General features: G+C 45.1%; 407 protein-coding genes, 9 tRNA genes, 2 other RNA genes, 2 pseudogenes and 1 riboswitch (2 of these 421 only partly in view). Of the genes and pseudogenes, 228 read left to right on the plus strand and 192 right to left on the minus strand.

Annotated features, from left to right (window positions below; genetic code table 11):
* The 4 genes from SPIGRAPES_RS00780 to SPIGRAPES_RS00795 form a co-directional block, all read left to right on the plus strand.
* A protein-coding gene (locus SPIGRAPES_RS00780; RefSeq protein ID WP_014268872.1) for a transporter substrate-binding domain-containing protein crosses the window boundary here: on the plus strand, positions 1–453 show its 3' portion. 372 nt of this gene lie to the left of the window's left edge; 453 of the gene's 825 nt are visible here — the last part of the coding sequence; its start codon lies off the left edge, out of view; its stop codon occupies positions 451–453.
* The gene (locus SPIGRAPES_RS00785) at positions 450–1,244 is read left to right on the plus strand and encodes an amino acid ABC transporter permease (protein WP_014268873.1); all 795 of its coding nucleotides are present in this window, start codon (positions 450–452) and stop codon (positions 1,242–1,244) included. Before SPIGRAPES_RS00780 ends, SPIGRAPES_RS00785 begins: the two co-directional genes overlap by 4 nt.
* On the plus strand, positions 1,207–1,941 hold the full coding sequence (locus SPIGRAPES_RS00790) for an amino acid ABC transporter ATP-binding protein (protein ID WP_014268874.1): 735 nt from the start codon (positions 1,207–1,209) through the stop codon (positions 1,939–1,941). Before SPIGRAPES_RS00785 ends, SPIGRAPES_RS00790 begins: the two co-directional genes overlap by 38 nt.
* Before the next feature lie 86 nt (positions 1,942–2,027).
* The gene (locus SPIGRAPES_RS00795) at positions 2,028–3,416 is read left to right on the plus strand and encodes an MFS transporter (protein WP_014268875.1); all 1,389 of its coding nucleotides are present in this window, start codon (positions 2,028–2,030) and stop codon (positions 3,414–3,416) included.
* On the opposite strand, the gene SPIGRAPES_RS00800 is transcribed toward SPIGRAPES_RS00795, so the two are convergent.
* Positions 3,417–4,574, minus strand: coding sequence for a glycosyltransferase family 4 protein (locus SPIGRAPES_RS00800; RefSeq protein WP_014268876.1), 1,158 nt, complete (start codon positions 4,572–4,574; stop codon positions 3,417–3,419). It lies immediately after the preceding gene.
* 424 nt (positions 4,575–4,998) lie between these two features.
* On the opposite strand from SPIGRAPES_RS00800, the gene SPIGRAPES_RS00805 reads away from it, so the two are divergent.
* The 8 genes from SPIGRAPES_RS00805 to SPIGRAPES_RS00840 all read left to right on the plus strand — a co-directional run bounded on the left by SPIGRAPES_RS00805 (position 4,999) and on the right by SPIGRAPES_RS00840 (position 13,433).
* Complete coding sequence (locus SPIGRAPES_RS00805; protein WP_014268877.1) at positions 4,999–6,027, plus strand: zinc-dependent alcohol dehydrogenase; 1,029 nt, start codon at positions 4,999–5,001, stop codon at positions 6,025–6,027.
* On the plus strand, positions 6,024–7,445 hold the full coding sequence (locus SPIGRAPES_RS00810) for a xylulokinase (RefSeq protein WP_014268878.1): 1,422 nt from the start codon (positions 6,024–6,026) through the stop codon (positions 7,443–7,445). The genes SPIGRAPES_RS00805 and SPIGRAPES_RS00810 overlap by 4 nt, the downstream gene beginning before the upstream one ends.
* Before the next feature lie 15 nt (positions 7,446–7,460).
* Positions 7,461–8,273, plus strand: coding sequence for a class I fructose-bisphosphate aldolase (locus SPIGRAPES_RS00815; protein WP_014268879.1), 813 nt, complete (start codon positions 7,461–7,463; stop codon positions 8,271–8,273).
* Positions 8,274–8,403: 130 nt separating this feature from the next.
* Positions 8,404–9,456 (plus strand): BMP family ABC transporter substrate-binding protein, encoded by a 1,053-nt coding sequence (locus tag SPIGRAPES_RS00820; protein ID WP_014268880.1) that lies wholly within the window; start codon positions 8,404–8,406, stop codon positions 9,454–9,456.
* A gap of 39 nt (positions 9,457–9,495) precedes the next feature.
* Entirely contained in the window at positions 9,496–11,037 is a 1,542-nt protein-coding gene (locus SPIGRAPES_RS00825; RefSeq protein WP_014268881.1) for an ABC transporter ATP-binding protein, read from the plus strand.
* Positions 11,027–12,076 carry an ABC transporter permease gene (locus SPIGRAPES_RS00830; RefSeq protein ID WP_014268882.1) on the plus strand — a complete coding sequence of 350 codons (1,050 nt, stop codon included), beginning with the start codon at positions 11,027–11,029 and terminating at the stop codon, positions 12,074–12,076. The genes SPIGRAPES_RS00825 and SPIGRAPES_RS00830 overlap by 11 nt, the downstream gene beginning before the upstream one ends.
* On the plus strand, positions 12,076–12,972 hold the full coding sequence (locus SPIGRAPES_RS00835; RefSeq protein ID WP_014268883.1) for an ABC transporter permease: 897 nt from the start codon (positions 12,076–12,078) through the stop codon (positions 12,970–12,972). Before SPIGRAPES_RS00830 ends, SPIGRAPES_RS00835 begins: the two co-directional genes overlap by 1 nt.
* Positions 12,973–13,031: 59 nt before the next feature.
* On the plus strand, positions 13,032–13,433 hold the full coding sequence (locus SPIGRAPES_RS00840) for a VOC family protein (protein ID WP_014268884.1): 402 nt from the start codon (positions 13,032–13,034) through the stop codon (positions 13,431–13,433).
* On the opposite strand, the gene SPIGRAPES_RS00845 is transcribed toward SPIGRAPES_RS00840, so the two are convergent.
* Genes SPIGRAPES_RS00845 through SPIGRAPES_RS00855 form a run of 3 tightly spaced genes read right to left on the minus strand, consistent with a single transcriptional unit; the run spans position 13,412 to position 16,890 of the window.
* Positions 13,412–15,397: a TRAP transporter permease gene (locus tag SPIGRAPES_RS00845; protein ID WP_014268885.1), complete on the minus strand. Its 1,986-nt coding sequence runs from the start codon at positions 15,395–15,397 to the stop codon at positions 13,412–13,414. The genes SPIGRAPES_RS00840 and SPIGRAPES_RS00845 overlap by 22 nt on opposite strands.
* A complete protein-coding gene (locus tag SPIGRAPES_RS00850) occupies positions 15,370–15,885 on the minus strand; it encodes a DUF1850 domain-containing protein (protein ID WP_014268886.1) in 516 nt (171 codons plus the stop codon). Before SPIGRAPES_RS00850 ends, SPIGRAPES_RS00845 begins: the two co-directional genes overlap by 28 nt.
* Before the next feature lie 3 nt (positions 15,886–15,888).
* On the minus strand, positions 15,889–16,890 hold the full coding sequence (locus SPIGRAPES_RS00855) for a TAXI family TRAP transporter solute-binding subunit (RefSeq protein WP_014268887.1): 1,002 nt from the start codon (positions 16,888–16,890) through the stop codon (positions 15,889–15,891).
* A 209-nt stretch (positions 16,891–17,099) separates the two neighbouring features.
* Between SPIGRAPES_RS00855 and SPIGRAPES_RS00860 the strand changes: the two genes are divergently transcribed.
* Positions 17,100–18,002, plus strand: coding sequence for a prenyltransferase (locus SPIGRAPES_RS00860; protein ID WP_172635056.1), 903 nt, complete (start codon positions 17,100–17,102; stop codon positions 18,000–18,002).
* 66 nt (positions 18,003–18,068) lie between these two features.
* On the opposite strand, the gene SPIGRAPES_RS16755 is transcribed toward SPIGRAPES_RS00860, so the two are convergent.
* The gene (locus SPIGRAPES_RS16755) at positions 18,069–20,336 is read right to left on the minus strand and encodes an HD domain-containing phosphohydrolase (RefSeq protein WP_014268889.1); all 2,268 of its coding nucleotides are present in this window, start codon (positions 20,334–20,336) and stop codon (positions 18,069–18,071) included.
* A 618-nt stretch (positions 20,337–20,954) separates the two neighbouring features.
* Between SPIGRAPES_RS16755 and SPIGRAPES_RS00875 the strand changes: the two genes are divergently transcribed.
* The gene (locus SPIGRAPES_RS00875; RefSeq protein ID WP_014268891.1) at positions 20,955–21,533 is read left to right on the plus strand and encodes a P13 family porin; all 579 of its coding nucleotides are present in this window, start codon (positions 20,955–20,957) and stop codon (positions 21,531–21,533) included.
* A gap of 100 nt (positions 21,534–21,633) precedes the next feature.
* Here the strand turns inward: SPIGRAPES_RS00875 and SPIGRAPES_RS00880 are convergent, their stop codons facing one another.
* From SPIGRAPES_RS00880 to SPIGRAPES_RS00910, 7 genes are all read right to left on the minus strand, one after another.
* Positions 21,634–22,257, minus strand: coding sequence for a dihydroxyacetone kinase family protein (locus tag SPIGRAPES_RS00880; RefSeq protein ID WP_014268892.1), 624 nt, complete (start codon positions 22,255–22,257; stop codon positions 21,634–21,636).
* A 15-nt stretch (positions 22,258–22,272) separates the two neighbouring features.
* Positions 22,273–23,283, minus strand: coding sequence for a dihydroxyacetone kinase subunit DhaK (locus SPIGRAPES_RS00885; RefSeq protein WP_014268893.1), 1,011 nt, complete (start codon positions 23,281–23,283; stop codon positions 22,273–22,275).
* 23 nt (positions 23,284–23,306) lie between these two features.
* Entirely contained in the window at positions 23,307–23,789 is a 483-nt protein-coding gene (locus SPIGRAPES_RS00890; protein ID WP_014268894.1) for an ureidoglycolate lyase, read from the minus strand.
* 13 nt (positions 23,790–23,802) lie between these two features.
* A complete protein-coding gene (locus SPIGRAPES_RS00895) occupies positions 23,803–24,783 on the minus strand; it encodes an ABC transporter permease (RefSeq protein WP_014268895.1) in 981 nt (326 codons plus the stop codon).
* 11 nt (positions 24,784–24,794) lie between these two features.
* Positions 24,795–25,793: an ABC transporter permease gene (locus SPIGRAPES_RS00900; RefSeq protein WP_014268896.1), complete on the minus strand. Its 999-nt coding sequence runs from the start codon at positions 25,791–25,793 to the stop codon at positions 24,795–24,797.
* Positions 25,786–27,291: a sugar ABC transporter ATP-binding protein gene (locus tag SPIGRAPES_RS00905; RefSeq protein ID WP_014268897.1), complete on the minus strand. Its 1,506-nt coding sequence runs from the start codon at positions 27,289–27,291 to the stop codon at positions 25,786–25,788. The genes SPIGRAPES_RS00900 and SPIGRAPES_RS00905 overlap by 8 nt, the downstream gene beginning before the upstream one ends.
* A 137-nt stretch (positions 27,292–27,428) precedes the next feature.
* Positions 27,429–28,436, minus strand: a complete 1,008-nt coding sequence (locus SPIGRAPES_RS00910; RefSeq protein WP_014268898.1) for an autoinducer 2 ABC transporter substrate-binding protein — start codon at positions 28,434–28,436, stop codon at positions 27,429–27,431.
* A 272-nt stretch (positions 28,437–28,708) separates the two neighbouring features.
* On the opposite strand from SPIGRAPES_RS00910, the gene SPIGRAPES_RS00915 reads away from it, so the two are divergent.
* On the plus strand, positions 28,709–29,713 hold the full coding sequence (locus SPIGRAPES_RS00915; RefSeq protein WP_014268899.1) for a LacI family DNA-binding transcriptional regulator: 1,005 nt from the start codon (positions 28,709–28,711) through the stop codon (positions 29,711–29,713).
* Between the two features lie 191 nt (positions 29,714–29,904).
* On the plus strand, positions 29,905–30,288 hold the full coding sequence (locus SPIGRAPES_RS00920; protein ID WP_014268900.1) for a hypothetical protein: 384 nt from the start codon (positions 29,905–29,907) through the stop codon (positions 30,286–30,288).
* A 95-nt stretch (positions 30,289–30,383) separates the two neighbouring features.
* On the opposite strand, the gene SPIGRAPES_RS16370 is transcribed toward SPIGRAPES_RS00920, so the two are convergent.
* Positions 30,384–31,445 carry a 4Fe-4S binding protein gene (locus SPIGRAPES_RS16370; protein ID WP_014268901.1) on the minus strand — a complete coding sequence of 354 codons (1,062 nt, stop codon included), beginning with the start codon at positions 31,443–31,445 and terminating at the stop codon, positions 30,384–30,386.
* Positions 31,417–31,857: a hypothetical protein gene (locus SPIGRAPES_RS00930; protein ID WP_014268902.1), complete on the minus strand. Its 441-nt coding sequence runs from the start codon at positions 31,855–31,857 to the stop codon at positions 31,417–31,419. Before SPIGRAPES_RS00930 ends, SPIGRAPES_RS16370 begins: the two co-directional genes overlap by 29 nt.
* 154 nt (positions 31,858–32,011) lie before the next feature.
* Between SPIGRAPES_RS00930 and SPIGRAPES_RS00935 the strand changes: the two genes are divergently transcribed.
* From SPIGRAPES_RS00935 to SPIGRAPES_RS01030, 20 genes are all read left to right on the plus strand, one after another.
* A complete protein-coding gene (locus SPIGRAPES_RS00935; protein WP_014268903.1) occupies positions 32,012–32,734 on the plus strand; it encodes a response regulator transcription factor in 723 nt (240 codons plus the stop codon).
* Positions 32,731–34,119 (plus strand): sensor histidine kinase, encoded by a 1,389-nt coding sequence (locus tag SPIGRAPES_RS00940; protein ID WP_014268904.1) that lies wholly within the window; start codon positions 32,731–32,733, stop codon positions 34,117–34,119. Before SPIGRAPES_RS00935 ends, SPIGRAPES_RS00940 begins: the two co-directional genes overlap by 4 nt.
* Positions 34,120–34,192: 73 nt before the next feature.
* Complete coding sequence (locus SPIGRAPES_RS00945) at positions 34,193–34,696, plus strand: hypothetical protein (RefSeq protein WP_014268905.1); 504 nt, start codon at positions 34,193–34,195, stop codon at positions 34,694–34,696.
* 280 nt (positions 34,697–34,976) lie between these two features.
* A complete protein-coding gene (locus SPIGRAPES_RS00950) occupies positions 34,977–35,660 on the plus strand; it encodes a DUF969 domain-containing protein (RefSeq protein ID WP_014268906.1) in 684 nt (227 codons plus the stop codon).
* Between the two features lies 1 nt (position 35,661).
* The gene (locus SPIGRAPES_RS00955; protein WP_014268907.1) at positions 35,662–36,582 is read left to right on the plus strand and encodes a DUF979 domain-containing protein; all 921 of its coding nucleotides are present in this window, start codon (positions 35,662–35,664) and stop codon (positions 36,580–36,582) included.
* Between the two features lie 19 nt (positions 36,583–36,601).
* A complete protein-coding gene (gene pcp, locus SPIGRAPES_RS00960) occupies positions 36,602–37,243 on the plus strand; it encodes a pyroglutamyl-peptidase I (protein WP_014268908.1) in 642 nt (213 codons plus the stop codon).
* 20 nt (positions 37,244–37,263) lie between these two features.
* Positions 37,264–37,665, plus strand: coding sequence for a gamma-glutamylcyclotransferase family protein (locus SPIGRAPES_RS00965; protein ID WP_245535453.1), 402 nt, complete (start codon positions 37,264–37,266; stop codon positions 37,663–37,665).
* Between the two features lie 784 nt (positions 37,666–38,449).
* Positions 38,450–38,971: an NADH-quinone oxidoreductase subunit NuoE family protein gene (locus SPIGRAPES_RS00970; RefSeq protein WP_014268910.1), complete on the plus strand. Its 522-nt coding sequence runs from the start codon at positions 38,450–38,452 to the stop codon at positions 38,969–38,971.
* On the plus strand, positions 38,968–42,120 hold the full coding sequence (locus SPIGRAPES_RS00975; RefSeq protein WP_014268911.1) for an FAD-dependent oxidoreductase: 3,153 nt from the start codon (positions 38,968–38,970) through the stop codon (positions 42,118–42,120). Before SPIGRAPES_RS00970 ends, SPIGRAPES_RS00975 begins: the two co-directional genes overlap by 4 nt.
* Positions 42,117–43,892 carry an NADH-dependent [FeFe] hydrogenase, group A6 gene (locus SPIGRAPES_RS00980; protein ID WP_014268912.1) on the plus strand — a complete coding sequence of 592 codons (1,776 nt, stop codon included), beginning with the start codon at positions 42,117–42,119 and terminating at the stop codon, positions 43,890–43,892. The genes SPIGRAPES_RS00975 and SPIGRAPES_RS00980 overlap by 4 nt, the downstream gene beginning before the upstream one ends.
* A 265-nt stretch (positions 43,893–44,157) precedes the next feature.
* Positions 44,158–47,244: a bifunctional FdrA/YlbE family protein gene (locus SPIGRAPES_RS16760; protein ID WP_014268913.1), complete on the plus strand. Its 3,087-nt coding sequence runs from the start codon at positions 44,158–44,160 to the stop codon at positions 47,242–47,244.
* A gap of 56 nt (positions 47,245–47,300) precedes the next feature.
* Positions 47,301–48,221, plus strand: coding sequence for a cyclase family protein (locus SPIGRAPES_RS00990; protein WP_014268914.1), 921 nt, complete (start codon positions 47,301–47,303; stop codon positions 48,219–48,221).
* Entirely contained in the window at positions 48,211–48,897 is a 687-nt protein-coding gene (locus SPIGRAPES_RS00995; RefSeq protein WP_014268915.1) for a hypothetical protein, read from the plus strand. The genes SPIGRAPES_RS00990 and SPIGRAPES_RS00995 overlap by 11 nt, the downstream gene beginning before the upstream one ends.
* A 3-nt stretch (positions 48,898–48,900) precedes the next feature.
* The gene (locus tag SPIGRAPES_RS01000; RefSeq protein WP_014268916.1) at positions 48,901–50,097 is read left to right on the plus strand and encodes a thiolase C-terminal domain-containing protein; all 1,197 of its coding nucleotides are present in this window, start codon (positions 48,901–48,903) and stop codon (positions 50,095–50,097) included.
* A gap of 25 nt (positions 50,098–50,122) precedes the next feature.
* Complete coding sequence (locus tag SPIGRAPES_RS01005) at positions 50,123–50,524, plus strand: Zn-ribbon domain-containing OB-fold protein (protein WP_281047922.1); 402 nt, start codon at positions 50,123–50,125, stop codon at positions 50,522–50,524.
* Entirely contained in the window at positions 50,521–51,189 is a 669-nt protein-coding gene (locus tag SPIGRAPES_RS01010; RefSeq protein WP_014268918.1) for a GntR family transcriptional regulator, read from the plus strand. The genes SPIGRAPES_RS01005 and SPIGRAPES_RS01010 overlap by 4 nt, the downstream gene beginning before the upstream one ends.
* Positions 51,170–52,162, plus strand: coding sequence for an oxamate carbamoyltransferase subunit AllH family protein (locus SPIGRAPES_RS01015; RefSeq protein WP_014268919.1), 993 nt, complete (start codon positions 51,170–51,172; stop codon positions 52,160–52,162). The genes SPIGRAPES_RS01010 and SPIGRAPES_RS01015 overlap by 20 nt, the downstream gene beginning before the upstream one ends.
* Positions 52,131–52,949, plus strand: a complete 819-nt coding sequence (locus SPIGRAPES_RS01020) for an FAD binding domain-containing protein (protein ID WP_014268920.1) — start codon at positions 52,131–52,133, stop codon at positions 52,947–52,949. Before SPIGRAPES_RS01015 ends, SPIGRAPES_RS01020 begins: the two co-directional genes overlap by 32 nt.
* A complete protein-coding gene (locus SPIGRAPES_RS01025; RefSeq protein ID WP_014268921.1) occupies positions 52,946–53,431 on the plus strand; it encodes a (2Fe-2S)-binding protein in 486 nt (161 codons plus the stop codon). The genes SPIGRAPES_RS01020 and SPIGRAPES_RS01025 overlap by 4 nt, the downstream gene beginning before the upstream one ends.
* Positions 53,424–55,850 carry a xanthine dehydrogenase family protein molybdopterin-binding subunit gene (locus SPIGRAPES_RS01030; RefSeq protein WP_014268922.1) on the plus strand — a complete coding sequence of 809 codons (2,427 nt, stop codon included), beginning with the start codon at positions 53,424–53,426 and terminating at the stop codon, positions 55,848–55,850. Before SPIGRAPES_RS01025 ends, SPIGRAPES_RS01030 begins: the two co-directional genes overlap by 8 nt.
* A 73-nt stretch (positions 55,851–55,923) precedes the next feature.
* On the opposite strand, the gene SPIGRAPES_RS01035 is transcribed toward SPIGRAPES_RS01030, so the two are convergent.
* Positions 55,924–56,202, minus strand: a complete 279-nt coding sequence (locus SPIGRAPES_RS01035) for an RNA recognition motif domain-containing protein (protein ID WP_014268923.1) — start codon at positions 56,200–56,202, stop codon at positions 55,924–55,926.
* A 581-nt stretch (positions 56,203–56,783) separates the two neighbouring features.
* Between SPIGRAPES_RS01035 and SPIGRAPES_RS01040 the strand changes: the two genes are divergently transcribed.
* The 3 genes from SPIGRAPES_RS01040 to SPIGRAPES_RS01050 all read left to right on the plus strand — a co-directional run bounded on the left by SPIGRAPES_RS01040 (position 56,784) and on the right by SPIGRAPES_RS01050 (position 59,082).
* Positions 56,784–57,575, plus strand: coding sequence for a substrate-binding periplasmic protein (locus SPIGRAPES_RS01040; protein WP_014268924.1), 792 nt, complete (start codon positions 56,784–56,786; stop codon positions 57,573–57,575).
* Positions 57,576–57,700: 125 nt separating this feature from the next.
* A complete protein-coding gene (locus SPIGRAPES_RS01045; protein WP_014268925.1) occupies positions 57,701–58,351 on the plus strand; it encodes an amino acid ABC transporter permease in 651 nt (216 codons plus the stop codon).
* Entirely contained in the window at positions 58,348–59,082 is a 735-nt protein-coding gene (locus SPIGRAPES_RS01050; RefSeq protein ID WP_014268926.1) for an amino acid ABC transporter ATP-binding protein, read from the plus strand. Before SPIGRAPES_RS01045 ends, SPIGRAPES_RS01050 begins: the two co-directional genes overlap by 4 nt.
* Positions 59,083–59,087: 5 nt before the next feature.
* Here the strand turns inward: SPIGRAPES_RS01050 and SPIGRAPES_RS17545 are convergent, their stop codons facing one another.
* Entirely contained in the window at positions 59,088–59,498 is a 411-nt protein-coding gene (locus tag SPIGRAPES_RS17545; RefSeq protein WP_425358215.1) for a GGDEF domain-containing protein, read from the minus strand.
* An 870-nt stretch (positions 59,499–60,368) separates the two neighbouring features.
* On the opposite strand from SPIGRAPES_RS17545, the gene SPIGRAPES_RS16930 reads away from it, so the two are divergent.
* Complete coding sequence (locus tag SPIGRAPES_RS16930; RefSeq protein WP_014268928.1) at positions 60,369–60,575, plus strand: hypothetical protein; 207 nt, start codon at positions 60,369–60,371, stop codon at positions 60,573–60,575.
* A gap of 169 nt (positions 60,576–60,744) precedes the next feature.
* Here the strand turns inward: SPIGRAPES_RS16930 and SPIGRAPES_RS01065 are convergent, their stop codons facing one another.
* The 3 genes from SPIGRAPES_RS01065 to SPIGRAPES_RS16375 form a co-directional block, all read right to left on the minus strand.
* Positions 60,745–62,208, minus strand: coding sequence for a pyridoxal phosphate-dependent decarboxylase family protein (locus SPIGRAPES_RS01065; protein ID WP_014268929.1), 1,464 nt, complete (start codon positions 62,206–62,208; stop codon positions 60,745–60,747).
* Positions 62,195–63,556, minus strand: coding sequence for a diaminobutyrate--2-oxoglutarate transaminase family protein (locus tag SPIGRAPES_RS01070; RefSeq protein WP_014268930.1), 1,362 nt, complete (start codon positions 63,554–63,556; stop codon positions 62,195–62,197). Before SPIGRAPES_RS01070 ends, SPIGRAPES_RS01065 begins: the two co-directional genes overlap by 14 nt.
* A gap of 366 nt (positions 63,557–63,922) precedes the next feature.
* Entirely contained in the window at positions 63,923–65,140 is a 1,218-nt protein-coding gene (locus tag SPIGRAPES_RS16375) for a C45 family peptidase (protein ID WP_014268931.1), read from the minus strand.
* A gap of 184 nt (positions 65,141–65,324) precedes the next feature.
* Between SPIGRAPES_RS16375 and SPIGRAPES_RS01080 the strand changes: the two genes are divergently transcribed.
* From SPIGRAPES_RS01080 to SPIGRAPES_RS17550, 11 genes and pseudogenes are all read left to right on the plus strand, one after another.
* The gene (locus SPIGRAPES_RS01080; protein WP_014268932.1) at positions 65,325–65,975 is read left to right on the plus strand and encodes a YczE/YyaS/YitT family protein; all 651 of its coding nucleotides are present in this window, start codon (positions 65,325–65,327) and stop codon (positions 65,973–65,975) included.
* A 133-nt stretch (positions 65,976–66,108) separates the two neighbouring features.
* On the plus strand, positions 66,109–66,315 hold the full coding sequence (locus tag SPIGRAPES_RS01085; protein WP_014268933.1) for a hypothetical protein: 207 nt from the start codon (positions 66,109–66,111) through the stop codon (positions 66,313–66,315).
* Positions 66,316–66,840: 525 nt separating this feature from the next.
* Positions 66,841–67,446, plus strand: coding sequence for an ankyrin repeat domain-containing protein (locus SPIGRAPES_RS16380; RefSeq protein WP_050805743.1), 606 nt, complete (start codon positions 66,841–66,843; stop codon positions 67,444–67,446).
* A 243-nt stretch (positions 67,447–67,689) separates the two neighbouring features.
* Entirely contained in the window at positions 67,690–68,424 is a 735-nt protein-coding gene (locus tag SPIGRAPES_RS01100) for a sulfite exporter TauE/SafE family protein (RefSeq protein WP_014268935.1), read from the plus strand.
* A gap of 486 nt (positions 68,425–68,910) precedes the next feature.
* The gene (locus SPIGRAPES_RS01105) at positions 68,911–69,996 is read left to right on the plus strand and encodes a radical SAM/SPASM domain-containing protein (protein ID WP_014268936.1); all 1,086 of its coding nucleotides are present in this window, start codon (positions 68,911–68,913) and stop codon (positions 69,994–69,996) included.
* Positions 69,997–70,343: 347 nt separating this feature from the next.
* Positions 70,344–70,598 (plus strand): hypothetical protein, encoded by a 255-nt coding sequence (locus SPIGRAPES_RS01110; protein ID WP_014268937.1) that lies wholly within the window; start codon positions 70,344–70,346, stop codon positions 70,596–70,598.
* 36 nt (positions 70,599–70,634) lie between these two features.
* Positions 70,635–71,021: an FMN-binding protein gene (locus tag SPIGRAPES_RS01115; RefSeq protein WP_014268938.1), complete on the plus strand. Its 387-nt coding sequence runs from the start codon at positions 70,635–70,637 to the stop codon at positions 71,019–71,021.
* A 264-nt stretch (positions 71,022–71,285) separates the two neighbouring features.
* Complete coding sequence (locus tag SPIGRAPES_RS16385; RefSeq protein WP_014268939.1) at positions 71,286–72,044, plus strand: carboxypeptidase-like regulatory domain-containing protein; 759 nt, start codon at positions 71,286–71,288, stop codon at positions 72,042–72,044.
* A 254-nt stretch (positions 72,045–72,298) separates the two neighbouring features.
* The gene (locus tag SPIGRAPES_RS01125) at positions 72,299–73,114 is read left to right on the plus strand and encodes an HNH endonuclease (RefSeq protein WP_041384363.1); all 816 of its coding nucleotides are present in this window, start codon (positions 72,299–72,301) and stop codon (positions 73,112–73,114) included.
* 141 nt (positions 73,115–73,255) lie between these two features.
* Positions 73,256–73,822 carry a MazG-like family protein gene (locus SPIGRAPES_RS16765; RefSeq protein ID WP_014268941.1) on the plus strand — a complete coding sequence of 189 codons (567 nt, stop codon included), beginning with the start codon at positions 73,256–73,258 and terminating at the stop codon, positions 73,820–73,822.
* 833 nt (positions 73,823–74,655) lie between these two features.
* Positions 74,656–75,698: pseudogene (locus SPIGRAPES_RS17550) on the plus strand (DNA/RNA helicase domain-containing protein).
* Positions 75,699–75,771: 73 nt separating this feature from the next.
* Here the strand turns inward: SPIGRAPES_RS17550 and SPIGRAPES_RS01140 are convergent.
* The 13 genes from SPIGRAPES_RS01140 to SPIGRAPES_RS01205 all read right to left on the minus strand — a co-directional run bounded on the left by SPIGRAPES_RS01140 (position 75,772) and on the right by SPIGRAPES_RS01205 (position 91,620).
* Positions 75,772–76,920: an MFS transporter gene (locus SPIGRAPES_RS01140; RefSeq protein ID WP_014268943.1), complete on the minus strand. Its 1,149-nt coding sequence runs from the start codon at positions 76,918–76,920 to the stop codon at positions 75,772–75,774.
* 330 nt (positions 76,921–77,250) lie between these two features.
* The gene (locus tag SPIGRAPES_RS01145) at positions 77,251–77,820 is read right to left on the minus strand and encodes an HD domain-containing protein (RefSeq protein WP_215904762.1); all 570 of its coding nucleotides are present in this window, start codon (positions 77,818–77,820) and stop codon (positions 77,251–77,253) included.
* A gap of 502 nt (positions 77,821–78,322) precedes the next feature.
* Positions 78,323–80,677, minus strand: coding sequence for a glycoside hydrolase family 3 N-terminal domain-containing protein (locus SPIGRAPES_RS01150; protein WP_014268945.1), 2,355 nt, complete (start codon positions 80,675–80,677; stop codon positions 78,323–78,325).
* A 213-nt stretch (positions 80,678–80,890) separates the two neighbouring features.
* Positions 80,891–81,739: a carbohydrate ABC transporter permease gene (locus tag SPIGRAPES_RS01155; protein ID WP_014268946.1), complete on the minus strand. Its 849-nt coding sequence runs from the start codon at positions 81,737–81,739 to the stop codon at positions 80,891–80,893.
* Positions 81,739–82,707, minus strand: a complete 969-nt coding sequence (locus tag SPIGRAPES_RS01160; protein ID WP_014268947.1) for a carbohydrate ABC transporter permease — start codon at positions 82,705–82,707, stop codon at positions 81,739–81,741. Before SPIGRAPES_RS01160 ends, SPIGRAPES_RS01155 begins: the two co-directional genes overlap by 1 nt.
* Before the next feature lie 202 nt (positions 82,708–82,909).
* On the minus strand, positions 82,910–84,259 hold the full coding sequence (locus SPIGRAPES_RS01165; protein WP_014268948.1) for an ABC transporter substrate-binding protein: 1,350 nt from the start codon (positions 84,257–84,259) through the stop codon (positions 82,910–82,912).
* Positions 84,260–84,441: 182 nt separating this feature from the next.
* Positions 84,442–85,101, minus strand: a complete 660-nt coding sequence (locus SPIGRAPES_RS01170; protein WP_014268949.1) for a response regulator transcription factor — start codon at positions 85,099–85,101, stop codon at positions 84,442–84,444.
* Entirely contained in the window at positions 85,085–87,439 is a 2,355-nt protein-coding gene (locus SPIGRAPES_RS01175; RefSeq protein WP_014268950.1) for a substrate-binding domain-containing protein, read from the minus strand. Before SPIGRAPES_RS01175 ends, SPIGRAPES_RS01170 begins: the two co-directional genes overlap by 17 nt.
* A 301-nt stretch (positions 87,440–87,740) precedes the next feature.
* The gene (locus SPIGRAPES_RS01180; RefSeq protein ID WP_014268951.1) at positions 87,741–88,379 is read right to left on the minus strand and encodes a hypothetical protein; all 639 of its coding nucleotides are present in this window, start codon (positions 88,377–88,379) and stop codon (positions 87,741–87,743) included.
* 233 nt (positions 88,380–88,612) lie between these two features.
* Positions 88,613–89,104: an HD domain-containing protein gene (locus SPIGRAPES_RS01185; protein WP_014268952.1), complete on the minus strand. Its 492-nt coding sequence runs from the start codon at positions 89,102–89,104 to the stop codon at positions 88,613–88,615.
* Entirely contained in the window at positions 89,098–89,622 is a 525-nt protein-coding gene (locus SPIGRAPES_RS01190; RefSeq protein ID WP_014268953.1) for a nitroreductase family protein, read from the minus strand. The genes SPIGRAPES_RS01185 and SPIGRAPES_RS01190 overlap by 7 nt, the downstream gene beginning before the upstream one ends.
* Before the next feature lie 446 nt (positions 89,623–90,068).
* On the minus strand, positions 90,069–91,085 hold the full coding sequence (locus SPIGRAPES_RS01200) for an alpha/beta fold hydrolase (RefSeq protein WP_014268954.1): 1,017 nt from the start codon (positions 91,083–91,085) through the stop codon (positions 90,069–90,071).
* 16 nt (positions 91,086–91,101) lie between these two features.
* Positions 91,102–91,620, minus strand: a complete 519-nt coding sequence (locus SPIGRAPES_RS01205; RefSeq protein WP_014268955.1) for a helix-turn-helix domain-containing protein — start codon at positions 91,618–91,620, stop codon at positions 91,102–91,104.
* Between the two features lie 159 nt (positions 91,621–91,779).
* Here SPIGRAPES_RS01205 and SPIGRAPES_RS01210 point away from each other — a divergent pair, with 159 nt between their 5' ends.
* The 3 genes from SPIGRAPES_RS01210 to SPIGRAPES_RS01220 are packed head-to-tail and all read left to right on the plus strand — an operon-like array spanning position 91,780 to position 96,687.
* Positions 91,780–92,571 carry a DUF72 domain-containing protein gene (locus SPIGRAPES_RS01210; protein WP_014268956.1) on the plus strand — a complete coding sequence of 264 codons (792 nt, stop codon included), beginning with the start codon at positions 91,780–91,782 and terminating at the stop codon, positions 92,569–92,571.
* Entirely contained in the window at positions 92,568–93,743 is a 1,176-nt protein-coding gene (locus SPIGRAPES_RS01215; RefSeq protein WP_014268957.1) for a DNA polymerase Y family protein, read from the plus strand. The genes SPIGRAPES_RS01210 and SPIGRAPES_RS01215 overlap by 4 nt, the downstream gene beginning before the upstream one ends.
* Positions 93,736–96,687: a DNA polymerase III subunit alpha gene (locus SPIGRAPES_RS01220; RefSeq protein ID WP_014268958.1), complete on the plus strand. Its 2,952-nt coding sequence runs from the start codon at positions 93,736–93,738 to the stop codon at positions 96,685–96,687. Before SPIGRAPES_RS01215 ends, SPIGRAPES_RS01220 begins: the two co-directional genes overlap by 8 nt.
* 248 nt (positions 96,688–96,935) lie before the next feature.
* On the opposite strand, the gene SPIGRAPES_RS01225 is transcribed toward SPIGRAPES_RS01220, so the two are convergent.
* The 5 genes from SPIGRAPES_RS01225 to SPIGRAPES_RS01245 all read right to left on the minus strand — a co-directional run bounded on the left by SPIGRAPES_RS01225 (position 96,936) and on the right by SPIGRAPES_RS01245 (position 101,953).
* Positions 96,936–97,544 carry a GNAT family N-acetyltransferase gene (locus SPIGRAPES_RS01225; protein ID WP_014268959.1) on the minus strand — a complete coding sequence of 203 codons (609 nt, stop codon included), beginning with the start codon at positions 97,542–97,544 and terminating at the stop codon, positions 96,936–96,938.
* A 187-nt stretch (positions 97,545–97,731) separates the two neighbouring features.
* Positions 97,732–98,745 carry a zinc-binding alcohol dehydrogenase family protein gene (locus tag SPIGRAPES_RS01230; RefSeq protein WP_014268960.1) on the minus strand — a complete coding sequence of 338 codons (1,014 nt, stop codon included), beginning with the start codon at positions 98,743–98,745 and terminating at the stop codon, positions 97,732–97,734.
* Positions 98,746–99,637: 892 nt separating this feature from the next.
* Positions 99,638–100,903, minus strand: a complete 1,266-nt coding sequence (locus tag SPIGRAPES_RS01235) for a ferric reductase-like transmembrane domain-containing protein (RefSeq protein ID WP_172635057.1) — start codon at positions 100,901–100,903, stop codon at positions 99,638–99,640.
* A complete protein-coding gene (locus SPIGRAPES_RS01240) occupies positions 100,900–101,397 on the minus strand; it encodes a hypothetical protein (protein WP_014268963.1) in 498 nt (165 codons plus the stop codon). Before SPIGRAPES_RS01240 ends, SPIGRAPES_RS01235 begins: the two co-directional genes overlap by 4 nt.
* A 34-nt stretch (positions 101,398–101,431) precedes the next feature.
* The gene (locus SPIGRAPES_RS01245) at positions 101,432–101,953 is read right to left on the minus strand and encodes a hypothetical protein (protein ID WP_014268964.1); all 522 of its coding nucleotides are present in this window, start codon (positions 101,951–101,953) and stop codon (positions 101,432–101,434) included.
* A gap of 366 nt (positions 101,954–102,319) precedes the next feature.
* On the opposite strand from SPIGRAPES_RS01245, the gene SPIGRAPES_RS01250 reads away from it, so the two are divergent.
* The 9 genes from SPIGRAPES_RS01250 to SPIGRAPES_RS01290 all read left to right on the plus strand — a co-directional run bounded on the left by SPIGRAPES_RS01250 (position 102,320) and on the right by SPIGRAPES_RS01290 (position 112,641).
* Positions 102,320–103,564 carry a hypothetical protein gene (locus tag SPIGRAPES_RS01250; protein WP_014268965.1) on the plus strand — a complete coding sequence of 415 codons (1,245 nt, stop codon included), beginning with the start codon at positions 102,320–102,322 and terminating at the stop codon, positions 103,562–103,564.
* Positions 103,565–103,674: 110 nt separating this feature from the next.
* On the plus strand, positions 103,675–104,424 hold the full coding sequence (locus SPIGRAPES_RS01255) for a DeoR/GlpR family DNA-binding transcription regulator (RefSeq protein ID WP_014268966.1): 750 nt from the start codon (positions 103,675–103,677) through the stop codon (positions 104,422–104,424).
* Positions 104,425–104,462: 38 nt separating this feature from the next.
* Positions 104,463–105,236, plus strand: coding sequence for an MTAP family purine nucleoside phosphorylase (locus SPIGRAPES_RS01260; RefSeq protein ID WP_014268967.1), 774 nt, complete (start codon positions 104,463–104,465; stop codon positions 105,234–105,236).
* A 67-nt stretch (positions 105,237–105,303) separates the two neighbouring features.
* The gene (gene mtnA, locus SPIGRAPES_RS01265) at positions 105,304–106,365 is read left to right on the plus strand and encodes an S-methyl-5-thioribose-1-phosphate isomerase (protein ID WP_014268968.1); all 1,062 of its coding nucleotides are present in this window, start codon (positions 105,304–105,306) and stop codon (positions 106,363–106,365) included.
* Positions 106,366–106,515: 150 nt separating this feature from the next.
* Complete coding sequence (locus SPIGRAPES_RS01270) at positions 106,516–107,640, plus strand: BMP family lipoprotein (protein ID WP_014268969.1); 1,125 nt, start codon at positions 106,516–106,518, stop codon at positions 107,638–107,640.
* A 141-nt stretch (positions 107,641–107,781) separates the two neighbouring features.
* Entirely contained in the window at positions 107,782–109,320 is a 1,539-nt protein-coding gene (locus SPIGRAPES_RS01275; protein ID WP_014268970.1) for an ABC transporter ATP-binding protein, read from the plus strand.
* 79 nt (positions 109,321–109,399) lie between these two features.
* Positions 109,400–110,434: an ABC transporter permease gene (locus SPIGRAPES_RS01280; protein WP_245535454.1), complete on the plus strand. Its 1,035-nt coding sequence runs from the start codon at positions 109,400–109,402 to the stop codon at positions 110,432–110,434.
* 5 nt (positions 110,435–110,439) lie between these two features.
* A complete protein-coding gene (locus tag SPIGRAPES_RS01285) occupies positions 110,440–111,399 on the plus strand; it encodes an ABC transporter permease (protein WP_014268972.1) in 960 nt (319 codons plus the stop codon).
* Positions 111,400–111,903: 504 nt separating this feature from the next.
* Entirely contained in the window at positions 111,904–112,641 is a 738-nt protein-coding gene (locus tag SPIGRAPES_RS01290) for a CPBP family intramembrane glutamic endopeptidase (RefSeq protein ID WP_014268973.1), read from the plus strand.
* A 503-nt stretch (positions 112,642–113,144) separates the two neighbouring features.
* Here the strand turns inward: SPIGRAPES_RS01290 and SPIGRAPES_RS17205 are convergent.
* From SPIGRAPES_RS17205 to SPIGRAPES_RS01300, 3 genes are all read right to left on the minus strand, one after another.
* Positions 113,145–113,678 carry a hypothetical protein gene (locus SPIGRAPES_RS17205; protein WP_215904763.1) on the minus strand — a complete coding sequence of 178 codons (534 nt, stop codon included), beginning with the start codon at positions 113,676–113,678 and terminating at the stop codon, positions 113,145–113,147.
* Positions 113,679–113,919: 241 nt separating this feature from the next.
* Positions 113,920–114,672 (minus strand): NAD-dependent epimerase/dehydratase family protein, encoded by a 753-nt coding sequence (locus SPIGRAPES_RS17210; RefSeq protein ID WP_215904764.1) that lies wholly within the window; start codon positions 114,670–114,672, stop codon positions 113,920–113,922.
* Between the two features lie 2 nt (positions 114,673–114,674).
* Positions 114,675–115,688 carry an NAD-dependent epimerase/dehydratase family protein gene (locus SPIGRAPES_RS01300; protein ID WP_014268975.1) on the minus strand — a complete coding sequence of 338 codons (1,014 nt, stop codon included), beginning with the start codon at positions 115,686–115,688 and terminating at the stop codon, positions 114,675–114,677.
* A gap of 639 nt (positions 115,689–116,327) precedes the next feature.
* On the opposite strand from SPIGRAPES_RS01300, the gene SPIGRAPES_RS17415 reads away from it, so the two are divergent.
* From SPIGRAPES_RS17415 to SPIGRAPES_RS01320, 4 genes are all read left to right on the plus strand, one after another.
* Positions 116,328–116,453 carry a hypothetical protein gene (locus tag SPIGRAPES_RS17415; RefSeq protein WP_281047908.1) on the plus strand — a complete coding sequence of 42 codons (126 nt, stop codon included), beginning with the start codon at positions 116,328–116,330 and terminating at the stop codon, positions 116,451–116,453.
* Positions 116,454–116,608: 155 nt separating this feature from the next.
* Positions 116,609–117,880, plus strand: coding sequence for a DUF1576 domain-containing protein (locus tag SPIGRAPES_RS01310; protein WP_014268976.1), 1,272 nt, complete (start codon positions 116,609–116,611; stop codon positions 117,878–117,880).
* Positions 117,877–118,269 (plus strand): hypothetical protein, encoded by a 393-nt coding sequence (locus SPIGRAPES_RS01315; protein WP_014268977.1) that lies wholly within the window; start codon positions 117,877–117,879, stop codon positions 118,267–118,269. The genes SPIGRAPES_RS01310 and SPIGRAPES_RS01315 overlap by 4 nt, the downstream gene beginning before the upstream one ends.
* Positions 118,270–118,528: 259 nt before the next feature.
* Positions 118,529–119,266 (plus strand): CPBP family intramembrane glutamic endopeptidase, encoded by a 738-nt coding sequence (locus SPIGRAPES_RS01320; RefSeq protein ID WP_014268978.1) that lies wholly within the window; start codon positions 118,529–118,531, stop codon positions 119,264–119,266.
* A gap of 134 nt (positions 119,267–119,400) precedes the next feature.
* Here the strand turns inward: SPIGRAPES_RS01320 and SPIGRAPES_RS16395 are convergent, their stop codons facing one another.
* Complete coding sequence (locus SPIGRAPES_RS16395; protein ID WP_050805745.1) at positions 119,401–119,715, minus strand: cation:proton antiporter regulatory subunit; 315 nt, start codon at positions 119,713–119,715, stop codon at positions 119,401–119,403.
* Between the two features lie 293 nt (positions 119,716–120,008).
* On the opposite strand from SPIGRAPES_RS16395, the gene SPIGRAPES_RS01330 reads away from it, so the two are divergent.
* Both SPIGRAPES_RS01330 and SPIGRAPES_RS01335 read left to right on the plus strand, forming a co-directional pair.
* Entirely contained in the window at positions 120,009–120,947 is a 939-nt protein-coding gene (locus SPIGRAPES_RS01330) for an ABC transporter ATP-binding protein (RefSeq protein WP_014268979.1), read from the plus strand.
* Positions 120,944–121,741 carry an ABC transporter permease gene (locus SPIGRAPES_RS01335; RefSeq protein WP_014268980.1) on the plus strand — a complete coding sequence of 266 codons (798 nt, stop codon included), beginning with the start codon at positions 120,944–120,946 and terminating at the stop codon, positions 121,739–121,741. The genes SPIGRAPES_RS01330 and SPIGRAPES_RS01335 overlap by 4 nt, the downstream gene beginning before the upstream one ends.
* A 75-nt stretch (positions 121,742–121,816) precedes the next feature.
* Here SPIGRAPES_RS01335 and SPIGRAPES_RS01340 read toward each other — a convergent pair whose 3' ends face one another.
* Together SPIGRAPES_RS01340 and SPIGRAPES_RS01345 are read right to left on the minus strand one after the other, a co-directional pair.
* Positions 121,817–122,077: a VF530 family protein gene (locus SPIGRAPES_RS01340; RefSeq protein ID WP_014268981.1), complete on the minus strand. Its 261-nt coding sequence runs from the start codon at positions 122,075–122,077 to the stop codon at positions 121,817–121,819.
* Positions 122,078–122,208: 131 nt separating this feature from the next.
* The gene (locus SPIGRAPES_RS01345; protein WP_014268982.1) at positions 122,209–123,351 is read right to left on the minus strand and encodes a DEAD/DEAH box helicase; all 1,143 of its coding nucleotides are present in this window, start codon (positions 123,349–123,351) and stop codon (positions 122,209–122,211) included.
* A 327-nt stretch (positions 123,352–123,678) separates the two neighbouring features.
* On the opposite strand from SPIGRAPES_RS01345, the gene SPIGRAPES_RS16940 reads away from it, so the two are divergent.
* Together SPIGRAPES_RS16940 and SPIGRAPES_RS01350 are read left to right on the plus strand one after the other, a co-directional pair.
* On the plus strand, positions 123,679–123,873 hold the full coding sequence (locus tag SPIGRAPES_RS16940; protein WP_155816637.1) for a hypothetical protein: 195 nt from the start codon (positions 123,679–123,681) through the stop codon (positions 123,871–123,873).
* Between the two features lie 392 nt (positions 123,874–124,265).
* Entirely contained in the window at positions 124,266–125,939 is a 1,674-nt protein-coding gene (locus SPIGRAPES_RS01350; RefSeq protein WP_014268983.1) for an Lnb N-terminal periplasmic domain-containing protein, read from the plus strand.
* A 26-nt stretch (positions 125,940–125,965) separates the two neighbouring features.
* On the opposite strand, the gene SPIGRAPES_RS01355 is transcribed toward SPIGRAPES_RS01350, so the two are convergent.
* Positions 125,966–127,552 (minus strand): histidine kinase N-terminal 7TM domain-containing diguanylate cyclase, encoded by a 1,587-nt coding sequence (locus tag SPIGRAPES_RS01355; RefSeq protein ID WP_014268984.1) that lies wholly within the window; start codon positions 127,550–127,552, stop codon positions 125,966–125,968.
* Positions 127,553–128,034: 482 nt separating this feature from the next.
* Positions 128,035–128,106: transfer RNA gene (locus SPIGRAPES_RS01360), tRNA-Val, on the minus strand.
* 344 nt (positions 128,107–128,450) lie between these two features.
* On the opposite strand from SPIGRAPES_RS01360, the gene SPIGRAPES_RS01365 reads away from it, so the two are divergent.
* Complete coding sequence (locus tag SPIGRAPES_RS01365) at positions 128,451–128,951, plus strand: DUF2798 domain-containing protein (RefSeq protein ID WP_014268985.1); 501 nt, start codon at positions 128,451–128,453, stop codon at positions 128,949–128,951.
* A 168-nt stretch (positions 128,952–129,119) separates the two neighbouring features.
* Positions 129,120–130,904, plus strand: coding sequence for a bifunctional metallophosphatase/5'-nucleotidase (locus tag SPIGRAPES_RS01370; protein ID WP_014268986.1), 1,785 nt, complete (start codon positions 129,120–129,122; stop codon positions 130,902–130,904).
* A 69-nt stretch (positions 130,905–130,973) separates the two neighbouring features.
* Here SPIGRAPES_RS01370 and SPIGRAPES_RS01375 read toward each other — a convergent pair whose 3' ends face one another.
* The 3 genes from SPIGRAPES_RS01375 to SPIGRAPES_RS01385 all read right to left on the minus strand — a co-directional run bounded on the left by SPIGRAPES_RS01375 (position 130,974) and on the right by SPIGRAPES_RS01385 (position 132,609).
* Positions 130,974–131,165, minus strand: a complete 192-nt coding sequence (locus SPIGRAPES_RS01375) for a type II toxin-antitoxin system antitoxin (RefSeq protein WP_014268987.1) — start codon at positions 131,163–131,165, stop codon at positions 130,974–130,976.
* A 24-nt stretch (positions 131,166–131,189) separates the two neighbouring features.
* Positions 131,190–132,218 carry an SPFH domain-containing protein gene (locus SPIGRAPES_RS01380; RefSeq protein WP_014268988.1) on the minus strand — a complete coding sequence of 343 codons (1,029 nt, stop codon included), beginning with the start codon at positions 132,216–132,218 and terminating at the stop codon, positions 131,190–131,192.
* Between the two features lie 196 nt (positions 132,219–132,414).
* Positions 132,415–132,609: a hypothetical protein gene (locus tag SPIGRAPES_RS01385; RefSeq protein ID WP_014268990.1), complete on the minus strand. Its 195-nt coding sequence runs from the start codon at positions 132,607–132,609 to the stop codon at positions 132,415–132,417.
* Between the two features lie 163 nt (positions 132,610–132,772).
* Here SPIGRAPES_RS01385 and SPIGRAPES_RS01390 point away from each other — a divergent pair, with 163 nt between their 5' ends.
* Positions 132,773–133,315 (plus strand): hypothetical protein, encoded by a 543-nt coding sequence (locus tag SPIGRAPES_RS01390; protein WP_014268991.1) that lies wholly within the window; start codon positions 132,773–132,775, stop codon positions 133,313–133,315.
* A 330-nt stretch (positions 133,316–133,645) separates the two neighbouring features.
* Positions 133,646–135,679: an AraC family transcriptional regulator gene (locus tag SPIGRAPES_RS01395; protein WP_172635058.1), complete on the plus strand. Its 2,034-nt coding sequence runs from the start codon at positions 133,646–133,648 to the stop codon at positions 135,677–135,679.
* Positions 135,680–135,875: 196 nt separating this feature from the next.
* Here SPIGRAPES_RS01395 and SPIGRAPES_RS01400 read toward each other — a convergent pair whose 3' ends face one another.
* The gene (locus SPIGRAPES_RS01400) at positions 135,876–136,697 is read right to left on the minus strand and encodes an AraC family transcriptional regulator (protein ID WP_014268993.1); all 822 of its coding nucleotides are present in this window, start codon (positions 136,695–136,697) and stop codon (positions 135,876–135,878) included.
* Positions 136,698–136,822: 125 nt separating this feature from the next.
* Between SPIGRAPES_RS01400 and SPIGRAPES_RS01405 the strand changes: the two genes are divergently transcribed.
* From SPIGRAPES_RS01405 to SPIGRAPES_RS01425, 5 genes are all read left to right on the plus strand, one after another.
* Positions 136,823–138,178, plus strand: coding sequence for an oxidoreductase (locus tag SPIGRAPES_RS01405; protein WP_014268994.1), 1,356 nt, complete (start codon positions 136,823–136,825; stop codon positions 138,176–138,178).
* Position 138,179: 1 nt separating this feature from the next.
* Positions 138,180–138,962: a 3-ketoacyl-ACP reductase gene (locus SPIGRAPES_RS01410; protein WP_014268995.1), complete on the plus strand. Its 783-nt coding sequence runs from the start codon at positions 138,180–138,182 to the stop codon at positions 138,960–138,962.
* Between the two features lie 282 nt (positions 138,963–139,244).
* Positions 139,245–140,054: a TrmB family transcriptional regulator gene (locus SPIGRAPES_RS01415; RefSeq protein WP_014268996.1), complete on the plus strand. Its 810-nt coding sequence runs from the start codon at positions 139,245–139,247 to the stop codon at positions 140,052–140,054.
* Positions 140,029–141,369, plus strand: a complete 1,341-nt coding sequence (locus SPIGRAPES_RS01420) for an MATE family efflux transporter (protein ID WP_014268997.1) — start codon at positions 140,029–140,031, stop codon at positions 141,367–141,369. The genes SPIGRAPES_RS01415 and SPIGRAPES_RS01420 overlap by 26 nt, the downstream gene beginning before the upstream one ends.
* 508 nt (positions 141,370–141,877) lie before the next feature.
* The gene (locus tag SPIGRAPES_RS01425) at positions 141,878–142,324 is read left to right on the plus strand and encodes a hypothetical protein (RefSeq protein ID WP_014268998.1); all 447 of its coding nucleotides are present in this window, start codon (positions 141,878–141,880) and stop codon (positions 142,322–142,324) included.
* A gap of 3 nt (positions 142,325–142,327) precedes the next feature.
* Here the strand turns inward: SPIGRAPES_RS01425 and SPIGRAPES_RS01430 are convergent, their stop codons facing one another.
* The 4 genes from SPIGRAPES_RS01430 to thpR all read right to left on the minus strand — a co-directional run bounded on the left by SPIGRAPES_RS01430 (position 142,328) and on the right by thpR (position 145,322).
* Positions 142,328–142,753, minus strand: coding sequence for a flavodoxin domain-containing protein (locus SPIGRAPES_RS01430; protein ID WP_014268999.1), 426 nt, complete (start codon positions 142,751–142,753; stop codon positions 142,328–142,330).
* Between the two features lie 330 nt (positions 142,754–143,083).
* Complete coding sequence (locus SPIGRAPES_RS01435; protein WP_014269000.1) at positions 143,084–143,911, minus strand: tetratricopeptide repeat protein; 828 nt, start codon at positions 143,909–143,911, stop codon at positions 143,084–143,086.
* Between the two features lie 39 nt (positions 143,912–143,950).
* Positions 143,951–144,727: a class I SAM-dependent methyltransferase gene (locus SPIGRAPES_RS01440; protein ID WP_014269001.1), complete on the minus strand. Its 777-nt coding sequence runs from the start codon at positions 144,725–144,727 to the stop codon at positions 143,951–143,953.
* Between the two features lie 61 nt (positions 144,728–144,788).
* A complete protein-coding gene (thpR, locus tag SPIGRAPES_RS01445; protein WP_014269002.1) occupies positions 144,789–145,322 on the minus strand; it encodes an RNA 2',3'-cyclic phosphodiesterase in 534 nt (177 codons plus the stop codon).
* A 229-nt stretch (positions 145,323–145,551) separates the two neighbouring features.
* Between thpR and SPIGRAPES_RS01450 the strand changes: the two genes are divergently transcribed.
* The gene (locus SPIGRAPES_RS01450; protein ID WP_014269003.1) at positions 145,552–146,016 is read left to right on the plus strand and encodes a hydrolase; all 465 of its coding nucleotides are present in this window, start codon (positions 145,552–145,554) and stop codon (positions 146,014–146,016) included.
* A 229-nt stretch (positions 146,017–146,245) separates the two neighbouring features.
* On the opposite strand, the gene SPIGRAPES_RS01455 is transcribed toward SPIGRAPES_RS01450, so the two are convergent.
* Positions 146,246–146,318 (minus strand) — tRNA-Met (locus SPIGRAPES_RS01455).
* Positions 146,319–146,466: 148 nt separating this feature from the next.
* Between SPIGRAPES_RS01455 and SPIGRAPES_RS01460 the strand changes: the two genes are divergently transcribed.
* The 3 genes from SPIGRAPES_RS01460 (at position 146,467) to SPIGRAPES_RS01470 (ending at position 148,114) form a co-directional block, all read left to right on the plus strand.
* Positions 146,467–146,676 carry a zinc ribbon domain-containing protein gene (locus SPIGRAPES_RS01460; protein WP_014269004.1) on the plus strand — a complete coding sequence of 70 codons (210 nt, stop codon included), beginning with the start codon at positions 146,467–146,469 and terminating at the stop codon, positions 146,674–146,676.
* A 70-nt stretch (positions 146,677–146,746) separates the two neighbouring features.
* Positions 146,747–147,523, plus strand: coding sequence for a transmembrane 9 family protein (locus SPIGRAPES_RS01465; protein WP_014269005.1), 777 nt, complete (start codon positions 146,747–146,749; stop codon positions 147,521–147,523).
* Between the two features lie 9 nt (positions 147,524–147,532).
* Positions 147,533–148,114, plus strand: coding sequence for a CYTH domain-containing protein (locus SPIGRAPES_RS01470; RefSeq protein ID WP_014269006.1), 582 nt, complete (start codon positions 147,533–147,535; stop codon positions 148,112–148,114).
* Positions 148,115–148,176: 62 nt separating this feature from the next.
* Here SPIGRAPES_RS01470 and SPIGRAPES_RS01475 read toward each other — a convergent pair whose 3' ends face one another.
* The 7 genes from SPIGRAPES_RS01475 to SPIGRAPES_RS01505 all read right to left on the minus strand — a co-directional run bounded on the left by SPIGRAPES_RS01475 (position 148,177) and on the right by SPIGRAPES_RS01505 (position 153,855).
* A complete protein-coding gene (locus SPIGRAPES_RS01475) occupies positions 148,177–148,671 on the minus strand; it encodes a heme-degrading domain-containing protein (RefSeq protein ID WP_014269007.1) in 495 nt (164 codons plus the stop codon).
* A gap of 3 nt (positions 148,672–148,674) precedes the next feature.
* Entirely contained in the window at positions 148,675–149,643 is a 969-nt protein-coding gene (locus SPIGRAPES_RS01480) for a Gfo/Idh/MocA family protein (protein WP_014269008.1), read from the minus strand.
* Positions 149,644–149,701: 58 nt separating this feature from the next.
* The gene (locus SPIGRAPES_RS01485; RefSeq protein ID WP_014269009.1) at positions 149,702–150,472 is read right to left on the minus strand and encodes a hemolysin III; all 771 of its coding nucleotides are present in this window, start codon (positions 150,470–150,472) and stop codon (positions 149,702–149,704) included.
* A 2-nt stretch (positions 150,473–150,474) separates the two neighbouring features.
* Positions 150,475–151,146, minus strand: coding sequence for a lysophospholipid acyltransferase family protein (locus SPIGRAPES_RS01490; protein ID WP_014269010.1), 672 nt, complete (start codon positions 151,144–151,146; stop codon positions 150,475–150,477).
* Between the two features lie 63 nt (positions 151,147–151,209).
* Positions 151,210–151,968 carry an ABC transporter ATP-binding protein gene (locus SPIGRAPES_RS01495; protein WP_014269011.1) on the minus strand — a complete coding sequence of 253 codons (759 nt, stop codon included), beginning with the start codon at positions 151,966–151,968 and terminating at the stop codon, positions 151,210–151,212.
* A complete protein-coding gene (locus SPIGRAPES_RS01500; RefSeq protein ID WP_014269012.1) occupies positions 151,961–152,941 on the minus strand; it encodes a FecCD family ABC transporter permease in 981 nt (326 codons plus the stop codon). The genes SPIGRAPES_RS01495 and SPIGRAPES_RS01500 overlap by 8 nt, the downstream gene beginning before the upstream one ends.
* Entirely contained in the window at positions 152,938–153,855 is a 918-nt protein-coding gene (locus SPIGRAPES_RS01505) for an ABC transporter substrate-binding protein (protein ID WP_014269013.1), read from the minus strand. Before SPIGRAPES_RS01505 ends, SPIGRAPES_RS01500 begins: the two co-directional genes overlap by 4 nt.
* A gap of 55 nt (positions 153,856–153,910) precedes the next feature.
* Positions 153,911–154,084: riboswitch (cobalamin riboswitch) on the minus strand.
* A gap of 54 nt (positions 154,085–154,138) precedes the next feature.
* Here SPIGRAPES_RS01505 and rnhA point away from each other — a divergent pair.
* The 3 genes from rnhA to SPIGRAPES_RS01520 are packed head-to-tail and all read left to right on the plus strand — an operon-like array spanning position 154,139 to position 155,695.
* On the plus strand, positions 154,139–154,594 hold the full coding sequence (gene rnhA, locus SPIGRAPES_RS01510; protein ID WP_014269014.1) for a ribonuclease HI: 456 nt from the start codon (positions 154,139–154,141) through the stop codon (positions 154,592–154,594).
* The gene (locus tag SPIGRAPES_RS01515; protein ID WP_245535455.1) at positions 154,566–155,156 is read left to right on the plus strand and encodes a chromate transporter; all 591 of its coding nucleotides are present in this window, start codon (positions 154,566–154,568) and stop codon (positions 155,154–155,156) included. The genes rnhA and SPIGRAPES_RS01515 overlap by 29 nt, the downstream gene beginning before the upstream one ends.
* Positions 155,153–155,695 (plus strand): chromate transporter, encoded by a 543-nt coding sequence (locus SPIGRAPES_RS01520; RefSeq protein WP_014269016.1) that lies wholly within the window; start codon positions 155,153–155,155, stop codon positions 155,693–155,695. The genes SPIGRAPES_RS01515 and SPIGRAPES_RS01520 overlap by 4 nt, the downstream gene beginning before the upstream one ends.
* Here the strand turns inward: SPIGRAPES_RS01520 and SPIGRAPES_RS01525 are convergent.
* From SPIGRAPES_RS01525 to SPIGRAPES_RS01545, 5 genes are all read right to left on the minus strand, one after another.
* Positions 155,682–156,266, minus strand: coding sequence for a tetratricopeptide repeat protein (locus SPIGRAPES_RS01525; protein ID WP_014269017.1), 585 nt, complete (start codon positions 156,264–156,266; stop codon positions 155,682–155,684). The two genes, SPIGRAPES_RS01520 and SPIGRAPES_RS01525, sit on opposite strands and share 14 nt — an antisense overlap.
* Positions 156,263–157,327: a uracil phosphoribosyltransferase gene (locus tag SPIGRAPES_RS01530; RefSeq protein WP_014269018.1), complete on the minus strand. Its 1,065-nt coding sequence runs from the start codon at positions 157,325–157,327 to the stop codon at positions 156,263–156,265. The genes SPIGRAPES_RS01525 and SPIGRAPES_RS01530 overlap by 4 nt, the downstream gene beginning before the upstream one ends.
* 80 nt (positions 157,328–157,407) lie before the next feature.
* Positions 157,408–158,247 (minus strand): carbohydrate ABC transporter permease, encoded by an 840-nt coding sequence (locus tag SPIGRAPES_RS01535; RefSeq protein WP_014269019.1) that lies wholly within the window; start codon positions 158,245–158,247, stop codon positions 157,408–157,410.
* The gene (locus tag SPIGRAPES_RS01540) at positions 158,244–159,167 is read right to left on the minus strand and encodes a carbohydrate ABC transporter permease (protein WP_014269020.1); all 924 of its coding nucleotides are present in this window, start codon (positions 159,165–159,167) and stop codon (positions 158,244–158,246) included. The genes SPIGRAPES_RS01535 and SPIGRAPES_RS01540 overlap by 4 nt, the downstream gene beginning before the upstream one ends.
* Positions 159,168–159,229: 62 nt before the next feature.
* On the minus strand, positions 159,230–160,468 hold the full coding sequence (locus SPIGRAPES_RS01545; RefSeq protein ID WP_014269021.1) for an ABC transporter substrate-binding protein: 1,239 nt from the start codon (positions 160,466–160,468) through the stop codon (positions 159,230–159,232).
* 215 nt (positions 160,469–160,683) lie between these two features.
* Here SPIGRAPES_RS01545 and SPIGRAPES_RS01550 point away from each other — a divergent pair, with 215 nt between their 5' ends.
* Complete coding sequence (locus SPIGRAPES_RS01550) at positions 160,684–161,313, plus strand: adenylate kinase (protein WP_014269022.1); 630 nt, start codon at positions 160,684–160,686, stop codon at positions 161,311–161,313.
* 68 nt (positions 161,314–161,381) lie between these two features.
* Here SPIGRAPES_RS01550 and malQ read toward each other — a convergent pair whose 3' ends face one another.
* From malQ to SPIGRAPES_RS01565, 3 genes are read right to left on the minus strand one after another with little or no spacing between them, the layout of a single operon-like run.
* Positions 161,382–162,992, minus strand: a complete 1,611-nt coding sequence (malQ, locus tag SPIGRAPES_RS01555; protein WP_014269023.1) for a 4-alpha-glucanotransferase — start codon at positions 162,990–162,992, stop codon at positions 161,382–161,384.
* On the minus strand, positions 162,989–164,059 hold the full coding sequence (locus SPIGRAPES_RS01560; protein ID WP_014269024.1) for a LacI family DNA-binding transcriptional regulator: 1,071 nt from the start codon (positions 164,057–164,059) through the stop codon (positions 162,989–162,991). Before SPIGRAPES_RS01560 ends, malQ begins: the two co-directional genes overlap by 4 nt.
* 2 nt (positions 164,060–164,061) lie before the next feature.
* Complete coding sequence (locus tag SPIGRAPES_RS01565) at positions 164,062–165,891, minus strand: alpha-amylase family glycosyl hydrolase (protein WP_014269025.1); 1,830 nt, start codon at positions 165,889–165,891, stop codon at positions 164,062–164,064.
* 327 nt (positions 165,892–166,218) lie between these two features.
* Here SPIGRAPES_RS01565 and SPIGRAPES_RS01570 point away from each other — a divergent pair, with 327 nt between their 5' ends.
* The 14 genes from SPIGRAPES_RS01570 to SPIGRAPES_RS01635 all read left to right on the plus strand — a co-directional run bounded on the left by SPIGRAPES_RS01570 (position 166,219) and on the right by SPIGRAPES_RS01635 (position 184,236).
* Complete coding sequence (locus SPIGRAPES_RS01570; protein ID WP_014269026.1) at positions 166,219–168,063, plus strand: glycoside hydrolase family 13 protein; 1,845 nt, start codon at positions 166,219–166,221, stop codon at positions 168,061–168,063.
* A gap of 165 nt (positions 168,064–168,228) precedes the next feature.
* Positions 168,229–169,539, plus strand: coding sequence for an ABC transporter substrate-binding protein (locus tag SPIGRAPES_RS01575; RefSeq protein ID WP_014269027.1), 1,311 nt, complete (start codon positions 168,229–168,231; stop codon positions 169,537–169,539).
* Positions 169,540–169,612: 73 nt separating this feature from the next.
* On the plus strand, positions 169,613–170,500 hold the full coding sequence (locus SPIGRAPES_RS01580; RefSeq protein WP_014269028.1) for a carbohydrate ABC transporter permease: 888 nt from the start codon (positions 169,613–169,615) through the stop codon (positions 170,498–170,500).
* Between the two features lie 13 nt (positions 170,501–170,513).
* A complete protein-coding gene (locus tag SPIGRAPES_RS01585) occupies positions 170,514–171,365 on the plus strand; it encodes a carbohydrate ABC transporter permease (protein ID WP_014269029.1) in 852 nt (283 codons plus the stop codon).
* Positions 171,366–171,446: 81 nt separating this feature from the next.
* The gene (locus SPIGRAPES_RS01590) at positions 171,447–172,208 is read left to right on the plus strand and encodes a copper homeostasis protein CutC (protein WP_014269030.1); all 762 of its coding nucleotides are present in this window, start codon (positions 171,447–171,449) and stop codon (positions 172,206–172,208) included.
* Positions 172,205–173,374, plus strand: coding sequence for an ROK family transcriptional regulator (locus SPIGRAPES_RS01595; RefSeq protein ID WP_014269031.1), 1,170 nt, complete (start codon positions 172,205–172,207; stop codon positions 173,372–173,374). The genes SPIGRAPES_RS01590 and SPIGRAPES_RS01595 overlap by 4 nt, the downstream gene beginning before the upstream one ends.
* 16 nt (positions 173,375–173,390) lie before the next feature.
* Positions 173,391–174,869, plus strand: a complete 1,479-nt coding sequence (locus SPIGRAPES_RS01600) for a M81 family metallopeptidase (protein WP_014269032.1) — start codon at positions 173,391–173,393, stop codon at positions 174,867–174,869.
* A gap of 169 nt (positions 174,870–175,038) precedes the next feature.
* Positions 175,039–176,547, plus strand: coding sequence for an IMP dehydrogenase (locus SPIGRAPES_RS01605; protein WP_014269033.1), 1,509 nt, complete (start codon positions 175,039–175,041; stop codon positions 176,545–176,547).
* Positions 176,548–176,630: 83 nt separating this feature from the next.
* Positions 176,631–181,115: an EAL domain-containing protein gene (locus tag SPIGRAPES_RS16400; protein WP_014269034.1), complete on the plus strand. Its 4,485-nt coding sequence runs from the start codon at positions 176,631–176,633 to the stop codon at positions 181,113–181,115.
* A 35-nt stretch (positions 181,116–181,150) separates the two neighbouring features.
* Positions 181,151–181,222, plus strand: a tRNA-Val gene (locus SPIGRAPES_RS01615).
* 197 nt (positions 181,223–181,419) lie between these two features.
* Positions 181,420–182,259: a putative ABC transporter permease gene (locus SPIGRAPES_RS01620; protein ID WP_014269035.1), complete on the plus strand. Its 840-nt coding sequence runs from the start codon at positions 181,420–181,422 to the stop codon at positions 182,257–182,259.
* On the plus strand, positions 182,256–182,951 hold the full coding sequence (locus SPIGRAPES_RS01625) for a YggS family pyridoxal phosphate-dependent enzyme (RefSeq protein WP_014269036.1): 696 nt from the start codon (positions 182,256–182,258) through the stop codon (positions 182,949–182,951). Before SPIGRAPES_RS01620 ends, SPIGRAPES_RS01625 begins: the two co-directional genes overlap by 4 nt.
* Complete coding sequence (locus SPIGRAPES_RS01630; protein WP_014269037.1) at positions 182,948–183,283, plus strand: hypothetical protein; 336 nt, start codon at positions 182,948–182,950, stop codon at positions 183,281–183,283. The genes SPIGRAPES_RS01625 and SPIGRAPES_RS01630 overlap by 4 nt, the downstream gene beginning before the upstream one ends.
* On the plus strand, positions 183,283–184,236 hold the full coding sequence (locus SPIGRAPES_RS01635; protein WP_014269038.1) for an RluA family pseudouridine synthase: 954 nt from the start codon (positions 183,283–183,285) through the stop codon (positions 184,234–184,236). Before SPIGRAPES_RS01630 ends, SPIGRAPES_RS01635 begins: the two co-directional genes overlap by 1 nt.
* A gap of 1 nt (position 184,237) precedes the next feature.
* Here the strand turns inward: SPIGRAPES_RS01635 and SPIGRAPES_RS01640 are convergent, their stop codons facing one another.
* Together SPIGRAPES_RS01640 and SPIGRAPES_RS01645 are read right to left on the minus strand one after the other, a co-directional pair.
* Positions 184,238–184,846: an MBL fold metallo-hydrolase gene (locus SPIGRAPES_RS01640; RefSeq protein WP_014269039.1), complete on the minus strand. Its 609-nt coding sequence runs from the start codon at positions 184,844–184,846 to the stop codon at positions 184,238–184,240.
* Complete coding sequence (locus tag SPIGRAPES_RS01645; RefSeq protein ID WP_014269040.1) at positions 184,843–185,421, minus strand: pentapeptide repeat-containing protein; 579 nt, start codon at positions 185,419–185,421, stop codon at positions 184,843–184,845. The genes SPIGRAPES_RS01640 and SPIGRAPES_RS01645 overlap by 4 nt, the downstream gene beginning before the upstream one ends.
* A 72-nt stretch (positions 185,422–185,493) precedes the next feature.
* Here SPIGRAPES_RS01645 and rsgA point away from each other — a divergent pair, with 72 nt between their 5' ends.
* The 5 genes from rsgA (at position 185,494) to udp (ending at position 190,629) form a co-directional block, all read left to right on the plus strand.
* Positions 185,494–186,468, plus strand: a complete 975-nt coding sequence (rsgA, locus tag SPIGRAPES_RS01650) for a ribosome small subunit-dependent GTPase A (protein ID WP_014269041.1) — start codon at positions 185,494–185,496, stop codon at positions 186,466–186,468.
* Positions 186,449–188,797: an endonuclease MutS2 gene (locus SPIGRAPES_RS01655; RefSeq protein WP_014269042.1), complete on the plus strand. Its 2,349-nt coding sequence runs from the start codon at positions 186,449–186,451 to the stop codon at positions 188,795–188,797. Before rsgA ends, SPIGRAPES_RS01655 begins: the two co-directional genes overlap by 20 nt.
* Positions 188,798–188,950: 153 nt before the next feature.
* The gene (locus tag SPIGRAPES_RS01660) at positions 188,951–189,301 is read left to right on the plus strand and encodes a GIY-YIG nuclease family protein (protein ID WP_014269043.1); all 351 of its coding nucleotides are present in this window, start codon (positions 188,951–188,953) and stop codon (positions 189,299–189,301) included.
* Positions 189,298–189,777, plus strand: coding sequence for a DUF6530 family protein (locus SPIGRAPES_RS01665; protein ID WP_014269044.1), 480 nt, complete (start codon positions 189,298–189,300; stop codon positions 189,775–189,777). The genes SPIGRAPES_RS01660 and SPIGRAPES_RS01665 overlap by 4 nt, the downstream gene beginning before the upstream one ends.
* Positions 189,778–189,834: 57 nt before the next feature.
* Entirely contained in the window at positions 189,835–190,629 is a 795-nt protein-coding gene (udp, locus tag SPIGRAPES_RS01670) for a uridine phosphorylase (protein WP_014269045.1), read from the plus strand.
* A gap of 27 nt (positions 190,630–190,656) precedes the next feature.
* Here the strand turns inward: udp and SPIGRAPES_RS01675 are convergent, their stop codons facing one another.
* Both SPIGRAPES_RS01675 and SPIGRAPES_RS01680 read right to left on the minus strand, forming a co-directional pair.
* Positions 190,657–191,130 (minus strand): hypothetical protein, encoded by a 474-nt coding sequence (locus SPIGRAPES_RS01675; RefSeq protein ID WP_014269046.1) that lies wholly within the window; start codon positions 191,128–191,130, stop codon positions 190,657–190,659.
* A 123-nt stretch (positions 191,131–191,253) separates the two neighbouring features.
* On the minus strand, positions 191,254–191,574 hold the full coding sequence (locus SPIGRAPES_RS01680; protein ID WP_014269047.1) for a GIY-YIG nuclease family protein: 321 nt from the start codon (positions 191,572–191,574) through the stop codon (positions 191,254–191,256).
* A gap of 186 nt (positions 191,575–191,760) precedes the next feature.
* On the opposite strand from SPIGRAPES_RS01680, the gene SPIGRAPES_RS01685 reads away from it, so the two are divergent.
* From SPIGRAPES_RS01685 to SPIGRAPES_RS01715, 7 genes are read left to right on the plus strand one after another with little or no spacing between them, the layout of a single operon-like run.
* Positions 191,761–192,366 (plus strand): ATP synthase subunit E, encoded by a 606-nt coding sequence (locus SPIGRAPES_RS01685; protein ID WP_014269048.1) that lies wholly within the window; start codon positions 191,761–191,763, stop codon positions 192,364–192,366.
* 10 nt (positions 192,367–192,376) lie between these two features.
* Positions 192,377–192,910 (plus strand): DUF2764 family protein, encoded by a 534-nt coding sequence (locus tag SPIGRAPES_RS01690; protein WP_014269049.1) that lies wholly within the window; start codon positions 192,377–192,379, stop codon positions 192,908–192,910.
* An 11-nt stretch (positions 192,911–192,921) separates the two neighbouring features.
* Positions 192,922–194,679 (plus strand): V-type ATP synthase subunit A, encoded by a 1,758-nt coding sequence (locus SPIGRAPES_RS01695; protein ID WP_014269050.1) that lies wholly within the window; start codon positions 192,922–192,924, stop codon positions 194,677–194,679.
* A gap of 10 nt (positions 194,680–194,689) precedes the next feature.
* Complete coding sequence (locus tag SPIGRAPES_RS01700) at positions 194,690–195,994, plus strand: V-type ATP synthase subunit B (protein ID WP_014269051.1); 1,305 nt, start codon at positions 194,690–194,692, stop codon at positions 195,992–195,994.
* Between the two features lie 9 nt (positions 195,995–196,003).
* On the plus strand, positions 196,004–196,615 hold the full coding sequence (locus tag SPIGRAPES_RS01705) for a V-type ATP synthase subunit D (RefSeq protein ID WP_014269052.1): 612 nt from the start codon (positions 196,004–196,006) through the stop codon (positions 196,613–196,615).
* 1 nt (position 196,616) lies between these two features.
* A complete protein-coding gene (locus tag SPIGRAPES_RS01710) occupies positions 196,617–198,455 on the plus strand; it encodes a V-type ATP synthase subunit I (RefSeq protein ID WP_014269053.1) in 1,839 nt (612 codons plus the stop codon).
* A 32-nt stretch (positions 198,456–198,487) separates the two neighbouring features.
* The gene (locus SPIGRAPES_RS01715; RefSeq protein WP_014269054.1) at positions 198,488–198,925 is read left to right on the plus strand and encodes an ATP synthase subunit K; all 438 of its coding nucleotides are present in this window, start codon (positions 198,488–198,490) and stop codon (positions 198,923–198,925) included.
* Positions 198,926–198,996: 71 nt separating this feature from the next.
* Here the strand turns inward: SPIGRAPES_RS01715 and SPIGRAPES_RS01720 are convergent, their stop codons facing one another.
* Positions 198,997–199,473, minus strand: coding sequence for a methylated-DNA--[protein]-cysteine S-methyltransferase (locus tag SPIGRAPES_RS01720; RefSeq protein WP_014269055.1), 477 nt, complete (start codon positions 199,471–199,473; stop codon positions 198,997–198,999).
* 86 nt (positions 199,474–199,559) lie between these two features.
* Positions 199,560–200,159, minus strand: coding sequence for a nitroreductase family protein (locus tag SPIGRAPES_RS01725; protein WP_014269056.1), 600 nt, complete (start codon positions 200,157–200,159; stop codon positions 199,560–199,562).
* A 141-nt stretch (positions 200,160–200,300) separates the two neighbouring features.
* On the opposite strand from SPIGRAPES_RS01725, the gene SPIGRAPES_RS01730 reads away from it, so the two are divergent.
* From SPIGRAPES_RS01730 to SPIGRAPES_RS01810, 18 genes are all read left to right on the plus strand, one after another.
* The gene (locus tag SPIGRAPES_RS01730) at positions 200,301–200,735 is read left to right on the plus strand and encodes a NanQ anomerase/TabA/YiaL family protein (protein ID WP_014269057.1); all 435 of its coding nucleotides are present in this window, start codon (positions 200,301–200,303) and stop codon (positions 200,733–200,735) included.
* A gap of 113 nt (positions 200,736–200,848) precedes the next feature.
* Positions 200,849–201,892, plus strand: coding sequence for a (E)-4-hydroxy-3-methylbut-2-enyl-diphosphate synthase (gene ispG / locus SPIGRAPES_RS01735; protein WP_014269058.1), 1,044 nt, complete (start codon positions 200,849–200,851; stop codon positions 201,890–201,892).
* The gene (uvrA, locus tag SPIGRAPES_RS01740) at positions 201,882–204,716 is read left to right on the plus strand and encodes an excinuclease ABC subunit UvrA (RefSeq protein WP_014269059.1); all 2,835 of its coding nucleotides are present in this window, start codon (positions 201,882–201,884) and stop codon (positions 204,714–204,716) included. The genes ispG and uvrA overlap by 11 nt, the downstream gene beginning before the upstream one ends.
* Positions 204,703–207,903, plus strand: a complete 3,201-nt coding sequence (locus tag SPIGRAPES_RS01745) for an LPS-assembly protein LptD (RefSeq protein WP_014269060.1) — start codon at positions 204,703–204,705, stop codon at positions 207,901–207,903. The genes uvrA and SPIGRAPES_RS01745 overlap by 14 nt, the downstream gene beginning before the upstream one ends.
* An 8-nt stretch (positions 207,904–207,911) precedes the next feature.
* Entirely contained in the window at positions 207,912–208,895 is a 984-nt protein-coding gene (locus SPIGRAPES_RS01750) for a PhoH family protein (protein ID WP_014269061.1), read from the plus strand.
* Complete coding sequence (locus tag SPIGRAPES_RS01755; RefSeq protein WP_014269062.1) at positions 208,892–211,030, plus strand: HDIG domain-containing metalloprotein; 2,139 nt, start codon at positions 208,892–208,894, stop codon at positions 211,028–211,030. Before SPIGRAPES_RS01750 ends, SPIGRAPES_RS01755 begins: the two co-directional genes overlap by 4 nt.
* Positions 210,972–211,160, plus strand: a complete 189-nt coding sequence (locus SPIGRAPES_RS16945; RefSeq protein WP_155816638.1) for a hypothetical protein — start codon at positions 210,972–210,974, stop codon at positions 211,158–211,160. The genes SPIGRAPES_RS01755 and SPIGRAPES_RS16945 overlap by 59 nt, the downstream gene beginning before the upstream one ends.
* A gap of 14 nt (positions 211,161–211,174) precedes the next feature.
* Entirely contained in the window at positions 211,175–211,675 is a 501-nt protein-coding gene (ybeY, locus tag SPIGRAPES_RS01760) for an rRNA maturation RNase YbeY (protein WP_014269063.1), read from the plus strand.
* Positions 211,672–212,436 carry a hemolysin family protein gene (locus SPIGRAPES_RS01765; protein ID WP_014269064.1) on the plus strand — a complete coding sequence of 255 codons (765 nt, stop codon included), beginning with the start codon at positions 211,672–211,674 and terminating at the stop codon, positions 212,434–212,436. The genes ybeY and SPIGRAPES_RS01765 overlap by 4 nt, the downstream gene beginning before the upstream one ends.
* 81 nt (positions 212,437–212,517) lie before the next feature.
* Positions 212,518–213,522, plus strand: coding sequence for a type I glyceraldehyde-3-phosphate dehydrogenase (gap, locus tag SPIGRAPES_RS01770; RefSeq protein ID WP_014269065.1), 1,005 nt, complete (start codon positions 212,518–212,520; stop codon positions 213,520–213,522).
* Between the two features lie 114 nt (positions 213,523–213,636).
* Entirely contained in the window at positions 213,637–214,815 is a 1,179-nt protein-coding gene (locus tag SPIGRAPES_RS01775; RefSeq protein WP_014269066.1) for a phosphoglycerate kinase, read from the plus strand.
* A gap of 4 nt (positions 214,816–214,819) precedes the next feature.
* Complete coding sequence (gene tpiA, locus SPIGRAPES_RS01780; protein ID WP_014269067.1) at positions 214,820–215,572, plus strand: triose-phosphate isomerase; 753 nt, start codon at positions 214,820–214,822, stop codon at positions 215,570–215,572.
* A gap of 16 nt (positions 215,573–215,588) precedes the next feature.
* Positions 215,589–215,954 (plus strand): preprotein translocase subunit SecG, encoded by a 366-nt coding sequence (gene secG / locus SPIGRAPES_RS01785; protein WP_014269068.1) that lies wholly within the window; start codon positions 215,589–215,591, stop codon positions 215,952–215,954.
* Positions 215,955–216,028: 74 nt separating this feature from the next.
* Positions 216,029–216,448, plus strand: coding sequence for a flavodoxin family protein (locus SPIGRAPES_RS01790; protein WP_014269069.1), 420 nt, complete (start codon positions 216,029–216,031; stop codon positions 216,446–216,448).
* Between the two features lie 50 nt (positions 216,449–216,498).
* The gene (locus tag SPIGRAPES_RS01795) at positions 216,499–217,548 is read left to right on the plus strand and encodes a peptidylprolyl isomerase (protein ID WP_014269070.1); all 1,050 of its coding nucleotides are present in this window, start codon (positions 216,499–216,501) and stop codon (positions 217,546–217,548) included.
* A 1-nt stretch (position 217,549) separates the two neighbouring features.
* Positions 217,550–218,020 carry a transcription antitermination factor NusB gene (gene nusB / locus SPIGRAPES_RS01800; protein ID WP_014269071.1) on the plus strand — a complete coding sequence of 157 codons (471 nt, stop codon included), beginning with the start codon at positions 217,550–217,552 and terminating at the stop codon, positions 218,018–218,020.
* The gene (gene map / locus SPIGRAPES_RS01805) at positions 217,989–218,750 is read left to right on the plus strand and encodes a type I methionyl aminopeptidase (protein WP_014269072.1); all 762 of its coding nucleotides are present in this window, start codon (positions 217,989–217,991) and stop codon (positions 218,748–218,750) included. Before nusB ends, map begins: the two co-directional genes overlap by 32 nt.
* Positions 218,751–218,762: 12 nt before the next feature.
* Positions 218,763–219,383 carry a phosphoribosyltransferase gene (locus tag SPIGRAPES_RS01810; protein WP_014269073.1) on the plus strand — a complete coding sequence of 207 codons (621 nt, stop codon included), beginning with the start codon at positions 218,763–218,765 and terminating at the stop codon, positions 219,381–219,383.
* A gap of 121 nt (positions 219,384–219,504) precedes the next feature.
* Here SPIGRAPES_RS01810 and SPIGRAPES_RS01815 read toward each other — a convergent pair whose 3' ends face one another.
* The 3 genes from SPIGRAPES_RS01815 to SPIGRAPES_RS01825 form a co-directional block, all read right to left on the minus strand.
* The gene (locus tag SPIGRAPES_RS01815) at positions 219,505–220,683 is read right to left on the minus strand and encodes a glycosyltransferase (RefSeq protein WP_155816639.1); all 1,179 of its coding nucleotides are present in this window, start codon (positions 220,681–220,683) and stop codon (positions 219,505–219,507) included.
* A gap of 138 nt (positions 220,684–220,821) precedes the next feature.
* The gene (locus tag SPIGRAPES_RS01820; protein WP_014269075.1) at positions 220,822–222,039 is read right to left on the minus strand and encodes a hypothetical protein; all 1,218 of its coding nucleotides are present in this window, start codon (positions 222,037–222,039) and stop codon (positions 220,822–220,824) included.
* A 10-nt stretch (positions 222,040–222,049) separates the two neighbouring features.
* Positions 222,050–222,640: a TP0733 family outer membrane beta-barrel protein gene (locus SPIGRAPES_RS01825; protein ID WP_014269076.1), complete on the minus strand. Its 591-nt coding sequence runs from the start codon at positions 222,638–222,640 to the stop codon at positions 222,050–222,052.
* A gap of 207 nt (positions 222,641–222,847) precedes the next feature.
* Between SPIGRAPES_RS01825 and folD the strand changes: the two genes are divergently transcribed.
* Entirely contained in the window at positions 222,848–223,732 is an 885-nt protein-coding gene (folD, locus tag SPIGRAPES_RS01830) for a bifunctional methylenetetrahydrofolate dehydrogenase/methenyltetrahydrofolate cyclohydrolase FolD (RefSeq protein ID WP_014269077.1), read from the plus strand.
* Entirely contained in the window at positions 223,729–225,027 is a 1,299-nt protein-coding gene (miaB, locus tag SPIGRAPES_RS01835; protein ID WP_014269078.1) for a tRNA (N6-isopentenyl adenosine(37)-C2)-methylthiotransferase MiaB, read from the plus strand. The genes folD and miaB overlap by 4 nt, the downstream gene beginning before the upstream one ends.
* Here miaB and SPIGRAPES_RS01840 read toward each other — a convergent pair.
* A complete protein-coding gene (locus tag SPIGRAPES_RS01840; protein ID WP_014269079.1) occupies positions 225,003–225,797 on the minus strand; it encodes a tetratricopeptide repeat protein in 795 nt (264 codons plus the stop codon). The two genes, miaB and SPIGRAPES_RS01840, sit on opposite strands and share 25 nt — an antisense overlap.
* 39 nt (positions 225,798–225,836) lie before the next feature.
* Positions 225,837–226,325 (minus strand): cupin domain-containing protein, encoded by a 489-nt coding sequence (locus SPIGRAPES_RS01845; RefSeq protein WP_014269080.1) that lies wholly within the window; start codon positions 226,323–226,325, stop codon positions 225,837–225,839.
* A gap of 145 nt (positions 226,326–226,470) precedes the next feature.
* On the opposite strand from SPIGRAPES_RS01845, the gene SPIGRAPES_RS01850 reads away from it, so the two are divergent.
* Positions 226,471–227,202 carry a LamG domain-containing protein gene (locus SPIGRAPES_RS01850; RefSeq protein WP_014269081.1) on the plus strand — a complete coding sequence of 244 codons (732 nt, stop codon included), beginning with the start codon at positions 226,471–226,473 and terminating at the stop codon, positions 227,200–227,202.
* Here the strand turns inward: SPIGRAPES_RS01850 and SPIGRAPES_RS17420 are convergent.
* From SPIGRAPES_RS17420 to SPIGRAPES_RS01865, 3 genes are read right to left on the minus strand one after another with little or no spacing between them, the layout of a single operon-like run.
* A complete protein-coding gene (locus tag SPIGRAPES_RS17420) occupies positions 227,168–230,020 on the minus strand; it encodes a glycosyltransferase family 2 protein (RefSeq protein WP_014269082.1) in 2,853 nt (950 codons plus the stop codon). The two genes, SPIGRAPES_RS01850 and SPIGRAPES_RS17420, sit on opposite strands and share 35 nt — an antisense overlap.
* Positions 230,021–230,024: 4 nt before the next feature.
* Positions 230,025–232,049, minus strand: coding sequence for an oxygen-binding di-iron domain-containing protein (locus tag SPIGRAPES_RS01860; RefSeq protein ID WP_014269083.1), 2,025 nt, complete (start codon positions 232,047–232,049; stop codon positions 230,025–230,027).
* Between the two features lie 9 nt (positions 232,050–232,058).
* On the minus strand, positions 232,059–235,280 hold the full coding sequence (locus SPIGRAPES_RS01865) for a hypothetical protein (protein WP_014269084.1): 3,222 nt from the start codon (positions 235,278–235,280) through the stop codon (positions 232,059–232,061).
* 144 nt (positions 235,281–235,424) lie between these two features.
* Here SPIGRAPES_RS01865 and SPIGRAPES_RS01870 point away from each other — a divergent pair, with 144 nt between their 5' ends.
* From SPIGRAPES_RS01870 to ssrA, 9 genes are all read left to right on the plus strand, one after another.
* Positions 235,425–236,228 carry an NAD-dependent protein deacylase gene (locus SPIGRAPES_RS01870; protein ID WP_014269085.1) on the plus strand — a complete coding sequence of 268 codons (804 nt, stop codon included), beginning with the start codon at positions 235,425–235,427 and terminating at the stop codon, positions 236,226–236,228.
* Between the two features lie 33 nt (positions 236,229–236,261).
* A complete protein-coding gene (locus tag SPIGRAPES_RS01875) occupies positions 236,262–237,839 on the plus strand; it encodes a response regulator transcription factor (RefSeq protein ID WP_014269086.1) in 1,578 nt (525 codons plus the stop codon).
* Complete coding sequence (locus tag SPIGRAPES_RS01880) at positions 237,832–238,854, plus strand: sensor histidine kinase (RefSeq protein WP_014269087.1); 1,023 nt, start codon at positions 237,832–237,834, stop codon at positions 238,852–238,854. The genes SPIGRAPES_RS01875 and SPIGRAPES_RS01880 overlap by 8 nt, the downstream gene beginning before the upstream one ends.
* A complete protein-coding gene (locus tag SPIGRAPES_RS01885; protein ID WP_014269088.1) occupies positions 238,851–240,323 on the plus strand; it encodes an ATP-binding cassette domain-containing protein in 1,473 nt (490 codons plus the stop codon). The genes SPIGRAPES_RS01880 and SPIGRAPES_RS01885 overlap by 4 nt, the downstream gene beginning before the upstream one ends.
* Before the next feature lie 76 nt (positions 240,324–240,399).
* Positions 240,400–241,923, plus strand: coding sequence for a sugar ABC transporter ATP-binding protein (locus SPIGRAPES_RS01890; RefSeq protein ID WP_014269089.1), 1,524 nt, complete (start codon positions 240,400–240,402; stop codon positions 241,921–241,923).
* Positions 241,924–241,933: 10 nt separating this feature from the next.
* A complete protein-coding gene (locus SPIGRAPES_RS01895; protein ID WP_014269090.1) occupies positions 241,934–242,947 on the plus strand; it encodes an ABC transporter permease in 1,014 nt (337 codons plus the stop codon).
* Between the two features lie 48 nt (positions 242,948–242,995).
* A complete protein-coding gene (locus tag SPIGRAPES_RS01900; RefSeq protein ID WP_014269091.1) occupies positions 242,996–243,913 on the plus strand; it encodes an ABC transporter substrate-binding protein in 918 nt (305 codons plus the stop codon).
* A gap of 351 nt (positions 243,914–244,264) precedes the next feature.
* A complete protein-coding gene (locus SPIGRAPES_RS01905) occupies positions 244,265–245,713 on the plus strand; it encodes a carbon starvation CstA family protein (protein ID WP_014269092.1) in 1,449 nt (482 codons plus the stop codon).
* Between the two features lie 99 nt (positions 245,714–245,812).
* Positions 245,813–246,188: a transfer-messenger RNA gene (ssrA, locus tag SPIGRAPES_RS16770) on the plus strand.
* Between the two features lie 64 nt (positions 246,189–246,252).
* Here ssrA and SPIGRAPES_RS01910 read toward each other — a convergent pair.
* The 3 genes from SPIGRAPES_RS01910 to SPIGRAPES_RS01920 all read right to left on the minus strand — a co-directional run bounded on the left by SPIGRAPES_RS01910 (position 246,253) and on the right by SPIGRAPES_RS01920 (position 248,977).
* Positions 246,253–247,836, minus strand: coding sequence for a phytoene desaturase family protein (locus SPIGRAPES_RS01910; RefSeq protein WP_014269093.1), 1,584 nt, complete (start codon positions 247,834–247,836; stop codon positions 246,253–246,255).
* The gene (locus SPIGRAPES_RS01915) at positions 247,826–248,023 is read right to left on the minus strand and encodes an AbrB/MazE/SpoVT family DNA-binding domain-containing protein (protein WP_014269094.1); all 198 of its coding nucleotides are present in this window, start codon (positions 248,021–248,023) and stop codon (positions 247,826–247,828) included. The genes SPIGRAPES_RS01910 and SPIGRAPES_RS01915 overlap by 11 nt, the downstream gene beginning before the upstream one ends.
* A gap of 162 nt (positions 248,024–248,185) precedes the next feature.
* Positions 248,186–248,977 (minus strand): SDR family NAD(P)-dependent oxidoreductase, encoded by a 792-nt coding sequence (locus SPIGRAPES_RS01920; RefSeq protein ID WP_014269095.1) that lies wholly within the window; start codon positions 248,975–248,977, stop codon positions 248,186–248,188.
* Positions 248,978–249,462: 485 nt separating this feature from the next.
* On the opposite strand from SPIGRAPES_RS01920, the gene SPIGRAPES_RS01925 reads away from it, so the two are divergent.
* From SPIGRAPES_RS01925 to SPIGRAPES_RS01940, 3 genes are all read left to right on the plus strand, one after another.
* Positions 249,463–250,389, plus strand: coding sequence for a DUF1848 domain-containing protein (locus SPIGRAPES_RS01925; RefSeq protein ID WP_014269096.1), 927 nt, complete (start codon positions 249,463–249,465; stop codon positions 250,387–250,389).
* Between the two features lie 203 nt (positions 250,390–250,592).
* On the plus strand, positions 250,593–251,702 hold the full coding sequence (locus tag SPIGRAPES_RS01935; protein WP_014269097.1) for an SLC13 family permease: 1,110 nt from the start codon (positions 250,593–250,595) through the stop codon (positions 251,700–251,702).
* Between the two features lie 8 nt (positions 251,703–251,710).
* A complete protein-coding gene (locus SPIGRAPES_RS01940; RefSeq protein ID WP_172635060.1) occupies positions 251,711–252,592 on the plus strand; it encodes a DMT family transporter in 882 nt (293 codons plus the stop codon).
* Positions 252,593–252,599: 7 nt separating this feature from the next.
* Here the strand turns inward: SPIGRAPES_RS01940 and SPIGRAPES_RS01945 are convergent, their stop codons facing one another.
* From SPIGRAPES_RS01945 to SPIGRAPES_RS01955, 3 genes are all read right to left on the minus strand, one after another.
* A complete protein-coding gene (locus SPIGRAPES_RS01945; RefSeq protein ID WP_014269099.1) occupies positions 252,600–253,814 on the minus strand; it encodes a tyrosine-type recombinase/integrase in 1,215 nt (404 codons plus the stop codon).
* 1,068 nt (positions 253,815–254,882) lie between these two features.
* On the minus strand, positions 254,883–255,353 hold the full coding sequence (gene smpB / locus SPIGRAPES_RS01950) for an SsrA-binding protein SmpB (RefSeq protein WP_014269100.1): 471 nt from the start codon (positions 255,351–255,353) through the stop codon (positions 254,883–254,885).
* Position 255,354: 1 nt separating this feature from the next.
* Positions 255,355–256,821 (minus strand): formylglycine-generating enzyme family protein, encoded by a 1,467-nt coding sequence (locus SPIGRAPES_RS01955; RefSeq protein WP_014269101.1) that lies wholly within the window; start codon positions 256,819–256,821, stop codon positions 255,355–255,357.
* A 66-nt stretch (positions 256,822–256,887) separates the two neighbouring features.
* Here SPIGRAPES_RS01955 and lepB point away from each other — a divergent pair, with 66 nt between their 5' ends.
* The 7 genes from lepB to queA all read left to right on the plus strand — a co-directional run bounded on the left by lepB (position 256,888) and on the right by queA (position 263,115).
* Entirely contained in the window at positions 256,888–257,895 is a 1,008-nt protein-coding gene (lepB, locus tag SPIGRAPES_RS01960; protein WP_014269102.1) for a signal peptidase I, read from the plus strand.
* Positions 257,895–259,064 carry a radical SAM family heme chaperone HemW gene (gene hemW, locus SPIGRAPES_RS01965; RefSeq protein WP_014269103.1) on the plus strand — a complete coding sequence of 390 codons (1,170 nt, stop codon included), beginning with the start codon at positions 257,895–257,897 and terminating at the stop codon, positions 259,062–259,064. Before lepB ends, hemW begins: the two co-directional genes overlap by 1 nt.
* A gap of 85 nt (positions 259,065–259,149) precedes the next feature.
* Complete coding sequence (locus tag SPIGRAPES_RS01970) at positions 259,150–259,899, plus strand: YebC/PmpR family DNA-binding transcriptional regulator (RefSeq protein ID WP_014269104.1); 750 nt, start codon at positions 259,150–259,152, stop codon at positions 259,897–259,899.
* 3 nt (positions 259,900–259,902) lie between these two features.
* Positions 259,903–260,397, plus strand: coding sequence for a crossover junction endodeoxyribonuclease RuvC (locus tag SPIGRAPES_RS01975; protein WP_014269105.1), 495 nt, complete (start codon positions 259,903–259,905; stop codon positions 260,395–260,397).
* The gene (gene ruvA, locus SPIGRAPES_RS01980) at positions 260,394–261,026 is read left to right on the plus strand and encodes a Holliday junction branch migration protein RuvA (RefSeq protein ID WP_014269106.1); all 633 of its coding nucleotides are present in this window, start codon (positions 260,394–260,396) and stop codon (positions 261,024–261,026) included. Before SPIGRAPES_RS01975 ends, ruvA begins: the two co-directional genes overlap by 4 nt.
* Positions 261,027–261,029: 3 nt before the next feature.
* Positions 261,030–262,100: a Holliday junction branch migration DNA helicase RuvB gene (gene ruvB, locus SPIGRAPES_RS01985; RefSeq protein WP_014269107.1), complete on the plus strand. Its 1,071-nt coding sequence runs from the start codon at positions 261,030–261,032 to the stop codon at positions 262,098–262,100.
* Positions 262,075–263,115 carry a tRNA preQ1(34) S-adenosylmethionine ribosyltransferase-isomerase QueA gene (gene queA, locus SPIGRAPES_RS01990; protein ID WP_014269108.1) on the plus strand — a complete coding sequence of 347 codons (1,041 nt, stop codon included), beginning with the start codon at positions 262,075–262,077 and terminating at the stop codon, positions 263,113–263,115. Before ruvB ends, queA begins: the two co-directional genes overlap by 26 nt.
* On the opposite strand, the gene tmk is transcribed toward queA, so the two are convergent.
* Complete coding sequence (tmk, locus tag SPIGRAPES_RS01995; RefSeq protein WP_014269109.1) at positions 263,112–263,717, minus strand: dTMP kinase; 606 nt, start codon at positions 263,715–263,717, stop codon at positions 263,112–263,114. The two genes, queA and tmk, sit on opposite strands and share 4 nt — an antisense overlap.
* Positions 263,718–263,882: 165 nt before the next feature.
* On the opposite strand from tmk, the gene SPIGRAPES_RS02000 reads away from it, so the two are divergent.
* From SPIGRAPES_RS02000 to murJ, 17 genes are all read left to right on the plus strand, one after another.
* Positions 263,883–268,550, plus strand: coding sequence for a translocation/assembly module TamB domain-containing protein (locus SPIGRAPES_RS02000; protein ID WP_014269110.1), 4,668 nt, complete (start codon positions 263,883–263,885; stop codon positions 268,548–268,550).
* A gap of 20 nt (positions 268,551–268,570) precedes the next feature.
* On the plus strand, positions 268,571–271,126 hold the full coding sequence (gene bamA, locus SPIGRAPES_RS02005; RefSeq protein ID WP_014269111.1) for an outer membrane protein assembly factor BamA: 2,556 nt from the start codon (positions 268,571–268,573) through the stop codon (positions 271,124–271,126).
* A 2-nt stretch (positions 271,127–271,128) separates the two neighbouring features.
* Entirely contained in the window at positions 271,129–273,738 is a 2,610-nt protein-coding gene (gene mutS, locus SPIGRAPES_RS02010; protein WP_014269112.1) for a DNA mismatch repair protein MutS, read from the plus strand.
* 22 nt (positions 273,739–273,760) lie between these two features.
* Positions 273,761–274,411 carry a ComF family protein gene (locus tag SPIGRAPES_RS02015; RefSeq protein WP_014269113.1) on the plus strand — a complete coding sequence of 217 codons (651 nt, stop codon included), beginning with the start codon at positions 273,761–273,763 and terminating at the stop codon, positions 274,409–274,411.
* A gap of 106 nt (positions 274,412–274,517) precedes the next feature.
* Complete coding sequence (locus SPIGRAPES_RS02020; protein WP_014269114.1) at positions 274,518–275,018, plus strand: ribosome assembly cofactor RimP; 501 nt, start codon at positions 274,518–274,520, stop codon at positions 275,016–275,018.
* Positions 275,008–276,501, plus strand: a complete 1,494-nt coding sequence (gene nusA, locus SPIGRAPES_RS02025) for a transcription termination factor NusA (RefSeq protein WP_014269115.1) — start codon at positions 275,008–275,010, stop codon at positions 276,499–276,501. Before SPIGRAPES_RS02020 ends, nusA begins: the two co-directional genes overlap by 11 nt.
* A 19-nt stretch (positions 276,502–276,520) precedes the next feature.
* Positions 276,521–279,514, plus strand: a complete 2,994-nt coding sequence (gene infB / locus SPIGRAPES_RS02030) for a translation initiation factor IF-2 (RefSeq protein ID WP_014269116.1) — start codon at positions 276,521–276,523, stop codon at positions 279,512–279,514.
* A 2-nt stretch (positions 279,515–279,516) separates the two neighbouring features.
* Positions 279,517–279,873: a 30S ribosome-binding factor RbfA gene (rbfA, locus tag SPIGRAPES_RS02035; protein ID WP_014269117.1), complete on the plus strand. Its 357-nt coding sequence runs from the start codon at positions 279,517–279,519 to the stop codon at positions 279,871–279,873.
* On the plus strand, positions 279,863–280,747 hold the full coding sequence (gene truB, locus SPIGRAPES_RS02040) for a tRNA pseudouridine(55) synthase TruB (protein WP_014269118.1): 885 nt from the start codon (positions 279,863–279,865) through the stop codon (positions 280,745–280,747). The genes rbfA and truB overlap by 11 nt, the downstream gene beginning before the upstream one ends.
* A gap of 5 nt (positions 280,748–280,752) precedes the next feature.
* Positions 280,753–281,586, plus strand: coding sequence for an FAD synthetase family protein (locus SPIGRAPES_RS02045; protein ID WP_014269119.1), 834 nt, complete (start codon positions 280,753–280,755; stop codon positions 281,584–281,586).
* Entirely contained in the window at positions 281,583–281,849 is a 267-nt protein-coding gene (rpsO, locus tag SPIGRAPES_RS02050) for a 30S ribosomal protein S15 (RefSeq protein WP_014269120.1), read from the plus strand. Before SPIGRAPES_RS02045 ends, rpsO begins: the two co-directional genes overlap by 4 nt.
* A gap of 108 nt (positions 281,850–281,957) precedes the next feature.
* Positions 281,958–284,063, plus strand: coding sequence for a polyribonucleotide nucleotidyltransferase (pnp, locus tag SPIGRAPES_RS02055; RefSeq protein WP_014269121.1), 2,106 nt, complete (start codon positions 281,958–281,960; stop codon positions 284,061–284,063).
* On the plus strand, positions 284,063–284,509 hold the full coding sequence (gene dut, locus SPIGRAPES_RS02060; RefSeq protein WP_014269122.1) for a dUTP diphosphatase: 447 nt from the start codon (positions 284,063–284,065) through the stop codon (positions 284,507–284,509). Before pnp ends, dut begins: the two co-directional genes overlap by 1 nt.
* 3 nt (positions 284,510–284,512) lie before the next feature.
* Positions 284,513–285,787 carry an LptF/LptG family permease gene (locus SPIGRAPES_RS02065; protein ID WP_014269123.1) on the plus strand — a complete coding sequence of 425 codons (1,275 nt, stop codon included), beginning with the start codon at positions 284,513–284,515 and terminating at the stop codon, positions 285,785–285,787.
* Entirely contained in the window at positions 285,784–286,869 is a 1,086-nt protein-coding gene (locus SPIGRAPES_RS02070; protein ID WP_014269124.1) for an LptF/LptG family permease, read from the plus strand. Before SPIGRAPES_RS02065 ends, SPIGRAPES_RS02070 begins: the two co-directional genes overlap by 4 nt.
* A gap of 15 nt (positions 286,870–286,884) precedes the next feature.
* Positions 286,885–288,000, plus strand: a complete 1,116-nt coding sequence (gene tgt, locus SPIGRAPES_RS02075; RefSeq protein ID WP_425358212.1) for a tRNA guanosine(34) transglycosylase Tgt — start codon at positions 286,885–286,887, stop codon at positions 287,998–288,000.
* Complete coding sequence (gene murJ, locus SPIGRAPES_RS02080; RefSeq protein WP_014269126.1) at positions 287,978–289,549, plus strand: murein biosynthesis integral membrane protein MurJ; 1,572 nt, start codon at positions 287,978–287,980, stop codon at positions 289,547–289,549. The genes tgt and murJ overlap by 23 nt, the downstream gene beginning before the upstream one ends.
* Positions 289,550–289,711: 162 nt before the next feature.
* Here the strand turns inward: murJ and greA are convergent, their stop codons facing one another.
* Entirely contained in the window at positions 289,712–292,432 is a 2,721-nt protein-coding gene (greA, locus tag SPIGRAPES_RS02085; RefSeq protein WP_014269127.1) for a transcription elongation factor GreA, read from the minus strand.
* Positions 292,433–292,658: 226 nt separating this feature from the next.
* Between greA and rpe the strand changes: the two genes are divergently transcribed.
* The 10 genes from rpe (at position 292,659) to SPIGRAPES_RS02135 (ending at position 301,343) form a co-directional block, all read left to right on the plus strand.
* Complete coding sequence (gene rpe, locus SPIGRAPES_RS02090; protein ID WP_014269128.1) at positions 292,659–293,339, plus strand: ribulose-phosphate 3-epimerase; 681 nt, start codon at positions 292,659–292,661, stop codon at positions 293,337–293,339.
* Positions 293,336–293,773: a D-aminoacyl-tRNA deacylase gene (gene dtd, locus SPIGRAPES_RS02095; protein WP_014269129.1), complete on the plus strand. Its 438-nt coding sequence runs from the start codon at positions 293,336–293,338 to the stop codon at positions 293,771–293,773. The genes rpe and dtd overlap by 4 nt, the downstream gene beginning before the upstream one ends.
* Before the next feature lie 63 nt (positions 293,774–293,836).
* Positions 293,837–294,913 (plus strand): recombinase RecA, encoded by a 1,077-nt coding sequence (gene recA, locus SPIGRAPES_RS02100; RefSeq protein WP_014269130.1) that lies wholly within the window; start codon positions 293,837–293,839, stop codon positions 294,911–294,913.
* Between the two features lie 93 nt (positions 294,914–295,006).
* A complete protein-coding gene (locus tag SPIGRAPES_RS02105; RefSeq protein WP_014269131.1) occupies positions 295,007–295,984 on the plus strand; it encodes a segregation and condensation protein A in 978 nt (325 codons plus the stop codon).
* Positions 295,985–296,030: 46 nt separating this feature from the next.
* On the plus strand, positions 296,031–296,615 hold the full coding sequence (gene scpB, locus SPIGRAPES_RS02110; protein WP_245535457.1) for an SMC-Scp complex subunit ScpB: 585 nt from the start codon (positions 296,031–296,033) through the stop codon (positions 296,613–296,615).
* On the plus strand, positions 296,612–297,364 hold the full coding sequence (locus SPIGRAPES_RS02115) for a pseudouridine synthase (protein ID WP_014269133.1): 753 nt from the start codon (positions 296,612–296,614) through the stop codon (positions 297,362–297,364). The genes scpB and SPIGRAPES_RS02115 overlap by 4 nt, the downstream gene beginning before the upstream one ends.
* Positions 297,361–298,005 (plus strand): (d)CMP kinase, encoded by a 645-nt coding sequence (gene cmk / locus SPIGRAPES_RS02120; protein WP_014269134.1) that lies wholly within the window; start codon positions 297,361–297,363, stop codon positions 298,003–298,005. The genes SPIGRAPES_RS02115 and cmk overlap by 4 nt, the downstream gene beginning before the upstream one ends.
* A 30-nt stretch (positions 298,006–298,035) precedes the next feature.
* A complete protein-coding gene (locus SPIGRAPES_RS02125; protein WP_014269135.1) occupies positions 298,036–299,757 on the plus strand; it encodes a S1 RNA-binding domain-containing protein in 1,722 nt (573 codons plus the stop codon).
* Positions 299,758–299,827: 70 nt separating this feature from the next.
* Positions 299,828–300,517: a tetratricopeptide repeat protein gene (locus SPIGRAPES_RS02130; RefSeq protein WP_014269136.1), complete on the plus strand. Its 690-nt coding sequence runs from the start codon at positions 299,828–299,830 to the stop codon at positions 300,515–300,517.
* Between the two features lie 43 nt (positions 300,518–300,560).
* Positions 300,561–301,343 carry a hypothetical protein gene (locus SPIGRAPES_RS02135; RefSeq protein WP_014269137.1) on the plus strand — a complete coding sequence of 261 codons (783 nt, stop codon included), beginning with the start codon at positions 300,561–300,563 and terminating at the stop codon, positions 301,341–301,343.
* Between the two features lie 132 nt (positions 301,344–301,475).
* On the opposite strand, the gene glmS is transcribed toward SPIGRAPES_RS02135, so the two are convergent.
* From glmS to SPIGRAPES_RS02155, 4 genes are all read right to left on the minus strand, one after another.
* Positions 301,476–303,275 carry a glutamine--fructose-6-phosphate transaminase (isomerizing) gene (gene glmS / locus SPIGRAPES_RS02140; protein WP_014269138.1) on the minus strand — a complete coding sequence of 600 codons (1,800 nt, stop codon included), beginning with the start codon at positions 303,273–303,275 and terminating at the stop codon, positions 301,476–301,478.
* 111 nt (positions 303,276–303,386) lie between these two features.
* The gene (locus SPIGRAPES_RS02145; protein WP_014269139.1) at positions 303,387–304,016 is read right to left on the minus strand and encodes an ABC-2 transporter permease; all 630 of its coding nucleotides are present in this window, start codon (positions 304,014–304,016) and stop codon (positions 303,387–303,389) included.
* Entirely contained in the window at positions 303,998–304,861 is an 864-nt protein-coding gene (locus SPIGRAPES_RS02150) for an ABC transporter ATP-binding protein (protein ID WP_014269140.1), read from the minus strand. Before SPIGRAPES_RS02150 ends, SPIGRAPES_RS02145 begins: the two co-directional genes overlap by 19 nt.
* Positions 304,862–304,863: 2 nt before the next feature.
* Positions 304,864–305,274 (minus strand): GntR family transcriptional regulator, encoded by a 411-nt coding sequence (locus SPIGRAPES_RS02155; RefSeq protein WP_014269141.1) that lies wholly within the window; start codon positions 305,272–305,274, stop codon positions 304,864–304,866.
* A 77-nt stretch (positions 305,275–305,351) separates the two neighbouring features.
* On the opposite strand from SPIGRAPES_RS02155, the gene mazG reads away from it, so the two are divergent.
* The 6 genes from mazG to SPIGRAPES_RS02185 all read left to right on the plus strand — a co-directional run bounded on the left by mazG (position 305,352) and on the right by SPIGRAPES_RS02185 (position 312,541).
* On the plus strand, positions 305,352–306,176 hold the full coding sequence (gene mazG, locus SPIGRAPES_RS02160; protein WP_014269142.1) for a nucleoside triphosphate pyrophosphohydrolase: 825 nt from the start codon (positions 305,352–305,354) through the stop codon (positions 306,174–306,176).
* A 75-nt stretch (positions 306,177–306,251) separates the two neighbouring features.
* Complete coding sequence (locus SPIGRAPES_RS02165) at positions 306,252–306,905, plus strand: GntR family transcriptional regulator (RefSeq protein ID WP_014269143.1); 654 nt, start codon at positions 306,252–306,254, stop codon at positions 306,903–306,905.
* Positions 306,906–307,241: 336 nt separating this feature from the next.
* Entirely contained in the window at positions 307,242–308,753 is a 1,512-nt protein-coding gene (locus tag SPIGRAPES_RS02170) for an ABC transporter substrate-binding protein (protein ID WP_014269144.1), read from the plus strand.
* On the plus strand, positions 308,750–309,718 hold the full coding sequence (locus SPIGRAPES_RS02175; RefSeq protein ID WP_014269145.1) for an ABC transporter permease: 969 nt from the start codon (positions 308,750–308,752) through the stop codon (positions 309,716–309,718). Before SPIGRAPES_RS02170 ends, SPIGRAPES_RS02175 begins: the two co-directional genes overlap by 4 nt.
* Entirely contained in the window at positions 309,715–310,545 is an 831-nt protein-coding gene (locus SPIGRAPES_RS02180; RefSeq protein ID WP_014269146.1) for an ABC transporter permease, read from the plus strand. Before SPIGRAPES_RS02175 ends, SPIGRAPES_RS02180 begins: the two co-directional genes overlap by 4 nt.
* Entirely contained in the window at positions 310,535–312,541 is a 2,007-nt protein-coding gene (locus tag SPIGRAPES_RS02185) for an ABC transporter ATP-binding protein (protein WP_014269147.1), read from the plus strand. The genes SPIGRAPES_RS02180 and SPIGRAPES_RS02185 overlap by 11 nt, the downstream gene beginning before the upstream one ends.
* A 100-nt stretch (positions 312,542–312,641) precedes the next feature.
* Here the strand turns inward: SPIGRAPES_RS02185 and SPIGRAPES_RS02190 are convergent, their stop codons facing one another.
* From SPIGRAPES_RS02190 to SPIGRAPES_RS02220, 9 genes and pseudogenes are all read right to left on the minus strand, one after another.
* Positions 312,642–315,140, minus strand: a complete 2,499-nt coding sequence (locus SPIGRAPES_RS02190) for a TIGR03960 family B12-binding radical SAM protein (protein ID WP_014269148.1) — start codon at positions 315,138–315,140, stop codon at positions 312,642–312,644.
* A gap of 13 nt (positions 315,141–315,153) precedes the next feature.
* Positions 315,154–315,921 carry a hypothetical protein gene (locus tag SPIGRAPES_RS02195; protein ID WP_014269149.1) on the minus strand — a complete coding sequence of 256 codons (768 nt, stop codon included), beginning with the start codon at positions 315,919–315,921 and terminating at the stop codon, positions 315,154–315,156.
* A 25-nt stretch (positions 315,922–315,946) separates the two neighbouring features.
* Positions 315,947–316,285, minus strand: an RNA gene (rnpB, locus tag SPIGRAPES_RS16745) — RNase P RNA component class A.
* A gap of 7 nt (positions 316,286–316,292) precedes the next feature.
* The gene (locus tag SPIGRAPES_RS02200) at positions 316,293–317,111 is read right to left on the minus strand and encodes a zinc ribbon domain-containing protein (protein WP_014269150.1); all 819 of its coding nucleotides are present in this window, start codon (positions 317,109–317,111) and stop codon (positions 316,293–316,295) included.
* Positions 317,112–317,130: 19 nt separating this feature from the next.
* Positions 317,131–319,188 (minus strand): RNA polymerase sigma factor RpoD, encoded by a 2,058-nt coding sequence (rpoD, locus tag SPIGRAPES_RS02205; protein WP_014269151.1) that lies wholly within the window; start codon positions 319,186–319,188, stop codon positions 317,131–317,133.
* A 20-nt stretch (positions 319,189–319,208) separates the two neighbouring features.
* A complete protein-coding gene (dnaG, locus tag SPIGRAPES_RS02210; RefSeq protein ID WP_014269152.1) occupies positions 319,209–321,005 on the minus strand; it encodes a DNA primase in 1,797 nt (598 codons plus the stop codon).
* 8 nt (positions 321,006–321,013) lie between these two features.
* Complete coding sequence (locus SPIGRAPES_RS17555; protein WP_425358216.1) at positions 321,014–321,148, minus strand: hypothetical protein; 135 nt, start codon at positions 321,146–321,148, stop codon at positions 321,014–321,016.
* A gap of 18 nt (positions 321,149–321,166) precedes the next feature.
* A pseudogene (locus SPIGRAPES_RS17295) lies at positions 321,167–321,469 on the minus strand (YkgJ family cysteine cluster protein); the annotation flags it as partial.
* Positions 321,470–321,515: 46 nt separating this feature from the next.
* Positions 321,516–321,597 (minus strand) — tRNA-Tyr (locus SPIGRAPES_RS02220).
* Between the two features lie 263 nt (positions 321,598–321,860).
* Here SPIGRAPES_RS02220 and SPIGRAPES_RS02225 point away from each other — a divergent pair.
* A tRNA-Thr gene (locus SPIGRAPES_RS02225) sits at positions 321,861–321,932 on the plus strand.
* Positions 321,933–321,937: 5 nt separating this feature from the next.
* On the opposite strand, the gene aroH is transcribed toward SPIGRAPES_RS02225, so the two are convergent.
* The 3 genes from aroH to SPIGRAPES_RS02240 are packed head-to-tail and all read right to left on the minus strand — an operon-like array spanning position 321,938 to position 323,307.
* Entirely contained in the window at positions 321,938–322,306 is a 369-nt protein-coding gene (aroH, locus tag SPIGRAPES_RS02230; protein WP_014269154.1) for a chorismate mutase, read from the minus strand.
* 13 nt (positions 322,307–322,319) lie between these two features.
* Entirely contained in the window at positions 322,320–322,661 is a 342-nt protein-coding gene (locus SPIGRAPES_RS02235; protein WP_014269155.1) for a hypothetical protein, read from the minus strand.
* A gap of 4 nt (positions 322,662–322,665) precedes the next feature.
* Positions 322,666–323,307 (minus strand): thiamine diphosphokinase, encoded by a 642-nt coding sequence (locus SPIGRAPES_RS02240; protein ID WP_014269156.1) that lies wholly within the window; start codon positions 323,305–323,307, stop codon positions 322,666–322,668.
* Positions 323,308–323,384: 77 nt separating this feature from the next.
* On the opposite strand from SPIGRAPES_RS02240, the gene SPIGRAPES_RS02245 reads away from it, so the two are divergent.
* Positions 323,385–324,704: a DUF1015 domain-containing protein gene (locus SPIGRAPES_RS02245; RefSeq protein WP_014269157.1), complete on the plus strand. Its 1,320-nt coding sequence runs from the start codon at positions 323,385–323,387 to the stop codon at positions 324,702–324,704.
* On the opposite strand, the gene SPIGRAPES_RS02250 is transcribed toward SPIGRAPES_RS02245, so the two are convergent.
* A complete protein-coding gene (locus tag SPIGRAPES_RS02250) occupies positions 324,705–325,283 on the minus strand; it encodes an L-threonylcarbamoyladenylate synthase (RefSeq protein WP_014269158.1) in 579 nt (192 codons plus the stop codon).
* The gene (locus SPIGRAPES_RS02255; RefSeq protein ID WP_014269159.1) at positions 325,270–325,719 is read right to left on the minus strand and encodes a septum formation initiator family protein; all 450 of its coding nucleotides are present in this window, start codon (positions 325,717–325,719) and stop codon (positions 325,270–325,272) included. Before SPIGRAPES_RS02255 ends, SPIGRAPES_RS02250 begins: the two co-directional genes overlap by 14 nt.
* Positions 325,720–325,794: 75 nt before the next feature.
* Here SPIGRAPES_RS02255 and SPIGRAPES_RS02260 point away from each other — a divergent pair, with 75 nt between their 5' ends.
* Entirely contained in the window at positions 325,795–326,673 is an 879-nt protein-coding gene (locus tag SPIGRAPES_RS02260) for a hypothetical protein (protein WP_014269160.1), read from the plus strand.
* Here the strand turns inward: SPIGRAPES_RS02260 and SPIGRAPES_RS02265 are convergent.
* From SPIGRAPES_RS02265 to rsxC, 15 genes are all read right to left on the minus strand, one after another.
* Positions 326,670–327,593 (minus strand): ribonuclease Z, encoded by a 924-nt coding sequence (locus tag SPIGRAPES_RS02265; RefSeq protein WP_014269161.1) that lies wholly within the window; start codon positions 327,591–327,593, stop codon positions 326,670–326,672. The genes SPIGRAPES_RS02260 and SPIGRAPES_RS02265 overlap by 4 nt on opposite strands.
* 26 nt (positions 327,594–327,619) lie before the next feature.
* Positions 327,620–328,804 carry an ABC transporter permease gene (locus tag SPIGRAPES_RS02270; protein WP_014269162.1) on the minus strand — a complete coding sequence of 395 codons (1,185 nt, stop codon included), beginning with the start codon at positions 328,802–328,804 and terminating at the stop codon, positions 327,620–327,622.
* Positions 328,801–329,499 carry an ABC transporter ATP-binding protein gene (locus SPIGRAPES_RS02275; protein ID WP_014269163.1) on the minus strand — a complete coding sequence of 233 codons (699 nt, stop codon included), beginning with the start codon at positions 329,497–329,499 and terminating at the stop codon, positions 328,801–328,803. Before SPIGRAPES_RS02275 ends, SPIGRAPES_RS02270 begins: the two co-directional genes overlap by 4 nt.
* Complete coding sequence (locus SPIGRAPES_RS02280) at positions 329,483–330,655, minus strand: ABC transporter permease (protein ID WP_041384385.1); 1,173 nt, start codon at positions 330,653–330,655, stop codon at positions 329,483–329,485. Before SPIGRAPES_RS02280 ends, SPIGRAPES_RS02275 begins: the two co-directional genes overlap by 17 nt.
* Before the next feature lie 4 nt (positions 330,656–330,659).
* A complete protein-coding gene (locus SPIGRAPES_RS02285) occupies positions 330,660–331,619 on the minus strand; it encodes a hypothetical protein (protein WP_014269165.1) in 960 nt (319 codons plus the stop codon).
* Positions 331,619–332,494 carry a signal recognition particle-docking protein FtsY gene (gene ftsY, locus SPIGRAPES_RS02290; RefSeq protein WP_014269166.1) on the minus strand — a complete coding sequence of 292 codons (876 nt, stop codon included), beginning with the start codon at positions 332,492–332,494 and terminating at the stop codon, positions 331,619–331,621. The genes SPIGRAPES_RS02285 and ftsY overlap by 1 nt, the downstream gene beginning before the upstream one ends.
* A 20-nt stretch (positions 332,495–332,514) precedes the next feature.
* Complete coding sequence (locus SPIGRAPES_RS02295; RefSeq protein WP_014269167.1) at positions 332,515–333,801, minus strand: hypothetical protein; 1,287 nt, start codon at positions 333,799–333,801, stop codon at positions 332,515–332,517.
* A gap of 2 nt (positions 333,802–333,803) precedes the next feature.
* Positions 333,804–334,908 (minus strand): peptide chain release factor 2 gene (gene prfB, locus SPIGRAPES_RS02300; protein ID WP_014269168.1). Its coding sequence is split into 2 segments (ribosomal slippage): positions 333,804–334,838 and positions 334,840–334,908, totalling 1,104 coding nucleotides; the frame shifts between segments, so codons are not numbered across the junction.
* A gap of 14 nt (positions 334,909–334,922) precedes the next feature.
* Positions 334,923–336,824: an alpha-amylase/4-alpha-glucanotransferase domain-containing protein gene (locus SPIGRAPES_RS02305; RefSeq protein WP_014269169.1), complete on the minus strand. Its 1,902-nt coding sequence runs from the start codon at positions 336,822–336,824 to the stop codon at positions 334,923–334,925.
* A 3-nt stretch (positions 336,825–336,827) separates the two neighbouring features.
* On the minus strand, positions 336,828–337,625 hold the full coding sequence (locus SPIGRAPES_RS02310; RefSeq protein ID WP_014269170.1) for an RnfABCDGE type electron transport complex subunit B: 798 nt from the start codon (positions 337,623–337,625) through the stop codon (positions 336,828–336,830).
* An 11-nt stretch (positions 337,626–337,636) separates the two neighbouring features.
* The gene (gene rsxA / locus SPIGRAPES_RS02315) at positions 337,637–338,230 is read right to left on the minus strand and encodes an electron transport complex subunit RsxA (RefSeq protein WP_014269171.1); all 594 of its coding nucleotides are present in this window, start codon (positions 338,228–338,230) and stop codon (positions 337,637–337,639) included.
* Position 338,231: 1 nt separating this feature from the next.
* A complete protein-coding gene (gene rsxE, locus SPIGRAPES_RS02320) occupies positions 338,232–338,864 on the minus strand; it encodes an electron transport complex subunit RsxE (RefSeq protein WP_014269172.1) in 633 nt (210 codons plus the stop codon).
* Positions 338,861–339,418, minus strand: coding sequence for an RnfABCDGE type electron transport complex subunit G (locus tag SPIGRAPES_RS02325; protein WP_014269173.1), 558 nt, complete (start codon positions 339,416–339,418; stop codon positions 338,861–338,863). The genes rsxE and SPIGRAPES_RS02325 overlap by 4 nt, the downstream gene beginning before the upstream one ends.
* A complete protein-coding gene (locus tag SPIGRAPES_RS02330; RefSeq protein ID WP_014269174.1) occupies positions 339,415–340,509 on the minus strand; it encodes an RnfABCDGE type electron transport complex subunit D in 1,095 nt (364 codons plus the stop codon). Before SPIGRAPES_RS02330 ends, SPIGRAPES_RS02325 begins: the two co-directional genes overlap by 4 nt.
* Positions 340,506–341,816, minus strand: coding sequence for an electron transport complex subunit RsxC (rsxC, locus tag SPIGRAPES_RS02335; protein WP_014269175.1), 1,311 nt, complete (start codon positions 341,814–341,816; stop codon positions 340,506–340,508). Before rsxC ends, SPIGRAPES_RS02330 begins: the two co-directional genes overlap by 4 nt.
* A gap of 85 nt (positions 341,817–341,901) precedes the next feature.
* Here rsxC and SPIGRAPES_RS02340 point away from each other — a divergent pair, with 85 nt between their 5' ends.
* Positions 341,902–342,774 carry a peptide ABC transporter ATPase gene (locus SPIGRAPES_RS02340; RefSeq protein ID WP_014269176.1) on the plus strand — a complete coding sequence of 291 codons (873 nt, stop codon included), beginning with the start codon at positions 341,902–341,904 and terminating at the stop codon, positions 342,772–342,774.
* On the opposite strand, the gene SPIGRAPES_RS02345 is transcribed toward SPIGRAPES_RS02340, so the two are convergent.
* Complete coding sequence (locus tag SPIGRAPES_RS02345; protein ID WP_014269177.1) at positions 342,771–344,027, minus strand: tRNA nucleotidyltransferase/poly(A) polymerase-related protein; 1,257 nt, start codon at positions 344,025–344,027, stop codon at positions 342,771–342,773. The two genes, SPIGRAPES_RS02340 and SPIGRAPES_RS02345, sit on opposite strands and share 4 nt — an antisense overlap.
* 111 nt (positions 344,028–344,138) lie before the next feature.
* Between SPIGRAPES_RS02345 and hisS the strand changes: the two genes are divergently transcribed.
* Complete coding sequence (hisS, locus tag SPIGRAPES_RS02350; protein WP_014269178.1) at positions 344,139–345,473, plus strand: histidine--tRNA ligase; 1,335 nt, start codon at positions 344,139–344,141, stop codon at positions 345,471–345,473.
* A gap of 11 nt (positions 345,474–345,484) precedes the next feature.
* Positions 345,485–347,986: a helicase-related protein gene (locus SPIGRAPES_RS02355; RefSeq protein WP_014269179.1), complete on the plus strand. Its 2,502-nt coding sequence runs from the start codon at positions 345,485–345,487 to the stop codon at positions 347,984–347,986.
* A gap of 1 nt (position 347,987) precedes the next feature.
* Here SPIGRAPES_RS02355 and SPIGRAPES_RS02360 read toward each other — a convergent pair whose 3' ends face one another.
* Positions 347,988–349,049 carry a 3-dehydroquinate synthase gene (locus SPIGRAPES_RS02360; protein WP_014269180.1) on the minus strand — a complete coding sequence of 354 codons (1,062 nt, stop codon included), beginning with the start codon at positions 349,047–349,049 and terminating at the stop codon, positions 347,988–347,990.
* 125 nt (positions 349,050–349,174) lie between these two features.
* Between SPIGRAPES_RS02360 and SPIGRAPES_RS02365 the strand changes: the two genes are divergently transcribed.
* The 4 genes from SPIGRAPES_RS02365 (at position 349,175) to SPIGRAPES_RS17505 (ending at position 355,774) form a co-directional block, all read left to right on the plus strand.
* A complete protein-coding gene (locus tag SPIGRAPES_RS02365) occupies positions 349,175–350,311 on the plus strand; it encodes a cysteine desulfurase family protein (RefSeq protein ID WP_014269181.1) in 1,137 nt (378 codons plus the stop codon).
* Complete coding sequence (gene thiI, locus SPIGRAPES_RS02370; RefSeq protein ID WP_014269182.1) at positions 350,308–351,507, plus strand: tRNA uracil 4-sulfurtransferase ThiI; 1,200 nt, start codon at positions 350,308–350,310, stop codon at positions 351,505–351,507. The genes SPIGRAPES_RS02365 and thiI overlap by 4 nt, the downstream gene beginning before the upstream one ends.
* A 92-nt stretch (positions 351,508–351,599) precedes the next feature.
* Positions 351,600–354,524 (plus strand): acyl-CoA dehydratase activase-related protein, encoded by a 2,925-nt coding sequence (locus SPIGRAPES_RS02375; protein ID WP_014269183.1) that lies wholly within the window; start codon positions 351,600–351,602, stop codon positions 354,522–354,524.
* The gene (locus SPIGRAPES_RS17505; RefSeq protein WP_014269184.1) at positions 354,524–355,774 is read left to right on the plus strand and encodes a 2-hydroxyacyl-CoA dehydratase; all 1,251 of its coding nucleotides are present in this window, start codon (positions 354,524–354,526) and stop codon (positions 355,772–355,774) included. Before SPIGRAPES_RS02375 ends, SPIGRAPES_RS17505 begins: the two co-directional genes overlap by 1 nt.
* Before the next feature lie 111 nt (positions 355,775–355,885).
* On the opposite strand, the gene SPIGRAPES_RS02385 is transcribed toward SPIGRAPES_RS17505, so the two are convergent.
* The 8 genes from SPIGRAPES_RS02385 to ileS form a co-directional block, all read right to left on the minus strand.
* A complete protein-coding gene (locus tag SPIGRAPES_RS02385) occupies positions 355,886–357,403 on the minus strand; it encodes a phosphohexomutase domain-containing protein (RefSeq protein ID WP_014269185.1) in 1,518 nt (505 codons plus the stop codon).
* A 119-nt stretch (positions 357,404–357,522) separates the two neighbouring features.
* A complete protein-coding gene (locus SPIGRAPES_RS02390; RefSeq protein ID WP_014269186.1) occupies positions 357,523–358,638 on the minus strand; it encodes an ABC transporter ATP-binding protein in 1,116 nt (371 codons plus the stop codon).
* Positions 358,639–358,649: 11 nt separating this feature from the next.
* Positions 358,650–360,452, minus strand: a complete 1,803-nt coding sequence (locus SPIGRAPES_RS02395; protein WP_014269187.1) for an ABC transporter permease — start codon at positions 360,450–360,452, stop codon at positions 358,650–358,652.
* A 62-nt stretch (positions 360,453–360,514) separates the two neighbouring features.
* Positions 360,515–361,672 (minus strand): ABC transporter substrate-binding protein, encoded by a 1,158-nt coding sequence (locus SPIGRAPES_RS02400; protein WP_014269188.1) that lies wholly within the window; start codon positions 361,670–361,672, stop codon positions 360,515–360,517.
* Between the two features lie 236 nt (positions 361,673–361,908).
* On the minus strand, positions 361,909–362,898 hold the full coding sequence (trpS, locus tag SPIGRAPES_RS02405) for a tryptophan--tRNA ligase (protein WP_014269189.1): 990 nt from the start codon (positions 362,896–362,898) through the stop codon (positions 361,909–361,911).
* A gap of 4 nt (positions 362,899–362,902) precedes the next feature.
* Positions 362,903–363,115 (minus strand): FmdB family zinc ribbon protein, encoded by a 213-nt coding sequence (locus tag SPIGRAPES_RS02410; RefSeq protein ID WP_014269190.1) that lies wholly within the window; start codon positions 363,113–363,115, stop codon positions 362,903–362,905.
* A 13-nt stretch (positions 363,116–363,128) separates the two neighbouring features.
* Positions 363,129–364,010 (minus strand): hypothetical protein, encoded by an 882-nt coding sequence (locus SPIGRAPES_RS02415; RefSeq protein ID WP_014269191.1) that lies wholly within the window; start codon positions 364,008–364,010, stop codon positions 363,129–363,131.
* A 1-nt stretch (position 364,011) separates the two neighbouring features.
* Positions 364,012–367,140, minus strand: coding sequence for an isoleucine--tRNA ligase (ileS, locus tag SPIGRAPES_RS02420; protein ID WP_014269192.1), 3,129 nt, complete (start codon positions 367,138–367,140; stop codon positions 364,012–364,014).
* A 132-nt stretch (positions 367,141–367,272) separates the two neighbouring features.
* Here ileS and SPIGRAPES_RS02425 point away from each other — a divergent pair, with 132 nt between their 5' ends.
* Complete coding sequence (locus SPIGRAPES_RS02425; RefSeq protein ID WP_014269193.1) at positions 367,273–368,637, plus strand: CCA tRNA nucleotidyltransferase; 1,365 nt, start codon at positions 367,273–367,275, stop codon at positions 368,635–368,637.
* On the opposite strand, the gene rnc is transcribed toward SPIGRAPES_RS02425, so the two are convergent.
* The 12 genes from rnc to SPIGRAPES_RS02480 form a co-directional block, all read right to left on the minus strand.
* The gene (gene rnc, locus SPIGRAPES_RS02430) at positions 368,604–369,350 is read right to left on the minus strand and encodes a ribonuclease III (protein ID WP_014269194.1); all 747 of its coding nucleotides are present in this window, start codon (positions 369,348–369,350) and stop codon (positions 368,604–368,606) included. The genes SPIGRAPES_RS02425 and rnc overlap by 34 nt on opposite strands.
* Positions 369,351–369,362: 12 nt before the next feature.
* Positions 369,363–369,602 carry an acyl carrier protein gene (gene acpP / locus SPIGRAPES_RS02435; protein WP_014269195.1) on the minus strand — a complete coding sequence of 80 codons (240 nt, stop codon included), beginning with the start codon at positions 369,600–369,602 and terminating at the stop codon, positions 369,363–369,365.
* Between the two features lie 20 nt (positions 369,603–369,622).
* On the minus strand, positions 369,623–369,808 hold the full coding sequence (gene rpmF, locus SPIGRAPES_RS16775) for a 50S ribosomal protein L32 (RefSeq protein WP_014269196.1): 186 nt from the start codon (positions 369,806–369,808) through the stop codon (positions 369,623–369,625).
* Between the two features lie 60 nt (positions 369,809–369,868).
* The gene (gene coaD, locus SPIGRAPES_RS02440) at positions 369,869–370,369 is read right to left on the minus strand and encodes a pantetheine-phosphate adenylyltransferase (protein WP_014269197.1); all 501 of its coding nucleotides are present in this window, start codon (positions 370,367–370,369) and stop codon (positions 369,869–369,871) included.
* The gene (locus SPIGRAPES_RS16410) at positions 370,366–370,881 is read right to left on the minus strand and encodes a hypothetical protein (RefSeq protein ID WP_014269198.1); all 516 of its coding nucleotides are present in this window, start codon (positions 370,879–370,881) and stop codon (positions 370,366–370,368) included. Before SPIGRAPES_RS16410 ends, coaD begins: the two co-directional genes overlap by 4 nt.
* Before the next feature lie 124 nt (positions 370,882–371,005).
* The gene (gene rplS / locus SPIGRAPES_RS02450) at positions 371,006–371,362 is read right to left on the minus strand and encodes a 50S ribosomal protein L19 (RefSeq protein WP_014269199.1); all 357 of its coding nucleotides are present in this window, start codon (positions 371,360–371,362) and stop codon (positions 371,006–371,008) included.
* Positions 371,349–372,101 (minus strand): tRNA (guanosine(37)-N1)-methyltransferase TrmD, encoded by a 753-nt coding sequence (gene trmD, locus SPIGRAPES_RS02455; RefSeq protein ID WP_014269200.1) that lies wholly within the window; start codon positions 372,099–372,101, stop codon positions 371,349–371,351. The genes rplS and trmD overlap by 14 nt, the downstream gene beginning before the upstream one ends.
* Complete coding sequence (rimM, locus tag SPIGRAPES_RS02460; protein ID WP_014269201.1) at positions 372,098–372,604, minus strand: ribosome maturation factor RimM; 507 nt, start codon at positions 372,602–372,604, stop codon at positions 372,098–372,100. The genes trmD and rimM overlap by 4 nt, the downstream gene beginning before the upstream one ends.
* A 2-nt stretch (positions 372,605–372,606) precedes the next feature.
* Positions 372,607–372,840, minus strand: a complete 234-nt coding sequence (locus tag SPIGRAPES_RS02465; RefSeq protein WP_014269202.1) for a KH domain-containing protein — start codon at positions 372,838–372,840, stop codon at positions 372,607–372,609.
* Positions 372,841–372,857: 17 nt separating this feature from the next.
* A complete protein-coding gene (gene rpsP, locus SPIGRAPES_RS02470) occupies positions 372,858–373,124 on the minus strand; it encodes a 30S ribosomal protein S16 (protein WP_014269203.1) in 267 nt (88 codons plus the stop codon).
* A gap of 27 nt (positions 373,125–373,151) precedes the next feature.
* Positions 373,152–374,486 carry a signal recognition particle protein gene (gene ffh, locus SPIGRAPES_RS02475; RefSeq protein ID WP_014269204.1) on the minus strand — a complete coding sequence of 445 codons (1,335 nt, stop codon included), beginning with the start codon at positions 374,484–374,486 and terminating at the stop codon, positions 373,152–373,154.
* 60 nt (positions 374,487–374,546) lie between these two features.
* Positions 374,547–377,396, minus strand: coding sequence for a chromosome segregation SMC family protein (locus SPIGRAPES_RS02480; RefSeq protein ID WP_014269205.1), 2,850 nt, complete (start codon positions 377,394–377,396; stop codon positions 374,547–374,549).
* An 80-nt stretch (positions 377,397–377,476) separates the two neighbouring features.
* Here SPIGRAPES_RS02480 and SPIGRAPES_RS02485 point away from each other — a divergent pair, with 80 nt between their 5' ends.
* Entirely contained in the window at positions 377,477–378,106 is a 630-nt protein-coding gene (locus SPIGRAPES_RS02485; protein WP_014269206.1) for a ribonuclease HII, read from the plus strand.
* On the opposite strand, the gene SPIGRAPES_RS02490 is transcribed toward SPIGRAPES_RS02485, so the two are convergent.
* Positions 378,103–378,354: a DUF3276 family protein gene (locus SPIGRAPES_RS02490; RefSeq protein WP_014269207.1), complete on the minus strand. Its 252-nt coding sequence runs from the start codon at positions 378,352–378,354 to the stop codon at positions 378,103–378,105. The two genes, SPIGRAPES_RS02485 and SPIGRAPES_RS02490, sit on opposite strands and share 4 nt — an antisense overlap.
* A gap of 137 nt (positions 378,355–378,491) precedes the next feature.
* Here SPIGRAPES_RS02490 and SPIGRAPES_RS02495 point away from each other — a divergent pair.
* Positions 378,492–378,562: transfer RNA gene (locus SPIGRAPES_RS02495), tRNA-Gly, on the plus strand.
* 330 nt (positions 378,563–378,892) lie between these two features.
* Here SPIGRAPES_RS02495 and SPIGRAPES_RS02500 read toward each other — a convergent pair.
* The 3 genes from SPIGRAPES_RS02500 to SPIGRAPES_RS02515 form a co-directional block, all read right to left on the minus strand.
* Positions 378,893–379,792: a hypothetical protein gene (locus tag SPIGRAPES_RS02500; protein ID WP_014269208.1), complete on the minus strand. Its 900-nt coding sequence runs from the start codon at positions 379,790–379,792 to the stop codon at positions 378,893–378,895.
* 350 nt (positions 379,793–380,142) lie between these two features.
* Complete coding sequence (locus SPIGRAPES_RS02510) at positions 380,143–381,003, minus strand: DUF2971 domain-containing protein (protein ID WP_014269210.1); 861 nt, start codon at positions 381,001–381,003, stop codon at positions 380,143–380,145.
* A 682-nt stretch (positions 381,004–381,685) separates the two neighbouring features.
* Positions 381,686–382,405: a hypothetical protein gene (locus tag SPIGRAPES_RS02515; RefSeq protein WP_014269211.1), complete on the minus strand. Its 720-nt coding sequence runs from the start codon at positions 382,403–382,405 to the stop codon at positions 381,686–381,688.
* A 421-nt stretch (positions 382,406–382,826) separates the two neighbouring features.
* Between SPIGRAPES_RS02515 and SPIGRAPES_RS02520 the strand changes: the two genes are divergently transcribed.
* Positions 382,827–383,642 carry a hypothetical protein gene (locus SPIGRAPES_RS02520; protein ID WP_014269212.1) on the plus strand — a complete coding sequence of 272 codons (816 nt, stop codon included), beginning with the start codon at positions 382,827–382,829 and terminating at the stop codon, positions 383,640–383,642.
* Positions 383,643–383,667: 25 nt separating this feature from the next.
* On the opposite strand, the gene SPIGRAPES_RS02525 is transcribed toward SPIGRAPES_RS02520, so the two are convergent.
* From SPIGRAPES_RS02525 to SPIGRAPES_RS02565, 9 genes are all read right to left on the minus strand, one after another.
* Positions 383,668–384,609 (minus strand): DMT family transporter, encoded by a 942-nt coding sequence (locus SPIGRAPES_RS02525; RefSeq protein ID WP_081468741.1) that lies wholly within the window; start codon positions 384,607–384,609, stop codon positions 383,668–383,670.
* Positions 384,610–384,672: 63 nt separating this feature from the next.
* On the minus strand, positions 384,673–385,494 hold the full coding sequence (locus SPIGRAPES_RS02530) for a helix-turn-helix domain-containing protein (protein ID WP_014269214.1): 822 nt from the start codon (positions 385,492–385,494) through the stop codon (positions 384,673–384,675).
* Positions 385,495–386,361: 867 nt separating this feature from the next.
* Positions 386,362–387,831, minus strand: coding sequence for a sulfatase-like hydrolase/transferase (locus SPIGRAPES_RS02535; RefSeq protein WP_014269215.1), 1,470 nt, complete (start codon positions 387,829–387,831; stop codon positions 386,362–386,364).
* Positions 387,832–387,848: 17 nt separating this feature from the next.
* Entirely contained in the window at positions 387,849–389,171 is a 1,323-nt protein-coding gene (locus SPIGRAPES_RS02540; RefSeq protein WP_014269216.1) for a sulfatase family protein, read from the minus strand.
* A complete protein-coding gene (locus SPIGRAPES_RS02545) occupies positions 389,171–390,010 on the minus strand; it encodes a carbohydrate ABC transporter permease (RefSeq protein ID WP_014269217.1) in 840 nt (279 codons plus the stop codon). Before SPIGRAPES_RS02545 ends, SPIGRAPES_RS02540 begins: the two co-directional genes overlap by 1 nt.
* A gap of 12 nt (positions 390,011–390,022) precedes the next feature.
* On the minus strand, positions 390,023–390,913 hold the full coding sequence (locus SPIGRAPES_RS02550; protein ID WP_014269218.1) for a carbohydrate ABC transporter permease: 891 nt from the start codon (positions 390,911–390,913) through the stop codon (positions 390,023–390,025).
* A gap of 53 nt (positions 390,914–390,966) precedes the next feature.
* A complete protein-coding gene (locus tag SPIGRAPES_RS02555) occupies positions 390,967–392,262 on the minus strand; it encodes an ABC transporter substrate-binding protein (protein ID WP_014269219.1) in 1,296 nt (431 codons plus the stop codon).
* 16 nt (positions 392,263–392,278) lie between these two features.
* Positions 392,279–393,670, minus strand: coding sequence for a sulfatase family protein (locus tag SPIGRAPES_RS02560; RefSeq protein ID WP_014269220.1), 1,392 nt, complete (start codon positions 393,668–393,670; stop codon positions 392,279–392,281).
* Positions 393,657–394,349, minus strand: a complete 693-nt coding sequence (locus SPIGRAPES_RS02565) for a Crp/Fnr family transcriptional regulator (protein WP_014269221.1) — start codon at positions 394,347–394,349, stop codon at positions 393,657–393,659. Before SPIGRAPES_RS02565 ends, SPIGRAPES_RS02560 begins: the two co-directional genes overlap by 14 nt.
* A gap of 521 nt (positions 394,350–394,870) precedes the next feature.
* On the opposite strand from SPIGRAPES_RS02565, the gene SPIGRAPES_RS02570 reads away from it, so the two are divergent.
* The 6 genes from SPIGRAPES_RS02570 (at position 394,871) to SPIGRAPES_RS02595 (ending at position 400,936) form a co-directional block, all read left to right on the plus strand.
* Entirely contained in the window at positions 394,871–396,622 is a 1,752-nt protein-coding gene (locus SPIGRAPES_RS02570; protein ID WP_014269222.1) for a carbon starvation CstA family protein, read from the plus strand.
* A gap of 83 nt (positions 396,623–396,705) precedes the next feature.
* The gene (locus SPIGRAPES_RS02575; protein WP_014269223.1) at positions 396,706–397,161 is read left to right on the plus strand and encodes a hypothetical protein; all 456 of its coding nucleotides are present in this window, start codon (positions 396,706–396,708) and stop codon (positions 397,159–397,161) included.
* A complete protein-coding gene (locus SPIGRAPES_RS02580) occupies positions 397,148–397,435 on the plus strand; it encodes a DUF7990 family protein (protein WP_014269224.1) in 288 nt (95 codons plus the stop codon). Before SPIGRAPES_RS02575 ends, SPIGRAPES_RS02580 begins: the two co-directional genes overlap by 14 nt.
* Positions 397,435–398,331: an ArsA family ATPase gene (locus SPIGRAPES_RS02585; RefSeq protein ID WP_014269225.1), complete on the plus strand. Its 897-nt coding sequence runs from the start codon at positions 397,435–397,437 to the stop codon at positions 398,329–398,331. Before SPIGRAPES_RS02580 ends, SPIGRAPES_RS02585 begins: the two co-directional genes overlap by 1 nt.
* Positions 398,332–398,512: 181 nt before the next feature.
* Positions 398,513–399,700, plus strand: coding sequence for an aminopeptidase (locus SPIGRAPES_RS02590; protein ID WP_014269226.1), 1,188 nt, complete (start codon positions 398,513–398,515; stop codon positions 399,698–399,700).
* A 12-nt stretch (positions 399,701–399,712) separates the two neighbouring features.
* Complete coding sequence (locus SPIGRAPES_RS02595) at positions 399,713–400,936, plus strand: aminopeptidase (protein WP_014269227.1); 1,224 nt, start codon at positions 399,713–399,715, stop codon at positions 400,934–400,936.
* Here SPIGRAPES_RS02595 and SPIGRAPES_RS02600 read toward each other — a convergent pair.
* The 7 genes from SPIGRAPES_RS02600 to SPIGRAPES_RS02630 form a co-directional block, all read right to left on the minus strand.
* Entirely contained in the window at positions 400,933–401,694 is a 762-nt protein-coding gene (locus SPIGRAPES_RS02600; RefSeq protein ID WP_014269228.1) for a type III pantothenate kinase, read from the minus strand. The genes SPIGRAPES_RS02595 and SPIGRAPES_RS02600 overlap by 4 nt on opposite strands.
* Before the next feature lie 12 nt (positions 401,695–401,706).
* Entirely contained in the window at positions 401,707–403,344 is a 1,638-nt protein-coding gene (locus SPIGRAPES_RS02605; RefSeq protein WP_014269229.1) for an ABC-F family ATP-binding cassette domain-containing protein, read from the minus strand.
* 72 nt (positions 403,345–403,416) lie between these two features.
* Positions 403,417–403,488 (minus strand) — tRNA-Glu (locus tag SPIGRAPES_RS02610).
* A 5-nt stretch (positions 403,489–403,493) separates the two neighbouring features.
* Positions 403,494–403,564, minus strand: a tRNA-Gln gene (locus tag SPIGRAPES_RS02615).
* A 70-nt stretch (positions 403,565–403,634) separates the two neighbouring features.
* On the minus strand, positions 403,635–404,168 hold the full coding sequence (locus tag SPIGRAPES_RS02620; protein WP_014269230.1) for an adenine phosphoribosyltransferase: 534 nt from the start codon (positions 404,166–404,168) through the stop codon (positions 403,635–403,637).
* A 10-nt stretch (positions 404,169–404,178) separates the two neighbouring features.
* Positions 404,179–405,198 (minus strand): tRNA (adenosine(37)-N6)-threonylcarbamoyltransferase complex transferase subunit TsaD, encoded by a 1,020-nt coding sequence (gene tsaD, locus SPIGRAPES_RS02625; protein ID WP_014269231.1) that lies wholly within the window; start codon positions 405,196–405,198, stop codon positions 404,179–404,181.
* A complete protein-coding gene (locus SPIGRAPES_RS02630) occupies positions 405,195–405,473 on the minus strand; it encodes a hypothetical protein (protein WP_155816643.1) in 279 nt (92 codons plus the stop codon). The genes tsaD and SPIGRAPES_RS02630 overlap by 4 nt, the downstream gene beginning before the upstream one ends.
* A gap of 104 nt (positions 405,474–405,577) precedes the next feature.
* Here SPIGRAPES_RS02630 and SPIGRAPES_RS02635 point away from each other — a divergent pair.
* Positions 405,578–405,649, plus strand: a tRNA-Thr gene (locus tag SPIGRAPES_RS02635).
* Positions 405,650–405,759: 110 nt separating this feature from the next.
* Here SPIGRAPES_RS02635 and SPIGRAPES_RS02640 read toward each other — a convergent pair.
* Complete coding sequence (locus SPIGRAPES_RS02640; RefSeq protein WP_014269233.1) at positions 405,760–406,314, minus strand: MBL fold metallo-hydrolase; 555 nt, start codon at positions 406,312–406,314, stop codon at positions 405,760–405,762.
* Between the two features lie 34 nt (positions 406,315–406,348).
* Positions 406,349–408,175 carry a sigma-54-dependent Fis family transcriptional regulator gene (locus tag SPIGRAPES_RS02645; RefSeq protein WP_014269234.1) on the minus strand — a complete coding sequence of 609 codons (1,827 nt, stop codon included), beginning with the start codon at positions 408,173–408,175 and terminating at the stop codon, positions 406,349–406,351.
* Positions 408,176–408,332: 157 nt separating this feature from the next.
* Here SPIGRAPES_RS02645 and SPIGRAPES_RS02650 point away from each other — a divergent pair, with 157 nt between their 5' ends.
* The 8 genes from SPIGRAPES_RS02650 (at position 408,333) to garD (ending at position 417,857) form a co-directional block, all read left to right on the plus strand.
* Positions 408,333–409,520, plus strand: coding sequence for an enolase C-terminal domain-like protein (locus tag SPIGRAPES_RS02650; protein WP_014269235.1), 1,188 nt, complete (start codon positions 408,333–408,335; stop codon positions 409,518–409,520).
* Positions 409,520–410,800, plus strand: a complete 1,281-nt coding sequence (locus SPIGRAPES_RS02655; protein WP_014269236.1) for a nickel pincer cofactor-dependent isomerase, group 22 — start codon at positions 409,520–409,522, stop codon at positions 410,798–410,800. Before SPIGRAPES_RS02650 ends, SPIGRAPES_RS02655 begins: the two co-directional genes overlap by 1 nt.
* Positions 410,801–410,813: 13 nt before the next feature.
* Positions 410,814–411,767, plus strand: coding sequence for a tripartite tricarboxylate transporter substrate-binding protein (locus tag SPIGRAPES_RS02660; protein WP_014269237.1), 954 nt, complete (start codon positions 410,814–410,816; stop codon positions 411,765–411,767).
* 72 nt (positions 411,768–411,839) lie between these two features.
* Complete coding sequence (locus SPIGRAPES_RS02665; protein ID WP_014269238.1) at positions 411,840–412,301, plus strand: tripartite tricarboxylate transporter TctB family protein; 462 nt, start codon at positions 411,840–411,842, stop codon at positions 412,299–412,301.
* A 12-nt stretch (positions 412,302–412,313) separates the two neighbouring features.
* Positions 412,314–413,804, plus strand: a complete 1,491-nt coding sequence (locus SPIGRAPES_RS02670) for a tripartite tricarboxylate transporter permease (protein ID WP_014269239.1) — start codon at positions 412,314–412,316, stop codon at positions 413,802–413,804.
* A gap of 61 nt (positions 413,805–413,865) precedes the next feature.
* Positions 413,866–415,173, plus strand: a complete 1,308-nt coding sequence (locus SPIGRAPES_RS02675) for a nickel pincer cofactor-dependent isomerase, group 22 (RefSeq protein WP_014269240.1) — start codon at positions 413,866–413,868, stop codon at positions 415,171–415,173.
* 144 nt (positions 415,174–415,317) lie between these two features.
* Positions 415,318–416,217 carry a dihydrodipicolinate synthase family protein gene (locus SPIGRAPES_RS02680; protein ID WP_245535460.1) on the plus strand — a complete coding sequence of 300 codons (900 nt, stop codon included), beginning with the start codon at positions 415,318–415,320 and terminating at the stop codon, positions 416,215–416,217.
* 86 nt (positions 416,218–416,303) lie between these two features.
* On the plus strand, positions 416,304–417,857 hold the full coding sequence (gene garD / locus SPIGRAPES_RS02685) for a galactarate dehydratase (RefSeq protein WP_014269242.1): 1,554 nt from the start codon (positions 416,304–416,306) through the stop codon (positions 417,855–417,857).
* 299 nt (positions 417,858–418,156) lie between these two features.
* Here the strand turns inward: garD and ppdK are convergent, their stop codons facing one another.
* The 7 genes from ppdK to SPIGRAPES_RS02720 all read right to left on the minus strand — a co-directional run bounded on the left by ppdK (position 418,157) and on the right by SPIGRAPES_RS02720 (position 426,805).
* Positions 418,157–420,865: a pyruvate, phosphate dikinase gene (ppdK, locus tag SPIGRAPES_RS02690; RefSeq protein WP_014269243.1), complete on the minus strand. Its 2,709-nt coding sequence runs from the start codon at positions 420,863–420,865 to the stop codon at positions 418,157–418,159.
* A 423-nt stretch (positions 420,866–421,288) separates the two neighbouring features.
* Positions 421,289–422,092 (minus strand): gluconate 5-dehydrogenase, encoded by an 804-nt coding sequence (locus SPIGRAPES_RS02695; RefSeq protein ID WP_014269244.1) that lies wholly within the window; start codon positions 422,090–422,092, stop codon positions 421,289–421,291.
* Between the two features lie 23 nt (positions 422,093–422,115).
* Positions 422,116–422,958, minus strand: a complete 843-nt coding sequence (gene kduI, locus SPIGRAPES_RS02700; protein ID WP_014269245.1) for a 5-dehydro-4-deoxy-D-glucuronate isomerase — start codon at positions 422,956–422,958, stop codon at positions 422,116–422,118.
* 114 nt (positions 422,959–423,072) lie between these two features.
* Positions 423,073–423,864 carry an HpcH/HpaI aldolase family protein gene (locus SPIGRAPES_RS02705; protein ID WP_014269246.1) on the minus strand — a complete coding sequence of 264 codons (792 nt, stop codon included), beginning with the start codon at positions 423,862–423,864 and terminating at the stop codon, positions 423,073–423,075.
* A gap of 51 nt (positions 423,865–423,915) precedes the next feature.
* Positions 423,916–425,193, minus strand: a complete 1,278-nt coding sequence (locus SPIGRAPES_RS02710) for a TRAP transporter large permease (protein WP_014269247.1) — start codon at positions 425,191–425,193, stop codon at positions 423,916–423,918.
* Positions 425,193–425,723 (minus strand): TRAP transporter small permease, encoded by a 531-nt coding sequence (locus SPIGRAPES_RS02715; RefSeq protein WP_014269248.1) that lies wholly within the window; start codon positions 425,721–425,723, stop codon positions 425,193–425,195. Before SPIGRAPES_RS02715 ends, SPIGRAPES_RS02710 begins: the two co-directional genes overlap by 1 nt.
* Before the next feature lie 74 nt (positions 425,724–425,797).
* Complete coding sequence (locus SPIGRAPES_RS02720) at positions 425,798–426,805, minus strand: TRAP transporter substrate-binding protein (protein ID WP_014269249.1); 1,008 nt, start codon at positions 426,803–426,805, stop codon at positions 425,798–425,800.
* Between the two features lie 199 nt (positions 426,806–427,004).
* Between SPIGRAPES_RS02720 and SPIGRAPES_RS02725 the strand changes: the two genes are divergently transcribed.
* Complete coding sequence (locus SPIGRAPES_RS02725) at positions 427,005–427,784, plus strand: IclR family transcriptional regulator (protein WP_014269250.1); 780 nt, start codon at positions 427,005–427,007, stop codon at positions 427,782–427,784.
* A 102-nt stretch (positions 427,785–427,886) separates the two neighbouring features.
* Here SPIGRAPES_RS02725 and SPIGRAPES_RS02730 read toward each other — a convergent pair whose 3' ends face one another.
* Entirely contained in the window at positions 427,887–428,768 is an 882-nt protein-coding gene (locus tag SPIGRAPES_RS02730) for a sigma-70 family RNA polymerase sigma factor (protein WP_041384896.1), read from the minus strand.
* A gap of 243 nt (positions 428,769–429,011) precedes the next feature.
* A complete protein-coding gene (locus tag SPIGRAPES_RS02735) occupies positions 429,012–429,467 on the minus strand; it encodes a hypothetical protein (RefSeq protein WP_014269252.1) in 456 nt (151 codons plus the stop codon).
* A 248-nt stretch (positions 429,468–429,715) separates the two neighbouring features.
* On the opposite strand from SPIGRAPES_RS02735, the gene SPIGRAPES_RS02740 reads away from it, so the two are divergent.
* Positions 429,716–429,988 (plus strand): co-chaperone GroES, encoded by a 273-nt coding sequence (locus SPIGRAPES_RS02740; RefSeq protein WP_014269253.1) that lies wholly within the window; start codon positions 429,716–429,718, stop codon positions 429,986–429,988.
* Positions 429,989–430,114: 126 nt separating this feature from the next.
* Here the strand turns inward: SPIGRAPES_RS02740 and SPIGRAPES_RS02745 are convergent, their stop codons facing one another.
* From SPIGRAPES_RS02745 to murG, 7 genes are all read right to left on the minus strand, one after another.
* Entirely contained in the window at positions 430,115–430,708 is a 594-nt protein-coding gene (locus tag SPIGRAPES_RS02745) for a uracil-DNA glycosylase family protein (RefSeq protein WP_014269254.1), read from the minus strand.
* 78 nt (positions 430,709–430,786) lie between these two features.
* Complete coding sequence (locus SPIGRAPES_RS02750) at positions 430,787–432,883, minus strand: ATP-dependent DNA helicase (protein ID WP_014269255.1); 2,097 nt, start codon at positions 432,881–432,883, stop codon at positions 430,787–430,789.
* Entirely contained in the window at positions 432,870–434,231 is a 1,362-nt protein-coding gene (locus SPIGRAPES_RS02755) for a sigma-54-dependent transcriptional regulator (protein WP_014269256.1), read from the minus strand. The genes SPIGRAPES_RS02750 and SPIGRAPES_RS02755 overlap by 14 nt, the downstream gene beginning before the upstream one ends.
* Positions 434,203–435,435, minus strand: coding sequence for a two-component system sensor histidine kinase NtrB (locus tag SPIGRAPES_RS02760; protein WP_014269257.1), 1,233 nt, complete (start codon positions 435,433–435,435; stop codon positions 434,203–434,205). The genes SPIGRAPES_RS02755 and SPIGRAPES_RS02760 overlap by 29 nt, the downstream gene beginning before the upstream one ends.
* Positions 435,432–436,622 carry a DNA polymerase III subunit delta' gene (locus tag SPIGRAPES_RS02765; RefSeq protein ID WP_014269258.1) on the minus strand — a complete coding sequence of 397 codons (1,191 nt, stop codon included), beginning with the start codon at positions 436,620–436,622 and terminating at the stop codon, positions 435,432–435,434. Before SPIGRAPES_RS02765 ends, SPIGRAPES_RS02760 begins: the two co-directional genes overlap by 4 nt.
* Positions 436,615–437,142: a CvpA family protein gene (locus tag SPIGRAPES_RS02770; RefSeq protein WP_014269259.1), complete on the minus strand. Its 528-nt coding sequence runs from the start codon at positions 437,140–437,142 to the stop codon at positions 436,615–436,617. The genes SPIGRAPES_RS02765 and SPIGRAPES_RS02770 overlap by 8 nt, the downstream gene beginning before the upstream one ends.
* Before the next feature lie 16 nt (positions 437,143–437,158).
* Positions 437,159–438,262 (minus strand): undecaprenyldiphospho-muramoylpentapeptide beta-N-acetylglucosaminyltransferase, encoded by a 1,104-nt coding sequence (gene murG, locus SPIGRAPES_RS02775; RefSeq protein ID WP_215904765.1) that lies wholly within the window; start codon positions 438,260–438,262, stop codon positions 437,159–437,161.
* Positions 438,263–438,400: 138 nt separating this feature from the next.
* Between murG and secA the strand changes: the two genes are divergently transcribed.
* Positions 438,401–441,172, plus strand: a complete 2,772-nt coding sequence (secA, locus tag SPIGRAPES_RS02780) for a preprotein translocase subunit SecA (protein WP_014269261.1) — start codon at positions 438,401–438,403, stop codon at positions 441,170–441,172.
* Between the two features lie 186 nt (positions 441,173–441,358).
* Here secA and SPIGRAPES_RS02785 read toward each other — a convergent pair whose 3' ends face one another.
* The 5 genes from SPIGRAPES_RS02785 to SPIGRAPES_RS02805 form a co-directional block, all read right to left on the minus strand.
* Positions 441,359–442,381, minus strand: coding sequence for a LacI family DNA-binding transcriptional regulator (locus SPIGRAPES_RS02785; protein ID WP_014269262.1), 1,023 nt, complete (start codon positions 442,379–442,381; stop codon positions 441,359–441,361).
* An 11-nt stretch (positions 442,382–442,392) separates the two neighbouring features.
* Positions 442,393–443,748 (minus strand): family 4 glycosyl hydrolase, encoded by a 1,356-nt coding sequence (locus tag SPIGRAPES_RS02790; RefSeq protein WP_014269263.1) that lies wholly within the window; start codon positions 443,746–443,748, stop codon positions 442,393–442,395.
* 16 nt (positions 443,749–443,764) lie between these two features.
* Entirely contained in the window at positions 443,765–444,652 is an 888-nt protein-coding gene (locus tag SPIGRAPES_RS02795; protein ID WP_014269264.1) for a carbohydrate ABC transporter permease, read from the minus strand.
* Positions 444,652–445,539 (minus strand): carbohydrate ABC transporter permease, encoded by an 888-nt coding sequence (locus SPIGRAPES_RS02800; protein WP_014269265.1) that lies wholly within the window; start codon positions 445,537–445,539, stop codon positions 444,652–444,654. The genes SPIGRAPES_RS02795 and SPIGRAPES_RS02800 overlap by 1 nt, the downstream gene beginning before the upstream one ends.
* Before the next feature lie 72 nt (positions 445,540–445,611).
* Positions 445,612–446,892 (minus strand): ABC transporter substrate-binding protein, encoded by a 1,281-nt coding sequence (locus SPIGRAPES_RS02805; protein WP_014269266.1) that lies wholly within the window; start codon positions 446,890–446,892, stop codon positions 445,612–445,614.
* Positions 446,893–447,309: 417 nt separating this feature from the next.
* Between SPIGRAPES_RS02805 and SPIGRAPES_RS02810 the strand changes: the two genes are divergently transcribed.
* The 8 genes from SPIGRAPES_RS02810 to SPIGRAPES_RS02845 all read left to right on the plus strand — a co-directional run bounded on the left by SPIGRAPES_RS02810 (position 447,310) and on the right by SPIGRAPES_RS02845 (position 456,127).
* Entirely contained in the window at positions 447,310–448,251 is a 942-nt protein-coding gene (locus SPIGRAPES_RS02810; RefSeq protein ID WP_014269267.1) for a nucleoside hydrolase, read from the plus strand.
* Positions 448,252–448,778: 527 nt separating this feature from the next.
* Positions 448,779–449,753: a LacI family DNA-binding transcriptional regulator gene (locus SPIGRAPES_RS02815; RefSeq protein WP_014269268.1), complete on the plus strand. Its 975-nt coding sequence runs from the start codon at positions 448,779–448,781 to the stop codon at positions 449,751–449,753.
* A gap of 14 nt (positions 449,754–449,767) precedes the next feature.
* Entirely contained in the window at positions 449,768–451,039 is a 1,272-nt protein-coding gene (locus tag SPIGRAPES_RS02820) for an ABC transporter substrate-binding protein (protein ID WP_014269269.1), read from the plus strand.
* Between the two features lie 55 nt (positions 451,040–451,094).
* Positions 451,095–451,991, plus strand: coding sequence for a carbohydrate ABC transporter permease (locus SPIGRAPES_RS02825; RefSeq protein ID WP_014269270.1), 897 nt, complete (start codon positions 451,095–451,097; stop codon positions 451,989–451,991).
* Complete coding sequence (locus SPIGRAPES_RS02830) at positions 451,981–452,802, plus strand: carbohydrate ABC transporter permease (RefSeq protein WP_014269271.1); 822 nt, start codon at positions 451,981–451,983, stop codon at positions 452,800–452,802. The genes SPIGRAPES_RS02825 and SPIGRAPES_RS02830 overlap by 11 nt, the downstream gene beginning before the upstream one ends.
* Before the next feature lie 6 nt (positions 452,803–452,808).
* Positions 452,809–454,134 (plus strand): glycoside hydrolase family 30 protein, encoded by a 1,326-nt coding sequence (locus tag SPIGRAPES_RS02835; RefSeq protein WP_014269272.1) that lies wholly within the window; start codon positions 452,809–452,811, stop codon positions 454,132–454,134.
* A 2-nt stretch (positions 454,135–454,136) separates the two neighbouring features.
* Entirely contained in the window at positions 454,137–455,474 is a 1,338-nt protein-coding gene (locus SPIGRAPES_RS02840) for a glycoside hydrolase family 30 protein (RefSeq protein WP_014269273.1), read from the plus strand.
* 209 nt (positions 455,475–455,683) lie between these two features.
* Positions 455,684–456,127, plus strand: coding sequence for a hypothetical protein (locus SPIGRAPES_RS02845; RefSeq protein WP_041384399.1), 444 nt, complete (start codon positions 455,684–455,686; stop codon positions 456,125–456,127).
* A 471-nt stretch (positions 456,128–456,598) separates the two neighbouring features.
* On the opposite strand, the gene SPIGRAPES_RS02855 is transcribed toward SPIGRAPES_RS02845, so the two are convergent.
* The gene (locus SPIGRAPES_RS02855; protein ID WP_014269275.1) at positions 456,599–457,735 is read right to left on the minus strand and encodes an XRE family transcriptional regulator; all 1,137 of its coding nucleotides are present in this window, start codon (positions 457,733–457,735) and stop codon (positions 456,599–456,601) included.
* A 276-nt stretch (positions 457,736–458,011) separates the two neighbouring features.
* Complete coding sequence (locus tag SPIGRAPES_RS02860) at positions 458,012–458,767, minus strand: DUF5986 family protein (protein WP_014269276.1); 756 nt, start codon at positions 458,765–458,767, stop codon at positions 458,012–458,014.
* 292 nt (positions 458,768–459,059) lie between these two features.
* Here SPIGRAPES_RS02860 and SPIGRAPES_RS02865 point away from each other — a divergent pair, with 292 nt between their 5' ends.
* Positions 459,060–459,605 carry a hypothetical protein gene (locus SPIGRAPES_RS02865; RefSeq protein WP_041384401.1) on the plus strand — a complete coding sequence of 182 codons (546 nt, stop codon included), beginning with the start codon at positions 459,060–459,062 and terminating at the stop codon, positions 459,603–459,605.
* A gap of 346 nt (positions 459,606–459,951) precedes the next feature.
* On the opposite strand, the gene SPIGRAPES_RS02870 is transcribed toward SPIGRAPES_RS02865, so the two are convergent.
* Positions 459,952–461,373, minus strand: the 3' portion of a protein-coding gene (locus tag SPIGRAPES_RS02870) for an alpha-glucosidase (protein ID WP_014269277.1). 576 nt of this gene lie beyond the right edge of the window; only the last 1,422 of its 1,998 coding nucleotides appear in the window; its start codon lies beyond the right edge, outside the window; the stop codon is at positions 459,952–459,954.

Consider the following 461,373-nt stretch of genomic DNA (forward strand, 5'->3'; position numbering starts at 1 on the left):
GTAAATAAAGAAGCAAACATAACCTCAGTGGATGACTTGAATAAAGAAGGTGTTGTCGTTGATGTGAAAAAAGGAACTACCGGATATGTATATGCAAAGAAATACCTTACCAATGCCCAGGTAAATGCCCTTTCCTCAGAGAATGCCTGTGTGACTGAAGTAGTTCAAGGTAGGTCTGATGCTTTTATCTATGACCAGTTGACCATCTATAGACAAAACCAGGCAAACCCAAAGGTTACCGATGCAATTCTGATTCCGTTCCAGGATAGTGAGAATTGGGGAATGGCGGTAAAAAAAGGGAATACAACCCTGCTCAATTCAATTAATGCCTTTATCGAGGATTATCGAAAGAACGGGGGTTTTGAAAAACTCACTGAAAAATATCTTGCAGAAGAAAAAAAGACCTTTGATGCCTTGGATTTCCCTTGGTTCTTCACCATGGAGGATAAATGAACAAAGGTTCATCTGAGGGGCCTTCCAATCTGAACAAGGTGTTGAGTTTGGCGATAGTGTGCTTGATCCTCGTCGGTTTTGTCTGGTTATCTGTCAGGGCCATTAACCTGCAATTGGATTTTTCCACTTTGCTTGTGTACCGCCAACGGTTAAAGCAAGGTTTTCTCATGACCATACTCATCTCATTGGGGAGTTTGGTTTTCAGTCTGCTCATTGGCTCGATTACTGCACTAGGCCAGAAATCAACCCTTTTGGTATTCCAATACCTTTGCAAGGCGTATGTACAATTGATCAGGGGCACACCTCTTCTGGTGCAGATATACTTCTTTTATTATATTATTGGTTCAGCCTGGGGTTGGGATAACCGGCTTTTGTCAGGAATAACCATTCTTTCCTTGTTTGAAGGGGCCTATATCTCGGAAATAATTAGGGGTGGCTTGGAAAGTATCGACCCACAGCAATATGAAATTGCCAAATCCATTGGACTTACAACAGCGAAAACCTATCGCCTCATCACTTTTCCTATTCTCATGGCAAGGATTCTGCCAGCCTTGGCAGGACAGTTTGCCTCGATTATCAAGGATTCTTCCTTGCTTTCGGTTATAGCTGTTATTGAACTGACCCAGTCAATACAAGAAATATCGGCCGATAATTTCAGGATGTTCGAGAATTACCTGTTTGCCGGTTTCCTCTATTTTTTGCTAACCTTCAGCGTTTCGATGCTTTCAAGGATGTTCGAAAGGAGGTACAAGCATGAGAATGGAACTGAACAGCATAAGCAAGAGCTTTAATGGGAATCTGGTACTGAAGGATATTTGTTTTTCCCAGGACATTAGTTCTGTGGCAATCATCGGTCCTTCAGGGGGTGGTAAGTCAACCCTGCTAAGGATCCTCGGAGGCTTGCTTGCCCCCGATTCTGGCACCTTGGGATTTGATGGGAAAACCGTACATTTCAATGAGAAAGATCTTATAGAGTACAGAAAAGATATCAGCTTTGTTTTCCAGAGCAAGGGGTTGTTTGAACATCTTCCCGCCTTGGAAAACGTTACACTTCCCTTGGTACATACACTTGGCCTTGAAAAGTCGGAGGCCAAGGCAGCGGCGCAAAAACTCTTTGACAGATTCGGGCTCAGTGATACTGAGAAAAAATACCCTTCCCAGTTATCTGGGGGCCAGCAACAACGTATAGCCATTGCCCGTTCGTTGGCTATGAAGCCAAAGCTTTTACTCCTTGACGAACCTACCTCTGCCCTCGACCCTGAATATACCTCAGAGGTCTTGGATATGCTGACGGAACTGCAAGGGGAGGGGTTGAAAACCATTATTGTAACCCATGAGATGGGATTTGCAAAAAATGCCTGTGAAACAGTTGTTTTTCTCTCTGGCAATAGAATTCTGGAACAAGGGAAGAGTTCAGAGATTTTTTCGCACCCCCAGACGAAACAATTGCAATCGTTTTTGGATAAAATCCTTGAATGGAATGTATAGCTGAAAGCATAAAAAAAGTACCGATTGTGTTTTTTGTTTTAGTTTTCCCCTGAAAGAATATGCTATACTCTGCTTTCGGAGGAACTATGGAAACGCAAAAAACCATCGAAACACTTCCCTTTTCAAAGAAAATACTCTTTGCCCTTGGCCAGCTGGGATGGTCTCTTGCTTCCTATGCCCCTGGTATGCTGCTCGTGTATTTTTACATGCCGCCAGAGACTGGTAGCAGTACAGTCTTTCCCCAAAGAATATACCAAGGTGCCATATTGGGCATATTTACCATAATCGGCTTGGCTTTTGGGGTAGGCAGATTGTTTGACGCCATTACCGACCCCCTCATTGCCGGGCTTTCCGACCGATGCAACTCGAAAAAGGGAAAAAGGCAGAAGTTTCTCAGGCTTGGCATTATTCCCTTCTCGCTGTTTTCCGCCCTTATCTTCGTTCCCCCAGTTTCGGGATATAGTGTGCTCAATTCCGTATGGGTCTTTGTCGGTGTCATCGTCTATTATTGGTTCATGACCATGTATGTGACCCCTTATTTTGCCATGATGTCAGAATTGGCACATACAGCAGATGACCGCCTGTTCCTCAGTACGCTCATTTCCATCACCTGGGCCCTCGGGGCTGCTATCGGATCACAGGTATATGCAATCAAGGGTGTGCTTGAAAATTTCTCGCTGTCCTCGACGCAGGCTTTCCAGGTCACCATCTTTATCTTTTCCGGCATTGGCTTTCTGTTTATGCTGTTTCCCATTCTTTTTATCAATGAAAAAAAATATAGCAAACAGGAACCCAATACTGAGAAAATATTCGAATCGCTGGTCTCTGCATTGAAAAACCGGAATTTCCTGATGTTTACCATCTCAGACCTTGCCTATTGGGTGGCTCTCACCATTGCCAGTACAGGCTTGGTTTATTACGTTACCATCCTCCTTGGCCTCAAAGAATCGTTTACTTCCTTTTTACAGATACTGATGTTTGCACTCTCTTTCCTGTTTTATGTCCCAGTCACAATCTTGGCGAAGAAAACCGGAAAGAAACGCCTGCTAAACCTAGCTTTTCTACTGTTCATACTTATCTACAGCTTTATCATTTTCTTGGGTAGGGTACCGCTGAATCATGAGTTGCAGGCCTACCTGGTTGTGATTATGATGGCTATTCCCTTGGCTGTATTCGGTATCCTGCCTAATGCCATCATCGGGGATATTGCACAATCGGATGCCTTTGAGACGGGTCATCATAAAGCTGCCATTTTCTATGGGGCAAGGACCTTTATGTCAAAACTCGGACAAATGGTCGGTGGATTGCTTTTCCCCTCGCTCTTGCTTCTGGGAAATACTCCCGGTCATGATATCGGTATCCGTTTGACCGGACTGGCTGCCATTATCTTTGTAGTTGTAGGTTTGGTATTTTTCCTGACCTATGATGAGAAGGCCATATTGAAGGTGCTTAAAGCACAGGCAGAAAAAGAATGATTACGCTTTATAGGTATCGATACACTGTAGATATATCCGTTCGATTTCTTCTCCGAAACGTTCGATTGAATATTCTTTTGCCAGTATCCTTGCTTGACTGGAAAGAGACTCATACAGTTCTTTGTCTGTAAGGGTATGGGTGATAGCGGAGACATATTCGCTGGCCTTGGTGTAGGTAAAGCCATCAATCCCTTCCTTGATGACATTTTTCAGACAACTATCATACCTGCAGATTACCGGCAGACCACTTGCCATTGCCTCAATATAGGTCAATCCCTGGGTCTCGCTATCGGAAGCGCTCACAAAAATAGTTCCCAATTGATAGTAGGAAGCAATTTCTGTAGGATTTACCATCCCTGAGAAGAAAACCCTGCCTGATAGGTTTAACGTGCGAATTCGATCTGCAAGATACTCGCGTTGAGGGCCATCACCTATAAAAAGCAATACGAGCTTAGGGAAGTCCTGAACAAGCGGTACCATATTTTTCAACAGTTCCTCTGGGTTCTTCTCTTGGGCAATTCTCCCTACGGAGAGCAAGATAACCGAATCGGGATTAAGGCCAAGGCTGGCCTTTCGCTTCTCAAGGTTTTCCCTGGATTCCCTCAGGGTGAATTTGGAGAGATCTATACCAGTGGGGACAATCGAAATCGGAGAGGTCAACCGGTAGGACTTGAGGGCATCGGCAACTTTTTGTGTTGGGGCAATTATCATTTGCAGGTTGCGAAGCCTACGTTGTAAAAAGTGGGGTACAGCCATATCGCCCATTCGTTCGTTGAGTTTTACATACCTTGCATAGCTTTCATACATCGTATGGTAGGTATGCACCAAGGGTACATTCGATCTCTGGGCGATACGTCTGGCAAAGCCGAATGTAAAAAATTCACACTGTGAATGAACAATATCGGGCTTCCACGAAAGTATATCCTGCATGAAAACCTGTGGAATATGAAGCGTGGCATGCAAGTCCCGATATATGGGTATTCTAAAGGAAGCCAGATAATATACCCCCTCTTTAAAGGAGGAATGTTCATCATTTGAAAGAGTTAGTACCCGTACTTCATGTCCCCGATTCGTAAGCACCCTCTGTAAATTCATGACCGAGGTTACTACTCCATTGATCATCGGGGCATACCCGTCGGTAGTTAGAAGTATCTTCATACGAAACTACTCGAACAGGGGAGAGTAAAGTGACCCATCGTTTATATCCTTTTGCAAACCTTTTCTTTTGCAGGTGGGTTTATATATTCAGTCATCGAGACGATTCGCCAAAAAGTCACTTTTTCTTGATAATCGCTTCATAGAGGAAAGTGTAATCAAGTATATGCGAGAATAGGGAATTTTTGAAGTCATTGCAACACTTCCTATTGTCGTTGTGCATAGTCAATACTCTATCTTGTCTCTGAAAACGGTTTTTGGGGATGAGCCTAGCATTGGTTATTGCAATTATGGGTTCTATATAATGCACAGGGATTGCCATAATTTCTTAAATGCGGTGAATTTGTATTTTGATTGCGTAAATAAAGGCAATAAGGAAAGACAAGCCATCGGTAATGCTATAGAATTTTTGCAAGGGAGGAAATCTATGAGACGTGCATATTTTACTGCACCGAACAAGGTACAGGTTCTCGAAGAAGAATGCCCTGTTATCAAAGATTCCCAGATTCTGGTGAAAATTGCTTACTGTGGTATTTGTACCTTGGAACAGCGCCTGTATGCGGGAAGCCGAACGATTTTCTACCCTATCGTTGGTGGACATGAAGCTTCAGGGACCATTGTTGCAGTGGGAAAAGATGTTGCAACGGGGCATGCTGTCAATGACAGGGTGGTCCTAGACCTTGTGAAAAGATGTCATACCTGTCCTGCCTGCCTCAGCGGAAATTCCAATCTCTGTGAAAGCAGACACAAAGATACAAGCCAGATTCTCGGTGGTTTTTCCCAATATAGGGTTGTCGAGCCTGAGCAGGCTTTTGTAATTCCTCCTTCCCTTTCACTTAGTGATGCTACGTTTGTCGAACCGTTATCCTGCTGTCTCCGTTCCCTTAAGAAACTACAAGTTGGCCTTGGGACTTCGCTGCTAGTAATCGGATGCGGAACAATGGGGATGTTGCATGTGAAATCTGCCCTTGCAATGGGAGTACGTGTTTTTGTAAGTGATATTGATGAAAAACGTCTGGACGTAGCCCGATTGGCAGGGGCTGATGGGGTGAGCAATGCTTCTGACTTTGCCCAGTGCATCCGTGAAGTAAAGGCATTTACCAATGGAAGGGGTGTCGAGGCCTGCAGCATTACGAGCCCTTCGAGTCTTGCAGCGGAACTTGCCTTCCAAGTCCTTTGCCCAGGGGGAAGAGTCAATGTGTTTACCTCGTATGATGAAAAGCCTGTATTCCCCATCGATATGAACACGTTGCATCGAAATGAATATAGTATTACCGGAAGCGAAGGAAGGACCGAAATGGATTTTTACCAGGCTGTCAAGGCCATTTCCTATAAAAAAATATGTACAAGCGATTTGATAAGTGGGGTTTTCCCACTCTCAGACATAGCTACTGCACTCGAGGCAGCAGGGCGTAACGACACCTATCGGATCTTGGTAAAGGTAGGCGATGAATGATTTTGACACTTGATATCGGGACTACGACCCTCAAGGGGGCTTTATTCGATGATGCTGGAACACTTTGCTCCTTCAAATATGCAACTGTGCCCTCACAGGGGTTCTTGATTGACCCCTTTCAGTGGAGCTTGGCCTTGAAAACAGTATGTTCCTCGTTTCCTTCCCTTAGCGAGGTCGATACTGTTACGATCAGCGGTAATGGCCCCACTTTGGTGCCTGTGTTCGGAAATGTAGAAGATAGGGGGGGAATTCTCAGTTGTGACTCTGCAATGGCACGATTATGGCATGACAGACGCGCGACCCAAGAATCTGAAGAAGTCTCCAGACTTGCAAATTCCTTTGTGGATGCAAGCTTTTCCTTGCCCAAGGCCCTGTATGTATACAATAGGGAACCGGAAATCTACGAGAAAACGAAATTCTTTCTCTCTTCCTATGATTTTTTCAATTATTTACTGACAGGGGAAGCAAAAACCATCTTGCATGCGAAAGGGTCGGAACGTTGGTACTGGAATGATATGATCTTGGAGCAGCTCGCTCTCGACAAGACAAAATTCCCCGCCTTTTGCTACCCCGGGCAATTGATAGGCACGGTCTCTTCGCTTGCTAGCCTTTGCCTTGGAATTGGCGCAGGTGCGACAGTATATGCAGGGGCCCCTGACTTTTTTGTTTCCATCCTCGGCACAGGGGCAGTTTCCTTGGGACGGGTCTGTGACCGGTCGGGAACCTCAGAGGGAATAAACCTCTGTACCAAAGAGCCTTTAGGTGACAACCGGCTGATGGCCTACCGGCATCCTATAAAACCCTATTATAATGTATCAGGGATAATTTCCTCCTCAGGGCAGGCAATACTCTGGGCGAAAAACCTGTTTGGCCTGAAGGAAGCTTCTTACGACCGTTTGTACGAAGAGATGGCAGAGGCAAAACCAGGGTCTGGAAACTTGATATTCCTGCCGTATCTTTGCGGGGAGCGGGCTCCGATCTGGGACGCCAAGGCCAGAGGGGTTTTCAATGGCCTTGCTCTTGAAACAGGAAGAGCTGAAATGCTTCGTTCTGTGGCCGAGGGGGTTTGTTTTGCCATGCGTGATGTCATAACCGTTATGGAAGACCTCGGTGCCAAGGTAGGTGAGTTGCGTCTCAGCGGAGGACCAACCCATAGTACATTTTTGAACCAGCTTAAGGCAGATATTACCAGGCGTGAAGTACTTATACCCATGATTACCGATGCTGAGTTGGTTGGTGACTTGATAATCGCCCAGACTGCCAAGAACCGGTATGCCAGCTTATCAGAGGCTGCCGAGGATTTAGTGAGTATAAAGAAAAGGTATACTCCCAACCCAGCTGTGCAGGGACTCTACGAGGATTTGTTTGCTGTGTACCGTTCAACCTATCAAAAGCTTAAGGAACGTAAGAGCCAGTAATACGGAGGAAAGCAGATGCAGTCAGGATTGGAATTACGCAAACATGCAGTTTTTGCAAAACGTGATGGCAATGCAATGATAGTTGCCATGGACCATGGGTCCATCGCCGGGCCCCTGGATGGTTTGATTTCCCCTTCGTCTTTGGTAAGAACTTGTGTCAAGGCCAACGTGGACGGTATTTTAGCCACAAAAGGGTTCTTGGATGCATCAGTTAGTGAGTGGGATCGATCCACCTCCTTGGTTTTGCGACTAACTGGCGGTTTTACGGTATTGGGGGGAGGTTTTGAGGAAGAACTGATCGTCGAGGCAGAAACAGCTCTAGCCTGCGGAGCCTCCTGTGCTGCAATTACCATAAAATTCGGGCACGAGCGGGAAGGAAAATTTATTAGACAAGCTTCCCTTGCAATTGACCAATGCCATAGGCTCGGGCTGTTGGTAATGGTTGAAGCTTTGGCCTGTGGAAAGATAAAAGGAAAAACATTTCCTGCAAACGACGGGGAAGCCATCAGGATGGTAGCTCGCATGGGAGCAGAACTTGGAGCAGATTGCATCAAAACCCATTACACGGGTAACAAGGAGTCCTTTGCTTCCGTTGTAGAAGGTTGTCCTGTACCTATTTTGATCTTGGGTGGTGAGAAAGGCCGTCCCCTGCAATTTGTTTTTCAGGATATCTATGATTCGTTACAAGCGGGTGGAAGAGGTATAGCTATGGGTAGGAATATTTGGCAGCAAAAGGATTTGCCGGGGATGCTCTCCTGTGTAAACGGTTTGGTACATGAAAAATGGAGTGTATCAGAAGCATTACAACGGATGGGGGAAAACCCATGAGAAACTATACTGCTGTTGACAAGTCTGTTTATCTTCGTATTATTGTTCTTGCAATAGGATAGTGTTTTAGTAGGATATTCTATTTTGCATTACTTTTACATCCTCTGGGAATATAAGGAAAGGTACTACTATGAAAAGATTACAAAGTAACATGTTGATTCTCCTGTTAGCCTTGGTTTGTATAGTGAGCGTTCCGCTTTTTTCAGCCGGTAACGCCGAAGTGAAACAAGGAAAGGCCAATTCTCTTTCTCTGTTGGTATATATTCCGGGCGTGGTTGCCGGAAGCCCTCCATACAGTTCGATGGCTGAAGGTGCGAACGAATTTGCCGCAACCCATGAGAATGTCAGCGTAAAGATTTATGAGGCTGGTTTTAACCAGGCAGAATGGGAGGAGCAACTCACTTCTTTGGTTGCGACAGGCCAGTATGACCTGGTTTTGACTACCAATCCCTCGCTTCCTGAAATCTGCGCCAATGTTGCGAAAAAATTCCCCAATCAGAAATTTGTCATAACGGATGCCCAATTGGCCGGAAACGAACAAATCAGAACCTATCTCTATAACCAATATGAACAATCCTTTTTCCTGGGGTATCTTGCGGGGCTTGTTACCACCAGTTCGATGCCCTATGCGAACAGCAATCTCAAAATTGGGTTTCTTGCTGCGCAGGAGTATCCCCTGTTGAATAAACAGATGGTTCCCGGTTTCTTGGATGGTGCGCGCTTGGTAAATCCCAATATTTCCCTTGATTTCAGGGTGATAGGGAACTGGTATGATGCAAACAAAGCAGCTGAATTGGTGTCCAGCATGATTGAGGCCAAGGTAGACGTATTCGCCACAATCTCAGGCGGCGCAGACCAAGGTTTGTTCAAGGTTGCCAAAGAGCAAGGTGCCTATATTGTATTCCATAATACAAATGCCTATGCTGCGGCTCCTGGATTGGTTGTTGGCTGTGGTTCAATGGAACAAAAGAAGCTTACGAAGGAAATACTCGAAGAAGCCTTGCTTGGTACCATTGCCTATGGAAAAGCCAGCGTAGTTGGGGTAAAAGAAGGGTACCTTGGGTTTATCAGTGACGACCCTGCCTACACAGAGAACCTTCCCCCTGAGATAAGGGCCAAGTTTGATACTTTCATGGCTGACTTCAAGGCAGGGAAGATTGCCTTTACTGTGCCTTCTCTCTAATCTTGCAAAGAGCGGTAGAAACATCGAGGAGTTGATTGAATGGATCTTGCCTTTGAAATGTGTGACATTTCCAAAACGTATCCAGAGAGCAATCTGCAAGCGAATAATTCTGTGAGCCTTTCACTTCGCAAGGGTGAGATTCTATGTCTCGCCGGTGAGAATGGGGCAGGGAAGACAACCTTGATGAAAATTCTCTATGGTATGGAAAAACCTGATTTTGGGACTATAAAGATCTGGGGGCAGGAGGAAAAAATCAATTCTCCTCTTGTCGCCAATAGGTTGAAAATAGGAATGGTGCACCAGCATTTCATGCTTGTTGAAGAATTTACCGTTGCCCAGAATGTGGTAATGGGAGTTGAGCCACGTAAACATGGGATATGCTTTGATATAAAAAAGGCAAATCAGCAAGTAGAAAAAGCCATAGGTGAACATCATTTTTCACTTGAAAGCGATGCATTGGTGAAAGACCTCACCGTGGGGCAGAAGCAACAGGTTGAAATTCTGAAGATGCTCTATCGCGATATTGATATCCTTATCCTTGATGAACCAACTGCAATTCTGGCTGAACAGGAAATCGAGTCCCTGTTCAAGACGCTGAAGGGGTTTGCTGCAAAAGGTAAATCCATAATCCTCATCACCCATAAATTACAGGAAGTAAAGCGAATTTCCGATCGGGTAGCGGTTATGCGCCAAGGTACTCTGGTAGGTATCTACCAGACAAAAAAAATCGATGAGCAGACGCTTTCGCACCATATGATGGGCAAAGATATTGAGATACACCGGTTTCGCTGTGCTCCAAAGCAGGATTGCCACCCAATCCTCTCTTTTGATTCGGTTACCGTGTTACGGCCTTCCCAAGAAAAACCCTTGCTTGATTCTATCAGTTTTACTGCATATTCGAATGAAATCCTTGGTTTCGTAGGCGTAGGAAAGAATGAATTGGGTGTCCTTGAAGCTGTGCTCGGGGGCAGGATCGCGGTTTCCCAAGGGAATATTTATCATCTGGGGGAACCTGTTACTAACCTTTCAACGCGGAAATTGAGGGAAAAAGGACTATCCTATGTACCAGCCGATCGTCTGAAGGTTGGCAGTTCTCTTTCCTCGTCAGTGAAGGAGAATCTTATCGTAAACCATGTCGATGACTATGCCTGTTACCAATTCTTGAACCAAAACAGAATCCAGCTCGATGCAAAACGCCTTATGGATGATTATTCTGTAGCAGGGACTCCCTCGAGTACGTTGTCTTTTTTGTCAGGCGGAAATATACAGAAGGTGATATTGGCTAGGGAAATCGGACAAAAACATGATTATCTGGTGCTTTCCGAACCAACTTGGGGATTGGATGTAGCAAGCAGCCAATATGTGTATGAGAAAATTACGGCTTTGTGTGACTCCGGTTCTGCAATTTTACTTCTTTCTACAAATCTTGATGAAATATTATCCTTGGCAAACCGTGTCATTGTCTTGCATCAGGGTTCTATCGCTGCAACCTTAAACCAGAGTGAGGTATTGAGAATTACCAAGGCTGAACTTGGTCAATATATGTTGGGAATAAAACGGCAGGTACCCAATGGAGACTAAACTACAAAAAAAAATCCTGCGATATCTCGAAGAATCACTGGGTATGACCCTGATTATTGCCATTTCCCTCTCTCTTGCTGTGGTACTCTCTTTTTATTTGAGCAAGACCCCTGGCATTACCTTGTGGTATTTCTTTTTGGGCCCTGTACAGAACACCTATTATTTGGGAAATATGATCAATGGTGCCATTCCTTTGGTATTCGGTGGCCTTGGAGTGTCCCTCGCTATGAAGGGAGGAACCTTCAACCTAGGTGGTGAAGGGCAAATCTATGCAGGGGGGTTTATAGCTACAATCTGCGCAATCTATCTGGAACCTTTGGGCATTTTCGGGGCATTGCTTGCCTTGCTGACTGGTTCTTTGGTAGCCGGTTTGCTCAGCGGACTCTCCGGCTATTTCCGTATGCGATGGGAAACCAGCGAGCTGATAACTTCTTTTTTACTATCCAATGCAGTTATTTTGGTAATCAACTATTTTGTCGGTGGTCCCTTCATGGACCGCTCCACGAATCTTATTACAACGGAAAAGATACCTGTTGCCTTCAGATTGCCTGCAATCCTGCAACCCTCGAATCTGAGTGCAGCGCTGTACTTTGCGATACTCGCCGTGCTTTTTGTGCATATATATCTGTATAAAACGAAAAGCGGGTATGCCTTGCGCATGTGTGGGGATAATAGGGTATTTGCCCAATATGGGGGCATTGAAACAAAACGCTATGCAATTTTGCCCATGTTTTTCAGCGGTGTCTTCTATGGGCTTGGCGGAGGAATTGCTATTTTCGGTACCTATTTTTCCTGCATCAAAGAGTTTTCTGCCGGTATGGGATGGAATGGCCTTGCCGTTGCCTTGATTGCTAAGTTTAAGCCTTCGCTCATTCTCCCTGCAGCCTTGTTTTTCTCCTATGTGGAGTCAGGGGCAAGAAGTGCCATGATTTATTCTGATGTAACGTTCGAGCTAGCGTCTGTAGTGCAGGCAACTGTTTTCTTTTTGGTTTCCAGTGAAGTTCTCCAGCAGTTGTTCATAAAAAAAGGAGGCAAGTAATGCAGATTGGAGTCTCAATAATCCATAGCTCAGTCATTATAATGACCCCTCTCTTGCTTGCTGCCCTCGGTGGGCTTTTTACTGAATTGACCGGAATGTTGAACATTGCCCTCGAAGGACTTCTGCTTTTTGGCGCTTTCTTCGGAATACTGGGAACCTATTACACCTCAAGTATCTTTTTGGGGGTTTGCTGTGGTATTGTCGGTTCCATGGTACTTTCGGCCTTACTGGCTACCATTACCCTCAATTTGAAGGCAAATGTCTTTATAACTGGGTTGGCAGCAAATTTGTTTGCCTCCGGGGTAACGGTAGTACTTGCTTTCAAGCTATTCAAGAATAAGGGAGTCCTTGTCTTTGACACGATTCCATCGTTGCCCGTGTATTCAATTCCCCTGATCAAGGACATCCCGGTTTTGGGAAGCCTTTTCTCTGGCTACTCAGCCTTTGTCTATATAAGCTGGCTGTTGCTTCTGATCGGTTACCTGGTACTGGAGAAAACAGTATTCGGGTTCAGGTTGCGTGCAACTGGCCTTAATGCACAGGCACTTGCTTCGCTGGGGCTCAGGGAAAACAGATATCGGTTTATTGCCTTTCTTATTTCTGGGTTTACCTGTGGTATCGGCGGGGCCATGCTTACGCTCAACCTAGGGGCCTTTGTTCCCAATATTACTGCAGGGAAGGGCTGGATAGCCTTGGTAGTCATATTTTTAGGGAACAAAAAACCTGTCGGATTATTGGTTGCCTCCTTGGTTTTTGGTCTTTCCGATGCTTTTTCCAACTACGCCCAGGGAGCTTTCAATATTCCTTCCGATTTCATCCTGGCAATTCCGTATGTGGTAACCTTGGTTGCTATGCTCGGGTATTCGGTCTTTGAGAAGAAAAAGAACACTATTTGAAATGCTATACGAGATTGAGACTAGCACTTCAGGTACTTGCAAGTACAAAGGATAAGGATATGAAACAATCAATCGTACATATCGCCATTGTTGTTCGCGATTATGATGAGGCCATCGATTTCTATGTGCGCAAGCTGGGGTTCACGCTTCTTGAGGATACGTATCAAGAAGAGCAGGATAAGCGGTGGGTACTTGTAGCTCCGCCAAATTCAAATGGAACCGCTTTGCTTTTGGCAAAGGCCTCAAAACCACAACAAGAGCCTTTTATTGGCAATCAGGCAGGGGGAAGGGTGTTTCTGTTTCTTTCCACCGATGATTTCTGGCGCGATTACCAGTCGATGGTTGCAAAGGGAATTGTATTTGTCAGGGTTCCCAAACAAGCAGAATATGGCATCGTAGCCGTTTTTCAAGACTTGTATGGGAATCTTTGGGACTTGGTTCAGTTTTCATCACCCTCATAGGGCTTCTGTAGGGTTTCCTGCAACCGGGAGGCCTTTGCCTTCTGGACTATGAAAACCAACACAAAGAGAGCAAAACCGATCAAATCCTGTGTAGGGTTTTTCGTGATAAGCAATAGTGCGCCTGAAAAGGAAATAACTCGAAATAGCGTGGAAAGCTTTGCAAAGAAATACCCTTCAGTGGCTATCCCTATCATACATACCCCAAAAATAGCGGTTAGGGTGACTCTGATTGCCACCAAAGGCGTAGTGTCGAGTAAAAGCAAGGCTGTATTGTAGACAAACATATAGGGCACGATGAAGCCGGCAAGTGATAGCTTTACCGATTGCAGCCCAGTTTTCATGGGATCGCCACCGGAAATACCGGCAGCAGCAAAGGAAGCAAGGGCAACTGGTGGGGTGATGTTTGCAAACATGGCGAAGTAGAAAACAAACATATGGGCTGCGATATCGGGAATTCCCAGCTTGATCAAGGCAGGGGCAGCCATAGTAGCGGTAATGAGATAGGCAGGAATGGAGGGCAAGCCCATTCCCAGGATCATGCAGCTGACCATGGTCAAAACCAAGGTAGCGAGCAGATTGGCATTCCCGAGCTGGATGATGGCATTTGCCATGTTCAGCCCGAAGCCTGTCAGGCTTACCACCCCGATAATGATTCCCACGACAGCACAGGCAATTGCAACTGATACTACAGACCTTGTTCCCTCTTCGAAGGCATCAAGGATGTCCTTGAAGCTCATACGGGTCTCTTTTCGGAGCATGCTTACTCCAATAGTGACAACAATGGTGCAAAAGGCCGAGAATATAACAGTATTTCCGCTGAATAACAACATATAGAGCAAGAAAAGGATGGGGAGCAACAGATGGCCGCGTTCTTTCAGGACATCTTTTACTTTGGGAAGTTCTTCACGGGGAATGCCGGTGAGATTGTTTTTTGATGCACGCAACTGCACCTGGACCAGGATTCCCAGATAATATAGCAGGGCAGGGATGGCAGCACTGATGACGATGACACTGTAGCGGATACCGAGCATCTCAGCCATGATAAAAGCAGCAGCGCCCATAATGGGAGGAAGCAGTTGCCCCCCGACAGAAGCCGAGGCTTCGACAGAACCGGCAAATTCTTTGCTATATCCGGTCTTTTTCATCAAAGGGATGGTAAATGCGCCTGTAGTCACGACATTGGCTACGGCCGACCCGTTGATACTCCCTAAAAATCCTGAGGCAATGACAGCTACTTTTGCCGGGCCACCTTTTGAATGTCCTGCAAAGGCCAAAGCGATATCGTTGAAGAATTTTCCCATGCCTGACTTATTCATGACAGAGCCAAAGAGAATGAACAGGAAAATATATGAAGATGCGACATTTACCGAAGTCCCATAGATGCCTTCGGTATTGATGAAAATATGATTGACCAGTTTTCCCCAGGAGTACCCGCGATGGGTGAAGATACTAGGCATATAACGGCCTATAAGCCCGTAAAGTAAGAAAAGGCAACTTAGAATGACCAGTGGCCACCCGGAGATCCGTCTGGAAGCCTCAAGGACCAAAAGGATGAGAAGCGTTCCCATGATAATATCGACTGTATTGGGAGAACCCATACGGTTGATAAAGTTTATATAATCGCCCCATACGTAGACTGCCACTCCAACAGAGGTAAAAGCCAGGACAATATCGTACCAGGGAATGGTTTTTCTGCTCGCCTTCTTGTTGGCCGGATACAAAAAGAATGTCATGAAAGACATCATGGCTACATGAAGCGACCGATGCAGATGGGTTGGGGGATAGCCTAAAAACGATGTGACGAAATGGTACAAGGCAATGCCAATGGCTATCCAATAGATGGCTTGTGCTAAATGGGGATTCTGGAATTTCCGAGTCTTGGATTCCCTATCGAATTTTTCAAGCAATTCGTTTTGTTGTTCCTGCATTTCTGCATTCATTGTTTCGAGTGAAATCTTGGACATAGTGAAATACTTCCTTTCATTTTCAAAATAAGGGGTTCTCTGTGGGGAAGGTCAGTACCTCTGGCTATCACAGTTCCCTTGAGCATGATTGCAATGAGTGCAGTCTGTGAATGAATCCAGTGGATATCGTTAAACACTGTATTGAGATCGCTCATTACTACCATTCCGTTCTCAACTGAAACAGTCCCCTCGTTTTCAGGAATCCCAGCCCCAAAGCCCGCAACTTCGAATTTCTGCAAAACCAATCGATTATCTTTTCCCAGTACATAATATTCGTTCCAGGGAATATGTTCAAACGAATGCATCCAGTAGAACGTTAGGCTATCGCCTTCCTGCACTTTGATCTCAAGATAGGTTGTTTTGGTATCCTGATGCTGGATGGTCAACGTTTTTTCGGTTTTGAAAGAGAAAAAGAGAAAAAACAGAAGGATGAAACCTATCACAAGGAAGGCAATATACTGCCTTCCTGTGATCCTTATGCGCTTCATTGTTTATTCGATACCCTGTTCTTTATAATACTTGATCGCCCCGTCATGGAAAGGAATGCCCACACCGACATGTGAATTTTCCAAGGATATAAATTTTTTAGCCGTAGCATGGGAAGCCTGGATATCCTCAATGTTGTCAAAGATTCCCTTGGTTAGGTCGTACACTACATCATCAGGCATGTTTTTATTTACAATCATGATGTTTCTGACCGTAGCTGTTTTCACATCGGAAGAGGTGCTGTAGGTGGAAGCTGGGATGGTAGCCTCTACGAAGAACGGATATTTGGCTGTAAGATTTTTCAACCCTTCCCCTTCGATAGGCACCAAAACTATTTTTGCAGAAGTCCCGAGTTCCATGACTGTCGCATTGGGAATGCCACTTGTTACGAACACAGCGTCTACCAGATTGTTTTTCAATTGCGCGATGGCTTCACCATAGTTGAGATAATCTACTTTACTGTCAGCATAGGACATGTTATGGGCTTCATACATCATTCTGGCGTTGAGTTCGACCCCGGAATTCGGGGCACCGACTCCCACCCGTTTTCCCTTGAGGTCTTCGAACTTCTTGATTCCCGTTTTATCGGTGGTGACCAGCTGGACGTAATTGGGATATAGGGCAGTGAGGCAACGAAGGTCTTCTGCTTTCTCTTTTCCTTCAAAGGCTCCAAAGCCTCCGTAGGCCTGGGCAACGGAATCAGACATGACAATGGCCATTTCGGCATCGCCTGAAAGGATGAGTTTTATATTTTCGACCGAGGCCCCCGTAGCCTGAGCCGAGGATTTATATCCAAGTTTGTTTTGGAAAACACTGGAAAAGGCTCCCCCGATGGGGTAGTACAGCCCACTGGTGGGACCGGTGGCCACTGTAATGAAATACTTGCTTCTGTCCAGACCCTGGGGAGTGTCATCTGCTTTTTGGGTTGTTTTGCCTCCACAGGCGATGAACAGGGACAACGTAGCCATACAGGCAACAATACTAATAAGTACTCGCTTTCTTTTCATAAAAATATCTCCTTTTTGCTATTTGGTTCCACTGCAAGCCAAAGCTTGTATTCCTCTGCATGACTTACCTATTCTATGAACTTATAAAGAGAAGGCTTGCTGTCGTAACTGTTTTATAAGTATATATATAGGGGGATGAAACGAAAAAAATCAATCGTTTATCCTTGGTTTCCCTAGAAAATCGAATGTCGAAACGTATAATGTGTATTATGAATACGAAACAATTCTGTAATATTGTAGAAATCCGAACAAAATCCATAAGTATGGTTACCTTTTTATGTGGAAGCATCTATGCCTACTTTGCAACCGGTTTATGGTCGTGGAAAATCGGTTTGCTTATGGCTCTGTCTGTTCTTTTTGTTGACATGGGAACTACCGGGTTCAATACCTATTTTGATTTTTTGAATGGCACCGACCGGGCAAAGACCAACAAGGAGAAGGACAAGGTCTTGGTCCATGAAGGGATCGAGCCGATTTCGGCATTGCTTGTTTCTTTGGGGCTCTTTATGCTTTCAGGTGTGTTGGGTCTATTTCTTGCCTATTATACTTCCTGGAAATTACTGGTGGTAGGGTTTGTCTGCATGGTTGTGGGATTTACGTATACCGGGGGGCCGTTCCCTATCTCGAGAACGCCTTTCGGAGAAGTCTTTGCCGGAGGGTTCCTTGGCTCCGTCCTGTTTATGCTCTCGTATTACGTACAAACAAAAAGCATCGATAGGCAGGTGTTTCTCGTATCGATGCCTTTTCTGTTTCTGGTAGCGCTTATCCTTACAATCAATAACACGTGCGACTTTGCAAGCGACAAGAACTCCGGAAGAAAGACCTTATCCATTGTTTTGGGTAAAAAGAAGTCTTTATGGTTGCCCTACTTGGAATTTGGCATTGCGTTCCTGCTTGCAACGATTTTATTAGTAAAAGGGATATACCCGCTATGGGTGTTACCATTCCTTTTCATTGCATTTATGCTTAGCTTGCGGGAAATGAAAATGCTGTATGCCCGAGGATTTTCCCCTGAAACTAAAAGTGTCTCAATGGCAAGCATAGCAAAACTCTATGTACTATTCGGCTTGGCTTTCTTTTTCGGGCATCTGGTCTCACTGGTTACAGGGTAAATGCCATAAAGATAAGAAAAGGAGAGAGCACACCCCTAGGGGAGAAAGACATGACTTAGGAGGATGCTATTTCCAGTTTTCCCCCTGTTCTTTGATTGTCTTTAAAAAAAGGTCGACTGCATCTGGATCGAAATGCGTCCCTGACAAACTTTGAATGTAGTCATACACTTTTTCTTGTGGCCAACCCTTGCGATAAGGTCGGTCGGATAGGAGGGCATCCCAGACATCCACTACTGCAAACAACCGCGCAGCAAGCGGGATTTCCTCTCCTTTCAATCCCCTTGGGTAGCCGGTTCCGTCCCATTTTTCATGATGGCAGTAGGGAATGTCCAAGGCAGGGCGAAGGTATTCGATAGGGTAAAGCAAAGCATAAGCATAATCTGGGTGTTTTTTAATGATAGCCCAATCACTCTCTGACAATGAATCAGTTTTTAACAGAATGCTGTCAGGTATTCCCATTTTCCCGATATCGTGTAACAAGGCACCCCTCCGTATATGGACCAAGCTTCTCGAAGACATTCCCGAAATACGACAGAGTGCTACCGTCATTTCAGTCACGCGAAGGGAATGGTCTTGTGTTTCCTTGTCTCGTAAATCAAGGGCCTGGGACCAGCCTTCTATAGTCGAGTCATAGGCCTGGAACAATTCTGCATGGGATTTCTGCAATTTGTTGAAAAGCGTAAAACTGTCTATTGCGATTGCAGTCTGTTGGGCGAGGGCCCTGAAAAAGTCTGCCTTTGATGCATCAAATTCACTTTTTGTAGTCCAGAATGCTTCAAAAACCCCGTTCACTTTTCCCTTTACCAAAAGTGGTACTACCCAATATTTTTGAAAACCTTCCTTCTCGATAATGGATGTATGGATAAAATCAATTTGTTTTGTTTGGAGTGTATTCTGCAACCAGGCTTTTTTTTCAAGCGCAGCCATTCCAGCAAGCCCTGTACCAAGGGGGAGGCATACTTGTTCAATGTCCTTTGACTTAAATCCTATTCCCGCCTTGTATTCCAGGCACTGATTATTGGTATTAAAGAGAAGTATGGCTCCTGCATCAAAGCCTATTTGTTTGATCGATTGATCCAGTACCAAAGAAAGCGTTTCGTCGAGTTCCTTTCTCGCAGTGATGGACTGGTCAACGACAAATAAAGCCTTATTGAATTCAAATTGTTTTTGTAACGTGTTTTCATTTGATTTTCGCACGGTAATATCTTCAGCAAGTCCTGCAACTCCGATAATTTTACCTTTTGTGTTTTTCAGCATGGTTATATTGAGTTGGATCCATCGAATTTCTTTGTGTTTGGTAAGGAGAGGAAACTCCCCATAGGGAAAAGAAATACCCTTTGTTATCAATGAATAGATTTTCTTCTTCAGATCTTGTTCTTCAAGGGGAAGGAATTTGTTAAAGTAATTCGTTCCTATTACTTCTTCCTTGTTCCATCCTGTTTTTGCCAGGAAGAAATCATTGCAATACGTTATGTTGCCCTTCATGTCAAGGATTACAGCCAGAAGGCTTACGTCATCGAGAAGCGTATGGAAACGCAATTCATTTAGCTTGAAATATTTATAAAACCGCTGGGCGAAGAATACAGTTACGCAGGCCATAAAACTCAACAGGAAGCTTACTAATTGGATTTCGAAATATCGATACAGGAGGGTTCTCTGGCTCTGTGGGGAAGGTGCGCAGACGAGGGTGAGATTCTGTACATCCTGTATCGAAAGGGATTGCTCAATGCGGATTCCGTTTTGGATATCCACCCAGTTTGGGGAGGAATAGACTACATTGTCGCCTTTTAACAGTTGGAACAAGAATTGCCCTGAGTTTTCAATTTCAAAAGGTTTGCATAGGGCTTCCAGATTAATAATTGCTTGGATATTTCCCTGCAATGTAAACCTATCGAAAATTGGAAAGTTTTCTTCGGTCATGGGGGTATTTTTTAGATTTATCCTATCGAGTGTTGCCTGTTGCTGCTTGTCTGTATACGCGTATTGTATGTTTGAGGCTTTGTCAGTTCGAATGATTGAAACGATTGCATCCGTGGTATTTCCCAGATATTGTGCATTCTGTTTCCAATTATCTTGATTTGCTTTGTAGTCCTGCAAGGACAACTGAGAGAGTGCTGTATATATTCGGCGATAATTGGTCTCAACTTCCCGGATCAAAGCAAGGCTGGTTGCCTGGGTTAGGGTATGCAGTTGTTTTAGTTCCTCTTTCTTTTGTGAGGTTGAAACAGAGATTGAAAAGGATAGGAGCGAAATCGATAGAAATAGCAAAAAACCTTTGGACAGCAAAATAGAAATATTGGAATGAGAAATTGGATTAATGCTCTTTTTCCCCATAGAGGCTCCTGAATAAAAATGCATGATGCATGTAATTGGATATAACCTATCACAAACTTCTGACATTAGCAAAAGAAATATCAATTACTTTGTACTTGGTGCAAAGTAAGGGCATATATGTCGTCAAAATCACGAATGGAGACCTTAAAAGACAGGAAAATACCTTTGTGCATATCGTAAAGTCGTCTATGGTCAGCGGGATTTTCTTATCTTTTTTGTACTCACAATACCGTGGATTCCTCAAGCAACTCCCATTTTTCCAATATCTTGGAAATGAGACCTCAGCTGACTTTTGCCAAAACCTTGGCAGACAGGACAGACCTATGACTAGACACAAATTTGTTAAGGTGCTTGCCTGGGCGTAATAAAAAAAATTCCGAGGTGTTACTAAATGGGCTCATGCGTACCTACGCTGTACATGAGGATTTTTTATGCAAAAAAAGCATCAATTTTGTCAAAATCTCTCAGAAAACCAATGCAACTATCATTTGAGATAGTAATCTATAAGCGATTAATAAAAGCTAAAAGTCGAATTACATTATCTTTCAGCCTAGGATTAACCAATGAAGCAGAATAATAGGTTCTGTACCTATTCATTTTATCATATTGGGAGGGTTTATGAAAAAACCAATCGTACTGTTCTGTGTAGTCCTGTTTTCACTTTCACTTGTTTTTGCCTCAGATTCTCCGGTTGCATCGATTTCCTTGATGATCGATGCAAATTTATCTGGCAATTACGACAAGATCAGTGAAGAATCGGAAAGTCTGTCTGCTTATGAGAAGATGTCTATTTTCTCCATGCATGAAAGCTCACCGACGCTTCCTTTTGTGGTGAATCTTCTTGTCGGTGCAGGTATAGGCTCTTTTATCCAGGGAGATTCTAAAGGTGGCTTCACTGCCTTGATCACAGAAGTCGTAGGGGTAGGGCTGTATGCGGCAGGTTATGCAAGTGTCTATTCCACTGCATCTCTTGACGGGGAGTTGTCTGCAGGCGGTTCTGCTCTGATGCTTCTTGGAGTGGGTGCCTTGCTTGGTGGCAGAATCTATGAATGGATACGGCCTTTTTCCTATTCCAAGCAATATAACAACCAACTGCACTCAGCTTTGCTGGGAAAGACGGAAGTCTTGATAACCCCTGTGGTCACCGCTGTCAATAACCAGATGGCATTGGGTATGGTTGGAAAAGTTTCCTTCTAGCTGTCATCCTCTTTCGTCGTAAAAAACAACGATATCCTATAAAAAGGAATGGATCAGTGTAGTCTGAACCATTCCTTTTGCTATTTCAATTACTTGAACGTTATTGCAGTGCTACGGCAAAGGCCTTCATCAATAAGGCAGCAACGGCAGCTCCCGGGTCTAGCAATTGTCTGGAAGCTTCTCCACGGGTGGCAGCCCTTCCATGGATTGCAAGCATCCCTACTGTTGCCTCATAGCCTTTCTGGGCAGCGAGCGAAGCATCTTGGGAGGCTTCTTGTAATGTCTTTCCCTCACCAATCGAATCTTTCAAAGCTTCAATTGCCGGGTTTAGGCCATCGAGGAACGTTTTGTCTCCGATCTTTGCTTTCCCACGGTTGGCGACACCGTCGAAATAGGCCTGGAACAAATCAATGAAGTCTGTTGCAACCAGTGTGGTTTTGCCTTTCAATACTTTCCCTGCCTGCATCAAGCCAGATGCCATAAGCGTTCCCATTGTAGAGGGGACAGCCGTAGACATGGCTTTCCCCGCAAAGTAAAGCATCTTGCCTGCATCGGCTTCTTCGCTGTCCTGAATTGCCTGGAAAGCTGCAACAAACCCATCAGACATCGTAAGTCCTAAATCGCCATCCCCAACGACACTGTCAAGGTCGATGAGGCGGTCTCTGTTTTCCACCATAATTGAGGCAGCCTGCTCAAGAAATGAACGGATTATGGAATTGTCCATCAATAGTTCCTCCTTTTACAACTGAACAAAGAACGGTGTCTGTGCCGGTGCGTCAAGATACGTTTTCAATTCGTCATCGAGTTTCATAAGGGAAATTGAGAATCCAGCCATTTCAAGGGAGGTTGCATATTCACCGATATAGTATCGATGTACTTTGATCCCAACTCCTGCAAGGTGTTCGTCAATTTTGCGGGTTACAATGTACTGCTCATCGAGAGGGGTAGCTCCCAGTCCATTTACCAGGACAGCGACCTCATCTCCACTGTAAAACGGTAAGTCGGCAAGAATTTGGTCCAGCATCTCAACGGTAATCTCATCAGCAGTTTCGAGTTTGCCCCTGCGGATTCCTGTTTCCCCATGAATGCCCATCCCGATTTCCATCTCGTCGTCTCCGATGGAGAATCCCATCTTCCCGACGCGAGGAACGATACAAGGGGTTAGGGCTACACCCATAGTTCGGACATTTGCCGCAGCTTTTGTTGCGATTCTCTTTACCTCGTCCAAGCTGAGCATGGCATCAGCTGCGCCCCCAGCTACCTTGTATACAAACACAATGCCGGCAACGCCACGTCGGGTATTCTTTTCCCCGGGGGCAGAAGGACCTGCAGAAGCGACATCATCGCCGGCTACCAGGCTTTCTACACGTATATCATCTTCAAAGTCAGCCATTTCGGCTGCCATATCGAAGTTGAAGATATCGCCATTGTAATTGCCATAGATGTACAAAACTCCAGCCCCACCATCGATGTATTTAGTCACTGCATGCATCTGTTCAGCGCTTGGGGACTGGAAAACGTCACCAACGGAACATCCGTCGAGCATTCCTTTGCCTACATAGCCGAGAAATAGGGGGAGATGGCCTGAACCGCCACCGGTTGCAAGGCCAACCTTGCCTTCTTTCTTGTTGGCAGTAACAAGGCATCTGACATCATCGTTCGTATAGGTAATGAGATCAGGATGTGCTACATAGAGGCCTTTGAGCATCTCGTTAACGTAATTTTCCGGCTTGTTGATAATCTTCTTCATGTGGATTCCTCTTATTCTGATACTTATAGAATGACTTCTATCTGGTCTTCCAGTGGATATTCGACAACGACACAGTCGTTCATATAGGTACGCTCAGGCAGGGCAATCATGAGATGGGTCACTTCGGTGTTTACAGCGAACGGGGCAAGATGCCAGACTCCTGCATTGAGTTTCACCAAGGTTCCAGCCGGGACATAGAATGCTTCGGTCAATTCTGGAACCGGCTTGGTGGAAGGCGGGGCTACATGTACGATTACATCCCCATCGAGTGAAAGGATCATCTCCCCTGTAGTATTGTGGTATTCAGCTGCACTGATGACCATCTTTTCCCCTTTGGCGCAGACAAGGGCGGAAAACCCCACTACCTTATTCCCTGCTACCGGGAACAGTACATGGTCATGATAGAATGTTCCCAAATTGTGCCCTCTGGGTTCCAGAAGGTTATAGAAACTCCCATACTCATTGAAGGCTTCTTTAGACAATTGCTTAGCTTTGATTGTTTTCATCTTAATGACTCCTTTATCTATCCGACTTCTTAGATTCAACGATTTTCGAAACTACCATGGTGCCGATCAGGATAAGGCCCCAAACGAAGGTTTTTACAAACGAGTTAACCCTCAGTATATTGAAAGCACTCGAAACCATTTGCAGTACCACGACTGCCAGAGCGACTCCAAGCACATTTCCCTTGCCTCCATTGGGGTCGGTTCCCCCCAGTACGACAATAAGCAGGGTAAGCAAAGTGTAGGACTTCCCGTAATCTGACTTTGCAGAATTGTAATGCGAGGAAATCAAAATTCCCCCGATTGACCCCAGAATACCACTAGCCATGTAGGTGTAGATGGTAACCTTCAAATTGTTGATCCCAGAATACCGGGAAGCAATCTCATTGGTGCCCATAAAAGAGAGCTGATGACCATATACAGTAGATCTAAGCAGATAGGCAATGACTACTGAAACGATGATAAAGAGGATGACCGTATTGGGAATTCCCCCGATCAAGCTGCCATTTGCAATTTTACCAAAGCTTTCCGGCAAGCCAGTCATGGCGGGTCCACGCGTTATGGCAAGGCCCAAGCCAGTAAAGAGCTGGAGACCGCACAAGGTTACAAGCATTGCAGGAATCTTCAGATATCCGATTAAAAACCCGTTGAAAACCCCGCAGCAGGCCCCGACAAGCAAGGCTCCCAGGATTCCCAGAAGCACCGAATAGACTGAACCTCCGAAATGAATCATGATCGTTGCTGCCACAATGCTTGAAAGATTGGCAATCCCTACCAAAGAGAGGTCGATGCCGCCGCTAATCATAGCGAGCATCATTCCGAAACAAAGAATCCCGAATTCAGGAAACTGAACACTCATGCCCTGCAGGTTGGCTGGTTTTAAAAACGCCCTCGGGGATATGATTGCCATGATGACAAAAATGGCAACTCCTAGCAAAGCGAGCATTAGATTATTTTTATTTGCCTTTTTGAAGAAGGCCGTGTTAGGTTTGGTCATGCGTATTCTCCTTATACCTTGGAACTGTTCGCTATATGTTTAGCCCGAATCGAGGTAATGCCTGTTCCAAGGACAATGATCAAGCCGACCACAAACGTCTGGAAATGAACGGGAACCCCAACCATGATCAGATTGTTCTGTACCAAGGCGATGAGCAGAACTCCCAGCAATGTGCCGATAACCGTTCCATGACCTCCGGTGATACGCGTTCCCCCTACGACAACTGCAGCGATTACCATCATCTCTGCACCCATCAGGTTCTGTGGGCTTCCCTGTCTCATGAGGATCGTGTAGGTGACGCCTCCTATTGCAGAGAGGAACCCTGCGGCCATATAAATAGTGTATTGGATTTTCTTTATATTGAATCCGGCAATTCGGGCAGCGTTTTTATCTCCCCCGATTGCATAGATCCCCCTTCCGAAGGTAGTGAACCTCAAGAAGATGAATACCACTAGCAGCAGCACAATTGGAATAAGGATCAAAGAGGTCATCTGGAAGGTGATACCCTTGCTGTTCTGATAGGAAAACAGGAATGATTTTGAAAGGCTGTCGATGTGCTCGGGGATGTTTGAATATTCATTCGTCCCTAAAAAGGCTAGGGTAGCACCATTTGCAACGCTGCTTACCCCCAATGTGGCGATCAAGGCCGGTAAATCGAGCTTTGCTATCAGAAAAGCGTTCAGCAAACCGAAGAGAATCCCAATGACCCCTGCAACAATATAGAAGAAAAGGATACTGTCGATTTGGAAGTGCAGGATGAGTTTGAGCGTCGCATAGGAAGAAAAACAGGCGATAGCCGGGAATGAGACATCAATCCCTCCCGAAATGATAATCACCATCTCAAGGATGGCAAAAATCAAGGTAATGAGCATTGCCCTTGACAAGGTGATTACCGTGGAGAATTCAAGGAAGGCCGGATTGATGAATCCGATAAGCAAAGATAGGACAATGATAGTATAGGCGACGATTGCTTCATTGGTCAGAAGCCGTGTTTTGATTCTGTTATTCATTCTTCATCTCCGTGATATCACCATGTAGCAATGTGCTGAGTTGTTCCTCAGAGAGTGTCTTCGTCTCGAAAAGCCCGGAAGATTTTCCCTGGTTCATAATCACCAGCTTGTTACAGTTATAATACAGTTCGCTCAAATCATCGGAGATGATGATTATCCCGACCCCTGAAGCAGCCAATTCATGCAAGATCGTATGGATATCGAATTTTGATCCGATATCGACTCCTACTGTCGGGCCGTTGAGGATAAGCAAATCAGGTTCTGTATTCATCCATTTTGCAATGACCATCTTCTGGGCATTGCCGCCTGAAAGTGTCTTTATCGGTGCCTCTGTACAGGATGCGACACAACCGATTTTCTTGATCCAATGTTTTGCAACCTCATCGAGCTCTGCGGTGTCTATCCTTCCTTTTTTAAGATATTTGGATATGGAGGCTGCTACTGTATTGTCCCTGATGGAGCGTGTAAGGAACAATCCCTGGGTCAAACGGTCTTCCGGTACATACCCGATGCGATGTTTTGTCGCATCATGGATTGACTTGATCGTAATTTCTTTTCCATTCAATTTGATAGTGCCGCTATCGGCAGGGGATATGCCAAAGAGAGCATCCCCGACTTCACTTCTCCCAGACCCGAGCAATCCTGTGATTCCCAGCACGTCCCCTTTGTTAAGGATAAAGGAAACATCCTCGAAAGCGCCATGGAGCGCAAGATGCTCTACTTGGAGGATCTTTTCATCGCTTGGGGCCGGTTCATACAATGAGTCAACAATCTCACGACCTGTCATGCACTGTATGAAACGATTGCGGTCGAATTCACCGATCTTGCCGGTTGCAACGTTCTCCCCGTTGCGCAAGATAGTCAATCTGTCTGCAATTTCATAAATTTCGTCTAGTTTGTGGTTTACGATCACCACTGCCATTCCCTTCCGTTTCAGATTACGTAATACATCGTACAACATTTCGACTTCGCGGAACGTGAGGGCTGTTGTCGGCTCGTCAAGGATGAGGAGCTTTGCATCATTGATAATTGCCCTGCAGATGGCAACCATCTGCTTATTCGAGACGGACAACCGTTCGACAAGCATGTCAGGATCCATGTGAGCCCCAATTTTCTCCATTGCCTCCAAGGCAAGACTCCTGGCTTTTTTCCAGTTCATCGTCTTCTGGTCGGTCATGAGTGCTTTGTTCATGGCAATGTTCTCACTAACCGTCAAATTGGGAAATACAGCAAAATCCTGGTAGATAACCTGAATGCCTTTTTTGATAGATACAATGGGGGAGAGTTTATGTATCTCCGATCCTTCGATGAAAATCTTTCCGCCTGAGGCCTCATGTGCCCCTGAGATAATCTTGATTAAGGTCGATTTCCCGCAACCGTTTTCACCGGCAAGGCAATGGATCTCTCCTGTTTGGATTTCAAAGTCGACATTTTTCAAAGCCTTTACCCCGGTAAAGTCCTTGTAAATGCCTTCCATTCTTAAAAAACTGCTAGGCATAATTCCCCCAAGCGCTTAGTTAGCTGCAAAAACCACTGGTCGATAGTATGGAGAAAATACTCTGGTAAATTATGCATTTAGGTCGAGTATTTTCTCCAATTTCAGATACTGATTACAATCAAATAGTTTTGATTGAATTAGAAAGCATAGGCAGGATCGTCAACGTTAGCCTTGGTTACGTCAATCCAAGCCTGTCCATTGAGAACCTTTCCGTTGAGGGTAAGGTTTTCATAACCGGTAACACCAAGATTGGCACCTGTGGTAATCTGTTCGCCATTAAGAACCTTGACAGCGAGCTGTACCATGGCTTTTCCTGCAAGGGCTGGATCCCAGAAGGAAATCATTTCAATTGTGCCGTCTTTTACATATTTACCGGCGACAGAAACAAGGGAAGTTCCTGCAATTTTGACTTTTCCGGCGAGTCCAAGCTCTTCTACGGCAAGGGCGGCACCAGCTACGTCAGGCATAGCAGAACCCTGGATACCAGCGATATTCGGATTGGCGGTCAAAACTTCTTTCACCTTGTTGTACGAGGTGGACTGGTTGTCTGCAGTCTCAATCTTATCACCATATTGGCTCATTCCAGGATATTTCTGCTTCTGCAAAGCAATGCCGGCGTCGACCCACTGATTGTGTGATTCACTGGTCAAAGAACCGACTGTTACAATGTACTGGCCTTTTCCGCCAGTGATTTGTCCGAGAAGGTCCATGAAATGCTTGCCATATTCTGCATTGTTGAATGCTTCGATATCATAATCGATGTTGGTCATGCTAGAAGCTTCATGGGAGATAACTACGATTCCTGCAGCCCTTGCTTTCTTGAGGACAGGCTCAAGAGCTTCGGTTGAGAAAGGAACAACACAGATTGCATCAACACCCTGTGAAATCAAGTCTTCGATTGCCTGGGCCTGGAGAGCACCATCGCCTTCGGAGGGGCCAGTGTAGAAAGCGTCTACGCCAGTAGCTTTTGCATACTCTTTTACCCCGACTTCCATTCTTTGGAACCAGGCAATACTGGTAAGTTTTGGAACTACTGCAATTCTGTAGCTTTTCTCGGTTGACCCGGTTTCTTTAGAACCGGCGGCAAATGTGGCGGTAGCAACAACCATCAGGAGTGCTAAAGCAAGTAACATCTTTTTTTTCATGTGAACCTCCGTAAAATACTAAACAAACAAATAATTTAAGTTAATTAAGTTCATTTGTTTATGAAAGTATAAGAGGGTTATGTTTAGCTGTCAAACAATATTTTCCGAAAAAAACCTCATGATTATCTAGGTATCGCGCAATATTTTAGATTTGACAAACAAACACATATGGCTTATTATACTAAACAAAACAGGCATTGTTTAGTTCTTCTTAAGCTTTTGTTTTTGCTCCATAATGTTTGCCAATTTCATATAATATAGGGGAATCAATTTTGACAATCAGAGAAATCGCACATATTGCCAATGTATCGCCAGCTACTATCTCTCTCGTGTTGAACAATAAACCCGGTGTCAGTGAAACTAAGCGACAAGAAATATTACAGTTACTAAACGAACTAAACTATTCAACTACCCAACGGAAGAAGCATCCCAAACAAGTGCGCAAGGATCTTCTGTTCCTTAAGTTTATTAAGACAGGGTTCCTTGTTGAGGAAAACGCAGGCTTTATATCCAGGATTATGGATTCCATTGAGTGCGAGTGCAGTTATTATAACTATTCATTACGCATCCAGGTAGAGAGCAAGAACCTTGAGGCGGCAATCAGGAATATAGATTATGCATCTGTCGATGGCATCTTTGTCATTGGGACTGAACTCGACACCTGTGACTATCCTATCCTTGAAAAAATCCAAGTACCCTATGTAGTAATCGATAATTCGATGCCGAATTTCCCCTGTAATTCCATCACTATGGCCAATGAAGAGATGGTAAACATCGCAGTGCAACATCTCTCGACACTGAATCCCCCGGAAATCGGATATATCCATAGCTTGTTCCAGGCGCAGAACTTTGAGGAAAGGGCAAGGGGGTTCAGATCAGCTGTGCAGCGTTTTGGCCTTCAATTCAATGCCGCGGGAATGTTTTTGCTTGAACCTACGCTCAGTGGTTCCTATTCCGGTATGAAAAAATATCTGGAAAATGGGGCGCCTATCCCAAAATTTTTGTTTGCTGACAACGATACCCTTGCTATCGGGTGTATGAAAGCTTTGCAGGAGTTTGGATACAAAATACCGGAGGATATCAAAATAGTCGGGTTTGATGACATCTATTTGAGCGCCACCTGTACGCCTCCCCTGACGACTGTGCATGTGCAGCGCACCATGATAGGCCGCTATGCGGTTTTGCTGCTTAATGATGAGATCACGACACACAACCCCGGTAATATCAAGATTCGCATTAGCAGCAGCGATCTGGTAATCCGCAAAAGTACCTGTTAGCGTCGCTTAGCCCTGATCGCTTTGCTAGCAGGCTATGAACATGGCATAGGTTCACACTATTGGTACCTACTGAGTGAGAAAGACAAAAAACAAGGATTATGTACGCAAGGATACTAGCTTTCAGTTGTTAAATATAGCAAAGGGACGTTTTTGTTTATAGCATGAAGGAAATCTCACGTTAGGAGTTTCCCATGAAAAAACATTTCGTACTGTATTTGCTACTTGTTTCTGTCTGTATCCTCATGCTGTTTTCAAGCTGTACTACCATGACCAGTGAAAAACGCATCACTCCCTATTCAGCCTCGGTCTCTTTCCCAGCCGAGGGTCCTTATACTGTCCTGGGAAGGGTATCATATGTTTCGAGTCAGGGCACAGCGGGATATAGGGAATTGCTCCAGCAGGCAAAAATCAAATATCCTTCAGCGGACGATGTGGTCAATATCCTTGTCGATTCAGAGGACACCTTCAATGTCATTACCGATTCGTTTACAGGAGCCAAACAGACTTCACTTGTTGGTTCTGTCTATTCAATGAGCGGTATTGCAATTTCCTATACTACTCCATTGCAAGACTGAAAAGAATTTCTACAGAACAGGGGTTCGGCGAATTGCGTCGAACCCCTGTTTTGGCATGTACCCACCTATAGACAGTAAAGAAACGGAAAAACAGGCTAAAGCTCCAGTTTTGTTTCTATCCAACTCCAAGTTTTGTCTGCATAGTCATCCTCGATATCTACAAGTTCTGTTTTCTCATCATAATTTTGCGGTAGTTCGAGCAAGGCATAGATTTCGGCAAGGTCCATTTGCCTGTTTCCTGCTAGTTCCTCTAAGGTTGTCTGGGGTTTTACCGCAACGTTGGGAGAATTCACCTGCAGGTTTTCCCCCGATTGCACCGTGAACTGTGCCGTGGTGAAAAAAACAGCTACCAACAACAGTGCTGCTACAAAAAATATGGTAAAGGAATGCCTGCTTGTCTTTAGTTTGGGGGGACAGGCCGTTTCGCAAAGACCGCAGCGGATACATCTGGCACTTTTGACCACCAGATCCTTTGCAGGATCGAGGCCTACAGGACAAGCTCGTGAACAAGCGCCACAGGAAATACAGGTTGCTGAGGGTTTTTTTACCTTGAGAAAGCTAATTTTTCCCAAAGGTCCCAGCAGTGCGCCGAGCGGACAGAGATACCTGCACCAGGGCCGTTCGATGAAGAGGGAAGAGAGCAACACCAGCGCAAGCACAAGTAAGGCAACAGGTGCTACCTCGCCTGTATAGAAATGCAACAGGGCATAATAGGGGTCAATTTTTAGAAATACGAGGTTGAAGCTCAGGTAGGTTGCCCTGATGATCAAAAAGAGTAACAGGTAGCGGGAAAATGACAAAACAAAGTCTACTCGAGTTGGAACAGTTATTGGTTTTATCTTTAATTTCCTTGCCAAGGATCGCATCCAGTCCTGGATGCTACCCAGTGGGCAGAGCCAACCGCAAAATACTGGGCCGGCAATGACCGCAAAGAGAAGGACGGTCCCAAGCAATATGAGGTTCACCAAGCCTGTTTTCGGAACATACAGACCCTGGGGAATCAGGCGTGTAAGCGTCTCTATTCCCCCGAAAGGACAGATCATATGGAAAATTCCGACAGGCAGGAGTAGGGCAGAGAAAAAAACCACAACCTGCACTGTCGTACGGACTGCCTTGGGTTTTTTCAGCCTAGCCAACCAAGAAGGTGAATGACTCATCATACCCTCCTTTTCTGCAATCCCTGATTATCTGCAACACTGACTGACCTTTTTTGTCTGCCGTGAATGAAAGAGTGCAGAAATTAAGGTAACGCGACATTTCTTCCCATCGGATATCCTGCAAAAGTACTAAATCCAGGTTTGTCTTGCTTGTTTTCCACTTGGAACCATCCAGCAAAAACAGGGTATCTTCAGGGGGGATCGTACAATTGCGATGATCTTCGGTGAATTCAACTTGCAAAGAGTACTCCGCCCCTTGTTGCAAAGCTATTGTTGAGCCAGGAAGCACCCTCACATTTGAAGAATCTGGTCCCGATAGATGAAAAACCATCTCACAGGCAAAAAGAGCTGAAACAGCAAAGCTTAATAAGAGAAGCACAAGGACTGTTTTCTTTGGTAGTGGTAGATGCATACGAATCTCCTCCTCTGTATATATTCCCAGTATAGGACCGGTAATGTCACAAAATGGGGAGAGTCGGTAAAGATTAGGTAAAGATGGGTTTTGCCAATGCTCTTAGTATGGTTTTAAACTTGCCCTTGATAGGTACAGAGCGTACAATCGAACCATGATATATGTAGTTGAAGACAATGACAGCATACGGGAAACCATACGGGCCTATCTGGAGATTTCCGGCTATACGGTAAAAGAATTTGCACAGGTCGCCGGGGTATTGGAGGCCTTCGATTTCATACCTCCTGAGCTCTGTATCCTTGATGTAATGCTTCCCGATGGAAACGGGTTTGAACTTGCAAAGAAAATTCGCACGGAAAGACCGGAAACTGCTTTTTTGTTTCTTACCGCAAGGGAATCGGAAAGCGATCGTATTATGGGTCTTGAACTCGGGGCAGAAGATTATATCGTAAAACCTTTTTCTCCCCGCGAACTGGTTTTGAGAGTTCAGCTTATTCTCAGAAGGGTGGAGAAGGATGGCCATGCAGTACAATCGGAAATACAAAAACATGCTGTGCAATCCTGGAAAACCGATGGTCATCTTTTGGTTATCGATACTTCTTCCCATGTGGTCCTGCTTGATGGGCAGTCTATTCATCTGACAGCGGTAGAGTGGAAAATCCTTTATTGGCTTTCTACGAAGTCAGGGGTCTTGGTAAGCAGGGAACGAATTCTCGGGGAATGCCTCGACTATGCCCATGATGGTTCGGAGCGGACGGTGAATACCCATTTGAAAAACCTCAGGGCCAAGCTTGGGGGAATTGCCTGGATTGAGACTATCAGGGGGTTCGGGTATAAGTTTATGGGCGAACCGGTGGAGGAATCGCAAAACCAATGAAACAAAGAATAAGCTCTCGTCTTTTTACCTATATGAAGGGCCTGTCTGCCCGCATGCTGGTACTTGTGTTGCTTTCCCTTGTAATGTTTTCCCTGGTTCTTTCCCTGCTTCTCTATTTTGGCAGTGAACAGATACTCGAGTCCTGGCGGATTTCCGAGACCGCTTCCCTGCATTCCTATATTGAAGAAAACCTCCTTGCAGTTGCGAACGAGGCTCGGCAGGAAGGTGCCCCTGTTACGACAGCAAGGTTGAGTGAGGCCTTTTCTTCGATGCCTTTCAGTCCTTCGTGGATAGTAGTAACTGGTCCTGATGGCCAGATTGCCTATTACTACCGCAAAGGGGAAGGCTCTGGAATGGCAAGGAATTTTTTGCAGAATGTCATGATGGAAGGGAACGAATGGTATGATGTACTGCTTTCAGATGGTTCTTTGGCTTTCCGCTATAGCACGGTGATGCCGGCTTTCAATGAATTGGATTCCAACAGGATGATGCTTAGTGCTGCCCGTCAATTACTCCTTTGGGGAGCCTTTTTGGCAGCTGTGCTCTCTTTCGTATTTGCCTTTTTTTTCTCGCGTCCACTTAAAAAACAAGCAGCTTCCCTTGTTGTAAGCCTTAATCGGATGGCAAGTGGTAATCGTGATGTAGCAATCCCTGATTGTCCTGTACTGGAATTCAACCAGATTTCCAAGGCTTCCATCGTGCTTCAGGAAAATTTGAAAAACGAAGAGGCTTTGAGACGGCAATGGGCTGCAGATGTTGCCCATGACCTACGAACCCCCATTACGGTAGTCCGTGGACAATTGGAAGCCATGCTTGATGGGATTTTTGCTCCCGATACCAACCGCCTCAATCGGCTTTTGTCGGAAAATGTAAAACTGGAGGCACTTGTTCAAAGTCTGGCACTTCTTACCAGAATCGAGACCCCAGGTTTTTCCCCGACTTTGCAATCCTTTTCCCTTCCCCCGTTTTTTTCACGGATAGCGGAGAAATTGGGCCCGGAAATTGAAAGGGCAGGGTTTTCCCTTGTCCTCGATATTCCCCCTTCATCATTGACTGCCGACCAGGTGTTGTTTGAACGGATTATTGACAACCTGATTTCCAATGCAATCCGCTACGGGAAGCAGGGGGAAGTAAAGGTGTCTGTGACCTGCAGTGAGAATGGCAAACCCCTGACCTGTTCGATCGAAAACATTGGCTCTGTAAAGGATGATGTGCTTTCCAGGATGTTTGACAGGCTCTACCGTGCTGACAGTGCCAGGGAAACCAGCGGCAGTGGGTTGGGGCTTTCCATAGTAAAGGCTATTGCAGAAGCCCACGGCTGGACTGTTTTCGCAGAATCGGACGAGAAAAGCGAAAGAACCCGGTTTGTCTTATCCTTTACCTAATCTTTACCTGCCCACTCTAGCAACTCCATGCCAGGATGCGAAATTACAAGTATCAAAAGTCTGGAGGACGAGTATGGTAAAAAAAACCTTTGTAATTGGATTGTGCATGCTTTCGATAGCCGGTAGTCTGTTTGCTTCTTCTGCCTTGAGAGGAAGCGATTATGTTCGGTTGGGAAACCAGGGCTCTGTAACGGGAAATCTGGAAGAAACCGATGGTGAATGGTTCCTGACAACCGATGATGCCGAAAAATATGCCTTGCACCTTGGCAACTATGAGGTCATATATCCTGAAGGGATTTCCCTGAGAGAAGGGGAGCTGGCTTTGGTGAGAGGCTTTGTCTACGGTCAGGATATTTCGGCGATTAGCGTAGATTCCGAAGGAAAAACCTGGGAATTCAGAAGCAACGACGGGCGGCCTCTCTGGTCTGGGGACGGAAACAGGCAGAACGCCAATGCCTACACGAATGAAGGGCGGATGCAACAACAGGTAAAAGCCACGCCACAACGAATGCAACCAAGCGGATATGGTAGGTTTGAGTCTGTACAGACTGGTAGAATGAATAAGAACCGATACTAAAAAATTGCTGGATTATTTGAAGGGTTTAAGAGTTTAAAAGCTCTTGGACCCTTTTTCCTTGCAAATAAGAAATCATTGCATAGCTGTATCAAAATATCCATTAAATGCATCATTATGCAAAAATAATTACAAGAAAGTTAACTTATAGCATATAAATATCATTTAAAAACGTGTTAATTACAGTATGTGTATAAAATAAGAAGCAAACCGAAATAAATTGCGTCCAGCCATACAATCTTGTACTATTTGTCTAAATATACGAATCTAAGGGGGCAACATTTTGGAACTTCTAAGACTCATTGGTGTGGTGATAGTCATTATTGGCTTCATTTGGAAGAAAGACACGATCGCAACGGTAGTAATCGCCGGCATCGTGACCGGCTTGGTGGCAGGTATGTCTTTTATGGATATCCTGACTATCCTGGGAAAATCCTTCGTAACGCAAAGGACAGCAACACTTTTTGTCCTTACCTTGCCGGTCATCGGCATTTGTGAGCGGTATGGATTGAAGGACAAGGCAGTAGACCTTATCAGTAAAGCCAAAAACGCTACATCTGGTATGATTATTTCCATTTACCAGATAGTAAGGGCAACGGCAGCGGCTTTCTCCCTACGTCTTGGGGGACACCCACAGTTTGTCCGCCCCTTGATCAACCCAATGGCACAGGCTGCCGCAGTTGCCAAATATGGTGAACTAGACGAAAAAACCGAAGATACAGTGAAAGGCTATTCTGCTGCGGGTGAAAATTTCGGAAATTTCTTTGCCCAAAACTGTTTCATGGGTGCTTCCGGTACTCTCTTGATTGTCTCGACACTTTCTGCCCAGGGTATTCAAGTCGATGCCTTGCAGATTGCAATGATGTCAATTCCAATAGCTATCGTTTCAGTTATTGTAGGCATTGTGCATAACTATCTGTTTGACAGAAAACTGAATGCAAAATTCAAGACCAAGGCGGAGGTATAGAATGTCAACAAATCAAATCATTGCTGAAGTATTCTACAGCATAATCGGCATTATTTTCATTTTGGTAGGGGTCAAGGCCCTCAGGGATGGTTCTTTGAAGAAGCGCATCCCAACCTCACTGTTTTGGTTTATCCTTGCCTTTACCTTCATTGCAGGACCCCACCTCCCGTACTGGATCAGCGGAATCTGTGTACTTGCAATTGCAACCATTACTGCTTTCAACGGTGTAAGCCAGAGCAAGAGTGATGTGCCTACCGTCAAAGAGACCAGGGAAAACGCAGACAAGCTTGGATACAAGGTATTCATTCCAGCTTTGACCTTGGCTTTTGCTGCTGTATTCGCAGCTACGTTCTTGCCTTTTGGAGCAAGCAATGCAATCGGAATCTCAGCAGTCGTTGCCTTGCTCATTACCTATCTGTTTACAAGAGCCCCTGCAAAGTCGGCTGTAACAGATGGTTCCCGTCTGATGGACAATGTTGGCCCTGTAGGAATTTTGCCACAGCTGTTGGCTGCCTTGGGGGCTTTGTTTACCGCTGCCGGAGTCGGGACTGTAATAGCTAAGGGTGTTTCCTCTATCATTCCTGATGGAAGTCACCTCATTGCAGTAATTGTCTATTGTTTTGGTATGGCGCTCTTTACCATCATCATGGGCAATGGATTTGCCGCATTCTCCGTTATCACCGTTGGTATCGGTATTCCCTTTTTGATCATGCAGGGCGCAAATCCCGTGGTTGTCGGTGCCCTTGGTTTGACTGCAGGTTACTGTGGTACCTTGCTCACCCCGATGGCTGCAAACTTCAACATCATGCCGGCAGCGTTGCTCGAGACCAAAGATAAGTACGTTATTATCAAGGCCCAGGCTCCGGTTGCCTTTACGATGTTGATTGCACACTGCATCCTTATGTATATTCTCGCATTCTAAAATTAAGGGGGCTTGTTCGATGAAACTTCTTTTGACTGCCTTTGACCCCTTTGGGGGAGATTTGGTAAACCCAGCTCTTGAGGCTGTAAAACTGGTTAGCGACCGTATCGATTCTGTCGATGTGGTAAAACTCGAGGTACCTACCGTTTTTGGCAAGTCCATCCAGACCGTTGCCGATGCCATGGCCAGGGAAAAACCCGATGCCGTGCTTTGCATCGGACAAGCCGGTGGAAGGTTTGACATAACCGTCGAGCGGGTCGGTATCAACGTAGACGATGCCCGTATCAAAGACAACGAGGGCAACCAGCCAATCGATGCACCGGTGTTTGCCGATGGGGAGAATGCCTATTTCTCCTCATTGCCGATCAAGGCCATCGTAGAGGAAATAAGAAAGAACGGGATTCCAGCAAGCATCTCCAACAGTGCCGGCACTTTCGTTTGCAATCATTTGCTCTATGGGGTTTTATATCATATTGCAAAAAGCTATCCGAACATACGTGGGGGGTTCATCCATGTTCCCTTTATTCCCAATCAGGTAGTGAAGCGTCCAGCAACCCCTTCGATGTCCACTGGGGATATCGTAAAGGGCCTGGAAGCGGCGATCAGGGCAATTGGAATGTATAGCGAGGATGTCAAGGTAACCGGTGGCAAAGAACTGTGATGCAATGTACAAACCTTTTTGTGTATGGCAGTTTGCTCGAGGGTTTTTTCAATTATGAAAAGACCCTCGTAGGCAAAGTAATAACATGCGTTCCTGCAAAGGTACGGGGAAATCTCTTTCATCAGAGTAAAAAAGGATACCCGGCCCTGGTTGCAGGTGAAGATTGGGTATATGGCGAATTGCTTGCATTGTCCCATATAGAGGAAAACCTTCCATTGCTTGACCAGGTGGAGAACTATTATGGGGAAGGGCAGGCGAATGAGTATGACCGTATCCTGAAAAAAGTATTTGTGCCTTCGCAGAATTGTTACATCGAGGCATATGTCTACTGGTATGGCCTGGATGACCTGGGAAAGGAAAACAATCCGGTCATATATCTAGCCGATGGAAATTGGCGTTCATTTATGCTTACAAGGCAGTAATCAATACTGGAGATGGGGTTCTATCTGACGATAGGGCCCTATCCTTTAACGCTTCCCGCTGACAATCCTGTCACCTACTTTTCTTGGGATACATATGAATACAAGCTGAATAGCAATCAAACAGGGAGTGGACTCTACAAATACATATCCCCATTGGGTGAACTGATGTTGCTTGGTTAAAGCTGCGGTTGCAATGGGGAGTAATCTGAGGTTGTTAGCATTTGTTACTGTATTTGCCCAGGGATATTCCTCCCGGAAAGAATGAAAATTGAAAATCGAAACCGATCCGGCTTTGCTTTTGGCATCAGAGCAGTGCCATAGGAAACGTTCTGATAGGAACTGTTCAGCTCGGCAGTTCCCCAGTGGCTTGAAAGCATCAGGGCGTAGCGGTAGGTCCTTATTTTAGCTGTATAAAAAAGAACAATTTTCTGTCAGCATGCTTTTAGGAATGAAAGCATACTAACTATAGGCATATCCTATGACATAAGTAAAAACAGGCCATTCCAAAAAAGTGATGCTTTCTTTCAATTTGGAAACTGGATTCGATTATTACGTGAAAGCCTGTACTAAAAAAATAAGAAACAGAAAGCAATTACATTCGGCAGATTTTAGGAAAAGAACTATATCCTTAATATAGATAAAAATAGAATTGCGTAAATTCTGATATGGATGTAGAATGCAAGTACACCATTTGAGGAGATGGTGTGAAAATGTGTCGTTTTGCATTGTTTTTAATATTTTCCGTAATGTACGTATCGCGGGTATCATTTTAGGGAGGTATTGTATGCATGAAACAAATACTTCACCCCTGGACACCAATAGGTATGACACAATTATCGAGAAGTATAAGAACAGACCTGGAGCGCTTCTTTCTGTGCTTGAAGAAGTACAGAGGATATCTCCACACACCTATCTCAACGAATATTCCTTGTCTTATATTGCAATCCATATGCATATTCCTTTGTCACAGGTCTATTCGGTAGTAACCTTCTATTCCTTTTTCAACCTTAAACCCCAAGGCAGGCATACCATCACGGTTTGTCGTGGGACGGCTTGTCATACCAGGGGGTCAAAGCCTCTTTTGGAAGACGTTTTGCGCTCACTTGGTTTGCATGAGCAAAATGATAGTGACGGCACATCCTACTACACGACAGAAGATATGCAATTCAGTGTTCGCACCGTAGCCTGTTTCGGACAGTGTGCCCTTGCCCCGGTTATTGCCATAGATGGTGTCATCTATAGCAAGATGACATCAAAGAAAATCGTGGATCTTTTAAAAGGTTATAAGAAAAAGGCAGGTGCATGATGCTCAACCTTACTCCTTTACGTCAAAAGGGCGTCTCCGCCCTTGATTCTTCGTCTGTTTCGATTGCCATCGGAATGGGGACCTGTGGGATCGGAAACGGTGCAGATTTGCTGTACCAGGCCTTTGAGGCGCAGATACAGGAAAGAAAGCTTGCAATACATCTGGGAAAAGTCGGCTGTTTCGGGTTCTGTGCAGAGGAACCGCTGGTCAATATCCACCTTGAGGGCCTGCCGCTCCTTATATTGAACAGGGTCAAGGTGTCAGATATACCCAAAATATTCACTTGGATAGAGAAAAAAAGCTTTCCTGCAAATAGAGTCCTCTGCAAGGTATCCTCTTGGGATCATTTGACAGGGACAACCTCCTATGGGACAGGTTTTCCTTCGATCAGGGAGTGGGATGAGTTGCCTTTTTTCCATAGGCAGAAGAAAATCGTTCTTCGGGATGCAGGTTTGATCAATCCGGAATCCATAGAAGAATTTAGAAATGTCGGTGGCTACGATGCATTTCTGAAAGTGTTGCACTCCTACTCCCCGCAGCAGGTAATAGCAGAGATCAAGGACTCAAAATTGAGAGGAAGGGGAGGAGCAGGTTTTCCTACCGGTCTCAAATGGGAATTGATGGCAAAACAGGCTGCCCCAAGGAAATTCCTTATCTGTAATGTCGACGAAGGCGACCCCGGGGCCTACATGAATCGCAATGAGATGGAAAGCGACCCGCATATGCTGATAGAGGGTATGTTGATCGGTGCCTATGCAATGGGGGCAGCAGAAGGGATTGTCTATGTGCGGGCTGAATATCCCCTTGCCGTCCAGCGGCTGAACATTGCAGTGGCCCAGGCCCAAGCTGCCAGCATGTTGGGCAATGGTATTGACGGAACAGATTTTAACTTTGACTTGAAAGTCGTGGAAGGGGCCGGCGCCTTTGTCTGTGGGGAGGAGACGGCCCTTATTGCGTCCATTGAGGGTAAAGGGGGTAGGCCAAGGATCAAACCCCCGTTTCCTGCCCAGAGCGGGTATCTCGGGTTTCCCACCGATATCAACAATATGGAAACTTGGTGCAACATTGCCGCTATTATTGCCAAAGGCAGTTCCTGGTTCAAAGAAACAGGGACAGAGAAAAGCCCAGGTACCAAAGTGTTTTCACTGGTCGGAAAAATCAAGAATACCGGTTTGGTTGAACTCCCTTTGGGGGAGAAACTCACTACCCTCATCTATGAGATTGGCGGGGGGGCCGCAGATCCTGACAAGAAGATCAAGGCGGTACAATCAGGAGGCCCCAGCGGAGGTTGTATCCCTGTGGGTAAATTCGACACCCCCATAGATTATGAATCGCTGGTAAGTCTTGGCTCTATCATGGGTTCCGGCGGTATGGTGGTCATGGATCAGGACAATTGCATGGTCGATGTTGCCAGGTATTTCATTGAGTTCACCCATAATGAATCCTGCGGGAAATGTGTGCCCTGCCGTGAAGGACTTGCACAGGAACTGGCCCTTCTGGACAAGATTGCCACAGGGAAGGGGACCTTGAATGATATGCTGCTTTTGGAAGAACTGGCACACTCGATTTGTGATTCAGCCCTCTGTGGCCTGGGACAGTCTGCACCGAACCCCGTTTTGACAACCCTGCGCTACTTCAAGAATGAATACGAGCAACATATCAATCTGCAGTATTGTGAGGCAGGGACCTGTGAGGAACTTGTCACAGCCCTGTGTTCCAATTCCTGCCCATTGCATATGCACATTCCCTCCTATCTTCAGCTTCTCAAGGAAAACCGGCTCCAGGAGGCCTTTGAGATTACCCTGCGGGATAATCCCCTTCCAGGGACAATCGGGAGGATATGTCATTTCCATTGCCAGATGCGCTGCAGGAGGGACACGATCGATGAACCCGTGCACCAAGGGGAAATCCATCGATACCTTGCCGACACCATCTATAAAATGGGGGGCGAGAGTCAGGTATATGCTAAGTTGGTGCGGGAAAAACTTCCCCCCACCGATCAGCATGTGGCCATCGTAGGGTCTGGGCCAGCAGGACTGTGTGCAGCTTTCTATCTGTCTCGCCTTGGTCATACGGTAACCATCTATGAGCGTGAGGCAAAGGCAGGGGGCATTCTCCGCTATGGTATTCCCTCGTACAGGCTTCCCAAGGAAATACTCGACAAGGAACTTCAGGTTTTCAAAAAGCTTGGCATTCACTTTGTGTTCAAAAAAAGACTCGGTGTCGATTTTTCCCTTTCGGACCTCAAGGAACAGAACCAAGCGGTTTTATTGGCCCTTGGCTCTTACCGGTCCCAGAAGCTTGATATACCTGGCATGTCTTTGAAAGGGGTAGTGCAGGGCACCACCCTACTTGAAGACCTGGCGAAACAGAAAAAAATCCCAGTGGGCAAAAAAGTAGTGATTATTGGGGGAGGTAATGTGGCCATCGATGCAGCACGCTCGCTTTGGCGGTTGGGACGCGAGGTAACGGTAGTGTACCGGCGAAGCGTGGATGATATGCCTGCAAACAGGATGGAACTTGCCGAGGCTTTCCAGGAAAAAATCAATTTCGTCTGTATGGCTGGACCCTCGAGGATATTGGGACAAGCGGGCAAACGGGTTGCTGGCCTTGAAATCAAAGAAATGCAGGGGGGTGACTATGACCTTTCCGGGAGAAAGAGACCACTGGAAAGCGACATTGTCTCGGCCATTGCCTGCGATATGGTGGTGATAGCCATCGGCGAAAGTGTAGAGCAGGAACTTTTGCAGCAACAAGGACTGGAAACGACAGAACGGGGATCTTTGGCGGTAGCCCCTTACTCCTACCGGACAAACCTGTCCAACGTATATGCAGTCGGGGATGTGACAACAGGACCTTCGACAGCGGCCCAGGCTATGGGTTATGCGAAAAAGGCAGCCATGGCAATTGACTTTGCCCTTACTTCCAAGCATCGGTTCTCAAGCCTTGACCAAGACTTTGCCATCAATGATGTAATCCCAGAGCATGCGGAGTCTGTAAAACCCGTGGTCCCGAGACATCTTACCGTACGGGAACGAAAGGGAAACTTTGAAGAAATCAACAAAGGCTATATGGGTGAGCAAGCCCATTTGGAAGCCTCGCGTTGCTTGCGGTGCGACATCAGGCAAGAGTGGGAGAGTAGTAAATGAGTGAAGAATTTCTTTCTGTAACAATTGATGATAAGCGATATTCCTTCCCGCAAGGATCGAAAATCCTTGATGCCTGCCTGTCTGTCGGTATAAAGATCCCTACGCTGTGTTATCTAAAGGATGTATCGACAAATGCCTCGTGTGGAATTTGCCTGGTCGAGGTCAAAGGAGCGAAACACCTGGTACGCTCCTGCATCACCTCCCTCATCCCGGACATGGAAATCAAGACAAATACCGAACGCATACGCAAGAATCGCAGGATAAACCTTGAACTCCTGATGGCAAACCATCCCCTTTCCTGCCTTACCTGTGACCGGAACCTGAACTGTGAACTGCAGAACCTCGCCCATGATCTGGGAATACAGGAAAGCAGGTTCCCCGCGACAAGGAAAAAAAGGCTTCCCCTTGATGAAACTTCCCCTGCAATCGTGCGGGACCCGAACAAATGCATTCTCTGCAACCGCTGTATCGAGGTCTGCGCCTCGGTGCAGGGAGTCAGTGCGATCGACATTACCCATAGGGGGACGGAAAGCAGGGTCTCTACGTTCATGGACAAAGGCTTGGGCAACATAGCCTGTACCAATTGCGGCCAGTGCCTCCTGGTTTGCCCCACCGGATCTATTACCCAGAAAACCCAGACCCAGGAAGTCTGGTCAATGCTGTCCGACCCGAACCTGGTTACCCTTGTACAGACAGCTCCCGCTGTACGTGTCGCCCTTGGGGAGGAGCTGGGAATGGAGGAAGGTTCTCTGGTAACAGGTAAAATGGTATCAGCATTACGCCACCTTGGTTTTTCAAAGGTTTTCGACACCCAGTTTGCCGCTGATCTGACAATCATGGAAGAAGGCTATGAATTGCTGAAACGAATGAAAGAACAAGGCGTTCTCCCCATGATAACCTCCTGTTCCCCGGGCTGGATCAAGTATATCGAGCATTTTTATCCCGAGTTGCTCGCGCATCTCTCAACCTGCAAGTCCCCCCAGCAGATGTTTGGGTCCATTGCAAAAACCTATTATGCGAAAAAGGCAGGCATAGACCCTAAAATCATACGGGTTGTTTCAATCATGCCTTGTACTGCGAAAAAATTCGAGGCAAAGCGGGAAGAAGTGGATGGTGCCTACCGGTATTGGAAAGAAGAAAACAAAGAATATGCAGAACCGTTCTTCCCCGATGTCGATATTGCTCTGACAACCCGGGAACTTGGTGCAATGTGCAGGGAAGGGGGAATCGACTTTTCCAGTCTTCCCGTTGAAATGTTCGACAGTCCCCTGGGGGAATCCACCGGTGCCGCTACGCTGTTCGGATCGACAGGCGGGGTGATGGAGGCTGCATTACGCACGCTCAGCGAGGTTGTATCGAAAAAACCCCTGGTTGATGTGAATTTTACCGAAATACGGGGAATGGAAGGATTGCGTGAGGCAAAGGTAGCACTCGGGGAAACAGAAATACAGGTTGCCGTAGCCCATACTTTGAAAAATGCCAGGGTCCTTCTGGAACAGATCAAGCAAGGCACATCTCCCTACACCTTTATCGAGATAATGACCTGTCCAGGTGGGTGTATCGGTGGCGGGGGACAAAGCATTCCTTCAGATGCCGCGGCCAGGGAAAAACGCTCAAAGTCCCTCTATAGGGAAGATGTCAGGCTGGAAATCCGCAAGTCGCATGAAAATCCTGAGATACAGCAATTGTACAAAGAATTCCTTCTCGAGCCCCTTGGCCCGCTGTCCCATAGGTTGCTCCACACAGGCTATGTCGTGAGAGGGGTAGTGTAAACCTCCCCTCTCGAAAACTCTTCAGTAAATCGGTAAACACCTTTGCATAGTATTTTATATGGAAAGGATGTTTAAGTGTGTTGTTATCGTCGAAAACGAAAGAGCCGGTTTTCTAAATACCATGATTCCCATAGTAATTATTTGTAATAAAAAACTAAAAAAAACAAGTTTAAAAATTTGCAAGTAAAAGTTTTAGTTGACTTGTATACATAATCGTATATAAAATAGAATATCAGAATGAAGACTAAAACCGAGGAGAAGGAGCATGAAGAGGGTACTCATTCATAATGAACTATATGCTGATTCAGTATTTTTAATGCTTCTTAGCAGGGACTTGAAAAAAAATATTGGAGTAGTCTCCGCCTCAGTTATTATGGGAACCCCAAGCAATCTTGCTTTGCTCAAGGAACAGGGCTTTTTGGAATCTGAACTGGTAGCAGCAAAATCCGATGACTTGGTGATCGCAGTAGACTGTAAGGATGAAAAAACCCTGGAAACAGTCATTGCGGATGCCGAGGATTTTCTCATGGGTAAAATTGCGGAAGGTGAGGGGGCGATACCCTATGAGCACCCCGCAACCCTGGCCGAAGCCCTATCTGTACAGAAAACCACGAACCTAGCAATCATATCCGTTCCCGGACAGTATGCTGCCTATGAAGCCAGAATGGCACTTAAAAAAGGGTTGCATGTCATGCTGTTCTCAAACAATGTGTCAATCGAGGACGAGATTGAGCTCAAACGCCTTGGACAGAAAAAGGGTCTTTTGGTTATGGGGCCTGACTGTGGTACGGCAATCATTGGGGGGGCGGGCCTTTGTTTTGCAAACAGGGTGGCAAAAGGTCCGATCGGAATTGTCGCGGCATCAGGTACCGGAGTGCAGGAAGTCTCCTGTCTCCTGGATCGGTTCGGCACTGGCGTAAGTCAAGCCATAGGTACAGGGGGAAGGGATCTGCAATCGCAGATTGGTGGCATGTCCATGCTCATGGGAATAGCTGCGCTTGAAAGAGATCCCCAGACAAAAGTTATCGTAATCATCTCGAAACCGCCGAATAATGCCATAGCCTGCAAGGTTGTCTCTGCCTTGGAGAAAGGTGGAAAACCTTCGGTTGTCCATTTTCTCGGTGCAGACCTGAGAGGGTTCGACCATAGTCCGTCAATCAGTTGGGCGGATAATCTTGAAGATACTGCAAGGTTGGCTGCAAACTTGGTACATGTCCCGATTAGCACGGCAGAACGAGCAGAGAACTGGCCATTTGATATGGATTGGGAATCGATCGATGTCCTGGTGAAACGGGAGATTGCCCATATGGATACCAACCAGAGAAACCTCAGGGGATATTATACCGGGGGGACTTTGGCAGATGAGGCCTTGATGGCCCTAAGTGACTTAAACGGCGGCGTTTGGTCCAACAACCAGACAGACCCTGCCTTTGTCCTTAACAATCCCTACCACTCGGTTGCCCACTCGATCATCGACCTTGGCGATGAGATCTTCACGGTAGGGAAACCCCATCCCATGATAGATCCGATCTCCCGCACCGACCGCATTGAGTCAGAGATGAACGACCCTACGATTGCGGTCATGCTTTTCGATTGCATCCTTGGTGACGGTTCCCATGCTGACCCTGCAACTGTCCTATCTGGGGCTATAGCCAAAGCGAAGCAGGCGGCAAAGGACAGGGGAGGATATCTTTCCGCAATCGTATCGGTGACAGGGACAGACAAGGATTTTCAAAATCGTACAGAACAGATTGCCATACTGGAAAAACAGAAGGCAATCGTAATGCCATCAAATTATCAGGCCGTGAGGTTAGCCAAAAGGATTCTGCTGAGAGAATTTGGACCCAAGACGTTACATGTGCAAACTTGCTCGCATCGGCTTTCCTCACGGTCTTTTCCATCAGAAATCGAGTCGCCAGAACTGGATACCTATGCGATTCTCTCCTTGTTTACGCAAGGATTACATGTCGTGAACCTAGGTTTGGAAGCTTTTTCAAAGAATCTCAATGCTTGCCAGGTGCCAAGCATCCAGGTTTCCTGGAATCCCCCGGGAAGAGGGAATATGCGTTCCTTTGAGGCCCTCACCCGGATTGAAAAGCAAGAAAGCCTCGATAGGGATGCTGCAAATGCAGAGGCAGTGGGCCGTATTATCGATTCGTTGCCGATGCTCCAGGGGATAGGGCGTGCCGGGGACGTTGTCCCTGGAATGCGAAAAAACCTTGTGCTTCATGCCGGGCCTCCTCTGACTTGGGATTGTATGTGCGGGCCGATGAGAGGGGCTGTGATAGGGGCTTTGCTGTATGAAAAACTTGCAAACACGCCTGAGGAGGCTGCGAAGTTAGCCGCTTCAGGGAAAATTGACTTTGAACCTTGCCATGAGCATAAAGCGGTAGGTCCCATGGCTGGGGTGATGACTGAAAGTATGCCAGTCTGGATGATCCAGAACAAAACCTATGGGAACCTCGCGTATGCAACATTGAACGAAGGGCTTGGCAAGGTGCTTCGCTATGGAGCCTATAGCCAGGAGGTACTTGAAAACCTGCGATGGATGGAAACAACACTGGCTCCCGTTTTACACAAAGCCCTCAAACGACACGGACCGATCGATGTGCGGAATCTTGTTGCAAATGCCTTGATGATGGGCGATGAGTGCCATAACAGGAATAAGGCGGCAACCTCACTTTTTATCCGTGAGCTTGCCCCTGCTCTGGTTCTTCTCGGGGAGGATCCGCAACTGCTGGCAAAGGTGTTTGAGAAGATAGATTCCAATGATCACTTTTTCTTGAATATTTCGATGGCTGCTGCCAAATGCGCAATGGATGCAGCTTCTAGTGTCGAGGCAAGTACGCTGGTGACAGCGATGGCCCGAAACGGTACGGAATTCAGCATACAGATCTCTTCTTTGGGAGAACGTTGGTTCACAGGTCCCTCCTCAGCGGTAGAGGGGTTGTACCTTCCGGGATTCGCAGCCTCCGATGCCGCGCTCGATATCGGTGATTCGGCAATCATGGAGACCTTGGGGCTGGGAGCATTTGCCATGGCCTGTGCACCTGCAATAGTCAAGTTTGTAGGGGGCCGCTCGCTTGATGCCTTGGCGTATACCAAGCAAATGTATCGAATCACGATATCTGAGAATGCTGCCTTCAGGATTCCTTCTTTGGATTTCAGGGGAAATCCAACAGGAATCGATGCGATGAAAGTTGTAGAGACAGGGATCCTGCCGGTCATTGACACGGGAATTGCCCATAAGGAACCTGGTATTGGGATGGTTGGGGCTGGGATGGTAAAACCTCCCATGAATTGCTTTGTGAAGGCTGTCTTGGCATATGCAGACAGATATTGCACGAATTGACGGGTTCCAGATAATCCGTTGGGAAACGGTAGGGGGCCACTGAGGAGGTACAAACTATGAAACAAATCGATCTGACGATTCCATTGGGAATAGGGACTCCGCCTTGGCCTACCTATATTCCTCTTCAGGTACAATATTTCAAGAGATTGGCACCGAATGGGGCAAATGCCCAGATTTTGACGCACTCCAACCATGTGGGTACCCATCTTGATGGGGAGATTCATTTTTATACACCGGGAAAGGATATTGCAAGCCTTGATCTGGATTTTCTAGTACATGAGGGGGTAATCGTAGATATCTCTGATATTTGCTCTGACTATGATATCTACACCTCACAGATGGTAGAGGAACGGGTTGAAGTACGTGATGGAGATATCTTGATCATCCACACTGGCTTTCACCATTATGGCTGGGACCAGCCGACCGGTGACGAGTTGCGCTATATGATAAAACACCCCGGCCCTGACCGGGAATTCGCAGAGTGGGCAAAAAGAAAAAAACTCCGTTGGATCGGGGTCGATTGCGGTAGTGCCGACCATCCCATGAACACAAAGATCAGGGAGTGGATGCCAAAAGAAGCGAAAGAATGTGATGCACATTTTCTACAGAAATATGGGAAATCACTCGAGGAAATCTATACCGCCGATAAATACCAGTTGATGCATACCGACTTGTTCAGCCAGGGAATAATCCATGCCGAGTGCCTAGGTGGCGATATCGATCTCTTGTTGAACCAACATGCCGTGATAGGTTGTTATCCCTGGCGCTTTGTGGACGGTGAAGCATGCATTTCCCGTATCGTCGCCCATATTGACGATGATAGGTATGCCCTGCTCATGGAGAAAAAGAAAAAAGCTATTCTCACCAGGTTTGGCGATGTCGCAGGCGCCAAGAATTTCTGGCTGAGTGAAGAGGCGAAGAACCAGTTCATCGCTACTAAGAAGAAGGCTTCTAAAGGAGCTAAAAATGGCCATTGACGAGATGGAGAAAAAGCTGAGGCCCCCTTATATCCCTCTCAAACCTTATCCTGCCAAAGTAGTTACCCTGGCCTCAGGTGAACGGATGGTTATCCGTGAGGCAAAGCGTGAGGAGGTAGGGCCCCTGTTGGGTACCCTCTACCCCTTGCTCGGGGTCAGTGCCGATTTCTATGATATTGTCGCTGCCCGGATGTATGCGGAAATCCTGGGTTGGTATCATTACAGGGTAGCCAATGAGTTCGTGCTTGTCGGCACCATTGATGGCGTGATTGCAGGAATCGTGACGAGCCGGCATGTAACGCCGAAGCTTGGCATGAGTCTACATACCTTGGCGATTAAAAGGGGCCTGCGCATCGGGGCCCTGCTTTTTGCTGCAAAGATGGAACACCATATTGAAATCCTCGGTGAAACGGAAGTCTATATCGTTGCTGAAAGTCCTATCGGCTTCAAACGGTGGATGATCGAGTACCAGCTCGAGGACAGGACAGGTCTGTATCCAGAGGTACGGCATGAACTGGGAGGTGTGCCGACCTATGTATTGACTAAAAACCTATGGAAATCTGTCCGTGATGCAAAATGTGCAGGTACCAGACCAATTCCAGAAGCAGAGCTGGAACGGGCAAAAACGCTTAGGATGCCTTCTGCGTATCCACAAATACCGGGATTCAAGAGGTGATACATGGCAAATATAGGGATTGTAGGTATCGGTCATACAAAGTTCGGTAACCTATCGGGGTGCAGCATCACAGAATTGCTGTCACAGGCTGCGATCGACGCCCTATCTGATGCCAGTTTTATCGAGCGACGAAGAGAAGTGGACCAAGTGTTCGTTGCCAATATGGCATCAGTCCTTTTTTGCCATCAGACCTCCCTTGCCTCCGCCTTGGTGAGCCAGCTCGATATGATACCTGTCAGTGCGGAAACTGTGGAAAATGGCCCTGCCTCAGGGGCAAGTGCCATAAAATTGGCTTATATGGCCATTGCCTCCAAAATGGCAGATTTTGTCCTGGTAGTAGGCGGGGAATCTATGCATACCCTGACTCCCTGGAAAACAACCGATGTAGTTTCAACCATGCTTGAAAGCGAGACAGAATACAATGTAGGGCTAACCCTTCCTGCCTTCGGGGGGATGTTTACCCGCCTCTATAGCGAAAAATATGGGTTAACCGAGAAAGACCTTGCCCTTCTGGCAGTAAAGGCACATGCAAACGCAGCAAAAAACATCTATGCCCATCTGCAAATACCCTGTTTTCTTGAAGCCTTGACGGAAGGGCCAGACAGAACAGTCATAAATCCGCCTGTTGCCGAGCCGTTACGCCTCTATGCAACCTGCCCCGTTAGTGACGGGGCAGCTGCTGTATTGCTTGCAAATCTCGATTCCCCGAAAGCGACGGGTTTTCCAAAGATTCCCATACGGATAGCAGGTATTGCCAGTGCCACCGATACCCATTGCGTCCATAACCGGAAAGATCCCCTAGTTCTTGATGCAGTACGGATAGCCACTGAAAAAGCCTATGCAATGGCAAATATAGGGCCAAAGGATATCTCCTTTGCTGAGTTGCATGATGCCTTCTCCATTTTGGAGCTTGCTATCAGCGAGGAGGCTGGTTTATTTGAAAGAGGGAAAAGTTTTCTCGCTGTACGGCAAGGGGTGACTGAAATCGGGGGGAGACTTCCGGTCAACACCTCCGGTGGCTTGAAAGCAAAGGGGCATCCCCTTGGGGCCTCTGGGGTGTCCCAGGCCGTGGAATTGGTTCGCCAGTTACGTAATGAAGCGGAAGAGGGGAGGCAGGTAGCAAATCCATCGTATGGTCTTGCAGTGAATTTTGGTGGATTTGGAAACAATGTTGTTGCACTTATCTGTGCGAAAGGATAGGGTTTATACTATGATTGACTTTGGTATGTATGATAAGAAGGAACCAAAGATTTTAGCGTACAAGTGTCAGAAATGTGGTACTGTATATTATCCGGCTCCAATGATTTGTAGAAAATGCGATACCAGAAGAAATCCTGTAACCAATACAGGATGGGAAAAAGTCAATCTAGGCGGGGTGTGCAGGTTGCTTTCCTGGACAAGGGTATGGAACCTGGGCGAAGGGTATTCCCAGAAAAGCCTGTCGTTTGGTATTGTTGAGTTTGAGAACGGTTTGCGGGCTTCAGGCCAGTTGGCTGTAGAAAACCCGGAAACTGGCATGCAGCTGGATGCGAAGGTCGTTGAGTCAGATAATCGGCCAGGAAAGCCGGTACATATATTTGAATTTTGCCTGAAACAAATACTTGGCAGGTATGGAGGGAAAACATGAGCGGACGTTCACGAAGCGTAGATATTTACAACACGCTCTACAATCGCATTATCACCTGGAAATATCCGCCTGGACAACGATTGACCGAGGAAGAAGTCTGTGCTGAATTTGGTGTGATCAGGTCTCCTGTCAGGGAGGCCTTGAACAGTTTAGTATCCTCGCATCTTGTTCTCAAGGAAGAGCACAAAGGCTATACGGTGAGAAGGATTGACCTTAGGGAAGTGAATGAGCTCTATGATACCCGTCTCGTTTTGGAAGAAGGTGTTGTTCGCCTGATTTGTGAGCATGGGATGGATCCTGAGATCCTTCAACCGATGAGAGAACACTGGAAGTCTTTTTTGGAAAACCTCCCCTCTTTGGGGGCGCAGTCGGCTGTTGAGGATGAATTGTTTCATAAGACACTTGCCGATGTTGCAGGAAATCTTGTAATGGCCGAGATGCTGTCAGAGATTTCCCAGCAGATACACTTTGTCCGTTTATCCGATATCACCGACCAGTCAAGGTTTCGCAGGACCTGCGAGGACCATCTGGAATTACTCGATGCCTTGGAAAAAAGAGATTGTGACAAGGCTATAGCATTAGTGAAGAGAAATATCCTCTGGGGCAAAGAAAAGGTCGATGACGCGATCAAGGAGGCATTGTTTCATGCCCATCACATGGACTGAAACGCTTGTTGGTACTGCTTCTCTTCTTGGCTCCCGGTTTCCAATCGAGGAGGTTGGGTGCCAAGTGTATTCAATTTCTCGATCCTCGATTAATATAATTGATAGAAATGGGTCTTTACTTACCCTTGTAGCATATCCGAAACAGCTGCACCCCCTTTCTGCTGTAGTAGAACAGAGTCTTGCTGGGAATTCTTTCCTTGCCTGGCATATCAATGAGAATCAGACTGTCCATATCACCAAGGATAAAATAGAATTCGAAGGCGGAAAATGGGTTTCGCTTTTAAAGGCAAAGCGGGTGCCCCCGGAATCGGAAGCACCCCATAAAGATGGCAAGGTCGACTGGCCTAAAATCTATGATTACATACAGATACTGAATACCCTCCAGCAAAAAAAACGTACACAGTTGCAAATTTCTTGCTTTTTTAACCAGACGGAGAACCGCAGTTTTTTTTCCTTGGTTTTCCAATGCCTTGCAACAAAGCTTTTCGAGGGGTACGTACATCAAGACCTGCAATCGGTTTTGCAGGCAACCGAGAAGTTGCTTGGGCTCGGGCCTGGGTCAACTCCCGCCGGGGATGATTTTATCTGTGGCTTTTTGTTATTGCTGAACATAGTATCTGGCAAAGAAACACCAGAGGGGGTCGCAATCGACCCTACATTTTCTACCTTATACAGGGAAAAACTCCAACAATTACTCCATACTACTAACCTGACTACAGTTATTTCCAGGCAATTTCTCTTGCTTGGCTGTGAAGGCCTTTTTGCACAGGGCCTTGTGCGGCTTGGTAACGCATGTATATATCCCCAGAGTGATAACACTTTGTTTATCGAATCCCTTCTCTCACTCGATACAATGGGTAACAGCTCTGGGTTTGATGTTGCGACCGGTTTACTCCTTGGTCTGCTTGTATCCATGCCGGTTTCTGCACAAAGGAGGGATTATGAATTGCCGGTTTTCCTACATTGCGGCTGAAACGCTGGATGAAGTTTTACAATTGCTGGCGGAAAACGGTCCTGAAGCAAAACTGCTTGCAGGAGGTACGGATTTGCTTGTTCGTATCAGAAATGGTTACTGCCATCCCAAAATCGTTGTCGACATAAAACAGGTACCGGGTTTCAATACCATAACATGGACCGAAACGAATGGGTTGCTCCTAGGGCCTGTGGTAACACTCACCGATATTATTGCAAGCGGTATTGTACAGGATAAATTTCCCTTGATCATTGCGTGCGCGCGGAATATGGGTTCGAATCAGATACGCAACAGGGCAACGGTAGTGGGAAATATTGCCAGTGCATCACCATGTTCGGATATGGCACCTGCCTTGCTTTGTCTTGAGGCTAATATCCTTGCTGTATCTCTGAGAGGTTCGAGGAGTATACCGCTCTGCGATTTCTTTACAGGGGTAAAGAAGACTGTCCTGCTCAATGACGAAATCATATTTGGCCTGACAGTTCCCCCTTCCACATCCCTTTCACGAGGGGCCTATCTCAAACTTAAGAGAATCAAGGGGCAGGACCTGGGCTTAGTTTGCCTTGCTTTGCTTTTGAAAAATGAAGAAATCAGGATTGCTGTCGGTTCTTGTGCCCAAACCCCAGTTGTCACTCCACCTATTCCTGTTTCTACCTCCACCAAGGACATAGTAGCTAGTATTTTGGATCTTATCCATCCGATCAGTGACATCCGGTGCACCGCTGAATATCGTCGTTTTATGGTAGAGGAATATGTAAAACGGTTGTTGAAGGAGGTTCAGTCATGAGAATTCTGGTAACAGTTAACGGACTGCCCTATGAGCGTGACGTCCCTGAAAACAAGACACTATTGCATTTTTTGAGAGAAGATTTGGGACTTACCGGCACAAAAGAAGGCTGTGGGGCCGGTGAATGCGGTTCTTGTACCGTACTGCTCAATGGGAAGGCGGTAAATTCATGCCTGGTCCTTGCTGCAGAGGCAAACAAGGCATATGTAGAAACGATCGAGGGTGAGGCCTCGGATGGGGAAGCATCAAAGCTACAGAAAGCATTTTTAAAACACCATGCAGTACAATGTGGCTTTTGTACGGCAGGTATGCTTATGGCCGCAAGGGAAATAATCCATACGTATCCCAAGCCTTCAGTAGAACAGATACAAGAAGGACTCAGCGGAAATCTGTGCAGGTGCACAGGATACCAACAGATCATCGAAGCAATCCTTGATGTAACCGGCCAAGGCGAGGATGAAAAGGAGATACCCCATGACTGAAAGCGATAGAGAGTATTCCTATTCTTCGATCGGGAAGGATATACACCGGTTGGATGCCTTGAAAAAACTTTCGGGACAGGCTGTATATGTAAACGATATGATCCTTCCTGGGATGCTGTATGCCCGTGTAAAAAGAAGTCCCCATGCGCATGCAAAGATAGTGAGTATAGAAACCTCAAAGGCCCGATCTTTACCAGGGGTAAGGGCAGTTCTGACAGGAAAAGAACTCCCCTATAAAGTCGGGCTCTATCTGGTAGACAAAGATATCCTGGCTAAAGAGGAAGTAAGGCATTACGGGGAAGCGGTTGCAGCTGTTGCTGCAGAGACAGCGGAAATTGCCAAACAGGCAATTGATCTTATTGAAGTCGAATATGAAGTCTTGAAGCCGGTACTCGATATAAAAGAGGCCTTGCTCCCCACCTCAGCCCTGGTACATCCTAATCTTGGTTCCTACTCATACCTGTCTGCAGCCTTTACCCCGATACCAAAAACAAATGTGGCCAATTGGACCAAGATTCGAAAAGGCAATGTAGAAAAGGCCTTTGGTGAGTCGGCCTATATCGTTGAGGGTACTTATGAGAATCCGAGTGTTCAGCATGTTCCCCTTGAGTGCCATGTGGCAATTGCCCAATGGGGGATAGCCGATAAGGTAACGATATGGACAAGTGCGCAGTCGCCCTTTACGGTACGCAACCTGTTCTGCAAAACATTTTCCCTTCCCCTGCAAAATGTACGGGTTATCGTACCGAATGTCGGAGGGGGATTCGGGGGAAAAGCTGGGATCCATCTGGAACCGCTTGTTGCCTGTCTTTCACGTAAAGCAGGCGGTTTCCCTGTAAAGTTCCAGGCAAGCCGTGAGGAGGAGTTTTCCCTGCTGCCTTGCCGCTGTGCCTTGACCTACAAGATAAAAACCGGTGTATCGTCAAAAGGAAAGATACTGGCACAGAAAATGGAGCTCTTTTGGGATAGCGGGGCATATGCTGATTATGCAGTAAATATTACCCGCTCTGCAGGGTATAGTGCTGCAGGTCCCTATGAGATACCCAATGCCTGGGTCGATTCCTATACAATCTATACAAACAAACCCTATGGAACCGCCTTTAGGGGGTTCGGTCACGTCGAATTCCATTGGGGAATAGAGCGACACATGAATCAGGTTGCAAAGGCCGTTGGTATGGATGCACTCTCTTTCAGACATCTCAACGCAGTCAGACCGGGATCTGTTACCTTGACAGGGGAAACCCTTTCTCCCTTCTCTGGTAATGTCCTTGCCTGTATGGATGCCGTTGCCAGTTCCATTGGTTATGGGAAACTGAGTGCTGAGGAAAAACTACTGGAGGAAAAAGGGATTTTCAGAATTGGGAAAGGCCTAGCCCTCCTGCATAAAGCCCCGGCCATGCCAACAAATACCTCAACTGCAGCAATAGTGAAAATGCAGGGTGATGGTACCGTAAGCGTGAACGTTGGTTTGACTGAGATAGGGCAGGGTTCTACGACTGCCCTAGCCCAGATAGTAAGCGAAACGTTATCGTTTCCCCTCGATAGGATTGATGTCAAAATAGAGAAAGATACCGATAGCGACCCGTATGACTGGCAGACAGTAGCATCAAAGGGCCTGGTTATGAGTGGGAATGCCTGTATTATGGCCTGCAAGGATTTGCTTGCCAAAGGATATGCGGTGGCAGCACAGGTGTTAAAAACTAGGCCAGAGGAACTTTCCCACACAAGGGACCGGGTTTTTGTGAAGGCCCATCCACAGCTTCAGGTAAGCTGGTCGAATCTTGCACTCGGGTATAGCTATCCCCATGGCGAAAGTATCGGAGGACCGCTTATTGGAATAGGCACCTATATTGCACAGGGACTCTCTAACCTTGACAAAGAGACAGGCCAGGGCAATCCTGCGATGAACTGGACCTTTGGTGCCCATGCAATCGTCTGCAAGGTGAATACACAAACAGGTGAATTTTCAGTTCTCAAAGTCGTTTCTGCCTTCGACGTAGGGAAGGTAATCAATCCAGGGTTGTTGCGCGGACAGATGCTTGGAGGGATAGTGCAGGGACTGGGAACAGCTCTTTGCGAAGGATATGTATTTGATACGTCCGGACATCTTTTAAATCAAAACCTTACCGATAATAAAATACCGACGGCCATGGATCTGCCTGTCATCGAGACAATAGCGATAGAAAGCGAGCAGGTCGAAGGACCTTTTGGTGCGAGAGGTGTTGGCGAACATTCTATGATTTCTGTAGCCCCTGCCTTGGGAAATGCAATCGAGGATGCCGTAAAAGTCAATATTACCAGACTTCCGATACGGTTTGAGGATGTTTGGCGTGCATTGCATAGCAAAAAGGGAGAAAATCATTGGCTTGCAGGAATCCTCTCAGGATTCTGTACGGAACAACATGTCCAGGAAAAATAAAAATGAACGGAGCCATTTCTGGCTCCGCTGCGTTTCTGAATCATAGGGGAAATGTTCTCAAAAAAACCGGTTTTTAGTACCTGTTATTGGAATATTCGTTACGGGGTTTTGCAATTGCTTCGTTAACACGGAGATTGCGTCCATCAATTTCTTTTCCGTCAAGCTGGGAGATAGCTGCATCTGCTGCAGAATTCTCTTCCATCTCTACGAAACCGAAACCCTTGGGGCGACGAGTCTCACGGTCCATGATGATAGTTGCACTGAGTACGTTACCGTACTGTGAAAAAAGTTCGCGAAGATCATCTTCAGTAGTGTTGTAACTCATGTTACCAACGTAAATTTTCTTTGCCATAAAAGCATCCTTTTACAGACATTCGTCTGTAGATTGTATTTTTTGCTTTGTTTGGGCTGTTTTTGGTTTTTTACCGGTCTGCGAAAGCGATTCAGAAACGCTCGCGTACATATGTACTTAAAAAGGTAATGAACGAAATTGCAACACAATTAACTAAGCAACTGAATAATACTGTCTTTTGCAGATAATGTACACTAGTTGGCAAATAAAATTACGAAAGGTTGGAAAAAAATGAAAAAAATAAAAAATAAATCCTGCTATTACAAGAAAAGAGCGAAAAATAGTACATAAAAAAAAGTGAAAAAATTACAATAGGAATATAATGAGAAGCATAAAAAATGATTTCTGCTTCTTTCGGTACTCTAAAATCACCAATCATGTATAAAAACGTTTTTGCTAGAATGTAAAAAGTTTTGACCATTCACCCGAACAAAATGCCTAGACTCACTTTGTGGAATAATGACTGTTGACACACAGAATGGCAATTTGTAAAGTGTGCCAATCAAAATGGTATGTTGCAAAGGCGCAATTCCGGATTAACCGGGGTTTCGCCTTTTTTACTGCCAACAGGAGAAGGACCTATGAAAAAGAGACTGCTGTGTGTTACTGCTATTATCTTGATTGGCGTCACAGGTTTGTTTGCCAGTGGAGTAAAAGAAGAAGCCCCGTCAACTGCAATAGAACGGATTAAGGCGAAAGGAGTCCTTTCCGTTGCGACCGGGACGTATGTCCCCTTTGAGTACCGTGATCCCGATACGGATGAAATCGTCGGATTCGATATCGATTTCATCAAACTGCTCGCGGATAGACTCGGGGTCGAACTCAAGGTAACCGACATGACTTTTACTTCCCTAATCCCAACGATTGAAAATGGAGAATATGACCTTGCAATCGCTGCGATGTATAACACCCCTGCAAGAAGGGAGGTCGTCCTGATGAGTGATTCCTACATGGAAACGGGGATGGTTCTGGTTACTCAAAAGGGGAATTTGAAAAACATCACTTCACTTGCTGATTGTGCAGGCTTGAAAGTAGGGGTAAAAGCAGGCGCTACAAGCCAGGTGGTTGCAGAAAAGGGCATGCAAGAGGCTGGGATAAAATTTACCATCGTAGGCTATGAGGAAACCATAGGTTGTATCTCTGATTTAGTTGCAGGACGTATCGACGTCGTGGTAAACGACCTTTTGAATCAGTTGGAATTGAACAAAGTGACCCCAGAGGTTGAAATCGTTACCAAACCTTTTACCAGTGCAAACCTTGCTATCGCGATAAAGAAAGGAAATGAAGATTTGCTTTCCCTGGTAAATCAGTTGATCGTCGACTATAAGGCTGATGGGACGTATGCGGCGTTGTACAAGAAATGGCTTAACTAGGACTGCCGGTTCATAAGGGGCGGTTATACTACCGCCCCTAGCGCCAATCAATGCAATCAGAATTGATTCCTTGATCTAAACCTGTTTCTTTTTATGGCCCCCAGATATTGAAAATTGGAGTCGTTATGCATGCATTGGATTTCTCCATTATTATTAAAAAGCTGCCATCGTTGCTCAATGGTTGTGCTGTAACCCTACTGCTTTGCAGCATTTCCCTTGCTTTGGCCCTCATCCTTGGAATAGTCCTTGCCTTGCAGCGGGATGCGAAACATCCTCTGGTTTCTTCCCCGGCAAGGTTCTTTATCTGGATTTTCAGGGGAACCCCTTTGATGGTCCAGTTATATCTTATCTATTATGGATTGCCTTCCTTTGGTATCAAGCTGACTGCAATATCTGCCGGTATCCTGGGAATGTCTTTGAATACCTCAGCGTATATTGCAGAAATAATTCGTAGCGGTATCCATGCCATTGACTCAGGTCAAAGAGAAGCGGCGAAAGCCCTGGGCATGAGTCCGGTTATGGAAATGCGAAGGATTGTGGCTCCCCAGGCTACAAAGGTCTGCCTTCTTCCCTTGGTCAACCAGTTTGTAGCAACCATAAAGAATTCCTCGATTCTCAGTGTCATTACAATAACCGAACTAACAAGGGTAGGGACTCTGATCAGTTATTCAACCTTCAGGCATTTTGAATCCTACATTGCCATCGCTGTCCTGTATCTGGTTTTGACTACTTTGTTTACCAGTCTTGCAGGGTTTCTCGAAAGGAGATTGAAATGACAGAAGAAATCGTTCGCCTGGAGAATATCCATAAACAGTTCGGTCCCCTGGAGGTGCTCAAAGGTATCGATTTTGGGATGGAAACCGGACAGAAAGTTGTTATTTTAGGACCTTCAGGTAGTGGGAAAAGTACTATCTTAAGATGTATCAACCAATTGGAAACCTTTGAAAAAGGTGCCATCTATTTTCGGGGTCTGGATATTGCAGGTATGAAGGCAAAAGATCTGCGAAGGCAAGTTGGAATGGTATTTCAGAGGTTTAATATTTTTTCCCATCTGAATGTGCTGGAAAATCTGATAGAAGCGCCGATCCAGGTGAAGAAAACCCCCAGAAAAGAGGCAGTGGAACATGCCTTGGCCTTGCTTGATACCGTTGGGCTTGCCGATAAACGACAGGCAATGCCATCACAGCTTTCCGGAGGGCAATTGCAACGGGTGGGAATCGCAAGAGCCCTTGCAATGGATCCGGCCTTGCTCTTGTTTGATGAACCTACGAGTGCACTGGATCCTGAATTGGTAGGGGAGGTCCTGCAAGTGATGCGTAAAGTCGCAAAGAGCGGAACTTCAATGATAGTGGTAACCCATGAAATGGGTTTTGCCCAGGATGTTGCAGATAGGATTTTGTTTATGGATGGTGGAAAAATTCTCCAGGATGCACCACCAAAGGAATTTTTCAAGAATCCGAATTGTGAAAGGGTAAGGAATTTCGTTAAAACAATAGGAAATGTCTGACGTTGTCAAACCTTGGGGTCGTTCATTTTTTGTTTTGCCTTCTGCTCATACATTGCATTGTCAGCCTGGGAGAAAGCAGCAAAAATGGAATTGTTTTTTTTGGGTATGTAGATAGTAAATCCATAGGCTAAATCAATTGGGATTATCCTGGATTCATTGATATACTTGATCTGGTCCAGAAGGTTATCCAATAGTTGGTATGCCGTTGCCTTTGAGACTTCGTTGCAGAGGACACAAAATTCATCCCCCCCGATACGGAAGGTATTGCCGTAACTATAGAACACTCTTTCGATTGCCTTTGCAGTATCGAACAGCAAGGCGTCCCCGGCTTTATGTCCGTGAAGGTCATTGGTTTTCTTCAGGTTGTTCAAATCGAAGACAAAGAGAGTAGTCTCCTTGTTGGATGTAATTTGCATTTCCCGTTCGAATCCTTCCCTGTTCCTGACTTCCGTCTGGTTGTCGAATTCAAAATTAAGCTCAAGGGAAAAAATGTAAAACAGGAGAAGGGACATCGAAACACCACCCCAGAGGGTATGGATTTCCGGACGTACCAGCTGTATTGCGATTGATGCAAGGGGAAGGGATATTATCATAAGGAGAAAAAATTTATCAGACTTTCCGTAGGTATACCGTGCCTTGAGCGTGCAATAGATTGCCAAAAGGAAATAGAAGAAACTGGCAAAGAGGTAAATGAAAAACAAGGGCCCTTTTGCATATATGTTTTGTTCGTTGATTGAAAATATCCATCCTGTTCGGATTGAAGCAATCGTGCATAGGATATTGATTATTAATGGGACTTCCAGAAATTTTTTCCATGTACCCATCAATAGAGGATTTCCAATAAAATATACGACGAAATAGGGAACCAAAGGACCAATGATAAATACTATCATGGTGAAAAAAATATGGAAACTGGTCAAATAAACTCTGTATTCACTTGAAACGTAGATAGAATGTATTTCAGTCAGAAGCAACATGATAGTTATCAGGGAAGCAAAGATAAAATACTTATTCCGGGGATTTTGGAGACGATGCCGGTTTGCAAGGCTTATCGTGAAGAAAAGGGGTATTATGGAAAACAAGTCAAGAATTATAATAGAATTCATACAGTCCCCCCCTTTCTTAAATCTTTATATCCGACTTCTATTACCATAGAGCAGGGGAACAGAAAAGTAAACTATCTGCACTGTTGGAAAAGGTTTGTATTTATGATTTTCCAGTGTTCCCTAGTATTCCATAGAATTTCGGTTTATTATATACAAAGTAAGGAAAAGAGGAGGCATTCCATGGATAATTATTGCGTTGATAGAACAGCTAGGGAAAACGGGATGCACATCGTACATATTTGTTCTTGCCGGGAGCGGCCAGACCTGGAAGAACAGGATCATCTGGGTCCCTTTGCAACCTGTCAGGAAGCATTGGCAAAGGCGAGGACACTCTATCCAAAGGTGAATGGGTGTATCCATTGCTGCAAACCCTGCCATCGAAATTGAGTGGTAGCTCTGAAAGACCGACATTCGATACCTCAAAACCACAGAGCAAGGTACAGGGTACAGAAGGGACACTCTAGCCAGTTCCCTTGCAGGGAACGCTTGCTTGCATATATAAAAATACCCCACTGCCTGAAGGCAAAGGGGTACGGAAAAAGGCTGTCATTGAAGACTAAGCCTGTTTTGATTCCTCAATTCCAAGTTCTTCAATGAGAGAAAGCAGGGAGTCGAGTTTCTCGTGGGTTACTGTAGGATTGAGTAGTGTGAACTTTAAGTAGGTCTTTTCCTGATAGACAGTCTGCCCGATGACCACTCCCTGAAAATGAATCAGTCTCCGCCTTACCCGCTTATTCACTTCGCAACTGCCTTTCAACCTGAAAACAACCGAGCTTATCTCAGGTTGTATGGCAACTTCAAAGGCATTATTCAAACACAGCCTCTCATACACATAGGTTGCATTCTCTATGCAAGTATCGATAATTGCGGCATATCCAGCCTTACCCCGAACCTGGAAGGCCATCCACACTTTGAGGGCATCGAACCGACGGGTTGTCTGCAGTGATTTCCCTACCAGGTTGGTATAACCGTCTTCTTCGTCCTCTTCCCTGTTGAGGTAATCGGCATGTAAGGTAAAGGCTTCAAGGTTTTTTCCCTCTTTGACAAGAAAGGCACCGCAACTGATTGGAAGCAAAAACATTTTATGGAAATCGACAGTAAGGGAATCACAACAATCGATCGAAGCAATCCTGTGGGCATATTTACCTGAAAGGATAACCCCACTACCATAGGCTGCATCCCCATGAAGCCAAAGCCCTTCTTTTTTGCAGATGGCGCTGATTTCCCCGATCGGATCGATACTGCCATAGTCGGTGGTACCGATGGTTGCTATGACAGCAATTGGTAAAAAGCCTTGTTCCTTGTCTTGTTCGATATGTTTTTCAAGGGCTTTGCAGTCCATTTTGCACTGTGCGTCAACTTTGACTTTGACCACTGCATTATAGCCAAGGCCAAGCAGGTGCGCGCTTTTCTCCATCGAGAAATGGGAAACCTCGGAAGTGTAGATCCTGAATTTGGAATAACAGGAGGGCAGTCCTTCCTTTTTAACATCATGGTGCAGTTTTGTATTGCAGTACCAATCCCTTGCCAAGGTAATCCCTGACAAATTCGATTGACTTCCCCCTGAGGTAAAGACTCCATCACTATGTTCTTTAATGCCATACATGATGCAGAGTTGTTTTATTACCGCTATCTCCACTTCGGTAGCAATGGGTGATTGGTCCCAGGAATCCATGGACTGGTTGAAGGTAGACAGGATAAGCTCAGAGGCAATGCTCTCGAGCAAAGCCGGGCTATGGAGATGAGCCATGTAGTCAGTTGAAGAAGTCTTGAGAAAATTGGGGATGATTGATTTTGAAACCGAATCGAGGACGGACGGAAATCCCAGACCTTGCTCCGGAAGCAAAGTCTGGCTGCTGATTTCCTGTTGCAACTGCCTTGGATTCATACCCCGATAGGCTTTTTCATCCTGCATAGAATCAAGAATTGCAGTAACGGTGCTTTCAATTATTGCACGGTAGGCTTCTTTTGACTCTTTGCTAGAGGAAAGGAATAAAGGTTCGATGTTATCGTTTTGCATCGGCATCAACCTTTCGAATTACTTTTTCGCAGATGTCCAGCATTATCCCGATGTCTTCACGGCTTACATTCAAAGCACAGAGACAGCGCATAACCGAACCGAAACGTCCGCCTTTTTCCATAATAAGGTGATTGTTGAAACATTCCTTCTGTACTTGGGCGGCTATTTCGCCGGAAGCGGGAAGGGAGCCCAGTTGGTCTGGTTTTCCTTTTGGGTCTACAAACTCGAATCCAAGCATAAGACCCTTACTGCGGATATCCCCGAGAATGGAGACTTCTTTCATGAGGCCTTTGAGACGATCCTCAATGATTTTTCCTTTCTCGATGACGTCCTGAAGGAACTCAGGTTTTGAGACACGTTCCATCACGACAGTTCCTGCTGCCATGGCGAGCTGGTTCCCTCTGAATGTTCCTGCATGGGCTCCGGGCTGCCAGAGATCGAGATCTTTATTGTAGATTACCACGGCCATCGGCTGAGTGCCTCCGATTGCCTTTGAAGCAAGGATTACATCAGGAACAATATCTGCATATTCAAATGCGAAGAACTTACCTGAGCGCCCGATCCCGCATTGTATTTCATCAATGATCATGGGAATACCGAGTTCTTTTGTAACCCTGCGGACTGTCTGGAGAAATTTTACCGGTGCAGGAATTACACCACCTTCACCCTGGATGGTTTCCAGAATTACTGCTGCGGGTTTAGTAATGCCACTCTCGGGGTCTTTGAGTACCCGTTCGAAATAAGCACAGATTGCATCAACCCCAGCTTCCCCGCCAATGCCGAAGGGACAGCGATAGGAATAGGGGTAGGGCATAAAGTGGACATCGGGCATCAATGCATTGACTTTTTGTTTTGCGCTGAGGTTACCGGTCAACGAAAGAGCCCCATGACCCATGCCATGGTAGGCGCCGGTGAAAGCTATCACGGAAGAACGGCCTGTAGCGGTTTTACAAAGTTTCAGACTGGCGTCGACGGCATCGGTTCCGGAAGGACTGCAAAACTGAACCTTTGCATTGTTTTTCAATTCTCCGGGTAATAGATTAAGGAGGGTATGAACGAATTTGTCTTTTACAGGGGTAGTCAAATCCAACGTATGGAGTGGTGCGTCGGTGCTAAGCAGATCGATCATTGCTTGATTGACTTGACTGTCATTGTGACCTAACGCCAGAGTACCTGCACCGCAGAGGAAATCAAGGTATTTATTTCCTTCAACGTCTTCTATCCAGGAGCCTTTGGCTTTTTTTAATGCAAATGGGAATTTTCTGGGATAACTTCTCGAATTTGATTCTGTGTTGTTTTGGCGTTCGAGATAATATTGGTTTGACTTTTCTTGTAAGATTTCGTTCATTCCCTGTTCCTTTCTATTTCATACCGAATTTTTGTACTAGCTGTTTCCGACTAGCCCTTTAATATTAAGTCTTTCCTATCTATTTCCATATCTATCCGAAAGATAAGATTTTGGAATATACATAGAATTATTGCAAAATTGAAAAAACTTTTCAACGCACGAAAAAAAATAATAACGACAAACGGGGGGTTGTGCTAGTGATTAGCCCAAAATAATTCGGAATATCGTGGTTTTGGGAATAATTCTGGTAGCAGTATATTCTGTTCGTAATATTGTTGTACCCTAAGAAATGAATTTGGGTAAACCATCCAGCAGAATCTGTTTCGTTTGAGCTGTGCACAAAGGCTATCCACCCTTACCAATACTTCATAATGGGGGAAGCAGAGCAGAGATCCTGGCTGTATGGGCAACAAGCAGCTCATGGCATTTCAAACAGGCTTCATCGAGGAGCTCTTTTTCCCCATGTTCATAGGGTGGACGAACCAAGGATTCGAATTCCTGCTCCAAATGCCTGGAAAGTGCAGCTATTTGCTCCAGAATTTGCACTGTTGCCAGTTCGATCCTTTTGGTCAATGCTACACGCTCTTGAGCGAATGCATAGCAATAGGCAGGGTTTGAAAATGGATGCGTTGAAAAGGAAGAAGATGAGAGTGTACAGGGAAGATAGGGAAAATAGATAGGCAAAGGACTTCCCGTAAGCCAGATGAGACAACACGATGGTGCATATTCCACAATCATGGAGGCCGTAGTCTGGGTTTTAACCAAAGGTTTTGCATCAAGGCAGATAGATTTCATGGAATGGTCCATGTTCCCTATAGTACCCCTGTTTGCAATGAGAATATCGCGCATTGCAGTCCAAGAAGTACCTGCATGAACCAGTTTTGAGCTTGAAAAATGCTGGCGTTGGTTTGCTTTGGTAACAAGGAGATGCAAGGCACTTGCATGGCGACGAGTAAAATTTGTATGCCGTTGCAGGGTTTTTTCATCTGCGTCCTGGTACTCTTTTTTGATAGTATACCCATTTGAGATAGATGCAAAAGAAGCAACTTCTTTCAATGCCCAGCGTTTTTTTGCGGTTTCCAGGATGAAAGCTTTTTTCCCATCATGTATCAAAAAAGAGTTGTGATAACAAAGATGCCCGCTATAGCTTGCATTGCCGCCTTGCCCATAAGTAGTGATTAGATGTTTGATGAGCGAAACTGCTTCTTGCGCATTTGCACTGTTATGGAGAGCAAGGCGAAGGATATCCATGCCCAGCAGACCCTTTTTGTCTACTCCTGAAGTGGAGAAAACCGCTTCGTTCCCGATGGAAACCCCTTGGTCATTCACCCCCATTTCGGCACCCCACATCCAAGAAGGCCTGCTTATCAGTGCATTGTAAGGGGAAGGGAGTGTATTCGCAGCATCTTGGAGATAGCAATATTGCTTTGTATCATAGTAATTCCTATGTTCAGGATGGGACATGCTAGAAATTCCCTCCGAGCCAGTGCAATAAAAAATCATCTGAGGTTCACCGGGATCCCGGTCAGAATTCTTTGCAAAGACACTGTGACCCTTGTCTATTTTCACCATTGTGTCGCACATAAAAGCCTCCCTCAGTCATTATTTACACATAGTCCCATACTAATGGGGGCAATGACAGTCTGCAAGGAAAAAACAATCGATAAAGGGTAGGGTAACCATAACACCAGTACTTGGATTTAAGTAAATAAGAGCTTATTGTGATGGAAAGCAAGAAAAGTCTCCCCCTTGTAAGGATGTAGAGTATATGCGCAGATATAGCGAACGATTGGCACGGTTGTTCTTCGGGTTGTTTCTCTATGGACTGGGAATTGTCATTACTATGAAAGCTAATATTGGCTATGCGCCATGGGAGGTTTTTCATGCCGGGGTCGGGTTGGCACTTGGCCAGAAAATTGGGATTATTTCCATATTCGTTGGCTTCTTTTTCTGTGGTATAGCGCTCCTTCTAGGTGAAAAACTAGGCATCGGGACGGTTTTTAATATGATTTTCGTAGGTATTGTCATCGATTTTCTGCTTTCCTTTGAGAATTTTTATTCGGCACAGAATTTTTTAGTTGGCATCGTGCAACTGATAATCGGGTTGTTTGTCATTTCTATTGCTTCATTTTTCTATATTTCTTCAGCTTTTGGCGCAGGCCCACGCGATAGTCTGATGGTTGCCTTGGCACGGAAAACCAAACTGCCTGTGGGGGTGTGCAGGGGAGCTATCGAGTTGCTGGCCGTTTTTTGTGGCTGGCTTCTTGGTGGCAAGGTAGGGCTAGGTACTGTTATCTCAGCACTGATGATCGGTTTCTGCATACAAGTAACCTTCAAAGTTTTCAGGTTTGACCCTACGAAACTGACGCATGAGGATTTTCACTCTACAATAGGAAAGGCTGTTTCCTTTCTAAGATAGTATTGCCAACGGTACGTTGAGTTTACCATGAAGAGGAAGGAACACAACAACCTGAATCGGGATTCCTATATTGAATATTTCCCTATATGATTTACAATAACAGTGTAATCTGAATGTATTGGGGGCTATCTGTATGGATACGTATTATGTTAATAAAAACTCACTGCCAAACGGGGACCATGAGGTGCACAGGCATTCCTGTGAGATTCTTCCCGATGAAAAAGCCCTGGAATATCTCGGAGAGTATTCCACCTGTCAGGAAGCAATCAAGAAAGCAAAGAAACTGTATCTTTCTGTAGATGGCTGTGCTTTCTGCTGCAGAACATGCCATAAAGGCTGACCGGGAATTCCTTTATGCGCACAAAAAGCAACATATTTCCCTTTTTTTGACCGTTGCTGGCAGCGGTTTCCGATGTATATGATACAAGTATCAATGAGTAAATCCTTCTGCAAAATACATTCAGTAAACATAAATCCTCGATTTTAGCAGATTGTCCTTAAAGGTATGTTGTCTATGGTGATTAACAGGGGACAATACTGAAAAAAGTATTCAATAGCTTTTACACACTGGGGTAGTTCTCCTGGCTTCGGCAAGTAGCAAAATGCCTTCCCTCTCTACTTGGTAAAACCTATATCTATAAAAATGAAAAATGAAAGAAAAAAGAATAACCCAAAGCCTTCCTACCGGCATTTTTTCGACAGTGGGATATAGTAGTTTCAAAAAGGTGAACATGCTACTATAGGTTCCAGTATGAGACAGGTTCGTTCTTTGTAGTACGGAGGGGACCTTGCAGGGATTGCTTTCTTTCCCTTTGGAATCTGCATAAATTATATGGTTCATTTGATGCCAGAAAGAAGTGAGTTGATGAGTAAAAAGAGTGCGAGAAGAATTACGTTTTCCCCGGATACGGAAATTGAGCAGGTTGAAAATGCACTTGAGGCAGGGTTGGATGTAAAAATGCTCGGGGCAAACGAGGAAACCGTTCTCATGGGAGCGGTCAAAGCGAATGTCAAAAGCGAAATTGTCTTAGCCCTTATCGAAGCCGGGGCCGATTGTTTTGCCATTGATGAAGAGGGGAAAACCCTTCTGATGTTTTCTGCCCAGTATAATGTACATCTGGAGGTAACCGCTACGTTCCTGCAAAAGGGGATCAGTGTCCAGCAAAAGGATGACTGGGGAGCCAATGCTTTGATGTACGGTGCCCAATCGAATGGAAATATAGAGGTGTTGTCTCTCTTGTTGGAAGCCGGCGCAGATGTAAATGACACTGACGAAGGGGAAAAGACTGCCTTGATGTATGGGGCAGAGTCCAATGCAAATCCAGGAGTATTGTCTTTCTTGCTTGCCCATGGTGCGATTGCCTCCTTGCGTGATTGTGAGGGGAAAACAGCTTACGACTATGCAAAGAAGAACCTTATTCTGTCAGGAACGAACGAACTCAGGTTGTTACAGGAAGCTGCAGGTCTTTAGCAGTTCTGCTTTGGCTCACACTCCTTCTATTTGTTTCCAATGGCTGCTATCGCGGTTTGCAGTGTTCCCTGATATATAGACAATTTCCCATGGACTACTCTTTTCGTCGCAGAAAGGGTAAACCCCAGTATAGAAACGGGGTTTACTTACCTGACTGATCTGCTGAGAACCAAGATTAGAGTACAGATTCTCCTTGCTTCCTCTTCGGTTTTCAACCATGCTGTTTCAAAGGTTGGAAGTTATATGGACTGGTTGCTAGTCATTGCGGTGTTTTGTGCTTTTTTTGTAAAAGGGTTGGTAGGTTTTGCAAATACGTTGGTCTTCACGAGCATCCTGAGTTTCGGTACCAGTAATTTGAACATTTCACCTTTGGAATTGCTTCTGAATTATCCGGCTAATTTTTATATTTCCTGGAAGGAACGCGCTTTCATTTCCTGGAAGTACTGTTTACCTATTTCCTTACTGGTCCTCTTGGGGATCCTCCCTGGGGTCTTTCTGTTGAAAATGGGCAAGGTCGAGGTTATCAAGATTGTGTTCGGGTTTGTTGTTGTTTTTTTGGGTCTTGATATGTTTCTTCAGGGGAGAAGGGAAACCGATACAAAACCGAATAGAATATTTTTGGCTATCGTAGGACTCCTTTCCGGCTTGCTCTGCGGTCTTTTTGGCATAGGGGCCCTGCTCTCTGCATATATTGGCCGAACTACTGATTCTACAAAATCTTTCAAAGGAAATCTCTGTGTGGTATTTTTCATTGAGAACACCTTCCGTATCATTATGTACTCTGTAACTGGAATCCTGACATTTTCAACATTGAAACTCGCAATCTTACTCTATCCTGTTATGTTTCTCTCTTTGTTCGCAGGGATGAAGGCAAGCGACCTGTTCAATGAGCAAACCGTGAAGAAAACAATATATGTGATGCTCATTCTCTCAGGATTGTCGTTGGTGCTTACCAATGTGGTAACGCTGTTTCGATAAAACAATTGTTTTTGGAAATATCTGCCAATCCGTAACGATTGAGTCTTGAAGGTTTCAAGCTAACGCATTACAACACAACAGAGTTGGTTGCTTGCACTGGGCCAAGACCTGCAAACCTATCGGGACGATTGCCAGAGAAGCAAGAACGAATTTTTTTTGAGATTAAAAAATATGATGGTCACGTATGACAAGATCTGACCATATTTACTATCGATAAGGCTGAAGAATGAGATCTTCTTATGTGTTTTTACAGTAAGGGCAAGGGGATACATGCTGGAAATTTTGTGCATACGATTGAAAAGTATTATCGAAGCACATAGGATTCGAAAATCATGTATCCTTGTCTGTCTGCAATGAAAAACGTATCAACTTGGTTGCCCATAGGATGGCATCGCGTTGGCTATATGGTCCTGGTCCTGTTTTTTCTGAGTAAAACAGCGTTATACTAACGATATAGTGTTTTTTGAAGGTATAGCAGGAGGGGAAATGAATCTGCCAGAATATCTCAATAATTCAATTAATTTGATTATTCGTGAAGCCCTGCATGCTTCGTTGTCCAATGCAAAGGAAACCCGGTTTCTTGTACGTTCTGCATTAGCGCAGAAGCGAGCTGCAAAGAAACGGATCCAAGCAGACCTTGGGGGAAAACCAATCCCCCCGTTCTTGATCGCGAGCATAGCAACAAGCTGCAATCTCCATTGTAAAGGTTGTTATGCCCGCGTTAATCAAGTCTGTTCAGACAGTGGAAAGCTCATGGAATTAAGTGCCGAACGATGGGGAGAGCTCTTCAAAGAAGCTGAGGAGCTCGGGGTATCCTTTATCTTGCTAGCCGGTGGAGAACCCCTTACGAGGTCCGAGGTACTGACGCAGGCCGCAAAGGTAAAAAATATAGTTTTCCCGGTGTTTACCAACGGTACGATGCTTTCTGGCAAGATGCTCGATTTGTTTGATCTCCATCGGAATCTTGTTCCGGTGGTCAGCCTTGAAGGGGAGCGTGGATTGACTGATGAAAGAAGAGGTGAGGGCATCTACACTATATTGTCCCAGGCTATGAAGGAAATGGAAAAGCGAGGTGTCTTTTTTGGTGTCTCGATAACGGTTACAAAGCGAAACCTCGATTTAGTAGCTTCGGATAGTTTTATCGGCGATCTTTGGGAAAAGGGCTGCCGGCTGGTATTTTTTATAGAATATGTTCCTGTCGATGGAGTCACTGACCTTGCCCCAGAAGAGGCGGAACGTCAGATTCTTACCCTTCGGCAGAAGATTCTGAGAACGTGTTATCCTGGAATGATTCTCCTCTCGTTTCCCGGGGATGAGAAACATATGGGAGGTTGTCTGGCCTCTGGCCGGGGTTTTTTCCATATCAACCCGTACGGAGGGGCGGAGCCTTGTCCGTTTTCTCCTTATTCCGATACCAGTCTCAAGGTTGGAAGCATACAACAGGCCCTGAATTCACCGTTTTTCAAAAGTATCCGGGAACGTGGTTTGGAGTCACTGGACCATGAGGGTGGCTGTGTGTTGTTTGAAAAGAGATCCGAGATAGAAAGTATCTTGAAAGCAATACAAGGGTAGGTACTGGATGTGAATCAAATTTTGGGGAAAAAAAGAAGAAAAAAGGGGTAGGTCAACAGGTTCAAAGGCATGATATTTTTCTGAGAACTCGAACGCAAGCTAGGTGCGAGAGCTGAGTAGGGCCGCTATTTCCATTGAATCTCAGCTAACAGTACTATTTCCCCCAATTGAGGTAGTCATGCCTGTGCTACTTTTGTGATGCTTGTGTCAAAAGCTGATCAACTCGAAGAAAGGACACAATTCAGGGAAAGGAAGAAGGCTACCCTTGACAAAAGGTAATATATTACATATAAAGGTAATGTATTACCTAATAAGGTAAGAGAAAGTTCTGCCAAGGAGATTAGCATATGGAAATTTCTAGATTTGAATATGGCTATTACCGGGAAAGTAGGATGCAGAATTATCACCTGGAAGGATTCTGCAAGCGTGAAGGCGTAGATAAAGACTATCTTAGCTGTCAGGTCGAAAGGTACCATCGTAAAAATGGCTTATGCCGAATTATAAACCTGTTGGTCAGCAAATTCTCCGTATCAAACAAGACAGTCAAAACAGATTCTCTGCAGCCTGACACTGATGGAACCTATCTGAAGAAGATAGTGTAGTGGATTTTGCAAAAGAAAAATGAAGGGGAAAAATACATGATAAAAAAATTACAGGTATTGGTTGGTATCCTGCTCTTGCTTTCCTTGGGGAGCTCCTGTGCGCTTTTTACCCTGACAAGGGGACTTGAGGAGGCTCTTGCAGTAGAGGTCAATGATGTAGATCTTTCTGTAGTGGAAGATAATGTGTACAAGGGGAGCTATGATTTCGAACGCTGGGCGAATACCTTGTCGGTTACCGTGGCAGATCATAGGATTACAACCATTGCCATTATCAAGGATGTCAAATATGCAAAGCAAGAAGTCTCTGATGCTATATTTTCAAAGGTTATCGAAGCACAAAGCCTCCAAGTCGATGCTATTAGTGGTTCTACGGTAACGTCCAAAGCGTATTTGAAATCGATAGAGAATGCATTGAGCGATTAGTAGGTTTCAATACCGCGTATATTCTTGTTTTCCCAAGCAATGCATAAACACCCCTGTTCCTTCTGTGTCTGTTAGAAAGGAGCAGGGGCTTTTTTGCCTGATTTAAAAAAAAGTTACAAATAGAGCATATGTAGATATTTACAAGTTTATACTCTAATGGTAATGTTAATGTATACAAAAAAGTGTACTAAAAGAGTATGGGAGGGCGATACGGATGTCAGGGCATTATCCCTGAAAAAAACGAAACCTTATCGGAGGTGTAGAATGAAACGGATTATTCGTATTCTGGTTTGCACTCTTTTATTGGCATCCTTGCTTGCTTCCTGTGAAATGGCCGTGAATCTTCAAGAATCAAATGGTAGGGTGACCGGGATTGTCCAAGATTCTACCAATACCACAGGGGTAGAAGGGGTCTTGGTCTCGGTTTCAGGTTTGGATATAACTACGACTACAGACGCTACTGGGTATTTTACCATTTCATTGCCTTCTGGAACGCATATACTGCATTTTACAAAAATCGGTTTTACGTTTACTGAGGTTTCCGTCACGATAGCGTCCGGAAATACAGTTGATATCGGCTCTGATGGCGAGGATGTGGTTGCCTATACACCCCTTTCAGCTGGACAAATCAGAATTGTTCTGACCTGGGGCGAAAACCCTGCAGACCTTGATTCCCATCTGTATATCCCTGGAATTGATCAAGAAATATATTATGCGGACAAAGTTGCCACCGATGATTCTGCTAACCTGGATTGGGATGACACCACAAGCTATGGCCCGGAAACAATAACCATTACTACCCAGTTGTCAGGTACCTATTATTATTCCATATATCATTTCTCAGGATATGGAAATCTGGGGACTTCCTCAGCAGTGGTGAAGGTATATGATGATACTGGTCTGATAAGAACCTTTACTGCAGCAACGGCAACTGGCGATGGGACAAAGATTTGGTGGAGGGTTTTTTCCTTGGATGGTTCAGTGATGACAGCACAAAACAGCTTCAGTGATACCGGTTGGTAGCACTGGGTGAATATAGATTGCTCTGTTCTCTAGGTGGGAGGCTGCAGGAAACCAACCCTGCAGCCTTTTCTCTGGTAAACTGGGCTTTGGATTTCCAATTAACCTGTGACAAGGATATCCTCACATACAAAAATACGTGCCATTGTTGATTGCCCTGGATGGATAATTCCGGGTTTCACTCTGTCCGATGCAATTATTTCCCCTGGTTAAGCAACGTATTTTGTGCTACCCTGGAGCAGAGAAGGATGAGTGGTATGGGTAGGAATCCTGACTGGACGGAAGAAGAGACGATACTTGCACTGTATCTGTATTATAAACTACCTTCTGCAAAACATGATTCCTCAAATAGTGAAGTTATTGAATTGGCACACCAGTTACATCGGAGTCCTAATGCGGTTTCTTTGAAACTGGGTAACCTGAAGGCAAATGATTCTTCTTCAAGCGGGAAAGGTCTGAAAAACTGCAGTCACTGGGACAGGGAGTTGCCTCCTTTGTATCTTGGAGATCCCTATGCATTATTTGCCCGACGTGATGCCATCCTTGTAAGCAAGTACGGTCAAAAGGCAGAACAAAGCGAAACCTCCTATTTTTTACCTGCTGTTGAAGAAGAACAGATATTCGAAGATGTCGATTTCAGCGAAGAAAACAAAACGGCTATAAAACATATTCGTCTGAAGCAATATGCCTTTCGGCAGGCCTTGCTTCTTGGCTATAGGGGGCGTTGCTGTCTTTCCGGGATAGGGACATCGGATTTGTTGATTGCAAGCCATATCATTCCATGGAGTGAGGATACAATGCATCGTGGAGATCCTCGAAACGGTCTGTTACTGAATGCGTTGTTGGATAAAGCGTTTGACAATGGGTATTTTACGATCATCCCGGACTCCTATGAAGTACGTATCTCCAATAGGATTGAAGATGAAGCTTCAAGGCAATACCTGCAGAAATATGCCGGTAAGGCAATTCTGTTGCCTGGTAATCGGGAGCGATGGCCAAAGAAGGATTTTCTCGCATTTCATAACGAGGTTGTTTTTGAGAGATTCAAAGGGCAAGGGCCAACATATACCTGAGGTTTCCCCTGAGAATTCCATTTCGCATCCAGTGTCTTGTAAAAACCTGGTTCAGAAAGCCTGTTTTGAGGTTTTTTTCTGTTACAGAGCTAATAAAATGGGTATACTGATACCCATAGTTATGAATCATAAGGCTGAGATATGGAATCGATACAACAGAGAATAAAGAATGTACGAGAAGAAAATCATCTTTCGCTTGCAGCATTTGCCAAAAGTCTAGAACTGCCGGAATCAGTATACAGTCAGATAGAAATGGGTTTGCTCATACCTTCCTATTCCTTGATGATGACTATAAGCAGTATCTATGCTGTTTCTGTGCAATGGTTGTATGATGGTATCAACAAAGAACTGCCCGATGGTAATACTGGTCTTAGCCCCGCTTTGATTGGTAAAATACTGAAATTCCGTGACGATAGGGATTGGAAACAGTTCCATAATCCCAAGGACCTTGCAATCTCCATCAGCCTTGAGGCTGCAGAGTTGCTTGAATGCTTTCAATGGTCTTCCTCTGATACTCAGGTAGTTGAAAAAAAGCAGGCAATGCGGGAAGAATTGGCAGATGTCCTTATCTATTGTGTCATGATGGCCGATGCCCTGCATGCTGATATCACATCCTTGGTACTGGAAAAATTGCATAAGAATGGTACTAAATACAAGGTTGAGCAAGCGTACGGAAATTCCAAGAAATATTCGGAATTGGAGCAGTAATGATTCTGTATCAAAACGATGCAATCGGGTTTCGCAAAGCAGTTGACCGTAATACCCTCGTTGGGGAGATAGAACATGCCTATGTAACGCAGATGGGTCGTGCCGTCGGCCAAAGCGAGAAGCATTCCTGGAATAATTCCCTTCGGTTTATGGAGACAGCGGTCAGAAATGCATCGGTTCCTGATGACTGTGGCGTTTTGATCGAGTATAACATCCCTTCTTCGTTGAAGCGAATTGACTTTATCATATCTGGCCATGATGAGCGTGGTGAAGAGAATTTTGTCATAGTCGAGCTCAAACAATGGGAAAAGGCATGCCTCACCGGTAAAGAAGACTTGGTTGCAACGCACCTGAACGGGGCAATGCGTGAAACCACCCATCCTTCCTACCAGGCGTATTCATACAAACGGTATCTTTCAGATATGAATGAAGCAATCTATAGTAAGGATTTACATCCTTTTTCCTGTGCCTATCTCCACAATTATATTCCAAGTTCCCCAGAGCCTTTATTGGACCGGCAATTTGAAACAACTATTCAAAAATCACCGATTTTCTTTTCCCCTGATGTCGAGAAATTAGAAGCTTTCATAAAACGGTATGTGGGAAAAGGGAAGGGGATGGATATCCTCTATGAAATAGAACATGGGAAAATTCGTCCTTCGAGAAAGTTCGTTGATTCAATCAGTGAGATGTTTGAGGGCAATGAGGTTTTTACTTTGCTTGATGAACAGCGGGTTGCCTATTCGAATATTATAAAATATGCGGGTGAAGCTAAAAAGAAGACCACTCTCATTGTCAATGGGGGGCCGGGTACAGGAAAATCAGTGGTTGCCATGCATGCGTTTGTGGCATTGCTCAAACAGGGAAATAATATCAGGTTTGTAGCCCCGAATGCCTCATTCAAGGAAGCTATGGTGGCCATGCTTTCCTCCAATCATAAACATGCGAAAAAAAGACTGAACGCCTTGTTCTCAGGATCAATGGTATATGTTGATGCTTCTTTGGACCAATTTGATGTGTTGCTTGTCGATGAAGCCCATAGGTTGAAAGGAAAGGGCACCTATATGTATAGGGGAATAAGCCAGATCGAAGATATCATCAAAGCCTCAAAGGTGAATGTTTTCTTCATTGATGACTTGCAACGGATCAGACCCGATGATGAAGGGTCGAGGCAGAAAATCAAGACAATTGCAAAGCAGTTTGGTTCGGAAATTGTCGAGGTGCAATTGTTAGCCCAATTCCGTTGTTCCGGGGCTGAAGGGTTTTTACGATGGATTGACCATAATCTGCAGATTGAAGAGACTGCGAACTTTCTCGATTGGGATAACGATTCTTTCCAGTTCAGGATTTTCGATGACCCCCTGCAATTGGCAGAAAAGATAACACAACTGCAGGACAAGGGTCTGAAGGCCAGGCTATTGGCCGGCTATGCCTGGCCATGGACTTCTGCAAACAATACCAATGACGATGCCCAGGTTTGTGACGTCTCCATGAGTGAATGGAATTTTGCCCTGCCCTGGAATAGCCGCAAAGACCCGTATAACTGGGCAGTCGAGGATTCCAAAAAAAACCAGATAGGGTGTGCCATACGTGCCAGGGGTTGGAGTTTGATTACGTAGGTGTCATCATTGGCAATGATTTGCAATACAATGTGCAAACGGGGAAAATCGAGGCAAGCTATCAAAACTATTATGACACTACAGGTAAAAAAGGGTTGAAACAGAATACTGAGGAACTGACAGCCTTGATTAAAAACATCTACCGGGTTTTACTCTCCAGGGGTATGAAAGGCTGTTTCGTTTTCTGTAGGGATCAAAATTTGAAAGAATATCTTCAAAACAGGCTGTCACTCAGATGTGAAGGTACTAAAGAGTAGCCAGCTGTTCCCGTATATAATCCTTCTGTAACCAAAAGCTCTTTTTTGGTTATCCTATTTGATAATCCTGTATTCAATGTCTCTTGATAAACGCTGCAGGTATGGTTGCAAGAATGGCAAAGAAAGCACAGGCAATAAACACAAAAGAAATACCATAGAATGAAGAGATGGTGCCCAGCAATAAGGGGGCAATCGTAGCAGCAATACTGACTACAAAGGAATGTATCCCAAAGGCCTTTTCATATCCTTCACTCTCGCAAACTGAATTGGCAAGCATAGTGCTCGTGATGGGGGCAGTACCTTTGGTCAATCCACCGAGAATAAAGGCAAACAAGAGAACAAAAGGAATGGATTTTGCCAACGTCAAGGCAATCAAGAACAAAGCCATGGCCAATTCACAGATTATGAAGGTCCTTTTCTGTCCAAATGAATCAACAACACGCCCCAAAAGTGATTTACCTAGGAGGTTACCGATAAAAAATACACTGGTAAACAATCCAATGAAAGAAGCCGGAATACCATTTCCAGCAAAAAGGAACGGAAGGAATAAAAACAAAGAAGAACTGGCCAGAGCATCGATTACACTACAACTGCAAGCTTTCAAGAATTCTTTATTCTTGAAGTATTGTAGGGAATACGGAGTCTTACTGTCCTTTTTTACAGCAACTGCTTCCTTGTTTCTGTGATTGATACTGGTATAAAAGACTGCAAACAGGAGAAAGGGGATACAACCAAAGATAACTGCTGTCTTTTTCCAACCGATGAATACGATGATAAACGTAACAGCAGAAGAGATACCTACCCGGCCAAGGTCACCGATAGCCATGAAAGATCCCATTTTTCTTCCTAATCCGGTGGTTTTGGAATGTTCTTTGACAATGGATGAGAAAGCAACAGGATGAAAAACCCCAAAACCAATACCTGCAAAAATGAAAGCCAGGAGTAAAAGCATAAGGCCATTGGAACTTGCAACGATAAAGAAACTGCCCCCGTAGAATAACAAACAGGCCAACAATACCTTCATCATTCCAAATCGTTTTGCTACATAAACAGAAGGAAGTGCCAGAACAATACCTGAAGCGTTGAGTATAGAGCCCAATAAACCGACAGCATACATCGAGAGCCCTATATCTTTCTGGATAAAGGGTAAAAACAACGGCAATGTTGCAAGGTACCCATCATTGAGAAAATGGAATAAAGAGAGTAACAAACCATTGTTCATAGTAGGTAATTACCCGATGGTATAGAGACCGGTTGAGGGAAGGCAACCGGTTCACGCTTCATAGCATGCCCGAAACAAGTATCTGAGGGTGCTTGTTCTGTGTCGCACGGTTTTATGATAGAAATTGAAAGAGAATTTCTTTTTTTGGGCAGACTAGGCATAAAATTAATCCTACTTTTAGCTTCATAGTAGCATTTACCTAAGAGGAAGCGAACGGGAAAATTTTCCTATTATTGCAATGGTATTGATTGAAGCCTAAGAAAATGCCAAAAAATAAAGACATACAGGTATGTATGCCAATTACTAATTCCTTGCTATGGAATATCCCTGTCAGGCCTTGCGTCCCCTATTATGGGAAAGGTATTCATGGATCGCTGCAATCTTGTCACTGATGGACACCACAAAGCTCTCCTTGTACCGGGGGATAGGCCTCGTCTTGGGGAACATATGCTTCACGATGATGTCAGCCTCCAGATCACTTACCTCGAAGTATTTTTGGGCATTTTCCAAGGCAATATAAGGGTGTTCTTTGCCGTGCAGGGATTTACTGATGTCGTTTGCTTTCCGTTCTCTCCAGTCATATAAAAAGAAATCATGCAGAAGACCACCTCTGGCAGCAGCTTTATAATCCAAGCCGAGAACCCTTGCAATAGAGTAGGAGATATAGGCGACGCGAACTACATGGTCGTAGATATGGTTGGAATGATGGAAATACCCCTTGAGTTTGTTAAATTCCGTATGGGAGAGAATATCGCCGGTGAGATTGAAAAACTCTCTGCGGTGCGGCCGCGCAATAGAAGAAAAAGGGCCAAGCAGAAATATGCCAATATGAAGGCAAGATAGCGAAGCCAGCAAGAACAAGAAAAGGGTTGTTTCAGAATAAAGTGGATAATTCTTCACAAAGACCTGTGAGATCATAGAGAAGGCAAACAAGAGGGAAGGTATAGTAACCAGCAACCGTAGCAGCCAAAGATTACCGAAATAAGAATTTTTGCTACTATTTGTTGTTGTCAGAATCTTGTCTCCCCTTGAAATAATTAGGTCAACAGTAGCCTCTAGGGAAAAGTGGGTCAAGTGGTTGACCCTGTTTTATAAAAAAATCTTATGGTTTTAAAACTAGCTAATTTTATATACCAATAGTATTAGACAGATGTCCAATGAGCTACATGCAGTGCTTCTTGGAGTACTCAGATAGCCTTCGATCATAAAAAACAAGGTTTGTCATTTATGTTTCGATACATGCCGTTTGGATTGCCTTTCAAAACCCTCCCTACATTCCAGTCAGCTGATAGCAGTACCTATGTTTTCTGCCGCAGTCTGGTAGGGAGGTCATAAAGCAGGCCCCCCTTGAAGCCAATGGAGGTAATCATTGGCTTCAAGGGAGACCTTTCAAATCTGTCTTTTATAACCGCTTGACCAAAATCGGGGTTTTAAACTTCCAATCCTTTTCCAACGTGCGAACTGTTCCTGTGACAAAAATCTCCTGTCTCCAGACAATTTCCTCACAAGATTTCCCGATCATGATTTCAAATGTTCCCGGTTCTACAATTCTCTGTATGCCATCGACAACAAAGGAAAGCATATCGGAAGGCAAAACAAAGGTAACCTCGCTCTTTTCTCCCGGTTGCAAGGAAATCCTGGCAAATCCTTTCAGTTCCTTTACTGGGCGGACGATTGAAGCAACGGCATCGTGTATATATAGTTGCACGATTTCGTCTCCTGCAACCATACCGGTATTTGCAATGGTTGCAGAAATCCTCACTTCCCCCTGCGTGGTAATCTCCTGTCTGTCAACCATGCAATTCTCATAAGAGAACTGTGTATAGCTCAACCCGAACCCGAACGGAAAGAGGGCACCGTATTCCCGTTGCCGGGGAAACCCGCCAGCTTTTGGGGTATGGTTGTAGGCATACGGTAGACTACCTGCACAACGGGGAAATGAAAGGGGAGTCTTTCCGCTAGGATTTGCTTTTGCGAACAGTACGTTGGCAATAGCTTCTCCTCCACCTTCACCGCAAAGCCATGTTGCCAGAATTGATGAGGCCTTCTCGTTTGCAAACTGCAAATCGTACGGACGTCCGCTGACCAGCACCACGACAACCGGTTTCCCTGTTTCCAGGATTGCCTCAAGCAATTGTTGCTGAACCCCGGGAAGCGTAAGGGAAGAAACATCACTGCCTTCCCCGACCGTTCCTGTCTGGAAGAGTCCGACCATATCGCCAACTACCAATACTACGGTATCGGCCTGCAAGGCAACCTCAACCGCTTTTTCGATACGACTGGTATTTGTGCTGAGTTCAGCTTTGGGTTTTGAATCATCCTCAATGACATCGCCAGGGAAAAATACTGCCCGTTCAATTTTGTTTTCATAGAGCATGCAACCGGGTTCGTAGAGAATAGTTGCTTCAGGGGCAGCTTCTTCAATTGCCGATTTAATGGTCTTCGCATTTTTAGGAATGGTATTTTCCGACCCCTTGGAACCCTGCAGGTGAATGGGGGCTGAATACCCATTGTACATGGCTTTCGGATGATTGGCCAAAGGTCCTATAACTGCAATCTTTCCTTTTGGATGGAGAGGAAGCAAACCGTCATTCTTGAGAAGCACCAACGATTTTGTTGCGGCTTCGACTGCAAGGCTATGGCTTTCCTTGCTATTGAGAAGAATACCTTCGCTATCGATATAGGGGTTTTCGAAGAGACCAAGACGGAATTTTTCATGTAAAACCCTTAGTACGGCAGCATCGAGATCCTCGATTGCAAGATAGCCCTTATTGACCGCCTGGACCAAACCTTGCTTGAAGGTCGTGCCACTTGGAAGTTCCAGATCCATGCCTGCCTGGACAGCCATGGCAGCAGCCTGGGCAAGGTCGGCAGCTACCTTATGGTCATTGAGAAGCTGGGCAGGGGCCTCATAGTCAGCAACCACGATTCCTTTGAAGCCCCATTGTTTTCTCAATATATCAGATAACAAGTGATGGGAGGAAGAACACGGTTGTCCGTCGATATCATGATAAGCGGGCATAACCGAGCCAGCGTTTGCCCCTTTCACTACCATTTCAAAAGGTAAGGCAAACGTATTCAAAAGTTCCCTTTCTCCCATATGGACAGGGGCATGGTTACGCCCCCCTTCACTAAAAGAATGGCCTAGAAAGTGTTTCAACGTAGCAATAGGGCTGCAATCTGTCCCTTGCAGACCATTGACATAGGCGATGCCCATATTGCCTACAAGGTAAGGGTCTTCCCCAAAAGTCTCTTCAGTTCGTCCCCAGCGTGCATCCCTGGCAACATCGAGAACCGGGGCAAGTCCTTGGTGGACACCCAAAGAAGAGAGCTCTTTTCCTATGGCTCTCCCGATTCTCTCCATCAAATCGATATCCCAGGTCGATGCGGTGTTGAGACTCGCGGGAAAAATAGTTGAACCAACTACCATCGCTCCGGTCAAGCATTCCTCATGCAACATTGCAGGGATGCCGAGACGGGTATTTTGAACCAGGTATCGTTGTATTTCATTGATACCTTTTGCGATGGAACGAGGATTTTTGGCCTGTGTTCCATAGGGACGGGTAATCTGACCTATTCCTATGCCTAGCACCGATTCTTTCAGTTGTTGGGGTCTTGTATCGGAAAAGGAAGTTTCCTTGACGGAAAATGTTCCATCTTCATTTATTTCCAACCAGGCAGAACTAAGTTGCGCTGCCTTTTCTTCCAATGTCATCTTTCTGACGAGTTCTGAGGCCCGTTCCTGTATAGTTTGCATAGAGCCAACTCCCCTCATGAATATCTAAGCGAACGATTATGTACCTGGTTTATTACATTTCCATTCAAGGATATTTGCACCGGGTACTACCAAGGCTGCAAACAAGCATGCCCCATCGAGATGGTAGCTTTTCCTCGCTATCTTCTCTTTGTTATGGATTCTTTTATTCAGTATTCTTGTTACTTCTTTCTTTTGCGAATGCCTACCTGCAACCTATTCTTTGATGGCCCCAAGGGAAACTCCTGCAATAATGTATTTTGAAAGAAGGAAATAGACTACGAATAAGGGCAAAACCGTAAGGGTAAGCCCGAGATAGACCGAACCGTACTCTGTTTTATAGATGTCTCCCCTCAATAAGCTAACCATGATTGGCATCGTGTACTTGTCACTGTCCGTAAGCAAGATCAAGGGCAAAAACAGGTTGTTCCAGCTCAACACAAAAGTAAAAATCGCCTGGGTAGCCATTGCAGGTTTCATGATAGGTAAGATAATGGTATTGAACGTGGAGAGTTCTCCAGATCCATCGATTCTTGCCGAGTTGACAATATCAAGAGACAGGTTTGCCATCAGGTATTGTCTCATGAAAAAGACCATGGAAGGCGAGGCAATTGCCGGCAGAATGAGTGGCAAAAAGTTATTTGTCAATCCAATATGATACATGAACTGATAGAAACCAATACTTGAAACCTGGGCTGGGATCATAAGCACTGCCAGAATAAACGTAAAGAACGGTTGTCTCCATTTCCAGTTATAGGCAACCAAAGCATAGGCAGTCAAAGAAGAAAAGTATACCGCACAAAATGTTGCCCCGATAGAAATTGTCATCGAATTGATGAAACCTTTGGCAGCATTGAAGCTTTTTCCGGAAAGAATTAGGAAATTGCTTACTAAGAACTTTGAAGGAACCAAGCCAATGGAATTCTGCTGTATCTCAAAAGTACCCCTTGTGGCATTCATGAACATAACCCAGAAAGGGAAAACACTTAGCAGGGATAAAAAGATACATACAACATAGATTATTGATTTGGTCAGGTTTCGTGAACCTTTCATACTCTTATTCATTATTGTATCCCCCTCTCAATGGCTTCCAGTGTTCTGGCATAAGCTTTTTTCTGCTTTCTCATTTTTGCTGCATCTTTATCCCTGAGAAGGAAGAAAATGATGGAGGAAAGTACCACGATGATAAGGAACATGAGAAGGCTTGCCGCTGCTGCCCTGTTATACAGGTAACTTCCGCTGAACGCTTGATTGTAAATGAATACGCTTGTGGTAAGGGTTGCATTATCCGGTCCACCCAGCAAGAACAGCTTGGGGATATCGAACATCTGCAGACCACCGATCATGCTTGTTATCAACGTGTAGATCACAATTGTTTTCAGCCTTGGCAACGTAATACGGAAAAAAATCTGTGTTGCTGAAGCCCCATCGATTTCGGCTGCTTCAAACAAAGTGGGGTTGATCCCGAGCACCCCGGCTATCAAAACTATCATAGTATTGCCGTACCACATCCAAAACTGGATGAAAGCAACGACACCACGTGCTGTCCATTTTTGCAAATGGAAGTTTTTCGGTATCTCATTGATACCGAGTTTCATCAAAAAATCGTTGACCGGTCCCTTTGGGTAGCCAAAGAAACTGTAGAACAAGATGGCAATTGTAGCAGCGGTAATGATATTCGGCATATAGATCAAAACCTTGAAGAGCCCTTGTCCTTTCACCTTAATGCTGCGGTTGGTGAACCAGGCAGTGAGAAGCAACGCCAGGGAAATCTGGGGAATGAAATTCATGGTCCAGATAATCAAGGTGTTTGAGAGAGACTTAATGAACGTCGGATTTTTCAATAATGTCTGGAAGTTTTGAAAAGGGTTGTCCAGGATATGCACTGAGGCCTGTGTAAGTCCCCGTAGGTCGGTAAAGCCTATAACTGTAGTATAAACCAATGGATATAAAGAAAATATCAAAAATGTCAGTACGAACGGTATGGAAAAGATATATCCATATTTTGCGTAGTTAATGCTTTTGTGCCTCATGGGCGTTCACCTCCAAAAATATGCGAAAAGATAGCCTTGTTGTTGTATCCTTTTGTCTGTCCACCCTTTCCTGTTTCAATCCGGGAGGCATTTTCAGAAACTTTTTTTCCATATGACATGAACGTCATTTGCTCGTTAAGAGAAGTTATGACAGCATGGAATATCGGAACCGGGGGATTGGCCCCGGTTCCTGGTAAAAACCTTACTTTGAAGCAATGTCGAGGTTATCCAAGACCTGCTGTTTGAATTCAGCGATTGCCTGGGACCTTGTCTTGTTTCCCGCAGTGTACTCGCGAACCTGGTCTCTCCAATACATATTGATGGTTTCATCATACTGGTTCTTATTCTTACCGGTAGCAAATGCCCCAGCAGGAACAAATACATCAAACATATTCTGGCCACCAAGGAAGGGCAGTTTCCCGTCGGACATTTTCATGACTGTCCCTGAAGCAACGGTATCTTTTGTGCCACCAGGTCCATTGAGTGTACCGTTTGCCCAGAAATACTGCAGACCGGTCTTGGAGCTATCAAGGGTAATCCATTCAATAATGTCACCCACTGCATCCTTGATCTTGCTGTCTTTGTTGGCAAGGACCCACGTACCACCCCAGAAGAACCCTACAGGAGGTTCACATACAGCCCAGTCGCCATAGGTGCCTTCTCCAGGAGCTGACCCACCTGAGTTACCTGCCATGACATAGTTGATAAGCCATGCTGGTCCGAAGAAACCGAATATCTTTTGTGGGTTGGCATCTTTCATGTCGCCGAACCAAGCATCAGTCCAGTCTCTGGTATCATTATGATATCCGTTTTTCATGAGCATCATGGACTGGTCAAGGAAGGCTTCTCTGGCAGGGTCGATATACAACTTGCCGTCAACAATCCAACCTTTTTCGGAACTGCCTTCGATTGCATGCCAGATGTCGCCATCACCGGAAACAATGCCAAAGCCCTTTGCTTTCAAGTCAGCGGCAGCTTTGTAGAATTTGTCCCAGCCTGGACCTACTTTTGTTTTGATCACTGCAGGGTCATCGGTTCCCCAGACTTGCTTTGCAATGGAACGGCGATAAATGAACGCTCCACCGGTAGCCTGATAACCCAACCCGACCAATTGACCTTTACCGTTAGTCCCGATGTCTACCGTATACTGGGCGATATCGGCTTTTTTCAAGAGATTGTCAACGTCTATGCCCAGGTCCTTGTAAGGGGCTGCATACTGGGCAGCATCGCCTTGGGTATATTTAAGAACGAATGCACTCTCAGCACAGTAGATATCAGGTGCATTGGAACCACCACTCATTAAAGCCTGGTCCAATGCAGGTTGATAAGCCCCATCGGTAGTGGCGATAATCGTCGATTTGATTTCATAATCAAAATCAGGATGAAGAGCCTTATAATTTTCCAGCATCTTAGGTACTTCATCAGTGAAGCTCCATACATTGATTACCTTTGGCCCTGATGCTACTTGTTCGTTGGTACCAGCAGCGAACAGAGACATACTCATACTGCCAATCAACATAATACACATCAAGAAGCTCAAACTACGTTTCATATCGATTCCTCCTTATTGCATGTGCCCAGAGGGCAAATGAATGCTTTACGAATGACTCCCTTCCTTAGGCATAGGAAGCCCCTTCTTTCCTCACTTCTTGTCTAAATGCTACAATTGATGTTTGTCGGACGCCATTAGGCAAATGCCTAGACTTCACCTAGGACATTTGTCCTAGGTTTGGTTTACCTGTCTTTGCTTTGCATCCATTTGATAGCATACTTGCGGAGGGAGCCTGCATCTTTGATCGATAATTTATGACGGATATTATCACGGTAGACATTGATTGTTTTGCTCGAGAGGTTCAGGCCCTCGGCAATCTCGGAAACCCCAAAACCCTGCCCGATCATACGGAACACTTCGAGCTCCCTGACACTGAGTTGTATAATGGGGTCGGTTTCCGGTTTTTTCGTATCCTGTGAAACCAGGGAGTCCAGCAATCGCTCATGCATTGTCTGCGAAAGGTAAATTTTCCCATTGAGTATTGTTTCAATTGCTTGCATGAGTGTTTCCGCGGCTTCCTGCTTCATGACATAGCCCCGGGCCCCAGACTTCAACGCATTTGAGGCATATATGATTTCATCATACATGGAGACTACCAGCTGATACATCTCAGGATGCAAGCTATGTATTGTCTTGACCAACTCCAATCCATTTTCATGGTGCAGCGAGATGTCGACGAGCAGGATTTTCGGAGGATGGGCCTCTACGATTTCGAGCGCCTCGGCAATGGTATTGGCTTCACCGGTGACCGTATAGCGCTTGCAGGTTTCGATTACACTTACCAGCCCCTGGCGAAAAAGGGGGTGGTCATCGACTATCATAAATTCAATTTGTTGTCCCATTGCCTTGCCTCCCAAGATAAATGCAAACTGAAGTTCCCTTTTTCGAGGACTTAATAGCTAACTCTGCCTTTGCCATGTTTGCACGGCTACGCATGATCCGCAACCCAAGTCCCCCTTCACGGATATGCTCTGGCAAGCCAACCCCATCATCTACAACCGAAGCGACTTTGAAGGGTTTTCCGTTCCTGTCGGTTTTGTTTTCGAGGGTGATTTCGATATGTTTGGAATGGGAGTGCTTTATAGAGTTATTCAAAGCTTCTTGCAGGATATGGAAGATATGCAACGCTGCGTTTGCATCTTCGATTTCAAACTCGGGGTCGGCCTTAATCTGTACATCTACATGGCTAATTCTCAAAGTATCCCCAACCAGGGCATCGATACGTTGCAAAAAAGTATGGGGTTCCATTTCAAAAGGAAGCATACCCCTGGAGATTGTTTTTATCTTGGTGATAGACTCAGAAAGCAATAGGCTTATTTTGTCCAAGGTTTCCACTGTTTCATACTGGTGGTCGGTAGCTGTTTTCTTTACCGATGAAACCATGAGGGAAACACCGAGAAGATGCTGGCAAAGATCATCATGCAAATCCTGGCCGATACGTTCGATGGTTTTATTGGAAATTTCAAGTACTTCTTTTTCCAGTTCGTTTCTGCGCTTTATCTCGGTAGAGAGTTCCCTGTTGGTACGGATAAGGTCTTTCGTTCTCACATCAACCTGTTGGGCCAGTGTTTTCTCGTGAGACTTGATTTGTTCCAGAAGCAAAGTCCCCTTCAAATTACTGGAAATCTGTTCTTGCAGGATATCGTACAATGCAGGAATCTCTATGCCGATAGGGACGATCAAGTATCCAAGAGGTTCCATGTTATATACCAGGGGCATCAATATCCATTGTCCCTGGTGCAAGGTATGGCTGACTGAAGAGGGGAGCAGGTTCGTTCGTTTGAATTCCTGAGGCAGGGAGGAATCTGATTTGCCTTCTTGTTCAATGTCCATCAGAAGCTGCGCTTTCTTTTTATCCTTGTCGAAAACTACCAGGTACCCCCGGTCGATGCCAAACATTTTCAAACCTTTCTTGAGGTTTGAAAACATATCAGAGAGTTCGAAAGCCCCTGCAAGGATGGCACTGACACGGCGTAAGGTTTCGAAGGAAGATTCTGCAGAAACCCGTTTTGTAGCCTGATACCTTCCGATTTTTTCGGCAGTGAAAGCCTTCGCGGCCCCCATGAGGTTGGCAAGCGATCGTTTGTCCGGCACTACAGAGAGCCTGCATTGGTGTTCAATAAACGAAAGATACTCGTACCAGCGGGTTATGGAGCCGATTTCTGCCCAGGTCGTATCCATGGCATGGTTGAGCGTGTAAATCAGGCCATCATAATCACTGTTTTGTATCAATTCGATAAGTTTTTGTATTTCCTGTCTCTCTGTGAGGCTGGCGTACAGGGGCAGTTCCTGTAGGTCTGGGGTATAACGGAACCGGGGTTTACAACCACAGGACTCACGGATTATGGAGGTGCACTCCAAGGTTATATGCTCTTCGCTTCCCCCTTTCATCAAGCGATCGAGAATTGCAACGGATGTTGCACCCAGCGCATGCATAGGTTGCACAACGGTTGTAAGGGGAGGCAAGGTATACAGAGAAGATTCTATACCGTCGAATCCGATAAGCGCTACATCCTCAGGGACACGGATTCCTTTTTTTGTCAGTTCCTCCAGGGCCCCCTGGGCCATGCGGTCGTTGAGACATACCAGGGCATCGAAGCCAAGGCCTGTCTTGCAGAGCCTGTCAACAGCCTCTGCGCCCGAATCCTGGGTGAAAGTGCCACTGACGATCAAACGCTTGTCGATGGAAATATTCCGTTTTTTTAGCGTGGAGAGACAGGTATCCATCCTGCTGATTGCCTCGTCATGGCTCACCGGTCCGCCAATCAAGGCAAAATGGGTGTGTCCATGTTCGTCGATAAGGTGTTCGATTGCATTTGCGAGAGCCTTGGACCCATTGACATTGACATCACTCATACCTGGTATTCTCATGCCTATGGATACTCTTGGAAGGTCAGCCCAGGAAGCAAAGAAGGCTTTGAGATCGACAGAGGTAAGGAACGTCTCCAGTGAGGAGGCTATGATGATCAACCCATCGATATTACGTTTATTGGCAAGGTAATAGGCAAGGTTTGACGAAGCTTCGGATGCAATCGGGGAACCGAGGCGCGACCCTAAAAACGAGATGGAACCAAAGCCTTTTTCCTGTGCGCTCTGTTCTATGGCATGCCAGACTGTCGATTGGTAGGCGTCATCCAATGAAGCTGTAAATACGCCGATGCACTGTTTTTTTTTGGCCATGAGAAGAGCAACTCCTTGAAAAGTCTTACCTGTATCATATCCCATCCTCCATAGATTGCAAGGAATGAAAAAACACTTTGAGTAAGAGATGTACAGGGTATGAAGGATACTGGGAATGTCAGGACAAGATACAAATTATGAATTGTACATGGTATTAAAAACTGATTATATTTCAAATAAAGATTTTGCCCTCGTCTTTCTTTGAAGGAAGGCTAGGGCAAAATTGACTGTTCACTAAAGAATGTCGAAAAAGTTTTCCATTGGCATACCTGCTAGGTAGCGTTGTCCAGGGAACTCAGGGTTATAAGGAAAGAGCCACTCTGAGTTTACCAAGAACGGTATAGCCTGAAACAGCTACGTCAGAATCAATAGAGAAGTCTCCGCTGGTTACTTCTGCCTGACTACTTAGGGGAGTTGCGACGCTTACGCCTCCAAAGAGTGCGAGGGAATCGGATACATGGAACAAGAAATCAGCATTGGCGATGAAGCTGAATGTGCTATATCTAACAACAACAGCCAGTGAGTTATCGCTGTCAGCTCCTCTGGTAATCGACTCATACAAGACTCCCGCCCCCAGTTGCATGGAAAGTAGTTTGGAAAAATCTGCACTATATTGACAGGAAAGAGAGCCTCTCCAAGTCAAGGGATAATCAGAAACATCTTCTTGCGTAGAGCCATGTGTGGCATTGACCAATTTGCCGGCACCAATTTGATATCCCAGTCCAATGGGTGACTTATCGCTTGGGAAGAGAGTACCTGAGACAGCTACGCCCATAAGGGTAGCCGTACTATCTTGGTCAAAATCTATTCCCACTACAGTATAGGTCGTTGTTTCTTCACTATGTGTAGCGAAGCCTTCAACCCCAAACCAACTTTTGGAGGCAAAAATAGAGAATGTGCAAAAACAGAGAACAAGTGCGAGTAAAAGTGTTTTTTTCATAATTTTCCTGATTTGAAAAGAAATGGGTTGTGTAGGAAGACAATTGCAAATATTAAGTAACTAAAAATAGTATACATCATATAAGTAAAATATGTATCTGTTTCCAAAAAATAATGGATATATTTTATTTTATAGTAAGTAAATAGAGAATAGGTGCATGTTTTGCAGAAAATAGAGGCCCTTGCAAGTCCTTCCAGGGCATAATTTTGGTAAATTCTTATATTAGTTCAAATTCAGCGTGAAATGGTGTGCGTTTTGGGATGGGAAAGATATTCATAGCTTGCGGCTATCTTGTCACTGAAACAAACGACAAAGCTTTCACTGTGCCTGGGAAGTGCGTGCGTTTTTGGAAACATGTGCTTTACGATGATATCTGCCTCAAGGTCGTTTACTGAAAAGTTTTTTCTGGCATTTGCCAATGCGATGAGAGGATGTTCCTTTCCCTGTATATTCCTTTGTAGGTTGCTTGCCTTTCCTCCTCTCCAGTCATACAGGAAGAAATCATGCACTAAGCCACCTCTTGCAGTCGCCCTGTAGTCGAGTCCGAGGATTTTGGCAATGGAATAGGAAATATAGGCAACACAGACGACATGGTCATAGGTATGATTGCTATGGTGGAAATAGTTTTTGAGTTTGAGAAACTCTTTATTGAAAAGGATGTCATTGACAAGCGATACTGGTCCAAAAGCCCAACTATTGCTAGCTGGAGAAGATACTGTTACCAAGTCTCGTAATGAACGATTTCCTGCAGGGTTTTCCGGTTCCTCGGCATTGGGTTTTCATCAGGGTACCCTACGGTAAGGATTCCCACGACATAGGTGTACGAGGGAAGGTCCAATACAGAGCGTATTTCCTTTTGGGTAAACCAGGCAACCCAGCACGTACCCAACCCTCTGGCTGTTGCCTCCAACACGATATGTTCTGCGGCAATAGAAGTATCCCTGATACCTCGTTTGAGATCTATATCGGGCGAATCTTCGTCAAGATAGCATTCCTGGTCTGCATCGATTTCTGCAATACAGACAATGAAAAGCGGGGCATTGAGCATCCATTTCTGGTCATGGGAGACTTTTGCAACTTTTTCTCGCATTTCCTTGTTCGTAATTACCAGAAAATGCCAGGGTTGGGAATTGCTTCCCGAGGGGGCAAGCTGTGCACTTTCCAGCAAATGGGCTAGGGTTTTCTCATCGATTTCCTGGCCTGTGTATTTTCGGATACTCCTTCTGTCTTGGATTACTTTCATTGTCGCTTCCCCTTCTTTATCTCTGTGCGTATGTACAGGATACTAAGGTAGGTAGCGATTGGCAAGGCTTTGTTTTGGAAATGGTCTATTGCAAGGCATATCAGATTCCAATGGCGTAAAAACATTGCTGCTTTGGCTTAACATCTTTTCCAATTGCAAAAAAACAGGTTTTTCTTTTCGCAAACTAATCTGGCCGTATTGTGTTATTGCCGGTTTATCCAAGGCCTTATCCTTTTTTCCCGTATCCGGCCGGACGATTGCGAGACCGAAGTGGAGCTGTTCAGGCAGTATGCAAAAAGCTACTGATATACTTTTTTTGATTCATGCAAAAGGCCTGGCAGACAAAAAAATAGCCAAATGGAAGGGTAGACTGCCATTTGGCTAAAAGTATCTGGCAAACCATCGGTGCCAGAAGGAATAGGCTTACAAGGCTGCAAGGTTTTTACCTAGTATTTCGCGATAGCTTTTTCCGATAGGAATTCATCTGTTATCTCTGAGATGCGTTCGATATTAGTAAGATAAATAAAATGGGAACCATCCAGGATTTCATATTGTGCCTGCTTTCCGATACGAGATAGGTGTTGCTCCTGATATTCTTGGGGCGACATCGGCAGTTGTTTGTTTGGTGTCTCATAGGTCTTTTTTGAGATGATCTTGAAGTAGGGGATGGATGGGGGGAATGGAAGGTCTTTTGTTTGCCCGACGAATTCTGCAGATTCGCTTATTTGCTGCAAAAACGTATCGTTGATGGTAAAACCGGCGAACGTGACCATGTCTTTGATTTCTTTCTCGGTATACCCGTAGGAGAGCAGTTTCTTTGTATTGGTAGTCAAGACAGCAAGAATCGAAGTGGTACCTACTGCCTGCTGGAAACTGGCAATTGGAAGGACTGCCTTTACGATGGCCGGCATCTTTGCATAAAAGGCGGTGGATGTTCCGTCGAGACTGATTATTGCTTTCACTTCCTGCGGATATTTTGCGGCATAGTATTCACTGTAGACACTGGAAATCGAATGGGGCATGAGCACATAGGGGGCCTTGAACCCTGCTTCACTGAGGGACTTGCGAATCTCTTGAACATACTGGGCAGTGGTTCTCGGTATTGCCGTTGTGCTACTGAAGCCTACACCGAAGTATTCGACGATGACTACGGTATACTTTTCGCTGAGCTTTCGCATCAAGGGTGCAAAATCGGCAGAGGGTAGGCCGACTCCCATGCCAGGGAGCAATACGATGGTCTGGTCCCCGCTGCCCATTGAAGTCAGATGCATATATCCGTCATATACGGGAACAAGTTGCCCATAGGGCTTGATTTGATCCTTTTTGCTTGTAAAGAACGTTGCATGGAGAAGTGTCCCGATGAGCAGGAAAATGACTGTAATGAGCACAAGTATACCGAATATCTGCATGATTCTCTTCCCCTTCTTGCGTTTTGGTTGTTTTGCCGTGTGTCCGGTTTCCATGATTTGTTTCCCCTTGTTATTTTTCGGTTTCCTCTACAGGAGAGGAGATGAGGGAAATATCCCTGGCCTTCCTTCCTGGCCCTGCTTTGAAACTATAGTTGACCAGAAGCTTTTGCATTTCCGAAAGGAACTGGTCAAACTCATTGTCGTTTAGCATCAGTACGGTGTTATTCAAGAAAATCCTGTCCTTGCCTGGGTTTGGCTGCCCACCGGAGAAATAGGTATGGAATCTGCCATATTTTTCCAACAGGAAGGCGAGGGCGTTCTGCGAGGCATTTTCAAGGGTGTTGAGTTTCTGTATCTTCGCAAGGTTCAGCGAAAGGGTCCTCTCGATGCTTCCCCTGATTTTCCTTTCGGAAACAATGGTTACGATGTTGTAATCGATAAGCAGGTTGATATGACGATACAATGTTGTCCGGGGAACATCAGAGATTACCTGGGAAAGTTGCGTCGTGGTGATGGTTTTCTGCATGGCAATTTCCTGCACAATCCTCATACGGACAGGATGTAGCATGACTTCGTTGATGTTCTTCATTGATTTTGGCTCCTATTGATTCCAAAAATGATATTAATACCAAAATTGGAAATGGTCAAGCATAGGTATTGTTTTTTTATAGTGATCCTGCATTGGAGAAGGGGAGCAATAGAGCCCCTTTCCCTTGACTACTTAACATGCATATAGTAAAACATAGACATGGCAACCATATTGATCGGAACATCAGGATATAGCTACACAGAATGGGTCGGTCCCGTTTATCCAACAGGGACCAAGGCCAGTGAATACCTAGGCCTGTATGCCTCTCTGTTCGAGACAGTTGAATTGAATTTCAGCTATTACCGCATGCCAGAGGCCGCACAGTTGCAGAGTATGCACGAGCAGGCCCCCTCCTTGGTTTTTTCCATCAAGGCCCATGAAACGCTTACCCATAGCATAGATCCCGCTTCATGGAAAAGTGAGGCGACGTTGTTCCGTTCTGCCTTGGAGCCGCTTCTTTCTTCAGATTCCCTCAAAGCCGTGCTGCTCCAATTTCCCTATTCCTTTCATTACGAACCTGATCAGCGAAGGTATCTCGATGCGCTCATCCGGTTTTTGCAGGGGCTTCCCCTGGCGGTTGAATTCCGTAACGCCCAGTGGTACAACAACCGTACCCTCGATGCCTTGCGAGCCTTGCAGGTAGCGTTTGTTTCCCTCGACCTTCCCCAGGTCAAGGGAAATCCTCCTATTATGGATGTTGCTACCGCCCCTCTGGCCTATCTGCGGCTACACGGGAGAAACGGGGAGACCTGGTGGGGTTCCGATGCAGCTTCGCGGTACGACTATCTCTATAGCGAACGGGAACTGGCTTCCCTTGCCCAGCGGATAAGGGCTCTTGCGACAGGTACTTCTACCGTAGTGGTCTATTTCAATAATCATCGCAAAGGCCAGGCTGTTATAAACGCCCAGAGGCTGAGAATCCTTTTGGGTTCGGGGGAAAAACCCGTATGAGTAGTACCCATGCGACCATAATCCATATCAATGTCACTGATTTTGCCGCCGCAGTGGCAATTGCAAAGCAGCCATCCCTTAGTGATACAGCCTTTGCCATTGCTAGGGAGGGGTCTGCCAGGCGTGTCATCATTACCCCTTCCCCAAGGGCATTCAAAGAAGGTATCCGCAGTGGGATGCCTGTTGCCATTGCCCAGCGGATGTTGCCTTCTTTGCAATTGATCCCTCCCGATGCTGCTTCCAACGCAAAGGCAGATGCAGCGATCAATGAGATTGCCCTCAGGTATTCCCCCACCATCCAATGTGACAGCGGGGGTCATTTATATCTGGATGTGGAGGGGACCACCCGGTTATTCGGGCCCTCTGTCGACTGTGCGGTACGCATCCGCAATGAGGTGCATGAAAGGTTGTGCCTTGAACCTGCGGTTGCCGTGGCGGCCAACAAGCTGGTGGCAAAGATTGGGACGAGGGCAATTCGTCCCAGTGGTATTTTGCAGATCAGGGACGGGGATGAGGCTGATTTCCTTTTTAGGCAGGATATTTCCCTGCTTCCCGGGGTGGGGCCTTCTATCAGGAAATTGCTGCTTGTGGCAGGAATCCGGGAAATAGGGCAGATAGCTTCCCTTGATGATATGCAGGCCATTGCTTTCTTGGGCAAACGTGGTCTCGCTTTGCGTGATGCCTCACGGGGGGTGGATTTCTCCCCCCTCGATTCCAAGGCTTTGGGGCAGCGCAAGATTTTTCGCAGGGTCGATTTCACGGAGCCTGTCTGTGAGCTTGACGCCTTCCGTGCAGCGGTTATCACGGCCTGTGAAGATGCTGGGCTGGAAATGCGTATCCAGCGATGGGGCTGTTCGGCAGTGCAAATCTCCCTGGCCTGGAGTGACGGATTTTCCACTGAGGCAATGCAAAGGACGAAAGGACAATGGGTGCTTGACCAAGAACTTATCCCTGCCAGCTGGAAGGCCGCCAATCAGGCTATGAACCGTAGGGTACGTATCGTAGCGTTTACCCTTTCGCTTAGGGACCTTTCACCGGCTTTGAGGGAACCCGATTTGTTTGAACCGGAAGGCCCGACAAAAGAAGAGAGGCTGCAGTCTGCTGTCGATGAGACCCGCTCCCGGTTTGGCCCTGCCATACTCACCCATGCGGCGGCGGTGTTCCATGTCTAGCCGACTTGGTATCCGTTCCTCCTATTCCCTGCTCTGGGGAACGGCCCCGATACAAAAATTGTTTGAGACGTTACAGAGCCAAGGTTGCAAATCTGTAGCCATAACAGACCGGGATAACCTCTATGGCTTCCCTGCGTGCAGGGAAGCGGCAAAAGAGGCTGGTATCAGGTTGATCTGTGGCTGTGAACTCCTCTGTAGCCAGGGTTCGGTGTTTGCCTTTGTCCAGGATAGCGTTGGTTTTTCCCGTCTGTGTGAGCTTTTGACCGAGCGTAACAAGGATAGGTCGTTCGATTACCTTCCTTCTTTGGCCAAGGATTCAGCGGGCCTTGTCCTTGCTTCCTTTTCTTCTGACATCCTTACGTTCCTCAAAGGTACTGTTGTGAATCTCTATGCCGCGATTTCTCCCCGTTGCTTATCTTCCATTCCCACTGCCCGATCACTGCACCTCCCCTTGATTGCCCTCGATGATGCTACCTTCCTACAAGAAGAGGACAGGCTGATACATTCGGTATTGCGTGCCATTGCCACAGGTAAGACTGTCGGGACGCTTGCTGCAGAGGACCAGGAGGGAAAGGGTGGGGTGCTGTTGGATGAAAAAGCCTATAGAAAGGCCTTTTCGTCATGGCCTGAAGCGGTATCTGGTACTGAAAAAGTTGCCTCTTTGTGCACTGTGGACCCTTTTTCAGGGGAACTGATTTTTCCAGACTATCCGACTCCAGGTTCCACGGCCCAGGCTGAGTTGAGAAAAAGGGTGTTGAGGGGAGCGGAACAGCGCTACGGTGAACTATCCGATGGAATCCTGGACCGCATCGAGTACGAGCTGGATATTATCAATCGGAAGGGCTTTGCCTCGTATTTTTTGGTAATGCATGACATTGTGGCGATGAGTAGCAGAACCTGTGGGCGTGGTTCGGCGGCAGCTTCCATTGTTTCCTACTCGCTTTATATCACCAATGTGGATCCCATTGCCTACAAGCTCTATTTTGAGCGTTTTTTATCCATGGCCCGGATCGATCCCCCGGATATCGATGTTGATTTCGCCTGGGATGAACGCGATGGGGTTTTCCAACAGGTATTCAAGCGCTTTGGCTTTGATCATTGTGCAAGGGTTGCCAACCATAATAGTTTCAGGCTCCGTTCGGCAGTGAGGGAAACCGCCCGTTCCTATGGGATTCCCGACTCACAGATTACCCAGATGGAACACCGGTTGTTCCTTACCGGGCTGAAGGATGTCTCCGATCCGCTGTGGCATACCATCTGTTCGATTTCCAGACAGATGGTAGGGCTCCCCAAGGAATTGTCCATGCACTGCGGGGGGTTGGTCATAACGCCAAAAAAGGTATCCTGCTATGCCCCCATAGGGCTTTCCAGTGTGGGGTATCCCTTGCTCTCCTGGGAAAAGGAAGGTGCCGAGGCAGCGGGTTTCGTTAAGATCGATTTATTGGGCAATCGATCACTTGCCGTTATCCGCGATGCCTTGGCCAATCTGCAAGAAGAGGGGATTACCATCGATGAAACTACGTGGCATCCTACAATGGATAGGGCAACCGTTGCAGCTCTGGCGCGAGGCGATTCTTTAGGGGTGTTCTATATCGAATCCCCGGCGATGAGGCAATTGCAGAAGAAAACCGGTAAGGGTGACTTCGACCATATTGTCATCCATTCCTCGATTATCAGACCGGCAGCAAACAAATATATCAATGAATATGTCGAGCGTTTAAAAGGTAAGCCCTGGAAGGCGCTGCATCCCCGACTTGCCTACATCCTGGATGAGACGTATGGGATTCTCTGTTACCAGGAGGATGTCTCCAAGACTGCCGTGGCGTTGGCAAGTTTCAATGAAACCGATGCCGATGCCCTACGTAAGGTCATTGCAAAAAAGGCAGGGGGAGCCAAGCTGGCACGCTATGAACGCCAATTCTTCGAGGGGTGCAAAGCCAATGGTATCGAGGAACAGACGGTAAAGGAAGTCTGGGCCATGATGCTTTCCTTCGATGGCTATTCGTTTTGCAAACCCCATTCTGCTTCCTATGCAATGGTCTCCTTCCAGTCTGCCTATCTTCGGGTGCATCATCCTTCTGCCTTTATGGCTGCGGTCTTGTCCAACCAGGGAGGATATTACCGTCCCCATGCCTATATCAGCGAAGCTAGAAGGATGGGCCTTTCCCTTGTTGGACCCGATATCAACCAAAGCAGGGTTGCCTATTTTGCGAGGGAAAAAACACTCATAATCGGGCTTATGGCCATCGCTAACCTAAGCAGGACTGCAATGCAGGCCATCATTGATGAGCGGGATAGAGGCGGCAGGTTCTCTTCTCTCGAAGAAGTCTCCCCTAGGTTGTCCCTTAGCCGTGATGATTTCGTTGCCCTTGCAGCAGCAGGTGCCTTCGATTCCCTCGCCCCCTCTTTGCCTCGAAGCGAACAGCTGAAACAGTTGCTGATAACCAGTCGTAAAAGCGAGCCTTTCGGACAAGGCGACCTGTTTGCAAAAAAAAGAATGCCCATAGTCTCCAAGACGAAACAGATGCAGGGTAGGATTACACGGACAGAGGACGAGCTGCATCGGGAGTATGAGGCTTTGGGATTCCTCACTTCCTATCACCCTCTGGTGCTCTGGTCGAAGTTTTTGGCACCGGTCAAGCGCATATTGGCCTGTGACCTGAGCCAGCATGTGAACTACCATGTCAATCTGATAGGTTGGCAGGTTACCCAAAAGGAAGTCATGACCAAAGATGGGAAAAGTATGGGGTTTGTCTCTTTCGAGGATGAGACTGCCCTGTATGAAGCAGTCCTTTTTCCCGATATGTTTACCCGCTATTATCCGTTGCTCTGTACCCAATGGCCTTTAGAGGTGTTTGGTCTGGTACAGGAAGACCATGGGGCATTGTGTGTGCAGGTCATCTCGCTCAAACAGGTCGGGCGTAGCAAGGAAGTGAAAACATAAGGGGCTTTTGTTGCTTAAAGCTACTGTTTTGCCAGTATGTAAATAATTACTGGCAAGAAGGAAAAAAGCAAACACCGGCAGGAGTGGCTCAAATCAAGTCCTGCAGTGGCGGGTGGGTGTTTTCAAAACGGGTGTGTAGGTAAGCAGCAACTTGCAAAAGCCTTTCTGGCGAGAGGCTCTAACTGTCCTGGATTTTCAATCGTTTTTCCAAAAGATCTGTGATATCCTATTCCGCCTTGTCTGGAGACTCATTGCCTCCATGATGGTGCCTTTTGCAGGTAATCGAGCATTGTTTTCTCTATCGTCTGTTTTTCTATCTCAGTGATAGAAATAAACGGTTTGGGTTCAATACTATATGGCCCGATTTTTTTCTCATACCACATAACATCATGCCACTTTCCGCATTTATAGCCTGTTTTGTGATACACTCCTACCTTTTCGAAGCCAAAGGAAGTGTGGAGATGTTCGCTGCCTTCATTGGGAATCGTAACACCACCATACACGTTCTTGATATTCTGTAATTTCACGAGCTCGATTAGGGTGCCATACAGCTCTTTGCCAATGCCCTGGTGCAAATATAAGGGATGCACATATACCGATAATTCAGCATTCCATTGATAGGCCATTCGTTCCCTATACCTATGGGCATAGGCATAGCCAGTAATCTTATTGTCTGAGAGGTATACAAGGTAGGGGTAGTCAGTAGAAATTTCCTTGATACGATGCTTGAAAGCAGAAAGGGAAGGAATTTCGTATTCGAAGGTTATGGCAGTCTCTTTGATATAGGGTGCATAAATGGCAAGGATTTCCTGCGCATCGGAATCTCTTACCAGTCTGATAGTATTGTTATCTGACATGTTTACCTCCAGGATTTGCACATAGTATAGCAAAGCAAATCCTTTTCAGGGGAGCAATATGTACATTTCAAGGAGAGAAGGATACCTATGGAATGTCCAGTCAGGTTTTGTGAAAGGATTATGGGGAGCCGAAGAGCACTTGCCTGCTCACCCTTGGTTCCCCCCTGCCATTTCTGCAATTAGCTGTTTAGAGTATCAAGACCTGTTTGCCCATCATTGTTTCGCTTTCCTGCAGAATGTGCATTGCCTGTATGTTCTCAGGGGTAAGCCCAAGCAGCGTCTTCTGTCGATTTGTTACGATATCCCCAGATTTCACGAGGTCTGCTATTGTTGCAAGCAGTTTTCCTTGTTCTGCCATATCGCCAGTTTCATACATTGATCTGGTAAACATAAATTCCCAGCAAATCGCAACGCTCTTCTGTTTGAATAAGGTAATATCAAGAGGGGCGTTTGGATCACTGATCAATACAATACGGCCTTGCGGACTGATACATTCTGCCATTGCTTTCCAGTGGTTTTCGATTTGTGTCGTACAAAAGATGGCATCAACGGAATCATGCCCTGATTTCTGTAATTCCGTATATAGATCATTTTTATGATTCAACGAGACCTCAGCCCCCAGTTTCTTGCACCATACTACTGTCTCAGGCCTTGAAGCCGTTGCAACTACATGCAGTCCAGCCCAATGGGCCAATTGGATTGCCATGGATCCGACTCCCCCGGAACCTCCCACTATGAGAATGGATTTTCCCTTGTTCCCATGTGCCTTGGGAATGAAACCAAGTCGTTCGAACAAGCCTTCCCACGCTGTGATTGAAGTCAAAGGCATCGCCGCAATATCTCCATGGGATAACTTGTCAGGAGCCAATGCTGCAAGCCTACAGTCAACAAGATGATATTCGCTATTGCATCCAGGTCTCTGTAAAGCCCCTGCATAATACACTCTATCGCCTGCATTGAACTTGGTAACATTGCTTCCTGTTTTTTCCACCATCCCACAAACATCCCAGCCCAAAACTGTATCTTTCTCTAATCTTTTTCGGACTTTTGTGTCGACAGGATTCATTCCGATTGCTTTTACCCGTACGAGAAGGTCATGAGGGCCTGGTTCTGGTACCAGTAGCATTTTCTCATAAAATGCCCCTTCGTCCTTGGCTTCACTTCCTGCTTTGGCCAATATGGCTTTCATGTTTTTTTCCATACTCGTCCTCCATTGTAGGTATTTGAAAACAGAACAAAAGATACTCCACACGTAGGATACCCTTGAATTATGCCCATTGAAAGAGTAGGGCTAGACTTGTCATTTTAAAGATACGCTGTTTTGTAAAATAGTATTGCTTTATGGTATAGATACAAGTAACTCTTGGAAAGGAAATAATTTCTGATGAAGTTTTTCGATTAAAGAGTTTGATTACAGTAAAGCAACAGCTTGGCTGAATTTTAACAGTTGTTTTCGAAAGCTTTGGCAAAAGAAACCTTTGCAAAGTCTTTGATTGTTGCAACGTACTGTATGCCAATACAGTAAGAACTGCAAATTGTCAAATACATGGTGCTTTTACTAGGATTAATGTTCTCCTGTTTTACCGTCACAGTCGTATGATTTACCTAGGCTAGACAAATGCTTGCTGTTAGTATAGGTTTGCCTATTTGCAAAAAACCCAGTAGTTTTGAAGATAGTTTGGCAAAGAATATTAAAAGTAGGGTAATACTTTGTATTTTTCTTGGTTTACATTACAAAAGGTTGTATCAAAATTTAGATGCGGTTATGATATTTACCATAAAATGCATTTATAAGAGGTATATAGTATGGCCAAGTCACAGGACGCAAAGAAAGAGGAGAAGAAGAAGCCCCTCAAAACCCCAAAAGAAAAGAAACTTGAAAAACAAGAGAAAAAAAAGGCAAGGTAAGCCTTTTACTTGTAAGATTAAGTATTCTGTCCCTACAATTATACAGTAAGCGTAAAGCTCTACTGATGGTATATTTGTAGTGGATGCATCCATATGGCAACTCAATTGGAGTGGTTGGGGGTATTGATTATATGCAATACAAGTAAACCACCACCTGCACAGAAAGGAATTTTTGGTTGAGTTGCCTAGTATGAAAATGCCTCATAATGGCATTGGCGTGCACTTACTTCCAGTTTTTCCAACTCCCTTAATACTATATTCCTCACATTTGGTGAAGAACATATATAGTAGGTTGCAAGGTCCGGTTCTTTGACATAGGTCTTGAAAAATTCAGCAGTATAGAGAATTTTATCCTCTTGAAAGATGAGACAATGCAGTTCTAGATTACTGTCTTGCAATGCAAAAAGTTCTTTCTCAAGAAGCAGCTCCTCGCGTGTCATTACAGAAAGAAAGCAAATAACTTTTTGTGAAAGAGGATTTGCTTTCATCTGCCGAATCAGGCTGATAATAGGTACAATCCCTATTCCCGATCCGATAAGAACCACTTGTCGGGCAGCATAGTTAGGAATGAAATTTCCGAATCCGCCATTTATTTTTGCCTGGTATCCTTTTGTAAAGGTTGCGATTTTCCTGGTAAAATCACCAGAGCCCTTGACTCCTAGCATAATACTTTCATCCGAAGGGCAAGAGAGATAGGAAAAGGGATGTTCTTCCTTGCCGATGCCTTTCTGGCACCATTGGATATAACCAAATTGACCTGCTTTGTAAGTGTTTTTCCTGTGTTTTGGTTTCGTAAAGGTCAGGATGCTGATATCACCTACCTGCCGATTATCAGTTAAGGTAACAAGCGGGAGAAAGTATTTGCGAAATTTGGAAAACAGAACAACCAGTAAAACAACGATGGGGAAAATGCGTGCATAGCCACTAGAAAACGCATTTGCCGTATCCAACAATCCTGCATCCAGTATATGGAGGTATAAAAAGATTCCCATCACGGGAAACAGATAGGCGTGGATGGACTTCAAAAGGTCATAGGATAGTTGCTTTCCTTTCAGTACTTTCTTGCGAAAGGCCCTTGTCATGGGGGTGTCGATCCAGAGGGCTGAGAGACTGAGCAGCAGAAACGTCAGAAACAATAGCGACCAGGAAATAAGGTTAATATATTTGCCAACTAAAATCTTAAAAATGGCATGGTAGAAAACAGCAGTGAGAACGAATATCCCGCTGAAAGCATGCAGCTTGATATTCTTGTCATAGGGAAAGATGGACTGAAAAAGTGGAAGTTTTACCGTGATCAAGAGATGATTGAAGATGGTATAGAACGCCATAATTGCTATACCGTAGTTGACTCCCTCTGCTATGCCAAAGAAAGGCAACTCAAAAAGGAATGATACAAAATGTAAAACAGGTATAATGAGATAGATGATAGCCAATAAGAGGTAGTGCATCATTTTCCCTCTACTGCTGAAAATAATTCCGTTACCCATTGCGTATGCATGTCCAATGATAGAGTGTTGCCTTTGGAAAAGCCTTTCCCTTCGTCATACCAGGAAGCGGCTGAAATTTCATCCACCCCATGTACAGAGTCTGATGCAAGGATACGTTCATACATGGCTTGGTTTCCCAAAGAATAGAGATTTACCACCATTACTTTCTTTTTATCTGTTATCTGGGAAAGATAGGTTGTAATTCGCTGATCGGTTCCCTGCGAAAGGCCTGTGTTCAGGATTACAACGACGTCTTCATTTCCCTTCAGGCCTTTGAATCCATTTGCGTAGGCAAGCTTCAGGGGTGATTTCTGCGTTTTAATTTGTTTCTTTACAAAGCTAAGAGCTTCCATGGTAACGCTTGTACGGTCAAGGTAGACCATGGTAAAGGTCTTTGCATACAGCGAGCAGGCAAATCCAAAGAGAAGGATGAGCATAAGGATAGTGTGTTTTTTCATGATATATTCCTGTTATTCAGACTATTTGACCACATTAGAAAAGCTGGATGACTACAGAGGCAGCCATAAGGCTTGCCCCGACTCCACCCAGGATGGAATGGGCCGATGCCCCAAAGGCAGCATTGTCGTCTTCTGCTTCGAATATCTGCGTTGCCAACATACACAGGCCTCCCACAATACCCAGCACAATATGGATGTTGTCCTTCTGGAAAAGATTTCCTTTGGAAGTGGAGAACCTGTTGCTATAGTTTAGCAAGCCAATTCCGATTGAAAGCGAAGAAGCCACAATGGCGGCAGTGCCAAGGGTTTTATGCAAATCATCATCAACCAACCCTGGATTGAATACAGCCGCTCCGATTCCGAGTCCTACAGCGCTATATCCGACCCAATCATGGGCAGTTGCAAGTACTTGGTATACTTCAGGACTTTCCAGATAATCACGCGCAGTTACAAAAATCGATGTCTTTTCCGGCTGCACTGCAGTCGCATCCTGTGCAGCGACCAAGGGGGTTGTAATGCAGAGCACAATAAGTAGGAGGCAAATACCTTTTTGCATGCTGTGTGTTCCTTTTTGACTAAGCATCACATGCAATTATCTTTTAATCAAGAATACGTGGCAAATCTTATATAGAACCATCATCAAGAAAGTAGAAAGTGATGGTTCGGCCGGTTCTATTGGATTCCAATGCCTTGTTTCTTTGGGGTTTGCTGTCTCTTGAAAAAGGAATTCCTTGGATGAGAATCATTTTTAAGACTCTTGAATTCTTTGGAAGTTTTAATAAATAATTAAAAAATTTCAAAAAAAATCAAAATATGAAAATTAATGGACAATGGAAAAAAACTATGCTATCGTAATGAAAGTAAACAGCCATCTGGCTCTGTTCGCTATTGATGGCAGCTTAAAACCAAATAGGAGCACTTAATGAAAAAAGCAGGCTTGTTTTGTATTACTATGATTGTCATGTTTTCTTTCGTCGGCTGTACGACCCTCAGTACAGCACCACAGCAAATTACATTTGCTGAAAAAACTGATGCCGCATATCTGTCTGAATACTTTGGAATTGCGGAATTTACCCAAGACGTCGATGCAAAGGCTTTCGATGCTGCAATGTTGAAAGTAGTAGGGGAGGATGTCGTAGATGAAAATGATTTCAATGTGATAAAAGTAATGATCGATGCAACCGCTCTTACGAAATTGGCAGCGACTTATACCGATGCAAAAGCTTCGGCACGCTTGGTTAAGGCTGGAATCGAGGGTGTGAGTGGGGATGATGCAAAATATCTTGCATGTGCCCTCGATGCCAATTTACTCCTTCCTGCTGCGGCAAAAGAGCTTATCGAAACAGGTGCCCTCGACAGCGACATGGCTACCTACTTGTTAATGAATATCGCACAGGCCAATGGTTCTGCCAGAAATTATATTGGTAACACAAGCGATGCAAATATCTTACAGAAAATTTCTGAAGTCTTTGATGGATTCAGTCTTTACTCCGATGGTAATCTCGATGCAATCGGTGCCCGTGCAGTACAGGATAAAGCCTCTACCGGATATAATCTGAAAATTGACAGCGAAGATGCAAAGTTTCTCCCTTCTTTGACCATCCAATATGGACATAGTGATGAAGTCCATCTGAAGCAGCTTGTTGTGCTTTTGGCAAGTGAAGGCATTGACGCAAAAATGCAGATTGAACCTAAAGTATCCATCTACGAGTATCTTCTCGACTGGGGTCCCATTCCTGAACCAAGCCCCTTCTACATGGTGGAAAAATTCAGCGATGATTTGTATCTGGTGCATGCAGTTGAATATGATACAAAATTTGAATTTGCTACCGGTGAAGATTTGAAAAAATTTGACACTATTATCAATACGTATGCAAAGAAGAATGAGGAGAACCAGAAAGAGGGTAGCAAGGTAAAACTCATACAGGGTGCCTGGTGGCAGCCACTGTACAGTGCAAGCTTCAATCCCGATGAATCTTCCTATAAAGAAATCGTAGACTGCGTCCTTGCAGAGGCTGGCTATTCCATTCATCCCTTCTCTGTCAAGGAAAACAGTAATGCGCTCAGTACCAAGCTGGAAAACCTCAGTGGGATCCCTGTACAGCAGAAACCTCTTTATGTGAATAATGCTTTCTACAGGTATATCACAGGCGAAGATTTCCAATAAACGACTTTGTATGACCATCGCGCACAATATTGGTTGGCACGATGGTCATGTTGGAAGTAGAATAGCAACTGTGAGACCAAGAAAAATGCAAGGAAAGAGGATGGTAGGCAATGATTCCCTATGTAAGGCAAAGTAAAATATACGACTACATCAAGATTCGTACTATTGTATATCTTGATGAGTTGGTGGAATTTACAAAAGTCTCAATGCCCACCGTCCGGCGTGATCTGAAAGTACTCCAGGATGAAGGGAAAATAATCCTTCTCAATGGTGGGGGTGTCAAGGTCAGCGAGGTTGTCGATCACTCGGTCGTTGGCCGCCTAGAGGTAAATGCTGAGGAAAAATTTATAATTTGTGCCAAGGCAGCCCAATATGTAGAACCTAATGATTTTATCTATCTGGGGCCGGGTACAACCGAGAACTATCTCATTAGTTTCCTTGCCGGCAAGAATGTCACCGTTGTGACCAATGGAATCTTTCATGTGAATAAATTAATTGAACATTCTATCAAGACAATCCTTATAGGTGGTCAGATGGATAACAATCTGGGCATTACCTATGGGGCGGAAGTATATGATAAAATCAATAAAATGAATTTCACCTCTTGCTTCATCGGGGCAAGCGGAGTATCGGAAAAATGCGTTTCTTCATTTGATAACTACACTGCAGTGATAAATGAAAAAGTAATGGAACGATCGGCAAAAAAGATTCTCATGGTTGATTCTACTAAGATAAACAATGTCTCCCATTATGTATTTGGAGAAATCAAGGACTTTGATCACATCATCACCACAGATAAAGCTGTTATCCATTTCACGAATATTGAAAATTTTGTCATTGCTGACAAATTTGATATCTGACAGCCTGGGATGGCAGTAACTAAGAGAAAAGGTACACTATGAACAAAGCAATCATTGGGGGAACAGGTGCAAGCTCTTTGCCCAACAGCTCGGGCCCCCATATCATCGATACTGTATATGGGTCTGTAGAGACGTATACGATTACAATCGGAAACGAAGAAATTCTTTTTTTACCACGCCATGGGTCTGGGCATACAACACCACCGCATGCAATTAATTTCCGTGCCAATTGTATGGCACTTAAGCAAATGGGGGTTACCTATGTCTATGCGCTTGCAACCAGCGGTTCCCTGGATAACGAGGTAAAGGAAGGCTCCATCGTGATAATCGAGGATTTCCTCGATTTTACCACCAATAGGGTCAAGACCTTCTTTGACGGTTCTGATAAGAAGATTGCCCATACAGATATGAGCGACCCTTACTGTAATCAATTGCGAAAGCTTTTCAAACAGAAAGCGGCACAAAAACAGATCCCTGTTGCAGATAACGGAGTGTATGTTTGCACCGACGGCCCCCGGTTTGAAGGAAAAAGCGAGATAAGGATGTACAAAAACCTTGGAGGGACAATCGTCGGTATGACAGGCATCCCAGAAGTGTTTTTGGCAAAGGAATTGAACATCTGTTATTCTGCGATCGGCCTCATCTCTAATATGGCCTGTGGTATTACCCAGGAAAACCTTGCAGGTATCGACCATAAAACTGTTGTCCAAAAGGCAACAAAAGATGCCTTGGATATTATCTGTGATATTTTTGCCGATAATCAACTCGATCAGAACCATTGTCAATGTACCGAGGCTGTGCTGCATGTATAACCAGGTTCCCCCTACCATAACGCTTGAATATAGTAAGGCATAGCAAATACAAACCATAGGAAAAACAATGAATACGATGTTACCGGTTACCTTGCATAGCGATGCAACAAAACTCTTGTTGCTGGACCAGACCGAACTCCCGACAATAGAAAAATTTTTGGAAATAGATACGAGGGAAGACCTATATGAAGCGATAAAAAAACTCCGTGTACGGGGAGCCCCTGCCATTGGGGTAGCTGCTGCCTATGGCGTATACGTATGTATGAGAAAAGAAACGTATGCTTCTCTTGATGAGATGCAGAAAGATTTCTCATCTTTGAAAAGCTATCTGGCCAGTTCTCGTCCCACTGCGGTAAATTTATTCTGGGCTTTGAACCGCATGGAAGTGCGATTTATTACTGAATGCACTCTAAAAACCAGTACACAGGATTCGGTATTGACAGGCTTGTTGGCTGAGAGCAAAGCAATCTTCGATGAGGACCAGAAGATGTCCATAGCAATAGGAAAACATGGTCTTACACTTTTTTCAAAACATATGGGGATTATGACACACTGTAACGCAGGAGGTTTGGCGACCACTGGGTACGGAACGGCCTTGGCACCCATCTATCTTGGCTTTGAACAAGGGTATGACTTCAAGGTATATGCTAATGAAACCCGACCCTTGCTCCAAGGTTCACGGTTGACTGCCTATGAACTGAACAAAGTCGGAATCGATGTCACGGTGCTGTGCGACAACATGGCTTCTTTGGTCATGAAGCAAGGGAAAATCGATGCCATTATCGTGGGAGCGGACAGAATTGCTGCAAATGGCGATACAGCGAATAAAATCGGGACCTCGGGCGTAGCCATATTGGCTAAGGAATATGGTATTCCTTTCTATGTGGCTGCTCCTACCTCGACCTTCGATTTGGAGACAGCCATTGGGGATGATATAGAAATCGAAATCCGTGACGGTGAAGAAGTAATCAATGGATTCGGCAAAAGAACCGGTCCTGAGGGAGTCAAGGTGTATAATCCGGCATTCGATGTGACAGCGAGTAAATATATTACCGCTATCATCACCGAACGGGGGATCATTACCCATCCTGACAGGGAATCGGTGACGAGCCATCTTAAAAACAAATAATTTTCCAGAGCTGAAGGGTGAAGGTTTAATAATCTGGAATATATGGTTGTGTAAAAATATCATTGTAGGGTGTCTGTAAGGATTCGGTTGAAGAAACAAATACAGCTACCGTAAAATGATGAAAAAATAACATTGTAAGGGGAGACAGACATGAAAAGATTTCTAGTAGTACTGACACTTGTATTGATTTCAAGTGTGGCATTCGCAGCTGGTAATGCAGAAAAACAGGGTTCTCAGCAAGTGGGACTGAACATTGCAATTATCACCACTCCGTCTGGGGTTGATGATGGGTCTTTCAATGAAGATAACTATGATGGAATACTTGCCTTTATTGCAAACCATCCTGAAGCAAAAGTAACTGCCATCAGAGAGCCCAGTGGCGATGTAGCCATGGCTTTGAAAGCTGTATCTGATGTTGTGGCTGAATATGATGTGCTGGTCTGCACAGGATTCCAGTTCTCCGGAATTGGCGAACTGGCCAAGGAAAACCCCGAGACAAAGTTCATTCTTGTCGATACCTATCCTACCGATAAGGCTGGAAACAGCATTGAATTGCCCAATGTCTATGCTATGCAGTTTGCAGAGCAGGAGTCAGGGTTCTTTGCCGGCGTGGCAGCTGCCTTGGAAACCAAGACCAATAAGGTTGCTGTAGTCAATGGGGTTGCTTATCCGTCAAATGTAAACTATCAATACGGCTTTGAATGCGGCGTCATCTATTCCAATGCAAAATTTGGAACAAAGGCTGAATTGGTTGAGCTTGCTTCACAGGCTGGAACCGATGTAACCGGAGCTAATGTCGGTGGAAACTATGTAGGATCCTTTGCCGATGAAGCTTCAGGCAAGATTCTTGGCGAGCAATTGCTTGCTCAGGGTTGTGATATTATTTTCGTTGCTGCAGGTGCAAGTGGCAATGGTGTCTTTACTGCTGCAAAAGAAAGCAACGGTAAACTAAAGTGTATCGGTTGTGATGTCGACCAGTGGAACGATGGTGTCTATGGTGATAAGAATATCATACTGTCCAGTGTTCTCAAGGTCATGTCTTTAAACGTCGAGAGAGCTTTGAATAAAATACAAGATGGTACTTTCAAGGGAGCAAACGTACTTTTGAGAGCCGATTCCGATTCAACCGGCATTGTAAAGACTGCCGGTCGTCAGCAAATGCAGGCTTCTACCATTGAAAAACTGGATACTGCTTATTCTTTGGTAAAGAACGGGACTCTTGTTCCAGCTTCAAATTTCGGGGGATTCTCTCCTGAACAATTCATTGTCAAATAAGTAAGTGGTTCTTGCTATTGGGGGACAGTAATACGTCCCCCACGATTTTGTGCATACTGATTTTTGAACTGTTTAGCATATCTTTTTGTAGAGAAAAAAAAGCAAGTCAGATAAGATACGTTTTTTGTGGGGGGCCCGTACGTGGATACTTTGGTAGAATTCAAGCATATAACCAAGCGTTTCCCTGGTATCATTGCAAATAATGACATTTCCCTGAAAATCGAGAAAGGTGAAATATTTGCAATTCTCGGAGAAAATGGTGCTGGGAAATCAACACTTATGAGCATGCTGTTCGGCATGTATTTACCGGATGCCGGTGAAATCCATGTACGTGGAAAACTTGAAAGGATCAGCTCACCACTGGTTGCGAATAATCTCAATATAGGCATGGTGCATCAGCATTTCAAGCTTGTTGAGAACCAGACGATTACTGAGAATATTATCATGGGAATTGAACCGGTCAAACGAAAACTGGGGCTTTTTCCTTATGTGGATTTGGAAACGGCCAATAGGAAAGTCAAAGAGATTTCCGAGGCCTACCATCTGGAGGTAAACCCTACCGATGTAATTCAGGACCTTCCTGTTTCCACTAGGCAACGAGTCGAAATTCTCAAAATGCTCTACCGAAATGCCGAGATCCTTATTTTTGACGAACCAACAGCTGTATTGACTCCCCAGGAAATTGAATCGTTGCTCCATATCATTCAAAATTTGCGGGATAACGGTAAGACAATCATTTTGATTACCCATAAGCTGGATGAAATAAAAAAGATTTCGGATCGCTGTGCTGTCTTGTGCAAGGGCCAATTGGTCGGGGTTCTCCCTGTGGCGACTACTTCAACGAATGAGATGTCCGCACTCATGGTAGGCCATGAAATATCCGATACGATTGTAAAGACTGAATATAGAGCGGGTGAGGAAGTCTTGAAAGTAGAAAACCTGCAGGTAATATCGAATCAGAATGTCACTTTGGTTGATAATGTAAGTTTTTCCGTACATCGCGGGGAAATACTTGCCATAGCCGGGGTAGCCGGTAATGGACAAGTAGAGATTGCTGACGCGATTGCTGGCCTGACTCCCCTTGCCCAAGGCAGTATTATGCTTGGCGGTCACGATATTTCGCATGAGAACGTGCGCAAACGAATCGAAGGTGGCATTGCCTATATTCCTGAAGACCGCCACTCAGTAGGGCTTATCTTGGACTTGAGTCTCAGGGAGAATCTCTGTTTGAAACAGTATTATCAGCAACCGTATTGCAAACAGAATGGAATCCTCGATTTTCCCAATATGGAAAAGTTAGGCAGCCAGCTGATCTCAGATTTCGATATACGATGCAGCAGTGGCGATGACACTATTGTAAGGAGCATGAGCGGGGGAAACCAGCAGAAGGCGATTATTGCCCGGGAAATCCAGCTGAATGCAAAGCTGCTGATCTTTGTGCAACCTACCCGGGGGCTCGATGTCGGGGCTATTGAAGCCATTCACCAAAGGATCAATGCTCTTCGTTCGGAGGGTAAGGCGATTCTTTTGATCTCGTTGGAATTGGATGAGGTCATGAAGCTGGCCGACACTATTCTGGTTATGTATAATGGTCGTATCCAAACAATAAGGAAGGCCTCTGAACTCACGAAACTGCAAGTTGGTGAATATATGATGGGGGTTCATGTTGAAAAAAAATAATATAGGAAAGAGATTTCTTGTAGTATGTTGCGGGCCTGGGAAACACCAAGTCCTACGAACCTCGCTCTTTTGCATATTGATGAGCCTGTTTGCAGGGGGAATCTTGCTGCTGTTTTTGGGTGAAAACCCTCTTGTTGCCTACAAAAGCATCCTGCAAGGTGCTGGAATCCTTCCAAAGCTCCGCTACGCAGGCAAAAAAAGCCAATTTACCGATTTTATGAGTTTACTCAATTATACTACGCCAATGATTTTTGCCGCCTTGTCGGTGGCTGTTGCCCTTACTTGCGGAATATTTAATATCTGCGTATCGGGAATTATGATTTTCTCGGGTTTCATTGCAACAATTCTCATTGGTTATACTTCACTCGACCCTGTGCTTGCCAAGGTTCTTGTGGTTCTCATCGGTGTGCTCTGTGGCAGTCTTATGGGTGTCTTGATCGGATACTTGAAATATCGCTTCAATATGAATGAAGTAGTCGTTGCCATTATGCTCAACTACATCATCAATTATGTGGTGAGCTTCTTTATCCAGACAAAGTTCATCGATCCGATAACCAGACAGTCGGTAAGCATTAACCCCAATGCAAGGCTGACGCTGTTCGACTTTCCTGCCTTCGGACTTAAAATAGAGATTGCCCTTATGATCCCCGTTGCATTGGCTGCCGTGTTCGCCATCAGGTTCTTGATGACAAGAACGCGTTTTGGTTTCGAGATGAAAGCGGTAGGACTAAATAGTACAGCTTCTAGGTATGCAGGGATGGAAGTACCCAAGATCATTGTCTCGACCATGATACTCAGCGGTGCACTTGCAGGGCTTGCCGGGGTTACGTTTTATCTGGGAAGTAATGCTTCCATACAGCCAAGGGTGCTACCAGCTTTGGGTTTTGATGCAATTGCGGTTGCGTTGCTTGGCAATCTCTCTGCTATAGGGAGTATGTTTGCATCCTTGTTGGTGGTAATTTTTGACTGTGGTACTACCTATATGTCTTCTCGGCTAGGGGTGCTGCGTGAGATTGCTGCCCTGATTACCAGTATCCTTTTGTTATTCAGTGCAATTGGAATTTTCTTCCGGTCGCTGGCAAACCGGTATGCCCATGAAATAGAGGAGAATTGAAGACTATGAATAGCATAATTATTGATGGGTTGTCGTTCTCTCTTCCTCTTTTTATCATTGCCCTCGGTGGAATCTATTGTGAGGGTAGTGGAGTTATCAACCTAGCTCTGGAAGGATTGCTGGGTTTCGGGGCCTTTTTTGGTGGACTAAGTTTTGCCTTGCTGAGTGCAACATTTTTAGGAAATTCTCCATCGCTAATCTATCTGTCGTTGTTCTTTGCAATGTTTGGGGGAGCTTTGTTTGCCGGTCTGCATGGCTTGATGTGTATCAAGTTCAAGGCAAACCAGGTGATCAGCGGGGTAGTAATCAATATGTTGTCCGTTTCCCTCACTGCGTTTTTCGCCAATCAGATCAATGCTTCGGTATTTGGCCATGCTTCCAACAAATTCCAGCTGGAGATTTTCCCACGCGTAACGATTCCCTTCATATCGAAGATTCCTGTTCTCGGTGCTTTTTCTACCAATATGTATACGTTCGAATTCATTATTGTCATCGTTGCTTTATTTATGTGGTATCTACTGTATAAAACCCCTGCGGGTATGCGTCTGAGAGCCTGTGGGGATAATCCCCATGCGGTAGCAGCTTCTGGGGGGAATGTAAACAAAATCCGATTCTGGGCCATTATTGCTAGCGGGGCTATGGCTGGGCTTGGGGGGATGTGTTTTGCCTATTCGATTTCAACAAACTTCTCGCCTAGTATTTATATGGGATTTGGTTATCTTGCTATCGCTGCTTACATTTTCGGGAACTGGAAAATCGGCCCGACTTTTTTGGCTTGCATTCTGTTCGGGTTTGCCAGAAGTGCCGGGTATGTAATTGTCCAGAAGTTGCAGCTCCCGAGTTCTTATAGTGACTTGGTCCTGACTTTGCCGTACATCCTGACTTTGGTATTGCTCATATTCTTCTCCAGTGCCAATAAGCCTCCATTGTCCCTTGGTGAGATTTACGACCAGTCGAAACGATAGAAAGAAGGAAATACGAACCGTCTGTGTTGTCTGAACTACTAGCGTGATTTCTTGCAACAATGAGAGACTGTAGTTGCAAAGACAGTATATGTACATGCTGAGATGCATACTTGCCGATGATTTGCATCTCAACAATATATTGATTACTCAATGAATACTCGCTTTAAGCTAGCAAAATAACAGGTAACGATGTACCTTTTGATAGGGAATTTACTCAACTGCACAAAAAGGATTACAGAACGAGATATATCTGCAAGACATTGGATCATGCCAGAAAAGTGAGAAGGGTTTATCCTGAAGCATGGCGATGGATTGGATTTTGGGATGAGAGAAAAAGGCTAGAACTCAAGAATAAATCTGATTTAAAAAAAACCTTTTACCAGACATCAGTAAATTATGGGTTTGTGCATTTTGCATTCACTCAGTCTTGCCTTGAATACATCTTTTAGGATGGCAGTACCTGTCGGTCGTGACTATATATGTTTTATAAGAGGGAGAGATACTATGAAATATCTGCGTGAAAACAAGCCAATCTGGCATGCATTGGTCTGGGTTGCGATCTATGTGGTCCTGGTCAACGTAGGCGACTTTGTTGCATCGCAACTTCCGGTCGCGGTCTGGGCGACCTGTTTTCTGCTTGGCTGTCTTTCTATTACGCTGATAATCTACCTGAAGCAGACTAATCAGGCTGAATTCTATGGAGTAAAGCGCCCGCAAGCCGGAACCCTACCGCTTGCTCTCTACCTCGTGCCGCTGTTCGCAATCGCCTTCCTCCAGTATGCAAAGGGGCTCGATTCAAAGCTCGACACAAGTATCATTGTCATCGATTTCTTGCTTGTAACATGTGTTGGGTTCATCGAGGAACTTCTGTTCCGGGGCTTCCTGTTCAAGGCCATACTGAAGAAGGGCAACCTGAATAAAGCGATTTTCATTTCCGGCATCACTTTCGGTATCGGACACATTGTTAACCTGGCTCGTGGTTACTCATTTTCGGATCAGCTAATCCAGATAGTCGTTGCAATAGCGATCGGGATTGTGCTTGCCTATTGTGTCGCCCTCACCGGTAGCATCATTATGGGAGTGGTCTTTCACGCGCTGTTCAACCTCAGCGGAACGCTTACTAATCATGAAACCGTCTTGGACACGTACATTGTTTTCGCTATGCTTGTCGTGTTGATCCCGTATGTCCTTTTCATGCGGAATCGGCTAGCTCGAGTACAGGCGCAGGTGGCAACCGCTTAGAGGAAGCCCGATGTAGGGATAGGTGGTGTATAAAAACGTATGTATTTTTTCAAAACAAAGATACGTAAAGAAAAAATTACATAGGTGAGCATTGAACGTAATACCAATATCATTATATCCATCGATCCCAGAATACTGGTTTTAAACAAGCAGGTCGCTTCAACAGGATAATCCATAGTAAGTTTCAACTAGCAAAACAACGAGTTTATCTATGGATAATAGCTGGCATTTTGTCGGCAAATATACCCTTGGTTGTAATGGCATTGCTCTTTGGAGTCAGTCATTGCACAATTACTTACTCAACTACTGCATAAGAATGGGTTTTTATATTGGTTGGCCAAGGATACAGTCTGGCAAGAATCGGGCGCCTGCTGTTTGCTGGTTTACAGATAAACCATGGTAACATGTGCGGGAACAGAGCCTGGAAGAAATTGATGTACTCAAAATGCTACTTGCCTGTATCTTCTGCGGATATATCTATTTGTACAGGATTGTCTAGTATTTCACTCAATATCGAGATCCGATACTATCTTCGGGTATTCCCTTTCTGTCTCTGACATATCGTGCAGGGGGTCCCAAACCTGGGCAAAGAAGGGGTCCACCTTAGCCCTTGCTGCATAATTCCAGCTCTTTCTCTCACAATGGGGACACCAGTGGCCTCCCTCCAGAACCAAACGGGGGCTAGCCTCGAACTCATGATTGAATGCACAGGAGAAACGGAGTTTTGTAGTCCAATCTCCCTTTGTCATAGAAACTGACAGGCATTTTCCACCGCGGAATTCGGCCGCCTGGCATAAGTCCTGTATATCGAGTTCGTTCTCGTTTTTTGTCTCATCGAATCCATGGTCAAGGGAAACCACCACCTCATAGGATTGGAAATGCTCTATCTTACCAAGGTCCTTTGGGATGTTCTCCCACTGCTTCCTGCTTCCCCAATAGGCATCGATGTGCTCTTCCATAGATTGTTCCAGAAACCGTACCGTCCCGTGTTCTCCCCTTGCAAGCTTCAAAAACCTCCGTTTGATAAGGTTTCCCATCAATCTTTGGCCTCCGGGTAAGGAGCAGATAAACCGTATAAGATCCGCTGTTTTCCCCAGATCCTTTAAGATTTCACGGTAGAAATACTGTATGGAATCGTGCCGGAAATGGAGAAACTGTTCCAATGTGTCTGAGTCAAGGTAAAACTGACCATGGAAATTCCGCGTAGCAAACCATTTCGGATTGACAATATAGGACAGATCCTTGAAACCGAGTTCCCGGTAGATTTGTGCATACAGGCTATAGGTATCTATCCTGCAGGATTCTCCACCTCCTATTATTGTATATATGGCCCCAGAATTTCAAAGGAAGGCTTTCTTCTTGCTCTGCTTTGCAGAGATTTTTAAGCAAAATCCCGGAATCACGGTCGGAAATGTACTCGAGCACATTGTCCAGACAGTTGTGAAAAATGATTGCATCCTGAATTCGGCCCATTGCCTTCCCTAAAATCCCTGTCTGGCGAAGGCTTACCCAGTATTTCAGGCCAGATTCGACAAGAGCACGTTCTGCGGCAACCTTTGAAACAGCATAGTAGTCAAATATGCTCGGTTTCACTGGATCGCCTATCCGGCCCCAGTGAATCGGTGGCATACGGTCGCCCATCTCGGCAATGGTTCCAATCGAAACGACTTTCACCGTGTCCTCCCGTCTCTGAGCCTTGATAGAGCGAAGGATATTTTTCATGGAACCATAGTTTATTTTCATGGAAAGATCAGGATGATAATCTGCAGCCGGTGATACCAGCGCCGCAGTATGCAAGACAATATCAACGCCTTCCATGCATTCGTAGACATCATCATAATGAGTCAAGTCTCCCCAATGGATGGTAAGGGCAGGGTGGCTCTCAAATGGCTTCAGTTTCTTCCTGTCGGTGGGGGTGTCCAAAACGAGAAGCACAATATCCTGCCTGTTACCATCTTTAAGCAACTCCTGCAAGCAGCAAAAGCCCATGTTCCCTGTTGCCCCGGTGAGAAAAATCCTTTGTTTCTGCATGGCTACTCAGCCTTCATAGCAACAGTCTCAACCTGTTTGTCTATGATATCCAGGCACAGGAGTATGGATTCCCCGATGGCCTTTTCTATATCGTCGCTTTCCACGCCAAGGATCTCACAACCCAACGATTTGTCAATATATTGTTTGGAACATTGCAAAGCAGTGAACTTGTCCAGGTTGAGCCCCCCTTCGATATTGCGTTTTTTCTGTTCCCTCATGATTTTACGTATCCCGATTCCAAACAGCCAATTGGGAATCGTAAGGATTTTCTTGTCCGGGCACCCTAGGTACCGGTGGATTATCGTAAGCAATTCCTTCCATTGCATATTATAGTACCCGATTGGGTAGCAGTGGCCGCCTTCGTTTCTTTCCAAGGCCCCTGCAACTGCCTGCCCTACCTGATGGACTGTCACCATTGTCGTTCCGCCTTTGGGAAACAGCGTTACTTTTTTCATTCCCCTGATCATCTCTACCAAAAATACCCATACAGGTTTGCGTCCAGGCTGGACCCCAAATATATAGGGAAGCTCAAGGACTGCCACAGCGAAATTATTATCTGCAAACGAGAGGGCTACCTCTTCCTGGTCTCTTCTCGAGCGTATGTAAGGATGCCATTTTGTCAGCTCCATATCAGGCCATAGCTTGTTGAAATAGGCAAAGTAGGAACCAAGGATCACCGTATGTTTCACCCCTGATTCCCTTGCCAGGGTGAGCAGTCGTTTCACTGGGTCAATGTTATACTTCTTATACGAGTCGTAGATTGGGGGAGGACCCTCAAAACGTTCATCGATGCCGGCAGCAAAGACAAACCCCTTGCAGCCGGACAAACGGGTTTTTATTTCCTCATCGCTCATTTTAAGATAATTACCGTATTCAATCTCAAGGTTGGGGGGTAACACGGCACCGGTAGGTAAGGGCGGTAATGCCAGAGTGGTGACCGTATGACCTCTGGCAAGCAATTCCCTTGCGGCTTCACTCCCGATCAACCCGGTTCCCCCGATCATGAATATGTGCATTTGCCTTTTCCCCCTCTCAAAAAAAATTATTTTTTACCAAGCGCGGCAATCCAAAGTGCAAGCATGCTTTGCAATATATCGCTATGGGAATCATCGGATAGTTTGCTTCGGTTGTATAGATTAAAGCTGCACTGACAAGTCTAAAGAAGCAAGTATCGTAGGGACTTGGGAATGTAAAAATACAATAACGTGCTACAACGAAGCGTGATGCAAGGAATACGGTTTGTATTCTCTACTGAACTCTATTCCTGCCTGCCAGGCAACTGTTGAAAAATCACTATCCATATTTTAAATACATATAAGATTTTTATATAGAAAAAATAACCGACCAGATATTGGGAAGCATAAAGGAAGAAGGATTTCAGCCGGAAAAGAAAAGGACTCGATTTCTCGCGCTACCTCAAGGCCTGCTCGAAATTGATAACCGAGCATCTCCAACAATATTTTCCTAAGCTTTGGAAGCAAATCATCACAATCTTGGTCCTGCGCTTTCTTTAAGGGAAAACCTGTAAGCGAATCGACCTGCATTAAGAATGCAGCTTCCTTTCTGATCAAGTACTGAAGGCTAAGCACTTAGTACAGCAACGATTGTAGTTGTTGTGGTGTCAAAGTCCCCCGCAGTCCCTACAATCGAATGAGATGGCCAAATTACACAATGATGTGTACGACCTCAGCAGCTACCTGTACGTTTTGCCTGCAACGGATTATTCCATCCTTGTTCCCAGGGCGAAAATGCAGGTCATTAGAAACGGAAAATATCTGTAGGAAAAGCTTTTGTTTTTCAGAGAAAAGCTAATTCGAGTTTAAGATACTCACTGTCAAAAGTACGTAAGAAAAAAAATGATTAGATATCTGTTGTGCTCTACTCCATTTCCCTTTAGCATAAAATCAATCGAATGCAAAAGGAAAAGGAACCTCGTATGGAACGCACAGAAAAATACCTATATACGATCATGCTGTTCTTTATCCTGGCTTTGGCCATAGTTGGGCTGGCTATTGATGGACCGCTGCCTGTCTTTGATGGTTTTTTGCAAATCCAAAGCAAAGGATCAAGACTCATCAATGACTTTACAACCTATGGGGTAGGCTCTGCCATGTTCAATGCTGCCCTTGTCGGGCTCATCGGATTGTCAGTTGTCTTCTTTGCCACGGTCAGTCTGTCAGGTCCGACAATTTCAGCCATTTTCACCATGATAGGATTCGGTTTTTTTGGAAAGACTCCTCTCAATTGTGTTCCGGTTATCCTTGGGGTCTGGTTAGCTGCCAAAATTGCACACAAGACGCTAGGGTCTTACAGCCTTATTGCCTTGTTTGGAACTGCCCTTGGTCCTGTGGTGACGTTCGTTATGTTTGAGATACACCTTCCGTTCTTCATTTCCATTCCTTTGGCTCTGGTCTCAGGCCTCTTTGTCGGCTTCATTCTGCCTGCAGTAGCCGGTTCTATGTTGCAGCTTCATCAGGGGTATAACCTGTACAACACTGGGTTCAGTTGCGGCTTCATAGGTCTATTTGCCTCAAGCATGCTTATTGCGACAAAGCGTATGGAGCCAATTACAATTGTCTGGAATTTGGCACAGGAACCGGCTCTTATACTCTTCATCCCGGTCCTGTCAGTGTTCCTCCTTTTCTTTGCCTTCCTCATCGATGGGTTTGGCAATATCCGCTCCACGTTAAAAGGGTTTGCAAATTTACAGAAACTCTCGGGACGACTGCCTACAGACTTTTTTGATGCAGGGTCCGCTGGGGGGTCATTGGTTAATATGGGTTTGCTTGGCCTGTCTTGTTCCTTGTATGTTTGGTTTGTCAAAGCCCCGTTCAATGGCCCTGTTATAGGGGGCATCCTGACGGTGATGGGTTTTGGAGGGTTTGGTAAGAACCTCAAGAATACCTGGCCGATTGTTGCAGGCGTTGTCTTGGCCTCCTTGGTGTTTGGCAAAGAGCTTTCAGCCCCTGGGCCAATACTTGCAGCCCTTTTTTGTACGACACTTGCCCCAATTGCCGGACAATTTGGTATACTCGCGGGAATAATTGCAGGATTCATTCATCTATTCATGGTAGAAACCACTGCCCAATGGCATGGTGGACTTGATCTGTACAACAATGGATTTGCAGGCGGGCTCACCGCAACCCTTCTCATAGCCATTCTGGAATGGTATAAGAACAATCGCCCTAAGGAGGATTTTGAGCAATGAAACGAAAAGAATTTTTAGGCCGTTTGATTGGTGAACTCACAAACTTCATGCTGGAGGGAAATCCACTCCGGTTGGTAATATCACTCCATCAGGAAAACGATGGTGCCCATATAAGTTTCTTTGATGACAGGCCTCGCACTGAATTTGAATTGGAACAGATCAGACAAGCGCTCAACCCCAAGGCCCAAAGGCCCGAACTGGCACAATATTATGGCTTGATGGCAGGCCATGATATGACTTGGGGAGCCCGGCTGAAACTTATTGGATGGCAGATAAAACACGCGAGTGTGAACAATTCTGACAGTGGTCTGCAAATTGACCTCTGGTTGGGCAGTGATGCCTTTAATCCGGAAAACTTCACCTTGGAATCAAAAGGAAAAACAAAATAAGAACATCGTGAAAAGGTTTTCGGTAGCATGATTCCAACCCTGGGCAGGTAGTTAGCTAACAAGTGTTTTCAATTATGTATAAAACTAGTTCATAAAAACAAATATGTGATGTAAAATGTATTTTCAAGCTATCTGTTTAGGATGTTTTACCTACGCTATTGCTATTTTGTTTGAACTGAAAGGACTTTTGCTGGGGAATCGGAACAGCAGAAGAGCAGTCAGATGAATAAAGCATTGAGAGGGAAGGAGTACAAACTACATGATTGAAGAAAATACTCTGGAAATTGAACAACATTCCGTTTTGAAATCATTAGTGCTGCATCTTCTTCCCGGAATGTTAATCGGTATGTTCTATTTTGCATTCTATGCACGTTTTGCCAAGCATGGATATCCGTCAATTATGGCATTGGCGGTTGCGGTACCAGTGGTACTGGTACCCGTCGAATTGGGTTACTTGCTGGTACAAGGGTATAAGAAGAACAAAAAACTGTCATTGAAACAGGTTATATCCTATTTGCAGCCTATAAAAACATGGGAGTATTTTGTTTGGATTCCCATTTTATTTGGAATTATTGGAATTATCTTTACCCAGATGAAACCTGTTGACCAATTTATGCAGAGCCACGTTTTTTCTTGGATGCCTACTATGCAAAGCGGGCTAGAGGGAGGCTATGCAAAACCCATCCTTATCAGAACCTATCTAATGGTAATTGTGTTTGTTGTATGCATAGGTCCCATCGTAGAAGAATTGTATTTCAGAGGGTATTTATTACCAAGAATGAAGTATGCCGGTAAATTCGCACCTTTGCTGCATAGCTTTCTTTTTGCACTGTATCATGTATTTACCCCCTGGATGATACTAACCCGCACCATTGGCCTCTTACCCTTGATCTACACAGTAAAAAAGAAAAATCTCTATGTCGGTATCGGTTTGCATATACTGATGAATTCAGTCGATATGCTTACAGGAGTGCTTTTTATCACAAAAATGGTCTAAAAGCTTGTGCATTCTCTTGAAACAGAAGACCTAAATTATGTGTAAGCTGTTACGATTATGTAAAATAGACACCATAAAGCAATGATATACAAAACATTTTTGAAGTGTTCTATCATTGTCAAAGGTTAAAACATTTAGTCCTTCTTTTTACTAGAGGCTATAGATCGAAGCATTTCGATCTTGTCCGGTTTTCCGAGAACCAACATGCAGCTTCCGGGTGAAAGTTGTTCTGTAGGTCCAGGGTTAAAGCGCAATTTCCCTTTTGGGCTTCGGATCGCGATGATGATCAGCCCTGTTCGTTGGGGAATGCCAGCATCTTTGATCATAAATCCAGATAGTTCGGAGTCAACTTCAACGGTGACTTCCCCAAGCTCCAGCAATTCGTCATCGAAACGGGTGACGATATCCAAGAACGACATTACCTGGGGTTTGAGCATAAGGTAGGCCATTCTGATGCCACCAATTTCATTGGGAGAGATGGTTTTGTCCGCACCGGCACGCTTCAGCTTATCCGCTGAGCCTTTTTCGATAGACCTGGCAACTATGGAGAGAGCATGGGGTTCGAACCCCGTGCGTTTAGGATTGTATAGACATTCTGGGCGTCGTTCTCAAGGCAACTATCTATGATGGTTAATGTGGTCATTATGTAGCCTTGTTCCAATTAACTTATTGTAAATTACCTGCAATAATAAGCAGGAGAAGATTTTAATCTCTTGATAAATGTATAAAGGGGCGGTGAATCATGAGTGATTTTGCGTTGGAAGTAACCAATCTGGTAAAAGAGTATGGTGAAAAACGAGCGGTCAAGGATCTTTCTTTCCAGGTGAAAAAAGGGGAGATATTTGGCCTTCTGGGGCCTAACGGCGCCGGAAAAACCACCACCTTGGAATGTATTGAAGGCCTACGGAAGCAAACCTCAGGGGACATTTCTGTGGCGGGTATCAACCCGCAATCCCATAGTGGGGAGTTCTACAATACAATTGGAGTCCAATTGCAAAGTTCCGGTATACCGGAGATGATGACCTGTAGAGAAGCAATAGCCTTTTTTGGCCGCTATCATGGGGTGATACCTACCGATAAGCTTCTTATCCGGCTAGGTCTCAAAGAAAAGCTCAATGCCCCCTATCATACACTTTCTGCCGGACAACAGCGTAGGCTTTCTTTGGCAATTGCTGTTGTGCATGAACCTCAGATTCTTTTTCTTGATGAACCCACTGCAGGGCTGGATGTGCAATCAAGAATTGCATTGCATGCAATGATTCAAGAATACAAAGGCCAAGGAAGAACGGTGATCCTGGCAACGCATGATATGGCTGAAGCTGAGACCCTTTGTGATACCATCGGCATTATCGTCCAGGGTTCCCTTGCTATGGTAGGAACCCCTAAAGAAGTTACTGCAGCCGGAGACAAACGAACAACAATTACCCTCTCCTCAGCAAAAGGAACGCTTATCGCTCTGGCTAAGAGCGAAGATGGTAGCAAAGTAATCCAACATGCAATACTTACAGGAATAAAGGATGGGTATTGCTATTACACTACAGACAACCCTGGCCCGGCTGTTCTGTCAATGCTCACCCTTTTACAAGAAGCTGAAGACGAATTGATTGATCTGAGGGTAGAAAGGCCTACCTTGGAAGAACGATTTATCGAGATTACAAGCTCAAAGGAGGCTAGCGTATGAGTGCCTATAGCTACCATCTTATGTATGATATCAGAACAGGTTTGCGTGATAAGAGCCTCATGCTTATGAATTATCTGTTTCCTTTGGGCTTTTTGTTGCTTGCCGGGCTTTTTATGACGCAGGTAAATCCTTTTTTCAAGGATATCATGATTCCTGGGATGATTCTTTTCGGCATTATGTCATCGACGCTCCTCAATCTTTCAAGCATACAGATTCAGGCTCGCGAAACCGGTATTTTTCGTAGTTATCGAGTGAACGGTGTAAAACTGTGGTCCTTGGTTTCAATTCCTATACTTAGCAGCAGTATCCATTCGGTGCTAGTTTCAGCAATTGTCACTGTACTTAGCTTGTTTTTGTTTGATGCCGCTGCACCGGTGAACTGGTGGTGGTTTTTTGTGGTTCTGGTTACCTGTGCTGTTTGTCTGTCTACCATCGGCATGCTAATTGGAATCGTTTCTCCCTCTGCGCGTGCAGGAATTCTCCTTGCACAGATGGTGTTTATACCCTCGGTGATTTTGGGGGGACTTATGGTCCCTGCAGCTATGATTCCTGCAAATCTTCAGTTTATTGTCTCCCTGCTTCCGGCTTCCCATGGAATCCAGGCTTTCAACAATCTCAGTATGGGATCGGGGAATGGGAAATTTGAACCACTTGTCATTTTGTTGGTAAGCAGTGTAGTAAACCTGGTTCTCTGTCTGGCTCTCTTTCAATGGGAGGCAGGCAACCATGCCGGAAAAAAGAAATTTTTCGGATTGCTTGCCTTATTGCCTTTTTTAGCGAGTTATGTTGTGTAGTCAAGGCTAGCTGATAGTCGATGCATGCTGGTTTCTCGCTTTTTTGTCTTAAAACGAGTCCTTTTAGGACTATCGTTACTCTTTTTGTTCGTCTTTTTTCTGTTCTTCAAGTAAATCAAGATAGATTTCTTCTACTTTTGATCGAGCCCAGGGGGTTTGCCGTAAGAATTTCAGACTTGATTTTATCCCTGGGTCAATATAGAAACAACGGATTTCAACCATATAATATAATTCTCTCCACCCATAATAATCCACAAGATATCGTAGAATTTGCTCAAGGGTTACTCCGTGAAGGGGGTTGTTCGGTTGTTCTTGCAAATCATTTTTGTTACGCATGGATTGTGTTCCTTTGCCAGGGTTTTTCTAGCTGTTAAGGGATGTATTGTATAGTTTCCTGTATTGTAAACTACGTACGTGGATAGTCTCTTGTCCAGGACAGGTCGAGGTCAAAAGACACGTAACGCTTCTTAGGCGTTTACCAAATCAGTGCCCTTCCAAGGTATCCTTGTAACTTTTTTCTTCATTTTCTTTTCTATTACCTTAAAATGGGTTTCTTCAGAAGGATTGATGAGCGTAATGGCTTCACCAGAATTCCCAGCACGGCCCGTTCTTCCTATCCTATGGATAAAATTTATCGGAGAACGAGGCAATTCATAGTTTATTACAAAGGGAAGAGACTCAATGTCAATTCCTCGGGCCAGAAGATCGGTAGTAACCAATACCCTTAGGTTTCCCTGCTTGAAGGCCCTTAGGAGGTCTGTCCTTGCTCCCTGACTCTTTCTGCTATGTATTGACTCGGCATCGATGCCATTTTTTTGTAATTTTTCTGCAACCCTGTCAGCCCTTGCAACTGAAGAGGTAAAGATCAGTACTTGTTTCATATTCTGGCTCTTGATCAAATGCCGTAACAGCGGGCCTTTTTTCTCTTCTGCAATGCAATACACACTCTGCTGTATGAGATCAAAGGATGCATCTTCTTCTTCGATTTTTATCACTACAGGATCATGCAAGAGCACTTTTTCCAGTGACTGGATCTGTTCATTCAAGGTTGCCGAGAAAAGCAGATTCTGGCGTTGCTTAGGGATCTGGGCAAAAATTTGATCCATTTCTTGCTCAAAACCTACGGTCAGCATTTTATCTGCCTCGTCAATAACTACAATTTCCAAGGAAGACAAATGAACAGCATGCAAAGAGATCAGCTCCAACAATCTGCCTGGGGTAGCAACGAGAATGCTTAGATTTCTCATTACCATCATCTGAGAGTTGATAGAGGTTCCGCCAAAGACTGCAAGGGTTTTTAAATCTAATGCCGTTTGATGAATATATTGGGAAAACACGGAATTGACTTGAGCAGCAAGCTCTCTGGTGGGAACCATTACCAGTACCTGGATCTGCCTGTTTTTCAGAACTTCTTTTTTTTGTAAGTGCATAAGAATTGGCAATACGTAGCTAAGGGTTTTCCCCGATCCTGTTTTTGCAATGCCAAGAATATCATTATTACTCAAGATTGCTGGAATTACTTCTGTTTGAATAGGATAGGGTGTTGTTATGTTATCATGCTCTAAAGCAGTTACAAGAGATTCTGAGATTCCCAAAGAGATAAATGACATATGTGCTTGATCCTTTTTACACTGCTTATTTGGCTTTTTAGTTTATAGATGGTCTGTGCAAGGGGAATCATACGCTATTGTTTCTTGAGAGTATAGAGGCACTTTGATTCTTGAAAAAGAATATAGTTGCTTATTGCTGAATTCTTCATATCTTATTGGCAACACAATTTAAACCAATTATTTTCCTTCTGGGAGAAGATTCATGTACCTCCATTGCACTTCAGAGTCGAGTGTAGCTGTCTGGAATCTTCTCTGTTTTGGTTCTTTTATCCATATCTGAATATTTTTAACCTGAAGTCCCGAATATTTATATCTAGGCCACCCATAATGAGGACTTCGTTATCGTCGGAGGAAAACCTGGAGGGAAAGCTGTTCGTGCAGTTCCTGGCACTCATCTACCATTCCTACATAAAGAAGGCCATGGAAGACAACGACCTGTTCGAGACCTTCAACGATGCAGGGACTGCTGCTGGACGAGCTCGATATCATCGGACAATGAATAAGGCAACCAATTCTTTATGAACTAGTTGCCTTGATGGGTGCGATTGGGTTTGAACCAACTACTTCTACCGTTGAAGGAAAATTTCTCTGACCGATTTGTACTATTTTTTTAAATTTTAATACTTAAAGTAACAGAACAAGGAGGATTTTGATTGAAATACTCTTGTTCCTGTATAAAAGATACCATCTTGTTAATGTCCATGATTAGCTAATTTTAGCACAGTCAAATTTTTGAATGAAAATAGCACGTTTTATATGGTTAAGACAAAACATGATTTCCCTGGTCTGGAGATATACTATTTATGTAAGTAGTACCCTTGTGAAAATGGCTATTTTTTTGATTGACAGCTATATCTAAACCGATGTACAAATTAGCGAGTTCCAATCTAAGATAATAAGTTTAAAGGTTTATTATGAAGAAGATCATTTTATTATGTATTACAATTATTTGTATGAGTTTTTTATATTCAACAACTATTGATGATTTGGCTGTTAGTGATGAATGGCACAATTTGTTACTTGATGATGCTTACGGAAAAGGTTTTGTTACCGATTATAGTAAATTTTATGCTTGTGGTGAGAGGAATTTCAAAAAGGAAATTGAGTTTTTAATTGAAAATCAAAATGAAGAATTATTTTATTTATATCCTGCAAGATATGAATGTATTTCAAGAAATTTAAATATTGATATTCCTTATTTAGATAGTAATTACGATTTAAAAAAATATTTAGAAAAAAATTCTTATGATACTTTATCCATCTCTTTTTCAGAACCAATTAATGATGAATTAGATAGTACTTTTGGGCATGCTTTTATAATTTTAAATAATATCGAGGATACTATCGGAAACGGTGCTAGCATAAATCTATTTGCTTATATTGATGACTTAGGGTCCTTTGAAATGATTAAAAAGGGTTTAATAGGTGATCTAGTGGGATATTTTGATTTTGCTCAAGCTGGTATTGTTATGGAAAAATATTCTATAAAATTACAAAGAGAACTTATTGTATATGATACTCTTTTTACTAAAGAGCAAATAAATAAAATATTATTAATGCTTTGGGAAATGAAAAATGCTCCTATTGATTATCAATTTATAACCAGGAATTGCGTTAATGGAGCTATTTCATTGCTTGATTATGCTGTTGGAAACATAAGCCTTAGAGATCAGGCTAATGGTGTCCTTATGCCGTACTCACTCATTAAGTTATTAAAAATAAACAATCTTATTAGAGATATAAGAACTTATAGTCCAACTAGTAATCAAATTGGACTTGAACTAGATCCCTCCAAGTTGGATGAATACGAAATAAGAAAGACATATTGGACAGAAGATGGATGGGAAAACCATGAAGTAGAGAGAACTTTACCGGTTTATCTTCCTACCCAAGACCAATATGAGAGACCTCACTTTATAAATAATAATCTTTCCTATTTGGGGATTGAAACTGATTATAATATGATTACTCATCATTTGGATTCAATCAAACTGGATTATAGGTTTTTGAATGCCGATACATGGGAAAGGGTCTTCAGTTCTCCGAGAAATGTAAAAATGATTATAGGGAAGGTAAAATTCGAATATACCAGTCCGTCTGATTTTGGATTGAATGAATTGATTATTTGGAACCAAGCCTCTTACAATAAATTGAAATTTTATAACAATAGGCTATCAAGCGAATTCAAACTTGCAATAGACAAAGATTTCAATGATTATACATTAAAGCCTTACATCACTGTTTCCAAAGGCTTGAGCTTTGGTATTAGCGCATTCAAGAATATCCCCTATGACCCTTTGCTTGTATATATAATGGCTGAGGGGGATGTTGTTTTTGATTATTTAAGAGGGAACTTCGGTTTACATTCAGGCATTTTGTATAAGAACACTAAATGTATGATTAACCTGGATTCTTTCTATTCGGTTGGAAATTTTCCATATGATCAAGGTAAGCAAAAATCAAATCGTCTCGATCTAATCAGCTATTATAGATTGAATGAAAGATGTATCTTAGGTGCCAAGTATGATTTTCTGGATACTACTCTAACAGGCGTAATACGATACAGTTATTCACCTTGGGGTTTTTGAGTATGTAAAGGCAGAATCAGAGGATTTTAAAAGTCTGAGTTAACTACTATATCGGTTGACCGAATTGGATGTACTACGTTGCGCCCTGCTTTTTTTGCCATGTATAATCCTGAATCTGCATGATTGAGAGTTATCTCCCATGAGACATTTTGTTCTGGAGAGAAGGTACTCACTCCGAAACTTCCTGTAATATTCAGTTTGTTTCCATTGTAAGTGAAATCTGTCTTCTCGATAGCGAGGCGCAGTTTCTCGGCATAGAAAGTCGCCTGTTCTAAAGAAGTATCATATAAAAGGAGGATAAATTCCTCACCCCCGTATCGGGCACAGATATCGGTGGGCCTTAACTGTTGAGGAATCAGGAGTCCTAATTGCTGCAGTACTTTATCTCCCGCACTATGTCCATATTCATCATTAATCATCTTGAATTTGTCAAGGTCGATCATGATGAGCGAAAATTGTCCGAAGCCTTTTTCTTCCAATCTTTGGGCTTCCATAGTCGCCATTTTCATGAACTCACGATGATTCAGGAGATTAGTGAGACCATCTGATGCAGCGAGATATTCGAGTTCCTTCAAATATTTCTTCATCTCAGTGAGTTCGTGCAGGAGATAAAGATTGCCTCGTAACCTGTTCTTCCTATCTATAACAGGTGTGATGTAGATGGAGTAGGTTCTTATCTCTTCAGAATTAGGCATCGTTAAATCGATCTCGTATGAGTCAGATGAGTTGCAGAACAGAGGAGAAAGATGAGGATACAGATCTTTGAGAGGAGTCCTGAAAAGATCTGGGTTATCATTATCGAATAACTCTGTGGCCGGAATATTGTATTCTATCAGGCATCCTTTCGGATTGAGGACGATCATTATATCACGGATGGCTTCAATAACCAGCTTATGAGCTATTGGAAGAATATTGAAGAGCTGAAGATTATACATCCCCCAGAATAAAAGAATGCAGGAAAGAGCGAATGCTATTGGATTTATATCGAGATTATAGGGAATGACCTGTCTTAAAATTAGAATGTAGCTGAGAAAGGGAGGAGTGGCAGCGAGTGTAAGCAGCAGATATTGCTTTCGATGGTTGCCATTTGACTTGACGAGGTTGGATATCATGCGAATGGAACCGACACAGAACAGGACGATTATGATTCCGTTGATAACCCAGAAACCGGGACCTCTGTCAACATTGAGAAGGAAGATGGATTGATCAGTATTCAATCCTATGTGGACATATACCCAATGATGAAGATCATTTGTCCACACTAGGATATTTAATATGATCGGGATGATGTAGAGAATACGAAGTTTTTTCAGTAACTTCTCGTTGTATACAGGATTGTCTGGATGATAGGCCCATGCGATTAAGACCCAGAACATCGGGATAAAGAGGATCCCTAAGTATTCAAAATTCAAAGCGAGCTTAATCTGTGTAAGGCTATCAGAAGAGATTTCAAAGAAATAGCTTGAAGCATAAATCAGGTTTGCAAGGAGAAATCCTGATAAAAACCTGAGTGAAAGAGAATTAACTTTTCGATTATATACATAGCCGAAAAGAAACATGGAAACAAAAACTGAGAAAAATATTAAGCTCTTAAAAAGAATCATTATATCCATTATAAAGACTTTAACTTTGTTAAGTCAGTAAGGTCAATAGTAATATTTTTTAAAGACTGCAGATGGGTATAATATTTCTAGTTTCTGTGAACAGTAATAATGAATAGCCATCTGTAAAGTGTTCCAGAGTGTAGTGTCAATTTAAGAAGAGATACTGTCTTTACCAATTGGAATAATTTAAGTAACAACTTGAATGAAACGTATTGAATAACCACAGATATCAGAAATCTGATTCAGCCATACAGGAATTTCTATAGTATTCTATCGGTCTTCAGACCGGCAGGGCACCAGACAGCAATGGAATGGAGTTCTTCAAAGTCGATGCATACATTTCTGGAAAGTTGAACCGGTCACCTCGTTGCACAACCGGTTGCTCAGCAATCCGACGCTGAGGCAGATTTGTAGAGCCCTCTCTTTCATAATTGAATAATTGGTATAAAAAAAACAGCAACTAGCTTCTTGTTAAGTAGTTAGTTGCCTATTGGGCGCGATTGGGTTTGAACCAACGACTTCTACCGTGTGAAGGTAGCACTCTCCCGCTGAGTTACGCGCCCGCTACAGGATGTTATAATAAGGAATATGTCGCTTCTTGTCCAGTACTAATTTTTTTTCTCGATGGTATGGTTACCCATAGAGTGATCAAAACAGTATAATTTAATACTGAATCGAAGAAGGTAGGGGGTAATTGTTTCTGAAAATTGCATGAGAGCTATTTCTTGATTCTTTTCACTCAGCCTTGGCTTTGGCACCTTCAGAAGATCTTCTGCTCGTATATTTTTTGGATTTTTTTTGAAAATGTATTCTTGACAGAAATCGAGAATTTTACCTACACACGACACATGTGGTGCTTTGCACGTAAAACTGATTACAGTGTAAAATGCAACCTGTGTCTTTTTTTATGCCGTCGACAAAATTACAGAGAATGGTTTTTGCGTTTCTGACCGTGGCGATTACAGTTCATGTATTCGTGTTCTACAATCTCGCCATTGAAATGGGAGGCATGTCCAACCAAGTATTCATCGCCTCTAAAAAGATAATCTTGATTGAGTTTATATTCGCATTTTTGCTTGAAATACTCATTGCAGGGCCCCTCTCAGAAAAACTGGCCTTCCGTGTCGTAAATTCCAGGGAGAACAAACCCTTTGTGGTTACTACCGCCATTATTTGTGCAACAGTCGCCTTGATGTGCCCTATGATGAGCTTTATCGCAACGATACTTTACAACGGATTCTCCAGTGAGTTTATAAGCCAGTGGATGCAAAAAATAGTGTTTAATTTCCCCTTGGCCTTTTTCTCGGAATTGTTTTTCATACAGCCTTTGGTAAGGTTCCTGTCTTCGAAGATTTTCAAAACACAGTTGAAACGCCAGGCAATCGAACAAGCAGCAGCTACCGCCTGACAAAACAGTTCCCTCCTTTTGCACCTGACCAAAAGCAAAACTGTTTCCAATACATTAATTATTGATTAGTAATTTGTAGCAAAAACAATTTTGTATTTTGCTATGGTATACTACAGATGCATACTTTGGAAAATTCACATTATTTCAAGTATGCCAGGAGGATAGAATATGAAAAAGAACGGTTTTAAAGTGTTTATTGTTGCCCTGATGTTGCTTTCGCTTTGCTTTGGTACGCTTGGTGCCCAGGCAGCGTATGAAAAGACCCAGCCACAGACTATTACCGTACTCGGCACCACCGACATACATGGTAATGTCTGGGGGTTCAGCTATGAGAACGACAAGGAAACAACCAACACTGGCATGGCAAGGATTGCCACCTATGTCGAACAAGTGAGAGCAGAACAACCCAATGTAATCCTTGTTGACAATGGAGACACCATTCAAGGCAACATCATGACCGATGACCTGTATAACAAGAGGGAAGGGGCCCATCCTGTTATGACTGCTATGAATATGCTTGGTTATGACAGCATGACACTAGGTAATCACGAATTCAACTTCGGCGAAAACCTCATCACCCGATTGCAGGCCTTGGCAAATTTCCCCATCCTTTCTGCAAACATGAGCAGGCATGACGGGACTATGGCAGCTCTGCCGTATACCATCGTTGAGAGAGCAGGGGTAAAAGTTGGTATCATTGGCCTTACCAACCCCAATGCACCTCGATGGGATGGTGAGAAAGTCGATTCTTTCATCTACAGCCCCGTCGGACCTGCCTGTAAAAAAGTAGTCGACATCATTAAAAATAAAGTCGACCTTATCGTAGTGGTAGCCCATGTCGGCATGTATCCCGAATATGACGAAGAATTCGGAAGCGATGGCGCAAATAAAATCCTCGAACTCTGCCCAGAGATCGACGCTTTGCTCGTAGGCCATGCCCACTCTACGGTAAGTGAGATTATCGGCAATACCCTCGTCGGTGGAGCCAGGAACCTCGGAAGGGAAGTCGTACGTTTTGACATAACACTCAATACAGACAGACAGGTAACTTCCCATGCAGTGAGTGTCATTGATATGGCCGGCTTTGAGCCAAGCCAGGCATTGAGAAGTGAACCCTTCATTGCCAAGACACACCAAGAAACCCGGGATTTCATCAGTGGTGGAGTTACATCAGCAGATGGAACAACCAGTGGAGGCATCTTTGGAAAAGCCTCAGTTGACTTCCAGCCAAAGAACGAAATCATGGGAATGCCAGAAGGCAAACTCCGTGATACTGCAGTCATGGATCTGATAAATGCAGTACAGCTTGCCAATAGCGGAGCCGATGTCTCAGCTGCAGCTCTCTTTTCAGACTCCAGTGATATCCCAGCAGGGGATATCAACTACGGAACCATTTTCGGTATCTATAAATATGATAACACCCTGTACCGCGTACCGGTAACCGGGGCAGAACTCAAAGCCTACATGGAATGGTCGGCTTCCTGCTATAACCAGGCAATGCCTGGCGACCTTACCGTTAGCTTCAACCCAGAGAAACCTGGATACCTCTATGACATGTTTAGTGGAGTCGATTATGAAATTGACCTATCAAAGCCAGTCGGGCAACGTATCGTCAATCTCATGTACAAAGGAAAACCCCTGTCTGACTCTCAGAAACTCACGCTTGCAGTAAACAACTACCGCTACTCCTCAGCCCTCAAGGCCCAGAAGCTGGTAGCAGCCACCAAAGAATGGGAATCACCGAATTCAATCAGGGATATGCTTGTGCAGTACATCCAGGAAAATGGGACCATCTACCCGAAAGTTGACAATAACTGGAAGATCATCGGTGTAGACTTCACCTCTCCCTATCGCGAACAGGTAGTGAAACTGGTAAACGAAGGGAAACTCGAAGTACCCTATGCCAAGTCCTTGAACGTCAACCAACTCAAAAAGGATGGCATCCTGAAATAATTGTAATACTGTTCTGTTTTTCAAAAAGAAATCTCCAGAAGTGGCGACACTTCTGGAGATCTTTGTATATCAGTCAGTTTCAGCTGGCTCTTCTTCAATGAAGGCCCCTTTCTTCCGTTTTCTCACACTCTCAGTCAAAAGAAATTCAATCTGCCCGTTGATCGAGCGAAAATCATCCTCAGCCCAACTAGCCAATTCCTGCCATAGAGAAGGTGAGAGACGGAGAAGAATCTGCTTTTTTCCCTTTTCCTTGTTTTCCATCAAACACCTTCCTTTCTCGTAAACCTAATAAATAGAACCACTGTTGACAATAGGCTGTGCATCCTTATTTCCACAAAGAACGACTAACAAGTTGCTGACCATGGCCGCCTTGCGTTCATCGTCAAGCTCCACAATCTTATTTTCGCTTAACTGCTTAAGTGCCATTTCTACCATACCCACAGCCCCTTCGACAATCATCTGGCGGGCGGCAATAATGGCTGAAGCCTGTTGGCGCTGCAACATGGCTGCCGCAATCTCAGGAGCATAGGAAAGGTGAGTGATCCGGGCTTCCAGAATCTCTATACCGGCAACGTCTACCTTGCCCTGTAGCTCAACTTTCAAGTCCTGGGCAACCTCTTGGCTGCTGCCTCTTAATGATTTCTCACCGTCTTCATCACTTGCATCATAGGGAAACAGCCGAACGACATTACGCAAAGCCGAATCGCACTGGATAGAAAGATATTCGATATAGTTATCGACACTGAAGACAGCCTTGGCACAATCTACAACTTTCCAGATTACTACGATCCCGATGATAATCGGGTTGCCCTGGGCATCATTCACCTTTTGTTTCTCATTGTTGAGCGTCATTGCCTTCAGGGAAATCTTTTTACTGACCAGTTGGATGGAACCATTGGTAGATGCTTTTACCAAATCAGGTTGCTGCTTGGCTTTCGGGTTCCCTGTGGTAGGGTCAGTATTGGCAGCTGGATTTACAGCATTTACAAACGGGTTTACAAAGTAAAAGCCTTCTTTTTTAAGAGTTCCATAATACTTGCCAAACAAGGTAAGAACCAGGGCCTCGTTAGGCTTGATCACCTTCAACCCGGCATAGAGAATGGGGCCCACAATGAAACCATAGAGGGAAAAGAGAATAATGAGCAAAACCCTTGGAACTACTGCCATCGGTACTGCCACGGCATACACAAAACCCAGTAGGGAAAGGATAATCAAAAAAGAATTGACCAGCAAAAACCCCATACCATTGGTTGGCCGTTCCAGAATCTTTTCTTTCCCATAATCAGGGGAAATCGAGCCAGATGATTCAAGCATCTCATGCCTCCAGACATTGTAAATATGTGATATCAATATGATATCATTAGGATATTCTTACTTTCTTTCATTTTTGTCAATCCCAAAGCCACAATGCTTTGGAAAACCCATAAAGTGGCACCTACCAAACACTTTGTCATCTATCTGTTTCATTGCAATTTTCATTCACGTGATGCCTCAAAAGCGGATTACCTCTTTACAACAGATATTCCATCCTGAGGGACACTGCTAGGGCGATTCCCATCGGTATAGCAAGACTATAGATGAAACCGGCAATAGAGAGGAGGAGCAAAAAAGAGTTGACCAAAAAGAAGAGCTTGTCGTTTCCCTTTTCCCCCATAGCTTTTTTCTTTCCCTTCTCAGGGGAATGCCTGCTAGCTACTTCGTCCATTATGGACCTCCCGAATGTATGTTGTGTATGATATCATAATGATATCATTAAGATATTCTCGTATTGTTCATGATTTGTCAATCCTCCTACATTTCCCAATCTTACAATCCTGCAAATTGATCATTCCGCTTTACAGGTACCATAAGCTGCAGTATAAAAGAGCATGAGTAGAAAGATAGTATTGGTAATCATCCTTGTATTTGCCGTTTCGCTAACCCTTACTGCAGAATCCTTTGCAGAAGTGAAGACAAAGACAGCCGATGGTAATTCCTTCACATTCCCTGAAGACGCACTCCAAACGGGGCCGGCACTCTTTGCCATGGCCATAAGCAAAACCCGCCAAAACGGGGAAGAACAACAGCAGATCCTTCTTCAATGGCAAACGTATTTCAATGAAAACCCCTCATTTTTAGCAGGGTTGCCAGTCTATCACTTCCCCGTAATCGGTTCGGTTCCTTTCTTCGTCAAAGGGGCTATCAGGGGAGGGATTGCAAAAACCTATGCACCTTTTATTGGGAGCGACCGCCTTGCAGTTGTCTTCATTTCTGATGCAGAGACTTTTTTTGCACAAGCGGGTATTCCCATCGATGAAGAACCAACATTAGCCTTCGTTGTAAAAAATGGCACGATAAAAGGGTTTCTCAAAGGGGGGGTAACTGAGGAAAACCTGTTCAGACTCAAAGAGCTAGTCTCAGGGAACAAGTAATATTATCCTTAGCAAAGTATCACTTCTGATAGTGATTATATCTTTATGTATATTATATTTATTACAATTTCGAATATCGTTGAAAATACTGTTTTGTATTTTCCCTTATTTTTCTTTTTTAGTGTATTCTAACAAACAAGACAGGAAAATGAAGAAAAAACCATAGGGGACATGAAAGATTTCCCTTGGTAATTTTTACAACTTTCCGTTGGTTACCCCAGTGGTGTGAGGTGTTAGAAAATGCGTTCGAGGCGTATAAGAAGCAAAGTACTTTCGAGATTTATAAGCATAGTTTTTCCAATAAGTGCCATATCCTGTATGCTCCTTTTAGTGCTCTCATTTCTTTTTTCCCATGCCTTTGCAATAAAGGCAGAAAAACTACTTACCGATTCCTACACTTCAAATCTTGATATGATTGGATTGCAGTATAAACAGATATGGCTCAATTCTGTTTCGCTTTCCTCCCAACTATTGAAAGATCCCCACGTCCAAGATTATCTGTACAACAGGAAAGACTTGGAACAAACCATTTCAGAGGTCAAAACGGTTCTTGAGGCTGTCATTGAACGAAACACTTATTTTCATTCAATTTACCTCTACAATGCTGAAAACGGATATTTGTCTACCTATGCAGGATATGAGGGAAAAACAGTCAGTAGCGATGCCAATCTGCAAGATTACCTAAGCAGTGGCTCAGAAAGAACAACGTCCCTTGATAAGAGGAAAACTACCTTTGTTCTTCCAGAACCTGATTCAGAAATTACAAAATCAGAAGAGTGCAATATTTTGTCCTTTGTCAATCTTTCTGACAAAACTGAATTGAAGAATGCCTTGGTCGTTAACATTTCCGAGTCAGCCATGCGAAAATTGGTTTCCCCCAAGGATAAGGACGGTTCACAGAATTTCTATCTGATAGACAGTGACCTTTTCTATCTCTCCAATCCAAAGGCAGAGAAATATGCAGAATCGAGCATCAATGACCCCCTATTTGCCGAAATAAATCAGCAGAAGGCATTTCAAGGCTCTCTCATTCTGAAAGAAAAAGATGGTAAGAAATACCTTGCCATCTGGAAAGATCTCAAGGAAATGCGCTGGCGCATGGTCTATATGATTCCTTACCAGAAAGTGACTGAATCAATCCAGGCCTTGCAGAGAAATCTGATAGTCTTTTCAGTTCTGTTCCTGTTTCTATTCCTGCTGGTTCTCATCTATCGGTCGAATCGAATGGAGAAAAGACAAATCCTTGAGCGAAAACTAATGGCATTTCTTAAAGGAGAAGCAAAACAGAAAAGCCTGCCTTTCCAGCCAATCCAGGACGTATCTCTGGTAGTATTGCGCCTTGGAAATAAAAACGAAGACCTGGATTACGGAGATGAACAATATATTGAGGCCAGGGGATGCAAATGGCTCTATAATTATCTATGGGAGCCCAACCAACGTGACTATTTAATCCATCTGGAAAAAAGCACCTATTGTTTTGTCACCTATCAGAAACCAATCGAGCTGAACGCAAAAATCATAGATGCCAATGCGCTGCTGATCAAAAAATTCGGCTTCGACATTACCTCGGTTATGCTCACCAACCAGGTTACCCTGGATGAATTGCCGATTAACCTGCAGAAACTGAGAAAGAAACTGAAAGTGCTCAACCTTCGCATGAGAGGAAGCATGCTTCTTGATTGCGAAATGACCCAGTATGAAATGATTGGAAATTTACCTGATACCACGCTCTTGAAACAAGCGTTGCAAAATTGCGATTACCCGCAGTATGAAAAAGCCTATGAGACAATACTCGAAACCCTATATTTACAGGATTCCTACGAACATTTCAAAGCAATGGTATTTACGATGGCTCTGCTTGTACAGAAATATCTTTCAACACAACTGGACCTTCTCTATTTTGGCGGGTCTGTTGCCTGGTTCAATGAAGTGCTTGCCTGTGAAGAATATTCCCAGTTAAATGAGCTGTTCCTTATCGTAGGGAGAATCGTACAGGATAAAACCAGATTTGCGCCGAAAGATTTTCAAAAAGAAACAGTAAAGAACATACAAGGTTTCATCAATGAAACCCTGCATGACAAAAATCTTACTACTGCAATGGTTGCCGAATGGTTCAACCTTCCGGTCAATTATGTCAGGGCGCAATACAAACAGCATACAGGAACGACTATATATAAGACCATATCCTCAGCCAGACTCGATACTGTGATCAGATTATTGGAAGAAACGGAACTCGGACTGAACACGATTCGAAAAAAAGCGGGATTTGTCAATTTTTCGTACTTTTATGCTTATTTCAAGAATGAAAAGGGAATGTCCCCCCAGCAGTACAGGAGTCTCTATAAAAAAGCTAAAAACCAGTAGTCAGCCTTGTTGCAATTTCCTCTCTTGATTGAAATGTAACTTCCCCTCGGTTTGATGCAAGAATAGAGCTTTGCCTTGAGAAGCGAACAACGCACAGAAATGAGATGGTTCGCATTATTGGATAGTTGCCTATCCCTTACAATACCAGATGAAAAGCAAATCTTTTCTGTTTAGTGGAAAAGAACTACTGAAAACCTCAGGACGAGCTTTTACGAAATTGCAGGGGAGTTTGATTTTCCTGTTTGCGAAACATCTTTATAAAATGATTACTGTCGTAGAAGCCTGTCTTTTCACTGATCAGGTTTATGGGGTCAGCAGTATTGCAAAGTAATTGCTTGGCTTGGTTGATCCTGATAGTAGTCAGATATTGCTTGATGGATACTCCTGAGAATTTGCTGAAACACCTGGCCATGTAATATTTGCTGATACAGAATTTCTCTGCCAAAAAATCAAGGGAAATATCTTTTGCATACTGTGAAGTGAGGTAGAACTGTATCTCCAGCATCTTGGTTTCCAAAGGAGTCCTTTGCACGGAAAAGAACGTATTGTCTTCCCTGTAGAGGGTTATGAGCAGGGCACAAAGCAAGACACCGCATCGTTCTTTGTAATAATCATCCTTTTCTTTCAACTCTTTTTCAAAAAGAGTGAATAACTGGATGATGGTAGGATACATCTTTTTAGTAATCCGGAAGGTGGGGATATCGACTGTAGAATAGCAAGTGAAAATACGGGCAAGACCTGGGTCTTTTACCGATTCTAGCAAAAAATCGAGGGGAAAACGCAGAATATAGCGCTTGCACTCGTTACTGGCATGTAGCAGAATATGCGAAGCGAATGAACTGATGATCACCAGCTGTGAAGCTTGCAGGGAAACATCCCTTTCATTGATGTTCATAGTGAGGCTTCCCTCATAGACAAAGATGATTTCTCCGACATTATGGTAATGTTTTTGGATTGCGTCGAGGTTAATCCCGCTTTTCCTTTGCATGGTAATGGTGGAGTCGATATCTGTATTCATACTATTATTCTCAGTTAAATTTATACAAAAAGCAAGATATTACTATTTCATAGCAATTATTGCCCTATTTTTGGAAACACCCAGAAGGTATGCTTAGCATAACTACAGATCTAAAGAGGTTGAGGATGAATAGGTTCAGTTTCAAAAATAGTGATGCATTACGAGAACAAATACAGGAACTCCATTTGGATATCGAATATACAGAAGACCTTTCCCCCCTGCACAGGACTGTGAAAATAGGGAATAAACTGTGCCAGAACTCCTTTGCCATTCTACCGATGGAAGGTTGTGATTCGAACAGTGACGGGTCTCCTTCCTCTTTGGTGTATAGGCGATATCGCCGTTTTGCCCAAGGTGGTGCCGGTCTGATCTGGGCCGAGGCCAATGCAGTTGTAACAGAAGGCAAGGCAAATCCAAACCAGATGCAGCTGACACAGGAGAACCTGGCCAGCTTCAAGGACCTGGTAACAGAAACCAGAAAAGCAGGCAGGGATGCAAACGGGTATGAACCTGTCATCATCCTGCAGTTGACTCATTCAGGCAGATATTGCAGACCCACCGGTCATAAACCCAGTCCTATGGTACCGCAACGTGACCCTATCTTGGATGGGAGAACAGGGGTGGTCAGCGATGACCAGATAGTAAGTGATGCCTATCTCGACAGCTTAATTCCTTATTATGTACACTCTGCGCTGCTTGCCAAGGAAGCAGGTTTCGATGGGGTTGATATAAAAGCCTGTCATCGCTATCTCATTTCCGAATTGCTGGCAAGCCATACCAGGGCCGGAAAGTATGGTGGAAGCTTTGAAAACCGTACCCGATTCCTGCTTACTGTCATAGAAGAAGTGAGAAAAGCCCTGGGTAAAGACTTTATCGTAGCCTCCCGGTTCAACGTATTCGATGCGCATCCCTATCCCTATGGGTTTGGTTGTGATCATGAGGACATGTGGAAATTTGATAGCAGCGAGAGTGAAAGACTCGTGACAGCGATGATTGAAAAAGGCGTTGACTTGCTCTCCAATTCAGCTGGTAACCCCTACTATCTGTACCCGCAGGTAACCCGTCCCTTCGATATCTCTTCCTTGGGAATACCGGAACCGGAAGAGCATCAGTTGGTATCGATTGAACGATTGTTCCATTTCAGTGAGACCGTGCAGAAAATCGCAGGGGATATTCCGGTAGTCGGTAACGGTTATTCCTGGCTTCGCCAGTTCATTCCTAACATCGGGGCAGCCAATTTGAGAAAGGGGAGTGTGAAGTTCATTGGGCTTGGTCGTTGTGCCTTTGCCTATCCAGATGCTCCACGCGATGTGTTGTTAACAGGAAAGATGGATAGCGACAAGGTATGCATTTCCTGTAGCAAATGTACCCAGATAATGAGGGACCATGGGACTACCGGGTGTGTGATTCGCGATAGTGAAATCTATGCACCGCTGGCAAAACAGTTTACCCAGGAAAGAATTGCAAGGGAAGGCAAATAATATGAATAAGAAAGGATGTGCAATTGTCAGTGGAAGCAGCCGGGGAATTGGATTGGCCATCGCCCGGCAGTTGGGCCTTGATGGCTATTCGATCGTATTGACCGGTAGGGGAGAGCGAGAATCGTATGATTTCTCGTTTTTCAAGGAGAACAACATTGCCCATATCTATGTCCAGGGTGATATTGCAACTGCTGAAACACAAAAAGAACTGGTAAGAGAAGCTATAGCAGCATTTGGTAGAATTTCGATTTTGGTAAACAACGCAGGAGTTGCCCCGCTAAAAAGGACCGACCTGCTGGATATGGAAGAAGCTAGTTTTGACCGGTTGATCGAAATAAATACCAAGGCACCCTTGTTTCTCACACAAAGGGTAGCAAATACAATGTTACAGTATAAAAGGGAACATGCTATCGGTAACAATGAGAAAGTGGGAACCATTGTGAATGTCACTTCCTGCTCTTCTACCGTTGCTTCAGTAAACAGGGGAGAATATTGTATTTCCAAGGCTGCAGAGTCGATGATCACCACCTTGTTTGCAGCCCGATTGGCAGAAGAGAATATCCTTGTCCATGAAGTGCGACCGGGGGTAATCCTTACCGATATGACCAAGGGGGTCAAGGAAAAATATGATCGTTTGATAGAACAAGGATTGTTTCCTATGCAACGGTGGGGGACAGCAGAGGATGTTGCAAACGCAGTCAGCCTGCTCTGTGATGATAAAATGACCTATTCTACTGGCAATTTCATTGATGTAGACGGTGGATTCCATATTCCGAGGTTGTAAAGGGATAAAGGTTTTCCTACATCCTGTTTGAGTATCGGTACAGCATGCAGTTTTTTGCATGCTGTATTGGGTTCCTCGATATTGGCCTGGCAACAGTACCTGTATACCTTTGAAAATTAAACCAGGTAACCGGTACAAGCTTTCTAGCAACGTGCTGAGCATTGAAAACCTAATGAGACTGTTCCAGAATCCTTTTTTGTACCCGATAACCATATTGACTGATAAAAGACCAATCAGTACTCTAAGACTAGTAGTACAATATGTACAACGCTTGGAGAGCTTATGGATACTAATTTGGAGAATCTTTCCGGTCTTGGCTTTACCCCTTTGGAAGCAAATATGTATATAACGTTGCTCAAGGAAGGGGAAATGTCTGGCTATAAGCTGGCCAAGGCAATAGGGATTTCGCGTTCTTCGGTCTATGCAGCCTTGGAAGGTATGTATAAAAAAGGCCTTGTCAGTAAAGTCAAGGATGAGGTTTCTTCCTATATTGCCATGAATCCTTCGGTTTTATGCAAACAACTGAAACATACCTTTATCGCGAATGCAGACGAAGCCGAACAACAACTGATGGGCCTATATGAGGACAAACGGGAAGAACGCTTTACCAATCTCCATGGATTCGATTCCATAGTAACATCAGTGAGGGAAATGCTCCTTTCTTCTTATAAGGAAGTCTACCTCAATACTGATTTTGATTTGAACCTGTTTCGTTCTGAATTCATGATATTGCAAGGCAGAAAGGTCAGGATAATCGTATTCTCCTTTGCTTCCTTAGACACCAAGGATTTGGACATAGAACTCTATTCCCATGATGATACTGCCTGTGAAGGTGAAAAACCTTCAAGGATCATGCTGGTAGTCGACTGTGACAAGGCTCTGGTCGCCGACACGTATAAAAAACGGGGAACCTGGCTTGGGACTGTGACCAATAACGCTTTGTTTGTCTCGATTGTTGCCGAGCATATTCACCATGATATCTACCTGTATAAACTCAAACGGCAAAAGGGTAGTGAGGTTGTCGATGAGACAATGAAAATAGATACAATCCTTGAGAGAAGATATCATGCAACAGAACCAAACGAACAGTAAAAACCAAGTACTTGTACTTGCTCTTCCGGTAACCTTACAAAGCCTTTTCCAGTCTTCCCTTGGTATTATCGATCAGTTAATGGTAGGACAGCTGGGGACTGAAAGCATAGCAGCTGTAGGGATGGGGAGCAAATTTGCGAATCTCTATACAGTTTCCCTTGCAGCTATCGGTACTGCTGCATCCATTATGATGGCGCAGTACTACGGTCAGAAAAATACGAAAGGGGTAAGCAAAGCCTTCTTCATCAATACACTATATGCCTTCATCCTCATGATCCTTTTTGCAGTGCCGGCACTTTTCTTTCCTCATAGTATACTATCACTCTATACCAACGAGTCTGCGGTGATTCCCTTGGCCTCTGACTACCTGTTTCTCATCGGACTTGGTTTTCCCCCGCTACTTATCACTATGATGCTTGCAAACCACATGCGTAATGTGGGATACCCAAACCTACCCATGGTTAGCGGTAGTATTTCCGTGGTTGCAAACACCCTTTTGAATTTTCTTTTAATCTTTGGTTCTCTCGGGTTTCCCCGCCTTGGCTTGAAAGGGGCTGCTGTGGCAACGACTTTCACCAGATATTTGGAATGTGTGCTCCTTCTTCTGCTTTTTCTGAAAATCCAGAAGAAAACGCCCTTCAAAATTACGTGGGAACCTGGGATCTTTCGCGATTTTGCGTTACCAGCCTTCCTTATTGGATTACCTGTGCTGGTAAATGAGTTTCTCTGGGGATTCGGAGAGACAGTATATGCGGTTATCTATGGCCACATGGGTACCCAGGCGATGGCTGCGATGACTTTAACCTTTCCTGTCCAAGGACTCTCTATCGGGCTGTTTTCAGGTGTCTCTACCGCAGCCGCTATTTTGATCGGAAACCTGCTTGGCAAAAAAGAAGAAGAACGCGCCTATGCGCTCACCAAAGATTTTATGAAATGGACGGTATTCGGGAGCCTTGGTCTGGGAATGCTTTTGGTTCTAGCTACTCCTTTCTATGTGAAGCTGTTCAAGGTAAACCTGGAGACCTATTCTCTTGGAGTAACCACACTCAAGGTGTTTTGCGTAGCTTTATGGATAAAAGTTTCCAATATGGTTCTTGGGGGAATAGTACGCAGTGGAGGAAAAACCCACTACACGCTCTTTCTTGATATGCTGGGAACCTGGGGTATCGGTGTTCCTTTGGGGTTTGTTGCAGCCTTTATTTGGAATCTGCCACTGCCTTGGGTGTATGCGTTGATTACATTTGAAGAATTGGTACGGTTTGCATTGGGTATTATGGTGATACGAACAAAAAAATGGATGGGTACGCTTAGGTAATCAATGTATCAATTTTTTAAATAATGTTCTTTTTACTACTGTCCAGTTCTCTCATCCAAAGAAAAACAGGCTGGTGGAAGGTAGGCCTGAACGACAGGTTATTGTGCTCACAAAAGGACAAATAGCACAGTATGCCTGCAAAATACCAAATACCTTTTTACGTATCGAGAAGCTGTTTTTTGTCTTCAAACAGGCAAACAAAACGGCAGGTTTCAGTATAAAACCTAGGAAATATGTCTTATGTTTATGATGCTTTAGGTACACAAATATCTCATTATGCTAGGATTTTCAGCAAAACAAGTGTCATTTTCTTACTTTTATCCTAGTATTTTGATGAGCATATGTCATTTTGCTTGACTGGTAATTATTACTTTGGTAACATGACACAAAGTTATGATTGTATAGTCGCGTGAATCATGTTCTTACCTATGGTAAAGCATGTACGAGATTATAGTATATTACTCTGAATGATTCTTGCTAGAGACTATTTGCACTAAGGAGTAAGCACATGATGCGAAGATACCACGCTGCGGGTATTCTTTTTTGGTATATTGATGAAAACAATGATACATGGGTCCTAGTGGGTAGGAGAAAGACTTCCCCAGCCTGTGAGAAATGGTCGATTCCGATTGTTTGTTGCACGATCATACGAGAAAAAGGACATGCCAGGGTCGACTATAAGAATACAGCAATGACAGCCTGTAAAAAACAGCTTGGCATTGTATTGCAGAATGATAAAAATCTAACTCTCTTGGGAGTCAAAAAAAATCTATTCGAGACATTCCATGTATTTGCCTATCAGTTGGAATCTGCCGAATTGCCCCCACTGAAAAATGATTTTCATATGGTAATGTGGTCAAAGAGTACAGAGGTGCCGAAACCGAATACCATTTTCTTCCATAGCTTGCTCAACACATTCAACAAACAACAGCAAACCGGATCGGCAGCTCTATAGGTATTATGTACTGAGAATCTCTCCCAGTAATTCACATTTTGCCAAAGCAATTGCATCAGGGATTTCTTGTGCAATTATCGACTTATACATCAGCAGGGCCTCATCAGCTCTTGCCCGTTCCTCCCAATCCTCCATCCATTGCCCGTCTCCCCAACCATAGGAACCAAACAAAGCGATGGGCTTCCCCTTCAGATGTTTTTCGACTTCAGAGAACATTGGTTCAAAGTGTTCTTCCTCAAGGACTTCCATACCCATTGCAGGACAGCCAAATGCTATGGAGTCAAAGGAATCAAGCATACTGCTATTGAATTCTCCAGGGGTAAACAATTTTGCCTCTGAGCCATGTCGCGTCACACTGTCAGCAATTGCCTTTGCCATAATTTCAGTATTATGTGTTCCACTATAATAAACTACCGCTATGGTACGCATACAATATTCCTCCTCGATTACAAAAAGCAAATACGAATACCAGACAGAAAGAGAATCGCCTTTGACTCTCTTTCCTCTCCTTAGGGTCTCTCCCTAAGGGTCTAGAAGTACCCGTACAAGATTTGAAACCTTGCTTGCATTCTGTGGCCTTCTCTGGCGCCTTTGTCAAAGTCAGTCTATATTTCAATCAATTCTCCCTGCATAAAGTGGGAAGAAGAGTACAGAAAAGCATGGTATAAAGGTTAGCCTTGGCTAACTTTTATACCTAAGATATACTTCCTTCCTGGTAAAAGGTCAAGGGTTGTATTGTACCTTACTCTCTATTTTCCCCTACAGTTTTCCAGCCAGTGCCCTCATTTTTACCGTTAGGGTAGAATCATGGCCAAAGAGAGAGATTGATTCTTGTAAAGCCCATTGTAAGGTAACTTTAGAGTTTTCTACTTGTCCAATCTTCTTATAGCAATGAGCTATATGGGCCATCAGTCCGATTCGTTCTGCATCAGTTGCCAAATCTTTCTCTGCATCAAGATAGGCCCTGATGACAATATAATGGTCCAAAGCCTTGGCATATTGTTTGGACTTTTCGAGACAGGTAGCCAAGGCGGCCCGAGCCATAATGGTCTGGTCGTTGACGTCGCTGAAGAGCTGCCTGTAGGCCTCCATTACTTTGATACGAATAGGCTCTTCTTTTGCAAAATCCTGGGCTTTATGGTAAATATCGGCTTGTAGGCAAAGAGTATCAAGATAGGTGAGGTAGTCGAAAGCTTCTTCACCCTCTGCAATCGGAGTCTGTATATTCTTTTCCAGCAGCTCTGTTGCAATGGCCTGGGCATCAGCGATACGTTCATCATCGAGAAAGGAAGCTCCAAGCGCCAGATAGGCTTCATATGCCAAAGAGTTATCCTGACCGTTCAAGGCAACCGTACCCTGGTAGATCTGCTGGGCAGTTGTTACCTCGTTAGCTGTTTCATTTGCTTCCATGTATGCCATGTTGAGCTCGCCCATTATGGTAATGTATTCCCAGTTCAAGGGACCTTTTTCATTGAAAATGGCAACACGACGTTTTTCCAGGTCGTAGATATTCTGGTGCACTTTTGCGAAATACTGTGGGTTGTCAAGTTCACTGGCCAACAAGAAGTTGGAAAAATAGTTTTCCATATAAGATATTCTGTCCTCAAGCCCTTTGCCGGGCAAGGTCTATTTGCATTTTTTTGCCCTGACTGCCAGATAGCAATCATGGACAAAACTATCAAGGATTTCACAACCGCTACTGTCGCTATAGATTCCTGTTATAGAAAACCCGCTTTCGCAGATTCCACCAAGAAGCAAGTCCAGGGTATGGCTGAATTCTATGGTATCATATTTTCGCAAACGTTTCTCGAGTTCTTTTTTAGAAAGGCTTTTGGTATCGGAAAAGGGAATGGTATACTTTACCGACAATTTTCCTTTTCGTTCTTTCTTTTCGTCAAACATATAGAGCACTGGATTGGTGACTGAAGTCAAAAGATGCCCATCTTTTTTCAAAATCCGGTTGCATTGGGTGTAAACCGATAGAATATCGTCAATAAAGCAGGTTGAAGTCGGATTGTAAATCATATCGAAGGTTTCATCACCGAATCGTGACAGGTCGAGCATATCGCCCTGCAGGGTTTCCAGATGAAGACCCTCACGCTCAGCAACCTTTTTTTCCTGTTCTATCTGTTTTATTGAGATGTCGAGAACCGTAACGATGGCCCCTGAGGCTGCCAAGAGGATGCCTTGCTGACCTCCGCCACAGGCCAGGCAAAGGATTTTTTTATCCGCTGTATTACCCAGCCAAGCGGCTGGCACGTTTTTAAAAGGAGTGAGGATAATCTGAACCTTCCCGTCTTTTGCGTCCATTACAGCTTCATGCGTACATCCATCGGTCCAGATATTTCCTCGTTCGGATTCATGGTCCCAGGCGATTCTGTTCATTTCCACATACTCTTTCATATGGCAAATGTAGCATGTTGCCTTCAATGCATCAACACAAATACAGTATTCAACGAAATAGCTACAACTCTTTGGTAAAGAGAGGGGAGTAGGTCAACAAGGAATCGACCCGGTGGGAATGTATGAGGGTAAAACTGGAGACATTGGCTCCAAACCAGGGGAAAGGTTTTTCCATAAGCTGTTTTTTTACCTCATCTGGCATCCTCACATTCCGTGCAAGCGTGAGATGAGGGCGATAGGCTTCCTGACTGAGAGGAAGTTTTAAAGAGGACAATCTCTTGGATAGAAGGATTTCAAGATGCTGCAACCTTGGATCGTTATCACCTCCGATCCACCAGATATCACCCTGGGGTTTTTCAAAGTACCCAAGTCGGGTAAAGCGCAAAAAGAAAGATTTGCACTCGATGTCCTCCATTGCTATTTTGATAGGTTCAAGGTATGAGGCTTCGACCTCCCCGAGAAACAAGAGTGTCAGATGGAGATTGCTTTCTGTGGTGTACGTGCCCCTGGTAGCATTAGCCTGGAGTAATTTTTGTTGTTCGAGTGCCCTGTTTATTGTGTCTTTATCAAACTTAATTGCAATAAATAACCGCATGGTAAAAGTATAACATATAGTTTAAGTATTGCAAAAGAATGACAGAATGAACTGTGACCTGGAGCTTGGAAGAGGGCTAGGGACGCGTATGGCAGGTCTTTTCGGGGTGGTGGTGGCAGCTATCTTCAGCGCTGGACTTATCCTGATGCAAATGCTTATGCATGCTAGGCTCATAGCTTGCAGGATACATGTTTGGGGAGTATCGTTACGTAAGGGAGGATGAATTGCTATGGATGAGCAAGTGTGTTGCCCTCCGTTTGATCCAAAGCCGTGGGAACGAACGATTGTTACTTTTGATCACCAGAAGTTTGTCCAGGTCAAAGTACGGACGTTAAACTTCATGCCCTTGAACTTTGGTTCGGTCATGAAGAAAGCTCAGGCACAGATTAATGCTGCAGGAGCAATGGTGGTAGACAATATCGCTCTCTCCAACCATGTTTCGAAGTGGATGATGGAAGTGCTCATTGCAGTGGATAAGGATGTGGCCGGAATGCAGATGAGTACACTCACCGGTAAGTTCCTGTCCAATGTGTATGAGGGACCGTTCAAGGATACCGGGATTTGGTGCAAGAATTTTGAACAGTTTGCCAAGGAAGAATCGTTTACGTTCTCCACATGGTACATGTGGTACACCACCTGCCCCAAGTGTGCAAAGAAGTATGGCAAGAACTATGTGGTAATCTTGGGTCATTAGAGACGCAAAGAAATCTAGGGTCCGGCAACAGGTTGCTTTATATACCTTGAGTATTTATTGCTAGTCTATTAGTAGTTTTCTCATTAACAATGACTCTTTTAGCTGAAAAGTTTTTAACCCAATACTATCAGATGGATTGTCCATTTTCTATGTTTGTATAATCCTTCCAATTTTCCCTTGAGCCTCTTATATGGCATAAAAAAAACTTCCCGGTTAAGGGAAGTTTTTATAGCGGCAAAGGGACTCGGACCCCTGACAAAACGGATATGAGCCGTTTGCTCTACCATCTGAGCTATGCCGCCGTTGTGTTGCCTCAAGCAACTCTGACACTATATCGGAATGCGAATAGATTAGTCAATAGGTTTTTTTTGACTCTTTTGTTGAATTTTTCTATCTTTGCCAACTCTTTTTCCTCTGGGAAGGCTAATTTTTTTGTGCTATATTCGATGCATGGAAAAAAAACAATATATCTGTCCTAAATGTGGCTGTACCCACTACGAAAATGACCAGTTCCAGGCAACGGGTGGAAATTTTGCAAAGATATTCGATGTGCAAAACAAACGGTTTGTAACAATTTCCTGTTCGCAGTGTGGCTATACGGAATTATATAAGCAACAGTCGAGCACCGGTTGGAATGTACTTGATTTTTTAATGAATTAACTACTGTTCCTTATAGCCTCCCACAAAGAAAACACTTGCCTTTGTGCCGTGCAATCGGTACTCTACTTACATGGTTGGATTCTTTATTAAAAAATCATTTTTTGACGGTTGGGATAACCTGATTGGCATGGTCTTGCACAATCTTGGCTATCTTGTGGTTCTTCTTGCTCTTTTTGGCAGCATGAGCCTTTCGCAGAATCATTTGGTGTTGAGCATCTTTTGCCTCATCCTTACCGCACTTTTGTTTGCTTTCTATTCTGCAGGTGTATCGGCTTCGACCTATGCCTATAGCAGGTATGAACGGGCAGGGTTTTCCGGATTTTCAAAAGGTTTGAGACAATCTTGGCGGCATGCCCTTCTATTCTGGGTGCTTACCCTTTTGGACATTTCCCTCATTGTGCTGGTAATTCCCTTTTATCTCAGTTTTGCCAATGCCTTCGGGACAATCCTGTCAGTAGTGCTTTTCTGGGTATTTATCGCACTGTTTTTTGCCCTCTTGTTTTTTTATCCACTATCCAATGTCATGAGTGGTGACCGACCATTAAAAACCTTGAAGAAAAGCTTTCTTTTGGTATTCGATAACCTCTGGTTCGCAATTTTCCTTGCTTTTGATGTCGTAGTATCTTTTGTGATTTCCATCTTCCTTGCAGGCTTAGCCCCCGGGGGCTGTGGCATTCTCTTGGAATGCCAGGATGCAACGAAACTTCTCATGCTCAAATATGACTACCAGGAAGCAAATCCCGAAGAAGATAGACATAAAATACCTTGGGACGAACTGTTGTATGAGGAACAGGAGTGTGTCGGGCATCGTTCTTTGAAAAATATGATTTTCCCCTGGAAAGACTAGGAACCGTATATGGCATTTGAAGTAGAATTGAAGGCCCATGTGCAAGATCCCCAGGCAATAATGGCTATCCTTGAAGGATTTGAGCATATTTCTGAACCTGTCTGTGAATATAAACAGGATATTTATTATGCAAAGAACGAAGGAGAGGAACCTCTCTTTCGTCTTCGTCGTGAAAGTTTTGGCCCCGACTTCGATTCGCTAACCGGTTCAGTCCTTTTTACCTATAAAGAAAAGACACGCAAGGATGGCATTGAAGTCAATGTGGAAAAAGAGTTCACTACCTCTGACTCACAAGGCGAAAATGCCGAACAATTCTTTCTGGCGCTCGGCTATGTGGAATATATAAAGAAAACGAAGAAAGGATATTCATTTGTCCATGCCATTGATGGTTTTTTGCCCATGCTCCATATAGAACTGGCTGAGGTAAAAAGCCTGGGATGGTTTTTGGAAATGGAATTCCTTATAGAAGACCCTTCTTTGGTAGCGCAGGCAAAAGAAAAACTCCTTGAGGTCTTGCATGCCGTTGGGTTAGGGGATTCCACTATCGAGAGCAGATATTATATGCATATGCTCAAAGATAAGGATATATAACCAATACAGGAAAAAGAGAAAGGCCCAAGGTTGCAAAACCCCGGGCCTTTTTTAATGAAAGTTTAGGTAAGCGGAACTCTGGGGACATCGTCCGTATTCAGATATCTGCTGATACAAGTAACCAATACTTCATGATCCTGTACATCAGGTAAGCCGGAAACCATCGCAATGGCTACCATCCCTACACCCTGTACAAAAATGGGAAAACCGCCCCCGCAAGAGGCATAACTGTTGGGGTCGAGACCTTTATCAGCCATCGTCTGCCCTTGTTTTTTCAGCTTAAGGGCATAAGCCAGGCTACTGACCTCAAACATTCTTACGGTGTTGAACTTACGGTCAAGCCAAAGGTCATTGTTCAGGTTAGCCCCTTCAACAGAATACTGAAATAGATTCAGCCCACTGAGCAACCTGATACCAACTGCAATTTTCAGATCCTTATCCATCGCCTCAGATACGATTATCTTTCCAAGCTCCCAAGCATCTTCATGGGTGAAAGATTCAAATGCCAGCAATTCTTCCTGTGCCGATACAATCGCCAGTTTTTCAATGGTATCCATGGTTTACTCCATAGGGTAGGTAATACCCCATTCCTTTCGCAGCCCGTCCATGATTTCCATCACTTGGATGGTTTCACTGTGGGGCATCTGTTTGCACTCGAGCTTTCCTTCTGCTATCGCCTTCTGGGAAGCCTCGACCTCATGCTCAAATCCTGTAATAAATTTGAAAGGTTTATAGTTCTCGATCAAATTATAGTCCAGGTCATATACATTGATTCCTTCACAGTTATTGATGTTCAGGAATTCAATAAAACCCTTTGTCCCGAAAATCATACCACGTCTGTCTGAATTGCAAAGCATTGAGCTGTGCAAAATTGCCATATTGCCATTTTTAAAGGTAAGGGTGATGCTGTTTGCTGCATCGACACCTGTTTCTGTCTTAGTACAGGTTGAACTAATATGCTCGATCTTGTTCCCAAATACCATCATTGCAAAGTTAATGGGATACACACCAACATCGAGCAAAGCACCGCCTGCAAGGGCTGGGTCAGTCATTCTCGGAACACCTTTGATAGGGTAGCAAAGATTCGCAGTCAAGGATTTAGGATCACCAATGATCCTTCTCTCAAGAATCTGGTCCAAAACCAGCCGCATAGGAAGATATCGAGTCCATAATCCCTCGGTCGCCAGAAGATTCTTTTCCTTTGCAAAGGCAAAAACCTTTCTAGCCTCGTCTGCGTTCACCGTAAAGGGTTTTTCACAAAGAACATGTTTGCGATGCTCGAGGCACATCATCATATGTTGGTAATGGAAAGAATGTGGGGTACAGACATACACCAATTCAACATCCTCGTCCTCCAACATTTCTTCATACGATCCATACGCTTTTGAGATGCCCCATTTTTTAGCAAATGCCTGAGCTTTCTCCAAATCACGGGAAGCTACTGCATACGCTTCGATATCCTCCATCTGGGTTATCGTGTTTGCCATTTTACGTGCAATATTCCCTGCTCCTAAAATTGCCATTTTCATAGATCACCTCCAACTCTTTTCAGTATAGACGCTCGATTACTGTTAGGAAAGAAACTTTTTATATTTCCAAAACCAAAAAACAGTTTAAAGCGAGGGAAATCATCCCCATAATGGCAAAAACAGTATTGGTCCTCACTTTCTGGGATGGTTTTACCAAAAGATTAATCAAAGACCAAAGGGCGAGCAGAATTGCAGTACTGACCGAAAGCAAGGTAATCTTGCCAAGGAGCGAAACAAAAGGAAGCAACGTTGTAAAGGCAAGTGAAGCCCTAAGACCTCCATGGGTACCTATTGAAAGAAAGAGGAAAGAGGCAGCGGCAAGGCCAAGGGTTCCCAGGACAGCAGGTATGAACTTTTCTGGGTTTACAAGCAGCACGTAACAGATATTGACCGAAGCCAAGGTTACTATTTTCAATGATTCTGAAACGCTGTAGAAAACCGGTTGTACCGGACTGTCTTTGTCAAAAAGATGATAGACACTGGATATCGTAAAGAAAGCAATGAAAAAACTGAATGCCAAAATTGACCAGATCGCCGATGACCCAAAGGTTGGATGATAGGTTTCAATAGTAATGATAAGATAGACAAGCAGGAAAATTGCACCAGAGGCCCCGATAATATCAACAATGGCATTGAACACAGAAACAGGCTTGTAATTCCTTTCGCTTCTTGGTTGCCTGTTAAAGGTATCGCTGTTGAAATTGAAATTAAAGGACGTTCCGTTTTTCAATTTGGCTGAGAATTCAATTTTATGAACCTGAGGGGCATGGTCTGAGATTTCTTTTACCTGTTTTTGGAAATCAGCGAAAACATTAGTCAATTCATCCATATTCAACTCCAAAACTTATCGGTTTTAATTTCGGCAATAAGGCGGGATACCTGCTCCTTGAGAGCATCGCAAATAAGTTGCTCGGCCTGTTTTTGGTCAGTCTTTGCCAATTCTATAGCCTGGGGAAACTCCATGGGGCTTCCTACATTTGCATAGTAATTGCGCGAAACAACAGTCATTTGTCTGCCCGCGGTCTTTGATCGTTTATATTTTACCCTTCTTTTGGGGGCAATGAGACCAATAGGAATAATAGGGACAGGGTTTTTTAAATACATCCTTGCAATGCCTGGACGAAAAACATCCAATTCCTGTTGGGTATTGAGCCGACCTTCAGGAAAAATGTAGATACTATCACCTTCTTTGAGATAGGAGACGGCAACATCCACAACTTTCTTGCGATCTTCCGGAGAAAGGGCCTTTACCTGCTCTGTCCAACCAAGGAAACTGCCGACTACAGGAATGCCAAACCCTGGACCAATGACTACATGCAAGGGGTCTTTCATCAACGTAGTGACAAAATGTACATCACTGGAACTGAAATGGTTTGAACAGAAAATCTTCGGTCCCGGAGGCAACGGTTCTTCCTGCCAGGTCTGGAAATCATAATTCAGCTGAAGGCTTAATTTCACGACCTTTCGGTAAATTCCGTGCAAGAAATGACTCAGTGGCTTCACTCGATGCTCCTATGAAGCAGTGTACGGGCTTGGGAAGGCAGGGTCAATACAATTCGCGTCCCCTTAGTACCAGGTAGGCATCCAGAGAAATTTATCAAGCATCGGGTCAAACACCTCATGGGAATGTACACCATATACTTTGAGCAGATTTTCCTTGGTGATTACAGTTTCGATGGAACCTTCAGCCATGATTTTCCCTTTCCGCAGCAAGATCACCTCATCACTGTATACTTGTACCAAAAGCAAATCATGGAGTACGCAAACGACACTCAAACCCCTATCAACCAGACGACGGAGCAAATTCATCATTTTTCTCTGGTGTTTGACATCAAGGTGGTTGACCGGCTCATCCAAAAGAAGAATCTTTGCATCCTGGCAGAGGGCACGGGCCAACAGGACCCGTTGCAATTCACCTCCCGATATCTCGGTAACGCTTTTATCACTCAGATTTGCAATGTCACAGTCTTCCATGGCCCTGTCGACCGCATGGCTAGCATCTTCGCCGTTATAGACATACCGTCCCATGGAGACGGCTTCACGCACCGTAAACCCGTATTCGATTTTTCCGTTCTGGGGAACAAAACCGAGGATCCTGGCAATTTCTTTCTGCTTCAGTGAACTGACATCCAAACCTTCGACATAGGCAACACCTTCTTGGGGAAGCAACTGTTTGTAAAAATATTTAAGCAACGTGCTTTTCCCGCTGCCATTCGGTCCAGTGAGGGCTACAAATTTATGTTCGGGAATGGAAAGTGAAAATCCTGAAAAAACAGCGTTGTGATGATATCCCCCATTGAGGTTTTTAGTTTCCAGGCTATACATAGCTGTGCCTACCTTTTCTAAGCATCCAGACAAACAGGGGGGCACCAAGCAGTGAGGTGATAACCCCAACCGGCATTTCCCCAGACTGAAGCAGACATCGGCTAAGCGTGTCGCTCCCAAGTAGCAGCAAAGAACCGAGCAGGCTGGTGGGAAGAAGCAGGTTCTTATGGTTTGGCCCGATGAGAATCCTTATTATATGGGGAGCCATAAGGCCTATAAACCCTATTACCCCAAAAAATGAAACACAGGTTGCGACCCCGAACGTTGAAAGCAACAGGAGGAGAATCCTTGCTTTGCCCATCGGCAGTCCACCGCTGAGGGCAGACCCTTCGTCAAGGAGCAGCATATCCAAATCCCTATGCCTGATATATAAGGGGATGATGCAGATCAAAGAACAAACAAAGGTAAAACCTACCTGCGACCAGGTGCTGGATGAAAAACTTCCCAGGGTCCAGAATAGGATCCGGTCATACTGTTCATGGTTGAGAAACATCAACAGTGTCATACCTGCAGATAAGATATAGTTTGCAGCGACCCCGGTAAGGATCAAGGTGGTCTGGCTGACCTTTGTATGGGAACCGATCAGGAAAATGAAAAGGGTGGTGAGCAAGGCTCCTAGCAAGGCAGAGAAGGGGAGTCCCAACACCGAGGCATACCCAAGTGTTATGGCTAGGGCGACCCCAAAGGAAGCTCCGCTCGAAACACCTAAAACAAAGGGGTCAGCCATAGGGTTTCTCAGTGCAGATTGGAAAACCGCACCGGAACTTCCCAGAATGGTCCCGCAGAAAATTGCAGCCAGGACTCTGGGAAGGCGAAGATTGAAAATGATATAAGGAAAGGAAGGGTCTGTCTCATTTCCCAGAAACGTTGCCAAGGTATCAGCAAAGGAAATTTTCGCTGGTCCCAACGTGAGAGATGTAAAACCTAACAGAATGATACAAAACGTAAAGATGGTGGAAAGATGACGTTTCAAAGGGATACCTCAGGGTGGATAGCCTTTGTCAGGGCTATCAGTGCATCGGCGCTCCGGGGTCCCTGCCTGCTCAGCATGTCAGAGTCGACTAGAATAAATGCACCTTTTTTGGTTGCAGACAAATCGCTGTAGGGTTTTGTCGTTGAAAAGAGGGAGAGGGTTTCCTCTGCCGTTTCTCCCCACCTTGGGCTGACAATGATCAAATCGGGATTCTGCTTTACCAGTAATTCCTTGCTATAGGTCCATTTTGTAGCATCCTGGGCAATGTTTATTGCCCCAGCCATGGTAATCATCTGGCTGATAAAGGTATCGCCGGTGGCAGTCCCGTCGAAAGAACCGAAATCGACCATATAATATACCCGGGGTTTACTGAGGTCCTTGCTAGCTTCCAATACTTTTGCAACGTTTCGTTTCATGGAATCGACTAGGCGTTGTCCCTCTGCTTCCTTTCCTATAATCAAGGCAATGTCTTCGATCAAAGCATACGTTCCCTCAAAGGATTCCTGCTTATTGATGCACACTACCTTAATGGAAGCTTTCTGCAGAGCTGTGATCAGCTGGTCGCTTACGAAGGAACTTGCAAGTACCAAATCAGGTCTCAATGCTATGAGTTTTTCAACCGAAGGGTTGTACAGTGTCCCGATACTTGGCAAAGAAGCAACCTCAGCAGGAAAATTGCAATAATCAGTCCTGCCTACAAGCCGGTCAAGTGCTCCCAAAGCTGCTACTGTCTCTGTGACATTCGGGGCCAGGCTTACAATCCTCATTGGTGTTGGTAAAAGAGCTATCTCGTTGCCAAGGCTGTCAATGTACGTCTGTCCTACATTTTTCACCTCTGCCTGAGGTTGTGAGAACAGCGCCAGGTTGCTACTCAACAAGGCTATGCAGATAATCAATAGTTTGCATTTTTTCATAAGGCCCCTTTGGAATAACGGGCATGAACCATACCCAAGCCTATACTCCGTAGGCTTTTCGTAAAAATCTGCGTCAGGTCTCCTGGCTTAGGCATACTCAGAATCTACGACTTCCCGCATCATGCAGTGTCTTTGGTGTAGATTCCCAGCCTTTACAGTGGCGGGACCGCAGGGGCTTTTACCCCTTTCCCTTGGCGTCAGACACCTTATCCTACGATTGTACCATCATGGTGTCAAGCTAATCAGGTTGACCAGAATAAAACCGTAGGATACTATCGCCTTTATGGAATATGCACAGATAGAAATCTATACTGATGGTGGTTGTAGCGGCAATCCCGGTCCTGGTGGCTGGGCTTATGTACTTCGAGCCGATGGCGTTTTTGAAAAAGAGGCCAGTGGCGGATCAAAGGCTACCACCAATAATCGAATGGAACTGACAGCGGTCATCGAGGCTTTGAAGGCCTGTCTTTCCTATAACCCTAAAAAAGTAATCATCAATACCGACAGCCAGTATGTGCGAAATGGGATTACCTCCTGGATTGCCAAGTGGAGAACAAACGGATGGCGTACCGCTTCCAAGGAACCAGTAAAGAACAAAGAATACTGGGTTGCATTGGATACGTTGAACCAACAGCTTCCTGTCACCTACAATTGGGTAAAAGGACATGCTGGCATTGAATTGAATGAACGGTGTGATTCTCTTGTGCGCAATGAAATGGATGCAATTCTCCGGGGGTAGTTCCATGGATTCTGAAAAACCTAGTCTCTGGTCCCTGTATATTTCTTTCGTGAAAATCGGGGGGCTTACCTTTGGCGGAGGGTTGGCCATGCTTCCTATGCTCCAAAAAGAAGTAGTTGAGAAACACCATTGGGCAACCGAAGATGATTTGCTCGATTGCTATGCAGTAGGGCAATGTACCCCGGGGATCATCGCGGTCAATACTGCGACCATGCTAGGCTATAGAAAGCGAGGTATCCTGGGGGGAATCGTCGCCACTTTGGGGGAAGTAACCCCCTCGCTGGTAATCATTACCTTTCTTTCTGCCTTATTAAAGCAGCTTGAAGGGAACCTAATCATGGAGCAGGCTTTTACGGGGATCAGGGTAGCAGTCTGCGTCTTGATAGCGCAAGCAATTTTGAAACTCTACAAGAAAAGCATTATCGACATTCCTACCATCATACTCTGTGCCCTAACAATCATAGGAACTGTTTTTTTAGGTTTTTCCCCTATATGGTTCATTTTTCTGGGTATAACCTATGGTCTTTTGGTGCAAAAACTGAAAAGAGGTAAGGCAAAATGATTTTTTTGAGTCTCTATTTTGCATTTTTTAAGATCGGCCTGTTTGCCATCGGAGGCGGCCTTGCAACCTTGCCCTTTCTCTATGACCTTGCAGAGACCCATCCTCTTTGGCTGACTGCCAAAGACATTGCCGATATGATAGCAATCTCTGAATCAACGCCAGGACCTATCGGTATCAACATGGCAACCTACGCCGGATACTTGACTGCAGGTCCTTTGGGCGGCATTATCGCAACACTGGGTGAAATAACCCCCAGTATCATCATAATCATCGTCATTGCAAGGTTTCTAAGCAAATTCGACCAGAACAAGTATGTCAAAGATGCTTTCTACGGATTACGCGCGGCGGTAATCGGCCTCATTGTGTACGGAGGTTCAAAAGTATTTCTTGTAACGTTATTCCACGGTACCCACCTGCAATACAAAGAGGCAATACTGTTTGTCGTCTTATTTATCCTTGCTCAGAAAGGCAAGAAAGTGCATCCGTTAATCTGGATTCTCATCGCAGCAATCGCTGGAATAGTGTTTAAACTTCAGTAACAGAGTCAAGATAGGCTTCGATCAAGGAATAGGTGTTTTTTTCTCCCTCCAGGATTGCCAGAGTCGAGATAGCCCTTTCCACTTCTTCCTGTCGTTCCAGCAGAAAAGTAGCTTCACTTCGTGCAACGTCTTCGAATCCTTGCTCGAGGGCAAATTCCATCACTGTTGCCCTCAGTGCATAATCCCCTGCATCAAGGCTGATTATTTGCCGGTAAACCTGAAACGCTTCGTCAGTTTTCTTCAATTTTATGAGGGCTGCCGCTTTCGCTTTCAAGAACCGAAGCTTGGCGGGATAAGAATTGAAAGAAACATCACACAGGGTAATTGCATTTTCATATGCACCGCTGGCAAGCAAAACGAGGACCTTGTTATACAGGACCTCGCTGTCTTGCGCATCGATAGCAAGTGCTTTGTCAAAAGCATCCAATGCCATCTCATATTCTCCATTGTCGAGATATACAGTCCCAAGTTCCTTGAGTGCAGCCAGGTCTTTTTCATTTTTCCCCAGACCGGTTGCACAGGAAGCGAGACAAAGTATGCAGACAATGGAGACTATGAAATACTTTTTCACCTTCCGAGTACCGTCTGTTCGATTTCCTTGACCTGTGAGCGGTACAGATTGGTAATCGAAGAACCATAGTCGGCAACAAGCTGGATCATGTTCCGGGGATTGTCTATCCCGTCTTTTCCGTTCAACCTATCGCCTGCATCACCGAGACCGGGAAGAATATAGGCAGCTTCGTTGAGTACAGGGTCCATCCAAAGCGTGTAGACCTCAGCCCCTTCGATTGCCCTGCAGATCCTAAGCGAACCCTTCAAAGCACTGATTACATTGATGAATTTGACAGATTTTGGTTTTATATTGTTATCCTTGAGATATTTGACAATGGTAACCAGTGAACCTCCGGTAGCGTTCATCGGATCTGCAAAAATAAGATCCTTGCCATCGAGTTCCTCCAGCTTGAAATAGGAACGGTCAAGGTCGAGGATATAATCCATATTGGCTTCTTTTTTCGTGTCATCACGTTTGATCTTGAACAAGGCAAACGGCGTTACGAAATTATCTACTGAATATTCTTGTATTTCCTTGCTGATAATCATGCTGGGAAGCAAAGCACCCCGGAGCATAACGCACATGACACTGTTATGGATCAAGGAATCTACATCAGGGATACGGTGAACCGCATAGTTGCGAACCGGTGAGGTTACCGGGGTCTGGGTTATGATACTTCTCTTTCTCGGAAGGGCAGCATCGGCATACACATGGGAAAATAACATTTCATATGCTCTCTGTATGAAATACAAGAACTCTTCATGCTGAGTATCAGGAGATCTCAACTTTGCGATGAGACGGGAGGCTTGTCCGTGTTGTTCCTCAGGGGTCTCAAAGGAATACACATGTATCCCCGGTTCCTCCGAACATACTTCTTTCAGGAATTTCCCGATTTCGGCTGCGCTTTCCACAATACCCCTGCGTGCTTCTTCGAGTTTCATGATATCGGTTGCACTTTCAAGGATGGCACAATGGGTAAGGGAATTCTTGTATAGGGCATCAACGTGAGCAATTTTCTCTTTGTCAGAGTCTTTGAGAAAACCGTCTAGGTCCGTTGCATGCAGTACTATTTTATTCATATTGATATTTTCTCCTGTTCTTCGCAGAATTTTACCCGAACTTTCCCCTTTGCACAAGGAAAGTCAGTTCATATATATCACTATCCTTTGACAGCGCCTGCAGTGACACCTTTGATAAATTGCTGCGACATGAGCAAGTAGAGAAATAACACAGGAATAGCCGAGAGGGTCAACACCGCCAGTACCTTGGACCAGTCTGTCTGATACTGCCCGAATAGCCTGGTAACCCCCAATAGCAAGGTCTTCGATTTTTCTTCATTGATAAAAATCAAAGGAAACCAGAGATCATTCCAGAACGGTATGAGGTTGTATATGGAAACCGTTGCAAGAGCAGGTTTAACCAAGGGAACTATGATAAGGTAAAAAATCCTGAATCGACCTGCTCCATCGATAATCCCGGCTTCAGTGAGTTCCTGGGGGATCTGACGGATAAATTCCGTAAGTATAAAGACCCCTACCGGTATGCCCATGGCAACATAGATGGGGGGAAGAGACCAAATTGTATTGAGCAAATGCATGAACTGCATGATCTCAAGCAATTTTATCGAGGCTATCTTGATGGGAAGCATCATTCCCGCTATCAAAAAGAAATAGAAAAACCTCGACACTTTGCTTTTCCAGTTTGCCAGGGCATAGCCAGCCAGTGCCGAAACGGTTGTCATGACCAGCAGGGAAAGCAGAACTACCACCAGGCTATTCTTGAAATAGTTGATAAAGTCACCGTCTTGAAGTACCGTGACGTAGTTTTGAAAATTCCATTTCTTGGGTATCCAGAAGGGATTTTCGTAAATGGAAAGCCTTGTTTTAAAAGAATTAACAAGGAGAACCCAAAGAGGAAACAAGACAATAAAACACCAGACAACCATAATAAAATGACTGACAACATGACGATTCTGCATCTTGAGGGAATTTCTCATCATAGTGCCCCTCCCTGCGTTTTCTGTAACGTTGGGACAACACCCAAAAGCAATACAAAAAAAGTAATGGTGGCAATTGCAGCACCAAGGCCAGGATCTGGAATACCTATCGGGTGCTGCCCTGCGATACCATAACGGTAAAAGAGCGTTCCAATCAAATCAGTGGAATATCCAGGTGCACCATTCACGTTCTCCATGGCAAACACTACATCAAAGGCATTGAAATTGTTGACGAACGTAAGCACTGCGATCATGCCGACTACCGGTTTTATCAGGGGAAGTTTTATTCTCCAGAACACCTGGGAGGCATTCGCTCCCTCTATCTGCGCAGCTTCCAGACAGTCTTCGCTGATATTTCTCAGTGCGGCTACAAACATCATCGTCGGGATACCCATCCATTGCCAACAGGAGACAAAGGCTACACAGGTTAATGCCGTACTGGAATTGCCAAGCCAGGGCTGCTTGAGAAAGGGCAATCCTATTTTCTCAAGAAAATCGCCTGACCAAACAGGATTGAGCATCAATTTCCATAGATATCCGGTTACCAGTACAGCGAATGTAGTCGGTATGAACAGAATGGTCTGGTAGACTTGCCGGCCTTTCATGGTTTGGTTGGTCAAAATAACTGCGAACAATATTCCCAGGCAGTTTTGGAAAATCAAATGAATACAGAAAAAATACCAGGTATTTGCAAAGGCACCCCAGTATCGTTCAGATATTGTTGCATCGAGAAACAGCTTTCTGAAATTTGCAAAGCCTATAAACGTACGCGCTTGCCCGCTCGTTCCCGTATAGAGGCTAAGCCGAAGGGAATCGAGAAGGGGGAAGGCCATAAAAATACAATAGAATAACAAAGCGGGAATAAGATAGAGAAACCAATGCAAAGAAGATTGTTTTTTTCCGATTTTGTGTTTGGATTGCATGGGTTTTTCCTTGCTAGTCGAAATACCGGGGATGAAAGATGCCCATCCCCGGTTCCGTAATGCTATTTCATCAAAGCCTGGATTGAATCCGCAGCCTGTTTGGGGGTCATCTGGTGTTTCATCACCTTTATGACAGCTTGGTCCATGGGAGCATACAGATTCATCAGAGCCGGCCAGACAAACCGTGCATCGGTTTCCTTACCTGCATTGAGTGCCAAAAACTCGTTTGCATGTACATCATCAAGTTTGATGTTGAATTTGATCATAGGGAAATATCCACTGGGAAGATTCTTGCTGGCAGTGGTTGCCCCTTCTTCGGTGCAAAGCCAGGTAAGGAAGGCCTTGGCTTCCTGGGGGTGGGCAGTAGCGTTATTCATGGTGATTGCCATATCTGGATGGAAACAGATTGCAGTTTTTCTCCCCAAAGGGGCAGGTATTGCGAAAAGGCCCCAGTCAAAGGAAGCATCTTTATAGACACCTGCGGTCCAGCTGCCATCAACGAACATGACAGCTTTCTGGCTATTGAACAAAACCTGACTGTCATTGTAGGTGACCGATTCAAATCCTTGTGGACAATACTGGGCTACTTCTGCCATGGCCTGGAAGGCTGCAACAAAGTTGGCATCATTGAGAGGCAGTTTCCCGCTTTCATATTTCACCCTCTGGGAGGCCCCGCCGATATAGTTTGGCAACAGGCCCAAAAAGAAGGTTTCAAAGATGTCCCATTCATCTGCAAGCCCGTTTGCCAGAGGAGTATAACCCTTTGCTTTCAGCTTGGCATTGAGAGCTAGGAAATCTTCCCAACTCTGGGGAATGGAGAGCCCTTCCTTTTTGAAGATATCCTTATTGTAATAGACGGCATGGGAAACTGCGGCAAAAGGAACGGCAAACATTTTTCCGTCACTCATCTGCCAGGGAGCCAGATTCGATGCAGTAAAGTTTTCCTTGAGCCCGCTAATATTCGAACAATCATAGAAATACCCAGCATTGAACAGTTCCTGCCCTGCAGCATAGCTTCTCGCATACATAAGATCGGGACCGGTTTTGCTATCAAGTTGAAGACGTAAGGTCGCATTGTAATCAGGGGGATTGGTAGGCTGGAACTTGATAGTTACGTTTGGTGCAATTTTCTTGTATTCACTGAGCAGCCTATTCATCTGTTCGACATCATCGGTTCTCCAGGAACCCATGGTGAGGACAACCTGTTCACCCATAGCATCTTTTGTTCCTTGGGCTGTGAGAGGCACAACCAAGCCGAGAAGCAACATCAGAATGACAAAATACCGTACATTTTTTTTCATTGCCAAAAACTCCTCTTGTGTGATGATACTTACATCTTTTTTGAGTATACCACCGAATGAATGAGCAAGAAAGCTTATGCTCATGGTAATATTTTTATTAAAACAATGAAAAATGAATTTTCATGAATCGCCAATATGAAAAACCTTTTCTCTGAGTGGCGACAAACCTTTTGTTTTTTGGTAGACTCAATTAATCTTCTGAAACGAGGTGTACAATGAATCTAGTGTTTCTCGGCCCTCCGGGAGCCGGCAAGGGAACAATCGCTTCCCAGGCAAAAACCCATTATGACATTCCCCATATCTCCACGGGGGACTTGTTCCGTAACAATATCAAGAATGAGACAGAGCTTGGCAAACAAGTCAAGGCAATCCTTGCAAGCGGAAACCTGGTTCCCGACAGTGTAACCATCGCCATGGTAAAAGACAGGCTCAGTGAAGATGATGCCAAAAAAGGATTTATCCTTGATGGCTTTCCCCGCACCATTGCCCAGGCTGAGGCTCTCAAGGAAATGACCGGGCTTGACGCCGTGGTAAACTTTGTGTTGGATAGGGAAGACATCGTCAAACGTCTCAGCGGGCGCAGAGTCTGCAAGAGTACCGGAAAAACCTACCACATCATATACAGCCCACCCAAGGTAGAAGGTATCGATGATGAAACCGGCGAGAGCTTGATCCAACGGGATGACGATAAAGAAGAGGCTATCATCAACAGGCTTGCAGTCTATGACAAACAGACTGAGCCCCTTATTGCCTATTATCGCGAGAAGGGAATCCTTATCGATATCGATGCAAAACCAGCTCCTGAGGAAGTCTTTGCCTCCATGGTCAAGCTACTCCAGAAATAACAAGTCTTTACCAGACAACGAAAACAGTCTTTCCTTGTATAGAGGAAGGCTGTTTTCATACTCCTGCATTACAGTGAATCATCTTCAGCAGGTTTCCTTACCATTCTTTTTATTTTATCGGCTTGCATTTTCAGGTGCTCAAGCTCCTCTTCGTCTCCAAGCTTTCCACTTCTGCCATAGATTCCTACAAGTTGAGAAAACTGCTCTGCCTTTTGCTGGCTGTTCGCTCCTTTCTCCATTCTCCAGGACCAGTTATGTTGTCCACAGGTAGAAGGTATGTTCATCCTGGCCTCAGAACCAAGGGACAATATGTCCTGCATCGGAAAGATTGCATATTTTGCATAGCTAGCCATAATTGAGCGGATCATTGCCCATGCCAGATGCTTATCGCCACAACCAAAGTACCGTTTTACCCTAAGCTTGTCTTTGCCCTCAAGATTTTCAAACCATCCCTTCACCGTATCATTATCATGGGTTCCTGTGTAAGCTACGCAATTATACGGATAATTGTGAGGCAGAAAGGTATCATGAGGATTTGGCCAGTCTGCCTTATCACGGGAGAAACCGAACTGGCAGATCCTCATACCCGGAAAACCGTTGGTTTGCCGGAGCTCTTCGACTTCTGCGGTAATGAAACCCAAGTCCTCTGCGAGGATTGGCAAAGAACCCAACTGCTTTTTAACCTCGGAAAAGAAGTTTTTTCCCGGTGCTTTTACCCACTTGCCATTTTCAGCCGTCTTATTCCCATAGGGAACTTCCCAATAGGATTCAAACCCACGGAAATGGTCAATCCTGAGTATGTCCGTTTGGTGGAACATAGAACGGATTCTTTGCATCCACCAATGATAATTGTCATTTTTCATTTTCTTCCAGTCATATACCGGATTGCCCCACAGTTGACCTGTGGTACTGAAAAAATCGGGAGGAACTCCACTCACACCCTTGTAATGCCCTTCCTTATCAGTCTTGAACAACTCGATATGACTCCAGGTATCTACGGAATCGGGCGCGACAAATATGGGGATATCGCCCACGATGGAAACCTCATGTTCGTTTGCATAGGATTTAAGCGCCTGCCATTGTTTCTCAAAGAAATACTGGAGAACCTTCCATACCGCAATCTGTAAGGGAAACCGGTCTCTGATAACTTGTAAGGCAGCAGGGTCGCGATCGCCTTCCTCACGGTTCCACACGCTGAACCACCTTGAATCCTGATACCGTTCATAGAGAACCATAAAAAGGGCATAGTCTTCCAACCAGTAACGATTATCATTGCAGAACGTTTCAAATCCTTCTTGATCCTTGCCTTCTGTCAAAAAGGCCTTGGCCGCCTTTTTCAAGAGAGGAAGTTTCCAGGCATCCACCATGGAATAATCGATATGGTCGGAAGGGAAGGGAGGCGGGGAAGCAACATCTTTTTGTGAAAGCAAACCTTGTTCAGTGAGCAGGTCTAAGCAAAGCAACTGTTCATTACCTGCAAAGGTGGAACGCGCGGCATAAGGAGAATTGCCAAAGCCAGTGGGCCCAAGCGGTAACACCTGCCACAACCTGACATCGGCCATTTGCAAAAAATCAACGAATTCATAGGCAGTTTTCCCAAAATCCCCGATCCCATATGATGAGGGCAGGGAAGTAGGATGCATCAAAATACCTGAATAACGACGATCTGATGAGTTCATATTTCTTCCTTTACCCCTGCAAGGGACTGACGGTTGATTATAGTGAACGGAATTTCCATATGGGTGGACCCCAGAGAGTCCCCGTTGATCATACAAAACAGTGCTTCTGCGGCAAGATACCCTTTTTCCCCGGCAGGCTGGTCGATAGTAGTCAAAGCAGGGGAGATAAGCTGGGCTTCAATGATATTGTCAAACCCGACCACAGAGACATCGTTCGGAACAACAATCCCATGTTCCCTGAAATAGAGTATACACCCGATTGCAACGATATCACTCATCGTAACAACGGCAGTAGGCTGTTTATTCAGCTTTGAAATAAGATGACCGGTATGCTTGCCATCCTCAAGGGTACATTCACTAACCACCTGGAAAATCGGACTATCTTCACCATAGAGGGAAAGCCCATATTCATTAAGGGCTCTCTCATACCCACGTTTCCTTCGTTTGGGAACACTTGCCTCAAATTCATCAGAGGCAAAAGCATCTTCACTGAGACTTACGATGGCAATATTCCTGTGCCCTTGTTCCAATACCAGTTTCATGATTCTATAGGCAGCCTGTTCATCCTGGATGTTGACAGAGGGCATACCTTCAGAGGGGGTTCCGTCAATGGTAACAAAGGGAATCTTCCTGGTCTTCATAACATCAACGATATCCATACCGACTTGCATACCCATAGTGATCAGACCATCGACAGCTGCTGATCGTACTGCATCGGTAATACTTTCGTTCAACGGCGGGATCAACGTAAGGGTATATCCATATTTCTGGCATACGCTCCCGATTCCTTGAATGACTTGCAGCGTATACGGATTACGCATGGAGTAATGGATAATCTGGGGCAGCAGAAATCCAATGCTCAAATGCCGTCGAAGGGAAAAATTCCTTGCCATCGGGTCCGGGATGTACCCAAGCCGGTTGGCAGTGTCTAGAATGACCTCGGCGGCTTTCTTGCTGATCCTTGAAGGAGTGTTGAAAGCAAAGGAAACAGCAGTTTTCGAATATCCACTTTCCCGCGCAATATCTTTGATTGTAGGACGTTTTTCACTCTTTTCGTTCTGTTCCATCGCTAATTCCTTCTCAATAGGAGATATTGGTAAGGTCCAACGATAAACGGAGAACCATTGAGTTGCACATCCCTTTGACTAAACACTTCCGTATAGGAGCCGAAAGCAGGGTAATCCAGGATTATTTCCTTCTGGTATTCGCTGAAATTGGCAATAACCAAGTGCTTTTCTCCCCGTTTCACCGCAATCACCGAAATTTCGTTTGTAGAAATCACTTTCTCTTCGGTAAAAGAGCTAAAATCCTTCTCCTGTGCACGGTAGGCTGATAAGGTCTGTAGAGTCGTCCAGACCAAAGCTGCGTCAGAATCCTGAGGTTTGGAAAAATGTGTTTTTTCCCAATCAAAGTAAGGGCGATGCACATTCCTGCTGTCATTCTGCAGTGCAGGTACCATCTTATAGGAATAGTCATTAAGCTGGGCTATTTCATCGCCGCTGTAGAGAACCGTTATCCCTTTACAGAAATATATGAACGAATGGGCAAGCAACAGACGTTTGATCGCCAACTCCTTCTGGTACTTGTCATGTGTTTTATCTGCCCTTTCAAGCCCACAGAGCGAGGCAGAAGTCCCGCAATTGCGTGCATCAAGGGTCTTCTGGTTGAATTCATACAATTCCCCAAGGGAAAAAGACCCTTCGAACGTTCCGTGGTAGAAGGAAATCAAGAACTGCGTATGTTCAAAAGGGGAGAATCCCAAGTCCCGTAAATCCCCATACTCAATTCCCCAACCAATGTCATCATGACAGCGTAGGTAATTGACCCAGCAGGAAGAGGGAGGGATATCGGTAGGAAGTTCAGTGAGACACTTCTGCAAAAGCCTGGTGTCGCGTGTGGCAAGCGAATTCCACATCTGAACCATCAGCGATACATTATATAGCAAATGACATTCGGGTGCGGCTGTTGTCCCGAAATACGCGGCAACTTTTTTCGGAGACATGACCACTTCGCCTTTTATGATACAGCAAGGTGCAACAATCTCCAAAGCGAGGCGGAATAATCTGATAATCCAATGCACCTGTGGCAGGTTTCTGTTTGGACTTCCCCATTGTTTCCATATATAGGGGATGGCATCAAGGCGAAAAACCTCGACCCCAAGGTTCGCAAGGTACAGCACATTGTCGAGCATCGAGAGGAGCACCTCAGCATTGCCATAATTCAAATCCCACTGGAAATTGTTGAAAGTCGTCATTACATAGCAATTACAATCGGGAAGGTAGGTGAAATTCCCTGGTGCCTGCTGGGGGAAAACTTCCTCTGTCGTTGCTTCATAGGCATCTACCTCTGCTTTGTCAAAGACAAAGAAATACCGTTTTTGATCCTCTTTGCTTCCCTGCCTTGCAGCAAGTGCCCAGGCATGGGTGTCAGCGGTATGGTTCAATACAAAATCAAGGCAGACACTGATCCCAGCTTTCCTGCATTCTGTTGTCAGGTGTATAAAATCCTCAGTAGTCCCGATTTTCGGGTCAAACGATTTGAAATCCTCAACTGCGTATCCACCATCATTGTGTTCTTCTGGCATACGGCTACAAGGCATTAGATGCAGGTAACGAACACCACAGGAAACAAGATACGGAATTTTTTCTACAAGACCACGAAACGTAGCATTGAACTTATCGGTATAGAGCATTTGCCCTAGTATGGTACTATCCATGTACCAGAGGGGGGTTTCAAGCCTCTCTGCATCCAATTGTTTCAAATCATTGTTTCGCTGGCTGTAGCGCTTTCTAAGCATGGTGAAAAAGGCTTCTGGAGAACAATTGGGATACATTTTTTCCCAGAGGTTTTCAATTTCACTTCTTTTCTCATGTAACCTGGAAGACAGTGTAGATTTCATAGCTGGTATCAACTCTTTATTGCACCATCGCTGATGCCTTTGATGATAAATTTTTGAAGCAAGCACTATAGGTTGCTGCTTTTTCAAACCAAGCGGTATCCCTAGCTGCAAACTGAAAACCATTCGCTATCAGGAAAAACGAACAGAAAGGCCAAACTCTTTTGCATCGCTTCTATGTATGGATTTCAAAAAACTTTTAATGGCTTACAAGGTACGGTTTTTCTTGAAAACACTGCTTACCTACTGTAATATGATCCTATACTAAACCGGTTTTCTAAACCAGTCAACAATATTTTTATATGACATATATACACTTGTGGAGGTACTATGGAACATTGGATGACAAAGATAGACAGCATGGTCTCAAAAACCTATGTACATCCCCTTTATCCTAAAAAAGGGCAGAACGTTACACTCAGTATCTTGATTCTTGAACCTACTGTGCAACTTGCAGTGTCCCTTGTTGCCTTTGCCAAAGGCGGGATGTATACCATTGCTTGTACGAGGGATGATAGAAACTATTACCATGCTGAAATCGAAATGCCAGAAAAAGAGGATCTCTTTTGGTATTTTTCACTGGTTTCACCTATAAAAGCCTATTATTACAGCAAGCTCGGTTTGCAAGGTTCCATTCCATCCTTCCACGACTGTTTCCGCCTCATTGCTGATTTACAGATGGCAAGCTGGGTCTCAGGTTCCACGTGTTATCAGATTTTTCCCGATCGCTTTCAAAAAGGCGACGCATCCTGTGGAGCGAAACCGGGACAATATTCATTCGACGGCGGGTCGGTCACTGTCCATAGTTTTGATGAAAAACCTTTGGATTTTGAACAGGGACGATGTCTTGATTTTTTCAATGGCGATCTCAAAGGCATAGAGAATGCCATTCCCTATTTCAAGGCAATCGGAGTAAACACCCTCTATCTGAACCCTATCGGGGTTTCAAAAACTACCCACCGCTATGATTGCTGTGACTTTTTTCATATCGATGAAAAACTGGGCGGAGATGAAGCTTTTGCCAATCTTTGCAGGAAACTGCATGAAAACCATATGAAAATCATCGTAGACATATCGATCAACCACACGGGGACTGCCCATCCTTGGCTGCAAAAAGCCATTACCGATAAAAACTGCCTGGAAGCATCCTATTATTATATACAAAAGGATGGATCGGTAGCTTGCTGGCAGGATGTACCGACTTTGCCACAGCTTAACTATAACAGCCAGGACCTCAGGGACCTGATGTACCGAAAAGCGGACAGTGTTATGAGAAAGTTTCTTGCCGAGCCTTTTGCCCAGGATGGTTGGCGCCTTGATGTTGCCAATGAAGTCGGGAGAAGGGGGAAGGACCAGTTGTGCCAGGAAATATGGAAAGAAGTACACGCTGCTGTAAAAACTGACAATCCAAAAGCGTACCTGGTAGGAGAAAACTGGTCAGACGCTTCTTTCTATCTGCAAGGAGATCAATGGGATGCAACGATGAACTACCTTGGTTGTTCAAGGCCGTTGCGCTCCTGGATGGGGGAAACCGACCGCTTTATGTGCAGCGGTTGGGGGCATAACCCATCACCTACCGTTCCTTACACAGGATTTGAACTTGCCCAGGCCCTTGAAAGCCAGCTTGCAAGCCTGCCTCCACAGATGTGGTACCTGCAGATGAATCTTTTAGACAGCCACGACACCCCCCGTCTGCACAACAACAAGGATATTTTCGACTGGGACATCTATAGCGGATGCGTAATGCTCATGTTCCTTTTGCCGGGGATGCCAAGCATCTATTACGGCGATGAGGTAGGACTGGAAGGACCCTATGGTTCTGTTGAATCCTCGCGATATCCGATGCAATGGGACAGAAAAAAATGGGATACACGGTTTTCTTCCCTCTATGCTGACTTGGGGGTAATGCGCAAGCGTTATGCAAAACTGTTGGCCTTTGGAAGCTGGAAAATAGCCTACATTGACAATGAGACCATTTGTTTTGCACGCTACGATGAAGAACAGGCCCTATTGGCAATTCTCAATAGGGCAGAGAATGCGAAAACCATTACCATTTCCAATGGGATTTTGAGAATCAAACAGGTAGGGAAGGGTCAAACCGTAAAGGTCAATGATGACGCTCTTACAATAGATCTTCAGGCCAAGCAAAACTGCATCCTAAAATGCTCCTGTTGAAAACAATACCGATCTTTATCTTGCCCCCGCAGATCCGGGGGCAATTATTTTGAAGGAATGCATACATTGTTCTGAAAAATTATAAAAAAATAATTTGACAAGGAAAGCCCTGTCTGATATTACTTAATTCATTGAATGAAATATTAATTTCAGGAGGACCCGAACATGAAGAAGACGTTTGTTGTGTTGCTTATCATGTGTTTGTTGGCCGGTTCTGCAATCTTTGCAGCCGGAACAAAGGAATCTGGGGCAAGTAGTGATGGGAAAATTCATCTCAGGACCTACATGCAGATTGAGCCAGCCGATTCTCAGTATGCAGGCCATAATGCGATTATGGAAGGTTTTGCGGCTAAATACCCCAATATCGTTTTGGACAGTGAATATGCCAGTGGCGAATCCTTCCACCAGAAGTTCCAGGCAATGGCTGCCAGTAAACAAATGCCGGATGTATTCACCGTGTACGGTGGAGCAAGAACCGGGTATATCACCGAAGCAGGACTTGCCATGGATATCGGCAAAGAATATCTGACCGATGATTTCAAAAGCCAGTATTCTGCCGCCACTTGGTCTGCACAGGGGATGAATGGGGAATTCTGGATGGTCCCTCCTTCACTTGCCGTCTGCCATACCGTATATAGCAATGATGCCATTTTGAAACAACTCGGCCTTACCTTCCCGGAAACCTATGCCGAATGGCTTGCCCAGGTCCCTGTGATCAAGGCAGCTGGATTCTATCCGGTTTCCATGGGAAACAAGGATCAGTGGGTTGTCAATTCATGGCTTTTGAGCCTGCTTGTCGATCGCCTTGGCGGTCCTGAATGGTTTATGAAGGCGGCTAAGGGACAAGCATCCTTTACCGAGAAACCGTTTGTCCGTTCACTTGAAATCATCAAGGAAATGACCGACAAAGGAATGTTTTCCCCAGGTGTAAACCAAATGTCCAACAGTGAGGCCGACCAGGAATTCTACCAGAAAAAGAGTGTGTACCTGATCGATGCCGGCTGGAGAACCAGTGGGATGGATAAAGACCTTTCTGCCACCATGCAGAACGGAATCTCTATGCATGTATTCCCTGCAATTGCAGGTGAAGTAAGACACAACACCTCAACGGCTACTGTCAGTGAAGGCTTCGGTATCAACTCCGCACTCAAGGGCACCGAGAAAGCCGATGCAGCCTGGAAGTTCATCCAATATTATACCGGTAGCGAAGGCGCAGCCATCAGGGCACAGCATGGTGAAGTACCAACCTACAAACTGGACCTGAACAGTATTAAACTTGCAACCATGCAGGCCAAATTCGCACAGTTCCAGAGCACGCACGAAATGGGCTATGTATTTGATGCAGTGATGGGTAGCGAAGGGGTATCGATGTTGAACCAAGATATCCAGGCTATGATGCTTGGAAATGGAACACCTGCCGATATTGCCGCTACATATGAAGCTTATGTCGCCAAGAACGACTCAAACCGCATCTAATCCTTTTATCCTGCCGGGAGGGGAGACAGAACCCATCCCGGCTTATCCTTACAAACCACAGGAGGTAATACCCATGCTGCAGAACAGAAACAAACACCGTGCGTACCTGTCATTGCTGCTTCCCGCGTTTCTGATCTACATTGTAATCATTATTTACCCGATCCTGATGAGTTTCGGACTTTCTTTTACCAAATGGAAACATTTCCAGATGGTCGGATTCGTAGGAATTTCCAATTATCTGGACATCTTCAAGGATCCATCATTCTTGAAATCCCTTGCAAACAATATCCAGATAATGCTCATTTCTGTATTGGGGCAAATACCGCTTGGGATAATGCTTGCCTATCTGCTCTACAGAAAATGGGTGAAAAAGGAAAAATTCTTTGAAATGATAATTTTCCTTCCCATCACTATCAGTTCCGTAGTAGTTGCCCTTTTATGGAACAGGGTTTTTTCCCCTGTCGGAATCTATACCTCTTTGGTTCGTTCCATAACAAACAACCCTGACTATATCGTGAAAATATTTGAGAACAGAACCTTTGCAATGGTTCCAATCCTCATTGTTCTGCTTTGGCAACATACAAGTCTGTATATGGTAATTTTCCTTGCCAATCTGCAAAGGATTCCCACAAGTGTCTTCGAAGCGGCTACAATCGATGGCGCCAAGGAATCGACCATCATTACCCATATAGTCCTGCCAGCTTTGGCCAATGTTATTTTTACCTGTTCTGTATTGGCAATAAGCGGAAGTTTGAAAAGCTTTGACTTAGTCTATGCGATGACTGCAGGAGGTCCCGTGGATTATACTTCCGTCATGGCTTTGTATTTGTATAAACAGACCTTTACGTTCAATAACTATGGGTACGGAAGTGCCGTTTCCATTATTATTGTCATTCTGAGTGTAGGGTTGATTTCCCTTGTGCGCTGGATCTACTCCAAAGCGCAGAAAAAATACGAATAGGGGAGGATCAGACATGGTTGCTTTACAGAACAGAAATCAAAAAATATCCAAAGGTTGGACTATTTTCTCCTACATGTTTTTGATTGCCTTTACTTTTCTTACCCTAGCCCCCATTGCATGGATGACCTATTCTTCCTTCAAACTGAATGGGGAAATAATGCTCAGACCGCTTGGTTTTCCCCAGAATCCTACATTGGAAAACTATAGGAAGGCATTTGAATATGGGAATTTGGTAAATGCCTTCAAAAATAGCATGATGTATTCGTTTGTCTCAACGTGTCTTACCGTTTTGCTTTCGATAGCAGCAGGTTTTTCCCTGACAAAATTCGGATATAAAAGTTCCAAATTCTACATGGGGGCCTTTACGCTTGGTCTGCTGATAACGGTCAACTCGGTAATCACCCCTTTGTTTATAATGGAAACCAATAGCGGATTATATAATACCCGCCTTGGGGTTATATTGCCTTACATAGCTTTTGGACTTCCCATGGCTGTGTTGATCGCCGTTTCCTACATCAAGGGGATTCCAGACGCCCTTATAGAGGCGGCGACCCTTGACGGGGCCAGTTACCAATATATTTTCTGGAACATTATCCTCATCCTCTCGACACCAGTGATGGCTACCATTGCAGTGTTGAATTTTCTGGGAAACTGGAATGAATTTCTTTTGGTCTTTACGCTTACTTCCGGAGAAAACATGCGTTCTCTCCCTGTTTCGATCAATTCCTTTGCAGGAAGACTCAACCAGGACTATGGCCTGCAGTTCTCTGCGTTGGTAGTAGGGACGATACCAATGTTTGCGTTTTACCTACTGGCACATAATGCCTTGGTAAAGGGTTTCGGGGAAGGGGCAATCAAAGAATGATCGGGTCAAACATTTTTAGGTTTATTAATGGCCCAAAGACAGGTATTCTGGAAAAGTCTAGTTTTAAGGAGAGTTTGTAACATGAGTAGTAATCAGGAAAAAAATCCTGCAATCAAGATAGAGGTTTGCCTGGAATCGGTTCAATCGATTTTGGAAGCTGAAAAAGGCGGGGCTGACCGCGTAGAATTCTGTAGCGACTTGTTTGAGGGTGGGCTCACTCCAACCCTTGGTGCTTTTCGCACTGCACGCAAATATACAAAGATTCCTATGAATGTAATGATTCGCCCCCGGGGTGGAGATTTTTGCTATAGTGATCTCGAATTTGAGACCATGCTCGAGGATGTGAGATTGTTCAAGAGTGAAGGTGCAAATGCCATTGTGTTCGGAATTCTTACCAGTGATGGGGAAATCGACATGGAACGTTCACGTTTACTCATCGAAAATGCGAGGCCGTTACCGGTTACCTTCCATCGGGCGTTCGACATGACACGCGATGGATTTGTAAGTCTGGAGAAGCTTATCGAGCTGGGAGTAGACAGAGTGCTTACCAGTGGACTTGAGCCAACGGTTCCAGAAGGTGCCGATATGCTTTGTGAATTGGTAAAGAGGGCAGGAGATCGAATTATAATTATGCCTGGCTGCGGTATTTCCGAGAGAAACTTTGCAAAGATGAAAAAAATCATCGGTGCAAAGGAATACCATGTTTTTCTTCCCAGTGAGATTCCTTCCGCTATGCAATACCACCCAGAACATATCTACATGGGAGGCGTATTAAGACAAAGTGAGTTCACTCTTTCCCAGACGAATTTTGCACGTGTAGGGTATGTGAAGGGTTTGTTATGAAAATAGTGGGTAATAGCCAATACCAGAAAGGGGCCAATGGACTTTTGATATTGAACCTGCTGCGCAAATATCCTTGCAGCAGGGTTCAGATTGCCCATGAACTCGGTCTTCAGAATTCTACGGTTACCTATAGCGTCGCACGGTTACTTGAAAATGGTACTGTGCGCGAAGTGGAGACTGAAAAGCCAGAAGTCCCTGAGGTGACAAAGATCGGAAGAAAACCAAACCTGGTGGGACTCAACCCTGATTTCGGAAGGATTATCGGAATAGAGATGATGAGCGGATTGTACAGGGTCTGCATCTGTGACATCTGCGGCATGGTCCTTGTAAAGGAAGAATTGCACTATGCAAAGAAAAACAGCCCCTTTCAGGAACTCGTTGCAGAAGCCCTTGGCATTGCCTCCGCCAAGTGTGGCAACTTTCCAATCCTCGGTGCCTGCATTGCCGTTCCGGGGATTGTTCACGATGGAAACACTTGCATCGAGGAGTGTTGGACCCATGACCTTAAAAATGTCGAGTTCAAACCTTTTTTGCAAACATTCCCGTTTCCCGTCCTGTTTGAAAATGATGCCAATTGCTGTGCATTGAAATATATGTTCAACAGGGATGACCAGAATGATAATTTCTTCTATCTGCTGGCACGTAAGCATGACAGTGAGGTCGTCCCTGCAGGCATTCCTACCATTGGATTGGGCCTTGGCCTGGTCGTACATGGCAAACTGATACGAGGAGCGTCATCTCGTTCGGGAGAATATCGTTCTTCAAGGCTTATGGGTACGAAGTCTAATGGACAAATAGATCTTACTGAAGAACAACTGAAAAATCTCGATACAGATGCCTCAATTCAACGCGACCTTATAAAAAGGGTGTTTGCGGATTTGTTTTGCGCTATCAGCATCTTCGACCCAAGCAATTTCTATGTTGGCGGATTCTTGACTTCGCTCCCGTATCGCTATGTGTTGGGTGATGTACTTTCCCATGAATTGCAGGACGATTGGTTTGAAACAAAATGGGAAGGTGAAATGATATTGGTCCATGACACCCTTTTCGATCCTGCAGAAGGTGCTGCCGACAAGATTCTTGAATTACTGTTCAAGGTTCCCCATGTGGGGAGCTCTGAACCTGACCTACGTCAATGGAATGCCCTTTTAAACGGCATTATCTAGTTCTTGGAGGATTTTTATGTCTAAACGGGTATTGGTTGGTGGTATGCATCATGAATCGGATACATTCAATCCCATCATCTGCGGGGAAAAGGATATTTGGGTTCTGCGCGGACAGGCTTTGCTCGACCACAAGGGAGAGGATTCTGTAAGTGGGGCGATTGCTATGCTGAAAGAGGCAGGATATGAGGTGCTGCCCTCGTTGATTGCCAGGGCTGTGCCAAACGGCATATGGGACCGTAACTTTTATGAAGCGCTCAAGGAGGAATTCCTTGGTAGCATCAGAAAAGCCCTTCCCCTCGATGCACTTTGCCTATCGCTCCATGGTTCAATGCGAGTGCAGGGTATAGGAGAAGCAGAGGGTGACTTGCTTAGGGCAGTCAGGGAAATCTGTCCCGAAATCCCAATTTTCAGTTCTTTGGACATGCATGCTACCGTAACCAAGGCAATGTTGGATAACTGCAATGGTTTTGTCGGATACAAATGTGCTCCCCATACCGATACCTATGAGACAGGTATCCATGCTGCTTGTATGACCATAGCAGCATTGGAAGGGAAGTTGCAGTGCAAAATGGCTGCAGTGCATATTCCTATTCTAATCGCCGGGGAACAAAGTGAAACAAGCGTTGAGCCAATGCTTTCCTTGATGGCCAGCCTCAAGGCAATAGAACAGAGAGAAGGTATCATATCTTGTTCCTATCTGCTTGGGTTCCCATGGGCTGATGTCTTAGAAAATGGCGTGACCGCTCTAGTCGTTACAAAAGATGACCAGAAACTTGCTGACGATACAGCAAAGGAATTGGGTACCCTGTTCTGGGAAAATCGTTATTCGTTCGGGTTCTATAATGAGACCCATGAAAGTGCAGACGCAATCAGGGAAGCAGGTAACAGCATACGCCAAGGAATATGGCCTGTGGTTATCAGTGATAGCGGGGACAATCCCACCGCCGGCTCTTCCCAGGATGTAACCAACTTCCTCAAGCTCATTCTTTCAGATCCTGTACTCTCCTGTCTCGATCCCCCTCTTTGTTACCAGGGCTTTTATGACAGCGAGATAACATCCCTTGCCTTGAAGGCAGGTAAGGGGAAAACCATTGAAGGTTTGCTTGGTGCCAAATTTGATACAAAGACCAGTTCGCCCCTTCCTATCAAAGCATTGGTCAAGGAAGTCGTGCCCCATTGGCAGGGAGCACAGAATAGCGACCTGGCCTTGCTTTCTGTCAATGGAGTCGATGTGGTGGTGACAGGATCCCATGTTGGGTGCTATGACCCTGAAATGATGCGGGTGCTTGGATTGGCTCCTGAAAAATGCAAATGTATTGTGGTAAAGCTGGGTTATCTTGAACCGGAAATCAGGGCAATCGCCAAGAGGTCTATGCTTGCCCTCACCGATGGGAGTACAAATGAAATTTTCAGTCGGCTTCCCTATGTAAACCTACAACGTCCCATCTTTCCCCTTGACCAGGATTTTGAAGCTTCCCTCTCGTTGATTATTTGAAAAGGGTACAAAATATTGGATAAGACCTCTCAATTGCCAGGAATTTGAGAGGTCTTATTTATTTGCAACATTTTATGATAAATTTGTTGCGAAATTCTGTCCCAACCCTTGCACAAGCAAGCAAAAGTATGCAGAATTTGGTGCCATAACACGACAGGAGAGTCAAATCATGGCATTCTATTTCGAAGAAGCTTCCCATACGTTCAGCGAATATCTTTTAGTCCCAGGCTACTCAAGCGAAAAGTGTATTCCCCCAAATGTATCACTTGATACGCCTTTGGTCGCCTACAAGAAAGGCGAAGCACCTTCCTTATCTCTCCATATTCCCATGGTCAGTGCTATCATGCAATCGGTCAGTGGCGAGAAAATGGCCCAGGCACTGGCTCGCGAAGGTGGCTGCTGTTTCATCTTTGGATCCCAGCCTATCGAGGAAGAAGCCGCCATGGTTGCCAAAGTCAAATCTTTCAAAGCAGGGTTTGTTCCCAGTGACTCAAACATCAAACCGGAGCAGACCCTTGCCGATATCATTGCATTGAAAACAAGACTGGGCCATTCAACCATAGCCGTAACAGACGACGGTACACCCAACGGTCTTCTCATGGGGGTCGTTTCCAGCCGTGACTGGAGACCGAGCAGAATGGCCTTGGACACGGTTGTTTCTTCGTTCATGACTCCTTTCTCACGCTTGGTCTATGCCAGGGAGCCGGTCACGCTCAGTGAGGCCAATGATATTCTCTGGGACCACAAACTCAATAGCCTACCTGTCGTAGACAAAGACAACCACCTCAAATACTTTGTATTCCGCAAAGACTATGACAGTCACAAGGAAAACCCAAACGAATTGCTTGATGCCCAAAAACGGTATATCGTTGGTGCAGGAATTAACACCAGGGACTATGAAACCAGGGTACCTGCTTTGCTAGCTAGCGGTGCAGATGTCCTTTGCCTTGATTCTTCAGAAGGATTTTCGCAGTGGCAGAGACTGGCACTTACTTGGATCCGTAAGACCTATGGCAACTCAGTAAAGGTTGGTGCAGGAAATGTCGTTGACGCCGAAGGATTCCGTTTCCTTGCCGAAAGCGGTGCCGATTTTGTAAAGGTTGGCATTGGGGGTGGTTCCATATGTATTACAAGAGAAACCAAAGGTATTGGACGGGGACAGGCAACGGCGATTATCGAAGTTGCGAAAGCACGTGATGAGTATTTTCAGGAAACCGGTATCTATGTCCCGATTTGCTCCGATGGGGGAATCGTCCTTGATTACCATATGACACTGGCCCTTGCCATGGGTGCCGACTTTATCATGTTGGGAAGGTATTTTGCCAGGTTTGATGAGAGTCCGACTGAGAAAGTAAATATCAATGGAAGCTATATGAAAGAATACTGGGGTGAAGGATCGGCCAGGGCACGCAACTGGCAGCGATATGACCTCGGCGGTGATAGCAAACTCTCTTTTGTAGAAGGCGTTGACTCCTATGTTCCGTATGCCGGCCCCCTTAAAGACAATGTGCAACTGACCCTCAGTAAAATCCGTTCTACAATGTGTAACTGCGGTGCCTTGACCATCCCAGAATTGCAGCAAAAGGCCAAATTGACATTGGTGTCGTCTACAAGCATCGTTGAAGGTGGAGCGCATGATGTCCTGCTCAAGGACAACCATGAATTGCAGAAAAAATAGGTTAATTGCGTTTTGGAATACCATTGCAGATATGATATACTGATGAGACTTCTTTAAAATCAAGAAATCAGGATGTATATAACGTGGCAGAAGGGAAACCGGATAATTCGAGACTTTCAAATACCCCTGTATCAATCAACAACCTACCCGGAGGGGTAGGTGTATTTGAATTTGGAGAAGACTGCAAAGCCACCTACTTGAGCAAAGGGATTTCTACACTTTTCGGTTACTCAGACCAGGAATTTCAAAATTGCCTGGACCTGGATTTATTTTCCATGGTTATTGCCTCGGAGAGGAAAAAACTGGAACTATGTTTGCAGGAAGCGAAAAGAACCCTTGGCGAAATTGATATAGAAATCAGGCCGTTCAGAACTGGTGGTGCCAGATGGGTTCGCCTGCAGGGAAAGTTCTCACGGTTCCAGGATGAAAACCCTATTTATTATTTTGTTGCATCCGATATTACCAGCACAAAGGAAAATAGCCTGTTACTGGAACAGCAGAATGCAAAATTGAATCTGGTATTTGCAAATTCAACGTTTGAAATGTGGGAAGTCAACCTAAAAACACATCATGTTACTACGTTGACCAGGACTATCCTCGGGGGCCAGGACCCCTTGGAATTTGACAACCCCGTACAATTTCTATCTGAGAGCCAACTAATCCACCAGGATTACATACCTTCTTTGCAGGACGACTTCAAGGCCCTGGAAGAAGGTTTGGCAATTGATTCGATTCTTAAAATCAGATGCAGGGACAATGTCTATCGATTTTTAAAGATTAGCTATACGTTTGTAACTGCAGATAACGGTGACCAAGACTATGCTATCGGAATTTTCCAGGACGTCGATGATGAGATAGAGGCCAGATTAAGTCTTTTTGGATATGAATCCCTTTTCTTTGCTGCTTTTGATATGGAAAGCGGAAAACCTATCCTTGCAGAAAAGTATTCAAGAACTTTCATAGGACCTGAGATGAATTTATTTCCTGCTTATCAGAGACTTATTCAACAGAATATTCATCCGGACGACATTGCAGAGTTTTCTTCTATTTCCACTGTCCAAAAGCTACGTGAGTTTGGAAAGAATGGAAAGAAGGAACTCTCTTTTGAAGCAAGAATGCATGCCCCGCAAGATGTGTTCAAAGGATACCATTGGTGCCTGTTCTCTTTCAGTTTCTCCAACAATATGACAAGCACAAATACTGCTTTGTTTTTAGGGATCAAGGATATCAACTCAAAGAAAATCCATGAATTGGAATTGATCAACCAGGCACACCGTGATTCCCTTACCGGATTGCTGAACAGGTATTCCCTTGAGGAATTGGTAAACAAAGTAATCGAAAAATCTTTGCATAACGAAAAAATAACCGGTTTTTTCATCATCGATATAGACAATTTCAAATCGATCAACGACACCTATGGACATGATTATGGGGATGAAGTGCTTCGTTTCATTGCACAAACCCTGAATTCTATGTTCAGTCCACTCAATATCATTGCCCGCCTGGGAGGGGACGAATTGCTTGTCTGCCTTCCAGAACTAACCTCGAAGGAAGCTGCCCATCAACAAGGATTGCATATCTGCAAGGAAATAGCAGGGAATAAGTTTTCCCTTTGTGCTGTATCCTGTTCCATTGGAGTTAGCATTGCACCCCTGCATGGCAAAGATTACAAGGATTTGTATCAGAATGCAGACCTTGCCCTCTATATGGCTAAACAGCAGGGAAGAAATACCTGTTGTCTCTTTGACGGGATAAAGGCATTTCCCCGTACAAACCAATGGGTAAACCATGAATGGCTTCTCGATAGCCTTGAGGAAATCATATTCCTTTGCGATAGCAAAACCAAGGAAATGATTTTCCTGAATAAAAGCGGGCGTGAGAAACTAGGCAACGCAGGCAACTACCTAGGTTCAAAGTGCTATGAGCTTTTATTTGGTATTACAGAGAATTGCCCCTATTGCAATGCACAATCGCTTTCTTCCGAAAAATGGACCGTATGGGATTCTCAGGAAGGCTTGCATGGCAATCCCTGCCGTTTCAAGAAAAAATTGATTTCCTGGAATGGCAGGCCGGCAATATTCTGTATTACCAGCCATATAGAGAAAGATGATTCTTCTGTTTCCAACACAAATCCCGGTTTTGTACTGGAAAAGGAAGAAATACTTGATTTTTTGGAAATTACATCCCTTGCAAACTGGGATTATAAGCCTGCAGATGGAATTTTTATGTATTCCTATAATTTAAATGGGAAAAGAAATCATGGTTCCTGTATGCTTGACCCGTTTGACAAAACGGATTTTTCGATTATCCATCCCGAGGACAAAAAAACCTTTATAGCGTATCTGCAACAGGAAATACTTTGTCCTCAAGGGCGTTCCTTGAATATCCGTCTCGATTTCAGCAAAACGTTTGAGTACTCCTATTACCGAATGTCCTGTTTTGCCATTGTCGATTCCTTTGGAAGTGTGGTTCGGTTAGGGGGAAGTCTGACAAAACTTTCCTCAGGAAATACTACAACGGAGTTGCTTCCCTCTCTAGCCAATCAATTACCAACCCCCTTGGTCCTATTCTCCTATACACGGGGTAATCCGATCATTTTTGCAAATGATAGTTTTTATGCTTTCTTCGAATACAATCGTGAGGAATATGACCAGCTGTATTCCAGAAACTGTTTCGCCTTGATACATTCTGCAGACCTTTCCGAGCTACAACAGGTTCTCGACCTTGAAATCTCCAAAAAGAAAACAAAGGTAACAAAGCGGATACGTGTAGCATGCAAAGAACGTGGATATATCTGGGTACATGCTTTTCTGGAAATAATGTATGGATGTGGTAATTCTGTAATATATTTGCATATAGAAGAAGATAAGCTAACACAGCGAATCGAGGTATCCAGCATATTCAGGAATTTGCAGGACCTGGTCGAAACCTTTCCCCAAGGTATTGGGGTTTTCTCCCTCGAAAAAAATACGATTAGCAGCAAGTTTTCCAACAGGGAACTGGCAAAGCTCCTTGGATATAAAGAACAGGCATTCTATGAACTCGAACAAACAAATCCACTTGGCATGTTCCATACTGAAGATGCTTCAATATTGTCTGAGGCGATACTACAAGCAAAATGGCCGGACCCTCCCAAAGATTACCGGATGCGTGCTGTGAAATCCGATGGGTCCCTGATTTTTGTTAATTTGGTATTCAAATATTTCGAACATTTCGCTGGTGCCATTTTCTTCTACATGGTATTCAATGAAATATCATCATTTAATGCGTTGGAAAGCCAACGGGTACAGGCAGTCGATAAACTGGAATATTCCCTTTCGCATTGCCTGTTGACCGGTTTATATACACGCCAGCGTTTCTTTGATGAAACCGAAAGGATGTTTATTGCAAATAAAGATAAACGGTATGTAATGGTTTGCTGGAATATAGAGCGGTTCTCGATAATCAATGAATTACTGGGAATTGAGATAGGGAATCAGGTTTTGCAGACCCTTGCAGCAAAGATACGAGATTATATCGGCGAGGAGGGTACCTTCTCTCGATTGGAGGCTGATCATTTTGCTGCCTGTATGCCCTATGACCGGTGTACTCCAGAAGCCCTGCAGAATTCGATAAATCTCGATACCCTTATGAAAGAATTGAATTTCTCCATTTCCCTTGTCTTCGGTTTGTATCTTATCGAGGATCAAATGATGCCCGTTCCCCTCATGTGTGACCGGGCAAATCTTGCCGTGAAAGCTACAAAGGGTAATTACCTGAAGAACTATGCATTTTACAAGGAAGTTCTTAGCAGTACCAGGATGGACGAACAGACAATAATCAGCGAAATGAAAGACGCCCTGCAGCATGGTGAATTCTGTTTCTACCTTCAACCTATCTACTACCTCGAGAAGGGGACTATCAGCAGTGCAGAGGCCCTTGTACGGTGGAACCATCCAGAAAAAGGTATCCTCAACCCGAGTGAATTCATCCCGGTATTTGAACGTTTCGGGTTTATAACTACGCTTGACCTGTACATCTGGGATTTGGTTTGCAGTTACCTTTGCGATGAACTGAAAAAAGGAAGGAAGCCTGTCCCTATCTCGGTGAATCTTTCAAGAATTGATTTATGTGACAGGAATCTAAGCAAGCTTTTGATCGAGACTGCAAAAAAATATCAAGTTCCCTCAAACCTGCTGGAACTGGAGGTAACTGAAACTGCCTATATGGACAATCCAAGCCAGATGAAGGACCTGGTAAAGGTATTGCAGGATTATGGATTCACTATTCTTATGGATGATTTCGGTACTGGGTATTCATCCTTGAATATGCTGAACTCTATTCCCATGGATATCGTCAAGGTTGATCAGAATTTTTTACATTCCCTCAACAAAGATGAACGTTCTTCAAAAATTCTCGAGACCATTGTAGCACTCGGGAAAGCCCTGCGATTCCCGGTCATTGCCGAAGGAGTTGAGACAGAGGAACAACTTAGGTATCTCAAAAATATCGGATGCGACCATGTGCAGGGATTCTATTACTCTAAGCCCCTTACTACAGAAGCGTTCGGAAAACTTTTAGATGGTTGACATAATTTGCTTGGTATGATAATGTCGTTCAAGTCGGCCGGATAGCTCAGCGGGAGAGCGGTTGCCTTACACGCAACTGGTCGGGGGTTCAAATCCCTCTCCGGTCATAAGCGTACTCCATGTGGGTACGCTTTTTTGTATATATCCCTCCTGTAGGGAGAATCAAGAGTATGTACCAATGAAGAAAAATAAAGAAAAGCGATAAAAACGAGAAAAACGAATAGGGAAACTAAAAATAGTTGTTTTACCCCGATTGTTGGTGAACTGACTTTGGTTTATTATAAAAACCTACTTGGGGGGATGCATGCAACTCGACCTGTACATACTCTATTTCTTTGTTTATTCATTGATTGGTTATTGCTGTGAGGTAGTATACTGCTCGTTTCCGGTAAAACGACTGGTAAATCGCGGCTTTCTGTATGGTCCATATCTACCTATTTATGGTTTTGGAGCCATGATTGTACTATTTTTCTTTCAACGTTTTATTGAGTATCCTTTGGTAATCTTCTTTGCAGGGTTGGTATCGACCAGTTTGCTGGAATTTTTTACCAGCTGGTTGCTTGAAAAATTTTTCCATGCAAAACTCTGGGATTATTCGAAGCATTTCCTGAATATAAAAGGAAGGGTCTGCCTTCTGAATTCAACGTTGTTTGGGATTATGAGTGTGGTGGTAATCTATGTATTCCATCCCCTTACTGTAGGATTTATAGAAATGATCCCTATTTGGATGCGCGAGAATCTTTCCAAAGCAATACTCATTGGCATGTGCATAGATACGACAGCAAGTATTTACAAAATGGCTGCTTTCCAGAAACAAATGCTGGAAATCAGAAAGAAGGGCAAGGAACTCGAAATACGGCTTGAATTGCTCCAGAAAGAAAGGACCAGCCAGGCTTTTGAGCTGCTTAAGAATAAGCTTACCGGTGAATTCGACGAGATGAAGCTGAAATTCAATACTTCATCAAGACATATTATCGATGCATTCCCGTCAATCACTTCATCAAATGAGGAGACAAAGCTTCAGATTGAATTGCTTAAAATGAATCTGCGTGATTACAGGACCAAAATGGCACTACAGAAAAGCAAGCTGAAACAAAAGGCCAAGGACCTTGCCTTTGACCATAAAAAAAGGAATGTACAATGATCAGGGAAAATCTCATGATGATTCTCGAAGAAATAGAAACTGCTGCCAAAAAGAGTGGCCGATCGCTTTGTGACATTTCCCTGATGGCGGTAAGCAAACTGCACCCCTATGAAGAAATTCTTGAAGCCTACCACTGCGGGCAAAGACTGTTCGGCGAGAATAAAGTCCAGGAAGTCCAGGCTAAATTCCCGTCACTCCGTCCCGAGGGAATGGATCTTCATCTTATCGGACACCTGCAGACGAACAAGGTAAAAAAAATCGTTGGTCTGGTCGACGGCATCGATAGCGTAGATTCATTGAAACTAGCAACAAAAATAAGTGAAGAAGCGCTCGTTCTGGGAAAGGCCATGCCCATTCTTTTGGAATTCAATACTTCTGGAGAGGAGAATAAAAGTGGATTTACCTCCACTGAGGAGCTTTTCAGGGTACTTGATGTCATTGAAGGGTTGAAAGGGGTGTCCTTGCAAGGGCTCATGACGATCGGTCCGCTTGGCAAAAACGACGATACCATACGAAAAGCTTTCCGGCAATTGAAGGAAATCCAAATATTGTGCAGATATCGATATCCAAGTCTTTGTTTTGAGACCTTGAGTATGGGCATGAGCTCAGATTTTGCCTTGGCAATAGAAGAGGGCTCAACGGTAGTACGGGTCGGAACGCGATTGTTTGGACAGAGGGATTATACAAAATGAAAAAAGCATTTGCCTTGTTTTTCCTTGTGATTTTCCTTGCCTCAAGTATGCCTGCCTTCAGTGAGGCCCTTCCTACGTATGTTCCATATGAAAAAAATGAATTCCCACTCTGGACCTATAAAGTCAGACGAGCAGAAAGTCTATTCTTTGGATCTATGGCACTCACGTTACCTGTTGCCATCCTTGCTTACAATGTTGCAGTAAATTACCTATCGGTACCTGCAGCCTCCTCACAAATCAATACCTTTCTCATCCAATTAGGTGTCGCCTCGACGCTTTCAGCAGGCATTTCATTAGCCGATTATATTATCGGCGAAACACGGGGTCTCTGATGGCAATACGTTATGGTAAGATAGAATTGACAGTAGGGCCTCTCCAAGAGAAAACGCGCCTCGATGCCTATGTTGCAGCGAATACCACATCTATCGGGCGATCCACACTCAGCCTTCCGACTACAGAGATCCTTTTGAATGGGAAAATCGAGAAAAAAAGCAAACAGCTCAAGCAAGGGGATGTCATTTCAATTTCCTATAGCCAGGAATTCTTTGAAGGTCTCAAGGCCCAGGATTTGCCCTTGCACGTTCTCTATGAAGATAGGGATATGCTAGTCATTGACAAAGAGCAGGGTATGGTCGTACACCCGGCAAATGGCAATTATGAAGGGACTGTCGTCAATGCCTTGCTGCATAGGTATGGGTCTTCGTTTACCACTTCCGATGAAAAACAGGAAGAAGAGGAAGAGGTAGCTGACCTGCAGACCGAGACTATCAGGCCCGGGATCGTCCATAGGCTGGACAAAGACACCAGTGGAGTTCTGGTCATTGCCCGTACAAGGGAAAGCCACCGTAACCTGTCTGCCCAATTCAAGGAGCATACTACAGAAAAATGGTATATTGCCATTGCAAAGGGGGTGTTTTCCCAGAAGCAGGGCAAACTTATCACCCATCTTTCCCGGGATAAACATGACCGGAAAAAATTTGCAGTCTGTGCAGAGAATGAAGGCAGGTTAGCTGAGACCCATTATTTTGTCTTGAAACAATATAGGGATTTTGCCTTGGTAAGAATTCGTATTTTTACCGGGAGAACCCATCAGATCAGGGTCCATATGGCTTCGATCGGGCACCCGCTGGTCGGCGATATCATCTATGGCAAGAGCGATGGGACAACATTGATGCTTCATGCCCTGATGTTAAAGATTGACAGCCCTACGAATGGAGAACGGCTTTGTTTCCGTTCCCCCATGCCCCAACGATTTCGGTCATTCTTGAGAAAACCGACAATATAGGTTATTCATTGTCACGCCAACGCTCCCTTTCGGTCTCGATTGGCCCCAGTTGCATCAAATCATTATTGAACATGCGTTCAATCCTGAGTTTGCTCGGGGTTCCATGGCCAGGGAACAGCAAGATGTTTTCATCAAGGGTCATCAACCGTTGGTGGATTGATTTAATCAAGACGGCTTTCTCCCGGTAACCGGGGGTGGAACCTATTCTCCCGCATTGCAGGGTGTCTCCGCTGAACAGGGCATGGTCGACCTTGTAGACCATACTATCCAGGCTATGGCCGGGAACATGGATTACTTCTATGGAAAAACCACAGGTATTGAGAATTTCCTCATCCCTGACTACTGTTACGGGGTATTCATATACAGAGACTGCAGAGGCATAGATGGTGGGGTTGTAGATTTTCAGAAGGGTTTTCACCCCTTCGGTGTGGGATGCATGCCGGTGTGTCAAGAGAATGCTCTTAAGGGAGAAGCCATTCGACTCGATCAGATTGATCAATTCGATATCCACATGCCCTGGGTCGATGAGAAGGGCATCACCTCCGCCATCTTGGCCGACCAGGTAGGTATTACAGAAACCGACGACTGAAAAATGCTGGTAGATCCTCACTGTCTTGCATCCTCATAGTTTGAGTACTTGAACGAGACCCTTCGTTTGTCAGTAAAATGGAAATCTGCTTTCTTGAGATTGCAGTCTTCGAAGGAAGTGTCCCTCAGATAGCTGGAACCAAAGGTTGAGTAATACAGGTCACAGGCGCTGAAATTGCAGAAAAAGGTATCGATTCCCATAAAATTCGTATGGTTTATGACAGATCCGGAGAAATCACATTGAATCATTTTACTACCTGAGAAAACAGAATATCGGCAGAAGATGTCGTTGAACCTGCAGTTCTCGAAAAGGCAGAAATCAAAATAACTGGTCATGAAAGAACAGTTGCTGAAATCGATATTCCTGAAGGTACACCAAGCCATATTACTTGCGGTAATCTGTTTTTTTACAACCTGTATATCTTCGAATTCGGCATGGGTAATCGAAAGGTTGACTATCTCGTTTTCCCCGAGCAAAGCATCGATACATTCTTGGTGTAATCGCTCTTTGTCTGGACTATGCCGGTAACAGAGGTCGCCGGATGAACAGACGTACGTATGGCAACTGGGATGAGAACAGGTTTGGAAACTAAACATAGCATAACAGTATCAAAATAGCGGAGGTTGTCAAGTATTGCCTTTGCATGTACAGTACATTTAGGAGAGGGTATGGAGCAACACATCGGCCTGGTTACCAGGGGAATCAACAATATTTACTCAGTCAAGGAAGGCGATGCCAGTTACCTTTGCCGTATCAAAGGCAAACAGTTGCTTACGGTAGTCGGGGAGTATAATCCCATAGCTGTTGGCGATCGGGTTTCCTTTGTCATTTCCGGTACCTACGAAGGTCTTATCATCTCTCGGCTTGAACGCAGCAACTGTTTCCAGAGATGGAATATAAAGGGGCAATGCAACCAGACAGTCGTAGCCAATATGGATATGATAGTCTGTGTCTGCAGTGCTGATACTCCTCCTTTCAGGCCAAGGTTCATCGATAGGGTAATTGCCTGCTGCCAGGATGTTCCTGTCATGCTGGTAATGAACAAGAGCGATATACTCCTAACAGAAGATGAGTTCGAACGATTTGCCCTTTTTAAGAAACTTGGGTATCCTATTATCGGGGTAAGTGCAAAAACCGGTGAGAACCTGGAAGACCTTTGCTCTCTGCTCAAGGGAAAAACCGTAGCCTTTGTAGGACAAAGCGGGGTAGGCAAATCAACATTGATCAACAGGATCCTGTCAGTCGAACAGAAAACCAATGAAGTCTCGGCAAAGTATAACAGGGGAAAGCATACCACAAATTGCTCCTTGATGATCGAAGGACCTGATTTTACCCTTGTTGACACTCCCGGGGTACGGGAAATTCTGGTTCCCCATGGGAACCCCCACAAAATTGCAGAATCATTCCCGGAATTCCGGGAACCTTCGAAAAAATGTGCTTTTGACCATTGCCTGCATAACGATGAACCGGATTGCCAGGTAAAAGTGTTGGTAGAAAAGGGAAAGATTCACCCTGATCGCTATGAAAGCTACCTGAGAATGTTAGCTTCCCTTGATGACCGTTCTCCCCAGTGGATGGGGAAAAGCCAACAGTCAAAGACCCGATATAAGAGTATGGAAAACGATGAAAGAGAAGAGTATTAAAGAATTGGGTTTCCCTTTGGTCTTGAAAAAGATCGAAGGGTGCGCGCTAGGTAACGATGGGGTGAAGGCACTCCAGGGTTTTTCCTTCCTGACCGAGAAAGCCGACTTGGCAGAAAGACAAGGGAAAGTAGGTGCTTTTTGCCGCTTGCTTGGTTCCCCTACCATTGAACTGCCGGTTTCCTTTGATGATATCAGTCCTGTTTTCGACATTCTTGACAATCCTTTGCGCTCACTTGACGGAAGTTTGATGTACTCGGTTGCAAACTACATCGAAAGTGCAAAGGTCTTGCATACATTCTGTACCAGTACCTTGGAAAACAATGAGCAGTTGCCCCCTATCAAGGATCTTCTGGGAGATCAGATAGATCCTTTGCTGATTTCCCTGTCGATGGAAATTCAAGCTGTACTTGAGAACAGCGGGCAAGTCAAGGAATCACACCCTGCAATCAGGGCATTGAAACAAAAAGTGGAAGGGGCAAAGCAAGACCGTTCACGGTTTTCCCACGAGTTTATCACGACCAACAATGCCTTGGTCCAGAGTGACCAAGGGGCTTTTCGTGATGGCCGTCTGGTTATTCCTGTACGCAATGACCGCCGGACCGAGGTCAAAGGTTTCATAAACAGTGCCTCAACCTCTGGCAATACAGTGTTCATGGAACCCTATCGGCTTGTAGAGATGAACAATGCTGTGGTAATGGCAGAGAACCAGATTCTCGTAGAGATTGCAAAAATACTTTCTGAACTCAATGGCAAAATCAAATGCAGGGCCTATGAACTGAGGAAACTGCAGAAACAGGTCAGTTTTGCCGATGCCCTCTATGCAATCGCAAGATATGCTGTACTGACGCAGGCGAGTGCAACAGACCTGTCCTCAAACAAATGCAACCTGCTTGGCGCAAGACATCCGTTACTTGGATCAAAGGCCGTACCCATTAATGTCAGCCTGGATGACAAGGTCAAGGCTGTTGTCATTACCGGTCCGAATGCCGGAGGGAAAACCGTTACGATCAAGACCGTAGGTTTGCTCTCGCTGCTTAACCAATTTACTGGCTATATTCCTGCCTTGGAAGGGAGTTCCCTGCCTCTGTTTGACGACATCTATACAGACATCGGTGATGAACAGAGTATTGAGGAATCCTTATCCACATTCAGCGGACATATGAAACAGGTAGGGTTTATCCTTCAGCATATGACCGACCGTTCCCTTATCATCCTTGATGAACTGGGTAGCGGTACCGATCCGGTTGAAGGGGCTTCCCTTGCCCGAGCCACTCTCGAATATTGTATAGAAAAAGCAAAGCTTTCCTTTGTAACCAGCCACCATGGCGTTTTGAAACAATTCGCCTATGCCAAGGACAGCGTAATCAATGCTTCCATGGAGTTTGACGAAAATTCTCACCACCCAACCTTCAGGGTAATAAACGGTATTCCCGGCGATAGCCATGCACTCGATACAGCGAGGGCTATGAACCTTCCCAAAGAGGTAGTCGACAAGGCCCAGCAATACCTTGGAAGCGAAGCGATTCAAATCGGTGAAATTATCAAAGGCCTTGAAAGGAAAAAGCAGGATGCCGACCTCAGAGAAAGACACATCGAGGAACGGTATACAGCATTGCAGCAACAAGTCAGGGATATTCAGCTCAAGGAATTGAAACTGCGTCAGGAATCGCTCCTCCTCAAAGAAGAACAAGCCTCACAACTGGCCCGTTTCATGCGTGATAAGCGCAAAGAACTGGAAAACCTGGTTGCCGATTTGCGCACTGGTGAGATTACCAGGGAGAAAACGAAAAAGGTAAAAGCCTATGTCTCTTCACTGGAAGACAAACATGCCCTGACCGAATCCCAGATTGAGTCGGAGAAGGGTATGATAGAACCCCATCGGCAAGCTGGACATATCCAGTTCAAAGAACAAATGGATGTATTGTGCGGAACGGCAAAGAGAGAAGGAAGAATCATCCGCAGAGCTGCAAAGGATAGCTGGATAGTAGCTATAGGGACAATGAAATTTACGATGAAAGAGCAAGACCTTTCTTTGCCGAAACGCGATAAAAAGAAAGTAAAGGTGCTCTACCAAAGTGATGCCCCGATGCCCAAAATGGTCATAGATGTAAGGGGAATGAACCTCGAAGAGACCTTGGCAGCACTCGATGGTCAGATAGAAAGTGCCCTCGTGCATGGGATGACCACCTTTTCAGTCATACATGGGTTTGGAGATGGAATTCTCAGCCGTGGTATAGGTGACTACCTGAAAAAACACCCACGGGTTTCGGATTTCAGGTTCGCACTTCCCGAAGACGGTGGCATGGGGAAAACCTATATTATGTTGTAAGGCATTACATTTTACTCAATTGGCAAGGTTGCAACGACCTTGCTTTTTTTTGTCTCTGATACATATTTACTAATTTAGTTATTTACTAAATTTGTAAATATAATCTATACTAATGCACATGAGATATTTGTTTTCTATTGTGGAGGGGAAGTTATGGATATAAACAAGAAAAAGCTTATCGAGCAGTACAAGATGAGAAAACCCCGCATGGGATGTTTTGCTTTGGTCTGCAATCCGACAGGAGAAAAATTCATCGGGGCAGCAAAGGATTTGTCCATTATAGAGAATTCCTTGCTCTTCAGGTTATCGGTTGGAGCTTTGGGCCAGAATCCCTATTTGCAGACGTTGTATGCAAAGTATGGGCAAGATGCTTTCTCCCTGTCGATTTTGGAGGACTTGCCGTACGATAAAGAACATCCTGATAAAGACTATAAAAGTGAACTCAATACGCTCAAAGAACTGTTGATCGAGTCCAATGAAAACGCAAAGGAGCTATTAATATGAATATACCTACAAGTTTGAAACACAAACCGGTAATCGTGAGTGATAATTATGACAATGTTGATGGGCAGCACGCCTACGATTCTGACGCTAAGGGCTTGTCAGTTGGCTTGGCTCAGTGGAACGACCGTGGGAATGTTGAATTCTCAGCCAAGGTGTGGCGCTATACAGGTGAAAAGTGGTCCAGACAGAGTGAAGAATTGCCGCTTAACCGCGTCCTTGATTTAGCTATCCTGGTATGTCGTACCAGCCAGTATTTCCAATCTGCCTACAGATTCCCGAAATTCTATGACCCACAGAACCCTCAGATCGATAGGATCGGGATGCAGGGGGATGCCATGGATGTCAAAGTCTGCATGGATAACCCGTTTATTGATACCGATATCAAATTGCTTGGTGACTATATCGGACAAAACGGGGAAATGCTTGGTGAACGATTCAGCATTCTCTCTGCAATGCTCAAGGAAATGGGATATTGATGCAACTTGTTGCGAAAATGACCTTCACGTGGTAGGATTCGATAGAGGAGATTTATCATGTCAGACTATATGAATGGAACAGGTATCCAATATCATTTGCATATACAAAAAGGAGATGTCGGCCGTTATGTCATTCTTCCCGGGGATCCCAAAAGGGTACCGCTTATTGCAAAATACCTTGAAGATGCTCACCAAATTGCCGATAGCCGGGAATTTGTTACCTATACAGGTTTTTTGGATGGTCAGAAGGTTAGCGTAACCTCTACGGGTATCGGCGGGCCTTCGGCGTCCATCGCAATGGAAGAGCTTTTCGCCTGCGGTGCAGACACCTTTATACGCATGGGGACTTGCGGGGGTATCGCATTGCCGGTTATGGGCGGCGATGTTGTCATTGCAACTGGGGCCATCAGGATGGAAGGGACAAGCAGGGAATATGCGCCTATTGAATTTCCGGCAGTTGCTCATTTCGATGTAGTCACAGCCTTGGCTAAGGCTGCCAAGGAGCTAGGAAAGAAACACCATATTGGGGTTGTGCAGTGCAAAGATTCCTTCTATGGACAACATTCTCCCTCCATCATGCCTGTCTCCTACGAATTGGAGAATAAATGGGAAGCATGGAAAAGACTTGGCGTACTCGCCAGTGAAATGGAAAGCGCAGCGATGTTCGTGGTTGCTGCACGCCTTGGAGCTCGCTGCGGCAGTGAGTTTTTCGTAGTGGGAAACCAGGAACGTGAATTGCTCGGGATGGATAACCCGAAGCTCCATGATACCGAGGATGCAATTAAGGTAGCCATACAGGGTATCAGGAATCTGATTGCCATGGATACAGCAACCGAGGTATCTGCAAACTGAAAACCGCTGATTAAGGTACAAGCCAACTCAAGCCATCGCAAACACTGTCAGGGGATATTCTTCTGTCAGTGTTTTTTCTTGTCCCGTTGTTCCCTGGTTCTTTGCATCGATTATTTCCTTGAAAGAGGGGAGGTCGTTGAGAGGCGATATTTTTCCCAGGAGGCAAAAGCAGTCGCTTTTATGAAACGCCTCAAAGGTACCACAGAGTTCATAGTATTTTCCCTTGCCTGCAAGCCCCTCGGAAAGAATAGCATAGGCTACAAGCAATTCCTGTTTTCCCTCGATTTTCTGCACCGAAACAGGAATTCCTTTCCACAGGAAAGCTCTTTGCCCCTGCGGTAGCATAGCAAGGAATCTACACCTGTTAGGTTCAAGGGTATAGTCGAGCAAGGCCCCTCCTCTATTCTGGCATTGACTGGAAAAAGAAAGCAGCAGTGTTTTAGCTTGTTGTCGATTGTTATAGAATGGCTTATCGGAAGGAATGCATATCCAACAGTACATATTAGTGCCTCCATACGTAGTAGAAGGCTTTATATATACTTTGCTTCAAGAGAAATTATGGTGATATAGAAACCCTGAAGGCAAATAAAGAAGCTAAAACGAGGAAATCCATAAACGTTATTGCTAATTCTGGTACAAAACAATTCCCTTATCCTGCAATTCTTTCAGGGATTCCAAAAAAAGCAGGTGCAAAGGATAATTCCCTTCCTTGATTTTCCAAGGTTCGAGCGAAAACAACTCAAGGCCTATGTCTTCATACTCGCCTTGCAGTTCCTGATTGGGATACACCCCCAGATCAAGTTTGAATCGAATTGCCTGGATGTCATCTGAAATATCCAAGCTTTCCAATAGTAAAGATTTATCGCTATGGATATTGTAAATACGGATAATTCCTGAAACAGGCTTCGAAGACAATAAAATGTTTTTTGTATTATAGTCATGCATACTGTGCAGATTATAGAAAAATACATAGCTTTGGTATAGATTGTTTTTGGTATTCACTCTCTAATAACATGTTTGTTTTTTAAACAGGTATATTGTTTTTTCTCCAGGCGTTTAGGAATTTAATGTTTATTGCATAAATTTCCTTTATCAATTATCATGACCACACAACACAAGGTAGGAATTCAGATGGCTCAACAAATTCAAGATTTGGTTGCATCCATCCGTAAGGATGGTATTGAGGCTGCACAAAAAGATGCAGCTAACATTATTGCAGATGCAAAGGCTCAAGCTGATGATATTATCGCCCAAGCCAGAAAAGATGCTAAAATTCTGGTCGAAGAGGCTCAGAAAGAAATGGATGTTCGAGACCAAAGTGCCCGGGCAAGTCTTCAGCAAGCAAGCAGGGACGTTCAGCTTTCCCTTAAAAAAGCGATCCTTGCACAACTCGATCATTTGCTTGTCGGGAAAACTGAGAAAGCCTTCACCGGCAAAGACCTGGTTTCCTTGATTGCACAGGTTGTCTCCGCAACTGGGGTAGAGAATGCCAAGAGCATAGTGCAGGTCAGCGAAAAAGAATTCAAAGCCCTTGCGGCTTCTCTCCAGAGTGAGCTTTCTGATCGGATCAAGGAAGGGCTCGAAATCAAACCAGTGGCAAATGTACAGTATGGATTCAGGATTGCAGACAAGGATGGCTCTGGGTTCTATGATTTCAGTGCCGAGGAAACAGCCCTTCTCATGGCTCCTTTCCTTTCTCCTGCCATCTCTGAAATAGTCTTCGCCCAAGCGAAGTAAGGAGAAGCGTGTGGCTTCCTATTATTATCTGGTAGCAACCTTGCCAATGCTTCGCTACGACGGATCGGCCCCTTTTGGCTGTGATGCATTTTTGGAGCTTTGCAAGGGTAAGGTTAGTGATTCAGACTACGACACTCTTTTTCAGGCTTTGCATAATCAAGTTTCCAACCATCCTTTTTTAAAGAAATGGCAAGTTTTTGACAAAATGGTCAAACAGGAAATGAATGATCAACGAAGCCGGAAACTATCCCTTTCTTCCCCTAAGTACCGCAATGATGGTCCTAAAGAATATAGGATCACCGAGGCTGTACGGTTGGCTGTCGGGAATGACAATCCCCTTGAGGCCGAAATGGAACTCATGTTGCTATCTTGGAAATTCCTTGATGAACTAGCTGCTTTGCATACCTTTGACATCGAAGGTTTGCTTTCCTATGCCATCAAGTTGCAATTGCTGGAACGTAAGGGGTTATTTACACGTGAGGATGGAAACGCTGAGTTCAAGCGTCTGTTCTCCAATTTGCAATCGGAAATAGAGAAAAATTAGTGGAGTTTGATATGGCAAATACAAGTGGGCGTGTTATCGGCGTCAACGGTAACATGGTTTCGGTAGAGTTTGAAAACGCCATTTCGAAAAATGAAGTGGGTTACATTCATGTCGGTGATATTCGCCTCAAAGGTGAGGTTATCAGAATCAATGGAAACGTAGCATCACTGCAGGTGTTCGAAATGACCGGTGGTATTAAAGTAGGGGACAAAGTAGAGTTTTCCCATGAGATGCTCAGTGTCGAACTTGGACCTGGACTTCTGCAGCAGATTTATGATGGTCTGCAGAACCCATTGCCGGAACTTGCCCAGCAATGCGGATTCTTCTTGCAGCGAGGGGTATACCTTGACCCAATTCCCAATAGAGATTGGGAATTTACCCCTGTAGCAAAGGTTGGGGATACCGTATATCCTGCCGATACCTTGGGCACCGTACCTGAAGGGTTGTTTACCCACCAGATAATGGTTCCTTTCTCATTTGCCGATGTAGCATGGAAAGTAGTCTCCATCAAAGCAAAAGGTACCTATAATATCCGTGAGAAAATTGCAGTCATTGAAGACCCCAAAGGCAATAAAAAAGAACTCTCTATGGTTTTTTCCTGGCCGGTCAAGAAAGCGATTACCCATTATGACGAACGCTTGCGCCCCACAGAGCCTTTGGTGACTAAAATCAGGATTGTCGATACGTTCCTTCCCGTTGCAAAGGGTGGTACCTATTGTACCCCTGGTCCCTTTGGTGCAGGAAAGACCGTTTTGCAACATATGACCAGCCGTAATGCTGATGTTGACATCGTCATTATCGCCGCCTGCGGTGAACGTGCCGGTGAAGTCGTAGAAGTTCTGAAAGAATTCCCTGAATTGACTGACCCGAAAACCGGCCGGTCCCTTATGGAAAGAACCATTATTATCTGTAACACTTCTTCCATGCCTGTAGCATCCCGTGAGGCTTCTGTATATACCGCCGTTACCATGGCTGAGTATTACAGGCAGATGGGTCTCAATATCCTGTTGCTGGCAGACTCTACCAGTCGTTGGGCACAGGCAATGCGTGAAATGAGCGGACGTCTTGAAGAAATTCCAGGTGAAGAAGCATTCCCTGCCTACCTTGAAAGCCGTATCGCAGAATTCTACGAACGTGCCGGAAAAGTAAGGCTTCGTGACGGTCGTTTTGGTTCCGTTACCATCGGAGGTACCGTAAGCCCTGCTGGCGGTAACTTTGAAGAACCGGTAACCCAGGCAACCTTGAAGGTCGTCGGGGCTTTCCATGGTTTGAGCCGTGAACGAAGCGATGCCCGTAAATATCCTGCGATCGATCCGCTTGGGTCCTGGTCGAAATATCCTGGTATCATAGACGTCAAGAAAGTTGATTTTACCCGGAATATTCTTTTCAAGGGTAGCGAGATCAACCAGATGATGAAAGTCGTAGGTGAAGAAGGAACCTCTGTTTCCGATTATATGACCTACCAGAAGGGTGAATTGCTTGATGCGGTATATCTGCAGCAGAACTCTTTCGACCCGATCGATACTTCAGTTTCGGTTGAGAGACAGATTCATATATTTGACCTGTTATTCAAGATGCTTGCAGCCAATTACCAGATTGAAGATAAAAAAGAAGTCCGTGTATTCTTCAATACACTGAGACAGAAATTCCTTGACTGGAATAACGTAGAGATGAATAGCGAACGTTTTGGCCAGATTGAAGGCGAGCTTGTCGAGCTGTACTCGGAAAAGATGGCCTCCTATGATCCTGACGCCCAGAAGTTGATGTAAGGGGTAGAAGATGCAAAAAGTATATTCAAAGATAGAATCTATCGTAGGAAACGTCATTACTGTTAGGGCGATTGGTGTAAGTAATGGGGACCTCGCCATTGTTACAACCGGTTCTTCACAGAGTTACGCAAACGTAATCAAGCTTGACGGGGATTTGGTTTCCCTCCAGGTTTTCTCCGGTGCCCAGGGTATTTCCACTGGCGACCAGATCAGGTTCCTCGGTGTACCGATGCGGGTTTCCTATAGCGAAGACCTCATGGGTCGTGTATTCAACGGCTCTGGGGTACCAAGGGACAAAGGTCCTTCGCTCACGGACAACATGATTGATATCGGTGGCCCTGCGGTCAATCCTGCAAAGAGAATCATTCCCCGGAATATGATCAGAACCGGTATTCCGATGATTGATGTTTTCAATACCTTGGTTGAGAGCCAGAAACTCCCGATTTTCTCGGTAAGCGGCGAACCCTATAACCAGTTGCTGGCACGTATTGCCATGCAGGCGGAAGTCGATCTGATTGTCCTTGGTGGCATGGGTCTAAAATATGACGATTACCTGTTCTTTAAGGATACTCTGGAAACCAGCGGAGCCATGAGCAGAACCATCATGTTTGTCCATACGGCAAGTGATCCGACTGTAGAATGTATCCTCGTTCCCGACATGGCCCTGGCAGTTGCAGAGAAGTTTGCCCTTGACGGCAAAAAGGTTTTGGTTCTTTTGACTGATATGACCAACTTTGCAGATGCCATGAAAGAAATGGCTATCACCATGGACCAGGTACCCTCCAACCGAGGCTATCCCGGTGACTTGTATAGTTCTTTGGCTTCACGCTATGAGAAAGCTGTAGACTTCGAGGGTGCTGGATCCTTGACCATCCTTGCTGTGACTACGATGCCTGGCGATGACGTCACCCATCCGGTCCCTGACAATACCGGATACATTACCGAAGGGCAGTATTACCTGAAGAATGGCCGTATCGAACCGTTTGGTTCGCTATCACGTCTCAAACAGCAGGTTAACAAAGATACACGCGATGACCACCGCTCCCTGATGGACGGTATGATCAAGCTGTACGCTTCCTATAGGGAATCGGTCGAAAAGAAATCGATGGGATTTTTGATGACAGAATGGGACGAGAAATTACTCAAATATGGTCGTTTGTTTGAAAGCAAATTGATGGATCTGAGTGTAAATATCCCCCTCGAGCAGGCACTGGACCTTGGTTGGGAAATTCTCAGCGATTGTTTTGAGCCGAATGAGACTGGACTAAAGAGCGATTTGATTCTCAGCCGTTGGCCGAAGAAATCGGTCGACTAAGGGGGAACGATGGCCGTCAAACTGACGAAAAACGAGCAGAAACTGCAAAAGGACCACCTCAAGCAATACCAGCGGTATTTGCCAACCCTGCAACTGAAAAAACAACAGTTGCAGATGGTAATACGGCAGATTGAGGTTCAGGTCACCAACTTGAGGGCCCAACAGAAAAAGGTCGTCGAGGGAATGCAGGAATGGATTGCCGTTTATCATGAAAATACTGTTTTCCCCCCATCCTTACAGCTGGACAATCTGGTCAAAATCGACAGGATTGTTAAGGCAAAGGGAAATATTGCCGGTGTTACGATTCCTGTTTTCAAAGAACTTACTTTTTTTCCTATAGAGTATGACTTGTATGAGTATCCTCTTTGGGTAGATAAGGCTTTGGAAAGTCTTAGGGACTGTAGCCGGTACGATGCCTTGATTTCTACGCTCGAACAGCAGATCAGACTACTGGGCAAGGAATTGAGAACGACAAGCCAGCGGGTAAATTTATTTGAAAAAGTAAAAATACCGGAATCCAAGGAAAATATCCGAAGGATTGGGATTTATCTCGGGGACCAGCAGACGGCTGCTGTTGTCCGGGGTAAAATTGCGAAGAAAAAACTCGTAAAGGGGATGTGACATGATTGTACCGATGAAAAAAGTCTCTGTCATTGTTCAGACCCATAACAAGCGTTCCATGCTTCGCTCGTTACGCAAGGCCGGTGTAATTCATATTTTTGACCAAGGCGTTCGTTCTGAAAAGAATGAGAACCTGAAAAAGCAGTACGATAGCCTGTATTTGGTCAATAATGCAATTACTGACCTTCAGGATAAGAAAAATCCTTTGCCCCAGAAGATTGTCTCAGAAGAGGTTTTTCTGGAATTGCATGATTCTTTCTGCGATGTATTGGATTTAAAAAAGCGTTTGGAAGAAGAAATTGCCAAAGATACGACTGTTATCGAGACTTTGAAACCTTGGGGTGATTTCAAACCCCAGGATATCGAAGACTTAAAACGTGATGGTGTATATTTGTATTTCTATACGTTGGGTAAAAAGGAATTGGCTCTGCTCGACCGTTCCATTGACTATATTCAACTGGCTCCGATTGGTGCGATGCAAGCAATCGCTGTAATCGGTCAACCCTTGGAAAGCAGTATCAGCGCAACTCGTTTCTATCTGCCCGAATTAGGATTGTCCGAGTTACAAAATAGAAAAAAGCAAGATGCTGAGCGTCTCGAACAGATTATTCGGACCCTTACAGAGGGTGGGATGTATCTTGATGCTTATTCCCTTCATCTGAAAAAGAACGAACAGGACCGTCGTTTTGAAACCGTTGAAGCCAGTATGGAAGGTGGGGAAGACCTCTCTTGGGTTTCGGGATATATTCCTGAACCTGAGGTACCCAGTTTCACCAAACTTGCTTCCAAAGAAGGTTGGGGATATCTGCTGGATGATCCCAGTGACGAAGACGAGCCTCCTACGCTTATCAAATATCCGAAGGGTATAGGAATCGTAAAGCCTGTCTTTGATATTCTTGGGACCGTACCCGGCTACAGGGAAAACGATATCAGCATGTGGTTCCTGCTTTTCTTTACGCTATTCTTTGCCATGATTATCGGTGATGCCGGCTATGGCCTGGTCTTTCTGCTTGCAGCAGGGGGGATTCACCTTAAGTCAAAGAAAGCTACCAATGCAGTATTGCTTCTCTATGTACTGAGTATCGCAACCATTATCTGGGGCTCTTTGACCGGCACTTGGTTCGGTTCGGAAAAAATTTTGGTGGGATTGCCATTTCTCCAGAAACTGGTTATTCCTTCAATTTCCAACTATCCGCAGATGTTCGGGGTCAATACCTTGGACGCCCAGAACCAGGTGATGAAATTCTGTTTCATGATCGGTACGGTACAGCTTTCACTGGCCTGTGTTTTGAATGTAGTGCATAAAATTCCCCAAAAGGATTTGAGCCTATTCTCAGATATTGGTTGGTTGATTGATGTCCTCGCCCTTTACTTTGTTGTATTGCAACTGGTTGTTGGGCAGAGCGCCAATTTGGGCATCGTGTTTTCCTGTGTTGGGGTAGGATTCCTCTTAGTCTGTGTCTTTGGTGCACAGGGACCTGGAATTCCTTTTGGCAAGGGACTTGCTGCTGGGCTCGGGGGATTTTTCACAACATTCCTCAATACTATCAGCTGTTTCTCGAACATTATGAGTTATATCAGGCTTTTTGCCGTTGGAATGGCTTCTGTGGCAATCGCACAGAGTTTCAATAGCATGGCCGGGGGTATGATGAGCGGTTTTGCAGCTGTTGCCGGAATTGCCGTTTTGGTCATTGGTCATAGCTTGAACCTGGTAATGGGAATCCTCTCCGTGGTTGTCCACGGTGTACGTCTTAATCTTTTGGAATTTTCCGGTCAGCTCGGAATGGAATGGACTGGAATTTCATATGAACCGTTTACACAAACGGTAAGTGAAAACTGAATCGTTGTTTGGAAACAACTAAGGAGAAAAAAATGGCTAATTTGGAATTTATCGGAATGGCTTGTGCCCTGTGTCTTTCCGCCCTTGGGTCCGGTCTTGGAGCCGGTGCTGCAGCTCAGGCTGCCGTAGGTGGTTGGAAAAAATGCTATGCTAATGGCAAACCTGCTCCGTTTATCATGGTCGCTTTCGCTGGTGCTCCCTTGACCCAGACCATCTATGGCTTTTTGTTGATGAACTTCATCAAAGCGGCTATCGTAGCTGGTGCCAGTTCAACCTTGGCCCTCGGTGTCGGTATCTTCGGTGGACTTGCCATCGGACTTTCTGCCTGGATGCAGGGAAAGACTTCCGCTTGTGCTTGTGACTCCCTCGCTGAAACAGGCAAGGGTACTGCCAACTACTTCATCGTAATCGGTATCGTTGAAACCGTAGCTCTCTTTACCTTGGTCTTCAGTCTGCTTGCCCTTCAATAAGCAGCTAACCGAACAACGGTTTTTGCATCATAGAAAACTCTCCTGAAAAGGAGAGTTTTTTCTGGCCATTGTTACCTGTACAATCGTTCAAGCTCGAGGAGTTTCTGTTTGTATTGCAGTCCCCCTGCATAGCCAACCAAAGCCCCGTTTTTCCCAATAACCCGGTGGCAGGGAATAATTATGCCTATAGGATTTCTATTGTTTGCCATCCCAACAGCCCTGAAAGCCTTGGGATTATCGATTTCAAAGGCAATATCTGCATAGGAGCGTGTTTCTCCATAGGGTATCTGCTGCAACTGGTACCAGACTGACTCCTGAAAAGGAGTTCCTTTTGTACGAAGCGGCAACGTAAATACTTTTCTTTTACCGGCAAAATATTCTTGTAATTGGATAATAGCATCATGCAAGACCGGTTTTTCCTGTTCGTCTCCTGGTAGATACCCAAACGAAAGAGCCCTGATTGCTTCACTATCACTAAGAATCGAGATTAGTCCAAAGGGACTCCTGTAATATGCAGCGAATAAAGGATTTTCCCCTGTTTCTCTCATAATAGTTTCCCCTTATACAACGGTAGATGGGAATAAACCTTATTCCCATCTACCAGTATCAGTGAGCTTTTTGTGTTTTGCAATACTTATCCGATTACTTTGACCCTTTCTTCGATTGGAGAAAATTCCTTTTCCCCTGCAGGTGTCTCGATTGAGCCAAAAGGCATTTGTGCTATCAAAGACCAGGAAGAGGGAAGGTTCCAGGTAGTCTTGACTTGTTCTTCGATCAAATTGCCATAATGCTGCAAGGAAGCCCCGATTCCAATATTTGCAAGGGCAGTCCAGACAGCGTACTGGGTTATGCCTGTCCCATGATGACTCCATAAGGCAAAATTGGCAGCATAGCTAGGCATCTGATCCTGCAATCCTTTGATAACACTCATATCTTCAAAGAACAGGGCAGTACCGGCACCGGCATCGAAGGAATTGATTTTTTGCTCAGTTTCTGAAAATTTGTCAGAGGGAACCATCGCCTTCAGTACCTGCATTACAATAGCCCAGAGTTTTTTGCTTTCGTCCCCATAGAGGATAATGACCCTTGCAGATTGGGAATTGAAGGCAGAAGGTGCAAATTTCACTGCCTCCTTTATTGTATTGGTAACTACTTCTTTCGAAACGGGCAGATTTTTACCGAGATGATATATGGATCTTCTTTTTTTAAAACTCTCTATTGTGGAATTGGACATGATAGTATTCTCCTTATGTATAAGATACTAATAAATTTTTAAAAGAAAATGCGTCAAGGTTCGTTTTACATATAATAGTTATTATATATACTGATAATGGTTAACAATTGTTAGCATATGATAACAATAAAGAGGTCAAACATGATTTATGATACCATCTCGAACTTGGAGAAATACTGTCCCTTGGTCCCACAATTGAAGACCGTTATCACCAGTATCAATAAAGAAAACTTTACAGCTAAAGATATTGGAGAATATAAAACCCGTTCGAAAAACATACGCTATAGCATTTCGCATGCTCAATCCCCCATAAAAAATTCCTTATTTGAAATGCATAAGGAAGAAACCATTGTGCAAATCATCTTGGAGGGGAAAGAACTGTTAGCCCTTACCTGGAGAGAACACGCAAAAGGGCTTCCGTATGACAAAGATCATGATGTAGTCCTGTTAGAGGGAGATCCAACTGCGGTAATCCATGCTGAGAAGGGTCATTTCATTATTTTTTTCCCTGGTGAGCCTTTCAAAGAAGGGTTGGGGGAGAATTATACGAAAGCAATATTCAAACTCAGGGACTAACACATACTCCTCATGGTAGTTTCTCTTTTTTTGCTATACAAACGTTTACTATGCCCTTAACAAAACAATGATATTGCGATACAGTAATTCCAATTGGACAGGAGGAAGTTTGCATGCCTGAAAATCATATTGCAACGATTGGTAAATTTTCAGTGGGGAAGGGGAAACCGGTGCTTGTACAGACTATGTACGACAGTCCCATTCCCCATTCTCCAAAAGAACAGGATGCCCTGTTAAGACGGCTTGGAACGCTCAATGCAATGGGTTGTGATATTATTCGATTCTCCTACCCCAGTGACGATGACCACCAGGCTTTTTCCTTTCTCTGTAAGCATAGTCCGATGCCTGTCGTGGCAGATATTCATTTTGACTACAAGCTGGCTCTTGCAGCAATCGAATGCGGTTGCCAGAAAATCAGGATAAACCCGGGGAATATTGGATCTCGTTGGAAAGTCGATGAAGTCGTAAAAAGCGCAAAAGACCATGGCATTGCCATCCGTATAGGCTTGAACAGCGGTTCCTTGCCAAAAGGTTCTGAACCGATGCATCTGTTGATGGTTCATTCAGCCTTGGAATACTTAGCCTGGTTTGAACAGGCTGGCTTTACCAATTCGGTCGTGTCCCTGAAAGCCAGTGATGTAGAGACAACGTATCAGGCTAATCTGTTGTTTTCTGAACAGAGTGGGTATCCTCTGCATCTTGGGGTAACCGAAGCAGGTTCGGTGGTCTCTTCAGTGACAAGGTCTACGTGGACTTTGGGACGCTTGCTAAACCAGGGAATCGGGAATACCATAAGAATCAGCATTACCGGTGACATTGAGACGGAAGTACAGGCCGGGGTTGAATTGCTGCGGACCCTAAATATGAGAACGGGGGGAATCCGTATTGTCAGTTGCCCTCGGTGTGGAAGGCATAGTTTTGATTCACAGGGATTCCTTCAATCCGTAGAAAAAGACTTGCTTACCATTGATAAGGATTTGACCGTAGCTATCATGGGCTGTCAGGTCAATGGCCCAGGTGAAGCAAGCCATGCCGATATTGCAATAACCGGAATTGGAAAAAGCGTCTTTCTCTATGAAAAAGGTGTCTTATCCAAAGAAGTGACTGTAGAAGGTGCAAAGCAAGCCCTATTGGAAGCCGTTTCGAATGCAAAATAAACTCATAATCAAAGGTGCCCGCGAGCACAATCTGAAAAACATAGATATCGAACTGGAAAAGGATAAGCTCATAGTCATAACCGGATTGTCCGGAAGTGGCAAGAGCTCCCTCGCTTTCGACACGATTTTTGCCGAGGGGCAAAGAAGATATGTGGAAAGCCTGAGTGCCTATGCAAGGCAATTCCTTGACAGGATGGACAAACCTGATGTTGATTACATGGAAGGTTTGAGCCCTGCCATTGCGATAGAACAGAAATCAACGCATAAAAACCCTCGTTCGACAATGGGTACCATTACCGAGATTTACGACTACTACCGGTTGCTCTGGGCTAGGATTGGGATCCCCCATTGTCCCCATTGCGGGAGAGAAATCAGTGAGATGACCATAGACCAGATAATCGATGCTATTTTCAAGGCCAAGGAAGATAGCAAGATACTGGTAAGCGCCCCTGTTGCAATCGGTAAGAAAGGTGAGTTCAAAAAAGTATTTGAAGATGCTAAAACCTCTGGATTCCAAAGGGTCAAGGTCGACGGGAAAATGCTTGACCTCGAGGAGCCGATTCTATTGGACAAGCAACAGAAGCATTCCATCGACATAGTCGTCGACCGCTTGATTCTCCGCCCCGATGTCCGGCAACGATTGGCTTCAAGCATTGAAACCTGTAATGAAATGACCAATGGCTTGGTGAAAATTACATTTATCGGTGATGATTCGAGCGAATTCGAGGAAATCTACAGTGAACGCAACAGCTGTTCACATTGCGGGATTACATTGCCGGAACTGGAACCCAGGCTGTTCAGTTTCAACAACCCTTTCGGAGCCTGTCCCGATTGCAATGGCTTGGGAGTCAAGACTGAGTTCGATCCCGACCTGATTATCCCAGATTATGGTAAAAGCTTCAACGAGGGTGCGATCGCAACACAGAATCCAGAGGCAGAATGGTCAAAGGTCCAGTTTCTGGCATTGGCAAAACGGTACGGCTTTACGTTGGACACACCCTTCAACAAGTTGGATGCAACGGTTATCAAAGCCATCCTCTATGGGACAAAGGAACGATTGCCCATGGAGTACAACAACGAGAAAAACCGTCAGCAATACAAAATTGAAAAACCCTATCCGGGCATTATCCCTGACTTGCAACGTAGATATTACGAGACAAACAGCATGCAGATACGTATGTGGATGAACAATTTCCAGACATCCCATACCTGTGCTACCTGTAAAGGCGAACGTTTGAAAATCGAAGCCCTTGCAGTTACCGTCAATGGAATGAGTATCATGGACGCCACCAGGCTCTCGGTAAAGAAGTCCATTGAGTTCTTCCAGAGCATCGAACTGACAGAAAACCAGAAGATCATCACCATGCAGGTACTCAAGGAAATCCGTGCACGCCTGCAGTTCCTGTCCAATGTAGGGTTGAATTACCTTACCCTGGATAGAAGCAGTTCAACCTTGAGCGGGGGAGAAGCCCAACGTATCAGGCTGGCAACCCAGATAGGCTCTGCGTTAAGCGGTGTACTGTATGTTTTGGATGAACCCTCCATAGGGTTGCACCAACGCGACAACCAAAAATTGATCGATACCTTGAAAAACCTTCGAGACCTGGGAAATACCGTTCTGGTCGTTGAGCATGATGAGGCTACTATCAGGGAAGCAGACTATGTTGTCGACCTTGGTCCGGGAGCTGGTACCCAGGGAGGCTATATCATAGCCCAGGGGACTCCTGAGGAAATTGAAAAGAATCCTAGCAGCATTACAGGGCAGTTTTTGTCCAGAAAACTGACAATAGCGATTCCCAGGGAACGAAGGAAGGGCAACGGGAATTGTATCCGGATCGAGGGGGCTTGCAAAAACAACCTCAAGCATATCGATGTTGATATCCCACTCGGTAAAATGGTCGTGTTCACCGGGGTTTCGGGAAGTGGAAAAAGTTCCTTGCTCAATGAAGTACTTCTTCCGGCTGTGAAGCGGGAATTGAACAAGAAGGCACCTGATTTTGAAGGATATAGTTCGATTAAGGGTGTTGAATTCATTGATAAGGTAATCAATATCGACCAAAGTGCGATTGGCCGGACACCAAGGAGCAATCCTGCAACCTATGTAGGGGTGTTCACAGCCATACGTGACTTGTTCGCATCACTTCCTGAAAGCAAGGCCAGGGGATATAAAAGCGGGAGATTCTCTTTTAATGTAAGCGGAGGCCGTTGCGAAAACTGCAAAGGTGACGGTACGCTGAAGATCGAAATGAACTTTCTTCCTGATGTCTATGTAACCTGTGATGTATGCCATGGCAAACGATTCAACCAGGAAACACTGGCAGTCCGTTACAAAGGCAAGAATATTGCCGATGTTTTGAACATGACAATGTCTGAGGCTGCCGAATTCTTCAGTGCCATTCCTTCGATCAAACGAAAGCTTGATACATTGATATCTGTTGGACTTGATTACATCAAACTCGGTCAAAGCGCTTTGACCCTCAGCGGTGGTGAAGCCCAGCGAGTCAAACTCAGCCTGGAGCTCTCCAAATACGGAACCGGGAAAACCCTCTATGTATTGGATGAACCTACCACAGGCCTGCACTTTGCCGATGTCAAGAAATTGATGGAAGTCATCAACCGCCTTGTAGACAGTGGCAATACTGTATTGCTTATAGAACACAACCTGGACGTCATAAAACAGGCAGATTACCTGATTGACCTAGGTCCAGAAGGTGGCGATGGCGGAGGAATGGTCGTCTCGACGGGTACTCCTGAGCAAGTTTCCCTATGCAAAGAGTCTTTCACGGGGTATTATCTTGCTCAGATGCTCCATGAAACACAATAGAGAAGAACTATACAGAAAAGTGTTTTTGCTTGCACTCCTTTTTATGGTGTGCAGCTTTTCTGTATTTGCTGATATTGCAACCGATACGCTTCTTATGTCACTTTCCATCTCTAGTGCAACGAAAGAAGAACTGGAGCAAATGGTTTCTATCAGGGATTTGCCCCTGGGAACTGAAGAAGAGATGCGCAAGTCACTGTATGCGCTGTATTCAATTGAGGAACTGCAACTCAAAGCCCCTGACCTAACAGACTCCCCCCAGGACTATAAACTGACGATAGTGCACGCAGATTCCGCTATCAACAAGGTGCAAGATGCCTCATTGGTTGTACTGGAAGGAAATGTAACGGTAGAGTTCTCCTTGGCCGACGAGGAAAAACCGAAAACACTGACTGCCAATAAGATGATTCTTGACCTTGCCAATACCCGTTTGAGTGCTTTTGGTTCAGTGAACTTTATCGACCCTTCCGATCAAAGTTCTGTCCAAGAAATGACTGGGGACATCATTACCCTCAACTGGAGTACCCGCTGTTTAACAGTGAGCGGGGGTACTACCAAGACAGAACGGAAAAACAGCGAAGATAAAACCGTTTCATTTTTTACCTCCGGTGAGCAGATTACCTATATGGGCTCCGACAACACCATTTTCTTTGATGAAGGTTTCATTACAACCAACAAGGAAAACGCTTATTCCTCAATCACCGCAAAAAGCCTTTCGTTGCTCAGTGGCGGCGATATTCTGGTAAACAATGCTTACCTTTCGATTGGCAGGGTTCCCGTCCTATGGGTTCCTGTTTTCTTTTTCCCTGGATCTACGATGGTTGGAAACCCTGCAATGGGATTTACCAGTGATCGGGGAATGTTTGTCAATACAACCTTTGAACTGTACGGTACTTATCCAAACATCAAAGCCAATTCCCAAAGCAGCTTCTCCAGCCTGCTTGCCAAAGCCGATACGAATACAAAAACAAAAGAAGGGCCCTTGTATAGAGATTTGGAAGAAAACGAAGCTTTAGGCGATCTGGAAACCTGGGCACAGGAAAGTGATTCCTATCTTGTTGTATTTGCTGACAGTTATGAATACAGCGGGGTTTCCCTTGGTTTTGAAACGAATAATACGTTCCTCCAGAAAAAAGCCTCGGTGGCATCGAATCTTTGCCTGGCACTACACCCTGATGGATATGAGACCCTTATAAGCTATAGCGACTATCCTGTTTTGCGATACATTTCCGAGACTAAACTGCTTCTCGATACCTCTTGGGCTGATCTGAGCATTCTCATTCCCTTCTATTCGGATCCTAAAGCAAAACGAATCTATGCAAACAGGTTGACAAGTTTCTCGGTCGATTCACTGTTCGGAGCCAACCAGGAATTCCCCTCGGATTTTTCCAGTGATATCAGTTCCTTTACCTGGATTGCCAAAGGGAGTTTCAAACTGCCTGTTGAAAATCTCTCGCCTTATGTTAAAAGCCTTGAAATCACGACCTTGAACGCCTCAATCAATTACTCCTGGCAAACGGTAGACGGTGAATATGGTTATTTCATAAATTCCGTTATGTTGCCCGAATTGAGTGCAAAGATGACTGGTACGCTTTTTTCCTTCTCCCGTCAGATTGAAACAAAAAAGAAGAAAACCACAGAAGCAGAGACTGTAACTACCTATGAACGCCAACTCAGTCTGGCAAATAAAAGGTTTTTTGACTCTGAAGCAAAATTTACCTTTGCAGCACCGGTAACCTTGGAAGATCCCTATAGAAAAGTTACTGTCGCTTCAACCTCTGAGACGAAAGAAACGGATAATACACAATATATTTCATTGGGATATACAATTGATGAAAAGTACTACTATTCACTCGAAGCTACAGAAGGATATATTTCCGATTGGGAGAGTTCCAAGGAAATATATAACCTGACCAAAGGTGTCTTGAAACTCGATGCCCAGGCTCATCCTGATCTATTTTCCTTCACCCAGACTTTGACCCCACAGGTCACCAGCAAAGAGGACAGGACAAAAACAGAATACCTAACCGAAGGAATATATGTTTCTGCCTCAACGATTGCAAGCATACCGTTGCTCGGTCTTACCTACACACTCAGTGAGCGGCTGTATTCCTACTCAGCCTCCTATAGCGAAGGATTTGATGCAGTAACCAAAACATCCTCCTTTGACTTCACCAAAGACTATGTTACTACCCACCAACTAAAGTTTTCAAAGTCGTATGCTATTCGTTCCGGGACTTTCAGTCCTTCCGTGACTGCTACGCTGCCACCTCTTGATTCAATAGTGCTGCCTGCATTCAGCTACAAGACAGGCAATTGGTTATTCTTCGATTCCTTCAAATTCAAAGCAAACACCGCAGGAATACTCGAAGGGAACCTCATCACCTCCTCTGCTACCTTTACCTCCCCGGTATTCTCGTCCTCCCTTACAGGGACATATCAACTATCTGAATACGAAGATTCCAAATGGGAACCTTTCGATGCAACCGGAAACGCAACGTTGAACCTTTTCAACAAGAAGGTCAGCCTGCAGGAAAAATTCAAGTTCGAGGCTGTATCGTCCTCGGGGGATGCAAATTATTTTTCAACGCTTTCCTCTACGTTGCAGGTACCCTCGATTACGACAACCTTGGATTTTACAGGTGTCTATGATGCACTGAAGCTCTCTACCTGGAATACGAAGGTGGTACTCAATGACATTACATTTGCCTGGTGGAAAAATCGCATCCAATTGAAACTCGGGCTGGATACATCCCTTTCTGTTAATTTTCTGGATTACTATGCAACCACCTTCGGCATTACGGCCAAAGTCGGCTTTTCTATAGCAGAGTTTTTGGATTTCAAGTTCTCAGTGACCAGTTCCAATACAGGGTTCTATTCCTATTACGATGGTGACTCGTTTTCGTTTGCCTCGATGTGGGAAGATTTAGCCAACTCCTTCGATTTCTTTGGTGATGGAAGGAATCAGACACAGTTCAATATGTCATCAGTTTCCGCTGAACTGACCCACTATATGGACGATTGGTCTTTGAATTGTAAATACAAGGGAAGTGTAGTATTATCTGATAATCAATACAGCTGGGTTCCAATTGTTTCGATATTCTTGCAATGGAAAACAATTCCTGAGCTGAAAGTAGATGAAAACTGGACGGAAACCTCTGGTATCTGGAGTTCCACCAGCGCAACATAGGAAACTAGATGGATAGAAATATCGAGTTTGATAGCGAAGAACAAATGTGCAGGGTGTGCGGGATCAACGATCGAAATATACCATATATGGAGATGTTGTTAGGTTGTGATTTGTTTGTGAAAGGGATAAGTCTTTCATACACAGGTGATAATAACACCGTAGGCATTTTGTTTTCCTCCTTGCTAAACAGGCTCAAACAATTGGCAGACAAACAGATCCTGGTAAGTGAAGCTGAAATTTTCATGGAATTCCAAAGCTTGAAAAATACACCTTCGGCTTTTTCGGCAAGCCAAATAGTGGAACCGGAAGAAAAACCTTTCATCTATGTCCAGAATCGTTTTGCCTATCCAAAGGGACCAAGGCAGGAACAATATATCCGTGCAATGGAAAACAGCCAGATAGTCTTTGGTATAGGCCCTGCAGGTACGGGAAAGACATTTTTGGCCATTACGTATGCATTGAGTCTTCTCCTAAGTGGAAAAAGACAGAAACTCATCCTTACCAGGCCAATCGTTGAAGCGGGGGAGAATCTAGGGTTTTTACCGGGAGACCTTGCCCAAAAGATCAATCCTTACCTCAGACCGCTCTATGATGCAATGGAAACCATGATAACGGCCTCAAATATACATCGTCTGGAAGAAAACGATAGCATTGAGATAGCTCCCTTGGCCTATATGCGGGGGCGGTCTTTGCAGAATGCAATTGTCATTTTAGACGAAGCACAGAATACCACTCGTGAACAGATGCAGATGTTTCTCACCAGACTTGGTGAAAATTGCTCTGCCATTATTACCGGTGATATATCCCAGGTAGATTTACCTCGCAACAAAGACAGTGGACTGATCCATGCCATCAAATTACTCGAAGGCATAGAAGGGATCGAAATCGTTACGTTTGATTCCCGTGATGTAGTCAGGAGTAGGATAGTACAGAAAATCATTGATGCCTATGCATCGGAATCAGAGCGGGGAGCAAGGGGCAACGTGAGATGAGTAAACGAATCCAGGGATCGTTAGGGATGCCAAAAACTCAGAAGAAAGGAAAAGCACTGCTGATTATCATGACTTTTTTGATAATGGCCAGTGCCATGGCGATTCCCATATTGCTTACCATAAACCCTTCGGGAACTACGCGCTCTTTTGCAATCAACTATAAAAGCGGGGAACTTGCAAACGAAGATGTCTTTGCAACCTCCTCGTTCCAGTACCTTGATGAGGAAAAAACAAAAGGGATGCGTGAGCAAGAGTATGCCAAAATCCTCCCTAATTTTTCCTTCTCATTGAAAGGGACAACGACTTCCATGGAAAGGGTAAGGAGCTTTAAGCAAGCATGGGAAAATCCGGAAACCGCAGTGACCGACCTGTCCTTGTTCTTTGCCGAAAACCGACTAACCGACCAAGCTAATGTCCGTGGGCGGTTTTCTTCGCTTAGCCCTGATGTTCGGTCCCAGATGCTTGAGGCCCTTTCGGCAGCTATGGAGACAATCCTGCAGAAAGGATTGTTTTCCTCGGATTCCATAAACAGGCTGATAGACCAGGGTTATGGGTATTATACGATTATCAATACGATTTCCATGGCAAAGGCAGAAAAAGCAGACAAGATACCGTTCCAGGAAGCTGTTACGAAGGAAAAAATCGAAGACGCCCTCCATTCCTGGGTTTCCCCCTATATCCAACTCTACCCTGGTTTTCAACCTGATTTGCTTTTCGATACCCTGAAATTACTTGCTGAAGTAAACGTCGTATATGATGAAGCAAGTACACTTTTGTTGCGCGAGGAAGCAGAGAAAAGGATTTCCCCTATCTATGTCAATGTCAAACGTGGACAGAAAATCGTAACGAAAGACACGGTAATCACAGAGGAACAACTGGACCTCCTCTCCAAGATGAACAATTCTTACTTACAGTATACGTGGTTGGAAATCTTCGGGCGAAGTGTCTTTATTATATTGATAACCATTGGATCCCTCTATGTCTTCATCATGTTTTTGAAAAATGACAAACGGATATATCTTTATATCAATTTAATGCTTATTTCCGTATTTGTTACTGAAATAGTCTTGTACTTCCTTGCCAGATATATTGCCGACTCCTCGATAATGATGAGGGATTCCTATCTTCCTATACTCTTTGCCCCGGTGTTTGTCTCGCATATAACCAGTAAAAAGCGTTTGGGCATTATTACCGCTTTCCTGTTATCCTGTTATGCAATGCTTTTGCCATTGAGTTCTTCCATGGCGTTCTTCTTTGGAATGACGACAGCAGGAAGCTGTCTGTATTGTTTCAGGTTCTCAGGCAAACGTCTCGATGATATCTTCAATTGGTTCTATGCTTGCATATCCAGTTGTTTCCTTGCATTATGTCTGACATTGCTATCAGGGTTTACCTTTGCAGGGGTTTTGCCCTACCTTGGTGGTCTCATTGTAAACATTACCCTGTCCATCGTCCTTGTTGATGTATTAGTGCCACTTTGCGAGCGTCTGTTCAATATCCCAACTGCCTACAGGCTCAGTGAATTGGCCTTTGCTGACAGTCCGGTTCTCGATCGGCTGGGAGCTTTGGCCCAAGGGACATATAATCACAGCAGATATGTTTCCGAGCTTGCCTATAATGCGGCAAAGGCCATTGGTGCCGATGCAATGCTTGCCAGGGTAGGGGGAATGTATCATGACATCGGGAAGGCAGATCATCCTGAATATTTTGTTGAAAACCAAGGACAGGAAAACAAGCATGACGAGATCAAGCCAAGCTTATCGGTTGCCATTATAAAGAGCCATGTCAAGCTGGGAATTGAAAAAGGAAGGGATGCAGGCCTGCCCCAGGAAGTCTTGGATATTATTGCACAGCACCATGGGGACGATGTTATCAGTTATTTCTACAACGAGGCAAAAGAAGAGGCTGCAAAAACCGGAAGGGAAGTAAAGCAGGAGGATTATTCGTATAATGGAGATCCCCCGACTTCCCCTGAGGCTGCAATCGTCATGCTGTCTGACTGTGTCGAGGCTGCAAGCAGGACATTGAAGAAACCGAACCCTTCCAAAATACGAAAAATTGATCCATTCGGTTATCATGGGGAAAATCGAGAGAAACCAGCTTGGGCAATCAAGGCTTTCGCTCACCGATCTTGATGTTGTAGGAAATTCCTTTCTCCAGACTTTGATAGGACGTGACCACCACAGAATCGAGTATCCTGACGAACAAAGCCAGGAGGAAGCGGCACAGGCTGCTGCCTTAAAAAACAATAAACCACAACCATAAGATAGGAGTGATTAATGAAAGAATCCATAATTGATATTTCATATGAAAACGAACAATTCAGGGAAATTGCACCTGAAGAATTAGTTCTTACCCGTTTGCATGCCATCCTTGAAGAACTTGGACAAGAAGGGTGTGAATTCTCTGTTACCTTTGCAACTGATGCATCTATCCAGGAACTTAACAAAACATACAGGGGAAAAGATGAACCAACCGATATACTCTCCTTTGTCCAGATGGATTCACCTGATGATTTCGATTGGCCTGATTTCGAAATGGATGAGGAGGAGGAGGGCGAAGACATGAATACCGTTCTTGGAGACATGGTTATTTCGCTGGATACCTTGCAAAGAAACGCACAATCCTTTACTGTTTCACCAGATGAGGAATTGTTCAGGCTTTTGATTCATGGAATTCTTCATCTCCTTGGGGGAGACCATAAGACCAATGATGAGAGCGAACCTATGCTAAAAGAGCAGGAAGAACTTTTATCTCGACTTGGGGGTAAGAAACTTTGAGTTTTCCATGGAAAGGTCTGTTCGGAAAAAAACAGTCCGACCTAGCTTCTCAGGAGCAGGTTGAGATTGAAGAACGTCAGACCATGATCGAAGGAATACAGGAACTGAAGGATAAAACGGTCAGGGAGATTATGGTTCCCCGAATCGATGTCCAGTTCATTCCTTCGGATATAACCCTTACCGAACTATATACGATTATCCAGAGTCAGGGGTATTCAAGATATCCTGTCTATGACCAGACGATAGACAACATAGTCGGGGTACTATACGCTAAAGATATCCTTCGCCATGATATTGAAAAAGATTTCGATGCAAAGGAACTGATGCGGAAACCCTATTTTATTCCCGAAAGCAAGCATCTTGATGATTTGCTCAGGGAATTTAAGATGCGCAAGGTACATATTGCCATTGCAATTGATGAATACGGTGGAGTAAGCGGTATTGTCTGCATGGAGGATATACTCGAGGTTATTGTCGGGGAAATCCAAGATGAATTCGACGAGGATGAGACCGAGGAAATCTGCAAGATTGAAACAGGGACCTATATTGTTGAGGCAAGGACCCCAATTGAACTGATCAATGAAGCAGTCGGGCTGCATCTTGCCGATGAAGATTTCGAGACCATAGGCGGCTATGTTTTCGAACTGTTTGGCAGGATCCCGCTTGAAGGTGAATCGGTAGAGGATTCACAGGCTATTTTCACCGTGGAAGATATTGAGGGGCACAAAATCAACCGATTGAAATTGGTTGTCAAAACGTAAGATATATACGTTGACCCTTTACGAAGGAAAACAGTATATTATTATCGATACACATAAAGAATTCTCGGAGGAAAACAAACAATGAAAATTGCAATTAATGGTTTTGGAAGAATTGGACGCAACGTATTCAAGGTTGCTTTTGAAGACAAGAATATTGAGATTGTTGGTATTAATGACCTTACCAGTCCCAAGACTCTGGCTCATCTTTTAAAATACGACTCAACCTACGGCGTATACGGCAAAAGCGTAGAGGCTACAGAGACCGGCATCGTCGTTGACGGAAAGTCCATTCCCGTATTTGCAGTACGCACTCCTTCCGAACTTCCCTGGGGAGAACTCGGTGTTGACGTAGTGATCGAATCCACTGGTGTTTTCTCAAGCGCAGAAGGCCCAAGAGGTGGATACAAGGATCACATCAAGGCTGGTGCCAAGAAAGTCATCCTCACCGTTCCTGCCAAGGACAAAATTGACCAGACCATCGTCTGTGGCGTCAATGACGACCAGATCGATCCTAATGCAGTTGCTTTCTCCAATGCTTCCTGCACCACAAACTGCTTGGCTCCTTTGGCCAAGGTTTTGAATGATGCTTTCGGTATCGAACGCGGTTTGATGACCACCGTTCATGCCTACACCAATGACCAGGTTATGCTCGATCAGCCCCACAGTGACCTGAGACGTGCTCGTGCCGGTGCTGTTTCAATCATTCCTACCACCACTGGTGCTGCACGTGCCGTTGCTGAGGTTATCCCTGAATTGAAGGGCAAACTCAATGGTATGGCAATGCGTGTTCCTTCCCCTGCCGGTTCAATCGTTGACCTTGTCGTTATGCTCAAGAACGATGCTACCGTTGAAGAAGTAAACGCAGCAGTCAAGAAAGCAAGCGAAGGCCCCATGGGCTACGTACTTGAGTACACTGCAGATCCTATTGTTTCCCACGACGTCGTAGGCAACAACCACTCTTCAATTTTCGATTCACAGTTGACCATGAAAATGGGCGAGAAAATGTTCAAGGTTTTGAGCTGGTATGATAATGAGATGGGCTATTCCACCCGTGTTGTCGACCTTGCCAAAAAGTTGATCAAATAAGTTTTACTACTTTTACCTGTCAGGCCTGCATAATAGCAGGCCTGATGTTCCTTTACAGGAATATGAATGCAAGGGGATATTCACTCCCTGCATTGCGAAAAAAAGAGGAAAACAATGATTTTAAATACTATTAGAGAATGTGATTGTGCCGGCAAGAAAGTTCTTGTCCGTGTTGACTTCAATGTGCCTTTGAAAGATGGCGTCGTTACCGACGATACCAGGATCAAGGCAGCTCTCCCTACCGTGAAGTATTTGCTTGACAAGGGAGCTACCCTTATTGTCATGAGCCATTTCGGCCGTCCAAAAGGGCAGAAGAATCCTGAATTCTCCATGGCTCCCATTGCTAAGAAATTTAGTGAAGAACTCGGAAAACCCGTTATCCTGGCTTCCGATGTTATCGGTGATGAGGTCGGTGCACAGGTGAAGGCTCTCAAAGCTGGAGAAGTTCTGCTTCTTGAGAATGTACGCTTCTATGCCGGTGAAGAAAAGAATGACCCTGATTTTGCAAAGGCTTTGGCTTCTTTTGGTGATATATATGTAAATGATGCATTCGGTACAGCACACCGTGCCCATGCTTCAACGGAAGGTGTTTCACATTACCTTCCTTCCTATGCCGGTTTCCTTATCGAGAAGGAAGTCAAGTTCATGGGACCTTTGCTTGAGAACCCAGAGAAACCGTTTGTTGCCATTATTGGCGGATCCAAAGTATCGAGCAAAATCAGCGTATTGGAAAGCTTGGTCAAGACTTGTGACACCATCGTCATTGGCGGTGGAATGGCCTATACCTTCTTGGAAGTCCAAGGGCATAAGATTGGCAAGAGCCTTGTTGAAGAAGAGTATAAAGACACCGCGCGTTCTTTCCTTGCAAAGGCAAAAGAGAAGGGTGTCTCTGTTATTCTTCCTGTCGACCATCTTTGTGGTGCTGAGTTCAGTGACACAACCCCTGCTGTCACCATCGATAGCGTTGAGATTCCAGACGGAATGATTGGTATGGACATTGGCCCCAAGACTGTTGCTTTGGTCTGTGCCGCTGTCGAGAAAGCCAAGAGTGTCGTATGGAACGGCCCAATGGGTGTTTTTGAGTTTGATAATTTCGCGAACGGAACCTTGACCGTTGCCAAAGCCCTTGCAGCATGCTCGGGAACTACGGTAGTCGGTGGTGGAGACTCTGTCGCCGCAATCAACAAATTCGACCTTGCAGACAAAATCAGTCATGTCAGTACCGGCGGTGGAGCTTCCCTTGAGTTCCTCGAAGGTAAAGTGCTTCCCGGAATCAAGGCATTGGAGAAATAAACAGATGAGAAAACCCTATATCGCAGGAAACTGGAAAATGAACATGACCCCTTCAGCTGGTGCTGCTTTTGCAAAAGAGCTTGCCAAAGCACTTGAAGGTGTAGATACCAAAGTAATGATTGCACCACCTTTCGTTACCATCCCTGCTGTCCTCGAGGCAGTAAAGGGCAGTAATATCATTGTTGCTGCTCAGAACATGAACGATCATCTCAGTGGTGCCTACACTGGTGAGGTAAGTCCTGCTATGCTCAAAGACCTCGGGGTAACCAATGTCATTCTCGGACATAGCGAGAGAAGGGCAATTTATGGCGAAACCGATGAATTCATCAACAAAAAAGTGTTACTTGCCCTGAGTGAATCCATGGACATTGATCTTTGCGTCGGAGAGACCCTCGAGGAACGCGAGGCTGGTAAACTTGAAGAAGTTCTTACCCGCCAGGTGTCTGTCGGGCTTTCTGGTGTCAGCGCTGAACAAATGAGCCACATCACCATTGCCTATGAGCCTGTATGGGCAATTGGGACTGGAAAGACCGCAACTCCAGAGGATGCGGATGATGCTCATGCCTTTATTCGCTCTCTTGTAGAAAAACTCTATACCAAGGGTGTTGCAGAAGAGCTAATAATACAGTATGGTGGTTCAGTGAAGGCTTCCAATGTGAAGTCTTTGATGTCCAAGAAACATATCGATGGAGCTCTTGTTGGTGGTGCTTCTCTCTCTGTAGAGCAGTTTCTCCCGATTGTTACCTTTGATAAGTGATTAGTGGAGTAGAGAAATGAGTGTTTTGAGCGTGATTTTGTTGGTATTATTTGTGATTGTCAGCCTCCTTATGATTTTCCTCGTAGCAATACAGGACGAACAGAGTGAAGGACTCGGTGGCATTTTCGGTGGCGGTAGCAATACTGCTTTCGGATCGCATGCTAGCAGCGTTGTAACGAAGGCAACGGCCGGCTTGGCTGTGACGTTCATGGTACTTGCTTTGTTTGTAGCTTTTGTTAACAAGACTCCGTCTCAAGACAAATTGCTCAACTCTGTAACCACCGAACAAGTACAGCAGACAACTGACTGGTGGAAGCAGACCGAAACTACGGCACCTGCTGCTACAACAACCACTACGGATGCACCTACTGTAACTATCTAGGACGGTAGCCTGTTTCTATTGATTGACTGCCGGCCGCATTTTGTGCGGTCGGTATCTGTTTCAAGGGAAAAACCATGAAAGTTTGTGTTTTATATGCTCCAGCTACGAAGGAAAATGGGAAAATCAAAGAGATTGCTAATTCTTTGAGTGAAGGTATTGCAAGCCAGGGGCATCAAGTCGATGTTTTTGACATGTCACTCGAAAACGGTAAAATCGTTTCCTATTACGATTACCTTGTTGTTGGAACAGAGACCAACACCTTCTTTGGAGGTAAAATCCCTCCAGTAGTAGCTTCTTTTCTAAAAAGTGCCGGTTCGATTTCTGGAAAACGTTGTCTTGCCTTTGTTACAAAGGGTGGTGTAAGATCGATGAAAACACTCCAGGCATTGATGAAGACCATGGAAAGTGAAGGTATGTATTTGAAAAAGAGCGAACTTATCACGAAAAGCGATTATGCAAAAGCCGTCGGAAAACATTTAAAAGTTTCGATTTGACGAATAGGCAGTTTTGTTTTACGTTTTACTGAGTATCCCTAGGAGAAACCATGAAAAGATTTTTTGTATTGACAACCGCTATTGTCTTGCTTGCTTGCCCTATGCTTTTTTCTGCAGCCATCAATGCTCCCGCTGCAATGGTAAAGCTTACGAAGAACACGCCTATTACGACGGCCGAACTTGATGCAGAAGTTGCGAAATATCAACAATCTGCCTCCCAGAATGGTCAAGACCCCACAACGATTGATCCTTTGCAGGTACTCAATCTCTTGATTAACAATGAACTATTTCGCCAGGGTGCAGCCCGTGATGGTGTCAAAATTACCGATGCCATGATTGACCAGGCTTATGCCAGTCAGAAAGCGAACGTCGAGAAAAGTTATTCCCAGACGTTAACCGATGACCAGTTTGCGCAGCTCATTGCCAATAATTTTGGTAGCGTAGAAGCCTACAAGAAAATGATCTCAGAGCAATTGATGGTTGATGCGTATGTTCGTATGAAAAAAAGTGCCGAACTCAGCAAACCCCTCACAATTACCGATGCTGAGATTCAGACTTTCTACAGAAAAAACAAAACCCAGTTTGTCAGTCCAGAGACAGTAAAACTTAGTCACATTTTCATACCGCTTACCGGTGTCAGCGAAACCGATGCAAAAAATAAAGCTTTACTTGAAGATGTTGCCAAAAAAATTAAGAACGGATCTCTCTCCTTTGAAAAAGCAGTTGTCGACTATTCACAGGACCTGCAGAGCAAAAACAAGGCAGGTGATATCGGTTGGTTGACGATGGATAACAAAGAAGCCCTCACAGGGCTCGGCCAGAACTTCTTTGATATTGCCTTCGCTACCGAAGTGGGAACAACCAGTGACTTGGTTTCTTCCAATACTGGTTACCACATTATCAAGATTTTGGCATATAACGATTCCAAAATCCTTGGTTTGGACGATGTAATCAATCCGAACACAACCAGTACGATTTCTGATTATATTAAAGCTCAGCTCTCTAATTCCAAGCAGCAGGAAGTGTATTATGCTGCAATAAATTCCTTGGTATCTGACTTGCGGAAGAGTGCTACCGTAACGATACTGTATAAGAAGTAATATGAAGACAAGACACAAAGCGCGTGAGCTTGCGTTGCAAACTCTTTACGCAATGGATTTCAACAAAGAATTGGATAAAGACCACATACCTGAGGGCTTTAGCGGAATGACTGAAAGCGAGTACGCTGAGCTTGAAGACGAAGTGAAGATATTCGGTCGTTACCTGATAAACGGAACTATTGAAAATTTGGAGCAGATAGATGCTCTTATTACGAGTTTTTCCCTGAATCGTCCGCTTGAACGAATTGATGCAGTTGACAGGAATGTCCTTAGAATGAGCGTTTTCAGTTTCTTATATGGGGATATCCATCCCCATATCATAATTGATGAAGCCGTAAAACTATCGCAGGATTTTTCAACTGAGGTGAATTACAAGTTTATCAATGGAATTCTCGATACGATGCAAAAGAAACTATTTCCGATTGGAGGGAAGACTAACCATGATTCAATTGAAGACTCCCCAGCAAATTGATGGTATCAGAGAGGCATGTCATCTGACAGCCCGCCTGATGAATTCCCTCTCGTCTTATCTTGAACCAGGAATGTCTACGCATGATATCGACCAGCATTGCTATGATTTCATTATACATCACAAGGGGAAACCGGCTTTCTTGAACTACGAAGGATTTCCGGCCACAGCTTGTATTTCCATAAATGAAGAAGTAATCCATGGAATTCCTTCCCGGTCCAGGAAAATTGCCCTTGGGGATCTGGTAGATATCGACCTGGGAATAAACATGAACGGGTATTTTTCCGATATGGCCCGTACCTTCATTGTCGGGGGAGTGACCAAACCTGAATGGGACAAGCTGTGTAAGGTCACAGAGAAGTGTTTGGTAGTCGGGATTGAGGCTGCAGGCAAACGCAATGCGCGTATCCAGGATATCGGGGATGCTGTTTTCAAGCTTGCCAATTCCCATGGATATGGGGTTGTCCGTGACTATTGCGGTCATGGTGTAGGGCTTGCAGTACATGAGGAACCTGAGGTTCCCAATTATACGAGTTCCTATATGCCGAATCCCAGGATTCGTGAAGGCATGGTTCTCGCTATCGAACCAATGATTAACCTGGGGACCAAGAATATCCGGGAATCAGAAAATGGATGGACTGTGCTTACTGCTGATGGAAAACCTTCCGTGCACTTTGAAGATACGGTTGCAATTACAAAAAATGGTCTTGAAATTCTGACCGTTGAAGATTAACAAGGAAGATTTATGATGGAAAAGGAATTTATTTCAGGTGATACGATTCGTGACAGTGCCCTCAAACTCGTGCATAAGATGTACTCTGAGGATCATTTCGTACCCGATATCATCTATGCTTCCCTGCGTGGCGGTGCATATATGGCAAATGTGTTCAGCGAATATTACAAAATGGTTCGTATCCGTGAACATGGCCGACCAGTATTCTACGCTGCAGTGGTAGCACGTTCCTACGGGTATCTCCGTAGCCAGTCAAACGTAATGGTAGATGGTTGGACCTATTCTCCTGAACATCTTCGAACCGGTGATAAAATCCTCATCGTTGATGATATCTTTGACACTGGAAAGACGGTAAATGCACTGGCTGATGTAATCATGAAGAAAGGCATCCCCCGTGAAGACTTGAAAATTGCCGTCTATGACTACAAGGTGCCTCTCTACAAGGAGGAAGCCCCTCTACCCATACAACCTGACTACTATTGCCGCAAGCACGTTCTCAAGACTGCTGACGATGAACGCTGGATCCATTACAACTGCCATGAGTTCCTTGGACTTACCGCAGATGAAATTGACAGCCAGTACCAGGACAGTGAGGTACGGGACATCCTGCATTATGTCAGGGGTGACAAGTAGAAATCAAAAGCATCGCAAATACCTACAGAACGGCCGAAAGGCCGTTTTGTGCTTATAAGGTCCATTGATAGAAATTTTGCCTTATACCCTCTGGGCATCCGAAGGCATAGTACGGGAGATCTCAGTGAGATTCCCTTGCTACAGTGGCTTTTGTTGTCCCAAGGCAATCAAGATAGATTGCTTCAACATCTGAACCAAACCGCGCAAAAGAATATCGCTTGGCTTGCAACGTTGCACTCTCTCCCATGTCCTTGAGCATCTGGTCGTTTCCCAGGATCTCCTGTACGCTCCTGACGTATTCTTCGTCAGTCGTATAGGTGAAACCGTTTTTACCGGCAATGACTACATCTTCGATACAATCATCATAACGACAGACGACGGGAAGACCGCTGGCTAACGCCTCGATGTAGGTCAAGCCCTGGGTTTCGCTTTGCGATGCAGCTACGAATATGGTTCCCAACTGGTAATACAAAGCAATATCGGAGGGCGCAATCATCCCGGTGAAAATGACATTGTCAGAAATGGACAAAGAATGGCTGAGATGTTCGAGTTTCTCACGGTAGGGACCATCACCGACAAAGAGCATGATACTGTTTTTATTCCACTTCAGGATTTCCACAAAGTTTTTAAGCAATTCCTCTGATTTCTTTTCCTGGGCAAGTCTTCCTATTGAGATCAAGACAGGGGAATTCAGAGAGATCCCTATTTTTTGTTTCAAAGCCATGATTGTTTCCTGGGTTTCCTTTTTCTCGAATTTTACCAGGTCAATTCCTGTTGGTACTATGTGTAGCGTTGAGGTTATACCATAGTCTCTCAAAGAATCGGCAACTTTTTTTGTAGGTGCAATGATATGCTTCACTTTCCCCAATCTTGTTTGCACAAAGCAACTCACTGCCTTTTCCCCTATACGCTCATTCAATTTGATATACCGTGCATAGTTTTCATACATCGTATGATAGGTATGGACCAAAGGTGCTTTTGATTTCTTTGCAATTACCTTTGCAAAGGTAAAGGTAAAGAATTCACATTGAGAGTGGACAATCTCTGGGGACCACGCAAGGATATCTTTCATGATATCGGGTGGAATACGAACGGCTGCGCGTATATCCTGATATACAGGTATTTTCATAGAGCCGATGAAATACACATCATTATAGAAATAGGATAGTTCAATCGGTGATAACGTCAAAATACGAACATCATGCCCCTTTTCTGTGAGGACTTCACAAAGATTGAGGACCGAAGTCACAACGCCATTTACCGAGGGCGTAAAAAGATCTGTAGTCAATAGAATTCTCATAGAGCGTTTGGTTTCCTTTCCAGTACTATAGATGGCAGAAAGGGTATGGTTACAACCCTGATACGTGAATGCAGTCCCCATTAAAAACCAAGGCAGGGATCATACCAGTCCCTGCCTTGGTTGTCTGCCATAATGAAACTAGAATGTATAATCCTCGGAAACTGAAGAAGTCCCATTCAAGGAAGTGTTGAGATTTGCCGAATCAATATCGATGGTAATTTCAAACATTCCGTTCTTGCGGGTAGCCACGATGAGGTTAGGAACCGAAGTGGTACTAGTTGTAGTCTCCAAGGCACTTACGATATTGGAAGCATCAAGGTATTCGGCATACCCTTTGCTGATCGAAGCAGTTCCTGACAAGGTATTTGTGCCGGTATCGACAGAAAACACATACAGCGAGCTTGCCTTGGTCGAATACTTTGAAACCAGATTCAATGCTGTCCCGGCAGTATTCGGTACAGGGTAGAAGAAAGCATTTGCATTGTAATCCTGCGAGGAATCTTTGAGCAGGATTTTTCCTGTAATGTCAGTTTCTGAAGTACTGTCTACAGTATTGTAGAAATACAATTTCCCTTCATAGGTCAAGATGTAGAGATTGGAACCATCATAATAGAAATTAGCCAGCCGTACATCGTTGATATCGGAAATCAAATTCTTTTTACCGGAAGGATCGACAAGGTAATGCAGATAGGCAGGAGTATCAGAATCTGAACTATCGGCAAAAGAGATGATTATAGGTGCAGTAGCATCGTCTTGCCGGGTAGTCTGCATAAGGAAGTTGTCGAGGCCATAGCCTGAGATATCTATTGATGAAAAACCAACAATCTCGGTAACAGTTGCCCCGTCGTAGGCAGCAATATCATAACCTGCATTACTGCTTCCATCCTGTCCTTCAAGAACCAGCATGGAATTCGAATACAGGTTATTGATTGTATAGGTTGAGAGATTGGTAGAAGTATATGTATCACTGACAATAATCTTTGCTCTATTGGTCCCATCCGAATCATATCGATAGAAAGAATCAGTAAAGTTTTTTAAAACATAGAGTTTGTCATTGCTTGCAGCATAGGCAACACCCTTAATTAATCCAGAACCTTCCTCTAAAGGATCATATTTTTCACTTGCAACCAATTGTGTTGAAGCATTTGTGGAGCTGCTTGCGATTCTGTAGACACCTTCATTGGTCTGGAAATACAGATAGGGAGAATCTATTCCAAGCAACCTGGTATATACGATACCAGAAGGGGTGGTTGTCTGGCTTATCTGGCGGAATATACCCTCAGAGGCATCGCTGTTGCAGGAAACCAGAAGGGCCAGGAATACGAGGAAACCGAAAATCGGTGTTAGCTTTTTCATGGGAATTCTCCTATTGACGATAGGTCACAGAAAGGGTGACCGGGATTAAACCGAATATTGCATTGTCGCTTTGGATCTCCTCAGTATAATTGAGCTCAGGAATAATCCATAAGCCAGTGTTGATACCGAAGCCCCAGTTTGTAGAAGGGTACCAGGTAAGCCCAATTTCAATATTGGCATAGAGCGTCATCAAAGAACCATCACCATATTTAATGTAGGCACCGCCAAGTCCAACGGAAATGGGAAGATCGAGTACTCCCTGTACAGGGAAATAGGTTGCCTTTGCAAAGAACGGAACGGCAGTAAACAATTCCTCTTCTGCGCTATAGTTGAAATCGTATCCGATTTCTCCTCCGATCGCCGTAGTTGGTGATGAAAAAACCTGGTAACTTATCGATCCATAGCCACCTACAGACAAACCGGTATTCCCTTCACCCAAGCCACTGACAAAATCTTGGTCAGATATAAAATAGGTAAAAGCAGGAATTGTAGTACCGACTTTAAAAGAGAACATCTGATTACCCGCATCATAATAGGTAGCAGAGAAAGCGGCCAAGGGCATCAACACTGCTATGGAACATAGCATTAAAAACTTTTTCATAGTCACCTCATGTAATATGCTTTGATAACAAAACCAAATATTATTTGTTACAAACCACTCTATAGCTATCATAGCCAAAAGCAAGGCATATGAGAACCATGTGGCAAGTATATCGTGAGCAAGGTCAAATTGGCAAATCATTAAAGCCCATTTGTTGCCTCAAACCCCTGTTTTACGATACTGTAGTGAAAAGTAAGGAAGGTCAACGTGCAATTATTGACAGGAAAAGAAGTATCAGATGCAGTATTTGAAGATTTGGAGAAGCAAACCTCTCAATTTATTGCAAAACATGGCTTTGCCCCTACATTGGCAGTCATCCTTGTTGGAAACGACCCTGCAAGCCAGAGTTATGTGAAAAGCAAGAAGAAAGCTTGTATTTCACTTGGTTTCGGTCATAGGGATTATGAACTAGCTGAGGACACTACCCAAGAAGTACTTCTGGACTTAGTCAAGGAACTCAATGCCGATGCTACTGTCCATGGAATCCTTGTCCAGCTACCGCTTCCCAAAGGGCTGGACGAAAACCTTATCATTGAATCTATAGACAGTAAAAAAGACGTGGACGGCTTCCACCCGATCAATGTAGGGAAACTGCTTATTGGGCTTCCCTGTTTTGTGAGCTGTACTCCCAAGGGAGTCCTTGAAATGCTCGATTTCTACCACATTGAGACAAAAGGAAAACATGCAGTCATCATCGGAAGAAGCAATATCGTCGGTAAACCTATGGCAGCCCTGTTGATCCAGAAGGGACGGGATGCCACGGTAACCATTTGTCATTCAAAAACCGAAAACCTAAAAGAAATTGTAAATACTGCTGATATCATCATCGCAGCAATGGGAAAACCCTTGTTTATTACCCCTGATATGGTCAAAAAGGGAGCAATAATAATTGACGTAGGGATAAACCGTGTAGAAGATCCCACACGTAAGCGAGGATATCGCCTTGTGGGTGACGTAGACTTTGAGCAGGTAAAGGATATCTGTTCGGCAATCACGCCTGTTCCCGGTGGAGTAGGGGTTATGACCATTGCCATGCTTATGAAAAATACATTGCAAGCTGCAATACAGCTTGCTCACGAGGATACTAAATGATTCAATCTTACTGGCTCGAAACCTACGGCTGCCAAATGAATGTAGCCGAAAGCAATGCTTTGGAACTCCAGCTTAGAGGCGCCGGGCTTGTTCCCTCCGATACCGCTGAAAATGCCGATTGTGCCATTCTCAATACCTGTTCAGTCAGAAAAAGTGCTGAAAACAGAATCTGGGGGCGTCTGGGCTTCTTTTCCCATGTAAAAACACTCCATCCTTTGACATTGATCGTGACAGGGTGTATGGCAGAACGCCTTCTAGAGGATATGAAGAAAGAAGCTCCCCAGGTCGATTATGTTATAGGCAACAACGACAAACAGAAAATAGTAGAGGTTTTGACTTCAGCTGAAGGCAAGTTGTCTGAACACCTCGACTCCTATGGCTTTGGTTCGACCTATTACAAAACCGGTGACTATACCTCGTATATCCCAATTATGAATGGATGTAACAATTTTTGCTCCTACTGCATCGTCCCCTATGTACGTGGCCGGGAAATCTCCCGACCTATTGCAGATATTTTGGAAGAAGTAGCTTTTCTTTCCTCCAAAGGGGTTAAGGAAGTAACCTTGCTCGGGCAAAATGTGAACAGCTACCGTTACAATGAAAACGGGACTATTGTCACCTTTCCCGACTTACTCAAACGGATTTGTGCCGTCGCTGGTGATATTTCCTGGATTAGGTTTGAAAGCCCCCATCCTAAAGATTTCTCAGACTCGTTGATCAAGGTCATCAAAGAAGAAACCAAAGTAGCAAAGCACCTGCATATTCCTATGCAAAGTGGAAATACCAGGATTCTTACCCTCATGAACAGACGTTATAGCAGAGAATCCTTTCAGGATCTTATCAGAAAAATTCGTAGCGAGATACCACAGGTTACCTTTGCTACCGATGTAATGGTAGGCTTCCCTTCTGAAACAGATAAAGAATATGAAGAAACCCTCTCCCTGTTGGATGAGATGGGTTGCATTGAAGCATTTATGTATTATTGGAATCCGAGGGAGGGCACGAAAGCCGTGGACATGGAAGGCCAACTCGAGGAAACAGTGAAAGGGAAACGTCTTGAGCAATTGATTGCCTTGCAACATGAGATCTTTGCACGGGAAAAAACAAAAAGAACCCATGGCGTGGTATCCGTTTTGGTCAACCAAGTTTCGCGAAATGACAAAACCCAGATGCTAGGCAGAACAGAGCATAACGAGATGGTAGTCTTTACCGGAAATTCTAAGATTGGCAGTCTGGTTTCAGTAGAACTGGACGGAATGAACGGAAACACCTACGTAGGAAAGCTCGTTGAATAATTTATAGAAATTATTTCAAGTATTTCCAGCACCTCTTTGGAAGCTGTCCATGCTTGGTTCGCAAGCAGGCAATAAGCGGCAGCTTCTTCTTGGCTTCCCCTTTGCACAGGCTCTTGTACTTGCTCAGGGAGTCTTGTTTTCCCAAGCAGATACGGAACCACGAAAGGGTTGCTCTCTACAGCTTGTTTATATTCTTTCTCAAGGTGGCGAACTCTCTCAGGATCCTCCAGAATTGAATAGAGAAGGGTACTGAAAAGCATGAATACCGTTTCTTCCGGGTATTTCTTGAGAATTATTGCCGCAGATTCAGTATCCCTGAGACTAAGCAACCAATTTAGCAAACGGTACCGAACATCAAGATTGTCGTTTGGGTTAAGTTCAAGGATCTTTTTATACAGTTCGATGGCCTCATTCTTTTTGCCAATATCCCAGCAAACCAACCCGTAGGCATGCAAGGCCCGAATGTAGGGTCTTGTTTCCCTATTGAACCAAAAAACCCCGGTGTTCTTTTTAATATAGTCTTGCCCATAGCGTTGCTCGAACGATGAAAGGGCTTTCTCATAATACTCAATTTTACTTTCTGTCAGCTCAGAAAGATCACCCAATAGGGTATAGGCATCACAGCACAAAGGGTCGATATTCAAGGCTTTCCTTGCAGAGCGTAATTTTTTCATAGGATCTTCATATTCCCAGGCAGCATCTAAAATCTCTTCGGCAAGCAACTGATTAGGAGATTTTTCAAAAGTAGGAATAGTAAAATACGTTTCCATCGTTGACTCCTTTTTCATACATGCAATAAGAAACCTCTGTCATTCAACGGTTTTCCATATCTTCTCAATATGTTCTTCACCGTCAAAATATCCTGTTGTTTTTCCTTTAAGAAACAATTCTTTACCCACCAGATTAACTTTTCCGGTATCTGGATATTCACACACGTCAAAACCATGCAAGGTTTTCAAATCAAGATAAACCAGGTCTTCCTCGCTCTCATTTTTTAACTGGTGAGCACCTTCCATTCCTGTTTCAAAGAAAATCGTATCGCCTTTGCAAACATCACGGATACCTTCTTTGGTTCGCAGTTTTCCCTTCCCGCCTAAAATTACGAACAGCTCCTCGGCATTATGGTGAAAATGATACGGGCAGGAAAATTGGCCTTGTTTAAGAATTCGGAAATTGCAGGCAATATCATGCAGTCCTGATAGCTTTGCAATATCTGCACTGCTATACCCAATATATTCCTTGAGAGGAGAATCCTCAAAACAAATCATTTCCTGTTGAACGTTACAAAGAGTAGGCACAGCAAAAACCTCCTGATCACATACATAGTATACTAGCATCCAACAACAGATAACATAATCAGATAGGGTAAAATTCTGCGATTTTTTCATTCTTGTGGGATGGTCTTAATCATAGTATGATTCACCACACAAGGAGTGCATACCCATGAGAATCAAAGGCCAGGCCTTTGTGCTTTTATTTTCGCTGGCATTTCCCCTCTTACTTGGCGCTGCCCCACGTGAAATTACGTTCAAAGGAGAAATCTGGCAAGTGAAATCCTCTGACTCCAAGATAGCCCCGGGACCAAACTATTGGTCAGATGCTGATGACCAGGTATGGGTAGACACCGAGGGCATGCACCTTACCATCAAGCGGAAATATGGCCGTTGGCAATGTAGCGAAGTAAACACTAAGGGCATAACAGGATATGGGACCTATACCTTTGTCGTCGATAGTTCCTTTGCCACCTATGACCCAAACGTAGTTGCAGGATTCTTTACCTGGGATTCGCAAAAGGAAGAGGCAAACAGAGAGATAGATATCGAATTTGCCGCATGGGGACAGAGCACCGGTACCCGAGGGCAATTTGTAGTACAGCCATACACAACCGATGACAGGATAGTAACTTTCGATCCACAGATGCAGGGAACCTATTCCACCCATAGGATTGTGTGGACTCCTGATACAATCATCTTTAGCAGCTATCATGGCGAGGTAAACCCTGACGAACAGGCTTCCAAATTGAACCTTATGCAGCAATGGCAGTTTACAGGGAAACCCCCATCAAGTGGGAATGCCCATTTCAGGATCAATCTCTGGCTGTTCCAAGGGAAAAAACCTCTTGCTCCGGCAAGCCTTACGATCAAATCGTTTTCTTTTCAGCAATGGGAAGGGTAGCCCCAAACCCTTTCCTCTCTTGCTTTCCCCAACCTTTCGATTTCTTCATTGCACTGAAATAACCACCTACCCTCCAGAGACTGACCAACTGGCGAACCCCAAAGTTCTCGACAACGGCCATCCATAACAAACGCAAGGTATCGTGTACCGAATAAATCTGCCGGTCGAAACTCGAGATGAGCACCGATGATACCGACACAAGAATCCCCAAAAGAATTGTCGTAGTAAACAAGAGAAGCCCTATCGAAGGATTGAGGATTCCGGCAAAGAAGGAAAGGATGACTATCAGCAAACCCTGGGCTTCCACAAAGGGTCCAAGCAGTTCAAATAAGAAAAAATAACTCATGCCTACCATTCCCATCCTCCCATATTTCGGATTTCCGATAATAGTTTTATGAAAAAGCAGGATATCGATTAAACCGCGATGCCATCTGTCACGTTGCCGATGCAATTGTCTCCACTTCTCAGGGACTTCGGTCCAGCAATTGGCATTGAATGCATAATCCACAGTATAAGGAATTTTCAATTCCCTCATGCTGCGTGACAGCCGAACAACCAACTCCATATCTTCACCTACCGTATCCTTTTTGTATCTGCCACTCTTGGTCAGATACCCACCGGTTTTTATGGTTCTTTCTCTATTGAAGACTCCAAAGGCCCCAGATATGATCAACAGGCAATGTATATGGGCCCAGCCAACCCTTCCGGCCATAAAGGATCTGATATATTCCAAGGACTGCAAGCGGGCGAGAAAATTTCTGGGTAGGGAAACAGAATCCAACTCACCCAATTCGACTGAACAACCATTGACCGGGCAGATATTTCCACCGGAGGCAATACTCTCGACGGGGGAGTCAAGCATTACGGAAACAGCGCGCATCAAAGCCTCGCTTTCCAAGAGGGAATCTGCATCAATACCACAGAAATACTCCTTGTGCGCGATGTTCAGGCCAATATTGAGAGAATCGGCTTTGCCTCCATTCACTTTATCTACGACAATAAGGTTTGGAATGGATTTGTTCGTATAGATCCCCCTTACTTTTCTGGTAGGTATCCTCTTTTGGTAAGCCCCATCGCTTTTTTTCAGTTCAAACTGGTCAATCAAAGTCTGAAGGGTAGAGTCCTTTGACCCATCGTTGACAACAATTAATTCAAAATCAGGATAGCGCTGGTTTAACAGCGAATTCACGCTCTCAATGATCCCCGCTTCTTCATTATATGCAGGGGCAATAATGGAAACAGAAGGAAGCAGATCCTTGGTAAAAAGAAAACGATAGTCTTTAACCTCCCAGAGCCTTGCCTGTTTCCTTGCACCGAAGAAAGAAACAGCAAGAATAACCAGGTAAATCAGGTTTACCGTTACCGAATAATATACAAACAGGTAATTGAAACGTGAAATATACAGTTTCCAGATATCATTCCAACCCAATTGGATTATGGTTGGGAACTCAGAAAAGAAAATTATGAAAGGGAAGAGCATGGCAACAAAGACAAGCAACAAGATAAGTGTCATTCTCTGTGGTGGTTCTGTATGGGGGGTAATAGTTTTTTTCTGTTTCTTCAAAGGTTTTATACGCAGTTTTCTCAGAATCCGTGCGTCAAGATACAGACGCAACTCATCTCGCATCCATGCATTCTTTGGTAAAACTTCCTTTATAATGCCAAGCAGTGCATCTTCAACCTCAATATCTTTGTTCTGGTTGAGAAAAAACACTATTGAACTGGCTTGTTTTGCTTGTACCAATTCCCTGACAAGGGTTTTTATTCTTTCAGATTCCTGGTTTTTAATCTTTGGGAGAAAATATTCCACACGATTTGCAAGGACTTTTGCCATTATTGCCCGTTTGTGTGAAGAATGGGTACTTTCAAACCTATCCAACAGCTTTTGCATCACAAGCGGACTTTGTTCCCCCATCCGCGTAAGGCTTTCTACGATTTTCTGTTGCATCGAAGCATAACGGCTGTAGTCAAGGATAGCGTCGATATTCTCGGGTGCCATGTCTTTGGCATAGGCTTGAATCACAAATTCAATGGTATGTTTTTGGTTACTTGATAAAAAAGGATCTTTCAATAATTCTTCATGGAAGTGTTTCAGAATTGCCGAGAGCGCAAGCTTACGGAGAGAGCCATTTTTCGACTGTGCCTGGAGTATGACAAACCCACGCAATTCCTCAGCAGGATACTGTAAGGCAAAACCACAGATAAGTTTCTGCATATAGACCCTGTTGATTGTTTGCTTTTGTATGGCAAATCTGAGAAAATCTTTGTTATACGTATAGAGTACAGCATGGACACGTTTTGCGAACCAGGGATTCATCCCTGGCAGTTTTCTCACTACCAAGGGAATGGCTTTTCTTACTTTCTGGATGGCTAGTGCATGGGCAAAAAACAAGACAACAAGTGGGCGGCGTTCTTTTTCCAAAGCTTTGAGCAATGCAAGCTGTACGTTTTTGCCCTGCAGATATTTCAAATGGTAAGACGCTTCAATACGGGTAACTGCAAAAGGGGAGGAGAGTTTTCGAAGGTATTTCTTGCAGGGCGCAGAACCCAGCAGTTTTTCCATCAGTATTTTCCTACGGTTTGCCGGTAACTCTATTTTATCCATGATACGTTCATATATGGGGAAAAGTTCCTCTGCACGCAACGAATCCAGGTCGAACGCTTCATCGTAGGCAATTCTTGTAAGCAATTCTTCGTTGGTCTTTCGTCGCTCCCCTGTATGTTTTTCATGTATCCGAACGAAAAATGCAAAAATTAACAGAAGGCAATCGAGGATGAGAACCGAAAGCGTGATATAAAGGGAAAGCTGGAATGACATAGGTTCAGGCCTCCTGCTGCAAGAGAGACGATGCATATAGTCCAACTACACCAATCAATTCAATAAGCATTACAGGGCATGCAAAGAAGTGGGAGATCCCAAGCCCGATTGAGCGACTCACCGTATTTTCGTTCTTATTGGACGAAAACAAGATAAAGGGTATATCGGAGTAAGCGGATTTCTTCATGAGCTCCTTGCGCAACGTAAAGGCACTCAGCTTGCTTGTCATCAATTCACTGATAATGATATCAGGATTCTCTTTCTCTATAAGGGTTCTTGCCTCCAAGCCGTTGGAAGCAAGAAAAAGGATATAGCCCTCACGCTTGAGTGCTTCTTCTATCAGCTTTTTCTCGATCCCGGGATTTGCAGCGAGGACAATGCGGATACTGCTGTTTGCATTCCAGACCTTTGAGGAGTCTGCAACAACTTTGTTCCCTCCCTGTCTCTTGGCAAGCTTCAGCCTATAAAGCGCTGTCTGCAAAGCCACCTCTTCCAGTTCCTCATTGCTAAATCTTTTCGTATTTTCAATTCTGTCAGTATGGAAAAGTCCTATCGATATGGTTGAGGGAACAATGAAAGCTTCCGAATCAGAGACAGTAGCACAGAGCCTGTCGGTCCTTTCGAGAATCTCCTTTCGCTTCGTACCCGGTAGATAGAGGGCAAACACCCCGCCCTGCAATTTGAAATGATATTCGTCTTTTCCAGGAAATGCTTCTTTTAGGTAATACGTTAGGGTTTTAAGGGCATCATCCCCTTCAATCCTCCCAAAATCGAGATTGATATTGGATAAATTGTCAATGCTGAGCAAAACCAAACCAAACGTTGTTTCCTCATAGTTGAACTTTTTCATTTCAGATGAGAAAAACCTATTGAAAAACATCTGGTTATGTAAACCGGTAATCGGACAGCGGTTTTGCGCATCCTGCAGGGAATCCTGCAATGCCAGCCGCTTTTTTTCCAACTCTTGGTTTTTCTCGGTCATCAGGTCAACATTCTGCTGGAATGTGAACATAAGCGACTTAAATGGTTTGGGTAGAGGTATGCTGTATTCTTTGGTCATTTTCTCGACTAGGGGAAAGATTATGGTAATCCAAGGCATACCCTTCTTCGAGAAAACTAGGTCGAAAAACTCTTCCCAGATGCTGTTGTCTGAAAATGGGGAACTTTCAATGGTCTTTTTCTGGTAATCAAGGACAAACCCGGATCCTTCGAAGGTTTCCCTGACTTTTTTTACCCCATAGATCGAGAAATATCGTTTGATTACCTGATTGCAGAGTTGTGGGTATCCTCCTGCCTCCATGAGATTCTTTCTCAGGGGTTTCAAGAAAAACCCGCACTCCAGATTTTTCAATATCTCAATATATTTTTTACAGTCATTGACAATAATAGAACCATGCTGGGGACAAATAAGATGGATATCCAGCTTTAACAGCTGGTTCATCACAGGTTCCAGGATTTCATGGGAAGGCATATAGATTTCATGAAAGGTTTTCATCGATTCATGGTAATCCTCACTCGCATACAAATACCAGTTATTCGCGATTGCCCCAAACAAATCCCCTGTGATTACAGCTTTCTGTCTCTGCAAATAGGTCATTATTGCAGCTGGAAAATGAAGATATGGCGCATAGAGAAACCTAAGGTCATTCCCGTTTTTCATTTGGTAACGGAAATTATTCTGGTCTACATAGTAAAAAGGAGATTTCACCCCATAGAACTGAATGATGGTGGCGGCCCGTTCATGGCAGCAAATACAACCTGAAAACCCATTCTGTTCTAGCATAGGGATTGCCGAACAGAGATCAGGATCCTGGTGGCTGACTACGATAGCCTCCAGCTTCTCCAACGGGATCAGCATCTTGACCTTGGCCATCACTATCTCAACATCCAAGACAGACCCAGGGTCAAACAAAACTGCCGACCCCTTGTCCAAAAGGAGGTAGGGATTGCAATGCAACTCTGCAGAACACAGGTCATCTCCTACCCACCAAAGTCCCTCAGCTATCGAAACCGGTCCTGATATGTCCATAACAACTCCTTATTTTGCTGAGAAACGTTCAAAATACTTCTGTATGATCGGATAACTGTCTTTCAACCTTTGTTTGAACTCAGGTTCATCCCAGTTTTTCCACGGGAATACTATCTCAGTCGGGGAATCTTGCTCAGGAAAACTGGCTAGCAGGACACCGGAAGAGGCATCCACCAAGACAAAAGAAATGCCAATTCCTTCTGAAAGGGTAGTTGCAAGCTGGTCTTTCAGAGGGTCGGTATTGTATTTTCCAGTATCGTCCAGAACCCGTCCCCTCGAAGGATCAGAGACATTGATCCGTGTCCAGGGTATACGCACAGAAAGAACATTCCCCTCCATATTCCAAAGATTGTTCGACTTTTCCAGGCTGCCATACCCAAGGGCACTGGTATCCTCATAGACTGAAGCGATCGGAGTGCCGACTTCCTGCGCCCGTTCTTTGTTGATGAGCTTTTGCATAGGTTCAAAGATTCCGCTATCAACAACCCCTTCGTAAGAGGCATAGCGATAGGAAGCATAGTTGTAGGGAGGTATGACTAAAAGACGGGAGGTATCCTTACCGGTGAGGGAAACCAGATATTCCATGCCAGAGGGGGCATGGAACATCAGTGCCTTGCCATACCTTGTCTCGCCTCTCGCCCTGCCATAGGTATCGAGCCCTAGATAGAGGTGTTCCTTGTTCAAATCGACAGGTTTGGAGAACGTAAGGTCCAGATAGAGGTAGGAGACATCCATCGACACTTCCATTTGCTCAATTTCGCCCCCGGTTTTCACTATAAGGTCAGGTACCTTGGGTTTGACCGATTCCATGGCCAGGATCCCATAGTTCTGCTCAGGGTCCACCGCATTATGCCAAAGGATTTTCCTGTCATAGGGAATCATATACGGTTCGGTAACCCAGGTCTTTTTGGCCCACTCATCCATCCATTCGAATATCACCCCGCCAGCGTACCCCTCATGTTCGATCGCCTCGAACATCCGAACAATTCCTTCCCCCTGTTCCTGCTCGGTCATACCCCCATGGTTATAGCCATCGGGGCTCATATGGGCATTGCCCATTCCCGTGGCCAGCCCGAATTCGGCAACCAAAGCAGGATACTTCGTATGGATGGCCATGAATTCTTGCAGATACCCGCCATAGCGAAACCTTCCGAGTTCATCAGAATATAAGGAATATTGTGGGTCATTGTTCATGAAGTCAGGATAATTGGGATATATATGATAGGCTCCGAATAAGCCGCCTTTCATCTTTTTCCCGAGCTCAATATGGTTTATATCGACAGTAGTACGGTCATTGTATTCGTTTTTCTTTACCCCATTGGCCTCCCGCTCACTCGGATGGTCCAGAGCATCGAGGGTGGGCCAGTTTACGATTGCAACCGGATTCTGCCAGCCATAGGTCTGTTCCTGGTAGCTAAGGGCATAGTCTGCACTCTCTGCCAGCCAGGCTTCTGTCGGGGTTCCCAGTTCATTGGTAAAAAGGTAATCCCCATGGAAAGAATGTCCCTTGTTAAGCAAATCGGTCGCTTCGACCTCCTGTGGCTCCAATTCCCTGCCGACAAGCAACCCAAGGACATAGGGTGACACATCAACTCTATACTCACCGAAGGCCCTGCCTCTGCGCTCTGCAATGGAAGCCTTCCCATGGATTGCATCGACTACGTATCGAATTTCCTGCTGGTAGGAGATTCGGTATTCCTCACTGAGGTAATCGTTTCCCGCAGGTTCTTCTTCCGGCCAGATTTCCTGCAGCAGGTAGAGCATTTGTTCAGGATGGAGACGGTTGTATACGTCCAGAGCCTGGTAGAACTGGGGGTCAAGGAGCGTGTAGATTCGAATTGTATTCGCTTTCATAGCCCCTATCTGCTCAAGGAACCGGTAATACACTGCTTTATCAGCAGGGAATTCCGTATACCATCGGCCTGGCAATGCGATGCCAATATTGACCCCTCGGATAAAAAAGTCTTTCCAGCCCTCCGTAGAATACACTTGGAGCAGCTTGCCTTTGGTACGGGAAACCAAAGACACCCCGTCCTGCTGGTAAATCTCGACCTTTGGATTAGGGAGGGTCACCTGTTTTCTTTGTTCAGCCTCTTTGTAGATGCCATTGAGCAAGGGAATATAGGTTTTCCAGTAGAAAGAATCGGAGCTGTCTAATTTGGTGTCGGGAACCTTTTGCATGCGTGCAAGGACACCCTCCCAAAAGTAGAAACGCGGCTTATAGTTCAATGCCGCATAATTGCCACCAAGATAGTAGGTCGTATGAAAGGCTGTCTCATTGCGTATTATTGCGGGGAAAACAGGGGCCAGGCCTTTGGCTTTCAATTTTGCAAGGCCATTATCGGTTACATCAAGCGAATAATAGGCAAGGGTTTCAGCATCTGACAGGGTAGAGACAACATCGAACAGACCTTGGTAGGGCCCCGTAACCGAAATACCGGTAAGCTCTGTCCCCTTGGCGGTAAAGGTCAATTCGTTCCCTTTCTTGCCGACATCATTTTCATCCAGGATAAGGATGTCGGACTCTTCGTTGACCAAAACATATCCATTCCCCGTAAAGTCCCATGTCCTGCCTGTGGTTTTTTCATACCGGTTTCGTTCCCACTCTACAGTGACGCCTTCCTCTGCCAGGTCCTTGACATAATGACCTACCCAGCCAGACCATTTTGTCTGCAAAAGGCTTTCCATCTGTGCCCTGACTGAAGGATGGGTAGGAGTTCCAAAGGTATTGTATTCGGCAACAACGGTATTTGCCCTGTCTGTGTTCAAAAAATCGCGAATGGAGTGTACGTCAGTCTGGGTCAATCCCCCATAGATCAGGTTGGAAACCGCTACATCGGGGACAATTCCTACCTGTTCTTTGCGGTATATCCCATAGGTATCGGCAATATAGAGCAAATCGGCCTTTTCAGACAGAAAAGGCAGAGGTTTCTCATAATATTTGCCGTTGCTGTCCCAATGCAAACCATAATACGAATCGGAATAGGCAAAGGTTTTCCCCTCTACCGGTATAACTTTTTTCTGCTTGAGAAACCAGAAAAGGCCTGTATGTTCCCGTACCTTTCCATTGGGAACGGTTTTGTCATAGACTGCGGTAACAACCGGCAGATTAGGCTTCAAAACAAAGCGAATCATTGGTAGACAGACAAGTATCAATGCTACAAAGAGTATACAAAAGAAGACAATGACTTTCTTTTTTCGTTTGACAGGTGGTTTTTTTGGTTTTCCCATAGGGCAAGTATACGGCAAGTGCTACTGAATGAGTACTGAAAAACAACTCAAAACATTTAATAAATACCGTACCAAAAGAATGCAAAACAGTATTTTCCTATAGATTACGTGGTATAGTTTTCAGTTGGAAGGAGAAACAATCCAATGCCAGGAAAAGTGGAAAAGGATAACGCATTCAACAAAAAAATGGTAATTCTGGAATCACTGATTCTCAATGCAAAGAAAATGACCGTATTTACCGGGGCAGGGGTTTCAACACTGTCGGGAATACCTGATTTTCGCGGTAAAAACGGGTTGTATTCCGGCCTCTGGCATGATTTGCCAGTGGAACAGATTCTCAATATCTCGTTCTTCGAGAAGCATCCTGAGATTTTTTACGAATGGGCCAGGGAATTCTGGTACCATCTCGAAGACTACAAGCCGAATGTCGTACATACCACGTTGGCCAAGATGGAACAAAAGGGATTGGTTGCCGGGCTCTACACCCAAAACATCGACATGCTTCACAAGAAGGCAGGAAGCAAAAAAGTATATGAAGTCCACGGGAGTGCCGAACATCATCATTGCCATACCTGCAACAAGTACTACTGCTATGGGGAAATAGCTGCACAGGTGCAGGCAGGAAAGGTTCCCTTTTGCTCCCAATGCGGTGGGATTGTCAAACCGGATATTGTCTTTTACGGGGAAAACCTCGATTCTTTGATCCTAGCCAGGGCGTATGAACAGTTCAGCCACAGTGACCTCTGCCTGGTCCTCGGCTCATCCTTGACCGTGCAACCGGCAGCATCTTTTCCGTATTATGCTACAAGCAACGGTTGTCCCCTGGTCATAGTGAATGCCCAGAAAACCTCCCAGGACGGAGGTGCCAGCCTACGGTTTGAAGACTTAAAGCAGACCTTTCTGGCATTGGACTCCTGGCTTGATACCCTGGGATCAAGAAATACGTAGTTTTGCTTTTTTTCCGGTGCTTTTTGCCTTACAATGGCTAGCATGAAAGTGATGGTCTGTGACGATGAAGAAAAAGTCTGCAATTTGATCTGTGCCCTGATTGACTGGGATAGGCTAGGCCTTATTCTCTGTGGGACAGCCTTTGATGGCCTCAGCGCCCTCTCCTTGATTGCGGAACAGAAGCCTGATTTGGTAATCACTGATATCAGGATGCCTGGCCTTGATGGACTGCAACTCATCAGACAAGCGAAGGAACTGCGGGAAAACCTCGAATTCATTATAATTAGCGGCCATAGGCAGTTTGACTATGCCCAGACGGCCATAAAATATGGCGTTGCCGATTACCTGCTTAAGCCTATCAAAAAACAAGATTTGGAACAGACGCTGGAAAAAATGATTGCACGTCACCAGCTTGAGGAAAACCAACAGAAAGTCTCAAGCCTCCTTTTGCAGGAAGTTGAGCAAGGCAAAGAACAGAAAAGGCAGCAGGCCATGCATGAGCTGCTACAGAAAAATGATCCGTTCCCCTTGTCAGCCTGTTTTACTTTTTCCCAGCAGAATAGGGTCTTCGCCATCAAGATCGATTACTCGCTGTCCCAGGATGCAGGCCCCATCCTCCGAGACAAGGTAGAAGAGTTTGCCTGCCGCGAGGGCCTCTCCATTTTCACCGATATGCTTGTCACGCTATTGGACAATACTATCTATCTTCTGATTTCCTACCCAAAGGCAATTGAAGATTCGGTTATGAACAAGACAACCTATCTCCTCTCTTTTTTGAAAACACAGGCTGAGATATTCCAAGGGATTGCCTTCACCATCGGAGTAGGGCTTGCATTCCCTTTCTACAAGGAAGTACCTCTTTCTCTCCTTTCTGCAAAACAGGCTCTCAGTAGGAGATTGCAAGAAGGTACCATGGACCGATATGTGGCCACCATGGTTGAACCGGTGATTGAAATGGTAGAGACCGAACCGTTTTTCTCTTCCATCGAGATAGCCTATGCCCAAGGCTCCCTTGAGAAACTGCAGGATAGTTGCACCGCTTTGCTCGTAGGTCTCAGCCAAGGCAATCTTTCCCCCTATGCCTATGAGCAAACCTTACTAGCATGCTATGAGCGCCAGTGCCTTTTCATCAGGCAACAGAAAAACCTTGAAGTTACTGCACAAAACGAGATTGAAAAGGGGTTCTTCCTTTTGAAGAATGCACGGAGTATGCAGGCACTGGACAAGGCTTTTTGTATTTCTACTGAGAACCTCTTCACCTTTTTTGAGGAACAGAACCAGGCAACCATTGCGAAACCCATACGCCTGGCCCAACAAATAATTGCAAGGGAATTCGCAAATGAAATGCTCTCCCTTGAGTCAATAAGCGACCAGGTCAATCTCAACAGCTCCTATTTCAGTGCCCTTTTCAAGAAAAACTGCTCCATCGGGTTTGCTGAATATCTTCAGGATATCAGAATAAAGAATGCAAAGAAGCTATTGGCCGAAAGCAACCTTACCATAGCGGAAATAGCACAAAAAGTAGGGTACCGTGACCCGAAGCATTTTGCGAAAGTATTCAAGAAGGCCTGTAAGATAAAACCGATTGAATTCAGGAAACTCTATGGCTAGACGAAAAACCTATCTGGTGACCAGACTTTTTTTTGTAGGCATGCTGTTCTTCTTCGATTCATTGGGATTGTTCATTTTGGCCTTCGGCTACAGAAGTGGTCGTTTCAGCAGCCTGTCATGGCTTGGAATACCGGTCATTCTGTTTTTCCTCAGCCTGCTAACCCTGTATTATTGGGTCTATTTGCCCTATAAAACCACGAAGCATATTCTTTTGCTGTTTTCAACAGGGTATACTTTTGAAAGCATCATCGACAAACGGTGCCCGATAAACAAGGAAATGGAAGAAGTCGATGCCAAGCTCCATTCCCTGTTGAATACCGATCAGTTGATGAATGCCAGCAAGCGGCAGGCACAGTTTCTGGCTCTTCAGAACCAGATAAACCCACACTTCTTATACAACACCTTGGAGGGTATTCGCTCTGAGGCTCTCTTTGCAGGATTGACTTCGGTAGCCTCCATGACGGAAGCCCTTTCCACCTTCTTCAGGTATACTATCAGCAATGTCGAGAATCTCGTAACCTTGGAACAGGAACTGGAAAATACGGAAAACTATTTTTTCATCCAGCAATTCAGGTTCGGTAACCGTCTGAAACTCTCTGTCACCATGGCTGAGGAAGACAAGAAAGAGGTCATGCAATATAGAATTCCGAAACTCACCCTCCAACCGATTGTCGAGAATTGCATCATCCACGGACTCGAATGCAAAGTCGGGGAAGGTGTTTTGAGGATCCATATCGAGACAACCCAATCAAGATTGCTTGTCACGGTAAGCGATGACGGGGTAGGCATGGGGCAACAGGTGCTACAGGCCATGAACCATAATTTGTCTGTGCGCAGCCTTGATTACGTGAAACACGATGAGTTGCACGGGGGCATTGCGCTGGTGAATGTAAACAACCGGATAAAATTGTTGTTTGGGGAACAATACGGACTCACGGTCACCAGCCAGGTGGGGGTCGGAACCGATGTCCTGATCGTATTGCCACGTAGTATCCAGGAAGGCGAAACCACATGAAAGAGGAGATTCTCAGACTCGAACAGGTTTCTTTGCCACCGTATCTCTTTGATATCAACCTGCATCTCAACAAAGGGGAAATCGTTGCCTTGATAGGGATAAATGCCCTTGGTATCGAACAGCTGCTGACCATCATGTGCCAAAATATCCCGATCCATTACGGCCATGTCTATTGCCAGGACAAGTTGGTCAACGATTACCTGTCCAGCAGCAAAAAGAAGAACAGGGTTGTCGTAATACAGAAGGAGTCGATGCTCATCGATTCAATGACTGTAGAGGAGAATCTGTTTGTCGTCAGGAATAATTTCCAAAAACATCTGGTCAATTACCGGGTTCTCTACGGACAACTGCAAATCCTTCTCAGGCCCTTTGGCATTGAACTTGCACAAAAAACCCTTGCAAAGGACCTCAGTTCCTATGAACGGTTGGTCGTACAATTCGTAAAGGCGAGCATATGCAAGGCAAACCTAATCATTCTCAAGGATATTACCAACTTTGTCAGCGAGGTAGACCTCAACAGGCTCTATGGGGTGCTCCAGTTTTTCAAAGACCAAGGGATGACCTTTCTCTATGTCTGCAACCACCACCAGGAAGCATTCCGGTTCTGTTCAAGGTGCTATCTCATGCAGGAAGGTCGTATTGTCAAACACTTGTTTCCCTACCAGATGAACGATGAAGTGATTTCCCATTACAGCAATGTCTTTGAGGAACGGGTAGAAAGTGAACAGAGACAAAAACAATATGACTCCTCAAGATTGACCGATTCTTCCGCACTCGTCTGCAAAAACCTTGTATATGGCAACATTGCAGGACTGGAACTAACCATCCACCAAGGGGAGACGGTGGTATTGCTGGATAATGAGAACCTTATCATAGATGATTTGTTTACGCTTCTCAAAGGTATGGATGTCAGCAAGAACGGGGTTCTCCTGGTTAATGGCCATCTTCCGGCTAAAAACGACCGTGAAGTTGCCCTCATTGACGTAAAACCTGACAAAACCCTCCTTTTTCCCCAGTTATCGGTTTTGGATAATATCTGTTTCACTGCCGACCACAAGATAAAGCATCTCTGGCTTGACCATGTCAAAAAGAAGTCTATCGCAAAGGAACTGTACCCTGTCTTGGGCAAATCAATATACAAACCTTCCCTGTACGGCCTTGAAAGGGATGCCCTGTACAGAATTGTGTACCAGCGGATAATTTTACAGAAACCTTCCTTTGTATGCGTGGTTCAGCCATTTGCCTCGGTTGATATGTACCAGAGAATCCAACTGATTTCCTATTTCGACATGTTCCGCCAAAAAGGGATTGCCGTATTGGTCTTGGCTGTTTCGCTTTCCGATACGCTGCAGATAGCCGACCGGCTCATTGTTGTCAAAGGGGGTAGGGCAGAAAGTCAGTCACTTCGACGTGAGTTCTCCCAATACATTGGCATTGCGGGTTCAGTTCCTGCAAAACCCAAAGAATGAACAACCTTTTCCAAACTTTTTTACCCTAGCGCCCCTATCCATTCAATGTGACACTTGTTGCAGGGGGAGGAAAGGCATGGAAGACCAGAACAACATCGTAACGATGGAACATATCACAAAGACATTTCCTGGCGTAAAAGCCCTTGATGATGTTTCTTTCCATCTCTCTTGCGGGGAAGTAATGGCTCTGTTGGGAGAGAATGGAGCGGGAAAATCTACACTCATGAAAATACTCAGTGGTGTATATACCCGCGATAGCGGATCGATCAAATTATTTGGAACCGAAGTTGAAGGTGACCTGACTCCCAAAAAAGCCCAGAAGCTCGGGGTGGCAATCATTCACCAGGAATTGAATATGTGTGCCCATCTCACAGTTGCAGAGAATATTTTCCTCGGGAAGGAAATTGTCAAAGGAAGAATACTGAGCAACCAAGAGATGAACAGGCAAGCCAAGGAAGTTCTCGATTCATTGAGAATCGACATTGACCCCCAGACCATCGTCGGCACCTTGGCAGTGTCGAAACAGCAGATGGTCGAGATAGCGAAGGCCCTGCAGGCAGAGGCAAAGGTCCTGATCATGGACGAACCAACCAGCGCCCTTACCAGCAAGGAAATCAACCAGTTGTTTTCCCTGATCAGGGAATTGAAGGCTAAAGGCTGTGCTATCGTTTACATCAGTCACCGGCTTGAAGAATTGCAGCACATCGTTGACCGGGTAACCATCATGCGTGACGGCAAGTTCATTATTGAAAATGATTTCCATTCTATGTCCATGGATAAAATCATTTCCTATATGGTTGGTCGCGAGATTAAAGAAAAATTTCCAAGGGTCACAACCGAGAAGAAAGAAAAAATTTTGTCTATCAAGAACCTGAATGCCGGAAAAATGGTACGCAATGTATCCTTGGATGTCTATAAGGGGGAGATTCTCGGGATTGCGGGCCTCATGGGAGCAGGAAGGACTGAGACCACAAGAGCTATCTTTGGCGTAGACAAGAAGGAAAGTGGGGAAATTGAACTGGAAGGGAAACAAGTTTCCATCTCCTGTCCTGACGATGCAATCAAAGAAGGAATCGTCTTGGTCCCCGAAGACAGGAAGCGTGACGGCCTGTGTACCAAACTTTCGGTACGCGAAAACGTAGCCCTTCCCAACCTCGATGTCATTTGCAATAAATTGGGAGTTATCAACCGAAAAAGAGAAAGGGAAATTGCCGATAAGGCAATTTCAGATTTGCATATAAAACTCCCTACCAGGGAGGTAAATGCATCCTCGCTCTCGGGGGGAAACCAACAGAAAGTAGTCGTAGGGAAATGGCTTGCCAGAGACAGCAAAGTAGTTATGTTTGATGAACCGACCCGTGGCATCGATGTTGCTGCAAAGGTAGAGATCTATCATTTGATGAACCAACTCAAGCAACAAGGGATCGGCGTATTGTTTGTTTCCAGTGAGATGCCTGAGATTATGGGTGTATCGGACCGGATTATCGTTATGTGTGATGGTAGGGTAACTGGTGAACTGATGCGTTCTGAGGCTACCCAGGAAAAAATCCTTGCGTATGCGACCAAATTCGAAAACAAATTCGAAAATGAAAACTTATAGGGTAGTATAAATGGAAAGGGAAAGAAGGAATCCGGTTAAAAAAGTATTGGCTATTCGGGGAATTGGACAGGTCCTCACGGTTACCGTAGGGTTGATTGTCCTGTATGTTGTATTCGGAATAATGAATCCGGTGTTTTTCTCATCCAGGAACATCGCAAACCTGCTTAGGCAGATTGCCCCTATACTTCTTATAGGTATAGGCCAGTCTTATGTCCTGATTACCGGAAATATCGACCTGTCAATCGGCTCTGTCGTCGGTATGAGTTGTATGATCAGCGCGACAATGATGACAAAAGGTGCAAACCCGATTGTTGCAGTCATCATTACCATGATCTGCTGCCTGGCCATTGGCCTTGCAAACGGATTGTTGGTCTCCTTTGCCAAATTGCCACCATTCATTGCAACTCTCGGTACCATGACCATTGCAAGGGGAATAGCCCAGATTGCAAACAACAATTACAACACAGACAGCATCGGGGAAGCAGCCCAGGGGTTCAGGGATTTCTTCTACTACGGCAAAACCATGGGATTGTACAATACTATCTGGATAGCAGCGGTGCTTTGGATCATCTTTAATTTCATTTTGAATAGGACAAAAAGCGGCCGTCATATCTATGCAATCGGTTCCAATCTGGAAGCGGCAAGGCTGAGTGGTGTCAATGTCATCTCGGCAACGAATAAAGCATATCTGGTTTCAGCATTTGTCTCCTGTGTCGTTGGTCTCATTACCAGTGCAACCTCTGGAATGGGTACCATGGATGCCGGTAACAGTTACGAGCTGTATGCAGTCGCAGCCTCAGTAATCGGTGGTGTGTCTACTTTGGGTGGGCAGGGGCTTTTGTTCGGTACCGTTATCGGTGCTTCCATCTGGGGGGTATTGCAAAATGGTTTGCAGTTTGCCGGGGCTCCGGTTGCAATCAGGAATATCGTTATCGGAATCATCGTTGTAGTCTCTGTGCTCCTTGACGTGATCGTGCGGTCGGGAAAGGGAACCAGAAAGAAAAAAGCTACAGCCAGTATGTAATTTCTTTCACAATAGTGAATTGAAAAGTATAGAAAAGGAGAGAATTCTATGAAAAAAAGTGTAGCGATCGTTTTGTGTGCTTTATTGATGGTAACATCCCTGTTCGCCCAGGGCGCAAAGGAACAGGCTAGCGGTGGATACAAGGTGTATCTCATTACCATGGACCAGATGGACCAGCATTGGGTAAACGTTGACAAGGGTGCTCAGAAGGCAGCTTCCGAACTCGGAGGAATTGATTACAAGTGGCTTGCCCCGGACATTAAAGACGATGCAAAGCAGATTGAATGTATCAACAATGCCGTAGCCGGCGGTGCTGATGCCATAATGCTTGCCGCGAATGGCCCGACTGCTGTCACTGCTGCCTTGAAAGAAGCAGAAGGTGCCGGAGTAAAGATCATTTATGTTGACTCTGCAGCAAATTACCCAGCTGTACAGACCCTCGCAACCGATAATACGGCAGCCGGGGCTACTGCAGGCAAAGAGCTGATCAAGGCTTTGAATGCAAAAGGTGTAACTTCTGGAAAGATTGGCATTATTTCTGTAAACAGTGCCACCGCTTCAACCGTTGCCCGTGAAAATGGCTTCCGCAAAGCTTTTGACGGCTTGCAGTTCACCTTGCTCGAAACCCAGTATTGTGATGGCGATGCTGCCCGTTCCAAGGATATGAGTGCAAACTTCATAACCCAGGGTGTTGTTGGGCTCTTTGGTGCCAATGAAGGTTCTACTGTAGGGGTAGGCAATGCAATCGCAGAAGCTGGCAAGAGTGTTATCGGTGTTGGTTTCGACAAGTCCGATATGATTCTCAGCTTGATCAAGAGTGGTAATCTGCTTTGCACTATGGCACAGAATCCTGATGTGATGGGATACGAGGGAATGAAGACCACCGTAAAGGCATTGAAAGGCGAATCCGTTGGGGCTTCCTACTTTGATACCGGTGTTTCTGTTCTCACCAAAAACAACCTGTAATCATAATCATTGGCAACCTGAGTTGCCTACTGTACAAAAAGTGATCGTTTTGCTTGCAAGACGGTCACTTTTCTTTGCTTTACCAGGCATTTCTTTGTAAAAATACTTTTTTACAATAGAATATTTATGCTTTTATTTTACATATATTACTAAATTATCCCCATTTTTTTGCATATAAATGTAATTTGTCAAATTATTTATGAATACGTAAATGTATTTTGCTAAATATTTACATATCTTGGATTGTTTTACAACAAATACTAAACAATTTGCATAATTTGATTTACAAATGACTACATTTTTTCCAAAACCAAGTGTAGAATTCCCCATAAATTGAGCTTGGAGGCTTATATGGTTTCATTTTTTTTGAGTCTAGCCGTGCTTATTCTCGGCTATTTTTTCTATGGGACACTTGTAGAACGACTGTTTGGACCGGATGATCGTCAAACCCCTGCAAACGTAAAGAATGACGGTGTTGATTTCGTACCAATGAAAACCTGGAAAGTATTTTTGATACAGCTTTTGAACATTGCTGGTCTTGGACCGATTTTCGGTGCTATCAGCGGTGCCCTCTGGGGACCTCAGGTTTTTCTGTGGATCTGTCTTGGCTCAGTCTTCGCCGGTGGCGTACATGACTATATGTCCGGTATGCTCAGCGAACGCCACAATGGTGCCTCCATCAGCGAAATCACCGGTCGTTACCTTGGAAAGGGAATGCTCCAGGTCATGCGTGTTTTCTCTGTTGTCCTTCTTGTCTTCGTCGGTGTAGCCTTTTTGGTCGGGCCTGCCCAGCTCCTTGCCCGGTTGACTCCCGATAGCCTCACTATCAAAGTGTGGGTCTTGATTATCCTTGCCTATTACTTTTTGGCCACAATGTTCCCAATCGACAAGATCATTGGAAAGCTTTACCCGATATTCGGTGGTGTTCTTATTTTCATGGCTTTGGGGATTATCATTGGTTTGTTTGCAAAAGGATACAAAATCCCTGAGATCGCTTTTACCAACCAGCATCCCAGCGGAACAGCAATTTTCCCCTTCATGTTCATCACGGTAGCCTGCGGGGCAATCAGCGGTTTCCATTCTACCCAGAGCCCCATGATGGCCCGTTGTATTACCAATGAAAGAGACGGCAAAAAGATTTTCTACGGCGCTATGATCAGTGAGGGTATCATTGCCCTTATCTGGGCAGCAGCAGGTTGTGCTTTCTATGAAGGCGGAACAACCGTAGGCCTTGCCAATGCTTTGAAAGCATTCGGTGGAGCACCAGCCAACATTGTCTATGATGTATCTTTTGGCCTTCTCGGAAAGTTCGGTGGATTCCTTGCTGTCATCGGTGTAATAGCCTGTCCGATCACCAGCGGTGACACTGCCTTCAGAAGTGCCCGCCTCACAATCGCCGACTGGGCCCATATCGACCAGAGCAAGACGAGTAAACGTCTTGCCCTCTCTTTGCCCCTGTTGCTGGTAGGTTTCTTGATCTCCAAATTGAACTATAGCATTATCTGGAGATACTTCTCCTGGTCCAACCAGACTTTGGCAATGATTGTTCTCTGGGCTGCTTCGGTATATATGTACCGCTTCGTCAAGAACAAATATGCATTCCTCATGACCCTTATCCCGGCAATTTTCATGGCAGCGGTTACCGTAACCTACATCTGTCTTGCAAAAGAAGGGTTCAGGTTGCCTCCTACGGTAAGTTATCCGATCGGTATGGTCTTTGCAGTTGGCTGTCTGGCCATTTTCTACATCACCACTATCCGCCATCCGGAAAAGCGCGCACAGCAGGAATTGGCTGCCTAGTCCAGTATATTTCCATCGAAAGAGGGCAGGATGTTCATACATCTTGCCTTCTTTTATATTTTTTCGTATACTATGGATACTCCAAGGGAGAAATCCTAAGGGGGTGTTTCGGTTTCGACTGGCGGTAGATCAGGCCAGAGGCTGCAAGCGGAGCGCCAACTCCTAAAACTAGCAAAACATTTAACTGCCAAAAAAGAAGACGAAGTCTCCTTCAATGCAGAATACGCCCTCGCTGCCTAATAGCGCGATGACGTACAGGCCCAGTTGCTGCCGCTCTTAAGCACCGGTCACCTGTAAAAACAAGGGCTTACCTGGTTGAGTGCCTACGGCTTTCAGGGAAAATTTAGCAGGCTACGATGGAAGGACGTTTTGCAGATGAACCAGCCTACCATTGGAAATTTGATCATCAGCTAAGCTTGTAGACGTCTTTGGGTGGCCCGTTAGGACGGGGGTTCGAATCCCCCCACCTCCAAAACACCAAGGCCGGGAACCATTTGTAGGTTCCTGGCCTTTTTTATGTCCCATTCTTTGCTACCCAATCAGAGGACAAGCGTTGCAATCAGGACTACCAGTGTGGGAAGAATTACCCGGAAAAATACTTTCTTTGCTTGAAACAGCATTTTATGCTCCAGGTAATCTACCCTGAAGGCAGCATATTTGCCAGTAATACAAGAGCCGGGAATTCCACCAGGAGGGGACAACCACTGTCCTGCAAGAACTACATTACGAAGATTCTTTATATAAGCGGAAGGATAGGGAATCTTTGCACTTTTTTTTGTGATGACACACGCTTGGTTATATCCCCTATAGGCATTGCAATAGCGTCGATAGGTGCACGGAGTCCAGCTATCGAGCAATGAGAGTTTTTCTTTGTACCCTGGCCACAGTTCTTCGATTCTTTGTTCGATACTGCAGGATAATTCCTGTTTCTTAGCCTGGTAGGCAGTTTTGTCGTTTTCCAGTTCCTTCCAGTAATCCCAGGCAGTGCCATCCATTCCCCAGAGCGCCTGGATAATCTGTTTTCCCTTGGGAGCAAAAGAAGGTTCATAAAAATAGGTTTTGAAAGTAATCCTTTCCGATTGCCAACTATGGGTTTTTATCTGGGAAGCACTGGCCATGACTTCGCAGGGTAAAAGATTCTCTTCGCAATCCACTGCCCAGGCTGCCTGGAACATCCCGTAAACAGGATATGATTCGGGTTTGGAAAAATAATCATGGAACATACTGTTCATATAGGAGGGGTCGAGCAGGGTAGAAAAGGTGTGTGCAGCATCACAGGCAGGGATAATATAATCTGCGGCAAAGAACTGGCCATCCTCAGTCGTTATTCCCGTTGCATTCTGTCCATCTACTTCAATTTTAACGACTGGGCAATTTCCCTTGAATACGCCGCCAAGGCTCTCAAACCGCGAAAGCATCCTTAAAGCCATTGCACGGGAACCTCCCTCGGGGATACCCCCGTCACCACTTGCAAAATTACCATAGCACATGGGAAAGGAGTACCCCATCGATTCTGGCGTACAGAAATCGGAAATGCAGGCCTTGATCAAGGGATGATGGAACCTGTCTATCAAATCCTGCGTACTTATTCCCTTATAGCGATGAAACAATTTGAATGTCATAAGTGATTTTATAAGTAGGGAAATTCCCGAAATGGCACCTAGCTGTTCCGGTGGCACACCCGCGGGGATGACTGTCCGCTTTCCCAGCTCACAATCAGAAAAAAGAAGGTTTATCTGTTCTTCATCCACCGGGGAAAGGGCTATCCATTCTTTCCTGGTTTTTTCCAGGTCTTCATACAGGGTCAAAAATTCGCCATTGAGTGTAGACTTATACATAATCTCTTGACGATGCAAGCCTATGCCATGGTCCGGGTCGAGTGCCCTGGTCTCAAGGTACATGGCATTAAGGTCTGTTCCGGCTTTGCTTCCGATCATCCAATGGATGCAATTGTCTATATGGTATCCTTTTCGGTCCCAGCCGGTACATTCTCCACCTGCAATAGGGTTCTTTTCATATAATTCAACAAGATACCCTTTTTTCAAAGCATAGATTCCAGCAGTAAGGCCTGCTACTCCGGCACCGATAATGATTACTTTCTTTTTATTGGCATTAGTTCTCATGGTCCAAGATATCCTTTGCTATTTTTTCCATATCTGCTTTCTTTGGAATGGCGATACCCCTATCCTTGTCAGCGAGAATAAGCAAGGAATCACCCGTTTTAATACCCATAAGATCACGCATTTCCTTTGGAATGACTATCTGTCCTTTTTCACCAACCTTGACTGTGTTCATGAGCCTATCGTTCATACGTACCTTCTTATCAGTATAACTAGTATTAGTTGTATTACTAGTTATACTACAAGTCAAGCATTTCTTTCAGCTTTGATGCAAATCAAAAGCCAGGTACCTATATGCGGCTCCTGGCTTTCTGTTGATAGTGGATAAATGGGAAAAGGGGATAGTCCAGCCTTAAAAAATTTCCTGCATCTTTCTTATGCTCTTGACGATAGCTTTCTTCTGGATACTCGGGATAGTCGAATACATTGCCTTTTGGGCAAAAGTAACGCCACAAAGAACATTCAGCTTACCTTGCAACATTGCTTTATATCCGGTTTTTGCCACTTTGTGGGAATTCATTCTTCGTATGAACAAAGGCACCTTTACCGAACCAAAAACCGTTTCATACCGGGAATTCTTTTTGAGCGGCATCAAATTGGTGATGGTTACATTCGTATCGGAAAGTTCAGAAGAAAAGGCAGTACCGAAATTTGAAAAAAAAGTTTTGCTTGCCAAATACATTGCTTCCATAGAACAGGGCACAAACATATTCGCCGAGGAGATATTAAGAATTCTTCCTTCATTTTTTTTGGTGAATTCCGGCAAGAAAAGCCTGGTCAAGGAAGCAAGGGAAACCATAACGAGATCAAGCATAGCAAGGAAGTGCTTTTCCTCATGACCATATGATTTGCAGAGCTCACCGAAACCTGCATCATTGATAATATAGTCAATTGTCAGTCCTGATTTTTTGACTTCTTCAAAAATTTCCTTTGGGGCTGAAGCATCACAGAGATCTTTTGCAATGACATATATAGGGATGTCATATTTTTCTTTCAATTCTTCCTTTAACTGGTCCAAAGCTGTTTTGTTCTTGGAAACCAGTACCAACCCACCACCATGTTCGGCATGAATGCAAGCAACCTCTCTACCTATGCCAGAAGTAGCACTAGTAATGAGAGCTGTTTTCCCTTTCCCTGAAGTCATTTTTCTCTCCTTTTGATCATATTTGCCTATGCAAATTATCCACCAAATATTCCAGGAAAACTCCACACCTTTTTCAAAAATCCCTGAAAAGCCCTATGTCCCAAACTCCTATTTTTGTATCTTATTATAATATATAACAATATATACTTTCTTCGCACTAATTCCACTCTACCAGAGACAGGATACTATCCTAATATAAAAGTCCACGTCCTGAATGTAACCTTTTCAAAACTGACATTTTTTATTTACTCTTAATTTATATACTACACCCACAGTGCCACTTTTCAACCCCAACTTATGTCATTTCTTTAATTTTTTTTATTTTTCTTTGTGATTGCCGAGTTTCCTTAAAACACTTTCTGTAAAAAGAATACATTTCCAAAAGAATAGAAAATTCTTTTCCGAAAGAAATATATTGTATCAGGAGATTTCCAAACTAACCATTTCGCAGTAACCTTGAAGCAAACAGGGCTGGAGGAACGATTTTGATCATCAGCGCAAGCAGAAGAACCGACATTCCCTCTTGCTATGCAGACTGGTTTTTCAACCGTGTACAAGAAGGGTTCGTCTACACAAGAAACCCAAAAAATTACCACCAGGTCAGTAGGATTTCCTTGGAAATCGACAAGGTGGACGGGATTGTGTTCTGGACAAAAAACCCCCTGCCCATGCTGCCCAGGCTCCAGGAATTATCCAGTTTTCCTTATTACTTCCAGTATACCCTTACCCCCTATGGAAGGGATATCGAACCTTCAGTGCCTCCTAAGATTGAAGTAGGGATTCCCAGTTTTTGCAGACTCTCCGATACCATTGGCCCCGATCGTGTCATCTGGCGATATGACCCGATATTGGTTACTACATTTTACAGCATTGATTATCATCTCAGGTACTTTACAAAGATGGCTGGGTTGCTAAAGGGATATACAAACCGGTGCACTATCAGTTTTCTCGATTTGTATTCCAATATGCGCAAGAATACAGACAAACTTGGTCTTATCATGATATCCGAAAAGGAACAGCATTACCTGTGTGAGAATTTTTCCTCAATTGCCCATGCAAACGGAATGGAGATCGATACTTGTTCAGAATCGATCGACACGAGTAGGTACGGCATGGGCCATGCCCGTTGTATAGACGACAGGCTCTTGGAAAAAATCGGGGGAAAGCCACTAACACTTAGCAAGGACAAAAACCAACGACTGGAATGCGGTTGTGTAACAAGCAAGGATATCGGTATGTATGACACCTGCTGCAACGGGTGCCTGTATTGCTATGCGACCAGGAATACAGGGCAGGGACGTAGGAATAATGCGCTGCACGACCCCCATTCGCCACTACTCATCGGAACGTTATCGGATGGGGACGAGCTTGCTGAACTTACGCATGGCGCTACGCAACTTACGTTATTCTAGAATGGATTGGTATTCCGCTTCATTCTTCTTCTTTCATTTTTCTTCTTTTTATCTTTTATCTTTTTTGGAGATGATGCGTTTTTTACAAAGCAATGGAACCTATTGGAAACTGCGTGTTTTTGGTTTGGAAACAGCTTCTACAAAAGAGAGAAAATCTATAAAGTTTCCCTCATAAGGACGCTGCTTCCTGCAACGCAAGAAAAATGATGAAATCACTGGAAATCATGTTGAAGAGAGAACCGGTATTGATGGTATCCTCCTTTTTAGCCCTCATTTCAATGGTTCTGGTTCCTCCATCCCTTTCCTATATCCATTATATAGATTTCAAAGTATTGGGTTGTCTTTTCTGCCTGATGCTTGTAGTCTCGGGGTTCCAGAAGATCTTCCTGTTCAACCATATTGCCTCGTTTCTTTTGACCTTTGCCCACAATCCGCGGCAGGTTTCGCAAGTGTTGATTGTCCTTACTTTTTTTTCATCTATGGCAATAACAAATGATGTTGCCCTCATTACCTTCGTCCCGCTTACGATTGTTGTCTTTTCCCTATGCAGAAAAACGGAACCGATTCTACCAACCATAATTTTGCAGACGGTCGGTGCGAATGTTGGCAGTTCGCTTACCCCGGTAGGGAATCCGCAGAATCTCTACCTGTTTTCCTACTATTCCATTCCAGCAAAAACTTTTTTCTTTACCATGCTTCCACTGGTATTCGCCGGGGCGATGCTTTTATTGCTGTTATCGTTGTCAATCCCACGTACAAGCAAAGGGTTTACCGTTGAAATAGAAAAACCTGCAAAAATGGATGTACGGCAAACCATTCGCTATGCATTGCTCTTCCTTTTGTCCCTCGGGGCCGTTTTCAACGTGCTAAGCTGGTATTCTGCAGTAATAATCGTCGTACTGTTTTCTGAGAAAATACTATTGAAAAAGGTAGATTATTCCCTTTTGTTGACATTCGTCGCACTTTTTATTTTCGTAGGCAACCTAGGGTCCCTTCGCTATGTACAGGATTTCTTCAGGAATCTGCTTGAAGGAAGGGTGTTTGCCACATCCCTAATAGCCAGCCAATTGATTAGCAATGTACCGGCAACCTTTTTATTGTCTCCCTTTACTGGCAACAGCAGGCAACTGTTGCTGGGAGTCAATGCAGGTGGCTGTGGTACCTTGATAGCTTCCATGGCCTCAGTCATATCTTTCAAATATTTTATTAATTTTGCACCCAATGAAACCAAACGGTATTTCTATACTTTTACTGGGGTCAACTTGCTTTTTGTTTTGCTTTTTACTGTAATCTGGATACTATTCCTACAATGAACCATACAATGAATAAATCAATACTCTACGCGGTTGGTGCTGCAAGCCTCTATGCATTGCATGCACCCTTCTCTAAGTATTTGCTTAACACCGTACCACCAACTATGTTGGCAGCATTGCTTTATCTCGGCGCAGGAATGGGAGTAGGGCTTCTTATCCTCTACCAACTGGCAGGAAATATAAAGACAAAAGCCAAAGATTTTGAAAAGAGAGACGTACCCTATGTCGTTCTGATGGTCCTATTGGATATCGCAGCACCAATATGCCTGATGGCCGGTCTTTCACGTTCGCTCCCCTCTACCGTTTCGCTTTTAAACAATTTCGAAATCATAGCGACAGTCCTGATTGCTTCGTTGGCCTTCAAGGAAGTCATTTCTCCCAGACTCTGGGTATCAATACTTCTGATATGCATAGCGAGTATATTGCTTTCAGTAGAAGATTTCTCTTCTATCCATCTGACAAGAGGATCTCTCTTTGTGATTGCTGCCTGCACATTCTGGGGTCTGGAAAACAACTGCACGAGGCAACTTTCAGCGAAAAACCCGTTGCAGCTAGTCTTTATTAAAGGAATTTGCTCAGGGCTGGGAACCTTTGTCATCGCACGTTCAATTGGGCAAGCTCTTCCCCCTTTGCCTTTTTTGCTTGCATCACTTACGTTGGGATTCATTACTTTCGGGTTAAGCATTTCGCTTTATATTTTGGCACAGAGGAATCTAGGTGCGGCGAAAACGAGCGCCTTCTATGCACTCGCTCCCTTTATCGGAGCCACTCTCTCACTACTTTTCTATTGGGAAAAACCGACTCCCTCTTTTCTACTGGCATTTGCCTTGATGGGAGCCGGTACTATCTTTTCCATGCTTGATCAGAAAGAACAAACAATAAAAGGCTGAGTGTTTCCTATTCCCTGTTTTCCCCGAGTAAGGGCAGAATATTGTTCTGTTGTGCCAACTCAACGCTTTTCAGGCCCCTTTGGCTAAGGTGGGTGTACAAATCAGAGAGCTGCTCGCTGCTATGACCTATGGTCATGCGCAATACATGTTCATCCACAGAGCCCCTAAGCAGTGTATTGGCCATATGCCGTAAAGAATGAAATGTAATATTCCGATCAAGTATCTCCTGTTTTTCCAGAACTTTTGAACGAACCAATGCACCTTGCAGCTTTTCGCTGAAATAGTGACTGGAAACATAGGAACCGGTACGTCTGCTCCAGAAAACCAGGTCATTGCCATTACCGAAAGGATTGGAACGACCTAAAAGAAGAAGTTCTTCGCAGAGGAAAGCAGGGCAGGGGACAAGCCTTGTCTTTTTCCCTTTCGGTTCTTTCAGTCCAGCCTTATTTGCATAGGCAAATTCTACGGTGATCAAGCCTGAAGAAATTGAAGAAGCATGCAGGCCTCTCAGTTCACCGCTACGCATACCTGTAAGCAGAGAGAGCAAACAGGCTAGATACATACGTTTTTCTCCTGATGTTTTTAGATATTGCATGAAATTCGACAATTCATCCTCACTGAGGATCCCTCGCATCCTGTGGGTACATTTCAAAGGACGTAAAGCGATCGACACTGATGCATCAATCAGCCCAGCCCGTTGGGCCTCACGTACAGCCATCGTAACTGCCTGCATGCAGATATTAACCGTTGCATGGGAGAGTTTCCCTTTTTTGACAAGGGAAAGCTGCAATTGCTCCATATATCTTGTTGTTACTACAGACAGTAACAGATTATGATGGATCAAAGGCAATACATGGTTGGAAACCAAGTTTTGCCTGGTACTTATATAGTCTTGCGAAAGGCTGCCAGGATCGAGCAAATTCCTCTTCTCTACATAAGGGCTTTTCTCCCAGTCAAAGAACAGAGAAAGGTAGTCGAATAGGGTGGTAGGGGTCTTTTTACCGAATAGCAAACCTGCATCCAATGCCTGCTTGCATATAAGGATAGCTTCATCACGCCGCTTAATTGGCTGGGTACTCTGGATACCCAGCTCTTTGCGTAATTTCTCTACGCTTTTTTTGTTGGTCCTCTTTCCTGTCTGGGGGTCCCTGAAGAGTGCATACCAGTAAATCCTATCGTTTTTTGAGAGCTTACAGAGTGTAAAGGGTGCACTTGCTATCAATTTCTGCCTCCTGGCATTTTTCCATTTTGTTCAACTATTTGTTCAATTTCTAGTAACTGTGTATTTTTAAAATACACATAAAATCTTTTTTATTTCTTTACATATATTGCTTTATTTTATATTTTTTGTCAATTCTAATTTCTTATCTACTTACTTGTTAAAAGTAAGTAGGAAACCTTTGTGTCAACTTTTTTGTGGTGCATTTTTTTTACATATCCAATGTATATACATACTATATACATTGGATACTATTTTATTATAATTTATTTTATTTCTTTTTTTTGCTATATTTTTTATATTATTACATTTTTTTCTATTTTTATTCCTTTTTTTTTGCCTTCATGGAATTTTAATATCTGTTATTTTTATTATTTCAATTCATTTAGCATTTTACTATATTCTTTTTTATATACATTATTTTGTCTATACTATTTTTTTTGTATATTCTTATACAACATTTTTGCTTTTTTACATATTCTTGGTACGTTCTACTGACATGTTTCTTTACAGAGCACTAATTGTTTCTTTTATTTATACTTTTTCTTTTCTTATTGTTTATATTTTTATTCTTATAGAAATGTTTTTCTTTCATTTTTGTTACTTTTTAAGGTTTTTCCCTGTATTTTTTGATTTGCGATTGTCACAAAAACAGGCAAAAAACGAATGTAGCAATATACTGCGGTCTTTTCAGGAAATTTGTCCTTCCAATATGTGCTCTTGGGGAAATTGCAGCCGATGAAATCCATACAGGCTGAAAACAAGCTATGTCAGATTGCTAGACTATATTTGTAGTTTGCATGCCCAGCAAAAGAATGTGAGCAACCTGAATTGTTTATAGGTATAGAGCTCTTCACTTGAAGACTGGGGGAGAAGTCATAGGGTAAGTTTTGAACAAAACATTCCTATGGCGTCATATTTTATTGGGAAAGAAACATAATCAACCAACAGAAAGACCACGACTTGCCAACATGACAAACAACGTCTTAGTTTCTGCAATTAAAAACCAGACCCTGAATATTTGGATCTGGCTTTCTATGATTTGTTTTCGTGAGAGAGAAGGGGAGGCAATCAATATTGCATTTGTTTCAGTTCCCTTCTGGTATCCCTGTTCAAATCACGTTCCTTGATTACATTCCTCTTGTCATGCATCTGCTTGCCCCTACACAGAGAGACCTGGACCTTTACCAGGTTGCCCCTTAGGTAAATCGAGGTAGGGATAAGGGTAAAGCCTTTCTCGTCCACCTTGCGCTTGAGTCGCTTGATCTCGTCCTTGTGGGCGAGGAGCCTCCGGTTCCTGGCAGGGTCGTGGTTATTGATACTACCATGCGTGTAAGGCTGGATGGTCAATCCTACCAAAGTCAGGGAATGTCCCGATACCGTGACATAACTGTCGGTAAAGCTGAACTTGCCTTCCCTGATAGACTTGACCTCGGTCCCGACCAGGGCAATGCCACATTCGAGATCCTCAAGGACTTCATAGTTGAAATATGCCTTTTTATTTTTCTGTAAAGGCTTGAACGTATTCTTATCTTGCTTCATGTTACTTTTCCCATGCAATGCGGAAACCTATCTGATCCCCGCAGGCGACAGTGCTTACAGCACCGACAGTATGCTCTGTTATTGTAGATGGATTGTTGAGATAACTTCCACCCTTTACAATCATATCAGTCTTCAAATCAAATGTTTTCTGTAAAGAAGAAACCGAACGGTAATCGGTAAGCCTGGACAGAGGGATATACGAACTGTCAGTAAACTCCCAGACCCCTCCGAGCATTGCCGAGGCACTGCTGTGGTCAGCATCGGTTATCGTCAACGATTTTTCATACGGCTTGGCAACAGCGGCCTTGCAGGCTAGGGTCCATTGCTCCTGATTCGGGATGAAAACTTTTTTTCCAGTCTTTTCGGTCAACCAGGAACAGAATGCCTGGGCAGCCTTGAAACTAATATTATGTATGGGTTTGCCGGTTGCGAACACCACAGAGGGGAGGATCCCACTCAGATAATATTCATCCACCAGCCCCTTTTTTTGCAATGCATCCTTATTCGACACATCCCACTGAGGATTTTCTTCAATGAACAGTGCCCATTGGTACTCACTTACCGGGGTAGTTGCAATACTAAAGCGTTCGGTCTGCACCTCTATTCCAGCTTCATTGGTATCGGGAAAGATTGCAAGGGCAGTATCACCCATTACAAAGGTAGTTGCTTCATAGGTAAGCCCATTTTGCACAAATTCCCCGGTCCTGAGGGAATCGGGCGTTGCTGTCGGTAGTAGTTGAACCGAAGCAAGGCCAAGTGCTTCCTTGCTGTCAGAGTCAAAAAGCTTAGCGGCAAAGAGAAGGGCAGAAGCGGAAAGGGCAGAGGAGAAAGATGAATTTGCAGCTGAGAGCATTTCTTTTGCTTTCAAGGCGTCTTGCAGCATAGGCTTCGAAGAAATGAACTGGGAAGCAAGCGCAAAACTGCTTTCTACCATTTTGGAATCCAACTTCATCGCAATCGCATCATTGGCCCATTTTTCAAAGACCGGAGAATACCTGGTCACCTCGTCAAAGGAGGTAATTGCGCTTTCGCTTACGATTTCGTTAAGGTTGAATTTGTTTATGGCATGCAGCTCAGACAGACTCAAGTCTTTCAAAGCCGGCTCATATTGCATTTTCCGATGGAAAATATAGGTAAGGAACACTGGATGGTCAACCTGCAGCTCGGTGGTAGCGATTTTCACGCCCCCCTTCTCATAGACCACCTGGTGGCTTCCGCTTGACAGAAAATATTGGTAAGGAGTCCCACCAAGATATACATCGTCCACATACAGCCCAGTCTCGGCCAAAGGACTTGAAAAAGAAACGTATCGTCCACCTTTAAGAATCCCTGGAAGAAAACAAACTACAAAAACGACAAGCAGGGTACCGATTGCCAATAGGGTAAAGATATATATTCCGGGCCTGATTCCCAAAAAACGAGGGAGTTTCACTTCTTCCACCTGGGGTAGTTCAATATGCTTTTTCATAGTTACCAAAGGTATCTTTCCCGCCTGTGCTTGTCAACTCGCACCTATTGTGCTACTTTGCTAAATATGGATAAAATTTGGACTTTTCTTGAGAAAAAGACAGTCAGTATCCTTACCCGCCGAAAGGCTGAGAAAGCGTACGAACTTGCCAACAAGAAACCACGTACCGTCGTGGGAGAGATCAAAGGCTGGGCAGACGCCCTTGTCTTTGCCGTGGTTGCGGTTTTTTTGATCAACCAATACTTGTTTCAGTTATTTCTTATCCCTACACCCTCGATGGTAAATACACTGCTTGTCAGAGACCGGGTATTTGTAAGCAAGACCAGCTACGGTATTGAAATCTACCCCAGCGGACCAAAGATTGCCCAGGCAAACCGGATGGTGCACCGGGACAATATCATTACGTTCTATAATCCGGAATATATCTCAAAGGGTCCTTTTTTTGACATCCTCTCCCAGATTCTCTACATGAGCACCTTTTCCCTGGTAAATATCGACAGGAATGAAGACGGCTCGATTGCCGAGCGCCTATATGTCAAACGAGCGATCGGATTTCCCGGTGATGTAATCCGTTTCCAGGAAGGCAACGTCTACATCCGCCCCTCTGGAAGTGATTCCTTCATTGACGAAAACACATTCCGGGCGGAAAACAATCTGGTCGACGGCCCACACCGCAGCGTGGATGCCTCTACCTATGATGGTATCAAAGCATGGGGGTCCTTGTTCGGGTACAAGGAACTTGGCATACAGGCAAATAGTGCGCCGACCTACCTTTCCTCTGCCTACCTTTCGGTCAAGAACGATAACTACCCGGATGACATGTACCAGTTCGAGACTTCCAAAATGAGGACAAAGGCATTATTCGACCCGAGCGATTTCAACTCCAGAAGCGATAGCCATAAGTACAGCCAAGGGATCTACGTACCCCAAGGTTCCATTCTTCCTTTAGGTGATAACCGCGACGATTCCCGCGACGGTCGTTATTTCGGGCCTATTTCCCAGAAAAAAATCAACGGAAGGGTTCTTTTTCGCTTTTTCCCGTTCAATCGTATCGGATATCTGGGTAATAAATAGTGAGTGAACTCCTATTGGTTGACAATCTTTCGCTATACGTACATATCCCTTTTTGCAACAGTTGTTGTTCCTACTGTGCTTTCTACTCGGAGCCAAGAGGGGCCTGGCAACAGTACAAAGAAGCCTATGTCGACCGTCTGGAACGGGAAATTCTATTCTATGCAGACAAATTGCACAAACCCTTCGAGACCATTTTCTTCGGGGGAGGCAACCCTGGGTGCCTTTCCTTCGAACAGCTCGAAAGGTTGCTGAAAGCAAGCCAACTCTTCGGGAAAAGCAAAGAATGTACCATTGAGATGAACCCTGAGAGTTTTTCGCCTGCCTTTTTCCCGCTTTTTGCACAGAAGCTTGTTTCCCGCCTGAGCATGGGTATCCAGAGCATGGACGACACGTCCTTGAAAAACCTGGGCAGGAATGCCTCGCGTTCAGATAATTTACAGGGAATTGCCTACGCAAAACAGGTGCATGCTCTCTACGGCACAGACCTTTCGTTCGACCTTATGACCTGCATCCCGGGACAGACTGTCGAACAGGCCCTTGCAGATATCGATGACTTGGTCTTTCTTGCAGACCCTACGCATATCAGCCTCTACTGCCTCACGATTGAGGAAGGGACAGAGCTTGCACGGAAAGTGGATTCGAATATGGTTTCGCTTCTTACCGAAGACAACCAGGAAAAAATGCTCTCTGCCTGCTATCTTCATCTTAAGAAACTCGGGTATCGGCACTATGAGATTTCGAACTTCGCAAAGCAGGGCAAACGCTGCCTGCATAATCTCAGATATTGGAATCTATCCAGTTATCTGGGGCTTGGAAGCAGCGCAGCCTCTACCTTGGTGGAAGAAGACCAGGTAAAATCCCTTACCCAGGAGCAGGACCTTGCAACCTTTTCTTCAGGAGAAATCTTCAGCGGATATGCTGTAGAAATCCTGACAAAGGTCGAATATCTGGAAGAATACCTTCTCATGGCACTGCGTACCGACGAAGGTATCGACAAAGTGCAATTCTCTGCAAGGTTTGGATATGACTTTGACAAGCTCTTTGGGAAAACCGTTAAAACCTTCGAGCCTTTTTGGTATTTCGACTCCCCTCAGTCTTTCTTTCTGAGCGAGCAGGGAATGATGTTCCTTGACGATATTGTGCTAAGGCTCGCCATGGCGGTTTTTTAACCCCTTGACCGGTCCCTCCTGTTGTGATAGCGTAAGTGGGTTCATTTTTTATATAACGCATACTAAAATTTTAAGAGGTTCAATTATGTCCGGCCATAGCAAATGGGCTACAATCAAACACAAAAAAGGTATCGCCGATGCAAAGCGCGGCCAGAAATTCACAAAACTGATCAAAGAAATTTCAGTTGCCGCAAAGATGGGTGGGTCAGACCCAGACACGAATGCCCGGCTTCGCACTGCTGTCCTTAAGGCAAGGGCTGAGAATATGCCCAAAGACAATATTGACAGGGCAATCAAGAAAGGTGCCGGAGAACTCGGTACTTCCGTATATTATGAACTTACCTATGAAGGTTACGCCCCTGGTGGTGTAGCAATCATTATTGATACGCTTACCGACAACAAGAACAGAACGGCAAGTGATGTCCGTTCCACATTGACAAAATCAGGCGGTACCCTCGGTGCTACCGGTTGTGTCTCGTATATGTTCCAGACGAAAGGTATCATCATTTTTGATGCATCAAAGTACACTGAGGAACAGATTTTTGAGGTCGCCCTTGAAAACGGAGCCGATGATGTCACGACGAACGAAGATTCAATCGAAGTAACGACTTCACCGGCAGACTTTGCCAATGTTCTCGAAGCGCTGCAGGCAGCCGGTTTTGAGCAGGAAAGTGCTGAAATCGAGAAGATTGCAGACCAGATGGTTACCCTTGAGACAGAAAGGGCCCGTAAAGTCCTGAAGATTGTCGACCGACTCGAAGAACTCGACGATGTCCAGGAAGTTTTTACCAACCTTGATCTCCCCGATGATTTCGAGGAAGGTGACGAAGCGTAACGCATGCGAATCCTCGGTATTGATCCAGGATATGCACAGACAGGCTGGGGCGTTGTCGATTCAAACGGGCAACGTAACCGGCCTGTTTCTTTTGGAATAATCAAAACATCCCCAACGATGCCTGACATTGAACGGATTCATTTCATTGCTGCATCGATTGGTAAGATTGCGGAAGAGCAGCAGGTTGAAATCTGCGGAATGGAAGATATATTCTTTACCAAGAATGTCAGTTCGGCTATACCGGTTGCAAAAGTCATAGGGGCCGCGGTGCACCAGCTTTCCATCCAGAATATCGAGGTCAGGCTCTTCAGCCCGCCAACTATCAAGATTGCGGTAACGGGGTATGGAGGCGCGGATAAAAAGCAAATCCAGGAGATGGTCAGGATTTTGCTGGGATTTGAGAAAATCCCCAAACCTGACCATGCAGCTGACGCTTTGGCTGTTGCCATCTGTCTTTCAGTCTTTGACGCTACACAGAAAAGGATACAGGGAAAATGATTAATGCAATCATCGGAGACATTGTCACCATCAGTGAAGGGGAAGTCATACTGCGTGCGGGTTATGTTGAATACCGCCTCCTCATTACTGGCCAGACATCCAGCAGGCTCAGCCAGTTGCAGGTAGAAGACCGCCAGAAAGTTCGGTTGCTGTCTGTATTGCATCACCGTGAAGACAGCATGACACTCTTTGGTTTCTTCGACGAACAGGAACGGGATGCATTCACTCAGTTGCAAAGTGTTTCCGGGATCGGCTCAAAACAAGCCCTGAAAATACTTTCCGGTATCAGCGTGAAGCAATTGGCCCTTGCCCTTGACAGTGGAAATGTAAAACTGCTTTCCTCGATTCCGGGTATCGGCCCAAAGACAGGCCAGAAAATGATTCTCGCACTCAGGAATATGCTGGTGCTTGACGATGAAAAAACCATTTCCCCGTCATCCTCCAAAAACGGAAAGCTCAAGAAATGGACAGATATTCTCGATGCCCTGTTTGATATGGGCTATGACCGCAAACGCAGCGAGGAAGTCTTGGATACGCTGCTTATCCAGTTAGGACCACAGCTTGAGTCCCTGGGTAGGCACGAAGCGGAGGAGTTACTCTTCCGCAATGCAATAGTTGCATTGGGGTAGTGCATGGAAGATTTTGAAACGGACCTGAAAGACCTTGACGAACTGCAGAGCAGCTCTGTCGTCTCTACTTCCTTCCAGCAGGAAGCCGATGTCCAGGAAAATATTCTCAGACCGAAAATGCTTTGCGATTTCCAAGGCCAGCAACAGTTGAAAGACAACCTCTCCATCTTTATCAGGGCAGCTCGTGAACGAGAGGAACCGCTTGACCATACATTTCTCATCGGTCCTCCCGGATTGGGGAAGACGACCCTTGCCTCGATCATTGCCAACGAAATGGGTTCGGAAATCCGTATGACCAGTGCCCCGGCTTTAGACAAACCCAAAGATCTTGCAGGCATCTTGACCAATGTCACCGAGGGCTCTGTTTTCTTTATTGACGAAATCCATCGTCTCAAGCCTGCCCTGGAAGAGATGCTCTATATTGCCATGGAGGATTTTGAAATCGACTGGGTCATCGGACAGGGACCTGCAGCAAGGACGATGAGAATCCCTCTCCCCAAATTCACCCTTGTCGGGGCCACTACCAAAGCCGGTTCTGTTTCCAGCCCGCTTTCCTCACGCTTTGGCATAACCTGCCATATTGAATTCTACAATGAAAAGGAACTGGCTCAGATTATTGCAAGGTCAGCTACGATCATGGATATTTCCATTTCAAAGGATGCAATCGATCTGTTGGCAAAATGTAGCAGGGGAACCCCCAGGATTGCGAACAGGCTTCTCAAACGCCTCCGCGATTTTGCAACAGTCCTTGGTGACGGGATTATTACCACCGAGATAGTCCATCATGGAATGGGCCGTCTGGGCATCGACCTCAATGGCCTGGAAAAACAAGACAGGAATATTTTAAGGACTATCATCGAATTTTACGATGGCGGCCCTGTCGGAGCAGAGACCTTAAGCATTTCGGTGGGAGAAGCCATTGAATCGCTTGAGGATTTCTATGAACCGTACCTTATCCAGAAAGGATACCTTAAAAGAACCCCGCGCGGACGAATGACAACAAAGAAAGCCTATGACTTGCTCGGGCTTTCCAGCATAAGGAACAGTAATGAAGATCAAGGAATTCTCTTTTGACTTACCGCCTGAACTCATTGCCCAGACTCCTGCAGAGAGAAGGGGCAATGACAGGCTTTTGGTTTTGGATAGAAAAAACGGGACCTACACCGATGCAATGATGCAGGATTTTGTGGACTACCTCGAAGAGGGTAGTGTCATCGTGATCAATAATAGCAAAGTAAGAAAAGCACGCGTTTTCGGAATGAGTGAAACAGGCGGTAGGGTAGAATTCCTGTTCCTCGAGGAAAACCTCGACCATAGTTGGCAGGTTATGGTCACGAAACTAAAGAAGCAACGCGTGGGGAAACGATATCATTTTGCAAATGAAGAAGGTTCCCTTTCCTATAACGCCGAGATTATCAGCGAAAATGAGGATGGGACCCGTACCATTGCTTTTGCACAACCGCTTGACGAATCTTTCTTCCAGGAACTGGGACACGTCCCTTTGCCACCCTATATAAAACGGGAAGACGATTTCAAAGACGAGACACGCTATCAGACTGTATTTGCCAAGACGGAGGGTTCTGTAGCCGCCCCGACAGCAGGCTTGCATTTCACCCAGGAAATCATTGACAGGATATTACAAAAAGGGTGTACCTTTGCACCGATAACATTGCATGTTGGTCCGGGCACCTTCCTTCCAGTCAGGACGGAAGACCTCGAAGACCATCATATGCATTACGAGCGGTTTGAAGTCAGTGAAGAAACGGCAAGGATCGTAACTGAGGCAAAGAAGGCTGGCAAAAAAATTGTCGCCACTGGGACGACAAGCGTAAGGACTCTGGAAAGTGCCTTCAATGTAGAACAACAGCTGCTCGCCCCCGGCTTAAACAGGACAAACCTATTTATCATGCCCGGTTACCAGTGGAAGGTTGTCGACCAACTTCTCACCAATTTCCATACCCCGGAATCTACCTTGCTGGTGCTAGTATCAACCTTCGCCGGCAGAGACCATATCATGGGGGCCTATGCCCATGCCGTAGAAGAGAGATATCGCTTCTATAGCTATGGGGATGCAATGTTCATACGCTAGAACAGAACTTTTTGGATCTGTCGGGCAATTTCCTCCTTGGGAAGGAGCCCGTCGATCCTGACAAGGATGACCTCCTTGGAAAGGGTAGAGAAGATTCTCTCATAGTTATGCTTTACCTTTTCCAAGAAATCCTTCTTTTCGAACAGTTCCTCGGTGAGTCCCCGACCGGTTATTCTTCTCAGGCACTCTTCGACCGGTGTATCGATGTAAAATATATATTGAGGAGCCGGGAAATCATTTATACTGGCAATTTTATCGTAGTCGCATTCAACCCCCTGATAGGCAAGCGAAGAATAGAAATATCTGTCACAGATGACCATTTTTCCACTTTCCAGGTCATTGACAATCCCATTGATTGGATTATACAGGTGATCCTCCCTGTCTGCGGCATACAGCATGGCCAGGGCAAGCGGGGTAGTCACTATCTGTTTTTGCAATACGGATCTTACCAGGCGACCTATCGGTTTGTCGGTAGGCTCAAAAGTTGCCCTGCAGGATATGTCCGACCGATCACAGGCCTCTGCAAGTAATTTCATCTGGGTTGTGGTCCCCGCTCCGTCCAATCCTTCGAAAACAACGAAATTATGTAAAACTGAAGGCATAGTAATTCTCCTTGGTTCTAATATGGTATCGTAAACAATACAGGCAGTAAATCTGTTTCTCTCGCAAAAACACCTACAGTTTACCTTTCATCTTCACCTTAGGCTCACCAAAAGTGATGCCAAACCAAAAACAATAAGATATACTGTTGCAAAGGTGCGCTAATTTTGAGATACCATACAACCGCCAAAGACATAGCAGTTTCCATTCTCGTCGTACTTTCCTGTATGGCGATTTGTCTGTATGGTATTCTTTCTTTCCAAATGGGTAATCCCGCACAACCCTTGGCCGATTTTATCCTTGGCCGATTTGACCGGGGAGGAAACCTCTCCATAACAGCTGAAACCCTTGACCGTGGTTTTTTCAAGAAAATCGAGCTGAACAAAATCAGCGTTACCGATTCCGGGACTACACCCTTTACAGCGGAGAGCCTTTTGGTCCAAGAACCGCTGCAAACCGTTTTGCTTTCGTTTTTCCAGGGAAACAGGACTTTTTCTTTGGAAGCCCAGAATCCTGTGCTCGATATGACAGTATCGAATTTGTCTTTCAACTCCCAGGGTTCTTCGCTTCCGAATCGATTCCTCAATTCCTGGTTGAACAGAAATTCTTTGTCGTTCACTGCAAATTCCCTTTCTGCGAACCTTTCACTGCCTCAGTTGGCAACCAGCATCGAGGATGCCGATGTTTCTTTGAAACTGGGAAAAAATCTATCATTTGTGTCACTCACAGCAGCCATCGGTGAAGGAAATCTTACCTATGGGAACGATTCGTTCCATGCAAAAACCATTACACTCTCCTTTAATAAGCAATTGCAGCTGCAATTGCTTGCCCAATCGGCAATCTCTCATTTTGCAGACTCTGACATTTCCTTCTCGAAGCTAGTTATCCAATCCCAGTTTCCTTCTTTCAACCTATCCGAAGGCGTAACGGTATTTGATGTTTCGCTCGGAGCATTGACATTGGCAAGGAGTGAAGGAATATTCACTATTCCGAATCTCTCCGGAAAGCTAACGCTCGAGAAAGCTAAGCCTTCGCTTGCCGAGGCTTCCTTCGATTCTTTGCGCTTTGAAAGCAACGATTACCTGGTAACGATGCCTACAAGCAGTGCCAATGCAAAATTCTTGGAAAATTCCATGCTCATTGGCTTCGGTACAAAAGAAGGGGAAAACATCACCCTTGTAAAGTCGGGGGAGGAACCGGTTGTATTCAACTCCTTGCAGGGATCAGTCGAATTACAGGACGGCGGACGCCAATACGCCCAGCTTTCCCTGCGTGAGCTTGAGACAAGCCTCTTTGGCTGGAAGATTTCCCTAGGCAATATACAGGTTTCAGCACAGGGGCTTGCTGACAGTAAAGGGTATCAGAGCCTTGACCTATCAATGGAAACCGGTACCTCACTGCTCTGGGAAAAACAGAATATTAGCCTGGCAAGCCCTCTTTCCTTATCCCTGCACTTCACACAGTATTTCTCAAAGCTTTCCAGTTCCGTTGATCTCACTTCGCTCACCACTAACCTTGCAAAGGGAAACTTCTCACTCTCCACCGGATATCAGAATGATTTTGGGCAGCAGCAAATCCAGACAGAGCTCTCCTACGGGGACCAATTATCCATCTATGCCCTATATGACCTCCCCAGTTCACAAAAAGGAACCCTTTCTTTGGATTCCCGCCTCCAAAACCTTGACATTACTGCTTTCCAGACTGTTATCGATACCTATGCCCCCTTCTTGAACCCGTATCTTTCCGAGGACTCCCTCCTGACCGGAAACTTCTCTTTCCAGTCAACGCAGGGGAAAGGAAAACTCTTTGGCTTCGATGGTACTTTGTCTGCCGACTTAGCCCTTTTGGGCCTTTCGGTCGGCAACAGGACCCTTAATGCTGGCTCCACATTGCTGGCCCATATAAACACAGACTCGGTAGCCATAGATTCCATGACCCTGACGACTTCGGGGTATCGAATGCTCTTCAATGGGACAACAGCCATCGGCACCTGGCTTCCTTCCGGCAACCTGTCACTTTCCAACGTGGCTGATGGTTCAACCTTGTTTTCCGTCGGGTTCTCCCCCTTCCCTCCGAAAAAATACCGTTTTTCCATAACGACACCCCTGATGGAATCCTTTGCGATCGACGGGAGCATTGAACAGGGCAATGTGGGAACGGTTTTCAGCCAAGCCACGTTGTCCCTGTTGGATAAAAACTATCCCTTGGATATTGATTTCTCTGCCAATACCCTTGATTTCAATCTCCAAAGCGGAAAGGAATTGTCGGTGGCAGCTTCTTTCATTCCCCCTGTCTCGGTACAGGTGAAGAGCAAAAAGTTGCCCATACCTACGATTTCTTTCCTGAAGGATTCGCAGATTACGGGGAACCTTTCGTTTACCATCAACAATTTGCATGACTGGGAATTGCTATCCGATACCATCAATGTTGAGCCGTTGTATCTTTTCGGCAAGAATTATTCGTTATCAGGTTCGCTTTCCGCTATTCCCACGAGGATCAAAATCGATTCCCTGTCACTCTCTGATGGGTCCAAGGACTTTGTTGGGAACTTCCTTTACCAAGGAACAGAAATTATCGAGAACGTACAGGCCAAACTGATGCAGCCTTTTACTGTATCCTTTGCTATGGATGATTCGGACAGACAGCGTTTTGAAATCGCCCTGTCTTCAGAAGGTGAAAGGATAGAGGGGATAACGACTATCAAGGCCCTGGACCTGGGAAGCCTGAACCCACAGCTAGCAGGTTTGCTGCTCGATGCCTCCTTTGTAGGATTTACCGATTTTTCCGAAATCCTGGATATAGATGGGAACCTCACTCTTTCGAGTACCGATGCCTGGAAGAAGCCACTTTCGGCGAAAACCGACATCATTGTCAAAAACAATTTGCTTACGTTTGACAATGCAACTGTCACATATGGAGAATCGTCCATAGAGGATTTCGCGCTTTCTTTGGATACGGATAAAGGCCTTCTCACTTCACTCGGTCGGTTTGTTTCTGTCAAACACCTCGTCTACAAAGACCAGGACACCCATTTCAACTATACCTTCGACCTTGGCTTTACCCCTGCAGAGAGTATTTTTGACCTATCCGGCACTATTAAAAACATTCACGAAAACCAATTGACGGCAACGCTGTCGGTCACTGATATTCTGCTTCTTGGAGAAAAAGGTATTTCAGACGGGATCTATACTATTTCCTATCAGAATGGTGACCTGAAAGTGGATAGTTCCCTTTTGAAGCTTGGCTATGATTTACATACCAATTCTTTCTCGGGATCCCTGGACAAGCGGTTTGGAGTCGGAGGTGATTTTATTGGCTCCTTGAACCAGGAAAATATTTACCTGGAAGCAGACAATATTTTCTTCCCGCTTCCTTTGCTCAACAGGATATTCCCCAAACCGATACTTACGTTCCTTGAAGGCAACGTCGAGGGGGAAATGCTCCTCAGCGGGGCTCCGGCAAACTTGAAAGTCTATGGACAACTGTTTGTGGACAATGTCAAACTACAGATATTCTGGCTTCAAAAGGATATTGTCTCAGCCAAGAACGTAACGGCTTCTTTCAACGGCGAACGCGGTACTACCTCCTTCTTCCCCTTCTTCTCGACCAATCTCACGACAGGGGAGACTGTCCAAGGCAGAGGAAAGGTTTCCGCATCCCTGAATGGCCTTTCGATTTCCAATTATCAGATAAATGCCACCACTGACTCAGGTTCTGTTTTCATTTGGCTCCCCATACTTGATATCGACGCAGACATCAAGGCCTATGCAAGTGGGGATTTTGAGCTTTCCGGCGTAGGGAATGAAACATGGATTTCCGGTGATGTACTCATTGAGAACGCTTCTATGAGCATGGGTATCAAGGACTTACCCCCTTGGTATCTAGCGGGCCATACGACAAGTACCGATTTCAACATTACTACAGGAAAGAACGTTTCCTTCTTCTATCCAAACCCTGTAAACCCGATTATCAATGCAACCATCAACGAAAACCAAAAGCTTGCATTCCTGTATGACCATAAGAGCAAGGTTTTCAACCTTGATGGGGTCTTTTCCTTCCGAAGCGGTGAAATCTTTTATTTCCAGAAAAATTTCTTTATCACCGAAGGCTCCCTCTCGTTACATACCGATGCCCTCTCCGGCCAGGATGGTATCCAACCCAAGATCAATCTCAGAGCAAAGATGGCAGACTTTGACACCAGCGGGAACAGGGTAGACATCTATCTCGTTTTGCGTGAAAGCACCTTGACCAACCTCAACCCGACCTTCGAGAGTGTCCCCTCAAAGGATATCAATGAAATACTTGAAATCCTTGGTCAGAGTATATTGCCAACCGGCGCCTACGGCCAGGTAAACCTCTCAAGTGTGGCTTCACTTGCTGTTGCAGCTACCGACGTCGCGGAACGCCTGGGCCTGATAACCAACAACGGGACTACTGATCTTACCGAAATCATCCGGATATCCCTAGGGCTGGACATGTTCAGTCTCAGGAGCAATATCGTACAGAATGTTTTGATCGAGGCCTTGCCTGGCAGTACCTATTCTTCCACATCCAGTCCCTTGGCAAGATACCTCAATAATACGACAATGTTTATGGGCAAATATATCGGCAACAATTCCTTTTTGCAGGCGCTTCTGCACTTGACTGCAATGGATAGTTCAAAAGTTACCAGGTCTTTCCTTGTCCCTGACCTTTCTCTCGATTTGGAACTTTCGCTGGAATGGAACAACCCTCTCAGTACCTTCTCGCTTTTTACTCAGCCGAATGAGTTGTCGGTTTACAATATTTTGGATACCATTGGTTTTAGTGTAACCCGCAGGATAGTACTGCGTTAGTCATATAAATAGGAGTCATCATGAACAACCGGAAAATGCATAGGGTCTTGAGCCTTTTGCTTGTATTTTTCTTTACGGCATCAGTATTGGTTGCAGCAGAAGAAACCCCTTGGTATACAGGGAAAAAAATAGTTTCATTTGAAAATATTGGACTTCAGAATGTACCGGAAAGCAAAGTGGCTGATCTTCAATATAAATATATCGGCAAAGTGTTTACCGATGAACTTTTCAACGAATTGCAGGGAGAACTCTACGCCCAGGACAATTTTCTCTATTTTTTAGCAGATGCCCAGCGAACCGGAGAGGGCGACAATGATTTGAAAATTGTCATGACTTTCTATGAGCTCCCCTATGTAAACTCGGCAGTAATAACCGGAAATGATGGGATAAAAACCAAAGCAATCGAGGAGGCCCTGACCGTTCGCCAGGGATCATTCCTCCAAGACCAGAACCTTGAGAATTCAAAAGAGGCTGTAAAGGAAATTTATTTTGCCAAAGGTTTCCCTGATGTCAAGATTTCTTCTGAGTATACGGTCGACGAGGCAACAAACAAAGCTACGGTAACCTATTCCATCGAGGAAGGCCCCCAGAAGAAAATCGGTGAGATCTTATTCGAAGGCAATGAGAAACTTAATTCAGACCTTTTGAAAAAACAGATTGAAAGCAAGGCTACAAGTTATTTCAATGCAGGGTATTACACACAGAAAACCATCGACTCCGACAAAGAAAAACTGGTTACTTTCTACAGGAACAACGGATATATCGATGCAAAGGTCACTGATGTAAGAACCGAGGATATTAGTTCTGAAGATGACAAATTCACGAGACTAAGGGTCGTCTATTCTATCGTAGAAGGTCCACAGTGGTTGTTCGGGGGAATCACGGTAGAAGGAAACGAAGTCTTCACCGCCGAGCAGTTCCAGAGCCTTGTCACCTTGAAAACCGGTTCTATCTTGGATTATTCCAAGGTGCAGTCAGAAATTTCAACAGTTGCCGACCTGTATTGGAATAACGGGTATATTTTCAACACCTTGTCGACCAAGGAGATCCGTGACGAGCAAACCAATACCATTTCCTATATTTTGACCGTCGTGGAAAACCAGCAGGCGGTTATCGAGGATATAAGGCTCGAGGGTCTGACAAAGACAAAGCCATATGTATTCATGCGGGAACTTACCTTCAAGGTAGGGGATATTTTCAGTAAAGAAAAACTGATCAAGAGTGCCCAGAACATTTACAATACCCTTATCGTTACCGATGTCCAATTCGATATCCTCAACGGGACACAGGAAGGCACGGTCATCCCAGTCTACAAGATTACCGAAGGAAACCAGATGGATATCCAGTTCGGTGCAACCTTCGGGGGGAATGTCGACGGTTTCCCGGTAAGCGGATTTTTGCAGTGGTCGGACAAGAACCTCGGGGGAACGGGAAGGGATCTTTCCATTTCCACAAACCTGAGCCCTGACACCCAGAGTATTTCCCTTTCCTTTTCAGATGGCTGGGTCGGAGACCGGCGTTGGAGCAACGGGTTGACCTTCTCTTTCGAACGGAGTTTCAAGGATTCCGTGCTGCAGACCTCAACGGAAGGGGATTACTACACGGGGCATGAGACAGACAGCAGTACGACCCCCTATCCTCTGGGCTATTCCAGTTATGAGAGTTACGAAGCTGCCAACAAGGCTCTCCCTTCATCCGAATATCTCATGGATTATTACTATTTCCGTCTGGCTGTCGGCTATAATACCGGTTATAAATTTATGTTTGATGCTGGTTCCCTGACAGTCTCGAGCGGGCTTTCCATCGGTTTGAACAAAGCCGTATATGACAAGGATCTCTATGACCCCTATGAAAGCCTCATCTACAAATATGGCGAACAATGGCAATTTTCCAACCGCCTGACACTTGGTCTCTCCTGGGATGGAAGGGATTTGATCGAGAATACCACAAAAGGGTACCTGCTCAGCCAGAATTTCACCTATGCCGGAGGATTCCTATTTGGATTATCGAATTACATCCGTTCCACAACCAGTGCCAGCGGGTATATTTCCCTGTTCACCTTTACCTTGGATGACAAACCTGCACATGGGGTATTGGGTGTAACCTCCTCGGTGAACATCATGCTCCCCCAGTATTACAACAACGGGGAAGACGGTGGCTGGGGATGGCATGACCCGAAACTCGGTGCTACCAAGTATGAGATGCTCTACATCGATGGTATGAACATCGGACGTGGTTTCAATGTCGTCTATGACCAGTCCTTCCTTTTCGATAACCAGATATCACTCAGTGTTCCCCTTGCGCAGAACATTTTGTCTGCCGAGGTCTTTGCCAGTGCCACGGGGGTAGCCTCCTACCTAAGCGATTTGAAAGGATGGGGATCGCTCAACTGGTACTTTGCCATGGGCGCAGGCATCAAGCTCAAGATACCAGGGTTCCCCCTTGGACTCTACCTTGTCAAGAATGCCACCTACAGTGACTCAAGCTTTGCCTGGGATGCAGGGACGATTTTCACCACTTCTAGTGATACCAGTGGTTTGAAACTGGTTCTCGCCATTACGACGACCCTCTATTGACCATGGGAGAGATTGAAAAGACAACCCCCATGATGATGCAATATCGCCTTATCAAGGAACAAAACCAAGATAAGGTGCTGTTTTTCCGCCTTGGGGATTTTTATGAGATGTTTGATACCGATGCCGTGGAAGTCTCACGCTTGCTCAACCTTACCTTGACCAAGCGTGCAGGCCAGGCAATGTGCGGTATTCCCTACCATGCAGCAAAGGCTTATATCAAACGGCTTCTTGACCTTGGGAAAAAAATTGCCATCTGCGAACAGGTTGAGTTGAATAACGATCCGAAACAGCTGGCCAGAAGGGAAGTCGTGCAGGTGGTTACCCCTGCAACCGTTGTTGATGATGATTTTCTGGATTCCCGGAGCAACAGTTATGTTTTATGCATAGCCTACCATCGCCAACGGTTCATGGTAAGTTATACGGATATAACCAACGGTGAGTTTACCCTCCGTTCTGCCGAAATGGATAAACAGTTCAATGCTTTGCTTGCAATCATCGAACAGGTAAAGCCCAGAGAGATCCTGGTCAACGAGGATGATTATTTTTTGCACTTGGATTTCCAACGGATAATCGATGCACAGAATGCTATGGTAACAAAGCTGCCTTCCTGGTTTTTCAAGGCCAAGGAAGGATACCAGCTTATGTGCGATCAAGTAGGCACCTGTTCATTGAAGGCATTTTCCCTGGATGCAAGTTCCCCGGAAGTCACCAGCGGGGGGGCTCTGCTGCGGTATGTCATCGATTCGGCCAAGACTGCTCTTGATCAGATCAGGGGATATACCCTTGCCGATGAGAATACGTTCCTCCAGATTGATGAATCGAGCAGAAAGAACCTTGAATTGCTGTTGAACCTCCAGGATGGAAACGAGCGGTATTCGCTTTTTTCGTCCATTGACGCTAGTGTTACCAGCGGAGGGGCACGACTTCTGAAAAAATGGATTTCCTTTCCCCTCATCGATAAAGAAAAAATCCTCGGCAGACAGGACTGGGTCCGTAGATATTGCGATGACCGCCTGGAACTGGATAGGACAAGGACCATCCTCAAGGGAGTCCTTGACCTCGAACGTCTTACAAGCAGGATTGCCATGGGCCGTTCCCTGCCACATGACCTGGTAGGCATTGCCAGAACAGTAAAGGCTTTTTTGGAGTTGGTCTCAGATTCCTTTTCCCTCTATCGGCCCCTCTTTGGCGATGGGTTCTCCGATGAGCAGATGCATGCACTGCTTGAGGTGGTGCAGACTATCGACAAGTCACTGAACGACCAATGTCAGGGTCCCTTTATGGAAGGGCAGGTAATCCTTGACGGATTCGACCCGGAATTGGATTCCCTGCGTTCCATCAAGGACAATGGAAAACAGATACTGGATACCTATCTTGGTAAAGTGCGTACCGAGACAGGGATTACTACCATGAAATTGTCCTCGAATAAAATCCTTGGTCATTTCCTCGAGGTCTCGAAGGGTCAAGTTGATAAAGTACCTTCTTCCTTTTATAGAAAACAGACACTGGTAAACGCCGAGCGCTATACCTCCGACGAGCTGATAGCCTGTGAGACCAAAATTCTGAAAAGCTCCTTTGAAGCGGAAAAACGCGAACGTGTCCTGTATGAGAATATCCTTTCGGAAACCCGGGAGCTGAGAAACCAGCTGTTATCAATCGGGAACTTTCTCAGCCAGGTAGACTGCCTGCAGGCCTTTGCTACCACCAGCATCCGCTACAATTATTGCTGCCCTGTTTTTACCGATTCAGACTGTCTGGAAATCGAGGGAGGCAGGCACCCGGTTGTTGAACAGCAACTGGGAGTCGGTTCCTTTGTGGCCAATGATTTGCACATTAAGCCTTCAGGCAATCGTTTTTGCCTGATAACAGGCCCCAACATGGCTGGTAAATCCACCTTTCTGCGCCAGAGCGCACTCATTGTCCTGCTTGCCCAGATCGGAAGTTTTGTTCCTGCAACCTCAGCCCGGCTTTCATTGGTCGATAGGCTCTATTGCAGGGTCGGTTCAAGCGACAACCTTGCCAGGGGAGAGTCAACCTTTCTGGTTGAAATGCAGGAGGCAGCCCATATCCTGAGAACCGCCAGCGCACGTTCGCTTGTAATCATGGATGAACTGGGAAGGGGTACGAGCACCCAGGACGGGATGTCGATTGCCTATGCCGTGATGCAATCTTTGCTTGAATTAGGCCCTAAGACCCTATTTGCCACCCATTACCATGAACTTGCCCAATTGGATACATCCTTGGTACAGCTTTTGACCCTTCAGGTGCTTGAGAAGGGTGGGGAGATACTTTTTGTCAGGAAAGTCATTGAGGGAATCGCGAACAGCAGCTACGGGCTGAACGTTGCAAAGATGGCAGGAATCCCGAATAAGGCACTGAGAACTGCATTGTCTTTCCAAAAGCGGCATTTCAGCGAATATGGTGTTGCCAACCCACAGCTTGATTTGTTTGCATCAGATTCTTCAGCAACCGAGATGGGAGGGGTACCGATCCTCACCGAGGTTGAAGCCGATGTACTGGAAAGGATCAAAGAGGTGGACATTCCCTCTTCTACGCCGATCTCTGCATTATTGCTGCTGGAGGATCTCAAAAAGAAACTTGAAGCGGATTAGGGTACTATAGACCTTTATTGCTATGTTTTGTCAAATCTGTGGAAATTTCTCCGATACAATCCTTTGTCCTGGCTGCGAGGCCAACCTTGCAGCTGCTTCGTTTTCCCACTGCTATGGAACCAGGTGCCCGTCCTGCAACAGCCCAGTGCTTGACCTACAGTATCCCTGCCTTCTCTGTTCCCATGCAGTTCGCGCATATGGGCGCTACGAACCACCGCTTTCCACGCTTATCAAACGTTATAAGTTCGGTTCCGAAAGAAACCTTTCAAAGGTTTTTGCCCCTCTCTACCATACAATGCTGCAAGACTTTGGAAACGTAGCATTGATTCCGGTTCCCTCTAGCAGGAAAGGGTACCGGGACCGGGGTTTTGACCAGATGGATTGTATATGCAATTTCCTCAAGAAGTCCTTTGGTTATCCTGTTTTGCATATACTTGTGGGCCAAGGCAGGGGAGAACAAAAATTCTTGACTTCCGAACAGCGAAAGCTCCGCATTGGCTATGCAGTGGTAAAAGGGAAGCATGCGTTGGTAAAAACGTTCATAGAGAGAAATTATTCCTTTATACTGGTTGATGATATTTCAACAACTGGAAGAACTTTGGAACAATGTGGCAAGTTGTTATACCAGTCCTATGGTATACAATCGTCGTCAATCGTACTTGCTTTGGCCTAGGCTGATTGACAAAGCTTTCTTTTATGCTTACTATAAATATAAGAAAAAGATTGTTTATTGGGGATCGCTAGCAAGCAGATCCCTTTTTTATGGGAAATGGATAGGTATGTTACAGACAGGAATACAACAGAACGAATTATTTGCGGAGTATGCTCCGCTTTTGGAGGCCCTGGGGATTACCCTTGTTGACATCAGCAGGGTAGACCATGGTCTGACGGTAGGTATCAGTATAATCATCATGACTAAAGATCATGAAGTGAGCATTGCAGAATGTTCCAAGGTGTATAAGCTCGTATACCCACGCATGGAAATGAAGTTGGGAGAACGTGATTTGCAGCTGGAGGTCTCTACCCCCGGATTGCAGAGAACCATGAGAGATTACTATGAATTCTCCCTGTACACTGGAAAACGGGTTCGTATCTATGATACTGGGTATGCGCAGTGGGTTAGTGGTGTTATCGAAAGCTCGGATGATAAATCGATAACCTTGACTTCTGCCCAGATTGGAGACTCAACTGAAATCGTTGAGTCAATGGTCGTTGATTTTTCAAAGATACAGAAAGCTAAACTCGACTATAGATGGGAGGATAATTCACATGGCAACTGATATAGGTGATGCTATTCGGAATATGATTGCAGAAAAGGGTATCTCAGAAGAATTGGTTATTAATACCATTGAAGATATTCTCCGCGCTGCATACAAAAGAAAATTCGGGACTGAAGAAAATGCCGTGATTGAATTCAGCGAGGACTATACTTCTGTTGAACTCAGTGCACGCCGAAAGATTGTCGATGACGATAACTGGTATAATGAAGTTACCGAGATTTCTCTTAGCGATGCGCAGAAAATCAATGAAGATTGTGAAATTGGCGATGAATTGCTAATTCCAGTTGATTTGAAAGAATTTGATAGAATCAGCGTCCAGAGTGCAAAGCAACGTGCCCATCAGAGTTTCAGGGACATCCAGAAAGATACGCTCTATAGCGAATTCAAGGCCAAGGAAGGCCAGCTGATCATAGGGTATTTTAGACGTCAGATTGCCAATGGAGATATCTATGTGGACATTGGGTCTACCGAGGGTATCCTGCCAAGGCGCAACCAGTCTAACCGGGAAAGCTATGGCAATAATGACAAGATCAAATGTTATGTCGATAAAGTAGAGAAGGCTGAACGTGGTGTTCGGGTTGTCCTTTCCAGGACTAGCCCTGAATTGATCCGCCAATTGTTCGAGGTCGAGGTTCCCGAGATTGCCCAGAACCAGATTGATATTATCAAGATTGTTCGCGAGGCAGGATACAGGACTAAAGTGGCCGTTGCTTCACGCAATGACGATATCGATCCTGTCGGCGCTTGTGTCGGGTTGAAGGGAAACCGCATTCAGACTATAATGAGTGAAATTGAAGGGGAAAAAATCGATATCCTTCGTTACGATCCCAACCCGGTCAACTATATTCGCAATGCATTGTCTCCTGCACAGGTTGGTGATGTAGTCATTATCGATAAAAACATTTATCATGCAGTTGCAATTGTTGAGGAAAGCCAACTTTCACTTGCAATTGGTAAACAGGGATTGAATGTTCGTTTGGCAAACAAGCTTTGTGACTGGCTCATAGATGTGAAGACACCTGCCCAGTTCCAAGAGATGGATATAGCAACTGATGCTCGCTCCAGGGCGGAGAGCATATTCAGGGAAAACGATATTTTCGAAGAGACCGAGGAAGAACAGGTTCAGGGCGAAACAGCAGGAGTTATTGAACCTGCACCAGTGGAAAGCGGGGTGAGTGAAGATGAAATTGCGCTCTCCGACCTTCCCCTTGACAAGATGCTTCTCAAGAAGCTGCAATTCCACGACGTTTACAGCGTTGAAGAATTCATCAACCTTAGCGAAGAAGATCTCACTTCTTTCGGCGATTTAAGCGATGAGGAAATCAACGAGGTAAAGGATACCATCAACGAGTATGTCGATATCGTTGAAGACGAAGATGATGGAGAGACCGAGTATGTTTGCCCGAACTGCGGGGAGCCCATCACCACTGACATGACTGTATGCCCGAGCTGTGGCACCGGTCTTGCATTTGAGGTAGAGTAATATTATCCAAGAGGGAAGAATGACGGAAGAGAATAAGCCAAAAGCAACATTAATCAAGCATGTCGTGACTCCATCGGAAAACAAAGAGGAGCAGAAAGTGACTCCTAAGGAAACCGATACGCAGCCTAAGGCTCAGGAGAAACGAAGAGTAGTCGTAGTAAAGAAGAAGGTAGTAGTGGTAAAGCCACAGGTTCGTCCGTTGCCGACCGAATCCTCATCTTCGGAAAACTCTTCACTCGATGCTGAAAAGAAACAGGCAACAACATTGCGTACAAATACGCAGAAAAAAGCGCCCCGAGTAAGCGGTGACAGACTTTCTATGTCTCCATTGCACAATGGGCCAGTCGTTATTAGGCCTACGAATCTTCCGCCTGTCCCAAATCAGGGCCAAACGGTGAAAGACCATGCCGAATGGCAGAGCAAAAACCCAGACGGGCCAGCACCTGCTGTGGCACCTGCCTCCACGGGTCCTCGCATAGCGGGAACTGTCGGTGGGCGTCCAGCCCCCGGTTCACGTCCTCCTTACCAAGGAAACCGTCCCAGTGGCGGATACCAGGGCAACAACCCTGCAGGCGGAGCCCCCAGGACGACCAGTGGGTACCAGGGCAGTAACTACCAGGGCAGCGGAGCCCCCAGGACCGGCGGGTACCAGGGCAGCAACTACCAGGGTAGCGGAGCTCCCAGGACCGGCGGATATCAGGGCAGCAACTACCAAGGTAGCAACTACCAGGGTAGCGGAGCCCCCAGAACCGGCGGATACCAGGGCACAAACCCTGCAGGCGGACCTCCCAGGACCAGCGGGTACCAAGGCAGCAACTACCAGGGTAGCGGAGCCCCCAGGACCGGCGGGTACCAGGGCAGCAACCCTGCAGGCGCACCTCCCAGGACTGGTGGATACCAAGGCCAGAACCCGGCAGGAGGACCTCCAAGGACTGGTGGATACCAGCCACGTCCCGGTGGCTATCAGCCAAGAACCGGTGGTGGTCCAGGACGTCCCGGCGGTTTCAGACCCCAGAGTGGACCTGGAGGAAGACCTGGCTTTGGCGGAAACAACAGGCCGGGTACGGGCGGGAAACCGGGATCATCATCCAATGATCTCGATTCACTGAACCAGAGAGCCCCTAAAAAAGTCTTCAAGAAGAAGGATTCTGCCTCCTATAAGAAGCGTAATGCCGAAGAAGAGAAGGAATTCCAGATCCAGAGACGCAAGGAACAGGCAGCTGCAAAGCTGGCTTCAGTCCCCAAGTCCATTGACATGATGGAATCGATTACCGTAGCTGACCTTGCCAAGAAAATGAACCTCAAGGCTAATGAAATCATTGCCAAGCTGTTCAAGATGGGTATGATGGTTACGATAAACCAGCAGATTGACCATGAAACCGCGGGGATCATCTGTAGTGAATACAACTGTGACGTGAATCTTGTCAGCCTGTATGACGAGACCTTGATTGCACGCGAACCGGAAAATACGGAAGACTTGGTTTTCCGTGCCCCGATCGTAACCGTCATGGGCCACGTTGACCATGGTAAGACTAAATTGCTTGATGCCATTCGATCTACCAAGGTAGCGGAAGGCGAGTTCGGTGGTATTACCCAGCATATTGGTGCGTATAAAGTTACGCTTCCAGGCAAGGGTGATGTCGTTTTCCTCGATACCCCGGGACATGCCGCATTCTCAATGATGCGTGCCCGTGGAGCACAGGTTACCGACATTGTCATTCTGGTTGTCGCGGCCAATGATGGTGTAATGCCCCAGACCCGTGAGGCCATCGACCATGCAAAGGCAGCAAATGTACCTATTATCGTTGCCATCAATAAATGCGACTTGCCTGAAGCAAACCCTGAAAGGGTTATGCAACAGCTTTCCGACCTTGGGCTCATGCCTGAGGAATGGGGTGGGACGACACTATTCTGCAAAATCTCTGCCTTGAAGAAAATCGGTATTGAAGAATTGCTTGACACCGTATTGCTCCAGGCTGAAATGCTTGAACTGAAGGCCAGCGCTAGTTGCAGGGCTGAAGGTAAGGTCATTGAAAGCAGGATTGACCCAGGTCGCGGTATTGTGGCAAGTGTTCTGATAGAAAGAGGGACACTGCACCAGGGAGACTATTACGTAGCGGGAATTTACCCCGGGCGTGTACGTGCCTTGTTCGACGACAAGGGTGTAAAGATTCCAGAGGCTGGGCCTTCTACTCCTGTTGAGATTATCGGGCTTTCCGATATTCCCGGAGCAGGCGATCCGTTCCAGGTTACCGAAGACGAGCGCCAAGCCCGTCAGGTTGGAACGAAACGTCAGGAACTTGAAAGACTCGGTGAAAGCCGTAACGTCAAGAAAGTTACCCTGGACAACCTGTACTCGAAGATCAAGGAAGGTGAAATCCAGGAATTCAATGTTGTCATCAAGGGTGACGTGCAAGGTTCTGTCGAAGCCCTCCAGGGTTCTTTGGAGAAATTGTCAACCAATGAAATCCATCTCAATGTCATCCGCGCCTCGGCCGGAGCAATCATCGAGAGCGATGTAACCTTGGCAAGTGCTTCCAACGCTTTGATTATCGGATTCAATGTCAGACCTACCCCAAGGGCTCAGGCTCTCGCCGAACAGGAAAAGATAGAAATACGCAAGTACAATGTCATTTACGATGTAGTCGACGATGTGCATGATGCAATGGAAGGAATGCTTGCCCCGGATATCAAGGAAGTCGATATCGGTTCCTTTGAAGTTCGAGAGACTTTCAAGGTTCCCAAGATCGGTACAATTGCCGGTGGTATGGTTATCAAGGGTAAAGTCAAGCGTAACAGTCTGGCCAGGGTTATCCGTGACAGCATCCAGATCAACAAGGATTTGGTTCGTATCACTTCCTTGAAGCGTTTCAAAGATGATGCCAAGGAAGTCTCAGAGGGTTTCGAATGTGGTATTGGTCTTGAAAATTTCCATGACCTGCATGTCGGCGACGTGCTTGAACTTGTGGAAACCGAAGAAATTGCCAGAAAGCTGGTACACAACAACGAGTAACTATGAGTGAATACAGCCAGAAACGAATTGAGGCTAGGCTCTCCGAGGCAATCAGCACGCTGATTGTCAAAGGAGAGGTTAAGAACCAAAATTTAAGTACTCTCTGCTCGGTCAGCCGAGTAGAGCTTTCGACAGACAATGCATATGCCACTGTCTATATATCCTCTGTATTGGACGAGAAGACGCTCAACCAAAGCGTTGCCGCACTACAGGGGGCAAGTGGTTTTATCCAGAAAAGGGTAGGAGCCTTCTTGAAAACCCGCAATACACCAGTGTTGCACTTCAAGGCAGACGACTCCCTTCGTGAAGGACAAAAGATAATCGAATTGATTGATTCTTTGGTGGACAATGGGAAATAATGCAAGCATTCTGCTTGTCAATAAACCCAGTGGGATAACCAGCTTTTCTTCCCTGAATACTATCAAGCGTACTGTCGACCCTAAAGTGGGTCATGCCGGTACGCTTGATAAATTTGCACAGGGATTGATGGTTGCCCTTACCGGGAGCATGACAAAGCTAAACGTACTCTTTTCGACTATGGATAAGCGCTATAGGGCAACTATTTGTTTTGGTTCAGAGACTGATACTCTCGATCCGGAAGGAGAAATTGTTGCAACTTCACCTATCCCGTCATATGATGAAATTCAGCAGGCAATGAAAACCTTTATAGGGGAAATTGAACAACAACCTCCCCAATACAGTGCATTACACATTGATGGAAAACGTGCCTCAGCTCTTGCAAGGGAGGGGAAAATGGTTGAGATGGCAAGTCGTCCGGTTACCATTTATTCCTTTGAGCCGGTTTCTTTCGATGGTTGCAATCTCGTTGCAGATGTGCATGTATCAAAAGGGACCTATATACGTTCCCTTGCCAGGGATTTGGCGCTTGCGTGTAACAGCAGGGCTCACCTGGTTGATCTTGTAAGGACCCAGATAGGTCCGTTTTTACTGGAAGAGGCCGTCTGCTCAGATGACAGAAAAGCCTTGGTCGAATCGATGGGAAATACTGATTCTTTGATGAAGAGGGTCCCCTCGCTCTCGGTCCTTGAGATTGAGGATTCGGACTTGTTTTCCGTAGGCAATGGACGCTATCCTGATCGCTATTCAGTCGTACGACAAAATGCAGATGATACGTATGCAGCTGTCTACAGCAAAGACGGCATCCTACGCTGTGTTGTCAATTTGGACGAACAGAGGATTATTGCACAGATACATCCTTCAATGCAGAGGTAGGGAAAATGATACGGTATGATTTCATGCATCTTGCAGCACATCCTGTTTTATGGCAGACACCTATGTGTGTCTCTATAGGAGTGTTTGATGGGTTGCATGTAGGGCATATGCAAATCCTGAATCGGGCTGTAACGTTGGCCAGGGAAAATGGCTGGTCCACTATGGCAATAACGTTCAACAAGAACCCGAAAATGGCTGTCAAGGCCCAACCCTATCACAGTAGGCTTACCACAGAAGCCCAAAGTACCGAGATATTTACAAAACTTGGGATCGACCACCTTGTTGTCATTGACTTTTCTTCTGATTTCAGTAAACTCACAGCTGAGGAGTTCCTTGCTTTCATTTGTTCATTTTGTACATTGAAGGCAATGGTTGTCGGAGAGGATTTCCGCTGCGGTGCCCCGGTTTCAAGCGCCGGACCTGTTCAGCTGCAGGAACATCTATCCCGATTAGCACCAGGTGCTTTTTTGGAGGTTCCTCCGTTTGTCCGTACGGCAAATGGAGAGATAGCCAGTAGTACCTTAGTGCGGCAAAAACTTCTTGAGGGCGCTTTGGAAGAAGTCCAAAGTATGCTCGGCAGACCTTATTCCCTCGATTTGGCACCTTATCCTTCCAAATTCACGGAACATGGCCTGTTGTACCGTACCGGCTCATTCATACAGCTTCTGCCTCCGGCAGGTAAGTATGAAGCTACCATGGTTCTTTCTGATGGACAGCAATGCAAGGTTTCGATGTATTTGAATGAATCGGAAATGCGGATTGTATGCTCAGGAAAAGTCTGGGATCACAGCAAGGTACGGGCAAAATGTCTTAGCATTGCTAAGAGGAGTGTTACATGATCTCTAAAGAACAGAAACAGGAAATCATCACAAAATTCGGTGGTGATGCAGCAAACACTGGTTCAACCCAGGCACAGATTGCCTTGTTGACCTATCGCATCAATGAACTTCAGCCCCATTTCAAGAGAAATCCAAAAGACAACGCTGGAATCCGAGGCCTTTTGAAGATGGTTGGTCAGCGCAGAAGGTTGCTAAAATATTTGAAGAACAACGACATCGAAGCCTATCGTGCACTTATTGCCGAGCTTGGTCTGAGAAAATAGTCGTGGCAAGTTGATTTGATTTAGTATAGCTCCGGCGGCTGAACAAGCTGTTTGGAGCTATTTTTGTTTTCCGAAAGACAGAAAAAAGAACAAAGAAAGGAATAAGAAATGTCAGAAGTAAAAAAAGTTTCCGTAAAAATTGGCAATGGCGAACTGGTTTTTGAAACCGGTAAGATTGCAAAACAGGCAAGTGGCGCCGTATATGCCCATTATGAAGGAAGCGCAGTAATCGCAACAGTCTGTTGTGGCAATGCCCCTACCGAAGCCCTCGACTATGTACCACTCAGTGTCGAATATAATGAAAAATACTATGCAGCAGGCAAAATCCCCGGTGGATTCCTTAAAAGGGAATCACGCCCGAAGGACAAAGAAATTCTGGTAAGCAGAATCATCGACCGTCCGATGCGCCCTCTGTTTGACAAGGCTTTTGGTCGCGAAATCCAGATTGTCCCAACCGTTGTCTCCTCTGACATGATCAATACCCCAGATATCATCGCAGTTAACGCAGCCTCTGCTGCCGTAACAATCAGCGATATCCCTTTCGATGGCCCCATTGCTGCTGTACGTATTGCCATGCTCGATAATGAATATATCGTAAACCCTACCTTTGCACAGATAGAACAGTCCCAGCTTGATATTGTTGTCGCAGGAACCCGTAATGGTATTACGATGGTTGAAGGCGGAGCAAAAGAAGTCAGCGAAGAGACCATGCTTGGTGCAATCGCCACAGCACAGCCAGTGATCACTGCAATATGCGATGCACAGCTTGAACTAAAGAAAATTGCAGGAAAGGCGAAACTCCCGGTCTTCGTAGAGACTGTCGATCTTTCTTGGCTTGATAGCGTCCGCAAGGCTGCCTATCCCTTGATCAAGGAAGCTTCGTTTGTCAAAGGAAAGATGGAACGGTATGCTGCCCTGGAAGTTGCCCAGAATAAAATCAAAGAGCAGTTTGCCGCAGAGATTGCAGCAGAACCTAAACACTCCAGCCAGCTTTCCACTATGTTTGATGACCTTGAATATGAAATCCTTCGGTCCTCTATCCTCAATGACGGACTTCGCACCGATGGACGTAATGTTGAACAGATCAGGCCTATTACCTGTGAAGTCGGCGTATTGGCTAGAGCACATGGATCAGCACTCTTCACCCGTGGAGAGACTCAGGCCCTTGCTGTAACCACGCTCGGTACCGCTTCTGATGAACAGATGTTTGATACCATCGACGGCGAAAAAACTTTCAGCAATTTCATGCTCCACTACAACTTTCCTCCGTACAGCGTTGGTGAGTGTGGCAGACTTTCCACCGGAAGACGAGAGATTGGACATGGGCACCTTGCCCAGCGCGCACTCTCTGCAATCGTACCCTCCAAGGATAAGTTCCCGTATACCGTTCGTATCGTAAGCGAAATCATGGAATCCAATGGATCTTCCTCGATGGCTTCGGTTTGCGGTGGTTGTCTTTCCCTGATGGATGCCGGAGTACCCATCTCCAAGCCTGTAGCTGGTATTGCAATGGGCCTGATCACCGAAGGTGCTGATTACAGCAAGTATGTTGTTCTTTCCGATATCCTCGGCGAAGAAGATCACCTTGGTGATATGGACTTCAAGGTAACCGGAACAGAAGATGGTATCACTGCTTTCCAGATGGATATCAAGATTGCAGGTGTCACTCCTGAAATCATGAGCAAGGCCTTGCAGCAAGCAAAACGTGGCAGACTGCATATCCTCCACATCATGAACGAAACACTGAAGGCTCCTCGTAAGGAAATCAGTGAATATGCACCAAAGATTCTGACCATGAAAGTTGATGAGGAAAAAATCGGTGCCGTTATCGGAACCGGTGGAAAGACCATCAAGGCAATTGCAGCCCAGAGTGGTTCTGAGGTAAATATTGCTGACGACGGGACTGTAACCATCTATGGCAAGAACAATGCTTCGGCACAGATGGCGAAAGACTTGGTCAAGTCCATCATAGAGGAACCGGAAATCGGTCGTATCTATCAGGGAACTGTCAAGCGGATTATGGACTTCGGTGCCTTTATTGAAATTCTTCCTGGAAAGGAAGGACTCTGCCACATTTCGAAACTTGCCAAGACAAGGGTTCAGAAAGTGGAAGAAGTTCTTACTGTCGGCCAGGTAATTCCTGTAAAACTTATCGAAATCGACCGCCAGAACAGACTGAATCTCAGCTATATCGACGCCATCGAGACCAAATAATGGCTAAGATGACCGTAGAGGTGCCCATAACCTTACAAACGGGGGCAAAAGCCCCCGTTTATGCTACTGAATGCAGTGCAGGCGCAGATATATGCGCCTGTATTCCTGCAGACATGGTAATCGATAGCGGTTCGTACGCAATGGTCCCCACTGGCCTTAGCATAGCCCTTCCAAAAGGGTTTGAAGCACAGGTGAGGCCTCGTTCAGGACTCTCTGCAAAATTTGGGGTAACAGTCCTCAATGCGCCGGGAACCATAGATGCCGATTATCGAGGTGAGATAAAAGTAATCCTCATCAACCATGGAAAGGATCCTTTTGTAGTACATAATGGGGACCGCATTGCCCAAATGGTAATAGCAGCATATACCGTGACTTCGTTCAACCTGGTAGAGAGCCTTGATGAGACCGAACGTGGCCAGGGAGGCTTTGGTTCAACGGGAGTATAGGCAATGGCAAGAAATCAAAGCTATAGGCTGGTCCACCAGCATATTGGCAAAGAATATCTTCTTTCGTTTGTCGTTGCTTTTTTCTTTTTCTTTTTTATCTTCTTTATAAACCAGATTCTCCTGGTCGCACAGAAAATCCTCCTGAAGAACGTTGATTTACCTTCTGTTCTCAAGTTGATCCTCTTATCGATTCCACAATTCCTCCTCTATACATTCCCTTTCAGTGCCCTTACAGCCTCAAGCATGGTGATAGGGGACCTTTCGGGAAGCAACGAGATTCTCGCTATCAGGTCCTCGGGTATTTCCATCCGCCATGTCTGGCTGCCCATTGTCGCAATTGCAATATTTTTCAGTCTTCTGACTTTATTCACTGCAGATGTCGCCCTGCCTTGGAGCATGAGACAATACAAGACACTCTATTCAAAGTTGATGCAGGAACTCCCTACCATAGAGCTGGAAAGCAATGCATCCAATACCATCGGCAAGAAAGTGTTGGTAAACGGGGCTGTAGACGGTTCGCAGGTATACGACCTCATCCTCTTTGATACATCGGGAACTGAAAACACCCAGGTTCTCAGCTCCCCGCAGGCAACAATAAGCCTTGTAGACCTTCAAAATTTCATCTACAGGCTTGACCTACAATCACCTGTTATCCTTGACACCAAAGCTCAAGATGCACATTCCTGGAGCCTTTCAAAGGCAGCCTCGGCTTTGTTCTACCTCGATTTTTCTGGTCAGATTGCAGCATTGGCAACGGCAAGCCCTTCACAGCTCTCGCTTTCAGAATTGCAAACCAATATTGAAAAATACCGGGACAATTATCGATTGGAATATGTACGCTATGAAGATAGCCTGAAAGATTTGAAAATGGAAATGGCGGGGTATTCCCTTGGTTTAGACAAGGGGGAACTCCCCGTGAATGCCATTTCTGTGATAAACGAGACACGTAAAAACATCGAAAAGGAAACTTCTGATATACCGATTAACTTTTACTATCAATACTATCGTGCAGAGCTCAATAAAAAATATGCCCTTTCTGCCGCCTGCTGGATGTTGGTATTCCTAACGTTCTCCCTCTCTTTTTTCAAAGTAAAACATGGTCGCCTCATTGGTTTTGGTTTATCGATGCTTATTGCGGTACTCTACTGGTATCTCTTGTTCTTTGCCCAGTTGAAAGTCTTTTCATTTTCTATCAACCCTGCATTTTTGATCTGGGCACCTAATTTCTTTTTCCTTATCATAGGTGTCTTCCTGCTGGGGAAAGCGAGGCGAACATGAGATTGCTGGACAAACATATCATTTCGACGGTCGCAAAGGTTGCCTTTGTTGCCTTGGTGCTCTGTACGTTCATGCTCGTGAGCGTAGACCTCTTCGCAAATCTAGATTCCTATATCCAAAACGATGTCCCACGCTTGACAATATTCAAACTCAGCTTCCTCAACATACCTGAAGCTGCCCTGTATGCGCTGGCTCCCTCCTTGTTATTCTCTGCAACTTTTTTCTTTTCCCAGCTCCAAGCCAACAATGAGATGATATGCCTTTACAATGCAGGGATCAGCTATAAGAGAATCATCTTGCCAGTTTTGCTACTGGGGGTTTTTTTCTCGATAGCAAATTTTGCTGTCAATGAACTATTTGCAATTCCATTTTCCAGGCAACGTGCGGTCATGGAAGATGACCTTTTCGGCTTGACTTCCACCTATGATAACCGCAATATCACGCTCAGTGATCTACAAGGGGGATTTGTCATTCATGCCTCGCATTACAGCGATGAAAGGAAACGAATCTCCAATGTCGTTCTGGTCCTCCAAAGTCCAGACGGAGCGTTGTCAAAACGAATTGATGCACCCTCGGCCACTTGGGATGCTTCGCTAGGGTATTGGATTTTCAAAGATGCAACTATCCATTCCGTGGTAAATGACCCTTTCACCATAGAAACCGTTCAGCAAAATTCGTATAGCAACCCATCGATTGACCTTGAACCAAATCTATTCAGGAACTTTTCCACCAATATCAAGACAATGGAGCTGGGCACCGCTGTCCGTTTTCTCAAACGTATTCGTTTGCTTGATCCAAGTAAATGGAATACCTATGCCACCGATTTTGCAAACCGTATTTTCGGATGTTTTTCACCTTTGATACTCCTTTTCATTGCCTGCACCATCAGTTATAAATATAAAAAGAATGTACTCCTGTTCAGTATCATCATGAGCCTCTGCATTGCAGTGATATATTATGTAATGCAAATGCTTTCGCTCATCCTGGCCAAACAAGGGGTCATCGGTCCAGTATGGGGTATGGCAATCCCCATGATTATGATAGTATGCATAGCTGTACTAGAACGCTTGATATCCAATTGAGGAAATATGCAGACGATATTTACAGAAACTCACAAGGACGCACACAGTAACGCACGACTCGGTATCCTGTCTCTCCCTCATGGGGATGTTCAGACACCGGCTTTTATGCCGGTAGGGACCAATGGTACCGTGAAAGGCATTTACCATGATAAGATCGAAGAAATTGGTTATAACCTGATTCTTGGCAACACCTACCACCTGTACCTTCGTCCAGGACTTGAAGTCTTGGAAAAGTTCGGTGGTCTCCATAATTTTTCCCATTGGAATCACAACCTGCTTACCGATAGCGGGGGATTCCAGGTTTTCTCGCTTTCGGGACTAAGAAAAATAAGTGAGAAAGGAGTGGCATTCCAGAGTCATATCGACGGATCACGCCATATTTTCACCCCAGAAAAAGTTGTCGATATCCAAAAGGTAATTGGCTCTGACATTGCCATGTGCCTAGATGTCTGCACACCTCCCAATATCGAATACCGTGCGGCCAAGGAAGCAATGCATATCACCCATAACTGGGCTGAAAGGGCTTTGAACCACAGAAAGGAACTCGGTGATGCATTTAAGGGAAACCTCTTTGGAATCGTCCAGGGGAATTTCTACAAAGACCTGAGAAAAGAAAGCGCCGAGGTACTCAGTGCAATGGATTTCCCAGGCATTGCAATCGGAGGATTATCAGTAGGGGAGACCACTGACCAGTTCAATGAATTCCTTGCCTATACCGCCGATATCGTAACAAAAGAAAAACCACGCTATGTAATGGGAATAGGGAGTCCTGACTACATCCTTGAAGCAGTTGAGAACGGGATTGATATGTTCGACTGCGTTTTGGCAACCAGGATGGCCCGAAACGGCGCTGTCTTTACCGATGATGGTATTGTAACCCTGAAAAAAGCCATGCATAAATTTGACCAAGGGCCAATCGAATCTGAATGCCATTGTACTGCCTGTACAGAATACTCCCGGGCTTACATGCACCATATGGTAAAAACAAACGAAATGCTCGGGGGAATGCTCGCAACCGAACACAACCTCACGTATTTCTATCGCCTCATGGAGAAAATCCGCCTGGCAATCGCTGAAGACAGGTTCTCTTCCTTCAAGAAGGACTACCTTGCACGATTCTACAAACGATAAGTCCTCGGAAAAATCCAGTATCACTGTAATGGTTTGTACTCTGGCAAGCCGCTTGCTCGGTATCCTCAAAGCGAGGATTATCGGCTCCATCTTCGGGGCAAGTGGTATTGCCGATGTTATAAACTTTACGTTTAACATTCCCAACAACTTTAGGAAAATTTTTGCCGAAGGAGCTCTCAACGGCGCCCTTATTCCTTATTTCACAACCTTGATAGAAAGTGGGGAGAAGAAAAAGGCAAATCGGCTGATGGCGCTGCTTTGCACCTACCAGCTACTTTTTTTTGTCCCCCTATGCATTTTGTCCTATTTCCTGGGAGAACCCCTCATTGCTTTCTTCTCTGATTTCACTGCAGACAAAGTGGCCCTTGGAGCAAAATTGCTTCCGTTTTTTATGGTATTCTTGGCCACTATCAGCATAGGTACGACGTTCAATGGACTCCTTTTCTGCCATAAAAGCTTTTTCCATGCTTCATTTGCCCCGCTTTTATTTTCACTGTCAGTAATTTTCGGAGTACAGTTTTTCCATGAAAGCCTTGGTGCCATGAGCATGGCCTATGCAACGGTCATAGGTGGTGGACTGCAGGGTTTGTATTCCTATTTCGCTGTCCGACGATTCGGTTATCGGTTGCAAGTAGCCGTCAAACCGTTGGGTACTCCATTCAAACCCCTTATGATAGCCTGGCTCCATGTTATGCTAGGATCATCCTTTTTGGTTGTCGGCCAATTGATAGCCTACTGGTTTGCCTCAGGGCTCAGTGTGGGCAGCGTGACTGCTTTCAGCAATTCCATGATCTTCTGGCAAACCCCTTATGGCATTTTTTTCAATGCGATTGTCATGGTGTCTTTTCCCCTTATGAGCAGGTCCTGGGCTCTGGGTTCAATCGATGATCTGCAGAAACAGGCAGGAACAGCTCTGCAGTACCTTGCAACCTTCCTTTTCCCCAGTTTCATTCTTTTATATTTTCTCAGCAATGAATGTGTCTCGGCTGTCCTGCAGACTGGCAATTATTCTCTCACTGATTCCCTGCTTACCGCGAATGTGTTACGTTATTACCTTTGGGGAATGGTCATCATTGCCTGGTACGGGTTACTGCAAAGACTTGGATATAGCGTAAACAGACACCGCCAGATGACTATTGTTTCCATTATCCAGACGGCCCTCGATATTCTTTGCATGTGGGTTCTGCTTCATTATGGCCTTGGGATCATAGCTCTGCCCATTGCAAACGCCATTTCTTTTTTCATTGGTTTGGTTATTCTCATTGTCATTCTCAAGGATGTCTATCCAATAACCAGGGACCGGCGGCTTGCAAAGGGGCTTCTCCGGCTGGTGATTGCAAACCTTCCGCTACTTGGCCTTTGTGTTCTCTACAGCAGCTGGAAGCTGACCTGGTACCAGAGCGGGTCAAACCTTAAGACGTTTTTCTTTGTCTGTCTTCTGGGATTGACTGGAGTAGGGGTTACGGTACTTTCCTATAGCATATTCAGGATTCCGTTTCTGCAAATACTTTTTGCAAGGAAACAGCGTAAGGAGAACACCCAGGAATAGCAAGAAGACCATGAAGCTCTTCTTCGATCCTGAGGGTTTTCCTTTACTGGGTAAAACTACATCCAAACCGAATCAACCACGTGCAGATATAAACAGAGGCCATTTCAAGCATTTACTCTCAAAACAGCCTCTGGCTTATACATTATTTCAGCGTACTACCAATCAAAAATCAATAACCGCTATTTCCTTTACCGTAAAGTCGTATTGCTGGTCATTGAGTGTAAATTCAATCCTTTCACCAACTTTATGGTTCAAGAGAGCTTTACCCAGAGGAGCCAGTAGGTTGATGATATTTTTATTGGGATTTGACTCCCAGGGTCCCATGATCGTGTAATAGATATCCTCTCCCTTCAAGTTGTCAAAAAGGAGCACCTTTGTCCCAAATCCGATTTTACTTGGATCGACTTTATCATGGGTGATGACCGTTGCACGGTCAATTTCTTCCGAGAGTCTGCGCAGTGAATTGTTGAGGAAAGCCTGTTTCTCTTTCCCGTATTTATATTCACTGTTCTCCCGCAAGTCTCCCATCTCCCTGGCGATGCCAATCTCTTTGGCAACCTCGGCAAGGTCAACGTGCTGGATGTGTTCCATTTCCTTTCTCTTCTGATCCAAGGCTGCTGCAGTACAGAAAAGACCGGTCGGTACAAGTCCGACTTTATCTATGGGGCTTGCCTCATCGAAAAATCTGAAAGCTGGATACCGTTCACTGATAGCATGTTTCAGCTCAATGCGCTTCCCACCACTAAGCCCACTGACGCTCGCCACGAGGCTATAGATTTTCTGTGCACTGTCTTCATTCCCGTTCTTTACATAGTCCAAGACTGCCTTCTCATCAAAAAGGATGGTCATCAAGGTTTTTGTATTCTTTCTGTTTTCCTGCACGTCTTTCTTGGACTCGATGCAACGGTTGGTATAATCAAGCAGCTGCAATTCAGCGAATAATAGCTGTTCATTGGTAATACCGGCCTTAGCCCAAAGTTTTGGTTCCGTATTTTTAATCAAATAGATCAGAGTACTCGACTTATCCCTGAAATTGTCGACAGCGTCCTTGTACACCTTGCTGAACGACTGGAATTTCTTGTTCTGTCTGAATACATCAGGAATATAGCTTGTAAGGTACAGAGGGAATATCTTGATCAGGATATTTTCCCAGTCCTCGATCTCGTCAACCACATGGTCAATAAAATCCTTCTTCAAATCAGGATCTTTGATGGAGGCGAAACTTTTCTCAACATCCGTAAGGTGGTCAAAGAGATACTTGAAGGTAAGGTTCTGGGGACGCTTTACAAAGTTCATATTATGTTTTTTGGAAAGGTCTTCAAGCAAAAGGAAAGCACTGACTGTCTGGTCGGTAACTTCACCAAGTTTCTTTTCTTTATCCTCGGAATCAATAAATATTTCGCTGAAATATTTAACCATTTCATAGAAAAAGTCGCTATCTGCATCACCTTTGGAAGCAATGAAATCCTTGAGGTCCTTAACCTTGTCATAGAAAAGCTTTTCGCTACGGAATACCGCGAGTTGCTTTTCTTCATAGCTAACAGGGGTAGAACGGAGGAAATACGTATCAACATCATTTGCAGACAAGTCAAAGATTGTATTGGTCATCAATTCTTTCTTCGCCTGGTTCGACCAGGTAGTCCACTGGCTTGCACTGAGAATAGAAGGAACCAACTCACTCTTCATTTCACGAATCGAGCTCTTTCCACCATTGCTGGCCATCAACGTCTTCAGAGTCCATGGAATATCTTCCAGTACTTTTTTATTGAGTTTTTCCCTTGGAAGTGCACTCTTAAGGACCCATATATGACTTTTAGGCAATGCCAAAAGGCTCTTGAAAGCCATGCTAGTCGAAAGCCGGCTCCCTTCATTGCTTGCTTGTCCGGCAAAATCCACGATTACATCGGTTTCGTTGATAGAACGGATCCTGCCAATTCGGCCAGTACTGTTCTGGAAAACAAAAGTACCGGTATCAAAGGCAATATTCGTCTCAAAATCCTCGATACTATGTAAGACATCCCTCACAATATTACTAGTCAAAGCACTGGATTCAAGACAATTCTTGAGCCTTGAGTGACTCTTGTACTTTTTCTTATAGCTTTTGATAAGATTCTCTTTTGCAGAGATATCATCCCTGTCAAAGGTCAGGGTTTTTTTCTGGCATTCTATCTGGCGGTCGACTTCGTCTTTGCATGCAGCTTCAAGATCCCTCAACACAGCAACGGCGCTGCTTTTGCTGATGGCTCCGATTTGGTCTGACAAAGAAAGGAAATACCCGAATTCTTCCTTGTTATGCTCAATTAGGAGATTGAATATCGGCCTGATAGGGGAGACGTCTTTTCTCTTGATAAGGCGATGGATAGCCTTCTTGTAAAAAAGAATTGCCTTTTCTTTATTTCCTTTGGAAAGGGCATAGGCTGCAATCTGTTTGACTATGTCAATTTCTTCATAGTCAACCTTGACAAGCCGTTCCCACACTGCATATTTATCGTCTTCCCTGTTTGTCTGCGTATAACAATCTGCAAGCAGTCGCAAAGCATGTTTGTTTTCTGTTTTTCCCAGGATTTTCATACAGAGGGACTCAACAATATTCCATTTCTTGTTTTCCGAAAATAGTTCTATGAGGTTGAGCAAAAGTAGATAATCTTCAGATCCCCTACGTTCGAGCTGGATGCTTCCGCTGATATACATAGCAATGATGCTGTTCCGCTCTTTTTCAAGCAAATGTTTATCGCAGAGGTTTTTAACCTCAGTCTTTTCCTCTTCATCCATGGATTTGACATGACCGTCAAGTTCCTGAAAACTATTCACGGTATAGTTGTTGATTGTGGTTCGTGTCCACTGCTCTTCTTTCAATAAATTCTCAATTTCCTGGAATCCCATGGCTTCCTCCAAAACATTCTTGTATTCTTTACACGTAAAAGAAAACCGGGCAAACCGGTTCTCAGCCTGCTCGGATCAAAATTTCATTTAGTTTCCTTTAATATACCATAATTAACCCAGATAAGCAATCGAATCTTATAAACCTACTAAACATATTAACAAATATATAGTATTTTGCTTTTATTTTACGTTGCAAAAGCCTTTTTTACCTGCTATAACTTGTGGTATGGAACAAGCACCCCTTATTATTGCACCCAGTGTGCTATCGGCAGACTTTTCCCGAATTGCGGAGGAAGTCGCGACAATCAATGGCAGTGGAGCCAAATGGGTCCACCTTGATGTCATGGACGGTAGGTTTGTGCCAAATATCACGTTCGGTCCAAAATTTATAAAGGACCTGAGACCTTGCTCTCCTTTGGTATTTGACACTCACTTGATGATTTCTGAACCGGAACGGTATGTTGAGTTATTCGCCCAGAGCGGAAGCGACTTCATTACTGTCCATAGCGAAGCGACCGTACACCTTCACAGGACCTTGCAGTTGATCAGAAGCTGTGGTTGCAAGGCTGGGGTGGCAATCGTTCCCTCGACACCGGTTGTGCTCATTGAGTCAGTTTTGGACATCGTTGACCAAGTCCTGGTCATGACAGTCAACCCCGGTTTTGGTGGCCAGCAGCTCATTCCCTCAACATTGAGGAAAATCTCGGACCTTGCTCAGATTCGTCAGGAAGAAGGGTACGAGTATGTAATCAGTGTAGATGGGGGAATCAATATGAGAACCGTCAAGGAAGTTGTGGCCTGTGGAACCGATGCCGTTGTATGCGGCAATGCTTTCTTCAATGCCGATGACCGAGCCTTGTTCGTAGATCAGATGATTTCACTGGCAAGGGAAGAAAGGATCAGATGAAAAGCGTCATCCAAAGGGTATCAAAAGCTTCGGTAACCGTAGATTCCCATTTGGTCGGGAGCATTGAACACGGGCTTCTGGTCTATCTGGGAATCGAGAAGGGTGATACGCTTGAACAATTGACATGGCTTTGTAACAAAATCGGTAAACTACGTATGTTTACCGATGAGAATGGCAAAATGAATCTAAGCCTTGCCGATGTGAAAGGGGAAATCCTTGTCGTCAGTCAGTTTACCCTCTGTGCCAATCTACGCAAAGGCAATCGCCCTTCCTATGATAATGCAGCCGACCCCAAGGATGCTGAGATACTCTATGAAAAATCCCTGGCCATTTTAGCTGGCCTTGGCTTCCCGGTTTCCCATGGAAGTTTCGGGGCCCATATGCAGGTAACCTATACAAATGATGGCCCGGTCACTATGCTTCTCGATGCTTAGGCATTGAAGCAAACCGTAGGGAATTTTACCTTATCGTATTAATGAACCATGCAGGAGCATACTATGGCAAAGAATAAAGAAACTACATTCCCTACTGATTTCGCCCAGAAGAGAGAGGCTCTTGAAGCCGCACGGGTACAGATTGACAAACAATTCGGAAAGGGATCCCTGATGAAACTGGGAGATAACGAAGATACACTGGATATCGGTTGCATCTCTTCCGGGTCGCTGTTACTTGATGAAGCCCTCGGGGTTGGCGGTTATCCGAAAGGAAGGGTTATTGAGATCTATGGCCCAGAAAGTAGCGGTAAAACAACGTTGGCCCTGCATGCAATCGCAGAAAGCCAGAAAGCTGGGGGTATTGCAGCTTTTATTGACGCAGAGCATGCCCTGGACCCAACCTATGCCAAGAAGCTCGGCGTAAATATCGATGAGCTCTGGATCAGTCAGCCTGACAGCGGGGAACAAGCCCTTGAGATTTGTGAGTCACTGGTTCGTAGCGGTGCCATCGACCTTATAGTGGTTGACTCGGTTGCTGCCTTGACCCCACAGGCTGAAATCGATGGCGACATGGGAGACAGCCACATGGGCCTTCAAGCCAGGCTCATGAGCCAGGCTTTGAGAAAGCTGACAGGGTTGCTCTCGAAAAGCAATACTACCATTATCTTTATCAACCAGATCCGTATGAAAATCGGGGTAATGTTCGGCAACCCCGAAACCACGACCGGTGGAAACGCCTTAAAATTCTATGCCTCGGTTCGAATCGAAGTGAGAAAAATCGAATCTATCAGCAAAGGTGCCGATGATATTGTCGGAAACAGAGTCAGAATCAAGGTAGTGAAGAATAAGGTTTCCCCTCCCTTCAAGAAAGTCGAGCTGGATTTGTTGTTCGGGGAAGGTATCAGCTATGTGGCAAGCATCCTGGATGCTGCAATCAAATTTAATCTCATTGACAAGAGTGGCTCTTGGTACTCTTACAATGGAGAGAAAATTGGGCAGGGCAGGGATAAGACCATCGATTTCCTTAAGGAAAACCCAGACATTGCGGTTACCTTGGACAAGAAACTGCGGGCAACAATGTTTCCCCCCAAGGCTTCAAAATCCGTTCTGAAACCGGAAACCGTTTCCGAAAACAAATAACAGACGCATAGGTTTGGGGAAGCGGGTAATACCCGCTTCCTTGCCATAGACACCTTGCTCCGTTATAATTTGTTGCTATGGAGGCCGGCTGAATTGCTTGCAAATATCCCCAAGACCATTTCTCCCTCCGACCCAGACGGAAAAACCTTTCATACTACAATTTTTGACGGTCCGCTTGACCTCTTGCTCTTCTTGATTCAAAAATCTGAAGTAAATATATATGATATACCGATTTCAGAAATCACTGACCAATTCTTGGAGTATCTGACCAGTGCGAGAGATCTTGAACTTGGCGACCTGACCGGTTTCTATAAAATGGCCGCAGACCTTCTGTATATTAAAAGCAGAATGCTTCTTCCCGTCGATATTGAGTTTGACGAAGAGTATGAAGACCCTCGCCACGAACTTGTCGAACAATTGCTCGAATACCAGAAATTCCGTAAATATACAGAATTGCTTACTTCTTCCGGTAGCAATGCCGAGTTGTATATAAAGCGAAAACAAACCCAGTTCATCCTCCCTTTCGGGGATGAGGAACTCTTTCATGAAGTGTCCTTGCAGGATCTGCTTAAAACCTTCTCCCGCCTTATGACGAGCATTACGCCGAACAAGGTGTTCAACGTATATGAATCAGTCACGGTAAACGAAAAGATAGCCCTTATGAATGAACTTTTTGAAACCAGGGAGTATATCACAATTACCGATATCATCATTCATATTGATCAACCCCTGCATATCATCTGTTCCTTCATGGCAATCCTTGAATCCTGCAAGTTCAATATGATACTGATTGAACAGCGGGAAGCCTTCCAGGAAATTGTTATGCGCAGGCGTCCCGAGAACTTTGACAGTAACCTCGCAGACCTGTATGACGAGGAATATGACGAAATAGTGGAGCATGATCTCGACGATTCCGAGGATTTTGATGATTTTTCTGTCCTCATCGAAGAAGAAGATGATGAAGAAGTTCAACAAGATGAAGAAACAACGCTCGTAACTGCTGACGACGGTCGAGTTTTCCAGTATGATGATGAAGGTGAAGTCGAGCAAATCGACCTCGATGATGAATAAAACGGTAGATAGGGGTAAATACGTCTTGAAAGGGAACTCTGTTCAGTTGAAATTGGTTCAAAATGAGAATGGTCCGATCCTCAGCCCAGAGGCACGTTTAGTCGAGGTTATCCTTTTTTTGGAAAATGAACCAGTTTCGTTGGAAAAAATTTTACGGATGACCGGATTTTCCCAAACTCAAGCATTGGATGCAATTGAGGAACTCAAGAACCATTACACCCTTTTTATGCATGGCTTGGATCTAAAAGAAAGCCAGAGTGCCTATCAGTTCGTACCTTCGTCGGATTTGCATGAAAAACTTCGCGGATGCTATGGAAAGAGGGTAGACCGAAGATTATCCAAGGCTGCCTTGGAAACGCTTTCCATCGTTGCCTATAGCCAACCGGTCACACGTCGCGAGATAGATAATATCCGCGGAGTGACCAGCGATACGATCGTACGGCTTTTGAGGGAACGTGAATATATCAAGGTTGTTGGCCGGAAGGACGTCCCTGGCCATCCATGCCTCTATGGGACGTCAAGAAAATTCCTGTATGAATTCAATTTGAGCAGCATAAGTGCATTGCCAAAGCTGTCCGATATAGACCGGGAGCGATTCGTGAAGGAAAACGAGGAGAATGAAACAATATGAAATTGGAATATCCAATCCGCCTCCAGTCCTATCTTGCAAAGAGTGGGTCAGGTTCCCGAAGGTCATGCGAATCACTCATTTCGGCCGGCAGGGTCACAGTGAACACGAAACGCGTTACAGAGCTCGGAACGAAAGTCAATGCCGATGATGTCGTCATGGTCGATGACATTCTGGTTGAACCAAGCGACCGTACCTATTATTACGCCTTGAACAAGCCAAAAGGGTACGTCTGTACGAATTATGACCCTAATGAAAAGCTCTATGCACGTGATCTTATCGACATTCCAGACAAGAACCTCCTGTTTCACATCGGTAGGCTGGACAAGGAATCGAGTGGTTTGATCCTGTTTACAAACGATGGCAAGGTTGCCCAGAAAATCATGCACCCGTCACAGCAGATTGAAAAAGAGTATATGGTCAACTGCAGCACGGAAGTACGTCGGGAAGACCTTGAGGAAGCCTTAAAGGGCATCTATATCGATATCAAGCAACCGTACAGGATCAAACATTTCGAAATCCTGACCAAACGCTGGGTAAAGATTGTCCTTACCGAAGGAAAGAACAGGGAAATACGAAAAATTTTCAGTTACTATGGATATGATATCAAGCAGCTGGTCCGGGTTCGCATCGGCAGTCTTGAACTTGGAGACCTTAAGAGCGGGGAATACAGGCTGGTAACCTCCGCTGAGATCGATGAATTGCTTAGCGGAAAATCCGAAAAGTCCCAGGGGAGGAAATCCCATTCATGATTGTAGCGATTGATGGGCCTGCAGGTGTCGGAAAAAGCTCCATCGCAAAGATGATTGCTGAAACCTGCGGCTTCTATTATCTAAACTCTGGCTCTTTCTATAGAGCCTACACATACCAACACATAACTCAGGGGGGAAACCCCCTGGATAATGAGGCAGTTCTGGAAACTGCAAAAAAAACCTCTCTTTCTGTCAAGGATGGTCAGATTTGCATTGAAGGGTTGCCGGTGGAAGAAAAATTACACACACCTTCGGTAGATGCCTTTGTAGCAAAGGTCTCTGTATTCCCTCCGCTTCGCTCCTATGTAAACACCCAGTTAAGGGAAATCGCAAAAGGGCTGGATGTCATAGCTGAAGGCAGGGATGTCACCACAGTGGTTTTTCCTGACGCCGACTTGAAGTGCTATTTCGATGCCAAGCCTGAAGTCCGGGCAGAGCGCCGTTTCAAACAGCATCCTGAGGGACAAAGTTACGAGACGGTATTGAATAAAATTATTGAACGGGATGAAATTGACAGAAATAAAGCTGTAGGAGCCCTAAAGGTGGCTCCCGATGCCCTCTATATTGATACCTCGTACTTGACTATAGGGCAAGTTTGTGAGAAAGTGTTATCTGCTATTTTTGCGCATAAAGCGAAGTAAATAGGTAAATTTAGGATCAGGAGAAATCAAGTGGCTGAAGAACAAGAAATGGATGAAAAGAAGACCAAAATGCAGGATATGCTGCAGGAGGAATATCTTAAATCTCTTGATGGAATCGAAGACGGTCAACTCGTGGCCGGTACTGTTGTCCAGGTAAACAACGAGTATGTGTTCGTAGACGTTGGCTATAAGAGCGAAGGACGCATTTCCCGGGACGAATTCACAACGATTCCGGAAGTTGGTGAACAGGTAAAAGTCGTTATCATCAACAAGGAAGGGAAGGGCGGACAAATCGTCGTTTCCAAAAAACGTGCTGACTTCAAGGAACGCACTGATGAATTGAAAACCGCTGCCGAAGGTAGAACCCCTGTAATGGGCAAGTTCGAAAAGGTTATCAAGGGTGGTTTTGAGGTAGACCTCGGTGGGGAATACAAGGGTTTCTGCCCTCTGTCCAAAGCTGATGTCATCCGTGTCGAAGATCCAGAGACTTTGATTGGGATTTCCGATTATTTCATCATTGACAAATTCCATGGTGGCACAAAACTCAAGAGCGTCGTCAACAGACGAGAGTATCTTGACCAGAAAATTAAAGAAAACAAAGAGAAGTTCTTCTCTACCGTCCAGATCGGTGACGTTGTCGAGGGTGTTGTTAAATCTTTCACCTCTTTCGGCGCATTCATTGACCTTGGTGGTTTTGACGGACTGCTCCATATCAACGATATGAGCTGGGGTCACGTAACACGTCCCAAGGATTTCGTGAAGAAAGGACAGGTCGTCCAACTCAGGCTCATTAACATTGACCCAGAGACACAGAAGATCAACCTTTCTTTGAAGCACATGCAGGAAGACCCCTGGACTACTTTCGAGCACAACTTCCATGTTGGCGATGTAGTAAAGGCACCTGTAACAAAGATCACAACCTTTGGTGCTTTCATTGAAATCGAGCCCGGCATTGAAGGCCTTGCACACATTTCCGAACTGTCTTGGACAAAGAGGGTCAACAACCCCAAGGAAGTCCTGGATGTAGGCGATGTAGTAGAGGCTAAGATCCTTGGATACGACTTGGACAAGAAGCGTGTATCCCTTGGACTCAAGCAACTTGAGAGCAACCCCTGGGACACCATTGCCGAGAGATATCCTACCGGCATGACACTCTCCAAACCAGTTGTCAAAATCACCAATAGCGGTGCATTTGTCAATTTGGAAGAGGGTATTGATGGTTTCCTCCACATTGACGACATTTCTTGGACCAAGAAAGTGAAGAATATGTCTTCCTTCTGTGCAGAAGGTGATGTTATCGACGTCGTAGTTACCCGTGTCGAACCTGAGAACAGAAGAATCCGCCTTGGTGTGAAACAGCTCGAGGGAAACCCCTGGCAGACTCTTAGGCATGATTATCCCAAGTTCAGTACAATCAGCGGTGTAATAACCAATGTTACCGATTTTGGTGTATTTGTAAAAGTTCTCGGCGATATCGAAGGCCTGATCAGCAAGTTCAACTTGGTTGGACCAGATGAGGAATTCTCTGATGAAGTCTTGAAGAAGTACAATGTAGGTGACCCGATCACTGCCATGGTTGTCGAATGTAATCCTACAACCCAGAAGCTCTCCCTTTCTATCAAGGAAATGGTAAAGCGTTCACAGCAGTCAGAGATTGCCAAATACATCCATGAGGATGATGACGGCGATACCTATTCACTTGCAGATATGCTGCGTTCCAAAGATGAGGACAGGGAAAAAGGGGACAACTAAAAACCCTTTTGGATAATGCAGGCGGCTTATGCCGCCTGTATTTTACAATCTTGAAACGCGGAGATACACCATGAGTGATAAAAAAAAGGATAAGGCAGAGCTAACCAAAACCCAACAGGTCGAAGGAAAGCTGAATGCATTTCTTGGAAACAATCGCAAAATCGTTTTGGCCTTTTGTATTGTCGTAATTCTAGTCATTGCCATCGTTGCTATTGCTTCGAGTGTCAATAACAGTATTCTGAATAAGCAATTTGACCAGATTGATCAGCTCTCAACTACCTATTCTGAAATTCAGGCTGCAGACAAAGATGCAGCGGACTATCAGCAGAAAGTCGATGATCTTGTTGCCCAATTAACTGAACTTGCTTCTAAAAACAAGAAATATCCGGCTCTTAAAGCCCAATATCTCCTTGGTATGCAATCTTTTGATGAGAAAGATTATCAGAAGGCAATGGATAGTTTCCTTTCTGTATATACCAATGCTTCGGATTCTTACCTAGGATCCTTATCATTGAGCAATGCAGCTACGTGTGCTGAGAACATGAACAATGATGCTCTTGCACTGGAATACTACACAAAGCTGATCGATCAATACGGAAACAATGTTGCAGAGTCTCCGAAGGCTCTCTTCGGACAGGCTAGACTCCAGGAAAAATCAGGAAACGTAGAACTTGCCAAGGCAACGTTCCAACAGCTTGCTGACCAGTTCCCGAGTTCAGAGTTTGCAAAACTTGCCAGAAACAAATTGGTACTCCTGTAAACCGGGGTAGGGTAGTTTCTTGCAAGAAAGGAGACAGATACGTATGAAGATGAAAAGAAAACTTCTTCCTGCGGTATCTGTCTTTTTTTGTATCCTCATACTCGCAGGTTGTGGGATTGCCACAATTTTTTATATCACCGGATCTGTTACTATCGATGATGAGGATTCAGATATTTTTATAAATGCTAGTTTTAATGTGTATTCGGATGAATATAACAATCTCGACCTAATCAAAACCGGCACGGGGCCTTCTTTAATGCTTTTTTATATCCTTACTGATTCAAATGACACTTCTTTTGTTGCCAACATTAAAAGCAATTTCTCCTCCATCTATAAGAACAGCCCCTATGGCAAGATTGTAAATACTTCTGTTTCAAATCCCATTGTCTTAACCTACACGAACACGGTTTCAAATAAAACGTATGACCTTTTTGCTTTTTCTGATCCCAACAGGGTACAGTTTTCAGCACCTCATTATATAGCTTCTGCTGATGACCCCAACAATAGCAACTTTTCTTTTTCCCTGACAAGGGATGGAGATACTTCTTTGCTATATGAAATTATTCCAACCATAATAAGCGGAGATTTTTCTGTCCAGACAAGTGAAAACCTACGCCGCTATAACGGAAATAAATTCTTGAGCGATACCAATGAAATGACAGATAAGCTGGATTATGAATCGATTTCAGTTCAAGATATCCAAGATTCAACGTACTATTGCCATGTATTTGCCGCCATGTGCGTATCAGAAGGTTCCTTCAACAATATCTTTTGGACCAGCTTGGCTTCACTTGGTTATATCAAGTTTCCCACCATCACAACATGACAAACATAGATTTGAGAAGGTAAAATTTTTAGTACCATTACTTGGTAATAATATATATTCTGTTAACTAGAAACCCTAAGCAAAGGCCTTCCTTGCCAGGAGGCCTTTTTCATGTGATTTTGTGTTTGTTTGCTATTCGACCGTAACCGATTTTGCGAGGTTCCTTGGTTTATCAGGATCATTACCTTTGAGCACTGAACAATAATAGGCATACAGTTGACTGACGATTACCGTAAGCATCGGTGTGAAATACGGCTCGGTCTCAGGGATCCTGAAGACTTCATCTGCAGTATCATCAAACTCATGGACCCTGTCGAACGTTACAACCAAGGCCGTAGCACCCCTGGCCTTTACTTCCTTGATATTCGAATCCATTTTCTTATATAGCTGAGGCTGGGTGCACATGGCTACCACCAAGGTTGATTCATCTACCAGAGCAATCGGCCCGTGTTTGAGTTCTCCTGCGGCAAACGACTCACTGTGGGTATAACTAATTTCCTTGAGCTTCAAGGCGCTTTCCAGGCTTATCGCATAATCAGTAAGCCTTCCCATGAAGAACACCTTGTCCTTGTTAAACTGCCTGGCTGCAAATCGCTGGATATCTTCTTGTTTTTCCAGCAATTTCTGAGCCAGGGAAGGAATCTGGGAAAGCTGTGCCAGCAAGGTAGCATCATGGTTCTTTTTAAGTACCATGGCAATGAGATACAGGCACATCAACTGGGTTGTCAGCGCCTTCGTAGAGGCAACGGCAATCTCAGGGCCTGCCTGTGTATACATGACAAAGTCGGCTTCCCGGCTTATTGTCGAACCAACGACATTCGTAAGTGCAATGGTCTTTACCCCAAGCTCCTTAAGGAGGCGTAGCGAGGCCAGGGTGTCTGCAGTCTCACCACTCTGGCTTATTACGATACAGACGTCACCTTGGCGGCAGAGCGGCGTCCTGTAGCGCATTTCGCTTGCTACGTCGACCTCCACACTGATCTTTGCAAAATGTTCGATGACATATTTGGCAACCATCCCCGCATGGTAGGCGGAACCACACCCAACGATCAGCAAATGCGTACATTCCTGGAGCAAGGCATCGATTGCAGGTGCCAGGTGGATTTCACCGCCCTTGATCCTTGAAGCAAGGGTATCCTGCAAGGCTTTCGGCTGCTCGAAGATTTCCTTCAGCATGAAATGTTCATACCCGCATTTCTCTGCTGCCTCGATATCCCAGTCTACATGGGTTATCTCACGTTCAAGCTTATCCCCATCCATTGAATAAATCGTAACATCGTCTGAAGTAAGCAAGGCAAGTTCGTGGTCATTCAGATATTGGACTTCACGGGTAATCCCCAACAAAGGCGGTACATCACTAGCTATGAGGTTGCAGCCTTGAAAGCGTCCGATAACCAGGGGGCTGTCCTTGCGGGCAACTACCAACCGGTCCGGGTAATCCTCGCAGACTACCGCAATGGCATAGGAACCCTCGAGTCTCTTTACCGTCTCCATAACCGCAAGCAAAAGGTCGCCATTGTAATGGAAATCGACCAAGTGAGCTATTACCTCGCTATCGGTCTGGCTCTTAAAAGTTACCCCATGCTTCTCGAGCCAGGTTTTTAAGGCTGCATGGTTTTCGATGATACCGTTATGTACCACGGCAATAGAACCGGAGACATCAGTATGGGGATGGCTGTTTATATCACTGGGATCGCCATGGGTAGCCCATCGGGTATGTCCTATTCCACACATACCTTCTACCGGTTGCTGCTGGACAAGGAGTTCAAGGTTCGACAACCTTCCCTTTATTTTCCTGACAAGAAGATTGTGGTTTTCCTGCACTACCGCAATTCCTGCCGAGTCATACCCTCTGTATTCAAGCTTACGCAGAGCTTCCAAAAGAATCGGAGATGCCTGGTCAGAACCTATATAGCCAACAATCCCACACATACAAACCTCCCCATGAAATACCAACAATTAGTATAAGGAATAGCATGAAATTTGTTGTTTTTACTACTGGTTTGATGCCGTTCAAGCAAAAATGCCTTGTAAATCTCAGATTCAAATGTCCTTATTTGCGAAAAAACGCTGGGAAAGCAGCAATGAAGACCCTAACAAAGGCAAAGCAAGGATGCACAACACCCCTGACAAGGCAGTCCCATCAATGCAAGAGGATAGAATATTGCCTCCGACAAGCGACACGCCAGCACCAATCCCTGCCAAGAGAGCGAATAGCAAAAGGGTATACCAGAACCTTCCCTTTTCCAGACCCAGCTTAAAGAAAATAGGATACCCCAAAGAAGTGATGCTTATCCCGATGGCCAATTGCACGGCACATCCACGTAACAATGCCAGGATGGAAGGATTTCCAAATCTGAATACATTCACTACCGAACCTACCAGAAATGTCAAAACAACGGATAACCCGAGACAAAGCAGGGCAAGCACATATTTTTCCCTTACAATGACTGACCGGGAAAAAGGCAATCCCAATGCGTATCGGTTCCATTTGCTTTTCTCATCATAGCCCATCACCATAACAGGAAGCTTTGTCACGATAATGGCACTGAGAAAAGAAAAATACATTCCTCTACCGATCGCGACGATTGCAAGGGAGACGACAGCCAAGACAATCGTCCATTTTGCTTCTTTCTTAAGAATATACCAGTCTTTTACAAGCAATGCATGCATTTCTGTTCCCTACCCTTTGCCATCATCACCATAATCTGTTCGATACCCACCCGTTCGCTTTTTAGAAACGATGGAACCAATTCGCTTTTCATCAGGATTTCCTCAAAATACGGCAAAGACCTTACATATAGCATCGAAGATGGCTCCAATTCCTTTTTGCATTCCCCGCTACACCGTACCAGTGCATAGGAATCGAGAAGCGTCTCCTTGTCCTGGGAAAACAAAACAGACCCCTCGTGCAGGAACGTGACATAGTCACAGATTTTCTCCAGATCACTGATTATATGAGAAGAAATGAGAACAGAATGCCTCTCATCTCTGGTATAATCATTGATAATTTCCAAAATCTCGCCACGGACAATAGGGTCGAGCCCCCCAGTCGGTTCATCAAGAACCAGCAGTTCAGCATCATGAGACAAGGCGACTGCCAGTGCAAGTTTCATTTTCATACCCCTTGAGAATTGCTTGAACATTTTTCCCTTTGGCAGTGCGAACCTCTCAAGGTAGGCTAAGAACACTTTCGAATCCCAATTGTGGTAACAGTAACCCATGATTGTATCGACTTGAAAACAATTGATGCTATCTGGGAAATTGGCTTCATCCAGAACGAAGCCTATCCTCTGCTTGGCTGTCTGGAAGGTAGTCGGATCATCATTTCCAAAGACCTCGATACGGCCCGAGTCAGGATTAACCATATGCATTAGCAACTTGACCAAAGTAGTCTTCCCTGCCCCATTCTCACCAACCAAGCCCATGACGGTCCCGCAAGGCAAGGAAAGATCCTGTATCGAAAATTCGAAACCAGGATATTTCTTTGTAACGGAGTCAAAGTGAAAAGCGTCCATATTCAATCCCCTTCCTTTAAAAGCTGATACATACAGCCAAGCTCCTCATCACTCAAATCACAGAAATTAGCCAGTAGCAGAATGGAACGCATGTGCTCTTCAATCTGTTTCAGGTATTCTTCCTTGATGTGTTCCTTGTCCCTGGCTGCCACAAAACAGCCCTTTGAGGCAACCGAATTAATAAACCCCTGCATTTCCAGTTCGTCATAGGCACGCTTGGTCGTTATGACACTGACACGCAAATCTTTTGCAAGGGCACGTATGGAAGGAAGATTTTCTCCCTCTTTTAACACGCTGGATAAAATCTGTGCCTTAATCTGTTCGGCAATCTGTTCGTAGATCGGCTGTGAACTGGTGTTGCTAAGTAAGATATGCAGGGGCTGCCTCCTTTTCTGTATATATACAGTACACACAGTATATACATCATGTCAAGTATTTCTCTACGGTTTATATTCTTTTCACCCTCCCCTGTTTTGGGTATACTCTCACTATGATTGAATACACTTACAAGCAGGCAGAAGATTTACAAGCTGCCTTACAACAACTTTTTGAAATCGTTACGATGCTCCGAAGTCCTGAGGGATGCCCCTGGGACCGGGAGCAGACAACTAAAACCGTAGCTACCTCGCTTATGGACGAAACCTACGAATACCTTGATGCCATTAACGCCAATGACACGCAAGGGGCCAGTGAAGAAATCGGCGATGTGATGCTGAATGTCATGCTGTTGCTTGAGATACACAAAGAACATAATGATTTCGATATTGTCGGCTCCATAAACGGGGTTTGTGAGAAACTGGTCCGCAGGCACCCCCATGTATTCTCAACCGAGCATGCAGAAAACAGCACGCAGGTGCTTGACCTCTGGAACAAGATAAAAGTTGAGGTTGAAGGCAAGAAAGCCTCGACTGACGATTTTTTCAGCCGTGTCCCCAAATCGCTTCCGCCTCTCGAAATGGCCAATGAAATCCAGAAGAAAATTCAGAAAGTCGGTTTTGACTGGCCAGGCATACAGGGCGTCGTTGATAAGGTCAAGGAAGAACTGCAAGAGGTCGTCGAAGCAAATTCCTCTTTAGATCGTTGCCAGGCAGATGTGGAATTGGAAATCGGTGACTTATTGTTCTCGGTAGTCAACCTTGCACGTTACCTCCACATCTCCCCGTCTGTTGCCCTGCACAGGTCAAACAGGAAAGTACAGAAACGTTTCAATGAAGTTGCACGCCTCTGCAAAGCTCGCGAGATAACCTTGTCTGGAGAAAACCTTGCCCAGATGGATGGCATCTGGGACGAAGTCAAAAAGACAGAAAAGCTGTAAAAAGCCGTCATTGGCCAAGGTAATATACGATTATCAGTATTGTTCGCCTTTTGCTATCGTGATACACTTCCTGCCATGGAAACCGACGAGAAGGAAAAAGGGACAGCCAAACGCAAAAAGCACGAAATTGTGGCTGTATATGACCGTATCGCTTTTGATATTGCAAACAGGATAGCAAAAGGGGAAATAGCGGAAGGGGCACGTCTCTCCGGCCGGTCTACCATGTCCAGTGAATACGGGGTTTCCCCTGAAACGATACGGAGAGCCTTTTCCCTTCTGGAAGAAATGGCTGTTGTACTGGTACAGCACAACAGTGGCGTTGTCGTCCTTTCGCGCGACAATGCAAAAAAATATATCACACGCCACGGAAGCCGAACGGAAACCAGGGTAATCCTTTCCCGTATCAAGGACCTTATAGAGGAACATGAGCGAATAGACAGGGAACTGTTCAATATAACCAAGGAACTGGTTACGGCAACTGAACGCTTTACCGCAAGCAATCCTTTTTCCCCGTACGAATGCAGCATCAGTGCCAAATCAAAGGCCCTCGGAAAAACACTTGCCAACCTGAATTTCTGGCAGAAAACCGGAGCTACGGTAATTGCAATTCGGAGAGAGGACTCCATCCTTCTCTCCCCCGGCCCAGACTTTTCCCTGGCAAAGTCGGATGTGCTGGTTATTGTCGGCGATCTGAAAACCCGCGAACTGGTCCTTGAACTAATCAGCTAACCTATTTCATCGACAATCTTAAATTATACAATTTTATCGTAATGTATAGCACATCTATACATGTCCTAAGCATGTCTGTTGTTGTGCACAATTATCATCTTTTCGCAATTCTTCATTTTTTCCCACTTTCATACAAAATTTTTTATTGCTTATATTAAATAGTTTTATCAGTGTTTTTCCTGCTCCTTGACAAACTGCCACTCTCCATATGATAATTAAGTTGTTGGTTCTCGCCATCAATACCACTTCGTTTTTATAGGTTGTCTAACGGTTTTCAACCGACTGCGTCGCAGTATTCATGTCCAAACCAACATCGATTCATTTAATGGAGGTTATATGAAACGTACAATACTAATTCTCGCCCTTATGATGAGTGTCATGCTTGTCCCTCTGTTTGCAACTGGGGAAAAAGAAGCTGTTACGCAAGAAAAACAGATTCGCATAGCAGAGCAGGTCCCAAATCTCATTACCCCTGGAGTCTGGGATGGCCAAACTTTCTCATTGAATTCGTCAATTTATGAATATCTTGTTGAAATCAATCCCGATACCAAGGAATTGGTTCCCGTTCTGGCTACCAGTTGGTCAACAACCGATGGCAAACGCTGGGAATTCAAACTTCGCCAAGGCGTTACCTTCCAAGATGGTTCTGCTTTTGACTCTGCTGATGTCAAATATACAATCGAAAGAACCCAGGATGAGACTATCGGGCATTTGAAGAAACAGGATTTTGCCGTTGTATCCTCAATTGAGACACCGGACAAATTTACGGTCATCCTCAACTTGAAAGAAGCAAGGCCGACTTTCATCTATCTGATGACCGATTACAACATGCCAATGCTCTCAAGCGATTACGATTATGCAAATCTCGGAGAGAGCAAACCGATGGGTACCGGTCCTTTCATACTGCAGCAGATGATTCCCAAGGAATCGGCAGTTCTTGTTAAGAATGCAAATTATTGGGCCCCAGGCCTTCCGAAGGTCGACAAGCTACTTATTTACTTCGTACCCGATATCGATGCCAGCGTTTCCATGCTTGAGGCAGGAAAAGTCGATGTCGTCCCTTTCATAACACCTGTTATCAAGCAACGTCTTGAAAGCATCGGTGGAATATCGGTAATTTCGCCATATCAGGAACATCGTTTCGTTGCAATGGCTGAAAACATGAAACCCTTTGATGACAATCGTGTCCGATTGGCTCTCAAATATGCCATGGATCCCCAGATCATTGCAAAAAGCGTAACCCAGATGGACCTTGGAAAGGGTTCGAACTACAATGAGACTCCGCTGCTCAATACCCTCTCCCAATACAAGGAAATGCCTTTACGTGGTCAAGATATTGCAAAAGCAAAAGCCTTGCTGAGTGAAGCCGGGTATCCAAACGGCGTAACCGTTGAATTGTACTTCGCTTCGGATCATCCGTTCGGCAAAGAACTTGCCCAGACCATCAAAGAGCTTGCAGCACCTGCTGGATTTACCATTAACCTCAAGGGCTATCCCCGTGACGTCTATTTGACCCAGTATTGGTTGAACGTTCCCTTCTGTATTACAGGTTGGGGCGGAAGAATCGATCCATCCATGTTACTTGCCTATGCATTCAAATCGACGGGTCCTTGGAATGAATCACACATGAACAATGCCAAAGTCGATGAGCTGATCAATAAGATATCTGCAGAGGTTAACGACGCCAAAAGGAATGAATACTATCATGAGTTGCAGGACATTTTCTATGAAGAAGGTACTGTTCTGAATGTACAGGTCCCTTATTTGGTTGCCATCAGTGATAAGGTTGTTGGCTATAAGCAGCCTTTGACAATGCTGCCACAATACAAATACACCGATATAAAATGAATAGAACAGCATCAATATTTCTAAAAAGGCTAGGGTCACTTTTAGTGACCCTGGTAATTATGTCTCTCATTATTTTCCTCTTGGTTGAGATTATGCCCGGAGATGTCGCACAGATGATTCTCGGGCAGAGTGCTACACCCGAGGCGGTTCATGCCCTCAGGGAAGCCCGCGGGTTGAACGACCCTGTCATGATACGTTATTTCCGCTGGGTAACCGGTGTAATACGTGGTGACCTTGGCGATTCAATCTATATGCAAGGGGTTTCGATTAACTCGATCCTCTGGCGTAAAGTAGGACATTCTTTGATCCTTGCACTGACCGCCTTCATTATTTTCGTCCCATTATCCATTGTCTTGGGAGTTTTGGCCGGGGTAAAAAAAGAAAAACCCACCGACTCAATCATTTCTTTCCTTGGCTTGGCTACCATGGCCTTGCCAGAATTTGTTTCAGGTGTATTTCTCATTACCATTTTCGGAGTGCAACTGAAATGGCTTCCCATAGTCAGTATTATCCCCATCGGGGAATCACTGTTCGAAAACCTTAACATACTGCTTCTCCCTGCCCTTTCCATTACCTTTGTAATGTTCGGATATGTATCGAGGATGCAACGCTCCTCCATGATCCAGGTATTGGATTCAGACTACGTCCGTGCAGCGATTTTAAAAGGAATGCCCAGAAGATATGTCATTTTTCGGCATGCATTAAAGAATGCCCTGCTACCTACCATCACCATCATCGGGATGAACATCGGCTGGCTATTCGGAGGCCTTGTCGTGGTTGAAACGCTCTTTGGGTTCCCCGGCATGGGTTCACTGCTCATGACCGCCATCAAGACACGCGATGTCCCGCTTATAGAAGCCTGCGTTTTGCTGATAACTGTTATTTATTCACTCTCAACCATGATTACAGATATGCTTTACAGTTATCTGAATCCTAGAATCAGGTTTGCCGGAGGTCAAAAATGAAATACCTTTGGTATCAAATGAAAAAACATCCCCTTTCGTTTTTCGGAATAGCAATCATAGTGATATGGGTAATCCTGGCACTATTCGGACCTTCTATGCTTTCGTTCAGTTTTACCGAAATGGATTCAACCAACCAAATGATAGCCCCGGGACATGCAGGACATCTTTTTGGAACCGATAGTCTTGGACGGGATATCCTATCCCGTATCGTCTACGGTAGCCGGTCGATCCTTACGGTCGCCTTGATGACTTCGATTATTTCCACATGCATTGGTGTTATCCTTGGTTTCATGGCAGGGTATTTCGGAGGAAATATTGATTTCATATTCCTCAGGGTTATGGATGTGCTCATGGCTATCCCCCCTTTGGTTTTGGCCATGGTTGTTCTGGGGATACTGGGGGATTCATCAATAGTTTCCCTTACCCTAATCGTATCCATTGCTTTTGTGCCTGCAACGGCAAGGGTTTCCAGAGGTGTGCTCCTTACCGAGAAAAGCCATGAATATGTTTCTGCTGCGAGGATTCGGGGAGAAAGCAATCTCTATATTATGTTTGTCGAGATTCTTCCCAATACCACTGGACCAATCATCGTTGAGGCTACTGCCCGTTTCGCTTATTCAATCATGATGGTAGCATCCCTTGGATTCCTTGGGGTTGGGCTGCAACCACCTACACCTGACTGGGGTATGATGGTCATTGAAAACAAAGCCATCATCTCACAGGCACCCTGGGCCGTATTGTTCCCTGCCCTAGCCATTGCCTCCCTGGTTATCGCAATTTCGATTTTCTCTGACTTTGTCAGCAAGGTACTCATACATGAACGATAATATACTGGATATTGAACATTTGAATGTTTCTTTCAAAACCTTTGAAGGCGAGTTTGCAGCCGTACGGGATGTCTCCCTTTCCCTCGCTCTTGATGAATCCATCGGAATCATCGGAGAAAGCGGATGCGGGAAAAGCACCCTTGCCTACTCGATCATGCGATATGTTGCCAGCAACGCGGTCGTTGAAGGTGCAATCAAATTCAAAGGTGAAAACCTTCTGGAGAAATCGGAACAGGAAATGAGCTCATTCCGCGGTAACCGTATCGCAATGGTCTATCAAAATCCGTCATCATCGCTTAACCCTGCCCTCACCATCGGGTTCCAACTCGATGAAGTCGGTATATTCCATCAGAAACTTTCCAAGGAAAAAGCAAGGAAAGCATCCCTTGAAGCCTTGAAAATGATGAATATTGGCGACCCGAAAGGCATCGTACGCCGATATCCCCATCAGATCAGTGGAGGTATCCAGCAACGTATCTGTATTGCCATGGCTATCCTATGCCGTCCCGACCTCATGATACTTGATGAACCTACCACTGCCTTGGATGTTACCACTGAGGCAATCATCCTTGACTCGATCAATAAGCTCAGGGAAAAACTCCATATGTCCCTCATTTACATTTCCCATGATATGGGTGTCATCAACAAGGTCTCCGACCAAGTCGTAGTGATGTACAATGGAGAAATCGTTGAACAGGGACCAAAAGAAAAGATCTTTGAACACCCCTTCCATCCCTACTCCCGGGCATTGATCAACTGCATGCCCCGCGGAGGTATAGTCAAAGAGAATACACGGCTCAATACTATCCCCGGGTATGTAAAACGACGCGGTATCATCGAAAGCGGTTGTCCCTATGCAGACCGATGCGACCAGCATACCCCTACCTGTGAGAGTATGCTCATGTTCAGACAAGTTGATAATCTTCATTATGCATCCTGTGACCGGGCTTATGCTAAAGATGGCGAAGAGCTGGTTATCAAAAAAAGAACACCAAGGAAAAGAATTCCCAAACATATAGAAGAGACAGAGGACAACGAACCGTTGCTTGAAATCCTTAATTTGAACAAAGTATATGGGTCCCTTCGCAAGGTGTATGCTGTCAATGACATCTCCGTCTCAGTAAAAAGCGGAACAGTATTGGGAATAGTAGGGGAATCAGGATGCGGGAAATCGACTACGGGCCATATGGTTTCGGGGTTATTCAAACCGACTAAGGGTAAGATTTTGTTTGAAGGTAAAGATATTTCGATTGCCTGGAACAAACGTTCTGCTGAAACACTGAAAGATATCCAGTTGATTTTCCAAAACCCCGGAAGAAGCCTAAACCCTTCCCATACGGTGGAACAAATTATTGCCAGGCCGATGAAACGCCTTTCCAAAATCAACTCAGCTGCCGAACGACGCAAGCTTATCGTCTCACTGCTTAATAAAGTCGACCTTGGCGAAGAATACCTACTCAAAAAACCAAACCAGCTAAGTGGAGGCGAACAACAGCGCGTAGCTATCGCCAGGGCTCTTTCCATATCCCCAAAATTGATTGTCTGTGACGAACCTACCAGTGCGCTGGATGTTTCCGTACAGGCTTCAGTGTTGAACTTGCTCAATGACCTGCAGATCGATACTCAGATTACCTATCTTTTCATCTCCCATGATTTGAATGTAATCAATTATCTCAGTGATACCATCATGGTCATGTACGCAGGCAAGATTTGTGAATTCGGGACCCGTGACGAAGTCATGGCACCCCCCTACCACCCCTATACAGAAGCCTTGCTTTCTGCGATTCCAGAGGTGGACCCGACCAAGAAAAAAGACCCCATCAGGCTTGAAGGCTCCTTGCCGAATCCTGGCAAGAAACAGAAAGGTTGCCCGTTTGCAAGCAGATGTCCTCGTAAGGTTGGGGCAATCTGTTCCAATGTGTATCCGCCGATGGTTAAACTTAGTGACTCACATTATTATTATTGCCACATCAAACCGGGACCGAAGCAGGATTAATCCTCTTGTTCCCGATTACAACGAAGGTTCGGCTATTAGCCGAACCTTCGTTGTATTAAGCTATACTACTCGTTTACCAACCTAGGTAACTGCCTTTGGCTCAGGCAAGCGACAAAGCAGCGGCAGTTTCCCTGAATCGTTCCATCTGCTTAGTAAAGAACCCGATATAATCGTCATCCCAGCTACCGGCACAGATGGTAATTCTTTTGATAGTTATCTTCGATGCAATATCAAATTTATCGGCCTCGGGTCCGAAAATACTCTTCACCATATTCTTTTCGCCCAGTACCTTGACCTCATAGAGATATTCCCCACTCTGACGGACTGAAATCTCATTTGTCGATTTCGGTTCCCACTGTCTGAGAAGCGCATCGTAGGCGATATTACCCCGCGTATTGATGCTATAAATACTTCCTTTGATATATTTTGCCAGGGTTATCTTTTTCCCTAGGTCAGCAAACAGCACCTTCTTCAGCTCATAGCCTTCAGGCAGCGCCTTCTGCAGCATATCCTTGACCATTTTCTCCGTAACCCCTGGGTCCAGGTCAAGATCTGCCAACATAACCTCGTTATCGCCTTCAATCCCCAAGGACAACGGATTTACAAACTCCAGTTTTGGTTTCGGGTTATACCCTTGGGTAAACTGAAGATGCAATGTGCTCCGCTGGAAAGCCATTTCGAAATTGCGCATCGCATTGATGTGGCTGATATACAGAGACCTTCCAAGCCTCCTGTAGGTAAGTATCACCTGCATAGGATTACGCAAAGGGGAAACCTTGGGTGCCAGAACCAACCTTTTCTGCCTCACCTCTTCCAAAACAGGATCGGCATCAGTAGTGTCGACAACTTCTGTCACCTTGGAACAGACTCCGCATAGATGTTCACAGTCATTCTGGCAACGGTCAAGCAATATGGAGGCCATTGCATTCTTGCATTCGCTTTTTAAAAATTCCTTGCTTACCCGCATGGAAACTGAGTCCCAGGGAAGTTCCTCATCCATTTGTTTCGGCTGGAAGATTGCCTCGCCGGGGTCATAAGGAGCCTCAGCGATTGCTTCGAACCAGAGGTCCGGTTTTAAAAACTCATCCCAGGCATCAAGGCGGCAACCTTTTCTATAGGCACTTTCGAGCACTGAACCAAAACGTTCGTCCCCCCTGCTGATAAGCCCCTCAATGTAGCTGACATTCGGTTCATGGTAACTTACCTTACAACCACGGATTCTTTCCTGTATTGCCCTCTTAAGTGTAGAAAGCTGGGAATAGGATTCCTCAGGGCGCAACTGGGCAGCCCACTGGAACGGAGTATGCGGTTTTGGGATAAAGGTCCCGATATTAATGTTCATATTGATATGGGTAGCATCATACACTTTGGCAAGATAGTCTACGATTGCCTGGTTTTCCAATTCACGGTCAACAAACGGCAAGCCGACCATGAAATAGAATTTAGCAAGTTTCCACCCACGCCTTTTTGCCTCATCGGCAATGGCCACTACCCTTTCTACAGGTACTTCCTTGTTGATAGCCCTCTGCCATTGCAACAAAGGTGTTTCTATGGCAAAGGTCAGACCGCTTTTGCGAACCTCGGAAAGCTGTTCCAGGATATCGAGGGAAAAAGAGCTTACCTTGAGGCTAGGAAGAGAGAAAGAGATATGATCTGTCGAATACTCAGCATTCAAGGTCTCGATAAGTTCCTTGATATACGGATGGTCCCCGCTCGACAATGAAGAAAGGGTCACTTCCCTGAATCCAAACCCAAACACATTCTGGTCTATCTGGGACTTGATAGTCTCATACTGTTTTTGCCTGTAGGGTTTGTAATATTGGCCGGCATGGCAGAACCTGCAACTGTTGGGACATCCGCGCATTATTTCGACCACCCCATTATCCTGGGCTACCTTGAAATTCGGTACGACATAATACTTGTACGTATGGTCTTCAAGGGAAGCAAAATCATGGTCAAAAGTTCTGGAGGCGAGTTTTTTTCCAGGATACCACAGGAAGTTGAATTTTTTCAAAGCCTCAATCTGCTGTGTCCTTGTATTGCCTTTGGCCTTCCCTTCACGGAGAGCCTCAACAAGTTCCACCAGTCCGTTTTCTGCTTCACCAATGAACATGAAATCTATGAATTTCGAGAACGGCAGAGGATTGGTTGACGCTGGTCCACCACAGATAACAATAGGGTCACTTTCCTTTCTGTCTTCCGTATGGAGGGACATCCCTCCGAGTTCAAGTATTTGGAGAATATTGGTTGCGCATAACTCATACCCAATGGAAATATTTAATAGGTCTAGTTCATGGAGAGGTTTTCCCAGGTCCAGTGTATACAGGGGAAGGTTTTTCTCACGAAGAAGTTTCTCAAAGTCATGCCCTACAGAAAAAACCCGGTCACAGTGTACCGTGGGCATAGTATTGAGAATATCGTAGAGAATCCTGACGGCATTGTTGCTCATTCCTATTTCATACAGATCCGGAAAACACATAGCAGTATAAAAATCAATATTGTCCATGTCTTTCTGCCCATAATGGAATTCGCCGCCGGTATATCTTGATGGATTTTGGATTAAAAGGAGATCATCCTTAATTTGTTCTAATACGTTCATCGCTTCCTTCTTGTTATTTATTGGCCAAGGTTTCATATTTTCGTTGTAGGACCCGTTGGTCGGCATAGCCATAGAGCTTTTCCAAAACCAAATAGACTCTCTTGAGTCCCACGCTTTCGGTACATGACTTTTCTAGGGGAATTGCCAGTTTCAGCAACCCATTCGCATAGTCAGGTTTTACTGTATCAGAAGCAGCAAATTCAAGCAATGCAAGTTGTTCATCCGGTGAGAGAGTGAGAAATGCATCAAAGAGGTTTTCAATACTAGCCTTTGCATTCACCAGCAGCAATGCATACTGGTAGGCATCAACGGAGTCTTTCAGATAACTTTTGAAAACCTGATTTGCCTTTTCTGCCTGTTTGGCGGCAACCAAAGCCTGATAATAATATCGCGGTAATTCACCGCCTAGCCATCCTGATTGTTCCAAAATACCAGCACTCTCTATCACCCTCTGATATTGCTTTACCTGGAACCCAATTTTACACATCAGTTCATTTGCTTCGCGCCAAGAAGCATTTTCATGATCGGTCATTGCAAGATATAGGGAAAGCTCGCTGTAGGCTACTGCAGTGTTTCCCAAAGAATCATTTGCCTTCGCTTCCCAAAAAAGATACTCACTCTGCACAGATTCCTTGAGCAGAGTCTGGGCAATCTTCACGGTTCCTACATAGTCTTTTTGTTCAAAGGAATTTCTTAGTTCCTGGTTAGGATCTTTTTTACATCCCGGGAAAAAGACAAAAAGGGAGAACAAAAGACACACAGACAATGTTCGTATGTGCATATACTTGTTCTCCCAACAACTATCAAAAAAAGGCAAGCAATAAGCCGGGTTCTGTTTATGATGATCATCTATCCACATGCATTGTTACCAATACCCTGTAGCAACCGACCCGCAGGCTAAAGACGGACTACCCAACCTGCTGCTTGGTTTTGCTCCTGACGAGGCTTACCCTGCCATAGCTGTTGCCAGCTACGCGGTGGGCTTTTACCCCACCATTTCACCCTTACCGGAAAACCGGCGGTATATTTTCTGTGGTGCTTTCTATAGCGTTACCGCTCCCGGGCGTTACCCGGCGTCATGTCCTATGGAGCCCGGACTTTCCTCAAGCGGCCTTTCGGCCGCCCGCGATCATCTAGCTTGCCTTAAAAAACCTAGAGCAAATCGTCAAATTCACTGCTATCGACAAAATTGGCCAAGCCAGAATCTTCGATATCAGCATCTTCAACATGTTTCTTGAACTGTTCCTCAGCACCCTCGACATCCTCATAATACAGGATACGGCTGCAGTACGGACAGAAATCAATCTGAGTCTGAGAGCGAACATCGTTGACGAACTGAATCGGCAATACGATATGGCATCCCTGACAAATCAATCCATGGATAGGGACAATACCCTTACCTTTCTTGTTTTTCACAATATTGCAGAACTTAATGAAAAGTTCCTCGGAAATATCATTACCGATATATCCTTCGCAAGCAGCAATAACCTTGTTAAGAAGGGCTTTCTTGGTAGTAAGCAAGTTTCCGATCTTACTTGACTCTGCATTCACTTCATTGGTCTGGAGCAACATAAGCTGCTCTTTCTCGGTGAGGTGCTCACTGAATTCATTAACTTGCTTTTCCTTGGCATGGACCTGTTTGAGAAGGCTCTGTTCCTTGGATGCTGCATCTTTGATTTCTTTCTCCAATGCTTCGAACTCACGCTGGGTATTGATCAATTCCATTTGTTTCTCGGAATTTTCCCTTGCATGGACCGCATCATCATATTGGATGCGGAGGCTCTTCAATTCATCCTTGGCAACTTCGCTTTTATCGTTTTCCTCAATGTATTCCTTGTTGATTTTATCAAGCAACTCCTGCTTGACTCTCAAATCCCTCGGCAACTTGACAATCTCTTCCTCAAGGGAAAAACGCTCGGTAAGTTTTTCCTGCAATTGGTTGAGTTTTGCGAATACTTCTGCTTCTTCCATCATTCTCTCCTGGTATATGTCAAATGAAATCCTTCAATTTCCTACTTCGCTTGGGATGCCTCAGCCTTCTAAGGGCTTTGGCTTCGATCTGTCTGATACGTTCCCTCGTTACTTCAAAATACAACCCGACTTCTTCAAGTGTCAATGAGTATCCGTCTTCAAGGCCAAATCTCATCTTCAAAACTTCCTGTTCACGAGCTGGAAGTGTCGCAAGAACATCTTTCAGCTGTTCCTGAAGCAGGGAATATGCCGTCTGGGTCGCAGGATTCTCAACTTCCTTGTCTTCAATGAAGTCAGACAAGAGAGAATCCTCTTCCTCGCCAACAGGGGTTTCCAGGCTGATCGGTTCACGGGCAACATTCTTGACTGCCTTTACCTTACTTTCGGTCCAGCCCAGTTTTTCTGCCACTTCCTCGTCAGTAGGTTCCCTTCCCAGCGATTGCATCAGCATCCTGGACTCCCGCACAACCTTGTTGATCTGCTCGATCATATGAACCGGCACACGGATTGTCCTTGCCTGGTCACTGATAGAGCGGGTAATTGCCTGCCTGATCCACCAAGTTGCATACGTTGAGAATTTAAAACCCTTGCGGTACTCAAACTTCTCTACAGCCTTGATAAGACCGATATTCCCTTCCTGGACCAAATCAAAGAAATGCAATCCGCGGTTGGTATATTTTTTAGCAATGGAGACAACAAGCCTGAGGTTCGCCCTTATAAGGCGGTCCTTCGCATCCTTCATCATTTTCTGACCGAATTTGATTTTAGTGGAATGCGTCAGGATGTTCTCGGCCTGTTCTTCAAACTGATACTCAATATTCTTCAGATTCTTATCAGTCAATTGCAATTCACGGATAAGATCCTTGATTGTATCGCTGGTAAGATGCAGTTCTTCCTCTATCTTTGAACATCTGCTCTGGGTTGCAAGGTCACGACCAAGCTGGCGTAATTCTTTCGCAGAGGAAATATGGAGCTTGTTTTCCAGTTGTTGCTTCTTTTCCTTGTACGAACGAATCTTGTTCTCCGCATTGATGAAATCCATTGTAAACGTAGTGATTTCTTCTGGTTGAAGCTCAACTTTTGCCAGTTTTTTCAAAAGCATGGAACGGGTTTTCCCGAGGACTTCATCGTGGAATACATCTTCCCCACTGCTGATCATCTGCTCTTTCTTGGCAATATAGTTTTTCAGGGGACCCTGCAAATCTTTGAGCTGTTCTTTATAATATTGGCTATAACGTTTCTGGTTGGTTACCAGTTCCTTATAATCCTTGGCATTGTATTCTTCTTCCTGACCTTCGATCTTGGTATTGAGTGTTTTGATAATCTCATAGAAAAGCGTAATCATAATACCGCTTTCCTGGATGACTTCCTTGATAATCAAGGCCCCGTCTTCCATTTTTTTACTCAGCTCAACTTCCTGTTCAGCTGTGAGCAGGTTCTCTTTACCAATCTCACGGAGATACAGACGGATCGGGTCATCCCCGGAGGCATCACTCTTATCGGTTCCAAGAATAGTGTTATGGCGGACATGCTCTATCTCGCCATCGTGGTCATCGAGGCTTGAAATATCAATATAATGGTCACTACCGCCGACAGAGTCGTCGTCAGTACCCATACTGCTCCAATCGTTCTTGATTGTGCCGGCAGACTCATCGTCGTCCAAGGATGCATCATCACTATCTTCATCTTCTTGGTCCTCGTCTGAGGCATCCTTCGTCAAGGAAGAGGAATCCTTCACATTAGCAGTGGAAAAATCATCAAGCAAGGCATCGACAGGGATATCGTCGTCCAAGGCCCCTTCCAGCAAGTCGGGGTCTTCTGGTTCGTCCTCGATATCACCTTCAATTTCATCCTGGCTTGGACCATCGCTGAAAATACTCCCAGGAATAGGTTCGTTATTTTCTGTAACCTGGATTTCCAACTCACTAAGTGTCTGCATTATTTCATCCATCGCTTCATCACTTTCTTTCTCAGAACCTAGTGCCTTTCGAATGTCCTCTTTGGAGACGTGTCCAGTCTCGGCTGAGCGCGCTACCATGTCCTTGACGATGGTCTGTGAAATGTTTTCATCAAGCATCTGTATCTATCCTACCCTGTTTAATTATCCTGTCCGAGCACTTGCTTCAAAAGAGAAATCTTTGCATCGATTTCCGTTTTCTCACGAAGCAATTCCTCGATCCCTTCTTCTGCAGTTCCATCACTGAGACTTATATCAAGCAACCGTTTGCTACTCGCTCTCTTTTTTTCATAATTCCTGAGTTGAATCCGATTCACTGCCTCATTGAGCACTTTCTGGGGTGCTAATCTAAACTCTTCCATGGTAAAGGAAGTAGCGACATCACTTCTGAGCTGTGGATCATCAATCATCTGCAGGATGTATTCATCGTTTTTCCCGACATCCTCTCGAGCGGCATCCTCTAACACATCGTAAAGTGCTTCGGCCTCCTGGTCTTCAAGATCCTCTATTGCCAGCTTGTACCTAAACTGTACGTACAGGCTCCTATTGTTGACAAGGGTCAACATTGCATACAAATCGACGGAAATCGAAGCAGGATTAAGCGGCTTAACATGATCTCCTTTGACCGGAACCTGGGGTTCGGCGGTTCTCGTGTGCCCACGTGAATAATCGTCAATAATCGAGGATTCGTCAACCTTCAGCAAGAGCGAAAGATGTTTGATGAGGTCTTCCTTCTCGATTGCAGACTCCGTTGCATCCAAATATGGCCTAACTTTCGAAAAAACCAGTGATTTTCCTCTGGACGTCGTTATATCATACTGATTTATTGCATTGTTTACAAGATAATCAAAGCCCTGTATCGGATGTTGTAGGTCTGAGCGTAGAGATTCCTCGCCTTGTTTCTCAACCAATTCCGATGCATCCTTGGCCAAAGAGAGCTTGAGAACCGTGTTTGCTATACCATGGCTCTGTGCAATCGTCAGGGCCTTTACCGTAGCGCTCTGCCCTGCAGCATCACTGTCAAAGAGCGTTGTCACCGAAGTGCAGTAACGCCTCAGCAGTTTCGCCTGCTCATTGGTAAAGGAAGTCCCCAGGGGTGCCATGGCATTTGTCAGACCGCTCTGATGGAGGGCCACCACGTCGAAATTCCCTTCGCAGAGAATTGCAGACTGGCTTTTTTTAATAGTATCGAGAGATTCGTAGAGGCCGAACAAGTTGTTCTTCTTGCTATAGATCGGAGTCTCTGGCGTATTGATATATTTCGCCTTGCTTGTGCCAGAAAGATCACGTGCCCCGAAGGCGACGGTCTTCCCCTGCCAGGTACGGATAGGGAACATGAGGCGGTCTCTAAATAAGGGATATTTTGCTGTATTCTGGCTGAAGAGACCACTTTGGCTGAGCAATTCATCACTATAATGCTGCTTTACCAAAAAGCTATACAACCAATTGGCATTGTCCGGAGCATAGCCAAGGTTGAATTTTTCCCACATCTCGGGTTTTACGTTCCTTGCTTCCAGGTAGTCCCTACCCTTTTTCCCCATTTTTGAATTGGTAAGGATAAAATGGAAGGAACCTGCAATTTTGTCATACAAATCGTACAAGGTCTCATTGAGATCGCGTTTCTTCCTATCTTCCGGGTTTTCATCGGCAAGCTCGACATTCGCTTTTTTTGCAAGCATTTTCACCGCTTCAACGAAAGGGACCTTTTCCATCTCCATAACGAAGTCGAACATGGATCCACCTTTCTTGCAACTGAAGCAATAATAGAACCCTTGGTCATCAACGACAGAAAATGAAGCTGTCTTTTCCTGGTGGAAAGGACATAAACCCCAAAGCCTCCCCCCCCTGCTGGAAAGGGTGACATAATCGGAGACTACTTCGCTGATAGGAATCTTTGCCTTGATTTGATCAAGGACAGAATCTGATATCTTTGCCATCGGTTACCTTATACTATCGTAATAGGTACTTCATCAGATTCTACAGAAAGGAATTTTTCAATTTCCGCTTTACTGTATTTTTTACCCTTGCCGATACCAGGACAGGATAGCCCTTCTTTTTCCCAAGAATCCTTGTTTTCCACTACGCTTCTCCAGAACGGATACGTTCGACATTGATGCGGCCTACCTTCATAGACCGAACAACCCTTCTTCGTAAGAAAGATGCAATCGAAATTATCTTTTTCTTTCAGGCTAATCATTGAAAACGTACCAAAGGATATTATACGACAGTACAGATCAATAAACCGTTCACGCTGCAAACCTACACATGCGCATAATCTGTCCAAATCTTCTTTCGAAAGGAAAACATAACCAGGTTCACAACTACAGCAGTAGTTACAACCGGTACATTCGAATTGCAGACCCTTTTCGTAGAAGCAACTCATCGATACCCCTTTTTTCATACAAGGACGGAAAAAAGGCCTTCCTCTGAGAAGAAGGCCTTCATTTTGGAGAGAGAAGGATTCGAACCTTCGAAGGTGTAACCAACAGATTTACAGTCTGCCCCCTTTGGCCGCTCGGGAACCTCTCCATTGCCAAAGACAAACGTACAGTACAAAGAATCAGGAATTTTGTCAACCATGAAATTGAAAAAACGTAAATTCCGCTTTCATTTGCTATATTTCAATCGACCTGAAGCAAGGAATCCTCACTGATCAACATCCACGCCTATATAGTCTATAGCTTATATCCAAATTGGCAAGGGTCTCGCCACAAGCAAAAATCATGAAACCTAAAATTCTTACCCTATTGACAGAGCAAAGGCTAGCGCGTATATTGCATTTGTTATTTTTTGCCGACTTAGCTCAGCGGTAGAGCACGTGACTTGTAATCTCGGGGTCGTCAGTTCAATTCTGACAGTCGGCTATCAATCAAATCGTAAGGTCGGGGCGGAGTTTCTCTGCCCCTTCTGTGTATACAGGCACCACTTTTTCCATTTCCCTGTTTGCAACCAGCATGATCCTGATTACCCTTTCGAGCATGCCGTCGATTTCCAGCTCCTGCATGCAAAATAACGGGGTCGTAGCACAGAACCCCCCGCTTCTTAACCCTGCAGCCGGATTTCTGCTTTTCAAATCCCCTGTCTGGGTCATGAGCAAAAAAGCGATATCACGTTCCAGCAGGCCATTTGCTTCCAGTACTTGTGAAAACAATTTGCATATTGCATGGTCGATAGCCTCTTTTGTATCCTCCTGGACACAGATGGCACCACGAATGGCATGTATCATTGGATTGTTCATGGGGTGTGGCTCCTTAGCTGATAACAAAACCGTTGGTTATCAAATTTTCGATGATAGCAGTAATAACACTGAGCAGAAACACAATAGCCATCCTTATGCAGGTAAGCAGGACCGGGGAAAACGGAAAAACACTGTCAGTAACCCATACAATACAGGAAAAGACAATAATCCAGAACCCAAACAGGAGGTTTGTCCACCCAGTCAGATCCAAGGCAAATTGTAAAAGACTGATAAATTCTTTTTGAACAAGAAAATAACTACAGGTAATGTATACAAGGAAGAAAAAAAGATACAAAAGCAATGTATACGTATGTACCCTGCTGGAAAATGCCAGCAACCTTCGAGTTTGTAACATAGCCTTATGGTATCATCTTTGCTCTGCCACCGGCAACAGGAAAAGAGACGAAGATACTTCCTCCCCTTACCTTTACATCCAAAAAAGTGGAAGTTGTACAATTTGAAAGGGAAATCGTAGCAAAGGAAAGCGGATAATCCAAAAGAGGCCATTTCAGCTGCAGGGCATCGACAACAGCAGAGCCACTCAGGCTGGCAGGGAAAAAACTGACGGTCATATCTTTTTCCGGGGTATCGAATCTTCTTGCATCAGAGACAAGGAAGCAGGTTTCATAGGCAGTATACCATGCTGAGGGAGGCCCAAACCTGTCAAACAAGGAATAGGTTGCAAGCAGATGGTCGAGCCGCCTGCCACCCCCTCCGACTAGAACATAGGTATCCCCTGCCATCTCGATACCCCGCTCAATCGCCAGGAAGGTGTCGCTTTCATCTTTTTCCGTACTATGTTGCTCGAACCTGATCTCCTTGATTTCCTTCAGATACCTGGTGGAATCGAAATCACCGATAGCAAGGTCTACGGTAAACCCCAGCTTTTTCGCAGCATCGAAGCCGCTGTCCGCTGCAATAACAATATCTCCGTTCTCATAAAGGTTTTTTGGTAAAGATTTTGGAGATTTTGCCCCAGTAAATATAATTGACTTACTCATTTTTAATCACTTTTCCTTGCCGATTTTGCAATATTATTATAGAATATTGACACATTCACAAATAAAGAGGATATAGCATGTCCAATTCTGACGAACGCTTCAAAACACTGGCCCTCAAGAAGGCCGATATCATGGTACCCAAAAAGGGAACAGACCTTAGCAAATGGGCTGTTGTAGCCTGTGACCAGTATACTTCAGAACCTGAATATTGGGAACGGGCCAGTTCTTTCGTAGGCGAAGATCCTTCCACACTGCGCCTGATTTTTCCGGAATGTTACCTTGAAGAGGCAAACCCCGAGAAACGAATCGACCAGATCAATGCCCACATGGCCAAATATATCGAGGAAAATCTCTTTGACACCTACAAAGATTCCTTTTTCCTCGTTCACCGTACCACGGGAGCAAAGAACCAAGGTCGGTGGGGTCTTTTAGTTACCCTTGACCTTGAGCAATATAACTATGCAAAGGATTCCCGCTCCCTGATCAGGGCAACCGAGGGAACCATCCTCTCCAGGATTCCCCCAAGAAAGGAAATCCGTAAAAATGCACCGCTCGAACTGCCTCATATCATGGTGCTTATCAGCGATGACAAGCGCTCGGTGATCGAACCACTGGCACAGAAACGGGAAAGTTTGAAAATGGCCTACGACACCGACCTCATGGAAGGTGGCGGACATCTTTCGGCCTGGGTGGTTGACAGCGAGAAGGATTTTTCAGCAATAGCCGATGCACTAGAGGAAATGAAGGCAAACCTCGATGTAAAGAACCCCCTGCTCTATGCGATGGGTGATGGGAATCATAGCCTTGCAACAGCAAAAAGTTGCTGGGAAGACATCAAGAAAAACCTAAGCGATGCAGAGAAAGAGAATCATCCCGCACGCTTTGCCCTCGTTGAGCTGGAAAACATCTATGACAGCGGGCTTGAATTCGAACCCATCCACCGGGTTCTGTTCGGACTCTCCTTCGATACGTTCAAAACAGAAATCGAAAAGTGTGCACGGTCCTACACTGTTGAGGCAGTCAAAGACCTGGCAACCCTCCATGTCTTGGTAAATGCAAAATCAGATACCCAGAAGTTCGGGTTCTGCAATGCAGACGGCTTCTATCTCTTCTCATTGACAGATCCGGCAGCAAGTATTGCCGCAGGTACGTTACAAGTAGTGATCGACAATCTCCTCTCAGAGGGCAAGGCGACCGTAGACTATATCCACGGCGAGAAAGTGGTTGCCAGCCTCGGAAGAAAAGAGGGGAATTGTGGCCTCATCCTTCCCGATGTTGCCAAGGAAACTTTCTTTGATTCGATTATCAAAGACAATGCACTGCCAAGAAAAACCTTTTCCATGGGAGAAGCCCACGAGAAAAGGTTTTACATGGAAGCCAGAAAGATTCAGAAATAATTATTTGAGAAGGTTACTGGCGTCGTAGGAGCCCATCCGGACCAAAGCATACGGGTGCACCGTGCAATCTATCAAGGTAGAGGGTACGGTGCCTTGTTTTTCAGAACCTACCACAAAAGCAGGGACCCTATCTTTGAAGGCAAAGATAATATCGGTGATATTGGTTATCGTCTGATAGCCTGATTCGTTTACGCTCGTCGAATAGATTGGTTTGCCGAGCTTGGTAAGTACCTGTTGCAGAAATGCATCGGCAGGGACCCGAATAGCAGTCTTGCCACCTTGTTTATCCCAAAGGATTGCTGTCAGGGAACAAGGCCAGACAGATTCAATATCCTCTGGTACCGTGCAAAGTTCCTTCGCTTGCTCAAGGGTAGCAAGAAGTAAAAAGGGCTTTGTCTCTGCCCTATATTTGATGTTTCTCAGTGCTTCTTCAGCTGGACCTACCTTGGCGCACAAACCATAAATAGTATCACAGGGAAGAACGAGAACCTTATCTTCTTGTAAAAGTGCAACCACTTTATCAACTGTTCCCGTAACTTGCCTGTAGAGTACCTGCGCCTCTTCGCTATTGCTCATCATTGATCTGTTTTCTCCTGTTAGCCGCAAAAACAAAGAATACTGTAAACAAGAGGGAAAATGCTAGTGCTATAATAAAGATCCAAAAGACAGAAAACCCCAAAAAGGTTCTCTGCTTTTGTTCTGACCGGTAAGGAGAAGCTTTGCCCTCTGTTTGCCCTGCCCCTTCATCCGAAAAATAATAGACTTGTTCACCCTCGCTCTGATAGCCAAGCTTGAATGCGGCATCCTTCAGCCCCTCTCCCGATTGCAATTCCGATTCCTGCCGCTTGAGCGATTCAACCTGCAGATTGATTACTTCGTTTTTATAGCGAATAGCTTCAAGCTCTTGTTTGAGGGAAAGATTTCTGAAAAACCCTTGCTTACCAAGGATTCCCAGTAAAATAAAAAATGAAATACCCAAACTAAGGGTGAATATTATCGCTATTTTTCTTGTCATGTTTTTCGTCAACCTATATACTTAGAATGCTACCACTATTGTAACATATATGAAAAGTTAAAAGGGGAGGTTAAAATGTTGGAAAACAAACATTATGGTCGTCAAATAATCCTAAGTCTATTTGTTACCGTTTTTCTTCTTGTCGGCTTTCTATACCTCTCTATCAGATTCTTTATCCCTATGTATAAAATCAACCAAGAACAGATATATGATGTCCTTATCAGGATGTTCCCGATTCTTATTGGGTTGGTAATGATTGAACTTGGTGTTCTCATCGCTAGGAAAAGAGATGAGGATTATGTTGATGAAGTTGACAAGCTCCCTCCCAATGCATATGACAAACCGTTATACACATTGCCAGGCGATGATCCCTCTCATTTGCACAGTGATGAGATGACATATGGCCACACTTTGGTGAAACCAGAACCTTCGGATATGGATTTCGACGTAGTCCACTCAGGGACAATCGATCCCATAGTACCTGCCAAAGAAGAGATCACCAACATTTCGGGTATTGCCCCGGTCGGTCCTATTGCAGGAGCTCCCGTGGTAGTCGCAAAGCCAGAGTTTGCTTCGTATGATACCGGCTTTGCCTCGATTCTTTCGCTTGAGCTGCAGAACGCGATTTCCATGGATTATGACCTTACGTTAATCCTGGTCGATATTCAGAACGGTCCGAAAGTACCGATCAGTGACAAGTTGATAGATCAGAGTGGTGAATTGGCATATTGTTACCTGCTCGACAACAACCTCATTGCCATGGTCCTTCCGTTTTACAATAGCGACGAAGCCAAAGACTTTATGCTTACTATGGTACAGGAATGCAATGACACCTTTGAAGGCTGTTCATTGGAAATCGGTTTCGCCTCGCGCAACAATAGAATCATTGACAGCGATTATCTCTACCATGAAGCAGAGGAAGCCCTCTTACTGAAGACAGAGACCGCTGATTAATCCTTTAGCGGAATTTCAAAACACATTCTATCCCTGGTGAGGACTGTTTCCTCAAAGACAGTCCGTGCGTCTTTAGCTAGATACTTCAGTTCTTTGTCGCTATAGCGGGGACTGTAATGGATTAAGCCAAGCTTCTTAACCTTTGCATCCCTTGCAATCATTGCCGCCTGAACAGAAGTCATATGCTTCTTTTCCTTAGCTGTTTCCTCAAGATCGCCTGTAAACATGCCTTCGCAAAGCAAAAGGTCACTATCCTTTACATACTGGGATATCTCAGAAGAATACAGGGAATCGGTAACATAACTGAATTTTCTCCCTGTCCTTGCAGACCCCATAACCTGACCGGGAGTAATCTGTGTCCCATCAGACAGGGTAACAGCCTTTCCTTTCTGTAACATTCCCCACATCGGTCCCATAGGGACGCCAAGCTGCAGGGCAAGGTCTGGATGGAATTCGCCGGGCCTGTCCTTCTCCTGCATCACATAGCCCATGCAAGGTTTTGTATGATCAAGACGGAAGGCAGATACGGTAAATTCAGGAAGGTCCAACACAACCCCTTCCTGAACAGTCTCTACAATAATTTCATAGTTGATGTACATATCGAGAATCTTTCTATTGGAGTCGATATATTCTTTGAGCCTTGGAGGACCATAAATAGTCAGCGGATCATCCCTGTCCACCTGGCTGGAAAGCATCAGGATTCCAGGTAAACCTGTGACATGGTCTGCATGCATATGGCTGATAAAAATGGAATGGATTTTCTTCCACTTAAGATTAAGCATCTTCAGCGATACTTGGGTTCCTTCCCCGCAGTCAAAAAGAAACAACTCTCCGTCTCTCCGAACCATGGCACTGGTCAGAAACCTATTGGGAAGCGGCATCATTCCGCTTGTTCCTAAAGCAAATACTTCAAAATTCATGGAAGCAGTATATAGGAAAACAGAAGTTAGTCAAAGTGTGTACAGCTTAACAGTTCAATCTTATGGATCCTTCTCAGGCTCCAAAGAATGGAAATGGCGCTGACAAACGTAAGGACCAAAAGGATGAGGGAAATCTCTTGTATCGGAACATACATCGTAAAATCCAACAGATAGTAGGATAGAGCCGGAATCGAGCGCTTTGCGAGAAATGCCAGGGCAATTTTCAGATTGCGTCCCAAAATAATACCTAACAGGGTCCCGCAAAGGGTGGAAAACAAGGTTACAGCCATGACCGTCGAGAAATATACCCGCCTTATGATTCTGTCGGTAGTCCCCATCAATTTGAGCAGGGCTATCTTATGTTTGTCATCTTCTACCATTTCATTCGAGACTTCGCTTATGAAGTACCCACAAAGAATTGCAACTACAATCAAAACCCCGAGGATAGCCTCTTTGCTCGTATTCAGGTTGCTGGCAACTGAATAGTTCTCCTCATCCCAGGAGGTCACCGAAAGGCCTTCAGCCTGGAGCGCTACCTTGGTTGTTTCTATCTCTTTCTCATCGACCAGCAATTCAAAATACGTATCGGTATTATCAGAAAACAATTTCTCGATCAACTCATAGTCACAGAATATCAGGTTCTCGTCCAACTCCCGGTACCCCGAGTCATAGAGGGTATCGACAATGCAAAGCTGCGGACGCAAAGTGTTCTTGGCCCCGCTGTTTACCATCATAAGGGCAATACGGTCACCTAGGTTTACCGAGAGAAGCTTGGCAAGGCTTTTGCTTATGGTGACCCGCGGCAAAGACGAAGATGATTCCACGGTATCTGATTTGGAAAAACTCAGTTGCTTGAGCCTGTATTGATTGAAATATGTAGGCCCTACCCCTTTTACCCGTATCATACGATTCCCAGTAGCACTATAGACCAATGCCACGGTCTGGGAAACGTTCTGTATATCATAGATAGCGGGCAAAGCAGGAATCTTGGTATCTTCGTTTTCATGTATTTGCAGATGACCGTTGCCGAGCAATGCATATTTATCTGCTATCCCATTGCTCATCGAAACTACAAACAGCTGGGCAAGGACAAGCATCGAAACAACAAGGGTAATGAGCAAAATATTGAAAAGTATACGTTTCTTTGCTGCCTTCGTCCCCCTGATACCCAGTTTGCGACTTGAAAGCAACCATACTAGCTGTCTTTTCAATGGGAAACCTCCACATGGCGGTCATGCAGATGGTACACATGGTCGCATCGCGAGGCAAACAACGTGTCATGGGTAATAAGTAAGAGTGCTACCTTCTGGATATCGACCAACGAAAGCAGCATACTCTCGATGAGTGCGGCATTCCGTTCATCAAGTGAGCCCGTCGGTTCATCGGCAAAAACCACCAACGGATTATTCACCAGGGCCCTTGCGATCGCAACCCTTTGCCGCTCGCCTCCCGAAAGCTGATCACTTTTATGGTCGAGCCGGTCACCCAACCCAACCAGTTCGAGCAATTCAACGGCTTTCTGCCTTGCTTCCTGTTCACCTGAACCAGCAATCATTGCCGGTATTTGGACATTTTCCAAAGCAGAGAAATCATCAAGCAGCAAGCTGTTCTGGAAAATGAACCCCATTTGACTGCTCCTTATGGCGCTCATTGCAGTATCGTTGAGTTTTTGTATGTCTTTCCCGTCAAAGAGGACCGTCCCTGAGTCATACGCCAGCAAGCCGGCGCTGATCTGCAGAAGTGTACTTTTCCCTGAACCGCTTTTCCCGATTATGGCGACACTGGTGGCCTTCTCTATGGTCAAATCAACAGCATCAAGAATAAGGAGAGGCTCCCCTCCCCTCGCTGTCGCAGGAAAGCTTTTCTTGATATTTTTCAAGGTTAAAATTTCATTGGACTTCTTCATGAATAAACATCTCCATAATATCCACCTTCAGGATGCGTCTGGTCCCAAAGTAGGCTGCAAGCATACTGAAAGAAAGAATGGTAACAACAAGGATACATAATCTAAGAGGACGGATTGTCAGGACAAGGGACTGGGCCAGGCTGCTATTCAGCAACACAGAGACAGAAGGATATATCCAGACGCCCAGGTAGGAAAGAAATATGCCAAGGGCCAGTCCGACAAAGGCAACGTAGAAAGCCTGCAGAATAAAGATTCGTTGCAGCTGACGTAGGCGAAACCCCATGGAGCGGAGCATTGCAATTTCCCTCTGCTTCGCCAAAAGCAGTCTTTTTGAACTATTGCGTATATGCAGGACAATTACGACTATCATAATGAACAAGAGCAATTCCATCATGCTCTGCTCGAGCTCCATCGCCCCATAGAGAGAAGCATTTGCTTCCTTCCAGGTAATTGGCTCAAGGGTATTGTCAATTTCCCCGATTGCTTTCTTTACATCTGCAAGGTCGGCATCTGAATATAAACCTAGAAAAAGGGAAGCCTCACTGTTGAGGGAATAGAGGGTGTCGAGATCTGTCAAAAACGTAGAGTCATCAAACTCATACAGAGAAGTATAAAACAAGGCACCGACTGTAAGGTCCCTCTGAACAGGGACGACTGTAGCCTGTTTGCCCTTTTTCAATAACGTAACGGTTACGTTCTCACCCAAACCTATATCGGCAGAATGGATATAGGATGAGGAAATCATTCCGCTTTGGAACAGGGTACCACGGAAAACCCTAATATTCTTTGCGAACTTCCCTTCGCTTTGTAGCGCCCGTAGCCTTCCAGCAATAGTTTTCCCATTCTTGGAGGCAACGAGTACAGGGATATCCGAAAAGAGGAAAGCAGCGTCGACAGAATCCAAGGCACCCAGTTTCATGGCAAGCTCTTCCCCTTGTTCCAAGGAATTACTGGCAAGGGGAATCTGTATATCAAAGGACTCATACATTCTGATATCCTCGAATTGATTGGATTGCAAAGCCTGCATGAATGCAAGTACCAAATTAATCGAAAACAGACAGATAGCTAGACCAAGGGCAATTCGTATACTGGTATTCCTGTGGCGGTTTTGCCTGGAAAAGGCGTAGCGGCGTGCTATCAGGTAGGTTGGTCTCATACTTTCACCGGTATTTCAGGGACAGAACCCTCATCCCATCGGCGGCATAGGTTACATCGCAATAGGCTACACCCTTATCATAGAGTGTTTCCACTCTGGTCTTGTCAGCATTGAACGTTATCACTTTTTCAAGTATTTCATCTTTTGATACTTGCTGTGATACTTTTTTCCCGTTGAGATAATCGGTTACGTACAACCTACCCTCCGCGTCGATTTTTGTTTCCTTTGTAAGTTCCCTCTGCTCATTATACTGGTAATCGGACTGAAAGGAAGGCTTTTTTTCCTGTACCAGAAGACCTTCGTTATTATAAGTAACAACCACATCACCCTGTGACAAGGCAATTGCCCCATCGTTTTGTGCGGCTACCGACAAGGGGGAAAGTCTGTTTTCGCCTTTCCAGGTCTCTTTGACCGTAATCGTATTGGGATAGATGGTTATTTTTTCAAAAGATTCGCCTGAGCTATCGGCCACCCACTGGCTTTCTTTTTCCTGCCCGTAGAACCGATACGAAGCATTTCCTCGCAATATAGTCCTGCTACCACTCAGTTGGTGGGTAACACTATCATAGAAAAAGGATTGGAGAGATACCAATTCGCCATTTTCCAGATAGGTTGCAGTTTGTAGCTTCCCATCATCCCCATAAGCAAAAATGGTTTGGGAAACCCCATCAGATTCCTCTAGCAAGAGGGTATCGCGATACGTTTGTACAAGTTCAAACGGACTGTCTGCATAGGAGGTAGTCTTTATGATTTCCCTGCCTGACTGCTTTTGTGTTGTCTTCCAGACCAATACATCACCTTTAAAGAGCGAACGCGAGGTTCCTTCAAGGTGCAAGGCATAGGCAAGGGAAGGGTCATAGGGACCCTTGTCCTGCCCAATGCTGTTCGAGGCACGTAGCTCCACGGCGAACACCTCTGGGAAAGCCAGGCATAGGACCAACAACACCCAGATCAAGCGTTTCATCAGTCATTCAGCCCGACGAGCGTATCGAGAAATTCGTTTTCATCAAATGCGTGCATATCGGCATAGGATTCACCGGTACCGACATACGCAATCGGAATATCGAATTTTTCCCCGATTTGCACCAAAGCCCCGCCTTTTGCAAGGCTGTCATATTTTGTAAGGACCAAGGCATCAATTTTCACAGCCTGGTTGAAAAGGTCGGCCTGGCTGATACCATTTTGCCCGGTAGTACTGTCGATGACCAAAAACTTCTTGTAATGGTTTTCATCAATACCTTTTGCTTTGATAACCTTGTCGATCTTTGAAAGTTCCCTAAGCAGGTTTTCTTTGTTATGCATTCGCCCTGCAGTATCTACCAGGATGAGGTCCTCCCCCTTTGCCTTAGCCGAGGTGATCGCATCGAAAACGACAGAACCAGGATCACTGCCGTTACTCTGCATGACTATACGGCAACCGACCCTATCAGAATGTATTTCCAGCTGATCTATTGCAGCGGCCCGGAAGGTATCGGCGGCCGCAAGCAGTACCTTATGGCCCTGGCCCTTGTACATACTTGCCAATTTTGCTATCGAAGTGGTTTTCCCTACCCCATTTACCCCGAGAATCAGGAACACAGTGGGTCCATCTTGGGGAATCTCAGGCTTATAGGCGCGAACCTTGCCTGCCAGGATTTTTTTCACCAATAACTGAAGTTCCCTCTGGGTTTTTGGCTTCTCACTTTTTGACAGTTTTTTTATGTCATCAGAGATTTGCATAGCGAGTTTTGCCCCGAGATCACCCTCGATAAGCAGATCTTCCAATTCCTCATAAAAATTTTCATCAGAGGAATGAACAGAGAAAAAGGCCTTGAGCCTTGCACCGAATCCTTTCAACATACCAATCTCCCATTTTCCCGCTACCTGTTGCTTGTCCTTGCAAAAAAAGCATAGGAAGCGAGACTTTTAATCAAATTTACTGACGAAACAAGGGCAAATCCACTTGTTGCAACCAAAAGAGGCTGCCATAACTGGCTTTCTAAGCCTGTTGTATCAGAAAGCGTTGCGCAGGCAACATAGAAACCGAACAGGAAAATGGTGCTCTGCAAACTACCATAGAACGTTTTCTTTGCTTCCCCTAGCAGGTTTGTATCATCCATCCAGAGGGGTTTCAAGTCAAAGTCGATGGAATTCTGTACTTTCCTCGTTTGTATTGCTTTCAAAGCAAACCCATCCTTGGCTACCGCTACAACAAGGGGCAATGTATAATCCTGTATGACGATCCCTGTAGAAAAACCAAAGGGTTCACCATTTACAAACCAACTCGCATTGCCACTTCCTGAAAACAATGCGAGGTTACCATAGGTATCTGCAAGAAGCGACGCATCGACCTGAATCAAAGGACTTCCTCCTACATCTACAACCAAGGTTTTCCCGATATGGGCAAAAGCAGAAATTGTCAGTTCATACTCTCCTGAGGGGACGAACGCCTTAGAAGCGACGATGGTAAGCGGTTTGCCATTAGCCAGGACTTCCATCCCGACAGGAGGATTCTCAAAGGAAATAGCAAAGACATCACTGTGGCCTGTAGCCTGTAGCAAGGCAATTGCAAGATCCTCCTGAAACGGATACAAATTCTGGTTCAGGCAGAGTTTGTCAAAAATGGTATGTCTTTCTTTGGTGTCCAGTGAATAATACTCTACGATTACGCGGCTATAATCTGAAACTTTCCTCGAAGAGACAAAAAGCAATGCATCAAGACCATTGGAATGGCAATACCACTGCAAACCCAGTTCGCTTGAATCGAGTATGTCTTTCAATCCATCCTTAGATTCCAAGAGCTTATACATAATCGGAGACGGCCCAACTGGATCTTCAACGTCCTGGACAGCTAGGTTTTTTCTGGCATCTTTGACTTCAGCGGCATTTTCCTTTGCATACGCCTGGTGAATGGCTGTTTCTATTTCCTTAGCTGTTTTTGCCTGAGATCTTGCAAAAAGATAGGAAGCAGTAGATTCAGCAGATGTCGTACAATACGTCATACCTGTCTCAAGGACAAAGTCATTCGCCTCAATGCCTGTAGATTCAAGCGGGAAGATACCGATTGTGAAATCCGTGGAAAGCGAAGGGCCTGCATACAGCACTTGGCACAAAACGAAAGATGTTACCGTAAGCAACAGAAACAGTTTTCGAAAAGTGCCAGGCATACCTACTCCTCCTTCTGGTCCCATCGGAGGAAACTTTCTATAAAGGAACCGATATCGCCATCCATTACTGCCTGGATATTACCAACAGTTTCTCCGGTTCGATGATCCTTAACCATAGTATACGGTTGAAAGACATACGACCTGATCTGGCTTCCCCAGGTAATCTCTTTCTTGGCAATAGCGGTTTTCTGGTGTTCTGCTTCCTGTTTTTCCCGGTAGTACTCAAACAACCGACTCCTAAGCATTTTGAAGGCGACATCCTTGTTCATGAATTGGCTTCGTTCATTCTGGCACTGCACAACGATTCCCGATTCGAAATGGGTAATACGTACCGCACTGTCCGTCTTGTTGACATGCTGGCCGCCAGCGCCTCCGGCACGATAGGTATCCAGCCGGTAATCTTCAGGTTTTAGATCAATTTCGATCGTATCGTCGATTACAGGGGAGGCATAGACACTCGTAAACGAAGTATGCCTACGTTTCTGTGCATCGAAAGGACTGATCCTGACAAGCCGGTGAACACCTGCCTCGCCTTTCAGGTAACCAAAGCTGTATTGGCCGCTAACTCGAATAGTTACGCTCTTGATACCGCCCTCATCTTCCTGCAAATCCAGAATTTCACTCTTGAAACCGTTCCGCTCACAGTAACGAAGGTACATGCGCATCAACATATTCGCCCAGTCGCTGGCTTCTGTTCCACCGGCGCCGGCATGGATCGATAGAAAACAATCGTTTTTATCAAACTTTCCATTGAGCAAAGTCTTGAGTTTCAGAGTATTGTATTCATCGATAATGGCAGAAATCTGCACGTCAATCTCAGCTTCTTCTTCCGGGTTTTCGGGTTCCGAGGCATACAGATCAAACAGTTCTACCATGTCATCCATCTTTTCGATGAGTTCTTTCCAAGGGATGTAGGAATCTTTCAGGCCATTGAGTTCTGCATACAGCTCTTCGGCACCCTTCTTGTCTTCCCAGAAACCTGGCAACAGGGTTTTTTCCTCAAGATCTGCAATCTTCTTTTGCATTGAATCCGGGTCAAAGCCGCCTCCAGACGGTATAGGCTTCTTCTTTTACAGTTTCAAACTTCGCTTTATTTTGAAAATACATACAAACTCCTAAAATTATTTTCGTTCCAGACGGAGCCCTATAGTGACTTTCTGTTGCAACCCCGGTGAAAGATTCAACGTCCAGAGCGGTAGCAACAAAGTATGCTGGTACAGGTTCTCAGGACCCAATGTGGTCATATATTCAATAGTATAGTCTTCTTTGAGCAAGGTAAAGCGATTATCGGCAACAAGGGTTATAGAGGTACTGTTCGGCTCATCAAACAACCTAACAGACTTCACGTCGTCAAGAATCACCTCCGAATCCTCATAGGGACTCGATTTCTTGCTCTCAAGCAGCTGGACGGGAACCGTCTGACTCTTGGTGCCAAGGGAAAGGGGAATCTCACAACCATATAGACACCTGACTTCTTCCTCGCCAGTATTGGTTATCGTAATATCCACAAGAACAGTATTCTGCCTGAATTTAAAATGCTTTTCCAAAGTAAGCTGGCTCTCAAGGAAAGCATGTTCATAACAGGTTGCCGTTGCAAGGAATTCCGTATTCCTCCGGTCAAGGACCGAAAGAGTGTATACGGTACTTCCCATATCGAGGCAATGGAGGGAATCTGTTTTTGCATATTCATCCAATGGAAGCGTAGGATCGATAAAAACATCATTGAAAATACGCTGTTTTTTACCAGGGGAGAGAGGATGCAAAGCCTTTGAGACTCCGAACCCAGAAAGAGGGGAAAAAGTATCGCCATAATTGAACAGCGAAGGCAGATAGGTCAATTCACTCAACGCCCCACCCTTTGCATCAACTACTGCACTCAGATTTTTCCCGATGGTAAAATGTTCTAGGTTACCGTCATGGTCATAGTCTACATCCATAGGATAGGAATAGTCTTTCTGGGAGGATAAAACAGATTCAGCCTCACTGATATAACGCCAAACAAGCTTTCTCACCGAAGAACGCAACATAGAACCGGTCGCATCACAAACATACGGGGATCCCGAAGCAATTTTCAGCAAGAGGGCATCGATGCGTTTTCGAATATCCTTGTCTTTCTTATAACTACGCGAAATCTCCCAAAGGGAGGTATAGCGCCCATACAGATAGGCAAGAGACTCGTCTTTTACAAAGATCTCATTGAAACAGGAAAGATCAGACACCAGGCTATCATACCCATACCATCCGCTCTGCAGATAACCAGTCTCTACAGGCAAATTTGGATCGGCAAGCTCATCGATAGCTACCGTACCATGGTTGAAAAACAAGGAAAACAAGGCAAGTGTCTCATCTTCGGTGATATCACCCTGACAGAGTTGATCAATGTTGAGCATTGCCAGGCAGTAGTCACTGGTTTTATCTTCAAGACGTATTTTTATCTGTTCAAGCAGGTATCCGAAACTTATCTGACGTTGGCCGAATTCCTGCACCAGACGCCCGATCAAATCATCAGTTGGGATAATCTGAACGGTTTTCCCAAGTTCCTGCATCTGATAAGGAATTGTTTTGCCAACGGTGTCGTGTATGGCATCATGACTGGAAATCAGAATTTTATCGATACAACACAAAGTCAGGGTATTGATATAAATCGGATTGAAGAATTCCCCGTAACACCAAAGGGTACGAGGCCTTTGCCCATACCTTTTTCGAATCCAGGTGGTATCCAGTTCAATCTGATTAGAACGGTCCTTAGGTGAAAGGAGAGAAAGGACACTCTGATGGTAACTACCGGAAATAAGCTCAACCCTGCCCTTCCGGGCAAGGTCGGCAATAAGCATATTCACTTCTGGATGGTTACATTCCAACCATTCCATGATAGAACCGCTGAGATACAATTGCAGCACAGAATCCGAGGAATTATACAGATAGGTTAACAGTGGCTTGAAAACACAAACCAATGCCCGATCGTAAACAGGCGTTGGAGAACCCGAAGAAATTTGACTGTAAGCCCCTATCATTAATTTCATTCGTTACCGCTTGATAATACATTTGCTAGGGCATGCTTCGGCTGCTTCTGCAATCTGGCTATGAGGAACATTCTGATCAAACTTTGAAAGGAAGTTCTCTACTTTACAACCGGATTCCGGGAATTTGTTTTCACAAATCTTGCAACCGATACAGCCAACAGTGCATTGTTTGCGTACTTTTCCGCCTGGTTCGTGACTGTTACAGTCAACTACATATTCACTGTCTACACGCATCATCTGGATAACACCGTTCGGGCAGATCTTCGTACATTTTTCACAACCTATGCACAGATCTTCGTCAACGATGATAAACCCGTCCTTGTCTTTCGAGATAGCTCCGACCGGACAGACAGCAATACAGCTTCCGAGATGAAGGCAACCGCTTTTACAAGTATTGTCTCCTCCAAAAAGTAAAGCAGCTGCATTACAATCAGCAAGACCTTTGTAATCGTAATCCTTATTGGTAAATTCACAGTTACCACCGCACATCACATGGGCAACCATCTTCGCAGAATCAGTTGTATCGATGATTTGTCCCATAATCTCAGCCATTTTTGCAACAAGTGCTGCCCCTCCGGGGTTACAGAGACCAATCTGGGCTGTACCGTTTCCAACGGCATCCGCATAGGCATTACATCCTGCATAGCCACAACCACCACAGTTCGCACCGGGCATGATTTTCTCAAGCTCAACGATACGCTCATCTTTTTTAACGGCAAGTTTCTTCTCGGCAAAAGAGAGACCATAGCCAAAAATTCCACCCAAGGCGGCAATAACCAATACTGCAAATAAAATATTCATGGCTTTTCTCCTTATACCAGATGCAAATTCGTAATCAAGGACTTGTCAAATGCCATGAATGCAAGAGCCATCAAGCCTGCGGAAATAAAAGCGATTGGCATACCACGGAAAGACTTACGTACAGGTTGAACATCAAGCCGTTCCCGGATGTTACTCATGAGCACGATAGCAAGGGTAAACCCAAGTCCGGCAGCGAGCCCACCGGTAAAGGATTCCATGATATTGTACCCATTGGTGATATTAATCAAGGCAATGCCAAGTACGGCACAGTTGGTCGTTATCAAGGGAAGGTAAATTCCAAGGGCCTTGTACAGCGGGGGACTGATTTTCTGGATGATCATCTCAAGCAACTGGACTAAAGCCGCAATTACCAGGATGAAAGAAAGTGTCTCGAGATATTCCAAGGACAACGGAACCAGAAGGAAATTGTAGATACACCAGGTAACAACGGAGGCAACCGTAGTTACAAATGTTACGGAAGCACCCATTCCAATGGCATTCTCACTGCTCTTGGATACCCCGATAAAAGGGCAAAGACCCAAGAACTGCACCAAGATGAAGTTGTTAATAAATATAAATGTTAGCAGAATTGCCAAATATGACATGTTACTTCCCCTTCTTTCGTGATGTATTCCAATCGAAGAATGCCTTCAGATACCCCATGAGCAAGAGTGCTCCCGGAGCAAGGGTCATAACCCTTATAGGATTCTCATGGAACCAAGGAACATTGATTACACCAAGGAAATCCCCGACAGGGAAAAGGGTAATCGTCCCGGATCCCATCAACTCACGGATCAAGGCAATCAAGGTTATTCCCAAACCAAACCCAAGGCCCATACCTAAAGCATCGAGGGCACTGTCAAGCATGGTATTCTTACTTGCAAAGGCCTCTGCACGACCCAAGATAATACAGTTGACTACTATCAACGGAAGATAAACCCCCAACGCCTGATACACGGCAGGGACATAGGCATGCATAACCATTTCCGTAACAGAAACCAAAGCCGCGATAACAACAATATAGGCAGGGATATGAATACTATTGGGAATGACATTGCGTAGTGCCGATATGATGATATTGCTAAACAGCAATACAAACATTACCCCTGCAGTCATCCCAAGTGCATTTGAAACCTGCGTAGAGACACCCAGAACAGGACACAGTCCCAAAACAACCACAAATACGGGGTTTTCAGCAAAGAAGCCCTTGGTAAATTCCTTCAGATGACTTCCTTTCATTTTGTACCTCCCAGGCTTTTCACGTACTCACTGCCGCCAAACAGGGCCTTGCCTACTGCAGCAAACGTTACGGACGCACCACTGACAGCGGCAGCCTCATCGGCAGAAAGCATGGATTTATTGGTCGGGACAGGTTTAGTTGCACCGGTTCCCTTGAATTTATCCATATATCCCTCGGCCTCGCTCTTCTTGCCCAGTCCAGGGGTTTCACTATTGGTAAGCATCTTAGCAAACAAGGTCTCGCCCTCAACAGTGTAAGAGGCTACCAAGGTGAGCTGCCCGCCATAACCAGAACCTTTCAGCCCTACGATATAGCCTTTTATCTCGCCGCTGTCTTTCAAGGTAAGATAATAGGACACAAAGGAGTTATCACTGACAGCCTGCTGTTCGCCGATTTCCCAACCATTGCTGACTTCGTTGAGAGCCTTCATCTTGTTTTCCAGCTCTTGTTTCTCGATAACCGGCCTGGTAATTGCATTGGTATATCCCAAGGCAAATGCGCAGACACCACATATCACAAGAAGGATCAAAGCATACTTTAGATTTTTCTTCATACTTTTTCCTCCTTCATTTGTTTCCGGTATTCCTTGGTGTCACCGAATTTACGGGGAACAACAAACCTATCGATAGTCGGGGTAACGATATTCATCAGAAGGATGGAGACAGAAACCGCCTCTGGCATCGAACCGAAATATCTGAAGAGAAAGGTAAAGAAGCCACAGCCAAGGCCAAAGATAATCTGGCCTTTCCTGGTTATGGGTGAAGTAACGTAATCGGTAGCCATGAAAATGGCACCGAGCATCAAACCACCGGTAAACACGGAAGAGAGGACATCGCCCTTGAACAAACCGAGATCAGCACGTAAGCCACCGAAAATCCAGCTGAGGAGCGCAACCGAGACAATATAGGTTGTACTTGTCTGCCAGGAAATCACTTTCTTCACCAAAAGATAGATTCCACCAACTAAAAGCAACAAGGCACTTACCTCACCGATGCACCCTCCGACGTTTCCGACAAAAGAGTCAATGGTATACGGGGAAAGCCCCAGGGTTTTGGACAGGTTTACTGCAAAATCGGAAGCAGGATACCCACCGGAGGAGAGTAACTGGTCAGTTGACATCCCGAGAGACCCTGAAACTATAGCTGTCTTCGTAAATGAAAGAGGGGTGGCTGAACTCAGTGCATCAGGCACAAGCTTTGCAAGGGCCCTCGGCATCGAATAGCGGCTCATCGGAGTCGTGAACGAGAAGAACACGAACACTCGTCCGGCCAATGCAGGGTTTACCCAGTTGGCACCGAGCCCACCAAAAGTCCATTTTGCAACTACAATTGCAAAGAAACTAGCTATACAAGGGATGAACAAGGGAATGCTAGGGCTCATATTCAAACCCACAAGCAGTCCAGTCAAGAAGGCGGAGCCATCCCAGAGCGTATCCTCGTGGCTGAAAAGCCCAAGCAAGAATTCAAATAAGACTGCCGTACCGATTGAGACGGCAAGAACCAAAAGCGACCTCAAACCAAACGCATAGACTCCCCACACTGAAGCAGGTAGCAATGCAAGCGATACGGTCCACATGATAGACGCAGTATCGGCTTTCGCATGAATATGCGGGGACGCCGAAACCGACAACGAGGGTTTCATCATTTCTTCTTTCTCCCCAATTTTTTACCATTCTTCATTCCGTGGACAAGAGGAATATGTGCAGGGCACACAAACGAGCAACACCCGCATTCCTTACAATCCATAAGACTGTTTTTCATTGCATCATCATACATTCCATGGCTGATGTAACGATACAGACGTGCAGGCATCAACCCTATCGGGCAGGCAGCCACACAACGGCCACAGTTTAGGCAGGCCGTAGACCGATACTCTTTGACTTTCGGAAGAGCTAAAAGTCCGCTCGACCCCTTGGCCATGGGAGTATCCTGACTGAAGAAGGAGAAACCCATCATCGGGCCGCCACTTACCAGCTTGTCCGGATCACTGGAGAAACCCCCGCAAAAGGCAAGCAGATCGCTCATTTTCGTACCAATCGGGGCAAGAAGGTTTTTCGGATTGGCAATACACTCCCCGGTAACACTGATTACCCGTTCATACAATGGCTTATGCAGTACAACTGCCTCATAGATTGCATTACAGGTGCCTACGTTGCAGACAACCGCACCTACATCCAAAGGAAGTTTACCCGAGGGAATCTCACGATTGATGGTAGCCTTCAATAATTGCTTTTCATCGCCCTGGGGATATTTCATTTTCAAGCCAACGACTTCAACAGGAAATCCCTTTTCCTTGGCTATATCCTGCAAGTGGGCGATACAATCACTTTTATTGAGTTCAATACCGACGATAACGCGTTTAGCCCCTGCAATCTTTGCAGCAATCATGGCTCCTTCTAGGGCAAATTCGCCCTTTTCAAGCATCAAACGGTAATCGGCAGTAAGATAAGGTTCACATTCAACCCCGTTTACGACCAAAGCCTCAACGGATTTTCCCTTGGGAATCGAGAGCTTCACATGGGTCGGGAATGTTGCACCCCCCATGCCGACAACGCCAAGGTCCTTGACCAAAGCAAGCAACTCAGCGCTTTCTTTATCCTGCCAAGAATATATCTGGCTTGGGTCCTCAGGCTGTTCCTGATCAGGTACGATGACAAAGGCATCGCAACATATGCTATTTGCAAGGGTTGCTTTTCTTATATCTTTGATAATCCCGGATACAGGAGAATGCACATCAGCGCTGATGAATCCGGAAGCCTCTCCGATTTTTTCCCCTTTCCGTACGAGATCCCCTTTCGACTTCAAAGCTTTCGCCGGTGCACCCAGGTGCTGAGATAGCGAGACGACCAACTCCGAAGGCATGGGGAGTCGTTCAATCCGCTGGGAACGGCTGAATACCTTTTTGTCATCAGGATGCACACCACCCTTACTGAACGTAGGTACTTTCTGCATGGAAAACGCTCCTTATTGCTGTAGTTAAAATCCTATTATACATTTTTTACAAAATGCGGTTCTATTGTACAAGAAAATACGTATAATGAAAACCATGAATCGAATTTTTAAATATGCTTTTTGGAAATTAAAAGGTATAAAAGTATATGCTTTGGTAGGAAAGAGCGGAACAGGTAAAAGCTTCCGATCAAAGTTAGTCGCAGAGAAATATTCCATTGATTTGATCATAGACGACGGTCTATTGATCAGGGGAGACCGCATCCTTGGAGGAAAGTCAGCGAAACATGAAGACAATGTCCTTTCGGCTGTAAGGACTGCTGTATTTGATGATTCTGAACACCAAAAAGAAGTAAGAGATGCCCTGCAGAGGGAAAAATACCACAAGATCCTGATAATCGGAACCAGTGAGAAAATGGTGTATAAGATTGCACAGCGTCTCAATCTGCCCCAACCGGAAAAACTGTTCAGGATAGAGGACATCGCAACCAAGGAAGAAATCGAAACTGCCATGAGGATTCGCTATACAGAAGGAAAACACGTCATTCCGGTTCCTTCCATCGAGATAACAAGGAACTATCCACAGATAGTATATGATACCATGAGGGTTTTTTTCAAAAACAAGCGCCCATCACCATTCCGCAAAAGGAAAATCAGTTTTGAGAAAACCATCGTCCGCCCTGAATTCAGCAAGTATGGAAAAGCAACAGTAAGCGAGGCCGCCTTGACCCAGATGGTCGCACACTGCCTTGACGAATTCGATAGTCAGCTCAAGGTAAAGAAAGTCACGGTACAGATGAAACCGGAAGGCTATGCCTTAACAGTCAGGCTGAGAGTTCCCATGCAACACCAGATAACCACAACGCTCGGGGAATTGCAGGAATACATTGCAGACAGCCTGGAAAAATATGGAAGCATATTCGTAGCAAGCGTCAATATTGAAATCGAGGAATGGGCCTAAAGATCATGTGCCTCTGCACTAGATGAAGCCGGGACGGTACTAGCAGGAGCAACTTCCTGTTTCATTGCCGAAGGGTTTCTCCTTTTGTGGGGCCTTCGCTTTTTGTTTGCCGTAGAGACTTCTGTATTCTCCTCGGTCTTGCGCTGCCTGCTAGGAGTACGCCGCTGGGGTGGCTTGTTTGTCGGCCGCTGTCCCCTGACACAGTTTCTCGGGGTACGGTAGCCTCGGTCTATCAAAAGATGTTCGGAAGCGAGCTCCACCTCATAGTTAGAAGGTGTCATGGGGCTGATAAGAACTTTAATCTGCCTGAAAGTCTCCTTGAATCGTTCCTCGCTGGTCATCTGATCATTGGTAAAGAAAATCAGGGGGGAAACCAAGGCTTTGATCATATCGGCAAGATTTACTTCCTCGCCCTTCCCGTTCTTTGCCTGCGTTACTTTCTCGTCAAGGTCTTTGAGACTTTGCTGGACCTGGGGAAATTTGCTATATACTGAAAAACAAGGAAGCATAAAAACCAGCAACTTATATTTCTGCAAATCGTTGAATATTTCCCTGCTATGGCCAGAGCCGAGAATCTTGTTCACCTCTTCGGTCAATCGACTCGTGGAGGTGCGGGAAAGCTCGTTGGCATATTTGCGGATTGCCATCCTGACGTTGAAGCGCAAAGAAAACCCGGTCGAGACCGAATACTTTATTGCCCTGATCATTCGTACGGGATCTTCCTTGAAAGAATCATCCAAGGGGATGATCGAACTGATTTTTTTCTTCTTGAAATCTTCCATCGCATTGTTAAAATCCAACAACTGCGCTGTAGAAGGGTCGAAATAAAAGGAATTTATAGAAAAGTCACGCCTTTTGGCATCCTGGTCGATGGAACCGAATACATTGTTATTCCCGTCCATGGCCTCTTCACCACTGCGGAAGGTAGAAACCTCCAGGATTTTTTCCTTGAAAACCAGATGCACAAGTTTGAAACGTTTGCCGATAATGCGGGCGTTCCAGAAAAGCCGTTGGATCTGACGTGGTGATGCACTGGTGGCAATATCGAAATCCTTAGGTACATTGCCAAGCATCAGGTCGCGCACAGCGCCACCGACTATATAGGCTTCCGCCCCGGATTGTTGGAGTTTCCTAATGGCCCAGACTGCGTCCCTATCAAGCATCGCAGGGTTAATCCTATGCTCGTTCTGGGTATAAATATTCGCAACGGGCACCGTCTTGCCATTCTCATCTTGTTTGTATCGTATCAGCATAATGCTCTCAATATGTAGTGTGGAAAAGAATCGCATATTGCAGTGCACAAGCGATTCGTTATACACTCTTTGTACACCATATAATGCAAAAACACAACAGGAGTTTAGACAATGATTGACGAAACAAAGGCAAGGAACATCATTGAGCCCAAAGTTCTCAAAGGGTTTCGCGATACCCTCCCTGCCATGGAGATACAGAAAAAAGCTATCATCAGCAAACTGGAAACCCATTTTTCCAGCTATGGCTTCGTCCCCATCGATACCCCTGTCCTGGAATATACCGAGGTTTTGCTTGGCAAAGGCGGTGGTGAAACCGACAAGCAGATTTTCCATTTCAAAGATAACGGGGAACGGGAGGTTGCCTTGCGTTTCGACCTCACTGTCCCCTTTGCAAGGTTTCTGGCTATGCACCAGAATGAACTCGCATTTCCTTTCAAACGATTCCACATTGACAAGGTCTGGCGTGGGGAAAACCCTCAGAAAGGGCGATTCAGGGAATTCACCCAGTGTGATTTCGACATTGTAGGGGCTGACAATGCTGCAGCCGACTATGAAATCCTTTCTATGATGGACAGCTCATTTTCTTTGATGGGGGTCAGTGATTATACCTTCTACATTGCCCACAGAGGCCTCTTTAATGCCTTTCTGGAACACCTCGAAGTGCAGGATAAAAGTGTAGATATCCTTCGTACAGTAGACAAATTACGCAAAATCGGCAATGATGCAGTAAAAGGCTTGCTTGTCGATATAACCGGTAGCGAAGACAAGGCCTTGAAAATCCTGCAGTTCATTACCAAAGAAGATGAGAGCGAATCCTTCCTTTCCACCCTTCACAGGCTTTCAGATTTGAGCGGGCATGAAATTGAACACACGCAAAGGATGGAAAAGATTTACGAATATCTCACTGCAGCAAACATCGAAAAGCACTTTGTCTACGACCCTTCCATTACAAGGGGACTGGACTACTATACCGGAATTGTATACGAAACTTTCCTTACCGATCTCCCCAATTTCGGATCAGTATGCAGTGGCGGCCGCTACAACGACTTGGCTTCCCTGTATACCAAAGAAAAACTTCCCGGCGTCGGATCATCAATCGGTCTCGACCGCCTTTTGGCAGCCTTGGAAGAACTCAACAGCCCGATCCTCAAAAGCGGGAGTTCTGCAGACGTCATTGTATTCTGTCTCGATGACCAATTGAGAAGCTGGTATGACAGTCTCGCCAGGACGCTTCGCAAGGCGGGACTTCGCTGTGATGTCTACATGCTGGATAAAAAAATAGGAATCCAGTTTAAATATGCCGAAACGAACCATATTCCGTTCGGCCTCACCTGTGGTAGCGAGGAGTTTGCATCAAACACCGTTACCCTCAAGAATCTACTGACAAGGGAAACGCACAAGATGATACCAATCGAAGATGCAGTTACCCTTATCCAAAGGAACTAAGTTTGCACGATATGAAACAGTTGCCGGTCTATCAACACCGGCAAGAAATTCTCGACGCCCTGAAAGCCAACCAGGTAATCATCGTCGAAAGCCCTACGGGAAGCGGGAAAACCACCCAGCTGCCCATTATTCTTCAAGAAGCCGGATATGCCGACTCCCTCTGTGTAGGAATTACGCAACCGAGACGAATCGCAACACTCTCGGTTTGTGATTTTATCAAAAAACAAGTAAACGATACCGATGGCTACGTCGGGTACAAAATGCGTTTCGAGGACACAACGGTCCCCGCCACTCGAATCAAGGTAATGACCGACGGTATCCTGCTCATGGAACTGAAAGCAGACCCCTTGCTCAAGAACTATGGGGTCATCCTTGTTGACGAAGCCCATGAACGTTCCTTGAATATCGACTTCATCCTTGGCCTTTTACAGGATGTCATGAGAAAACGGGACGACTTCAAGGTCATCATATCAAGTGCCACTATCAATACGAAAGTGTTTTCAGAATTCTTTGGCAATGCCCCGATCATCAGCATCGACGCCCAGATTTATCCGGTAAAGGTAATCTATCAGCCGTTGGAGATGGAGAAACTCGACTACCAGGTTGAAGCAATCGTCAAGATTGTCATGGGGCAAGCCCAGAAAAACGGTGGGGATATACTGGTGTTCATGAGTGGGGAGTTCGATATCACGACCTGCGTAAACGCCTTGTATATGGCAGATACCAACAAGTTGCTTGAAATCTACCCGCTTTTTGGCCGTCTGAGCAAAGAAGAGCAAGAATCGGTATTCAATGACACCACAAAGGGAAAAACCAAAGTTGTCGTAGCTACCAATATTGCCGAGACCTCGGTTACCATCGATGGTATCACCACGGTCATCGACTGCGGTGTTGCAAAAATCAACTTCTACAACCAGAAAGATTTCACTACCTCTTTGGTCCCTCTTCCGATCAGCCGTTCTAGTTGCGAGCAAAGAAAAGGTCGTGCCGGACGAACCGCCCCTGGGGTTTGCTATCGCCTCTATTCAGAGGAAGACTTCAAAAACAGGTATTCCTATGGTACCGAGGAGATTCTCAGGACCGACCTTTCCGAGGTTGTGCTCAGGATGAGTGACCTCAGTATTTATGATTATGAGCATTTCCCCTTTATCACCAGACCCAAAAGCAGTGCAGTGGCATCTGCTGAGGAAACCCTGAAGTTCATTGGCGCTATCGGTGAAGACCGACACCTCACCCAGGTGGGACAATTGATGTGCAAATTCCCCTTGGCCCCAAGGCATTCAAGGGTTATCGTCGAAGCATTGGTCCATTACCCGGATGTCCTTGAGGAAGTACTGGTTGCCGTTTCGTTCCTGTCGACAAAAAACCCTTTCCTTCTCCCCCCCGGCGAAGAAGAGCAGTCGAGGGCGGCCCACAAACGTTTCAACAACTCACAATATGGGGATTTCGTGGCCTATCTGAATATTTTCAAACAATATACGGATAATCTCAGCAATGAATCCAAACAGAGATTCTGTAAACGCTCCTACCTCGATTTCCAAGGTATGCAGGAAATACTGCATGTTGATGAACAGCTTGGTGAGATCTGCGGGGAAATTGGCTTTCCCTTGACCCATGGTGGCAATGTCCGGGATTATCTCAGTTGCATCGCAAGCGGTCTCTTACAATACATTTGTGTCAAGAACCGCGGCAATATGTACAAGAGCCTTACCGCCGACCAGGTATTCATCCATCCCGGCAGTGCGTATTTCAGGACCCCTCCCCAGTTTATTATTGCAGGAGAAATTGTCCAGACCAGCAGGATGTACGCCAGGGCCGTCAGCCCGCTTGAAAAAGCCTGGCTCGATGATATCTCCCCAAATCTGTACAAGAAACTCATGGGATTTGCCCAGGCAGAACCTCAAAAACTCTCGAAGAAAGAAGAGCGGGAAGAAAGAATCAAAGTCCAGAAGGAGCAGGAAAGCAAGGCAACTGTCTCTGTTTACAGGAAGACGTACCCTACGGTATTGCTCAATCACAGAAAAGATAAACAGATGGCAATCATCCCCCTTGAGGACCTACCCTATCTTGCCCAGGCAAACGAGAAGGCACCGAAACGGCCGAAAAACTTCCTGTCTACCTTGTTGTTCAGGGGCCTATATATCCACTATGCAGACAAATTCTTCTCAATACTCGAGTTGAATGGGAAAATCGACACTACCAAGGGAATCCTGGATAACCCACCCAGCGGTATTTTTACCGTGAATGATGGCAAACTCCTGTTGGACAACCTGGGCTGGATCCTAGCTTTGTGCAAGAGCAAGAAAGAGCGCAAGAGACTTGGTTTTGTCATGCTCGACCAGAGCGGGGATGGAAATTACCGTTTTGCCTACAACAATGATTGTTTCGATGCTTTGGATACTTCCCTATACTCCCTGTTACAGCTAGCTGAGGCTTTTGAGGCTGTAGGAAACGTACAGCTTGCAAAAGAAGTTGGCAAACTGTACGGGAAGTTATTGAAATTGGTGGAATAAATCAGAAGATCGGTTTTGCAATAACCAGATGCTGAACGAGAGCCATATCTATCGGACGGAGAACGGCCTTGCCCTGGCTTTCCATCAGGACGAACAGGACTTGGCCCTTCTCTTTCTTTTTGTCCTTTGACAACCGTTCCCTGAACTCTATCCAATCCCCGCGGCCAATGCGGTAATCGATATCATACCCATAGGATTTGAAGAGCTTGGTCGCCCCGATTGCGTAGGCTTTGTCGGTAATGCCCATGTTGACACCTGCTTCCAGGGCCCTACAGGTGCCCCAGGCAACACAGGCCCCATGGCCAAACGTAAAATGACCCGAGGATTCCAAAGCATGGCCAAAGGTATGCCCAAGGTTCAGAACCTGTCTAATGCCCTTGGTCTCGGTAGGATCTTGTTCGATATACCACTGTTTTACTGCAAGCGAGAGGGTAACCAAAGTCTGCAGGGTTTCAATATCGCGTGAGAGGATTTCGTTTTTCTTGACCAAGAGAAACTTGTACAATTGCTCGTCCTGGCTGAGAAGGGCATGCTTGATCACTTCAGCCAGTCCATTGAGGTATTCTTTTTCCGGAAGCGTACGAAGCGTATCCATACTGATCAGTACTTCTTCTGCAGGATAGAAGGATCCGACCATGTTCTTCAGACCCTTGAAATCGATGGCAGTCTTACCTCCCACCGAGGCATCTACCATACAGAGCAGCGTAGTGGGTACCAGAGTCAATTTACAACCGCGCATGAATACAGAAGCAGCAAAGGCTGCCATGTCACAGACCACGCCCCCTCCGAAGCCGATTATCCGGCAATCCCTTGCCAGGCCTTCATCGACTGCGTTGGAGAGAATCCTTTCCAAAGAGGAAAAGTTCTTGGAACTTTCCCCGCTTTCGAGAACTACATTAACCGGTGGCAACTGTTTGAAAAGCGTTGCCGTGTTGGCATCAAAAACCCAAAGGACCGAACGCCCGTAACTGCCCAGGTGAGCCGAAAGGTCTTTCAGATTATCGGCAATTAAAATCTCAGTCTGTTTGCCATTGGCAAGAGTTGTTGTTGATAACGATTTCATAGCTAACCTTATACCGTTTGTACGGGGGAAAAACAAGAAGCCATAGCGTTTTTGGCAATGTTATTTGCCACACTGTTTCCCTATTTCCCTTGAAACAAAGGGATAATTTCAGCACAATACAACACATGACCAAAATGATGTATTTCGACAATGCAGCTACCACGCCCATGAGCCTGGAAGCGTTACAGACATATGAAAAGACTGCACAGGATTTCATTGGCAATCCCTCAGCCCTTCATAGGGAAGGCTTGAAAGCCCAAGCTTTATTGCAGGAAAACAGGGAGACGATTGCAGCTCTTCTTGGGGTGAATGCCTCAAATCTTGTTTTTACCAGCGGTGCTACCGAATCCAACTCAATCGTCCTGAACAACCTAATCTGGACCCAGAAACCCGGCCAGGTGATTCTTACCAATATCGAACATCCCTCGATCACAGAGTTTGCCCGTCTCCTTCGCCAGATCGGCTGGAATGTCACCTTTCTCAATGCCCCCAAGGGCTTTGTAAGACCAGAGGATTTAAAAGCAGCCTTGACTGACCTGACAAGGCTTGTGTGTTGCATGCTGGTGAACAATGTCGTTGGCTCCATCCAGAATATCGCAGAATTGGTAGCTGTCGTTAGGGAATTCCAGGCTCACAAGGGAAGAAAAATCCATTTTCATACCGATGCAGTGCAAGCCTTGGGAAAAATCCCTTTTTCCCTTACGGGACTCGGGGTCGACAGTGCTTCCTTCAGTGCCCACAAGTTCAACGGACCAAGAGGGATCGGCATCCTCTACAATACCAATTCTGGGTTGCAAAGCCTCAGCCGGGGCGGTGAACAGGAAAACGGGCTACGACCTGGAACAGAAAACCTGCCTGCGATCGCAGCAATGACAAAAGCATTACAAATTGCATATGGCTCAATGGAAGAACATCTTCGCAAAGCTAGGGAAATAAATGCAATGCTCCGTACCGAGCTTTCTGAATTTTCCTTTCTATCGGCACAACAGGGATGCAGCCCCTATATCCTGAATCTTTCGGTAAACCCCTTGCCCAGCGAGGTTTTTGCACGGATACTATACGATAAAGGCTTCTGTATTTCCTCAGGTTCTGCTTGCTCCAATAATGCAAGGCAAAAAGGGGAAAGCGTGTTATCTTCCATGCTTATCCGACCGGACGATGCACGTAGCAGTATCCGCCTGTCCTTTGGGTTCGATACCGAGATTCAGGATGCAAGGGAACTTGCAGAGGCCATCAAAAAAACCTATAGGGAGCATGTATGAAAAACTCTACACTTTATTTAGTCAGGCTTGGGGAAATTTCCCTCAAAGGCCTTAACCGTGATTATTTCGAAAAACGCCTGAAACAGAACATCAAGAACAAGCTCAAGCCCTATAGAACCCAGGTTTCTAAGCAGAAGGGTCGGCTCTATTTCGAAATCCATAATGATTGCCCCGAAGAAGTAACCAGACAGGCTTTCAAAACCACTTTTGGCGTAGTAGGTTTCTCAAAATGTGTCAGTTGCGAGAAAGATATCGAAACCATAAAGGAAGTTGCCGCAACCCTGATCAAGAGAGAACCCTTTGCTTCAGGTACCGGGTCCTTTAAGTCCATCTCTACTCGTGCAGACAAACAGTTCCCGCTTACCAGTTACCAGATCGACTGTGAACTCGGCGGCGTTGTCCTTGACACCTATCCTTCCATGCATGTCGATGTAAAGAACCCGGATAAAATCATCCATTGCGAGATCAGGGATAAAGCCTATCTGTACACCTCCCCCGAGGAAGGCCCGGGAGGACTACCGGTTACCACTGCAGGGAAAGGGATGCTTTTGCTCAGCGGTGGAATTGACAGCCCTGTAGCCGCTTACAAGATGTCCCAAAGGGGACTCAAGATGGAATGCATCTACTTCCACGCCTACCCCTACACCAGCGAACTAGCCCTGGAGAAAGTAAAGAAGCTTGCTTCCCTGATTGCACCCTATATGCAGGGAACACGATTGCATGTAGTTCCGTTTACCGAACCGCAGCTCTGGATCAGGGACCACAGTCCCGAGGATGAACACACCCTTATGTTCAGGGCCTGCATGATGAAAGTTGCAAACAGGATCTCGATCAAGCAGGAAGGCAACTGCATTGTCACAGGAGAAGCTCTCAGCCAGGTAGCCAGCCAGACGTTGGAAAGTATGTCTTTTACCGACAGTATGAGCGACCAGCTGGTTCTCAGGCCCCTCGTCGGTATGGATAAACAGGAAATCATGAACTTGGCAAAAAAAATCGAAACCTATGAGACTTCAATCCTACCGTATGAGGATTGCTGTGTAATATTCAGTCCAAAACATCCTTTGGTTCGGCCGAACAAAGAAACCGTTACGCAACATTACCTGGAGATGGGGATAGAATCTTTGCTTGAGGATGCTATCGAAAAGACAGAAACCTTTGATTTCGACAATCATGGAGCTCCGCTGGTCCACAAATAGCCTCTTTTGGATTATAATGGAATCTTTTTCCCTTGCTACTGCTATTCTAAACATAGCTTATTTATTATTGTTTTTACACCGGAGGCTTTTCTGTGAAAATCGGATTAGATGTGGGCTCCACAACCATGAAATGCATTGTTTTGGATGACACCGGAACGATATTGTTTAAAAAATACCAAAGGCATTATTCTCGAATTCCTGAAACTGGCGTTGAATTGTTACAACAGGCAAAGCCTTCTCTTGAAGGGGAAAAGACAACCATAAGCATTTCAGGTTCTGCAGGAATGGGACTGGCCCAAAACCTAGCTCTTCCTTTCGTCCAGGAAGTGTATGCCACCAGGATTGCCGTTCTCAAGTATCTTCCCCATAGTGATGTTGTCATTGAACTGGGTGGCGAGGATGCAAAAATCCTTTTCCTTGGTACCAATATGGAAGTCAGGATGAATGGGACTTGTGCGGGGGGAACCGGTTCGTTTATCGACCAGATGGCTACCTTGCTCAATGTTTCCCAAGATGACATTGATCGTTTGGCTAAAGAGGCTACACAAAGTTATACCATTGCTTCCCGTTGTGGGGTTTTTGCCAAAAGCGATATCCAGCCTTTATTGAACCAAGGGGCTGACAAGGCTGACATTTCCCTTTCCATCTTGCAGTCGGTTGTCAATCAGACGATAGCAGGATTAGCCCAAGGCCGCCCGATAAAGGGAAATATCGTATACCTTGGGGGACCTTTGTCTTTCCTTTCCCAGCTGCGCAGGTGTTTTGATAAAACCCTTGCCCTGGAAGGAACCCTCCCTGAGAATTCACTCTTCTATGTCGCCATCGGCACCGCCTTGGTAAACAACGATTCCTTCTTTGCAATCGATGAGCTGATCGACAAATTGAAAACCTATGATATCAAGGAATCCTATACGAGTATCCCTGCCCTTTTCGAGAACGAGGCGCACTACCACCAATTCAAGGAACGCCATGCGAAAGCAAAGCTCCCCACAGTTGACCCTGCGTCTTATACAGGAGAAGCCTTCATCGGCATCGATGCAGGTTCCACTACGGTTAAAGCCTGTGTAATCACGGATAAGGGAGAATTGCTATACAGCAGGTACCAGAACAATAACGGGAATCCTGTACAGGCAGTCAAGGAATTTCTGGAGACGTTCATGGCTACCTACCCTTCGATCAAACTTGTGAAAGGATGTTCGACTGGGTACGGGGAACAGCTCATCAGCAATGCCTTCAACCTGGAATATTCTATTGTCGAGACCATGGCACATTTTATCAGTGCGAGGTCTTTTTATCCTGAGGTCGATTTCATTATCGATATCGGGGGGCAGGATATTAAATGCTTCAAGATCGAGGATGGGGTCATCGATGATATTTTCCTCAATGAAGCCTGTTCCTCAGGTTGCGGGTCTTTTTTGCAAACTTTCTCCAACGCCCTTGGCTATACTCCTGAAAACGCTGCTAACCTTGCAGTCTCTGCAAAAAGACCCGTTGATCTAGGTAGCCGTTGCACCGTTTTCATGAATAGTTCGGTTAAACAGGCCCAGAAAGATGGGGCTTCGGTTGCAGACATTTTCGCAGGCCTTGCCATCAGTGTGGTGAAAAATGCCCTCTATAAGGTAATCCGATCGACCGACCCTACCATGCTGGGAAGGCATATTGTCGTACAGGGGGGAACCTTCCTCAACGATGCAGTGCTTCGCGCTTTTGAGATGGAACTGGGTGTTGAGGTAATCAGGGCCAACGAGGCTGGGCTGATGGGAGCCTATGGGTGTGCGCTCTATGCAAAGCATATGCATGCCACAACTCCGATAGAAACCTCAATTCTCAATCTGAGAGCTCTTTCCGATTTTACCCACACTACCAAAACCATCTACTGCAAGGGTTGCACAAACCACTGCCAGCTCACCATCAATAAATTTGACAACGACAGGAAATTGGTCAGTGGAAACAAATGCGACCGTATCGTGAAACCAGAAGCTTTTTTCAGTGACCCGAGCCAGTATGACATATATGCATTCAAGCAACAGTATCTCTCACGTTTCAAACCGGAAAAAAACAGGAGGGGGCAAATCGGGATTCCGTTGCAATTGAATTTTCTTGAGCAGCTCCCTTTCTGGCATACGTTCTTTTCCCATCTTGGTTTTGAAGTAGTGGTGTCACCGTTCTCCAATCGTGATACCTACCTTGCAGGACAGGCAACCATTTCCAGCGATACGATCTGTTACCCGGCCAAACTGATGCATGGACATATCCAATACTTGCTTGATCACGGGGTGCAGACAATTTTTTACCCCTGTAGCAGCTATAACATCGATGAAGGGAAAGGGGACAACCATTTCAATTGCCCGGTAGTTGCCTATTACCCTGAGGTATTGAAGCATAACATCCCTGCCCTTGCCGACAATAGCATAACGTTCATTTCCGATTACCTGTCACTCGCAGACCGTACATTTCTGCCGAAACGACTCTTTGAAATCCTGAATGCCCATTTTGATATCCCCCGACGCGATATTCGCATCGCCTGCGACAGAGCTTTCCAGGCCTATGAGACATACCTGACAGCTATACGCAAGCAAGGCGAGATCATAATCGAACATGCAAGGCTACGGAAAATGCCCATTATGGTCTTGGCCGGACGCCCCTATCATATTGATAGCGAAGTAAACCATGGTATTGACCAGTTGCTTCTCCAGTGTGGGTGTGCCGTTATCAGTGAGGACTGCGTAGCCTTCAAGGAAAAGAAAGAAAGGCGAAAAGTGCTCAACCAATGGACATACCATGCCCGCATGTATGATGCCGCACGGTACGTCCTTACCCAAAGCGACATGGAAATTATTCAATTGGTCAGTTTTGGCTGTGGCCTCGATGCCGTTACCACTGACGAAATGCGAGACATCATGAGCTCTGGCAACAAAATCTATACACAGATCAAAATTGATGAGATTACGAATCTTGGAGCTGTAAAAATCAGAATCAGAAGTCTTTTGGCAGCTTTGGAGGAGGCAAACCAATAATGGCAATCCCGTTCACTAAAGAAATGAAAAAAGACTATACAATTTTGCTTCCAAACATGTCGCCTGTTCACTTTGAGCTGGTCAAGGAAGTGTTTGTAAATCACGGGTATAAAGCAATCCTTTTGGAAAACCAAGGGCCCAATGTCATTCGGGAAGGACTGAAATATGTCCATAACGATATATGCTACCCTGCACAGCTGGTTATCGGGCAAATGATCGATGCCTTGAAAAACGGTGCCTACGACCTACAGAAGACTGCTTTGGTAATTACCCAGACAGGTGGTGGCTGCAGGGCAAGCAATTACCTGTTTCTTCTGCGCAAGGCCTTGGAAAAATGTGGGATGGAGCAGATACCGGTAATCAGCCTGAACCTCAAGGGAATGGAAAAAAACCCGGGGTTCAAGCTTTCCATGTCAATGTTACTCCAGGCCTACAGCGGATTTATCTATGGCGATATGCTTATGGCACTTTCCAATCAGGTTCGTCCGTATGAAGTACACAAAGGCGATGCCGATGCACTGGTAAAAAAATGGAATGTATTTCTCAGTGATAAGTTTGCAAACAACAGCGGATATATCGGATGGGCGATGAAAAAAAACCTTAACAGGATAGCCGCCGATTTTGCAAAGATAGAAGTCAAGAGAGTCTCGAAAATCAAAGTCGGGATAGTTGGCGAAATCTATATGAAATATTCTCCACTCGGAAATAATAATCTCCAACAGTTTTTGGAAGAACAGGGTTGTGAGGTGATGGTTCCTTCGATGATGGGTTTCCTCTATTATGGGGTCGACAATGCGGTTATGGATCGAAAGTACTACGGAAGAAGATATTTCTCTGCAAAAATGACCCAATTTGCGCTTAAGCAACTGTTTAAAGTAGAGAAAATGTCGATTGAGGCTATCAAAAAACAGAAATGTTTTACGGTACCGACCACCTATCTGAAAACCAAGGAACTGGATGAGGGAGTGCTCGACTACGGTGTCAAAATGGGGGAAGGCTGGCTGCTTACTGCGGAAATGCTAGAACTTGTCCATAGTGGATACAAGAATATTGTCTGCACCCAGCCGTTTGGATGTCTGCCAAACCACATCTGCGCAAAAGGGATGATCCGTGCGGTAACCGAGAGGGCTCCCGATGCGAATATCGTTCCGATCGATTACGACCCTTCTGCAACCCACGTCAACCAGGAAAACCGTATCAAGCTGATGCTTTCGATTGCCAAGGAAAAACTGGAAGATAATTCGCACTAAATGGCAATTCGTTTCGGTCAAGAAACAGATGTACAGGAAAACTATAACTCGACCCCCAAACATTGCCTGGGGGTCGATATTTTTACTTTCTTTCGAATTTTGAAACCTGTGCTATTCGATCATTTTCATGGCCTTAGCCATTTCCTCAAGCACCTTCTGCCCGATTTTCTCATCGCTGGCTAGTACCTCCCAACGGACCAAGGCATCCTCGCTCTGGCTCACTCGCTGGAATACCTGGAACCAAGGAGTGCGCAAGGTAGCGCCATCATCATAGGATTTTGGAAGATTGTACCGAAGAAGCGTAGCGTTGAGATTCTCCCCGAGCTTGTTGGTAGTCACCTTGATAGCACCCATTGCCATGATGCGATCCTCAATGGCCTTCTGGAGCGTATTCCGTTTTCCTTCTTCCTTGATCATAGCCGACCATTCCCGCTGTCTCCAGGTACTATCCTGAAGGATCCTTGCCTCATCAAATCGGCGGGGATCTTTCTGATATGCCTTAAGGACAAGCAAGGTGAAAAACAAAGTGTTTTCACTGGCAAACAGGGGACTCATCCAGTCTCCTATACTCTGGGGGAATTGCAGGTAATAGTGGGCAGACTCTTCAACAGCCGCCAGAAAATGGTTGCCCTTATTATTCAGCAGGGCATCTTTGATATAGGAATGGCCATTCTGGACCAAAGAAACTTTTTTCCCTTGGTGAATCTGACTCAGCAACAAGGCAGGCGAAGCCTTGATATCGAAAAGGAACATAGGGTTAAAGGATTCCTCGGGTTTTTCAAAATAGCCATGGAACATCTCTGTCAATTCATCCGTGATCAAACCCATGACAAAACAGGGGGAAAGTTGACGCCCGCGATATAAAAGGTCCATGCGGTCCCCGTCCCCGTCATAGACGAAGCACATATCGGTAGGATGGTCCAATAGGTACTGCCTGACCTCAGCGGTACTTCCTTCGCTACCCGGGTTCGGATCACCACAGGGGAATGCCCCATCGGGGACAAGATGCAGATACGTGCCATCGACACCGCAATGGTTCAGTGCCCTGCTGATAGCCTCGCCGTTGCTTCCATGGAGGAAGTCACAGACTACAGGCAACCCTTTCAGGCTTTTTGCCGGGACCCGGGCCAATTTCATCGAGTAGTCGATGAAAGCATCGAGGGTGTTGAGAGGAACAATGGTTCCTCCCTTGCGGGTATTGCACAGCAATTCTTCATCATAATATTTCTGGACAGTCTGCAAGCCTCCCTTGGGGCCGCAGTTTTTGGCAATGCTCTGAACTTCCGGAGCCACCAGCTTCATGCCAAGATAGGAACCTGGATTATGACTGGCGGTAATCATGAGCCCACCGCTTTTTGGACGCTGCATGCAGTTATAATAGAACTGACAGCTTCCAATGGCATTCAACTGTACATAGACAGTCATTCCTGAGGCTTGAAAGACCTCGAGGGCCTTCTGCATGATAGCTTCCGTTCCGACTCTGGTATCACGACCGACTACGATCGAATAGGTCTTTACATCGTGTATCATGTAATATGCAATGGCATGGCAGAGGGCAAGGGTTGTCTCATCGTCGAAATTATCCCGTTTGCTCCGGATATCATAGGCCTTGAACAGGTTCCTTTTCATTTGTTTCCTTTGTACGGTGTTCCGTACTGTTTTACATTTCGCAGTAACAGAAAAAAGGACAAGCACCCCAAAACGGAGTAAGCCTATCCCCTTCTCTGTCTCCCTACTGTCTTCTTATCTTACGCTTTGGCCAATTTTCCTTGTCCAAGATTCAATGTGGTCTTTTTGTCAAAAAGATTGAAATTTCCTTTTGAAAATGAAATCCCGACCTTTTTCTGCACATCAAAATCCAAATCGCCAAAGATGACTGAATGCAGGTAACTCTCTCCCAGACTTAGCTGGACTATTGTTTCCATCCCTGAGGGAAGAGAGGACAGGATTATGCCCTCTGCCATCGCATCGGAATCGGTAATTTCCACATGTTCAGGTCGAATGCCCAATACTATTTCCTGTCCTACTTCCAATTGTACCGTATCGGAAGGAATGAAGGCAAGCTTGACGTCCCCTGGGAGGAGAAGGATAACCGGCTTGTCGTCTATCACCTTCCCACTGATAAGGTTTATGGGGGGAGAACCGACGAAATCAGCGGTAAAGGTATTGGCTGGACGACGGTAGACCTCAAGAGGGGGGTCATACTGCTGCATATAACCGTTTTTCATAAGGCACACCCTATTCGACAAGGTCATAGCTTCAAGCTGGTCATGGGTAACATATACGAACGTGGAATCGGTTTCCCTATGCAGGCGTTTCAGCTCGGTGCGCATCTCCATCCTGAGTTTGGCGTCAAGGTTGGACAAGGGCTCATCCATGAACAGGACTTTCGGACCGGTAGCCAAAGTACGTGCGATGGCAACCCGCTGTTGCTGTCCGCCTGACAACTCAGAAGGGTATCGTTCCCTGAACTCCCCTATCTTGAGCATATCCAGCAGTTCTGTCACTCTCTGCTGCACTTTTTCCTTTGGCCATTTTAGATTTTCGAGTCCAAAGGCAATGTTCTTATATACTGTCATATGTGGCCAGAGTGCATAGTTCTGGAACAGGAATCCTACATCACGTTTATCTGGTGAAATATCTATCCCATCCTCAGAGGAAAACACGACACGGTCATTGATCGTAATAATACCCTCTGTGGGGGTTTCAAGCCCGGCAATCATCCTGAGGGTGGTGGTTTTTCCACATCCTGAGGGACCTAGGAGGGTTACGAAAGAACGATCATCGATTGTGAGGTTCAGATCATCTACGGCTACAAATTTTCCAAAACGTTTGGTAACGTGTTTCAATTCAATCTTTGGCATGAGAGACTCCTTTAATTGCTTCCGATTCCCTTGTCGATGGAGGCCCCGGTAAATTTATTGACCAAAAGGTTAAAGCCCACGACAATGATTACGATCATGAGATTGATGGCATTGGCGTACTGGTTCCAACCTTTTTCGTTGTACTGGAACAACAATGTCGTAAGAATTCTCGTTGAAGGGGAAACCAAAAGAATAAACAAGGACAATTCCCTCATACAAGAGATAAAAGGCAAAAGATATCCGCTTATAAACGTAGTTTTCTGGATTGGGAATATGATATGGGTCATACGCTTGAACCAACCGATGCCCATAATGGTTCCTGCTTCCTCAATCTCACCCGAGAGTTGAAGCATCGCATTGATACCGCTTCGTGAAGCAAAGGGAAGATATTTTATGGAACCTACGATGACCAGAAGCCCGAAGGACCCATACATCGCAGGAATGAAACCTCTTCGCACTGCAAACATGGAGAGATAGATGGCTCCAAAGGCCATGGAAGGCATGAGATAGGGGAAGAACGTCAGGTTGTTCACCCAGGTCGCAAGCAACGAACCGCGTTTCTTTGCTATGGAATATCCGGCGAGCATCCCCACCGTCCCAGCAATCAGGGAAACAATGACCGATAGCTTGAGACTGTTTTTCAGTCCAAGCCAGATTGACGGGTTGCGCAGAATACCAGGTTCACTGTTTGCAATGTCTGCCCTACCGGCACCAACCCAGAACTCAGTGGTAAAGTTCGAGAATGAATAGTCTCCGGGTGCCATAATGAAGGATTCAATGGCAAACGAGAAAAGGGGAAGAATTGCAACCATCAGAAGGATGGCTACCAGAACTATGGTCAACGGAGTCCTTGCCTTCCTGAGATTAAACAGGGAAATGTTCGAGCTCTTTCCCGTGATGGTCGTATAGGCTTTTCGTTTTCCCGTTATCCATTGGTTGAGCATAAGGATACCTACACCAATGACAATCATGATCAATGCCATGATATAGCCATAGCCTGGGTTTATTCCATTGAGGGTCCTGTACATCTGAGTGGTAAGGACCTGGTACCTAACGGGGCTTCCGAGAAAGGCTGGGACAGCAAAGGCGCTCATGGTACTGGAGAAAACCAGAAGGAACGTAGACAACAAAGCGGGTTTCACAATGGGAAGGGTAATTTTTCGTGTTATCTGCCACCGGTTTGCATGGAGCAACATGGCTGCTTCCTCGAGATTGGCGTCCATATTTCGTAAAATGCCACCGATAAGGATATAGGCAAAGGGTGCATAGTGGATTCCCTGGACAATTACAATCGGGAAAAGGCCATAGGCGAACCAGTTTGCGGTTTCGATACCGGTTAGGACGGTGAACAAGCCTGGCACTCCCCCTACCCTGGAATTTCGGAAGAAGTTCAACCATGCCATGGCAAGGGTCCAGGCTGGCATGATATAAGGAAATACAAAGACAGTTGAAATGAATCCTTTGCAACGAAGGTTTGTCCTTGTCACTGCCCAGGCAAAAAAGCCCCCCACCAAAATGGCTATCAAGCAGGACAACGAGGCTACGACCATCGTATTGAGAAAAGGTTCATAGAAAATTTTCTGGCTTGTAATACCACTGACAAACATTTTTTTCCAGTGATACAGGGTAAAGGTACCTGTGGTTTGTTTTACGATACGGGCTTCAGAGGAATGTACCGTAACAGTATCGGTCACAATGGTAACCAACGGGACAAGCGTAAGGTAACCCAAGACCACAAACAATATCAAAAGAATGATATTATGGGGCTTTTTCAGATAGGATTTGAGGTTATTCAACCTGCTTTTGGTACTCATGGGATGATTCCTTGATAATAGCCTGCAGGGATTACCTGCAGGCCATATTCAATCGATTAAGACTAGTAAAGGTACTGGTTGAGGAATTCCTCGACTTCTGCACGATGTTCAAAGCAATAAGCCCCGTCTTCACCGACAAGCAAGGGTTGCCAAGTCGCAAAAGGATAATCGATATCTTCCTGGATCGGATTGTTCGGGTTTGCGCTATAGGTACCGCAGTCGGAACCCCAAGGTGAGAAGCCTTCGGCAGAGAACAAGTACTCGATAAACAGCTTTGCTGCATTCGGATGCTCTGCAGAGGCACACATCAAGGTGTACAGGCTATAGTAGAAACCGCTGAACGGTTCCATGGTCATGCTTGCTTTCAACGCAAGGTTCTTGCTTGTAGCATAGCGGGCCTTGGAATAGACGAAAAGGCCGACCGGAGGATTGATTTTCTTTGCATTCTGTCCCTTGATACCCACATTCTCTGCAATGGTTGTATCGCTGGTTCCGACGATTAAGTCGTTTTCGAAAATTGCCTTGATCCATTCATACCCTGCATTGGGGGTAGACAGGACAATATCCTTTCCATAATACGACTTATATGCCTTTGCAATCTTTGCAGCCCATTCATCGGATGTGCACATGGTAAGGAAGTTTGCGTTTACCCCTTCCTGGAACGGGTTCTTGAAGTTAAGGGTGCTCGCAAAAGCAGGGTCTGCAAACTGCCAGATATTGGTATAGGGAACAGAGGTGAGGCCTTCGTCATTGTAAATGAATACTTTGTTTATGGCAAAAGCCTGCAGGGGATTCTGCATCGAGACCGGGATAACATCTTTGAGCGTCGGGGGTACGTAGTTATAGAGATATCCTGGTGCCAGGAGTTCTCCGACCAACCTTCCTGCATCCTGTGCAAGGACAAAGTCAGCCCCACTTACCTTGGCTTCGGCTTCTTTGGCAACTTTTTCGATCAACTCGAAGTCCTTGAGATTCGAGCTAACTACCTCGATACCGTAGAGTTTCGTAAAACCTTCGGCAGCCTTGGCAATTCTACTACTGGTAGCATAGACAACGACCTTTCCCTCGGCCTGGGCCCGGGATACCAGCTCTTCATGGGTAATCTCAGGTTCAACAACCGGGGCAGCAACGGCAGCCGGTGTAACTTCCTTGGCTCCGGTGGCTAGAACTGCTGTGATAGCAAATAAGGAAACCATAAAATACGCAAGCAATCTTTTCATATGCAAAACTCCTTTTATTCGTTCTTCTCACCAAGCACACAGTATACCATTCATATTTAAGGTTTCGCTATTTATTCTTACCAATGGATTTGAGCTTGGCTGTAACATTTTTTGCATATCTTCCCTTTTTGGGAAAACAGCTGTATCGGGAAATACTAAAAAAGGAACTGTCTCCAGCATGATTTATATCATACGTTTGAAACAGCCCCTGTTTAGTAGTGGAAGATCAAATGCTATCAGATAATGACATGCATTTTTTCCTTTATATCTTGAAGGTTCGCATTACCGACAGCGTTCGCTTTCGCAGTCCCACTGATAATAAGGTCCCGTACTTCATTACGGTGTTCCTCATAATAATGGCGTTTCTCCCGAATCGGATCGAGCAGGGCATTAAGCGCCCCGTTAAGTAGCTTTTTACAGGCGACACACCCAATGGCTGCATTTTTACACATTTCCCCGATGTTGGAGACTTCTCCCTGGTTGAACACACAATGGTACTTGTAAACATTACAGATTTCGGGATGTCCCGGAATCTTTACGGTAATCCTTGCAGGATCGGTCACGGCATTGCGCACCCTCTCCCAGACGGCTTGTGGGGAATCTGAAAGATAAATGGCATTTCCCATGCTCTTGCCCATCTTTGCATTCCCGTCAAGTCCACTCAAACGGCCCACTTTGCTAAGCTTAACCTGTGGTTCTACAATCGAGGTACCATACAGCTCGTTGAATTTCCGAACAATCTTCCTTGCAAGTTCGATATGGGGAACCTGGTCTTCTCCCACCGGTACCAAATCGGCATTGCAGAAGGTAATATCAGCTGTCTGACTGACAGGATATCCCAAAAACCCGTAGGTCAGATCTGCATATCCATAGTTTTTAGCTTCAGTTTTTATAGTCGGGTTATGCCTGAGCTGGTTGACTGTCACAAGCATTGAGTAAAAAATAGTCAACTCAGCAATGGAACTCACTTGGGACTGCTGGACTATCGTAACCTTCTCAGGGTCGAGACCAACAGAAAGGTTGTCCATGGCAACATCATAGATACTGCTGTTTATAAGGGAAGGCTCTGCGAAATGGGTCGTCAAGGCCTGCACATCGGCAAGGAGAATAAATTCATCATATTCATCCTGAAGTTCGACGCGGCTTTGCAGGGAACCAACATAATGCCCGAGATGTAACTTCCCGGTAGTTCTGTCACCGGTCAGAATCCTTTTCTTGGTATCCATTATGCTACTCCTTCTTTGTGTTGCCATTGCTTTTCTGGCTATCGGTGCAATAATACCCTGCCCCACGGAAAATTACCGGTGAAGCACTATAGATACGCTTCATCGTATGTTCACAGTTACAGGAAGGGCATACAACCGGAGCCTCATGCTCCATGACATTCTGGTGCAATTCTATATGAGAATGGCACATTTCACATTCATATTCGTATATAGGCATTTTACCATCTCCTTCACATGACCAAACCGGTAATATTTTGTTCCAACATACCCATTTGCTCTTCGGTCAGCGACATACCCTTGATAGTGAGAAGATCACCCTCTATCAAAAACATCTTCATGAGGTCTGCAATCTTATAGGGAACCTTTTCTTTTTTCAATCTTGCCAGATACCCCGTTCTTACCATCTGAGACAAGGTCTGGGCAAGTTTAGGGTTGTCCATGGTGATATAGGCATCAAGCGTATGCATATCCCCATTCTGGTTAATCAATAGCAGTATCTTTTTCATTTGCTTGACAGCTGCATCGTTCAACCCAAGGCCAAGATCAAAAAAAGTTTCAGGTTCATCCGCATACACTGCAATCGCAACACTTGCCATCCGAAAAGCTGTTTCATCGTCGATGAACGCAATCTTCTGCCCAATGCTCTCATAGGCATCTGCATAGGAACCATTGGTAAATAGCAATACGTCGTTTTTTGCAGCAGAGAGGCTGAGGTTCCCATTCTTTTGCGTAAACCAGGAAAGGCCATCGGTATTCTCCTGCATCGATAATGAAGAAGAATACATCATGCCTGTATTTATCAGAAAGCGAGGGTAATCCCCTTGGACCACCCCATAGGCTTGAAGGTCATTGCCTTGGATTGGAAACTCATCACCAGAGGGAGTGAGCGAGAGGGAAACCCTGTTCGCTCGCCTGGAAAACTCATCCATACCGGTGAAAGCCGATGCAACCAGGGCTTTCTCAGCCTTTGCATCGATGGTCACCACGATGGAATTGGGTTTTGCCATTCCCTGAAAATAATAGTACGGCTTCGCTTTCTTGCCCAATGTAGCGCAGGAAGAGAGAAGCAATACTGTCATGCTGGCAATAAAAACAATCCTAACTCTTTTCATCTCAAGCCTTTTTTACCGAAAGCTGAACAGAATGCTCTCCACAATCGATTCCTTCACCGCTGAGTTCTGCCTTGGAAATGGAATTTGCCAGAGTCTCGTTGGCAATGGTGGAACCATAGTTTGCAAAAACCTTCTCTATTACAGCATCGCCGTTATAGACAAGTTCAATCCTGTCTGATACATCGAAGCCACTTTCCTTACGGAGATTCTGCACGCTTCTCACGATGTCCCGGGCAATTCCTTCCTCAAGCAGTTCTTCGGTAACCTTCGTATCGAAACCTACGGTCAAAGATCCATCGTTAAGAACCTTTACCCCTTCCATTTCGGTACGTTGTACGATTATCTGCTCAGAAGTGATTTCTATTGTCCCCGCACTGTAGGTCACCTGCAGGCTCTTTCCATCCAGAAGCAGACCGATTGTCGGGCCATCAAGCTCAGCAATCTGCGAGGCCACTTCCTTCATGTGCTTGCCCAAAGAGGAACCGAGCACCTTGAAGTTTGCCTTTGCGTTGTAACTGACCAATCCGGTTTCGTCCGATTGCAGATGGACTTTCTTTACATTCAATTCTTCTGCAATGATATCTTCCATGGAGGAGAGGACTTCCCTCTCATCATTCTCACGGTCAACAAGATACAGGGTCTGCAACGGCTGACGAATTTTCAAATTATTGGTCGCACGTACGGCACGTCCCATTGCAATGGCTTTCTGGGTAAGCGCCATTTGTTTTTCCAACGCAAAGTCACGTTGTCCGCCCTCATAGGTCGGGAACGAGCACAAATGAATACTCTCTTCCATTCCCTCTGACTTGAGATTCTGGTAAATCTCTTCAGTAGTGAAAGGAATCAGGGGAGCAGCAACCTTGATAAAGGTCATCAGGACCCTATACAACGTGTCATAAGCTTCTTTCTTATCCCCATCATTCTCACTGCGCCAGAACCTGCGGCGGCTACGGCGGATATACCAGTTGTTAAGGTCATCAAGGAAAGGCACGAACAGCGAGCTTGCCCTTTGGATATCATAGGCGTCGAAAGCCTCGGTCACTTCCAGGACAAACCTTTCGCAGCTGCTGATAATCCACTTATCCATAGGATTCGATAGTTTCTCATATGCTGTCTCACTTGGCTCATACCCGTCGATATTCGCATAGGTCACGAAGAACGAATAGGCATTCCACAAGGGGATGATCAAGGTTTTGAGAACGTCTTTGACACTCTCTTCACTGAATTTCAAATCCTCGGCACGGACTACAGCACTGTTCATGAGGGCAAAACGTAGGCTATCGGCACCATATTGGTTGACGATTTCCATGGGGTCAGTGTAGTTTTTTGCACTCTTGCTCATCTTCTTACCCTCGGCTGTCAACACAATGCCGTTGGTAACACAATGGGTAAAAGCGGGCTTCTCCCATAGGCCTGCAGCGATTACGGTCAGGGTATAGAACCAACCACGGGTCTGGTCCAACCCTTCGCAAATAAAGTCAGCCGGGAAGTGTTCTTCAAAGAACTCTTTGTTTTCAAACGGGTAGTGAAGCTGGGCATACGGCATTGAACCTGACTCAAACCAACAGTCTAGGACATCGCTGATTCGTCTCATGGTGCCTTTTCCGTCCGGACTTGGCCAAGTAAGTTCATCAACGAAATGCTTGTGCAGGTCTGGTACAGAAACGCCACACTTTGCCTCAAGGTCGGCTCTGCTTCCGATTACCTCAATATAGTCACTGCCATCACATTTCCAGATTGGGATTGGGTTGCCCCAGAAACGGTTGCGGCTGATCGCCCATTCATGGGCATTCTCGAGCCACTTTCCGAAACGCCCCTCTTTAAGGTGTTCGGGCATCCAGGTGATCTGTTCATTGGCAGCAAGCATTGCTCCCTTGATCTTCTGTACATCTACAAACCAGCAGCTCATTGCCCTATAGATCAGCGGCTTATGGGTGCGGTAGCAGAAGGGATAGGAGTGCAGATAGTTTTCCCGTTTAACCAAAAGCCCATGCTCCTTGAGCCAGGCAATGATATCCTTGTCGGTATCCTTTACGAAGCGGCCCTGGAAATCAGGCACTTCGGAGGTGAAACGGCATTCGTCGTCGATTGGGCATACGACAGGAATCCCTGTCCCCTTAAGGACCTGGTAGTCATCTACACCGAATCCACTGGCGGTATGGACAATGCCACATCCGTCCTCAGTCGTTACATAGTCACCGGTTACGCAGACAAAGGCACCCTCTTTCGCAAGATTCTCAAAATAGGGGAATAGGGGCTTATAGCGCATTCCTTTATAGAAGGAACCCTTCTGTTCCTCGACAATCTCAAATAAAGTCTCGTCCTTGTAATAATGGGAAAGACGGGCCTTTCCAAGGATGTAGTAACAATTGTCACTTTTATCCAACACCTTGACATAGTCGATATCAGGACCAAATGCAAGTGCAAGGTTTGAAGGAAGCGTCCAGGGCGTGGTCGTCCAGGCCAGGAAAAAGGTATCTTTCATTCCCTCGACTGCAAACCTGACCGTTACTGCCTGGTCTACGACGTCCTGATACCCACCGAGGTTGACTTCAAAATTGGAAAGGGGGCAACCGAGAGCGGGGCTATAGGGCAAAATGTTATATCCCTGGTAGATAAGTCCTTTTTCAAAGAGGGTCTTGAACACCCACCAGATCGATTCCATGTAGTCGGTATCCATGGTGCGGTAGCCGTGGTCGAAGTCGACCCAACGCCCCATCCTGTTGATGGTATTCTTCCATTCACCTGTATACCTGAGAACAATCGAGCGGCACTGTTCATTGAAATTTGCAATGCCATATTCTTCGATGGCCGAAGGGCCGCTGATTCCTAACGTTCTTTCCATTTCATATTCTACGGGAAGTCCGTGGCAATCCCACCCGAAACGGCGGTTTACCCTCTTGCCTTTCATGGTCTGGTAGCGGGGAATTGCATCCTTGATTGTTCCTGGAACCAGATGACCGAAGTGAGGGAGCCCTGTTGCAAACGGAGGTCCATCATAAAAGACATACTCATTATCAGCAGGTCTTGATTCAATTGATTTAGCAAAAATATTTCCTTCCTGCCAGAAAGACAAAACATTCTCTTCCATCGCAGGAAAATCAACCTTGGTGGTTACTGGACGAAACATACGCACTCCTTGGATTGGAAGCCTTCGCCGACTTCCGCATTGCTGTTATTCTATTCATAAAAGCGTTAAATGGCAACCTTTACCATCTTTTTTTCCGTTGACCTTTCTTCTTTAGCGCGATAGTGTGGCAGTATGCAGAAATTCCCGGTTTCCAGTTCAATCAAACGTTTTGCCTCCCGTTTCAAGGACGCAGGTTTCTCGCTGTATATCGTTGGCGGGGCTATCCGCGACTACCTCCTTGGAATTGAAAATGACGACTTCGATTTCACTACCGATGCCGAGCCTACCGAGGTAATTTCACTTTTTCACCATGTCATCCCCACAGGGATTGCCCATGGGACGGTAACAGTCATATTCGAGAAGCAGAAGTTTGAAGTGACTACCTTCCGTAGCGATGGATCCTATGTCGATGGTCGTCATCCTGAGTCAGTTACCTTCATCAGAAACCTTGAGGAAGATTTAAAACGGCGGGATTTTACCATCAATGCCTTTGCCGCCGACTGCAGCACAGGTGAAATCATCGACTTGCATGATGGGAGAAAAGACCTGAAAAACCAATGTATCAGGGCTATCGGGGATCCACAGCTTCGTTTCAAGGAAGATGCCTTGAGAATTTTCAGGGGTTGCCGGCTTGCTTCAAAACTCAATTTCTCCATTGAAAAAGAGACGCTTGAGGCTATGAGGGATCTCAAAGACAATTTGCTGCTGGTAAGTATGGAACGAATCAGAGACGAACTTTTCAAGATGGTCGAATCAAACCAGCCGATAATCGGCCTTACGTATTTGAAGCAGACAAGCATCCTTACCCTTCTCTTCCCTGCCCTTGCAAAAGGAGAGGGGATAGAACAGGGAGGTATGCACCACCAGGATATCCTGTCCCATAACTTCTCATCTTGCCAGGCGGCTGCTGACATGCATTTCCCCTTGGAAGTACGGCTAGCCGCTTTGTTCCATGACATAGGCAAGAGTACGACAATTGCCAATAAAAACGGGGTCAACACTTTCTACCAGCATGAAATCGTAGGCCAGAAAGAAACAAAAAAGATTATGTCCCACCTGAAAGCCAGTAATGAGCAAATCAATACGGTTTCCCTGCTCGTACGTGAGCATATGTTCAGCTATAAAGAAGATTGGACAGACAGTGCAGTGAGGCGTTTTATCAACCGCGTAGGACTCGCCTACATTCCGTTGCTCTTTCAGCTCAGGCTTGCCGATCAGAAAGCAATCCATGATTCCATAGATATTACCATGGTATCTGAACTCGATGGCAGGATCCAGAAAATCCTTTCTGCGCATGATGCACTTTCAATCAGGGATTTGGCTATTAACGGAAACGACCTGATGCAAGCGGGAATCCCCAAGGGTCCCCGCATAGGCCAGCTGTTGAATCTGCTTCTGGAAACCGTATTGGATGACCCGAAGCAGAATAAAAAGGAACAGCTCCTTGCAATAGCGGAAAGCTATCAGTCGGAGCTGGGGACTACCACACTATCATAGGCAAGCTTTGCAGCATTCTGCTCTGCTTCCTTTTTGTTTCTCCCTTTCGCAGGGCCAAAGGATAGGTCATTGACCTTTACCTCTACAAAAAAAGTAAAATCATGCTCAGGGCCTGTCTTCTTTACCAATGTATAGGTAGGGCATTTTCTCCAGCGCTTCTGCATATATTCCTGCAGACTCGTTTTGTAATCCCTATGATAGTCATATTTGAGCACAGCCTGTATCTGAGGCTCCAAGTATTTCATTACAAAATCCTTGGCTGTCTCAAAACCACTGTCAAGGTAACAGGCCGCAAACAGTGCTTCCAGGCAATCTGCAAGCAATGCTTTCTTTTCCCTGCCGCCACTGTACTCCTCACCCTTACCGATCAGAAGATACTGGTCAATATTCAGCCTTCTTGCAACCATTGCCAGGCTGTCTTCGCTGACAACCACGCTTTTGATTTTTGAGAAATCCCCTTCATGTTTTGCCGGAAGATTTCTGAAAAGCCAATCAGCTACAATAACACCCAGGACACTGTCACCCAAGAACTCAAGTCGTTCATTGTTATCGACAACCTCTGAGGTTTCGTTGGCAAAGGAACGGTGGGTGAATGCAAGGTTGAGAAGTTGCAAATCCTTGCACACGATACCACTGTTTTCAATAAATACAAGAAGCTCCCGTTCTCTTGTTTCAGAGATTCCGGGAGCTTTCCCAAAAGCTTGGTCATCCATAGAAGACAAGCCTTAGAGCTGGGTTGCGAGAAAGTCTACAGCGTCTTTGACGGTTTCGAATTCATTTGCTTTCTCGTCAGGAATGGAAACGCCCAATTCCTCTTCGATTGCATAAACCAATTCATATGTATCAAGACTATCTGCTCCCAGATCCTTTCGGAATGAAGCATCAATAGAAATCTTCGATGGATCAATCTCAAGCTTTTCTGCAATGAGAGCCTTAACTTTCTCGTAAACTTCCTTACTATCCATTTCTTTCTCCTGAACTGCTCTTATTTGTCTTGTAAATCAATAACCTGGACACCACGATAGAAGCCACATTTAGGGCATACGCGATGAGGCAGGACCATATTACCACAGGTACTACAACGGGAAAGAGTAGGAGCTACCAGACGCATGTTAGCGGCTTTACGAGAAGCCGCACTGGCCTTGGAAGTCTTATATTTGGGTGTTGCCATTTGAATTTCCTCTTACACTACGCAAAATTTTGACACTTAAGCAAGAATAACGGAAAACCCTTATTGCGTCAACAACTTGACACGATTTCCCATCATTTGTACAACCAGAGGAGGAACCATCGGGGAAATATCGGCCCCATAGGCCGCCATTTCCTTTATTGCACTCGATCTAAGTTGGAAATATTTCGGACTGGTCGGCATAAACAATACCTCCAGACTCTCATTAAGCTGCTTGTTGGTCATAGCCAACTCAAACTCATAACCAAAGTCAACCAGGGCCCTTACTCCCCGTATCATTACACCAATACCATTCTCTCTGGCAAACTCCACCACAAGGCCCCTGTAACTTACTACCTCGATGTTTTTGTGTCCCGAGAGAATCTGCTCAAGCATATGCTTTCGTTCTTCCGCGGTAAAGATACAGTTCTTCTGCACGTTGTCAGCCACGACAACAAAGAGTTTATTGTAAAGAATGGCGCTGCGTTCAATGATATCTATATGCCCATTCGTCGGAGGGTCAAAAGAACCAGGGAGCATGGCAACATTATAGGATGGCTTCATTTCTTGGCTGCCTCTACATATTTTTTCATTGCATCAAACGTTTCCTGGTTTTCCCAGACAATCCGTTTTACAAATGTAAAACCACCACCCTCTTTTGGTTCAACCACGGCAAAGGTACCCCTTCCGATATAACTCACCTTCTGGTTTTCTGCCAAAGTCTCTGATTCTGCAATTTTTTTCAAGACACAATCAAAATGACTATGACCACCACTCTCAGAGGTAAAAGCCTCCGCAATATTTTCGATAGTCTTATTGCAGATAGGACAGACTTCCAAGGGCTCTTGGACTTTCTTTACAGGTAGCTGAGGCAAGTTACTATGAAAAACACGCTTTGTCTGATCAGGAAGCAAAGAATTCTTTACAGGTGAAGCAGCGACAGTACTGGGGGCAGCCTGTGCAGGTCCCTTTGGACGGGAGCCTTTCTTTGTGTTCCTGCGTCCTCTGTCCCGCTTTCGGTTTCCCGAAGACTTCTGCGGTGGGTTTGATTCAAGTTTGCTATTTTCAGATACCATGTTGACCTCTATGGCTAAAAATACCCTGTTTTCCCAACTTACTCAAGATAGAAGAGAAATAAGGGCAAACAATAAAGGACGGCACCATATAGATGTCGTCCCTTTCTGGCTATTGGTGAAAGAACTAGGCGTTCTTTCTGTGGATAAGTTCCTTAACCTTTGCCTTTTTGCCAACCTTGTCACGTACATAGTAAAGCTTTGCACGTCTGACACGGCCCTTACGGACCACTTCGATCTTCTCGACACGAGGTGAATGCAATGGGAAAATTCTCTCAACGCCTACACCGTAAGAAATCTTTCTCACTGTGAATGTACGACGGATTCCGCCATTGTTCTTTGCGATTACAAGGCCTTCAAAAACCTGCACGCGTTCGTTTGCACCTTCGATAATCTTGAAAAACACCTTTACGGTGTCACCAATACAGAAGTTCTCTGCATTTTCCTTAATCTGTTCCGACTCAATAGCCTTAATTACGTCCATCGTCTACGGTCCCCTTCGCACTATGTTCTTTCAGTTCATTTAAAACTTTTCTGGAGTTCGCATCCAAAGATGTCGTCTCCAACAGGTCCGGCCGGTAAGACAAAGTCTTTTCCAACCGTTTCTGCAATCGCCATTGACCAATATTGGCATGATGTCCGCTCAATAATACATCAGGGACACGTTTTGAGCAATAGGTCTCTGGCCTTGTATATTGGGGATATTCAAGCAGCCCGTCACTGAAACTCTCTTCATCAAGCGATTCATTGCTGATAACCCCGCCAATCAGCCTATATACGGCATCGACAATTACCAGTGAAGCAACCTCACCGCTGCTGATTACATAGTCCCCAATACAAATCTCGTCATCAACATACAGGTCAATCACCCGTTGGTCAATACCTTCGTAATGACCACAGACAAAGACCAGTTCTTCTTCCTTGCTCAAATCCTCTGCATACTGCTGGGTAAACTTTCGGCCGGAAGGAGAAGGATATACTACCCTTTTCCCCTTTGCCCCGATAGAATCCAACGCTGCACAAAGTGGCTCACATTTGATCACCATTCCGGCACCTCCCCCAAAAGGGGCATCATCACAGGTATGATGACGATCAGATGCAAAGGATCGGAAATCGATTACGTCAAAACTGATGGTCCCGCTTTCAACAGCCCGTTTCATAATTGAATTGTTGAAAAAACCCTCCACGATACCGGGAAAAAGGGTCACGATATGAATCTTCACTCGAGAATCCAAGGAGTCTTCAACTCAATAGTCAGGGCCTTGGTATCTACAGTTCCGATATACTGTTCAAGATAGGGGACCATACAGGTCTTCCCCTCAGAAACAGAAACCTCGAGAAGTACTGCCTGGGCACCGTCAAAAGCATTCACTACTGTAGCCAAAACCTCACCGTCATGCACCAAAGAACATCCAATGAGGTCAGAAACATAGTGTTGGCCTTTTTTGAGCGGGGTAGCTTTCCCCCTCTCCACCATCAGCGAGCAACCTGCCAATGCCCTGGCATCTTCCGGAGTATCATACCCAGAAAATTTCATCAGGGCCTGGGAGCCTTGCATCCTGAATTTCTCAATTGTAACAATTCGCTCGGTTCCATCCTTACAACGAAGCACAACTTCCTTGAGTGTCCCAAGGTAGCGAAAATCATCATTATAAGAATAGATTTTTACCTCGCCGTGAATTCCAAAAGGACTTTGCACGATTGCGGTACAGAGCATTTGTTCCATAATCAATCCAAGATTTCGAGCACGGCACGCTTACCACTTTTAGTGGCAGAAGCACTCAGGATTGTCCTGATTGCCTTTGCTATGCGGCCTTGCTTGCCAATCACCTTTCCGACATCGTCACTGGCTACTTTCAGCTCAAGGATCGTGGATTTTTCGCCCTCGATCACATTGATGCTTACTTCGTCAGGGATGTCCACAAGGGACTTTACAATGTATTCAACAAGATCTTTTTCCACAACTATCTCCTGGGAACTTATTCCTGGACAGTTCTGGTAATGGTTACGCCATTGCTGTTGAGCAAGTGCTTTACCGTATCGCTGGGCTGAGCACCCTTTGCGAGCCAGTCCTTGATCTTCTCGACATTAAGAACCACCTGTTTGTCTTTCTCGGCAATCGGATGGTACTGGCCAACCTCTTCAATCGTACGACTGTTGGTTGCAGATCTGGAATCCATAACGACAATCCTGTAATCTGGTCTCTTCTTGGATCCAAACCGCTTCAATCTCATGCTTGTGCTCACGTCAATTCCTCCTACTCGAATTCAACTCTACATACCCATCTGTTTAAGCATTGCAGCCTGGTATTTTTTATTTTTTGCAAACTTCTTCATAGTAAGTCGCATTTTCTCAAATTTCTTAAGCATCCTGTTCACGTCGGAGACGTTGGTTCCGCTACCTGCGGCCACCCTTTTTCTCCGGGTCGGACCCATTATACGGTAATTTGTTCGTTCCGCATAGGTCATGGAGCATATGATTGCTTTTTCACGTTTAATTTCTTTCTTGTCGATATCATCTTCACTGATCTGGCCCTTTGCCCCGGGTATCATTTCAAGAATCTGGTCGACCGAACCCATTTTATCCATTCTGTTCAACTGGTCAAGATAATCTTGCAGGTCAAAGGTGTTTTTTGCCATCTTTTCCTGCATTTTCAATGCATCTTGCTCGTTTATTGTCTCCTGGGCCTTTTCAACCAAGGATACAACGTCACCCATGCCAAGGATTCTGCTGGCTATCCGCTGGGGATGGAACGGTTCGAGATCCTCCGTCTTTTCACCGGTACCGATGAACTTGATGGGTTTTCCTACAACCGAACGCAAAGATAGAGCGGCACCACCACGGGTATCGCTATCGAACTTGGAGAGTACGACACCGGTAATCCCAACTTTCTGCTCGAACTCCTGGGCAATAGTCACTGCATTCTGGCCGGTCATGGAGTCAGCGACAAACAGGGTTTCATCTGGCTTGAGAGCCTCACTTACCCGTTTAATCTCATCCATGAGGGTTTCATCGAGGTGCATTCGACCACTGGTATCGACAATGAGAACGTCACGCTGGTCTTTCTTTGCAAGGGCAAGTGCTGCCTTTGCAACTTTGACCGGGTTTTTCTCTCCGTCAATACTGAATACAGGAACTCCGATAGCGTCGCCGAGGACTTTCAGCTGCAAAATTGCAGCAGGGCGAACCAAGTCGGCAGCAACCAGCATGGGTCTCCTGCCTTCCTTTTTCAGCCTGGCGGCCAGTTTGGATGCGGTGGTAGTCTTACCCGACCCCTGCAAACCCATCATCAGAATGACAGAAGTGGTATCAGGGCCCTTGAGCAAAAGCTTCTGGTGTTCCTCATCCCCAAGCAAAGCAACCATACGATCGTAGACAATTTTGACAAACTGTTGGCCAGGGTCGACAGCTTTGAGGACTTTCTCCCCCATCGCTTCTTCCATGGTCCCGTTGACAAAACGGCGAACAACACGAAGGTTTACATCGGCATCAAGCAGGGCGACCTTGATTTCTTCAACGGCGTCCTGGATGTTTTTCTCTGTTATTTTGGACTTTCCGGCCAGCGTTCGCACAACTGTGGAGAATTTATCACTTATTGAATCAAACATTACCTTTCTCTATACACTTTCATTCAAGTTAAATCTTATACCGCAAGCAACGGCTACCTGTCAAGGAGTGCCTAAAACCGATCCTTCTGCGTTAAAAGAAACCTCTTGCGAGTCGTCATTATATATGACTGCCTCACCCTCTATGCGCCCTATACGATAGCTTACCATGGTCGAAACCCCGGCTTCCATCTGTGTTACACCCAGCAAAGTACTACTACCCATTACCGTATGCTTGTTATGCGTAATGATAATGAATTGGCTCTTCAATGCAAAGTCCTCGAGTACCGATAGAAAATACCCGATATTCCGGTCATCCAAGGCTGCATCGATTTCATCCAGGATGCAGAATGGCGATGGTTTCACCAGATACGTGGCAAACAAAAGGGCAACCGCTGTCATCGAACGTTCACCACCTGAAAGGAGGGAAAGATGGGTAAGTTTTTTCCCCGGGGGCTGAGCAAGGATATCAATGCCACTCTGCAGGACATTCTCTGTATCCACAAGTTTCAACTCGGCACGCCCCCCTCCAAACAACCGTCTGAACATTTCCTGGAAATTTTCGGATATTTTCTTATAGGTCGCCAGAAACAATTGTTCGCTTCTGGTCTTGATTTCCAATACGACTGCATCGAGGTCGCTCTTTGCCTTGGAGAGGTCATCCAACTGCTTGGTAAGGAAATCGTACTGTTCCTTCACCTCTGCAAACTCATCCTCTGCCATCTGGTTGATATATCCGAGCCCTTCAATTTTCCGTCTCACTTCATCAAGACGGGTTTTCAAAACCGGGATATCGTTAATCTCTTCGTCAAGTCTCGATTCATATTCCTTGAGACTTTTTCCGAAATTCTCAAAGAACGTGGTATAGATTCCCCCGATATTGGAGACAAGCTGCTCAATCTGTAACCCGAGTTTCACACTTTCTCCGCGTAAGGCTTGCAGTCTATCATAGGAAGAGGCTTTTTGTTCCTGTTTCGCCCTAATCTCTGAACCTTTTTCCTCAATAAGGGAGATGATATCTTTCAGGTCTTCATTGAGCATTGAAACTGTTGCCTTCATTTCCTTGAGTTCCGCCTCGGTGTCGCGGATATCCTCTTGGGTCTCATAGATCCGTTCCTGGGCATTCTCCGAGTTCTTGAGGGCATCACTATATTGGTACTGCTGCTCGGTAACCGAGAGCTGCAGCTTAGCCACCCATTCCTTCGCACTTTGTTTCTGGCCTGTAAGTTGATTGAGTGCAACTTTCTGGTCCGAGATTGCAAGCCGGTAGGATTCAAGGGAAGCCGAAAGCTTACGGTTTTCTTCCCGTAGGTAAGAAATCCGTTCCCTGTTTCTGGAAACCTGCAGCCGTTTGGCACCCATTTGTGTTTCCAACCGGTGCTTTTCCGAGATTATCCCTTGGGGCGCAACCAATTCGTCTATGAATGAGGCCTGGTGCATTTGGTAGGAGGCAAACAGTTCCTTCAACTCAGAAAAAGCTTTCTGAAGTCCCAATTGATATTTTTGTTGCTGGGAAAGCACCTCAAGGGCAGGAACTCCCATGGTTTTGAGCTTTTCCAGAAAGGCTGATTGTTCCAGCAGTGAGGCGTCAATATGTTTCAATTTGGATTCAAACAAAGCCAAGGCGGCTCGTTTTTCTTCCAGGTTATAGCCGGACTGTTTCAGTTTTTCCTCAAGTTCGATGACGATTACATCCGTCAAATCCTTAAGTTTTCCTGCCAATTCTTCAAGTTCGTCGTCAAGACTGACATCAAGCAGTTCTGTCTGGTCTATCTCTTGGTTCTGACTCTCGATCAAGGTTTGGGTTGAAAGCAGGCCCTTCTGGTTTTTCTCAATCTCTATCGAAAGCTGTGCAAAGGCATCGTCGATATCGGCCACAGCATTGAGTTTCTCATCAATTTCATCCTTGTCCCGCTGGATGCGTTCAAGAATGGACTCCGACCTGGCCCCGGCCTCATCCCTTTGCTTACAGAAATCCCTGAACCGCTGGGTCAACAGGTCCAATTTGTCATTCCTACCCTTCTGAGCCTCGTCAAGGCGCTGGAGCTCGGTCTGGATTGCAATTCGCCGAGTGCCCATTTCCCTCATCTTGGCCTGCATTTCTTCTATTTCCGTATCGCAGGAGGAAAGGGAACCGCTTTGCTCTTCCAAAGTCTTTTCTGTCAATTCTTTCTGTTCTTGCTTGCTCTCTCTCAACAAAATATAAGACTTGAGGGTGGAAAGCTGAATATCCACTTCAAGGGCAAACTGTTCTTTTTTTAGTTCGCGATAAGAAGAAGCTTTCGTAGCCTGGTTCTTCTTTGTTTCATAGCTTCTGCGGACTTCCTTGAGAATTGTCTCCACCTGCAGGATATTTTCGTCGGTTTTCTCCAGTTTCCTTTCAGCGTCGATGCTTTGCTGCTTGAACCGTGATATGCCAGCCGCTTCCTCAAAAATATATCTGCGGTCCTCTGGGCGTGAGGAAAGGATCTGGTCGATTTTTCCTTGTTCAAGGATGGAATAGGCGCTTTTTCCCACTCCTGTATCGAAAAACAGTTCCCGGATGTTCTTCAGGAGGACTCTGTTTCTGTTTATATAATATTCACTTTCTCCGGAACGGAAGATTCGTCGTTTGATTTCTATTTCGGCATCGGGAAGGGGAAGCGCGCCTGCTTCATTGCTTATGGTCAAGGAGACCTCAGCAACTTGCAGCGGTTTGCGGGTATCGGTGCCATTGAAAATGACATCTTCCATCTTTCCAGCCCGAAGGGTCTTAGTAGATTGTTCACCCAATACCCATTTGATGGCATCGACAATATTGCTTTTTCCACAACCATTGGGACCCAGCAAACTGGTTATCCCATCGGAAAACTCCAGGTTTGCTTTGTCTGCAAAGGATTTGAATCCATAAATTTCCAGGCTTTTGAGAAACAAGGTGACCTCTTATGTAGCTTGACGCAAGATAGCGCTGATTATAGCATAGGATTGACCTTGATAAAAGGGAGGAAAAACGATTGGGTGATGGGCAATTGTTCGATTTTGCTGAACCACAGGTCATCTGTGGGATAGATGAAGCTGGAAGAGGCCCTCTGGCCGGACCTGTATGCGCAGCTGCGGTTATCCTCGGTGATGACTTTCCTGTCGAGATTCTCAACGATTCAAAAGTACTTTCCGAACAACAGAGGATGAAAGCCGAGGTTGTAATCAGGGAAAAGGCACTTGCCTATGCAATTTCCTGGGCAACGGCCAAGGAAATCGACCATATCAATATCCTGCAGGCTTCCCTTCTTGCGATGAAACGCGCCTATGACAAAATAAAGAAAGACCATCCAATCGACCTTGCAAAGGTGGACGGGAACCAACGACCCGACCTTGACTGTGCCACGATTGCCATCGTCAAGGGTGATGCCACGGTCCCTGCCATTATGGCAGCTTCAATCCTGGCCAAGAACGCCAGAGACAGGTATATGGTCTGTGCAGATAAAAAATGGCCACTATATGGTTTTTCAAAGCACAAGGGCTACCCCACCGAAGAACATCGCGAGGCCTGCCTGCTGTACGGGCTTTCGCCTATCCATCGCAAAACATTCCGTATCAAGGCCGGGGCAAAGAAAAAGCAGCCTGACGGCTGCTTGCTATTTTAGACTTCTACTGTCCCTTTTTCGTTTTGCTTGATGAAATCCAGCGATTTCTGGAGTTCCTTGACAAATTCTCCAAGGTCTTCCTGGTAGACAATGATTGACTGCCTGATAAAGCGTTCGCTATCTGGAGTGCCTTTGCTCTCTACCATATTGAGGAACATGTCCCCATAGATGTTTTCCTTTACATTAAAGAAATAGGTCCTGTCATTCTTGACAAGCCTCGATGAATACACTTCTCCACGCTGTCCCACGTTTCTATCCTCGCTTTGCAAAACGTTCAATTCTCTACGCTCTACTGATGGCTTACTTGTAACAGGAAGATGCATATATGTCAACAATAGGGCTTGACCAACTTTGGATTTTGCTTTATAAACATCAACGTTAGCGCGCGCCTTTCGTATAATGGTATTACCTCAGCCTTCCAAGCTGAAGAAACGGGTTCGACTCCCGCAAGGCGCTCAATGTCCAAAACCTTACCTATTATGGAATAGAAAGCCCACACTTCAGCGTGTGGGTTTTTCTTTGCCCTGATCAGTCTGGACATGCATCAGATTCTGCATTAAAAGCCTCAACGAACAAAGAATTCTTTGGGATTGTGAATGCCAAGGAAGTTTTTCATTGAGTAGAATTATCAGACCGCGCACATTGGGATTTATATCATAGGTAAGGACGTCTGTTGGCTTCAATGATCATCAAGTCTGTTAGGGTTCAGTCCGATCTCCTGATAGAGTTGGTCCGTAGTACTCAATCTAATCTAGTGGATTAACTTAATCCTTTTTGCTTCTTATATTATTGAACTTTTTTCTTTATGTAGGCTTGTACAATTTTTTTTATCAAATCTTGACTCTCCTTACTATAAATCTCTTCTCTGAATTTTTCATATATATCTTTAAAGTTTTCCCATTCATATATCTTAGTTTCTAAGAATTTATCGAGATTTACTGTAATTCTTGAATTCTGATGGTAGTATTCTCTTAGATTTTTCTCCGTTATTTTTATTAGATAGCCAATTATTGCTTTTTTAAACTTTGAATTTATCCAGCTATATTTTATCCATTTCCAATCATCATAAGAATATGATTCCTGGTATTCTGGCTGAAATTTACAGATTGGATTTGCATTTCCTTGTTCCATGAAATTTATTCTATTAAAAGGAGTCCAATATGTTTGCTCTTCATAATCTCCAGCTAACAATACTGAGAATTCAATACCCCTACTTTTCATATGCTTATTTATTCCTCCACATACATATGGCAGGATGTCCATAGTAAGGTACCCTTTTTCTGTAGAGTAGAAAGAACTTGTAAGATAATCATAATTTGTATTTTTTTTAAAATAAGGTATTAGCTCGAGATATTTGCCATCCCTCAACTTAGCAATTTCTAAATCTATTTCTTTTTTCTTTTCAGTTCCATCATTTAGACCATAGTACAGACAATAGTCATGTACTATTTCTTCATATATATATACTTTATCAATATTTTCAAATATCTCCGGTATTTTATCTGTAAGAATTTTGTAGCCTTCACCAACTGATGCAATTCCTATTAAATTTATAATTTCCAATAGATATAGTCTCAGATAAAGATCATTTGAAACTTTTCCCAGATATTTCATTTCTTTATTATCATCTGGTAATTCTTCTATTTTCTCTGCTTGCAACTTTCTTAATGCCGTTCTCCATGACAAGTAGCAATATAACTCTTCTTCTTTTAACCATCTATAGTCAAACTGAGTTCCAAATTGAAAGACTTCTCCTAAAGCTTTATGTTCTGCTTTGCTATAAACATATTCATAATAGGTTTCTACATTATAGTCTTCTAGATACTTAGCTAGTTTATAAAAGATTGCTGCATTATTCTCATTTGGATTATTTTTACCATACTGTTTCTCATAATCACCAATTCCACCTTTTTCATTTGCGAAATAAAATTTGAGTCCATTAAATATATATATATTGAAGATTTATGATCTTCATACTTGCATTCAAATTTTGGCGCTATTTCCAACAATTGCTTATAAATATTATTTTTTTCCATTTAAAAAAAATCCCGTTTTACTGTATTCGATATTTCTGAAAATATTTGTCTTTCTTTTTCACCAGCCCATAGTACATACTGGTCTCTCCAATGTAGATTAAAATATTCTATTTCCTTCTTTTTAGCATAATCTATAATCTGATTTATAATAAATTGATTTTTCATAGCATCAGCACATATTATTATACTTTTTAAGCAATTCCCGATTTTTAAATATTTCATACTATTTGTGAATGTAATCGCTCTTATTTCTTTTTCTCCACCGTAATCAATATTTTTCCTATTTAAATATTCCAATACTTTTCCTTTAAGTTCTTTTTTATTCAGTTGCTCTTCGTTAGCCAATTTTTCTTTATTCAATCCGATTGAACTTATTTCTATTTGTTCTTCATATGTCAAATATTGTCTTTCTTTCCAATAAACTTTATTACTCATTTTCTTTAGTTCTTGCAAAGAAAATGCTAGGCATACGCCTGAGAAATGTTCACCATATTGATCCCACATTCTCTGTTTGATAAAGCCACAATCGTTGAGACTCTTTATTTCTCCATTAATGTAATTATTTTCACAGAAACATACATGCTTTGATTGGCTGGCTATTCGATTAATATATTTTTCAGCCCTTTCAATATTGATTCTCTGATTTTCTGAATAGGCATAAGCCAAAGATAAAGGTGAATAATAGTCTGGATTATTTGCGCTTTTCGCTTCAAAAGGATCTTTTGAATTTTTTATCAATGACATCTTTAACTCTTCATTAAACAATATGAATTCAACTGCTGCCTTAGCGGTTGTATAATGAAATATAGTATCGTTCGATAGAATTATTTCTGGCACGTCTTTAAGAGGTTGTACTAACATTCAAATATATCCTGATGCTTTTCTATAATATATAGACGAAAATCCATATATTTATTTTATGTATTTTTAATTTTGTTACTGCTTTTTTAAAACCTCTTTGATTCAATTTGTCTTTCAGCCATTTTCAACCTTTTGCATATAAGAATATCACCAATAGCTGTTTTTTACAAATTATTATTCTATATAACCATATAACCAAGCTGACTAAACTGTTTTATTTTTCAATCTTGAATATTCCGGGCGTATTTACAGCACCAGTCCGGTCTTCGGAAATCACATTTCCGCTTGAATGGAATCACAGTTCCAGTTAGGAAATCACCTACCTTAGAATAAATGCATTCACAGCATAATTGCAAATTCATTTGAGGAGGCCGTCAGGATCCACTATCGAGAAATCCTTACGCTTAACATTTTTGGGATATTCGCAGCGTGATAAGTGTGCAAGCGCAAGCGTGTGTACCGTAGACTGAAAAATCCAAACCAAGGATTTTGGCTTGCCAAAACACACGCAAGCGTCTCACAGAAAACGGTAATCAAGCTCTATACCCTTTACATCAGGAAAGGAAACAGCCCAGCCATGACCTTTGTCAACTTGATAAAACCCGTACCAAAGCCAGCCTCTGAAGAATAGACGCTCGTAGCACAGTTTTACAGCTCGAGGATTAATTGTCATTTTTGCCGTCTAGAAGTCAGGCCTAAACACCTCTTTGTTCCTGACAGCCTCCAAAATATGCCTTGCCCCTTGTTCATCCTTAAGATTGAGCCTCAGAATCTTTCTTGCCAGGATTGCTGCATCATCAAAATCCCCATTTTTCCAATACCAGCAGGATAGTGCAAGCAGTGCTCGCAGATAGGGTCTGTTGTTGCGAAAGAACCAAGGAAACTGTGCTGTTTCATCTAAAGGGAAATTCTGCTCTGCAATGTATACAGCTCCACTGAAACAGTTGAAAGCACCCTTAAACCTTTCAGGTGAATCAAAATTCATCATTCCCATCTGAACCAACGCATCTATACACTGTGGATAGTGCTCCCATAACCGAGCGAGGGCATCATACCCTTTTTGGGGGTCCATCTCCATAGCCTCAAATATTGGATCTCTGCCAGGAGAATAGAATTCATAACCCGTATAATCTTTTAATACATATCTATTTCTTTCAATATTCTCATATTCAAGGGGAGGTACATCGAGGTTTGCAAGAAGCAACTCGTGTTTTAGCAACTTCCCTGAAACATAGGAATTCTTTTTGAATATCCACTCTTTCTCAACCTCAACGGTGATGGTTTCAAGTTCAAATGCCTTGAAGTCGATATCGCTCTTCAACGATACTATGTTTCCCGTTTCCAGTTCTCTTGTACGGTAACCCATACTATTGAGCTTCAGAACAATATATTGCTTTTCCATCCCTATCCTCTTTTGGGCAATCCTTACCCTGATCTCCGATTACGTCAAGCTGTAAGGAACTGATATTGGCAAAGAGCCTTCATTTCACTTGAGCAAGGCCCTTTTCTTAAAAAAACCATCATCTAAGGATGCTCAGGTATACTCTGTTTTTTTGCCTTATAGCTCTTAGAGTAATACACTCCTAAACATCACGACTTTTTTATGTATCGCAACACTATAATTCTAAAAAAAGTCAAAAATTACTAGGGAAATAGGAAAAGATAATACGATTATAGCTACTGTTGACCTTGTAAGTGGATGGATAGGTAACCTCTTGCACCTTGTACCCTACGCAATGTCCCTAGCGTTCAATTGACATATCACAATTTTACACTATAGTATATCGTTGTACTGGAACGTTTCCTTCCCCAAGGAGATTGCCATGGGAGACAGAATTCCAAGGAATGAAAAAAAGCCGTTGCTCATTATCCTGATGCTATGTATAGGATTTTTATTTGTTGCAGCCTCGGCTCTTGGAATTTCCTTTCCGCATGCCAGGTACCCCACTCCCGAATTATATAACGCCTTTCTCCCTAACGATTATGCAAATCTGTTGGTATGCATTCCCCTCTTGGTTGTTTCCACGGTCAATTTTTTGCGAGACCGTAGCATAGGACTCATCGGTTGGTACGCAAGTCTGCTTTTTATAGTGTACAATAGCATTGCCTATGCAACAGATCTTAGAAATACCCTCTATCTGACGATATATATGGTCATAATCCTAGTAGGTAGCACAGAATTGGTACTGCTTGTGCGTTCACCGGCAACACGCAGTCTGGTGCCAACAGAATTTCCAGTCCGACATCCAAGACTCTACGGATTGATTCCAGTCATTATGGGCCTATTGTTTGAAATTCGTGCGCTTATAATCATCTTCAGCATGGTATCGAAGGATGCAACCAAGGGAATGCAGGGATTGGGCGTCCACATCGCAGATACTATAATAAGCCTTGTCTGGATTGTCTCAGGTGCGCTATTGCTACTGGGACGTAAAATGGGATATCCAATGGTGCTGATTACCTATTTGCATGGTTCCCTGCTGTTTGTCGCCCTGCTGGTGTATCTCTGTCTCAAACCCTTGTTGTGCGATACCACCTTTATTGCCATGGATGTCATCGTCACCGGTGTCATGGGATTGCTGTTCTTTCTTCCTACGGTAAGGGTATTGTCCAAATCCTTGAAAATGCCCAATAGCTGAAAAACCAGTACCGATGATTATCGTACTAACAGCAGGCTTCTATTTCCCCAACAGTAGCTCTTATAGCCAACCGGCTTTTTCTGTATTCATTCAGATACGTAAGGGTAAGTATCAAAACCCCACCGGCCAGTTGCCCGATTCCCATATGCTCTCCAAGGAACAACACACTGAGCAGAATACCAAAAAGGGGTTCCAGAAAACTGAAAGAAACGATTTCCAAGGCTTCCAGCTTGCGGTACGTCGTAAAGTAGAAATAGTAGGCAAACCCCGTATGGACGACTCCCAGAACAGCAAGGAGGAACAGTTGATTTAGGCCAAGATGTATCACCGTGTAAAAAGAATTATGGGTAATCTGGTATGGCAAGAGGACCAAGGTCGCAGCACAAAGCTGAATAAACGTGGCATAGACAGGATCTACCGTATTCAATTCCGAGGAAAGGCTGATTTTTCTGTTCAACAGAACTACAACAGCATAGAGCAAGCCAGAGAGGAACGCGAAGGAAATGCCCTTTATAGCATCCTTATCGACAACGCTGTTTGTACCGATAAGAAGGGATAACCCAAAGAAACAACCGATAATAGTCAGTACCTGAAACTGGTCAAGCTTCTCCTTCAATAACAAAGGAGAGAGGATCATCACATATACAGGGCACATATTGTACACTAAAACTGCAGTTGAAATAGTCGTATAACGATACCCGAGAAACAAGGCCACCCAGGCAATTGCAATAAGCATGCCGCTTGCAGCATAGGGCAAGATTACTTTGTAGGTAGTCTTTCCTTTCGATCCCCGTATCCGATAACTCAGAAACAGTACAGGCAGGGCAAAAAAAGCCCTGAAGAAGGCAAGCTCAAAAGCCGACAGTCCTATATACCTTGTGATCAACCCTATGCTTCCCCAAAGAAGCATGCACACCGACAATTTAATTCGTAATGAGTTTTTTTCATTGTTCATCGCTGGTTCCATTATCGGGAATTGAAGCAAACAATATCTTCCAGTTCATGTATCTATACATTTTCTTTCCCTGTTTTAGTTTTTCGCATTCTTGAGAAATATCTGACGGTATTGGTTCGGGGTGAGCCCGATAAACCTTTTGAACGCATTGGAAAAATGACTCTGGTCGGCAAACCCGCAATCTATGGCAACTTCAACGGCAAGCTTTCCCCTTTGCAACATATCTTTTGCTTTTTCGAGCCTCACCGTCTGCAGATACCGATAGGGAGAGATGCCAAGCGTATGGGTAAAACTTCTGACCAGATACGACTTTGAACAACCACTAATGCGTGCAAGCTGTTCAAGACTGATATTTTCAGGATAATGCGCATCCAAATACTCTCGGATTTCCTGGAAATTACCCAATGCATCCCTCTCGGTTAGCGTTGTCCCATCGCAGAACTGCAAGAGCAGTTGTTGCAGAAGAAAACAAAAGGCTTCTTCTTTTTCGAGAACCGGAGCCTTATGGACGATGAGAGTATACAACCTAGCCAAAGACTGGGCACAATCGCTATCGAATACAACATGTTGCGAGAAATAAGGCTGTACTTTTTTACCTGTGATTTCATAGGCATACTGTTCCATAGTCTGGATATCAATATTGATGGCACGGTAATCCAATGGATTCTGGTTGATCGGTGCACATTGGTGGTTATCCTGAGGATTGAACAGGATAAGGCACCCGGGGTCAAGATCATAATCGCACGCTTTGCATCGCATATGCCTCTGTCCGTTTTCGATATACCCTATTACATAGAAATTATGAAAATGATTGGGAAATTCCTGCACGACGCCCTGTAAGCTGTAAGCTTCGATCTTCAAATCATCATCATAGTAAATGTGTCTTTCCTCTTGCATACTGCTTTGTTCCCCAATCGTGTTCTTTGCCTGGCAACCTGTACTGTATTGTATATCGCCAAATCAGTCTTGAAAGATAGTGAACCTTGGATAGAAAATATACATCAACGTAAAAAAAAGAGAGTACCTGGAAAAAACTTTTTATAAAATGACATGCTGGCGTTGCATCCATGCATATCTTATCCTTTCCAGGCAGAACCCAAATGCACATGAGATGAAAGGGGTATCGAGACAAACAGGCATACCTACACCAGCCCATCGCATAGCAGGACCAGTCAAATTTGGCTTTCTCTCTGGGCATAGGGTTACTATGTATTGTTTATTTTCCAAAGATGTAATTGCTTTCATATTCCCTGTAGACCATTGACAGGATGATAATCCTTTTCTTTTGCAACATCCTACAGGTTGCGCTTTGTGCAGTGCCTATCAGACTGGGTGGGAACCAAGCCCTCACTAACGGGAACTTTCCTGCTATAATCCAAACGTTTTACCAATCAACGATAAATTCCCCCAAGTAAAACGGTACGACGACATTGACTTGAAAGCCCTTAGAAGGTATATGCAACCGAGAGCAACGACTCTATGCGGCAGCAGTGATGACTATTGTCAGGCATATCATGTACAAACGCCTTCCCAGATAGTATATCCAGTTTGAAAGCGCAAAGCTAAACATGCCGACGCACTTTCATCATGATCATTGGGCATATCAAAAAACAGAGACCCTAAGGTCTCCAGTGATTCTTTCCAATAGCACTGACTATCTCACCCAACCCATTTTCCAAGGCCCTGCCGGATTGCAAACAGGGGGAGATCAAGAGAAACTGAGGTTTTTTGCTTCCGTGAATTGTTCACAAATTGCCGGTTTTTTCATTGTATTCTTTGCATAAATGCATGATCGGATTCACCATAGTCTTCCATCAGGGAAATACAATCAGTATAAAAACTATCCAGAATCATTCGATAGTCAGAATCTTGGGCTAAGTTCCGCAGTTCATAGGGATCGCTTGATAAATCATACAGTTCTTCCCTGTCATTCTCCGTGAAATTATACTTATACTTCCCCTTGATAAGGGTGCGCACCTTGGTTCGGTCCCGGTACCCTTGACCGAAGGACTCAAGCAATAGAGAATCCCTTACGGCCTGTTTATCGCCAACAATAATTGGGACAAGACTGACTCCATCGATTTTATCTGTAAAATGAGTACCTGCAAAATCCAAAACAGTAGGGGCAAAGTCAATGGAATGCACCAGTGCATCGGATTTCTTTGCATCATATCCGGGAACCCTGATTGCCAGCGGAATCCTGATTGTCTCCTCTGTCATAAAACTGCCTTTGTCAAACATTCCCCCATGACTGGCAAGCGCATCCCCATGGTCACTGGTCCAAAGGATTATAGTATCTTCTTCCAGTCCGAATTTCTTGATTTGATTGACTATCTGTCCGGCAGCATCATCGACCATTGTCGAATGGGCATAGGCAATCTTCAGATACCTAGACCATTCTTCCCAGGGAAAAACGCTGGGAATAACAAGGTTACCGGTATCATCAGCAATGGGTTTATTCATATGGCGATACGTTTTCGGTTTATCGGCGAGATTATCATCAAAATTCGGATATCTGGGAATCTTGACATCCTTGTATAGATCCAGATATTCCTGGGTAGGGAAATAAGGCTGATGAGGTCCCCAAAAGTCGATTCTCATGTGGAATGGTTTTTCGCTATGTTGTAAATCCTTCAATTTTTCACAAGCAAGAGATGACAGAAAGAATGCCTCATGGGTCTCTTTTGGGGTAACGGTCTTCCCAAAACAAGGTTCACCACACCAATATTGGTCACAGGTATATGCATTATTACCCTCTACCAAAGAGGGGAAAGTCTGGGCGGTGTTTTCATTCGCAAATACAGTATCAATCACATGAAGAGGTGCCGGAAGGTGGTTTTTTTCCAGATATTCCTTATAGATTCCAGTAATATAGGGATTTCCATATTCAGCGGGGGAAAACCCCTTGGATCGGTGGTCCAATGCAGTACCTGGACCTGCATGCCATTTACCGAATACGTAATTGTCATACCCTGCAGCATCCAATACTTCGAGATACGTATCCCGTTCAAATGGAGCTGGTTCCTGGTTGTATAAATTCCTATGGTTATGCGGGTATAGACCAGTGAGCATCGTCCTACGCACAGGCCCACAGAGCGGGGTCGTACAACAAGCATGCTCAAAACTCGTAGCAGTCTCTGTAAAAGCCTCGAAACAAGGGCGTTTGATTTCATCATGATGCCTAAACAACTGATGGTCGGAAACAATCATCACTATATTGGGTTTTTTCTTCATTCTGTCTGTTCCCCCATTCATTTTTTCTTCAGAAAAGCAACGATCAAAGACAGCAGGTCCTGTTCTATTTGCAGATCCATACCTGCAAGATTGTACATTTCGGCAATATCATTGCGCCTATCGAACAACATATACGGTTTTCGTTCCCGATTTACCACCATTTTCCACTCATCGGTAATTACCGCAGTCTCCCCATTGTATTCACTGAAGACAAATCCACGGCGTTCGGAACATACAGATTTCCCTTCCTGTCCATCGGGTACCTGTATACCCACTAAATCCAGAAGGGTTGGCCCCAAATCCAAGAGTTCAACCAAATTATTTGAAACATCCCTTTTTGGGGGCCCTGCTTGCTTAAGGATGAAGGGAATCTTCAAGGAACTATCCAAAAAGTTTTGTTTATAGAGTCGACCCCTGTCGCCAAGCATTTCCCCATGGTCGGAAACAAACACAATGATGGTGTTTTCATACAGACTTTTGGCTTTCAGCAGGCAAAGGATCCGGCCGATTTGTTTATCTATAAGATTTACCTTTGCAAGGTAAGCCCTACGTATTGAGGCTGCATCCTCTTTTGATACTCTTTTATAAGGCAAAGGTTTATCGTAATCCCCCAAAGGCCTAGCCGTATTGGCATTGATAAAATCAGGCAAAGCCTGTTCAACGGCAACATGCTCAAACTTTTTTACATACTCCAAGGGAGCATCCCAAGGATCATGCGGCCCCGGAAAACTTATCATGGAAAAAAACGGTGCATCCCCCGAATAATCTGATAAATAGGAATACCCTTGCTCCCCTACATAGGAATCGAGGTAGAGTGATTGTGGCAATACAGTAGGATTTACATCAGTTTGGTTTTCCCCATAGCGCCGTCGCATATCCTCGTTATAGACATCAATCAAGCCTTGGTCTCTCCACAGCTGCGTAACGTGCGAAAGCAATCTTCCTGCAACCCTAGGACCGGGAACCTCATCGACTACATTGAATCCCAGCGATTGGATATAGGCCTCTGCTTTTCGCATATCGGGAATTGAACCATCATAGGCATAATAATGGGTTTTCCCAAATACACTTGTCTCATACCCATTTTTTCTCAGTGTATTCACCCAATTCGGGGAATTTGATTCTATCTGGTGCGGTGCATTGTTGACAATACCCAGCTGATGGGGATATTTGCCGACAAGCAAAGAGGCCCTTGCCGGAGCACAGATCGGAGAGGTTGTCATACATTCAGTGAATTGACAGCCATCCTCGCAGAGACTGTTTAGATGGGGAGTGGCAAACCCCAAAGCATCAAATCTCATCTGGTCAACCATCAAAAACAGGATATTCGGTTTTTTCATTATTCTTTCACACTTCCGCTTGTCATCCCGGCTATGTAGTATTTCTGCAGTAATAGGAACAAGATCAATACTGGTACCGTAGAGACAAGAGAAGAGGCAAATACCAATTCCCATGCAATACTCTGGTCAGTAAACAAATTTGCGATTGCCACACCAAGAACCTGCCAATCGGGTCTTCGCAAAATTATGAGCGGCCATACATAGCTATCCCAGGCAAAGAAGAATTTAATCAAACCACCGCTTATCAAGGCTGGTACGATATTCGGAAGCATAACCAAATAAAAAATCTTGTAATGGGGGCATCCGTCTATGACTGCAGCATTATGCAAATCAGAGGGTATCTGGGAAAAATGATTCGTAAACAACATAATCTGGAAGGCATCTACCAGCCAGGGTAACCACAAGGCAGTAAACGTATCGCCCAAACCAAGATTCTGGACAACCAGAAAGGTAGGAATCATCCGTGCCTCAAAGGGAACCATCATAGTAAAGATAACGATGGCATATAAAGCTTTCGCCCCCTTAAAAGTAAAACGGGCGAAAATGTAAGACATGGAAGAGCAGACAAAAAGCGACCCCAGTACGGTGACAGCTGAAAGGAGCAAGGAATTATATACATTCCGTAAAAAGTCCATTTCAACCAGCGTCCTGAAATTTTCCAGAGTGGGATCAAGGGGTATGAAGGTTTTCCAAGATACAGGAAAGATATAGGCAAACATTTCACTGCGTGCCTTAAACGCAGAGCCAATCATCCATAGATAGGGCAAAAGGAATAGGAGACATAACAGGGACAACCCAATTCCCAGAAATGCATTCTTTACAGTTCTATTCGTTTTCATCTCTGTACTCCCCTAGCCCTTTTTCTTTGTTTTCTGTTGGATAATACTTATTGCAATCAAAATTGCGGCAAGTATTATGGAAAGGGCAGAAGCATACCCGATCTGGTTATACGTGAACGCATTTTCATAAATATGCATGACAACGACATTGGTCGAACCTGCAGGTCCCCCATTGGTAGTCAACAGTACAGGTCCGAATACCTGGAAGGAACGAATGGTTGTAGTCAGGAAAATAAAAGCAATGGTACTTCTGATCATAGGAATCGTTACATACCAATGTTTTTGAAAACCCGTCACCCCATCCAGGCTGGCCGCTTCATAGATAGAGGCTGGAACACTGAGCAGGCCAGCAAGGAAAAACAACATGGTCAATCCGACATTCTTCCAGATGGTAATTGCAGCAATAGTCCATAAAGCCTGATTCGCATCGGTCAAGAAACTTTGGGCAGGGATTCGAACCATTGCAAGCAAAGCATTTACCAGACCATTGGAAGGATGGAACATCAATCCAAGGATTGCAGTAGCTACTACCATCGAGGTAATGACAGGAACCAAAATAACCGTCCTTAGAAAGGATGTATATCGTGTCTTATTAACAATCAAAAGACTCAGGAGGAAGCCAAAAAACATTTGCATGGGGACTCTCATGAGAAAATATTTGCAGGTAATCCAAAGTGAGGATAAGAATTCAACATCAGCAAACGCCCTTTTAAAATTTTTCATTCCCACGAATGTACGGGTATTGTTCATAAGATTGATTTTAAAGAAGCTGTAATCAAAAGCAGTGAAAATTGGCAACAATTGAAACAACACCATCAATACCAATCCAGGAACAAGAAATAATACAATGGCAAGTACGATATCTTTATCTTTCCTAAATGATTTCAGCTCATATTTTTCCATAAGAGTCCTCTCTTTCCAATCCAGTCAAGGCTACCATGCAAGACCTTCAAGATTTACAGATTCTTCATCTGATTCTCAAAAATTTTGATCTTGTCTTTCACTGTTTTCTCAATATCGGCCCCAGATACGATATCTTCAAACATATCAAATCCAATAATGGCATTGTACAGGGTATATCCTGGTGTTATCGGCCTGGCTTCTCCATACATTTCCAAGTTCTTGAGAAAGAATTGTTGTGCTTCCTTGGCATACAATTCAGGATGTTTTTCAGCAAATCCAATACGGCTTACCAGATCAACCCCAGAGGTCTTGAAATAGGTAACCAGCCCCTCTTCGCTACCAGCAAACTTCACAAAATCCTTTGCCAGGTTAGGAACTTTGGTTTTTGCCGAAACGGAAATTGCAAATCCACCTGTGTGGGTAAGAGGTGTCTTAAAATAGGGGAGAGGCATCAATCCCCACGAAAGGTCCGGAAACTTGGAATTCAACTGGCTTGCAGTTGCCAAAAACGAAATCATGGTAATTGATTGTCCAGTAGCAAAAGCATCCGGAACCTCTGCAAGGGAACATATATTGTCTTTTTGATACAGATCCTGATAGAAGGCATAAGCTTCCATAGCCTCCGGAGTATCTGCATAGCCTGTCAAGGTCATTCCATCCGGAGAAATTGCTTTGTACGTGTTTGAACCTTTTACTCCATTGGAGCGGATGATCGGGGTAATCCAGAAATCCCCGGCCCCAGGATTGGACAGGAAGGTCAAGCCCCAAAGACGCTGGCCGTTCTTTTTCTCTACTGCATCCCTGACAGCAAGGATATTTTCCTTCCATTGAGACCAGGTCCAAGGATTCTCCAACGTTGCAGGCTCAATCCCCGCAAGCGCGAAATACTCCTTGTTATAATACATTGCAGAACAGGATTCCCGGAACGGATAGGCATATAGATGCCCCTCATAGGTTGCTGTTTCGATGACAGACGGAACAAAAAGACCCTGTTGCGAAACGTCAAGGATATCGTCAAGGGGAAGCAAGGAACCGAAATATGCATTGGTTGGGGCATCGGTTACTGCTGACATGATAATATCATCGACCTCATCGCTGGACCACATTACCGTCAGCTGCTCTTTGTATTTTCCGAAAGGAACACTTCTGACTGATATCTGGGTGTCAGGATTTTTTTCCATGTAGGCCTTTGCCAACGCTTCCATTCCCTGGGGGACTCCGGGACTCTGCGGGACAAAGATTTTTAAAACCTTGCTCTCTTCAAGCGGGGCTTTTTCCACTTTTCCATTGGCAAATAGCATCGCGGATGCCATTACGATTAAGATCAACATAGCTACTGGCTTTTTCATCCTCTGACTCCTCATCTTATGCTTTCCACGCCACTATATTGTTGTAGCGTGGTAGATTCTCATAGTTTTGTGTATTGAATTCATCAACCACATAGGCAGCATAGTGTCGTTCGATTAAAATCCTCAAATTTTCTATGACCCCCTGATACCTTTCATCGTTATAGAAAGAAACTGTCTCATCAGGATCCCTATCCAAGTCGAAAAGTAGATTCTGATCTTTATGGGGATACAATACCAGCTTAAGATTTTTCCATTTAGCCATTTTCACAGGACCATACTCACAGAACTGCACATCTCTCCAAGGGCCTCCATACGGTTCCGTGTTGGTTAAAAAGCAAGAATAGCTTTTACCGGGTGAATTCCTTTTCTCTTTTTCGCTTTTCATTTCCTCGATCCCCGCCAAATCGAGAAGCGTATTGAACAAGTCCGTATGGTCTACAAACTCGGTACGGACTTGTTTGGAAAACAAATAGTTTGGAGCATAGAATATCAAGGGAACGCGGATATCTTCCTCAACCATATTGATGGGATAGGTGGCATTGGCTTTGCCAAATAGGCCATGTTGACCGCAATTCAGTCCATGGTCGGCCGTATAAATGATAATGGTGTTTTCCAATATCCCCTGTCTTTCCAATTCATCCAGTACCCTTCCCACAGATTCATCAATCTGCGAAATCCCTGCGTAGTATTGGCAAAGCGCCTCTTTTCTATCTGTTCTGGATGGATACAAAGATTCATTTCTTTGTATTCCAAAAGGATAATTTGCGTGTTTCAAAAAGGTATCGACCCCTTTTCTCCTATAATATTCTACCAGTCTTTCAGGATGGCCTTCAAAAGGGCTATGGGTCGCATAATGACCCGAGACAAGGAAAAAGGATTTGTTTTCGTCTTTCCTGTTTCGAAGATACTCGATAGTATCATCGGTAATATTCTGGCTCATATAGCCACTTCTTTGAACAGGCTCATTCCCTCTGTAATGGATTCTTTCGCCCCTATGGGAAATGGGAAAATCCGGACCAATGGTATAACAGTAATCAAAGCCCTGCTTGCCGATACATTCTTGGCCTAGATGCCATTTGCCTATCAACGCAGTCTCATAACCATTTTCTTGCAATAACTCAGGCATGAGCTTTTCACGTTGCATCCAGTTTTTATCAACGGTATCGGGATCTGAACCGATAAAATCATGAACCCCATGCTGGGAAGATATTCTGCCAGTAAAAAGGCATGCTCTCCCAGGGGAACAAACAGGAGTCGGAGTAAACGCATTCTGCATGACTATCCCCTGCCCTGCCAGATAATCCAGATTTGGTGTTACAATATCGGGATTACCATAACAACCATTCGCCCAAGCGGCATGGTCATCAGTCAGAAATAGTACGATATTCGGTTTTTTATTCCCTTTCATTCTCTAAATATTCCTCCATCAGTTCTATTTGCTGAAAATTAACGGTAATTTTTCCTTTTTCCAGACTGCACAACCCCTCTTTCTCCAAGGAAGCTGTTACCCGATATAGTGTCCTCAGGCTCATTCCTAACTGGAATGCAAGCTCTTCCCTGTTCAGTGGCAACCTTGCCTTTCCGGTGCTAATTACTGACTGTTTGCAATGGAGAACCAGATATTTGACCATGTTTTTCTTTTTACTGAAAACGCCGATAGATCCCACGTCCTTGATTGAGAAGTACATCTGTTTGGCAAAGTACCTGCTCACTGTCTGATAGGCTTTGAAATCAGACTGTATCCAAGTAGCAAAATCCTGCTTTTTAATTCTGATAAACCCGGACTCACACTGGGTAATAACCGTCGATGTAGATTTTTTCTCCTCAGCCAAGAGCTCCAGCAATCCCATGAACCCCGGAGCCTTTTTAACGGCATAGGAATAATTCCGGCCATTGTCATATTCATTCATAACCAGCATTTCCCCGGTCACGAGAATGAATATATAGGGATTATCGATACCTTTCTTAATGATGAGCTTATGGGAAGGCAATTCTAAATATTCCATTCTAGTCAGATAACGATCAGGCAGGTTCTCAAACAACTGCTGCAACCATTCATTGTTTTCAATTACAGTTTGTATCGTCATATCCTTATCCTCAACCTTGGCATTTACTATAGGGTATTCAACAGTACTAAATAATGCCACATGGCAGTTTTTTTAACATTTTTTTAAAATGTTACACCATTGTTTCGAAGCCACTGCACAGGATACTTTTTCCTTTGCTCGATTGCTATTTGTACGCTATTCACTGTATCGGAGATACAATCCTCTATCCTCTTTTTGGCTAGCTGGAAGATTCTTTAGGATTCAGATTGCAAACAGTCTTTCCCAATTCGGTAAAACAAAGTACAGCTTGCCCTGGGTCAGTGATTATTTTTCTTGGATTACCGTTTGAAACAAGTATTTGCAGAAAATCTTTCTTATGGTACCCATTGTTGACAGCAAAGAAAAAATCCTCAAACAACGCGTTCAAGTACAGTTTAATCACAAATAAGCAAGTAATTTACTATACATTATCGACTATTAGTACAAATTAAACTTTGACAACCAAAACCATAGGGTGTTTAATAAAAAATGGTTCGAGTAAAAAATCTAAGGAGGACGCTATGGATGTTGTATTGATTATGGTATTGGCCTTCGGTGGCTATATCATCGCATACAAACTATACGGTGAGTTTATCGGGAAAAAGATTTTTCAAATCTCCAACAAGAACAAAACCCCTGCTGAAGAATTCGAAGATGGTATCGACTACGTACCAACAAAAAAAGGAATCATTTTTGGACACCATTTCACTTCTATTGCCGGAACCGGCCCTATCGTAGGACCAGCAATCGCAGTAATCTGGGGATGGGTTCCAGCCTTGATCTGGGTATTTGTCGGATCAATCGTCATGGGTGCTGTGCATGACTTCTCCTCATTGGTCATGTCCTTAAGAAACCAAGGAAAGTCAATTTCCGAGATTTCGGCCCAATACGTAAGCAAAAGAATCCGGTATGTATTCTTCCTCATCGTATTCATCGAACTGTGGCTTTTCCTCGCTATCCTGGGAATGATCATTGCAGTCATTTTCCATATGTATCCACAGGCCGTATTCCCCGTTTGGATGGAAATCCCTATTGCCATTACCTTGGGCTGGGCAATTTACAAACGCAATGCAAACGTGACAAAGGTTACCACGTTGGCAGTTGTCATTATGTACATAACCGTAATCCTCGGCCACTGGATTCCCCTTGACATGCCAGTGATCGGAAGCATGCCAGCCACAGGGACCTGGACTATCATTTTGTTCATATATGCCTTTATCGCTTCCACCCTTCCAGTCACAACCTTGTTGCAACCCAGAGATTATATCAATGCCTGGGAACTGTTTGTTGCAATGACCGTGCTTATTCTTGGCATCGTCGTAGCATCGTTCAGCGGATTGCATTTTGTAGCCCCTAGCGTACAGGCAATGCCTGAGGGAGCTCCTTCTCTTTGGCCCTTCCTGTTCATTACAATCGCCTGTGGAGCCATTTCCGGTTTCCATGCGGTAGTAGCCTCGGGAACCACAGCCAAGCAGGTTGCCAAAGAAGAGGATGCCAAGTTTGTAGGATACGGTTCCATGTTGATGGAAGGTGCCCTTTCGGTTTTGGTTATCATAGCAACAACTGCCGGCATCGGGCTCGCGGCCCGCGGCGATACCTCTGCTATTACAGGTATTGCAAAATGGACTGAGCACTATGCTTCATGGAGTTCGGCTGCAGGATTGGGAGCTAAAGTCGGGGCCTTTGTCGAAGGGTCTGCCAATATGATCAGTTATATCGGGATTCCCAAATCCCTGGGTCTAATCATCATGGGCGTCTTTGTTGCATCCTTTGCAGGGACATCGCTCGATACAACAGCCCGTCTCCAGCGCTATGTCATCCAGGAATTGCTTGGGGCAAACCGTGTTGGTGCCTCCGAGAAAAACAATTTCTTCACGAATAAATATGGTGCTACGATCCTTGCTCTTCTCGCAGCAGGTCTGTTGGCATTCTCAACAGGTGTTGACGGCACCGGGGCTTTGGCTCTCTGGCCGCTATTCGGAGCAAACAACCAGGCTCTGGCAGCCCTTGCCCTGTTTACTGCATCAGTCTACTTGAGACAGACTAGTGGAAAGAAATACCTTGTAACTTTTATTCCTGCATGCTTTATGGTGTTCATGACAACCTGGGCCCTTATCAGCAACGAAATTACCTATTTCGGCACAGGCAAGGTTCTACTGGGTACCATAAACCTCATCATTTTACTAATTGTTGCCTATGTTACTATTGAAAGCCTCATGGCAATGTTCAAAAAGACTGCAAAAGTGGTTCTAAAACCAGTAAAGGTATCATAATTCTTACTCAAAAAGAGTGTACAGGGCAGCCAATTCTGGCTGTCCTGTTATCAAATGTTTTCTACAATAGGCGGTATTTCAGTATGGATATGAGTGAATTTTTCAGAATTCGAAGACAGGCCTACCTCATGATTGCTTTGACCATTGCCGGGTTACTCCTTGTTTTTTTGCTCCACAGGTTTTTCCCTGATGCGAGCTTCGCCAGGGAAGCAAACAGGGTCAATTCAGTTATCGCCCTTTTGGCAACCACACTTTTTGCCATCGGGTTTCCCATACTCCTTCGGACCGGGTATTTCCAGAAGGGGGCGAAAAGCGGAGGATTGCACGTCTCCGATTTTTCACGCATGAAGCATTTGGTCGGTTATTCTGTCGGAATCGGTGAGATATGCATGCTTTTTGCGTATTATGTGCCAATCTACACGTATCATCTGTATTTGACGGTCCTTGTAGGAATCTATGGCATCTATTCCATTTTCCCTTCAAAGGATACATATAAAAAAGAATTGCGAAGCTTTGGAGTACTTGATGACAATGCTTAGGCGACTTTACAAGGCGATAGGTGAATTCTTTTCAGGCATTCACATCGCCGCAATGTACAAGGCAACTGCACAAATAGAATATGAGATCAGGGAGATGGAAAATTCCTTTACCCTGATGCTGTTCGGAAATTTCATAGGGTTGCCCTCCCCCCCGATGCCTTTGGCACTCGATCTTCTGCCAGTCATGGCTGATGATTTGGATCGGATGTTGCTGCGGTCTTCCCAGACAGGAAACGGACTCAGCGAACTGGCAAGTATCATGGGAGAACCCTAATGGCACAGATACATATCTATATCGGAAAAGGCGGAGTCGGCAAGTCGACCAGTTCTTCGTTGGAAGCCCTTCGTTTTGCGAACGATACAGACAAAAAAGTCTTGCTGGTCTCTATGGACCCGGCCCACAACCTGCATGATCTTTTCAATACAAAACTCGGGGAAAAACAGACGAAAGTTTCTCCCAACCTTTCTCTCAGCGAGTTCGACCTGGACAAGAAAAGCCGAGAGTATATGGCATCTATCCAGAAAGAACTGAAAGGCCTGTACCACTATCAGCAGGCTCTCAATATTGATAAGTATTTCAACATCTTGAAATTTGCCCCAGGCATGGAAGAATATGCGTCCCTGTTGGTTCTTGAGCAATGTTTTGACGAGAAACACTATGATGAGGTCCTTATCGATACACCACCGACCGCGCTTACTTTGAAAACCCTCGCTTTGCCAAGTGTAAATCTCCATTGGGTCGATCATTTGATAGAAATGCGTGAAGAAATCGTCCAGAAAAAGAATTGCATAGCAAATATCAGGAAAGAAAACCTAAACACCCTTGGTGAAGACCCAATATTTGGCAGGTTGCTGCGAATGAAAAAACGCTATGCCAAGCTCAAGGAACAGCTGCAAGACAAAAAGATCACAGAGATTTGTCTGGTACTCAATGAAGATGAACTGAGTTTTTCCGAGAGCCTTATGATCCAGGAACAACTGAAATCACTTTCCATCGGTATCAGCAAGATAATTGTCAATAAAGGTTCAGTAGCGTCACAGCAGACTGAGATAATTGCAAACTCATTTCCACAGGCTTCCCTTGAACTGATCCCTTTAGGGGAAAAACCAATTCAGGGACTGGAAAACCTCCATTCCTTTTCAAAAGAAATCACGATGTTCAGACAATAATGATTTTTGCTCCCAGCCAGTGGATCGTGCTCCCAAGAAGGTTTTTTCCTCTTCCCTTTGGAAAAGGAAAAGCCTTTCTTCATTCCTGTACCGGTTGTTTCCATATTGTTTTTTATCCAAGTATCTGTGAACATGATGCCACATAGTACATTATTTGCTATACTAGGCTTTCGGAGGATCGATGGAAGAAATACTGAGGCGGTACGCCCGTCTGATAATAAAGACTCAATTGAAACTGGAGAGAGGCGACCAGCTCTCCATCAATACAGAAGGTAGCTACATGGACTTTGCCAGACTGTTGGCAAAGATTGCATGCGAAGCCACCTTGCAGACCGTGAATATTGTGGAAACCAACCATGGGAAGGTTGTGCAGGTCATCCAGATGGACCCCATCGAACCGGAAATCTTCAGGCCGGAGGTAAAAGGGTTCGTCATGTGCCATATTTTCAGTCTTGACGAAACGCCCTTCCAGCATGACGGAAAACCGAAGGCACTCGCCAATGAGGTAGCCTTGCTCGGTTCCTTCGGCTTGCTGAGCGAACCGGTGTTCCTCGACCGCCGCATTGCAGTTCCCTGGGCAAATATCCCACTCCCGGGACCAAACTGGGCCTCACAGCTTCTCGATGCAGAGGTAACGAACCTCGAAATGTGGAATTTGTTTGCCATGATATTCCGCCTTGAGGACGACAATGCTTCAAGCTTCTGGGAAAGCCAGGCTAACCTATTGCATTTCCGCAAGCAGAAACTGAACAAATTGGGTCCTGTAGAACTTAATCTGACAGGATCGGGATGGTCGCTCAAGACAACTAAAGCACCTAACACCCTCTGGGCAGGTGGAATGAACACAGTTTCCTCGGGAAGGAAGTTTATTCCTGCCCTACCTATGCAAAACGTCTTTGCTTCCCTCGATTGCACGCTTTCAAATGGAACCATTGCGAGTTCCCGGTCGTTTTTACTCTTTGGCCAGACGGTAGAGGATGCCACCTTTACCATTGAGGGAGGAAAGGTAACCTCCTTTTCAGCAACCAAGGGCAAAGAAGCCCTCGAAGCCTTCTTTGCCATAGACGAAGGGGCAAGACAGGTAGCCGAGATTTCCCTCGCTGACAACGATACCCTGGAAAGCCATTACCTTGAAAAAGGGGTGCATGTACACTTCAACAGGGCAATGACCAGCAACATCGCATTCGGAGGGTTTACGCTTGCTTCTTTGACCGACCAGGACTCAGACGAAGCTATCGATGACTCTCACCTCTCACGTTCTTTGGTACGGCTTGAAATCCCTGTAGGCAGCAACAGTCTCTCGGTAACAGCCTTAAACGGTGAAGGTGACATGACTACCTTGATGGAAGAAGGTGTATTCATAGACTAGGAGTTGACAGTAATGGATCAAAAACTCATTGAATCGTATGCAGACCTTGTCGTAAGACGAGGTATCAATCTGCAGAAAAACAAAAGCGTCGCAATTCTCAGCGGTCCTGGCACGTATTATTTTGCCAGGGCCCTGGCTAAGGCTGCCTATCGTGCCGGAGCCTTGCATACTCAGATTTTTCTCGATGACCTGGATATACTCTCAGAGAGACTTAAATACCAGGATACCGATCAGCTGAGAGAAAACCCTGCTTTTTTGAAAAGCTTCGACTATGAGATGTGTGCTGAAAACTGGGGATATATTCGCATTGACAGCACTGAAGACAGGCTGGACCATGCGCCCTTGGACAGGGAAAAAAACCAGATACTGGGAACTGCTAAACGCCAGTTCTCCTCGACCAGGTTCGACAAACTCATGCGGCACCAGTTGCCTTGGTGTGTCTGCTGTGCCCCAGGGCCACGCTGGGCTAAGCAGGTGCTCGGTGACGAGGCTACAGAGGATGATATGATGGAAGTCCTCAAACCGATTCTCCTACTCGACCAGGGTGATCCTATAGCGGCCTGGGATGAACATGACCGGAAAATCAAAGAACGGCAGCAAAAGCTCAACAGCCTTCATATTGACAGCCTGCACTTTAAAAGCCCAGTTACAGATTTTACCATTGGCTTCGATTCCCACTCACGCTTTATCGGCGGGTCGGAAAACCTTCCCGATTCCAGGGTCTTTTTCCCCAATATCCCGAGCGAGGAACTGTTTACAACACCCCATATGCTCAGAGCCGACGGATATATCACCACCACCCGCCCTGTGTCAGTACTCAATGCAAGAACCGAGGAGATCCGTCTGGAATTCAAGGATGGCAAGGTTGTGGATTATTCTGCCAAAGTCGGAAAAGACGTGATGGATGCATTCTTCTCCATTGATGAAGGAACCAGACGCATCGGCGAATGTGCCTTAGTTGATGAAACGAATCCCATCGCAAAAAGCAAATTGGTTTTTGATTCTATCCTGCTTGATGAGAATGCTTCCTGCCACATTGCACTGGGAGATGCCTATCCTTCGTGCTTGACCAACGGGGAAACCCTTACCACGAAAGAGGATCTGCATAAAAATGGTTGCAATACCTCTTTGATGCATGTTGATTTCATGGTTGGTTCGAAACAGATGCAGATTACTGCCAAGACAAGGGAAGGCGAAGAGGTCGAGCTGATGAGAAACGGAGTGCTCGTCTTCTAGTTGAGGTCGGAGATTAGCTTCAGCCCATCGAGCGTATGCATCGGGGAGACCTGATTGAGACGCGAGATGAGCGGGGCTATGGTCCGGCTCAAGCCTCCGGTAGCGATTACATACACTTCTCTCTCAAGTTCCTGCTCGGTTTTCTCGATGATCGAGGTAACCATCCCTGCATACCCGAACATGATCCCGCTCCTGATAGAGTCTTGGCTATTGCGGCCTATCACGGAAGAAGGGACTTTCAATTCAACCTGGGGAAGCTGGGCAGTATTGCCAAACAAGGCATTTACCGCTGTTACAAGCCCAGGTGCAATGGATGCACCCAAAACAGTACCATCCTGGTCTACCGTACTGAAGGTCAAAGCTGTACCGAAGTCGATTACGACTACAGCGCTTTCAGGATGCATGAAATGAGCTTGAGCCAAATTACAGATTAAGTCAGAGCCGAGTTCCTGGGGAATGGAATCATTTTTCAAACCGGTATTGACGAATCGATCGACCATCAAGGGCTGAACGTCAAACAGACGTACGACATTTTTCTGAATGGAACGGGTGAGGTTCGGTACGACCGAGCTGATTACAGCCCGGTCAATATCGTCAGTATGCAACCCTGCATGGGAGATGAGGCTATCGAGCACAACGAAATATTCGTCGGTAGTCTTCCGCTGGTCGCTATAGATACGAAAGGAATGGACCCAGTCTTTTCCGTCATGGACGGCAATTACTATATTCGTGTTCCCGATATCTACAGCAAAGAGCATAGACTTCCCTCCTTACAGGGCTACCGTGTGGCTAGCCGTTGCATATTTCTCATCACGCAGAGCCTTGATAGTAGCGTCATTGAAATAATCCTCGAAGGAAATCATCCTGTCGATTGTACCGCCGGGTGTAAACTCGACAATCCTATTTGCAATGGTGTCTACAAACTGATGGTCATGGCTATTGAAAAGGATTACTCCGGTAAATTCGATAAGGCCGTCATTGAGGGCACTGATAGATTCCAGGTCCAGATGGCTGGTCGGTTCATCAAAGATCAGGCAGTTGGCCTGCTGGAGCATCATGCGGGCTAGTACACAACGTACTTTCTCGCCTCCGCTGAGAACCGTACAATCTTTGAGGGCTTCATCACCTGAGAAGAGCAACCGGCCAAGGAAGGAACGCACATAGGTGTCATCCTTGTCTACGCTATAGGTGCGCAGCCAATCGGTAATGGAAAGATGTTCGGTAAAGAGGCTTGCATTGTTCTTGGGGAAGTAGGACAGGCTTGTAGTGACCCCCCAGGTGAATGTCCCTTCATCCGGTTCCATATTCCCACAGAGTATTTCGAACAGGACAGTCTTTGCAAAATGGTCGGGACCTACAAAAGCTATTTTGTCCCCCGCATTTACGACTAAGTCGAAGTTATCGAGGACTTTCACCCCTTCGACCGTCTTGCTCAGGCCACGGACTTCCAGAATATTCCTTCCGACATCCCGAAGGGGCTTGAAGGCAATATAAGGGAAACGGCGTGAGGAGGGCTTGATATCGTCGATGGTAAGCTTGTCGATCAATTTCTTACGGCTGGTAGCCTGCTTGGCCTTTGCTACATTGGAGGAGAATCTCTGGATGAATTCCTTCAACTCGGAAATTTTCTCTTCCCTTCTCTTCTTGTCATCCTTCATTTGCTTTGCTGCAAGCTGGCTGGAAAGGTACCAGAAATCATAGTTACCTACATACAGCTGGATTTTTCCAAAGTCAATGTCAGCGACATGGGTACAGACGCTGTTGAGGAAGTGACGGTCATGGCTGACTACGATAACGGTATTGTCGAAATTGGCAAGGAATTCTTCAAGCCAATGGATGGACTCAAGGTCAAGGTGGTTGGTAGGTTCGTCAAGCAACAGGATATCGGGGTTCCCGAAAAGAGCCTGGGCCAACAGTACACGGACCTTGACATTGTCTTCAACCTCAGTCATTTTCTTGCCCTGGAGGTCAGTTGAGATTCCTAGGCCATCAAGCATCTGGGCTGCCTGGGCTTCTGCTTCCCAGCCGCCCATATCGGCAAAATCACCTTCCAGCTCAGCGGCACGAAGGCCATCTGCTTCAGTAAAGTCTTCTTTGGCATAGACTTCATCCCGTTCCTTCATCACGGCATAGAGTTCTTCATACCCCATGATAACGGTTTCCAAAACGGAATAATTGTTGAAAGCAAAGTGATCCTGTCTCAATACGGCCATACGTTGACCGGTAGAGATGATTACCTCACCAGTATCAGGTTCAATCTCTCCTGACAGGATTTTCAGGAAAGTTGATTTTCCAGCACCGTTGGCACCGATAATGCCATAGCAGTTGCCCGGTGTAAATTTTATATTTACTTCTTTGAACAGAACCTGGGTTCCGTAAGAAAGTCCAATGTTCGATGCAGTAATCATAGCTTCATTATCCTCATACGTCAGTATAGCCAAAAAAAAGAGCAACCTTCAAGGTTGCCCCACAAAAACCCTTAGTTCCTAGGGGAATCGAACCCCTATTTAGAGACTGAGAATCTCCTGTCCTAACCATTAGACGAAGGAACCGAAAACTGGGATGGAGGGATTCGAACCCCCAAAGGCAGAACCAGAATCTGCAGTGTTACCATTACACTACATCCCATCAAGAAATCCTGTCGAAGAATACGGAAATGCAGGATTTTTGTCAAGTAGCCACGGAAATGTTCTTATATTTATTCTCCGTTATACTCAAGAAGCACATCAACGGGGTAGCCTTCCAGAACCTGGGCGTAATCAAGGAACGGAAGTCCGATAACGCCAAGGAACCCGACCACATTCGCCCCATGTTCCTCAAAAAGAGATGCAGCGGCTTTCAAGGTTCCCCCCGTAGCAATGAGATCATCGACGAGCAACACATTTGTTCCTGCGACGACATCAACTTCATGGACGCATACCGTATCACAGCCATACTCAAGCTCAAAGCTTTTTTCGTAGGCCTTCCCGGGAAGTTTTCCCAATTTCCTGACCAAGGCCAAGGGTACACCCAGGCGTTCTGCCAAAGGGGCTGCAAAAATAAAGCCCCGGGCCTCAATACCGGCAATGGCATCGATGGATCGGTCCTTGCACATTTCTTCCAAACGGTCGATACAATACCTGAATGCATCGGGAACCGCCAAAATACCCGTAATATCGTAAAAGAGTACTCCCGGTTTCGGAAAATCGGGAACTTTTCGAATTACGCTGTCCAAATCATAGTGTGTGTCCATAAGCCTCTCATCAGGGGTAGTTTTTCTTAAATGCACTTACACGGGCACTTGCAGTCTCGTCGAAACCGGAACGAACGCCATCGCTCAGATAGCGGTACGCAAGTCCAGCAATCATTGCCCCATTGTCGGTACATAATTTCAAAGAGGGGAATGATACTTCAAATCCACCCTTCTCCATATTTTTCAATTCACTGCGGAGCAGGCTGTTTGCCGCAACCCCGCCACCTGCGCTGATACGGACCAGTTTGGTATCATCAAGGGCAAGCCGGACACGTTTGAGGAGCATGCCGACCGCAGTACGCTGGAAGGATGCTGAAATATTTTCCGGGCTCTTTTCACTTTCGCCATCCCAAAACTTGTCAAGCTGGTTAATAACGGCGGTTTTCAAACCGCTATAGGAAATATCATAGGGATGGTCACCTTTATTCAGGCCCGCTCCCGGAAAGAGAAAGGCATTGGGATTACCGTTCTTTGAGAGACGATCTATTACCACCCCCCCCGGGTATCCCAGTCCATAGTGCTTTGCCACTTTATCGAAGGCCTCGCCTATAGCATCATCTATGGTCGTCCCCAGCACTTCAATCTGGTCATACCCTTCCACACGGCATATTACCGTATGGCCACCTGATACCAGAACGCCAAGATAGGGATATTCCAAGGGATGCTCAATCTGGGAGGCATAGAGATGCGCCCTTATATGGTCGATGGTAATAAAAGGGACATTGAGCGTCGCTGCAAAACCTTTTGCAAAATTCAGGCCTACCAACAGGGAACCCAGCAGTCCAGGACGATTTGTCACCGCAACTGCATCGATATCATCATTGGTAAGACCTGCCTTTGCTATAGCTGACTGCACAACCTGAGCAATCCATTCGGTATGCAAACGGGAAGCAAGCTCAGGGACAACCCCTTCATAGGGTTTGTGCAATTCAATCTGTGTAGCGATTACATTGCTGAGAATCTCTCGTCCATCGCGCACGACCGCAGCAGAACATTCATCACAGGAAGTCTCGATTCCCAATACGTTCATACATCCTCATCCTCTTCAAAGTCATCGAAATCATCATCGTCGAAAAATTCATACGAAGACAATTCCATCGGGAACGTATCCTCCGATACCAGTTCAGCTATATCACTCAGTTCAAGGCCATGCTCAAGAGCTCCCGGAAACATATCAAGAAGAAACTGTGCAACGTCTGGCTGCCAGCTCTTCCCAACCCTTGTGGGTACTTTATTTTTATTGGTATTCAGCAATACTACACATTCCTGTGCCACTGCATGGCTGAACATTCTATTAGTCTTCAAATTGTGTCCTCTTATCAAGCTATAGGTTACTGACAATACCTTTGAAGGTCAAGGTAAGTTTGCTCTTGCAATACAAGGCAAAATACTGTAAATTACCGTTGTTCGCCAAAATAGCTCAGCGGTAGAGCAGCTCACTCGTAATGAGCAGGTCAAGGGTTCAATTCCCTTTTTTGGCTTTTATCTATAATAGACGGTAACCATGTTTTATGCAGGTTACCGTTTTTTATTGCTTGCTCGTAAGCTAGTTATCTTCAAGATAGTACCTTATCGTCAAAAAGTTAATCCTTTACCGCTTGCGTAAAAGCAAAATCCACGGACCCAGGACGATGATAAGACGGAATGCCTTAAAGCGAAGTATTAACCGTAAGTCCGTTTTTTTTGCAATTGTTCCATACGGTGGTTTTGCAGTGACAAAGTTCCCATCCTCAATAGCCAAGGCATCCCCGGCAAGCAGTATTCTGTTTTCTTCCAGATACAATGATATATGCCCAGGAGTATGCCCAGAGGTGAAGATTGCACGTACTCCCTCGGCAACATCCCCTTCCTTGGTGAGTTCAGTATCAACAGGACAGGGTTCGATCGTTCTCAGATAAGCAGAAAATTTTCCCCCAAATTCCCTGGAAGGTCCGCTGAGTGTTTGGTTAAAGGCATCTGCCTGTACAAGCCGCAAGGTTGGCTTTGTACCATTGCTATACGCCGTCTCTGAGGCACTTGCGATAATCTCTACATGCCCATATCTATGCTTTATTGCTTTCAAGGACCCCCTATGAACATGATCTGGATGGAAAACAATACGTTTTATCACCTCAGAGAAGGTACACCCAATCAATGCCAATTCCATTTAAAAATCTTCTAATTGATACGAAAATCCCGCATCACACAGCTCGCTCTGCCTCGATTTCCTTGAAATACCTCCAGAGCGTGGACCTGCTGCAATTAAGTTGGCGGGCCATGATTGTCATTTTTCCGTTGTAATATGCTTTAAGGGAAAGAAGGTCTTCCTTTGTGTAGAATGTCTCTCCGATGAGATAGGTTTTGTTTGCCTGGGGAATTGGGGGAACAGACTTTGCACCTGGAGCAAAGACCGAGAAATAGGCATCTTCTCCAAGCTCCCTCTCGACCATTTCCTTCGTTATGATTCCCTTGTCACTATTCTTCTGCGCCAGACGCCTCGCAAGTGTTTTCATTTCCTGGATGTTCCCCGGCCAAGGGTATGCTCGAAGGGATCCTGAGAATGAAAGCCCACTCTCTTCGAGAAAATGAGAGAACAACAGCTCGATATCCGTTCCTCGTTCACGGAGAGGAGGGAGTGCAATGATATGTGAGGCCAGCATATAATATAGGTTCTTGCTGAATTGACCACCTATGGTCATTTCCTTGAGATTTGTCTCGGTGGAACAGATGAGTTTGAAACTCACATGCAAGATCTCCCCGCTCTCCAAATAGAGACATCGCTCTGAGCAAATCTGTGCAATGTGCTCCTGCATCTGCGCATCCAACTCTTCGACTTTTGAGATATACAAGCTACCCCCCTGGCATAAGAGGAAATCATCAATCTTGATGGTTTTTCCACTTCGCACAATGAATGAACCTCGTTTGGTGTGTGCCCCATGTATGGCTTTTGCCAAAATAGCCTTGCCTGTTCCATATTCGCCGACAATGAGAACTGGCAATGAATCGGATGCACTCAGTCTAGCTGTCTGAATGGCAAAGCGAAAAGTTTGAGCATGGCCGAGCATATCCTGGAAACCTATTTTCACAGCAACCGGGGGGCTCTCCAATGCAGGGACGACAGACGATTGGGGTTTCAAAGTGACTATGGCTCCATTTCTCTGGGAACCTGTAATCACCGGGGCGAACGTGAGCAGGAGGTTGAGATCCTGGATCTTAGCGGGATGCTGGGTGTACCGCTTCCCTTTATCGAGGGTAAAACTCAGCATACTGTTCTCTTCCTCGGGCAAAAGATCAGACACCCTGAGCCCTGCAGGGTCAGGTTGGCATTGGAGCATCTCTGAAGCAGGTTTATTGCAATATCTGATGATACCGGATCTATCGACAGCAAGTATTCCATCGGAAATATTCTCAAGAATGATACGACTCTCCAAGTTGGCTTTTTTCCTCAATTCCGCAGCTTCCTGTACAGCCAACGCCTCTTGATAGGCTTGTAGTACAGATTCATAGGAGGCTTCAAGGATTACACATGGGATATTCTCGGCAGTGGCAATACTATTCGCGAAGATCCCCCCAATGATGACTTTCACGAGTGCCGCTTTGGCAAGTTTGACTGCGGTACGGATGTCCTGACTGGTTGAACAAGGGTATAAAGAAAGCCGGTATCCAAGTTTCGTGAGAAAAACCTTTGCAGACTCGAGAGCTTTTTCTTCTCCAATATAAGCAAGCTTCCCTGTTTTTATATTCATGAGGGAGGCCGCTTTCTCTACGGCACTATAAATATCCTGGTTCGTAATAGGAATTTCTACGATTGGATAGGGCAATTTTGCTGCTCTTAGCATTTTCGCGGTATTGCCTCTTCCCACGATAACATCAATATCGTCGCTCATTTGCTCTTTTATATATTCAACAGCATTCTCCATAAAAGCGCTTACAATGATAAGGGAATCCTCTGCATGGTATTCTTTTTGGATTTTATAGGCATAACTGGCTATATGTGCACCTGATGCAATAATAAGTATTTTTGACATATTCTGTTTCTCTTTTGTCTCTACTATAAAACATACTCAGTTATTTTGCACATATTTAATACAATTTCCTAAAATATTTTCAATTTTAAAAAATATTCGCGAAAATTTTTTCCATAAGTTATGCTTACATCACCCTATACAAGAGGAGATTTGCATTATGGATCAGGTACCAATCGGATTCCCTGTGGAAGATGAGGAAATCTGCTTTTCCAAAGCCATTTATTACAATTTCAATCCCATTCCTGTAAAGTCTCCATGGAGGGATGCCACCGGTGGTTTTGGTTCATTCATTCCGCTTCAAGGATGGATCCAACTGTTTGACAAAGATGGGTACTGTGGCGAGACCTTTTGTTCCATGGGCATGATCAATAATATTCTTCCTCTCATTCTTACTGGAGAAACAAAGAAGGTAAGCGAGTGGTATCAGTACATCTATTGGAAGCTCCGAAACTTTGGCTTTCAATCAGGCCAAATCGTAGATTTGGGTCAACTCGATCTTCTTATGCTGGATATACTGGCACGAAGGCACAACAAGCCGTTGCACCGCTTCCTTGGCGCTCAAAAAGACTGGTGTTCAATATACAAAGGGGGTGGTTCCCTTCTTTCATCTGACGAGGATCTTGTTGCAGATATGGTTAGGTATGTCGAAGAAGGCAATACTACCATAAAATTTAAAGTGGGAAGCGATTGGGGCCAAAATATGGAGCGTGATGTACGCCGCATGAAATTGGTTCGTGATGCAGTCGGATCTGATATCCGTATTGCAGTTGACGCAAACCAGGTATGGTCCGTCGACGAGGCACTCCGGTTTGCTGACCTTATCAGGCCATATAACCCAGCCTGGTATGAGGAACCTTGTCATGCTCACGACATGAATGCCATCAAGGAGCTGAAAGAGCGAGGCGTAGGATTCAAGCTTGGTTATGGGGAATCCATGAGAAATGCATTCGCTTTTGAAACCTATGCAGAAAAAGGGGTTGACCATCTCATGCCACTTGTTGGACGAATGTGCAAGATGAGCGACCTGCTCACTATCCGTTCGCTGTGCAAGAAGAATGGTCTTATGTTCTCTGCTGGTGGTACAAGCTGGCTCAATGCAGCGTTTGGGGCACTGTTTGATGAAAACGAACCGCTTGAGAATCATGAACCTATGACGCAACCGATGGGAGAAATGCTCAGTGTGAAGTGTGAAGAGAAGAACGGACGGTTCTATCTTCCAGAGATTATCGGAACACCTATCCGCATCAATTTCGAAAAACTTTCTAAAGAGCGAATTCTGGATGGCGTTACCTATTTTTATGCAGAAAGAATGAATGCATCTTTTGCAGTAAGGGCGGCATATTGATGGCTTCGAGTATTTACAATATGCTCGACTCATTCCAAATTCCTCAGGTGTGTGCCCTCGAGGTTTCGTTTGACCGTACGCGATTGGACAATCTCGAGGAAAAACTTACATCGCTTTGGAACCAGAGGCAAATCCCCATCCACCAAGGTGACCGTATTGCAATAACGGCAGGTAGTCGGGGGATTGCAGATTACCAAAGAATTGTGCGTACAACTGTTTCCCTGGTAAAACAGGCAGGGGGAATTCCTTTCATTGTGCCTGCCATGGGAAGCCATGGTGGGGCAACAGCAGAAGGGCAAACAGCACTGCTTGCACATTTGGGGATTACCGAGGAGACAACAGGGGCTCCAATTATTTCCTCCATGGAAGTTGAAGAGATTGGTCGAACAGATTTGGGGCTTCCTGTGTACATTGACAAGAACGCACTTGCAGCCGATGGAATCATTCTGCTCAACCGGGTGAAAACCCATACATCAATCCGTGAAGAGTACCAGAGTGGATTGATGAAGATGATGGCAATTGGGCTGGCAAAACACAAGGGGGCTGTTGCAACTCATGACCTTGGTGTACCACATCTTGGACAGAACATGGTACGGGTGGCGAAGCTCGCCCTTGAAAAGCTCAACATCGTTGCGGGTATCTCTGTGATTGAAAATGGCTATGAAGAGTTGGCGGATATATATGTTTCACGCAAAGAGAAAATCCTTTCAACCGAACCGGAAATCCTCAAGCGGGCCATTGCAATGGTGCCCACAATTCCCGTCCCTGTCATAGATGTCTTGATTATATATGAACAGGGCAAGGATATCAGTGGAACGGGGATGGATCCAGCAGTCATAGGAAGGCCCATAAACCGCGGCCCGCACGAAGGCCCTCAAGTTGAAGCCCTTGGCCTCCTTCGTCTCACTGAGTGTTCAGCAGGGAATGCCAGCGGTTGCGGGATGGCAGACTTCATCACTCATAGATTCAAGAGTGCGATTGACGAAGACGCCACCATTGTGAATTCCCTGACCGGAATGCATCCAGAAATTGCCAGGATCCCAGCTGCAATGCAAAACGATGAAATGGTTTTCAAGGCATGCCTGAAGGCGGCTGGTTTGTTTGCACAAGAGAATCCAAAGTTGGTCATTATCAAAAGTACAAAGGCCTTGGAGAAAATATATGTATCCAGGGCTGCTTTTGAGGCAATACCGGATAAGTCGAACGTAACAATCGTTTCGAACTTTCAAAATGTGGAATTTGACTCAGAGGGAAATCTAGGTTCTCTCTGGGAAAATTAGAGAGGAGAGGAATATGAGAAAAATCCTTGCAATGTTATTGGTAACGGTTCTTGCAATGAGCTTTGTCCTTGCAAATGGCACAACGGAAAATACTGCGACTGCAAAATGGCCTAAAAATGTGGAAATCATCGTCCCTGCTGGGGCTGGTGGTGATACCGACTTCAATGCACGTTTGCTCGCCCAGTATCTCCAGGAAAAAATTGGAAGCAATTTTGTTATTTCCAATGTAAATGGAAATGGTGGTGCAACTGGTACCCGTCAGGTTAAGAATGCAGAACCAGATGGCAGCAGTATCCTTTTCTACCACTCAGCTTTTGTAGTAAACAAGGCAAGTGGTGCTGTTGATTACGGCTTTGATTCCTATGATTTTTCATGTATTGCAGCCATGAATCGTGGCAACATGATTGTTTCACAGTCAAAATACGGCTTCAAGAACATGGCTGACCTGAAGGCTTACACCCAGACTCATCCGAATGAACTCAAGATTGCAGTGCAGACCGGTGCTACTTCCTATGCGGTTGCAATGCAACTGATCGCCGATGGCTTCAAACTCAACACCGTTGATGCAGGTAGTGCTTCCGCACGTCTGGCTGCAATTCTCGGTGGACATGTAGATGTCATCCTTGCTGCTTACGGCTCAGTCAAGGATTACGTAAAGGATGGTACCCTTGATGTAATCGGCAGTGACAGCCCCAACGACCTCGAAGAAGCTGGAGTCATCTCTAACGTAAACCAAGGCGTCAAGGCATCCCTCCCCTTCTACTACTTCTTTGCTTTCCCGAAAGGAACTCCTGCAAACCTCGTTTCCGATTTCACCGCTGCAGTTGGTGATATCGTGAACAACAACAAGGAGTACCAGAAGAAGATATACGACGCTTACTACCAGAAACCAACCTTCATCCCAGGTGCAGAAGGCTTGAAGAAGTATGCTGAAGTTGAAGAAATCCTGAAAACTGTAAAGTTCTAAGTCGTTTTACATAGGAAAAGCCATGTCTTGAAACAGGTATGGCTTTTCCTTGTGCATGGGAAGAGGCTATCCATGAAAAAGAATTTCGAATCAAATCTGATAAATCTAATGATGCTATTTATCGGAATCGCATTGTTCATCTCCGCACAATCCATCAAAGCAGGTGCCACGAATTCTCTTGGTGGGGATTTTGTGCCTAAACTCAGCACGGGCCTTTGGGTAGTAGTTTCAGCATTGCTTTTCGTCACAGGCTTGAAAAACTCAGAGACTGGGTCCAAGCAAATGAATCTGACCGCATTGCTTAAAACGTTTGTGTTATTGATCATCAACATTTCATTATTGAAAACATTAGGCTTCATCATCTGTTCGGTTTTGTATCTTGGCGTTCAGATGTATCTATTCTTACCAAAGGAACTCCACTCCAAGAAAAATTATATCCTTCTTGTGATTCTCGCTGTTGTCGTGCCCATACTCACAGATTTGGTCTTCGTAAATGTATTTTCGCTCATTCTGCCGACAAGCAGATTATTCTGAAGAGGTTAAACTATGGTTATTGAAGGAATGCTTTCCATTTTGACTCCATCCACATTCTCGGTCATGTTCCTGGGTGTTGTGATTGGCATCATATTCGGCTCCATCCCGGGGCTTACATCCACTATGGGGGTAGCTCTTTGTCTCCCCTTGACGTTCGGCATGAGTCCACTAAACGGTATAGCACTCTTGATTGCGCTGTATGTTGGTGGTACTTCAGGAGGTCTCATCTCGGCAATTCTTTTGAAGATACCGGGAACCCCATCTTCAGTTGCTACAACATTCGATGGTGGTCCTATGGCAGATCGTGGCGAAGCCAGCAAGGCACTGGGCGTGGGCATTTTCTACTCTTTTTTAGGGACGATTTTCTCCATCGCAGCTCTATGGTTCATTGCACCTTCGCTTGCAAAGATTGCCCTAAAATTTGGACCGTATGAGTATTTTGCAATCTGCCTGTTTGCACTCACAACAATCGTCGGCATGGTAGGCGATAACATTCTCAAAGGCCTTTCAAGTGCACTGCTTGGTATTACCTTCTCTCTAGCAGGCATTGCATCTATTGGCGGGGCGGCACGATTCACCTTTGGAATTGATGATATGGAAAACGGGTTTGCCCTCCTGCCTGTACTTATTGGCCTTTTCGCTGTTTCAGAAATTTTTACAATTGCTGCTACCGGTCTTAAAAAAGAGAAAAACAATATTGTCGATTGTAAGATGAAAGGCTTTGGGTTTTCGTTTAAGGAATTCAAGGAACAGTTTGTCAACATGTTACGTTCTGCCATTCTTGGGGTAGGTATTGGTATTCTGCCTGGTATCGGTGGTGCAACATCCAATATTGTTGCGTACAGCGTTGCAAAACAACAGAGCAAACACCCAGAGAAATTCGGAACCGGATGTATCGATGGTATCATTGCATGCGAAACCTCCAACAATGCATCAATCGGGGGAGCTCTCATCCCACTTCTGACTCTTGGTATCCCAGGCGATACAGTAACGGCAATGATCCTCGGTGGTCTTACACTCCATGGGATACAGCCAGGTCCGCTGCTTTTCAAAACCAGTGGCGTACTTGTATATGGTATCTTTACCGCATTCCTCGTTTCCACCTTCATCATGCTCATTGTTGAATATGGTGGTTTACGGGTATTCGTTAAAATCCTTTCAGTCCCCAAATATATTTTGCTTCCGATTATTATGATTTTCTGTATTGTAGGGACCTTCGGTACGAACCACAGAATTTTCGATGTTTGGACCGCTCTTATTTTTGGTGTCATTGGATACTTCCTTTCCAGGAACAAGTTCCCTCAGGCACCCATCATACTTGGCTTCGTACTTGGGCCAATCATTGAAGAGAACCTTCTCAGAGGCATGCAGTATTCAAGCAACAACTTCTTCATTTTCTTCACAAGCCCGATTGCCGCAGTGTTCCTTGTGTTGACTGTGATTGTATTCATTTACAGTCTCTTCAAAGAAATCATGAAAAGCAAAAATGTAAGGAAATCTTGAATAGAATACGCTTCCCTTCCGGGAAATTTTGTACCTGATTCAAAGCATAAGGATACTGGATATGCAAATAGTGAAAGGCGGAAATGTTTCGAAACTTCTTGAGGGAGTAGTCATCCCGAAGATGTTCCATGCACGTCAAAACTTTTTTAGGAACCACATTGAAGTAAGCGACATTCCGGCAGCGATAATCAAGGAACTTGAGAGAAAAGAGATTTCCTCGACTATCAAACCGGGAATGTCCATTGCTATCACCGCTGGCAGTCGCGGAGTTCGCAATGTGGCTCTGATTACAAAGACCATTGTGGATTTTGTCTGGGGAAAAGGTGCAAAGCCATTTATTGTACCAGCTATGGGAAGTCATGGTGGGGCAACGGCAGAAGGCCAGAAGGATATGCTTGCAACGTTTGGCATTACCGAAAAGGCTATGGGTTGTCCGATACACAGCCAAATGGAAACTGTTCAGCTAGGGACTTCAGAATATGGCAAACCTGTATTTCAAGACAAAAATGCCTTTGAAGCTGATGGGATTATCATTTCTTGCCGCATCAAACCACACAATGCCTTCCGGGGTATTGTGGAAAGCGGTATTTGTAAGATGCTCGTCGTCGGTCTTGGAAAACAGAAGGGTGCTGAGAGTGTCCATTCAGATGGAATGGGCAATATGGCAAAGAATCTTGTTGCCAATGCAAAAGTGGTTCTGGCGAATTCAAGGATTCTATTTGCAATCCCCTGTATCGAAAATGCCTTTGATGAAACTGCGTATATTGAGGCAGTTCTTCCTCAGTCTGTTATGGTTCGCGAACCTGAGTTGCTTCAGATTGCCTTTGGCAATATGCCGAAGATTCTGGTACCAGAATCGGATGTACTGGTTGTCAATGAGATGGGAAAGAACTATTCAGGAACAGGTGTTGATCCTAATATTTCGGGTACCTGGAGCACGGAATATGCATCAGGTGGCCTGAAAGTGCAACGTACTTGTTTCCTTGACCTCACTGATGTAAGCCATGGCAATGCAAATGGCATGGGATTGGCCAATGTCATCACGAAGCGTATGTTCGAAAAACTTGATACTGAGATGATTTATCCGAACTGTCTCACCAGCACTGTACTGAAGTCTGCAATGATGCCAGTAGTTGTTGCAACAGACAAAGAAGCAATTCAGGCTTGTATCAGAACCCTCAATAGTGTGGACAATGATCATATCAGGATGGTGCGAATCAAGAATACGCTTCATGTGGATATGATTATGCTTTCAGAAGCGTATTACCTAGATGTGAAAGCTGGAAAATGGCCTGGCCTTGAGGCTGTTTCCGAACCCAAGGAACTTGAGTTTGATGCAGAGGGAAACCTAATTACGATAATGGCTTGAGTATATCGATACTCTCATAGAGGGGTACCGAAAAGTATATTTAAGAAATTTCAAACTGACAGAAATTGTCAGGATGACTTCTAGGGCATTGCTATAAACCATGCAATGCTTGCTGGAACTATACCTGTTATACAGAAAGGATTTATGATGGATACGAGTTTTATAAAGGGTATTGTACCCCCAATTGTTACTCCCATGACAAAAGATGAGAAACTTGATGAGCAGGCATTTCGAGACCAGATCGAATGGATGATAGAAGGTGGAATCACAGGTCTTTTGGTATTTGGGTCAAATGGTGAGTTCTACATGCTTGAAGAAGATGAGATGGAAGCAATCCTAGGTATTGCGCTTGAGCAAGTAAAGGGAAGAGTCCCTATCTATATGGGCATTGGCGCTATCCGCACCTCCAAGTGTATTCGCTTAGCAAGAATGGCCGTTCAACTAGGGGTCCAGGGGATTTCCATTCTGCAGCCAATGTTCCTCAAACTGACAGAGGAAGAACTTAAAACTCACCTAGTGGCTATAGCTGAAAGTGTCTCTCAAACGCCAGTACTTCTGTACAACAACCCTGGAAGGACTGGTTATGCAATGAGCCAGAATCTTGTTTATTGGATGGCCCACAACATACCAAATGTGGTAGGTATGAAAGATAGTTCAGGCGATTTGACACAGACAGAGGAATTCGTCCGCAGAAATGCAGATGTGGGATTCAAGGTTTTTTGTGGCAAAGACACCCTGATTTATGCAGGTCTTTGTGTGGGTTGTGTCGGTGCTGTCACTTCCACTTCAAACTTTGCCGCAGCGCTTGTGTGGTCCATCTACGAAAAGTATATTGCAGGTGATCTTACGGGATCCAAGGAAGCACAGTTTGCCCTTAATCCACTACGGCTTCAGATGGACTCATCATCCTTTCCCGTGGCAACAAAGGATTATGCAAATTTAGTCGGGAGAAAAGTTGGGCAGCCGATGCTCCCAAACCTTCCATCACCTCCAATACAGATGGAAAAATTTGCTCAATTACTGAACGTCGAAGGATTGATGTAAGAATATCAAATAGTTGGTATTTGGAGCGGAAACTAGCTAAATAGTAAAGCTTTACGTCTCTATCTATAAAATAAAGGAGCTTCCTTATGGAATGCAACGTGGACAATACTACCATCATTACTGATGAGAAAGTAACCCATATCAGGCTTACCAATAAAGATAATGTAGCCATTGCAGTAAATGCCTTGGAAGCAGGAATTGAGCTGGAGCCTGGATTGATGACTTTGGAACCTATCCCCCAGGGGCACAAGATTGCACTCTGGGATCTTAAAAGAGGCGAAGGTGTCATTCGATACGGTGTACTGCTTGGTAACCTGAGCAAAGATATAAAAAAAGGTGGATGGATCAATGAGCATATGATTGATCTTCCAGCATCGCCCGAACTTGACACCCTTGAATTTGCAACCGAAATTAATAACAACCTCCCCAATCCTCCTGTCGATTACTGGGATGGGTATGAGGTCGAAGGTTGTGAGTATGCAGGAACAAGGAACATCCTCGGGATTTCAACCACCGTCCAGTGTGTTGAGGGCGTTCTCAACGTTGCAGTTACCAAGATGAAGAAGGAACTTCTTCCAAAATATCCCAACGTTGATGATATCGTGGCTCTGGTACATCCGTATGGATGTGGAGTGGCCATCAACGCACGCGATGCCTTCATCCCAATCAGAAGCGTCAAGAACCTGGTTAAAAACCCTAATTTCGGGGGTGAAATCATGGTTGTCGCCCTTGGTTGTGAAAAACTCACTGTTGAAATGCTACTTGAAGAAAAAGATATCAATAGCGAAAATGTAGTTATACTTCAAGAGCAGAAAGGTTTCCAGTCTATGATAGACCGGCTGATGGATGTCGCTGAAACAAAACTGCAAAAGCTCAACGAACGAAAGAGGGTTCGGCTTCCACTCTCCAAGTTGTGCATCGGTATGCAATGTGGGGGATCGGATGCTTTCTCAGGTGTGACAGCAAACCCGTCCGCGGGGTATGCAAGCGATCTCTTGGTCAAAGGAGGTGCAACCGTTTTGTTCAGTGAGGTCACGGAAGTCCGTGATGGAGTGAGGCAAATAGCACAGCGCTGTGTCAGTGAGGAAGTCGGTAAGAAACTTATTCAGGAAATGGCCTGGTACGATAATTACCTTGCACTCGGTGATGTGGACCGAGATGCAAACCCAACCCCTGGAAACAAAAAAGGGGGTCTTGCCAATATTGTTGAGAAGGCGATGGGTTCGATCGCGAAGTCAGGAACCAGCCCAATCATCGATGTCATTGGGCCTGGGGAAATCCCAGCCAAGAAAGGGCTTATTTTTGCAGCAACACCGGGAAGTGATATCGTATGCGGACCTTCACATCTTGCTTCCGGCATAACGCTTCAGGTATTTATGACAGGCAGAGGTACTCCCTATGGCCTTGCGGCAGCACCGGTAATCAAAGTCTGCTCGAGGTCAGTGATGAAAGAACAATGGATGGATCTGATTGATGTGAATGCTGGTCAGGTAGCTACTGGTGAAAAGTCTATTGAAGATGTCGGTTTGGAGCTTTTCTACTTCATTATTGATGTTGCCTCAGGGCGAAAAAAACCTTGGGCAGAGGAATATGGATTGCACAACTACTTGTGCATTTTCAATCCTGCACCTATTACGTAAATCCTTTTCAACTGACGCCCCTGCGTAAGCGGGGGTATTTTATATCGAATGCAAATCCGTATAAATAGATAATATCTTTCCTGTAACAAAAACCAATCAGCTTTTATGAAATATTTCTACGAATCTAAGAAGTAAGGAATTTCTTCAATTTTTTCCCGTAGGTATAGGTAACTCATCAAGAATTTCGTCATTTTATTACAATTTTTATAAAAAAAATGCAGGAAACAAAGAAAGATAAACAAAACCCCAAGCTAAATAGGCCTGGGGCTTTATCCGTTTCCAAATTTACATCTTACAGGTTACTTTTTCTTTGCAGCAATGACAGCTTGAGCGGCAGCAAGGCGTGCAATAGGAACCCTGAAAGGAGAACACGAAACATAGTTCAAACCAATTGATTGGCAGAACGCAATTGTCTTGGGGTCTCCACCATGTTCGCCACAGATACCAAGCTTGATATCGGGACGTACACTCCTGCCCAATTCAGCTGCAATCTTGACAATCTTGCCTACCCCATCGATATCAATGGTTGCAAACGGGTCATAGTCATAGAATTGCTTGTCAGGGTCATTTACATAGGGACCGAGGAACGAGGCAGCATCATCACGGCTGAAACCACAGGTCATCTGGGTCAAGTCGTTCGTACCGAAACTAAAGAATTCCGCTTCCCTTGCAATCTCATCTGCGGTAATTGCGGCGCGCGGGACCTCAATCATCGTGCCGACCTTATATTCGACATGCAGATTCTGCTCATCGAAAATTTCATTGATAACCTCAATCGCCTGTCTCTTACAGAACTCAAATTCCTTGTAGTTGCCAACAAGCGGAATCATGATCTCGGGGAATACCTCGATACCTTTCCTCTTTACATTGATAGCAGCCTCAATGATGGCACGGACCTGCATGCGAAGGATTTCAGGGTAAATAATTGCCAAACGGCAACCCCTGAAGCCAAGCATCGGGTTGAATTCATGCAAGGCACTGGACTTCTGGGCAACTTCCTCAACGGAAATACCCATTTGCAGGGCCAGTTCATGACGACTGGTGTGATCATTGGGAAGGAATTCATGCAACGGAGGGTCAAGCAGGCGGACAGTGGCAGGCAAACCCTGCAGTTCCGTAAAAATCCCCTCGAAATCTTCACGCTGCATCGGCAACAACTCTGCAAGGGCTTTCTCGCGCTCGACTATGTTGTTTGCAAGGATCATCTTGCGAATCGACATAATACGGTTTCCACCGAAGAACATATGCTCAGTCCGGCAAAGCCCGATACCCTCCGCGCCCAGTGCTACGGCCATATGCGTGTCATTGGGAGTATCTGCATTGGTGTAGACCCCCATGGTCTTGATATCATTCACATAGCCCATGAAAGTCTTGTAGTTCTGGAACACGATAGATTCTGACTCTTTCATATTACCGTTCAATACCTGGACAATCTCAGAAGAACGGACAGGTATCTTGCTTGCATATATTGCACCGGTAAAACCATCAATGGAAAGGTAGTCCCCTTCATTGAGCGTAACCCCGTTTACCTGCAGATATTTCTTAGGTTCGTTGATACGGATATCACCGGCACCACTTACACAGGGACAACCCATTCCACGGGCAACGACGGCCGCATGGCTGGTCATTCCTCCGCGACAGGTTACGACACCCTTGGAAATAGCCATGCCTCCGATATCCTCAGGACTTGTTTCGGTACGGACAAGAATTACATCTTTTCCCAAGGCAGCCATTTCCTCAGCTTTCTGGGCAGTGAAATAAATCTCTCCACAGGCTCCACCGGGGGATGCATTCAAACCATGGGTAACTTCCTTGAGATCCTGGTCCTTGATAATCTTGTTGTCGAGAATTGGTGCGAACAATTTGCCGAATTCTCCGGAAGGAACACGACTTACTGCCATTTCCTTGGTGATCAAGCCTTCCTCAACCATTTCTACCTGGGTTCTCAACCAACTGAAAATAGTCCTTTTCCCGTTTCGGGTCTGAAGCATGTACAACTTGCCTTCCTGGATGGTAAATTCAACATCCTGCATGTCATGGTAATGCTTCTCAAGGATAGATCGGATAGAGACCAACTGTTCATACACATCCAGGTTAACTGCTTTGAGTGTCTCTATTGACTGGGGAGTCCTGATACCGGCAACGACATCCTCGCCCTGGGCATTCATCAGATATTCGCCATAGAAACGGTTCTCTCCCGAAGAGGGGTCACGGGTAAAGGCAACGCCTGTTCCGCTGGTATCTCCCATATTGCCGAATACCATGCACTGCACGTTGACTGCGGTTCCCAAAAGTCCACGGATATCATTCATTTGCCTATATTTGATAGCCCTTTCATTGTTCCAGGAACTGAATACTGCATCAATTGCCTTGAACAACTGGTCATGGGGATCGGTTGGAAAATCTTCCCCGGTAAAACGCTTGTACAGTCTCTGGTAGCGGGCAATAACCTCATGCAAGTCTTTGCTGTTGAGTTCGGTATCGAAAACTTTTCCTTGCTCATCCTTTACATCCTGCAATGCACGTTCAAATTCATGGTGGGGAACACCCATTACCACATCTCCAAACATCTGCATAAACCGGCGGTAACTATCCCAGGCAAAACGTTCATTGCCCGTCTTCGCTATCAAAGCTTTAACGGAATCTGGGTTCAACCCAAGATTGAGAATCGTATCCATCATCCCAGGCATAGACTGTGCAGCACCGCTACGAACAGAAACCAACAATGGGTTTTCATGGTCACCCAGTTTGGCACCCATCAGCTTTTCCAGCCGATACAGGTTCTCAAGGACCTGTTCTCGCATACCGTCTGGATATGCTCCTTTATTTGCGCTGTAATATGCACAGGCCTCAGTGCTGATAGTAAACCCCGGAGGCACTGGAAGCCCAATACTGGTCATCTCGGCAAGGTTTGCACCTTTTCCACCAAGAATATCCTTCATTTGGGCAGTTCCATCGGCCTTGCCGGAGCCAAAAAAGTAGACATAATTCGATTTCTTTTCCGTCATCATTGACTCCTATTTTTCTCTTCTGTTTGCAAGCAAAATCGTATCTGTTCAATAGGGTGCTGTCAATGTAATAAAATGTTAAAAACTGATTTTTTATTCTATCAAAGTCTTATTAGATAAATATTTGTCGAATTATTTATTTGAAACTTTATTTCATTTTCAGGATTCTAGCCACTATATAACAACTGCAATCCAGGCTTTGCAATTAAGGGAGTCCTAAATATTTTTTCAAATATCTACCTTATACAGAGGTTTTCCTTTACCGATAATGGTAATATGTCAATTCCAGAAAATGCCTTCCAAACCAAAAATAAGACAATGTATACATAATCATGTATAAAAAGCATAAAATACTGCCCCTTCCCCTACTCCATGCATAATGCCGCCATTTCTGGCGGCATTATAGCGAAAAACCAAAGGGAATTATTCGGGTTGCTTGCCGATGTAGGCAAGGATACCGCCATCGACATAGAGCACGTGGCCATTGACGAAGTCGGAGGCCTCGGAGGCAAGGAACACGGCGGGGCCGGTCAAATCGTCGGTGGTACCCCAGCGTGCAGCGGGGGTCTTTGCCACGATGAAGCTGTCAAACGGATGGCGCTTCCCGTCCGCCTGCCTTTCCCGCAGGGGTGCGGTCTGCGGCGTGGCGATGTACCCGGGCCCAATGCCATTGCACTGGATGTTGTACTGCCCGTATTCGCTGCAGATGTTGCGGGTGAGCATCTTCAAGCCACCCTTGGCAGCCGCGTACGCGCTGACTGTCTCGCGCCCAAGCTCACTCATCATCGAGCAGATGTTGATGATCTTGCCCCGGTTGCGTTCGATCATCGAAGGCAGGACCGCCTTGGATACGATAAACGGCGCGTTCAAGTCGATGTCGATGACCCTGCGGAAATCGGCGACATCCATCTCGATCATCGGCGTGCGCTTGATAATGCCGGCATTGTTCACCAGGATGTCGATCGGACCGAGCTCGTCGGAAATCTTTTTCACGGTCTCGATGACAGCCTTTTCGTCGGTAACGTCACATACATACCCTTTTGCAGGTATCTTTTTCTCTGCATAGGCGGCAAGCCCCTTGTCTACCAGCTCTTGGTTGATATCATTGAAGGCTATCTTTGCCCCCGACTGGGCAAAGGCCGTTGCCAGTGCGAAGCCGATGCCATAGGAAGCGCCCGTTACAAAAGCCACTTTCCCCTCAAGCGAAAATTTTTGCGTAAAATCCATATTCTGTCTCCTTGAATGCCGAGTTAGCGAAGGTCCTCGGTCTTGATCCCGTCCATGTCCGTATAGGTGCGGTTTTCCCCGCACATCGACCAGATGAACGTATAGCTGCTGGTCCCCGCCCCGCTATGGATGGACCAGGAAGGGTTGATGACTGCCTGCTCGTTGTGGACTGCAATGTGCCTTGTTTCGCTGGGCTCACCCATGAAATGGAACACGGTCTGGTCGGAGGGAACATCGAAATAGAAGTAGACCTCCATCCTCCGCTCGTGGGTGTGGGAGGGCATGGTGTTCCATACGCTTCCCCTCTTTAGCTGGGTCAGGCCCATGGAGAGCTGGCAAGTGTCGAGTACGTCCGGGTGGATGTACTGGTTGATCGTCCGTTCGTTGCTCATGTCCACGGAACCGGCCTTCACGTGCTTGGCCTCAGCAAAGACAATCTGCTTTGCAGGAAAAGCGTGGTGGGCGGGGGTCGAGTTCATGTAAAACTTCGAGGGGTTCTTGGCATCCTTGCTCGAGAACAGCACCTCTTTGGTGCCCATCGGCAGGTAGAGCCCGTCGAGATGCACCAGCTCGTAGGCAGTACCGTCAGCGACAACCAGTCCGTCCCCCCCGATGTTGATGATCCCAAGCTCCCTCCGCTCCAGAAAATAGGTCACGCCGAAATCCTTCATGGGGTCGATGTTCTTGGAAAGCGGGACAGCCTGGTCCACCGGCATGGCGCCCATGGTCACGATACGATCGACATGGGAATACACGGCACTGACATCGTTTGCGTTGAAAATGCCCTGGATGAGGAACTCGTCGCGCAACTGCTGCGTATTCATCCTCGAAAACGGTTCTTTGCCCGTCGAATAGCGAATATCCATTACTCATACTCCTTGCTCAAGGTACCCCTAGGCAGCGGTACCTGAAAAATCTGTTCTATTGGGCCACTCCCCGCCCTTTTTTTGAGGGGGGATCCGGCACAAAATCCTCTACAATCACCTGTCCATACGGACCAAATCAATTGCCTCGGTCTTTATCTTCTTCAGAGCCGACTGCAGGTGATACATGTCATTTCCCAAAATCAACATGTTGATACCCCTGCCTATTGCCGCCTCTATGGTTTCTTTGGTAGCGGGGACCACAGGGCACATAACCTTGATCCCCCGTCTCTTTGCCCCCTCGGCGAGTTTTCTGTAAGCGTCGGCGACCCGGGGGTCCTCGGTCGCATACCCTACCTTGGCACCAATCGACAGGGAGTAGTCGATGGGCCCGAAGTTGACGGCGTCGATTCCCGGTACATCCAGAATGTCGTCAAGGTTGTCGGTGAACTCGAAGTCCTCGTCCATGGGAATCACCAGGGTGTCCGCATTGCTCTTTTCCACATAGTCCGCCCACGAGAACCCGGGTCCCCCGAACTGGGCGGACCTGACATTGGATTCGGCGCCCCTGCGGCCCATCGGGGGGAATTTTGCACCCCTTACAATGGCCTGGGCATCCTCTTTGGTGCGGGTATGGGGGACGACAATCCCCTCGGCCCCCATCTCGAGTACCTTGCGTATCTCCACCTCATCGGTACCGGTTACCCGCACTACGGCAGGGATTCCTGCCAGTTTGGCCGACATGATGAGTTTTTCCATATTATTGGGCCCGTCCAGCGGGCAATGCTCAAGGTCAAGATAGACGAAATCATACCCCCAGTTTCCGATCGCCTCAACGGCACAGGCGGCAGCAGTAAATACTGTGATGCCGAACACAGGGCCCTTTTTCATTCTTTCACGTAATGTCATACTAATCCTTCTTTACAGTATTTTCATTCAAAGACACAAGAAAATTCAATACTAAACAAAACTCGGTAACCAAAGGCTCAATGAAGGAATAAAGGTAATCATTACCAAGACAATGATATTGCAGAGTATAAACGGAACTGCTGACTTGAATATCTCGATAATCGTCAAATTACAAATCTTGCTCGCTACATTGAGACACATGCCTACAGGAGGGGTTACCAAACCAATTGCCAGCCCAACAATGATAATCGCCCCAAACTGAAGCTCATTCATCCCAAATTGCTGCATTACCGGAAGCAGAATAGGACTGATAAGCAATATACAGGGAGTGACATCCAGAAAAGTTCCCAGAATCAGTATAATCAAATCCAGAAAGACGTAGACAAGCCAAGTAGGAATATTTGACCCCACCAGAAAACTCCCAATGTGTGCAGGTACCTGCTCAACGGCTAGAATCCAAGTGAATATCATCGTAAAACCACCGATAATCATGATGGAACTAGACATCATAAAGGTCTTTTTCAAGGCATTCCCGACTTCTTTCCATTTCAATTCTTTATAGACAAAGAACCCCAGTATGGAGGCATACAGAACAGCAACCCCAGCCGATTCGCTTGCCGTGGCAATACCGGCAGAGACAGATACTATGATTAAAACAGGCATAAACATGGCCAAAGAACCGTCTTTGGTTATTTTTGCCATCTTTTTTAGCTCAATCTTTTCTTTCTTCGGATGGTAGCCTTCTTTGCGGGAAATAACGAATGTTATAACCAGCTGGGTAGCACCAACCAGAATTCCAGGGATCAGCCCGGCAAGAAACAATTTCCCGACAGAGGCACCTGAGACCATTGCATACATTAGCATCGGAACACTCGGGGGGATGATCATACCGATAGTCGAAGAAGCAACGGTAATGCCCGCTGCGAATCCTTTGGGATATCCTTTTTTCACCATATCAGGAATAAGGATGCTACCCAAAGCCGAAGTATCAGCTACAGAAGAACCTGAAATACCGCCGAATATCATGGAAGAGACTACGTTTACTTCCCCCAAGCCACCACCAAAGGGGTGTACAAGCAGCATGGAGAAATCAATCAGTCTCCGGGTAAGTCCACTGTGGTTCATCAATTCGCCGGTCAACATGAACAACGGCATTGCGATGATGATAAAACTTTCAGTTCCAGACCATACTCGCTGGGGGAACGTCAACAGGAAGGAAGGATTTGACAAGAGCATATAGAGAATGCCCGACCCTCCAATTGCATAGGCTATCGGGACACCGATAATCAAAAAAACAACCAAAGCAACGAACATCAAGGAAAGTTCCATTATTTTCCTCCCTGGACGATTTCATCGCCCAACTCAAAATCATCCTTGTATCCTTTGCGAGGTTTTTCAATGGGGAAAAATTCCGATACTATACTTACCAGTGAATAAAAAATAGTAATAAAAAAAGTGATAGGTAGTATAGAATAGTAAATCCCTTTGTGTATGCCTGTAGCAGGAGAGGGAACTCTCCCAACTTTATGGATTATTCGAATACTGTAATAAATCATGCCTATCGATACCGTAATAATAACCAGCTGTGACAAGATTTTGAAAAATCTTTTTACCTTCAAAGGCATACTGTCCACAAAATTGGTGATAGTAATATGTTCGCTTTCCCGAATTCCAAGGGCTGCCCCGAAAAAGGTCGTTGCAACAAAAACCATGGTTAACATTTCTTCCGACCATACGAAAGAAATCGAAAAAACATATCTCATTATTACAGAGACAATAACCCCAACGGCAAGGGTTGCCTCAAGCAGTTTCCCAAAAATCGAAAGAATTGTATCGAGACCTCGAATAATCTTATTCATTTTTTTCTCATTCTTGATGCGTTTTGATAGAGGTCCCGTTCCATTTGAAACGGGACCAGTACTACTACTATTACTTATTTCGATGCAATCGCGCGCATCTCGTCTAAATCGGCTTGCTTGAAAATTCCTTTGTCAACAAAATATTTGTAGACGGGATTACAAGCCTTTATAAACTGGTCACGCTCTGCAGCAGTTGGTTTATAAACCTGCACACCACCAGCAACGATCATATCATAGTAATGATTATTCAAATCTCTTCTGAGTTTGTTCTGGGTGTCGGTATAAAGCCAAGCGCCATCCTGGATAATCTGCTGAAGGTCTGCAGGCAGGGAATTCCACATATCAAGGCCCATATCAATCGGTTCCGGGTGGAATTGATAATCAATCATAGTCATGTATTTCTGGACTTCATAGAATTTCATGTCACCGATATTTGCCAATGGATTCTCTTGCCCATCAGCTACATTGGTCTTCAAAGCCATGTAGGTGTCACCATAAGGTATGGATACTGCACTTGCACCCATAGCCTCCATTGACTTGATGATTGATTCAATCGGTGGGGTCCTGATTTTCAAGCCTTTCATGTCTTCAGGGCTTTTAATAGGATGCGCATTATTGGTTATCTGACGAGAACCGCCATCACCGATAGCAAGCATCTTGATACCGTACTGTTCTGCAGATGCCATGATTCTCTTTCCCAGATCGCTATGGGAGACTTTCATCAAGTCAGCCTGCGTGGGGAAGAAGAAAGGCATGAGATAGATTTCGAGCATGGGAGTCTGGGAAGCAAAGACACCACCGGTAAACATTTCCAAGGTACCGAGTTTCATGGCCTCGATCATGTCCGATTCATTTCCCAGGGTTGCTGCAGGATAAATTTCAATCTGCAGGCGCCCCTCTGATTTCTCCTCTACATATTTCTCGAATTCCAACAAGGCTTTATGCCGGGTAGACTCAGTAGTCGAAGCATGACCAACTTTCAGCGTGTACACTTTCTGTGCGGCCTGCTCGGTCTGTCCATTTGCAAAGAGCATTGGAAGAACCAAGACCAGGCACAGAGCCAAAGAAACAATTTTTTTCATAACCCCTCCATTTATTTTGTTCCACCATACGGAATATGTTTCCAGTTTTTGCCTAAAAGGAAATATTTTATCCAGTTTTTACTGCAATTTACATTAATATTTCCGTATTATGGAACACGATTCCATTATAACTGACATGTTTCTGTTGTCAAGTGGGAAAAAATAGAATATATTGTTTTCATACAAGATGAGGATAAAAGTGGCTACAGAATTAAAAGTACAATCCCTTGACAGGACCTTTGATATATTGGAACTTCTTGCCAACGAACAAAACGGATACAATCTAGTCCAGATATCCGAAAAGCTCGATTTGCCTAAAAGTACAGTCCATAGACTCGTCGGGGTTTTATTGCAAAGGGAATTCGTCAGGAAATCCCAAGACACCAATCGCTATCGCCTGGGACCCGGGTTCATAGGTCTGTGCAGCCATTATCTCAATAGTCTGGAACTGAAAACCGAAAGTTCACCTTTCATGGAAGAACTTTCCGAGAGCACGGGGAATGTTGTTTTCCTAGCTATCCGACAAAATGACAAAATGGTCTACATAGATAGCAAGGAGCAAATCAACAGCCTGAGAAAATATGCAATCATTGGCCAACAGAAACCACTGTATTGCACTTCTCTTGGAAAGGCCTTGCTTATTGGGCTTACGGATGATGAGATACGGATATTGCTGGCAAAGGAACCCTTCGAAAAGAGGGGTCCAAACACCCATATGAACATGGAAAGCCTGCTCCAGGATATCCGCGAGTGCAGAAGAAGGGGCTGGGCCTTGGATGATCAGGAAGCAGAACCGGCCATTAACTGCGTGGCAGCTCCAATACGGGACTATAGGGGTCAAGTAATAGCTGCAATCAGTACTTCGTGGGTTTTGGCGCAACACCCTGAGATGATCCCTGAGGAAATGGCGGAAAAGGTTAAGCGGCAGGCCGCTAATATCTCTTTCAATATGGGATATACCGGTGGGACAACCCGGTAATCGTTCGTACGTTTCGAAAAAAACGCAGACAAAGATGCACAAAAAACCGGGCAGAGTTCTCTCTGTCCGGTAATCTATATTTTATGCACTTGTTCGGTGCAGTTAGGCTGTGTAGCTCTCCAGGAGTCTGCTTCTCGAAGGATTCTTCAATCTCTCAAGGGCTTTCTTTTCGATCTGGCGAATTCTTTCCTTGGTCAGGTTGTAGAGTTCACCGATTTCCTTGAGGGACATCGGAGCTTTTCCTTCCAGACCATACCGCATTTCAATGATATCCCGTTCCTTGTCACTGAGCGTTGACAATACTGTTGAAATATCTGCTTTCAATGAGCCCTCGAGGAGGGAGTCTTCGGGTGAACGGCCGGTATCTTCTACAAAATCGCCGACATTGCTATTCCCGTTATCATTGAATACCGGTGCATCGAGGCTGACCATCTCACGGCTGATAGCAAGCAAGTCAGCCACATGGGAGGGGTCAAGGCCTGTCAATTCCCCGATTTCTTCCATAGTGGGGTCCTCGGTACTCTTGGTATGCATCAAGGACTTCTGAGCCTTTTGAATTTGCAGCAACTCATTGGTCCTGTTGAGCGGGAGCCTAACAGCCCTACTCTTCTCACAGATTGCCTTCATGATTGACTGCCTGATCCACCACACGGCGTAGCTGATGAAGTGATAGCCCTTGTCAGGGTCAAACTTCTCCAGTGCCGTCATCAAACCGATATTCCCTTCATCGATCAAATCGATGAGGGGAATTCCCTGGTTCTGGTATTTCTTCGCAACATTCACTACGAAGCGAAGGTTCGATTCAATCATCCGCTTCCTGGCAAACTCATCACCCTGCTGTACCCGTTTTGCGAGTTTGAACTCTTCTTCATTGGTCAAAAGGGGAATCCTGTTGATTTCCTTCAAATACATTGTAAGAATATTGGCATCGTCATAGGCATATCTATCATCATTGTTATTCAGCATGTTTTGTTTAGTACTCATCATTTTTCCCCTCCATCGGGTTATGGAAAGGTAATTGCAGGATACGTGCCAACTTTTACTGAGTATTTTTTATTTGTTACAAAATATAAGATTAATAATTTTTACCTACAAAATTTACCGCTGATAACTAAAACTAATAGAACAACAATACGTATTTATAGTATCAAATTGACACATGCCGGAAAATAATGGGAAAAACAGGGACATATTGACCCATTCAAGGGAAAAGGGGTGTTCCTTCTGTTACCCGATGGACCATTCCTGACCCATTTCCTCCAAACTCCAGGGGAAATCGAGTTCAAAGGAAGCAAACCAAGAATGCATGTCCTCGCAACAGAAAGGAAACTCGCTTTGCTCCATTTCCTTGCGGATTTCCTCATACTCGCATTTGAGAAAATCATGAATCATATCCCCTTCACTCAGGGAACAACTGATACTCTTTTTCCCCAGCAGGTACACTGCAAACTGTTGCCTGAAAAAATCAATCCACTCCCTGTCTTGGCAGTGTATTTCATTCCCCCTTATCAAAAAGGTATCAATGAAACAACCAAGGGAACTTACAAGATTCTGAGACTTTGCAAACAGGCAACCAAGTTCATAGAAATGTTGCCAAATTTGCTCAAGGGTAGCCTCTGGGGAAAGAAACCCCGCTTCTCCTTTTAGCATTAACTGTTTTTCGTCTTTGGTTACATTTTCCATATGTAGTGGCATCCTCTCCAGCTATAGGAAATATAGTAAGGGCGATGTATATCGGCAACTCAAAACCACACAAAATTTCGCACTGTGCAAAGATATCACACCATTTTGTTATATATCTCGTTCCATAGACCATATCCCATGATACAAATCTTTTACTTGCCACTACCTGTTCTTTTCACTATATTAGCAAAAGCGAGGGCAATGCCTCGCGAGCACACAAAACAATTATTTGTTTGGAGGAAGATACAATGACAATTAGACCTTTGGCAGACAGAGTGTTAGTCAAAATTGAAGAAGTCCAGGAAAAGACCGCAAGCGGCATCTACATCCCACAGACGGCACAGGAAAAAACCCAGATCGGAACCGTTATTGCGGTTGGAGAAGGAACAGACAAAGTCAAAGTCACCGTCAAGGTAGGCGACCGTGTCATGCATGACAAATTCTCTGGAACCAGTGTAAAGGCCGACGGACAGGAATACCTCATCCTCAGCATGAAGGATATCCTTGCCATCATTGAGTAGCCATAATTGACCTTAAGGGGAAAAAGGCTGTTTAAAAACAACGTTCCTAACAGGTATGAACCTGATGGATGCAGTGTCTTACATAAAGAGGCACTGCATTTTCTTTTTGGTAAAAAGGGACGTTTGTTAGGTAATTATATCTAGCATTATGGCAATATCCTCGGCTGCCATTTCAAATTTTGATTTTTCGATCAATATATTCTTACCTGTAATACAATAAGAGGGCATTATCCTGATGCTTCCATAATAGAATTCGTTATTTCTTGATTTATATGTGGAGACAGCAGGTATGGCATTTTTCTTTGTTGCCTTTTTTGATATCAGGTTATACGCCTTTTTTGCGACATCACCCATAAGCATGATGACTTTGACATTAGGAAACAGGGCTATTTCCTTTTCTAAATACGGCAAACTGTTTTCAATACTGCTTTTCTCAATTACATATTGAGATTTTGGAGTTTTGACGGCATTTGTAATATACACACCCATTTGCAAAATATCTTGGATGGTAGAAACCTTACAACCTGCTTTTTGAAAAAGAGGAATTATAGTTTTTACATAATCTGCATCAGGTTGCCCATAGAAATCCTGCAAAGGGTCAGAAGGAACAACCTCGTTTATCATGATTGCCTTAACTGCCAATGGCTCGATCTCAAAAGTATTTAATTGCATTACTTTTGAAACATCCATTACTTTTTCCAATTCTGCTTTGATGTTCATATATGCATACTCCTTTCCAATGGCGTAATACAGATTTATAGTTTCCCGTTTTCCTTAGTCGTTCCGATAAAAACCCGATTAATCAGCATAGAGGAAATTCTCGATTTTATCACATATTCCTGAGGTTTCCGTATCAGGATGATAACTTTCTGGAAGAGAACGCATCATGTAGACCCCGTAGCTCTTGGTCATCACCCTGCTATCCAAGATTAAAACCACCCCGGTATCACCGGTATTGCGCATGAGGCGCCCAAAACCCTGCTTGAGTTTCATGGTAGCTTCCTGCAACGCCAACTGGAAGAATCCACTCCCCCCGTTTTTATCGATAGCCTCGCACCTTGCCTTGAATACAGGGTCTGTCGGCACATTGAACGGAAGCTTCACGATAATAACCATACGAAGCGTATCGCCAGGGGCATCGACCCCCTCCCAGAAGGAAGAAGTCGCAAATAACGTACTATCCTTGTCCGAAATGAATTTATTGAGCAATGTATACCTGTCCATATCACGTTGACAGAGCAATTCCATCTTCTCCTGTGCAAAACGTGGGGCCAACCGTTCCTTGACCTTCTGCAACATGGAATAGGAAGTAAAAAGGACAAGAGAACCGCCCCCGGCGGACCGGATACTTGAAAAAATGGTTTCGCACATGTAGGAAACGTACTGTTCCTCATTATCCTTTGTGAGAAGGGGGGCATCGGAAGGAGTCAAAAGCAACAGCCGATTCTTGTAATCAAAGGGAGAGGAAAATGATTCGCTGTGATAGGGACGTATCTCGTCATAGGGCAATCCCACACGGCTTCCCCAGAACGCAAAATTATCGTTCAGATCCAAGGTTGCGGACGTACAGACTACCGTATCGAGTTTCTTGAAGACAGATTCTACCAAAAGCGGAGCTATCGATAGCGGGGTGATCATCACCTGGACATTTTTGGTATTGCGGTAGGACTCGGCATTGAACCAATGGATATCGTCCCCCCAGGAAGTAAAATCACAGAAATGGCTCAGAACTTCACTGAGGGAAGCTATCCTGGTCCCTCTCACCTTCAGCTCAGTTATCTTGCCATCCAGTTCCTCAGGAGCCTTGTTATGTTCCAGAAACGCATTGATCTTAGCTGCAAGCCTACCGCTCGCCTGGGCCACCTTGGTTGCCTGCTCAACAAAACCGCTGAGACGATGTTGCTGCTCGGCCTTTATCAATACAGGCTGGAAATCATTCTTGTTGAAAACCGCAAGCAGGAATTGGTCCAAGGTACCTACTTCCTGCAACAATAAATGGATATCGTCATGGATCCTATCTATCAGATCAGGGTCCTGTGCATATTGCCCAAGCTGTTCGAGCAGGGAGTGTGAAGAATACCGGCCTGACCGCTCGATCCAGCCAATCTGGCGCAACATTTCTTTCGAATCATATTCAGCAGTGAAATAATCAGAGGCATTCTGCTCGATATTATGTGCTTCATCGATGATGAGCCGGTTGTAAGGAGGCAGGACAGCCTCCTCTGTATACTCGATATTGCTTTCATAACGGCTATGGGCATCGGTAAACAACAGATGATGATTGCTCACGATGATTTTCGCTTCTTTAGCCTTCTGCTTCGCCTTAAAGAAAAAACAATCATGGAAATAGGAGCATTTATGGGCCGGACACAAATCCCCGTCACAGCATATCTCAGACCAGATTTCCCCAAGCCTGTTCGGATAATCACTTCTGAGTCCCGTTTCTGTCTCATTCGCCCATTGTGAAAGCTGATACAGCTCACTGTCAGGGTCCTGGGCGAGGAGCGAGGCATCGCTACGCACCTGGACAAACCGCTGGATGCAGAGATAATTCCCCCTTCCTACGGCAAGGGCAACCTTGCAGGAAAGGTTGAGCAACTTGAAAAGCATCGGGATATCTTTTTCAAACAGCTGTTTTTGCAAGTTGATGGTTGAGGTTGCGATTACCGTCCGTTCATCAGTATTCTGCATGGCATTATACAGGGCCGGTACCAGATACGCGAAGGATTTGCCGATACCTGTGCCTGCCTCAATTGCAACAATGGCATTACTATCATAACTCTCCCTCACCAAATCAGCCATAAGAAGCTGACCCTCTCGGTACTCATAGGAAGGGAACCTTTGTTCCAAGGTTCCCCCTTTGTCGAAAATGCCGTAAATATCAGTCTTGGTCAATTTGGTATTCCTGTAGTTTCCGGTGAAGGGTCTTGCGCCCTATACCCAGCATCTCTGCCGCTTTCGTCTTATTTCCCCCGCAGAGGGCCAACGAGGAAACAATCAAACGTTTCTCCGCTTCCTCAAGGGTCATCCCCACTTCAAGGGAAAGCAGTGCCGGATTCTCCGCCTTGCTTACCGCAGGGGGCAGATCATCTGGTTCAATTATGGTACTGCGGGCAAGAACTACTGCGCTTTCTATACAGTTACGCAGCTCCCTGATATTGCCCGGCCAGTCATAGGCTAGCAAAGCCCGTTTTGCAGCAGGGGCAAAGCCTTCAATATGCTTATCGTTCTCTTGGTTGAAATAAGTAAGGAAGGAAGTCATCAACAAGGGGATATCCTCTTTCCTGTCTCTGAGGGGGGGGACATCGAGGTGAACGACATTGAGCCGGTAATACAGGTCTTCCCTGAAATTTCCCTTCTCGATCTCTTTCTGCAAATCCTTATTGGTGGCACAGACTATGCGAACATCGACAGAGACCGATTTCTCCCCGCCTACCCGTTCGAACTGTTTTTCCTGGAGGACCCGCAACAGTTTGACTTGCGTCGAGGCATCGATCTCCCCGATTTCATCCAGAAATATCGTTCCACCGTCAGCAAGCTCGAAGCGTCCTTTTTTCAAGGCCACAGCTCCAGTGAAGGCACCTTTCTCATGACCGAACAGTTCGCTTTCCAACAGCGACGAGGTCAAGGCTGCACAGTGGACTTTGATAAAAGGGCCCTCCGACCGGTTGGAGAGCTCGTGGATGGCATCGGCAACAAGTTCCTTGCCCACCCCGCTTTCCCCGGTTATGAGTACCGAGGCTTTTGTAGGGGCAACCTGTGAAACGATATCCATCAGGTTTACCATTTTCTGGCTCTTTCCGATAATACGGTCATATTTGTTGCGTGCTTTCAGCTGGGCGACTTCTTTTTTCAATTCCTCGTGTTCGGCATACAGGTCATTGTTCGACAAGGATTTTTTCACGACCAAAGTCAAACGGTCGAGATCGACCGGTTTGGTAAAAAAGTCGACAGCGCCCATACGCATCGCCTCGACTGCAGTCTCGATTGTCCCATGACCGGTCAAAATGACCACAGGTAGCCGAGGATAGGCCGAGACAATCTTCTTTAGCAAAGCCTCTCCGCTGAGGTTGGGCATGCGCAAGTCGGTAATCACTAGGTCTATATCATGTTTGTTAAGATAATCCCAGGCAACGGCACCGTCTTCGGCTGCGAAGGTTGCATACCCTTCCAGCTCCATCGCCATGGCAAGGCCACTGCGGATATTCTTTTCATCATCGCAAATCAGGATTGTCCGTTTCATCGGGAACCTCCTCGATTGAACTGGCCACGCAGGTTACCGGCTCATTACCCAAAGCAAGACGCTCGGTCCTCGGGACAGGAAATGTCAGGGTAAAGCAGGTACCTTCACCCAGTTTGCTGGTGACGGTGATATCACCCTTATGTTCTTTCATTATTTTATACACAACGGTCAAACCCAGTCCGGTACCGGTAGCCTTGGTGGTGAAGTAAGGTTCAAATATCTTCAGGAGGGTCTCATCAGACATTCCTGTACCGGTATCGACTATCTTGATGCTGACAAGATTCCCGTCAAGCCTAGCCTGCAGGGTAAGCATCCCGCCGTTTTCCATGGCATTCATGGCATTCTTGATCAAGTTGAGCAAAGCCTGCTTGAGCAGGTTCTCATCGAATTCCAGCCTGGGCAGCGAAGTGGCGATGTCCCTCACCAAGGTAACCTTGTGCTCATTGAGCTCAGGTTCCACAAAATTACAGATTTCCTTGAGAGTCTTCTCCAAAGACCCTAGGCGAAGACGCGTATCCATGGGACGGACAGCGAAAAGGAAATCGACAACAATCGAATTGAGCCTGTTTATCTCTTCGTCCAAAACATCAATATAGCGTTGGGCATCATCGAGGGTAAGGGAAGTCTTACGGACGAATGCCTTTTTTAGCAACTGCAGGTGAATGCCCATAGCCGCCAAAGGATTCTTGATCTCATGGGCAACCCCTGCAGCCATGGTTGTCATGGAAGCAAGGTTCTCCGTCCTTCTCAACCGAGCCTCACTCGCGTTACGCTCTGTAACATCGGTAAACCTGATAACATAACTGGAGAGGTCCTTCAGTTCCTTGCTACGGTACATGGAAACGGTAATGGCAATGGTCTGGATCTTTCCCCCCCGCTGGAAGGTGAATTCATTATCCAGATCCTCGGCCCTGTTATGGACTGCAAGGATAATATATTTGGCAACCTGCCTGTCTTCGAGGACTTTGCACAGGGGCAATCCCTCGTAGTTCTTTTTCCTTGCCATGGGAACCATGGAAGGGCAGTTTGAGTTCGCGTAGTTTATTATCAGGTTGCTGTCCGTCAAAATAACCCCGTCCTGGATTGATTCCAGTACATTTTCCAGCATTTCGACGTCATTTGCCTGGCTCTTGAGGAGATTGACAATCTGGCGGGTATCCAGCTGGTCAATCTTCAATATTGCACGGTGAACGAAATTATTCATTGCTTCTCCATCATGGAATAATACAGGGCCTCGAACATCAGTTTCTTATTCTGGTTGAACCGCTGGGCATTGCTCAGCGAGGCTGATACGAGCGCCTCCAGAAGATGGGCCCTGTCATAGGAAACAGTACCCTCTATGAACTGCTGTTCCACAGAGGAAAGTATTCCCTTGAGAAGATACTCATAACTATCGTTTTCATCAACCTTCGCCAGCAATGCACTGAAAGCCTCTGTACCAAGGTAGGTATTGCTCGCCAGTGAATCGGTGACAAGCGAAACCTGTTTTTTTGCCTCGGCCAGGTCGAGACCGCCGCCTTGCAGGAAAAACTGTTCCAGATCGTCATATTCCTGGTCACCCAGGAAAAAGGGTGCAAGCAGGGCCTGTACTGCCTTCTTTCTGAGCGGCGCAAAAGAATACTTTCTGACCCTTGAGAGAATAGTCTGCATGATCCTTCCCGGATATTCCGAGATCAAGGTGAAATACACATCCGCAGGAGGTTCCTCGAGCATCTTGAGCAGACCGTTCCTAGCTGAGGCATTTGCCTGTTCCAGCGATTCGATTATAATGAATCGCTTCTGTGATCGGGCACTGGTTTCGTTTATCCATTCCTCCAGGGCCCTCACTTGATTCACGGTAATGGTGGTATTCCGCTTTGCAGAGAGAAACAGGGGCTTCAATGCAGAACGGAGGGCTTGGGCGATTGCCTTTGCCTCCTTTTCCGTGATATCGGATTTCAAAGCTGAGAGATCCATCAGCAAATCATTCACCAATGAGGCATTGTCATAGTTGGCACTCTGTGCCTGCGTCTGGGAACCGCTCATCAGCGACCCATGGTACTGAAGCAGAAAAACACGGGTATTTCGTATCAAGAAACGCCTGGAGAAATCATTGCGCAACCGAATAAAGCTGTTGATCGCTGTCTCGATTACCCTGTTGTGGTCACGCTGGCTCACGATAACCAGGTTGGTGGTTGTCAGCAACTCGAATTTCCTGCAACTATCGCATCTGCAGTGTTCGCTCCTGTCCCCCTGGCAGGAAAGGATCCTCGCAGTCTCGAGGGCTGTAGTCATTCGCAGGCTGTAACGGTTCCCCCCGAAGAGGTTTACCTGGCTGAAGGTTTCCCCCCCGATCTGGTTTGCGAGCTGGGTAGCTATCTCTCTCTGGCTTTCATAGAGGCTCTCAAACATGTGCGCTACTTACCTGGGTTGTTATCCAATCGACGGTCTCGGGGACCAAGGGGCGAACAAAGCGCAGTACAAACTGACTAGCATCCAGATATTTACTGACATTGAAGGTATCCTGCAATTCAAGGACATAGAGGATAATGCTCAAAAGCACCAACATCTCAAACACGCCCCAGACGAATCCCAGCAGCGAGTTGACCGGCCTGAGCCCGATACCTTCCAATGCAGATTCCAAGAGGTTGCCGACGAAACGCAAGGTCCCGTACCCAACCAAGAAAAGGAAGACAAAGGAGAAGAGGCTCGCAACAAAAAGGGGAAGCCCGAAAGATTCCACCAGCAGTTCCGAGAGGATCTTGGTAAACATGAGCCCTATGGCAAAACCCGCGAGGAACCCTGCCCTATGGGAGAAGGAGTCGGCAAAACCGTTCAAGGTTCCCCCGATACCACCTACGATTGCAAGGGTACATACAATGATGTCGATCGAATTGAAATAGACAGAACCTATCGTTAATCCCCAATCCATATTGTTCATCTCCTTTTTATATAATTGCCTTCGACCTGATGACCGAGGCTATTATCTGCTGTGAATCGGCAATTGCCATTTCTTTGATATGTTGTGAAAGGATACTTCGTTTCTCACTATTCTCCAACAGGTAGGTAACAGCTTCTAGAAAATTTTTCGCATCGACTGCAGATTCGAGCACTACCGCTGCCGTGTTTGCCTTCAAGAGAGAGGCATTGGCAATCTGGTCCCCTCTCGACCCCAAAGAAAGCGGTACTATGATGCTGGGACAACCGAAATAGGCCAATTCGCTGAGCGCCCCTGCCCCGCCGCGTGAGACTACCAGGGTGCTTTCACGGTACAGGCAAGCCATGTCGTCGCCGACCATGTCGACAGCCAGGTAGTTTTTGTGTTTCAGTTCCATGAAATCACGTTTTCCACACTGGTGGTAGACAAAGGCTTTCTCGCACAGGGCATCGAGGTTTTCCCTCACCAGGGCATTTATCTGCATAGCACCCTGGCTCCCCCCCATGACAAACACCAAAGGGAGGTCCGAACTGAGGGACAACCGTTCCCGAATTGAAAAAGTGCTCGCTTGCAGCAGGGCTGTACGGATTGGATTGCCGCTATACACTATCTTTTTTTGGGGGAGTGTTGCACCTGCACTCTCGTATCCAAGGCATATGGCAGAAGCAAAGGGGGCTATGAGCTTTGTAGCAAGACCAGGTGAGGCATCGCTCTCGTGGGTGACAATGGGAATGTGCAGAACGCGGGCAGCCAAGACAGGGGGTACGGAGACAAAGCCGCCTTTGGAAAACAGGATATCCGGCCTTTCCTTTTTCAGGATCGAAAGGGCCTGGAAAAATGCGGCGAAAAGTCGGAATCCATCTGACAGGTTCTGCACCGAGGCATATCTGCGAAACTTCCCGCTCTGTATTGCATGGAAAGCAATGCCTTCCCTTTCGACTGCAGCCCTTTCGCCTTCATCCTCCCTCCCTATCCAGAAACACCGGTACCCGTTTTCTTCTTTGAGTACCTCATGCACGGAAAGAGCCGGGAGAATGTGCCCGAGGGTGCCGCCACCTGTATAACAGACCAACATAGGCAGAGTATAGCACAAACGAGAAATACCGACTATCAAGATTGTATCATTTTGATACAATACGGGTATTTTTGCCACATAAAATTCAAAAAGTTAGGCTTTTCTCTCTTGGTGGTTATGAGTATACTGGTACAGTACGAAAAAAGTGCATAATCTACCTCAAGAAGCGAGTCATCAATGGGAACTTCATTTTTTACCAAGGTTTTTGGGACCAAACAAGAAAAAGATTTGCGGGGACTCTACCCTGTGATACAGCGTGTAAATGCAGAAGAGTCGTGGGCAAAAAGCCTTAGTAACGAACAGTTTCCTATTCAGACTGCTGATTTCAAAGCACAGGTTGCCAATGGATCTTCCCTTGAAAGCCTGCTGCCGAAAGCTTTTGCTTTGGCCAGGGAGGCTGCCTTCCGTGTGCTGGGGGAACGTCATTACGATGTGCAGATTATGGGTGCCACAGTCCTGCACCAAGGCAACATCCTGGAAATGAAGACTGGTGAAGGAAAGACCCTTACCTGTGTCCCCGCGGCCTATCTCAATGCCCTCGAAGGCAAAGGCGTGCACATCATCACGGTAAACGACTATCTCGCCAGCCGTGACTCTTCCTGGATGGGTCCTGTGTTCGAATTCCTTGGACTGAGCGTAGGGGTTATTCTCTCGAACATGGACAATGAGTCGAGACGGATATCCTACAACGCCGACATTACCTATGGGACAAATAACGAATTCGGGTTCGATTACCTCAGGGACAACATGAAATGGTCCTATGCCGAGAAGATCCAGCCCAAGCATCATTACTGTATCATTGATGAAATCGACTCCATCCTCATCGACGAAGCCCGTACCCCTCTGATTATCAGCGGCCAGAGCGAGGATGACTCGGCACAGGTCATGGGAGCCCAGAAAATTGCCTCATCCCTGGTTGAATGCGAGAAAAACCCCGAGACCGGCGATTATTACGAACCGGACCCCCTCGCCCGCTTCGACAAGAAGGCAGAGGCTTTCGATGACCGCGGCGACTACAGGCTGGACGAGAAACAGAAAAAAGTATCTTTCACCAACCAGGGCATGAACCATATGGAGGAGTTGCTGCAAAAGAACCATACCATCACCGGCAGCCTCTATGAAGATGAGAACTTCGAGTATGTGCACTATGTGACCCAGGCGGTAAAGGCCCTGAAGCTCTATGCGAATGATGTAGACTACGTCGTGGCAGAGGGCCAGGTCCAGATTGTCGATGAGTTCACCGGGCGTATCCTGCATGGCAGACGCTACAGCGATGGTCTGCACCAGGCTATCGAGGCAAAGGAAAAGATCAAGATCCTTGGCCAGAACAAGACACTCGCCACTATTACGTTCCAGAACTTTTTCAGGATGTATGAAAAAATCAGCGGTATGACCGGTACTGCAGATACCGAAGCCCCTGAATTTTTGAAAATTTACAACCTCGATGTCGTAGTAATCCCGACCAACAAACCGGTCATCAGGAAAGATAACGCTGACCTGGTCTACTATAACGAACAGTTCAAGTATGAGGCTATCTGCAAGGAAATCGAGCGGGTCCACAAGACCGGGCAGCCAATCCTTGTCGGTACGATCAGTATCGAAAAAAGTGAGATGCTCTCTGTCCTCCTCAGGAAGATGGGAATCAAGCACGAGGTCCTCAATGCGAAGAACCATGCGCGCGAGGCCCTGATCATCGAGGAGGCCGGTGCCAAGGGGGCAGTTACCATTGCAACCAACATGGCAGGTCGCGGTACCGACATCAAGCTGGGCGGAAGCCTTGAGGCAAGGGCCCACAGGATTTGCGGAACCGAGGCAACCCCTGCTGAAATGGTGGAGGCTACCAAACAAGCGTACCCTGCATGGAAAAAAGATTACGAGGAAGTCAAGCAGCTCGGCGGCTTGTACATCATGGGTACCGAACGCCATGAATCAAGGCGTATCGACAACCAGTTGCGCGGTCGCGCCGGCCGTCAGGGAGACCCTGGTACCAGCCGGTTCTATGTGTCCCTCGACGACTCTTTGATGAGACTGTTCGCCAATGACAATATCAAGTCGATGCTGGGCAAGATCGGCATGCAGGACGGGGAGCCCATAGAGCACAGGATGCTCTCCAACGCAATCGAAAAGGCACAGAAACGGGTTGAGGACAGGAACTTCGAGATAAGGAAGCATCTTTTGGACTATGATGATGTACTGAATGAACAGCGCAACTTCATGTACAGCGAACGTGATGCCATCCTTACCGATGAGCATTTGCTGCAACGGGTCATGAAGGCTTGCCATGAGATCTCAGATGCCATCGTAGACAGCGCTTTCACCGCTTCCAAGGAAGATAACGAACCCGGTGTCAAGATTCTTGAGGAAATTGAGGCTCAGTTTCACCTTACCGTCCCCCCATTGGCCGCAGACGCGACAAAAGACGAGTACAAAGCCCATCTCATCACGTGCATCGACAAGGAGGTAAACGACAAGGTAGAGCTCACCGGCGAGAAACCTTTCAACGACTTCCTTCGTTTCAACTACCTCAGGCAGATTGATATCCGATGGCAGGATCACCTTACTGCCCTGGAGGACCTCAGGGATGCAGTAGGACTTCGTTCCTATGCACAGAAGAATCCCTTGGTCGAATACAAGGTAGAAGGATTTGAGATTTTCACCCAGATGCTCGAGGATATCAAGGCCTTCATGGCCAACACCCTTGTACGTGTCCAGATTACCCATAGCGATGACCAGTACGCAAGGAAGGCTTCTTCCCACAGGACCGTGGAAACCCATAATGCAAAGGGTGCTTTCAGTAGTAACGGGGGAGCTGCCCAGGGCCGTGGACAACAAAGCGGGGAAACCTCCCCGGTAACAGTCAGGAGAACGACCCCGAAGGTCGGGAGAAACGATCCCTGTCCCTGTGGGTCAGGCAAGAAGTACAAGAACTGCCATGGTAGGAACGCATAAAGCAAAACCTGGCTGCTTCTCTCAAAGGCTTTAGGCGTTGCACCAATTGCATCGTTTGAATTGCCCGATTATATATAAATATGAAAAAGGACTGGAATCGGTGATTCCGGTCCTTTTTCATTGAGCACAAACAAGAATGTGGCTATCAGCGGGATGCAATTCCCTCTTCTCTGCTCGATGCTGGGCTCAGTTGAGTCTTTGTACCGAATCCCGTATCGCAAGACGTATGGGAAGCTGGATGTTTATCTCTTGCAACGGTTCTTTGCGAATAAGCTTCATGAGCATTGCAACGGCAAGCCTACCCTTTTCTCCTGTATCCTGGTGAACCGTAGTCAACCGTGGCTGCACCAAGCGGGAAAAAATATTGTCATCAAACCCGGTTATTGAAATTTTTCCAGGAATTTCGATCCCACACTCCTTCAAATACGAAACAGCCTCAGCGGCATAATAGTCAGCAGAAAAAACCAGGGCGGTACACTGAGAGGTATCCTCAGCCAATTGCCTGTACAGGATTTCCCGTTTACCACGATTATTGGGCAGTGGCTTATACCTTTCCGCACCCAAGGTCTGCCCTTGCTCCCCAAAGGCCTCCTGACACCCTATGAAACGCACTGGGTCTCCACCGGTAACCAGCTGATTGTTTGCAAGAAAAACTATGTCGGTATGTCCCATCGAGAGTAAATACCGTGCAATCTCATAGCCTCCTCGCCGGTCCTGGAGGCCGATGTTGTGATACACCCGTTCGTTGTCGGTAAAATAGCAATCGATGTACACCAAGGGGGTATCGATGTTTGCGCTGATGACACGACAGATTTCCCCAGGGACCCAAACCAGAAGCAATCCATCAAGTTTCCAGGCTTTTGAGAGCCTGACTACCTCATCCTCATCACTAGTGGTGTGCAACATTACGAAATACCCGTTCTCACGGATTTCGCGTTCCATGGCACCCAGCATGGCAGACGAAAAGGGGTCCTCAAGAACCGTTTCTTCACTCCGCGGCTCCATGAACATGATTACACCGATGATGCGCGAATTGCTGTGCGCAAGAATCATTGCCCCCATATTGGGGACATACTTTTCATTCTCTATGAAGGTTTGAACTTTTTTACACGTAGCAGGAGATACTTTCCCAAGGTTCCCGTGCAGTACATTGGCTACCGTGGTAGGACTTACCCCCGCTTTCTGTGCAATTTCTTTTATTGTAGACATTGGATACTCTTTTACTTCAGGTATCCAAGCCATTTCTGCTGTTGGTCAATCATTCTATCTACCATCGCTTCGATTTGCGAGGCCTGATGTACCACGGGATTAGCCAGCATGGCTTGGATTACATAGTCTTTCTTCCCATGGATAATCGCTTCGGCAGTCAAATCGTACACACTCGTATAGGACCTGAGCAAGGAGAGATAGCCCTTGGGAATATTGGGCATCTTGATACCGTTCACCCCGTCTTTATTGATAATTGCAGGGACTTCAACGGCAATCCAGGAGGGCAAATCCTCAAGAAGGCCGTTATTCTGAACGTTTACTGCAGCTTCTTCATAGCCACTGTCATTGAGTATTCCATCGATGATCGGGACAACCCTTTCAGCTGTTTCAAGTTTTATATCATGGCGCAGTTCTTGCGTAAGCATTATTTTGTACACATCGTAGAAATCGAGGATGCCCCGGTGGTCGGCAACATCCCAGGCCCAAGATATATACTCGCCGAAATGGCTGTCTGTCGTAATGGGGAGCAACCGGTAGTTTTTGAGCATAAACTGGACCAGATGCCGGTCTGCCCAGATATAACTGCTTTTTTTATCTGAATGCCCTTTTTCAAATTTTTCCGCAGCATCGAGGTTTCCGGTCCTGCGGTACTCGTCCAGCAAGTCACTGTACCCAGGTTCACGCTCGAAAAAAGCCTCTGCTTTTTTCAGAACCTCAGGATAGAGATCCTTACCAGTCTTTCTGTCTGTCAGTTCAAGCATGCAGCTGAAATGATTGAGCCCTGCGGCCCTGAAATGCAAGTCCTCAAGTTTCATATTCAGCATGCGGGGCAACCATCGTCCAAGCCAGCCGATTTCATGGCACATGCCGACAAATTTGGCCTCAGGATAGGCCCGGTTGACCGTGGTGCAGATGGAAGTCATAGGATTTGAAAAATTGAAAATCCAAGCATCAGGGCATATTTCCACTGCATCTTTTACAATCTCAAGGATTACCCGGCCGATACGCAAGGAATGAAAGACCCCCCCGGGACCGCCGTTTTCACCGTAGACCTGATGCACCCCGTACTGCAACGGGATTTTCCAGTCCTCATCCCACAATTGGAAACGGTTCCCTACCTCAATGGAGGAAATGATAAAGTCGGCATTCTTGAATGCGACTTTCCGGTCTGTCGTGGCGTGCACACTATATTTGAGTGCATGCTGTTCGATAAAGGCTTTTGCAGTACGAAACACACTGTCCAAGGCTTTATCATTGATATCGAGCAGGGTAATCTCACTGCCTGCCAACGTCTTGCTGGTAAATATATCGCCAAGCATTCCATAACCGAATTGGGCGCTACCTGCACCGACTAGAACAATTTTCATAGAATCCTCCGTAACATTATTTTATAGAACCTTCTACCATGCCTTTGATAATGTACCGTTGTGCAAAAAGATACAGAATAATGATGGGGAGCATGGCAATAAGGGTTGAGGTCAAAATCAAATCCCATTGTTTCAAATAAGCGCCTGCAAAGGCTGTGACCGCTATCGGTATCGTCTGGACAGCGCCGTTGGACCCGAGCATAAGCAGGGGAAGCAGATAATCGTTCCAGATCCAGATGCCGTTCAAAATCAGGACTGTGATGATAATCGGTTGCAACAAAGGGAATACAATTGCAAAAAAAGTCCTTCCCCGTGAACAACCATCGATAGTCGCCGATTCCTCAAGCTCGTAGGGAATGTTCTTGATAAACCCATGAAAAATAAAAATCGAGAGTGAACATCCGAACCCAAGATAGGCAAACACAATACCGGGGATGGTCCCAAGCAGACGGAAATGCAGGAAATCTCCACTTACCCTCATCCAACGGACCAGAGGATACATCAGCACCTGAAACGGAATGACCATAGCAGAGACAAAAGTCATAAACAGTATTCTGGACCATGTTGTCTTATTACGTACCAGTACCCAGGCACACATGGAAGAAAAGAGAACGATGACCAGAAGCGAGAAAAAAGTAATCAGGATGCTATCGATGAAAGCTCCCTGGTAATCGACAGTGGCATTGTTGAAGATAAGCATGACGTTGGTCATCATCTGATTCCAGCGGGTAGGCAGGGAAATGGCGTTGTAAATGATTTCCTTGGAAGTCTTGGCTGAATTGAGCACGACCATCCCAAAGGGAATCATGAATAGGACGAAAAGGAAAACCGCTACGATTTCAAGTACGACCATAGCTGGTTTTACGGTACGCTGGGGCTTCTTTTTCAATTGTTTTGTATTCATCACATCTCCACCTCTTTCTTTTTATTCACTGAAACCTGGATCAGAGATACCACAAGGAGTGCGATAAACAGAACTACTGCCTTGGCCTGTGCCTCTGCCATCCGGTTAGCCGTGGCCGTACTGAAGATGTTCATGGCCAGTAGCTGGCTGGCTTTTACCGGCATATCGAGGAACCTGGTAGCAGGACCACCATTGGTCAGGGTGAGGTTCATATCGAATTGCTTGAAAGAAGTGGTCAAAGTCAAAAAGAGTGAGATGGTAAAAGCATTTGCCATCATAGGGATAAGGATATGGACTACCCGGGAAATATAACTGGCACCATCGACACTCGCTGCTTCCATGAGCGAAGATGGAATGCTTTGGATCGAGGCGACATAGATTAACATGATATAACCGGCATACTGCCAGGTGTTCACTGTAGCCATTGCCCATATAACAGTATTGGGAAGGCTGAGAAACGAAGTCTGGAGCATCTCGATTGATAACGTATTGCCGATATCGACCAAGATATTGTTCAGGATAAACTGCCAGATGTACCCTAAAACGATGCCGCCGATAAGGTAAGGGACAAAGAAACCAGCCCGGTAAAAATTACGCCGGCTAAGCTTGCTGGTTACCATCAACGAAAGTCCGAAACTCACGATATTGACGAACACGATGTTGATAAGCGTGTACTCAATAGTAATCAAAAAGGAATATAAAAATTCAGGAGAATCAAGCAAGGTCTTGAAATTCTTCAATCCTACGAAATTGACGGCATTATTTACCCCATTCCAGTCTGTCATGGAATAATACAGACCAAAAAAGAATGGAATGACGATTATCATGGTAAATGCCAGAACACAAGGCGCCACGAAAAGCACATTGACCACACGACTTTGCTTCATTGTATTTTGCTCCCGGTATTTGTCTCATAGAGCCCTTGCAAAAGCATTACACTTTTGCAAGGGTAAGAATTTCTACATATTGGGCAAATTAGCGACCGCCCTCTTCATATCCGCGATAAATTGATCGACATTATCGGGATTCTGGGCAAACAAGTCGAAAATAGGACCAAACACATTCTGTCCGGCACCATCAGGCAACATTCCAAAGAATACGCCGTAGTTGCCACCCTTTGCATTAGCTTCCATGAGTGCCTGGCTGAGCTGTCCGGAGGGCTTGAGCGTAACCGATTTGAAGGCTGGGATCATACCGGCCTTATTGACCATGTAATCATGGCCTTCAGGAGTTGTAGCGATCGAAGTTAGGAATGCCTTTGCAGCTTCCGCATTCGGGCTCTTTGCGTTTACGCAGTACCAGCTAGGGGCGAACAGATAGAGACCTTTCTCTTCTGTATCCAGGAATGCATGCGGGGCATAACCGATCTTGAAGGTAACGCCAAGTTGTTTCAAGTTGGGGTCTACCCAGTTACCCTGATGCAGGAAAGCGGTTTTGCCTTGTGCAAAAGAACCTACCTGATCATCATAACTGCCGTTCAACAGGATTTTCTTGTCAGCATATTTGAACAGCAACTGCAAGTATTTTGTGTACTGCAAGAAACGTGCATCATCAAGCTGGCCTTTGAGTGCCTTCTCGATAATACTGGTGTCGTTGAAATCGAGTCCACCGCCCCAATAGGCTGCAAGGTTATGTTGCGCTGCAACCCACCACATTCCTCCGGCGACGGATGCGGCCATTGCCACAGGTGCGTCGATGCCAAGTTCCGCTTTCTTGGAATCAAGAATCTTCAATGCCTTTTCATAGGCTGCGCGGGTGGTCAGCGTTGCGGGATCGATTCCTGCTTTCTGAAGGATATCAGCATTATAGGCCAGTCCGTAGCCTTCGATGGCGACAGGGAAACCTACTACTTTACCATCAGCTTTAAAGGCAAGGTCTGTGTCCTTGACCCATGGCTGGTCACTCAGGTCGGCAACGTAGTCTTTCCAGATATCATAGCCACCACGTCCCTCGATCATGAAGATGTCGGGCATCTGTCCAGCCTGTGCCTTGGCTTTCATGGCCCCACCGTAGTCGCCGCCACCGCCAAGGGTCTCGACTTTTACCGTTACGCCAGGGTGTGCCGTTGAGTAGCTTGCAGCATACGCATCCAGGGCATCCTTGATTTCAACTTTGAGTTGGAACATGTTGATGGTTACATCTTTCTTTTGCTGTTCCACTCCCCCAGCACCGAAGACCGCACTAGTCATAGCGGTTAACATGAATCCGACTGCTAAGGTTTTCAACAGTGTCTTTTTCATTTCTCCTTTCCCCCTTACATAGTGTTCGTATTACATTTCCATCCAATGAATTTCATAGGTGTTACGTAATATGTCGCCTTAAGTATACCACTCATAACCCAACAGTCAAGGAAAAGAAAACCATCAAATTTTGCTCTTGTTGTTTCTTTGTAAAGAATTGTTTAGTAAACCGAAATAAGTATGTCGCTAATAGCGTTTACAAAGAAAATCTCCAATTCAGCCAAGGATATTGAAACAGTACGACAGGCAGGACAGGGCAATTTCCTGCATTTTTTCAGCATTTGGACACGACGACGTCATTGCCGTGATCCCTTTGCTTATGTGAATCCCAACTGTTATACTCCAAAAGAGACCAAAAGCCATGGTTGACTGGCTGCTGCCAAGCCATGCAATCAATACGGGAAAATTGAAAAAACCATGATGAAAATGATTCTTGACCTTGATACCGGTGTCGACGATTCACTTGCCTTGGCCTATGCAATTGCAAATCCCGATATCGAAGTATTGGGAGTGACCGGTACCTATGGAAATGTGACGACTGAACAGGGTGTGCGAAATTCGCTGGATATTCTCCATCTCTTGGAAAAAGATTCTGTTCCGGTTTTCAAAGGGGAAGACCATGCGATGGACAAGGTAGTTTTTACCCGGCATGAAGTCAGTGCCAGGATTCATGGGGAAAATGGGGTTGGCCAGGTAACGCTTCCCCCAGCCTCGGCGAAACCGGAATCTACCGATGCCATCGATTTTATCATTGCCAGCTGCAAAAGATGGGGTAAGGAACTTACTCTGGTTACTACCGGGCCTTTGACCAACCTGGCAACAGCATTAGAAAAGGAACCGGAAATTGAGCATATGATCGGAAAAGTCATTGTGATGGGAGGTGCTCTCACAGTCTGCGGCAATGTCAGCCATTTCGCGGAGGCGAACATTTCCCAGGACCCCTGTGCCGCAAGGAACGTGTTCGAAACCTCCATGGATATTACCATGGTTGGCCTGGATGTTACCCAGCGGTCACGCTTAGATAAGAAGGCTACACAATCTTGGAGAAACCTGAAAACCATAAGCGGAAGGCTTTTTGCCGATATGGCAGACTATTATATTGAAAACACCCTGGGAACAGAGGAGACGTTCATCCATGACCCTTCTGCAGTTATCTGTGCGGTACACCCAGAGTTCTTCCAAGCTTTCCCTTGTTTCCTGACAGTCGAGACCGAAGGCATCGACAGGGGAAGGGTCGTGGTCGACTCCAAAAAGCTCAGGGCCTCCGATCCTACGACTAAGGCGTGCATCGGGGTTGCTGCTGATTTGGTTGAAAGAGAACTCACTACGACCTTGTACGGCCTGTTCAAGGGGAACTAAACGGATTTGGAATAGGGCTTTCACGTTGAGGCCGATATACTTTGGAACAGAAGGGGGGAGAAATTAGGTTCAACCAAGTTTTTCCCCTGCATTGGCCAGAACTGCATACTTCCTATACCCGTTTTTGTTCTTGTTATCATCTGTTCACTCTTTCAATAGCATCAGCAATAGCAAGATTGTCTTTTCAATGGCTCTTATATAAACTTACTAGTATTTCTCTTCCTCACAGCTGGCATAAAAGAGTCCCCGTTTCCCAACAGGTTTTGAAGACTCCCCTATCAGTAAGTATTACAGGCCATTGCAGCCCAAAACCATAAGCAACAGTTTCTTTACAAAACTTTTCTGATTATGGCGAGCTATTCGAAATTGGATATGAGCAGATAAGCCTTTCCAAAACTTCCCCAAAAAAAAGCTTGTCTTATTCCCGAAACAGGGATATCCTTTCATTGAAGTAATGGTAACGTTACCATTTTACTTTCTTTTTTTTACTATCTGAATGGTAACGTTACCATGCATAGGAGACGAAAATGTCAACGGTAATCGATGTGGCAAAAGAAGCGAATGTAGCACCCATGACAGTATCACGTGTGGTAAATTCTCCCGAAAAAGTAAAACCAGAGACTAGGGAAAAAGTCTTTGCCGCTATGAAGAAATTACACTACAAGCCCAATACGGCTGCAAAAAACCTAGTCACAAAACGTACAGGGGTAATAGATATCTATATCCCCGCGGCAATCGACTTAAGCAACCCGTTTACCATGCATTTCATCGCCGGTATCAGCAAGACCCTCAGCGAACGAATGTATTCGTTTTTAATACTCCGTGATATGAAAGCCCAACATCCTTGTGATGGTTACATTGCTACCGGCTTGCTCCGTGATGAAACCTTAGAGTTTGCGCACTATGCCCTGAACGATGAAAAACCCTTGGTAATTTTTGGCCATGCACAGATCGACGATGTCGATTGTATCGACGTCGACAACGTCCAGGGCTCCTATATGGCCGTAAAACGCCTTATTGAAGCCGGACATAAACATATTGCAATGGTAAATGTCGCAGAGGACAAGGATTACCCCATCGACCGTCTGAACGGCTACAAAAAGGCTTTGCTGGAAGCTGGGCTGCCCTTCAGGGAGGACTTGGTCAAATACAGCGTCAATAGCCCCTCAGGGGGAGAATACGCAGCATTGGAACTCTTTTCAGGTGACAATTCGTTAAGTGCTGTCTTCTGTGCCACCGACACTATCGCCATAGGGCTGATACGGCAATTGGAACGAATGGGTAAAAAAGTACCACTCAATATATCGGTTGTTGGTTTTGATGGACTGGGGCACCATCTGCTTTCCACTCCCAGGATCACTACGGTTCAACAACCCATCTATGAAATTGGGCGCATGTTGGCCACTGCGTTATTGGAACGCATTGAGGGCCGCACCCAACGTATCGAAAAACTTGTACCGCCGGTTCTCCTTGAAGAAGAATCAGTAGCGGAAAGGAAATAAATTGGAGGTTTTTCATGAGAAAAGGAATCATTTGTTTGCTTATCGCCTTTGCTGTAGCCTTCTCGCTAACGGCACAGGGAAACAGGGAAAGCGCCCCTATCACTCAAAACCCCGGAACAATGTCCGGAGTCTTGAATGTCTGGTCCTCAGGAGAGGAATTGGGCCGGTTTGTCGAAAACTTCAACAAGGACTATCCGAATATTGAAGTCAAGATTACGGTAGTACCCAACTCAGACTTTGTTGCCAAACTCACTCCCGCTTTGGCAGGGGGCCAGGGACCGGATATCTTTACCGGAGAATCCGATTACGTGAAATATTTCGTCAACGCAGGTGTCTGGGAAGATCTAAGGAAAGCCCCCTATAACGTCGACCAATATACCGATGATATGTGGCAATACGTACGCAGCGTAGGCACCGATGCCTCTGGCTCTGTAAGGGCCTTGAGCTGGCAGGCTTCACCCGGTTCATTAATTTACCGCAGGGATCTCGCACAAAAAGTCTTTGGTGTCAGCGAACCCGAGGATGTGGCAAAATTGTTGGACAGCAACCAGGCAATGCTTAAAGCCGCTGCCGCTTTCAAAACCCAAGGCATCAAGATGTTTGCCTCCTGGGAAGACATAATGAACATGCAGTTTTCCAACCGTAAGGCTCCCTGGGTCCAGGATGGCAAACTCATCATCGACCCGTCTATGCTTGAATTCATGGATATGGCAAAAACCATCACCAATAATGGCTACGATCTTGGAGTCAGCCCTTGGGCTCCGGAATGGATGGCCGCGGTCGAAGGAAACGATTGCTTCTGCTATGTACTGCCGACCTGGGGATATCAGTTTGTTGTCAAACCCTCTGCATCAAATACCATCGGGAAATGGGGTCTTAGCCAAGGTGCCGTTCCGTATGTGAAAGGTGGTACCTGGTTGGGTATTAACAAAGACAGCAAGCAAAAAGACCTCGCGTGGGCTTTCCTCAGATATGTCACCTTGGATTCCGAGGCACAGATTGCCTATGCCAAACAGTATGGGGAATATGTGTCCCTTAAAAGTGCGGATACAGCCTTGGCCGCCGGTCTTGGCGAAGAAGTCTTAGCCGGACAGAATCTTTTTGCCTTCTACAATGACCAGATGGCAAAAATCCCCTCTGACTTGATGACTGCCTATGACGGCCAGTTGAATAATGCCTTTTTATCCACTGTACGTTCCTACGCTACGGGGATGTTAACCAAAGATGCCGCAGTGAACCAGTTCAAGGAAGACGCAAAGACCGCCTATCCTGAACTTTCCCTCTGACATATCGATGCTTTCATGTCCCGGGAGGATATCCCGGGACATCATCTGGGGACCAATGAATACTCATAAGACAAAAACCTGGGCGGGATATGTGTTCATATCACCCTTTTTTATCATCTTTCTCATCTTTATCTTCTACCCTGCTTTGTACACCCTGTTTCTGAGTTTCAAAAAATGGGATGGACTGACTTCTCCTGCAGGTTTCGGAAGCTTTAATTTCAGGCGCTTAATCTTTGACAAGGTCTTTTATCTCAGCCTAGGGAACACGTTCCGCATCTGGGTATGCAATTTTATCCCACAGATGCTTTCAGCCCTGCTTCTTTCCTTTTTCTTTACCTTCAACAAGGTGAAGGGAATGAAATTCTTGCGTGCCGCCTATTACCTTCCCAACCTCATTACCGCGACCTCGGTAGGGCTGTTGTTCAATCTGCTCTTCAATGGTAAGAAATCAGCGGTAAACCAAATCCTCGCTTCCCTTGGTATTTCGGGTGCACCTTTCAGTTTTTTCAACAGTGAGCTATTCACCTCTTCCCTGGTTTCCTATATCCAATGGTGGATGTGGTTCGGTTATACCACGGTCATTATCATGGCGGGCATCACCTCCATCGATGCTGCAGTGTATGAGGCAGCCAGGGTAGACGGAGCTACCAAAATGCAAACCTACCTGCATATCACTATGCCTCTGATCAGGCCTACATTGCTTTACATGACCATAACCTCAATAATCGGGGGAATGCAGCTGTTCGATGTACCCGTAACCCTGTCCAACGGCATGGGAGACCCCCGCAAGGCAGTGCTTACCACTCCCATGTATCTCTATAACCAAGGCTTTGCCAGTCATAATTACGGGTATGCCTCGGCGCTTTCCATAGGACTCTTTTTAATCATTGCACTGTTGAGTTTCTTGGCTTTCAGGGCGATGCGACATAAGGAGAATGTCTATGCGAACTAAAACCTTGATCTCAGGTTTCTTCCAATATTTCTTTTTGTTGTTGTTGCTTTTCCTTTGTATCGTGCCGTTCTATTTGATGATTGTAAACTCCACCCATCTCAGTTTTGATATTTCCACTAAGTTGAATATTTTGCCCGGAAAAGCCCTTGCAGCAAACTACATGACCATGCAATCGCTGGTGAATATCTGGAACGGGTTTTTCAATAGTCTGTTTATTGCCATTCCCTTTACGTTTTGTACAGGGTATTTCGGTGCTCTTACCGCCTTTGGTTTCTCAAAATACCCAATGAAGCATAAAGAAGCATTGTTTGCCATCGTTTTGGCAAGCATGATGATTCCCGCACAGCTGGGAATTATCGGGTTTTACCACTTGAACCTGAAATTGCATCTGCTCAACTCCTACCTGCCGTTCATTCTGCCAGGCATCGCCAATGCCACCGCAGTTTTTTTCCTCAGGGGAATGGTTGACAGTGTCCCTGATTCCTTGATGGAATCGGCGCGGCTGGAGGGCTGTTCGGAATTCAGCATCTTCAACAGGGTTGTTTTGCCATGTGTGATGCCAGGTGTCGCAACAATGTGCATCTTCAGTTTTGTCACCAACTGGAACAACTATATGGGCCCGTTGATACTGATGACTAAAAGCGAACGCTATACTATGCCAGTAATGATTGCCATGATCAAAGGCTTGTATAAAACCAACTATGGGGCCATGTATCTGGCCATCGCCATTTCCGTTGTCCCCATTATTATTGTGTATTGTTTTATGTCAAAATATATTATCAGTGGATTAACCACTGGTTCAGACAAGTAGGTATATATGAAAGAATATCAATTGAGAAGTTCTAATGTTGCATGCGTCTGGAAGGAAACCGCAGGCCAGGAAACAACCAGTTCATATGGGGTTGCCTTAAATGGGCAATCCTACCAAGGCATGCTGGGGTTCGGAGGGTGTTTCAATGAACTGGGCTATACTGCATTGGAAAAGCTCGATTCAGGACACCGAAAAAACCTGATGGAGGAGCTTTTCAAAGAAGCCTCTTTCAATGTCTGCCGTTTACCTATAGGGGCAAACGACTATGCAAAGAACTGGTATTCACTCGATGAATGCCCAGGAGACTTCGACCTGAAGGAATTTTCCATCGAGCGGGATAAACAGATACTCATTCCTTATATCAAGGAAGCCTTGGCTGTGAACAAGGATATGGTATTATTCGCTTCTCCTTGGAGTCCACCAACTTGGTTGAAGAACCCTCCGGTATACAATTGGGGTAAATTAATCTGGGAAAAACAGTATTTGGAAACCTATGCCCAATATTTCGTACGTTTTGTCCAGGAATATGCAAAGGCAGGAGTCCAGGTTAATCAAATCCATGTACAGAATGAACCAGTGGCAAACCAAAAGTTCCCTTCCTGCATGTGGACAGGAGAGGAGCTGAAAGTCTTTATCAGGGATTACCTTGGACCAGCCTTCAGAGAAGCTGGCATCGATTCCGAGATTTGGCTGGGTACGATCAATGCCCCAGGGTGTGACTACAGGAAGTTGCTCTTTGACAAATGGGCAGAGGAAGATTATGACTATTTTGCCAATACGGTACTTTCAGACCCCAAGGCCTTGAGCTTCATCAGTGGCGTTTCGTATCAATGGGGCGGGAAGATTGCAATCCAGAGGACGTTCGAGAGCTGGTGGCCCCGTATCCGGCTGATGCAATCGGAAAACGAGTGCGGTTTCGCTGATAACACCTGGGACTATGCCTTCTATACATGGACAATGCTCAAACACTACCTGACCAACGGGGCGGAAAGCTACTTGTACTGGAACATCGTACTTGAAGAGGGTGGATTCAGCACCTGGGGGGATCCCCAGAATTCCATGGTGACAGTACATCAAGACGGTACATACACCCTCAATCCTGATTACTATATCATGAAACACTTTTCCTCCATTATCCAACGGGGGGCCGTACGCTTAGGTCTCACTGGTCCTTGGGCCGCCGATACCTTGATTTTTTGCAACCCCGATGGCTCCTATGCTGTTGAACTCTTCAATCCCTTTGAAACAGAGAAAGAAGTGGTGGTACAGTTGGACGGGAAATCAATCGCGTTTACCCTGCCAGGACGATCAGTCAGTAGCGTGGTACTTTGACAATGCATACAAACCTTTATGTCACCTCAAGGGGAGAGGGAACTCCTCTTGAAAAAATGTCGATTATCCCCGGAATTATCGATGATGGAGGAATCGAACTGAACATCATCAATATATATCAGCAGGTAACCTTTCAAAAGCTTCAGGGTTTTGGGGGAGCAATTACCGAAGCAGTAGGTTCTGTCCTGGCTGCTTTACCCGAAGAACAAGCCTCAACCATCCTTCGCAGTTGTTTCAGCTCCGAAGGATTGGCGTACCGTTTTGTCAGGACCAGCATTGACAGTTGTGATTTTTCCCTCTCTGAATACTGTGCAGGAAAACAGGACGAAAGTTTTTCCCTGGAAAGAGACGAGATTTCCATTATTCCCTGGATAAAAAAGGCTTATGAGATTGCAGAGGAGGCCTTTGCTGTCATGCTTAGTCCCTGGTCACCCCCTGCCTATATGAAAAGCAACGGCCAACGCTGCCAGGGCGGTTCCTTGAAAGACGAATATAAGACGCAATGGGCCGAGTATATATGTCGGTATATCAAGGCATACCGTGACCAAGGGATTCGAGTTGCATGCCTATCTATACAGAATGAACCCAATGCAAACCAGAAATGGGAAAGTTGCCTTTACACAGGAGCTGAAGAAAAAGATTTTTTGCAAACCTACCTCTACCCTGCTCTACAGAAGTCACATTTGGAGGATATTGAAATTTTTGTGTGGGATCATAATAAAGAACGTCTTTTTGACCGTGCAGCAGCATGCATCGACGAAAAGACCGACCCGATGGTGGCGGGTTTTGCCTTCCACTGGTATAGCGGTGACCATTTCGATGCCTTGCGTCTGGTCAAAAAGCGGTATCCCTCCAAGCGGTTGCTCTTCAGCGAAGGGTGCATCGAATATAGCCGTTATGACAAGGGCAACCAGTTGTACAATGCCCAGAAGTATGGGCATGAGATAATAGGGAACCTGAATGCAGGTATGGATACGTTCATCGATTGGAATATCGTACTTGAAAGCAATGGAGGGCCAAATCACTGTAACAACTTCTGCGAGGCGCCTATTTTTGTCAATCGGGAAACCAATGAGATTATCTATAATCTTTCTTACCGGTATATCTGGCATTTCAGCCATTTCATACAGCCTGGGGCTGTACATATAGCCTCCACAGGTTTTGACTCCACAGTTGAATCTGTGGCTTTCCGAAACCCTGAGGGTTCTTATGTCGTGGTAATAATGAATAGGAGTCAGAAAGAGCAGCCTATCAATTTGCGTATGGCAGGGTCTTTGTATTCCTTTGTCCTTGCCAAGGACAGTATTGCAACAGCGGTGCTTTCTGCAGGGGATCAGTGATTTTTAGATATCCTGGTAGCAATAATTGTTCAAGTTGCAGGTTCCAGGTAGTTGAAAATCGAGGATATTCTGAATTGTCTTAGGAGGCTGTAACGCCTCCAAGGCAATTTTTCGCTTGAACTCATCGGGAAAGGCCTTCTGCACTACACCATTTTGTCAGGCAATAGGAAAAACCAGCACAGTGAAGAGAAGAATGCCGCCTCTCGAAATTGAACCAAATAACAAAGCAAAGTATAAAATATGGTGTTCGTTTTTCAATTGAGGAAATCGATTCAATAAAACTTTGTCTCAGACGGAAAATCAACAACATAGCTAAAAGTGTAATGCTATTTATTGTGATACCCTTCAACGACTTCTTGAGGTTCAACTATCTCAGGCAGGTCGATATCCGTTGGCAGGGCCACCTGCTGGCCCTCGAGGACCTCAGGGATGCGGAAGGACTCCGTTCCTTTGCCCAGAAGAACCCGCTGGTCGAGTACAAGGTCGAGGGTTTCGAAATCTTCAGCCAGATGCTCGAGGATATAAAGGCTTTCATGGCCAATACCCTGGTGCGGGTACAGATTACCCAGTCCGATGACAAATACAGCAGGAAGGCTGCCGCGCACAAGACCGTGGAGCCACACTCTGCCAAGGGTGCCTTCAACTGCTTTTGATATTCTAGAACTCCCGTTGATCATAGGGAAACTGAGTGTGCGCGGTATGATAATTTTACTGGAATGAAAAACTTCCTTGACATTCACAAACTGAGCGACTTGCATCTTCGGAACTCGCTTAAGAATTCGTTGACACCCGAGATGCTCGCATTCATTTCCCGAGCGATTTCCCGGCCGGACATATGGAGCACATACGATTTAAGAATGATACTTTTATAATCAAACATTCATTACCCCCAAAATTGAATATCTGCTGTTTTCCGAACAACGGATCAATTATTGAGTGATAACCATTTGGCAGATAAGGGAAAACAATCAACTGAATGAGCGCACTGGAACCGTTGGCAGGTGCATCGTAGTTGTTTCCAAACGCATCACAACCTTCTAGCTCCGCAAACCCTGCCATTCAGATTCGCCATATACACTAATTCTCTAGATACTGAAAATCATTTTATAAAATGTCCATAATAGTTATCTCAATTTTAGTGTAATTCTATTTTCAGTATCATCGTCAAGAGGCTTAAGCATACCCTTTTCAAGATTTAAAAGTCCTTCTACCTCACGATAATCCATGGCCAAACCACTATTCTCCAGTTCCTTCATAAATTCAGAGGAAGTATATCCACCTTGATTTAATAATAATGAAACGGCTTGTTCAAAAACTGATGGGGAAAGAACTGGAAGGACATTATCCAAAGGTTCTAAAGTTCTCCAATGCCGATATTGTATCTTCTTCATAAGATTCTGAAATTGTTCTTGCGTAAGAATCCCAGCAGAATTTGCCCTATAGAGCATAGCCTGAATTGATACCTGCCATTTCTTTTTTAAATAAACATAAAATTCAAGATTCAGTGGGTCCTTTTCAATCTCTTTGCAAAAAGTGTTCGGTGGTAAAAGTAGCGAAGAAGCAAATTCATTTGCTTCCTTTTCTCGCAATCTGAATTCTTCACGGCTTAAATCTTCTTCATCTTCACTCCATCCATGAAGCAAGATATGCCCAATTTCATGGGCGATATCGAATTGATATCTTACAGCAACATTCTTATTGCTAGAAAGAGAAATAATGTATATATCAACATTATTTATACGAATCAATTGGCTGAACGCATCAATATCATCGGTATCAGTTTCAAATTTTGTAATAATCAAACCATTTAATTCTGCTATATGCATCAAATTAACTAGAGGCCCATCTCCTAGTCCCCAAAACTCTCTTAATATTTTTGCTGCTTGCGAAGGTTCACATTCAGAGACTTTTGGTAAATGCAATTGGGGAAACTCTACAAATTCCTGAAGAATAGAATATATCGCTGCAACATGATTCATTTTTACAATTTGTTGATTACGATATTTTTTCTTAGTTGTCAACAATGAACGGAAATATGTAGAACCTGTGCTTAAGGACAGATCAGGCTGATAGAAATATGCTACCGGAAATTTCAATTCTTTTGTGAATGAAAAAATTGTTTCTGTGGATGGAACGGATTTACTGTTTTCATATAGAGAAATTGTCTGCTTGGACACATTTACAACATCAGCTAGCTGTTCAACAGTCAGCCCATTATAAATCCTAGCATCCTTAAGGCGATTCCCATTAAAAATTCTCATACTATACCTCAAACGATGCCTAAAATATTAGGCATATATATATTCAACCAACCAAAAAAAGTTGGATCATCATAACAAGGAGACAAGCTTATCTGCAAAATGCTTAACTAAATGTCTTTGAACATCGAAATCTTGTCTCAAACACATATTCCTAATACACACCTCATTCCTTTTCTAGTTGTTATAGACCTTATATAAATTTTGACAACCTACATTAGAGACATCCCTATTTATGAATCGAAATCTATAACATTAAACATAAGAAGAAAAAAGATGCTACAGAGGGGTTTGCTTGTCAGCCTTTTCTCCAATAAATCTTACTCCTACTGATTGCTCCTTGGCTTTTTTATGCTTCTTTGCCTTATCTTTTAGTTTCAGTCCTACAGTTTTTACTTCTTCGAAAGTAGGAACTATTGCAGGCATTTGAACCTTGGTTTCAGCAAGCATATCTTTCATAAAAAGTGGCTCAAGATTCATATCGGGAATAATTGCTTTCAAATATGATACGCGCTCGTCATTTATACCAAAAATGATAATTCCATATTGAGTAATAGACTGTTCGGGGAAGTGAAAAGTCAAATCACTAAATATTTGGCTAAATAATTCATTTTCTCCTTCTTTTTTTGTTTCAGAAAATATGAATAAATCTAATTCAGGCTGCACTAGGCTAGAAACCTGATTAGCATTTTTCAGCAAAGAGGCTTGTATATATCTTGGGATATCATCGTTTTTTGATGTACTTAATGATTCAAATCGTTGCTTTCTCATAAGCGTAAAGACAATTCCCGATTTTTGTTCAAGAATATATAGCAATCCCCAAGATCCGAACTTCAGCTTATAGTTCGATAATTCGGATGATGGGATTTTTCCAATATTGGTATTTAGGAAATCCCAAAAACGACCACTTCTTCCATTCTGAGTGTTTGTAGGAAATTGAGACTCTTCCACCTTTAAGTCTTCTATTGCAGACTGAATGGCATCGAGCAAATATTGTGAAAGACTTCTACTAACAGTATCCAGTGGATTTCCCAAAGCAAACTCCTTAATCAATCAAGTTGTCACAATATTAGTTTTTTTATTTAAATTTGTCAATGTTTTATATATTTTTATAATATTTGTAAACTTGTCAAAACAAACAGCTATCTTTCCTAAAATCACAATTTTTGCATATGTTTAGAGGAAATATCCAGAGCCGCCTAATCCTGCTATCTCATGATTTTTGTACAGTAATTGACCTTGAGAAGGTCTGTAGGGACATAATAAAATCGCTTGGAAAAAACCCCAAACTAGGAAAACACTCAATAAATTATAGAGAGCTAGACCAATGGAAAATCCAAGAGTTTCGTATGAAAGTAATGAATATTCAAAACTTTTACAGATGGTATTTCTTTATGGCAGCAATCAACAAGATGATTATGAACCTTATATTGGCAATGTGATGCGAAGAATATTTGAAGCCTTTTCTACATTTGAATATCGAAGAGGTCCTAGTGAAATTTCTTGTGACCCAATAATCATAAAAGCTTTAAATAACGAAAAATATGAAACATATTTTGAGAATCTTATGTGCCGGCTCATATTAGATTCCGAAAGCCATACAAGAGATGGTATCATCTCTATGAATAATCTCATTTTTTTCAATGCCATATCATGTGATGACAAAAAAAGAACAGCACGTGATGTACTTTGCTTTATGCACTTATTAAACCCTGATCATGTGGCGGCACATCTAGAAAAAGACAAAACTATAATCCCTATTATAAAAAGCTGGGAACAAAACATACTTAGTGATTCAGATGCATCGAAAACTAATGGTATAACGCATACTTCTGGCTGCGAAAATCAGACTCCTCTCCTAGCCGCTAATTGATAAATCGATCCTAGTGAAGTAATCATTTTAGCAATCATTGATTATGACTAAGATTTCTTAATCGATTTTGCAAAGAAAGTGGGAAGTAACCCAAGAAATTACCAAAATGTGCTTGAAGAAGAATTCGGATATCGTTAAATACCGACCTCGAACTGAATAGAACCTGATTACTAAGCTATTGGATCATCTTCGGTTCCCACAGTTACAATAGCTTTACCCAAGTCCTTGGCAAGGAAAGTAAAGAATACCCGACCTTTTAGCCGGGCAATTCAAACTAACCCAAGAAAACTGAATATTAGGAAGACCGAAATCCCGGGTACTTTTCTTGTATTTGCACTTCACTCTTCTATTTACCCTTCTCTTCCCTGAACAATTCCAGTACCCTTTCCACTTCACTCTCCCTATGATAGAAGAATACCGGTTTACCCAGCTCAGCCTTACAGGTGTGCCAGCCTTTTGCGTAGTCCTTGTTGTCCTGGAAGCCGGTGAAAGAATCATCGGGAAGATAGACTTTCACTGTTTTTCTACCTTTCTTCAACACGGGGGCTACCAATATGTCCCTGCCATAGAGGAACTGTGAGCGCATCGGCTTGAGCTCTGGATAATGGATACCCATTTCCCTGATAAACGGCAAACCAGTGTTCTGGTATTCCTCTTCCATTGCCTGCAGATAGGGGTGTAAAACATCGTGCAGACATACAAGGTCCCCTATTGTCTTGACCAGAGCGGGGTCATCGTAGTACTGGGCATTGCGCTCTAGCTTGTTTCCCTCATGGCTTCGCATGAAGGGCGAGAAGACGGCAAGCTCTGCCCACCTGATGGCAAGGTCCCTGCTCCGTTTCACCCAGCCTAAGGTGGTGTAACCACCCATATCCGAATGCCAGTAGGGAAGAGCGCAGAGCCCCAGGCTCAAGGATGCAGGCACTACACTCTCCAAGCCATCATCCTTGTCATAGGAGACCATCTGGTCCCCTGCCCAGCACATGTCCATGGTTTTCCCACTATCCAGATATCCGCTTCTGCTGAAAAAGAAACACTGCTCGCTTACCCCTGCTTCCTCAATCGCTTCCCTGTTCACCTCAGACCAGAGAACGGGAAAGAGGTTGTGAGTGGTCTCTGCATCACTCTTGTCAAAGAGCACGCTGTCAGTTGGCAGAAACTCCCCGAAGTCTGCCATCCACCCCGAAAGCCCTATAGCAATCATATTCTTCTTGATAACCGTCTTTATCCAAGAGCGTGCCTCAGGGTTTGTCAAATCGATGATCGCGGCATCGAAAGACGTAACCTGGATGGCATAATCCTTTCCTTCTTTGTCCTGTACGCAGAACCCCAGGTTCGAAGCCTCTCTATACATCGGGCAGTCCATGGCAAGGTATGGGTTGATATACCCCAGTACCTTGATTCCCTTTTCATGAATGGTTTCGATGAATCGGGGGAAATCAGGATACTGTTCCTTGTTGTACTCCCAGTTCCACAAAAGCTGGGACCCGAAGCTGGTTATACGCTTTCCGACCCAGTCCTGCAGCCAGAGGGAGGTTATCGCCTTCGGTGCATACTGCTCGAACTTCCCTAGTTTCTCCAGTACGGCATTGGTTCCCCCCTGCAGGCCCAGACTCATGCCCTTGCCTACCCAAGGGGGAAGCCTGCGTTGCCTTTTCAGCCTTTGGCTGAGTCTTGCAATCGATTCTTTCAGGCTATCGGTTATCCATAGCTCGATTTTCTGGGGGATTTGCCAGAACGTAAGGCAATATTCCTCCTTTGCCTTGAA

It is taken from the genome of Sphaerochaeta pleomorpha str. Grapes, assembly GCF_000236685.1.
Classification (GTDB): Bacteria; Spirochaetota; Spirochaetia; order Sphaerochaetales; family Sphaerochaetaceae; genus Sphaerochaeta; species Sphaerochaeta pleomorpha.

What these genes read in the sequence shown, in the direction of transcription:
- SPIGRAPES_RS01370 (WP_014268986.1), top strand. Translation starts at nt 129,120, where the DNA reads ATGAAAAAGAACGGTTTTAAAGTGTTTATTGTTGCCCTGATGTTGCTT.
- SPIGRAPES_RS00815 (WP_014268879.1), top strand. Translation starts at nt 7,461, where the DNA reads ATGCAGTCAGGATTGGAATTACGCAAACATGCAGTTTTTGCAAAACGT.
- SPIGRAPES_RS01505 (WP_014269013.1), bottom strand. Translation starts at nt 153,855, where the DNA reads ATGAAAAAATGCAAACTATTGATTATCTGCATAGCCTTGTTGAGTAGC.
- SPIGRAPES_RS01520 (WP_014269016.1), top strand. Translation starts at nt 155,153, where the DNA reads ATGATTTTTTTGAGTCTCTATTTTGCATTTTTTAAGATCGGCCTGTTT.
- SPIGRAPES_RS00955 (WP_014268907.1), top strand. Translation starts at nt 35,662, where the DNA reads ATGTCAACAAATCAAATCATTGCTGAAGTATTCTACAGCATAATCGGC.
- SPIGRAPES_RS01335 (WP_014268980.1), top strand. Translation starts at nt 120,944, where the DNA reads ATGAGTGCCTATAGCTACCATCTTATGTATGATATCAGAACAGGTTTG.
- ybeY (WP_014269063.1), top strand. Translation starts at nt 211,175, where the DNA reads ATGAAAGAATCCATAATTGATATTTCATATGAAAACGAACAATTCAGG.
- SPIGRAPES_RS02555 (WP_014269219.1), bottom strand. Translation starts at nt 392,262, where the DNA reads ATGAAAAAGCCAGTAGCTATGTTGATCTTAATCGTAATGGCATCCGCG.
- SPIGRAPES_RS01390 (WP_014268991.1), top strand. Translation starts at nt 132,773, where the DNA reads ATGAGTAGAAAGATAGTATTGGTAATCATCCTTGTATTTGCCGTTTCG.
- rpoD (WP_014269151.1), bottom strand. Translation starts at nt 319,188, where the DNA reads ATGCTTGATGAAAACATTTCACAGACCATCGTCAAGGACATGGTAGCG.
- pnp (WP_014269121.1), top strand. Translation starts at nt 281,958, where the DNA reads ATGTCAGAAGTAAAAAAAGTTTCCGTAAAAATTGGCAATGGCGAACTG.
- SPIGRAPES_RS01720 (WP_014269055.1), bottom strand. Translation starts at nt 199,473, where the DNA reads ATGAGAGAAACAGGGGAAAATCCTTTATTCGCTGCATATTACAGGAGT.
- SPIGRAPES_RS01225 (WP_014268959.1), bottom strand. Translation starts at nt 97,544, where the DNA reads ATGTCAGATAACAATACTATCAGACTGGTAAGAGATTCCGATGCGCAG.
- SPIGRAPES_RS02310 (WP_014269170.1), bottom strand. Translation starts at nt 337,625, where the DNA reads ATGAATATTTTATTTGCAGTATTGGTTATTGCCGCCTTGGGTGGAATT.
- SPIGRAPES_RS16375 (WP_014268931.1), bottom strand. Translation starts at nt 65,140, where the DNA reads ATGTGCGACACAATGGTGAAAATAGACAAGGGTCACAGTGTCTTTGCA.
- SPIGRAPES_RS01355 (WP_014268984.1), bottom strand. Translation starts at nt 127,552, where the DNA reads ATGGATATAATGATTCTTTTTAAGAGCTTAATATTTTTCTCAGTTTTT.
- SPIGRAPES_RS01775 (WP_014269066.1), top strand. Translation starts at nt 213,637, where the DNA reads ATGATTTTAAATACTATTAGAGAATGTGATTGTGCCGGCAAGAAAGTT.
- rnc (WP_014269194.1), bottom strand. Translation starts at nt 369,350, where the DNA reads ATGGATGACCAAGCTTTTGGGAAAGCTCCCGGAATCTCTGAAACAAGA.
- greA (WP_014269127.1), bottom strand. Translation starts at nt 292,432, where the DNA reads ATGGGATTCCAGGAAATTGAGAATTTATTGAAAGAAGAGCAGTGGACA.
- SPIGRAPES_RS01245 (WP_014268964.1), bottom strand. Translation starts at nt 101,953, where the DNA reads ATGCAAAAAGGTATTTGCCTCCTACTTATTGTGCTCTGCATTACAACC.
- SPIGRAPES_RS01620 (WP_014269035.1), top strand. Translation starts at nt 181,420, where the DNA reads ATGCAACTCGACCTGTACATACTCTATTTCTTTGTTTATTCATTGATT.
- SPIGRAPES_RS01530 (WP_014269018.1), bottom strand. Translation starts at nt 157,327, where the DNA reads ATGAATAAAATAGTACTGCATGCAACGGACCTAGACGGTTTTCTCAAA.
- SPIGRAPES_RS01745 (WP_014269060.1), top strand. Translation starts at nt 204,703, where the DNA reads ATGAAACACAATAGAGAAGAACTATACAGAAAAGTGTTTTTGCTTGCA.
- SPIGRAPES_RS01290 (WP_014268973.1), top strand. Translation starts at nt 111,904, where the DNA reads ATGAAATATCTGCGTGAAAACAAGCCAATCTGGCATGCATTGGTCTGG.
- SPIGRAPES_RS02185 (WP_014269147.1), top strand. Translation starts at nt 310,535, where the DNA reads ATGAACGATAATATACTGGATATTGAACATTTGAATGTTTCTTTCAAA.
- SPIGRAPES_RS00820 (WP_014268880.1), top strand. Translation starts at nt 8,404, where the DNA reads ATGAAAAGATTACAAAGTAACATGTTGATTCTCCTGTTAGCCTTGGTT.
- SPIGRAPES_RS02865 (WP_041384401.1), top strand. Translation starts at nt 459,060, where the DNA reads ATGGAAAATCCAAGAGTTTCGTATGAAAGTAATGAATATTCAAAACTT.
- SPIGRAPES_RS01100 (WP_014268935.1), top strand. Translation starts at nt 67,690, where the DNA reads ATGGACTGGTTGCTAGTCATTGCGGTGTTTTGTGCTTTTTTTGTAAAA.
- SPIGRAPES_RS01255 (WP_014268966.1), top strand. Translation starts at nt 103,675, where the DNA reads ATGATTCCCTATGTAAGGCAAAGTAAAATATACGACTACATCAAGATT.
- SPIGRAPES_RS00810 (WP_014268878.1), top strand. Translation starts at nt 6,024, where the DNA reads ATGATTTTGACACTTGATATCGGGACTACGACCCTCAAGGGGGCTTTA.
- SPIGRAPES_RS02640 (WP_014269233.1), bottom strand. Translation starts at nt 406,314, where the DNA reads ATGGAATTGGCATTGATTGGGTGTACCTTCTCTGAGGTGATAAAACGT.
- SPIGRAPES_RS02760 (WP_014269257.1), bottom strand. Translation starts at nt 435,435, where the DNA reads ATGAATAATTTCGTTCACCGTGCAATATTGAAGATTGACCAGCTGGAT.
- SPIGRAPES_RS01080 (WP_014268932.1), top strand. Translation starts at nt 65,325, where the DNA reads ATGCGCAGATATAGCGAACGATTGGCACGGTTGTTCTTCGGGTTGTTT.
- SPIGRAPES_RS01210 (WP_014268956.1), top strand. Translation starts at nt 91,780, where the DNA reads ATGGCAACCATATTGATCGGAACATCAGGATATAGCTACACAGAATGG.
- SPIGRAPES_RS02170 (WP_014269144.1), top strand. Translation starts at nt 307,242, where the DNA reads ATGAAACGTACAATACTAATTCTCGCCCTTATGATGAGTGTCATGCTT.
- SPIGRAPES_RS00885 (WP_014268893.1), bottom strand. Translation starts at nt 23,283, where the DNA reads ATGAAGAAGATTATCAACAAGCCGGAAAATTACGTTAACGAGATGCTC.
- SPIGRAPES_RS02245 (WP_014269157.1), top strand. Translation starts at nt 323,385, where the DNA reads ATGTCCAATTCTGACGAACGCTTCAAAACACTGGCCCTCAAGAAGGCC.
- SPIGRAPES_RS01900 (WP_014269091.1), top strand. Translation starts at nt 242,996, where the DNA reads ATGAAAAAAAGTGTAGCGATCGTTTTGTGTGCTTTATTGATGGTAACA.
- SPIGRAPES_RS01585 (WP_014269029.1), top strand. Translation starts at nt 170,514, where the DNA reads ATGGTTGCTTTACAGAACAGAAATCAAAAAATATCCAAAGGTTGGACT.
- SPIGRAPES_RS02660 (WP_014269237.1), top strand. Translation starts at nt 410,814, where the DNA reads ATGAGAAAAATCCTTGCAATGTTATTGGTAACGGTTCTTGCAATGAGC.
- SPIGRAPES_RS02385 (WP_014269185.1), bottom strand. Translation starts at nt 357,403, where the DNA reads ATGAAAAGGAACCTGTTCAAGGCCTATGATATCCGGAGCAAACGGGAT.
- SPIGRAPES_RS01710 (WP_014269053.1), top strand. Translation starts at nt 196,617, where the DNA reads ATGATTGTACCGATGAAAAAAGTCTCTGTCATTGTTCAGACCCATAAC.
- SPIGRAPES_RS01125 (WP_041384363.1), top strand. Translation starts at nt 72,299, where the DNA reads ATGGGTAGGAATCCTGACTGGACGGAAGAAGAGACGATACTTGCACTG.
- SPIGRAPES_RS01955 (WP_014269101.1), bottom strand. Translation starts at nt 256,821, where the DNA reads ATGAAAAAGCATATTGAACTACCCCAGGTGGAAGAAGTGAAACTCCCT.
- SPIGRAPES_RS01560 (WP_014269024.1), bottom strand. Translation starts at nt 164,059, where the DNA reads ATGGAACAGAACGAAAAGAGTGAAAAACGTCCTACAATCAAAGATATT.
- SPIGRAPES_RS01105 (WP_014268936.1), top strand. Translation starts at nt 68,911, where the DNA reads ATGAATCTGCCAGAATATCTCAATAATTCAATTAATTTGATTATTCGT.
- tmk (WP_014269109.1), bottom strand. Translation starts at nt 263,717, where the DNA reads ATGCCTTCAGTTTTACATAATTTCGTTGTTTTCGAAGGATTGGACGGA.
- SPIGRAPES_RS01310 (WP_014268976.1), top strand. Translation starts at nt 116,609, where the DNA reads ATGGAACGCACAGAAAAATACCTATATACGATCATGCTGTTCTTTATC.
- SPIGRAPES_RS02180 (WP_014269146.1), top strand. Translation starts at nt 309,715, where the DNA reads ATGAAATACCTTTGGTATCAAATGAAAAAACATCCCCTTTCGTTTTTC.
- SPIGRAPES_RS01795 (WP_014269070.1), top strand. Translation starts at nt 216,499, where the DNA reads ATGAAAAGATTTTTTGTATTGACAACCGCTATTGTCTTGCTTGCTTGC.
- truB (WP_014269118.1), top strand. Translation starts at nt 279,863, where the DNA reads ATGGGAAATAATGCAAGCATTCTGCTTGTCAATAAACCCAGTGGGATA.
- SPIGRAPES_RS00830 (WP_014268882.1), top strand. Translation starts at nt 11,027, where the DNA reads ATGGAGACTAAACTACAAAAAAAAATCCTGCGATATCTCGAAGAATCA.
- SPIGRAPES_RS01675 (WP_014269046.1), bottom strand. Translation starts at nt 191,130, where the DNA reads ATGTACTGTTGGATATGCATTCCTTCCGATAAGCCATTCTATAACAAT.
- SPIGRAPES_RS01790 (WP_014269069.1), top strand. Translation starts at nt 216,029, where the DNA reads ATGAAAGTTTGTGTTTTATATGCTCCAGCTACGAAGGAAAATGGGAAA.
- SPIGRAPES_RS01935 (WP_014269097.1), top strand. Translation starts at nt 250,593, where the DNA reads ATGATGAAATCACTGGAAATCATGTTGAAGAGAGAACCGGTATTGATG.
- SPIGRAPES_RS01020 (WP_014268920.1), top strand. Translation starts at nt 52,131, where the DNA reads ATGAATTGCCGGTTTTCCTACATTGCGGCTGAAACGCTGGATGAAGTT.
- lepB (WP_014269102.1), top strand. Translation starts at nt 256,888, where the DNA reads ATGGATAAAATTTGGACTTTTCTTGAGAAAAAGACAGTCAGTATCCTT.
- SPIGRAPES_RS01575 (WP_014269027.1), top strand. Translation starts at nt 168,229, where the DNA reads ATGAAGAAGACGTTTGTTGTGTTGCTTATCATGTGTTTGTTGGCCGGT.
- rsxA (WP_014269171.1), bottom strand. Translation starts at nt 338,230, where the DNA reads ATGTCATATTTGGCAATTCTGCTAACATTTATATTTATTAACAACTTC.
- SPIGRAPES_RS16760 (WP_014268913.1), top strand. Translation starts at nt 44,158, where the DNA reads ATGAAGAGGGTACTCATTCATAATGAACTATATGCTGATTCAGTATTT.
- SPIGRAPES_RS01115 (WP_014268938.1), top strand. Translation starts at nt 70,635, where the DNA reads ATGATAAAAAAATTACAGGTATTGGTTGGTATCCTGCTCTTGCTTTCC.
- SPIGRAPES_RS17205 (WP_215904763.1), bottom strand. Translation starts at nt 113,678, where the DNA reads ATGGGAAACCTTATCAAACGGAGGTTTTTGAAGCTTGCAAGGGGAGAA.
- acpP (WP_014269195.1), bottom strand. Translation starts at nt 369,602, where the DNA reads ATGGATAGTAAGGAAGTTTACGAGAAAGTTAAGGCTCTCATTGCAGAA.
- SPIGRAPES_RS01485 (WP_014269009.1), bottom strand. Translation starts at nt 150,472, where the DNA reads ATGGATGAATTGACTAATGTTTTCGCTGATTTCCAAAAACAGGTAAAA.
- SPIGRAPES_RS01070 (WP_014268930.1), bottom strand. Translation starts at nt 63,556, where the DNA reads ATGAACGAAATCTTACAAGAAAAGTCAAACCAATATTATCTCGAACGC.
- bamA (WP_014269111.1), top strand. Translation starts at nt 268,571, where the DNA reads ATGAACAACCGGAAAATGCATAGGGTCTTGAGCCTTTTGCTTGTATTT.
- SPIGRAPES_RS01015 (WP_014268919.1), top strand. Translation starts at nt 51,170, where the DNA reads ATGCCCATCACATGGACTGAAACGCTTGTTGGTACTGCTTCTCTTCTT.
- SPIGRAPES_RS01330 (WP_014268979.1), top strand. Translation starts at nt 120,009, where the DNA reads ATGAGTGATTTTGCGTTGGAAGTAACCAATCTGGTAAAAGAGTATGGT.
- ruvB (WP_014269107.1), top strand. Translation starts at nt 261,030, where the DNA reads ATGGAAGATTTTGAAACGGACCTGAAAGACCTTGACGAACTGCAGAGC.
- SPIGRAPES_RS01045 (WP_014268925.1), top strand. Translation starts at nt 57,701, where the DNA reads ATGCATGCATTGGATTTCTCCATTATTATTAAAAAGCTGCCATCGTTG.
- SPIGRAPES_RS02730 (WP_041384896.1), bottom strand. Translation starts at nt 428,768, where the DNA reads ATGAGTACTAAACAAAACATGCTGAATAACAATGATGATAGATATGCC.
- SPIGRAPES_RS02355 (WP_014269179.1), top strand. Translation starts at nt 345,485, where the DNA reads ATGAAACAGTTGCCGGTCTATCAACACCGGCAAGAAATTCTCGACGCC.
- SPIGRAPES_RS01430 (WP_014268999.1), bottom strand. Translation starts at nt 142,753, where the DNA reads ATGCGTACCATAGCGGTAGTTTATTATAGTGGAACACATAATACTGAA.
- rsxC (WP_014269175.1), bottom strand. Translation starts at nt 341,816, where the DNA reads ATGCAGAAAGTACCTACGTTCAGTAAGGGTGGTGTGCATCCTGATGAC.
- SPIGRAPES_RS01695 (WP_014269050.1), top strand. Translation starts at nt 192,922, where the DNA reads ATGGCAAATACAAGTGGGCGTGTTATCGGCGTCAACGGTAACATGGTT.
- SPIGRAPES_RS00990 (WP_014268914.1), top strand. Translation starts at nt 47,301, where the DNA reads ATGAAACAAATCGATCTGACGATTCCATTGGGAATAGGGACTCCGCCT.
- SPIGRAPES_RS01415 (WP_014268996.1), top strand. Translation starts at nt 139,245, where the DNA reads ATGGATACTAATTTGGAGAATCTTTCCGGTCTTGGCTTTACCCCTTTG.
- SPIGRAPES_RS02595 (WP_014269227.1), top strand. Translation starts at nt 399,713, where the DNA reads ATGGATCAAAAACTCATTGAATCGTATGCAGACCTTGTCGTAAGACGA.
- SPIGRAPES_RS02565 (WP_014269221.1), bottom strand. Translation starts at nt 394,349, where the DNA reads ATGACGATACAAACTGTAATTGAAAACAATGAATGGTTGCAGCAGTTG.
- SPIGRAPES_RS02735 (WP_014269252.1), bottom strand. Translation starts at nt 429,467, where the DNA reads ATGGAAAATGTAACCAAAGACGAAAAACAGTTAATGCTAAAAGGAGAA.
- SPIGRAPES_RS02115 (WP_014269133.1), top strand. Translation starts at nt 296,612, where the DNA reads ATGAAATTGGAATATCCAATCCGCCTCCAGTCCTATCTTGCAAAGAGT.
- SPIGRAPES_RS00825 (WP_014268881.1), top strand. Translation starts at nt 9,496, where the DNA reads ATGGATCTTGCCTTTGAAATGTGTGACATTTCCAAAACGTATCCAGAG.
- rsxE (WP_014269172.1), bottom strand. Translation starts at nt 338,864, where the DNA reads ATGAAAGGAAGTCATCTGAAGGAATTTACCAAGGGCTTCTTTGCTGAA.
- SPIGRAPES_RS01010 (WP_014268918.1), top strand. Translation starts at nt 50,521, where the DNA reads ATGAGCGGACGTTCACGAAGCGTAGATATTTACAACACGCTCTACAAT.
- SPIGRAPES_RS02295 (WP_014269167.1), bottom strand. Translation starts at nt 333,801, where the DNA reads ATGCCTGGCACTTTTCGAAAACTGTTTCTGTTGCTTACGGTAACATCT.
- ppdK (WP_014269243.1), bottom strand. Translation starts at nt 420,865, where the DNA reads ATGACGGAAAAGAAATCGAATTATGTCTACTTTTTTGGCTCCGGCAAG.
- rpmF (WP_014269196.1), bottom strand. Translation starts at nt 369,808, where the DNA reads ATGGCAACACCCAAATATAAGACTTCCAAGGCCAGTGCGGCTTCTCGT.
- SPIGRAPES_RS02265 (WP_014269161.1), bottom strand. Translation starts at nt 327,593, where the DNA reads ATGAATTTTGAAGTATTTGCTTTAGGAACAAGCGGAATGATGCCGCTT.
- SPIGRAPES_RS02800 (WP_014269265.1), bottom strand. Translation starts at nt 445,539, where the DNA reads ATGAAGCAAAGTCGTGTGGTCAATGTGCTTTTCGTGGCGCCTTGTGTT.
- SPIGRAPES_RS00975 (WP_014268911.1), top strand. Translation starts at nt 38,968, where the DNA reads ATGATGCTCAACCTTACTCCTTTACGTCAAAAGGGCGTCTCCGCCCTT.
- SPIGRAPES_RS01315 (WP_014268977.1), top strand. Translation starts at nt 117,877, where the DNA reads ATGAAACGAAAAGAATTTTTAGGCCGTTTGATTGGTGAACTCACAAAC.
- nusB (WP_014269071.1), top strand. Translation starts at nt 217,550, where the DNA reads ATGAAGACAAGACACAAAGCGCGTGAGCTTGCGTTGCAAACTCTTTAC.
- SPIGRAPES_RS01605 (WP_014269033.1), top strand. Translation starts at nt 175,039, where the DNA reads ATGGCATTCTATTTCGAAGAAGCTTCCCATACGTTCAGCGAATATCTT.
- SPIGRAPES_RS01450 (WP_014269003.1), top strand. Translation starts at nt 145,552, where the DNA reads ATGGATGAGCAAGTGTGTTGCCCTCCGTTTGATCCAAAGCCGTGGGAA.
- SPIGRAPES_RS01365 (WP_014268985.1), top strand. Translation starts at nt 128,451, where the DNA reads ATGCCGTCGACAAAATTACAGAGAATGGTTTTTGCGTTTCTGACCGTG.
- SPIGRAPES_RS01215 (WP_014268957.1), top strand. Translation starts at nt 92,568, where the DNA reads ATGAGTAGTACCCATGCGACCATAATCCATATCAATGTCACTGATTTT.
- SPIGRAPES_RS02150 (WP_014269140.1), bottom strand. Translation starts at nt 304,861, where the DNA reads ATGGACGCTTTTCACTTTGACTCCGTTACAAAGAAATATCCTGGTTTC.
- SPIGRAPES_RS02795 (WP_014269264.1), bottom strand. Translation starts at nt 444,652, where the DNA reads ATGAATACAAAACAATTGAAAAAGAAGCCCCAGCGTACCGTAAAACCA.
- SPIGRAPES_RS00935 (WP_014268903.1), top strand. Translation starts at nt 32,012, where the DNA reads ATGATATATGTAGTTGAAGACAATGACAGCATACGGGAAACCATACGG.
- SPIGRAPES_RS00930 (WP_014268902.1), bottom strand. Translation starts at nt 31,857, where the DNA reads ATGCATCTACCACTACCAAAGAAAACAGTCCTTGTGCTTCTCTTATTA.
- SPIGRAPES_RS02650 (WP_014269235.1), top strand. Translation starts at nt 408,333, where the DNA reads ATGGATCAGGTACCAATCGGATTCCCTGTGGAAGATGAGGAAATCTGC.
- SPIGRAPES_RS02745 (WP_014269254.1), bottom strand. Translation starts at nt 430,708, where the DNA reads ATGAACATCAAAGCAGAATTGGAAAAAGTAATGGATGTTTCAAAAGTA.
- SPIGRAPES_RS02135 (WP_014269137.1), top strand. Translation starts at nt 300,561, where the DNA reads ATGAAGATGAAAAGAAAACTTCTTCCTGCGGTATCTGTCTTTTTTTGT.
- SPIGRAPES_RS02680 (WP_245535460.1), top strand. Translation starts at nt 415,318, where the DNA reads ATGATGGATACGAGTTTTATAAAGGGTATTGTACCCCCAATTGTTACT.
- SPIGRAPES_RS02830 (WP_014269271.1), top strand. Translation starts at nt 451,981, where the DNA reads ATGCGAACTAAAACCTTGATCTCAGGTTTCTTCCAATATTTCTTTTTG.
- SPIGRAPES_RS02665 (WP_014269238.1), top strand. Translation starts at nt 411,840, where the DNA reads ATGAAAAAGAATTTCGAATCAAATCTGATAAATCTAATGATGCTATTT.
- uvrA (WP_014269059.1), top strand. Translation starts at nt 201,882, where the DNA reads ATGCAAAATAAACTCATAATCAAAGGTGCCCGCGAGCACAATCTGAAA.
- SPIGRAPES_RS01200 (WP_014268954.1), bottom strand. Translation starts at nt 91,085, where the DNA reads ATGGAAACCGGACACACGGCAAAACAACCAAAACGCAAGAAGGGGAAG.
- SPIGRAPES_RS01410 (WP_014268995.1), top strand. Translation starts at nt 138,180, where the DNA reads ATGAATAAGAAAGGATGTGCAATTGTCAGTGGAAGCAGCCGGGGAATT.
- SPIGRAPES_RS01270 (WP_014268969.1), top strand. Translation starts at nt 106,516, where the DNA reads ATGAAAAGATTTCTAGTAGTACTGACACTTGTATTGATTTCAAGTGTG.
- SPIGRAPES_RS02240 (WP_014269156.1), bottom strand. Translation starts at nt 323,307, where the DNA reads ATGAGTAAGTCAATTATATTTACTGGGGCAAAATCTCCAAAATCTTTA.
- SPIGRAPES_RS02840 (WP_014269273.1), top strand. Translation starts at nt 454,137, where the DNA reads ATGCATACAAACCTTTATGTCACCTCAAGGGGAGAGGGAACTCCTCTT.
- SPIGRAPES_RS01700 (WP_014269051.1), top strand. Translation starts at nt 194,690, where the DNA reads ATGCAAAAAGTATATTCAAAGATAGAATCTATCGTAGGAAACGTCATT.
- SPIGRAPES_RS00875 (WP_014268891.1), top strand. Translation starts at nt 20,955, where the DNA reads ATGAAAAAACCAATCGTACTGTTCTGTGTAGTCCTGTTTTCACTTTCA.
- ftsY (WP_014269166.1), bottom strand. Translation starts at nt 332,494, where the DNA reads ATGTTGAAAGGATTCGGTGCAAGGCTCAAGGCCTTTTTCTCTGTTCAT.
- SPIGRAPES_RS01470 (WP_014269006.1), top strand. Translation starts at nt 147,533, where the DNA reads ATGGCATTTGAAGTAGAATTGAAGGCCCATGTGCAAGATCCCCAGGCA.
- SPIGRAPES_RS00900 (WP_014268896.1), bottom strand. Translation starts at nt 25,793, where the DNA reads ATGAATAACAGAATCAAAACACGGCTTCTGACCAATGAAGCAATCGTC.
- glmS (WP_014269138.1), bottom strand. Translation starts at nt 303,275, where the DNA reads ATGTGTGGGATTGTTGGCTATATAGGTTCTGACCAGGCATCTCCGATT.
- ispG (WP_014269058.1), top strand. Translation starts at nt 200,849, where the DNA reads ATGCCTGAAAATCATATTGCAACGATTGGTAAATTTTCAGTGGGGAAG.
- SPIGRAPES_RS01680 (WP_014269047.1), bottom strand. Translation starts at nt 191,574, where the DNA reads ATGCATGACTATAATACAAAAAACATTTTATTGTCTTCGAAGCCTGTT.
- SPIGRAPES_RS01320 (WP_014268978.1), top strand. Translation starts at nt 118,529, where the DNA reads ATGATTGAAGAAAATACTCTGGAAATTGAACAACATTCCGTTTTGAAA.
- SPIGRAPES_RS02340 (WP_014269176.1), top strand. Translation starts at nt 341,902, where the DNA reads ATGAAAACCATGAATCGAATTTTTAAATATGCTTTTTGGAAATTAAAA.
- SPIGRAPES_RS01040 (WP_014268924.1), top strand. Translation starts at nt 56,784, where the DNA reads ATGAAAAAGAGACTGCTGTGTGTTACTGCTATTATCTTGATTGGCGTC.
- SPIGRAPES_RS02130 (WP_014269136.1), top strand. Translation starts at nt 299,828, where the DNA reads ATGAGTGATAAAAAAAAGGATAAGGCAGAGCTAACCAAAACCCAACAG.
- map (WP_014269072.1), top strand. Translation starts at nt 217,989, where the DNA reads ATGATTCAATTGAAGACTCCCCAGCAAATTGATGGTATCAGAGAGGCA.
- SPIGRAPES_RS01205 (WP_014268955.1), bottom strand. Translation starts at nt 91,620, where the DNA reads ATGAAGAACATCAACGAAGTCATGCTACATCCTGTCCGTATGAGGATT.
- SPIGRAPES_RS02255 (WP_014269159.1), bottom strand. Translation starts at nt 325,719, where the DNA reads ATGACAAGAAAAATAGCGATAATATTCACCCTTAGTTTGGGTATTTCA.
- SPIGRAPES_RS02175 (WP_014269145.1), top strand. Translation starts at nt 308,750, where the DNA reads ATGAATAGAACAGCATCAATATTTCTAAAAAGGCTAGGGTCACTTTTA.
- SPIGRAPES_RS02325 (WP_014269173.1), bottom strand. Translation starts at nt 339,418, where the DNA reads ATGAAGAAAAATCTAAAGTATGCTTTGATCCTTCTTGTGATATGTGGT.
- SPIGRAPES_RS00835 (WP_014268883.1), top strand. Translation starts at nt 12,076, where the DNA reads ATGCAGATTGGAGTCTCAATAATCCATAGCTCAGTCATTATAATGACC.
- SPIGRAPES_RS01715 (WP_014269054.1), top strand. Translation starts at nt 198,488, where the DNA reads ATGGCTAATTTGGAATTTATCGGAATGGCTTGTGCCCTGTGTCTTTCC.
- SPIGRAPES_RS01160 (WP_014268947.1), bottom strand. Translation starts at nt 82,707, where the DNA reads ATGAGGCACAAAAGCATTAACTACGCAAAATATGGATATATCTTTTCC.
- SPIGRAPES_RS01280 (WP_245535454.1), top strand. Translation starts at nt 109,400, where the DNA reads ATGAGCCTGTTTGCAGGGGGAATCTTGCTGCTGTTTTTGGGTGAAAAC.
- coaD (WP_014269197.1), bottom strand. Translation starts at nt 370,369, where the DNA reads ATGAAGCCATCCTATAATGTTGCCATGCTCCCTGGTTCTTTTGACCCT.
- SPIGRAPES_RS01400 (WP_014268993.1), bottom strand. Translation starts at nt 136,697, where the DNA reads ATGAATACAGATATCGACTCCACCATTACCATGCAAAGGAAAAGCGGG.
- SPIGRAPES_RS01285 (WP_014268972.1), top strand. Translation starts at nt 110,440, where the DNA reads ATGAATAGCATAATTATTGATGGGTTGTCGTTCTCTCTTCCTCTTTTT.
- SPIGRAPES_RS01065 (WP_014268929.1), bottom strand. Translation starts at nt 62,208, where the DNA reads ATGCAAAACGATAACATCGAACCTTTATTCCTTTCCTCTAGCAAAGAG.
- SPIGRAPES_RS01440 (WP_014269001.1), bottom strand. Translation starts at nt 144,727, where the DNA reads ATGAAAGAGTATGTGGAAATGAACAGAATCGCCTGGGACCATGAATCC.
- SPIGRAPES_RS00895 (WP_014268895.1), bottom strand. Translation starts at nt 24,783, where the DNA reads ATGACCAAACCTAACACGGCCTTCTTCAAAAAGGCAAATAAAAATAAT.
- SPIGRAPES_RS01970 (WP_014269104.1), top strand. Translation starts at nt 259,150, where the DNA reads ATGTCCGGCCATAGCAAATGGGCTACAATCAAACACAAAAAAGGTATC.
- SPIGRAPES_RS01350 (WP_014268983.1), top strand. Translation starts at nt 124,266, where the DNA reads ATGAAGAAGATCATTTTATTATGTATTACAATTATTTGTATGAGTTTT.
- SPIGRAPES_RS01540 (WP_014269020.1), bottom strand. Translation starts at nt 159,167, where the DNA reads ATGCAATCCAAACACAAAATCGGAAAAAAACAATCTTCTTTGCATTGG.
- SPIGRAPES_RS01425 (WP_014268998.1), top strand. Translation starts at nt 141,878, where the DNA reads ATGATGCGAAGATACCACGCTGCGGGTATTCTTTTTTGGTATATTGAT.
- SPIGRAPES_RS02570 (WP_014269222.1), top strand. Translation starts at nt 394,871, where the DNA reads ATGGATGTTGTATTGATTATGGTATTGGCCTTCGGTGGCTATATCATC.
- SPIGRAPES_RS02620 (WP_014269230.1), bottom strand. Translation starts at nt 404,168, where the DNA reads ATGGACACACACTATGATTTGGACAGCGTAATTCGAAAAGTTCCCGAT.
- dtd (WP_014269129.1), top strand. Translation starts at nt 293,336, where the DNA reads ATGAAAAGCGTCATCCAAAGGGTATCAAAAGCTTCGGTAACCGTAGAT.
- SPIGRAPES_RS01940 (WP_172635060.1), top strand. Translation starts at nt 251,711, where the DNA reads ATGAATAAATCAATACTCTACGCGGTTGGTGCTGCAAGCCTCTATGCA.
- SPIGRAPES_RS01345 (WP_014268982.1), bottom strand. Translation starts at nt 123,351, where the DNA reads ATGTCATTTATCTCTTTGGGAATCTCAGAATCTCTTGTAACTGCTTTA.
- SPIGRAPES_RS16765 (WP_014268941.1), top strand. Translation starts at nt 73,256, where the DNA reads ATGGAATCGATACAACAGAGAATAAAGAATGTACGAGAAGAAAATCAT.
- SPIGRAPES_RS02285 (WP_014269165.1), bottom strand. Translation starts at nt 331,619, where the DNA reads ATGAAACGCTTGATCTGGGTGTTGTTGGTCCTATGCCTGGCTTTCCCA.
- SPIGRAPES_RS01890 (WP_014269089.1), top strand. Translation starts at nt 240,400, where the DNA reads ATGGAAGACCAGAACAACATCGTAACGATGGAACATATCACAAAGACA.
- SPIGRAPES_RS00860 (WP_172635056.1), top strand. Translation starts at nt 17,100, where the DNA reads ATGAATACGAAACAATTCTGTAATATTGTAGAAATCCGAACAAAATCC.
- SPIGRAPES_RS02855 (WP_014269275.1), bottom strand. Translation starts at nt 457,735, where the DNA reads ATGAGAATTTTTAATGGGAATCGCCTTAAGGATGCTAGGATTTATAAT.
- SPIGRAPES_RS01635 (WP_014269038.1), top strand. Translation starts at nt 183,283, where the DNA reads ATGGCAATACGTTATGGTAAGATAGAATTGACAGTAGGGCCTCTCCAA.
- SPIGRAPES_RS01600 (WP_014269032.1), top strand. Translation starts at nt 173,391, where the DNA reads ATGTCTAAACGGGTATTGGTTGGTGGTATGCATCATGAATCGGATACA.
- SPIGRAPES_RS00805 (WP_014268877.1), top strand. Translation starts at nt 4,999, where the DNA reads ATGAGACGTGCATATTTTACTGCACCGAACAAGGTACAGGTTCTCGAA.
- SPIGRAPES_RS16410 (WP_014269198.1), bottom strand. Translation starts at nt 370,881, where the DNA reads ATGGTATCTGAAAATAGCAAACTTGAATCAAACCCACCGCAGAAGTCT.
- SPIGRAPES_RS00790 (WP_014268874.1), top strand. Translation starts at nt 1,207, where the DNA reads ATGAGAATGGAACTGAACAGCATAAGCAAGAGCTTTAATGGGAATCTG.
- SPIGRAPES_RS02330 (WP_014269174.1), bottom strand. Translation starts at nt 340,509, where the DNA reads ATGATGAAACCCTCGTTGTCGGTTTCGGCGTCCCCGCATATTCATGCG.
- SPIGRAPES_RS02305 (WP_014269169.1), bottom strand. Translation starts at nt 336,824, where the DNA reads ATGAAATTAATGATAGGGGCTTACAGTCAAATTTCTTCGGGTTCTCCA.
- SPIGRAPES_RS01180 (WP_014268951.1), bottom strand. Translation starts at nt 88,379, where the DNA reads ATGAAAAAAACACTTTTACTCGCACTTGTTCTCTGTTTTTGCACATTC.
- rplS (WP_014269199.1), bottom strand. Translation starts at nt 371,362, where the DNA reads ATGGACGTAATTAAGGCTATTGAGTCGGAACAGATTAAGGAAAATGCA.
- thiI (WP_014269182.1), top strand. Translation starts at nt 350,308, where the DNA reads ATGAAAAACTCTACACTTTATTTAGTCAGGCTTGGGGAAATTTCCCTC.
- SPIGRAPES_RS01730 (WP_014269057.1), top strand. Translation starts at nt 200,301, where the DNA reads ATGATTTATGATACCATCTCGAACTTGGAGAAATACTGTCCCTTGGTC.
- SPIGRAPES_RS00840 (WP_014268884.1), top strand. Translation starts at nt 13,032, where the DNA reads ATGAAACAATCAATCGTACATATCGCCATTGTTGTTCGCGATTATGAT.
- SPIGRAPES_RS02070 (WP_014269124.1), top strand. Translation starts at nt 285,784, where the DNA reads ATGAGATTGCTGGACAAACATATCATTTCGACGGTCGCAAAGGTTGCC.
- SPIGRAPES_RS01550 (WP_014269022.1), top strand. Translation starts at nt 160,684, where the DNA reads ATGAATCTAGTGTTTCTCGGCCCTCCGGGAGCCGGCAAGGGAACAATC.
- SPIGRAPES_RS02815 (WP_014269268.1), top strand. Translation starts at nt 448,779, where the DNA reads ATGTCAACGGTAATCGATGTGGCAAAAGAAGCGAATGTAGCACCCATG.
- SPIGRAPES_RS01860 (WP_014269083.1), bottom strand. Translation starts at nt 232,049, where the DNA reads ATGGACATATCAGGACCGGTTTCGATAGCTGAGGGACTTTGGTGGGTA.
- SPIGRAPES_RS01030 (WP_014268922.1), top strand. Translation starts at nt 53,424, where the DNA reads ATGACTGAAAGCGATAGAGAGTATTCCTATTCTTCGATCGGGAAGGAT.
- SPIGRAPES_RS01170 (WP_014268949.1), bottom strand. Translation starts at nt 85,101, where the DNA reads ATGGGACAACAAATTGAATTTATGATAGTCGATGACCACCCCCTTTTT.
- tpiA (WP_014269067.1), top strand. Translation starts at nt 214,820, where the DNA reads ATGAGAAAACCCTATATCGCAGGAAACTGGAAAATGAACATGACCCCT.
- SPIGRAPES_RS01435 (WP_014269000.1), bottom strand. Translation starts at nt 143,911, where the DNA reads ATGGAAAACTATTTTTCCAACTTCTTGTTGGCCAGTGAACTTGACAAC.
- SPIGRAPES_RS02710 (WP_014269247.1), bottom strand. Translation starts at nt 425,193, where the DNA reads ATGGAACTTTCCTTGATGTTCGTTGCTTTGGTTGTTTTTTTGATTATC.
- SPIGRAPES_RS17420 (WP_014269082.1), bottom strand. Translation starts at nt 230,020, where the DNA reads ATGTCATTCCAGCTTTCCCTTTATATCACGCTTTCGGTTCTCATCCTC.
- SPIGRAPES_RS01025 (WP_014268921.1), top strand. Translation starts at nt 52,946, where the DNA reads ATGAGAATTCTGGTAACAGTTAACGGACTGCCCTATGAGCGTGACGTC.
- SPIGRAPES_RS02045 (WP_014269119.1), top strand. Translation starts at nt 280,753, where the DNA reads ATGATACGGTATGATTTCATGCATCTTGCAGCACATCCTGTTTTATGG.
- garD (WP_014269242.1), top strand. Translation starts at nt 416,304, where the DNA reads ATGGAATGCAACGTGGACAATACTACCATCATTACTGATGAGAAAGTA.
- SPIGRAPES_RS02515 (WP_014269211.1), bottom strand. Translation starts at nt 382,405, where the DNA reads ATGGAAAAGCAATATATTGTTCTGAAGCTCAATAGTATGGGTTACCGT.
- SPIGRAPES_RS01035 (WP_014268923.1), bottom strand. Translation starts at nt 56,202, where the DNA reads ATGGCAAAGAAAATTTACGTTGGTAACATGAGTTACAACACTACTGAA.
- SPIGRAPES_RS01050 (WP_014268926.1), top strand. Translation starts at nt 58,348, where the DNA reads ATGACAGAAGAAATCGTTCGCCTGGAGAATATCCATAAACAGTTCGGT.
- SPIGRAPES_RS16930 (WP_014268928.1), top strand. Translation starts at nt 60,369, where the DNA reads ATGGATAATTATTGCGTTGATAGAACAGCTAGGGAAAACGGGATGCAC.
- SPIGRAPES_RS02835 (WP_014269272.1), top strand. Translation starts at nt 452,809, where the DNA reads ATGAAAGAATATCAATTGAGAAGTTCTAATGTTGCATGCGTCTGGAAG.
- SPIGRAPES_RS01545 (WP_014269021.1), bottom strand. Translation starts at nt 160,468, where the DNA reads ATGAAAAAAAATGTACGGTATTTTGTCATTCTGATGTTGCTTCTCGGC.
- SPIGRAPES_RS00855 (WP_014268887.1), bottom strand. Translation starts at nt 16,890, where the DNA reads ATGAAAAGAAAGCGAGTACTTATTAGTATTGTTGCCTGTATGGCTACG.
- SPIGRAPES_RS00890 (WP_014268894.1), bottom strand. Translation starts at nt 23,789, where the DNA reads ATGAAAACAATCAAAGCTAAGCAATTGTCTAAAGAAGCCTTCAATGAG.
- SPIGRAPES_RS00970 (WP_014268910.1), top strand. Translation starts at nt 38,450, where the DNA reads ATGCATGAAACAAATACTTCACCCCTGGACACCAATAGGTATGACACA.
- SPIGRAPES_RS01230 (WP_014268960.1), bottom strand. Translation starts at nt 98,745, where the DNA reads ATGGAAAAAAACATGAAAGCCATATTGGCCAAAGCAGGAAGTGAAGCC.
- SPIGRAPES_RS02360 (WP_014269180.1), bottom strand. Translation starts at nt 349,049, where the DNA reads ATGAAATCGTTATCAACAACAACTCTTGCCAATGGCAAACAGACTGAG.
- SPIGRAPES_RS02585 (WP_014269225.1), top strand. Translation starts at nt 397,435, where the DNA reads ATGGCACAGATACATATCTATATCGGAAAAGGCGGAGTCGGCAAGTCG.
- SPIGRAPES_RS01580 (WP_014269028.1), top strand. Translation starts at nt 169,613, where the DNA reads ATGCTGCAGAACAGAAACAAACACCGTGCGTACCTGTCATTGCTGCTT.
- SPIGRAPES_RS02550 (WP_014269218.1), bottom strand. Translation starts at nt 390,913, where the DNA reads ATGGAAAAATATGAGCTGAAATCATTTAGGAAAGATAAAGATATCGTA.
- SPIGRAPES_RS02670 (WP_014269239.1), top strand. Translation starts at nt 412,314, where the DNA reads ATGGTTATTGAAGGAATGCTTTCCATTTTGACTCCATCCACATTCTCG.
- mtnA (WP_014268968.1), top strand. Translation starts at nt 105,304, where the DNA reads ATGAATACGATGTTACCGGTTACCTTGCATAGCGATGCAACAAAACTC.
- SPIGRAPES_RS00995 (WP_014268915.1), top strand. Translation starts at nt 48,211, where the DNA reads ATGGCCATTGACGAGATGGAGAAAAAGCTGAGGCCCCCTTATATCCCT.
- SPIGRAPES_RS01380 (WP_014268988.1), bottom strand. Translation starts at nt 132,218, where the DNA reads ATGCTTGAATCATCTGGCTCGATTTCCCCTGATTATGGGAAAGAAAAG.
- SPIGRAPES_RS00850 (WP_014268886.1), bottom strand. Translation starts at nt 15,885, where the DNA reads ATGAAGCGCATAAGGATCACAGGAAGGCAGTATATTGCCTTCCTTGTG.
- SPIGRAPES_RS02250 (WP_014269158.1), bottom strand. Translation starts at nt 325,283, where the DNA reads ATGATGAGCAATAGCGAAGAGGCGCAGGTACTCTACAGGCAAGTTACG.
- SPIGRAPES_RS02755 (WP_014269256.1), bottom strand. Translation starts at nt 434,231, where the DNA reads ATGAAACGGACAATCCTGATTTGCGATGATGAAAAGAATATCCGCAGT.
- SPIGRAPES_RS16380 (WP_050805743.1), top strand. Translation starts at nt 66,841, where the DNA reads ATGAGTAAAAAGAGTGCGAGAAGAATTACGTTTTCCCCGGATACGGAA.
- SPIGRAPES_RS16385 (WP_014268939.1), top strand. Translation starts at nt 71,286, where the DNA reads ATGAAACGGATTATTCGTATTCTGGTTTGCACTCTTTTATTGGCATCC.
- rpe (WP_014269128.1), top strand. Translation starts at nt 292,659, where the DNA reads ATGGAACAAGCACCCCTTATTATTGCACCCAGTGTGCTATCGGCAGAC.
- SPIGRAPES_RS01905 (WP_014269092.1), top strand. Translation starts at nt 244,265, where the DNA reads ATGGTTTCATTTTTTTTGAGTCTAGCCGTGCTTATTCTCGGCTATTTT.
- SPIGRAPES_RS01260 (WP_014268967.1), top strand. Translation starts at nt 104,463, where the DNA reads ATGAACAAAGCAATCATTGGGGGAACAGGTGCAAGCTCTTTGCCCAAC.
- SPIGRAPES_RS01085 (WP_014268933.1), top strand. Translation starts at nt 66,109, where the DNA reads ATGGATACGTATTATGTTAATAAAAACTCACTGCCAAACGGGGACCAT.
- SPIGRAPES_RS02810 (WP_014269267.1), top strand. Translation starts at nt 447,310, where the DNA reads ATGATGAAAATGATTCTTGACCTTGATACCGGTGTCGACGATTCACTT.
- tsaD (WP_014269231.1), bottom strand. Translation starts at nt 405,198, where the DNA reads ATGAACGTATTGGGAATCGAGACTTCCTGTGATGAATGTTCTGCTGCG.
- SPIGRAPES_RS02600 (WP_014269228.1), bottom strand. Translation starts at nt 401,694, where the DNA reads ATGCTCTTTGCTGTAGATATCGGGAACACGAATATAGTAATTGCCGTC.
- SPIGRAPES_RS02540 (WP_014269216.1), bottom strand. Translation starts at nt 389,171, where the DNA reads ATGAAAAAACCGAATATCCTGTTTTTGATGGTTGACCAGATGAGATTT.
- SPIGRAPES_RS01595 (WP_014269031.1), top strand. Translation starts at nt 172,205, where the DNA reads ATGAAAATAGTGGGTAATAGCCAATACCAGAAAGGGGCCAATGGACTT.
- SPIGRAPES_RS00795 (WP_014268875.1), top strand. Translation starts at nt 2,028, where the DNA reads ATGGAAACGCAAAAAACCATCGAAACACTTCCCTTTTCAAAGAAAATA.
- SPIGRAPES_RS16395 (WP_050805745.1), bottom strand. Translation starts at nt 119,715, where the DNA reads ATGGCCTACCTTATGCTCAAACCCCAGGTAATGTCGTTCTTGGATATC.
- smpB (WP_014269100.1), bottom strand. Translation starts at nt 255,353, where the DNA reads ATGAAGCAAGATAAGAATACGTTCAAGCCTTTACAGAAAAATAAAAAG.
- SPIGRAPES_RS01165 (WP_014268948.1), bottom strand. Translation starts at nt 84,259, where the DNA reads ATGAAACGTAGTTTGAGCTTCTTGATGTGTATTATGTTGATTGGCAGT.
- SPIGRAPES_RS01535 (WP_014269019.1), bottom strand. Translation starts at nt 158,247, where the DNA reads ATGATGAGAAATTCCCTCAAGATGCAGAATCGTCATGTTGTCAGTCAT.
- hisS (WP_014269178.1), top strand. Translation starts at nt 344,139, where the DNA reads ATGATTGACGAAACAAAGGCAAGGAACATCATTGAGCCCAAAGTTCTC.
- SPIGRAPES_RS01405 (WP_014268994.1), top strand. Translation starts at nt 136,823, where the DNA reads ATGAATAGGTTCAGTTTCAAAAATAGTGATGCATTACGAGAACAAATA.
- SPIGRAPES_RS00940 (WP_014268904.1), top strand. Translation starts at nt 32,731, where the DNA reads ATGAAACAAAGAATAAGCTCTCGTCTTTTTACCTATATGAAGGGCCTG.
- SPIGRAPES_RS02190 (WP_014269148.1), bottom strand. Translation starts at nt 315,140, where the DNA reads ATGAACGTATTAGAACAAATTAAGGATGATCTCCTTTTAATCCAAAAT.
- secA (WP_014269261.1), top strand. Translation starts at nt 438,401, where the DNA reads ATGGGAACTTCATTTTTTACCAAGGTTTTTGGGACCAAACAAGAAAAA.
- SPIGRAPES_RS01005 (WP_281047922.1), top strand. Translation starts at nt 50,123, where the DNA reads ATGTATGATAAGAAGGAACCAAAGATTTTAGCGTACAAGTGTCAGAAA.
- SPIGRAPES_RS02195 (WP_014269149.1), bottom strand. Translation starts at nt 315,921, where the DNA reads ATGCACATACGAACATTGTCTGTGTGTCTTTTGTTCTCCCTTTTTGTC.
- SPIGRAPES_RS01840 (WP_014269079.1), bottom strand. Translation starts at nt 225,797, where the DNA reads ATGGAAACGTATTTTACTATTCCTACTTTTGAAAAATCTCCTAATCAG.
- SPIGRAPES_RS02590 (WP_014269226.1), top strand. Translation starts at nt 398,513, where the DNA reads ATGGAAGAAATACTGAGGCGGTACGCCCGTCTGATAATAAAGACTCAA.
- SPIGRAPES_RS02345 (WP_014269177.1), bottom strand. Translation starts at nt 344,027, where the DNA reads ATGCTGATACGATACAAACAAGATGAGAATGGCAAGACGGTGCCCGTT.
- SPIGRAPES_RS01220 (WP_014268958.1), top strand. Translation starts at nt 93,736, where the DNA reads ATGTCTAGCCGACTTGGTATCCGTTCCTCCTATTCCCTGCTCTGGGGA.
- SPIGRAPES_RS01460 (WP_014269004.1), top strand. Translation starts at nt 146,467, where the DNA reads ATGGAAAAAAAACAATATATCTGTCCTAAATGTGGCTGTACCCACTAC.
- SPIGRAPES_RS16940 (WP_155816637.1), top strand. Translation starts at nt 123,679, where the DNA reads ATGAGGACTTCGTTATCGTCGGAGGAAAACCTGGAGGGAAAGCTGTTC.
- SPIGRAPES_RS02740 (WP_014269253.1), top strand. Translation starts at nt 429,716, where the DNA reads ATGACAATTAGACCTTTGGCAGACAGAGTGTTAGTCAAAATTGAAGAA.
- rnhA (WP_014269014.1), top strand. Translation starts at nt 154,139, where the DNA reads ATGGAATATGCACAGATAGAAATCTATACTGATGGTGGTTGTAGCGGC.
- SPIGRAPES_RS02820 (WP_014269269.1), top strand. Translation starts at nt 449,768, where the DNA reads ATGAGAAAAGGAATCATTTGTTTGCTTATCGCCTTTGCTGTAGCCTTC.
- SPIGRAPES_RS02790 (WP_014269263.1), bottom strand. Translation starts at nt 443,748, where the DNA reads ATGAAAATTGTTCTAGTCGGTGCAGGTAGCGCCCAATTCGGTTATGGA.
- SPIGRAPES_RS02645 (WP_014269234.1), bottom strand. Translation starts at nt 408,175, where the DNA reads ATGTCAAAAATACTTATTATTGCATCAGGTGCACATATAGCCAGTTAT.
- SPIGRAPES_RS02605 (WP_014269229.1), bottom strand. Translation starts at nt 403,344, where the DNA reads ATGATTACTGCATCGAACATTGGACTTTCTTACGGAACCCAGGTTCTG.
- SPIGRAPES_RS01815 (WP_155816639.1), bottom strand. Translation starts at nt 220,683, where the DNA reads ATGAGAATTCTATTGACTACAGATCTTTTTACGCCCTCGGTAAATGGC.
- SPIGRAPES_RS02770 (WP_014269259.1), bottom strand. Translation starts at nt 437,142, where the DNA reads ATGGATTGGGGATTAACGATAGGTTCTGTCTATTTCAATTCGATCGAC.
- ruvA (WP_014269106.1), top strand. Translation starts at nt 260,394, where the DNA reads ATGATTAATGCAATCATCGGAGACATTGTCACCATCAGTGAAGGGGAA.
- SPIGRAPES_RS00980 (WP_014268912.1), top strand. Translation starts at nt 42,117, where the DNA reads ATGAGTGAAGAATTTCTTTCTGTAACAATTGATGATAAGCGATATTCC.
- miaB (WP_014269078.1), top strand. Translation starts at nt 223,729, where the DNA reads ATGATTCAATCTTACTGGCTCGAAACCTACGGCTGCCAAATGAATGTA.
- SPIGRAPES_RS17505 (WP_014269184.1), top strand. Translation starts at nt 354,524, where the DNA reads ATGGCAATCCCGTTCACTAAAGAAATGAAAAAAGACTATACAATTTTG.
- udp (WP_014269045.1), top strand. Translation starts at nt 189,835, where the DNA reads ATGTCAGACTATATGAATGGAACAGGTATCCAATATCATTTGCATATA.
- SPIGRAPES_RS02560 (WP_014269220.1), bottom strand. Translation starts at nt 393,670, where the DNA reads ATGAAAGGGAATAAAAAACCGAATATCGTACTATTTCTGACTGATGAC.
- queA (WP_014269108.1), top strand. Translation starts at nt 262,075, where the DNA reads ATGAAGATCAAGGAATTCTCTTTTGACTTACCGCCTGAACTCATTGCC.
- SPIGRAPES_RS01110 (WP_014268937.1), top strand. Translation starts at nt 70,344, where the DNA reads ATGGAAATTTCTAGATTTGAATATGGCTATTACCGGGAAAGTAGGATG.
- SPIGRAPES_RS01570 (WP_014269026.1), top strand. Translation starts at nt 166,219, where the DNA reads ATGGAACATTGGATGACAAAGATAGACAGCATGGTCTCAAAAACCTAT.
- SPIGRAPES_RS16370 (WP_014268901.1), bottom strand. Translation starts at nt 31,445, where the DNA reads ATGAGTCATTCACCTTCTTGGTTGGCTAGGCTGAAAAAACCCAAGGCA.
- SPIGRAPES_RS02410 (WP_014269190.1), bottom strand. Translation starts at nt 363,115, where the DNA reads ATGCCTATATACGAATATGAATGTGAAATGTGCCATTCTCATATAGAA.
- SPIGRAPES_RS02395 (WP_014269187.1), bottom strand. Translation starts at nt 360,452, where the DNA reads ATGAGTACCAAAAGCAGGTTGAATAACCTCAAATCCTATCTGAAAAAG.
- SPIGRAPES_RS16755 (WP_014268889.1), bottom strand. Translation starts at nt 20,336, where the DNA reads ATGGGGAAAAAGAGCATTAATCCAATTTCTCATTCCAATATTTCTATT.
- rpsO (WP_014269120.1), top strand. Translation starts at nt 281,583, where the DNA reads ATGATCTCTAAAGAACAGAAACAGGAAATCATCACAAAATTCGGTGGT.
- SPIGRAPES_RS01975 (WP_014269105.1), top strand. Translation starts at nt 259,903, where the DNA reads ATGCGAATCCTCGGTATTGATCCAGGATATGCACAGACAGGCTGGGGC.
- rimM (WP_014269201.1), bottom strand. Translation starts at nt 372,604, where the DNA reads ATGGAACAAATGCTCTGTACCGCAATCGTGCAAAGTCCTTTTGGAATT.
- SPIGRAPES_RS01385 (WP_014268990.1), bottom strand. Translation starts at nt 132,609, where the DNA reads ATGGACGAAGTAGCTAGCAGGCATTCCCCTGAGAAGGGAAAGAAAAAA.
- SPIGRAPES_RS02580 (WP_014269224.1), top strand. Translation starts at nt 397,148, where the DNA reads ATGACAATGCTTAGGCGACTTTACAAGGCGATAGGTGAATTCTTTTCA.
- SPIGRAPES_RS02145 (WP_014269139.1), bottom strand. Translation starts at nt 304,016, where the DNA reads ATGCATGCATTGCTTGTAAAAGACTGGTATATTCTTAAGAAAGAAGCA.
- dut (WP_014269122.1), top strand. Translation starts at nt 284,063, where the DNA reads ATGGCTAAGATGACCGTAGAGGTGCCCATAACCTTACAAACGGGGGCA.
- SPIGRAPES_RS01915 (WP_014269094.1), bottom strand. Translation starts at nt 248,023, where the DNA reads ATGAACGATAGGCTCATGAACACAGTCAAGGTTGGTGAAAAAGGACAG.
- SPIGRAPES_RS02705 (WP_014269246.1), bottom strand. Translation starts at nt 423,864, where the DNA reads ATGACATTACGTGAAAGAATGAAAAAGGGCCCTGTGTTCGGCATCACA.
- SPIGRAPES_RS01665 (WP_014269044.1), top strand. Translation starts at nt 189,298, where the DNA reads ATGAATATACCTACAAGTTTGAAACACAAACCGGTAATCGTGAGTGAT.
- SPIGRAPES_RS01190 (WP_014268953.1), bottom strand. Translation starts at nt 89,622, where the DNA reads ATGAAAGTAATCCAAGACAGAAGGAGTATCCGAAAATACACAGGCCAG.
- SPIGRAPES_RS17545 (WP_425358215.1), bottom strand. Translation starts at nt 59,498, where the DNA reads ATGCAAATTACATCCAACAAGGAGACTACTCTCTTTGTCTTCGATTTG.
- SPIGRAPES_RS00910 (WP_014268898.1), bottom strand. Translation starts at nt 28,436, where the DNA reads ATGAAAAAAAAGATGTTACTTGCTTTAGCACTCCTGATGGTTGTTGCT.
- SPIGRAPES_RS02275 (WP_014269163.1), bottom strand. Translation starts at nt 329,499, where the DNA reads ATGAAGAAGTCCAATGAAATTTTAACCTTGAAAAATATCAAGAAAAGC.
- SPIGRAPES_RS01480 (WP_014269008.1), bottom strand. Translation starts at nt 149,643, where the DNA reads ATGAAAATGGCAATTTTAGGAGCAGGGAATATTGCACGTAAAATGGCA.
- SPIGRAPES_RS01755 (WP_014269062.1), top strand. Translation starts at nt 208,892, where the DNA reads ATGAGTAAACGAATCCAGGGATCGTTAGGGATGCCAAAAACTCAGAAG.
- pcp (WP_014268908.1), top strand. Translation starts at nt 36,602, where the DNA reads ATGAAACTTCTTTTGACTGCCTTTGACCCCTTTGGGGGAGATTTGGTA.
- SPIGRAPES_RS01885 (WP_014269088.1), top strand. Translation starts at nt 238,851, where the DNA reads ATGAAAGAGGAGATTCTCAGACTCGAACAGGTTTCTTTGCCACCGTAT.
- SPIGRAPES_RS02520 (WP_014269212.1), top strand. Translation starts at nt 382,827, where the DNA reads ATGGGAGACAGAATTCCAAGGAATGAAAAAAAGCCGTTGCTCATTATC.
- SPIGRAPES_RS02765 (WP_014269258.1), bottom strand. Translation starts at nt 436,622, where the DNA reads ATGTTTGAGAGCCTCTATGAAAGCCAGAGAGAGATAGCTACCCAGCTC.
- SPIGRAPES_RS01375 (WP_014268987.1), bottom strand. Translation starts at nt 131,165, where the DNA reads ATGGAAAACAAGGAAAAGGGAAAAAAGCAGATTCTTCTCCGTCTCTCA.
- SPIGRAPES_RS01820 (WP_014269075.1), bottom strand. Translation starts at nt 222,039, where the DNA reads ATGAAAAAGCTAACACCGATTTTCGGTTTCCTCGTATTCCTGGCCCTT.
- secG (WP_014269068.1), top strand. Translation starts at nt 215,589, where the DNA reads ATGAGTGTTTTGAGCGTGATTTTGTTGGTATTATTTGTGATTGTCAGC.
- SPIGRAPES_RS01910 (WP_014269093.1), bottom strand. Translation starts at nt 247,836, where the DNA reads ATGAGAACTAATGCCAATAAAAAGAAAGTAATCATTATCGGTGCCGGA.
- SPIGRAPES_RS02825 (WP_014269270.1), top strand. Translation starts at nt 451,095, where the DNA reads ATGAATACTCATAAGACAAAAACCTGGGCGGGATATGTGTTCATATCA.
- SPIGRAPES_RS00945 (WP_014268905.1), top strand. Translation starts at nt 34,193, where the DNA reads ATGGTAAAAAAAACCTTTGTAATTGGATTGTGCATGCTTTCGATAGCC.
- SPIGRAPES_RS01340 (WP_014268981.1), bottom strand. Translation starts at nt 122,077, where the DNA reads ATGCGTAACAAAAATGATTTGCAAGAACAACCGAACAACCCCCTTCAC.
- SPIGRAPES_RS01850 (WP_014269081.1), top strand. Translation starts at nt 226,471, where the DNA reads ATGAGAATCAAAGGCCAGGCCTTTGTGCTTTTATTTTCGCTGGCATTT.
- SPIGRAPES_RS02015 (WP_014269113.1), top strand. Translation starts at nt 273,761, where the DNA reads ATGTTTTGTCAAATCTGTGGAAATTTCTCCGATACAATCCTTTGTCCT.
- SPIGRAPES_RS00905 (WP_014268897.1), bottom strand. Translation starts at nt 27,291, where the DNA reads ATGCCTAGCAGTTTTTTAAGAATGGAAGGCATTTACAAGGACTTTACC.
- SPIGRAPES_RS01240 (WP_014268963.1), bottom strand. Translation starts at nt 101,397, where the DNA reads ATGAAAAAACACACTATCCTTATGCTCATCCTTCTCTTTGGATTTGCC.
- malQ (WP_014269023.1), bottom strand. Translation starts at nt 162,992, where the DNA reads ATGAACTCATCAGATCGTCGTTATTCAGGTATTTTGATGCATCCTACT.
- SPIGRAPES_RS02805 (WP_014269266.1), bottom strand. Translation starts at nt 446,892, where the DNA reads ATGAAAAAGACACTGTTGAAAACCTTAGCAGTCGGATTCATGTTAACC.
- kduI (WP_014269245.1), bottom strand. Translation starts at nt 422,958, where the DNA reads ATGGATATTCGCTATTCGACGGGCAAAGAACCGTTTTCGAGGATGAAT.
- SPIGRAPES_RS01685 (WP_014269048.1), top strand. Translation starts at nt 191,761, where the DNA reads ATGGCTCAACAAATTCAAGATTTGGTTGCATCCATCCGTAAGGATGGT.
- SPIGRAPES_RS16945 (WP_155816638.1), top strand. Translation starts at nt 210,972, where the DNA reads ATGGGGAAAATCGAGAGAAACCAGCTTGGGCAATCAAGGCTTTCGCTC.
- SPIGRAPES_RS01920 (WP_014269095.1), bottom strand. Translation starts at nt 248,977, where the DNA reads ATGACTTCAGGGAAAGGGAAAACAGCTCTCATTACTAGTGCTACTTCT.
- SPIGRAPES_RS01630 (WP_014269037.1), top strand. Translation starts at nt 182,948, where the DNA reads ATGAAAAAAGCATTTGCCTTGTTTTTCCTTGTGATTTTCCTTGCCTCA.
- SPIGRAPES_RS17210 (WP_215904764.1), bottom strand. Translation starts at nt 114,672, where the DNA reads ATGCAGAAACAAAGGATTTTTCTCACCGGGGCAACAGGGAACATGGGC.
- SPIGRAPES_RS02575 (WP_014269223.1), top strand. Translation starts at nt 396,706, where the DNA reads ATGGATATGAGTGAATTTTTCAGAATTCGAAGACAGGCCTACCTCATG.
- SPIGRAPES_RS01825 (WP_014269076.1), bottom strand. Translation starts at nt 222,640, where the DNA reads ATGAAAAAGTTTTTAATGCTATGTTCCATAGCAGTGTTGATGCCCTTG.
- SPIGRAPES_RS01175 (WP_014268950.1), bottom strand. Translation starts at nt 87,439, where the DNA reads ATGGCCAAAAAAAAACAGTGCATCGGCGTATTTACAGCTTCATTGGAT.
- SPIGRAPES_RS00785 (WP_014268873.1), top strand. Translation starts at nt 450, where the DNA reads ATGAACAAAGGTTCATCTGAGGGGCCTTCCAATCTGAACAAGGTGTTG.
- SPIGRAPES_RS01750 (WP_014269061.1), top strand. Translation starts at nt 207,912, where the DNA reads ATGGATAGAAATATCGAGTTTGATAGCGAAGAACAAATGTGCAGGGTG.
- SPIGRAPES_RS01465 (WP_014269005.1), top strand. Translation starts at nt 146,747, where the DNA reads ATGGTTGGATTCTTTATTAAAAAATCATTTTTTGACGGTTGGGATAAC.
- SPIGRAPES_RS02425 (WP_014269193.1), top strand. Translation starts at nt 367,273, where the DNA reads ATGCAGAAATTCCCGGTTTCCAGTTCAATCAAACGTTTTGCCTCCCGT.
- SPIGRAPES_RS02280 (WP_041384385.1), bottom strand. Translation starts at nt 330,655, where the DNA reads ATGAGACCAACCTACCTGATAGCACGCCGCTACGCCTTTTCCAGGCAA.
- SPIGRAPES_RS02165 (WP_014269143.1), top strand. Translation starts at nt 306,252, where the DNA reads ATGGAAACCGACGAGAAGGAAAAAGGGACAGCCAAACGCAAAAAGCAC.
- SPIGRAPES_RS00800 (WP_014268876.1), bottom strand. Translation starts at nt 4,574, where the DNA reads ATGAAGATACTTCTAACTACCGACGGGTATGCCCCGATGATCAATGGA.
- SPIGRAPES_RS02675 (WP_014269240.1), top strand. Translation starts at nt 413,866, where the DNA reads ATGCAAATAGTGAAAGGCGGAAATGTTTCGAAACTTCTTGAGGGAGTA.
- SPIGRAPES_RS02785 (WP_014269262.1), bottom strand. Translation starts at nt 442,381, where the DNA reads ATGTCTACAATAAAAGAAATTGCACAGAAAGCGGGGGTAAGTCCTACC.
- SPIGRAPES_RS01150 (WP_014268945.1), bottom strand. Translation starts at nt 80,677, where the DNA reads ATGCAAACTATACAGGAACGGGCCTCAGAACTCGTCAGAAAGATGACA.
- SPIGRAPES_RS02065 (WP_014269123.1), top strand. Translation starts at nt 284,513, where the DNA reads ATGGCAAGAAATCAAAGCTATAGGCTGGTCCACCAGCATATTGGCAAA.
- SPIGRAPES_RS02260 (WP_014269160.1), top strand. Translation starts at nt 325,795, where the DNA reads ATGTTGGAAAACAAACATTATGGTCGTCAAATAATCCTAAGTCTATTT.
- SPIGRAPES_RS01725 (WP_014269056.1), bottom strand. Translation starts at nt 200,159, where the DNA reads ATGTCCAATTCCACAATAGAGAGTTTTAAAAAAAGAAGATCCATATAT.
- trpS (WP_014269189.1), bottom strand. Translation starts at nt 362,898, where the DNA reads ATGGATACCAAGAAAAGGATTCTGACCGGTGACAGAACTACCGGGAAG.
- SPIGRAPES_RS01495 (WP_014269011.1), bottom strand. Translation starts at nt 151,968, where the DNA reads ATGTATAGCCTGGAAACTAAAAACCTCAATGGGGGATATCATCACAAC.
- rsgA (WP_014269041.1), top strand. Translation starts at nt 185,494, where the DNA reads ATGGAGCAACACATCGGCCTGGTTACCAGGGGAATCAACAATATTTAC.
- SPIGRAPES_RS01625 (WP_014269036.1), top strand. Translation starts at nt 182,256, where the DNA reads ATGATCAGGGAAAATCTCATGATGATTCTCGAAGAAATAGAAACTGCT.
- SPIGRAPES_RS02020 (WP_014269114.1), top strand. Translation starts at nt 274,518, where the DNA reads ATGTTACAGACAGGAATACAACAGAACGAATTATTTGCGGAGTATGCT.
- SPIGRAPES_RS02235 (WP_014269155.1), bottom strand. Translation starts at nt 322,661, where the DNA reads ATGTTACAAACTCGAAGGTTGCTGGCATTTTCCAGCAGGGTACATACG.
- ffh (WP_014269204.1), bottom strand. Translation starts at nt 374,486, where the DNA reads ATGTTTGATTCAATAAGTGATAAATTCTCCACAGTTGTGCGAACGCTG.
- SPIGRAPES_RS01475 (WP_014269007.1), bottom strand. Translation starts at nt 148,671, where the DNA reads ATGGATACCATTGAAAAACTGGCGATTGTATCGGCACAGGAAGAATTG.
- SPIGRAPES_RS01880 (WP_014269087.1), top strand. Translation starts at nt 237,832, where the DNA reads ATGGCTAGACGAAAAACCTATCTGGTGACCAGACTTTTTTTTGTAGGC.
- SPIGRAPES_RS01705 (WP_014269052.1), top strand. Translation starts at nt 196,004, where the DNA reads ATGGCCGTCAAACTGACGAAAAACGAGCAGAAACTGCAAAAGGACCAC.
- nusA (WP_014269115.1), top strand. Translation starts at nt 275,008, where the DNA reads ATGGCAACTGATATAGGTGATGCTATTCGGAATATGATTGCAGAAAAG.
- mutS (WP_014269112.1), top strand. Translation starts at nt 271,129, where the DNA reads ATGGGAGAGATTGAAAAGACAACCCCCATGATGATGCAATATCGCCTT.
- SPIGRAPES_RS02545 (WP_014269217.1), bottom strand. Translation starts at nt 390,010, where the DNA reads ATGAAAACGAATAGAACTGTAAAGAATGCATTTCTGGGAATTGGGTTG.
- SPIGRAPES_RS02200 (WP_014269150.1), bottom strand. Translation starts at nt 317,111, where the DNA reads ATGGAAGAAGCAGAAGTATTCGCAAAACTCAACCAATTGCAGGAAAAA.
- SPIGRAPES_RS01660 (WP_014269043.1), top strand. Translation starts at nt 188,951, where the DNA reads ATGGATATAAACAAGAAAAAGCTTATCGAGCAGTACAAGATGAGAAAA.
- SPIGRAPES_RS01420 (WP_014268997.1), top strand. Translation starts at nt 140,029, where the DNA reads ATGCAACAGAACCAAACGAACAGTAAAAACCAAGTACTTGTACTTGCT.
- SPIGRAPES_RS01895 (WP_014269090.1), top strand. Translation starts at nt 241,934, where the DNA reads ATGGAAAGGGAAAGAAGGAATCCGGTTAAAAAAGTATTGGCTATTCGG.
- SPIGRAPES_RS01645 (WP_014269040.1), bottom strand. Translation starts at nt 185,421, where the DNA reads ATGTTTAGTTTCCAAACCTGTTCTCATCCCAGTTGCCATACGTACGTC.
- SPIGRAPES_RS01865 (WP_014269084.1), bottom strand. Translation starts at nt 235,280, where the DNA reads ATGGGAAAACCAAAAAAACCACCTGTCAAACGAAAAAAGAAAGTCATT.
- SPIGRAPES_RS02415 (WP_014269191.1), bottom strand. Translation starts at nt 364,010, where the DNA reads ATGAAAAGAGTTAGGATTGTTTTTATTGCCAGCATGACAGTATTGCTT.
- rbfA (WP_014269117.1), top strand. Translation starts at nt 279,517, where the DNA reads ATGAGTGAATACAGCCAGAAACGAATTGAGGCTAGGCTCTCCGAGGCA.
- SPIGRAPES_RS01140 (WP_014268943.1), bottom strand. Translation starts at nt 76,920, where the DNA reads ATGAACAATGGTTTGTTACTCTCTTTATTCCATTTTCTCAATGATGGG.
- dnaG (WP_014269152.1), bottom strand. Translation starts at nt 321,005, where the DNA reads ATGGCAAAGATATCAGATTCTGTCCTTGATCAAATCAAGGCAAAGATT.
- SPIGRAPES_RS02400 (WP_014269188.1), bottom strand. Translation starts at nt 361,672, where the DNA reads ATGAAAAGATTGCTTGCGTATTTTATGGTTTCCTTATTTGCTATCACA.
- SPIGRAPES_RS02525 (WP_081468741.1), bottom strand. Translation starts at nt 384,609, where the DNA reads ATGGAACCAGCGATGAACAATGAAAAAAACTCATTACGAATTAAATTG.
- SPIGRAPES_RS02720 (WP_014269249.1), bottom strand. Translation starts at nt 426,805, where the DNA reads ATGAAAAAAATTGTTTCTTTGGCTCTGTGCCTGGTCTTGGTTCTTCCA.
- SPIGRAPES_RS02390 (WP_014269186.1), bottom strand. Translation starts at nt 358,638, where the DNA reads ATGCCAAAGATTGAATTGAAACACGTTACCAAACGTTTTGGAAAATTT.
- thpR (WP_014269002.1), bottom strand. Translation starts at nt 145,322, where the DNA reads ATGCGGTTATTTATTGCAATTAAGTTTGATAAAGACACAATAAACAGG.
- SPIGRAPES_RS01875 (WP_014269086.1), top strand. Translation starts at nt 236,262, where the DNA reads ATGGCTAGCATGAAAGTGATGGTCTGTGACGATGAAGAAAAAGTCTGC.
- SPIGRAPES_RS01250 (WP_014268965.1), top strand. Translation starts at nt 102,320, where the DNA reads ATGAAAAAAGCAGGCTTGTTTTGTATTACTATGATTGTCATGTTTTCT.
- cmk (WP_014269134.1), top strand. Translation starts at nt 297,361, where the DNA reads ATGATTGTAGCGATTGATGGGCCTGCAGGTGTCGGAAAAAGCTCCATC.
- SPIGRAPES_RS02535 (WP_014269215.1), bottom strand. Translation starts at nt 387,831, where the DNA reads ATGAAGAAAAAACCCAATATAGTGATGATTGTTTCCGACCATCAGTTG.
- SPIGRAPES_RS01870 (WP_014269085.1), top strand. Translation starts at nt 235,425, where the DNA reads ATGCCAGGAAAAGTGGAAAAGGATAACGCATTCAACAAAAAAATGGTA.
- SPIGRAPES_RS01655 (WP_014269042.1), top strand. Translation starts at nt 186,449, where the DNA reads ATGAAAGAGAAGAGTATTAAAGAATTGGGTTTCCCTTTGGTCTTGAAA.
- ileS (WP_014269192.1), bottom strand. Translation starts at nt 367,140, where the DNA reads ATGTTTCGTCCAGTAACCACCAAGGTTGATTTTCCTGCGATGGAAGAG.
- mazG (WP_014269142.1), top strand. Translation starts at nt 305,352, where the DNA reads ATGATTGAATACACTTACAAGCAGGCAGAAGATTTACAAGCTGCCTTA.
- SPIGRAPES_RS02530 (WP_014269214.1), bottom strand. Translation starts at nt 385,494, where the DNA reads ATGCAAGAGGAAAGACACATTTACTATGATGATGATTTGAAGATCGAA.
- aroH (WP_014269154.1), bottom strand. Translation starts at nt 322,306, where the DNA reads ATGAACAATCCAATGATACATGCCATTCGTGGTGCCATCTGTGTCCAG.
- SPIGRAPES_RS00845 (WP_014268885.1), bottom strand. Translation starts at nt 15,397, where the DNA reads ATGTCCAAGATTTCACTCGAAACAATGAATGCAGAAATGCAGGAACAA.
- SPIGRAPES_RS00920 (WP_014268900.1), top strand. Translation starts at nt 29,905, where the DNA reads ATGAAAAAACATTTCGTACTGTATTTGCTACTTGTTTCTGTCTGTATC.
- SPIGRAPES_RS01590 (WP_014269030.1), top strand. Translation starts at nt 171,447, where the DNA reads ATGAGTAGTAATCAGGAAAAAAATCCTGCAATCAAGATAGAGGTTTGC.
- SPIGRAPES_RS02655 (WP_014269236.1), top strand. Translation starts at nt 409,520, where the DNA reads ATGGCTTCGAGTATTTACAATATGCTCGACTCATTCCAAATTCCTCAG.
- SPIGRAPES_RS01515 (WP_245535455.1), top strand. Translation starts at nt 154,566, where the DNA reads ATGAAATGGATGCAATTCTCCGGGGGTAGTTCCATGGATTCTGAAAAA.
- SPIGRAPES_RS01565 (WP_014269025.1), bottom strand. Translation starts at nt 165,891, where the DNA reads ATGAAATCTACACTGTCTTCCAGGTTACATGAGAAAAGAAGTGAAATT.
- SPIGRAPES_RS02510 (WP_014269210.1), bottom strand. Translation starts at nt 381,003, where the DNA reads ATGTTAGTACAACCTCTTAAAGACGTGCCAGAAATAATTCTATCGAAC.
- recA (WP_014269130.1), top strand. Translation starts at nt 293,837, where the DNA reads ATGGCAAAGAATAAAGAAACTACATTCCCTACTGATTTCGCCCAGAAG.
- gap (WP_014269065.1), top strand. Translation starts at nt 212,518, where the DNA reads ATGAAAATTGCAATTAATGGTTTTGGAAGAATTGGACGCAACGTATTC.
- SPIGRAPES_RS01155 (WP_014268946.1), bottom strand. Translation starts at nt 81,739, where the DNA reads ATGAATAAGAGTATGAAAGGTTCACGAAACCTGACCAAATCAATAATC.
- SPIGRAPES_RS02715 (WP_014269248.1), bottom strand. Translation starts at nt 425,723, where the DNA reads ATGAATAAGATTATTCGAGGTCTCGATACAATTCTTTCGATTTTTGGG.
- SPIGRAPES_RS01000 (WP_014268916.1), top strand. Translation starts at nt 48,901, where the DNA reads ATGGCAAATATAGGGATTGTAGGTATCGGTCATACAAAGTTCGGTAAC.
- SPIGRAPES_RS17415 (WP_281047908.1), top strand. Translation starts at nt 116,328, where the DNA reads ATGGCCAAATTACACAATGATGTGTACGACCTCAGCAGCTACCTGTAC.
- SPIGRAPES_RS01300 (WP_014268975.1), bottom strand. Translation starts at nt 115,688, where the DNA reads ATGCACATATTCATGATCGGGGGAACCGGGTTGATCGGGAGTGAAGCC.
- SPIGRAPES_RS01810 (WP_014269073.1), top strand. Translation starts at nt 218,763, where the DNA reads ATGATGGAAAAGGAATTTATTTCAGGTGATACGATTCGTGACAGTGCC.
- SPIGRAPES_RS02365 (WP_014269181.1), top strand. Translation starts at nt 349,175, where the DNA reads ATGACCAAAATGATGTATTTCGACAATGCAGCTACCACGCCCATGAGC.
- SPIGRAPES_RS00880 (WP_014268892.1), bottom strand. Translation starts at nt 22,257, where the DNA reads ATGGACAATTCCATAATCCGTTCATTTCTTGAGCAGGCTGCCTCAATT.
- SPIGRAPES_RS01235 (WP_172635057.1), bottom strand. Translation starts at nt 100,903, where the DNA reads ATGATGCACTACCTCTTATTGGCTATCATCTATCTCATTATACCTGTT.
- SPIGRAPES_RS02695 (WP_014269244.1), bottom strand. Translation starts at nt 422,092, where the DNA reads ATGGATTTTACGCAAAAATTTTCGCTTGAGGGGAAAGTGGCTTTTGTA.
- infB (WP_014269116.1), top strand. Translation starts at nt 276,521, where the DNA reads ATGACGGAAGAGAATAAGCCAAAAGCAACATTAATCAAGCATGTCGTG.